436 protein-coding genes, 4 tRNA genes, 1 other RNA gene and 3 pseudogenes are annotated in these 451,095 nt (G+C 64.1%); 206 read left to right on the top strand and 238 right to left on the bottom strand.

What is annotated here, in order from left to right:
* The first annotated feature begins 71 nt into the window (after positions 1-71).
* Positions 72-1,742: a DUF1963 domain-containing protein gene (locus NSO95_RS05595; protein ID WP_257595180.1), complete on the top strand. Its 1,671-nt coding sequence runs from the start codon at positions 72-74 to the stop codon at positions 1,740-1,742.
* A 66-nt stretch (positions 1,743-1,808) separates the two neighbouring features.
* On the opposite strand, the gene apaG is transcribed toward NSO95_RS05595, so the two are convergent.
* Both apaG and NSO95_RS05585 read right to left on the bottom strand, forming a co-directional pair.
* A complete protein-coding gene (gene apaG / locus NSO95_RS05590; RefSeq protein ID WP_257595179.1) occupies positions 1,809-2,207 on the bottom strand; it encodes a Co2+/Mg2+ efflux facilitator ApaG/CorD in 399 nt (132 codons plus the stop codon).
* A 52-nt stretch (positions 2,208-2,259) separates the two neighbouring features.
* On the bottom strand, positions 2,260-4,362 hold the full coding sequence (locus tag NSO95_RS05585) for an alpha/beta hydrolase family protein (protein ID WP_257595178.1): 2,103 nt from the start codon (positions 4,360-4,362) through the stop codon (positions 2,260-2,262).
* Between the two features lie 44 nt (positions 4,363-4,406).
* Between NSO95_RS05585 and NSO95_RS05580 the strand changes: the two genes are divergently transcribed.
* Positions 4,407-5,219, top strand: a complete 813-nt coding sequence (locus tag NSO95_RS05580; RefSeq protein WP_257595176.1) for an SDR family NAD(P)-dependent oxidoreductase — start codon at positions 4,407-4,409, stop codon at positions 5,217-5,219.
* Between the two features lie 7 nt (positions 5,220-5,226).
* Positions 5,227-6,540 (top strand): chromate efflux transporter, encoded by a 1,314-nt coding sequence (chrA, locus tag NSO95_RS05575; protein ID WP_257595175.1) that lies wholly within the window; start codon positions 5,227-5,229, stop codon positions 6,538-6,540.
* Positions 6,541-6,558: 18 nt separating this feature from the next.
* Here chrA and NSO95_RS05570 read toward each other — a convergent pair whose 3' ends face one another.
* Both NSO95_RS05570 and NSO95_RS05565 read right to left on the bottom strand, forming a co-directional pair.
* Entirely contained in the window at positions 6,559-7,233 is a 675-nt protein-coding gene (locus NSO95_RS05570; RefSeq protein ID WP_257595174.1) for a DUF8453 domain-containing protein, read from the bottom strand.
* A 19-nt stretch (positions 7,234-7,252) separates the two neighbouring features.
* Entirely contained in the window at positions 7,253-7,861 is a 609-nt protein-coding gene (locus NSO95_RS05565; protein ID WP_257595173.1) for a 2-hydroxychromene-2-carboxylate isomerase, read from the bottom strand.
* Positions 7,862-7,922: 61 nt separating this feature from the next.
* On the opposite strand from NSO95_RS05565, the gene NSO95_RS05560 reads away from it, so the two are divergent.
* Both NSO95_RS05560 and NSO95_RS05555 read left to right on the top strand, forming a co-directional pair.
* The gene (locus tag NSO95_RS05560) at positions 7,923-9,047 is read left to right on the top strand and encodes a Kelch repeat-containing protein (protein WP_257595172.1); all 1,125 of its coding nucleotides are present in this window, start codon (positions 7,923-7,925) and stop codon (positions 9,045-9,047) included.
* Between the two features lie 107 nt (positions 9,048-9,154).
* The gene (locus NSO95_RS05555) at positions 9,155-9,559 is read left to right on the top strand and encodes a DUF6628 family protein (RefSeq protein ID WP_257595171.1); all 405 of its coding nucleotides are present in this window, start codon (positions 9,155-9,157) and stop codon (positions 9,557-9,559) included.
* On the opposite strand, the gene NSO95_RS05550 is transcribed toward NSO95_RS05555, so the two are convergent.
* Complete coding sequence (locus NSO95_RS05550; protein ID WP_257595170.1) at positions 9,556-10,764, bottom strand: trans-sulfuration enzyme family protein; 1,209 nt, start codon at positions 10,762-10,764, stop codon at positions 9,556-9,558. The two genes, NSO95_RS05555 and NSO95_RS05550, sit on opposite strands and share 4 nt — an antisense overlap.
* A gap of 43 nt (positions 10,765-10,807) precedes the next feature.
* Positions 10,808-11,344, bottom strand: coding sequence for a TetR/AcrR family transcriptional regulator (locus tag NSO95_RS05545; RefSeq protein WP_257595169.1), 537 nt, complete (start codon positions 11,342-11,344; stop codon positions 10,808-10,810).
* An 86-nt stretch (positions 11,345-11,430) separates the two neighbouring features.
* Here NSO95_RS05545 and NSO95_RS05540 point away from each other — a divergent pair, with 86 nt between their 5' ends.
* Positions 11,431-11,820, top strand: a complete 390-nt coding sequence (locus NSO95_RS05540; RefSeq protein WP_257595168.1) for a hypothetical protein — start codon at positions 11,431-11,433, stop codon at positions 11,818-11,820.
* A 371-nt stretch (positions 11,821-12,191) separates the two neighbouring features.
* Entirely contained in the window at positions 12,192-13,484 is a 1,293-nt protein-coding gene (locus NSO95_RS05535) for a phospholipid carrier-dependent glycosyltransferase (RefSeq protein ID WP_257595167.1), read from the top strand.
* Between the two features lie 26 nt (positions 13,485-13,510).
* On the opposite strand, the gene NSO95_RS05530 is transcribed toward NSO95_RS05535, so the two are convergent.
* The 7 genes from NSO95_RS05530 to NSO95_RS05500 all read right to left on the bottom strand — a co-directional run bounded on the left by NSO95_RS05530 (position 13,511) and on the right by NSO95_RS05500 (position 18,419).
* Positions 13,511-14,599 (bottom strand): glycosyltransferase, encoded by a 1,089-nt coding sequence (locus NSO95_RS05530; protein ID WP_257595166.1) that lies wholly within the window; start codon positions 14,597-14,599, stop codon positions 13,511-13,513.
* A 9-nt stretch (positions 14,600-14,608) separates the two neighbouring features.
* On the bottom strand, positions 14,609-15,667 hold the full coding sequence (leuB, locus tag NSO95_RS05525; RefSeq protein WP_257595165.1) for a 3-isopropylmalate dehydrogenase: 1,059 nt from the start codon (positions 15,665-15,667) through the stop codon (positions 14,609-14,611).
* Entirely contained in the window at positions 15,664-16,263 is a 600-nt protein-coding gene (recO, locus tag NSO95_RS05520) for a DNA repair protein RecO (protein ID WP_257595164.1), read from the bottom strand. The genes leuB and recO overlap by 4 nt, the downstream gene beginning before the upstream one ends.
* Positions 16,264-16,300: 37 nt before the next feature.
* The gene (locus NSO95_RS05515; RefSeq protein WP_257595163.1) at positions 16,301-16,537 is read right to left on the bottom strand and encodes a hypothetical protein; all 237 of its coding nucleotides are present in this window, start codon (positions 16,535-16,537) and stop codon (positions 16,301-16,303) included.
* A 64-nt stretch (positions 16,538-16,601) separates the two neighbouring features.
* The gene (locus tag NSO95_RS05510) at positions 16,602-16,853 is read right to left on the bottom strand and encodes an accessory factor UbiK family protein (protein ID WP_257595162.1); all 252 of its coding nucleotides are present in this window, start codon (positions 16,851-16,853) and stop codon (positions 16,602-16,604) included.
* Between the two features lie 170 nt (positions 16,854-17,023).
* Positions 17,024-17,572 carry a TspO/MBR family protein gene (locus NSO95_RS05505; protein ID WP_257595161.1) on the bottom strand — a complete coding sequence of 183 codons (549 nt, stop codon included), beginning with the start codon at positions 17,570-17,572 and terminating at the stop codon, positions 17,024-17,026.
* Between the two features lie 97 nt (positions 17,573-17,669).
* Positions 17,670-18,419, bottom strand: a complete 750-nt coding sequence (locus NSO95_RS05500) for a TlyA family RNA methyltransferase (RefSeq protein ID WP_257595160.1) — start codon at positions 18,417-18,419, stop codon at positions 17,670-17,672.
* A gap of 69 nt (positions 18,420-18,488) precedes the next feature.
* Between NSO95_RS05500 and NSO95_RS05495 the strand changes: the two genes are divergently transcribed.
* The 6 genes from NSO95_RS05495 (at position 18,489) to NSO95_RS05470 (ending at position 23,304) form a co-directional block, all read left to right on the top strand.
* A complete protein-coding gene (locus NSO95_RS05495) occupies positions 18,489-18,995 on the top strand; it encodes a hypothetical protein (protein WP_257595159.1) in 507 nt (168 codons plus the stop codon).
* Positions 18,992-19,543 (top strand): hypothetical protein, encoded by a 552-nt coding sequence (locus tag NSO95_RS05490; protein ID WP_257595158.1) that lies wholly within the window; start codon positions 18,992-18,994, stop codon positions 19,541-19,543. Before NSO95_RS05495 ends, NSO95_RS05490 begins: the two co-directional genes overlap by 4 nt.
* 655 nt (positions 19,544-20,198) lie before the next feature.
* On the top strand, positions 20,199-21,275 hold the full coding sequence (locus NSO95_RS05485) for a branched-chain amino acid aminotransferase (RefSeq protein WP_257595157.1): 1,077 nt from the start codon (positions 20,199-20,201) through the stop codon (positions 21,273-21,275).
* A gap of 2 nt (positions 21,276-21,277) precedes the next feature.
* Positions 21,278-21,568, top strand: a complete 291-nt coding sequence (locus tag NSO95_RS05480) for a hypothetical protein (RefSeq protein WP_257595156.1) — start codon at positions 21,278-21,280, stop codon at positions 21,566-21,568.
* Entirely contained in the window at positions 21,555-22,505 is a 951-nt protein-coding gene (gene trhO / locus NSO95_RS05475) for an oxygen-dependent tRNA uridine(34) hydroxylase TrhO (protein ID WP_257595155.1), read from the top strand. Before NSO95_RS05480 ends, trhO begins: the two co-directional genes overlap by 14 nt.
* A gap of 157 nt (positions 22,506-22,662) precedes the next feature.
* Positions 22,663-23,304: a glutathione S-transferase gene (locus NSO95_RS05470; RefSeq protein WP_257595154.1), complete on the top strand. Its 642-nt coding sequence runs from the start codon at positions 22,663-22,665 to the stop codon at positions 23,302-23,304.
* Here NSO95_RS05470 and NSO95_RS05465 read toward each other — a convergent pair.
* Positions 23,301-24,230: a LysR family transcriptional regulator gene (locus NSO95_RS05465; RefSeq protein ID WP_257595153.1), complete on the bottom strand. Its 930-nt coding sequence runs from the start codon at positions 24,228-24,230 to the stop codon at positions 23,301-23,303. The genes NSO95_RS05470 and NSO95_RS05465 overlap by 4 nt on opposite strands.
* Positions 24,231-24,333: 103 nt before the next feature.
* Between NSO95_RS05465 and NSO95_RS05460 the strand changes: the two genes are divergently transcribed.
* From NSO95_RS05460 to NSO95_RS05450, 3 genes are all read left to right on the top strand, one after another.
* Positions 24,334-25,047, top strand: coding sequence for a pirin family protein (locus NSO95_RS05460; protein ID WP_257595152.1), 714 nt, complete (start codon positions 24,334-24,336; stop codon positions 25,045-25,047).
* 100 nt (positions 25,048-25,147) lie between these two features.
* The gene (locus NSO95_RS05455) at positions 25,148-25,549 is read left to right on the top strand and encodes a DoxX family protein (RefSeq protein WP_257595151.1); all 402 of its coding nucleotides are present in this window, start codon (positions 25,148-25,150) and stop codon (positions 25,547-25,549) included.
* Positions 25,550-25,574: 25 nt separating this feature from the next.
* Positions 25,575-26,153: a nitroreductase family protein gene (locus tag NSO95_RS05450; protein WP_257595150.1), complete on the top strand. Its 579-nt coding sequence runs from the start codon at positions 25,575-25,577 to the stop codon at positions 26,151-26,153.
* A gap of 28 nt (positions 26,154-26,181) precedes the next feature.
* Here NSO95_RS05450 and NSO95_RS05445 read toward each other — a convergent pair whose 3' ends face one another.
* Entirely contained in the window at positions 26,182-26,862 is a 681-nt protein-coding gene (locus NSO95_RS05445) for a hypothetical protein (RefSeq protein ID WP_257595149.1), read from the bottom strand.
* 26 nt (positions 26,863-26,888) lie between these two features.
* Entirely contained in the window at positions 26,889-27,497 is a 609-nt protein-coding gene (locus tag NSO95_RS05440) for a hypothetical protein (RefSeq protein ID WP_257595148.1), read from the bottom strand.
* Positions 27,498-27,705: 208 nt separating this feature from the next.
* Here NSO95_RS05440 and NSO95_RS05435 point away from each other — a divergent pair, with 208 nt between their 5' ends.
* Positions 27,706-28,884: a carboxylate--amine ligase gene (locus NSO95_RS05435; RefSeq protein ID WP_257595147.1), complete on the top strand. Its 1,179-nt coding sequence runs from the start codon at positions 27,706-27,708 to the stop codon at positions 28,882-28,884.
* On the opposite strand, the gene NSO95_RS05430 is transcribed toward NSO95_RS05435, so the two are convergent.
* The 5 genes from NSO95_RS05430 to NSO95_RS05410 all read right to left on the bottom strand — a co-directional run bounded on the left by NSO95_RS05430 (position 28,856) and on the right by NSO95_RS05410 (position 33,738).
* A complete protein-coding gene (locus NSO95_RS05430) occupies positions 28,856-29,407 on the bottom strand; it encodes an arsenate reductase/protein-tyrosine-phosphatase family protein (RefSeq protein ID WP_257595146.1) in 552 nt (183 codons plus the stop codon). The genes NSO95_RS05435 and NSO95_RS05430 overlap by 29 nt on opposite strands.
* 7 nt (positions 29,408-29,414) lie before the next feature.
* The gene (locus NSO95_RS05425; RefSeq protein ID WP_257595145.1) at positions 29,415-30,365 is read right to left on the bottom strand and encodes a polysaccharide deacetylase family protein; all 951 of its coding nucleotides are present in this window, start codon (positions 30,363-30,365) and stop codon (positions 29,415-29,417) included.
* Positions 30,366-30,428: 63 nt separating this feature from the next.
* Positions 30,429-30,812: a hypothetical protein gene (locus NSO95_RS05420; RefSeq protein WP_257595144.1), complete on the bottom strand. Its 384-nt coding sequence runs from the start codon at positions 30,810-30,812 to the stop codon at positions 30,429-30,431.
* A gap of 64 nt (positions 30,813-30,876) precedes the next feature.
* Complete coding sequence (locus NSO95_RS05415; protein ID WP_257595366.1) at positions 30,877-32,934, bottom strand: NAD(+) synthase; 2,058 nt, start codon at positions 32,932-32,934, stop codon at positions 30,877-30,879.
* A gap of 306 nt (positions 32,935-33,240) precedes the next feature.
* Positions 33,241-33,738, bottom strand: coding sequence for a hypothetical protein (locus tag NSO95_RS05410; RefSeq protein WP_257595143.1), 498 nt, complete (start codon positions 33,736-33,738; stop codon positions 33,241-33,243).
* Between the two features lie 162 nt (positions 33,739-33,900).
* Between NSO95_RS05410 and yghU the strand changes: the two genes are divergently transcribed.
* The 3 genes from yghU (at position 33,901) to asd (ending at position 35,833) form a co-directional block, all read left to right on the top strand.
* Positions 33,901-34,752 carry a glutathione-dependent disulfide-bond oxidoreductase gene (gene yghU, locus NSO95_RS05405; RefSeq protein ID WP_257595142.1) on the top strand — a complete coding sequence of 284 codons (852 nt, stop codon included), beginning with the start codon at positions 33,901-33,903 and terminating at the stop codon, positions 34,750-34,752.
* Positions 34,753-34,812: 60 nt separating this feature from the next.
* A tRNA-Gln gene (locus NSO95_RS05400) sits at positions 34,813-34,887 on the top strand.
* A 97-nt stretch (positions 34,888-34,984) separates the two neighbouring features.
* Positions 34,985-35,833, top strand: coding sequence for an archaetidylserine decarboxylase (asd, locus tag NSO95_RS05395; RefSeq protein WP_257595141.1), 849 nt, complete (start codon positions 34,985-34,987; stop codon positions 35,831-35,833).
* Positions 35,834-35,859: 26 nt separating this feature from the next.
* Here asd and NSO95_RS05390 read toward each other — a convergent pair whose 3' ends face one another.
* The 6 genes from NSO95_RS05390 to NSO95_RS05365 all read right to left on the bottom strand — a co-directional run bounded on the left by NSO95_RS05390 (position 35,860) and on the right by NSO95_RS05365 (position 44,394).
* Complete coding sequence (locus tag NSO95_RS05390; protein WP_257595139.1) at positions 35,860-36,786, bottom strand: DUF1499 domain-containing protein; 927 nt, start codon at positions 36,784-36,786, stop codon at positions 35,860-35,862.
* A gap of 42 nt (positions 36,787-36,828) precedes the next feature.
* Positions 36,829-37,509: a retropepsin-like aspartic protease family protein gene (locus tag NSO95_RS05385; protein WP_257595138.1), complete on the bottom strand. Its 681-nt coding sequence runs from the start codon at positions 37,507-37,509 to the stop codon at positions 36,829-36,831.
* A gap of 44 nt (positions 37,510-37,553) precedes the next feature.
* Entirely contained in the window at positions 37,554-38,540 is a 987-nt protein-coding gene (gene egtD / locus NSO95_RS05380) for an L-histidine N(alpha)-methyltransferase (RefSeq protein WP_257595137.1), read from the bottom strand.
* Positions 38,537-39,856 (bottom strand): ergothioneine biosynthesis protein EgtB, encoded by a 1,320-nt coding sequence (egtB, locus tag NSO95_RS05375; protein WP_257595136.1) that lies wholly within the window; start codon positions 39,854-39,856, stop codon positions 38,537-38,539. The genes egtD and egtB overlap by 4 nt, the downstream gene beginning before the upstream one ends.
* A 96-nt stretch (positions 39,857-39,952) precedes the next feature.
* Positions 39,953-41,326 (bottom strand): class II 3-deoxy-7-phosphoheptulonate synthase, encoded by a 1,374-nt coding sequence (locus tag NSO95_RS05370; protein WP_257595135.1) that lies wholly within the window; start codon positions 41,324-41,326, stop codon positions 39,953-39,955.
* Positions 41,327-41,448: 122 nt separating this feature from the next.
* The gene (locus NSO95_RS05365; protein ID WP_257595134.1) at positions 41,449-44,394 is read right to left on the bottom strand and encodes a M16 family metallopeptidase; all 2,946 of its coding nucleotides are present in this window, start codon (positions 44,392-44,394) and stop codon (positions 41,449-41,451) included.
* A gap of 96 nt (positions 44,395-44,490) precedes the next feature.
* Between NSO95_RS05365 and NSO95_RS05360 the strand changes: the two genes are divergently transcribed.
* The 7 genes from NSO95_RS05360 (at position 44,491) to NSO95_RS05330 (ending at position 48,792) form a co-directional block, all read left to right on the top strand.
* Positions 44,491-45,069 (top strand): NifU family protein, encoded by a 579-nt coding sequence (locus tag NSO95_RS05360; protein WP_257595133.1) that lies wholly within the window; start codon positions 44,491-44,493, stop codon positions 45,067-45,069.
* A 22-nt stretch (positions 45,070-45,091) separates the two neighbouring features.
* Complete coding sequence (locus NSO95_RS05355) at positions 45,092-45,700, top strand: malonic semialdehyde reductase (protein WP_257595132.1); 609 nt, start codon at positions 45,092-45,094, stop codon at positions 45,698-45,700.
* A gap of 71 nt (positions 45,701-45,771) precedes the next feature.
* Positions 45,772-46,386 carry a tRNA (adenosine(37)-N6)-threonylcarbamoyltransferase complex dimerization subunit type 1 TsaB gene (gene tsaB, locus NSO95_RS05350; RefSeq protein WP_257595131.1) on the top strand — a complete coding sequence of 205 codons (615 nt, stop codon included), beginning with the start codon at positions 45,772-45,774 and terminating at the stop codon, positions 46,384-46,386.
* Positions 46,386-46,838, top strand: coding sequence for a GNAT family N-acetyltransferase (locus NSO95_RS05345; RefSeq protein WP_301332514.1), 453 nt, complete (start codon positions 46,386-46,388; stop codon positions 46,836-46,838). Before tsaB ends, NSO95_RS05345 begins: the two co-directional genes overlap by 1 nt.
* 142 nt (positions 46,839-46,980) lie before the next feature.
* Positions 46,981-47,421, top strand: a complete 441-nt coding sequence (locus NSO95_RS05340; RefSeq protein ID WP_257595129.1) for a Ros/MucR family transcriptional regulator — start codon at positions 46,981-46,983, stop codon at positions 47,419-47,421.
* A 76-nt stretch (positions 47,422-47,497) separates the two neighbouring features.
* Positions 47,498-47,932 carry a Fur family transcriptional regulator gene (locus NSO95_RS05335; protein ID WP_257595128.1) on the top strand — a complete coding sequence of 145 codons (435 nt, stop codon included), beginning with the start codon at positions 47,498-47,500 and terminating at the stop codon, positions 47,930-47,932.
* Positions 47,929-48,792: a lysophospholipid acyltransferase family protein gene (locus NSO95_RS05330; RefSeq protein WP_257595127.1), complete on the top strand. Its 864-nt coding sequence runs from the start codon at positions 47,929-47,931 to the stop codon at positions 48,790-48,792. The genes NSO95_RS05335 and NSO95_RS05330 overlap by 4 nt, the downstream gene beginning before the upstream one ends.
* Positions 48,793-48,799: 7 nt before the next feature.
* Here the strand turns inward: NSO95_RS05330 and NSO95_RS05325 are convergent, their stop codons facing one another.
* Positions 48,800-49,315, bottom strand: coding sequence for a hypothetical protein (locus NSO95_RS05325; protein ID WP_257595126.1), 516 nt, complete (start codon positions 49,313-49,315; stop codon positions 48,800-48,802).
* An 86-nt stretch (positions 49,316-49,401) separates the two neighbouring features.
* Here NSO95_RS05325 and miaB point away from each other — a divergent pair, with 86 nt between their 5' ends.
* The 3 genes from miaB (at position 49,402) to NSO95_RS05310 (ending at position 52,734) form a co-directional block, all read left to right on the top strand.
* Positions 49,402-50,751, top strand: coding sequence for a tRNA (N6-isopentenyl adenosine(37)-C2)-methylthiotransferase MiaB (gene miaB / locus NSO95_RS05320; protein ID WP_257595125.1), 1,350 nt, complete (start codon positions 49,402-49,404; stop codon positions 50,749-50,751).
* A 7-nt stretch (positions 50,752-50,758) separates the two neighbouring features.
* The gene (locus NSO95_RS05315; RefSeq protein WP_257595124.1) at positions 50,759-51,175 is read left to right on the top strand and encodes a hypothetical protein; all 417 of its coding nucleotides are present in this window, start codon (positions 50,759-50,761) and stop codon (positions 51,173-51,175) included.
* 530 nt (positions 51,176-51,705) lie between these two features.
* The gene (locus NSO95_RS05310; protein ID WP_257595123.1) at positions 51,706-52,734 is read left to right on the top strand and encodes a PhoH family protein; all 1,029 of its coding nucleotides are present in this window, start codon (positions 51,706-51,708) and stop codon (positions 52,732-52,734) included.
* Positions 52,735-52,780: 46 nt separating this feature from the next.
* On the opposite strand, the gene NSO95_RS05305 is transcribed toward NSO95_RS05310, so the two are convergent.
* Positions 52,781-53,683 (bottom strand): OmpA family protein, encoded by a 903-nt coding sequence (locus NSO95_RS05305; RefSeq protein ID WP_257595122.1) that lies wholly within the window; start codon positions 53,681-53,683, stop codon positions 52,781-52,783.
* 304 nt (positions 53,684-53,987) lie between these two features.
* Here NSO95_RS05305 and ybeY point away from each other — a divergent pair, with 304 nt between their 5' ends.
* The 3 genes from ybeY to NSO95_RS05290 all read left to right on the top strand — a co-directional run bounded on the left by ybeY (position 53,988) and on the right by NSO95_RS05290 (position 56,369).
* Complete coding sequence (gene ybeY / locus NSO95_RS05300) at positions 53,988-54,476, top strand: rRNA maturation RNase YbeY (RefSeq protein WP_257595121.1); 489 nt, start codon at positions 53,988-53,990, stop codon at positions 54,474-54,476.
* Between the two features lie 17 nt (positions 54,477-54,493).
* Positions 54,494-55,411, top strand: coding sequence for a hemolysin family protein (locus tag NSO95_RS05295; RefSeq protein WP_257595119.1), 918 nt, complete (start codon positions 54,494-54,496; stop codon positions 55,409-55,411).
* Positions 55,412-55,484: 73 nt separating this feature from the next.
* On the top strand, positions 55,485-56,369 hold the full coding sequence (locus NSO95_RS05290) for a LysR substrate-binding domain-containing protein (RefSeq protein ID WP_257595118.1): 885 nt from the start codon (positions 55,485-55,487) through the stop codon (positions 56,367-56,369).
* A 58-nt stretch (positions 56,370-56,427) separates the two neighbouring features.
* On the opposite strand, the gene NSO95_RS05285 is transcribed toward NSO95_RS05290, so the two are convergent.
* Genes NSO95_RS05285 through NSO95_RS05275 form a run of 3 tightly spaced genes read right to left on the bottom strand, consistent with a single transcriptional unit; the run spans position 56,428 to position 58,289 of the window.
* The gene (locus NSO95_RS05285) at positions 56,428-56,850 is read right to left on the bottom strand and encodes a hypothetical protein (protein WP_257595117.1); all 423 of its coding nucleotides are present in this window, start codon (positions 56,848-56,850) and stop codon (positions 56,428-56,430) included.
* A gap of 35 nt (positions 56,851-56,885) precedes the next feature.
* Positions 56,886-57,803 carry a Tle-like phospholipase domain-containing protein gene (locus tag NSO95_RS05280; RefSeq protein WP_257595116.1) on the bottom strand — a complete coding sequence of 306 codons (918 nt, stop codon included), beginning with the start codon at positions 57,801-57,803 and terminating at the stop codon, positions 56,886-56,888.
* A gap of 24 nt (positions 57,804-57,827) precedes the next feature.
* Positions 57,828-58,289 carry a peptidylprolyl isomerase gene (locus NSO95_RS05275; RefSeq protein ID WP_257595114.1) on the bottom strand — a complete coding sequence of 154 codons (462 nt, stop codon included), beginning with the start codon at positions 58,287-58,289 and terminating at the stop codon, positions 57,828-57,830.
* A gap of 100 nt (positions 58,290-58,389) precedes the next feature.
* Between NSO95_RS05275 and mgtE the strand changes: the two genes are divergently transcribed.
* The gene (mgtE, locus tag NSO95_RS05270; RefSeq protein WP_257595113.1) at positions 58,390-59,835 is read left to right on the top strand and encodes a magnesium transporter; all 1,446 of its coding nucleotides are present in this window, start codon (positions 58,390-58,392) and stop codon (positions 59,833-59,835) included.
* Between the two features lie 31 nt (positions 59,836-59,866).
* A complete protein-coding gene (locus NSO95_RS05265; protein ID WP_257595112.1) occupies positions 59,867-60,268 on the top strand; it encodes a DUF1489 family protein in 402 nt (133 codons plus the stop codon).
* On the opposite strand, the gene NSO95_RS05260 is transcribed toward NSO95_RS05265, so the two are convergent.
* The 4 genes from NSO95_RS05260 to NSO95_RS05245 all read right to left on the bottom strand — a co-directional run bounded on the left by NSO95_RS05260 (position 60,265) and on the right by NSO95_RS05245 (position 64,214).
* On the bottom strand, positions 60,265-60,936 hold the full coding sequence (locus NSO95_RS05260; protein ID WP_257595111.1) for a DsbA family oxidoreductase: 672 nt from the start codon (positions 60,934-60,936) through the stop codon (positions 60,265-60,267). The two genes, NSO95_RS05265 and NSO95_RS05260, sit on opposite strands and share 4 nt — an antisense overlap.
* On the bottom strand, positions 60,933-61,802 hold the full coding sequence (gene nudC / locus NSO95_RS05255) for an NAD(+) diphosphatase (protein WP_257595110.1): 870 nt from the start codon (positions 61,800-61,802) through the stop codon (positions 60,933-60,935). The genes NSO95_RS05260 and nudC overlap by 4 nt, the downstream gene beginning before the upstream one ends.
* Positions 61,803-61,804: 2 nt before the next feature.
* Complete coding sequence (locus NSO95_RS05250; protein ID WP_257595109.1) at positions 61,805-63,112, bottom strand: serine hydrolase domain-containing protein; 1,308 nt, start codon at positions 63,110-63,112, stop codon at positions 61,805-61,807.
* 64 nt (positions 63,113-63,176) lie between these two features.
* Positions 63,177-64,214 carry an A/G-specific adenine glycosylase gene (locus NSO95_RS05245; RefSeq protein WP_257595108.1) on the bottom strand — a complete coding sequence of 346 codons (1,038 nt, stop codon included), beginning with the start codon at positions 64,212-64,214 and terminating at the stop codon, positions 63,177-63,179.
* Between the two features lie 29 nt (positions 64,215-64,243).
* On the opposite strand from NSO95_RS05245, the gene NSO95_RS05240 reads away from it, so the two are divergent.
* From NSO95_RS05240 to NSO95_RS05220, 5 genes are all read left to right on the top strand, one after another.
* The gene (locus NSO95_RS05240; RefSeq protein WP_257595107.1) at positions 64,244-64,777 is read left to right on the top strand and encodes a DUF721 domain-containing protein; all 534 of its coding nucleotides are present in this window, start codon (positions 64,244-64,246) and stop codon (positions 64,775-64,777) included.
* A complete protein-coding gene (locus NSO95_RS05235; protein ID WP_257595106.1) occupies positions 64,755-65,462 on the top strand; it encodes a DsbA family protein in 708 nt (235 codons plus the stop codon). Before NSO95_RS05240 ends, NSO95_RS05235 begins: the two co-directional genes overlap by 23 nt.
* A 100-nt stretch (positions 65,463-65,562) precedes the next feature.
* On the top strand, positions 65,563-66,309 hold the full coding sequence (locus tag NSO95_RS05230; RefSeq protein ID WP_257595105.1) for a DsbA family protein: 747 nt from the start codon (positions 65,563-65,565) through the stop codon (positions 66,307-66,309).
* Between the two features lie 33 nt (positions 66,310-66,342).
* On the top strand, positions 66,343-69,762 hold the full coding sequence (locus NSO95_RS05225) for an AAA family ATPase (protein WP_257595104.1): 3,420 nt from the start codon (positions 66,343-66,345) through the stop codon (positions 69,760-69,762).
* 143 nt (positions 69,763-69,905) lie between these two features.
* The gene (locus NSO95_RS05220) at positions 69,906-70,631 is read left to right on the top strand and encodes a ChaN family lipoprotein (protein WP_257595103.1); all 726 of its coding nucleotides are present in this window, start codon (positions 69,906-69,908) and stop codon (positions 70,629-70,631) included.
* On the opposite strand, the gene NSO95_RS15390 is transcribed toward NSO95_RS05220, so the two are convergent.
* The 5 genes from NSO95_RS15390 to rpmF form a co-directional block, all read right to left on the bottom strand.
* Positions 70,614-71,303: a MerR family transcriptional regulator gene (locus tag NSO95_RS15390; protein WP_436278021.1), complete on the bottom strand. Its 690-nt coding sequence runs from the start codon at positions 71,301-71,303 to the stop codon at positions 70,614-70,616. The two genes, NSO95_RS05220 and NSO95_RS15390, sit on opposite strands and share 18 nt — an antisense overlap.
* A gap of 4 nt (positions 71,304-71,307) precedes the next feature.
* A complete protein-coding gene (locus NSO95_RS05210; protein WP_257595102.1) occupies positions 71,308-71,607 on the bottom strand; it encodes an integration host factor subunit alpha in 300 nt (99 codons plus the stop codon).
* A 121-nt stretch (positions 71,608-71,728) separates the two neighbouring features.
* Positions 71,729-72,694, bottom strand: coding sequence for a beta-ketoacyl-ACP synthase III (locus tag NSO95_RS05205; protein WP_366518992.1), 966 nt, complete (start codon positions 72,692-72,694; stop codon positions 71,729-71,731).
* On the bottom strand, positions 72,691-73,758 hold the full coding sequence (gene plsX / locus NSO95_RS05200; protein ID WP_257595101.1) for a phosphate acyltransferase PlsX: 1,068 nt from the start codon (positions 73,756-73,758) through the stop codon (positions 72,691-72,693). Before plsX ends, NSO95_RS05205 begins: the two co-directional genes overlap by 4 nt.
* Positions 73,759-73,786: 28 nt before the next feature.
* The gene (rpmF, locus tag NSO95_RS05195; RefSeq protein WP_257595100.1) at positions 73,787-73,966 is read right to left on the bottom strand and encodes a 50S ribosomal protein L32; all 180 of its coding nucleotides are present in this window, start codon (positions 73,964-73,966) and stop codon (positions 73,787-73,789) included.
* Between the two features lie 198 nt (positions 73,967-74,164).
* Here rpmF and NSO95_RS05190 point away from each other — a divergent pair, with 198 nt between their 5' ends.
* On the top strand, positions 74,165-74,563 hold the full coding sequence (locus tag NSO95_RS05190) for an MAPEG family protein (protein WP_257595099.1): 399 nt from the start codon (positions 74,165-74,167) through the stop codon (positions 74,561-74,563).
* A 21-nt stretch (positions 74,564-74,584) separates the two neighbouring features.
* Here the strand turns inward: NSO95_RS05190 and NSO95_RS05185 are convergent, their stop codons facing one another.
* The 5 genes from NSO95_RS05185 to NSO95_RS05165 form a co-directional block, all read right to left on the bottom strand.
* On the bottom strand, positions 74,585-74,806 hold the full coding sequence (locus NSO95_RS05185) for a hypothetical protein (RefSeq protein ID WP_257595098.1): 222 nt from the start codon (positions 74,804-74,806) through the stop codon (positions 74,585-74,587).
* 42 nt (positions 74,807-74,848) lie between these two features.
* Entirely contained in the window at positions 74,849-75,055 is a 207-nt protein-coding gene (locus NSO95_RS05180) for a hypothetical protein (RefSeq protein WP_257595097.1), read from the bottom strand.
* Positions 75,052-75,696 (bottom strand): MBL fold metallo-hydrolase, encoded by a 645-nt coding sequence (locus NSO95_RS05175; RefSeq protein ID WP_257595364.1) that lies wholly within the window; start codon positions 75,694-75,696, stop codon positions 75,052-75,054. Before NSO95_RS05175 ends, NSO95_RS05180 begins: the two co-directional genes overlap by 4 nt.
* Before the next feature lie 139 nt (positions 75,697-75,835).
* The gene (locus tag NSO95_RS05170; protein WP_257595096.1) at positions 75,836-76,042 is read right to left on the bottom strand and encodes a hypothetical protein; all 207 of its coding nucleotides are present in this window, start codon (positions 76,040-76,042) and stop codon (positions 75,836-75,838) included.
* Between the two features lie 77 nt (positions 76,043-76,119).
* A complete protein-coding gene (locus NSO95_RS05165) occupies positions 76,120-76,767 on the bottom strand; it encodes a S24 family peptidase (RefSeq protein ID WP_257595095.1) in 648 nt (215 codons plus the stop codon).
* 173 nt (positions 76,768-76,940) lie between these two features.
* On the opposite strand from NSO95_RS05165, the gene NSO95_RS05160 reads away from it, so the two are divergent.
* Both NSO95_RS05160 and NSO95_RS05155 read left to right on the top strand, forming a co-directional pair.
* Positions 76,941-77,429, top strand: a complete 489-nt coding sequence (locus NSO95_RS05160) for a hypothetical protein (RefSeq protein ID WP_257595094.1) — start codon at positions 76,941-76,943, stop codon at positions 77,427-77,429.
* 66 nt (positions 77,430-77,495) lie between these two features.
* Positions 77,496-77,966 (top strand): hypothetical protein, encoded by a 471-nt coding sequence (locus NSO95_RS05155; protein WP_257595093.1) that lies wholly within the window; start codon positions 77,496-77,498, stop codon positions 77,964-77,966.
* Positions 77,967-78,019: 53 nt separating this feature from the next.
* On the opposite strand, the gene NSO95_RS05150 is transcribed toward NSO95_RS05155, so the two are convergent.
* Positions 78,020-78,901, bottom strand: coding sequence for an IS1595 family transposase (locus NSO95_RS05150; protein ID WP_257595092.1), 882 nt, complete (start codon positions 78,899-78,901; stop codon positions 78,020-78,022).
* A gap of 132 nt (positions 78,902-79,033) precedes the next feature.
* Here NSO95_RS05150 and NSO95_RS05145 point away from each other — a divergent pair, with 132 nt between their 5' ends.
* Together NSO95_RS05145 and NSO95_RS05140 are read left to right on the top strand one after the other, a co-directional pair.
* Positions 79,034-79,222, top strand: a complete 189-nt coding sequence (locus NSO95_RS05145) for a hypothetical protein (protein ID WP_257595091.1) — start codon at positions 79,034-79,036, stop codon at positions 79,220-79,222.
* The gene (locus NSO95_RS05140; protein WP_257595090.1) at positions 79,212-79,571 is read left to right on the top strand and encodes a hypothetical protein; all 360 of its coding nucleotides are present in this window, start codon (positions 79,212-79,214) and stop codon (positions 79,569-79,571) included. Before NSO95_RS05145 ends, NSO95_RS05140 begins: the two co-directional genes overlap by 11 nt.
* A gap of 228 nt (positions 79,572-79,799) precedes the next feature.
* Here NSO95_RS05140 and NSO95_RS05135 read toward each other — a convergent pair whose 3' ends face one another.
* The 10 genes from NSO95_RS05135 to NSO95_RS05090 form a co-directional block, all read right to left on the bottom strand.
* Entirely contained in the window at positions 79,800-81,176 is a 1,377-nt protein-coding gene (locus NSO95_RS05135; RefSeq protein ID WP_257595089.1) for an aldehyde dehydrogenase family protein, read from the bottom strand.
* A gap of 123 nt (positions 81,177-81,299) precedes the next feature.
* Positions 81,300-82,955, bottom strand: a complete 1,656-nt coding sequence (locus NSO95_RS05130) for an acetolactate synthase large subunit (RefSeq protein WP_257595088.1) — start codon at positions 82,953-82,955, stop codon at positions 81,300-81,302.
* Between the two features lie 322 nt (positions 82,956-83,277).
* Positions 83,278-84,216, bottom strand: a complete 939-nt coding sequence (locus tag NSO95_RS05125) for a D-2-hydroxyacid dehydrogenase (RefSeq protein WP_257595087.1) — start codon at positions 84,214-84,216, stop codon at positions 83,278-83,280.
* Positions 84,217-84,283: 67 nt separating this feature from the next.
* Entirely contained in the window at positions 84,284-84,727 is a 444-nt protein-coding gene (locus NSO95_RS05120) for an RES family NAD+ phosphorylase (protein WP_257595086.1), read from the bottom strand.
* A complete protein-coding gene (locus tag NSO95_RS05115) occupies positions 84,724-85,089 on the bottom strand; it encodes a hypothetical protein (protein ID WP_257595085.1) in 366 nt (121 codons plus the stop codon). The genes NSO95_RS05120 and NSO95_RS05115 overlap by 4 nt, the downstream gene beginning before the upstream one ends.
* A 36-nt stretch (positions 85,090-85,125) precedes the next feature.
* Positions 85,126-86,646: a cysteine--tRNA ligase gene (gene cysS / locus NSO95_RS05110; protein ID WP_257595084.1), complete on the bottom strand. Its 1,521-nt coding sequence runs from the start codon at positions 86,644-86,646 to the stop codon at positions 85,126-85,128.
* A gap of 49 nt (positions 86,647-86,695) precedes the next feature.
* Positions 86,696-99,037 carry a beta strand repeat-containing protein gene (locus NSO95_RS05105; protein ID WP_257595083.1) on the bottom strand — a complete coding sequence of 4,114 codons (12,342 nt, stop codon included), beginning with the start codon at positions 99,035-99,037 and terminating at the stop codon, positions 86,696-86,698.
* 38 nt (positions 99,038-99,075) lie between these two features.
* Positions 99,076-100,833 carry a ShlB/FhaC/HecB family hemolysin secretion/activation protein gene (locus tag NSO95_RS05100; protein WP_257595082.1) on the bottom strand — a complete coding sequence of 586 codons (1,758 nt, stop codon included), beginning with the start codon at positions 100,831-100,833 and terminating at the stop codon, positions 99,076-99,078.
* Between the two features lie 80 nt (positions 100,834-100,913).
* Positions 100,914-103,997 (bottom strand): CHAT domain-containing protein, encoded by a 3,084-nt coding sequence (locus NSO95_RS05095; RefSeq protein ID WP_257595081.1) that lies wholly within the window; start codon positions 103,995-103,997, stop codon positions 100,914-100,916.
* Between the two features lie 224 nt (positions 103,998-104,221).
* Entirely contained in the window at positions 104,222-104,896 is a 675-nt protein-coding gene (locus NSO95_RS05090) for a nitroreductase (protein WP_257595080.1), read from the bottom strand.
* Between the two features lie 201 nt (positions 104,897-105,097).
* Between NSO95_RS05090 and NSO95_RS05085 the strand changes: the two genes are divergently transcribed.
* Positions 105,098-106,171 carry a hypothetical protein gene (locus NSO95_RS05085; protein WP_257595079.1) on the top strand — a complete coding sequence of 358 codons (1,074 nt, stop codon included), beginning with the start codon at positions 105,098-105,100 and terminating at the stop codon, positions 106,169-106,171.
* A 31-nt stretch (positions 106,172-106,202) separates the two neighbouring features.
* Entirely contained in the window at positions 106,203-106,904 is a 702-nt protein-coding gene (locus NSO95_RS05080; protein ID WP_257595078.1) for a hypothetical protein, read from the top strand.
* A gap of 338 nt (positions 106,905-107,242) precedes the next feature.
* Here NSO95_RS05080 and NSO95_RS05075 read toward each other — a convergent pair whose 3' ends face one another.
* The 5 genes from NSO95_RS05075 to NSO95_RS05055 all read right to left on the bottom strand — a co-directional run bounded on the left by NSO95_RS05075 (position 107,243) and on the right by NSO95_RS05055 (position 111,851).
* Positions 107,243-107,416, bottom strand: coding sequence for a hypothetical protein (locus NSO95_RS05075; RefSeq protein WP_257595077.1), 174 nt, complete (start codon positions 107,414-107,416; stop codon positions 107,243-107,245).
* On the bottom strand, positions 107,413-108,327 hold the full coding sequence (locus NSO95_RS05070) for an IS1595 family transposase (protein WP_257595076.1): 915 nt from the start codon (positions 108,325-108,327) through the stop codon (positions 107,413-107,415). Before NSO95_RS05070 ends, NSO95_RS05075 begins: the two co-directional genes overlap by 4 nt.
* A gap of 281 nt (positions 108,328-108,608) precedes the next feature.
* The gene (gene cobT, locus NSO95_RS05065) at positions 108,609-110,423 is read right to left on the bottom strand and encodes a cobaltochelatase subunit CobT (protein ID WP_257595075.1); all 1,815 of its coding nucleotides are present in this window, start codon (positions 110,421-110,423) and stop codon (positions 108,609-108,611) included.
* Between the two features lie 8 nt (positions 110,424-110,431).
* On the bottom strand, positions 110,432-111,085 hold the full coding sequence (fsa, locus tag NSO95_RS05060) for a fructose-6-phosphate aldolase (protein ID WP_257595074.1): 654 nt from the start codon (positions 111,083-111,085) through the stop codon (positions 110,432-110,434).
* A gap of 76 nt (positions 111,086-111,161) precedes the next feature.
* The gene (locus NSO95_RS05055; protein WP_257595073.1) at positions 111,162-111,851 is read right to left on the bottom strand and encodes a DUF4197 domain-containing protein; all 690 of its coding nucleotides are present in this window, start codon (positions 111,849-111,851) and stop codon (positions 111,162-111,164) included.
* A gap of 58 nt (positions 111,852-111,909) precedes the next feature.
* Here NSO95_RS05055 and NSO95_RS05050 point away from each other — a divergent pair, with 58 nt between their 5' ends.
* From NSO95_RS05050 to NSO95_RS05030, 5 genes are all read left to right on the top strand, one after another.
* Positions 111,910-114,075, top strand: coding sequence for a primosomal protein N' (locus tag NSO95_RS05050; protein WP_257595072.1), 2,166 nt, complete (start codon positions 111,910-111,912; stop codon positions 114,073-114,075).
* 104 nt (positions 114,076-114,179) lie between these two features.
* Positions 114,180-115,811, top strand: coding sequence for a tetratricopeptide repeat protein (locus tag NSO95_RS05045; protein ID WP_257595071.1), 1,632 nt, complete (start codon positions 114,180-114,182; stop codon positions 115,809-115,811).
* A 417-nt stretch (positions 115,812-116,228) separates the two neighbouring features.
* Positions 116,229-116,867 carry a glutathione S-transferase family protein gene (locus tag NSO95_RS05040; RefSeq protein ID WP_257595070.1) on the top strand — a complete coding sequence of 213 codons (639 nt, stop codon included), beginning with the start codon at positions 116,229-116,231 and terminating at the stop codon, positions 116,865-116,867.
* A 92-nt stretch (positions 116,868-116,959) separates the two neighbouring features.
* On the top strand, positions 116,960-117,604 hold the full coding sequence (locus NSO95_RS05035; protein ID WP_257595069.1) for a hypothetical protein: 645 nt from the start codon (positions 116,960-116,962) through the stop codon (positions 117,602-117,604).
* Positions 117,605-117,639: 35 nt separating this feature from the next.
* Positions 117,640-119,199: a cryptochrome/photolyase family protein gene (locus NSO95_RS05030; protein ID WP_257595068.1), complete on the top strand. Its 1,560-nt coding sequence runs from the start codon at positions 117,640-117,642 to the stop codon at positions 119,197-119,199.
* 4 nt (positions 119,200-119,203) lie between these two features.
* Here the strand turns inward: NSO95_RS05030 and NSO95_RS05025 are convergent, their stop codons facing one another.
* From NSO95_RS05025 to NSO95_RS05015, 3 genes are all read right to left on the bottom strand, one after another.
* On the bottom strand, positions 119,204-120,085 hold the full coding sequence (locus NSO95_RS05025; protein WP_257595067.1) for a CPBP family intramembrane glutamic endopeptidase: 882 nt from the start codon (positions 120,083-120,085) through the stop codon (positions 119,204-119,206).
* The gene (locus tag NSO95_RS05020; RefSeq protein WP_257595066.1) at positions 120,082-120,738 is read right to left on the bottom strand and encodes a hypothetical protein; all 657 of its coding nucleotides are present in this window, start codon (positions 120,736-120,738) and stop codon (positions 120,082-120,084) included. Before NSO95_RS05020 ends, NSO95_RS05025 begins: the two co-directional genes overlap by 4 nt.
* Before the next feature lie 62 nt (positions 120,739-120,800).
* Positions 120,801-121,490: a response regulator transcription factor gene (locus tag NSO95_RS05015; RefSeq protein ID WP_257595065.1), complete on the bottom strand. Its 690-nt coding sequence runs from the start codon at positions 121,488-121,490 to the stop codon at positions 120,801-120,803.
* Between the two features lie 293 nt (positions 121,491-121,783).
* Between NSO95_RS05015 and NSO95_RS05010 the strand changes: the two genes are divergently transcribed.
* Both NSO95_RS05010 and NSO95_RS05005 read left to right on the top strand, forming a co-directional pair.
* Positions 121,784-122,605, top strand: a complete 822-nt coding sequence (locus NSO95_RS05010) for a helix-turn-helix transcriptional regulator (RefSeq protein ID WP_257595064.1) — start codon at positions 121,784-121,786, stop codon at positions 122,603-122,605.
* A gap of 238 nt (positions 122,606-122,843) precedes the next feature.
* Positions 122,844-124,154, top strand: coding sequence for an HD-GYP domain-containing protein (locus NSO95_RS05005; RefSeq protein ID WP_257595063.1), 1,311 nt, complete (start codon positions 122,844-122,846; stop codon positions 124,152-124,154).
* A gap of 25 nt (positions 124,155-124,179) precedes the next feature.
* Here the strand turns inward: NSO95_RS05005 and NSO95_RS05000 are convergent, their stop codons facing one another.
* On the bottom strand, positions 124,180-125,238 hold the full coding sequence (locus NSO95_RS05000; RefSeq protein WP_257595062.1) for a bifunctional transcriptional activator/DNA repair enzyme AdaA: 1,059 nt from the start codon (positions 125,236-125,238) through the stop codon (positions 124,180-124,182).
* 109 nt (positions 125,239-125,347) lie between these two features.
* On the opposite strand from NSO95_RS05000, the gene NSO95_RS04995 reads away from it, so the two are divergent.
* The gene (locus NSO95_RS04995) at positions 125,348-126,925 is read left to right on the top strand and encodes a trypsin-like peptidase domain-containing protein (protein WP_257595061.1); all 1,578 of its coding nucleotides are present in this window, start codon (positions 125,348-125,350) and stop codon (positions 126,923-126,925) included.
* 516 nt (positions 126,926-127,441) lie between these two features.
* On the opposite strand, the gene NSO95_RS04990 is transcribed toward NSO95_RS04995, so the two are convergent.
* Positions 127,442-128,269: a TauD/TfdA dioxygenase family protein gene (locus NSO95_RS04990; protein ID WP_257595060.1), complete on the bottom strand. Its 828-nt coding sequence runs from the start codon at positions 128,267-128,269 to the stop codon at positions 127,442-127,444.
* 212 nt (positions 128,270-128,481) lie between these two features.
* Between NSO95_RS04990 and NSO95_RS04985 the strand changes: the two genes are divergently transcribed.
* The 6 genes from NSO95_RS04985 (at position 128,482) to NSO95_RS04960 (ending at position 135,836) form a co-directional block, all read left to right on the top strand.
* On the top strand, positions 128,482-129,036 hold the full coding sequence (locus tag NSO95_RS04985) for a F0F1 ATP synthase subunit delta (protein ID WP_257595059.1): 555 nt from the start codon (positions 128,482-128,484) through the stop codon (positions 129,034-129,036).
* Between the two features lie 41 nt (positions 129,037-129,077).
* The gene (gene atpA, locus NSO95_RS04980) at positions 129,078-130,607 is read left to right on the top strand and encodes a F0F1 ATP synthase subunit alpha (protein WP_257595058.1); all 1,530 of its coding nucleotides are present in this window, start codon (positions 129,078-129,080) and stop codon (positions 130,605-130,607) included.
* Between the two features lie 157 nt (positions 130,608-130,764).
* Positions 130,765-131,634 carry a F0F1 ATP synthase subunit gamma gene (locus NSO95_RS04975; protein ID WP_257595057.1) on the top strand — a complete coding sequence of 290 codons (870 nt, stop codon included), beginning with the start codon at positions 130,765-130,767 and terminating at the stop codon, positions 131,632-131,634.
* Positions 131,635-131,655: 21 nt separating this feature from the next.
* A complete protein-coding gene (gene atpD, locus NSO95_RS04970) occupies positions 131,656-133,113 on the top strand; it encodes a F0F1 ATP synthase subunit beta (RefSeq protein ID WP_257595056.1) in 1,458 nt (485 codons plus the stop codon).
* Positions 133,114-133,273: 160 nt separating this feature from the next.
* Complete coding sequence (locus NSO95_RS04965) at positions 133,274-133,531, top strand: ATP synthase F1 subunit epsilon (protein WP_257595055.1); 258 nt, start codon at positions 133,274-133,276, stop codon at positions 133,529-133,531.
* Positions 133,532-133,679: 148 nt separating this feature from the next.
* Positions 133,680-135,836: a prolyl oligopeptidase family serine peptidase gene (locus tag NSO95_RS04960; RefSeq protein ID WP_257595054.1), complete on the top strand. Its 2,157-nt coding sequence runs from the start codon at positions 133,680-133,682 to the stop codon at positions 135,834-135,836.
* Positions 135,837-135,875: 39 nt separating this feature from the next.
* On the opposite strand, the gene NSO95_RS04955 is transcribed toward NSO95_RS04960, so the two are convergent.
* On the bottom strand, positions 135,876-136,373 hold the full coding sequence (locus tag NSO95_RS04955) for an RrF2 family transcriptional regulator (protein WP_257595053.1): 498 nt from the start codon (positions 136,371-136,373) through the stop codon (positions 135,876-135,878).
* A gap of 61 nt (positions 136,374-136,434) precedes the next feature.
* On the opposite strand from NSO95_RS04955, the gene NSO95_RS04950 reads away from it, so the two are divergent.
* Positions 136,435-137,070, top strand: a complete 636-nt coding sequence (locus tag NSO95_RS04950) for a hypothetical protein (RefSeq protein ID WP_257595052.1) — start codon at positions 136,435-136,437, stop codon at positions 137,068-137,070.
* A 30-nt stretch (positions 137,071-137,100) separates the two neighbouring features.
* Here NSO95_RS04950 and NSO95_RS04945 read toward each other — a convergent pair whose 3' ends face one another.
* Positions 137,101-137,454, bottom strand: a complete 354-nt coding sequence (locus tag NSO95_RS04945; protein ID WP_257595051.1) for a PilZ domain-containing protein — start codon at positions 137,452-137,454, stop codon at positions 137,101-137,103.
* A gap of 250 nt (positions 137,455-137,704) precedes the next feature.
* On the opposite strand from NSO95_RS04945, the gene NSO95_RS04940 reads away from it, so the two are divergent.
* Entirely contained in the window at positions 137,705-137,959 is a 255-nt protein-coding gene (locus NSO95_RS04940) for a DUF1153 domain-containing protein (protein WP_257595050.1), read from the top strand.
* A 60-nt stretch (positions 137,960-138,019) separates the two neighbouring features.
* Here the strand turns inward: NSO95_RS04940 and NSO95_RS04935 are convergent, their stop codons facing one another.
* Positions 138,020-138,313, bottom strand: a complete 294-nt coding sequence (locus NSO95_RS04935; protein ID WP_257595049.1) for an HNH endonuclease — start codon at positions 138,311-138,313, stop codon at positions 138,020-138,022.
* A 91-nt stretch (positions 138,314-138,404) separates the two neighbouring features.
* Positions 138,405-139,760, bottom strand: coding sequence for a bifunctional UDP-N-acetylglucosamine diphosphorylase/glucosamine-1-phosphate N-acetyltransferase GlmU (glmU, locus tag NSO95_RS04930; protein ID WP_257595048.1), 1,356 nt, complete (start codon positions 139,758-139,760; stop codon positions 138,405-138,407).
* 59 nt (positions 139,761-139,819) lie between these two features.
* Here glmU and NSO95_RS04925 point away from each other — a divergent pair, with 59 nt between their 5' ends.
* The 6 genes from NSO95_RS04925 to NSO95_RS04900 all read left to right on the top strand — a co-directional run bounded on the left by NSO95_RS04925 (position 139,820) and on the right by NSO95_RS04900 (position 144,243).
* A complete protein-coding gene (locus tag NSO95_RS04925; protein ID WP_257595047.1) occupies positions 139,820-140,503 on the top strand; it encodes an HAD family hydrolase in 684 nt (227 codons plus the stop codon).
* 131 nt (positions 140,504-140,634) lie between these two features.
* On the top strand, positions 140,635-141,564 hold the full coding sequence (locus tag NSO95_RS04920) for an SDR family NAD(P)-dependent oxidoreductase (RefSeq protein ID WP_257595046.1): 930 nt from the start codon (positions 140,635-140,637) through the stop codon (positions 141,562-141,564).
* Between the two features lie 37 nt (positions 141,565-141,601).
* Positions 141,602-141,862, top strand: a complete 261-nt coding sequence (locus tag NSO95_RS04915; protein ID WP_257595045.1) for an AbrB/MazE/SpoVT family DNA-binding domain-containing protein — start codon at positions 141,602-141,604, stop codon at positions 141,860-141,862.
* The gene (locus NSO95_RS04910) at positions 141,863-142,279 is read left to right on the top strand and encodes a PIN domain-containing protein (protein WP_257595044.1); all 417 of its coding nucleotides are present in this window, start codon (positions 141,863-141,865) and stop codon (positions 142,277-142,279) included.
* 74 nt (positions 142,280-142,353) lie between these two features.
* Positions 142,354-143,436, top strand: a complete 1,083-nt coding sequence (locus NSO95_RS04905) for a hypothetical protein (RefSeq protein WP_257595043.1) — start codon at positions 142,354-142,356, stop codon at positions 143,434-143,436.
* 120 nt (positions 143,437-143,556) lie between these two features.
* Positions 143,557-144,243: a DUF4328 domain-containing protein gene (locus tag NSO95_RS04900; RefSeq protein WP_257595042.1), complete on the top strand. Its 687-nt coding sequence runs from the start codon at positions 143,557-143,559 to the stop codon at positions 144,241-144,243.
* A gap of 6 nt (positions 144,244-144,249) precedes the next feature.
* Here NSO95_RS04900 and NSO95_RS04895 read toward each other — a convergent pair whose 3' ends face one another.
* Genes NSO95_RS04895 through NSO95_RS04880 form a run of 4 tightly spaced genes read right to left on the bottom strand, consistent with a single transcriptional unit; the run spans position 144,250 to position 147,245 of the window.
* On the bottom strand, positions 144,250-144,603 hold the full coding sequence (locus tag NSO95_RS04895; RefSeq protein ID WP_257595041.1) for a DUF2794 domain-containing protein: 354 nt from the start codon (positions 144,601-144,603) through the stop codon (positions 144,250-144,252).
* Positions 144,600-145,313: a serine O-acetyltransferase EpsC gene (gene epsC, locus NSO95_RS04890; protein WP_257595040.1), complete on the bottom strand. Its 714-nt coding sequence runs from the start codon at positions 145,311-145,313 to the stop codon at positions 144,600-144,602. Before epsC ends, NSO95_RS04895 begins: the two co-directional genes overlap by 4 nt.
* A 26-nt stretch (positions 145,314-145,339) precedes the next feature.
* Positions 145,340-145,951, bottom strand: coding sequence for a P-loop NTPase family protein (locus NSO95_RS04885; protein ID WP_257595039.1), 612 nt, complete (start codon positions 145,949-145,951; stop codon positions 145,340-145,342).
* 10 nt (positions 145,952-145,961) lie between these two features.
* Positions 145,962-147,245, bottom strand: a complete 1,284-nt coding sequence (locus NSO95_RS04880) for a heavy-metal-associated domain-containing protein (protein ID WP_257595038.1) — start codon at positions 147,243-147,245, stop codon at positions 145,962-145,964.
* Positions 147,246-147,316: 71 nt separating this feature from the next.
* Here NSO95_RS04880 and purM point away from each other — a divergent pair, with 71 nt between their 5' ends.
* The 3 genes from purM to NSO95_RS04865 all read left to right on the top strand — a co-directional run bounded on the left by purM (position 147,317) and on the right by NSO95_RS04865 (position 149,787).
* Positions 147,317-148,420, top strand: a complete 1,104-nt coding sequence (gene purM / locus NSO95_RS04875) for a phosphoribosylformylglycinamidine cyclo-ligase (RefSeq protein WP_257595037.1) — start codon at positions 147,317-147,319, stop codon at positions 148,418-148,420.
* A 114-nt stretch (positions 148,421-148,534) separates the two neighbouring features.
* Positions 148,535-149,497 (top strand): phosphoribosylglycinamide formyltransferase, encoded by a 963-nt coding sequence (gene purN, locus NSO95_RS04870; protein WP_257595036.1) that lies wholly within the window; start codon positions 148,535-148,537, stop codon positions 149,495-149,497.
* Positions 149,497-149,787: a hypothetical protein gene (locus NSO95_RS04865; RefSeq protein WP_257595035.1), complete on the top strand. Its 291-nt coding sequence runs from the start codon at positions 149,497-149,499 to the stop codon at positions 149,785-149,787. The genes purN and NSO95_RS04865 overlap by 1 nt, the downstream gene beginning before the upstream one ends.
* 253 nt (positions 149,788-150,040) lie before the next feature.
* On the opposite strand, the gene ndk is transcribed toward NSO95_RS04865, so the two are convergent.
* From ndk to NSO95_RS04840, 5 genes are all read right to left on the bottom strand, one after another.
* Positions 150,041-150,463, bottom strand: a complete 423-nt coding sequence (ndk, locus tag NSO95_RS04860; protein WP_257595034.1) for a nucleoside-diphosphate kinase — start codon at positions 150,461-150,463, stop codon at positions 150,041-150,043.
* Positions 150,464-150,570: 107 nt separating this feature from the next.
* On the bottom strand, positions 150,571-151,068 hold the full coding sequence (locus tag NSO95_RS04855; RefSeq protein WP_257595032.1) for a hypothetical protein: 498 nt from the start codon (positions 151,066-151,068) through the stop codon (positions 150,571-150,573).
* 23 nt (positions 151,069-151,091) lie between these two features.
* Positions 151,092-151,532: a DNA polymerase III subunit chi gene (locus tag NSO95_RS04850; RefSeq protein ID WP_257595031.1), complete on the bottom strand. Its 441-nt coding sequence runs from the start codon at positions 151,530-151,532 to the stop codon at positions 151,092-151,094.
* Entirely contained in the window at positions 151,529-151,675 is a 147-nt protein-coding gene (locus tag NSO95_RS04845) for a DUF2256 domain-containing protein (protein ID WP_257595030.1), read from the bottom strand. Before NSO95_RS04845 ends, NSO95_RS04850 begins: the two co-directional genes overlap by 4 nt.
* A gap of 21 nt (positions 151,676-151,696) precedes the next feature.
* Positions 151,697-153,154 (bottom strand): leucyl aminopeptidase, encoded by a 1,458-nt coding sequence (locus NSO95_RS04840; protein WP_257595029.1) that lies wholly within the window; start codon positions 153,152-153,154, stop codon positions 151,697-151,699.
* Between the two features lie 100 nt (positions 153,155-153,254).
* On the opposite strand from NSO95_RS04840, the gene NSO95_RS04835 reads away from it, so the two are divergent.
* The 5 genes from NSO95_RS04835 (at position 153,255) to NSO95_RS04815 (ending at position 159,960) form a co-directional block, all read left to right on the top strand.
* Positions 153,255-155,630 carry an LPS-assembly protein LptD gene (locus NSO95_RS04835; RefSeq protein WP_257595028.1) on the top strand — a complete coding sequence of 792 codons (2,376 nt, stop codon included), beginning with the start codon at positions 153,255-153,257 and terminating at the stop codon, positions 155,628-155,630.
* Positions 155,631-155,833: 203 nt separating this feature from the next.
* Positions 155,834-157,123: a peptidylprolyl isomerase gene (locus tag NSO95_RS04830; RefSeq protein WP_257595027.1), complete on the top strand. Its 1,290-nt coding sequence runs from the start codon at positions 155,834-155,836 to the stop codon at positions 157,121-157,123.
* A 16-nt stretch (positions 157,124-157,139) separates the two neighbouring features.
* Complete coding sequence (gene pdxA / locus NSO95_RS04825) at positions 157,140-158,156, top strand: 4-hydroxythreonine-4-phosphate dehydrogenase PdxA (RefSeq protein WP_257595026.1); 1,017 nt, start codon at positions 157,140-157,142, stop codon at positions 158,154-158,156.
* 103 nt (positions 158,157-158,259) lie between these two features.
* The gene (gene rsmA, locus NSO95_RS04820; RefSeq protein ID WP_257595025.1) at positions 158,260-159,087 is read left to right on the top strand and encodes a 16S rRNA (adenine(1518)-N(6)/adenine(1519)-N(6))-dimethyltransferase RsmA; all 828 of its coding nucleotides are present in this window, start codon (positions 158,260-158,262) and stop codon (positions 159,085-159,087) included.
* Positions 159,088-159,141: 54 nt separating this feature from the next.
* Positions 159,142-159,960, top strand: coding sequence for a TerC family protein (locus tag NSO95_RS04815; protein ID WP_257595024.1), 819 nt, complete (start codon positions 159,142-159,144; stop codon positions 159,958-159,960).
* Here the strand turns inward: NSO95_RS04815 and NSO95_RS04810 are convergent.
* The 3 genes from NSO95_RS04810 to NSO95_RS04800 all read right to left on the bottom strand — a co-directional run bounded on the left by NSO95_RS04810 (position 159,957) and on the right by NSO95_RS04800 (position 163,054).
* The gene (locus NSO95_RS04810) at positions 159,957-160,112 is read right to left on the bottom strand and encodes a hypothetical protein (RefSeq protein ID WP_257595023.1); all 156 of its coding nucleotides are present in this window, start codon (positions 160,110-160,112) and stop codon (positions 159,957-159,959) included. The two genes, NSO95_RS04815 and NSO95_RS04810, sit on opposite strands and share 4 nt — an antisense overlap.
* Before the next feature lie 213 nt (positions 160,113-160,325).
* Entirely contained in the window at positions 160,326-160,880 is a 555-nt protein-coding gene (locus tag NSO95_RS04805; protein ID WP_257595022.1) for a hypothetical protein, read from the bottom strand.
* 71 nt (positions 160,881-160,951) lie between these two features.
* On the bottom strand, positions 160,952-163,054 hold the full coding sequence (locus NSO95_RS04800) for a malate synthase G (RefSeq protein WP_257595021.1): 2,103 nt from the start codon (positions 163,052-163,054) through the stop codon (positions 160,952-160,954).
* A 354-nt stretch (positions 163,055-163,408) separates the two neighbouring features.
* On the opposite strand from NSO95_RS04800, the gene NSO95_RS04795 reads away from it, so the two are divergent.
* The 5 genes from NSO95_RS04795 to NSO95_RS04775 all read left to right on the top strand — a co-directional run bounded on the left by NSO95_RS04795 (position 163,409) and on the right by NSO95_RS04775 (position 167,796).
* Complete coding sequence (locus NSO95_RS04795; RefSeq protein WP_257595020.1) at positions 163,409-164,617, top strand: hydrolase; 1,209 nt, start codon at positions 163,409-163,411, stop codon at positions 164,615-164,617.
* Entirely contained in the window at positions 164,614-165,630 is a 1,017-nt protein-coding gene (locus NSO95_RS04790) for an arginine N-succinyltransferase (RefSeq protein ID WP_257595019.1), read from the top strand. Before NSO95_RS04795 ends, NSO95_RS04790 begins: the two co-directional genes overlap by 4 nt.
* Before the next feature lie 125 nt (positions 165,631-165,755).
* The gene (locus NSO95_RS04785; RefSeq protein ID WP_257595018.1) at positions 165,756-167,006 is read left to right on the top strand and encodes an N-succinylarginine dihydrolase; all 1,251 of its coding nucleotides are present in this window, start codon (positions 165,756-165,758) and stop codon (positions 167,004-167,006) included.
* A gap of 122 nt (positions 167,007-167,128) precedes the next feature.
* On the top strand, positions 167,129-167,374 hold the full coding sequence (locus NSO95_RS04780; RefSeq protein WP_257595017.1) for a hypothetical protein: 246 nt from the start codon (positions 167,129-167,131) through the stop codon (positions 167,372-167,374).
* 23 nt (positions 167,375-167,397) lie between these two features.
* A complete protein-coding gene (locus tag NSO95_RS04775; RefSeq protein ID WP_257595016.1) occupies positions 167,398-167,796 on the top strand; it encodes a GxxExxY protein in 399 nt (132 codons plus the stop codon).
* Between the two features lie 92 nt (positions 167,797-167,888).
* On the opposite strand, the gene ssrA is transcribed toward NSO95_RS04775, so the two are convergent.
* From ssrA to mscL (NSO95_RS04755), 4 genes are all read right to left on the bottom strand, one after another.
* Positions 167,889-168,230, bottom strand: a transfer-messenger RNA (tmRNA) gene (gene ssrA, locus NSO95_RS04770).
* Positions 168,231-168,312: 82 nt separating this feature from the next.
* Positions 168,313-168,567, bottom strand: coding sequence for a hypothetical protein (locus NSO95_RS04765; protein WP_257595015.1), 255 nt, complete (start codon positions 168,565-168,567; stop codon positions 168,313-168,315).
* A 90-nt stretch (positions 168,568-168,657) separates the two neighbouring features.
* Complete coding sequence (gene mscL / locus NSO95_RS04760) at positions 168,658-169,095, bottom strand: large conductance mechanosensitive channel protein MscL (RefSeq protein ID WP_257595014.1); 438 nt, start codon at positions 169,093-169,095, stop codon at positions 168,658-168,660.
* An 87-nt stretch (positions 169,096-169,182) separates the two neighbouring features.
* Entirely contained in the window at positions 169,183-169,665 is a 483-nt protein-coding gene (gene mscL / locus NSO95_RS04755) for a large conductance mechanosensitive channel protein MscL (protein ID WP_257595013.1), read from the bottom strand.
* Positions 169,666-169,801: 136 nt separating this feature from the next.
* Between mscL (NSO95_RS04755) and NSO95_RS04750 the strand changes: the two genes are divergently transcribed.
* The 6 genes from NSO95_RS04750 to NSO95_RS04725 all read left to right on the top strand — a co-directional run bounded on the left by NSO95_RS04750 (position 169,802) and on the right by NSO95_RS04725 (position 174,014).
* Complete coding sequence (locus NSO95_RS04750; RefSeq protein ID WP_257595012.1) at positions 169,802-170,422, top strand: LemA family protein; 621 nt, start codon at positions 169,802-169,804, stop codon at positions 170,420-170,422.
* A complete protein-coding gene (locus NSO95_RS04745; RefSeq protein ID WP_257595011.1) occupies positions 170,419-171,030 on the top strand; it encodes a TPM domain-containing protein in 612 nt (203 codons plus the stop codon). Before NSO95_RS04750 ends, NSO95_RS04745 begins: the two co-directional genes overlap by 4 nt.
* Positions 171,027-171,869, top strand: a complete 843-nt coding sequence (locus tag NSO95_RS04740; protein ID WP_257595010.1) for a TPM domain-containing protein — start codon at positions 171,027-171,029, stop codon at positions 171,867-171,869. Before NSO95_RS04745 ends, NSO95_RS04740 begins: the two co-directional genes overlap by 4 nt.
* A gap of 1 nt (position 171,870) precedes the next feature.
* Entirely contained in the window at positions 171,871-172,548 is a 678-nt protein-coding gene (locus tag NSO95_RS04735) for a TPM domain-containing protein (RefSeq protein WP_257595009.1), read from the top strand.
* Between the two features lie 150 nt (positions 172,549-172,698).
* Complete coding sequence (locus NSO95_RS04730) at positions 172,699-173,235, top strand: NUDIX hydrolase (RefSeq protein WP_257595008.1); 537 nt, start codon at positions 172,699-172,701, stop codon at positions 173,233-173,235.
* On the top strand, positions 173,232-174,014 hold the full coding sequence (locus tag NSO95_RS04725) for an SDR family oxidoreductase (protein ID WP_257595007.1): 783 nt from the start codon (positions 173,232-173,234) through the stop codon (positions 174,012-174,014). Before NSO95_RS04730 ends, NSO95_RS04725 begins: the two co-directional genes overlap by 4 nt.
* Positions 174,015-174,104: 90 nt before the next feature.
* Here the strand turns inward: NSO95_RS04725 and NSO95_RS04720 are convergent, their stop codons facing one another.
* From NSO95_RS04720 to NSO95_RS04710, 3 genes are read right to left on the bottom strand one after another with little or no spacing between them, the layout of a single operon-like run.
* A complete protein-coding gene (locus NSO95_RS04720; protein WP_257595006.1) occupies positions 174,105-174,320 on the bottom strand; it encodes a PspC domain-containing protein in 216 nt (71 codons plus the stop codon).
* Entirely contained in the window at positions 174,317-174,448 is a 132-nt protein-coding gene (locus NSO95_RS04715; RefSeq protein ID WP_257595005.1) for a hypothetical protein, read from the bottom strand. The genes NSO95_RS04720 and NSO95_RS04715 overlap by 4 nt, the downstream gene beginning before the upstream one ends.
* A gap of 39 nt (positions 174,449-174,487) precedes the next feature.
* The gene (locus tag NSO95_RS04710) at positions 174,488-174,625 is read right to left on the bottom strand and encodes a hypothetical protein (protein WP_257595004.1); all 138 of its coding nucleotides are present in this window, start codon (positions 174,623-174,625) and stop codon (positions 174,488-174,490) included.
* 223 nt (positions 174,626-174,848) lie between these two features.
* On the opposite strand from NSO95_RS04710, the gene recF reads away from it, so the two are divergent.
* Entirely contained in the window at positions 174,849-175,934 is a 1,086-nt protein-coding gene (recF, locus tag NSO95_RS04705) for a DNA replication/repair protein RecF (protein ID WP_257595363.1), read from the top strand.
* A gap of 73 nt (positions 175,935-176,007) precedes the next feature.
* Here recF and NSO95_RS04700 read toward each other — a convergent pair whose 3' ends face one another.
* Positions 176,008-176,697, bottom strand: coding sequence for an arylesterase (locus tag NSO95_RS04700; protein ID WP_257595003.1), 690 nt, complete (start codon positions 176,695-176,697; stop codon positions 176,008-176,010).
* Between the two features lie 47 nt (positions 176,698-176,744).
* On the opposite strand from NSO95_RS04700, the gene NSO95_RS04695 reads away from it, so the two are divergent.
* Both NSO95_RS04695 and NSO95_RS04690 read left to right on the top strand, forming a co-directional pair.
* Complete coding sequence (locus NSO95_RS04695) at positions 176,745-177,443, top strand: ABC transporter ATP-binding protein (RefSeq protein ID WP_257595002.1); 699 nt, start codon at positions 176,745-176,747, stop codon at positions 177,441-177,443.
* A 243-nt stretch (positions 177,444-177,686) separates the two neighbouring features.
* Positions 177,687-180,194, top strand: coding sequence for an ABC transporter permease (locus NSO95_RS04690; protein ID WP_257595001.1), 2,508 nt, complete (start codon positions 177,687-177,689; stop codon positions 180,192-180,194).
* A gap of 22 nt (positions 180,195-180,216) precedes the next feature.
* On the opposite strand, the gene NSO95_RS04685 is transcribed toward NSO95_RS04690, so the two are convergent.
* The 4 genes from NSO95_RS04685 to NSO95_RS04670 all read right to left on the bottom strand — a co-directional run bounded on the left by NSO95_RS04685 (position 180,217) and on the right by NSO95_RS04670 (position 184,401).
* On the bottom strand, positions 180,217-180,666 hold the full coding sequence (locus tag NSO95_RS04685; protein ID WP_257594999.1) for a DUF805 domain-containing protein: 450 nt from the start codon (positions 180,664-180,666) through the stop codon (positions 180,217-180,219).
* Between the two features lie 6 nt (positions 180,667-180,672).
* The gene (locus NSO95_RS04680) at positions 180,673-181,107 is read right to left on the bottom strand and encodes a DUF805 domain-containing protein (protein WP_257594998.1); all 435 of its coding nucleotides are present in this window, start codon (positions 181,105-181,107) and stop codon (positions 180,673-180,675) included.
* 122 nt (positions 181,108-181,229) lie between these two features.
* The gene (locus NSO95_RS04675) at positions 181,230-181,697 is read right to left on the bottom strand and encodes an RDD family protein (protein ID WP_257594997.1); all 468 of its coding nucleotides are present in this window, start codon (positions 181,695-181,697) and stop codon (positions 181,230-181,232) included.
* 115 nt (positions 181,698-181,812) lie between these two features.
* Positions 181,813-184,401 carry a TonB-dependent receptor gene (locus NSO95_RS04670; protein ID WP_257594995.1) on the bottom strand — a complete coding sequence of 863 codons (2,589 nt, stop codon included), beginning with the start codon at positions 184,399-184,401 and terminating at the stop codon, positions 181,813-181,815.
* Positions 184,402-184,643: 242 nt separating this feature from the next.
* On the opposite strand from NSO95_RS04670, the gene typA reads away from it, so the two are divergent.
* The 3 genes from typA (at position 184,644) to NSO95_RS04655 (ending at position 189,468) form a co-directional block, all read left to right on the top strand.
* Positions 184,644-186,470 carry a translational GTPase TypA gene (gene typA / locus NSO95_RS04665; protein WP_257594994.1) on the top strand — a complete coding sequence of 609 codons (1,827 nt, stop codon included), beginning with the start codon at positions 184,644-184,646 and terminating at the stop codon, positions 186,468-186,470.
* Positions 186,471-186,566: 96 nt separating this feature from the next.
* Complete coding sequence (locus NSO95_RS04660; protein ID WP_257594993.1) at positions 186,567-188,366, top strand: tetratricopeptide repeat protein; 1,800 nt, start codon at positions 186,567-186,569, stop codon at positions 188,364-188,366.
* A gap of 103 nt (positions 188,367-188,469) precedes the next feature.
* On the top strand, positions 188,470-189,468 hold the full coding sequence (locus NSO95_RS04655) for a DUF4424 family protein (protein ID WP_257594992.1): 999 nt from the start codon (positions 188,470-188,472) through the stop codon (positions 189,466-189,468).
* Positions 189,469-189,540: 72 nt separating this feature from the next.
* On the opposite strand, the gene NSO95_RS04650 is transcribed toward NSO95_RS04655, so the two are convergent.
* Positions 189,541-190,392, bottom strand: coding sequence for an outer membrane protein (locus tag NSO95_RS04650; RefSeq protein WP_257594991.1), 852 nt, complete (start codon positions 190,390-190,392; stop codon positions 189,541-189,543).
* A 255-nt stretch (positions 190,393-190,647) separates the two neighbouring features.
* Between NSO95_RS04650 and NSO95_RS04645 the strand changes: the two genes are divergently transcribed.
* Positions 190,648-192,330, top strand: coding sequence for a hypothetical protein (locus NSO95_RS04645; protein WP_257594990.1), 1,683 nt, complete (start codon positions 190,648-190,650; stop codon positions 192,328-192,330).
* Positions 192,331-192,561: 231 nt separating this feature from the next.
* On the opposite strand, the gene NSO95_RS04640 is transcribed toward NSO95_RS04645, so the two are convergent.
* Both NSO95_RS04640 and budC read right to left on the bottom strand, forming a co-directional pair.
* Positions 192,562-193,416 (bottom strand): DUF4253 domain-containing protein, encoded by an 855-nt coding sequence (locus NSO95_RS04640; RefSeq protein WP_257594989.1) that lies wholly within the window; start codon positions 193,414-193,416, stop codon positions 192,562-192,564.
* A gap of 10 nt (positions 193,417-193,426) precedes the next feature.
* Positions 193,427-194,203: a meso-2,3-butanediol dehydrogenase gene (gene budC / locus NSO95_RS04635; protein WP_257594988.1), complete on the bottom strand. Its 777-nt coding sequence runs from the start codon at positions 194,201-194,203 to the stop codon at positions 193,427-193,429.
* Positions 194,204-194,308: 105 nt separating this feature from the next.
* Here budC and putP point away from each other — a divergent pair, with 105 nt between their 5' ends.
* The 5 genes and pseudogenes from putP (at position 194,309) to NSO95_RS04615 (ending at position 198,832) form a co-directional block, all read left to right on the top strand.
* Positions 194,309-195,772, top strand: coding sequence for a sodium/proline symporter PutP (gene putP / locus NSO95_RS04630; RefSeq protein WP_257594987.1), 1,464 nt, complete (start codon positions 194,309-194,311; stop codon positions 195,770-195,772).
* A gap of 293 nt (positions 195,773-196,065) precedes the next feature.
* Positions 196,066-197,207, top strand: a protein-coding gene (locus NSO95_RS04625) for an IS3 family transposase (RefSeq protein WP_257594986.1) whose coding sequence is annotated in 2 segments (ribosomal slippage) — positions 196,066-196,306 and positions 196,306-197,207 — 1,143 coding nt in all. Because the reading frame shifts where the segments join, the coding sequence is not laid out codon by codon here.
* 30 nt (positions 197,208-197,237) lie between these two features.
* Positions 197,238-197,495 (top strand): annotated as a pseudogene (locus tag NSO95_RS15335) (MvaI/BcnI family restriction endonuclease); the annotation flags it as partial.
* 222 nt (positions 197,496-197,717) lie between these two features.
* The gene (locus tag NSO95_RS04620; RefSeq protein ID WP_257594985.1) at positions 197,718-198,101 is read left to right on the top strand and encodes a VOC family protein; all 384 of its coding nucleotides are present in this window, start codon (positions 197,718-197,720) and stop codon (positions 198,099-198,101) included.
* 65 nt (positions 198,102-198,166) lie between these two features.
* Positions 198,167-198,832 carry an extensin family protein gene (locus NSO95_RS04615; protein ID WP_257594984.1) on the top strand — a complete coding sequence of 222 codons (666 nt, stop codon included), beginning with the start codon at positions 198,167-198,169 and terminating at the stop codon, positions 198,830-198,832.
* Here NSO95_RS04615 and NSO95_RS15330 read toward each other — a convergent pair.
* The 6 genes from NSO95_RS15330 to NSO95_RS04585 all read right to left on the bottom strand — a co-directional run bounded on the left by NSO95_RS15330 (position 198,829) and on the right by NSO95_RS04585 (position 204,496).
* Entirely contained in the window at positions 198,829-199,314 is a 486-nt protein-coding gene (locus tag NSO95_RS15330; protein ID WP_257594983.1) for a response regulator transcription factor, read from the bottom strand. The genes NSO95_RS04615 and NSO95_RS15330 overlap by 4 nt on opposite strands.
* A gap of 334 nt (positions 199,315-199,648) precedes the next feature.
* The gene (locus NSO95_RS04605) at positions 199,649-200,389 is read right to left on the bottom strand and encodes a proteasome-type protease (protein ID WP_257594982.1); all 741 of its coding nucleotides are present in this window, start codon (positions 200,387-200,389) and stop codon (positions 199,649-199,651) included.
* Positions 200,390-200,433: 44 nt separating this feature from the next.
* A complete protein-coding gene (locus tag NSO95_RS04600) occupies positions 200,434-201,249 on the bottom strand; it encodes a transglutaminase family protein (RefSeq protein WP_257594981.1) in 816 nt (271 codons plus the stop codon).
* Between the two features lie 5 nt (positions 201,250-201,254).
* Positions 201,255-202,199: an alpha-E domain-containing protein gene (locus NSO95_RS04595; RefSeq protein ID WP_257594980.1), complete on the bottom strand. Its 945-nt coding sequence runs from the start codon at positions 202,197-202,199 to the stop codon at positions 201,255-201,257.
* Positions 202,200-202,212: 13 nt separating this feature from the next.
* On the bottom strand, positions 202,213-203,643 hold the full coding sequence (locus tag NSO95_RS04590) for a circularly permuted type 2 ATP-grasp protein (RefSeq protein ID WP_257594979.1): 1,431 nt from the start codon (positions 203,641-203,643) through the stop codon (positions 202,213-202,215).
* Positions 203,644-203,716: 73 nt separating this feature from the next.
* The gene (locus NSO95_RS04585) at positions 203,717-204,496 is read right to left on the bottom strand and encodes an esterase/lipase family protein (protein WP_257594978.1); all 780 of its coding nucleotides are present in this window, start codon (positions 204,494-204,496) and stop codon (positions 203,717-203,719) included.
* Between the two features lie 183 nt (positions 204,497-204,679).
* Here NSO95_RS04585 and NSO95_RS04580 point away from each other — a divergent pair, with 183 nt between their 5' ends.
* The 8 genes from NSO95_RS04580 (at position 204,680) to NSO95_RS04545 (ending at position 213,494) form a co-directional block, all read left to right on the top strand.
* Positions 204,680-206,968 carry a ferric reductase-like transmembrane domain-containing protein gene (locus NSO95_RS04580; RefSeq protein ID WP_257594977.1) on the top strand — a complete coding sequence of 763 codons (2,289 nt, stop codon included), beginning with the start codon at positions 204,680-204,682 and terminating at the stop codon, positions 206,966-206,968.
* Between the two features lie 108 nt (positions 206,969-207,076).
* The gene (gene uvrB, locus NSO95_RS04575) at positions 207,077-209,260 is read left to right on the top strand and encodes an excinuclease ABC subunit UvrB (protein WP_257594976.1); all 2,184 of its coding nucleotides are present in this window, start codon (positions 207,077-207,079) and stop codon (positions 209,258-209,260) included.
* A gap of 56 nt (positions 209,261-209,316) precedes the next feature.
* Positions 209,317-209,874, top strand: coding sequence for a hypothetical protein (locus tag NSO95_RS04570; RefSeq protein ID WP_257594975.1), 558 nt, complete (start codon positions 209,317-209,319; stop codon positions 209,872-209,874).
* Positions 209,875-209,879: 5 nt separating this feature from the next.
* A complete protein-coding gene (locus tag NSO95_RS04565) occupies positions 209,880-210,161 on the top strand; it encodes a type II toxin-antitoxin system RelE/ParE family toxin (RefSeq protein ID WP_257594974.1) in 282 nt (93 codons plus the stop codon).
* A complete protein-coding gene (locus NSO95_RS04560) occupies positions 210,136-210,453 on the top strand; it encodes a HigA family addiction module antitoxin (protein ID WP_257594973.1) in 318 nt (105 codons plus the stop codon). The genes NSO95_RS04565 and NSO95_RS04560 overlap by 26 nt, the downstream gene beginning before the upstream one ends.
* A gap of 31 nt (positions 210,454-210,484) precedes the next feature.
* The gene (locus NSO95_RS04555) at positions 210,485-211,996 is read left to right on the top strand and encodes a S10 family peptidase (protein ID WP_257594972.1); all 1,512 of its coding nucleotides are present in this window, start codon (positions 210,485-210,487) and stop codon (positions 211,994-211,996) included.
* A 98-nt stretch (positions 211,997-212,094) separates the two neighbouring features.
* Positions 212,095-212,871, top strand: a complete 777-nt coding sequence (locus NSO95_RS04550) for a class I SAM-dependent methyltransferase (RefSeq protein ID WP_257594971.1) — start codon at positions 212,095-212,097, stop codon at positions 212,869-212,871.
* 68 nt (positions 212,872-212,939) lie between these two features.
* A complete protein-coding gene (locus NSO95_RS04545) occupies positions 212,940-213,494 on the top strand; it encodes a hypothetical protein (protein WP_257594970.1) in 555 nt (184 codons plus the stop codon).
* Here NSO95_RS04545 and NSO95_RS04540 read toward each other — a convergent pair.
* Together NSO95_RS04540 and NSO95_RS04535 are read right to left on the bottom strand one after the other, a co-directional pair.
* Positions 213,418-215,544 (bottom strand): protein-disulfide reductase DsbD family protein, encoded by a 2,127-nt coding sequence (locus NSO95_RS04540; RefSeq protein WP_257594969.1) that lies wholly within the window; start codon positions 215,542-215,544, stop codon positions 213,418-213,420. The genes NSO95_RS04545 and NSO95_RS04540 overlap by 77 nt on opposite strands.
* A gap of 87 nt (positions 215,545-215,631) precedes the next feature.
* A complete protein-coding gene (locus NSO95_RS04535; RefSeq protein WP_257594968.1) occupies positions 215,632-216,816 on the bottom strand; it encodes a nucleotidyltransferase domain-containing protein in 1,185 nt (394 codons plus the stop codon).
* Positions 216,817-216,883: 67 nt separating this feature from the next.
* Here NSO95_RS04535 and NSO95_RS04530 point away from each other — a divergent pair, with 67 nt between their 5' ends.
* From NSO95_RS04530 to NSO95_RS04495, 8 genes are all read left to right on the top strand, one after another.
* Positions 216,884-217,693, top strand: a complete 810-nt coding sequence (locus NSO95_RS04530; RefSeq protein ID WP_257594967.1) for a sulfotransferase — start codon at positions 216,884-216,886, stop codon at positions 217,691-217,693.
* A 55-nt stretch (positions 217,694-217,748) separates the two neighbouring features.
* The gene (locus NSO95_RS04525; protein ID WP_257594966.1) at positions 217,749-218,348 is read left to right on the top strand and encodes an aspartyl/asparaginyl beta-hydroxylase domain-containing protein; all 600 of its coding nucleotides are present in this window, start codon (positions 217,749-217,751) and stop codon (positions 218,346-218,348) included.
* A complete protein-coding gene (locus NSO95_RS04520) occupies positions 218,335-219,252 on the top strand; it encodes a hypothetical protein (protein ID WP_257594965.1) in 918 nt (305 codons plus the stop codon). Before NSO95_RS04525 ends, NSO95_RS04520 begins: the two co-directional genes overlap by 14 nt.
* Positions 219,249-220,112 carry a sulfotransferase domain-containing protein gene (locus NSO95_RS04515; RefSeq protein ID WP_257594964.1) on the top strand — a complete coding sequence of 288 codons (864 nt, stop codon included), beginning with the start codon at positions 219,249-219,251 and terminating at the stop codon, positions 220,110-220,112. Before NSO95_RS04520 ends, NSO95_RS04515 begins: the two co-directional genes overlap by 4 nt.
* Positions 220,113-220,155: 43 nt before the next feature.
* The gene (locus NSO95_RS04510; RefSeq protein WP_257594963.1) at positions 220,156-220,446 is read left to right on the top strand and encodes a PqqD family protein; all 291 of its coding nucleotides are present in this window, start codon (positions 220,156-220,158) and stop codon (positions 220,444-220,446) included.
* 97 nt (positions 220,447-220,543) lie between these two features.
* Positions 220,544-220,675: a hypothetical protein gene (locus tag NSO95_RS04505; RefSeq protein WP_257594962.1), complete on the top strand. Its 132-nt coding sequence runs from the start codon at positions 220,544-220,546 to the stop codon at positions 220,673-220,675.
* A 218-nt stretch (positions 220,676-220,893) separates the two neighbouring features.
* Positions 220,894-222,426, top strand: a complete 1,533-nt coding sequence (locus tag NSO95_RS04500) for an asparagine synthase-related protein (protein ID WP_257594961.1) — start codon at positions 220,894-220,896, stop codon at positions 222,424-222,426.
* A gap of 3 nt (positions 222,427-222,429) precedes the next feature.
* Positions 222,430-223,317: a glycosyltransferase gene (locus tag NSO95_RS04495; protein ID WP_257594960.1), complete on the top strand. Its 888-nt coding sequence runs from the start codon at positions 222,430-222,432 to the stop codon at positions 223,315-223,317.
* Here NSO95_RS04495 and NSO95_RS04490 read toward each other — a convergent pair.
* Positions 223,301-226,510, bottom strand: coding sequence for an FG-GAP-like repeat-containing protein (locus NSO95_RS04490; protein ID WP_257594959.1), 3,210 nt, complete (start codon positions 226,508-226,510; stop codon positions 223,301-223,303). The two genes, NSO95_RS04495 and NSO95_RS04490, sit on opposite strands and share 17 nt — an antisense overlap.
* A gap of 166 nt (positions 226,511-226,676) precedes the next feature.
* On the opposite strand from NSO95_RS04490, the gene NSO95_RS04485 reads away from it, so the two are divergent.
* Positions 226,677-227,891 carry an FAD-dependent monooxygenase gene (locus tag NSO95_RS04485; RefSeq protein ID WP_257594958.1) on the top strand — a complete coding sequence of 405 codons (1,215 nt, stop codon included), beginning with the start codon at positions 226,677-226,679 and terminating at the stop codon, positions 227,889-227,891.
* 22 nt (positions 227,892-227,913) lie between these two features.
* Here the strand turns inward: NSO95_RS04485 and NSO95_RS04480 are convergent, their stop codons facing one another.
* From NSO95_RS04480 to tsaD, 12 genes are all read right to left on the bottom strand, one after another.
* Positions 227,914-228,924 carry a fumarylacetoacetate hydrolase family protein gene (locus NSO95_RS04480; protein ID WP_257594957.1) on the bottom strand — a complete coding sequence of 337 codons (1,011 nt, stop codon included), beginning with the start codon at positions 228,922-228,924 and terminating at the stop codon, positions 227,914-227,916.
* The gene (gene maiA, locus NSO95_RS04475) at positions 228,921-229,565 is read right to left on the bottom strand and encodes a maleylacetoacetate isomerase (RefSeq protein WP_257595362.1); all 645 of its coding nucleotides are present in this window, start codon (positions 229,563-229,565) and stop codon (positions 228,921-228,923) included. Before maiA ends, NSO95_RS04480 begins: the two co-directional genes overlap by 4 nt.
* 2 nt (positions 229,566-229,567) lie before the next feature.
* Positions 229,568-230,752, bottom strand: a complete 1,185-nt coding sequence (locus NSO95_RS04470) for an acyl-CoA dehydrogenase (protein ID WP_257594956.1) — start codon at positions 230,750-230,752, stop codon at positions 229,568-229,570.
* Between the two features lie 67 nt (positions 230,753-230,819).
* On the bottom strand, positions 230,820-231,263 hold the full coding sequence (locus NSO95_RS04465; RefSeq protein WP_257594955.1) for a lasso peptide biosynthesis B2 protein: 444 nt from the start codon (positions 231,261-231,263) through the stop codon (positions 230,820-230,822).
* 9 nt (positions 231,264-231,272) lie between these two features.
* The gene (gene acs / locus NSO95_RS04460) at positions 231,273-233,225 is read right to left on the bottom strand and encodes an acetate--CoA ligase (protein WP_257594954.1); all 1,953 of its coding nucleotides are present in this window, start codon (positions 233,223-233,225) and stop codon (positions 231,273-231,275) included.
* A gap of 80 nt (positions 233,226-233,305) precedes the next feature.
* Positions 233,306-233,674 (bottom strand): response regulator, encoded by a 369-nt coding sequence (locus NSO95_RS04455; protein ID WP_257594953.1) that lies wholly within the window; start codon positions 233,672-233,674, stop codon positions 233,306-233,308.
* Positions 233,675-233,738: 64 nt separating this feature from the next.
* Positions 233,739-234,323, bottom strand: a complete 585-nt coding sequence (locus tag NSO95_RS04450; protein WP_257594952.1) for a helix-hairpin-helix domain-containing protein — start codon at positions 234,321-234,323, stop codon at positions 233,739-233,741.
* Between the two features lie 114 nt (positions 234,324-234,437).
* The gene (locus NSO95_RS04445) at positions 234,438-235,181 is read right to left on the bottom strand and encodes an OmpA family protein (protein WP_257594951.1); all 744 of its coding nucleotides are present in this window, start codon (positions 235,179-235,181) and stop codon (positions 234,438-234,440) included.
* A gap of 56 nt (positions 235,182-235,237) precedes the next feature.
* On the bottom strand, positions 235,238-236,989 hold the full coding sequence (locus tag NSO95_RS04440) for a vWA domain-containing protein (protein ID WP_366518991.1): 1,752 nt from the start codon (positions 236,987-236,989) through the stop codon (positions 235,238-235,240).
* A gap of 120 nt (positions 236,990-237,109) precedes the next feature.
* The gene (locus tag NSO95_RS04435; protein WP_257595360.1) at positions 237,110-238,600 is read right to left on the bottom strand and encodes a lipopolysaccharide biosynthesis protein; all 1,491 of its coding nucleotides are present in this window, start codon (positions 238,598-238,600) and stop codon (positions 237,110-237,112) included.
* A gap of 64 nt (positions 238,601-238,664) precedes the next feature.
* Positions 238,665-239,639 (bottom strand): NAD(P)H-dependent glycerol-3-phosphate dehydrogenase, encoded by a 975-nt coding sequence (locus NSO95_RS04430; protein ID WP_257594950.1) that lies wholly within the window; start codon positions 239,637-239,639, stop codon positions 238,665-238,667.
* A complete protein-coding gene (gene tsaD / locus NSO95_RS04425; protein WP_257594949.1) occupies positions 239,639-240,673 on the bottom strand; it encodes a tRNA (adenosine(37)-N6)-threonylcarbamoyltransferase complex transferase subunit TsaD in 1,035 nt (344 codons plus the stop codon). Before tsaD ends, NSO95_RS04430 begins: the two co-directional genes overlap by 1 nt.
* 43 nt (positions 240,674-240,716) lie before the next feature.
* Here tsaD and hemC point away from each other — a divergent pair, with 43 nt between their 5' ends.
* From hemC to NSO95_RS04410, 3 genes are read left to right on the top strand one after another with little or no spacing between them, the layout of a single operon-like run.
* Positions 240,717-241,646 carry a hydroxymethylbilane synthase gene (hemC, locus tag NSO95_RS04420; protein WP_257594948.1) on the top strand — a complete coding sequence of 310 codons (930 nt, stop codon included), beginning with the start codon at positions 240,717-240,719 and terminating at the stop codon, positions 241,644-241,646.
* Positions 241,643-242,341 (top strand): uroporphyrinogen-III synthase, encoded by a 699-nt coding sequence (locus tag NSO95_RS04415; protein WP_257594947.1) that lies wholly within the window; start codon positions 241,643-241,645, stop codon positions 242,339-242,341. The genes hemC and NSO95_RS04415 overlap by 4 nt, the downstream gene beginning before the upstream one ends.
* Positions 242,342-242,375: 34 nt before the next feature.
* A complete protein-coding gene (locus NSO95_RS04410; RefSeq protein WP_257594946.1) occupies positions 242,376-243,257 on the top strand; it encodes an MICOS complex subunit MIC60 in 882 nt (293 codons plus the stop codon).
* A 9-nt stretch (positions 243,258-243,266) separates the two neighbouring features.
* On the opposite strand, the gene NSO95_RS04405 is transcribed toward NSO95_RS04410, so the two are convergent.
* The gene (locus tag NSO95_RS04405; protein WP_257594945.1) at positions 243,267-244,316 is read right to left on the bottom strand and encodes a TIR domain-containing protein; all 1,050 of its coding nucleotides are present in this window, start codon (positions 244,314-244,316) and stop codon (positions 243,267-243,269) included.
* A 194-nt stretch (positions 244,317-244,510) separates the two neighbouring features.
* On the opposite strand from NSO95_RS04405, the gene NSO95_RS04400 reads away from it, so the two are divergent.
* Together NSO95_RS04400 and NSO95_RS04395 are read left to right on the top strand one after the other, a co-directional pair.
* The gene (locus NSO95_RS04400) at positions 244,511-244,780 is read left to right on the top strand and encodes a hypothetical protein (protein ID WP_257594944.1); all 270 of its coding nucleotides are present in this window, start codon (positions 244,511-244,513) and stop codon (positions 244,778-244,780) included.
* Positions 244,780-245,934, top strand: a complete 1,155-nt coding sequence (locus NSO95_RS04395; protein WP_257594943.1) for a JmjC domain-containing protein — start codon at positions 244,780-244,782, stop codon at positions 245,932-245,934. The genes NSO95_RS04400 and NSO95_RS04395 overlap by 1 nt, the downstream gene beginning before the upstream one ends.
* A gap of 9 nt (positions 245,935-245,943) precedes the next feature.
* On the opposite strand, the pseudogene NSO95_RS04390 reads toward NSO95_RS04395, so the two are convergent.
* The 4 genes and pseudogenes from NSO95_RS04390 to uxaC all read right to left on the bottom strand — a co-directional run bounded on the left by NSO95_RS04390 (position 245,944) and on the right by uxaC (position 251,552).
* Positions 245,944-246,482: pseudogene (locus NSO95_RS04390) on the bottom strand (pseudouridine synthase).
* A 196-nt stretch (positions 246,483-246,678) separates the two neighbouring features.
* Positions 246,679-248,529 (bottom strand): ABC-F family ATP-binding cassette domain-containing protein, encoded by a 1,851-nt coding sequence (locus NSO95_RS04380; RefSeq protein ID WP_257594941.1) that lies wholly within the window; start codon positions 248,527-248,529, stop codon positions 246,679-246,681.
* A 255-nt stretch (positions 248,530-248,784) separates the two neighbouring features.
* Positions 248,785-250,155: a mannitol dehydrogenase family protein gene (locus tag NSO95_RS04375; protein ID WP_257594940.1), complete on the bottom strand. Its 1,371-nt coding sequence runs from the start codon at positions 250,153-250,155 to the stop codon at positions 248,785-248,787.
* Positions 250,152-251,552 carry a glucuronate isomerase gene (uxaC, locus tag NSO95_RS04370; RefSeq protein ID WP_257594939.1) on the bottom strand — a complete coding sequence of 467 codons (1,401 nt, stop codon included), beginning with the start codon at positions 251,550-251,552 and terminating at the stop codon, positions 250,152-250,154. The genes NSO95_RS04375 and uxaC overlap by 4 nt, the downstream gene beginning before the upstream one ends.
* Between uxaC and NSO95_RS04365 the strand changes: the two genes are divergently transcribed.
* Positions 251,551-253,212 (top strand): UxaA family hydrolase, encoded by a 1,662-nt coding sequence (locus NSO95_RS04365; protein WP_257594938.1) that lies wholly within the window; start codon positions 251,551-251,553, stop codon positions 253,210-253,212. The two genes, uxaC and NSO95_RS04365, sit on opposite strands and share 2 nt — an antisense overlap.
* 3 nt (positions 253,213-253,215) lie before the next feature.
* Here the strand turns inward: NSO95_RS04365 and NSO95_RS04360 are convergent, their stop codons facing one another.
* The 6 genes from NSO95_RS04360 to NSO95_RS04335 are packed head-to-tail and all read right to left on the bottom strand — an operon-like array spanning position 253,216 to position 261,443.
* Positions 253,216-254,502: a TRAP transporter large permease gene (locus tag NSO95_RS04360; RefSeq protein WP_257594936.1), complete on the bottom strand. Its 1,287-nt coding sequence runs from the start codon at positions 254,500-254,502 to the stop codon at positions 253,216-253,218.
* Entirely contained in the window at positions 254,502-254,990 is a 489-nt protein-coding gene (locus NSO95_RS04355) for a TRAP transporter small permease (protein WP_257594935.1), read from the bottom strand. Before NSO95_RS04355 ends, NSO95_RS04360 begins: the two co-directional genes overlap by 1 nt.
* The gene (locus tag NSO95_RS04350; RefSeq protein ID WP_257594934.1) at positions 254,987-255,991 is read right to left on the bottom strand and encodes a TRAP transporter substrate-binding protein; all 1,005 of its coding nucleotides are present in this window, start codon (positions 255,989-255,991) and stop codon (positions 254,987-254,989) included. Before NSO95_RS04350 ends, NSO95_RS04355 begins: the two co-directional genes overlap by 4 nt.
* A gap of 19 nt (positions 255,992-256,010) precedes the next feature.
* Entirely contained in the window at positions 256,011-257,624 is a 1,614-nt protein-coding gene (locus NSO95_RS04345) for a family 43 glycosylhydrolase (protein WP_257594933.1), read from the bottom strand.
* The gene (locus NSO95_RS04340) at positions 257,624-258,625 is read right to left on the bottom strand and encodes an alpha/beta hydrolase (protein WP_257594932.1); all 1,002 of its coding nucleotides are present in this window, start codon (positions 258,623-258,625) and stop codon (positions 257,624-257,626) included. Before NSO95_RS04340 ends, NSO95_RS04345 begins: the two co-directional genes overlap by 1 nt.
* A 34-nt stretch (positions 258,626-258,659) precedes the next feature.
* Positions 258,660-261,443, bottom strand: a complete 2,784-nt coding sequence (locus NSO95_RS04335; RefSeq protein WP_257594931.1) for a TonB-dependent receptor — start codon at positions 261,441-261,443, stop codon at positions 258,660-258,662.
* 208 nt (positions 261,444-261,651) lie between these two features.
* On the opposite strand from NSO95_RS04335, the gene NSO95_RS04330 reads away from it, so the two are divergent.
* Together NSO95_RS04330 and NSO95_RS04325 are read left to right on the top strand one after the other, a co-directional pair.
* Positions 261,652-262,971 carry a pectate lyase gene (locus NSO95_RS04330; protein WP_257595359.1) on the top strand — a complete coding sequence of 440 codons (1,320 nt, stop codon included), beginning with the start codon at positions 261,652-261,654 and terminating at the stop codon, positions 262,969-262,971.
* Between the two features lies 1 nt (position 262,972).
* Positions 262,973-263,368: a cupin domain-containing protein gene (locus tag NSO95_RS04325; RefSeq protein WP_257594930.1), complete on the top strand. Its 396-nt coding sequence runs from the start codon at positions 262,973-262,975 to the stop codon at positions 263,366-263,368.
* Between the two features lie 6 nt (positions 263,369-263,374).
* On the opposite strand, the gene NSO95_RS04320 is transcribed toward NSO95_RS04325, so the two are convergent.
* From NSO95_RS04320 to NSO95_RS04300, 5 genes are all read right to left on the bottom strand, one after another.
* Positions 263,375-264,877 carry a carboxylesterase/lipase family protein gene (locus NSO95_RS04320; protein WP_257594929.1) on the bottom strand — a complete coding sequence of 501 codons (1,503 nt, stop codon included), beginning with the start codon at positions 264,875-264,877 and terminating at the stop codon, positions 263,375-263,377.
* A complete protein-coding gene (locus tag NSO95_RS04315; protein ID WP_257594928.1) occupies positions 264,864-265,889 on the bottom strand; it encodes a sugar kinase in 1,026 nt (341 codons plus the stop codon). Before NSO95_RS04315 ends, NSO95_RS04320 begins: the two co-directional genes overlap by 14 nt.
* Entirely contained in the window at positions 265,886-266,659 is a 774-nt protein-coding gene (kduD, locus tag NSO95_RS04310; RefSeq protein ID WP_257594927.1) for a 2-dehydro-3-deoxy-D-gluconate 5-dehydrogenase KduD, read from the bottom strand. The genes NSO95_RS04315 and kduD overlap by 4 nt, the downstream gene beginning before the upstream one ends.
* A 21-nt stretch (positions 266,660-266,680) precedes the next feature.
* Entirely contained in the window at positions 266,681-267,313 is a 633-nt protein-coding gene (locus NSO95_RS04305) for an RpiB/LacA/LacB family sugar-phosphate isomerase (protein WP_257594926.1), read from the bottom strand.
* A gap of 128 nt (positions 267,314-267,441) precedes the next feature.
* The gene (locus tag NSO95_RS04300) at positions 267,442-268,467 is read right to left on the bottom strand and encodes a LacI family DNA-binding transcriptional regulator (RefSeq protein ID WP_257594925.1); all 1,026 of its coding nucleotides are present in this window, start codon (positions 268,465-268,467) and stop codon (positions 267,442-267,444) included.
* A 167-nt stretch (positions 268,468-268,634) separates the two neighbouring features.
* Here NSO95_RS04300 and NSO95_RS04295 point away from each other — a divergent pair, with 167 nt between their 5' ends.
* The gene (locus NSO95_RS04295; protein WP_257594923.1) at positions 268,635-269,411 is read left to right on the top strand and encodes a 2-keto-4-pentenoate hydratase; all 777 of its coding nucleotides are present in this window, start codon (positions 268,635-268,637) and stop codon (positions 269,409-269,411) included.
* A gap of 90 nt (positions 269,412-269,501) precedes the next feature.
* Here NSO95_RS04295 and NSO95_RS04290 read toward each other — a convergent pair.
* Together NSO95_RS04290 and NSO95_RS04285 are read right to left on the bottom strand one after the other, a co-directional pair.
* Positions 269,502-270,200 (bottom strand): annotated as a pseudogene (locus tag NSO95_RS04290) (IS6 family transposase).
* 118 nt (positions 270,201-270,318) lie between these two features.
* Positions 270,319-270,408, bottom strand: a tRNA-Ser gene (locus tag NSO95_RS04285).
* A gap of 147 nt (positions 270,409-270,555) precedes the next feature.
* Between NSO95_RS04285 and hspQ the strand changes: the two genes are divergently transcribed.
* Positions 270,556-270,936 (top strand): heat shock protein HspQ, encoded by a 381-nt coding sequence (hspQ, locus tag NSO95_RS04280; protein ID WP_257594922.1) that lies wholly within the window; start codon positions 270,556-270,558, stop codon positions 270,934-270,936.
* A 15-nt stretch (positions 270,937-270,951) separates the two neighbouring features.
* The gene (locus tag NSO95_RS04275) at positions 270,952-271,524 is read left to right on the top strand and encodes a hypothetical protein (RefSeq protein ID WP_257594921.1); all 573 of its coding nucleotides are present in this window, start codon (positions 270,952-270,954) and stop codon (positions 271,522-271,524) included.
* Here NSO95_RS04275 and NSO95_RS04270 read toward each other — a convergent pair.
* Complete coding sequence (locus NSO95_RS04270) at positions 271,514-272,380, bottom strand: ABC transporter permease (protein ID WP_257595358.1); 867 nt, start codon at positions 272,378-272,380, stop codon at positions 271,514-271,516. The two genes, NSO95_RS04275 and NSO95_RS04270, sit on opposite strands and share 11 nt — an antisense overlap.
* A gap of 122 nt (positions 272,381-272,502) precedes the next feature.
* Between NSO95_RS04270 and NSO95_RS04265 the strand changes: the two genes are divergently transcribed.
* The 5 genes from NSO95_RS04265 (at position 272,503) to NSO95_RS04245 (ending at position 275,904) form a co-directional block, all read left to right on the top strand.
* Positions 272,503-273,180: a GcrA family cell cycle regulator gene (locus NSO95_RS04265; RefSeq protein WP_257594920.1), complete on the top strand. Its 678-nt coding sequence runs from the start codon at positions 272,503-272,505 to the stop codon at positions 273,178-273,180.
* 99 nt (positions 273,181-273,279) lie between these two features.
* Complete coding sequence (gene modA / locus NSO95_RS04260; protein WP_257594919.1) at positions 273,280-274,029, top strand: molybdate ABC transporter substrate-binding protein; 750 nt, start codon at positions 273,280-273,282, stop codon at positions 274,027-274,029.
* The gene (gene modB / locus NSO95_RS04255) at positions 274,026-274,727 is read left to right on the top strand and encodes a molybdate ABC transporter permease subunit (protein WP_257594918.1); all 702 of its coding nucleotides are present in this window, start codon (positions 274,026-274,028) and stop codon (positions 274,725-274,727) included. Before modA ends, modB begins: the two co-directional genes overlap by 4 nt.
* Complete coding sequence (locus NSO95_RS04250; RefSeq protein ID WP_257594917.1) at positions 274,717-275,349, top strand: ATP-binding cassette domain-containing protein; 633 nt, start codon at positions 274,717-274,719, stop codon at positions 275,347-275,349. The genes modB and NSO95_RS04250 overlap by 11 nt, the downstream gene beginning before the upstream one ends.
* Positions 275,350-275,379: 30 nt before the next feature.
* Entirely contained in the window at positions 275,380-275,904 is a 525-nt protein-coding gene (locus NSO95_RS04245) for a DUF1993 domain-containing protein (protein ID WP_257594916.1), read from the top strand.
* A 3-nt stretch (positions 275,905-275,907) separates the two neighbouring features.
* Here NSO95_RS04245 and NSO95_RS04240 read toward each other — a convergent pair whose 3' ends face one another.
* The 8 genes from NSO95_RS04240 to NSO95_RS04205 all read right to left on the bottom strand — a co-directional run bounded on the left by NSO95_RS04240 (position 275,908) and on the right by NSO95_RS04205 (position 284,873).
* Positions 275,908-276,498, bottom strand: a complete 591-nt coding sequence (locus tag NSO95_RS04240) for a DUF3142 domain-containing protein (protein ID WP_257594915.1) — start codon at positions 276,496-276,498, stop codon at positions 275,908-275,910.
* Positions 276,499-276,628: 130 nt separating this feature from the next.
* A complete protein-coding gene (locus tag NSO95_RS04235; protein WP_257594914.1) occupies positions 276,629-278,791 on the bottom strand; it encodes a PA5441 family protein in 2,163 nt (720 codons plus the stop codon).
* A 97-nt stretch (positions 278,792-278,888) separates the two neighbouring features.
* Positions 278,889-279,572: a spermidine synthase gene (locus tag NSO95_RS04230; protein WP_257594913.1), complete on the bottom strand. Its 684-nt coding sequence runs from the start codon at positions 279,570-279,572 to the stop codon at positions 278,889-278,891.
* Between the two features lie 146 nt (positions 279,573-279,718).
* Complete coding sequence (gene pnp / locus NSO95_RS04225; protein WP_257594912.1) at positions 279,719-281,992, bottom strand: polyribonucleotide nucleotidyltransferase; 2,274 nt, start codon at positions 281,990-281,992, stop codon at positions 279,719-279,721.
* Between the two features lie 259 nt (positions 281,993-282,251).
* Positions 282,252-282,521, bottom strand: a complete 270-nt coding sequence (rpsO, locus tag NSO95_RS04220) for a 30S ribosomal protein S15 (protein WP_257594911.1) — start codon at positions 282,519-282,521, stop codon at positions 282,252-282,254.
* A 12-nt stretch (positions 282,522-282,533) separates the two neighbouring features.
* Positions 282,534-283,514 carry a tRNA pseudouridine(55) synthase TruB gene (gene truB / locus NSO95_RS04215; RefSeq protein ID WP_436278023.1) on the bottom strand — a complete coding sequence of 327 codons (981 nt, stop codon included), beginning with the start codon at positions 283,512-283,514 and terminating at the stop codon, positions 282,534-282,536.
* A 68-nt stretch (positions 283,515-283,582) separates the two neighbouring features.
* A complete protein-coding gene (locus NSO95_RS04210; RefSeq protein ID WP_257594909.1) occupies positions 283,583-284,269 on the bottom strand; it encodes a site-2 protease family protein in 687 nt (228 codons plus the stop codon).
* A 25-nt stretch (positions 284,270-284,294) separates the two neighbouring features.
* Positions 284,295-284,873, bottom strand: a complete 579-nt coding sequence (locus NSO95_RS04205; RefSeq protein WP_257594908.1) for a thymidine kinase — start codon at positions 284,871-284,873, stop codon at positions 284,295-284,297.
* A 154-nt stretch (positions 284,874-285,027) separates the two neighbouring features.
* Between NSO95_RS04205 and NSO95_RS04200 the strand changes: the two genes are divergently transcribed.
* The gene (locus NSO95_RS04200; protein WP_257594907.1) at positions 285,028-286,635 is read left to right on the top strand and encodes an AbgT family transporter; all 1,608 of its coding nucleotides are present in this window, start codon (positions 285,028-285,030) and stop codon (positions 286,633-286,635) included.
* A gap of 6 nt (positions 286,636-286,641) precedes the next feature.
* On the opposite strand, the gene rbfA is transcribed toward NSO95_RS04200, so the two are convergent.
* From rbfA to pspF, 10 genes are all read right to left on the bottom strand, one after another.
* On the bottom strand, positions 286,642-287,037 hold the full coding sequence (gene rbfA / locus NSO95_RS04195) for a 30S ribosome-binding factor RbfA (RefSeq protein ID WP_257594906.1): 396 nt from the start codon (positions 287,035-287,037) through the stop codon (positions 286,642-286,644).
* Entirely contained in the window at positions 287,037-287,585 is a 549-nt protein-coding gene (locus tag NSO95_RS04190; RefSeq protein ID WP_257594905.1) for a DUF1697 domain-containing protein, read from the bottom strand. Before NSO95_RS04190 ends, rbfA begins: the two co-directional genes overlap by 1 nt.
* Positions 287,585-288,013 carry a PaaI family thioesterase gene (locus NSO95_RS04185; protein WP_366518989.1) on the bottom strand — a complete coding sequence of 143 codons (429 nt, stop codon included), beginning with the start codon at positions 288,011-288,013 and terminating at the stop codon, positions 287,585-287,587. The genes NSO95_RS04190 and NSO95_RS04185 overlap by 1 nt, the downstream gene beginning before the upstream one ends.
* Positions 288,006-288,593 carry a hypothetical protein gene (locus NSO95_RS04180; RefSeq protein WP_257594904.1) on the bottom strand — a complete coding sequence of 196 codons (588 nt, stop codon included), beginning with the start codon at positions 288,591-288,593 and terminating at the stop codon, positions 288,006-288,008. Before NSO95_RS04180 ends, NSO95_RS04185 begins: the two co-directional genes overlap by 8 nt.
* A gap of 38 nt (positions 288,594-288,631) precedes the next feature.
* Complete coding sequence (gene infB, locus NSO95_RS04175) at positions 288,632-291,133, bottom strand: translation initiation factor IF-2 (protein ID WP_257594903.1); 2,502 nt, start codon at positions 291,131-291,133, stop codon at positions 288,632-288,634.
* A gap of 23 nt (positions 291,134-291,156) precedes the next feature.
* Positions 291,157-291,912, bottom strand: a complete 756-nt coding sequence (locus tag NSO95_RS04170) for a DUF448 domain-containing protein (protein ID WP_257594902.1) — start codon at positions 291,910-291,912, stop codon at positions 291,157-291,159.
* Positions 291,893-293,530 carry a transcription termination factor NusA gene (nusA, locus tag NSO95_RS04165; protein WP_257594901.1) on the bottom strand — a complete coding sequence of 546 codons (1,638 nt, stop codon included), beginning with the start codon at positions 293,528-293,530 and terminating at the stop codon, positions 291,893-291,895. Before nusA ends, NSO95_RS04170 begins: the two co-directional genes overlap by 20 nt.
* Complete coding sequence (rimP, locus tag NSO95_RS04160; protein ID WP_257594900.1) at positions 293,530-294,099, bottom strand: ribosome maturation protein RimP; 570 nt, start codon at positions 294,097-294,099, stop codon at positions 293,530-293,532. Before rimP ends, nusA begins: the two co-directional genes overlap by 1 nt.
* 137 nt (positions 294,100-294,236) lie before the next feature.
* Complete coding sequence (locus NSO95_RS04155; protein ID WP_257594899.1) at positions 294,237-294,530, bottom strand: hypothetical protein; 294 nt, start codon at positions 294,528-294,530, stop codon at positions 294,237-294,239.
* Positions 294,531-294,618: 88 nt separating this feature from the next.
* On the bottom strand, positions 294,619-295,650 hold the full coding sequence (pspF, locus tag NSO95_RS04150) for a phage shock protein operon transcriptional activator (RefSeq protein ID WP_257594898.1): 1,032 nt from the start codon (positions 295,648-295,650) through the stop codon (positions 294,619-294,621).
* A gap of 146 nt (positions 295,651-295,796) precedes the next feature.
* Here pspF and NSO95_RS04145 point away from each other — a divergent pair, with 146 nt between their 5' ends.
* From NSO95_RS04145 to NSO95_RS04080, 14 genes are all read left to right on the top strand, one after another.
* Positions 295,797-295,958: a hypothetical protein gene (locus NSO95_RS04145; protein WP_257594897.1), complete on the top strand. Its 162-nt coding sequence runs from the start codon at positions 295,797-295,799 to the stop codon at positions 295,956-295,958.
* 77 nt (positions 295,959-296,035) lie between these two features.
* A complete protein-coding gene (gene pspA, locus NSO95_RS04140) occupies positions 296,036-296,869 on the top strand; it encodes a phage shock protein PspA (RefSeq protein ID WP_436278020.1) in 834 nt (277 codons plus the stop codon).
* A gap of 3 nt (positions 296,870-296,872) precedes the next feature.
* Positions 296,873-297,169, top strand: a complete 297-nt coding sequence (gene pspB, locus NSO95_RS04135) for an envelope stress response membrane protein PspB (protein ID WP_257594894.1) — start codon at positions 296,873-296,875, stop codon at positions 297,167-297,169.
* On the top strand, positions 297,166-297,543 hold the full coding sequence (pspC, locus tag NSO95_RS04130; protein ID WP_257594893.1) for an envelope stress response membrane protein PspC: 378 nt from the start codon (positions 297,166-297,168) through the stop codon (positions 297,541-297,543). Before pspB ends, pspC begins: the two co-directional genes overlap by 4 nt.
* A 25-nt stretch (positions 297,544-297,568) precedes the next feature.
* Positions 297,569-297,835 carry a hypothetical protein gene (locus NSO95_RS04125; RefSeq protein ID WP_257594892.1) on the top strand — a complete coding sequence of 89 codons (267 nt, stop codon included), beginning with the start codon at positions 297,569-297,571 and terminating at the stop codon, positions 297,833-297,835.
* Positions 297,836-297,857: 22 nt separating this feature from the next.
* Entirely contained in the window at positions 297,858-298,169 is a 312-nt protein-coding gene (locus NSO95_RS04120) for a hypothetical protein (protein ID WP_257594891.1), read from the top strand.
* On the top strand, positions 298,169-298,495 hold the full coding sequence (locus tag NSO95_RS04115; RefSeq protein ID WP_257594890.1) for a hypothetical protein: 327 nt from the start codon (positions 298,169-298,171) through the stop codon (positions 298,493-298,495). The genes NSO95_RS04120 and NSO95_RS04115 overlap by 1 nt, the downstream gene beginning before the upstream one ends.
* Positions 298,495-298,836 (top strand): hypothetical protein, encoded by a 342-nt coding sequence (locus NSO95_RS04110; RefSeq protein WP_257594889.1) that lies wholly within the window; start codon positions 298,495-298,497, stop codon positions 298,834-298,836. The genes NSO95_RS04115 and NSO95_RS04110 overlap by 1 nt, the downstream gene beginning before the upstream one ends.
* A complete protein-coding gene (locus NSO95_RS04105; RefSeq protein WP_257594888.1) occupies positions 298,833-299,138 on the top strand; it encodes a hypothetical protein in 306 nt (101 codons plus the stop codon). The genes NSO95_RS04110 and NSO95_RS04105 overlap by 4 nt, the downstream gene beginning before the upstream one ends.
* Positions 299,135-299,413 carry a hypothetical protein gene (locus tag NSO95_RS04100; protein ID WP_257594887.1) on the top strand — a complete coding sequence of 93 codons (279 nt, stop codon included), beginning with the start codon at positions 299,135-299,137 and terminating at the stop codon, positions 299,411-299,413. The genes NSO95_RS04105 and NSO95_RS04100 overlap by 4 nt, the downstream gene beginning before the upstream one ends.
* Positions 299,414-299,447: 34 nt before the next feature.
* Positions 299,448-299,687 carry a hypothetical protein gene (locus NSO95_RS04095; RefSeq protein WP_257594886.1) on the top strand — a complete coding sequence of 80 codons (240 nt, stop codon included), beginning with the start codon at positions 299,448-299,450 and terminating at the stop codon, positions 299,685-299,687.
* Positions 299,684-299,857, top strand: a complete 174-nt coding sequence (locus tag NSO95_RS04090) for a hypothetical protein (RefSeq protein ID WP_257594885.1) — start codon at positions 299,684-299,686, stop codon at positions 299,855-299,857. The genes NSO95_RS04095 and NSO95_RS04090 overlap by 4 nt, the downstream gene beginning before the upstream one ends.
* Positions 299,858-299,899: 42 nt before the next feature.
* A complete protein-coding gene (locus tag NSO95_RS04085) occupies positions 299,900-300,307 on the top strand; it encodes a SufE family protein (RefSeq protein WP_257594884.1) in 408 nt (135 codons plus the stop codon).
* A gap of 4 nt (positions 300,308-300,311) precedes the next feature.
* Positions 300,312-300,659, top strand: a complete 348-nt coding sequence (locus NSO95_RS04080) for a YbaN family protein (protein ID WP_257594883.1) — start codon at positions 300,312-300,314, stop codon at positions 300,657-300,659.
* A 2-nt stretch (positions 300,660-300,661) separates the two neighbouring features.
* Here NSO95_RS04080 and NSO95_RS04075 read toward each other — a convergent pair whose 3' ends face one another.
* Together NSO95_RS04075 and NSO95_RS04070 are read right to left on the bottom strand one after the other, a co-directional pair.
* Positions 300,662-301,180, bottom strand: coding sequence for a sterol desaturase family protein (locus NSO95_RS04075; protein ID WP_257594882.1), 519 nt, complete (start codon positions 301,178-301,180; stop codon positions 300,662-300,664).
* 48 nt (positions 301,181-301,228) lie between these two features.
* Entirely contained in the window at positions 301,229-301,654 is a 426-nt protein-coding gene (locus NSO95_RS04070) for an acyl-CoA thioesterase (protein WP_257594881.1), read from the bottom strand.
* 185 nt (positions 301,655-301,839) lie between these two features.
* Between NSO95_RS04070 and NSO95_RS04065 the strand changes: the two genes are divergently transcribed.
* The 10 genes from NSO95_RS04065 to NSO95_RS04020 all read left to right on the top strand — a co-directional run bounded on the left by NSO95_RS04065 (position 301,840) and on the right by NSO95_RS04020 (position 308,091).
* Positions 301,840-302,274, top strand: a complete 435-nt coding sequence (locus tag NSO95_RS04065) for a hypothetical protein (protein WP_257594880.1) — start codon at positions 301,840-301,842, stop codon at positions 302,272-302,274.
* Between the two features lie 82 nt (positions 302,275-302,356).
* Entirely contained in the window at positions 302,357-303,790 is a 1,434-nt protein-coding gene (gene leuC, locus NSO95_RS04060; protein ID WP_257594879.1) for a 3-isopropylmalate dehydratase large subunit, read from the top strand.
* Between the two features lie 41 nt (positions 303,791-303,831).
* Positions 303,832-303,984 carry an isopropylmalate isomerase gene (locus tag NSO95_RS04055; protein WP_257594878.1) on the top strand — a complete coding sequence of 51 codons (153 nt, stop codon included), beginning with the start codon at positions 303,832-303,834 and terminating at the stop codon, positions 303,982-303,984.
* A complete protein-coding gene (leuD, locus tag NSO95_RS04050; protein ID WP_257594877.1) occupies positions 303,984-304,589 on the top strand; it encodes a 3-isopropylmalate dehydratase small subunit in 606 nt (201 codons plus the stop codon). Before NSO95_RS04055 ends, leuD begins: the two co-directional genes overlap by 1 nt.
* Positions 304,586-305,584: an NADPH:quinone oxidoreductase family protein gene (locus NSO95_RS04045; RefSeq protein ID WP_257594876.1), complete on the top strand. Its 999-nt coding sequence runs from the start codon at positions 304,586-304,588 to the stop codon at positions 305,582-305,584. The genes leuD and NSO95_RS04045 overlap by 4 nt, the downstream gene beginning before the upstream one ends.
* Positions 305,585-305,590: 6 nt before the next feature.
* Positions 305,591-306,055, top strand: a complete 465-nt coding sequence (locus NSO95_RS04040) for a cytochrome c (RefSeq protein WP_257594875.1) — start codon at positions 305,591-305,593, stop codon at positions 306,053-306,055.
* A gap of 34 nt (positions 306,056-306,089) precedes the next feature.
* Positions 306,090-306,413, top strand: coding sequence for a DUF1476 domain-containing protein (locus tag NSO95_RS04035; RefSeq protein WP_257594874.1), 324 nt, complete (start codon positions 306,090-306,092; stop codon positions 306,411-306,413).
* Between the two features lie 4 nt (positions 306,414-306,417).
* Positions 306,418-306,660 (top strand): BolA family transcriptional regulator, encoded by a 243-nt coding sequence (locus NSO95_RS04030; RefSeq protein WP_257594873.1) that lies wholly within the window; start codon positions 306,418-306,420, stop codon positions 306,658-306,660.
* 25 nt (positions 306,661-306,685) lie between these two features.
* Positions 306,686-307,015: a Grx4 family monothiol glutaredoxin gene (grxD, locus tag NSO95_RS04025; protein WP_257594872.1), complete on the top strand. Its 330-nt coding sequence runs from the start codon at positions 306,686-306,688 to the stop codon at positions 307,013-307,015.
* A 284-nt stretch (positions 307,016-307,299) separates the two neighbouring features.
* A complete protein-coding gene (locus NSO95_RS04020; RefSeq protein ID WP_257594871.1) occupies positions 307,300-308,091 on the top strand; it encodes an NUDIX hydrolase in 792 nt (263 codons plus the stop codon).
* 8 nt (positions 308,092-308,099) lie between these two features.
* Here NSO95_RS04020 and NSO95_RS04015 read toward each other — a convergent pair.
* Positions 308,100-308,176, bottom strand: a tRNA-Arg gene (locus NSO95_RS04015).
* A 60-nt stretch (positions 308,177-308,236) separates the two neighbouring features.
* On the opposite strand from NSO95_RS04015, the gene NSO95_RS04010 reads away from it, so the two are divergent.
* Positions 308,237-308,995: a queuosine precursor transporter gene (locus tag NSO95_RS04010; RefSeq protein ID WP_257594870.1), complete on the top strand. Its 759-nt coding sequence runs from the start codon at positions 308,237-308,239 to the stop codon at positions 308,993-308,995.
* 230 nt (positions 308,996-309,225) lie between these two features.
* On the opposite strand, the gene NSO95_RS04005 is transcribed toward NSO95_RS04010, so the two are convergent.
* From NSO95_RS04005 to NSO95_RS03950, 12 genes are all read right to left on the bottom strand, one after another.
* On the bottom strand, positions 309,226-312,099 hold the full coding sequence (locus NSO95_RS04005; RefSeq protein ID WP_257594869.1) for a TonB-dependent receptor: 2,874 nt from the start codon (positions 312,097-312,099) through the stop codon (positions 309,226-309,228).
* A gap of 135 nt (positions 312,100-312,234) precedes the next feature.
* Positions 312,235-313,776 carry a Ppx/GppA family phosphatase gene (locus NSO95_RS04000; protein WP_257594868.1) on the bottom strand — a complete coding sequence of 514 codons (1,542 nt, stop codon included), beginning with the start codon at positions 313,774-313,776 and terminating at the stop codon, positions 312,235-312,237.
* Positions 313,776-315,932 (bottom strand): RNA degradosome polyphosphate kinase, encoded by a 2,157-nt coding sequence (locus NSO95_RS03995; protein ID WP_257594867.1) that lies wholly within the window; start codon positions 315,930-315,932, stop codon positions 313,776-313,778. The genes NSO95_RS04000 and NSO95_RS03995 overlap by 1 nt, the downstream gene beginning before the upstream one ends.
* Before the next feature lie 133 nt (positions 315,933-316,065).
* A complete protein-coding gene (virB11, locus tag NSO95_RS03990) occupies positions 316,066-317,064 on the bottom strand; it encodes a P-type DNA transfer ATPase VirB11 (RefSeq protein ID WP_257594866.1) in 999 nt (332 codons plus the stop codon).
* A 13-nt stretch (positions 317,065-317,077) separates the two neighbouring features.
* On the bottom strand, positions 317,078-318,220 hold the full coding sequence (locus NSO95_RS03985; RefSeq protein WP_257594865.1) for a TrbI/VirB10 family protein: 1,143 nt from the start codon (positions 318,218-318,220) through the stop codon (positions 317,078-317,080).
* A 15-nt stretch (positions 318,221-318,235) separates the two neighbouring features.
* The gene (locus tag NSO95_RS03980; RefSeq protein ID WP_257594864.1) at positions 318,236-319,015 is read right to left on the bottom strand and encodes a TrbG/VirB9 family P-type conjugative transfer protein; all 780 of its coding nucleotides are present in this window, start codon (positions 319,013-319,015) and stop codon (positions 318,236-318,238) included.
* Positions 319,012-320,256 (bottom strand): TrbL/VirB6 family protein, encoded by a 1,245-nt coding sequence (locus tag NSO95_RS03975; protein WP_257594863.1) that lies wholly within the window; start codon positions 320,254-320,256, stop codon positions 319,012-319,014. The genes NSO95_RS03980 and NSO95_RS03975 overlap by 4 nt, the downstream gene beginning before the upstream one ends.
* Positions 320,253-322,679: a VirB4 family type IV secretion/conjugal transfer ATPase gene (locus tag NSO95_RS03970; protein WP_257594862.1), complete on the bottom strand. Its 2,427-nt coding sequence runs from the start codon at positions 322,677-322,679 to the stop codon at positions 320,253-320,255. The genes NSO95_RS03975 and NSO95_RS03970 overlap by 4 nt, the downstream gene beginning before the upstream one ends.
* A 31-nt stretch (positions 322,680-322,710) precedes the next feature.
* Positions 322,711-322,998, bottom strand: a complete 288-nt coding sequence (locus NSO95_RS03965; protein WP_257594861.1) for a VirB3 family type IV secretion system protein — start codon at positions 322,996-322,998, stop codon at positions 322,711-322,713.
* A 4-nt stretch (positions 322,999-323,002) separates the two neighbouring features.
* Positions 323,003-323,299: a TrbC/VirB2 family protein gene (locus NSO95_RS03960; protein ID WP_257594860.1), complete on the bottom strand. Its 297-nt coding sequence runs from the start codon at positions 323,297-323,299 to the stop codon at positions 323,003-323,005.
* Positions 323,300-323,941, bottom strand: coding sequence for a lytic transglycosylase domain-containing protein (locus NSO95_RS03955; RefSeq protein ID WP_257594859.1), 642 nt, complete (start codon positions 323,939-323,941; stop codon positions 323,300-323,302).
* Between the two features lie 178 nt (positions 323,942-324,119).
* A complete protein-coding gene (locus NSO95_RS03950; protein WP_257594858.1) occupies positions 324,120-324,488 on the bottom strand; it encodes a hypothetical protein in 369 nt (122 codons plus the stop codon).
* Between the two features lie 309 nt (positions 324,489-324,797).
* Between NSO95_RS03950 and NSO95_RS03945 the strand changes: the two genes are divergently transcribed.
* Positions 324,798-326,369, top strand: a complete 1,572-nt coding sequence (locus NSO95_RS03945) for a beta-helix domain-containing protein (protein WP_257594857.1) — start codon at positions 324,798-324,800, stop codon at positions 326,367-326,369.
* Positions 326,370-326,472: 103 nt separating this feature from the next.
* Entirely contained in the window at positions 326,473-329,124 is a 2,652-nt protein-coding gene (locus NSO95_RS03940) for a TonB-dependent receptor domain-containing protein (RefSeq protein ID WP_257594856.1), read from the top strand.
* A gap of 175 nt (positions 329,125-329,299) precedes the next feature.
* Here NSO95_RS03940 and NSO95_RS03935 read toward each other — a convergent pair whose 3' ends face one another.
* Both NSO95_RS03935 and NSO95_RS03930 read right to left on the bottom strand, forming a co-directional pair.
* Positions 329,300-329,977: a response regulator transcription factor gene (locus tag NSO95_RS03935; RefSeq protein ID WP_257594855.1), complete on the bottom strand. Its 678-nt coding sequence runs from the start codon at positions 329,975-329,977 to the stop codon at positions 329,300-329,302.
* A gap of 49 nt (positions 329,978-330,026) precedes the next feature.
* Positions 330,027-333,020, bottom strand: coding sequence for a DUF2339 domain-containing protein (locus NSO95_RS03930; RefSeq protein ID WP_257594854.1), 2,994 nt, complete (start codon positions 333,018-333,020; stop codon positions 330,027-330,029).
* 104 nt (positions 333,021-333,124) lie between these two features.
* On the opposite strand from NSO95_RS03930, the gene NSO95_RS03925 reads away from it, so the two are divergent.
* Positions 333,125-333,733 carry a TetR/AcrR family transcriptional regulator gene (locus NSO95_RS03925; protein ID WP_257594853.1) on the top strand — a complete coding sequence of 203 codons (609 nt, stop codon included), beginning with the start codon at positions 333,125-333,127 and terminating at the stop codon, positions 333,731-333,733.
* 68 nt (positions 333,734-333,801) lie between these two features.
* Entirely contained in the window at positions 333,802-335,088 is a 1,287-nt protein-coding gene (ribB, locus tag NSO95_RS03920; protein WP_257594852.1) for a 3,4-dihydroxy-2-butanone-4-phosphate synthase, read from the top strand.
* A 16-nt stretch (positions 335,089-335,104) separates the two neighbouring features.
* On the opposite strand, the gene NSO95_RS03915 is transcribed toward ribB, so the two are convergent.
* Positions 335,105-336,622 (bottom strand): MFS transporter, encoded by a 1,518-nt coding sequence (locus NSO95_RS03915; RefSeq protein ID WP_257594851.1) that lies wholly within the window; start codon positions 336,620-336,622, stop codon positions 335,105-335,107.
* 118 nt (positions 336,623-336,740) lie between these two features.
* Positions 336,741-337,808 carry a LacI family DNA-binding transcriptional regulator gene (locus tag NSO95_RS03910; RefSeq protein ID WP_257594850.1) on the bottom strand — a complete coding sequence of 356 codons (1,068 nt, stop codon included), beginning with the start codon at positions 337,806-337,808 and terminating at the stop codon, positions 336,741-336,743.
* Between the two features lie 272 nt (positions 337,809-338,080).
* Here NSO95_RS03910 and NSO95_RS03905 point away from each other — a divergent pair, with 272 nt between their 5' ends.
* The 7 genes from NSO95_RS03905 to NSO95_RS03875 all read left to right on the top strand — a co-directional run bounded on the left by NSO95_RS03905 (position 338,081) and on the right by NSO95_RS03875 (position 350,283).
* Positions 338,081-340,828, top strand: coding sequence for a TonB-dependent receptor (locus tag NSO95_RS03905; RefSeq protein WP_257594849.1), 2,748 nt, complete (start codon positions 338,081-338,083; stop codon positions 340,826-340,828).
* A 61-nt stretch (positions 340,829-340,889) separates the two neighbouring features.
* On the top strand, positions 340,890-342,404 hold the full coding sequence (locus NSO95_RS03900) for a tryptophan halogenase family protein (protein WP_257594848.1): 1,515 nt from the start codon (positions 340,890-340,892) through the stop codon (positions 342,402-342,404).
* Complete coding sequence (locus NSO95_RS03895; RefSeq protein WP_257594847.1) at positions 342,404-344,233, top strand: alpha-amylase family glycosyl hydrolase; 1,830 nt, start codon at positions 342,404-342,406, stop codon at positions 344,231-344,233. Before NSO95_RS03900 ends, NSO95_RS03895 begins: the two co-directional genes overlap by 1 nt.
* A complete protein-coding gene (locus NSO95_RS03890) occupies positions 344,196-345,842 on the top strand; it encodes an alpha-amylase family glycosyl hydrolase (protein WP_436278019.1) in 1,647 nt (548 codons plus the stop codon). Before NSO95_RS03895 ends, NSO95_RS03890 begins: the two co-directional genes overlap by 38 nt.
* A 3-nt stretch (positions 345,843-345,845) precedes the next feature.
* Entirely contained in the window at positions 345,846-347,879 is a 2,034-nt protein-coding gene (locus NSO95_RS03885) for a glycoside hydrolase family 97 protein (protein ID WP_257594845.1), read from the top strand.
* Between the two features lie 41 nt (positions 347,880-347,920).
* Positions 347,921-348,790, top strand: coding sequence for an alpha/beta hydrolase (locus NSO95_RS03880; protein WP_257594844.1), 870 nt, complete (start codon positions 347,921-347,923; stop codon positions 348,788-348,790).
* Entirely contained in the window at positions 348,787-350,283 is a 1,497-nt protein-coding gene (locus NSO95_RS03875; protein ID WP_257594843.1) for a tryptophan halogenase family protein, read from the top strand. The genes NSO95_RS03880 and NSO95_RS03875 overlap by 4 nt, the downstream gene beginning before the upstream one ends.
* A 42-nt stretch (positions 350,284-350,325) precedes the next feature.
* Here NSO95_RS03875 and NSO95_RS03870 read toward each other — a convergent pair whose 3' ends face one another.
* Positions 350,326-351,489: an acyl-CoA dehydrogenase family protein gene (locus NSO95_RS03870; protein ID WP_257594842.1), complete on the bottom strand. Its 1,164-nt coding sequence runs from the start codon at positions 351,487-351,489 to the stop codon at positions 350,326-350,328.
* A gap of 96 nt (positions 351,490-351,585) precedes the next feature.
* Here NSO95_RS03870 and NSO95_RS03865 point away from each other — a divergent pair, with 96 nt between their 5' ends.
* Positions 351,586-352,461: an alpha/beta fold hydrolase gene (locus NSO95_RS03865; protein WP_257594841.1), complete on the top strand. Its 876-nt coding sequence runs from the start codon at positions 351,586-351,588 to the stop codon at positions 352,459-352,461.
* 378 nt (positions 352,462-352,839) lie between these two features.
* Here NSO95_RS03865 and NSO95_RS03860 read toward each other — a convergent pair whose 3' ends face one another.
* The gene (locus NSO95_RS03860; RefSeq protein ID WP_257594840.1) at positions 352,840-353,142 is read right to left on the bottom strand and encodes a GIY-YIG nuclease family protein; all 303 of its coding nucleotides are present in this window, start codon (positions 353,140-353,142) and stop codon (positions 352,840-352,842) included.
* Positions 353,143-353,491: 349 nt separating this feature from the next.
* On the opposite strand from NSO95_RS03860, the gene NSO95_RS03855 reads away from it, so the two are divergent.
* Positions 353,492-354,118, top strand: a complete 627-nt coding sequence (locus NSO95_RS03855; protein ID WP_257594839.1) for a hypothetical protein — start codon at positions 353,492-353,494, stop codon at positions 354,116-354,118.
* 306 nt (positions 354,119-354,424) lie between these two features.
* Here the strand turns inward: NSO95_RS03855 and NSO95_RS03850 are convergent, their stop codons facing one another.
* The 3 genes from NSO95_RS03850 to NSO95_RS03840 are packed head-to-tail and all read right to left on the bottom strand — an operon-like array spanning position 354,425 to position 357,490.
* The gene (locus NSO95_RS03850) at positions 354,425-355,567 is read right to left on the bottom strand and encodes an acyl-CoA dehydrogenase family protein (RefSeq protein ID WP_257594838.1); all 1,143 of its coding nucleotides are present in this window, start codon (positions 355,565-355,567) and stop codon (positions 354,425-354,427) included.
* A gap of 13 nt (positions 355,568-355,580) precedes the next feature.
* The gene (locus tag NSO95_RS03845; RefSeq protein ID WP_257594837.1) at positions 355,581-356,729 is read right to left on the bottom strand and encodes a CaiB/BaiF CoA transferase family protein; all 1,149 of its coding nucleotides are present in this window, start codon (positions 356,727-356,729) and stop codon (positions 355,581-355,583) included.
* Complete coding sequence (locus NSO95_RS03840) at positions 356,729-357,490, bottom strand: crotonase/enoyl-CoA hydratase family protein (protein ID WP_257594836.1); 762 nt, start codon at positions 357,488-357,490, stop codon at positions 356,729-356,731. Before NSO95_RS03840 ends, NSO95_RS03845 begins: the two co-directional genes overlap by 1 nt.
* A gap of 99 nt (positions 357,491-357,589) precedes the next feature.
* On the opposite strand from NSO95_RS03840, the gene NSO95_RS03835 reads away from it, so the two are divergent.
* The 3 genes from NSO95_RS03835 to NSO95_RS03825 are packed head-to-tail and all read left to right on the top strand — an operon-like array spanning position 357,590 to position 361,609.
* Complete coding sequence (locus NSO95_RS03835; RefSeq protein WP_257594835.1) at positions 357,590-358,858, top strand: acetyl-CoA C-acetyltransferase; 1,269 nt, start codon at positions 357,590-357,592, stop codon at positions 358,856-358,858.
* A 10-nt stretch (positions 358,859-358,868) separates the two neighbouring features.
* Entirely contained in the window at positions 358,869-360,104 is a 1,236-nt protein-coding gene (locus tag NSO95_RS03830) for a serine hydrolase domain-containing protein (RefSeq protein ID WP_257594834.1), read from the top strand.
* A 2-nt stretch (positions 360,105-360,106) separates the two neighbouring features.
* Entirely contained in the window at positions 360,107-361,609 is a 1,503-nt protein-coding gene (locus tag NSO95_RS03825; protein WP_257594833.1) for an acetyl-CoA acetyltransferase, read from the top strand.
* 4 nt (positions 361,610-361,613) lie between these two features.
* Here NSO95_RS03825 and NSO95_RS03820 read toward each other — a convergent pair whose 3' ends face one another.
* The 10 genes from NSO95_RS03820 to ccoN are packed head-to-tail and all read right to left on the bottom strand — an operon-like array spanning position 361,614 to position 370,844.
* The gene (locus NSO95_RS03820; protein ID WP_257595356.1) at positions 361,614-362,927 is read right to left on the bottom strand and encodes a radical SAM protein; all 1,314 of its coding nucleotides are present in this window, start codon (positions 362,925-362,927) and stop codon (positions 361,614-361,616) included.
* Positions 362,928-362,959: 32 nt separating this feature from the next.
* Positions 362,960-363,169, bottom strand: coding sequence for a hypothetical protein (locus NSO95_RS03815; protein WP_257594831.1), 210 nt, complete (start codon positions 363,167-363,169; stop codon positions 362,960-362,962).
* Positions 363,166-363,312 carry a cbb3-type cytochrome oxidase assembly protein CcoS gene (gene ccoS / locus NSO95_RS03810; RefSeq protein ID WP_257594830.1) on the bottom strand — a complete coding sequence of 49 codons (147 nt, stop codon included), beginning with the start codon at positions 363,310-363,312 and terminating at the stop codon, positions 363,166-363,168. The genes NSO95_RS03815 and ccoS overlap by 4 nt, the downstream gene beginning before the upstream one ends.
* Positions 363,309-365,432: a heavy metal translocating P-type ATPase gene (locus NSO95_RS03805; RefSeq protein WP_257594829.1), complete on the bottom strand. Its 2,124-nt coding sequence runs from the start codon at positions 365,430-365,432 to the stop codon at positions 363,309-363,311. Before NSO95_RS03805 ends, ccoS begins: the two co-directional genes overlap by 4 nt.
* Complete coding sequence (locus NSO95_RS03800) at positions 365,429-365,875, bottom strand: FixH family protein (protein ID WP_257594828.1); 447 nt, start codon at positions 365,873-365,875, stop codon at positions 365,429-365,431. Before NSO95_RS03800 ends, NSO95_RS03805 begins: the two co-directional genes overlap by 4 nt.
* A gap of 2 nt (positions 365,876-365,877) precedes the next feature.
* Positions 365,878-367,329: a cytochrome c oxidase accessory protein CcoG gene (gene ccoG / locus NSO95_RS03795; protein WP_257594827.1), complete on the bottom strand. Its 1,452-nt coding sequence runs from the start codon at positions 367,327-367,329 to the stop codon at positions 365,878-365,880.
* Positions 367,316-368,254 carry a cytochrome-c oxidase, cbb3-type subunit III gene (ccoP, locus tag NSO95_RS03790; protein WP_257594826.1) on the bottom strand — a complete coding sequence of 313 codons (939 nt, stop codon included), beginning with the start codon at positions 368,252-368,254 and terminating at the stop codon, positions 367,316-367,318. The genes ccoG and ccoP overlap by 14 nt, the downstream gene beginning before the upstream one ends.
* Positions 368,244-368,408, bottom strand: coding sequence for a cbb3-type cytochrome c oxidase subunit 3 (locus tag NSO95_RS03785; RefSeq protein ID WP_257594825.1), 165 nt, complete (start codon positions 368,406-368,408; stop codon positions 368,244-368,246). Before NSO95_RS03785 ends, ccoP begins: the two co-directional genes overlap by 11 nt.
* Positions 368,405-369,166 carry a cytochrome-c oxidase, cbb3-type subunit II gene (gene ccoO, locus NSO95_RS03780; protein WP_257594824.1) on the bottom strand — a complete coding sequence of 254 codons (762 nt, stop codon included), beginning with the start codon at positions 369,164-369,166 and terminating at the stop codon, positions 368,405-368,407. Before ccoO ends, NSO95_RS03785 begins: the two co-directional genes overlap by 4 nt.
* A gap of 10 nt (positions 369,167-369,176) precedes the next feature.
* Positions 369,177-370,844 carry a cytochrome-c oxidase, cbb3-type subunit I gene (ccoN, locus tag NSO95_RS03775; protein WP_257594823.1) on the bottom strand — a complete coding sequence of 556 codons (1,668 nt, stop codon included), beginning with the start codon at positions 370,842-370,844 and terminating at the stop codon, positions 369,177-369,179.
* A gap of 232 nt (positions 370,845-371,076) precedes the next feature.
* Between ccoN and NSO95_RS03770 the strand changes: the two genes are divergently transcribed.
* Positions 371,077-371,751 carry an OmpW/AlkL family protein gene (locus NSO95_RS03770; protein ID WP_257594822.1) on the top strand — a complete coding sequence of 225 codons (675 nt, stop codon included), beginning with the start codon at positions 371,077-371,079 and terminating at the stop codon, positions 371,749-371,751.
* On the opposite strand, the gene NSO95_RS03765 is transcribed toward NSO95_RS03770, so the two are convergent.
* The 5 genes from NSO95_RS03765 to NSO95_RS03745 are packed head-to-tail and all read right to left on the bottom strand — an operon-like array spanning position 371,748 to position 379,125.
* Complete coding sequence (locus tag NSO95_RS03765) at positions 371,748-372,473, bottom strand: Crp/Fnr family transcriptional regulator (protein WP_257594821.1); 726 nt, start codon at positions 372,471-372,473, stop codon at positions 371,748-371,750. The genes NSO95_RS03770 and NSO95_RS03765 overlap by 4 nt on opposite strands.
* Positions 372,474-372,523: 50 nt before the next feature.
* Positions 372,524-373,708 carry a M14 family metallopeptidase gene (locus tag NSO95_RS03760; RefSeq protein WP_257594820.1) on the bottom strand — a complete coding sequence of 395 codons (1,185 nt, stop codon included), beginning with the start codon at positions 373,706-373,708 and terminating at the stop codon, positions 372,524-372,526.
* Between the two features lie 12 nt (positions 373,709-373,720).
* Positions 373,721-376,774 (bottom strand): TonB-dependent receptor domain-containing protein, encoded by a 3,054-nt coding sequence (locus tag NSO95_RS03755; RefSeq protein ID WP_257594819.1) that lies wholly within the window; start codon positions 376,772-376,774, stop codon positions 373,721-373,723.
* A 24-nt stretch (positions 376,775-376,798) separates the two neighbouring features.
* Positions 376,799-377,743 (bottom strand): alpha/beta hydrolase, encoded by a 945-nt coding sequence (locus tag NSO95_RS03750; RefSeq protein ID WP_257594818.1) that lies wholly within the window; start codon positions 377,741-377,743, stop codon positions 376,799-376,801.
* On the bottom strand, positions 377,740-379,125 hold the full coding sequence (locus NSO95_RS03745) for a dicarboxylate/amino acid:cation symporter (RefSeq protein WP_257594817.1): 1,386 nt from the start codon (positions 379,123-379,125) through the stop codon (positions 377,740-377,742). Before NSO95_RS03745 ends, NSO95_RS03750 begins: the two co-directional genes overlap by 4 nt.
* 195 nt (positions 379,126-379,320) lie before the next feature.
* Between NSO95_RS03745 and NSO95_RS03740 the strand changes: the two genes are divergently transcribed.
* Positions 379,321-381,015, top strand: a complete 1,695-nt coding sequence (locus NSO95_RS03740; protein WP_257594816.1) for a sensor histidine kinase — start codon at positions 379,321-379,323, stop codon at positions 381,013-381,015.
* Entirely contained in the window at positions 381,012-382,298 is a 1,287-nt protein-coding gene (locus NSO95_RS03735) for a sigma-54-dependent transcriptional regulator (RefSeq protein WP_257594815.1), read from the top strand. The genes NSO95_RS03740 and NSO95_RS03735 overlap by 4 nt, the downstream gene beginning before the upstream one ends.
* Before the next feature lie 5 nt (positions 382,299-382,303).
* Here NSO95_RS03735 and NSO95_RS03730 read toward each other — a convergent pair whose 3' ends face one another.
* The 10 genes from NSO95_RS03730 to NSO95_RS03685 form a co-directional block, all read right to left on the bottom strand.
* Positions 382,304-384,346 carry a TonB-dependent receptor gene (locus NSO95_RS03730; RefSeq protein WP_257594814.1) on the bottom strand — a complete coding sequence of 681 codons (2,043 nt, stop codon included), beginning with the start codon at positions 384,344-384,346 and terminating at the stop codon, positions 382,304-382,306.
* Between the two features lie 747 nt (positions 384,347-385,093).
* Positions 385,094-385,423 (bottom strand): hypothetical protein, encoded by a 330-nt coding sequence (locus tag NSO95_RS03725; RefSeq protein ID WP_257594813.1) that lies wholly within the window; start codon positions 385,421-385,423, stop codon positions 385,094-385,096.
* Positions 385,424-385,574: 151 nt separating this feature from the next.
* A complete protein-coding gene (locus tag NSO95_RS03720) occupies positions 385,575-387,011 on the bottom strand; it encodes an RHS repeat-associated core domain-containing protein (RefSeq protein ID WP_257594812.1) in 1,437 nt (478 codons plus the stop codon).
* 54 nt (positions 387,012-387,065) lie between these two features.
* The gene (locus NSO95_RS03715; RefSeq protein WP_257594811.1) at positions 387,066-387,290 is read right to left on the bottom strand and encodes an RHS repeat domain-containing protein; all 225 of its coding nucleotides are present in this window, start codon (positions 387,288-387,290) and stop codon (positions 387,066-387,068) included.
* Between the two features lie 281 nt (positions 387,291-387,571).
* Positions 387,572-388,051, bottom strand: a complete 480-nt coding sequence (locus NSO95_RS03710) for a hypothetical protein (protein ID WP_257594810.1) — start codon at positions 388,049-388,051, stop codon at positions 387,572-387,574.
* A complete protein-coding gene (locus NSO95_RS03705; RefSeq protein WP_257594809.1) occupies positions 388,048-390,852 on the bottom strand; it encodes an RHS repeat domain-containing protein in 2,805 nt (934 codons plus the stop codon). The genes NSO95_RS03710 and NSO95_RS03705 overlap by 4 nt, the downstream gene beginning before the upstream one ends.
* Positions 390,849-392,717, bottom strand: coding sequence for a hypothetical protein (locus NSO95_RS15325; RefSeq protein WP_257594808.1), 1,869 nt, complete (start codon positions 392,715-392,717; stop codon positions 390,849-390,851). Before NSO95_RS15325 ends, NSO95_RS03705 begins: the two co-directional genes overlap by 4 nt.
* A gap of 269 nt (positions 392,718-392,986) precedes the next feature.
* Positions 392,987-393,277, bottom strand: a complete 291-nt coding sequence (locus NSO95_RS03695) for a hypothetical protein (protein WP_257594807.1) — start codon at positions 393,275-393,277, stop codon at positions 392,987-392,989.
* Between the two features lie 193 nt (positions 393,278-393,470).
* Positions 393,471-394,103, bottom strand: a complete 633-nt coding sequence (locus tag NSO95_RS03690; protein ID WP_257594806.1) for an Ig-like domain-containing protein — start codon at positions 394,101-394,103, stop codon at positions 393,471-393,473.
* A gap of 426 nt (positions 394,104-394,529) precedes the next feature.
* Positions 394,530-394,619 (bottom strand) — tRNA-Ser (locus tag NSO95_RS03685).
* 231 nt (positions 394,620-394,850) lie between these two features.
* Between NSO95_RS03685 and NSO95_RS03680 the strand changes: the two genes are divergently transcribed.
* Positions 394,851-395,873, top strand: coding sequence for a peptidylprolyl isomerase (locus NSO95_RS03680; protein WP_257594805.1), 1,023 nt, complete (start codon positions 394,851-394,853; stop codon positions 395,871-395,873).
* A 126-nt stretch (positions 395,874-395,999) separates the two neighbouring features.
* Positions 396,000-396,314, top strand: coding sequence for a DUF1905 domain-containing protein (locus tag NSO95_RS03675; RefSeq protein WP_257594804.1), 315 nt, complete (start codon positions 396,000-396,002; stop codon positions 396,312-396,314).
* A 108-nt stretch (positions 396,315-396,422) separates the two neighbouring features.
* On the opposite strand, the gene NSO95_RS03670 is transcribed toward NSO95_RS03675, so the two are convergent.
* From NSO95_RS03670 to NSO95_RS03650, 5 genes are all read right to left on the bottom strand, one after another.
* The gene (locus NSO95_RS03670; protein WP_257594803.1) at positions 396,423-396,818 is read right to left on the bottom strand and encodes a VOC family protein; all 396 of its coding nucleotides are present in this window, start codon (positions 396,816-396,818) and stop codon (positions 396,423-396,425) included.
* The gene (locus NSO95_RS03665) at positions 396,790-398,880 is read right to left on the bottom strand and encodes a RelA/SpoT family protein (RefSeq protein WP_257594802.1); all 2,091 of its coding nucleotides are present in this window, start codon (positions 398,878-398,880) and stop codon (positions 396,790-396,792) included. The genes NSO95_RS03670 and NSO95_RS03665 overlap by 29 nt, the downstream gene beginning before the upstream one ends.
* 46 nt (positions 398,881-398,926) lie before the next feature.
* Positions 398,927-399,463, bottom strand: a complete 537-nt coding sequence (locus NSO95_RS03660) for an MFS transporter (RefSeq protein ID WP_257594801.1) — start codon at positions 399,461-399,463, stop codon at positions 398,927-398,929.
* Positions 399,385-400,128 (bottom strand): MFS transporter, encoded by a 744-nt coding sequence (locus tag NSO95_RS03655; protein ID WP_257594800.1) that lies wholly within the window; start codon positions 400,126-400,128, stop codon positions 399,385-399,387. The genes NSO95_RS03660 and NSO95_RS03655 overlap by 79 nt, the downstream gene beginning before the upstream one ends.
* Positions 400,129-400,237: 109 nt before the next feature.
* A complete protein-coding gene (locus NSO95_RS03650; protein ID WP_257594799.1) occupies positions 400,238-402,139 on the bottom strand; it encodes a M1 family metallopeptidase in 1,902 nt (633 codons plus the stop codon).
* 161 nt (positions 402,140-402,300) lie between these two features.
* On the opposite strand from NSO95_RS03650, the gene NSO95_RS03645 reads away from it, so the two are divergent.
* Positions 402,301-402,714: a PilZ domain-containing protein gene (locus NSO95_RS03645; RefSeq protein ID WP_257594798.1), complete on the top strand. Its 414-nt coding sequence runs from the start codon at positions 402,301-402,303 to the stop codon at positions 402,712-402,714.
* A gap of 15 nt (positions 402,715-402,729) precedes the next feature.
* On the opposite strand, the gene hemF is transcribed toward NSO95_RS03645, so the two are convergent.
* Complete coding sequence (gene hemF / locus NSO95_RS03640) at positions 402,730-403,587, bottom strand: oxygen-dependent coproporphyrinogen oxidase (protein WP_257594797.1); 858 nt, start codon at positions 403,585-403,587, stop codon at positions 402,730-402,732.
* Between the two features lie 44 nt (positions 403,588-403,631).
* On the opposite strand from hemF, the gene pdeM reads away from it, so the two are divergent.
* From pdeM to NSO95_RS03595, 9 genes are all read left to right on the top strand, one after another.
* A complete protein-coding gene (pdeM, locus tag NSO95_RS03635; RefSeq protein ID WP_257594796.1) occupies positions 403,632-404,324 on the top strand; it encodes a ligase-associated DNA damage response endonuclease PdeM in 693 nt (230 codons plus the stop codon).
* Positions 404,325-404,464: 140 nt separating this feature from the next.
* Positions 404,465-404,983, top strand: a complete 519-nt coding sequence (infC, locus tag NSO95_RS03630; protein WP_257595355.1) for a translation initiation factor IF-3 — start codon at positions 404,465-404,467, stop codon at positions 404,981-404,983.
* A 233-nt stretch (positions 404,984-405,216) separates the two neighbouring features.
* Positions 405,217-406,371 (top strand): DUF547 domain-containing protein, encoded by a 1,155-nt coding sequence (locus NSO95_RS03625; RefSeq protein WP_257594795.1) that lies wholly within the window; start codon positions 405,217-405,219, stop codon positions 406,369-406,371.
* A gap of 282 nt (positions 406,372-406,653) precedes the next feature.
* Positions 406,654-407,898, top strand: coding sequence for an NRAMP family divalent metal transporter (locus NSO95_RS03620; RefSeq protein WP_257594794.1), 1,245 nt, complete (start codon positions 406,654-406,656; stop codon positions 407,896-407,898).
* A gap of 52 nt (positions 407,899-407,950) precedes the next feature.
* Positions 407,951-409,363 carry an SLC13 family permease gene (locus tag NSO95_RS03615; protein WP_257594793.1) on the top strand — a complete coding sequence of 471 codons (1,413 nt, stop codon included), beginning with the start codon at positions 407,951-407,953 and terminating at the stop codon, positions 409,361-409,363.
* A gap of 164 nt (positions 409,364-409,527) precedes the next feature.
* Positions 409,528-410,847 carry a cystathionine gamma-synthase family protein gene (locus NSO95_RS03610; protein ID WP_257594792.1) on the top strand — a complete coding sequence of 440 codons (1,320 nt, stop codon included), beginning with the start codon at positions 409,528-409,530 and terminating at the stop codon, positions 410,845-410,847.
* Positions 410,848-411,091: 244 nt separating this feature from the next.
* A complete protein-coding gene (locus NSO95_RS03605) occupies positions 411,092-411,973 on the top strand; it encodes an ATP-grasp domain-containing protein (RefSeq protein ID WP_257594791.1) in 882 nt (293 codons plus the stop codon).
* An 11-nt stretch (positions 411,974-411,984) separates the two neighbouring features.
* Complete coding sequence (gene purT / locus NSO95_RS03600; protein ID WP_257594790.1) at positions 411,985-413,160, top strand: formate-dependent phosphoribosylglycinamide formyltransferase; 1,176 nt, start codon at positions 411,985-411,987, stop codon at positions 413,158-413,160.
* A 2-nt stretch (positions 413,161-413,162) separates the two neighbouring features.
* Positions 413,163-413,930: an SDR family NAD(P)-dependent oxidoreductase gene (locus NSO95_RS03595; protein ID WP_257594789.1), complete on the top strand. Its 768-nt coding sequence runs from the start codon at positions 413,163-413,165 to the stop codon at positions 413,928-413,930.
* An 84-nt stretch (positions 413,931-414,014) separates the two neighbouring features.
* Here NSO95_RS03595 and NSO95_RS03590 read toward each other — a convergent pair whose 3' ends face one another.
* Together NSO95_RS03590 and NSO95_RS03585 are read right to left on the bottom strand one after the other, a co-directional pair.
* Entirely contained in the window at positions 414,015-415,037 is a 1,023-nt protein-coding gene (locus NSO95_RS03590; RefSeq protein ID WP_257594788.1) for a hypothetical protein, read from the bottom strand.
* A gap of 47 nt (positions 415,038-415,084) precedes the next feature.
* Entirely contained in the window at positions 415,085-415,618 is a 534-nt protein-coding gene (locus NSO95_RS03585) for a J domain-containing protein (RefSeq protein ID WP_257594787.1), read from the bottom strand.
* Between the two features lie 183 nt (positions 415,619-415,801).
* On the opposite strand from NSO95_RS03585, the gene NSO95_RS03580 reads away from it, so the two are divergent.
* Together NSO95_RS03580 and NSO95_RS03575 are read left to right on the top strand one after the other, a co-directional pair.
* Complete coding sequence (locus NSO95_RS03580; protein WP_257594786.1) at positions 415,802-415,954, top strand: hypothetical protein; 153 nt, start codon at positions 415,802-415,804, stop codon at positions 415,952-415,954.
* A gap of 335 nt (positions 415,955-416,289) precedes the next feature.
* The gene (locus tag NSO95_RS03575) at positions 416,290-416,823 is read left to right on the top strand and encodes a hypothetical protein (RefSeq protein ID WP_257594785.1); all 534 of its coding nucleotides are present in this window, start codon (positions 416,290-416,292) and stop codon (positions 416,821-416,823) included.
* Here NSO95_RS03575 and NSO95_RS03570 read toward each other — a convergent pair.
* Complete coding sequence (locus NSO95_RS03570) at positions 416,820-416,972, bottom strand: hypothetical protein (protein ID WP_257594783.1); 153 nt, start codon at positions 416,970-416,972, stop codon at positions 416,820-416,822. The genes NSO95_RS03575 and NSO95_RS03570 overlap by 4 nt on opposite strands.
* 19 nt (positions 416,973-416,991) lie before the next feature.
* Here NSO95_RS03570 and NSO95_RS03565 point away from each other — a divergent pair, with 19 nt between their 5' ends.
* Positions 416,992-417,783 carry a DUF3800 domain-containing protein gene (locus NSO95_RS03565; protein ID WP_257594782.1) on the top strand — a complete coding sequence of 264 codons (792 nt, stop codon included), beginning with the start codon at positions 416,992-416,994 and terminating at the stop codon, positions 417,781-417,783.
* A gap of 107 nt (positions 417,784-417,890) precedes the next feature.
* Here the strand turns inward: NSO95_RS03565 and NSO95_RS03560 are convergent, their stop codons facing one another.
* The 15 genes from NSO95_RS03560 to hisB form a co-directional block, all read right to left on the bottom strand.
* Entirely contained in the window at positions 417,891-418,817 is a 927-nt protein-coding gene (locus NSO95_RS03560; RefSeq protein ID WP_257594781.1) for an IS1595 family transposase, read from the bottom strand.
* A gap of 124 nt (positions 418,818-418,941) precedes the next feature.
* A complete protein-coding gene (gene pal, locus NSO95_RS03555; RefSeq protein WP_257594780.1) occupies positions 418,942-419,463 on the bottom strand; it encodes a peptidoglycan-associated lipoprotein Pal in 522 nt (173 codons plus the stop codon).
* A gap of 63 nt (positions 419,464-419,526) precedes the next feature.
* Positions 419,527-420,921, bottom strand: a complete 1,395-nt coding sequence (tolB, locus tag NSO95_RS03550; RefSeq protein ID WP_257594779.1) for a Tol-Pal system beta propeller repeat protein TolB — start codon at positions 420,919-420,921, stop codon at positions 419,527-419,529.
* A complete protein-coding gene (gene tolA / locus NSO95_RS03545) occupies positions 420,921-421,772 on the bottom strand; it encodes a cell envelope integrity protein TolA (RefSeq protein ID WP_257594778.1) in 852 nt (283 codons plus the stop codon). Before tolA ends, tolB begins: the two co-directional genes overlap by 1 nt.
* Positions 421,773-421,783: 11 nt before the next feature.
* The gene (locus NSO95_RS03540; RefSeq protein ID WP_257594777.1) at positions 421,784-422,260 is read right to left on the bottom strand and encodes an ExbD/TolR family protein; all 477 of its coding nucleotides are present in this window, start codon (positions 422,258-422,260) and stop codon (positions 421,784-421,786) included.
* Between the two features lie 175 nt (positions 422,261-422,435).
* Entirely contained in the window at positions 422,436-423,143 is a 708-nt protein-coding gene (gene tolQ / locus NSO95_RS03535) for a protein TolQ (protein WP_257594776.1), read from the bottom strand.
* Positions 423,140-423,610, bottom strand: a complete 471-nt coding sequence (locus tag NSO95_RS03530; RefSeq protein ID WP_257594775.1) for a YbgC/FadM family acyl-CoA thioesterase — start codon at positions 423,608-423,610, stop codon at positions 423,140-423,142. Before NSO95_RS03530 ends, tolQ begins: the two co-directional genes overlap by 4 nt.
* An 850-nt stretch (positions 423,611-424,460) precedes the next feature.
* The gene (locus tag NSO95_RS03525; protein WP_257594774.1) at positions 424,461-424,841 is read right to left on the bottom strand and encodes a histidine triad nucleotide-binding protein; all 381 of its coding nucleotides are present in this window, start codon (positions 424,839-424,841) and stop codon (positions 424,461-424,463) included.
* Positions 424,841-425,158 carry a phosphoribosyl-ATP diphosphatase gene (locus NSO95_RS03520; protein WP_257594773.1) on the bottom strand — a complete coding sequence of 106 codons (318 nt, stop codon included), beginning with the start codon at positions 425,156-425,158 and terminating at the stop codon, positions 424,841-424,843. The genes NSO95_RS03525 and NSO95_RS03520 overlap by 1 nt, the downstream gene beginning before the upstream one ends.
* A gap of 60 nt (positions 425,159-425,218) precedes the next feature.
* Positions 425,219-425,389 (bottom strand): PEP-CTERM sorting domain-containing protein, encoded by a 171-nt coding sequence (locus NSO95_RS03515; RefSeq protein WP_257594772.1) that lies wholly within the window; start codon positions 425,387-425,389, stop codon positions 425,219-425,221.
* 114 nt (positions 425,390-425,503) lie between these two features.
* Positions 425,504-426,277: an imidazole glycerol phosphate synthase subunit HisF gene (gene hisF / locus NSO95_RS03510; protein ID WP_257594771.1), complete on the bottom strand. Its 774-nt coding sequence runs from the start codon at positions 426,275-426,277 to the stop codon at positions 425,504-425,506.
* 289 nt (positions 426,278-426,566) lie between these two features.
* Positions 426,567-426,812, bottom strand: coding sequence for a hypothetical protein (locus NSO95_RS03505; protein ID WP_257594770.1), 246 nt, complete (start codon positions 426,810-426,812; stop codon positions 426,567-426,569).
* Positions 426,809-427,534 (bottom strand): 1-(5-phosphoribosyl)-5-[(5-phosphoribosylamino)methylideneamino]imidazole-4-carboxamide isomerase, encoded by a 726-nt coding sequence (hisA, locus tag NSO95_RS03500; protein WP_257594769.1) that lies wholly within the window; start codon positions 427,532-427,534, stop codon positions 426,809-426,811. The genes NSO95_RS03505 and hisA overlap by 4 nt, the downstream gene beginning before the upstream one ends.
* Positions 427,535-427,661: 127 nt before the next feature.
* The gene (hisH, locus tag NSO95_RS03495; protein ID WP_257594768.1) at positions 427,662-428,294 is read right to left on the bottom strand and encodes an imidazole glycerol phosphate synthase subunit HisH; all 633 of its coding nucleotides are present in this window, start codon (positions 428,292-428,294) and stop codon (positions 427,662-427,664) included.
* A 145-nt stretch (positions 428,295-428,439) separates the two neighbouring features.
* Positions 428,440-429,033 carry an imidazoleglycerol-phosphate dehydratase HisB gene (hisB, locus tag NSO95_RS03490; RefSeq protein WP_257594767.1) on the bottom strand — a complete coding sequence of 198 codons (594 nt, stop codon included), beginning with the start codon at positions 429,031-429,033 and terminating at the stop codon, positions 428,440-428,442.
* Between the two features lie 85 nt (positions 429,034-429,118).
* Between hisB and NSO95_RS03485 the strand changes: the two genes are divergently transcribed.
* From NSO95_RS03485 to gmk, 3 genes are all read left to right on the top strand, one after another.
* Positions 429,119-429,625, top strand: a complete 507-nt coding sequence (locus NSO95_RS03485) for an SspB family protein (RefSeq protein WP_257594766.1) — start codon at positions 429,119-429,121, stop codon at positions 429,623-429,625.
* Between the two features lie 39 nt (positions 429,626-429,664).
* A complete protein-coding gene (locus tag NSO95_RS03480; RefSeq protein WP_257594765.1) occupies positions 429,665-430,042 on the top strand; it encodes a hypothetical protein in 378 nt (125 codons plus the stop codon).
* Between the two features lie 67 nt (positions 430,043-430,109).
* Positions 430,110-430,772, top strand: a complete 663-nt coding sequence (gene gmk, locus NSO95_RS03475) for a guanylate kinase (RefSeq protein WP_257594764.1) — start codon at positions 430,110-430,112, stop codon at positions 430,770-430,772.
* A 55-nt stretch (positions 430,773-430,827) separates the two neighbouring features.
* On the opposite strand, the gene NSO95_RS03470 is transcribed toward gmk, so the two are convergent.
* The 5 genes from NSO95_RS03470 to NSO95_RS03450 all read right to left on the bottom strand — a co-directional run bounded on the left by NSO95_RS03470 (position 430,828) and on the right by NSO95_RS03450 (position 437,749).
* The gene (locus NSO95_RS03470) at positions 430,828-433,095 is read right to left on the bottom strand and encodes a DEAD/DEAH box helicase (RefSeq protein WP_257594763.1); all 2,268 of its coding nucleotides are present in this window, start codon (positions 433,093-433,095) and stop codon (positions 430,828-430,830) included.
* Entirely contained in the window at positions 433,092-433,826 is a 735-nt protein-coding gene (locus tag NSO95_RS03465) for a hypothetical protein (protein ID WP_257594762.1), read from the bottom strand. Before NSO95_RS03465 ends, NSO95_RS03470 begins: the two co-directional genes overlap by 4 nt.
* A 765-nt stretch (positions 433,827-434,591) precedes the next feature.
* Positions 434,592-435,398, bottom strand: coding sequence for an SDR family NAD(P)-dependent oxidoreductase (locus tag NSO95_RS03460; RefSeq protein ID WP_257595354.1), 807 nt, complete (start codon positions 435,396-435,398; stop codon positions 434,592-434,594).
* Between the two features lie 14 nt (positions 435,399-435,412).
* Complete coding sequence (locus tag NSO95_RS03455; protein WP_257594761.1) at positions 435,413-436,564, bottom strand: acyl-CoA dehydrogenase family protein; 1,152 nt, start codon at positions 436,562-436,564, stop codon at positions 435,413-435,415.
* Positions 436,565-436,567: 3 nt separating this feature from the next.
* Positions 436,568-437,749, bottom strand: coding sequence for an acyl-CoA dehydrogenase family protein (locus NSO95_RS03450; RefSeq protein WP_257594760.1), 1,182 nt, complete (start codon positions 437,747-437,749; stop codon positions 436,568-436,570).
* Positions 437,750-437,938: 189 nt separating this feature from the next.
* On the opposite strand from NSO95_RS03450, the gene NSO95_RS03445 reads away from it, so the two are divergent.
* The 7 genes from NSO95_RS03445 to NSO95_RS03415 all read left to right on the top strand — a co-directional run bounded on the left by NSO95_RS03445 (position 437,939) and on the right by NSO95_RS03415 (position 445,133).
* Positions 437,939-438,790 (top strand): SDR family NAD(P)-dependent oxidoreductase, encoded by an 852-nt coding sequence (locus NSO95_RS03445; RefSeq protein WP_257594759.1) that lies wholly within the window; start codon positions 437,939-437,941, stop codon positions 438,788-438,790.
* 59 nt (positions 438,791-438,849) lie between these two features.
* Entirely contained in the window at positions 438,850-440,247 is a 1,398-nt protein-coding gene (locus tag NSO95_RS03440) for an MFS transporter (protein ID WP_257594758.1), read from the top strand.
* A 91-nt stretch (positions 440,248-440,338) separates the two neighbouring features.
* The gene (locus NSO95_RS03435) at positions 440,339-441,670 is read left to right on the top strand and encodes an acyl-CoA dehydrogenase family protein (RefSeq protein WP_257594757.1); all 1,332 of its coding nucleotides are present in this window, start codon (positions 440,339-440,341) and stop codon (positions 441,668-441,670) included.
* Positions 441,671-441,803: 133 nt separating this feature from the next.
* Positions 441,804-442,892, top strand: a complete 1,089-nt coding sequence (locus tag NSO95_RS03430; RefSeq protein WP_257594756.1) for a Zn-dependent alcohol dehydrogenase — start codon at positions 441,804-441,806, stop codon at positions 442,890-442,892.
* Positions 442,892-443,974: a phosphotransferase family protein gene (locus tag NSO95_RS03425; RefSeq protein WP_257594755.1), complete on the top strand. Its 1,083-nt coding sequence runs from the start codon at positions 442,892-442,894 to the stop codon at positions 443,972-443,974. Before NSO95_RS03430 ends, NSO95_RS03425 begins: the two co-directional genes overlap by 1 nt.
* 99 nt (positions 443,975-444,073) lie before the next feature.
* On the top strand, positions 444,074-444,898 hold the full coding sequence (gene dapD / locus NSO95_RS03420) for a 2,3,4,5-tetrahydropyridine-2,6-dicarboxylate N-succinyltransferase (protein WP_257594754.1): 825 nt from the start codon (positions 444,074-444,076) through the stop codon (positions 444,896-444,898).
* 82 nt (positions 444,899-444,980) lie between these two features.
* On the top strand, positions 444,981-445,133 hold the full coding sequence (locus NSO95_RS03415; protein WP_257594753.1) for a hypothetical protein: 153 nt from the start codon (positions 444,981-444,983) through the stop codon (positions 445,131-445,133).
* A 3-nt stretch (positions 445,134-445,136) separates the two neighbouring features.
* Here the strand turns inward: NSO95_RS03415 and NSO95_RS03410 are convergent, their stop codons facing one another.
* Entirely contained in the window at positions 445,137-446,414 is a 1,278-nt protein-coding gene (locus tag NSO95_RS03410; protein WP_257594752.1) for a dipeptidase, read from the bottom strand.
* Between the two features lie 80 nt (positions 446,415-446,494).
* Here NSO95_RS03410 and NSO95_RS03405 point away from each other — a divergent pair, with 80 nt between their 5' ends.
* Both NSO95_RS03405 and NSO95_RS03400 read left to right on the top strand, forming a co-directional pair.
* Positions 446,495-446,785, top strand: coding sequence for a DUF427 domain-containing protein (locus NSO95_RS03405; RefSeq protein WP_257594751.1), 291 nt, complete (start codon positions 446,495-446,497; stop codon positions 446,783-446,785).
* The gene (locus tag NSO95_RS03400) at positions 446,782-447,183 is read left to right on the top strand and encodes a DoxX family protein (RefSeq protein WP_257594750.1); all 402 of its coding nucleotides are present in this window, start codon (positions 446,782-446,784) and stop codon (positions 447,181-447,183) included. The genes NSO95_RS03405 and NSO95_RS03400 overlap by 4 nt, the downstream gene beginning before the upstream one ends.
* A 6-nt stretch (positions 447,184-447,189) precedes the next feature.
* On the opposite strand, the gene NSO95_RS03395 is transcribed toward NSO95_RS03400, so the two are convergent.
* Entirely contained in the window at positions 447,190-447,438 is a 249-nt protein-coding gene (locus NSO95_RS03395) for an SWIB/MDM2 domain-containing protein (RefSeq protein ID WP_257594749.1), read from the bottom strand.
* A gap of 30 nt (positions 447,439-447,468) precedes the next feature.
* A complete protein-coding gene (locus tag NSO95_RS03390) occupies positions 447,469-448,065 on the bottom strand; it encodes a YbhB/YbcL family Raf kinase inhibitor-like protein (protein ID WP_257594748.1) in 597 nt (198 codons plus the stop codon).
* Between the two features lie 270 nt (positions 448,066-448,335).
* On the opposite strand from NSO95_RS03390, the gene NSO95_RS03385 reads away from it, so the two are divergent.
* Complete coding sequence (locus NSO95_RS03385; RefSeq protein ID WP_257594747.1) at positions 448,336-449,790, top strand: S41 family peptidase; 1,455 nt, start codon at positions 448,336-448,338, stop codon at positions 449,788-449,790.
* 120 nt (positions 449,791-449,910) lie between these two features.
* Here the strand turns inward: NSO95_RS03385 and NSO95_RS03380 are convergent, their stop codons facing one another.
* Complete coding sequence (locus tag NSO95_RS03380; protein WP_257594746.1) at positions 449,911-450,591, bottom strand: hypothetical protein; 681 nt, start codon at positions 450,589-450,591, stop codon at positions 449,911-449,913.
* Positions 450,592-451,095 lie beyond the last annotated feature (504 nt).

The raw sequence follows: 451,095 nt of genomic DNA, 5'->3' as shown, positions 1-451,095 counted from the left end.
CGCGTTTGTCAATTGTGAAGCATATTCAGCTAGCTTTGCGGCCTTCCGGGTCGTCACAAGAAAGTCTGCCGATGTCGCTTGCCTATGCACTGGTCCCCGTGGCGCTGATCGCCGTCGCATGGCTCGCGATCCGCGTCTTCGCCGGATGGGCCGACAAGCGGCGCGGACGACGCGAGCAACTCGAGGCGGAGGCTGCCGAGGCGATCGCCGCTCCCGTCGTGCGCAAGCGCGGCCTCGTGGCCGAAGCATCCGATGCGATGGAGCCGGGCATGGCGGACTCTGCAGTGCCCCCCGCCGCTCCTCCTGCCCCCGCTCCTGTTTCCGCTGCGCGCGGCGAGACCGTCAGCGCCGTGCTGCGCCGACAGGTCCCGCCGCGCGACGAGGCACCACGTTCGTGGCTGGGCGGGCTGCCGATGATGCCCGATGGTGTCGAATGGCCGCGCGCGGCGGGCTCGGAATATCCCGAGAAGGGCGAGCGCCCGCTGCATTTCCTCGCCCAGATCGCCTGCGAGGACCTGCCGCCCGATCTGTGGGGCGGGATCGGCCCGCGTACCGGCTGGCTGCTGTTTTTCATCGATCCCAATTCCTGCACCGCGGAGGCTGAGGGCGACCGTGCGGTGATCCACACGCCGGAGCTGGGCACCGAGCGCGCACCGCCGGCGGACCTCGGCCCGGTGCACGACAAGGTCTACACCGGCGGCAGCTACAACTGGCTCGGTGCCGACGAGGTCCCGAACGTCTGGCGCCGCTGGCCGGTCGATATCGTCCAGGTTGCAAACCGCCTCACCCAGCGCGAAGGCTACAAGACCGCCAGTCCCGACGATTTCGCGCAAGTGCTTTACCAAGGTGCGCCCGTCGCCAAGGAGAACCGCCCGAGCGGCCTGCCCGTGCTGCGCCCGCAAACCTTCGCGCAGGCACGTGCGGCGGTCGAGGCATTGGCCCGGAGCCTGCGCTACAAGGTCCGCGACGGGGTCGATGCGCGGGCGCGCGAACCCTTGTTGGCCGACGACGGGAAGGATCGGCTGATGGCGCATCTGCATTCTCAGATCGAGCGGATCGAGGCCGACTCCGACGCGCCCTTATCGGAACAGCGCGCGAAGACCCACGCCTTCGTCACGCGCATTATCGCCGAGTTCGAGCCGCTCGACGCGCAGCAGATCATCGAACATATCGGAGCAATCGATGCGAAGCGGATCGCGTGGCGCGAGAAGGTGGCGGGGCTGGCTGACAGGATCGCCGCACTGCTCGCCGAGCACGGCGATGCCGAGCTTGCGGCGGAGCATTGGGAAGAACTGCAGGCGACCTTCGCCGACAAGCGCCTCCAGTATGTCGAGCTCGGCTACCGCGACTGGGGCGACAAGCCCGATCCCTTCATCCTCCTCGGCCCAAGCGATACGGCAGCGCTCGTTCCGCCCAAAGGCATGAATGACATCGCGGTCGAATATTACCTCGACCCCGAACAGCGCCACCGCCTGCCCGACGATTTCCTCGCCGCGCACCAGCCGGTCTGGCGCACGCTCTACAACAACCGCCCGCACCGCATGGGCGGCTACCACGATGGCTTGCAGAGCGAACCGATCGAAGATCCGGAGTGGCGCAATATGCTGCTACTCCAGATCGCGACCGATATCGGGATGGACTGGTGCTGGGGCGATTCGGGCGCCTACTACTTCTGGATCAAGCCGGAGCATCTGGCTCGGGGCGATTTCAGCGGCACCGAAGTGTGGCTGGAGTGCCATTGATCCAGCAGCAAGGATCCGCCCATCATCGCGCGATGGGCAGATCGGCAGATCGCTCGATAAAGGCCGCTACTCCGCCTCGGCCGGGGCAGCGAGCGGGAAATAGGGGATCCGCACTTCCCACGGTTCGCCGCCTTCGTCGGTGAAGGTGTAGAAGCCTTCCATCGAGCCATGCGGGGTCGCCAGCGGGCAGCCGGAAACGTAGTCGTGGCTCTGCCCCGGCTTCAGCAGCGGCTGTTCGCCGACCACACCCTCGCCGTCGACATGGTTGACCATCCCGCGCCCGTCGGTGATCCGCCAGTGTCGCGTGCGCAGCTGGATCGTCTCGTTCGAGCCGTTCTCGATGCGGATGTGATAGACCCAGAACCACTTGCCCGCCTCGGGCTGCGACTGCTCGGGCAGGAAATTGACCGCGACGCGGACGGTGACCCCATCGGTGGTGGCGGCGTGCTGGAACAGTTCCTTCATGACTCGCATAAGGTAGCGATGCGCGGGGGAATGGGCAATTGGTTGCGATGCATCAGTCGGCAGGGTTGTGCTTGGCGAGAAACGCTTCGAGCGCGTCGTACCAAGCCTGCTCGTTCTCACTCTCCTTGAACGAATGCCCTTCGTCGAGCTCCAGCGTTTCTAGCGATTTACCAGCCTTGGCCGCTTGCTCGACCATATATTGATACTGGTCGAACGGGACTCGCCTATCGTCCTTGCCATGGGCGATGAGCACCGGGCGATCGAGCGTCGCGATTTGGCGCGCAGGCGATACGGCGGTGAGACTGAAATCACCTTCACCTTCGATCTGAACCTGGAATTCCTCGTAGAGCTGCCGCCCGAGATAGTCCCTGTCGTACCGTAGCTGCTTCTTCCAGTCGGTCACCCCAGCCCAGCTGGCGGCGCAGCGATAGCGTTCGGGGTTGCGGATTACCGCCCACAGCGCGGCATAGCCGCCATAGCTTGCCCCGACCACGCATACGCGGCCAGGGTCCGCGAACCCTTGGGCAACGGCCCAGTCCATCGCGTCATCGAGATCATCCTGCATCGCCTTGCCGATCTGCCCCTCGCCGAGCTTCTCGAAAGCATCGCCATAGCCGCCTGATCCGCGATAGTTGGGTTGCAACACGGCGTATCCGCGACTGGCAAGCACCTGCACTTCGTCGTTGTATTCCAGCATGTCGCGAATACCGAACGGCCCCCCATGGGGAAGCAGAATCAACGGCAGATCGTTGGCATCGCGTCCTTTGGGAAGGGTCAGGTAAGCGTGAATCTCCGTTCCGTCGCGAGCGGTGTAGGTGATTGCTTTGGGCGTCGCCAGAAGGCTGTGATCGAGGTCCGGTCGAACCGAAGCGAGCAGGGCGAGGTGGCGATCCTCTGGTGTATAGACGTAGAGCGCGCCAGGATCGTTTTCACCACCACTCCAGACAAGCATTCGCTGCCCGTCATCGGATCGCGAGATAATCCTGACCTGCGGAGACGGCAACGCCTTTTCGAGCTGCGACTGGACCCTCTCCATAGCCGGATCGAGCCAGCGAATCCGCGACCTGTCATCACTGTAGTAGACCGTGATCGGGCGACCGTCACGATCACGCCCGATTGCCTCTATCGCTTGCCCAGGCTCGCGATAGATCAATGCCCCAGGCTCCCCGGTCGAGTAGTCGAATTCATAGATCGCCTCGTGCTCCTCTTCGCCCGGGATCAAGGCATAGCCGATATCGGTTCCGGAAAAGATGCTATAGATATTCCAGTTCTCGGCCTCGTCGGAGCGGTATTTCAGGCGCGCAACACGCTTCCAGTCATCGTTCTGCCCGCTGCGATAGGTGACGAAGGTCCGCCCGCTTCGCAGAGGACCATACCCCATGCGAACCACACCGGTTTCATCGGCGATCCAGTCGCTGACTGCCTCGCGGCCTTTTTGCACCTTCACAGCTGCTTCGTGACCCGAGGCATCGAGAGGAAAACGCCAGACGTCCGGCCATTGGTAGATGCTCTGATTGACATCGAGCAGCACATATTCGCCCGCAGGATCGGTGAAGATCACATCGTCACCGATGAAACCCTGCTCGGGAAAGCCGATGTAGCGCTTCTCGTTTTTCTCAAAGTCGTAGACGAACAATCGGCTAACGCTCTGCCGACGTTCATTATATCGAGCCACCCAGCCTACCGAGTAAACCAGGCGATTGTTGTTCGCCCACCGAAACCAATTTACTTCGATACCCGTGCCAATATCGACCGAGTTCAAGAGCTCGAGCGTAGCGGCATCGTAAAATGCGAATTGAACCCTCTTGCCGGCGTTCTTGCGAACGACAATTCGCAAACCGTCGGGTGAAAGTCGTGCATCGCCAAACTCATCGCGTGCCGCGAATGCAGACGTTGGAATAATTTGCGATTGGTTCTCTTGCGAGTTGGTGCCGCTACCGACTGCAGCTTCGGCTTCCGTCTGTGTCGGTGCAATATCCTGCGCAGAAGATGCCTGTGCCGACGCAATTGCGAACAGCGCCAAAGCAAACGAAACGGTGCGACCCGTCATGCCCCATTCCCCGTTTTGATCGAACGAGGTCGAGACTAGACGCGAATATTGCGCTGACAAGCTCCCAATCGCTTCGCTGCGTTGCGCTGCGCCTTTGCCGGACAAGGCGATGCGCGATTGAATTGCGCGTAGTAGCGGTCCACTGTCGCATGAAAATCGAACCCCCGGGAGACCTCACCATGCCCTACGCACCCTTCGACCTCACCGGCAAAGTCGCGCTCGTGACCGGCGGCAACGGGGGGATCGGGCTCGGCATGGCCGAAGGGCTAGCTGCCGCCGGGGCCAGTGTCGCGATCTGGGGCCGCAATCCGGACAAGAATGCCGCCGCCGAAGAGCGCCTGCGCAAGCATGGCGGCGAGGTGTTGGCACAGATCGTCGACGTGACCGACGAAGCCCAGATCGACACCGCAATGGACGAATTGCTTGCCATGTTCGGACGGCTGGACAGCTGCGTCGCCAATGCAGGCACCGGCTATGGCCGCGAGCGGTTCGAGGAGATGTCGAGCGAGACCTGGCACAGGACGATGAAGGTCAATCTCGACAGCGCCTTCTACACCCTTCGCGCGGCGGCGAAGCCGATGGTCGAGCGCGCCCGCAATGGCGAGCACGGCGGTTCGCTGATGGCGATCTCGTCGGTCTCCGCAATCTCCGGCGCACCGGGCAACCAGCCCTACGCCACCACCAAGGCCGGGATGATCGGGATGATGAAGGGACTGGCGGTCGAATACGGGCGCTACGGCATCCGCGCCAACACCATCCTGCCCGGCTGGACGATGACCGACCTTGCAGCGCCCGGTCTGACCTCGGAAGCGTTCGAGAAATTCGTCCTCCCGCGCGTCCCGCTGAAGCGATGGGGCACGCCGGAGGATTTCGGCGGAATCGCGGTCTATCTCGCGAGCGACGCCTCGGCCTGGCACACCGGGCAGGAATTCACCATCTGCGGCGGCTACACCGTTTTCTGAGCCGGGATTGGAGCAAGTCCACCTCCCGTCACTGCGTGAGGCCGTTGCCGTCTACGCGCGGATCGGATGCCTGAGTTTCGGCGGGCCGGCCGGCCAGATCGCGCTGATGCACCGCGAACTGGTGGAAGAACGGTGCTGGGTCAGCGAGGACGACTATCTCGCCGCGCTCAATTTCTGCCATCTGCTGCCCGGCCCGGAGGCGCAGCAACTGGCCACCTGGATCGGCTGGCGGCTGCACGGCACAATTGGCGGAATCGCTGCAGGCACGCTGTTCGTGATCCCCGGCGCGCTGGTGATGCTGGCGCTGTCGTTGCTCTACGCCTTCGCCGCCGATCTAGCGTGGTTCGAGGCGCTATTCCTCGGAATTAAGGCAGCGGTCTTCGCCATCGTGGTGCAAGCGCTACTGCGGATCGCAGGCCGGGCGCTCGACACCGGGTTCAAGCGCGCGTTGGCGCTGACGGCGTTCATCGCGCTGGCGGTGCTGGCCCTGCCCTTTCCTCTGGTGATCCTGCTCGCCGGGCTGGCGGGGGCGGTGGTCGCCGCGATGCACCCCCAATGGCTCGCCCTCAAGCCCGCCCCCAGCGGAGCTTTGCCATTGGCTGGACGACCGTGGCGCGCCAGCCTCAAGGCCATACTGATCTGGGGCGCGGCCTGGGCGTTGCCTTTCGTCGCGATTTTCCTCACGCTGGGCACCGACCATGTGCTGTGGGACATCGCGACGTTCTTCTCCCAACTCGCGGTGGTAACCTTCGGCGGGGCCTATGCCGTGCTCGCTTATATGGCGCAGGAGGCGGTCGGCACGCTCGGCTGGCTGCGCCCCGGCGAAATGGCCGACGGGCTGGGCCTCGCCGAGACCACCCCCGGTCCGCTGATCCTAGTCACCCAGTTCGTCGGCTTTCTCGCCGGGTTCCGCTTCCCCGAACCGCTGTCGCCGATGGCGGGCGGGCTGCTCGGTGCAATCGTGACGCTGTGGGTCACTTTCGCGCCATGCTTCTTGTGGATTTTTGCCCTTGCCCCGTGGATCGAGCGGCTGCGTCGATCGCGCAAGTTGGCGGGTGCGCTGTCGGCCATCACCGCCTCGATTGTCGGCGTGATCGCCAACCTCGCGCTGTGGTTCGCGCTGCATGTGCTGTTCGCGCGCCTCGACGAGGTGCGGATCGGCAGGGTGGCCGCACTCGTTCCCGAATGGGCCAGTCTTGACTGGCGCGCTGCGTTGCTTTCGGTGGCAGCGCTGGTGTTGGTGTTCGCGCTACGGTGGAACCTGTTTGCCGTGCTCGGCACGCTGGGTGCAGGCGGGTTGCTGCTCGGGAGCCTGGCTTAGCCCGCGAGGATCGGCAGGTCATCTGTTGGTCCGGGTTCCGGGAACGAAGCCGAGAGTCGCTTTCGCTCCGCTGCCGACAAAGGTCGAAGCAAGAGTATGCAGCTTGCCGAACGCATCGGTATAGGTCGCTCCGATCGAAACGCGAAGTTCCACCGAGCCGGTTTGCAGCGCCAGAAATTCACCGTCCGAGATGTTGAAGGACGTCGTCCGTCCCCATTGGTCCTGCGGCATTATTGCCCCCAGTCCCTTCAGCTCCTCGGTGGCACCCTTGAGCTTGTTCTGATCCTTCGATTCGAACAGTCCGTAGTCGAGCGAGAGCGTAAGGTCGTCCGCCGGGGTTTGCCCGAAGTTCTTCAATTCAATGCGCAGTCTGGTGGGGACAGGTGCCCCATGTGTCTGCGGCTTGCACTCGTAACTCACGCCATCAAAGTCGACGTAGGCGCGATCCTGCCGTTCGGCGGAATCGAGCGAAATCCTGTTGGCCTTGCTTGCCTCGCGATAAGCCTTGAAAGCAAAGAGCGCCGCCAGCGCGACGAAGACCATTCCGGCCAGATTCACCCAGAACGTTGCAGTAGCCAAGTCGGCGGCGTCTGCCGCAATCCGCACGGAAGACCAGGCCGCTTCGGCAACGCATTGATCGATGTCTTGACCGACCTTGTTGCAGAATTCGCCCGGGAGTCTCTCCTTCGCCATCGCTTCCCCCAAACCATTGTCAAACTACAAACAATTCCTCGATCTGGCCGAGACGTTCCTTGCCGAAGAACATCTCCTCGCCGACGAAGTAGGTCGGGATGCCGAAGGCACCTCGATCCACTGCATCCTCGGTACTGTCGATCAGCGCCTGTTTGATGGCCGGGTCCTGAGTCTGCGCTGCCAAGCTTTGTGGATCGAACCCAGCCTTGGCAACAACCGACGCGACCGCATCGAGATCGGTCACGTCCAATCCCTCCTCCCAGATCGCGGGCAGCAGCGCCTCGACGAAATCGACCCGGTCGTCACCTTCGAGCGCGATCAGCATGCGCTGCAGCACGACCGAATTGAACGGGAAGTTCGGGTTCATCTGGAAGCGGGTCAGCCCATGCCTGGCGATGAAGCGGTTCATCTCGAGCATGGAATAGGCGTTCTTGCCCTTGACCTCGGCATCGCGGATCATCGGCGGGGCATTGCCCGTCAGCCGGTGCATCCCGCCGAGAAAGACCGGCGTAACGGCGAGCGCCGCACTGTGCCGCGCCGCAATCTCGCGCAGCGGATACCACGCGAGATAGGCATTGGGACTTACGAAATCGAAAATCAATTCGACGGTTTTGGTCTCGGCTGGCACATTGCTCTCCTTCACAACCGAGCCTAGCCTGTCCGGGGGCGCTTGGAGAGAGGGTTTCACAATGGCACGGATGTTTCTGCTTTCGGTTGTGGCACTTGCTGCATGCGGCGGTTCGGAGCGAGCGCAGCTCGAAGGGACGGTCGGAGTGGTCTCGCTCGACGACGGTCCTCGCCTGAGCGCCCCGCGCGCTACCCACGCTACGGTGCGAACGGAAACCGGGGAACTGCTTGCGATCGGTGGCTGCGTTGCCGCTGGCTGCGAACCGGGCCAGGCGAGCGCGACGGTAGACGTGTTTTCTCCTGACGGTGTCCGTCTTGTCCGCACTGGAACCCTGATCGAGCGCCGGGTGCAACCCATGGCGGTGGCAATCGGTGGATCGAGAGTTCTCGTCCTCGGTGGCTGGGTTGATGGGCGGGTCTCGACTACAACCGAAATCTTCGACAGTTCGACAGGACGTTCAGTGCCGGGGCCCAATTTGGCGCGTCCGCTCACTTCGGCCAGCCTAGTGCGGCTGCATGATGCACGAATTCTTATCGCAGGAGGCTATGACGGGCGCGAAGTCCAGGCGAGAGCACAGATTTTCGACCCCAAGAGCAACACCTTCCTCAACACAGGTTCGCTCGTCACCGCCCGCAGCGGCGCAACTGCGTCTTTGCTGGACGACGGACGTGTGCTGATCGCCGGCGGCGGCGACAGTGAAAGCGCGGGCAGGCGCGCGCTCGCCTCCGCAGAACTGTTCGATCCGGCAAACGATACTTTCAGCCAAACCGGTGCGATGGCGCAGCGGCGCTACAAACATGGCGCCGTGACTCTGGAGAATGGCGATGTGCTGGTGATCGCGGGCTCCGACGAGCGTGACTACGGCGGGAAGTTGCGCTCGGTCGAGCGATACGACGCGGCACGCGGTCGCTTCGTTGCAGCGGGTTCGCTTGCCCGCGCACGGTTCAAGCTCGCCGATGGTGTCATGCTGATCGACGACGGCAGGGTGCTGATCGGCGCTGGCGACGAGCAGCCGGAAGTGTTCGACATCGACCGCCAGTCGGGCGAACTTGTCGCTGCCTCGCTCGATGGGCAGTGGAACTACATGACCCTGGTACCCGCAGGAAAGCGTACCGCTCTGCTGATGGGCGGCTATCGCGAAGGAAGGATCGAACCGACCGACCGGAGCTGGATTGTTCGCTTCTGACGGACAAGCCCGACCCTGATGCGACGCGTTCGGCTAGAAGTTGTGCACCCGCACTTGACTTCCTCATTATTGCGACTGATTATCATTAGCGCTTATGAGGAGGCCGAATGCCCGACGATCCGCAATCCCGCTGCGGCCTGAATACACCGCTCCCCGAAGCGCGCTCGCTCAAGGTGAGCCTCGTCATCCTGCGCCGGATGGCGATCCATGGCCTGCGCGATTCGCGGGCAGTCATGCTCGCGCTCGATAGCTACGGCAGCCGGTTCGCGAAAATCCTCGAACTGCATCGCTGCTTCCTGCACGAAATCGCGACCACTTCGCGCCGGACAATCAGGATCGCGCCCTGCTGCGCGCCAGGCATGACCGCCGACGAGGCGCTGATGATCGAGGCCATCGCGCAGCCATGCCTTGCCGTTGTCGAGCAGCTGACGCAGGACCGTATGGCAGGCCGCGTACTGACGGCCGCTATTGCACTGGGCTGGGAACTCGATCAGCCCGACGCCACAACCTAAAGCCCCGCAGCCGCCAGCGCCCGGTCCATGTCTTCCATCAGGTCGGCGACGTCCTCGAGCCCGACGTTGATTCGCAGCATGCCTTCGGTGACGCCCATTTCCTCGCGCGCTTCGGGGGTGAGGCCGGCGTGAGTGGTACTCGCCGGGTGGCACAGCAGGCTGCGCGCGTCGCCGATGTTGTTCGAGATATCGATCAGTTCGAGCGCATCGAGGATCGTGTGCGCCTGTTCGCGCCCGCCATCGACCACGAAGCTGAAGATCGGCCCCGCCGCATCCATCTGCTTCATCGCCAGATCGTGGTGCGGATGGCTGGGGAGGCCGGGGTGGAGCATCAGCGGCACACGCGCTTCGATCATCTTGCCGATCTCCAGCGCGTTCTCGCTCTGCTTGTGCGCTCGCAGGGCAAGCGTCTCGAGGCCCTTGTGGACCACCCAAGCGTTGAACGGGGCGAGGTTCGGCCCGGTATTGCGCTGGAACGGCAGAAGCACCTCGTTGATGAAATGCTCCGAGCCGCACACCGCACCGGCGAGCACCCTGCCCTGCCCGTCCATCAGCTTGGTGGCGCTATAGGCGATCACATCGGCGCCGAACTCCATCGGCCGCTGGAGGGCAGGGGTCGCGAAGGCGTTGTCGACCACGGTGGTGATGCCGTGTGCCCGTGCGAGGCCGCAGACATATTCGAGATCGACGATGTCGAGCGTCGGGTTGGCCGGGGTCTCAAAGAAGAAAACCTTGGTGTTGGGCCGGATTGCCGCGTCCCATTCCGCATTGACCGAACTGTCGATCGTGGTCGTCTCGATGCCGAATTTCGGCAACAGATTGTCGACCAGCCAGCGGCACGAGCCGAATGCGGCGCGTGCGGCGACGACGTGGTCGCCCGCCGAGAGCTGGCACAGCAGCGCGGTGGTCATCGCCGCCATCCCGCTCGCCTGCGCGCGGCATGCTTCGGCCCCTTCGAGCAGCGCGATGCGTTCTTCCAGCATCGCCACCGTCGGGTTCTGCAGCCGCGAATAGGTCATCCCCTCGGCCTCGCCAGCGAAGCGCGCGGCGACTTCGCCCGCCGAATGGAAGGTGTAGCCCGAAGTGAGGAACAGCGCCTCGCTCGTCTCGCCATGTTCGCTGCGCCAGGTCCCGCCGCGCACCGCCTGCGTCGCAGGGCGCCACTTGCGGGTGATCGAGCGGTCGGTGCCGGTGGTCTTCTTCATGGCTCGCACGCTTAGGCGGGCACGCCCGGCGCGACAAGCAGGGCTAGCTTTGCAGCGCGGAAAGCCCGGCTTGGGGAATGTCGCCTCGCCCCACCGCCTGAAGCATCTGCGCGCCTTCGATCTGGGTCAGCACGAGCCGCGCGGCGGCGGCGGGGTCGGGATCGTCTGCGGGCAAATGCGCCTCGATCCAGCCGAGCAGCAGGTCCATGATCGCGCCCGCCGCATCGAGATAGGCGCGGTTACCCGCCGCGCATCCCGCCACGATATCCCACCACAGGCGGAAGAACGGCTGAAATGCGGGTTGCGCGGTGATCGCCAGCACCTGCTCGATGCAATCGCGGCGCGAAGCCACGCGACCGGCGGGAAAGGCGGTGTCGAGCGCAGCGGCAAACATTTCGGCGAGATATTCGAGCAGCGCGGCCACCAGCCCATCCTTGCTGCCGAAATGGTAGATCAGCATCCGGTCGCTGGTTCCGGCCGCCTTGGCCAGCGGGCGCAAGCTCGCGTGATTCAGCCCATGCTCGAGCACATGTGCCGCGAGCAAAGGCACCAGCGTTTCGCGCGAGAGTTTACCGCTCATAGGCTATTGTAGCGCCTGCTACATAAAGCTACAAGTGTAGCACTTGCTACATTTGATTCGCGTAGGAGTTTGCCATGTCGCCCTTCATGATCCTTTTCCTTGCCGGGGTTGCCGTGATCGGCCCGGTAGTCCTCTACCTTGCTTTCGCACGCGAGCCGAAGGGCAGTGCCGCAATCGCTGCAGCCTTGAGCGGAGCATTTGCCGCCTTCACTGCGGTTACGGTGGCAACCGAAGGTGTCATGCCGGTGATCGTCAACCATGCGTCGAACCTGTGGGGCGTTCAGGTGTGGTACGACCTGCTGATTTCGGTCGGCATCGCGTTGTTGTTCATCATCCCGCGTGCGCGGCAGGCGGGAATGAATGTGCCCTTTTGGGTGATAGCCGTCGGTCTCACCGCCAGCATTGCGCTGCTGGCAATGGTCGCGCGGCTGTTCTGGCTTGAGCGCCAGAGCGCCGCCGCAGCACAGGCCGACTAGGCGACTTCGCCAGTTACCGGATGGGTCCCGCGATTTTCGTTCGCATCCATTCCGAAGTCGAACTTTCGCCATCCATTGCGGTCACGGATCATCGGCTGGCTGCATGTCCGACAGCGCGTGCGGAAACTGGTTCCGTCATGCCACACACGGTGGCGGTCGATGGAATGGCCGGCAACGGCGCACAAGGCGGCTCTTAGCATCGTCGTAACTCCGGGTGGTTCGATGGTTCAACGGACAGGCGGGGTGGTGTATCCTCGTTCCGCCATATTTATTGTTCAAATGCGACGGTTTAGCGGTGCCCGGATCGCAGATCGGTTGAAGCAGGGCGTAATCTGTCGCGCTTGCAATCCGCCTTGCCGCAATCCCGCCTGATGGGTAGTCAGCATCCGATGTCCGGCACCGGCGAGACTCCTTCTGATCCCCTTCGCTGGACTCTCGTCCTGACGCTTACATTTCTCGTCCTCAGCCTGTGGCGCATAGCGACGCCGGGCACTCCGATGTTCGACGAGGTGCATTATCTGCCTGCCGCACGAAGCCTGCTCGACGACTGGACCTGGACCAATCGCGAGCATCCGATGCTTGGCAAGCAGCTCATCGCGCTCGGCATCGTGCTATTTGGCGACACAGCATGGGGCTGGCGGGTGTTCCCAGCGGTGTTCGGCGCCCTCGCGCTGTTTGCCGGGATGCGCGCGCTGTGGTTCGCGAGCCTTTCGCGCTTTGCCTCGCTCACCTTCGGGGTGCTGCTGGCGACAGGGTTCCACCTCTTTGTCCACGCGCGGATTGCCATGCTCGACGGCTTCATGGTGGCCTTTTTCCTCGTCGCGCTGTGGCAATACGCCGCTGCGGTGCGTGAACCGGAGAAAGGGAAATGGCGACTCGCGCTGGCGGGTGTTGCGCTCGGCCTCGCCATGGGCACGAAGTGGAATGTCGCGTTGCTCGCCATGCTGCCCGGCCTGGCGTTTTTCTTCGCGCGGCTGAGCGCCGGTCGGCGCAGGCTGGTGACCAGCCGCAGGGGCTTGCCGGTTCCCGGAGTAGCCCTGTGGGAAGCCGCGCTCCTGCTCGGCGCGTTGCCGCTGATCGCCTACTGGCTGACCTACTGGCCTGCCTATCTCGCACCGCAAGATCCGCTACAACCCGGTGGTTTCATCGAACTGCACCGGCACATGCTGGAACTGCAGGAATCGGTTAAGCAGCCGCATCCCTACCAGAGCCAATGGCCCGACTGGCTGCTCAACTTGCGGGCGATCTGGTATCTTTACGAGAAAGTCGATGGCGCACAGCGCGGTGTGGTGTTGCTTGGGAACCCACTCACCATGGTGCTCGGCCTGCCCGCGATGCTATGGGCGGGTTGGGCCGGTATCGCCAAGCGTCGGTGGGATGCCCTCGCCGTGGCCCTGCTGTTCGCGGTCGGCCTCGGAATGTGGATCGTCGCGGCCAAGCCGATCCAGTTCTACTACCATTACTTCCTGCCAAGCTGTTTCCTGCTCGCCGCGCTGGCGTTGGCGCTCGACGAGTTCTGGCAACGCGGGTGGCGCTTGACCGCCCTTGCAGCGGTCGGGGGATCGATGCTGACCTTCGCCTATTTCTACCCGATCCTGAGCGCCTGGCCGCTGGCGGGCGAGATGGCCTTCACCAGCTGGGCGTGGATCGAAGGCTGGCGGTAATCCTTCCCCGATCGGGGAGGAATTCTTCAGTACCTGCCCCAGACGAATTTGCTCGACAGGGCATAGTTCCATACCGCGCCGATCACGATCCCGCCCAAGGCGGCAAGCGCCCAATGCACGCCCTCCCCTTTGAGGAAGCCTGCCACCGCGACATTCGCCAGCGCACCGACCGCGCAGGTGGCACAAAAGCCGATCCAGCCGCGGATGAGGGCGCCCGCACCCTTCAGGCGCTGGTCGCGGTAGGTCAGCCAGTTATTGAGCCAGAAGTTGAAGGTCATCGCGGCAAAGGTCGCGACCGCCTGCGCGGGCAGGAACGCGGTTCCTATACCGCGGAACAGCATCGCCAGCACCGCCATGTGTACCCCGACGCCCAGCGCGCCGACGGTACCGAACAGCGCAAAGCGCGTCGGCACCAGCCGCCCGAATGTGCGCTCATAGAGCCCGATCAGGAATTCGAACGCCACCGCCCGGTCGAGCTTGCTCGCCCCGCTGCGCCGTTCGGCAAATTGCAGCGGCAGTTCGCGCACGCGCAGCGGTTCGGGCGAGGTGGCGAGGATATCGAGCAGGATCTTGAACCCCACACCCGAAAGCCGCGGCGCGAGCGCCCGCGCCCGCGATGCCTCGAGCAGGAAATAGCCGCTCATCGGATCGGTCAGCTCTACTCCGGTGATCTTGCGGGCGATCCGATTGGCAAGGCCCGACGCCTTTTCGCGCCGTTCGCTCGCCAGGCCTGCAGCGCTTCCGCCGGGAGCGAACCGGCTCGCCACTGCGATGTCGGCCTCGCCCCCCTGCACCGCCGCGAGCATCTGCGGCAATAGCGCCGGGTCGTGCTGGTGGTCGGCATCCATCACTGCGACATAGGGCGCAGCAGTAGCGCACATCCCCTCGATCGCGGCGGAAGCGAGCCCGCGTCGCCCGATGCGGTGGATCACCCTGATGCGCGGGTCGGCAAGAGCCAGCCGACGCGCCTCGTCTGCCGTACCATCTGCACTATCGTCGTCGACCACCAGGACTTCCCACCCGGATGGTCCCATCGCGCTTTCGATCCGCGCGAGCAGCGGCGCGAGGTTATCGCGTTCGTCGAGCGTGGGAAGGATAATGGCGAGCTGGAGCACGCGCGCGCCTTAGAGACGATCGATCACCGCGTCACCGATTTCCTTGGTCGAGGCCGAACCGCCCAGATCGCCGCCGTGGACACCGTCGGCCAATGTCTGCGCCACCGCGCTTTCGATCCGCATCGCGTCATTTTCTCGACCGAAACTGTGCCGCAGCATCATCGCCGCCGAAAGGATCGTCGCAATCGGGTTCGCCCTGCCCTGCCCGGCGATATCCGGCGCGGTGCCGTGGATCGGCTCGTAAAGTCCGAAGGTGCCGTGCGCGGTCTTCTGCTCGCCGAGAGATGCGCTCGCCAGCAGGCCGATCGAGCCAACGCACATGCTCGCCTGGTCGGACAATATGTCGCCGAACAGATTGCCGGTCACCACCACGTCGAACTGGCCCGGATTGCGCACCAGCTGCATCGCCGCGTTGTCGACATACATGTGATCGAGCGCGACATCGGGATATTCCGCCGCGACCTCGATCACTGCATCGCGCCACAGCTGGCTGGTTTCGAGCACATTGGCCTTGTCGACGCTGGTCAAGCGCCCCTTGCGTCCCTGTGCTGCGAGGAAGGCGGTGTGGGCGATGCGCCGTACCTCACCTTCGGAATAGGACATCATGTCCCACCCCTCGCGCTGGCCGTCGTCGCGGGTGCGGGTGCCCTTGTCGCCGAAATAGACGTCGCCGTTCAATTCGCGCACGATCAGCAGGTCGATCTGCCGGGCGATTTCGGGCTTCAGCGCCGATAGGTCTTCCAGCCCCGCGAACATCGTCGCGGGGCGCAGATTGGCGAACAGGCCCAGTTGCGCCCGCAGTCCGAGTACCGCCTGTTCGGGGCGGAGATGCCGCTCGAGGTGATCGCAAGACGGGTCGCCCACCGCGCCGAACAGCACCGCGTCGCAATTGCGCGCGGTCTCGACCGTTTCCTGCGGCAGCGGGTGGCCGTGCCGCTGGTAGGCAATCGCGCCGACATCGCCTGCGAGATAGACTGCACCGGGCAGGCGCAGCGCATCGAGCACCCGCAGCGCCTCGGCAATCACTTCGGCACCGATCCCGTCGCCCGGGAAAACCGCAATTCTCATACCATCCGCCCCAATCGCTCGCGCAGTCTGCCGCGCGCGGCCATAACATCGGCCTTGCGGTCGGCAAGCAGGTAGCGCTCGATCAGCGGTCCCTGCAGGGCAAAGATTTCCAACAGCGGCGCAAGCTCCGCTTCGGCAGCAGGCACCGCGCCACCATACCCAAGCTCGCGCAACAGCAGCGCCTCGTAAGCGATCATCCCGCGCAGCCATTCGCGCGCCGAACCGGCATTGCACACCGCGTCGAGCAAAGCGCCCAGCGCGACATAAAGCGAGGGATAGGCGTTGCGCTCGGGCAAAACAGTGGCGGTGAGCGCGGTCGCCCAGCCGATGGCGATGGCAGGCAACGGCTCGCCCAGCCACGGCCCCCGGCTCTGCACCAGTTCGAGCCGCGCGAAGGGTAACTGGCTATCGGATTTGGACCGGAGTTCCACTTCGACCAGATTGCCCGGGATCACCACTGGGCGCAGATTGCGCCCGCGCCCGCCCGCGACATATCCCGCAACCAGTCCATGTTCCTCGGTCAAGAGGCGGGCAATCACCGCCGTCTCGCCATGCGGGCGCGCGGAAACGAGGATGGCGGGGGAGCGCAGGTTCATCTGGCACTAGCATAGCGCAAGTGCCCGCGCTGCAAAGTCAGCCGGCGAGTTCCCGCTTCGATGCCTTGACGGCCAGACTTTCGCCGCGACCCAAGGTCCAGTTCTTCTGCATGCGGACCTCCGGATTGGGCGCACACCAGATTTCGCCAGTAGCATCGATCGCGGTTACCCAGATCAGGTTATGTTCCGGCCCATAATCGATGACGGCTATCGCCAGGCCATTACCGCGACCGAGCACATGCAGAGGCATGGGTGTCTGGAGTTGGGTGAACATGTCTCACCGCCTTTCCCTGCTCGAATGCAGGAGCGGCGCTTCAGGTTCCAATTTGGTATCGCATTCAGGAATCCGCGAGTTTCGCCTCAAGCGCAGCCAGCCGTTCAGCCAGCTTTTCGTTCTCTTCCCGCGCCTTGCTGGCCATGGCTTTCACCGCGTCGAACTCTTCGCGGCTGACGAAGTCCATTCCGCCCATCGCTTCCTTCACCCGTTCGCGCGCGCCTTCGCGGGCTTCGCGGGTCATCCCGGCAAAGGTGCCCGCCGCGCTGTTGGCGAGTTTGACGAAGTCGGCGATCAATGGGTTCTGGCTTTGCATACCGCTCAAGTGGGGCGGGATGCGGCTTTTGTCCAGCCTCAAGGGACGGCTCCGGGAGTTCCACTTGGTCGCGGCAGCCATAGGCCCGACGGGCCGCCCGCAGCGAAGCGACCTTCAGGTCGCGGGAGCGAGGAAATCGCACGCCGGATGGCGTGCGCAAAAACAGGCGCTCAAAACTCGATCCGCTGGACCTGCTGGGTCGGCTCGACCCCGTCGGCACCGGGGTTGAGCTGGAGGAACTGGTAGTTGAGCACCGAAGCGAAGCACACCCACGCCAAATAGGGCAGCAGCAGCGCCCCCGCGAGCGTGCGCACCCGCCAGAACATCACGATCGTCGCGATCAGCGCCGCCGCCAGCGTGCCGAGCACGACCAGCCCGCCGGTCATCTGGTAAGCGCCGAAAAACACCGGGGTCCAGCTGAGGTTGATGATGAACTGCACTACGAACAGCCCGATGGCCAGCGTCCGCCCGCGCGCGCCCCACGCCGCGCAAACCAGCGCCAGCGCGAAGCCCATCATGGCGTAGAGCACTGTCCAGACAATCCCGAACCATTTGGGATCGGGGAAGATCGCCGGTTTTTCGAGGCTCTGAAACCACACGCTTTCCGGGCCGCCCATCTGCCCGGCAAGGAAACCGAGCAACACGCAGGTCGGGACGGTGAACAGCGCCCAGCGGATGAAACTGGCGCGCAATTGCCCTTTGGAGGCGAGGACGTTCATGACTTCTCCCGGTCCGATTCGCGAAGATGCGACCATGGCGACGCACCGTCGGGGCCGCAATGGCGGCGAACGGCTTGTCCATTAGCGGGAAGACGGTTCACGCTGTAATGTTCCCGCGCTGCGCCGAGATCAGGAATTCGACATTCCCTTCGGGTCCGGTGATCGGGCTGTCGACGATTCCCTGGATATCCCAGCCTTCGCGCTCCAGCCAGCCGCGCACCTCGCCGCACACCTTCGCATGGAGTGCCGGGTCGCGCACCACCCCGCCCTTGCCCAGATCCGTTCGCCCGACCTCGAACTGCGGCTTGATCAGCGCGACCAATCGGCAATTCGGCTCGGCCAGACGCACCGGCGCTTCCAGCACCTTGGCAAGGCTGATGAACGAAGCATCGCATACCACCCAGCTATAGCGCCGCCCGATCGTCTCGCAGGTCAGCACCCGCGCATTGGTCTGCTCCAGCACAGTCACCCGCGCATCGCGCCGCAGTTTTTCCGCGAGCTGCCGCGTCCCGCTGTCCACCGCGATGACATGCGCTGCGCCATGGGTGAGCAGCACGTCGGTAAACCCGCCGGTCGAGCTGCCGACGTCCATCGCGGTCACTCCCGCCGGGTCGAGCCCGAAAGCACCGAGCGCATGCGCCAGCTTGATCCCGCCCCGGCTGACCCACGGATGATCGCGGCCGCGGACCTCCAGCTCCGCGTCCTCCGGCAAGGCGTGCCCCGGCTTCACCAGCTTTGTCTCACCGCTGAACACGAGCCCTGCCGCCACCAGCGCCTGCGCGCGGGTACGGCTCACCGCAAGACCGCGCTGGACGAGCAATTGGTCGAGACGTGTCTTGCGCAGCATGGTGTGGCCGATAGAAGGGCGAGGCACCTTTTGCCAAGAACCCAGCTGAACGGAGCCCGACCGATTCCCATGTCTCGAAGACTGCTCCTCATCGCCGCACTCCCACTTGCCGCCTGTGGTCAGCAGGCAAGCGAGCAGGCACCCACAGAGGTTGCCGCCACACCTGCACCGGCCGCCGCAGCACCGCAGGCAGAGACCGCGCAGGGTGCCTGGTCGCTCAAGGACGAGGGGATCCTCACGGCGGTGACCTTTGCCGGGGCCGACAGCGAGCCGCGCCTCACGCTGCGCTGCGATCGGGTCAACAAGCAAGTGATCGTCGAGATGGCGGGCACAGTGCAACCCGGCGAAGAATACTCGATCATCGCCGGCGGTCAGCGCTTCATCCTGCCGATGGTCGCCGCGCCGAGCGAACTGCCGACGATGACCGCGCAGGTCAGTCCGCAGCAGCCGATCCTCGGCTCGATGGCGGCTGCGGGCACGAGTTTCACCCTGGTCGGGCCGACACTCGACAAATTGCTCGATTTTCCTGCCACGCCGGATATTCGGCGCGTGATCGACGTTTGTAGCACTGTATGACCGCCCGAATTGCCCTGCGCCTCCTGGCTGCATCCGCCCCGCTTCTCGCCGCAAGCTGCGCGCCCGCGCCCAAACCCGCCCCGGTAAACACCGTGCCGACGCCGCGCCCCACCCAGATCTACACCCCGCCGCCGGTGGTCGAAGAGCCGGACTACGCCAATTTCCTCGATGCCCCGCAGACGCCGGGTGACTGGACCTTCGACCGCGAAGCGAGCGGAAGCCTTGCCCAGTTCGTCTCTCCGGCGAACATGGTCGAATTCTCGCTACGCTGCGACCTGCCCACACGCCGGGTCGAGCTTTCGCGCCCCGGACGCGCACCGGCCGCGGTGCCGATGCGCGTCCGCACCGAGACCGCCGAACGGCTGGTCTCGGCCACCCCCGATACCGGCGGCGCGCAAAGGCTGGGCGTGGAACTCACCTCCTACGATCCGCTGCTCGATGCGATAGCCTTCAGCAGAGGGCGGTTCGCGGTCGAGACGGCGGGCCTGCAGACGCTGTACCTGCCGGCATGGCCCGAAATCACCCGCGTAGTCGAGGATTGCCGGTAGGCGGTATTGTCGCTCGCCTGACCAAAATTCTGCGGAAACGGAAAAAGCCGCTGCCTAAGGTGTGTTTTCGAGTCAAAGTCGCGGCAGCCAAAGGCCCAAGGGGCCGCCCGCAGCAAAGCGACCGGCAGGTCGCGGTCGCGAGGAAATCGCGTTCGCGGATGCGAATGCATGAAACAAAAAAAGCCCCTCGCGGGGCTTCGGCAACGGCAATCTATTCTGACGTGGGAAAAGTTTTTTACAAGGCTTGTTTTCGCGAATCAGATGACTCAGATTGCACCCAAGATCAGCGGCACACGCGGTCTTGGCCCCCGGTGAAACGGCAGGGTCCTGGCTCAAAAGCGCGAAAGGAGGTGATCCGATGTCTCATGGTTCAGCAGAGAGGTCGGCAAGTTTCCGCACGGAGCACTATCGGTAAGCAGATATCGTTAGAGGCACCGTGAGCGGCACTTCCCGCCGCTGACCATGAAAGGGCGATCCTGTTACGGGCAGGGTCGCCCTTTTCATTCGCGCACATCCGGTCTTCTCTCGCGGCTGATCATTCCTGCGGGATGGCCTCCGAGGGGCGCCCTGCCGGGCGTTGCGCGGTAGCGCTCTGGCTGCCGCGACCCAGAACCGGGCTTGCTCTCCGCCCTCGCGCGATTTAACCGCTCCCCCCATGGAATTCACGACCATCCCCCACCCGGCCCCACTGCCGTCCGACACGCGCACCGAAGCGCTCAAGAACCCCGGTTTCGGCACGCTGTTTAGCGATCACATGGTGACGGTCGATTATGACGAGGCGAAAGGCGGCTGGCACAGCGCGACGCTCGGTCCGCGCGGCCCGATCGCGCTCGATCCGGCGGCGGCGGTGCTGCATTACGCGCAGGAAATCTTCGAGGGGATGAAGGCCTATCGCCAGCCCGACGGCGGGATCGCGCTGTTCCGCCCCGATGCCAATGCACGCCGCTTCAATGCGAGCGCAGACCGGCTTGCCATGCCGCATGTGCCGGAAGAGCTGTTCGTCGAGGCAATCCGCCAGCTACTGTCGGTCGACGGCGAGTGGTTTCCCAGCGTCGAGGGCGGCTCGCTCTACCTGCGCCCCTTCATGATCGCGACCGAGGCGTTCCTCGGCGTGCGACCGGCGAAGCAGTACAAATTCATCGTCATCGCCAGCCCGGCGGGCAATTATTTCAAGTCGGGCGCACCGGCGGTGAGCCTGTGGGTCTCCGACTACACCCGCGCCGCCCCCGGCGGCACCGGTGCGGCGAAATGCGGCGGCAACTACGCCGCCAGCCTCGTCCCCACACGCGAGGCCTTCGAGCGCGGGCACGATCAGGTGCTGTTCCTCGATGCGGCAGAGAAGAAATGGATCGAGGAGCTGGGCGGCATGAACCTGTTCTTCGTGTTCGACGACGGCAGCGTCGTCACCCCGCCGCTGACCGGCACCATCCTGCCAGGCATCACCCGCGACAGCCTGATCACCCTGCTGCGCGAGGAAGGACTTACGGTGCGCGAGGAGCCTTACAGCATCGACCAGTGGCGCGCCGATGCGGAAAGCGGCAAGCTGCTCGAGACCATGGCTTGTGGCACCGCTGCGGTGGTTACCCCCGTGGGCAAGGTCACGGCAGAGGACTACGAGTTCACCATCGGCAGCGGCGGTCCGGGTCAGATCACCAGCAAGATTCGCGAGAAGCTGGTTAGTATCCAGACTGGTACGGTTGCAGATACGCATGGCTGGGTGATGAGGGTTTGACCATGAGCATGATTTTCGGACTGTCCGCCGCCCTGCCCCTGTTGCTGGCAGGCGCAAACGTCGAAACCAAATGGCGCGAGGACGGAACGGTGTGGATTTCCGCCACCGTCGAGATCGACGATCCCGAAGATGCGTTCGAGAAGGGCGGCAAAGCGCTCGAAGAGGCAGCGGTGGCGGCCTGCGGTGACAAGGGCAAGCCGCGCGAGGTCGAAGAACCGAAGCTCAACGCCATGGGCTATACACCAAAAGGCAAGATGCAGGTCACCCTCAGCGCGGCCTATGCCTGCGGCTGACAAATCATCCGCGATAACCGTCGCGGCACTGTACCAGTTCACGCGGTTCGAGGACCCCGGCGCCTTGCGCGACCCGCTGTTCGCACTGGGCGAGGAAGTGGGTGTACTCGGAACGCTGCTGCTGGCGAAGGAAGGCATCAACGGCACCATCGCGGGGAGCGAGAACGCGATTGCGCGCGTCGTCAGCCATATCCGCGCGTTGCCGGGGTGCGCCGATCTCGACGTCAAGTTCAGCCACGCCAAGGCCATGCCGTTCAACCGGCTCAAGGTGCGGCTGAAGCGCGAGATCGTGACAATGGGGCAGCCCGATATCGACCCGCTCCACAGCGTTGGGCGCTATGTCGATCCGCATGATTGGAACGCGCTGATTTCCGATCCGGACACGCTGGTGATTGACACCCGCAACGATTACGAGGTCGCCATCGGCACCTTCCGCGGCGCGATCGATCCGCGCACCGCCAGCTTCGGCGAGTTTCCGCAGTGGTTCCGCGAGCACCGCGAGGAACTGCTGGCGGGCAAGACAAAGGTCGCGATGTTCTGCACCGGCGGAATCCGATGCGAGAAATCGACCAGCTTCCTGCGGTCCGAAGGCGTCGAGGAGGTCTATCACCTCAAGGGCGGAATTCTGAAGTATCTAGAGCAAGTCCCTGAATCCGAGAGCCGATGGGACGGCGAGTGCTTCGTGTTCGACGAGCGGGTTGCGGTCGGCCACGGATTGGAGATCGGCACCCACGGCCTGTGCCGCGCCTGCCGCCGACCGGTCAGCGAAGCGGACAAGGCGACACCGGAGTTTGTCGAGGGCATCAGTTGCCCGCACTGCATCGCCGAAAAGAGCGAAGGGCAGCGCAACCGCTATGCCGAGCGACAGAAGCAGGCCGAACTCGCGCGGCGGCGCGGCGCGGACCATGTCGGCGCGCACCGGCCAAAGCGGAAGTGATGGCAACCGCACCGCATTTTTCGAAAGAATTCTCCTCTCCCCATGGGGAGGGGCCAGGGGTGGGGGTACCGTTCCATCAGCGTGGCAAGCCCCCTCCCAACCTCCCCCTCAAAGGGGAGGAGCCAGTCGAGCGTGCTCGTAGGCAAGCGCCAACTCGATGACGGATCTCCCGATCCTCTACAGCTTCCGCCGCTGCCCCTATGCGATGCGCGCGCGGATGGCGCTGTGGATCAGCGGCACGGCCTGCGAGCTGCGCGAAGTGAAGCTGGGGGACAAGCCGCCGGCCATGCTCGAGGCCTCGCCCAAGGGCACGGTCCCGGTGCTGCTGCTGCCGGACGGTGAAGTGATCGATGAGAGTATCGCGATCATGCGCTGGGCGCTGGCACGAAACGATCCCGAAGACTGGCTGGCGGGCGACCATGCAGGGCTGATCGATCTGGCCGATGGCCCGTTCAAGCATCACCTCGACCGCTACAAATATCCGAGCCGATATGCGGACGAGCCGGACAATGTGCGCACCGACCATCGCGGAGAAGGCCTCGCGATCCTCAGTGACCTGAATTTCCGTTTGGTCGAGCGGGAACACCTGTTGGGCGAACGGCGGACCATGGCCGATATCGCGCTGTTCCCCTTCATCCGCCAGTTCGCCAATGCCGATCGCGACTGGTTCGACGCGCAGCCGATCCCGCACCTCCAGGCGTGGCTCGAACGGCACTTGGAGTCGGCGCTGTTCGCGGCGGTGATGTCCAAGTTTGTGCCTTGGAAATCGGGCGATGCGCCTGTGATCTTCGCGCCCTAGCCTGTCGCCCGCACCGAAAGTTCGACGCCCGTGCAGTCGCCCAGCCGATCGCGGAAACTGTCGATCAGCCAGCTCGCCGCAGGGCCGGGGCGCGCATCGCGGCGCCACAGCGCGCTGAGGGTGTAATCCGCCCCCGGCTTTTCCGGCAGATCGAGTTCCACCAGCGTTCCGCTTGTGAGGTCGGCGCTGACCATATGGCGCGGCATGTTGCCCCAGCCGATGCCTTCCTTCAGCAAGGAATGCTTTGCGCCCAAGTCCGCCAGCCGCCAGCTTCGCGGGCTGAGGACGGAGAATTCGCGCCCCTCGGTCAATGGTGAGCGGTCGGACAAGACCAGTTGCAGGTGCCTGCGGCTTTCACCCGGTTCGATCCCGGCGCGCGCCAGCGGATGGCCGGGCGCGGCGACCGGCACCAGCTCGACCGCGCCGATCGCCTGTCGCTCCAGTTCCGCATGGTCGCCCAGCACCGGCCCGCCGATCGCCAGCTGCGCCTCGCTGTCGAGCAGGCAGGCGGCGACCGCGCCCAGCGCCTCGACATTGAGCCGCAGGGCGACAGTGGGAAACATGGCTCTGAAGGCGCGCAGCACCTGCGCGGTCACTTCGCCGGGCACCATCACGTCGACGACAAGCGAAAGGTCGCTCTCCAACCCTGCATGGAGATTGCGCGTCTTGGCGATCAGCGCGTCGACCGCATCCGCGACCGTGCGCGCCTCGACCAGCAGACCCTTGCCCGCCGCAGTCAGCTCGGGCTTGCGCGAACCCTCACGCGCGAACAGCGTCACCCCGAGCTGGGCTTCCATCTGCGCCATGCCGTAACTGATTGCCGAGACCGCGCGCCCCATCCGCCGCGCCGCACCACCAAAGCTGCCTTCCTCGACCACAGCAAGGAAGATGCGCAATTGGTCGAGCGTGGGATCACCGATCTTCATTGTTCTGATTTTCTGAACATCTTGCAACGTTTTATCGCAGTTATCAGGCGGGTGAACAAGGCTTATCTCCGCCCCACACAGTCCCTCCAGCAGGAGAATTGCCATGATCGAACTGAGACCCTTCGACACCCTTGGTGCCGCCAACCACGGCTGGCTCGACGCGCACCACCACTTCTCCTTCGCCGGTTACCACGATCCGGCGCGGGTCAACTGGGGCGCGCTGCGCGTGTGGAACGACGATATCATCGCGCCCAAGAGCGGCTTTCCGACCCATCCGCACAGCGACATGGAGATCATCACCTATGTCCGCACCGGCGCGATCACCCATCGTGACAGCATGGGCAACACCGGCCGCACCGAAGCGGGCGACGTTCAGGTGATGAGCGCGGGCAACGGCGTGCAGCATTCCGAATTCAATCTCGAAGACGAAGCCACCACGCTGTTCCAGATCTGGATCATCCCCGACGAGCGAGGGGGCGAACCTGGCTGGGGCGCGCGCCAGTTCCCCAAGGGCGACCGTTCGGGCCGCTTCGTCCCGCTCGCCAGCAATGCGGCGAATGACGACGACGCGCGCGAAGGCGCGCTGCCGATCAGGACCGATGCCCGGGTGCTCGGCGCGACGGTGAAGGCGGGCGAGAGCGTGACCTACACCCCGCGCGATCCCTCGCGACACCTCTACCTCGTCCCCGCGACAGGCAAGGTGAGGGTCGAGGGCATCGAAGCCAACGCGCGCGACGGCATCGCGATCACCCAGCAGGCGAGCGTGACCATCATCGCGCTGGAGGACGCCGAACTGGTGCTAGTCGACGCGGCTTGAAGCGGCGACCGACGAAGAATCTGACGCAGCGTGACACCCCGGACCCGGCCTTTCTCCCCTTGAGGCCGGGTCCACCCCCTTTTTTCAGAAGGAGCCGACCATGACTGCACCTACCACCTCACCCGCCCCGGGTTCGGATGCCCTCGCGCTCGCCGGGCGCGTCCTGCTCGCGGCGATATTCATCCTTGCCGGGGCCAACAAGGCGACCGATCCAGCGGGGACCATCGGCTATATCCAGTCGGTCGGTCTGCCATTGCCGGAAGTCGCCTATGGCGCGACGGTCGCGGTCGAACTGATCGCCGGATTGGCGCTCATTGCCGGATACCGCACCCGGATCGCTGCGCTCGCACTGGCAGGCTTCTGCCTTGTTTCGGCAGCCATCTTTCACAACCAGCTCGGCGACCAGACCCAGTTCGTGATGTTTTTCAAGAACCTCGCGATGGCGGGCGGCCTGCTGTTCGTCGCTGCCTTCGGCCCCGGACGCTACGCGCTCGGCCGCTAAGCACTTTACCCAAGGAGAATTTCGCATGACCACCCGCACCGCAGACCCGCGCGTCCTGCCGCTTATCGTCGAGCGCTGGAGCCCGCGCAGCTTCGATGGCAGCGCGATGCCGCAGGATGATCTCGACGTAATCCTGCAAGCCGCCGGCCTCGCGCCGTCGGCCTACAACATCCAGCCGTGGACCTTCCTCTATGCCCACCTCGGCGACGAAAACTGGGACCGGTTCCTGAGCTTGTTGGTCGAATTCAACCAGTCGTGGGCCAAGGATGCATCGGTGCTGCTGTTCGCCGTGTCGGACACGCTGATGCGCGGCGGCAGCGAGCCGAACCCCAATCACAGCCACAGTTTCGATGCAGGCTCTGCCTGGGCGCTGATGGCGCTGCAGGCGGCGCATATGGGCTATGCCGCGCACGGCATGACCGGGGTCGATTTCGCCCGCGCGCCGCAGGAACTGGGCGTGCCGGAAGATCACCGCATCGAAGCGGCAATCGCTATCGGTCGGCAGGCCCCGGCGGAGCGCCTGCCCGAAATGCTGCGTGGCAAGGAAGTCGCTTCAGCCCGCAAGCCGGTGAGCGAAATCGCGCGGGCGGGTCGCTTCGCCTGAAAGCCGAGAAACAAGTGTGGCCGGACAATCAGTCCGGCCGCTCTTTCTGCGCTACGTTGTATTTGATCGCTTCATCCAGGCTCAGACAATAGCGCTCTCCCGACCCACTCTTTCCGCCTGTTGCCAACTGCCGATACATTACGTCGGTAAGCAGGCTGCGCATCACACCCATCCGCATCAGGAAAGCGTTGTCTTCGCTCGCCAGCAACGCGGAAAGTTGCTCGATCTCACCGATCAGCTCGATCGTGTCTTCAGCCCCCTTCTCGACGCTATCCTCGATTACCTTGCGCTGGCTGGTATGGGTGAACATGTGCACCATGAACACGCCACCCGGATCGACCGAGCGCGGTTCACCGCCCATGAACACGAAATTGCAGGCGGAAAAGCAGGTCCATCCGTTCGGGATACGCGTACGTATCCCGGCGAACTCACGAATGACCTTGCCCGTCTCGTTCCCGGCCTTGGCGTCGCCGCCGCGCGAGCGAATCCAGATTTCCTCGATCGTGTCGTCTGCCGCGATGGCATCGTACATCCGGTCCGGCAGAAGAGCATCAACCACCCCTTCGGCCAGCAGCACGCGTTTACCGCCCCGATCCACTGCGGTGAGCTTCATCGGAGTCGACGGACCCCAGTCAGGATCTTTCGGGCAGGTCGGATTGTCCGGATCCTTAGCCGACGAATTCGACAGCAGCATTGCTGCTGCAGCCACCGCCGCGCATGCCTTTGCCAGCTTTCTCATGCGACAATCGAGTAACGCCGAGACCCGGGGGGACGGCACATCCGCTTGTCGATCTTGGTGTCTTCGCCCTTGACGACGACGACATCGGTCACAACGATGCAATCAAGATCGCTGTCTTCCGGCGTTTCCCTTGCGGTGACGGTCGACGTGCCGCTCACGCCCTCGCGGGTATTGGACTTCCATGACGAGGACGAGCCGACCTGCGGCCGTGTATCCTCACCTGTGTCTTCGCCCTCGATCGCAACGCTGCGGGTCGCCGCCAGGGTCGCCTCGGCTGCCTGCTTCTGCTCCTCGGGATCGAGTTTGCAGGCGATTTCCTTGCTGATCTGGTCCTCGAAATCGGGCAGCGGGACAAAGGAACCGATCCCGGTGCTGCCTACCGCATTGCGTGCGGTGCGGCCGAGTATCCCGCCGAGCACACGGCCCCCGGCGGAGGACTTTTTCTCGTTGCCGCAGGCGTCGGTGTCGGCGGCATCGTTGGTCACGCTCTGCACTTCGCGCGGGATCAACCCGCCGAACTGCGCATGCGCGGGACCGGCGACCAATCCGGCAAGCGCGACCATGGCAGTTGCGCGCGCTGCGGAACTACGAAACATCTGCGTCATACCTAACAGTACTCCTCATCATCCTATACCATCGCACAATCGCCTTGGCGAGGATTGCACGTTGTCGACAGAGGGCCCCCGTTGCGTCCGGTCACACTTGGCATCCTCCGTGTCCCCTTTTGCGACGGCGCGAAAGCAGGGAATTTGTTCATCGCTCCGATGCTATATCCAGCCCGCTCAATCGCAGGGATATTCGACCATCGCACGAGTGCTTCTGATCGGCGTCGACAGCCCCATCGGGCTCACCGTGCTGCGCGAGTTGGGCGCACGCGGGCTCGAGGTCGTGTGCGTGGGCCGGGGGCGCTATTCGCTCGGGCGGGCATCGAAATTCTGCCACCGGTTCCTCGAGCGCCCCGAAGGGCCGATTGCAGACTGGCTCGAGGGTCTGGTCAAGGCTTACCAGGCCATTGCTGTGATGGCGGTCTCCGAAGGCGACCTGCTCCAGCTTGCCGCGCTCAAGCATGCCATCCCCGGCTGCACCATCGCAGTTCCGGATTCCGCGAAACTTGCGCTGGTGCTGGACAAGCCGGCGACACTGGCGGCTGCCAGGGCCGCGGGAATACAGGTTCCGGAGACATGGCAGCCAGTGGCGGATGAAGACCTCGCATCCAGCGCAAGCCGGATCGCCTATCCGGTGGCGATCAAATGGGCCGACCCGACGGCGATCGTGAAACCGCTCGAGGCGGCCGGAATTGCATTCGAAAAGGTTGAGTATGCCGACGACCCGGCCAGCCTCCTCGCCATCCTGCGCCGGTACGATGCCTATGGCGCCTATCCGCTCGTCCAGACCTATTGCCCCGGATACGGGCTGGGGCAGATGTTCAACATGGCGGGCGGACGGGCAACTCTGCGCTTCCAGCACCGCCGCCTGCGCGAATGGCCGGTCACCGGCGGGGTTTCGAGTTTTTGCGGCTCGGTTGCGCTGGACAAGCACTCCGACCAACTCGCCAAATCCGAAGAGCTGCTGCGCTCGATCGGCTGGGAAGGCCCGGCCATGGTCGAGTATCGCTACGATCCTGCAACCGGCAACTACTGGCTGATGGAGATCAACGGGCGCTTTTGGGGGAGCATCCCGCTGGCGCATCACGCGGGCGCGCATTTCGGGTGGGAAGCCTATCGCACGCTGGTCGCACGCGAAAATGCGCAATCGACGGCGCAACTGCGCCCGCGCAAGGCTCGCTTCATGGTGCCGGATCTCAAGCATCTCGTTTCACGCCTGCGCGAGAGCCAGACCGGGGTGTTAGCCAAGCTCGCGCTCGTCGCCGGCTTCTTTCTCGCCTTCGTCGATCCGGAAATCAGCTATTACGTCTGGTCGAGCGGCGACCCGGGACCCTTCGTCTCCGACATGAAATCGCTGCTCAGGAAAGCCGCGCGGCTGGATAGCTGAGCGCGAGCCGTTTCACCGCCGTCTCGATCCGCCGCAAGCAAACCTGCATATAGGCCGGGTCGAGCTTGTAGGGATCGTGCAGATGCGGCACCGGCGGGCTGGCATAGGCGCCGAGCAAGCCTCGCGGAGCGCGCTGCAAGTCGGCGATCTCCGCCAGCCTGCGCAGGTGTCTGTGCTCCATACCGAGCAGATAGTCCCCCGGGCGCAACACAAAGCTATCGACATCGGTGGTCACATGGTCTGACAGATCGTACCCCAACCGCAGGGCAGCATCGGCCGCCGGAGGATGCGCGCCTTTCCCGCTGCTGGTGGAGAGGCCGAAGCTGGCGGCTTGAAGCCCTTCGCGCCGCGCCACTGCCTCGGCAAAGGCGCTGCGGCAGATATTGCCGTGGCACACGAACACCAGCCGCTTGACTGCATAGCGGACCGGCGGGCGCGCCGGGGATATCCCCGGGATGCTCTCGAGATACGACAGGCCGAGCCGCACGAGCCCGCGGGAAGTGCCGAAGTTGCGCGCAATCATACCTGCCTCACATCCGGTTTGCGAGCGCCTGCTCGACCATGCGGCTCGCAGTCCGCAACCTGCTGTGCGGCATCAGCGGGGCCAATCGGCCCTGCGGCAAATCCGGTAGATCGGCGAAGCCCGCGCTGTAGGCGATATCGCATCCGCCGAGCCATTCGCAAAGCCGCTCGAAGCGGCGCATCAGCAACGCGTTGGGGCGGTCTTTCTCGCGGTTGAACAGTTCGAAACTGTGCGAGACGAGGACGAACGCGGGCCAGCCGGTCGCCGCCGCGTGGCGCACTGCATCGCGCATTTCGCGGAAGGAAAGCGCGGTGATTTGTCCGTGTCGCCAGCCACCCGGCGCTTCGATCGCCGCGATGGGCCATTCGCCAATCCCATGGCGCGCGACCGGCTCGCACCGGCCCAGCGGCAGGTCGATCCGGCAATGTGATCCGGCGAATCCGGCGGCAAAGCTGCTGTCCTGCGTCACCCCGATCTGCGCGAGCGCACGCAAGGTATCGTCGCTCGCACCGTAGTTGCCGGCGCGATACGCGGTCGGCGGAGGTGCGCCCGCTTCAACCAACCGCTCGCGCGCATAGGCGAGGATCGCTACCTGCGTTTCGTAGGCGAAGTCCTTGATATTGTGGCCACGCTCGGGGCCAAAAGGTTCGCCGTCGACGAAATCGAGCCATTCGGTGTGGCAATGCAGCTGGACCTCGTGCCCGGCGTCGAGGATCGGCTGAACCACGCGGTCGACCGCTTGTTGCCCCCAGAGCAGCGCGGGCATGGGATCGACGAAGAACACCGCCTTGAGCCCGTGACGCCGGAAAACCTCTATCTGGTGGAATATCCCTGCCTCGCCGCGCGGCGAACGGCAGGCAACCGTCCGCTCGAAATTCGCCGCACAGTCGCGCACCCTGCCCGAGCGATAGAGGCCCGAGGAATATTCGGTGTCGATGGTTATCAGGACCGGCAGCATGGCGGCCTGTGTCCTACCAACTCCGGGCTAAAATGCGGTTAAACGAACAGCGGGGGGCCGGCGCTATTCCGGCTTGTTCGGACCACCTGTCGTCTTTGCAGCCTGGACTTGACCGTTGATGATCCCGGCCTGCATTTGCAATCCACGCTGCTCATCGGCGGTGAGGCCATCGGCTCCCATCCGGTCGGCAGCACCGGCCAGCGCAGCATTGGCACGGTGCAGGTTGCGTCCTTCGCGCTTCGAGAGCGCGCCACTGTCGCGCCCCCCGTCGATTTCTCGGTCGATCTTGTCGATCTCGCGCGCAACGGCAACCCGGCCCGGATCGATCGGCTGGGTCGTGGAAAGGGGATCGTAGGACCCGGGGGCGGGAAAACTATTGGTGGCGCTGGTCGTGCAGCCCCCAATCGCGAGCATCCCCACAGCAAGGATTAGGGTCCGGTGTTCCATTCGAATTCTCCCTTTACGGTGCAAAATGACGCCGAAACGGATGAATTGGTGATGAACTCACACGTCAATCCTGCGGCACACCACCGCGCAATTCGTCGAGCCATACGTCCGCCACCGCGTCGCTCGGCGCGCGCCAATCGCCGCGCGGGCTGAGCGCGCCGCCGGCACTGACCTTCGGGCCGTTGGGCAGCGCGCTGCGCTTGAACTGGCTGAACTGGAAGAAGCGCCAGAGGAATTTCTCCAGCCAGCTGCGGATCGTCGCCAGATCGTAGTGGTGCTTCTTCGCCTCCGGGAAACCCTCGGGCCATTGCCCTGCCGCCGCATCGCGCCATGCGTGCCACGCGAGAAAGGCGACATGGCTCGGCTTCTGCCCCCAGCGGATTACGTGGTGGAGGAAGAAATCGTTGAGTTCGTAAGGCCCGATCTTGGCTTCGGTGCTCTGCATCGCACCGTCGGCGCCGGCAGGGACCAGCTCGGGCGAAATCTCGGTGTCGAGGATCGCGAGCAGCACCTTGTCGGTTGCTTCGTCAAACTGCCCGGTCTGCGTGACCCAGCGGATCAGGTACTGGATCAGCGTCTTGGGCACACCCGCGTTGACGCCATAGTGGCTCATATGGTCGCCCACGCCATAGGTGCACCAGCCGAGTGCGAGTTCGCTCAGGTCGCCGGTGCCGATCACCCATCCGCCGTGCTGGCCCGACAGGCGGAACAGGTAATCGGTCCGCAGCCCCGCCTGCACGTTCTCGAAGGTCACGTCGTACACCGGCTCGCCATCGGCAAAGGCGTGGCCGATATTCTCCAGCATCAGCCGCGCGGTCGGCCTGATGTCGATCTCTTCCGCCGTGATGCCCATCGCCTGCATCAGCTTCCACGCGTTGGACTTGGTATGATCCGAGGTCGCGAAGCCGGGCATGGTGTAGCCGCGAATGGTGCTGCGCGGCAGGCCGAGCGCATCACACGCCTTGGCCGCCACGATCAATGCATGGGTGCTGTCGAGCCCGCCCGATATGCCGATGACGAGCGACTTGGGCGAGGTCGCCTCGATCCGCCGCATCAGGCCGGAAACCTGGATATTGAACGCCTCGTAGCAATCCTCGTCCAGCCTGTGCTGGCGATTGGGCACGAAGGGGAAGCGGCGGACCGGGCGCAGCAGGCCAATGTCGCCGCCATCGGGCTCATGGTCGAATCCCATTACCCGAAAGCGGTCCTCGGGCCTGCCGTCGGCCTCGGCGGCGTCGTTGAAAGTGCCCATCCGCATCCGCTCGTTGAGAATTCGCGTGCAATCGACATCGATCACGCACAGTTCGGGATGGTGGTCGAACCGTGTGCTTTCGGCCAGCAGGTCGCCGAGTTCGTAGATCATCCCCTGCCCGTCCCACGCGAGGTCGGTCGTGCTCTCGCCGTGCCCGCTGGCCGAATAGGCATAGGCGCACACCGCGCGCGCCGACTGCGCGCGGCACAGCATGTGCCGCTCGTCGGACTTGCCGATCGTTATGTTGGAGGCCGAGAGATTGAGCACGATGGTTGCGCCTGCGAGCGCAGCTCGGGTGCTGGGCGGGGTCGGGCTCCATATGTCTTCGCAAATCTCGATCCCGAAGGTGAAACCGGCGAACTCCGGATGTCGAAACAGCAGGTCGGTGCCGAACGGCACCTCCTGCCCGCCGATCTCCAGCGTGAGGCCGATGCAATCGCGGCCATGTGCGAACCAGCGCTTCTCGTAATACTCGCGGTAGTTGGGGAGGAAGCTCTTGGGCACCACACCCAGCACCTCGCCGCGACAGATCGCCAGCGCGCAGTTGTAGATCCGCCCGTTGCGCCGCAGCGGCGCGCCGATCACCAGCACGGTCGGGATAGTCCGGCTGGCCGTGACGATTTTGCCCAGATGCGCCTCGACCGCTTCGAGCAGCGCCGCCTGCAGATGCAAGTCGTCGATCGCATAGCCCGAAAGGCACAGCTCCGGGTACAGTAGCAGGTCTACGTGGGCCTCACCTGCCTTCACCGCTTCCTCGATGATGGATTGCGCGTTGAACGCGACATCGGCCGTGCGCACTTTCGGCGTGCTGGTGGCGACGCGAACGAAGCCGTGAGTATGCAGATCGTAGAAGCGTTGTGCCGAAGCCATGCGCCTGTCCTTCGCTGTGGGGGTGCCGGCGGGATCGTCTGCCGGTTCGAGCCAGTCGGCTGGTTCGCAAATGCCCAGTTCCGCAAGCCGCTTCTGGACCACGGCACGGGCGATCTTGCCTTTGGCTTCCCACCCATAGACGGTGCGGCTGGGCCAGGCTTCAGGCTCGCCGAAACGGCTGCCGAATTGCTCGGCCGATAGCGGTGGCGATTGCGCTTCGCGCCAGAGACGAATCTTGCTTCCTGCCTTGTGCATAAGCATCGGTATCCTTTTCGGATACTGGTGGGAAGCGGATTCTGCGGGACGCTACTCTGCTGCAGACAAAGCGGCACAGGGATCGGGATAGGTTTCGCCGCCAAAGTCATAGCCGTTAGGATAGGTCATCGGCGAGCCTTCGAAGCCCCGCTTCATCTCATCGCAATCCTCGCGCGCGATCTGGAGGTCGCCGCCCGCGCGGCGTTGCTCGAAGCTCTTGGCATCGCCATCGCGGCGGCTTTGACCCGCGCGTTCGGAGGCGATCGCAGCCTCCACCGTCGTTTCGCTGTAACGGGTCGGATCACTGGTGGTGAGCGCGCCGCTTTCCTTCAGCTTCTTGCCGAACATGTAATCGGTAAACATTTTGCGGTCGGAGTATTCTCCTTCGCTCGACAGCGTGGCTGCAATCCGGTCGATCGCCGACTGGTCGCTGGTTTCGGGGAGCGGCGTGCCTGATGCTTGCTCGATGGGTATCTCGGCATCTCCGCCGTCGGACGAGCCGCAGCCAATCAACCCGAGCACGACCAAAGCCATCGCCACTGCGCGCATGTTTTTCCCCTTTCCCAAAGCCTTGCTTCGACCGGTATGGGCGAGTGCCAGTCAGGGTTCAAGGTCGGGTTTCAAACCGCAAAGCCGTTGTTGGCTTGTCCATGCCACCAGCCCGCCCCACTTTCCCAACCGACAACGAGACCCGAACAGGAGCATGTCCCGATGGCCGATCCGACCTACACCCCGCCCGAAATCTGGACCAACGATACCGAGAACGGCGGGCGCTTCGCCTCGATCAACCGCCCCACCGCCGGTGCGCGCGAAGAGAAGGAACTGCCGGTCGGCGAGCACGCCTTCCAGCTCTATTCGCTCGCCACGCCCAACGGGGTGAAGGCGACGATCATGTTCGAGGAACTGCTGGAGGCGGGCCATTCGGATGCCGAATACGATGCGTGGACGGTCAACATTTCCGACGGATCGCAGTTCACCAGCGGCTTCGTCGGGATCAATCCCAACAGCAAGATCCCCGCGCTGCTCGACCGCAGCGGTCCGCAACCGGTGCGCATTTTCGAGAGCGGCGCGATCATCCTGCACCTGGCCGAGAAGTTCGGGGCCTTCCTGCCGACCGATCACACCCGTGCCGAAGTGCTCAGCTGGCTGCTCTGGCAGGTCGGCAGCGCGCCCTTCATCGGCGGCGGTTTCGGCCATTTCTACGCCTATGCGCCCGAAAAGTTCGAATACCCGATCAACCGCTATGCGATGGAAACCAAGCGCCTGTTCGACGTTGCCGACAAGCGGCTGGCGGAAAGCGAGTTTCTCGGCGGCGGCGAATACACAGTGGCCGATATCGCGACCTTCCCATGGCTCGCCCCGTTCGTGTTCGGGACTATCTACAACGAGGCGAAGACCTTCCTTTCGATCCACGAGTACACCCATGTCGAACGCTGGGTGAAGGCCATCGCCGCGCGCCCCGCCGTGCGACGCGGGCGGATCGTCAACAAGGCCTGGGGCGAGGAAGACACCCAACTCCTCGAACGCCATTCCGCGGCCGATTTCGCCGGCAAGAAGGTGTGATATCTCGAGCCGGATTGCGCTTCACATCGTGTCAGGAGCCGCTATAGGAGCGCGCTCTGCTGGGGTGTAGCCAAGCGGTAAGGCACCGGTTTTTGGTACCGGCATGCGCAGGTTCGAATCCTGCCACCCCAGCCAACATTGCCGCTGAACAACCGGTCCTTCGATCGCGAAGCGGGAACATCGACCGGTCTGTCACGCTCTACAGTTGGCCATGCCCCCGGAAAGTGAGACGATGGATCGCCTGAAAGTCCTGCTGCAACATGCGCTGCCCAAACAAGCGCTGACCCGGGTCGCCGGGCGGGTCGCTCGCAGCGAACGCGGCGCGGCGACGACAGCTCTGATCCGCCGCTTCGCTGCCCGCTACGGCGTCGATATGAGCGAGGCCGAGAATCCCGACCTCGCGAGCTATGCCAGTTTCAACGACTTCTTCACAAGGCCGCTGAAGGCTGGGGCGCGCCCGCTGGCCGACGCCGATTTCGTCTGCCCGGTCGACGGCGCGATCAGCCAGTTCGGCGACATAGACGACCGGCATATCTTCCAAGCCAAGGGCCACCGCTTCTCCACCACCGATCTCGTCGGCGGGGACGAGGTCTTGGCAGAGCCCTTCCGCCACGGGCATTTCGCCAACCTCTATCTTTCGCCGCGCGACTACCACCGCATCCATATGCCCTGCGCGGGCCGCCTGCTGCGGATGATCCATGTGCCGGGTGCGCTGTTTTCGGTGAACCCGGTCACCGCGCGCGGGGTGCCCAACCTGTTCGCGCGCAACGAGCGCGTTGTCTGCCTGTTCGAGTCCGAAGAACACGGTCCCTTCGTGATGGTGCTGGTCGGCGCAACCATCGTCGGCAGCATGGCCACCGTGTGGCACGGCGTGGTCAATGCGAAGCGCAGCGGCAGGATCGCCGAATGGCGTTACGACGACACGGACATCGTGCTGAGGCAAGGCGAGGAAATGGGCCGCTTCTTGCTCGGCTCCACGGTAGTGATGCTTTATCCCCAGGGAGCAATCGCGTTCAATAATGACTGGGCTCCCGAACGCCCCGTCAGGCTCGGCGAGATGATGGGCAACCGTCCCGGCTGATCCAGCAGCGAGGCGATGTTCGCAGCCTAATCTTTGGCGTTCGCCTCCGACGCCTCACTCGTAGCCTCCTCGACCATGATCGCAGGCCCATCGCCGACCGGGGTGCGCGCGGTGAGCCGATCGAGGGTCGCCTGCCGCAGGTCGGCCACGCGCTTGGCGTTGACGCCGAGGTCGCTCAACCCGACGCGCGAGGCAGAGCGGAAATCGACCACCGAACCCTCGCCGCCCGGTGCGGGGCGGACGCGAGCAACCACATCGTCGAGAAACCCGTACCAGAACACCTTGTCGGTCCCCTCGATGATGCCGGTCTTGGAGTCGGCCGCGATCCCCCGATAGCCGCGCATTTCCATCGCATCCTCGATCACTGCGACCACCTCGTCGACCGGTTCCGCGACATACAGCGTCGAAAGGTCGAGATCGGGATAACCCGTCTCGATCAGCTGGGCGAGCGTCTTGCCTTTCACCGAATCCTGACCCTGCCATTCCTCCAGCGTGTCGAGCGGCACGTCGAACGGGTGGAGCTTGTTCTTCGCTCCATCTTCGTCGCGCGCCTTCATCATCGCGGCGGAGAATTGCGGCGGATCCTGCGTATCGGTGGCGACATCGTGGATGAAGGGCACGCTCTGCGCCTGATTGCGCAGCGCGAGCAGGCCGGCGAAAATCGCGAGCGGAATGGCCAGCGCCAGCAGCGCGGCGAACCAGCCCTTGCGCGGAGCCTTCGCCAGCGTTGCGACCAGCGCGACCAGAGCGATCGCGATCAGGATTGTCGGCAGCATCGGCAAAGGCACATCGGGCGGCGCAATCGGCCGCATCGCGCTCATTGTGAGATCGGCAAAGCCGGTCAGCGGCTTCCACAGTCCGGCCATGGCGCCGAACATGGCAATGGCGAACCAGATCACGCTCAGTACCGAAAGGGCAAGGGCGATGCGGGCAAAACGGGCACGATGGGTCATGGCTGTGCGTGATGCCTCACCCCGCGCCGGGCGGCAAGCGGGTTAATATTCGCCCGAACCCTCGGCCACCGGTTGCGGGTTGTTCGGCACCAGGATCATCGTGTTGTCCTCCACCCGCCAGCTCTTGAGGCGGGAGAGCAGGTTCATGCCGATCACATTGGTTTCGCCGAACCCCTCGGCCGTCACCGCGTCGAGCCCGCGCGCAGCCACATTGCCGAAGCGCAACTCGTCGATCGTCACCACATCGGCAGCGACAGTGCCGTTGGCGGTGCTCAGCCGCATCGGCACACGGCCGAACGACTTTTCGATCCCGGCGCGATCCATCGTCCCTGATGAAATGGCCGTCAGCGTCGCGCCTGTATCGATCATGAAATTCACCGATTCGCCGTTGACCTCGGCCTTGAGCCAGAAGTGGCCGTCGCGCGCCAGCGGGATGCGGGTCTCACCGCCCTCGACTACCTGCTCGGGCAACCCCGCCTGCGGCAACGCGAGTTCGAACTGGCTGTCGAACCGCGAGACCTGCAGCACGACCAGGATCAGTATCCCGCCGAGCGCCAGCGTGCTGGTGCCGCGCACCAGGCGCCCCATGGGAATGTCGCGCCCGACCATCACCGATCCCGCCCAGCCCGCGAGGACCGCAACAACAGTCGCGATCAGCAGGCCAGATTGCGGCACCAGTCCAATCACATCGGCCACGGCCTGCCAGATTTCGGAGACGTCCATGGCCCCCATATAGGGATCGCCGGATTGACCGTAAATGACTGGCTTCAGGGTGCGGTGCGCGGAATTGTCGCCTCGGCCAGGATCAGCGAGAAGCGCTCCTTGCGATCGAGCCAGCGCCGCACCGGGGTCCACCCGCCTGCCAGCAGCAGAGTATTGCCCGACCGGCGGCTGAACTTGTGACTGTTTTCGGTGTGGATGCTCTCGCCACTGGCCAATGCGAAGCGGCGGCCGGCGACTTCGAACTCCATATCGTCATCGGCCACGAGATGCATCTCGATTCGCGCCAGATCGTCGCTCCAGCGCGCCTCGTGCCGCAGGGCATCGACCGGTATCGTGCCGCCGAGTTCGCGGTTGATCCGGCGCGCGAGGTTGCGGTTGAATTCCGCCGTCACCCCCTTCGCGTCATCATAGGCCGCTTTGAGCACCTTGCGGCTCTTGATCAGGTCCATCCCGATCAGCAGCTTCGAGCCTTCGCCCAGCGTTTCGCGCATGGTGCGCAGAAGATCGACCGCCGTGCGCGGAACCATGTTGCCGATGGTCGAGCCGGGGAAGAAGCCGAGCTTGGGCATGTCCGCCACTTCGCCGGGCAATTCGACCCGACGCACGAAATCCGCCTCGACCGGATGGACTGGCAGACCGGGGAATTTGGCGGATAGATCCGCCGCCGCGGCGCGCAGGAAATCGCCCGCGATATCGAGCGGGACATAGGCCGCGGGCTCGATGCATCGCAGCAGCAACGGCGTCTTGACCGAAGAGCCGCTGCCGAATTCGACCACCGCCCGGCCCGGCCCGATCGCATCGGCGAATTCGCTGCCCCGGTCGGTGAGAATTTCGGTCTCCGCGCGGGTCGGATAATATTCTTTCAGCTGGGTGATATCCTCGAACAGCTGCGATCCTGCATCGTCGTAGAGCCAGCGCGCCGGCACCGCTTTCTGCGCTTGCGCCAAGCCTTCGAGCACATCGGCACGAAAGGCGCGGTCGACGCCGTCCTCGTCGAGATCGACCAGCGCGAGGCCCTTGTTCGTCGTCATGCGATATCCCTCGCCAGCCGTAGGCCGGTGAATTGCCAGCGCTGATGGGGGTAGAAAAAATTGCGATAGCTGGCACGCGAATGGCCGCGAACCGTGGCACAGCTTGCTCCGCGCAGCACAACCTGCCCGCTCATGAATTTGCCATTGTATTCGCCGACCGCCCCCCCGGCAGGTTTGAACCGCGGATAGGGCAGATAGGCCGAGCGGGTAAACTGCCAGCAATCGCCGAACAGTTCGCCGCCGCCGACAGGCATCGGTGGCGAAGCCTCGTCCAGCTGGTTGCCGCATGAGGGGTCGAAATTGTGCGCCACGGCTTCCCATTCGAATTCGGTCGGCAAACGGTTACCGCTCCAGCTGGCATAGGCCTCCGCTTCGTAGGCGGAGATATGCGTCACGGGCGCGTCGGGATCGCGCGCCTGCCAGCCGCAATGGGTGAACTGATCGCCCTCGTGCCAATAGAGGGGTGCAAGTACCCCTTCGGCCTGAACCCATGCCCAGCCATCGCTCAGCCAGTGACGCGGGTCGGCGTAGCCGCCGTCATCGATGAAGTCCTGCCACTCGGCATTGGTCACCAGCCGGTCCGCCAGCGCGAAAGGTTCGAGCAGTACGCGGTGCTGCGGGCCTTCGTTGTCGTAGGCGAAGCCGGACCCGTCGTGACCAATCAGCGCGATACCGCCGGGGTGGGTGTGCCAGCCTGTCCTTCGAGACGGGTTCTCAGCCTGCGGCTTCGCCGCCTCCTCAAGATGAGCGGGAATGGAGGCACTCTTCTTCCCGCTCACCCTGAGAAGCGAGGACGCAGTCCGAGCGTCTCCAAGGGGCCACATCTCCGGCCCCAGCGGGTTCTGGAACAGCGCGTGCTTGACATCGGTCAGCAACAGCTCCTGGTGCTGCTGCTCGTGCGCAATCCCCAGCTCGATCAGCGGTACGAGGTCCTCACGCGCAAGTAGCGGCTCCATCGCCGCATCCACCGCCTCGCGCCATTCGACGATCTGGGCAACCGTCGGCCGCGACAGCATTCCGCGCGCAAACCGGGGAATGCGCTCGCCTTCCGCCTCGTAATAGGAATTGAACACGAACGGCCAGCGATCGTCATGCAACCTGTATCCGGGCAGATGATCGCGCAACAAGAAGGTCTCGAAAAACCAGGTCGTATGACCGATGTGCCATTTGGCGGGCGAGGCGTCTTCCATCGACTGGATCGTCGCGTCCGCCTCGCTCAGCGGAGCGACCAGAGCTAGGCTCAGTGCCCGGGTCTGGCGGTAACGCCTGGCAAGGTCGCCTGCCGTAGTCTGGGGAATGGCGGCAGCTTGGGGCAAGGCTTTCTCCTGTGTCGGCCTGCGCGCCAGATATGGCGCATAAGCGTTGCGATTGAAAGTCTTGCCCCCGGCAACTTGTTCCGGTGTGCGGTCAGTTCAGGCGGCGGCGGCCTGCCGTTCGGCGGTTTCGGCGCGGAGCTGTTCGGCGATCAGGAACGCCAGTTCGAGCGATTGCGCCGCATTGAGCCGCGGATCGCAATGGGTGTGATAGCGGTCGCCCAGCGCGGCATCGGTGATCGCCACCGCCCCGCCGACGCATTCGGTCACATCCTGCCCGGTCATCTCGATATGCACGCCGCCGGCATGCGTCCCCTCGGCGCGGTGCACCGCGAAGAAGCCCTTCACTTCGCTCAGGATGCGGTCGAACGGGCGGGTCTTGTAGCCGCTGTCGGACTTGATGACATTGCCGTGCATCGGGTCACAGCTCCACACCACCGGATGGCCTTCGCGCTTCACCGCGCGCACCAGTTTCGGCAGCCCGGCCTCTACCTTGTCATGGCCATAGCGGCTGATGAGGGTAATCCGCCCCGGCTCGCGGCCCGGGTTGAGTGTGTCGAGCAGGTTGAGCAGCGCATCGGGCTCGAGGCTCGGGCCGCATTTCATGCCCAGCGGATTGCCGATGCCGCGCGCGAATTCGATATGCGCGCTGCCTTCGAACCGGGTGCGGTCACCGATCCACACCATGTGGGCGGAGCAATCGTACCAGTCGCCGGTCAGGCTGTCGCGCCGGGTCATCGCCTGTTCGTAGGGCAGCAACAAGGCTTCGTGGCTGGTGTAGAAGCTGGTGCCCTGCAGTTGCGGCACGGTGCCCGGATCGACCCCGCAGGCTTCCATGAAGTCGAGCGCTTCGCCGATCCGGTCGGCGGTTTCGGCGAATTTATCGGCCCACGGGCTGCGACCCATGAAGTCGAGCGTCCACTGATGGACCTGCCGCAGGTTGGCGTAACCGCCGCCGGCAAAGGCGCGCAGAAGGTTGAGCGTGGCGGCCGCCTGCGAAAAGGCGCGCACCATGCGCTGCGGATCGTTGCGGCGGGTGGCAGGGTCGAATTCGATCCCGTTGACGTTATCGCCGAAATAGCTCGGCAGCGTCACGCCATCCTGCGTCTCGGTGTCCGAGCTGCGCGGCTTGGCGAACTGACCCGCCATCCGCCCGACTTTGACGACCGGCATCTTGCCGGCAAAGGTCATCACCACCGCCATCTGGAGCAGCACGCGGAAGGTGTCGCGGATGTTGTTCGGGTGGAATTCGGCGAAGCTTTCGGCGCAATCGCCGCCTTGCAGGAGGAAACCCTTGCCCTGTGCGACCTCGGCGAGGTCCGCCTTCAGCGCGCGCGCCTCGCCTGCGAACACCAGCGGCGGATAGGCCGACAGCGTGGCTTCGGCGGCAGCGAGCTCGACCGCATCGTCATAGACCGGCAGGTGCCGTGCCTCGTGCGCTTTCCAGCTGTCGGGATGCCAATTCTGTGCCACGTCTCTTGTCGCCTTCAAACCTGTACTGCGCGCGAATAGGCGCAGCAAACTAGAAGAGCAAAGACCATTCGAGCGCAAGGACAGCTTTGTTTCACCCACACCAAGGCTGACTAGCGGGGGCTTTATCTCCCGATCAGGGTCTCGACCCGCTCGGGAGCCGATTCCGCCAGTACCTGACCTTGCGGGATAACCGCCATCCGCAGTCCCCCGCCGTCACCGAAATACTTTGCCGCAAGTGCCTGCATCGCCTGCGGGGTCGTCTGCGTGTAGTCGACCAGCAGCGTCCGGACCGCACCGATCCGGCGCGGGTCCCGCGTCGCCCCTTCGAGCTGGTACAGCCAGAAGGTGTTGCCCGTCGAAGCCCGGCGGATGGCCTGGTTGAGCGGCTCGGTCACCCGGTCCAGATCGTCCTGCGAAACGAAACCCGTTGCAAGGTCGCGAGCGATCGCCTGCGCCGCGTCGAAGAACACCGGGACATCTTCCGGCTCTAGCTGCGCAATGGCGCTGATCGATCCGCCGGAAGCCAGATCGGTCGGCCATTTCGAACTGACCTGCGGCGCGTAGCTTGCGCCAGCCCGTTCGCGCATCGCATCGATCAACCGGTTGTTGAACAGGCTGGTGAGGATCTCGAGCTGGCGAGATTCCCGCACCAGTTCGAAGCCGCCACCCGATTGCCACGCCACCACAGCTGCCGCCTGGTTGTCGTCACCGCGATGGGTGAGCACGATCGGCTGCGAGGTGTCCTGCGGGAAACCGGGAATCCTGTTCGCGGCTTGTACCGGGATCGGTTTGCGCGGCGGCAAGGCCCCGATGGTCTGCGTCAGTGCATCGACCGCCTCGGCGGTATTGAAATCGCCAAACACCAGGATTTCGACCTCACCCTGCTGGAGCAGGGGTTCCCACAGCTTGCGGAAGCCATCGGGCGTGGCAGCCTCGATCTGCGCGAGCGAAGGGCTGGCAAAGCGCCCGTCGCGGTCGTTCAGATAAAATTCGAGATCGCGCCCGAGAACCCCGCCGGGGCTGGTTTCCTGGCTCTCGAAGGTCAGGCGCAGCGCCGCCTTGGCGCGAAGCAGCGGGTTGGTGTCCCACCGCGGCATCGCCAGCTTGCCCGCGAACAGATAGAGTTGATCGGCCAGATCCTGCCCGCGCGTCTGCGCAGAGAAGGTGAACACCGCGTCATCTATCCCGAAATCGAAGCCCATCCGGCGCCCGGTGCTGATCCGGTCGAGCTCTTCCTGCCCCAATTCACCGAGGCCAGAGCTGACCAGTGCCTGCTCGCCCAGCGCGATATAGGCGGCATCGTCGGCTCCGAATGCACGATAACCCGACCCGAAGCGAAGCTTTACCACCACGCGGCCCGGTTCGGAATCGGTCTGCCACAACAGCGCGCGCGCACCATTGGCAAAATCGATCTGTTCGATCTCGTGGAGTCCGATCGGACCGCGGCTCACGATCCGGCCCGGCTCGCCGATCGGCGGGAGGGTATCGAACGAGATCGGCGCCCCGGCAAGCCGCGCACTCGAATCCGCCTCTACCGTCTGTTGCATGGCAAGCCTGAGCGCTGCCGCATCGGCCTCCCCGATGGACGGCGTCACATAGGTCGCGCGAATGACATCGCCGGCGAACAACGCCCGCGTCCGCTCGAGCACTGTATCCGGCGTCAGCTTCGCGCGCATTCCGCGGAACACCTTGAGCACCGTATCCGGCGCGGCAACCGTCTCGCGGATGTCGACTGCGTTGACCACATCATCTGCCAGCCGCGAACCGGCAAGCACGCTTGCCTGTTCGACCTGGCTTTCGAAGATGCCGTTGAATTCGTCCGCTTCCCGGTCGATTTCTTCCTGCGTCGGTGGATTGGCGACGGCGTCGGCAATTACCCCACGCACATCTGCGAGCGCGGTCTTCCAGTCTTCATCGAGCGGCGCAAAGGACACGAATGTCGCATCGGTCGAGCGACTGATATCGTCCTGCTGGACCTGCGCATAGAGGAACGAGCCACCCATGCGGGCGCGCGATTCCAGCCGACGATTGATTACCGCCTGCGACAGTGCGTCGAGGAGCAGACCTTCGTTGTAGATGATGGTATCTTGCACCGGGCGCCACGGACGCATGATGGCGTAGGTCATGGTGCGCGGCAGATCGGGTTCGACCAGCACCGCGACCTCGCCGATAGGGTTGGCTGCGTCGGCCCCCTCAGGGGCGACCGGATCGCCGAAATCGGGGGCTTGAGTGCGGGCGCCCTTGCCTTGCCAGTCGCTGAAATAGCGTTCGATCAGAGCGGCAAAAACCTTCGGATCGGCATCGCCTGCGACGACGATCACGGTATTTTCGGGTCGGTACCAGCGATCGTGGAATGCCTGGAGTGCCTGCGGGGTCGCGCCGAGCAGCGTTTCCTCGGTCCCGATCGGCAGCCGGTCGGCCAGCCGCTGGCCCGCGAAGAGCGTCTGGCGGGATTTCTCCGCCACACGCAGCGCTGCGCCGCCGCGTTCGCGCTTTTCGGCCAGCACGATGGGGACTTCGGCCGCCAGATTGGGATCGTTGAGGACGGGCTCGCGCATCATGCCTGAAAGTAGCCTGAAACTCTCTTCCAGACCGGCGGGAGTCGCGCCCGGAAGGTCGAGCTTGTAGACGGTATGGGTCGGGCTGGTCTCCGCATTGGTGTCGCTGCCAAAGGTTGCGCCGAGCCGCTGCCAGGTCGGGATCGCTTCGCCGGGCTTCAGAAACTTGCTTTCGCGAAAGCTGAGGTGCTCCATCAGGTGGGCGAAGCCACGCTCGGCATCCTCCTCGTGCAGCGAACCCGCATCGATCCGGATGCGAATCGAAACCTGCCCGGGAGGCACGCCGTTGTCGCGCACGGCATAGCGTAGCCCGTTGTCCATCTCGCCCCACAACCACTCCTTGTCCTGCGGGACGTCGCTGCCTTGGTAGATCCACGGCGTCTCGCCATCGGTCTGGAGCGATTGCGGTTCGGGCAGCGGCGCAGCTTCCTGCGCGGAAAGCTGGGGTGCAAGCAGGGCAAGCGGGAGAGCGAATGCGAAGTGCCACACGGCACGCGGAAAACGAGTCATGCCGGGCATATAGGGCAGCGGGGTCTGAAGGAGTAGTGAATAGGGCGCTGGTTTTGCTTGCTTGCTGCAAGGCCACCCGCCCCCTACATAGACTGCATGTTCATCGAGACCGAAACCACCCCGAACCCCGCTGCACTCAAGTTCCTGCCCGGACAGCAAGTCATGCCTTCGGGCACGCGCGAATTTGCCAACCCCGAAGATGCCGAGGCGAGCCCGCTGGCACAGGCCATGTTCGACACCGGCGAGGTGGTAAACGTTTTCTTCGGCAGCGACTTCGTCAGCGTCACCGCCGCGCCTGGGGTGGACTGGTCTGCGCTCAAGCCGCAGGTCGTCTCGATCCTGCTCGACCATTTCGTGTCCGAGGCACCGCTATTCCTCGGCGGGACTGCGGCGGGCATTTCGGTTCCGGGTGAAGACAGTCTGATGGTCGAGGAAGACCCGGAGGACGCCGATATCGTCGCACAGATCAACGAGCTGCTCGAAACCCGCGTCCGCCCTGCAGTGGCGGGAGACGGCGGCGATATCGCCTATCGCGGGTTCAAGGACGGGATCGTTTACCTGACCCTGCAAGGGGCCTGCAGCGGCTGCCCGTCGTCGACCGCGACGCTCAAGCACGGGATCGAGGGGCTCTTGAAACATTACGTCCCCGAGGTCGTTGAAGTCCGCGCAGCCTGAACTTCAATCCACGGGGACATAGATGACCAAGCAGTTTCACGACCACGTCCTGTCGGACGCGGCGCTCGACCAGTTGTTCAACGAAGCGCGCAGCTACAACGGCTGGCTCGACAAGGACGTTTCCGACGAACAGCTCCGCGCGATCTACGATTTGCTGAAAATGGCCCCGACCTCGGCCAACATGCAACCGGTGCGATTGGTCTGGGTCAAATCGGATGAAGCCAAGGCCAGGCTCGCCGACTGCGCGTCCGACGGCAACAAGGACAAGATCAAGGCTGCCCCCGTCACCGCGATCGTCGGCTACGACATCGATTTCCATGAAGAATTGCCGTGGCTTTTCCCGCATACCGACGCGAAGAGCTGGTTTGACGGCGAGGAAAGCGGTCGCAAGGAGGGGGCCTTTCGCAATTCCTCCCTTCAGGGTGCCTACCTGATGCTTGCCGCAAGGGCGCTTGGCCTCGATTGCGGCCCGATGTCGGGCTTCGACAATGCTGCCGTCGACAAAGCGTTCTTTGCCGATGAGCCGCGTCACCGCAGCAATTTCATCTGCGGGATCGGCTATGGCGACCCGTCGAGCATCTTCGAGCGCAGCCCGCGGCCCGATTTCGACAGATTCAACCGCATCGTCTGACTTGCTAGCGTGCGTGGCCGGTGCCATCGCAATGTGCATGACCCCGCGCCGGACCGACTGGACTCGCTAACATGCGCACTCTCGCGATAGATTGCGCGACGGAGGCCTGTTCGGTTGCGCTGTTCGAGGACGGTGCTCTGATCGCGGGCGACTTTGCCGTGCTTGGCCGCGGTCATGCCGAACAGCTGGTGCCGATGATCGCGAGGTTGCCAGGCAAGGGGAAGGCGCAGCGCATCCTCGTATCGCGCGGACCCGGCAGCTTCACCGGGGTACGGATCGGCGTCGCAACCGCCCGCGCCCTGGCCTATGCGTGGGGCGCCGAGTGCCTCGGCTATCCGTCGCTCGCGCTGGTGGCGGCGCAGGCAAGGAAAGGCGGCGCGCATCCTGTCACTGTGTGCATGCACGGAGGGCACGGCGAATGGTTTGTGCAAGACTTCGCCGCCGATGGCATGCCGCAGGACGAAGCCCGGTCGCTCGCGCCCGAAGCTGCGGTTTCGGCATGTACGAACCGGATCATCGCCGGAAACCGATCAAAGCAACTCGCCTGCATGTTCGATCCCGGTGCCAGGGAAGTCCTCGAACTTCTGCCCGATGCGCGCGAGGCGTGTATGCTACCCGGCAGCCTCCTGTCGGCGGATGCAAGCCCTCTCTATGGTCGCTTGCCTGACGCAAAGCCGCAAGCGTGATGGAAGATATCGACCGGATCATGGAGGTGATGGACGACGCGTTCGAACCGCGGTGGGGCGAAGCCTGGACTCGCGGGCAGGTATCCAGTCTGCTGACCCTGCCCTCTACCCATTACCGGTTGGTCGATTCGGCTGGCGCCAGGCCTGTCGACCATGCCCCGACCGCCGGCTTCACGCTCGTCCGCGCTGTTCCGGGAGAGGAAGAGTTGCTGTTGATCGGGGTCAAGCCGCAAGATCGTGCATCGGGACTGGGCCGTAAACTCCTCGATTTTCTTGTCCGAGACGCACGATCGCGGGGGGCCGAGCGCGTCTTCTTGGAAATGCGCGAGAACAATCCCGCCGTTAATCTATATGTTAACGCAGGCTTTCGTCAGATCGGTCGCAGGAGCGGATACTACAAGACAACCGACGGAGTCCGACTGGACGCGATTACTTTCGCCTTGGACTTCTGATTAGTAAGTTCAACCATAATGGTTACTATTTCATAGGGGAAAGTATTGTCTCGCCCTTGAAATATATCCCCAACGGGTTCATGGGTCCTGTCGATGGACGGCAAAAGCAAAAATGCTCCGCCATCTTGATGAGGACAAAGTTATGGAAACTATGGAAATGGATATGAGCGAGACCCTGATCACGCTGACTTCCGATATCGTCGCGGCGCACCTGAGCAATAACGATGTCGCGGTCGATGCTGTACCGTCGCTGATCACGAACGTTTACGGGGCATTGGCAAGCCTCGGAACAGTGGTCGAAAAGGAAGAGCCGCGCCCTGAACCGGCAGTGGCAATCCGCAATTCGATCAAGCCGGACTACATCGTCTGTCTCGAAGACGGCAAGAAGCTGAAGATGCTCAAGCGGTATCTGCGCACCAACTTCAATATGACGCCGGAAGAATATCGTGCCCGCTGGGGCCTGCCTGCCGATTATCCGATGGTCGCGCCGAACTATGCCGAGCGTCGACGCGAGCTGGCGAAGAAAATCGGCCTCGGCCGCAAGCCGGGGCAGAAACGCGGGCGGAACAAGAAAGCCGCCTGAGCTTTACGCTCTCGACCTTGAGAACTGCGCCCCGGGCCTCTAAGGCTACGGGGCGCTTTCTTTTCGCGAGGACATTTTGGAACAACGGATAGACCTCGAACAGCTGTGTGCCGAACGCGGGCTGCGCATCACCGAGCAGCGCCGGATCATCGCACGTGTGTTGTCGGAAAGCGAAGATCACCCCGATGTCGAGTTGCTGCACGAGCGCGCCTCGGCGATCGATCCGAAAATCTCGATTGCTACCGTCTATCGTACCGTCCGCCTGTTCGAGGAGGCCGGCATCCTCGACCGGCACGATTTCGGTGATGGGCGCGCGCGCTACGAAGCTGCGCCCGAGGCACATCACGACCATCTGATCGATGTAGAGACAGGTAATGTCGTCGAATTCGTCGATCCCGAACTCGAAGCACTGCAGAAAGTGATTGCCGAAAAGCTGGGCTATCGCCTGGTCGATCATCGAATGGAGCTCTACGGCGTCAAGCTCGATCGCCCGGACAAGTCGGGCGGATGAACTCTGCGCGGCGCGCGGCAGCCGCCCGCGGCGAAACGACCGAGCTGACCCCGATCGAGAAGCTGCGGTTCGGTCTGCGCGTGCTCGGGTTTATCGGCTTGCTGCTGGTGTTCGTGCCGCTGCACTATGCCTATCGCATTTTCGCCTATGGCTCGCCCTTCCCGATGCTGTTCCTGCGTTATGCCGGGCGGGTTGCAGGAGCGAGAGTGACCAAGATCGGCACCCCGCTGCGGCGCGATGTGTTCTTCATTTCCAATCACATCAGCTGGATCGATATCCTTGCGTCTGCCGGGGCAAGCGGGACGGCTTTCGTGGCAAAGCACGAGCTGAGCGAGGTGCCGGTGATCAGCTGGCTGTGCAGCCTTAATCGCACGGTCTACGTCAAACGCGAAGACCGCCTCGGCGTCGCTGAACAGATCAACGCACTGCGCGAGGCGTTGGCGGACAATTGGTCGGTAACCGTCTTTCCCGAAGGCACCACCACCGACGGGCAATCGCTGCTGCCGTTCAAGACCAGCATGTTGAGCGTGCTCGAACCGCCCCCGCCGGGCGTGCTCGTGCAGCCGGTGTTGCTCGACTATGGAGAGGTGGCAGAAGAAGTCGCATGGATCGGCAACGAAAGCGGCGTGAACAACGCGCGACGCGTGCTGGCGCGCAAGGGTAGCTTCCAACTGAAAATCCACTTCCTCGAGCCCTTCAGCCCGGAAGACTATCGCGGGCGCAAGGCGATCGGGGTGAAGGCGCGCGAAGAGATCGAGGCCGCACTGGTCAAATCCATCGGCAAGCCGCTACGGACCTTCGGACACGATGTCGCGCCGGTGCGGTACAACGCGCCGAGGGAAGGTATCCCGATCGAGTAGGACCTGTTCATTCGGCTGGCGGCGCGCGCCTCAGCGTATAGTGGCTCGGCTCCTGCAAACCGTCTTCACCGCGATAGATTTCCGAACGGCGGATCGTTCCGTCAGCTGCCGAACTGAACCACAGATCGTGGGTGTGACTCTCACCCTTGTCGAGATCGGTAACATCCCGGAAGGCAAACCGGATGTCGCCGTTTGCCGACGAACGTGTCTCCAGTCGGGGCTGGTTTCCTTGAGGGCAATAATGCGTCGCCACCAGCGCATCGCCGTCCATGTGGTAGATGGTGATCGAATGCAGGCCCGATTTGGTTTCCCAACGCTCGATCATGGCGGTGCCACGCGCCGTCGTCTCGAAGACGATTTCGAGCGCGGGCGTTTCAGCGACCTGCCAGCGGCCTTCCCACGATCTGATCGTCTCGAACTGCTCGGCAGGAGTTTCCAGCTCGATAGCCACCTCATCCTCTGCGTGGACCTGAGTGGCAGCCAAGGCGATTGCGAGAAATGCTGCTTTTCCGGTTCTGTTCATCGCGAGGAGCATAAACAGGAACAGGCGGCGTGCAACTGCGCACCCATGTTGAATAGCCTGCGGCATGGCGCTACAGGCGCGCCTCCATGAAACCGACCTCCGCCCCCCGAAACACCCCGCGCACCTACCGGGTCAAAAGCTTCGGCTGCCAGATGAACGTCTATGACGGCGAGCGCATGGCCGAGCTGCTGGCCGAACAGGGTATCGCACCCGCGCCCGAGGGCGAAGAGGCGGACCTGGTGGTGCTCAACACCTGCCACATCCGCGAGAAGGCGGCGGAGAAGGTCTATTCCGACATCGGGCGGCTGGTGAAGGCGGGCAAGGCGGCCGGGCGGGAACCCATGATCGCGGTCGCCGGCTGCGTCGCGCAGGCCGAGGGCGAAGAGATCATGGCCCGCGCCCCTGCGGTGAGCATGGTGGTTGGCCCCCAAGCCTATCACCGCCTGCCCGAAATGCTCGGGCGGGCGGTTGCCGGCGAGCGCGCGACCGACACCGAGATGCCGCCGATCGCCAAGTTCGATGCCCTTCCCGCGCGCAGGAAGATCGGCCCGACCGCGTTCCTTACCGTGCAGGAAGGCTGCGACAAATTCTGCACCTATTGCGTGGTGCCCTATACCCGCGGCGCGGAAATCTCGCGCCCGTTCAAGGACCTCGTTGCCGAAGCGCAGAAGCTGGTCGAAGCCGGTGCGAAGGAAATCACCTTGCTCGGCCAGAACGTCAACGCATGGTCGGGCGAGGACGACAAGGGCGGCGCGCAGGGCCTCGCGGGATTAATCAGGGCGCTCGCCGCGATCGATGGCCTCGCCCGTATCCGCTACACCACCAGCCACCCCGCCGACATGGACGACGCCATGATCGCCGCGCATGGCGAGGTCGACAAGCTGATGCCCTACCTCCACCTCCCGGTGCAGTCGGGCAATGACCGCGTGCTCAAGGCAATGAACCGCAGCCACACGGCGGAAAGCTATCTCCGCCTGCTCGAACGCTTCCGCGAGGCCCGGCCCGATATCGCGCTGAGCGGCGATTTCATCGTCGGCTTTCCCGGCGAAACCGAGGCGGAGTTCGAGGACACCCTGCAGATTGTCGATGATGTCCGCTACGCGCAGGCCTTCAGCTTCAAATATTCCCCCCGCCCCGGCACCCCCGCCGCGAGTATGGACGGCCAGATCGCGCGCGAAGTGATGGACGAGCGGCTCCAGCGCCTGCAAGCCGCGCTGAACCGTGACCAGCTGGCGTTCAACGAGGCTTCGGTCGGCAAGACCTGCGAAGTGCTGGTTGAGCGCAGGGGCAAACACGAAGGCCAATGGCTGGGCAAGTCGCCTTGGCTGCAATCGGTGTTCATCGAGTCGCAAGCCGGGATCGGCGATATTGTCCCCGTGACGCTGGCCGAAGCCGGGCCGAACTCGCTGAAGGGAATAGCCCTCGCACAAGGATGAACGGGCAATGCGTCTTGGACATCTCGCTGCCTTGCTGATGCTGCCGCTGCTCACGGCATGTCCAGCCTTGCCCGGACCCAGAATTGTCGCGCCGGTGGTCGCTACCTTCGATCCCGCCTGCATCAAGCCCTCGCTCGAAGGGGTGGCGGGCGTCGACTGGGTGATCGATACTCCCTCGGACGGAGTTCTGGTACGATGGCAATACGGGTCCGGCGAGCCACCGATATCGAAGCCGCCGACCGGACCATGGGCAAGCCTGAATTGGCAGCGCGAACCTGGCGGTCAGATTGCCCACAGCATTCCCAATCATCGCTATCTGTCCGAAGCCGACTATGCTGCTTCTGAAGTACTGATGCACCGTGCCGTCGAAGCGCTTGGCCGAGAATGCGGATTGCCGCCAACCGCAGCCTATTCTCCGGGCTGATCCGCCGAGGCGCTCTGGCGATCTGGCCGAGGTCGAGCTGGTCGAAGCGGGACCGCATTCATTGCATGCCAAGTTGCCTTTGGTCGGGAAATCCCACCGAGAGTCACAGCGAATGAATTGACTAAGCCACAAAGGGAAATAGTATCACAGCGGTATCGCTTTTCTGGAGAGTTCCTCATGGCCGACTTGCTCCTTAACCTTCTTGCCGGGCTTGGCGACCTTTCGTTCGCAGCAGTCGCACAATGGCTGAACGAGATGATGGGCGGCTAAGTTCCTGTCCGCTCTGCGGAGAGCCTGATCGACGCGTCCGATTTGCGCATTCCCGGTGCGTTCTCCGTCCCGCATTCGTCGGTCCATGTCGGATTTGTGATGAGACAACACTTTGCCGTCGATGCTCCATGGGCAAAATGTTCCTGTGGCGGGCAGCCTGCGCATGACATCCGGATTACTTTCCCCAGCCGCGTGTAGCGCCCGTTCTTGCGTCTCGTGCGTTGTGGCATAGAACCACGACAATAAACCAAGGGAGCTGCATGGGACGCAAACCCACTCGCGCGACGCCGGCCTTTTCGCCCTCGCCATTGCTGCAACGCGCAGTGCGCCGCGCACAGGTGGACATGAGCTTCGACAACCAGTCGCTCCTCGTGCCGCTGTTCGGACAGTTCGATGCCAACCTCGTCCAGGTCGAAAACCGCGTGGGAGTGTTCATCTCCGCGCGCGGCGACAAGCTGCATATCGAGGGGCCGGAAGACAATGTCGCCCGCGCGCGCGATGTCCTCAAAACGATGTACGACCGGTTGGCGATGGGGCAGGATCTCGACGCCGGGGCGATCGAATCGCTGATCGCCATGTCGAACGAACCGACCTTCGAAGGCATCGTCAATGCGGACGACGGCGCGCCGCCGATCATGATCCGCACCCGGCGCAAGACCATCGTCCCGCGCAGCGCCATGCAGGCGAGCTACATGCGCCAGCTTGCGCGCGACGATATCATCTTCGCGCTCGGCCCGGCAGGCACCGGCAAGACCTATGTCGCGGTGGCACAGGCGGTCAGCCAGCTCATCACTGGCAGCGTGCAGCGGCTGATCCTGTCACGCCCTGCGGTCGAGGCGGGCGAAAAGCTCGGCTTTCTGCCCGGCGACATGAAGGACAAGGTCGATCCCTACCTGCGCCCGCTCTACGACGCGCTGTATGACTGCATGCCGCCCGAGCAGGTCGAAAGGCGGCTGGCGTCGGGTGAGATCGAGATCGCCCCGATCGCCTTCATGCGCGGGCGCACGTTGGCCGACAGCTTCATCATTCTCGACGAAGCGCAGAACACCACGCGCGAACAGATGAAGATGTTTCTCACCCGCTTCGGCCAGAACAGCCGGATGGTGGTGTGCGGCGATCCGAAGCAGGTCGATATCCCCGGCGGCGACCGCCATTCCGGCCTCGCCGATGCGGTCGCGCGGCTGGAGGATGTCGAGGGCATCGCGGTTACCCGCTTCACCAGCGCCGACGTGGTCCGCCATCCGATCGTCGGGCGGATCGTGGAGGCATACGAGGGGAAAGACGCGTAAAGGGCGGACGCAAAGCGCCCGCCCTCTCTTTCTTGCGTTGTGCGGGTCAGATCCCGTCGACAGCCTTGCTGACGAGGATGTTGACCGCCACGCGGCGGTTCTGCTGGCGGCCGTAGTCGGTGCTGTTGTCGGCTGCCGGATCAGCGGTGGCCATGCCGGTCGGGGTGAGCATGCGAAAAGGCTTCCAGCCGCATTCCTGCTGCAGGAAATTGACCACGCGCGTCGCGCGCTTTTCGCTCAGTTCCTGATTGACCTCGTAGGTGCCGGTCGAGTCGGTATAGCCGACCACGAGCAGCAGGGCGTTGTCCATGCTGTTGGCCTGCAGGGCAGCCGAGCACAGCTGAGCCCGTGCATCGGGCGAGAGAGCGTGCTTGCCGGTATCGAAATAGACGTTGGTCGTACCCTTGACGTTGTAATTGTCGATATCCGCTACGCGGCCCCGCAGCGCTTCGGTGGCTGCGGTCTGTTCGGCAAAGCCCTGCTCTGTGCCGTTGGCGATCATCGCCGCGGTCTTGAGATCCTTGCTTTTCAGGTCGATCCGGCTGGCGATATAGCCGTCGCCCCACTGCACAGTCTTTACGGTTACCGGCAGGCCATTGAGCAGCGAATCGGTCTCCAGTGCCGTGCGGCTGAGGCCCAGGAATCCGCCGCTGGACTTGATCTCGGTCCCCGGACTAACCATCACCACGGTCTGCACTCCGCCGACACCGGTAACCTGCATCATGCTGCCCTTGCGGGCGGAGATGAAGCCATCGATCTCCGGGCCTTCGGGAAGCTCCGACAGGTCGGTGGGCAGCGAACCGTAGACCGTGGTCATATAGTCCGACGACTGCGTGGTGTCCGCTTCCGCCGGGATTTCCTGCGTCTGCGCGGTAAGCGTGGCGGGGGCTGCGAGGGCAACGGCCCCGGCAAGAAGCATGGCCTTGCGGCCCGAGTTTGCGACCTTCATTGAAATACTCCTTCAATTGAATCCGCCCGGGCTTTCCCGGACGACAGCTATCCTTCCGGCATGCACACAGGTGCAGCCGGACTTTACGTTCCCCTGTTGGTTTTGCGGCGACGACCACTGCGTTGTAGTGCTGGGGAAACTCAATGTTCGCGGCGGATGTTCCGCGCCGCATGTCGGCCTGATGAATTTCGTCGCAGCTAGAAGGGATTCTGCGGATGGTTCGGGCCGAAAGTGCGGCGGGCCGATACACATTGCGCTCGAAACAGGCGTATCCGAGCCGGATCGGCGCGGCTAAACACCAGCAATGGACCTCGACATCGACATCGACGGATGGCCCGTGGGCAGGTGGGAGCAATTGGCCGTCCTAGCTGCCGGTGCGGCAGCCGACGTCGCCCCCGAACTCGCCAATTCGCGTCTGACGGCGAGTGTGCTCTTCACTTCCGACGACGAGGTCCACACGTTGAACCGCAACTGGCGACAACGCGACAAGCCGACCAACGTCCTGTCGTTTCCCATGCTGGAGCGCACAGAGCTGTCAGGCCTCGCGACCCACGGACCGCCTGCGATGCTGGGCGACCTCGCGCTTGCCTATGCCACCTGCGCGCACGAGGCGGAGGAAAAGGGCATTGCCCTTGAACACCACGCCGCGCACCTGCTGGTCCATGGTTTCCTCCATCTTGCAGGGTACGACCATGTGGGGTCCGAATCGCACGCCGAGGAGATGGAAGCGCTGGAGATCGCCGCGCTTGCCAAACTGGGCATCACCGACCCATATGGGGATCGCAATCATTGAGGAGCATCAAGAGGGCCATGCCCGACCCTGATCAGTCCGCAGGAGACGCGGAGAGTAGCAGCGGCCTGCTGGCCGCAGTGAGACGCCTGTTCGACCCGCAGCGCGACCGTTCGCTGCGCGAACAGCTTGAAGATGCGATCGACGAGCACGAGGAGGATCACTCGGCGGGGAACGAGTCCCCGGCGGCGGGTGACCTTTCACCCGTAGAACGCCAGATGCTCCGCAATCTGCTGCATTTCAGCGAGCACGACGCCGACGACGTCGCGATCCCGCGCGGCGAGATCATCGCGGTCGAGGCGACGATCGGCTGGGAAGAGCTGGTGCGCAGCTTTTCCGAAAACGGCCATTCGCGCATGCCGGTCTATCGCGGTGAGCTCGACCGGGTGATCGGGATGATCCACCTCAAGGACGTCTTCCCCTATCTCGCCGAGAGGAAGGAGCCTCCGCGCGACTGGACAGTGCTGATGCGCCAGCCGCTCTATGTGCCCCAAGCGCGCGGCGCGCTCGACGTGCTGGCCGACATGCGCAGCCGCCGCACGCACCTCGCCATCGTGGTCGACGAATTTTCGGGGACCGACGGGATCATCACCATCGAGGATCTGGTCGAGGAAATCGTCGGCGACATCGAGGACGAGCATGACGACTTGCCCGAAGAGCTGATCACCCCGATCGGCGACGGGATGTGGGATGCCGACGCGCGGGCGGAACTGGACGACGTGGCCAAGCGGATCGACCCGCGCCTTGCCGAAGTGGTCGAATCGGTCGACACACTGGGCGGGCTGGCGTTCGTCCTGGCCGAACAGATCCCGACGGTTGGAACAGTCCTGACCCATCCGAGCGGCTGGAAGATCGAAGTGACAGCAGCCGACAAAACCCGGGTCAAACGGCTCCGACTGCATCAGCCAGTTGCGGAAAGCGAGACGGACGGGAAGTAGCGAACCGCCGACTTTGCATTTTTTGCATCCTTAGCCCTACGGCTCGCGTATATCCGCCAACGAAAGGATTCGTATGGCTACCCGGAGGCTCCCCCCCCTGCGTGCGCTGGAGGCTTTCATGCGCACCGTACGGCTCGGCTCTGCTCGTGCTGCGGCAGAGGAATTGGGTCTCAGCCCTTCCGCCCTGTCGCGCCGGATCGCCAATCTCGAGGACTTTACCGGCAAGAAGCTGTTCACCCGCGCCAAGCAGGCGATGTCGCTGACCGACGAAGGGCAGGCCTTCCACGACGCCGTGCTGCCGCATCTCGAAGCGCTGGCACTGGCGATCGAGAATCATTCGGAAAACATGTCGCTGCTGCGGCTCCACCTGGGTGTCCTGCCGCTGTTCGGTAGCCAGCGGCTGTTTCCGCGCCTTGCCGAGCTGCGCCAGCGCCACCCGTTGCTGCACATCGATATCGATACCGGACCGCACCTCGAAGACCGGGTGGGCGACACACTGGATGCCGCGATTATCCTCTCTCGCGGACCGGCGACGGGGTTTCATGCGGTGCGGCTCGACCACAACATGGTCCACGCCATCTGCAATCCGGCGACCGCCGCAGCGGTTGGTCCAAAGCCAGACCTCGAAGCGCTGGGCAAGCAGACCTTCCTGATTCACAATGAACTGCCCGAGAGTTTCGAGGCGTGGAAGCGCGAGCTGGGGATCGAAGCGCTCGAACCTGCGGCAATCGATCATTACGATTCGGGGCAGTTGATGCTCGAGGCCGCCGCGCAGGGCCTTGGCATTGCGATCATGCACGACGATCACATGCGCCGCGCCGCCGACAAGCGGCTGGCGCGCCTGTACGATATCGAGGTCGAAAGCCCCTACAGCTACTGGTTCATCTGCAAGCCGCAGTCACTCGAAAGCCGCCCGGTGCGGCTGTTCCACGACTGGCTGGTGCGCGCAGGACTCTAAACGTTTTCGAGCCGGGTGGAATCACCCGGCGACTCGGAAAACGCGGCAAAACAATAATCTAGAGCGCTTCGAGGGCCGCGAGCCGAAGCTGGTCCTTGGGTCGGCCGAAGCTGCGCAATATCTCCGCCAGCTCTGTCCGCGCCGGGACGAACACCCGCCAGCCGTCCCGCTCAACCGCAACGCGGGTTCGTGGCCGGACCGGCTGCCATACCCCGCCTTCGCTGCGATGCAGACCGGCCATGAATTCGACCCTTAGCGGCGCATCGCTCCACGTCGCGAAGATCTTCGAAACGAATCGTTCGTCCGCGATCCCCGGCGCAGACGGAATGCCCTGAAGAGTAAAGATGTGCCGTGCATCGGCTTCCGACAGCACCACATCGACATCGGCAATGGTGCCGGGATCGGCTCCATGCAGCGCCACCGCCGCACTGCCGATCAGCCACCAGTCGTCGCGCGCATCGGCCATGATCCCCGAGAGCATGGCCAGCGTCGCATCGAGGGCGGGGAATGTATCCGTCAGTCGTCATCCTTCGGTCTTGCTGCGTGAACGCAGGCTTCGTTGGTTGCTACGAACGGACCGGGGTGAGCCTTGCCCGGTCCGCCGCATTCGACTTCGGGTTTGGTCACCGGATCATCATCCTTGCCGAGCAAATCGTAGGCTTCCGAGTCCGAATAGGCGGCGATCCACATCAGGCAATCGCTCAGCGCGCGGATGCTGTGCTTCTTCGTTGCAGTCAATGACGGGTTGCAGTTGATCACGACCTCTTCTGCTGCCGGGGTCATCTTGTACCGTCGCAGCAGGCGCAGGAACTCGCCGCGCTCCGAAATAGCCAGCCGGTTGGTGTCGTTCATCATCGGGTCGCCCGAAAAGAATGGCGAGGTGTTGAACACGAAGGCACGGACTTCCGGAAACTCGATGGAAATCTGCGTCGCCAGCGCTCCGCCCAGCGAGTGTCCGGTCACTTCGATCGGCACATCGGAATTGCCCTCGGCGTCGAGCAGCGCGCGTTCGGCGGCATAGACCAATTGCGCGCCTTGGCGCTGGCCTTCGCCCAGCGAACCGCGAAAAATATCCGCCGCCGAGCCAAATTCCGTCCCGCGAAAGGCAATTACCCGCGCCGCAAGCGCCCCGCGTTCGCCATCGACCAGCGCGTAGCGGTCGAACACCAGATAGGCGAGGCCGCTGCTATCGTTGCCGGCCGCCTCGCGCCTGACGAGAGACTTGGGCAAAGCCGCGTATTCGTCATCGTCGAGATAGGCGTTGGAGCTGAGCATGGCATAGGGCCACGCCTCGCGCGCCGCTTCGCGCACGAAACCGCACCAGCCGCCCGGCTCCAACCGGCACGGGCTACGGCTCTGGGTGATGTCAGGCAGCGGGGTGATGCAGCTCGCCAGCAGCAGCGGGAGCGCCGCGACCGCCAGCCAGTGTCTCATCGCCCCGCGCCCGTTCTCAAGGCCTCAGGAAACCGTCGCCTTGACGATCTTGCCCGGCTCGCGCGGCGGCTCGCCCTTGGGCAGCGCATCGACGTGTTCCATGCCGCTCTCGACCTGGCCCCATACGGTGTACTGGTTGTCGAGGAAGCGCGCATCGTCGAAGCAGATGAAGAACTGGCTGTTCGCGCTGTCGGGCACGCTAGTGCGGGCCATCGAGCACACGCCGCGCACATGCGGTTCGGCGTTGAACTCGGCCTTGAGGTCGGGCTTGTCGCTGCCGCCCATGCCGGTGCCATTGGGGCAGCCGCCCTGCGCCATGAAGCCGGGGATCACGCGGTGGAACTTGACCCCGTCGTAGAAGCCTTCGTTCACCAGCTCGGTGATGCGTGCAACGTGGCCCGGTGCAAGGTCCGGCCGCAGCTTGATGACGACATCGCCGCCTTCTCCGTTGCCGGTGTCGAGGGTGAGGGTCAGCGTGTCGGCCATGGGAATCTCCTGAGTGAATGTTGCCCGCCGATATAGAGGCGCAACGCGCAATGTCACCCCGCTTGCTTTTCGACCACCCTGCCGTAGGGAACGCAGCACGATGGACGACCGGTCTGACCTCGACCTGCTGCACGCCGATCCGCGCGAGGCGGAGGACGGGGCACGCCCAGACGATCGGATCGACGACGCGCGACTGGACGGGGAAAACACGCTCAAGCCCGACTATGTCCGCGCCGTGCGCGAAGCACTCGAGGCGGGCGATGATGGCGCGGTCTACGATCTCGTCGAACCGCTCCACCCGGCCGATCTCGCCGACCTGATCGAGCTGCTAGAGCGCAATGAGCGCGCCGTGCTTGCCGCCGCAATCACCGACCTGATGGGTTCGGAAGTCATCGCCGAGCTCAACGACTTCGTGCGCGAAGAGATGATGGAAGCGCTGCCCGCCGACGCGGTCGCCGCCATCGCCGAACAGCTCGACACCGACGATGCGGTCCAGCTGATCGAGGACCTCGACGAAGAGGACCGGCAGGCGATCCTCGCCGAACTCGACGACGAGGACCGCGTCGCGATCGAAAGCGCGCTTGCCTATCCGGAGGAGACCGCCGGCCGACTGATGAGCCGCGAGTTCGTCGCGGTGCCGGAACACATGACGGTCGGCGACCTGATCGATTATCTGCGCAACGAAACCGACCTGGCGAGCGACTTCTTCGAGGTCTTCGTGGTCGACCACAAGCACCACCCGGTCGGTACCTGCGCGCTGAGCTGGATCCTCACTACCCCGCGCGGCATCGCGCTGACCGATGTGATGCAGCGCGACCAGACGCTGGTCCCCGTCATGCTCGACCAGGAAGAGGTCGCGCTTATGTTCCAGAAATACGCCCTCATCAGCGCCGCCGTGGTCGACGAGAGCGGGCGGCTGGTCGGCCAGATGACGGTCGACGACGTGGTCCACATCATCTCCGAGGAAGCGCAGGAAGACGCCATGCTGCTGTCGGGCGCGGGCGAAGGGGACATCAACGAGCCGATCCGCGAGGCCTATTCGGCGCGGGTACGCTGGCTGGTCGCCAACCTCGGCACGGCCGTGGTCGCGAGCACGATCATAGCCATGTTCGGCGCGGCGATTGAGCAGCTGGTCGCGCTCGCGGTGCTAATGCCGATCGTCGCCAGCATCGGCGGCAATGCCGGCACCCAGACCATGGCGGTGACCGTCCGCGCGATCGCGATGAACCAGCTGACCGAAGCCAACACCGGCCGCATCCTGTGGCGCGAGTTCCGCGTCGCCTTCCTGATGGGGGTGACCATCGCTATCCTGATCGGTGCGGCGGTGTCTTTGCTGTTCACCCCGATGCTCGGCGGGGTGATCGCTGCCGCCATGATCATCAACATCATCATCGCCGGGCTCGCCGGTGTGCTGGTGCCGGTGATTTTCGAGCGGTTGGACATCGACCCGGCGGTCGCCAGTTCGGTGTTCGTGACGATGATCACCGATTCGATGGGGTTCTTCGCCTTCCTCGGCCTCGCGGTCGCGGTCGGGCTGGCGGGTTGAGACTGGCGAGTAAGTCGCTATCTCCGCCGCCATGGCAGACAAGCCCCGCCTTCACCTGACCAAGATCGCCTTCGGCGCGCAAAGCTATGCCGATCTGGAAAGCTGGTATGCAAACCGCCGCAGCCCCAATCTGACGACCCGCTACCGCCCGACGAAATGGGAGCAGTGCATCGGCGGGTCGCTGTTCTGGATCCACCAGCACAATATTGTCGCGCGCAGCACGATCCTCGGCTTCAGTGAGACGACCGACGGGCGCTGGTCGATCGATCTCGATCCGCGGCTGGTGCCGGTCCTGCCCCGCCCCAAGCGCGCACATCAGGGATGGCGATACCTCAAGGGCGAACCCCCGCGCGATCTGGCGGAGGGCGAAGACATCGGCGACGTGCTGCCCGGCAAGATGGCCGGAAAGCTGCAACGGCTGGGGTTGATCTAGCCGATTTTCCCCGCAACCCGCCGCAGCACATTGGCGTAGGTTTCGGGCGGCTGCGCGCCGGGCACCATGAACTTGCCCTCGATCACCATCGCGGGGACGCCCATGATGTTCGCGTCATAGGCCTGCTGCTCGTCCAGCCGCACGTGGCGGGCGAGGTCCTCGTCATCGAGCGCGGTTTCGGCGGCGGCGCGGTCGAAGCCGATTTCCTCGACAATTGCGAGCAGTTCGGCCCTTTCGCCGATCGGGCGGCGGTCGTTGAAATGCGCCGCGAACAGCGCGAGCTTGAGCTCGGTCTGCTGCGCCGGGCCGTAGACCGCGAGCGCCCAGGCGAGCAGCTTGTGCGCCTCGAAGGTGTTCCACATCATCGCCGGCGGTGCGGGTTCGGCCCCCTCGTAGTCGAGCGACACGCCCGCCGCCTCGGCGGCTTCGCGCATCCGGCCTTGGACGTTTTTCGATTCCTCGAGCGTCCTGCCATACTTGCGCGCAATATGCTCCGTGCGGTCCTCGCCTTCTTGCGCCATGTCCGGATTGAGTTCGAAGGCGTGCCAGCGCACCTCGGCCTCGATCTCGCCCTCGACCAGCTTGAGCCCCTGCTGCAGATTGCCCCAGCCGACGAGGCACCAGTGGCACATCACGTCGGACCAGATATCGATCGCGAGTTTGGTCATTTGTCGATCCACCATTGCATCAGGCTGTGTGCGATCGCGTGCGGCGGGGGGGCGATGAACGGGCCCTCGCCCGCCAGCGCCGCCGCAACATCCGCGCGCGTGTACCATTCGATCTCGGCCATCTCGGTCGCGTCGATGGTCAGCGCGTCGTCGTCGGCGTGGCTGTGGCAGCCGAGCATCAGCTGGCTCGGGAACGGCCACGGCTGGCTCGCGACGTAGGTCACGTCGCGCACCCGTACTCCAGATTCTTCGAACACCTCGCGCGCGACCGCTTCCTCGATGCTTTCGCCCGGCTCGACGAAGCCTGCGAGCGCGGAAAAGCGGCCCTCCGGCCAGCCGAGCCCGCGCCCGAGCATCAGGCGGCCCTCATATTCGACCAGCATGATGGTGACCGGGTCGGTGCGCGGGAAATGCTGCGCGCCGCACGATCCGCAATTGCGCTGCCAGCCGCCCTTGGCGATGGCGGTCGGCCCGCCACAGGCCGCGCAGAAGCGGTGCCGCGCGTGCCAGTCGACCAGGCTGCGCGCGCCGCCGTAGAGCGCGAGATCGTCCGGCCGCAGCGCCTGCATCAGGCCCCACAGCTGCGGGTTGGCCATGCGCGGGCTGGCATCGCCCAGCGGCGGGACGGCGGCGAAGCAGGCCTTTCCGTCATCGAGGCCGAGGAAAACCAGCTCGGCATCCTCCGGCGCGTCGGCCAGCGTGCCCCAGACGAGACCGTTCGCATCGTCGAGCCCCGGCATCAGCCCATCGAGCGCGAGCAGCTTCGCCCGCCAATTCATCAGCCCCGCCAGCCCATCCGGATCGGCGCGGATATGGTCTGCCCGGTCGAGCCGCGACCCGGTGAAGGCGAGCGGTGCGGCCGCCATGCTCAGTAGGCTTCGCTGCGGAGCGCAAGGTCCTTGAGCACAATCTCCGGAAACTCGCGCTGGATGGGATAGGCCTCGGACGGCGAGTATTGCGTCATGTTCACCGCGCGCAGCCCGCTCGCCATGTCGACGAAGGCGGTGGTGCCCGCCGCACCGCCCCAGCCATAGGCCGCGCCGGTCACGCGTCCGCCCGCACCGAAGCCTTGCCCTGCCACCCAGGTCCCCGTCAAATCGACATTCTCGGGCAGCAGGTTCGACGTGCCTTGCAGCACCGTCGCCTCCGCCATCACCCGGGTGCCGTCGATCATCCCCTTGCCCACCAGCATGCGCTGGAAGCGGTCGTAATCGCGGGTGCTGGAGACGAGACCTGCCCCACCGAAGGGGAAACCCGGCTTGTCGAGATAGATCGAATTCATGCCCGGATCGATCGGCAGGACCATGCCGCCCGCCACCCCGTAGTTGGTTGTCAACCGTGCCTTTTCGCTTTCCGGCACCTGGAACCAGGTGCTGCGCATCCCGCAAGGTTCGAAAATGCGTGCCTTGAGAAATGCATCGAACGGCATGCCAGAGGCGACCTCGATCACCCGGCCGAGGACATCGAGCCCGACCGAGTAACTCCACTTTGTGCCCGGCTGATAGACCAGCGGCAGCTCGGCGATGCCGTCAGCGAATTTCTCGAGGCTGTCGGTCGGCTTCGCGCGGCTCAGACCAGGGATCGGGAAGCGGCTGACCTGGCCAGGGATCAGGCCCTTTTCCTCGAAGGCTTTGACGATCGGGCCTTTCTGGATGATCCCGTAGCCCAAGCCGGCAGTATGGGTCATCAGCATGCGGACGGTGACCGCCGTCTTCGCCGGCTCGAGGTTTTCATCCCCGATGCTGCCGTCATATTCCTTCTGCACCATCATGCTGGCGAAGCCGGGGATGAAGTCCGCTACCGGCTGGTCGAGCGCGATGGTGCCGTCCTCCACCAGCATCATCGCTGCCATGCCGGTGACCGGCTTGGTCATCGAATAGATCCGGTAGAGGCTGTCCATATCGGCATCGACCATGCTGTCGAACGCCAGCTTGCCGCGCGCGATGACCTCAGCTTCGCCTTGGCCCCAGCCCAATGCGGCGATCATGTTGGCGACCTTGCCGCTCGATACATAGTCTTCGACTGTCGCGAGAACATTGGGCCATTGGCTCGTCCGGGCGAAGGCCATCCGGCCGAAAGGATGCGCGGTGAGGGCAAGGCCCGCCCCGACCATGGCCGAGCCGCGCAGCAGCGACCGACGCGAAATCTGCGAATTCTCGAACGAACGGAATGCCATCGACAGGTCCTCTTTTGAAATCGTTTGACGCGGTTTGGGCGAAGCTGGCTGAACGGTCAATTGCCTATCCGGTCGCTAGGGCAAGCCGGGCGGCTTTTGCATAAAGGGTTGGCAGGCCTGCAGTGTCGAGCGCGTCGAGCGGCCACCACTCGCCGGCCATGGGCGGTGCGGATTCCCCGTCGACCAGCGCATGAACACGCAATGTGAGCCGGGCATGGGTGAAAACGTGACTCACCGCGCCGCAGAGCCGCCAGTCGCCCGCCAGCGGCGGTTCGCCCACCCCATCGCGCTGCGCAGTCCAGCCATCGTCGGGCAAGGCGCGCATTCCGCCGAGCATGCCGGTCGCCGGGCGCCGGACCAGCCAGACCGAGCCGTCTTTCACGATCCACCACGCATTGCCCACCCGTTCCGGCTTCGCCTTCTTAGCCGGTTTCACCGGATAGCGTTCGGGTTCGCCTTCAGCGCGCGCCGCACAGGCACCGGACAGTGGGCACAGCAGGCATTTCGGCACGCGCGAAGTGCAGATGCCCGATCCAAGGTCCATCATCGCTTGCGCGAAATCCCCTGCCCGCGAATCGGGAGTGAGCTCGTCGGCGCGCGCCCGGATCGTCTTGCGCGCGCCCGGCAGCGGCTCGCCGATGGCGAACAGCCGCGCGACCACCCGCTCGACATTGGCGTCGACCACCACCGCGCGCCGGCCGAAAGCAATCGCGGCGACGGCGGCAGCGGTGTAATCGCCCAGCCCCGGGAGTTTGCGCAGCTCTGCTTCGCCGGTGGGGAAGCCGCCGAGGTCGGCCACCGCGCGCGCCGCCTTCACCAGATTGCGCGCGCGCGAATAATATCCCAGCCCGGCCCACGCGGCCATAACCTGCTCGTCCGGCGCGGCGGCGAGCACCTCGACCGTCGGCCAGTTCGCGAGGAACTTGGCGAAATAGGGCTTCACCGCCGCCACGGTGGTCTGTTGCAGCATCACTTCGGACAGCCACACATGGTAGGGGTCGGGCGCAGGATCACCCGGCCTCGCCCGCCACGGCAGGTCGCGCGCGTGGCGGTCGTACCAGGCGAGCAGCAGGGCGGAAATGTCGGCAGTGCTGGCGGTCACGCCGCGGCTATGGCATGGGCGCAGGCGCAATGGAACGCAGCAGCGACAAACCCAGGGGCAAAGGCTCGAAGGTCAAACCCTACGAACGCCCGCGCGGAGGCCCGGCCAAGCCGATTGCCGAGCTGATGCCCCAGATCGGGCGCACCGCGTTCCGCCGTTTCGGCTTCGTGCAGTCGAGCGTCGTGACCCGTTGGCCCGAGATCGTCGGCCCGGCCCATGCCCGCGTCTGCGCACCCGAATCGATCCGTTTCCCGCCGGGGGAGAAATCCGAAGGAATCCTCCAGCTGGTCGTGACCCCGGCGCATGCACCGCTGATCCAGCATGTCATCCCGGAGATCATCGAGCGGGTGAACCGTTTTTTCGGCTATTCGGCGGTTTCGCGGGTGAAATTGCGGCAAGGTGCGGTTAAGCCGCCTCCTGCTGAAAAGCCCAAGGCTCCGCCTTCGCTCAAGCCGATCCCGATGGAATTGGGGGACAGTTTGCGCGATATCGGCGATCCGGAACTGCGAACGGTGCTGGAATCGCTGGCGAGGAGTCTGGGTGGGCAAGACGGGAAAGGTTGACGGGTCGATGAGCTGGAAGCGTCCGTTGCGGATGATCGCGCTGGCTGCGGTTGCGGTGCTGGGCATCGCGGCGGATACGCCGTGGCATGCCACCGTGGCCGTTTCCGAGCGCGCGCACACCATCGGCAATCCCGCCGCCGAAGTGACGCTTACCGAATTCGTCAGCTACAGCTGCCCGCACTGCGCGACCTTCGCCATGCAGGGCGATCCGGCGCTGCAAATCGCCTACATCGGCACCGGCAAGGTCAAGGTCGAGGTCCGCCCGGTGATCCGCAATTCGATCGACACTGTTGCGACCTTGCTCGCGCAATGCGGCGATAGCGACCGGTTCATCCGCAACCATGCGATGTTCATGCGCACCCAGCGCGGCTGGCTCCCGGTTGCCCAACGCGCCACACAGGCGCGGGTCGCGCGCTGGACAGCGGCAGACAAGCCCGCCGCGCGCCGCGCGATCGCCAACGATCTCGGATTTTATGCACTGATGGAATCGCGCGGCTATTCGCGTGTCGATATCGACCAGTGCCTGGCCGACGACGCTAAGGCCGACCGGCTCGAAGCAAATTCCGAGGCCGATTTCGAGCAGTTCGGGGTCACCAGCACCCCCAGCTTCGCGATCGACGGCAAGCTGCTCGACCACGTTCACGAATGGAAATCGCTGGAGACCAAGCTGAACGAGCGTTTCTGACGGGACAAGTGCGGGGACAAGCTGTGGAAAGCCCCCGTCTTCGCTTCACCCCTCCACCATCATCCGATAGCCTCACAACCCTGCTTTCAAGGACGACGCCATGACCAAGTTCCGCACCCTCGCCCTCGCCGCTCTCGTCGCGCCGCTCGCATTGGGCCTTGCTGCCTGCAACTCCGCCGAAGAGGAAGGCGCAACCGAAGGCGAACCCATCGCGCCGATCGCCGCGCCTGCCGGAACGCAATGGTCCGACGTGACGAATGTTTCCGAATATGACGGCTATGTGCTGGGCAACCCCGATGCACCGATCAAGCTGGTTGAATATGCCTCGCTCACCTGCCCGGCATGCGCAGCCTTCGCCACCACCGGCGCGGAAGAACTGCGCACCGAATTCGTCAATTCGGGCCGGGTCAGCTTCGAGATCCGCAACCAGATCCACGGCCCGCACGACCTTGCGCTGGCGACGCTGGTCCGGTGCGGCGAGAAGGAAGCATTCCACCCTCTGGCGGACCAGGTGTGGGCGAACCTCCAGCAGCTTTTGACCCCGATCATCGAGAATTCGGCTCAGGTCGAACAGGCGATCAACCTGCCCCCCGAGCAGCGGCTGGTGCAGATCGCCGAGATCGGCGGCTTCTACGAGTTCTTCGCCGCGCGCGGGCTGAGCGCCGACCAGGCGCGCCAGTGCCTCGCCAAGGAAGATGTCTATACCGCGATTGCCGAGCGTTCGCAAAAGCAGTCGGCGGAATTCGACGTCACCGGCACGCCGACCTTCTTCATCAACGGCAACAAGGTCGATGCCAACAACTGGAATGCGATCAAGCCCCTGCTCGAAAAGGCCGGCGCGCGCTAGGCGCCGCAGCCTGAGGGGGAAACGGGTTCGGCGATGCAAATCAAGAAGCTCAGGCTGAGCGGATTCAAGAGCTTCGTCGAACCTGCCGAACTGCATATCGAACCGGGGCTGACCGGGGTCGTCGGCCCTAACGGCTGCGGCAAGTCCAACTTGCTCGAGGCGATCCGCTGGGTGATGGGCGAAAACTCGCCCAAATCCATGCGCTCGGGCGGGATGGAGGATGTGATCTTCGCCGGGACGGCGACCCGCCCGGCGCGCGATTTCGCCGAAGTCGTGCTCCATGCCGAGGACGATCGCGGCGAGCAGCTCGACGTGACCCGCCGGATCGAGCGCGGTGCGGGCAGCGCCTACCGCCTCAACGGGCGCGACGTGAGGGCAAAGGATGTCGCGCTGACATTTGCCGATGCGGCAACCGGAGCGCATAGCCCGGCGCTGGTCAGCCAAGGCAAGATCGCCCAGGTCATCGCCGCCAAGCCGACCGAACGCCGCCAGATGCTGGAGGAAGCGGCGGGCATCGCGGGCCTGCATGTCCGCCGCCGCGATGCCGAGCAAAAGCTGCGCGCGACCGAAACCAACCTCGCGCGGCTCGAAGACCTGATGGCGGGGCTCGACAGCCAGATCGCCTCGCTGCGGCGGCAGGCCAAGCAGGCCGAGCGTTACACAAGATTGACTGAACAGATCACCGCCACCGAGGGCCGTCTGCTGTTCGCGCGCTGGCGCGATGCGGCGGCGGCGGCGGAAGCGGCACGGGCCGAGGCGAAGCGGGCAGACGAGCGGGTCGAGCATGCCAAGGTGGCGACCGACGAGGCGATGAAGGCGCAGCGCGAGGCGGCAGAAGTGCTCGCCGCAGCGCGCGAGGAACAGCAAGACCGCCGTGATGATGCCAGCGCGCATGGCCACCGCATGGCCGCACTTACCGGCCAGCTTGAAGCCGCCGAACAGCGCCTCGCCGATCTCGACCGCCAGAAGCAGCGGCTGGAGGAGGACCGCGGCGATGCCGACCGGCTGACCAAAGACGCGGCCGAAGCGCTGGCAAAGCTCGAACGCGATCTCGCCGCGAGCGAGAAGGCACTCACCGAAGACGAGCAGCAACGGCCCGCCTTTGCCGCTGCGGTCGAAAAATCAGAGCGTGAAGGCCGCGCCGCCGAACTCGCGCTCGCCCGCGCGACTGCGGACCACGCCGGGGTCGAAGCCGAATGGCGTGTCGCCGAAGCCGAGATCGACCAGGCGCGGTCCCGGCTCGACCGGCTCGATGCCGAGGCAGAGCGACAGGCGCGGCAGCGTGCGGAATTGGCCGAGGCAGGCGATCCCGAGGCACGGCTCGGCGAGGCTCAGGCCGCGTCATTGTCCGCGGCCGAAGCGCTCAAGGTGGCGCGCGCCGAACTCGAGACGCAGCAGACACGCAAAGCAGAACTGCAGGCCGCGCGTGACGAAGCCAGCAGTGCTCTCGCCGCCGCGCGGGCCGAACTGGCCGGGGTCGAGCGGGAGCACACCGCGCTGCTGCGCGATCGCGACTCGCGCGATAAGGCGCGCGCACAGCGGCAAGGGCGACCTATCGCACTCGACGAGGTACGCGCGGAACCGGGGTACGAACGCGCGCTCGCCGCCGTGCTGGGCCGCGATGCCAAGGCCCCACTCGGCGATGCACAGGGCGACGGGCGGTTCTGGACCGGCGGCACCGCCCCCGCCAAGGTCGCCGGCAGCCTCGCCGATCATGTTACGCAATGCCCACCGCAGCTCTCCGCGCGGCTGGCGCTGGTCCATGTTGCCGAGGAGGACGACGGGCGTGCGCTCAAGCCCGGCGAATGGCTCGTCACCCGTGCCGGGCACCTGCGCCGGTGGGACGGTTTCGTCGCGCGCGGAGAAGGCGCGGCGGAAGCGGCCCGGCTGGAAGCGGACAACCGGCTGGCACAACTCGAAAAGCAACTGCCGGCACTGCGGTCCGCCGCCGAAGCCGCTCAGGTACGGCAGGATGCAGTGCAGTCGGAGCTTGCAGACTTGCAGCGCACTCTCGTGGCACTTGAGCGCACAGTGGCAGAGGCGGCCGAGACAGAGCGCCGGACCCTGCGCGAACTCGATCAGGCCGAAGCGGCGAAGGAGCGCCTCGCGGCGCGGCTGGCTGAACTGGATCGTGCAGCTGGTGAGCATGCCGAGCAGCGCCGGCAAGCAGCCGGGGATCTCGCTGCCGCTGAGGCACGCAAATCTGCCTTGCCCGATCCCGCCGCCGGCCGGGCTTCGCTCGAAGCGGCGCAGGCAAAGAACGAAGCTGCAAAGTCCGGCTTGCAGGCGGCCACGGCCAACCTCGCCGCGCATGACCAGGGGCTGGCGGTAACCCGCGAACGCACCGCAGCGCAGCGCAGTGAAATGGCCAGTTGGCAGACGCGTTCGAGCGAAGCAGCGCGCCGTCTTGGAGACATGGCGCGCCGGTTCGAGGAGATCGAGCAGGAGCGCGCGATTTTCGCCGCCAAGCCCGAAGCCCTGATGCGCGAGATCGAACAGGGTGACGCGGTGCGCGAGCGGCTGACGCGAGAACTCGCGGAGGCCGAGGCGGTCGTGGCCGAGGCGCAGAAAGCCGCCGAAGCCGCCGACCGCGCCTTCGCTGAAGCCAATGAAGCGCTTGCCACCGCGCGCGAAAGCCGCGCCGGTCTGTCCGCCCGCGCCGAAAACGAAGAGGCGCGGCGAAGCGAGATGGCGCGTATCTCGGGCGAACGCTTCCACTGCCCGCCGCCGCTGTTGGCGCAGAAATTCGGCTTCGACCCAGAAGAGGTAAAGAACTCCGGCCTCGAAGGCGAGGAGCACGAACGTCTGCTCGCCAGCCGCGAGCGGATTGGTCCGGTCAACCTCGTTGCCGCCGACGAGCTGGCGAAGATCGAGGCCACCCACGGCGCGAGCGCAGCGGAGCAGGCCGAGCTGGCCGAAGCGGTGAACCGCCTGCGCGGGTCGATTGGCAGCCTCAACCGCGAAGGGCGTGAGCGGTTGAAGGCGGCGTTCGAACAGGTCAACACCCACTTCCAGCGCCTGTTCACCCGCCTGTTCGAAGGCGGGCAGGCGCATCTCGCGCTGATCGATAGCGACGATGTGCTGGAGGCGGGGCTGGAAATCTTCGCCCAGCCGCCCGGCAAGCGGCTGCAGTCGCTGACCCTGCTTTCCGGCGGCGAACAGGCGTTGACCGCAACCGCGCTGATCTTCGCCCTGTTTCTCACCAACCCCGCCCCGATCTGCGTGCTCGACGAAGTCGATGCGCCACTGGACGACGCCAATATCGACCGCTTTTGCGACCTGCTCGACTCGATGGTGAAAGAAACCAAGACCCGCTACCTTATCGTCACCCACAACGCGGTGACGATGAGCCGCATGCACCGCCTGTTCGGCGTGACGATGATCGAAAAAGGCATCAGCCGCCTGGTCAGCGTCGATCTGGGGGCGGCGGAGGAATTGCTTGCGGCGGAGTAGTTTGCCTTTCCTTATTGCATTGATATCGTACCGTATGATGTTGCCTTCACAAGGTCGCTAAAATGCTGTTGCATATCATGGGGTTGGCGCTCGCCACTTCACAACCGGTAGTCGAGTGCAATCCGATCACAGGCTGAGAAGAGATGCTGGCGGAAAGGACGCCGGCATTCGTCGTACTTGGCGAAATGCACGGGAATGCGGAAAGCCCGAAGATTTTCGCAGACGCCGTGTGCCTGACGGCGCAAGCGGCCCCCGTTGTGGTTGCGCTCGAACAGGGTGAGGACAATCAACCGTCGATCGATCAGTTTCTTGCATCCGAAGGCAACGAACAAGATCTCGCAGAATTCCGCTCGGCCCCGCTGTGGAACCAGACGTTCAAGGACGGGAGATCCAGCAAGGCTATGTTCGCCATGTTCGAAACCCTGCGACAGTTACATCAGGTCGGCAGGGTGTCAAAGGTCGTCGCATATATGCCGCTTCTGGCCGAGCCTCCTGCGAGCACCGAAACATGGGAGGCAATCAACGCGGTGAGCATCATCCGCGGATCTCATGCGGGTTCGACGACGTTGGTCCTTACCGGAAACGTTCACGCCAGCCTTTCGCGAGTGCCGTGGGGCGATAAGTATCTGCCGATGGCCGGTCATCTGCCGCAGCCGCTGACCGTTGCACTCGATATTACCGGAAACGGTGGCGAAACATGGGCCTGTACGGGCGAACCGGTTGCATGTGGCCCGATCAGGAACGGAAGTGAAAGCGACGTTTTCGAGCGTGGCGTCACATTGTCCGCGGAAGAAGACGGTCGTTTCTCGGGCGTCGTTTACTTAGGCAGTCCCACCACCCCGTCGCCGCCGCTAAATCAGCTCGATTGACCGGGCTCCCATCGCTTCGCTCAAGCTGCGATGAATCATCTTGAGGCGCTCGACGACGGTGTCCCTGTCGATTGTCTTCGCCGACGCCGACGCCACCGCGTCTTCTCCCGACCCGGCAGGTTCGCCCGCCAATTGCGGCTCTGGTGGCTCGTCCAACTCCTCGGCGACATCGCCTGTAGGCGTCGCCGTCTCTCCGAAAAAGCTGGCCAGTCCGCCATCGTCTGCGACAGGCGCGTCACCGGTGATCGGCGGTCCAGAAAGAGCCGGCGTGTCGGCAGGTTGCGTTTCGGGTTGCGAAGAGGCCCCGTCGCGCGGCAATCCCATTGAATCGCCCGACCCCTGACCCGACGGGGAGTCCGATCCAGCGGCGGCATTTGCGCCCGGAACTTCGCTCGCTTCAGAGTCCGATCCGGCATCTCCCTCTTCGATCGCCTGTTTCGCGCCCTTTATCGTGTAGCCCTTCTCATTCACGAGGTAATTGATCCGTTCGACAAGCTGGACATCTTCGGGCCGGTAATACCGCCGCCCGCCGCTGCGCTTGAGCGGATCGAGCATCGGAAACTGTTGCTCCCAGTAACGCAGCACATGGGCTTTGATATCGAGCGCCTTGCTGACTTCGCCGATGGTGCGCAGCGCGCCGTCGTCTTTCCCGTCGTCGAAATCGGCGCTCATAAGTTCACCCCTTGGCGATGCGTTCCTTCAGCAGCTGGCTGGCGCGAAAGGTCATCACGCGGCGCGGAGTGATCGGCACTTCGACGCCGGTCTTGGGATTGCGCCCGATGCGTTCCTTCTTGTCGCGCAGCACGAAGCTGCCGAAGCCGGAAATCTTCACATTCTCGCCCCGCGCCATCGCCTCGCACATATGGCCGAGGATCGCCTCGACCATGTCGAGCGACTCCGCGCGCGAGAAGCCCATCTTGCGGTTGATCGTCTCGGCGAGATCGGCGCGGGTAAGGGTACTCATTGATCGGGACATCCACCTGCTCCCATTCGCTGCGACCCGAAAGTAAGAGGCTGGACGGTAACGGAAATAATGCGAGTCGGCAATAAGCGGAGGCATTTAGCCCCGCATTCTGCACAATTGTTTCACACCATGCCTAAAGACGGGCGAGTGAAGCGCCCCAGGTGAAGCCGCCGCCCATCGCCTCGAACATCACCACATCGCCCGGTTTGATCCGCCCGTCGCGCACGGCTGTGTCGAATGCCAGGGGCACCGATGCGGCCGAGGTGTTGGCGTGGCGGTCCACTGTCACGATCACCTTTTCGGCCGGCAGGCCGAGTTTGCGCGCGGTCGCGTCGAGGATGCGGGCATTGGCCTGATGCGGCACCACCCAGTCGATATCGGCCGCCGTCATCCCGACTGCATCGAGCGTCTCCCCCAGCACGTCCGCCAGATTGACCACGGCGTGGCGGAACACTTCGCGCCCCTTCATCCGCAGCTTGCCGACCGTCCCGGTGGTCGATGGACCACCGTCGACATAGAGCAGGTCCTTGTGCTCGCCATCGGCGTGGAGCCGCGTCGCGAGAATCCCCGGCCCGTCTTCCGCCACCTCGGCCGCTTCGAGCACGATCGCCCCCGCCCCGTCGCCGAACAGTACGCAGGTGGTGCGATCTTCCCAATCCAGGATGCGGCTGAAGGTTTCCGCACCGATCACCACCGCGCGCTTGGCCATGCCGGTACGCAGCATCGAGTCTGCTGTGCCCAGCGCATAGAGGAAGCCCGAGCACACCGCGTGGACATCGAACGCGATCCCGCCGCGGCAGCCGAGCGCGCGCTGCACCTGGGTGGCGGTAGCGGGAAAAGTGTGGTCGGGGGTGGCGGTGGCGAGGATGATCAGCTCGACGCTCGCCGGGTCCATGCCGGCCGCATCGAGCGCCTTGCGCGCCGCCTCGGTTGCAAGGGTGGAAGTCGTCTCGCCCTCGCCCGCGATGTAGCGCTGGCGGATGCCGGTGCGTTCGACGATCCATTCGTCACTGGTGTCGACCTGCGCCGCAAGCTGGGCATTGGTGACGCAGTTCTGCGGGAGGACCGAGCCACTGCCCTTGATCAGCGATCGGATCACTTCGCGGCCTCGGCCTCTTCGTCGGTGGTGCCAACGTCCGCTTCGCGCGCGCGCAACTCGGCAAGGCCCGCGCTGATGCGATGGGTCAGGTTTTCCTCCAGCAGGCGCGCGGCAACCGCGACGGCATTGGCGACCCCGCCGGCGGTGGCGCTGCCGTGGCTCTTCACCACCACCCCGTTGAGGCCAAGGAACACCGCGCCATTGTGGTTGTTGGGGTCAAGATGGTGGCGCAGCAACTCGGTCGCCGGCCGCGAGACGAGGAAGCCGACCTTTGAACGAATCGAACTGGTGAAGGCGCGGCGCAGCAGGTCGGTGACGAAGCGCGCGGTGCCTTCGATCGCCTTGAGCGCAATGTTGCCGGAGAATCCGTCGGTCACCACTACATCGACTTCGCCGCGGTTGATCTTGTCCGATTCGACATAGCCATCGAATTGCAGGTCGAGACCGGTTACGGCCTGCAACTGGGCCGCCGCATCGCGCAGCCGGTCGAAGCCCTTGTTTTCTTCGGTGCCGATGTTGAGCAGGCGCACGCGCGGCTTGTCCTTGCCGGTCAGGATGCGCGAATAGGCGGCGCCCATGATCGCGAACTGCACAAGGTTGCGCGCATCGGCCTCGGTATTGGCGCCGAGATCGAGCATCATGACGTCGTTGTCGCCCAGCGTCGGCATGATCGCGGCGAGTGCGGGCCGGTCGATCCCCGGCATGGTGCGCAGCGCGAGCTTGCTCATTGCCATCAGCGCACCAGTGTTGCCCGCGCTCACTGCGGCACCCGCCTTGCCTTCCTTCACCGCATTGACCGCAAGGCCCATCGACGTCGTCTTGGCACGGCGCAGCGCCCGGCTCGGCACCTCATCGCCGCCAACGACATCGCTGCAATGGAGGATTTCGGAGGCCGCGCGCAGATTGGGATGCGATTCGAGCGCGGCCGTGATCCGCGCTTCGTCACCCACCAGCAGGAACTTGAACTTGTCGTGCCGCCGGCGCGCCTCGGCGGCCCCGGCGATCATCACGCGCACGCCTTCATCGCCGCCCATCGCATCGACAGCGATACGCGGCAGGCTCATGGCGTTCTCCGTTTAATGGTCGATTCGATCAGAGACCGACGGCGATGATTTCACGACCGTTATAGTGGCCGCAAGCGGTGCACAGGTTGTGCGGACGCTTGAGTTCGCCGCAGTTCGAGCACTCGTGAAAGGCCTCGACCTTCAGCGAATCGTGCGAGCGGCGGTTACCACGGCGATGCGGCGATACTTTTCTCTTAGGGACAGCCATGGTGGCACCTGTTCCTTAAACTCGGTTCAAATCGTTGCGTTAGCCGCCCTAGGCGAAGCCTGCGGTGCGCACAAGAGTGCGCCGACGCGATGGCCCGGCCATGACGGTGAAGGGGCGCGCTATAGCGAATTCCGCGCCGCTTGCAAGCGGTCTCGACACGCTATAGCCAGCAGGCCGATCAGGGGAGGAATTTCGTTCATGAATATTGTGTTGCCCGTTACGCTCTGCGCCGCCGCCGCTGCGGCGATCATCAACATCTGGCTCGGCATCCGGTGCGGGCAGCTGCGCGGCAAGCTCAAGATCCTGCATGGCGACGATGCCGGCGGCCCGCTGACCCGCCGGATGCGTGCGCAATTGAACTTCGTCGAGAACACGCCTTGGGTGCTGGCGCTGGTCGCCGCCATCGAATTGACCGGCAAGGGCCAGCCGTGGCTCGCCTGGGTCGCGGGCGTCTACATGCTCGGCCGGATCGCCCACGCCATCGGGATGGACAGCGAGGGACCGGCGAAGCCGCGCATGATCGGGGTGCTGATCACCATGCTGACCCAGCTCGGGCTGGCGGTGGTGGCGGTGCTGGTGGTGATTGGGGTGATGTAATACCCGGCGCAAACGCGGACCCTACTCCCAGGAGAAGACGGTCCTCAGGTCGCAGCCTTCCGGCGTTTCACCTTCGTTGAACAGCAATACGCGGTCGATCGCCGCGAAGTGTTGCGGCGTCAGCGGTTGTGCGGAATGGAAGTACGCAGCGCCGTGCTCGCCATTCCAGATCGCCACGACATAGTCGCCGTCCTCCCGGCGCTGTTCGAACCGACCCGGGCGACCTTCTGCAGGCTCGCGCACGATTGCGCCTGGCGGCCTGCCAGCCAAGCCGATTCCGTAAACCTACAGCGTCCCGAAAGCGCCGTCCCAGCGGAAACTTCCGCCATGGATGCCACCTTGCAAAGTCGTGATCGTCTCTCCTTCGAGCAGGTCGATGATCGGCGAATAGCCGCAGAAGCGGCCCGGTCCTGCGAGTTCGCTTGCTGCGACCGAACCCGGGAAGGTGCACGCGGCGAACAATCCAGAAAGGGCGAGCCGCCGAAAGTTCATTGCTGCAGCATGTAGTCGCTGACGAACTGGTTCGTCTGGCGTTCGCGGCCGAAGGTGCTGGTCGGGCCGTGACCGGGAATGAACAGCACGTCCTCGCCCAGAGGCCAGAGCTTTTGCGTGATCGAATCGATCAGGTCCTGGTGGTTGCCGCGCGGGAAGTCGCTGCGGCCGATGCTGCCCTGGAACAGCACGTCGCCGACGATGGCGAATCTCGACGGCCGGTGGAAGAACACCACGTGGCCCGGCGTGTGACCGGGGCAATGGATCACCTCGAGCGTGAGCTCTCCGACGGTTACCGTGTCGCCATCCTCCAGCCAGCGGGTCGGCTCGAAGGTCTTCGCCTCCATCCCCCAGCGTGCGCCGTCGTCGTCGAGTTGCGCGATCCAGAAGCGGTCTTCCTCGTGCGGTCCCTCGATCGGCAGGCCGAGCTCGGCGGCGAGCATCCCCGCCTGCCCGCAATGGTCGAGATGGCCATGGGTGACGAGCAGCTTTTCGAGCGTGACCCCAGCCCGGGCGACTCCCGCCTTGAGCTTGTCCAGATCCCCGCCCGGATCGACCAGCGCACCCTTCATCGTCTTCGTGCACCAGATCAGCGAGCAGTTCTGCTGCAACGGCGTGACGGGGATGATGGCGGCCTTCATCGGCGGCGTGGCGGAGGTGTCGGTCATGGTGGGGAGTTGGCGGGGAGTGGGCTGGATTGCAAGCTGCCATACGCTATTGCGACCGAACCAGCAGGGCCGATTGCGGGCGACCAGTTAGACAATACCTCGCATCTCAAGTCTAGAAGATCGAGATTGCCAACCCGAACACACCACCAATGATCCCGCCGACCGACAACATGACGGTTATCCAGAACAGGCCGGGATGGTCACCGTGCCGTTCACCATTCATCCCTCCCGGACCAGGAGCTACGCCACTCCGCATCATCGAAACCAAGCCGACTGCACCAATGACGATCCATGAAAGATAAATCACAATGTCGAGCATGGCTTGGCTCTACCTCAATTTAGTCCAGCAATCATTGGTTTGCACTTCGAATGTCGGGAAAGGGCGAAAATCGAGCTTTATAATCGCCCGCTCTTCCACACCACCCGCCCGATAATCTCGATATCCTCCGCCCCCACCTCGATCGGGGGGTAGGCGAGGTTCTGGCTTAGCAGGGTGAAGCGTCCGCCGCCCTGCGCAGCGACGCGTTTGACCAGCAGGGTGTCGTCCAGCCGCACCACGTGAATGCCGTCGCGGAAGGGTTGCGGGGCGTGGTCGACCAGCACCTCGTCGCCCGCGCGCAGCAGGGGTTCCATCGAGTCGCCCTCGACCGCGATGGCGGAGAGCTTCGATCCGTCGAGACCCTGTTCGCGCAGCCAGCGGCGCGAGAAGCGGAAATTGTCGAACGGCGCCTCCTCGTGGCTTACCGCGCCCGGACCCGCCGATGCCGCGAGCGAAAGGCGCGGTACATCGACCCACCCCCCGTCGATCGGTAGCTTGCGCGTCGGAGTGTAGGATTTATCCTCCGCCCCGCCGAGTTCGGATTCGGCGACCCCGAAGAAGTCAGCCAACAGCCGCCGGTCGCGCTCTTCCAGCCGACGCGGGCTGCCCTTGCGGATAAACTGCTGCAAATACGTGGGGTTGCGCCCGATCATATCGGACAGACCGGCCAGGCTGGTACCCGACTGGCGGCTCAATTCGAGCAATCTTTCGCGTGCATTCGACATGTTCGTCCTCATCGTCGATGGATTTCCTGCCTACACGATGTATTTTTCCTAGACAAGTAGGATTTGGCGATTATCCCCCTCAAACACGTAGAGGAATCCATGTCTAGGATACAGAAAACACAGCAGATTATTGCCGACTCCCGTTTAGGCGGGGGCGGTGATATGGCGGGTGGATGGGATTCATCAAATACTTCACCAAGGCCGACAATTGGCTTGATGTTGTGCAGCGGTGGGGGCTTGCCGCGCTTTCACTTTGGGGTGCCCTCACTTGGCTTTCAACACAAATGAGCCGGTTGGGTGACCTGAATTGGGCCGATGCGCTAGCTGCTGGGTTGGCGGGCACACTTGCGACCATACTGGTTGTCGCCGCCCTACTTGCTGCGATCCGCTATTTTCGCCCTCTGTCTTCTCCTACGCCGCAACAGATTCTAGACTCATTGCCGGGTGACGAAGAATTACAGCCCGGTCTTGGAGAACTTGAAGCTGAGATCATCGCTTTAAGAGCAAGCGTCCGAGAGATTTCTGAGGATCGAAAGCTGATCATCGAAGATTATCAGCGGATGACAGGGCTAGAGGCAAGACTGACAGAGCGAACTGACAATGTCGAAAAGGCCGCTCGTAGCTACTCAGATGGAATAGTTGAAGTAGTGAAGTCTAATTAGGCTGAAAATTCCGCGTTTTTGAATTCGTTTCAAGAGAGCAATGCGCGAGATCACTCGACAATCTTCTTGGCTTTACAAGCGATAAAAGCCCGCGAAACTGAAAAATTCTACAGTGAGATGATCGAGTATGAAGGCGAGATGATTGAGGCCAAGGTGAAAGCAGGTGAGCGATTTACAGAGGCGGATTGGGCGAAATGGGAAGGCCATGATAATCGGTTTCATTCTTCTCTCTACAAATGGCTCGATCTAGGCGTGGGATGGTTTCCCGGCGCTAGAGAGATGATCGAGGAAGTAGACCCACGCAGCCTTACTATTCCCGATTGGGGCAACCTTGACAGCCTTTTGCCCGGTTCCAACGCCGTCACGAAATACAAGATTTCAGTTATCAAGTTTCGAAATTGGCAGAGGGTTCGCAACCAAGTTCGAACTGCCATATACCATGCGGCATTCGGTGGCCCCAACAGTGGTGACTTGCTGCAATCCATCCCTGGCGGTGGGCCAACTGTCGAGCGTGTGCTAGGAGACTATGATGGCTGAGGCGAACAACAAATTCGACCGCCTCCTAGAGGCGATGGCTAACGGCGAAGCGCCTAGCAGCGCCCGAACGAAGCCATCAACTCAGGAAGCATCGCGTGAGGAAACGCCCGCCAGTTGTGGCGAAACTCAAACTCGCCAAGATACTTCGAAAGATGCTTCTGACTGACATGGATATGCGTTCCGTTGATCGAGCGCTTAAGCTGCGACCAGTAGCCTTCTAGGCCGTTCACGGTCGCACCCGACTTGCGGCAAACATACTCGCCAGCACTGTGGTTGACGCGCTTGTGAGTGAAGCCAGCGACGAACGGGATTCCCTTGTATCCGTTCAATTCGTCGGTGTGGATTTCAGTCAGTGGCAGGACGTTGCCAGCGATATGCGGCATGATATCAGCCGAACGGCGGCTTTCGACAACGCGGGTAATCACATCGCCGTTGCGCTCGCGCATACCCAGCACGATTGTCTTGCCCTTGCCGCCCATTCCACCGGCCCTGTAGCCGCCAAGGAACGTCTCGTCGATTTCGACAACGGTATCTTCGCCGCCAAGGGGAGGGTCACCGTCAACCAGCGCCATATACTTGCGGATTTCATGGCACATGCGCCACGCGGTTTTGTAGGTCACGCCTAGCTGGCGCTCGACTTCCTTAGCCGCCACGCCGCTGCGCGAAGTGGTGAACAGAAACATGACATGAAACCAATCGCGCAGGCTCGTGCGGGTGCGATGGAAGGGCGTTCCGGCAGTCGGATAGAGTTGGTGGCCGCAATGCTCGCAACCATACGAGCGGCGCTTTGCGATCCGGTAGAACTTCGCTTCCTTGCCGCACTTTTCGCACTCGTGACGTTCGCCAAAGCGGACCAGCTTAAGGTGCTCTAGGCAGCTTTCCTCAGTGGGGAAGCGGGCCTGAAACTGACGGAGGGTGATTGCTTTCTTTGCCATGCACATTGTGTAGCAGAAGCCGCTACGTGTCGCAAGGGGATAATCGCCTAGGATTTCGCGCAGCACGACTCGGGGGATCGAGCGAGTCGGGGTGGGCCCGGCACGCGCGCCAATCCATCGCTGGGGAGCCGCATGCTTATCCGAACCATCGAGAAATTCCTTCGCCAGACCGGGATGCCCGCGACCAAGTTCGGGCGCTTGGTGGCCCACGATCCTCGCTTCGTGATCGACCTGCGCAACGGACGAATCCCGCGCACCGGGACCGAGCGCCGGGTGCAGAGCTTCATCGCTTCCTATCAGGGAGAAGCCCATGTCAATTGATCCGCCCGCCTTCCCCGCCCCGCCGCGCCGAGTACGCCGGACCATGGCCGACCGCTTGCGTGAAGCCGTGCTGGCGCTGTCTGACGGGCAAGGATCGGTGCTCGCGCATGCCGAGCAGCCGTGGGCCAGCATCACCTTCGCCGGTTCACGGCATCGGCTGCGGATTGCCTACGCCGGTCCGGAAGAGGTCGACGCTGGCGAAGTGCTGATTGCAATCCTGCCCGAACACGAATTCACCCTGCCCGGCCAGCTGGTCGCGGACGCGACGGTGACCGGCGTCGAGCACACCATGCTGCCCCAACCCCGACTGGTGGTGGAGTGCGAGATCCTGTTACTGGAGGAGGGGTGAATTTTGCCGGATTTGCGCCATCCATAGAGAGTGTCAACCGTGTCAACACCCACTCCCCCCCCCGCGCCGCCTTCCATCCACGTCGCCCCGGCCCCCGAGCCGGGGTCCCGCTATTCTTCGAGCGCGGTGCCAGAGCCAGCGGGACCCCGGATCAAGTCCGGAGAGATGGTGTTAGGTTGGTTCGAAAGGTCGCAAGGACAGTGTCAACAGTGTCAACACCCGCTGCGCCTACGACCTGATCACGATCATCTTCTCGATCGTCATCTCGTGGCAAGTGTAGGGAATTCCGCCAACCCCGTGGCCCGAGGTCCGCAGCCCGGCGAAAGGCATCCAGTCGGTGCGGAAGGCGGTGTGGTCGTTCACCATCACCGCCGAGGCGTCGATATTGCGATAGGTGTGCATCGCTGCCGACAAATCGTTGGTGAACACCGCCGCCTGGAACGCCACGTCGAGCGAATTGGCCTGTTTGATCGCCGCGTCGACATCGTCGTAGGAATAGATGCACACCGCAGGCCCGAACACCTCGTTGCGCGAGATCGTCGCCTCGGGTGACGGATTGAGCAGCACCGTGGGCGCATAGGTCGTGTCGGACAGCTTCTCTCCGCCGGACAGGATTTTCGCCCCGCCCGCGCGCGCCTCGTCGATCCACTGGGCGACGCGGTCGACCTCCTTCGGGCGGATCAGCGGGCCGCACTCGGTGTCTTCATGGATCGCGTTGCCGACCTTGAGCGCTTTCGCCCCTTCGGCCATCCGCGCGGCAAGCTCGTCGACCACCGAGGCGTGGGCGAACACCCGCTGGACCGAAACGCAGACCTGCCCCGAATGGTAGAAGCCGCCCTTGAGCAGGCTCGGCACCGCCTTGTCGAGATCGGCGGTCGCATCGACGATCACCGGCGCGACCCCGCCGTGCTCCAGCGCGCAGCGCGCGCCGGGTGCGAGCTTCGAGCGCAGCCCCCAGCCGACTCCCGCCGAGCCGATGAAGCTGAAGAAGGCGACGCGCGGATCGGTCACCATCCGTTCGGAGGCATCGCGCGGCGGCGCAACCGCCCGCGCCCAGCCGGGTTCGAGCCCTGCCTCGTGAAGGATGTCGATGAACTCGAAGCAGGACAGCGGCGTGTCGCTCGCCGGCTTGACGATCACCGGGCAGCCGGTCGCCACCGCGGGCGCGACCTGATGGACGATCAGGTTGAGCGGGTGGTTGAAGGCCGAAACCGCCACCACCACGCCGATCGGCTCGCGCGTGGTCCACGCCAGCCGCCCGTCACCCGCGGCGGTCAGCCCCATCGGGATTTCGGTGCCGCGCAGCGCGCCGATCTCGTGGATGCACAGCTCCATGCCGTTGATCGCCCGGTCGACCTCGACCCGCGCGTCGATCAGCGGCTTGCCGCCTTCGTTGGCGACCTGGAAGGCGAGATGATCGCGCCGCTCGCGCATGATCTCCATCGCCTTGTGGAGGATCGCCGCGCGCTGGTGCGGCTTCTTCCACTGCGACCGGTCGCGCCACAGCGCATGGGCTTCGGCGAGGTATCCGTCGACCGTATCCCAGTCGGCGGTCGGAACGCTGCCGATTGGTTGGAGATCGAACGGATTGACGACTTCGTGCATGGTTCCTTCCTTCCCCCCTCCCCTTCAGGGGAGGGGCCGGGGGTGGGGACAGACGGGCGAGCCCGACACCGTGCGGACAGCCCCCACCCCAACCCCTTCCCTGAAGAGGAGGGGCTTACAAGATCAGAGCTTCTTCGACAGTTCCTTGATGTCGATGTTGAGGATCTGGTCGTTCTCGCTGTAATCCACCGGGCAGTCGATCAGATGCACGCCGGGCGTGTCGCGCGTATGCGCCAGCAGTTCGGCGAGATGCGCCGCGCTCTCGACCCGGTGACCATGCGCCCCGTAGCTTTCGGCATACTTCACAAAATCCGGGTTCTCGTAGGTCAGGCCCCAATCCTTGAAGCCCATGTTGGCCTGCTTCCAGCGGATCATGCCGTAGGAATTGTCGTTGAGGATCAGCACGGTCATGTTGAGGCCCAGCCGGACGGCGGTTTCCATCTCCTGGCTGTTCATCATGAACCCGCCGTCGCCGCAGATCGCCATTACCTTGCGTTCGGGATAGACCATCGCGCTCATCATCGCCGACGGCAGGCCCGCGCCCATGGTGGCAAGCGCATTGTCGAGCAGCACGGTGTTGGGCCGGTATGCGGAGTACCCGCGCGCGAACCAGATCTTGTACACCCCGTTGTCGAGACAGATGATCGCATCTTCCGGCAGCGCATCGCGGATCGCCTGGACCAGATGCGGCGGGAAGATCGGGAAGCGCGTATCCTGGGCCAACGGAGCGGTGTGATCGACCTCCGCCTTGCGATAGGCGAGCATATGGTCGAATTTCCAGCTCCCGTTGGGAACGATGTCTTCCTTGATCTGCCAGATCGCGTTGGCGATATCTCCGATCACCTCGATCTGCGGGAAATAGACCGGATCGACCTCCGCCGTCTTGGTCGAGATATGGATCACCGTCGGCCCGCCGGCCTTCATGAAGAAGGGCGGCTTCTCGATCACGTCGTGGCCCAGATTGACGATGCAGTCCGACGCCTCGACCGCACGGTGGACGAAATCGCCCGCCGACAGCGCGGCGCAGCCGAGGAACTTCGGATGCCGCTCGTCGATCACACCCTTGCCGAGCTGGGTGGTGAGGAAGGGGATGCCGGTTTTCTCGATGAACTGCTGCAGCATGCGGCTGGTCATGGTGCGGTTGGCCCCCGCCCCGATCACCAGCACCGGCGAATTCGCTGCCTCGATCGCCTTCACTGCAACGCGGATCGATTTCACATCGGCGGTCGGGCGGCGGACATGGCTGCGCTGGAGCGGCACCGAATCGGTTTTTTCCTCGGCAATGTCTTCAGGAAATTCGATGTGCGTGGCACCCGGCTTTTCCTCTTCGGCCAGGCGGATCGCCTCGCGCACACGGCTGGGGATGTTGTCCGCGCTGGCGAGCTGGTGGGTGAACTTAGTGATCGGCTTCATCATGCCCACCACGTCGAGGATCTGGAACCGGCCCTGCTTCGATTTCTTGATCGGCTTCTGCCCGGTGACCATCAGGATCGGCATCCCGCCGAGCTGAGCGTAGGCGGCGGCGGTGACGAAGTTGGTCGCCCCCGGGCCGAGCGTCGCCATGCACACCCCGGTCTTGCCGGTGTGTCGGCCGTAGGTCGCGGCCATGAAACCGGCGCCCTGCTCGTGCCGGGTGAGGATCAGCTTGATCTTGGTCGAGCGCGACAGGCTGTCCAGCATGTCGAGGTTTTCCTCGCCCGGAACGCCGAAAATATACTCGACCCCCTCTTCCTCGAGGCATTGGATGAAAAGGTCGGAAGCTTTCGTCAGATCGGCCATCGCGTGTGTCCCCTCACAACGCCCCGCATGGGCGTTTCCAGTGAATTTCGGTCGCGACCGCCGGCGGTTCGGGAATCCCTTCCGCTCTGGTTGAACGGCCTAACAAAAGGCAGGGCAGGAGTCACCGCCCTAAAGCACATTGCGAGCATATGCTGCGCAATCGGACGCCCGAGCGCAAATTCTGCTTCTTTTGTCATTCCCGCGAAGGCGGGAATCCATGGAACCGCGTGCGCCCTGGATCCCGTATTCGCGGGGATGACAAGCGTATGGGGTTGCACGGAGGAGCAAGCGATGCGCCTTAAAGGGCGCACTCTGTTTCCGCTCAATAACCGCGCGCGGGATCGAACAGCGGGCTCAGCTCGCCGCCATTGAGATAGGCGTCGAGATTGGCGAGAAACCGTTCGGCCGAGCGGACGAACATCGAATTCTGCGCCCGGCCCGACAGATGCATGGTGACATGCGCGTTTTCGAGGTCCCACAGCCGGTGGTCGGACGGCAGGGGTTCGGGCTCGCAAACATCGAGCAGTGCGGCACCGATCGCCTTCGCTTCGAGCGCGGCGATCAGCGCCTTCTGGTCGACCACCGCCCCGCGCGCGATGTTCACCAGTACCGCGCTGCTTTTCATCGCCGCCAGTTCCGCCGCGCCGATCATGCCGTCGGTTTCGGGGGTTGCCGGGACCGCGAGGATCACCCAGTCGAACTCGCCGAGCCGCGCCCGCCACTCGTCCGGCCCCAGCGCGCCGTCCGCCCCCGAACGCCGCACGGGAACGACCTCGACCCCCAGCCCTTCGAGCCGCGGTCTGATCTGCTGCCCGATCGCGCCATAGCCCAGCAAGAGCGCGCGGGTGCCGGGCAGTTCGATCTTGCCCGGACTGTCGAGCAGCCATTCGTGCCGGTCCTGCGCGCGCACCACATCGCGATAGCCCTTGGCGTGGACCAGCATCATCATGGTGACATATTCGGCGATCGCGATCGCGTTGATCCCCGCGCCATTGGTCACCTTGACCCCGCGCTGGTGCAGCAGGTCGAGCGGCAGGAAATCCAATCCGGCATAGATCGAATTGAGCCACTTCAGATTGGTCGCGCGGCGCACCGCCTCGGCCATCGGCTCCTTGTCGTTGAGATCGAACCAGCCGATCTCCGCCTCGGGCGCGAGCGCGAACATCTCGTCAAGCGAGGCGAAATAGCGCGCATCGACCCCCGCAGGGATGCGATGCTCGACCATCGGTCGGATCAGGGCGCTGAGTACGGCGGTGGGCATGTCGGCGGTGTCCTCTCGTCTGGCTGCACATGACCGCATGCCTGCCGAATCTGCAAGCGGCTTGGGATCAATCCTGCCAGTCGGGCAGCTTGAGACACTCGCGGAAGTCGAACGGTCGGGTCTGGAGGGCCGGCACCGATGCAGCATCCGGGTGGCGTGGATTCATCATGACCACATCGGCTTCGGGCAGGACAGCGGACTGTACCGCCGCCAGCAGCGTGCGACCCGAAGCGAGCCAGTCGTCGCCGATGCGGCGCTTATCGGCGGGATCTGCAACGAAAGGCAGGCGTTCCGGCGTGGCATCGATCTCGGTCCAGCCGAGCCGATAATCTTCGTCGATGCCCGCAAGATCGTGCGGCAGGTAGCGCAGCACCACCAGCACCGCGAGGCCGGGTTCCGAGGCGAAGTTGACCACCGGCCTACCGGGCGAAACCCAGCGCGCACCATGCTTCTCCGGCCCCGATCCGTCGAGTGCCAAGTATGGCGCACGGGTGAGACGCCAGAGCTTCATCGACCAATCAAACCGAAGGCGAAAGCAGCAGCGAGCACTAGCACGGGCATACCAAGCAGATCGACGGTAGCAATCATCTTGAGCTGGGGCGGACAACCGGCGCGCCACCAAAGAAACAGAAAGGAGGTCATGCTGATAGCGGCCACAACGCTGGCTAGCGGACGACTCGGCGGATGAAATGCCGCGATAATGCAAGTGATGAACACAGCCAGAAACAGCGCCGCGCGGTGATGCATGAGCAGGAACAGCGGATTGTCCGGACCGACCCGGTAAAGCGACTGCATCTGCGCGGGCCGGAAGAATGCCAGGGCGGGCATGGCGTGAACGGCGGCGAGGATGAGCCAGAAGATAGGTTGCAGCATGCAACTGTTTTATTCACCCGAAACGGATTTGCAAGGTCAATCCAGCTTCCACTCCCAGCCGAGCGGGTCGCCGTCCATCACCTCGACCCCCTTGGCCGCGAGCTCGTCGCGCAGTGCGTCGGAGCGGGCGAAATCCTTCGCGGCACGGGCTTCCTTGCGCTCGGCCAGCGCGGCCTCGATTTCGGTCTCGGTGATTTGCGCGGTGTTGGGGCGGATGCGGAGGTCAGCGCGGGTGAGGTTCAGGAGGTCGAGGCCGAGGACGTCGTCGATTGCGGCGATACTATTCAAGCGGTCAGACGCTGATTGGTACTCCGAACCGGGGCCGAGGATTAGCTCAATCTCTGACACAGCAATTGGCGTATTTAGATCGTTGCACATGCTCTGGTCGATCACGAGGAGATTGCGTACGCTAGTTAGATCATCGAACTTTAGACTCACATACTTCCAGAGTGTCCATTCTCCTTTCAGGACTTCCGGGATCCAATCGGAGGTGTTCCGCTCTCGATACTTCGCTTTCAGTCGCTCGACCCCCATCACCATCCGCTTCAACCGCACCAGCGCCGCTTCCAGCCCCTCCCACGAGAACTCCAGCTCGCTGCGGTAATGCGCCTGCAGGCACATCATACGGTAGGCGAGCGGGTGGAAGCCCTTGTCGACCAGCAGTTGCAGCCGCAGGAATTCGCCCGAGGACTTGGACATCTTGCCGCTGCGCTCGACCAGGAAGTTGTTGTGCATCCAGATCTTCGCGCCCGAATTGCGCGCATCATCCAAGCCATTCGTGCAGCAATAGGCCTGGTTCTGGGCGATCTCGTTCGGATGGTGGATCTCGCGGTGGTCGATCCCGCCGGTGTGGATGTCGAACGGAAAGCCAAGCAGCGCCTCGCCCATCACCGAGCATTCGAGATGCCAGCCGGGCGCGCCCTTGCCCCACGGGCTGTCCCATTCCATCTGCCGCGTCTCGCCCGGCGGGGTCTTGCGCCAGATGGCGAAATCGGCGGCGTTGCGCTTGCCTTCGACGCTTTCGATCCGGCCCTCCCCGTCCTCGGTCACCGCGCGCGCCAGCCGGCCATAGTCGGCCACGGTCGATACGTCGAAATAGAGCCCGCTCTCCAGTTCGTAGCAATGCTCCGGCGCGATCCTCTCGCCCCATGCGATCATCGCTTCGACATATTCGGTCGCGCGCGGATGCTGTTTGGGCTGCACGTTGAGCCGCGCGAGGTCGCGCTCGAAATCTTGCTGGTAGAATTTCGCGATATCCCACGCGCTCTTGCCTTCGCGCGCGGCCATCTTCTCCATCTTGTCCTCGCCCTCGTCGGCGTCGGAGGTGAGGTGGCCGACATCGGTGATATTGATCACGTGGGTGAGCTTGTAGCCCTTCCATTGCAGCACCCGCCCCAGCGTGTCGGCGAACACGTAAGCGCGCATATTGCCGATATGCTGGTAGTTGTAGACCGTCGGCCCGCACGAATAGACCCGTGCCTCGCCGGGGTGGACGGGCTGGAACTCCTCCAGCTGGCGGGTCAGGCTGTTCAACAGCTTGAGAGGTGCGTCGGTCATCGCTGCGCGCCTTGCACGCGGCTCTGGCCGGCGGTCAAGGCGTTAGCTTCTATTCGGCCGCCTCCGCGATGCAGGTGCCGTCCTCAGCGGGTTCGCAGTCTTCGTCCTCGTCGCTGCCGAAGTCCCACAGGTCTTCATTGCCCGCGCCGGTCACCGGCTCGTCGATCAGCGGGTCGTCGCTGCGCAGCGGGTCTTCGCGCAGTTCGACCAGCGTGGTGTCGATCGTGCCGCCGGTCGGCGTGTCGCCGTCGAACTGGTCGTCGAGCAGGTCCTGCAGCGGATCGTCGCTGGGTCCGTCCGAATGCGAGGTGACCGTGCAGCTCGACGGGTTGGCGATCAGGCAGCCGTTGATGGTCGAAGCCGGATCGAAGGCGGTGTTGATGGTCGTCACCGCGATGGCCGATACCCCGGTCGCGCTGCCCACCACACCGTTGATCACGATCGGCAGGTTGGGATCGACCAGGTCGTTGATCGTCAGGCTGTTGACCGTGAAGCCGCGCCGGTCGTCGAATGCCGTGCCGGGGGCGGTGTTCTGGATGAACACCTGGCTGTCGGTCGTCCCGATGGTGAGCCTGTCGGCGCGGATGACCCCGTCGGGGCGGTCCACCCCGTCGTTCTGTGCCAGCCGGTCATCGATATCCGCCACCGGAAGCCCCTCGATTGCCGCCAGCGCTTCGGGCGTGACCGCGAGGAAATTCGAGGCCACTGCGACGATCGAACCCGCAAGCCCGTTGTTGCCGTCGAGCACGAACAACCCGCCGTTGGCCAGGTCGATCAGGATCGTCTCGTCCGCACTGAGCTGCAGCTGCGTATCCGCAGTTGCGCCGGTCACCGTGAGACTGCCGACAATTTCGATTTCGCCATCGGACTCGAGGCGCAAGATGCCGTCCTGCCCGATGTTGTTGCTCGTTGCCGAGCTACCGCTGCCTGCGACGATATCGAGGTCGTCGATTGTCAGCACTGCCCCGCCCGAACTCGACCCCGACACGGCAAAGCTGACCTCGCCGGCGCTGAACACGCGGGCGAATTCGGAATTGTCGAGCCGGTATCCGGTCGAACTGCTGCTTTCGCCGCCAAGCGTCGCTTCGGTGGTCAGCGGGGTGAAGACGATCGACTCGGTACGGTTTGCTTCGCCGAGCGAGCCGCCGGTGCCGATGGCGATATCGCTCGAGATCACCTCGATCGTTGTGCCGGTGGCAGCCGCCTGCAGGTCGACCAGGTCGCCTGCCCGGATGCGCAGATCGCCGGTCGCCGAAACCCGGTCGCGCACCACCACATCGGCCGCCGCGAAGATATCGACGTTCGAGCCGCCGGTGACCCGCTGGCTGCTGCCCTGCGGGGGAGCAAGACCGCCCGAGATCACATTGCTCAGCGTGGTCGTCCCTCCGGTGCTGTAAAGCCGGATGTCGCCCGGAGCGTCGGCGCGCTCGACATCGAGATCGCCAGTGGTCTCGATGTCGATCGTCGAAACGGTGGCTTCCGCCTGCACCGTGAGATCGTGGGCCGAACGCAGGAAGACGCTCTCGCCGGTGGCCTGCACGAAGTTATCGAGAATGACGTCTTCGGTCACTCTGACGTCGCCGCTTGACGAGGTCAGAGTGGCTTCGACCCCGCTCAGCACGCGCAGGGTGATGCCCTGGTCACCGACGAGGAACACGCCGCCGGGACTGGTGTTGGCGCTGTCCACCGTATCCACGGTGATCGCATCGGAGGTCTGGACCTGGATCGACGAACCGGCCCGCAGCAGTTCGCCGCTGACCGGTCCGCCCGCCTCGATGCCGATGTCGCCATTGGCCGAAACGGTGTCGAATGTCACCAGACCGGCAGCATCGATCGACACGTTCCCCGCCGAGGAGAACAGCTGCCCGATGACCGAACCGTCCAGCGAAGATATCCGCATCGCTCCGACCGATAGCAGGTCGCCGGTGCCCTGGATGTCGCCCGTAGCAACGAAGTCGAGCTCGCCGCCGGAGGTCGCACCGCCATGAGCGATACTGCCGCCAGCGGTCACGATCAGATCACTGCCGGTATTCGCGCTCGGGAAGACGACATCGCCGCCCGCGTCGACCACCAGGCTGCCGCCGATGGTTGCCGGCCCGGTCAGATTGATCGCGCCGATCGCAACGAGGCTGCTCGCCCCAGTTCCCGCATCGATCGCGCCACCGGCTATATTGCCATTGCCCCTTACGGTGTTGGAGGTGGTCGCTGTGAGCAGATCGACCGTAGAGCCCGCATCGAGGCTGGCGAACTGGATCTCGCTACCCTGCACGTCGATCAGGCCGCCCGCGCTCGAATTGCCGAGATTAACGATATTGCCCGCATTGATGAGGATATTGCCGCCGGTGATGATCGAGTTCAGCCCGGTGGTGAAATCGCCCGTCACATTGGCCACGAGATCATCGGCGATCTGCGCCTCTCCGACGAACACATTGCCGGTGATCGTGAAGGTGCCGTTGCTGCCGACTTCTTCGCCCTGAGGATTTTCACCCGTGGCCTCCATCCGCGCGATTGATATATCGCCCGATCCGAAGAACACGATGTCGTCTCCGGCGACGAGCTCGTTGAGATCGGCCCCGCCGGAAGTCTGGACGAACAGGTCGAAACCCGATTGGACCCGACCCGGCGAGGTAGCACCGCCGCTGGTCGCGACCAGCTGGATGCCCCCGGCGGATGTGGCGTTGTTCAACGCGATGCCGGTTGCATTGATCCTGATGCCCGATGCCGCGATGAGGTCGCCGGTCAGCGAGACAGATTGTGCGGCGCTGACCACCAGTTCGCCGTTGGCATCGATCTGGCCCGTCCCGGTTACATCGCCGCTGCGGGCGACGAGCGAAACATTGCCATTGGTGATCGTCGAGTTGCCGAGCTGAACGCTCGCACCCTCCGCGAAGAATGTGTTGGTGCCGACCGAATTTCCGGTCAGCATGATCGCACCGGCGGCGTTCAGCACGGCAAACAGCCGCGTGTTCAGCCCGCCGCTGGTGATCGTCCCGGCATCGGCAATGACTTGCACGCCGTCCGCCGTGATCGTGCCCGAAATCGCAATGTCACCCCCGTCGGTCGCGCGGATCAGGCTCTCGCCAAATCCGGCAGTGACTGTCTGCCCGGTAATGTTGCCGTTACCGACAGGCGGCGATTGCGTGCCCTGCGCGGTGACCAGTGTCACCGTCTGTCCGGCAGCAACGCTGACGAAATCGATCTGCTGCGCGCTGACATCGACCAGGCCGCCCGCGCTCGAATTGCCGAGATCGGCAACTCCGCCCGCAGCGATGACGATGTCCCCGCCGGTGATGATCGAGTTCAGTCCGGTGGTGAAATCGCCCCCGGCGTTCGCGTTGAAATTGCCGCTCGCTTCGGCATGGTCGGCAAAGATATCACCGCCTGCGGTGATGGTGAAATCGCCGCCCTCTGCGGCAAGCGAACCGAAGGTCACATTGCCCGCCGCGTCGAGCGCGATCCCGCCGCCGACGGTTACCGTTCCGTCGCTGGCAATGTCGCCTGCCGTCGCCGTCAGCGCGAGGTTCCCGCCGATAGTGCCGTTGTTGAAGGTGACCGACGCCCCGGTGATGCTGGTGTCGCCGCCGCTGATCGCATTGGCGAGAGTGGGCGTGCCGCTGGCCGCAATGGTGATGTCGTTCGCAGCGTCCACGACCCCGAAGGTCGCATCGCCCGAAGTCGCTTGCGCCCCGACCGAGCCGCCCGAGGTGATGTTGCCGAGATCGATCGTCAGCGCCAGCAGGTCGACATCGCCGTCGCTGTCGATATCGCCGCTTCCGCCATTGTTCCCGATCGTCCCGTTGGCCGCAGTCAGTGTGATCGCGCTGGGCGAAGTGAGCGCGTTGAAGCGGATATCGGTGCTGCTGGTGATGTCGATCAGCGCTGCATTGCCGGTATCGAAGGCGACGCTCCCCGCATCGAGCGACAGCGTCCCGCCTGCACTGAGGTTGCCGCCGTCGAGGATACCGGGTGTCGTCATCACGATATCGCTTGCCGCGCTCGCGCTGCCGAAGCTGATATCGCCCCCGGCAGCGACGGTGAAGCTTCCGCCATTCGCTGCGAGATCGCCGAAGCCGACATTGCCCGCCGCGTCGAGCGCAATGCCGCCGCCCACCGTCACCGCGCCGTTGCCGTCGATGTCGCCACCGGTGGCGGTCAGCGAAAGATCGCCGCCGATCGTGCCGTTGTTGAAGGTGACCGAAGCCCCGGTGATGCTGGTATTCCCGCCGCTGATCGCGTTGGCAAGCACCGGCGAGCCCGCCGCGTCCACCGTGATGTCGGCGATCGCATCGATCGTGCCGAAGCTGGCGTCGCCCACGGTCGCGTTCGCCAAGACCGAACCACCCGAGGTGATATTGCCCACCGCGATTTCCTGGGCATCGAGCGTCACGTCGCTGTCGCTCTCGATATCGCCCGATCCGGTGTGCGCCGCGATCCGGCCGTTGGCGGCAGTAAGCAGGATCGGACTGGACGATTGCAATAGGTCGAACAGGATGTCGCTCGCGCTGACGAAGTCGATTGTCGCAGCGCTCGCGGTGCCGATGGCGATGAACCCGCCGTCGAGCCTCAGCGATCCGGCAAACAGGTCACCCCCGCTGATCGAGCCAGGCGCGGTCACGATGAGGTCGCTGCCGGCTTGCAAGGCGGAGAACGAGACATTGCCCAGCGAATCGATAGTGAGCGTATCGCCGGCGGTCGCCGATCCGATCTGCACTTCCGAACCCGAGACGATCCCGATCTGGCCGAAGGCAAATATATCGCCAACCGAAACGAACCCGCCGTCGAGATCGATGTTGTTCGCACTACCGGTGAAGCCGAGCTGGACGAGGCCGGGGGCGGTGAGGATGATGTCGGTGCCCGGCACGTTGATCAAACCGATATCGATATTGCCCCCGGCGTCGAAGTTTACGTCGCCCGTGCCGACAGTGAGCGATCCGATGGTGATGTTGTTCGGTACCGAATAGAAGCCCTCGGTATCTCCGGCAACTTCGGCAACCGTGGTGAGTTCGCCGCCGGTATCGATGACCGAAGCCGAGAGACTGTCACCCACGGTGATCCCTATATCGGTATCGCTCACCAAGGAACCGCTGCCCTCGAGGCTGCCGCCTGCTGCGACGAGGATCTGGTTGCTGGAAATCGCCGCGTCGCGCAGATCGACATCGCCCTGGATGCTCTCGACACTGAACAGGTCGGCGGCATTGAGCGTGGTCGCGATGCCATTGGTGCCCATCACGATGTCGTTGCGAGTGGTGATGAGGATAGTGTTGGCATCGACTGTGCCCTGCTGAACGATCAGCTGGATGACATCGTTGTTGCTCGCCTGACCGATTTCGATGACATTGTCGGCGATGATGCTGCCGAGGCAGATATTGCCTTCCAGGCAATTCGCGGAGAGCAGGCCGCCGTCATCGTCCTGCGGTACACCGTCTACCGGCGCATCGATGATATCGAACGCCATCGAACTGGCGGTGAAGCTGCCGTCGAGCCCGTCGATCGCATTGCCCCGCGCAATGATCGCGCCGGTGTTTGCGTCGAGCGATCCATCGACCACGATCGACGCGATCGAGCCCGGTGGCGAGGTCAGGAATCCGGAAAGGGCCCCCGCGAACAGGTCCATATAGGCCCCGCCGCCGAACGGATCGGCGGGGTCGGGCGGGGTCGACGGGCTGCGCGCCGCGATGAGGCTGGCACCGCTCTCGACGATGATGTCGCCGCCGGTGCCGACCGAAAGAAGATCGTTGGCGACCGTTGTCGATCCAGCGAGGAAACGCGCCTCGCCGCCGGTGAAGACGATGATGTCGGAATAGGAATCGACCGTACCCGCAATCTCTACGCGGCTGTTCGGGTCGTACTGCGAACTGCCGAAGGGATCGCGGCCCGCCTCGATCAGGATGCCGCCGAAGTTTGCGGTGCCCTGCGGGCCGGTGGCGATCGCGTTGTTCACGAAGGCATTCTGCCCGGCGACGATCTGCAGATTTGGCACTGCACGAACGTCGTCCACGCTCACGTCGCCGCGCGCGAGCAGGGACACCTCGCGGCCGGAAATGATCGATCCGGGCTGCGCGTCGAAATTTCCGCCCGCAAGGGCGAAGATGTTTCCGCTGTTCTCGAGCGAAATCGTGCCGCCATTGTTGGTGTGCGTGACGATGATGTCACCGCCAGCGAAGAGCGAGCTCGAACCGCCGACCAGCAACTGGCCGTCGTCGTCGAAGTTGAGAAGGATGTCGCCCGATACATCGGCGCTGACATTGTTTGTCACGGTGATCGGCCCGCTGCCACTGCTGATGGTAAGCGAGGGATAGCCCGACGTGGTGGCGTTGCCGTTCGCCAGCACGGTCAGCGAGTCCATGCTGATGAGGCCCAGCGGATCGACCGAGGCATCGGTGATTGTGACTTGCCCGCCCAGTGCAATGCCCTGGAACGTGCCGCCGCCGGCCAGCGATGTTGCATCGATCAGCAGATTGCCGAGCGTGATGATCCCGGGGCTGCCGTCCTGCGTTTCGACCGATGGCGTGCCGCCGAACGCATTGCCGCCGTTGCCGCTGGGGCCGAGTGTTGCGTTGCCATCGTCGCCGCCCAGTCCGCCGTCGCCGCCCACGCCGATCGCGGTGAGGCTGACGTCATCGCCCTGGATCGTGCCGCCGGTCGCGATCAGCTGCGGCGATCCACCCGTGCCGGTTCCGCCATCGCCGCCGGTGCCCTGGATCCCGCCGTTGGTCAGGTCGAGGTTGCCGCCGCTGCCGCCGCGACCGCCGATGCCGCTCGCAGCCAATTCAAAGGGTCCAGACGACTGCTGCAGCGTCATGGTCGACCCGCTGCCAGCCTCGAGCGCGACGGTACCGCCGGTGCCCGCGCCGCCGATCCCGCCATTGCCGCCCCGGTTATTGATCACGACGCCGCCCGGACCGATGGTGCCGCCGGTAAAGTTGTCCCCGCCCGCTCCGCCGGTGCCCCCGGTCGCGTCGGCGCGCAGACTGAACGCGAGCGCATCGACCGTCAGGCTCGCCCCGTCGCCCGCGATGGAAAGGCTGGCCGTTCCGCCGGTCGCATTGCCGCCATTGCCTCCGAGATAGCCGTTGACCAGCCCGTTGCTGGCGCTGCCTCTGCCGCCATTTCCGGCCGTCGCCGACGCATTGAGGGCGAAGCCGGTCAGGCTGTCCAGCAGTGGCCCCGTACCCTCGACCACCACCACCGCTGTGCCGCCCTGCGCATCGCCGCCGGCGCTACCGTTCTGGCCGGGGCCCGAACCGGTCACTGTGCCGCTGCTCCCGCCGGTCGCCCTAACATCGACATTGATCGAGGTCAGCGAGGATGCATCGGCCGCAATTGCGATCTGGACATCGCCGCCGGTGCCCGAACCGCCGCCGTTGCCAAAGGCACCGGTTCCGCTGGCGAGCACATCGATCGACGCGATGTCGACCGTCGAACCCTCTGCCAGAACGATGTCGATCGAGCCGCCCGCAGCGGAACCTCCGACACCTGCACCAAGCCCGCTCACGCCCTGCGCGGCAGCCGCCGATGCATCGGCAAAGATGCCGCCCGTGACGACCAGCTCGCTGCCGGCACCGAGCGCGTCGATGGTTATGGCACCGCCGTCCGCGTCACCCCCGGCAGAGCCGGGCCGCGTGTCGGCAAAGCCAATCGCGCTCGTGATGGCCGCGAGCTGCGCGTTGAAGGCGAGCCGTCCGCCATCGGCCGTCACATCGATCGTGCCGCCGGCCGAATTGCCATTCACACCGACCAGCCCGGTCGATCCGCCTGCGCCGAGGCCCCCATCGCCGCCCCGTCCGCCGGTCGCACCGGCTTGCAGCGTGACAGTGGTCGAAGGCCCGCTGACGGTCATATCGCCGCCGCCGCTCGAACCGAGGACGATCGCACCGCCCACCGCACCGCCGCCGCGACCGCCGTTGCCGCCGGTGAAGATCGGGCCATTGCCCCCGGCCCCGCCGGACCCGCCGGTGCCGGCCGTATCGATTATGCCCCGGTCCAGCGCGAGGTCGAGCAAACCGCCGTTGGTCGTGAATACCTCGGCCCGTCCACCGGTACCCAGGCCCCCGTTGCCGCCGTTGCCGCCCGGGTCGATGTCGTTGAAACTGTCGCCACCGGCAGATCCCGCGCCGCCCCGGCCGGACGATGATATAGCAATCGGCGAATCGGAGGTGAGCTCGCCGTTCGGCCCGTCGACGACCAGGCGTACGGTGCCGCCGGTGCCCGCGCCGCCTGCTCCACCGGTTCCGGCTTCGCCGTCGTTCAGCCCGGCGTCGCCGCCGGTTCCCGAGGTGTCGAGGACCGCCGAGCTCAGGCTCACATCGAAGTTGTTGACCAGCAGTTCCGCAGTCCCGCCGGTGCCGTTGCCGCCAGCGCCGCTGAGCAGCCCGCCGCCGCCCTGGCCCCCAGTGGAGACCGAGCGCACGAAATAGGTCGGGTTGGATGCATCGTCCTGGTTGAGGTTGATCGTCGAGGTCCCGCCGGCGGCATTGCCGCCCCGCCCGCCGCTGCCGACCGACTGGCCGGTCGACAGACCAAAGCTCGATCCGCCGTCTCCACCGATGGCACCGGTCGTGACCGTGACCGAGTTGGAATCGATCGCCCCGGCGTTATGGTTGAGTATCGCCGTCCCGCCTGTTGCATCGCCCCCGCTGCCGCCGGTCTGGCCGGGGATCGGGACCCCCGCGGAGAAGGTCGTGAAAGAGGAGCCGCCCTCACCGCCATAAGCATCGGCCGAAATCTCGATCGTCGCCGCGTTCACCGACGCAGCATTGCCGACAAGATTGAGCGTGGCCGAGCCCCCTTCGCCCGCGCCCCCATTGCCCGCAGCGACCCCGAAACCGGTCCCGCCATTGCCCTGGATCGAAGTGAAGGGAAAACCGAAATCGAAGATCTCGGCGTTGCCGAGTGCCTGCAATGCGATGCCATTGGTGACGTTGAGCGTACCGCCGCTCGCGTTGATTGTCGCGCTGCCGCCGGTGCCGTTGCCGCCGTCACCGGCCGGCATACCGATGGTCTCGTCGGAGAACGCCCCGTTACCGCCGAGCCCGTTGGCCGAAACCGTCAGCGAATCGATATTCGCCGTACCGCCGACCATGTTGAAGGTGACAGTGCCGCCGGTGCCTGAGCCACCGCTTCCGGCAAAAGCAACCGGCGGGTTGATACCGTCGTCGATGATATCGCTCGTCCCGTTCTCGCCGAAGCCGGACGAACTGACGGTCACCGAGGCGGCATTGAACGTGCCGGTCTCGATTGTCATTTCGACGGTGCCGCCCGATGCGTCTCCACCATCGCCCAGCCCGCCAGCCGCCTCCGGCACCGCAAGGGTGCCTGCCGCGACGCCGACAGGGCCGCTAGGTCCGCCGATCGGCGCGAGGAACGAGGCCTCCTCGAACCCGAAGTTGAAGCGGCCGTCGGCAGAGATGAACAGGTCGCCGATGTCGACCAAGGGGTTGGTGCCAGTGGCGACGAACCGGACACTGCCGCCCTGCCCGCTCGAAGTTCCGTCCGACGGATCGATATTGCTCTGGGCTGCGACACCATTGGCCGAAATGTCGACGCCGCCGGTGGAGCGGAAGGTGCTCGAATCGACCGTGATCGTAACATTGCCCCCGGTCGCCGAGCTCCCCAAGGCCCTCCCGCGCGCGTTGGACGAAATCGAAGTGAAGCCCGCATCGAACACGGCGCCATTGGTCAGGTTGAGCGCAATGTCGCCGCCGGCAGTGCCGAGGTTATCGAAGGAATCGTTCTCGATCGAACTGTCGAGCGCTACGAAATTGGCCAGCAAGGAAGCGTTATCGACATTGATCGTGATGTCGACGCCCCGGTCGGAAGCGATGTCGGCGGTACGGCCCGCGAAAGCAAATACGAGAGACCCGTCGATGTCGAAAATGGAACCCTGGTCGACCGTCAGGACAACCGAATCATTGAGGTTGTTGGTATCGTAGAAGAAGTCCCCGCCAACCGAGACGTTCGCGCCGTTGGTTACGGTGAAACTGGTGGTGGTCGCAGGAGCGGTATCACCGGTGCCGGTGCCCGAGAATACGGAAAAATCCTGGCCGAAGGACGTTTGCGATCCATCGAGCTCGAAGGTCAGCTCGCCCAGCGTAACCGGAGCATTGATTCGATTCCCGTTCGCGTCGAACGAGGTTCCCGAGCTGGCATTGCCGGAAACCCGGATGCCGCCGATATCCTGCGACCCGCCGGTAAAGCGGAAGGTTGCGTCACCTGCGCGAGCGGAGTTTTCCTGCGCTTGCGTCGCGTCGCTCCCGCTCGTCGCATCGGCACTGGTGTCGATCTGGGCGAAACCGAGATCGAGGCTCCCACCATTGACGATCAGCGAGAAATTGCCCGCTGTGCTGTCCGCGCCAAGGTCTGCGGAACCACCACCGCCGGGCTTCAGCGATTCGGCATTGATCCCGTTGGTCGAAATCTGCACGAAATTGGGCAGGTTCAGGCTGGACGTCGCCCCCGTCACGAGAATCGAAACATCGCCGCCGGTCGAAGATCCGCTGCGAAACTCGCCTTTGCCGCCCTGCGCCGAAGCGTCGAGCGTGGTATCGCCACCCACCGAAATACTGCCGCCGCCCGACACGGTGAGCGAAATATCGCCGCCAACGGCGTCCTCGCCAATGCCGGTGTTACCGTTCTGGCGGATGACGAAAAAGTCGTCCCGGCCCACGCCCGACGAATCGGCGACCAGGCTGCCGCCGATATTGATCGTGCCTGCAGGTCCCGTCGGGCTGCCGGGGTCGACCGCAGCCGTAATCGAAATCGGCGCGCCGACCGACTGGTCCTGACCGCTGTCGAGCGTGAGATCGCCCTGGATGTCGATCGAACCATTGCCGATTGCGCTCACGACGATGCCCGCGCCGCCGGTCGCGTCGAGCGAATATCCGCCTCGGCCATCGCCGCCCATGGTGAAAGCCTGGTTGTTACCCACCGTGAGCGCGAACTGGCCCGATGCGAAGGCCGTCATGTCGGAGGTCAGCGTAGCGCCCGCCATCCGTATTCCGCCGCCGTCGACCGCATCGCGGCCGTCGAACTGGATTGTCTGGGTGCCCGAACGGATATCGACATCGCTTTGGACATCGGTGCCCGAGCCGAGCACCAGCACGCCGTTGGGCGTCATCGAGGCATTCGATGCCGGCTGGTACCCGATCGAGCCGCCGACCAGCATGGTTAGCGCGGTGTTCTTCGGCACCGCGACCATGTAGATGCCCTGCCCGTCCGGATCGGTCAGGATATTGTTGGTGCCCTGCGTGACCTGCCGGGCAGGCCCGGTGGTGGTGCCGGTGTGTACTACGCCGTTGGCATCTTCGGTGCCGAGCCCGATGGCGATGTCGAACAGGCCGTTGTCGATCCTGAGCTGCGCCTGTTCGGCGCCGACATAGGCTACCGAACCGTTGACCGTGACGGTACCTGCCTGCTCGATCCGCGGCGCAACCATCGCAACATAGCTGCCCTGATTGAGCGCGTTGATGTTCGCCCCATTGGCGATCAGGATCGCGCTGTCGGATTGCGTCACCCCGGTGAAATCGATCGTCGTCCCGCCGCCGGTGATGGCGTTGATGGCGCTCGCGCTGAGCACGAGGCTGCCGACATTGAATGCGGCGCCGTTGTTCACCAGAATCCCGCCGGGGCTGTAGAACCAGACGTTGCCGCCGATCGGGCCGGCATCCGACAGGCGGCTGGTGACCGTGCCGTTGAACGCTATGCCGCGATATTCACCGCCGGCATCGGGCGTTCCGAATACACGGTTGAGCACGGTGTAGTTCGCACCGGTGCCGATGAATTCGAGCTCGGTTCCCGCTGGCAGGAAATTGATATAGCTGTCGGTCGTTGCCAGTGTCGCCGTGTCGAAGGTCGTCCAGTTGATGATCGCCTGGGATGTCGTGACCTGGACCTGGTCCTTGAGCGCGTCGCGATTGATCGTCGCGCTGCCCGAAGATACGGCGAAGCTGCCCTGCGCCGAGACGGTCGCATTCGCTCGCGCACCAACAACCGGAGCCGGTCCGCCGGGGACAACGGTCCCTGCCGAACCTTCCATGATGCGGTTCTGGTCGGGAATCGCTGCGGTGCGCAATGGCGGATTGGCCGGTTGCGGCGCGGGCTGCGGACGCGGGACGACCGGTGCTTGCAGCGTAATCCGCGAATCGGCGATCAGGTTTGCATCGGCGATGCTGCGCACTTCCGGCGCGCTGCGCATCTGCAGGATCGACGCGGGATTGGCAGCCGGACGTGATGCCACCGGCGGCGTTACCATCTGCGCCTGGGCAGCGTTGCCCCACAACCCGCTCAGGACGATTGCCGCCGCGAAGGCGGAACAGCTGCGCATCAGCCGGTTGCGCTTGTGCCTGGCGATCTGCCCAGGTCCGGCTGCCTTGCGGCTTGCTTGCTGCGTCATGCTTCCCTCTTTACCCTTGCTTGCCGCACCCATCGCCATCACCGGCGCCACGGTGCGAGCTGGATCGTCAGATTGACCAGCAGCCGCACATCGCCGCGCTGCGCCTGGAATGGTGCCCGCTCGAGCGGTACCGCTCCGAACACGTCGAGATAGATCCGGTCGGCGAGGCTGGCCCTCACTCCGCCGCCGACCGAACTGATGGTCTGCGGATCGCCCGGAACATTCTTGTTGCTGACCGCCATCAGGTCGAAGAAGGCGTAGCCCTGCACCGCCCTGCCGCCGGCCACTTCGGGCAGCAGCGAGCCATAGGCGATCTCGACATTCCCGCCGTAGCCACTGTCACCGATCACCGAGCCGGGGTCGAAACCCCGCCCGACGGTGTAGTTGCCGCCCGAGAGCTGTTCGAACCCGAGCAAGGCATCGGGCGAATACTGGAAGCGCGGCGCGAGGCTGAGCTTCCACAGCGGGGTCGGCCGAAAATCGATCTGTGCCTGCCCGCGCACAACCAGCGCGGTCGGATCGGCGTCGAGCCGGGAAATCGGCACCAGCCCGGGCACGGCGCAGGCGGCGAAATTGCCCGCCGCAGGGCCGCAATCTTCGCTCGCTCCGAGGACATCGAGGCCCTGACGCACTTCCAGCGTCCCCGCCAGCCCGAAGCGCGGTTCGAGCCCGGAGTAGCCGCCCACGCCGCGCAGGCTCGGCTCGTCGATCCGGTTGAAGTCGAGCCGCGCGTAAGCCACCCGCAGATTGTCTTCGCTCAGCGGCACGCCGGTGAAATCGGTGTTCTGGTCGATCAGATCGAAGCCGACCGTGCCGTAGAGATTGGCCGCCTGCGATCGCTTGAACGGATAGGTCGCATAGGCCGATGCGATGATCGTGTCCGACTCGAACGGATCGGGTCCGGGAATGTCGGGCGTCGACCATGCAGCGGTGAAGTTTGCCCCGAGCTTCAGCCCCTCGCCGCCGACGCGGAATTCGTGGGTCGCCTGCAACACCGTCTGCTCGCTGGTGTCGGCGGTGGAATAGGCGCTGAGGATGGTCTCGTCGCCCAGCCCGGTGATCCCGTTGAACCGCATCCGCAGCAACCCGCCGAAGCGGCCGACCGCGCGCGAGCCGAAATTCTGGATATTTGCATCCGAATAGAACGGTGTGCGCACGACATTGAAGATGCCGACCACCTCGCCCGGCTGCGCCCCGCTCTCGCGCGGGGCAGGCTGCAGCACCAGCCGCACGTCGAGGCCCGGAATGTCGCGCGCCAGCAGCAGGTAACGCTCCGCCTCGTCGATGTTGAACACCGCCTGCCCGGCCAGCCGGTCGATCGTGCGCTGGAGCGCCTTGCTCGACTTGCCCGCTTCGCCGCGGATCTGCACCGCAGTCATCCGGGCGAGCACGGCATCGAACCGCACCACGCCGGTGTCGACCGATTGCACCGGCACCTGCACTGCAGCGAGATAGCCCCGCTGGCGCAGGATCGTCGCCGCCCGGTCGCGGATGTCGCAGATCGCCGAAACTGGCAGTTCCTGCCCGACGAGGTCGGCATAGGCGGGGTGCACGATGTCCGACCCGATGGCTTCGAGCCCGGTGAATTGCGCCCCGGTGAAGGTGAACCTCAGGTCGGCGAATTGCGCATCGGCGAGCGGGCACGGTGCCCGTTCGATCGTCCCGTCGTCGACCGTCACCGCCTGACCCTGCGTCCGCAAGCGATCTTCCAGCTCGCCCCGGCGGATTTCTTCCCGCGTGGTGGGAACCGGGGCCGTCTGCGCCTGCGCCAATGCGGGCAGGACAGCTGCCGCCATCAACGGTGCCGCCAGCAAGGCGCGAGCGATATGTCGCTTGGAAATGGCGCAAGCCCTCCGTTTGATTGTCATGGGATCGATCATTGGCCGACCACCGCCACGGCGCTCGCATCGTCCTGCACCGCGATCGGCGCAGGACGATTGCCCGCCGAGAGCAGCGGCATGGATGCATCGCCGACGATCGAGAAGCCGCCCCAATAATAGGGATGCGAGGTGTTGGGATCGTCCATCAGCAGTCGCTGCGACTGCCGCAAGGCCGAACCGACGCTGCCTTGCCGGGCGCGGCTGAACATGCCGGTCATCAATCGGCCGGTTGCCTCGAAATCGTCCGGCGCCGGCCAGTGGCTGGCCATGACCGAGCGGCTGCCCGCACCGACGAAAGCGCGAACCAGCCCGTCGAGCGAGGTCCCCCCGCCGCTCGTAAGCCCCGCCGCGCGGGTCGCCTCGATGCTGGCCGCACCCGCCGTATCGCAGGCGGAAAGGATGACGATGTCGGCATCGAGATCGAGGTCGAAAATCTCTTCGAAGGTCAGCAGGCCATCCGAATCGCCGGCCCCGAACGAGGTGACGAGCGCCGGGTTGGCCGGGCAGCCCGGGCGTGGCGGCGTGACCAGGCCGTGGGTCGCGAAATGGACCACGCGGTACTGGTCGAGGTCGCTCGCCTGCGTGATCGCGGCATCCGAAAATGCCGCACCGGTGACCAGCCGTGATTGAGATTCGCCGACGATTTGTTCGGCAGCGACCAGCTCGCTGTCGCTGATCGGGCGGTTCCACAATTCGACGCCCCACCCGCAGCTGTCGCTCCCGCCGATCGATGCGGCGCGGATCATCGAGCCGTCGCCGATCGGTGCGTTGCGTCCCATACCGAGATAGTCTTGCGTCGCCACCGATCCGCCGGCGGCGCGCGCATCGACGAAGGCCTGCGCCGAGACCGTGGTGCTGATCAGCCGGTCACGCCCGAACCAGGCCATCCCGGTAAAATCGAACGCGTCCCCATCTGCAGCTGCGCTCCGCGCATTGTAGCGCGCGACCGAGGCATCGTCGGTCACTAGAATGTCGATCGGCAGGCGCAGCATCGCGCCGTCGGGCTCGAACACGAGGTGCGTCACGCCGGAGAGCTCGGCTTCGAGCGGGCCGAACAATCCCTTGTAGAGATCGTGCGCCATGCCGACGTCGTAGGGGTAGGTGCTGTACTGCCCGCCTTCGTAGAGCGAAATCGATGCGCGGAGCATGTCGACGTGGAAATCGAGATCTTCCTCGCTCATCGCCACGCGATAGGCCCGCGAGGTGTCGCGGTCAGTATAGAACATGAAGATATCGCCGCCGATGATCGCCAGCCTCGTATAAGCCTCGCCGGGGGCAAGCTGCGCCTTGAACTCGCTCAGCTCGAGCGACCGTGCGGCAACCACGCGGTATTGCGGGAAGTCGTTCAGCCTGACCTGCGTAGCCTGCTGCTGGCGCTCGAGATTCTCGATCTGGGTCGACAGCTCGGCGCGTTCCTGCATCACCTCCGCGGTGGCGTCCGCCTTGCCTAGGGCGGCAAAGCGCATCCGCAGCCGTTCGATATCGCGCCCGAGGTCGAGCGACTGGCGGAACAGCGCCGCACCTTCGTCCGACTTGGCGCTGAGCTCGCGCGCAAGGATCGCTTGTGTTTCGGCTACGCCCGGACGCTGGAGCACCTGAAGTGCGCGGAAATACTCCGCCGCCGCAGCCGGATCGCGATCCACCCTCGTGGCGAGCCGCCGGTAGTAAGGATTGAGCTGGTTGGCGAAGCCGAGTACCGCGTCGCGCTTGCCCAGCGAGCGGTCGATCACCGTGCGGTAGAGCGCGGTCGCCTCGTCATCGCGCCCGCGCCGCAGCAGGAAGCTGCCGAGCCGCGCCTGCGCCCCGCTCAGCGCGCGGCGTTCGGGATACTGCAGTTCGAGCAGTTCGAGCGCGTTGCGCAGCAGCGCTTCGGCGTCGGCCACCCGGCCATCCTGCTCGGCAATAAGCGACAGCTCGCCAAGGATCTGCGCGCGCATCCGGGTGATGGAGGTTACTCGCCCATCCCGTACGGCCATCGCGCGCGAATAGGCGTCGAGCAGCGACTGGCGCGCGCCAGCTACATCGCCTTCGATCCGGAGCCCGGTCCCACGCAGTTGCAGCGCCTGCGCGTCGATGATCTCGGCTCGTTCCTGCGGGGTCAGCTTGAGCTCGTCGACAAAGGAGAGGATTCCGTCGCCCTCGCCCGACTGGTTGATCCGCGCCGACAGCGGCAGGGTGATCCGTAGCCCGCTTTCGAGCTCCTCGGCCCCGGCGGAGGTAAGGGTCAGGTCGCGTGACGCGCGGTCGATCGCCTCGATCACGAAGCCCTGGTTGAGCAAGTGGATCGCCTCGAAATTGCGGTGCAGCCGTCCGGCTATCGGATCGCCTTCGGTCAGTGACTCGGCATCGGAAAACAGCTGGTTGGCTTCGGCGAACTGGCCGAGATTGCTCTTCTGCAACGCTCGGTTAACGAGGAACTCACCCGGATTGATCGTCTCGTCCGAATTGCCCTCGAGCCGCTGCTGGAGGGTCTCGAAATAGGCCGCTGCCTCGGCATATTCCCCGCCCAGATTGCGCCGATATCCCTCCCACAGCGCCTGCTCGGGCGCGAGCGATTCGGCCTGCACACGGGCAAACGACAGCGGATCCGCGATCGAAGTGGTCGCGACGTTGATCGGCCCGTCGGCAATCGCGTTGTCCACCACTGACCGGAGCGCCAGCTGAGTGGCAGCGTCATAGGCCGCGAAACCCTCCGCTACGAAGACCATATCGCCGGAATCGGCCTGATATCGAAACCAGTCCAGGTCGTTCGTGCCAGACAACCTGCACGAATCGCGGCGAATTCCCTGCCCAATGTATATGAAGCCGATGCTTGTCGGACATTCGATGTCTTCTTCGGTAACCTCGGGCAGAGAGCTTCCGGTCGATCTGAAGGCGTAGATCGTCGCCACCGGGCGCGAGCTGTCGCGGCACACCACCGCCCAGCGGCGGTCGAACATCGTCTGCTTGGCGGGATTGCCGACGCTGCGATCCTGCACCTGGCACTGGATGCCTTCGCCGTTGCCGATCGGGAAGCTGTCGCGCACCTGCGGCGGCTGGCCCTGCGCTTGGGCCGGTGCCGCGAAACAGGTTCCGGCCATTAGGCCTGCAAAAATGATGGCTTTCCGCCGCGTCACGTGGGCTTCCCCTTCCCAAGGCAATAGGGGCGGAAATGCGTTCCCGCCCTACGTACGCGACACCGTGACTTTTGTTTTTATGCCGGGGAGCCTAGCGGCGCTATTGAGTCGCACCTAGGAAATTTTGGACACTCGCCAATGATTTGCCCCGGTTTGCAGCCGGGAGTGCGAGCGATTCCCGATATGGGTCAGTCCCAGCCGCTCCATGCGATGCTTTCCTCGATCGGGGCGCGGGCGACGGGGAAGTTGTTCACCGGGGCCTCCGGATCGCGATAGCCGATGGCGACCCCGCAGAAGAATGTGTGATCCTCCGGGATATCGACCACTTCGCGGATCTGCGGCGAATAGACCGCCCATGCCTCCTGAAAACAGGTGTCGAGCCCCTCTTCGCGGCACAGCAGGCCGATGGTCTGGAGCCACATCCCGATATCGCTCCACTGCGGCGGGCCCATATATTTCGGCGTGTGAACCAGCATGAGAACAGGCGCGCCGAAAGCACGGAAATTGTTGGCGAACCACATCAGCCTCTTGCCCTTCTCCTCGCGCGAGATGGCGAGCGCGCCATACATATCCTCGCCCACCCCCCTTCGGCGCTGCTCGTAGGCGCCGTCGAGTTCGGGCGGATAGACGTTGTATTCGGGCGCAAAGGCCTCACGCCCCTTGGGCAGGTCCTGCGCCACGCGGTCGAACAGCTCCTGCATCGGTTCGCCGGTCAGGACGATGCCGTGCCACGGCTGGGTGTTCCCGCCCGAGGGCGAACGCTGCGCATTCTCGAGGATGCGGGTAAGCGTCTCGCTTTCAACCGGTGTATCGAGGAATGCGCGCACGGAGCGGCGGGTGGCGACGGCTTCGGTGACGTTCATTGGCTGGTTACCTTCGGCGGATTTCGACCTCGGAACTAGCATCTATCTCTGAAGCCACACCTTGCAAATAGCCGATCTCCAGCTAAGACGATCCGCATTGGGGGGCTCATGAACAAAACTCAATCGGTTAAGGTAACCGACGTATTCGGAGTGCGTCGAGCATTTGAACTAGATAACTACGTCAGTAGAGACGACGTGGATTTGAGCTTCATCGATGCTCTTCACGCTCGTAAGCACGTATCGGTGTTCGGCGCATCCAAGACAGGCAAGAGTTCTCTTATAGAAAAGCAAGTTGGTATCAATGAGCGGCTATATGTACAATGTAGCGAAAATTTCACTGTCGAGCAATTTAATGATGCTCTGCTCGAGGCAATATATGGCCGGAGCGATGTTGAAAAACTCCAAGAAAGTGAGGTTGCGACTACGAGAACGACGGAAGGCGGAATAAGAGTCAACAGCACAAACATATTGGCATCGTTCAGGCAAAATTTCGCAAAGAATGATAGAACCGTTTTTCGCATCACCGACAAAAAGATTTACGATTTAGACAATTTAGGCGATTGTAGGACGCTATTTCAAGATATAAGCCACTCTCGGGATCCAATTGGCGATGATGATATTTTCTTGATAATTGACGACTTTCACAAGGCTTCTAGAAAGACACAAAGATGGCTCGCTAACGTCGCAAAAATGCTTTTTGATAATACTCGAGTCGTTTTTATATTTGTCGGTGTCTGGGTGGAGGACAAAATCCTTACAGCTTTATGTCCAGAGCTAAGCGGAAGGGTTGAAGATATAAACTGCAATATATGGTCGAAGGACGACCTTCTTCAGGTCGTACTTAACGGATGTGATAGGCTGAACATACGATTTCCTGATGGATTTGCCGAAACTGTAGTTAGAGAGTCCAACGGGAGCGTATATATTCTTCAGGAAGCATGCAAGGAGGCGTGCAAAATTGCAGGGATCAGGGAAAAGTCGGCGGATTGTGAGGTGATAACAAAAGACCTAAACGGCACGAAAATTGTAAAAGAAACAGCCTTAAAGCACTGCAATTTCACAGATGTGCATGGAGAACTTTTAAATGTTGATCGAGACAACCGATCCATTCTCTTCATCTATCACGCTATGATTTCAAGAAATGCGAAATCCTCTCCACTGATTGATATGCAAGGACTCCAGAAGCGGATAGAAACTAACTTTAGCGACCTGAATTTTGATAAGAATTTTTCTTATAACGCATGCGTAAAATTTGGGGCCTATATACCTGTTTGACCCAGCTTAGGAATCCGACGAATATGCTCGCATGACAGGCGAGTCGGATTTTTCGAAGCTATTGCAGCAGAACCTTTGGGAGCGGGAGAAAGAGCTTTCAGAAGCACGAGCGCGGCGTGATGCTGAGACGTTCGAGGCTCCTGTTTTCCTCGTCGCTGACGCTGAGTCTTACGCGCGTTGTTTGCATCCGGAAGGCGCACTCGCTTCGTTGGGGCTGAGCAGCAAAGGGCTGGCAGTCACTCAGTTGCATCGTGAAATCAGGAGTGCGCGAGTTCAGGTTATCGCACATGAAGCGATTTGGGCACTCGACGGAACAGTGATCTCACTGAGCTACCCCGTCATAGACGCTTGGTATTGGCACTTGTCTGTTCCTGATGAAGCCAGCGATTTTTGGGAGACTGGATACTTTAGCGCCAGCATCCCAACGACGAAGGGCAAATCGAAGTTCAGGGGAACAGTCGAGATTTATGGGGGGCGATTCTGGCCTGACAATCTCCCCGGTGGCGAGGGCAACCCGCGACCCGGTCAAGCCAGCGCAAAAGACACGAGACCACCAGTTCCTGACGCCGATCTCAGAAGGTGGCACGAAGTTTTCTCGCAAGTGCATCAGCATTCGACGGAAGAAGCTGCACTGCGTTCCGCACAAGCAATGTTCCCTGATAATCATGTTTCGCGGCAGAAAGTCCGCGATTTACGAGGACCACAAAAGCGCGGTAGACCGGGAGATCGCTGAAAAGTGCGGCGAATTTCTGGCGAATTTGCCGCGAATTTGCGGCAGATTTTGACCGCGAATTTTCCAAGCAGCAACCTCCATCGCAACCCGGAACACCGGGCAACCGATGGAGCGCCAAATGGGACCATGATCTAGCAGGAACGAAAAAGGCCACCCCGAAGGATGGCCTCTCGAACCGTTGCCGAAGCGAACGATAGTACAATCATCAATTCGCACCAAACGGCACCGGATGCAACCCACATCATGCGATGGAGGGACCGATGGTCTATATCCAAGCGTATTTTCGCATTCGGCATGGACGTATCGAACACGTCCGCGCCCACTTTCGCAGCAAGTAGCTAGCCGCTCGGCTTTGCCTTTTTCGCAGCACCTGGCCCTCGCTTCGGCGGGGGCTTTTTGTTGTCGAGCCTGCGCTTCAATTCCGCTGGATCGGTTTGCATGAAACGCTCCAGCGCCTCGTCAGGGTCCATGTCGAGATACAATGGCCGCTCGCGCTTCTCGCCATTGGTCACGCGATCAGGTCCTTGTAGGTGAGGCGACCAGCGGCCTGCGACAGCAGGGCATTGACCCGCTCGCCCTCGTCCATTTCCCGCAGATTGAAGCGCCAAGTCATTTCACCGAGATAGCGGCTAAAGTGCTTTGGCGAAAGGTAATGGTGAGTTCCGATGATCTGGCGCTTGAACAGCGCCCAAACGCTCTCGATGCCATTGCTGTGGAGGATGTAGTGGCGCACATACTCGCCAGCAGTGTGGTTGACGCGGTGATGGTGATAATCGCGCGCCAGCCCGACGAATGAACCATGCTCGTCGGTCATGAGGTTGGATCCCGGCTCGACATGCTCGCGGATCACCGATTGAACGTCCTTTGCGCCCATGCTTGGGGTGATTGTGGTGCGCAGTTCGCCGCCGCGTTCGAGAACGCCCAGCACGGCAATCTTGCCCTTCCCGCCCTGCTTGCCGCCCGTGCGCTGCCACGCGTGCTTGTTCTTCTCTTTGCCACCGACGAATGTCTCGTCAGCTTCAACCTCGCCTTTCAGGGTGCGGTTGAAGGACTGTGTGCGGATCGCTTCGCGCAGGCGCTGGGTAACGAACCACGCCGACTTTTGCGTGATGCCAATGTCCTTGGCCAGCTGGGTGCTCGCGATGCCCTTCTTGTGGCTGGTGATAAGCCAGATCGCCAGCAACCACTTGCGCAGCGGCAACTTGCTGTCCTCGAAGATGGTGCCCACGCGGATTGAGAACCGCTTGCGGCAGTCGCCGCACTTGTGGCTTCGGCCATCCGAGAAGTGATAGACGCGGGTCGATTGGCAGTGCGGGCAGAACGCACCGTTCTTCCATCGGATCGCTGTAAAATGGTCAATCGCTGCCTGTTCGTCAGGGATGGCTTCCATCATCTGGATCAGGCTGTTGAAGGTCTTGAGCATCGCGGTTTCCCTTGCTGATGCTCGTCTTATAGGTGTTTATCGGACCCATGTCAATGGGTCACACAAGTATATAGGTCCCTAAAATTTGCCAAGCACTCCGAAGCTCAAAAGTTTCAGACTGTCTTTCGTATTCACAAGCGATCGAAGAGCGATAAAGTCTATGTCAGTCTAGTTGACCCGACATTCAACCTCTGGCTTAAAGGTCGCAAGGACTCCATTTTGAAGGATATTGAAGAAAAAGCCAGAAGGGGACTTACAACACAAACTCTTGTTGGTTAGCCTCACTCCACCTCGAACAGTCCGGCCAGCTGCTCGATAATCGTCCCGCCCAACTGTTCGACGTCCATGATCGTCACCGAACGCTTGTAATAGCGCGTTACGTCATGCCCGATGCCGATCGCGGCGAGTTGCACCGGCGAGCTTTTCTCGATCCAATCGATCACCCGGCGCAGGTGCTGCTCGAGATATCCCGCATTGTTGACGCTCAAGGTGCTGTCGTCGACCGGTGCACCGTCGCTGATCACCATCAGGATGCGGCGGTCCTCGCTGCGGCCGAGCAGACGCTGGTGCGCCCACAGCAGCGCCTCGCCGTCGATGTTTTCCTTCAGCAACCCCTCGCGCATCATCAGTCCGAGATTGCGGCGCGCGCGGCGCCACGGCTCGTCCGCTTTCTTGTAGATGATGTGGCGCAGGTCGTTGAGGCGCCCCGGGTGCGGCGATTTGCCGTCGGCAAGCCAGGCCTCGCGGCTCTGCCCGCCCTTCCACGCGCGGGTGGTGAAGCCGAGGATCTCGGTCTTGACCCCGCACCGCTCGAGCGTGCGCGCGAGGATGTCCGCGCTGATCGCCGCGATGCTGATCGGCCGCCCGCGCATGCTGCCCGAATTGTCGATCAGCAGGGTGACGATGGTGTCCTTGAACTCGGTGTCGCGCTCGATCTTGTAGCTCAGCGAATGGCCCGGGCTGATCACCACCCGGGCGAGCCGCGCGGCGTCGAGCATCCCCTCTTCCTGGTCGAAGTCCCAGCTGCGGTTCTGCTGCGCCATCAGCCGCCGCTGGAGGCGGTTGGCGAGCTTGGTGACGATCGATTGCAGGCCGGTGAGCTGGCTGTCGAGATAGGCGCGCAGCCGGTCGAGCTCCTCGCTGTCGCACAGCTCGGGTGCCTCGATCACCTCGTCGAACTTGTCGGTGAAATACTTGTATTCGAAGTCGCTCGGGATATCGGTCCACGGGCGGTTGGGGCGCACGGGGAGCATGCCCTCGTCGCCCTCCTCGCCCGCCTCGCCGTCGGACATGTCGTCGGACGATTCGGCTTCGGTCTGGTCGTCGCCATCCGATTCGCCTTCGGCCATCTCGCCGGCCATCTCGGTCGATTGCGGCTCGGCCCCGTCGGACTCCTGCTCGCTGTCGTCCTCCTGTTCGTCCTGGCCGTCGTCCTCGTCGCCGCTGTCTTCCGGTTCGCCCGCATCGTCGGGCCGGGTGAGTTCGAGATGCTGCAACATGTCGAGCGCAAGCGACTGAAAGGCTTCCTGATTGTCGATCGACAGTGCCAGCGCCTCGAAATCACCGCCGGTGCGCGCCTCGATGAATTCGCGCACCATCTCGACCCCGGCGCGGGCGCGCTCGGGGATCGCCGCGCCGGTCAGTTCCTCGCGCAGCAGCAGGCCTAATGCGCTTTGTAGCGGGACATCGTTCTCGCCCTGCGCGCGGGCGATCGGGTCGGACGCTGTGCGCAGTTCGTTCGCAGCCTCAAGATTGCCGCGCATTCCGCTGAAATTGTTGGCCCCGAGCGCTTCGTAGCGGACCTGCTCGACCGCGTCGTAGCAAGCCCGCGCGACTGGCTCGCTCGGCGCTCGCCTCGCGTGCAATGCCTCGTTGTGGTGCCGCAGGCGGAGCGCGAAGCTGTCGGCAAAGCCGCGTGCTTCGGCCGCCTGGTCGGGCGGCAGACTGCGCCCCGGCAGCGGCACGCGGAAGTTCTTCCCGCTCGCCGCCGGAGCATCCGCGCTCCACGCAACTTCGACCTCCGGCTCGTGCGCGATCGCCCGCGCCGTGCCGGTCAGCGCACGCTTGAAGCGGTCGAGGGGCGTTTCGTCGGCCAAGCTTCAGATCACAGGATGCTCTGCCCGGTCGCTTCCCAGTCCTTGAGGAAGCCTTCGATGCCCTTGTCGGTCAGCACGTGGTTGAACAGCTGCTTGATCACCTTGGGCGGCGCGGTCATCACGTCCGCCCCGATCAGTGCGGCCTGCAGCACATGGGTCACATGGCGCACGCTGGCGACGAGAATCTCGGTCTCGAAGCCGTAGTTGCTGTAGATCGTGTGGATATCCGCGATCAGTTCCATCCCGTCGACGCCGTTGTCGTCGTGCCGCCCGACGAAGGGCGAGATGAAGCTCGCCCCCGCCTTCGCCGCGAGCAGCGCCTGGTTGGCGCTGAAGCAGAGCGTGACGTTGACCATGGTGCCGTCGTCGGTCAGCGCCTTGCAGGTCTTGAGCCCGTCGATCGTCAGCGGCACCTTGATGCAGACATTGTCCGCGATCTTGCGCAGGACCTCGGCCTCTTTCATCATCGTCGCATGGTCGAGCGCGACGACTTCGGCGCTCACCGGGCCGCTGGTGATGCCGCAGATCTCGCGGGTGACTTCCATGAAGTCGCGCCCCGACTTGGCGATCAACGAGGGATTGGTGGTGACCCCGTCGAGCAGGCCGGTGGCGGCGAGGTCCTTGATGTCGTCGATATCGGCGGTGTCGGCGAAGAATTTCATGGCGTGCGGTCCTTGCGGGATGGGTGATTCCCGCAAGGCTTTAGCCAAGCCACCCGCGCGCGGCTAGGGCGCGGAGCTAAAGATTTCCCAGCCCGAACACGCCGATCAGCAACGGGTCATTGGTCGCGCGCGGATTGCTGCGGATGGCCGATTCCTCGATCCCCATCTCGTTCCAGATCGCATCGTTGATGGTGGCCGAGAAGCGGCTGGCGACGCCCGACACATCGACCCCCGAAAGCCGCGCAATCGCCTGGCCGATCACCGGATCCTGCGCCACGCGGATCGCCTGGCCGAGTTCGGGCACCATCGCCTCGACCAAGCGGTTGCCCAGCTCGCCGCGCAGGAAGCCGGTCGCAGCGGTCGGCCCCCCGCGGATCAGCTGCTCGGCGGCGGAGCCCCCGACCACCCGCACCGCATCCGCTACTATCGGCGCCGCGCTCTCGGCACCCTGCACCGCCAGGTCGGCGAAGGCATCCTCCAGCTGGTTCTTGAACAGCGCCGAGGTGAGGATCGAGGAGAGGATATCGCCGCGCGTCCCCATGATGCTGCCCAGCCCGATGCGGGCTACCTGCTGGTCCCAGTACCCGCCCGGCGCGGTCAGGCGCACGAAGGCGCGCTCGCTCGACAGCAGCAGCAGGCGGCGCACCGCGTCGGTCAGGCTATAGCCCGGAATGGTGTTGCAGCCGGACAGGGCCAGAGCACTGGCCGCCGATGCACCCACGATGAAAACGCGCCGGTTGAGGCTCGATGCAACAATATCGGTCAATTCCCGCTCTCCTTCTCTTGCCGCCACCGCTGACGGGTGCCCATATGGCTCCCCTAACATGAACCGCGTCCGATGCCTCGTCTTCAATGCCGCCCTGGGTCCGCTGGACTACCGGGTGCCGCAAGGCGTGGCGGTCGAATACGGTTCGGTCGTGGTCGCTCCGCTCGGGCCGCGCCAGATCATCGGCGTCGTATGGGAAGAGGACCGCCTGCCGACCGATCCGGTGCCCGAGGCCAAGCTGCGCCCGATCCTCGAGGTGCTGCCCGTTCCCCCGATCCGCCCCGAACTGCGGCGGCTGATCGAATGGACCGCGGATTATTACTGCGCCTCGCTGGCCTCGGTCGCGCGGATGGTGATTGCCTCGGGCGGTGCGCTGCGCGGGCCGGCATCGGTCACCGAATACCGCCTCACCGGGGGAATGCCCGAGCGGATGACACCGATGCGCGAGCGGGCGATGGGTGCGCTCGAAGGCGAGCAGGCGACGATCCGCGAGCTGGCCGAACTCGCCGATGTGTCCGACGGGGTGCTGCGCGGGCTGGTCAACCAGGGCGTGCTCGAACCGGTGCTGGTCGACTGCGACCGCCCCTACCCCCGCGCCGATGCGGGCCATGCCGCGGTCGATCTCAACCCCGGGCAGCAGGCGGTCGCCGCCACGCTGGTCGAGGCGGTCGAGGCGCGCAGCTTCGCCCCCTACCTGCTCGACGGGGTGACCGGATCGGGCAAGACCGAAACCTATTTCGAAGCGGTCGCGGCGGCGCTACGGCAAGGCCGGCAGGTGCTCGTCCTGCTGCCCGAGATCGCGCTGACCGAAGCCTTCCTGCGCCGCTTCGAGGACCGCTTCGGCGCAGCCCCCATCGTGTGGCACAGCTCCTTGAAATCGACCGAGCGCCGCCGCGCCTGGCGCGCCATCGCGAGCGGAGAGGCCCAGGTGGTGGTCGGCGCGCGCTCCGCGCTGTTCCTGCCCTATGCCAGCCTCGGGCTGATCGTGGTCGACGAGGCGCACGAGATCAGCTTCAAGCAGGATGACGGGGTGCGCTACAACGCGCGCGATGTCGCGGTGATGCGCGCGCGGTTCGAACGCATCCCGGTGGTGCTCGCCAGCGCCACCCCCGCGCTCGAAAGCCTGCAGATGGCCGAAAGCGGGATCTACCAAAAGCTCGACCTGCCCAGCCGCTACGGCGGCGCGCAGCTGCCCGAGATCCGCATCGTCGACCTGACCGAGGACAAGCCCGAACACGGCCGCTGGCTCGCCCCGCCGCTCACCCGCGAGCTGTTCGCCCGGATCGAACGCGGCGAGCAGTCGCTGCTGTTCCTCAACCGCCGCGGCTATGCCCCGCTGACGCTGTGCCGCAATTGCGGCTACCGCTTCCAGTGCGGCAATTGCAGCGCCTGGCTGGTCGAACACCGCTTCAGCCGGCGGCTCGCCTGCCACCACTGCGGGCACGAGGAAAAGCCGCCGACCAACTGCCCCGAATGCGGCGAGCTCGACTGCCTCGTCGCCTGCGGCCCGGGGGTCGAGCGGATCGCCGACGAGGTGGCGGAGATCCTGCCCGATGCGCGCGTCGCCGTCGCCACCTCGGACACGCTCAACACGCCGGAGAAAGCCGCCGCCTTCGTCGCGCAGGCAGAAGCCGGGGCGATCGATGTCATCGTCGGCACCCAGCTGGTGACCAAGGGGTTCCACTTTCCCGAACTGACGCTGGTCGGCGTGGTCGATGCGGACCTGGGCCTCGAGGGCGGCGATCTGCGCGCGGCGGAGCGCACCTACCAGCAGGTCGCGCAGGTCGCCGGGCGCGCCGGGCGCGGGGCCAAGCCGGGGACGGTGCTGATCCAGACCCGCCACCCCGAATCCCCGGTGATCGAGGCGCTGGCGGCGGGCGACCGCGACGCCTTCTACGCCGCTGAGACCGAGGCCCGCCGCCACGCCGGCGCCCCGCCCTTCGGCCGCTGGGCGGCGATCATCGTATCGAGCGAGGACGAAGCCGAAGCGCGCGATGCCGCGCGCGCGATCGGCGGCACCCAGCCGCGGGTGAAGGACATCGCCATCCTCGGCCCCGCCCCCGCCCCGATGGCGCTGCTGCGCGGCCGCTACCGCTACCGCCTGCTGGTCAACGCCCGCCGCAGCGCGCAGGTACAGGACGTGATCCGCGACTGGCTCGCCCGGCTGGACCTGCCGCGCGGGGTGCGGGTGAGCGTGGATGTGGATCCGTACAGTTTCGTTTGACCGACGGATTTGATTTCAAATTCAAAAGGCCCTAGCCAAGCCTCAGGGAGTTAGGAGAGGTTCGGGTCTTCTGCGCCACTCCTGCAGATCACGGGGACTGGGTCATGCGCGTCGTTTCACTTGTTTTTGCCATTCTGGCGTTCGCCACAGCTTTACCCGCAAAGGCAGCCGATTGGTATCTGGCGGAAACACAGCATTTCACGATCTATTCGGAGGACAGCGAAAAGGCGACGCTTGAGTTCGCTCGCGAACTTGAGCGGCTCGACGAAGTGCTCCGGATCATCTCCGGCGTCGGCCCGGACGACGGAGGCATGCCCGATTCCGCAAAAGTCGTCGTGTTCCGCTTCGGGGAGACGCAAAACATGGCCGGCCTGCTCGGCAATCGCAGCAGCGGCGTGGGCGGTTTCTTCATTCCCCGCGCATCCGGGTCGGTTGCCTTCGTCCCCCGCCGGAAGAACGTGTCCTACGATCGCAGCAACGCTGGCAGGATTGATGGCCTCGACCTCGACCCAAAGGCCGTGCTGTTTCATGAATACGTCCACTATTTCATGTATCAGCACCGGAATGCGCCCTACCCCGGCTGGTACCGCGAGGGCTTCGCCGAGCTGTTTTCCACCTTGCGCTTCGAAGAGGACCGGTTCGTGATCGGCGATACGCCGACATGGCGCAGCGTTTCGATCATGGCGGTCAACATCGATCTCAAGAAGATGCTCGACCCGCCGACCAAGAATTACGATGAGCGGGTCGTTCATTATTACGGCCATGGCTGGCTGCTGGCGAGTCTCCTCAACTTCACGCCCGAGCGCCGACCGCAGATTACCGAATACATCACCCAGATCGCCAAGGGCACCGATCGTCTCGAAGCGGCCAAGATCGCTTTCGGCGACCTCGACCAGCTCGAAAAGGAGCTCAAGGCCTATCGGACGAGTGCGGCTAAAGTCCTCAAGATACCCTATATGAACAAGGAAGAGCCGGCGGTCGAAGTCCGCAAGCTGGGGGCAGACGAGGTGGCGCGGATGGACCTGATGATTGCGTCCAAAGTCGGTGTCGACGAGAAGCGCGCCGCACGACAGCTGCCCGAGGCGCGCGCCATGGTGGAGCGGTTCCCGCAAAGCAAAGCCGTCTTGCTTGCGGCCACCGAGGTGGAATTCGACAACAAGAACTACGCCGAAGCTGAGGTGCTGGCGAAAAAGATCCTCGATGCCGATCCGAAGTCGATCGACGCGGCCATCTATTACGCCCAGGTGCCGCTGATGCAGTCGCTGGAAGACCCGGCGAGAATGGCAGTCGCACGCGAGCGTTTCATCGCCGCCAACAAGATGGCCAACGACCATCCGGTTCCGCTTTTCGGTTATTACCTCACCTATGCCCTGGCGGGTGACGAGATGCCCGACAACGCCAAGGCTGCGCTGGAAAGCGCCTATGAATTCGCCCCCTTCGACGCCGGGATCCGAACGACGCTCGTCCACATGTTCCTGCTCGAAGGCGACACGGAAATTGCCAACTCACTGCTGTTCCCTCTCATCCAGTCGGGCGAAGGCGCGAGATTTGCCGATCGCCTGAAGGCCGCGCTCGAAAAATACGAAGCGGGCGAGAAGGAACCGCTGCTTAAACTCGTCAAGCCACGGCACCCCGCAGCCGAACCAGAAGACGACGACGATGAGGAAGACGGCGAAGGCGGTGAAGGTGGTGAAGGTGGTGAAGGAGAGAGCGTTCGCCTCCTTATCGCCGGGTGATTTGTGGCTTGAGATGCGCGCGGTGATCCGCGACTGGCTCGCCATCCCGCGCAGGGTGCGGGTGAGTGTGGATATCGATCTTTAGAACTTCGTTTGCGTTTGGTTCGACTGAGCAACAGCAGGCGGGACTCCGGCTCAGGGCCGGGGTGACGTGGATAGAGTTAAAGTTCAAAGTCCAACCTTTCGCGTCTCCGCAGGACCGTTAAGGCCAACCCTAGCGCCAGCCCCGACGGCATTCGATCTCCCCGCCCCCAACTATCCCCTTTCCTACACACCCCGCCCCGCGCTACGCTCACGCCGGGCGTCGCCCTCGGTCCGCGCTGCGGACGTGGCCGATGCCCCGCCCTCGCCCATGCGGCCGCGCTGCCGGGTTTTGGTGTCGCTTTAGTGTCGCCTTTCGCTGCTGGAGAACTGCACGTGCTCACCGTCCACCACCTGCGCCTGTCGCAATCCGAACGCATCGTCTGGCTGTGCGAGGAGCTGGGGATCGACTACGATCTCAAGCTCTACACCCGCCGCACCGACAACAATCTCGCGCCCGACGACTACAAGGCGCTGCACCCGATGGGGATCGCGCCGGTGATCACCGACGGTGATTTTGTACTGGGGGAAAGCGGCGCGATCATCGACTGGATCGTGGCGAAGCATGCGCCGGATACGCCGCTGGTGCCGGGGCCGGACCATCCCGACTTCGCCGATCACCTGTTCTATTACCATTGGGCCAACGCCACCTTCATGACCAACGGGATGATGGCGCTGGTCGCATCGCGGATGGTTGAGGGCGGTCAGATCCCGCCCTTCGTCGCCGATCGCAACGCCAAGGGCTGGGGGATCGTCGAAAAGCGGCTGGGCGAGGCGGAGTATTTCGGCGGATCGCAGCTGACCACGGCGGATATCATGATGGGCTTCCAGCTCACCACCAGCCGCGCGATGAGCGGGATGGGGATCGAGGGGATGCCCAATTTGCAGGCCTATTTGAAGCGCATCGGCGAGCGCCCGGCCTACCAGCGCGCGATGGCCAAGTCCGAGCCGGGGATGTCGCCCAAGCTCGATTGAAGGAAGGCGGCGTGGTTGTCGGATTTCGACAAGCTTGCGCCGCCGATTGCTGCCAGTAGATTGTCCGGGTTCCAATTGGGGGGATACGAAAAATGAAGAATGTTGCTCTTGCTGCGGTGCTGTCGGGCTCGCTGGTGCTGTCGGGATGCCTGGCGGGCGATCCGGTCGAATTGCCGGAGGACACGATCGAGGCGGCAGCGACCTGTTTCGCGGCGCAAGGCATGGTGCTGCGCGGCGACAAGGCGGAAACCGATCCGGTCACCTATGAGGAATTCATCAAGGCGATCAAATATCCGATGATCGCCTCGACCCAGATCGAGCCGTTCTCGGTCGAAACCGTGCTCAAGATCCTCGGCGGGGCGGAAGCCAAGGCGGAAGAGATCAAGACCAAGGATTTTGCCGGCGCGGTCGCCACCTGCGACGAGCGATTCAAGTCGGCCGGGCCGATCAAGCTGCCGGAGAACAACGGCGATGCGGTGCTCAGCTGCATGGGGATTTCCTCGTTTGTCGCGGGCGCGGTGCAGAGCCAGAGCTCCGAATTCGGCGGGGAGGCGCAGAAGGTAACCGCGCTGAGCAAGCGGCTCGAGACCGAGATGCAGAGCGATCCGGAACTGCTCGCCAAGATGATCGGCGGCGATCCCACGGCGCTGATGATGGGCGCGCTCAAGGATGCCTTCGCTTCGGGCGATGCCGACGGCTACGTCGCCGCTTGCGAAGCGCGCTTCCCGGCCAAGTAGGGAGCGTTTGAGGCGGTAGCGCGTTGGAAGGCACGATGCCCTCCGACGCGCCCGTCCTCATCCCGATCCTCGGCGACCAGTTAAGCCGTAGCCTCGCCTCGCTGCGCGGGCGGGACAAGGGCGACACCGTCGTCGTGATGATGGAGGTGTGGGACGAGACGACCTACGTCAAACACCACAAGCAGAAGATAGCGCTGGTGTTCTCCGCCATGCGCCACTTCGCCGCCGAGCTGGCGGAAGCGGGCTGGAGGGTCGACTATGTCAAGCTGACCGACGCAGACAACGCCGGCAGCTTCACCGGCGAGGTGGCCCGCGCGATCGAGCGGCATTCTCCGCGCGAGGTGCGGGTGGTCGAGGCCGGCGAGTGGCGCGTGCAGCAGGCACTCGAGGAATGGGCCGACCGGTTCCCCTGCCCCGTGACCATCCTGCCCGACGACCGCTTCCTGTGCTCGAAGTCGGAGTTCGCCGACTGGGCCGAGGGACGCAAGGCGCTGCGGATGGAGTATTTCTACCGCGAGATGCGCCGCAAGACCGGCCTGCTGATGGACGGCGAGGAGCCCGAAGGCGGGCAATGGAATTGCGACAGCGAGAACCGCAAGCCGCCGAAGGAGAGACTGGAGGCTCCCGAGCGCCCGTTGTTCGAACCCGACGCGATCACCCGCGAGGTGCTGGAACTGGTGGGAGAGCGCTTCGCCGACCACTTCGGCGATCTTGAACCGTTTCACTGGCCCGTCACCCGCGCCGAGGCGGTGCAGGCCGCCGACGCGTTCTTCGCCGAGCGCCTGCCGCAGTTCGGCGACTACCAGGACGCGATGGTGCACGGGCAGGACGACCTGTTCCACTCGATGCTTTCGACCAGCATCAACCTCGGCCACCTCGACCCGCTCGACCTGTGCCGCCGCGCCGAGGCCGAGTACCGCGCAGGCCGCGCGCCGCTCAACGCGGTGGAGGGTTTCATCCGCCAGCTCATAGGCTGGCGCGAATATGTCCGCGGGTTCTACTGGCGCTTCATGCCCGGGCTGGCGGAGGACGATGCGCTGGCAGCCGACCGCCCGCTGCCCGAGTTCTACTGGACCGGGGAGACCGACATGCGCTGCCTCGCCGACTGCGTCCGCTCCACCAAAGCCAACGCCCATGCGCACCATATCCAGCGGCTGATGGTGCTCGGCAATTTCGCGCTCCTCGCGGGGGTCGAGCCCAAGGCGGTGCAGGACTGGTACCTTGCTGTCTATGCCGATGCCTACGAATGGGTCGAGCTGCCCAATGTCAGCGCGATGGTGCTCTATGCCGACGGCGGGAAACTTGCCTCCAAACCCTATGCCGCGAGCGGCAATTACATCAACCGGATGAGCAACTACTGCTCGGAATGCAGATACTCGGTCTCGCAGAAGACCGGCGAGGGTGCCTGCCCGTTCAACGCGCTCTACTGGCGCTTCATGGACCGCCATCGCAAGCGGCTCGAGGCCAACCCGCGGATCGGCCCGATCTACCGCAACTGGGACCGCATGGGCGAGGAGCGCCAGCGCGAATACCTCGCCAGCGCCGATGCCTTCCTCGCCACACTCGAACCCGCGCGCGAAGGCTGGGCGCGCTAGCGCGCTACCCTTTCCGCCGCGCCCACCACGGGCGCATCACATGGCCACGCTCGGCCGCCAGCTTGACCAGCCACACCCCGAACATGGTCGCCACGATCAGCGCGATGAGCGAGGCCTCCAGCCCGAAAGCCCCGCCGCTCAGCAGCGCGTTCCCGCTCAGCTGCGCCTGCACCAGCCCGTCGACCTCGTTGCCCGAGACCGGCACGTCCCACACCAGCCCCTGGGTCATGTTCCACCCGAAATGCAGCCCGATCGGCGCCCACAAGGATCGCGTGAGCATATAGGCCCCGCCGAGCAGTACCCCCGCCTCCATCGCGATGGCGAAGGAGGAGAACCAGCTCGCATTGTCGTTGGTGATATGCGCCAACCCGAACAAAGCCGAGGTCAGCGCCAGCGCGGCCCACGATCCGGCGAACTCCTCGACCCAGCGGAACAGGATGCCGCGAAACACCAGCTCCTCGACGAAGCCCGCGCTGATCCCGGCGGCGAACAGCATCGGCACCCAGTTGCTCAGCCCGCCCCAACCCTCGATCCGGTACACCCCGAGCACCGCCGCGATCCCGACGATCAGGCTCATCAGCGCAAAGGCGCCGAGCATGCCCAGCCCGAGGTCGCGCAGCGATCCCGCCAGCGGCAGGTCGTCATGCTTGCGCTCGCCCAAGTGGCGCAGCACCAGCTTGTAGAGCGCGAACAGCACCGCCACCGCGATGGTGGTGCGCACCGCCCCGCCCCATTGCTCGTCGAGCGTGAGCGGCAGCTGGACCAGCGCCCAGCCGAGCAGCGCGATGGTGCCCGCGGTGAGCACGGCGGCGACCAGCAGGGCGACGAGCGGGAACTCCCAGATCGCGCGCCATAGCGGGCGGGCGGGTGCGGCGGTGTCGGTCATGCGATGGCCCTCGGTTGGTTCGCCGCGTCGGACGACATACCGGCCCTCAAGTCAATCCGCCCGCCCGATCCGCTCGCGCCCTGCCCCATCCCGGTGCACTCCGGGGCGCGCGGCGCAGCGCTCATCTGCACACCGACACCCCCCTTTTCCGAAACACGCCGGCACGTAAAGTTATCGCGTGAAGCCGGCGCAGGCCGGAACGCACCGCCGCGCCGCAGCAGCGCGAAAAGCACAATATCGCAAGGCTTTGTAGCGATCGCGACGACGCGCCCGCGAAACAACACCGGGCGGACCTTGCCGGTCTCGAGCCACCCCATCAGTACGACACGTGTCACCTTCCGCAAATCGGGCCGTCGCCGCCCGGCGGGGCGATTTTCCGGCCCCGAACCGGGTGGCGTCAGCACCCGGTCCCACGCCCAGGCAAACCCCTCCGCCCCCGCGCGCCCGCGCAAGCGATAGGCCGAGGTGCGCGACATCCCGACCGCCCCCGCCGCCGCCGCAACCGAACCGGTAAGATAGAGCTGCACGAGAAAATGGCACTGCCGCGCAATCGTCCACCCGTCGCGCCGGGTGCGCAGCGGGACGGGAAGGAAGAACGGCGGCTTGCGCCGCGCGCGGTGTGCGGGGGTGGGGCGGGGACGGGAGCGAGGCATCTGCGAGTTTGGAGCAGAAATGCGGCGTGTAGGAAAGGGATCGCTTGCCCCCCCCAGCTCAGCTATGCCCGTCCAGCGACGATCTGATCGTACAACTCCATATCGAACCGCATTCTGACCATTTCCGATACGTGAGACATATCGAGCTTGCTCATAGCGTTGGCACGGTGGATTTCGACTGTTCTCGGGCTGATATCGAGCTTTCTCGCGACCTGCTTGTTCGTCAGCCCATCGGCTACAGCGGCAGCCACCTCACGCTCACGGTTTGAAAGGCTGGCATTGCGGCGACGCGCTGCGACGGCGCGTCCGACTATTTCTTGCAGGAAATGGGCAGGCAAGTTGGATTGCTCAATCACACTTTCCAGTTCTTTCTCGGAGATAGGGAAACTCATGTAGTGTGACGCCCCCCTCGCCAGCGCAGCAAGGACCTTCGATGGCGCGGGCGCAGTCGAATATGCGATTAGCGGAGGCTGACGGCGGGTATAATCCTGGAATCCTTCCAGCCAGTCGCTCAGGTTGCCGTTTTCGTCACATGCGAGAACGCGATCGACGTCCATTTCGGAGTTATGGTATTCGGCCAGACTTTCGAATGGTTCGGCATGGTATCCGAATTGCAGAATCAGGCGGCAAATCTGGTGGCGTCTCTGCGGATCTCCATCGACCACCGCAAATTTCAAACTGGCCGCACCATCGATGGATTCTTTAAGTCCATCTCGAACTGTCTCGAGTTGTCCCGTCTGTGGCGTGTACATAAATCTAGCCCCCTAAAAATATCAACAGAGGGTTCTTGAGATCTGCCATTTACTTCAACTGTTAACCCTCTACTGACCGATTAGGTATTTGCCGCAGCACTAAAAAGTAACGCGACTGAGGGTGAGGTTGTTTCCTGACACGCAATCGATTGTCACGCATTTACGTGACATTGAGCCTGAGGCACGTTAGCCTGTTAAGGAGCCGCATAAATGAATCAAGGAGATACCGGCGCTCTGGGCCGCAGGTCGATCAGGAATTGGGGTGGCGCAATGTCTGTGAATGCATGATGAGTTTGGAACGCGAAGCCAAAGGGGACTTTGGCCTTGACTTAGGCCGGCAAGGCGCGGGGGCTCCAACCAAGAGTGATGGAGAGCTTTTTCGTGAATTCACGAAGATTTTGATTGCGCCGAATGTCCTGGATCTTATAGCTCAAATGTCGAAACTGGCGAACATTTACGGCTTCGGCGCGCTATATGCTGTGTCACCTATTACTCGTGATAAGCAGTTCTGCCACCATATGACAGCTGTCGGATTTCCATCGGTCTGGGAACGTCAATGGAAACGAAGGCTGTACTGGGTCGATCCATTGCTCGACTACGCATTGTATCATCCGCAAGTCTTTCGCTGGTCGAGAATTTTCTCGGAAGAATGCTCGTCGAAAGCTCAGCGCCGATATGTCGAGTTCTGCTCACAACTCGGAATGACCGATGGTCTTGCGACTGCGTGCTATGGTCCAGGTGGCCGCACCGGTTTCGTCGGATTTGGGTTTCCCGAAGGGGAGGATTGCTTCTCGGCACAGAGCTATTTGGCGATCGCCCACATCGCACAATTGTCGTTTGCGCGCTATTGCACGATCATGCACGGCAAGGCTGCCACGCCCCCGAGATTATCGCCTCGGGAAAGAGAGATAATGCGATGGGTAGCGCGCGGAAAATCAAATTCTGAAATCGCTATAATCGTGGGGATATCACGTCATACAGTGGACACTCATTTGCGGCGGGTTTTCAGCAAATTTGGAACAACCGACCGTACGGTTGCATGTTTGAGGGCGGTCGAACTCGGCTGTATCCTAATTTCTGAAACTGACACCCTTATCGGGCCTGATCTCCGTTGACCGGTTTAGGCATTTCGGCCCAAGATTAAGCCTGGATCCTTCGAGGAGACCATTCTTTGCTGACAGCCATTCCTTTTTGACAGTTCGCAAGTCCGAACGTCGCTTTTCCCTTCTCGCCGAGCCACCTCTTCCGCAACGGACATGGTCCACTGGACGATTACTTCGCTCGTGGGCGTTTTACGCCACGCTATGGCCTTTTACCTATCTACTGCAATGCACACGGAAACCGGCTGCTGGCATGGCGATCTCTCTTGCTTCCCAAGGAAGGTTCGGACCCTCGATCATGTTGAAACACGTTGCTCTTTCGGACCTGGAACTCGGCATGTACGTCCATAAAATGGAGGGTGGATGGTTCGACCATCCATTCTGGAAGCCCAGCTTCTTGATCAGCAATAAGGATCGCCTGAACGTATTAAGGAAGAGCCGCTTGCGTGGGGTGATCATTGATATCTCCCGGGGCAAGGATTTGGCACTACCGTCGGGCGAAACTTCGCCATCGGAGAGCGGGGCGACCGCCTCTATCAAAAGGCGGATCGAGGTGATCAGCAAAAGGGGGCGGCGCGAGGGATACGTCGCAAAGCCGATCAGCATTGGGCAGGAACTCGCAGGCGCACATGCCATCGCCACCCGGGCCGGCAACCAGTTGCATCGCACCTTCATGGCCGCGCGTCTGGGGAAGGCGTTAAATGTCTCTGCGGTCGAGCCGGTGGTGAACGACATCTTCCATTCGGTCAGGCGCAATCCACACGCTTTCAGCGGCCTGATGCGTTGTAAGCTGAAGAACGAAACGATGTTCCGCCATGCAGTGTCTGTCAGCGCGCTTATGGTCTCGCTGGCGCAAAAGATGCAGTTACCCCGGCACGACGTTCACCAGTGCGGGCTTGCCGGGATGCTCCTGGATATCGGGGTAAGCTACCTGCCGCAGACACTCGAACCAAGCAGTGGGAGCTTCCGCGACGCTGACCCAAAAATCTGGCAGCAACACGTGGTTCTGGGCTATCGCTCGCTGCATAATGACAACGACTTGCCAAGAGCAGTCCTAGACGCCGTGCTGCAACACCACGAGCGGATCGACGGCGGCGGGTTTCCCCACCAACTTGAGGGAAGCGAGATTTCGACCTTTGCTCGCATGGCGACGATCTGTGACACATTCGATTTCCTTCTCTGCCAAACCGGAACAGCATGCGGGCTCGACCCTGCCAAGGCGATCGATCAGATGAAGACAATGGAAGGCGCCTTTGACGAGGAGATCCTGAATCACTTCGTCGAGTCTGTGGGTCTATATCCTGTAGGATCGTTCGTCAGGTTGCAGAGCGGGAAGCTGGCCATGGTGATCGACGAGGATGCAGAGGACCATATGCGTCCAATTGTCCAAGCCTTCTACTCGCTTGCCCAAGGGGAGCAGATTACTCCCCACCGCATCGAACTGGCACGCAGCGGAGAGCAGGACTGCATCCTCGGTATCGCCGAACTTGCCGGCCTCGGCCTGCCAGACGATCAGCATCTGCGAGAAATGATTTTTTTCAGCACATACAAAAATGTAGGTTGATCGGATCGGAAGAGCGCGGCGAACTTTACCCGTCAGAATAGCCGCGTTCCCGTTTCAGCAGTTCGGCCTTGATCTCGGTGCCATAGGCGTAGCCGCCCAGCCCGCCATCATGTGCGATCACGCGGTGGCAGGGGATGAGGACGGCGATGTTGTTCGCCCCGTTGGCGCTGCCCACCGCGCGGCTCGCCTTGGGGTTGCCGATCGCGGCGGCCTGCTCGCCATAGCTGCGGGTCTCGCCCGGGGGGATCGCGCGCAGGGCTTCCCAGCATTTCTGCTGGAAGGCGGTGCCACGCACGTCGAGCGGGATGTCTGCGCCCCCCACGCCAATGGTGCCGGGCTGCTCGACCGCGCTGACGACGCGCGCGAAGAGGTCGCGGAATTCCTCGCCGCCCTCGACCAGTTTGGCGCGGGGGAAGCGGGCGCGCAATTCCTCTTCGCCTTCGTTGAAGCTGAGGCAGCACACGCCCCTTTCGGTCGCGGCGACGAGCATCGGGGCGATTGTGGTCTCGACGATCGTGTAGTGAATGGTGCGGCCCGCGCCGCCGTTCTTCCAGTCGCTCGCGCTCATGCCCAGCTTCCCCTCCATCGCATCGTAGAAGCGGCTCGGCGCTTCGAAACCGGCGTCGTAGATCGCGTCGGTCACCCGTTCGGCTCCGGCGAGCGCATGTTTCGCCCGCTCCTCGCGCAGCGCGCGCTGGAAGGCGGCAGGCGAGAGGCCGACCGCGCGGGTGAAGACGCGCTGGAAGTGGGTCGGCGAATAGCCGGTGAGCGCAGCGAGCTTCTCCAGCGAGACCGCCTCCTCGCTCCGACGCAGCAGGTCGAGCGCATCCTTCACCGCACCTTCCTCGCGCGATTGCTGGGCCGGCGCGCAGCGCTTGCACGCGCGCAGGCCCGCCGCCTCGGCATCGTCGCAGGTGGCGTAGAAGCGCACATTCTCGCGCTTGGGCGCGCGCGCGGGGCAAGAGGGGCGGCAGTAGATCCCGGTCGAGTGGACCCCGGTGACGAACACCCCGTCGAACCGCCGGTCCTTCGCCAGCGCGATCTGCCAGCGCATGTCGTCGGTGAGTTTCGTGCCTGATTCCATCGTCTGCTTCCTTGCCACCGTCATGCGATGGGCGCCAGCTAGCAGGCCGGGCAAGCCCCCGCGTCCCGAAGCTTGCGGTCAATGTGTCGCGCGCATAGACAGCACGGCAATGACCCGCTTTATCTCTGCGCTGCTGGCGCTGTTCGCGCTTGTCCTGCCGCTCGCGACGCAGGCCGACCCGGCGGATATCGACGCGGCAGCGCGAGGGGTGGTGCGCGTGGTCATCATCGGCAGCGACGGGGACGAGGTTTTCCCGATCAGCCACGGCACCGGCTTTGCCGTCAGCCCCACGCGGATCGTCACCAACGCGCATGTCGTGCGCGAGGCGCTGCAGGACGACACGCTCCAGATCGGGGTGGTGCCGAGCGAGGGCGACGATGCGACCTATGCGCGGATCGTCTCGGTCAGCCCGAACAACGATCTCGCGCTGATCGAGATCACCGGCAGCCTGCGCCTGCCGCCGCTCACCCTGTCGGGCGGCCCGATCGGCGACAGCGGCGAGGTCTCCTCGGTCGGATATCCGAGGAATGTCGACCAAGCGCAGGGGCTGGAGATCGAGGACATCTTCAACTCGCAGCCGCCGGTGAAGTCGCGCGGATTCATTTCCGGCACGCGGCCGACCCGGCAGTTCGATTCGATCCTCCACACCGCACCGATCGCGCGCGGTAACTCGGGCGGGCCGCTGCTCGACGGGTGCGGCCGGGTGATCGGGGTCAACAGCTTCGGCGCGGAATCGGGCAGCTCGGAAGCCGAGTTCTACTTCGCAGTGTCGATGAAAGAGCTGATCCCCTTCCTCAATGCCAACGGCGTACCGGCGCGGGTCAACGAACTGCCGTGCCGCAGCCTGTCCGAACTCGACGAGGCCGAGCGCGCACGGATCGAGGCCGAACAGGACAAGGCGCGCTCCGACCTCGCGGCGCGCAGCGAAGAACAACGCGAGAAGCGCGAGCGCGCCCAGCTCGAGGCGGAGCTCGAAGTGCAGGCCGAGCGCGAGAACGCGATGCTCTTCACCCTGCTGCTCCTGCTCGTGGGCACGGGTGCAGGCGTGGTGGCGTGGCAGGGCTGGCAGAAGCGGCAGGCAGCCAAGGTAGAGGATGGCGCTACCGCCGACCCGCGCGACGAACGCAAACTGATGATCGGCGGCAGCATCGCCGCGGTCGCCCTGATCGCCGCGCTGGCGCTGTGGTTTACCCGCCCGGGCCTCGACGCGATCGACCGCAAAGTCGATGCGGCGATGGCGGAGGACGGCGATGGAAATGATACACCCGGCGCAAAGGCCACCGCGAGCGGCGCGCTCACCTGCACGCTCGACGTCAGCCGCAGCCGCATCACCGGGGCGCCGGACGAAACGGTCGAGTTCGGCTGGCAGGACGACGGCTGCGTCAACGGGCGCACACAATACGGCCTCGCCAGCGGCGAATGGAGCCGGGTGTTCGTGCCCGACCAGGACGAGGCGGTGTCGATCAACTACTACGATCCGGCGACCGAAACCTTCCGCACCGACCGCTACCTGCTCGGCCGCAACGCGATGAGCGCCGCCCGCGAAGCGCGCGGGAAATACAGCCCGCCGTCGTGCGACCGCGCTAACGCCGCTGCCGAACTGGGCGACCTGCAAGGCGCGGTCACCTCGCTGCTGCCCGAGGCACCGAACGAGCGGCTGGTTTATCGCTGCGAGGTGAAGGAGTGATGCGGTGCCTAGCCCTCTCTTTTCGCTAGAGCCGTGTGCGCTAGCAGGCATCGCACACCATCCCCCTGCCCCCTCCCGCAAGGAAGGGGGAAAGTGCTCCGCAAGATCAACATCCGCCCTTTTCTCGTCACCCCGGGCCTAACCCGGGGTCCCGCTGCCTTGGCGCCGCGCCAGAGGTAAAGCGGGACCCCGGATCAAGTCCGGGGCGACGCTTATGGTATTGTAAGCGTGAGCGAAGGTGGCTGCTTTGATTAGGCTATTCTCCGCACCACCGCTCCCGTCATTGCGAGATGCCGCTGGCGATGCGGCAATCTACTGCTGGCAGCGCGCGCTGGCTCGCTTCAGACTGAGCGTTGGTGCGTCTAAAATTCGAGACGAATACACACTCCACTTTCCGTCACCCCGGGCTTGACCCGGGGTCCCGCTGCCTTGGCGCCGCGCCAGAAGTAAAGCGGGACCCCGGATCAAGTCCGGGGTGACGAGCTATTCTCCGTATGAGAAAATCAGTGGATGCTCCTAAGCCGCCAGCGCCTCGCCGCTCAGGGTGATGCGGTGCATTTCGCGAGCGTGACCGTGGTAGTCGTTGAGCGCATTGTGCCAGGTGGTGCGGTTGTCCCAGATCGCCACCGTTCCCGGCTGCCATTGCACGCGGCACTGGTTGTCCTCCCGCACCGCCTCGGCCAGCAAGCGCTGGAGCAGCGGCAGGCTCTCCTCACGGGTCTTGCCAGTGAAGTTGATCGTGAAAGCGCCATTGACATAGAGCAGCCGCCGCCCGGTCACCGGATGGCGGATCACCACCGGATGCACAGCGCCGGTCTGGAGATCGTGCCCGCGCAGAGTCGCCCCCTGGTCGGTCTGCGCGTAGATTCCGTCGGCCTTATAGACATGGTCGGCGGTGTGGAACGCCTCCAACCCCTCGATCTCCGCCTTCAGATCGTCGGGCAGCGCGTCGTAGGCCGCGCCCATATGCGCGAACAGCGTGTCCCCTCCGTTGGGCGGGAGCAGCCGCGCAACTAGGATCGAACCCATTGCGGGCACCTGGTCATAGGAATGGTCGGTGTGCCACGCGCCGCCGATATTGGTCTGCTGATCGGCACCCTTCTTGACCACCGCGATCTCCGGATGTTCATCGGTCAGCGGGAAATAGTTGTTGATGTCGATCCCGCCCCAGCGCCTGCCGAAGCGGATATGGTCTTCCGGCGAAAACTCCTGGTCGCGGAACACCGCTACACCGTGATCGTAGATCGCCGCCTTGATCGCATCCACTTCCGCGTCGCTGCACTGCGCAAGCTGGACCCCGGAAATCTCCACCCCACAATTCGGCGCCATCGGCGTCATGTCCATAAAGAATCTCCCTCTCTCTTGCCGGCACCATAGCGTGAAATCTGCGCAGGTGCATTCTGCGAAATATATGTGACGCAAATCGCGACCGACTCGGGTTGCACTTGCGAAGACCCGATGCTAGGCGCGCGCCAGCTTTGCCGGGGTGACTCGGTCACCTCTCATGGCGAAGCCGATGCATCGTTATTCCCGGACCCGAAGAGGACCTCAAGCGCGTGGATATTTCCGCCGGTATTCAGGCTAGCCTGTCAGGGCGTTACGCCTCGGCTTTGTTCGATCTGGCGAGCGAGGCCGGAACCGTGTCCGCCGTGGAGGCGGATCTCGACACGCTGGCCTCGGCGCTCGCCGAATCGGGCGAACTGCGCGATGTCACCACCAATCCGGAACTGAGCCGCTCCGCGCAGGGAGCAGCCATTGCCGCAGTCGCCGCACACCTCGGGTTGAGCGCACTGACGAAGAACTTCCTCGGCGTGCTGGCGCAGAACCGCCGCCTCGGCCATCTGGGCGACATGATCCGCGCTTTCCGCAGCATTGCTGCCGCGCAGCGCGGCGAAGTGACCGCCGAAGTCGCCAGCGCGCATGCGCTGAGCGATGCCCAGCTCGAAACGCTGAAGGCCAAGCTGACTGCGCGCGAAGGCCGCACGGTCAAGCTGAATTCCACGGTCGACCCCGATTTGCTGGGCGGCCTCGTCGTAACCATCGGCTCGAAGCGCATCGACGGTTCGATCCGCACCCGTTTGAACTCCCTCGCCCAATCAATGAAGGCGTAAGCCGCAAAAAAGCGCCGATGAAGGCCTAAAGGACACATCACATGGAAATCCGCGCCGCAGAAATCTCCAAGGTCATCAAGGACCAGATCGCCGGCTTCGGCACCGAAGCGCAGGTGAGCGAAGTCGGTAAAGTGCTGTCGGTGGGTGACGGGATCGCCCGCATCCACGGCCTCGACAAGGTCCAGGCCGGCGAGATGGTCGAATTCGCCAACGGCGTGCAGGGCATGGCGCTCAACCTCGAAGCCGACAACGTCGGCGTCGTGATCTTCGGCTCGGACAGCGAGATCAAGGAAGGCGACAGCGTCAAGCGGACCGAGACCATCGTCGACGTTCCCGTCGGCAAGGGCCTGCTCGGCCGCGTGGTCGATGCACTTGGCAACCCGATCGACGGCAAGGGCCCGCTGACCGATGTCACCCGCAGCCGCGTCGAAGTGAAGGCGCCGGGCATCATCCCGCGCGAATCGGTTTCGGAACCGGTACAGTCGGGCCTCAAGGCGATCGACGCGCTCGTTCCCGTCGGCCGCGGCCAGCGCGAGCTGATCATCGGCGACCGCCAGACCGGCAAGACCGCCGTCGCGATCGACACCTTCATCAACCAGAAGACCGCCAACGCGGGCGACGACGAAGGCAAGAAGCTTTACTGCATCTATGTCGCGGTCGGCCAGAAGCGCTCGACCGTCGCGCAGATCGTGCGCCAGCTCGAAGAAAACGGCGCGATGGAATATTCGATCGTGGTTGCCGCGACCGCTTCCGAGCCTGCCCCGCTGCAGTACCTCGCGCCCTACACCGGCTGCGCGATGGGCGAATTCTTCCGCGACAACGGCATGCACGCGGTAATCGTGTATGACGACCTTTCCAAACAGGCGGTGGCCTATCGCCAGATGTCGCTGCTGCTGCGCCGCCCGCCGGGCCGCGAAGCCTATCCGGGCGACGTGTTCTACCTTCACAGCCGCCTGCTCGAGCGTGCGGCGAAGATGAACGGCGCCAATGGCGGCGGTTCGCTGACCGCGCTGCCGATCATCGAAACCCAGGCCGGCGACGTGTCGGCCTACATCCCGACCAACGTGATCTCGATCACCGACGGCCAGATCTTCCTTGAAACCAACCTGTTCTACCAGGGCATCCGTCCGGCGATCAACGTCGGCCTGTCGGTGTCGCGCGTGGGCGGTGCGGCGCAGACCAAGGCGATGAAGAAGGTCTCGGGCTCGATCAAGCTGGAGCTGGCGCAGTACCGCGAAATGGCGGCCTTCGCGCAGTTCGGTTCCGACCTCGATGCCTCGACCCAGAAGCTGCTCAACCGCGGCGCGCGGCTGACCGAACTGCTCAAGCAGCCGCAGTTCAGCCCCATGCCGTTCGAAGAGCAGACCGTCTCGATCTATGCCGGCACCAACGGCTATCTCGATGCGATCGCGGTCGACCGGGTGACCGAATACGAAGCCGCGATGCTCAGCTTCATGCGCAACGAACACGCCGACGTGCTGGCCGACATCCGCACCACCGGCAAGTTCGAGGGCGAGACTGCGGACAAGACCAAGGCCGCACTCGACGCTTTCGCCAAGCAGTTCGCTTAATCACCAGGGGAGACCACCTAAACCATCATCGTCACCCTGAACTCGTTTCAGGGTCCATGTTTCAACCAAGCGCGGGTCCAGCGGACCTCGGCACCAAGACCGAAAATGGATGCTGAACCAAGTTCAGCATGACGGGAAAGGGATAGATTAGCACAAGATGGCAAGCCTCAAGGAACTCAAAGGTCGGATCAACTCGGTCAAGTCGACCCAGAAGATCACCAAGGCCAAGCAGATGGTCGCCGCAGCCAAGCTGCGCAAGGCGCAGGCGGCGGCCGAAGCCGCGCGCCCCTATGCCGAGCGGCTGAGCGCGGTCATGGCGTCGCTTGCCGGCAAGGTCAGCGGCGACAGTGCGCCCCGGCTGCTTGCCGGGACCGGCAGCGACCAGCGCCACCTGTTGGTGGTGGTCAACACCGACAAGGGCCTGTGCGGCGGTCTCAATTCGAACATCGTCAAGGAAGCCAAGCTGCAGGCGAAGGCGCTGATCGCGGCGGGCAAGGACGTGTCCTTCTACCTCGTGGGCAAGAAGGGCCGCGCGCCGATCAAGCGCGACTACGAGAGCCGGATCACGCAGAGCTTCGATACCAGCACGGTGCGCAACCCCGGCTTCGAGGAAGCCGAGGCGATCGCCGCCGAGCTGATCGCCATGTTCGAGGCCGGCAAGTTCGACGTCGCGCATCTGGTCTACCCGACCTTCAAGAGCGCGCTGGCGCAGGACCCGACCACTGTCCAGCTGATCCCCGTCCCCGCCCCCGCAGTGGCCGATGCATCCGATGCCGTGGTCGAATACGAGCCCGACGAGGAAGCGATCCTCGCCGAGCTGCTGCCGCGCTACGTCAAGACGCAGGTGTTCGGCGCGCTGCTCGAGATCAGCGCATCCGAACAGGGCGCCTCGATGACCGCAATGGACAACGCGACGCGCAACGCCGGCGACCTGATCAACAAGCTGACGATCATCTACAACCGTCAGCGTCAGGCCGCGATCACCACCGAACTCATCGAAATTATCGCTGGCGCTGAAGCGCTCTAAGCTTGGCTCAAGGAAACGAACATGGCTACCGCACCTGTCCTCAACCAGACCACCAATGGCACCATCAGCCAGGTCATCGGCGCCGTCGTCGACGTGCAGTTCCCGGGTGATCTGCCCGCGATCCTGACCGCGCTGGAAACGAAGAACGGCAACAACACGCTGGTTCTCGAAGTCGCGCAGCATCTGGGCGAGAACACCGTCCGCACCATCGCGATGGACGCGACCGAAGGCCTCACCCGCGGGCAGGAAGTCGTCAACACCGGCGCGCAGATCTCGGTGCCGGTCGGCCCCAAGACGCTGGGCCGGATCATGAACGTCATCGGCCAGCCGATTGATGAACGCGGCCCGATCGGCGCGGAAAAGTCCGCCCCGATCCACGCCGAGGCTCCGGCCTTCGTCGACCAGTCGACCGAAGCAGCGATCCTCGTCACCGGCATCAAGGTGATCGACCTCCTTGCGCCCTATGCGCGCGGCGGCAAGATCGGCCTGTTCGGCGGCGCGGGCGTCGGCAAGACCGTGCTGATCCAGGAACTGATCAACAACATCGCCAAGGGTCACGGCGGCGTCTCGGTGTTCGCGGGCGTCGGTGAGCGCACCCGCGAAGGCAACGACCTCTACCACGAATTCCTCGACGCCGGCGTCATCGCCAAGGATGCCGAAGGCAATGCAACCAGCGAAGGCAGCAAGGTCGCCCTCGTGTTCGGCCAGATGAATGAGCCTCCGGGCGCCCGCGCCCGCGTTGCGCTCTCGGGCCTGACCATGGCCGAATACTTCCGTGACGAGGAAGGCCAGGACGTGCTGTTCTTCGTCGACAATATCTTCCGCTTTACCCAGGCCGGTTCGGAAGTGTCGGCGCTGCTTGGCCGCATTCCTTCGGCGGTGGGCTACCAGCCGACCCTGTCGACCGACATGGGCAATTTGCAGGAACGCATCACCTCGACCAACAAGGGCTCGATCACTTCGGTCCAGGCGATCTACGTGCCGGCCGACGACTTGACCGACCCTGCGCCTGCAACCTCCTTCGCCCACCTCGACGCGACGACCACGCTGAACCGCGCGATCTCGGAGCTGGGCATCTATCCGGCGGTCGATCCGCTCGACTCCACCAGCCGCGTGCTCGAACCGCGCGTCGTCGGTGCCGAGCATTATGAAACTGCGCGCAAGGTCCAGGAAACGCTGCAGAAGTACAAGTCGCTGCAGGATATCATCGCCATTCTGGGCATGGACGAGCTGTCCGAAGAGGACAAGCTGACCGTGGCCCGCGCGCGCAAGATTCAGAAGTTCCTCAGCCAGCCGTTCCACGTGGCCGAAGTCTTCACCAACATCCCGGGCCAGTTCGTCCAGCTGGAAGACACGGTGAAGAGCTTCAAGGCCGTGGTCGAGGGTGAATACGATCATCTGCCCGAGCAGGCATTTTATATGGTCGGCGGCATCGATCAGGTGGTCGAGAAGGCCAAGAAGATGGCCGAGGACGCGTAAGGCAATCTAGGCCCTCTCCCCTTGCGGGAGAGGGTTCGGAGAGGGGTCGGGAGCGCAGCTCCCGTCTGCAACGTCGCAGCCCCCTCTCAACTCCGACTAGCGAACGCGTTCGCAAGTCTTCGTATCTCTCCCGCAAGGGGAGAGAGATGTGAGGTAGAGAATGGCACTGCATTTCGAACTCGTGACGCCCGAACGCCAGGTCCGCTCGGAAGACGTCTACATGGTCGTCGTTCCCGGCACCGAGGGCGAATTCGGCGTGCTCGAGGGGCACGCACCCTTCATGTCGACCATCCGCGACGGTGCGGTGCAGGTTTATCGCACCGAAGGCGCCGCGGCGGAGGAAATCCAGGTCCGCGGCGGCTTTGCCGAAGTGGGCGAGAACGGGCTGACCGTGCTGGCGGAGCACGTCGAAGCCTGATCGCGTATTCTTTGGTGGATTGACGAGGGCGGCCCACGGGTCGCCCTTTGCGTTTCGACCAACCGCATACGCAAACCGCCGAATTCGCTTGTCATTGCGCGCCCCATCGGCAGACTGCCCACCGGACTGAAACCGGGGACGCTCTATCATGAAACTCGTATCGACCCGCGCGCTGGCTGCTGCCCTCGCGTTCGCCACCCTCGCCGCTGCGCCGGTGGCTGCACAGGATGCCAACACCGTGACCGACACCGAATGGGAAGCCGCCAACGATCCCTTCATCTGGCTCGAGGAAACCCGCAGCGAGCGCGCGCTCGAATGGGTCGCGGGCGAGAACGAGAAAACCATTGCGGCGCTGCAAAACGATCCGCGCTTCGAACAGCTCAAGGCCGAAGCGCTGGCGATCTTCAACGCCGACGACCGCGTGCCCGGCGTCAGCTTCACCCACTACGGCATGGTCAACTTCTGGCAGGACGCGAAAAACCCCAAGGGCATCGTCCGGCGCACCACGCTGGAGAGCTGGCGGACCGAAAATCCGGTATGGGAGACCATCCTCGACATCGACGCGCTCGCAGCGGCTGAGAGCAAGGAGTGGGTCTACCAAGGCATGACCTGCCTGCCCCCCAGGGGCATGCGCTGTTTGGTCTCGCTGTCCGACGGGGGCAAGGATGCCAACGTCAGCCGCGAATTCGACCTCGAGACGCTGAGCTTCGTCGAAGGGGGCTTCGAGCTGCCCGAGAGCCAAGGCGGTGCCGAATGGCTCGATCAGGACACGCTGCTGATCAGCCGCAACTTCGGCCCGGACACTGTGACCGACAGCTTCTACCCCTTCACCACCCGCGTGTGGAAGCGCGGCACCAGCATCGAGGATGCACCCGAGATCTACCGCGGCGAGAAGGCCGACGTTTCATCCGGAGCCTATCTCCTGCGCGATGGCGATTCGGTGATCCACGGGCGGATGGCCTATCGCGGCCTGTCGTTCCACGAGCGCGCTTACTTCTTCGAGAAGGATGGCGAGTGGCTGCGGCTCGACATTCCCGAAAAGGCCAATCCCTACGGCATCATCGACGGGCAGATCCTGTTCTCGACCGATGTCGACTGGACGCGCGGCGACCAGACCTTCCCTGCCGATGCGATCGTCTCGGCCGATCTCGAAGCGTGGAAGGCGGATCCCAATGGCGTGCCGATGACGCTGGTCTGGGCCCCGGGCGAGCGCCAGACCAAGAGCGGTGGCGGTTCGACCAAATCGAGCCTCTATGTCAGCCTGCTCGACAACGTGCGCGGCAAGGTGCTGAAGTTCGACTACGAGGGCGGCAAATGGGTCAGCCAGCAGATCGCGCTGCCCGAGAACGCGACGGTCGGCATCGCCACATCGTCGGACGAAACCGACGAAATCATGTTCACCTCGACCGATTTTCTCGCCCCCGGCACATGGTACTACGCCAAGGACGGGGTGACGCTGGAAGCGGTCAAGGAAAGCCCCAGCCGCTTCGATTCCGCCGGCATGGAAATCGAGCAATACGAGGCGACCAGCAAGGACGGGACCAAGGTCCCCTATTTCATCGTCAAGCCCAAGGGCATGGTGATGGATGGTTCCACCGCAACCCTGCTGACCGGTTACGGCGGCTTCCAGGTGCCGCGCCTGCCCGGCTATCTCGGCTCGACCGGCAAGCTGTGGCTGGAGCGCGGCGGCGCCTATGTGCTCGGCAATATGCGCGGCGGCGGCGAGTTCGGGCCGGATTGGCACCAGACCGCGATCCGCGAGAACAAGCAGCGCACGTGGGACGATTTCATCGCCATCGGCGACGATCTGGTGAAGCGCGGCTTCACCTCGCCCGATCATCTCGGCATCCAGGGCGGGAGCCAGGGCGGTCTTCTGGTCGGCACCGCTTTCACCCAGCGGCCCGACCTGTTCAATGCGGCGATCGTCCAGATCCCGCTGTTCGACATGCTGCGCTATCATCTGATCGGGCGCGGCGCGTCATGGATCGGCGAATATGGCGACCCGCGCATCCCCGAGCAGAAGGCGTGGATCGATGGCTATTCACCCTATCAGAAGCTGACGGCGGACAAGGATTTTGCCCGCATCATGTATGTCACCTCGACCGCCGATGACCGCACCCATCCCAGCCACGGCCGCAAGGCGGCGGCGCGGATGGCGGCGAACGGCCAGCCCTATCTCTATTTCGAGGAAACCAAGGGTGGCCACTCGGGCGGGGTCGACAATGAACAGCGCGCGATGTTGCAGGCGATGCAGTGGGTCTATCTGATGCAGCAACTGATGGATGCGCCGTCTGGCGGGGAATAACGCGTAGCGATGGGTGGCCCCTCGGGGCCGCCCTTTCGGTCAGGCCACGGGATCGGTCTTCTGCCGAACCCATTCGACGATTTCGAGCAAATGCCCCGGCGTCGAACCGGCGGAAGCCTCCTGCATGATCGACGCCAGCGAGCGTCGCCGCAGCGCATCGCGCCATGCCGCTTCGGCATCGGCAAACGCTGCTGCCACTTCGCACGGGCGGCGGCACTCCTTGCGCGGAACACCGCATGGTCCGTTCTGGCGGATTTCGGTGCAACGAAACGCCGGACCCGGCCCTTCGACCGCGAGCACGATGTCGAGCAGGCTGATCGCATCGACGGACCTGGCGAGGCGATACCCGCCATGCTTGCCGCGCATCGATTCGAGCAGCCCCGCCCGGCTGAGTGCCTGCAGCTGCTTGGCGAGATAGGGCCCGGGCACTTCGAAGAATTCGGATAGCGCCTCGGCATTGAGGCCGCGCCCTTCCCCGACCAGCGCAATCACGGTGCAGCAATGCACCGCCCATTCGACACCCTTGGAAATCTGCACGCTTGACTCCTAATACGGATATTCTTTATCCGGATATCAAATATCCGATTAGGAGGATGTCATGGCAGGGGCTTCGGCACAAGTGCGCGCCAGACGAGCGCATAGGCGGGTGGCCGTATTCCTCGGGCTGTTTCTCGTGCTGCACTTTGCCGCGCATTTCGCGGCGCTAGATAGCAGGCAACTGCAAGAATGGGTGCTCCACGCAGGACGAGCGGTCTATCGCATCCCGGCGGTCGAGGCCGCGCTGGTGGCCGGTTTTGCCGCGCAGATCACACTCGGCATCGGCCTGGTGCGCGGGATTGCCGCGCGCAAGCGGAAGGATGGCTGGCACTATGCCCAGTTGCTGAGCGGATGCTATCTCGCCGCCTTCATCATCATGCACACAGGTGCGGCGTTGTTGACGCGATGGCTGTCGGGTCTCGACACCAGCTTCTATTGGGCGGCGGGGACATTGACCCTGTCACCGCTGAAGTTCGGCTTTGCACCCTATTACGCGCTGGCAGTGACCGCCCTTGGCACCCATCTGGTTGCCGCGCTGCATTTCCGGCTCCCTCGCCGCTGGCACGCGCCCGCGCTGGCAGGCGGCCCGGTGGCCGCGCTGGCGATTATCCTCGCCTATTCCGGGGCGCTTTACCCGGTCGAGCTGCCGGGCGAATATCTCGCCTATTTCGGCAGCTATTTGGCCGTCAAAGAATGAAGTGGCAATTCACAGGTCACAGGTCACAGGTCAGGCAGCGCGGTTGGCAGAGCAAGCGGACCGGTCCGCAGCTTCCGCCGACGGATCGAGGGTCTTCGCGTAATCGTTGAGCGCGAAGTCGAGCGTCGTCGGATGCAGCGGGTGGCGGAATTCGATCCCCACCTGCCCGTCGCGCACCCACCTTACTCTGGCGGCGGTCGTGGCCTGCAAGCCGTAGAGGCGCACGAGGACGAGCTCTCCGGGGACGAGCACCAGATCCTCGGGCGGTTCGATCAAGGCCCCTCCGATCGACGCATCCACGATCAGCACCGCACGCACCCGGCCACCTGCGAAAAGCTCGGCGGCAAGCAAGGCTTCTGTTCGGGGGTTGCGACGATCTTGCAAAATGACCTCCGGAAATCGGTGCGACCCATTTCCCTGATGGTGTCTTCCCCTACCGCAGAATGGCTAATAAATATTAATGGCAGCCGATCGGACGGCGCGCGGATGACAAGGCCTGCGCGCAGGTCGCGGTTCGTCGCAGGAATTGGGCATCCCGGATGGTAAATCCCCGGTTTGCCCTGTCCGTTTCGGCGAAATTAAGGCTCGAAGCCCGAGTGTTTCCAACGACGGGGGCGTTTGTTGGAGAATTGTCATGCCCAATCCCCGGAACGAGACGATCGCCTCGCGGATCAAGCGAGCGGGCCTGCCGGAATCCTATGATGTCCATTGGTCGAAGAACCGCAAGGAAGAGGTCGTCAAGGCCGTCCGCGACAAGCTGATCACTTTCGACGAGGCGCGCTGGCGCTACCTGCTCAGCCGCCGCGAATTCGAAAGCTGGGAACGCGAAGTCGCCCGGGACGCCGGAGCGCGCAAGGACGCGACGCGCAGGGATCTTGAACTGACCTGAACTGCTGGTCCCGGTTCCTTTTGGTCTCCTGAGGTCTTCTGCCCCACGGGTCGCCCGCTTTCACCGCCGCCCCTTGCCCCCTGTTCGGGTCGGTGCGTGAAAGTCGGGCGGCTTGTCCTTCACCCACTCGACGAATTTGACCAACGCATCGTTCGCCAGCAGCGCCGCGCGGTCCTCGCCGATACGGGCAAGCTGCGAATTGGTGAAATGGGTGTGGATCGCGGTGTGGCACATCGGGTGAACCGGAACCTTCACCTTGCCCTTCTTCGCCTTGGGCACCGGGTGATGCCACTCGATCTGCGTCTCGAACGGGCGGTCGCAAAGCCAGCAGGTTGGTGTTTCCTCCATCGTCATTGCGAGCGCAGCGAAGCAATCCAGAGTGGTCCGGAGCTGCTCTGGATTGCCGCGTCGCCTGCGGCTCCTCGCAATAACGGAAGAACCCCGCTCACTTCTTTGCCGCCGCTTTCTTCTTTTTCATCGTGTCGTGGAAGCGGTCGGCCCAGCCGGGTTTGACCATCTGCTCGGCCCGCACCATGCGCAGCTCGCCTGCGTCGACATCGCGGCTGACCGCGCTGCCGGCGGCGACAATCGCGTCGGCCCCGATCCGCACCGGGGCGATCAGCGCGCTGTTGCTGCCGATGAAGGCGCGGTCGCCGATCTCGGTCTTGTATTTGAAATAGCCGTCATAATTGCAGGTGATGGTGCCCGCGCCGATGTTGGCGTCTTTCCCCACGACCGCATCGCCGAGATAGGTCAGGTGGCTCGCCTTCGCCCCCTCGCCCAGCACCGCCGCCTTCATCTCGACGAAATTGCCGACCTTGCTGCCCTTCTCCATCACCGCGCCGGGGCGCAGGCGGGCGTAGGGACCAACCGAGCAGCCCTCACCGATAGTCGCTCCCTCCAGATGGCTGAAAGCGCGGATCGTCGCGCGGCTGGCCACCGTCACCCCCGGGCCGAAGACGACGTTTGGCTCGATCACCACATCGCTGGACAGTTGCGTGTCGTAGCTGAAGAACACCGTTTCGGGCGCGCGCAGGGTGACCCCTTCGGCCATCCAGTGTTCGCGCTGTTCCTCCTGCCACTGGCGCTCGGCAGTCGCGAGTTCGGAGCGGCTGTTGATCCCGGCGACCTCGTTCGGATCGTCGGTCGTCACCGCAGCGCAAACGCGCCCGTCCGCGATTGCGATGTTGACGATATCCGGCAGGTAGTACTCGCCCTGCGCATTGTCATTGCCGACCCGGTCAAGCAGCGCCCACAGATCCGCCGCCTTCGCCGCCATCAGGCCCGAATTGCACAGCCGGCAGGCGCGCTCGGTCTCGCTGGCGTCCTTGAACTCGACCATCTTGGAGATGCGGCCCTCGCCGTCGGCGATCACGCGGCCATAGGCGAGCGCGTCGTCGGGCTCGAACGCCAGCACCACGGCGGCAGGGCCGTCGGCATCGTTCAAACGGTCGAGCATCGCCTGCATCGTCGCCGCGCGCACGAAGGGCACGTCGCCATACATGACCAGCACATCGCCCTCGAAGCCCGCCAGCTGCGCCTGCGCCTGCTGCACCGCGTGGCCGGTGCCGAGCTGCGGCTCCTGCAAACAGGTCTTCGCCCGTTCCCCCAGCGCACTTTCGAGCTGCTCGCGCCCCGCGCCGACGACCACCACCTTGTGCGCCGGCTCGAGCGCATCGACCGAGGCCATCAGATGGTCGATCATCGCGCGCCCGGCGATCGGGTGAAGGACCTTGTGCAGGTCCGATTTCATGCGGGTGCCCTTGCCCGCAGCGAGGATGACGGCAGCGAATTTGCTCATGGATGGCCCCATGCCAGCAAATGCTTGCGGATTGAAGAACCATAAGCCACCGCAGGCGGATGACCGCATTTCCTTTCGACGCCGTCGGTTTCGATCTCGACGGCACCTTGCTCGACACCTTTCGCGATCTCGGTACGGCGGTGAACCACGCGCTGGCGCTGGGCGGGTTCGAACCGGTGCCGGTCGACAGTTCGAAGGACCTGATCGGCGGCGGGGCGAAGATCATGCTGGCGCGCGCGGTCGACGCGCAGGGCGGCCTGCCCGATGAGGAATTCCGCCCGCTCTACAAGGCGATGCTGGCCTATTATGCGGAACACAACGCGGTCCATTCACGGCCCTACCCCGGCGCGCTGGAAGCGCTCGATGCACTCGACGCAATGGGCGTCAAGACCGCCGTGGTGACCAACAAGTTCGAGGAGTTCGCCCGCTCGATCCTGTCGCAGCTCGGCCTTGCCGACCGGTTCGTGACGATCATTGGCGGCAACAGCCTGGGAAAGGGGCCGGACGGCAGCTTCATCGCCAAGCCTGCGCCCGATCCGGTGCTCGCCGCGCGCGAGCGGTGCGGAGGCGGAAGCTTCGTTTTCGTGGGCGACAGTTCCTACGACGTCGCGGCGGCGCGCGCGGCGCAGGTGCCGGTCGTCGTCGCGGCCTATGGCTATTGCGACAAGCCTCCGCATGAGCTGGGCGGCGACGCGGTGATCGATTCGTTCGGCGGCCTTATTCCCGCCCTCCGCGCGCTGTAACCACTGCGGCATAACCCTACGGAATCGCGGTTTGCCGCGCAGGTGGTTGCAACCATCGCGCGAAACTGCCAACCCGCGCGCTGATTTACGCAAACGTAAGGCCGCAACGGCCCGATCAGGAGGATTACGCCATGACCATTTCGTTCAAGGACAAGGTTGCCATCGTCACCGGTGCGGGCGGCGGGCTGGGCCGCGAGTACGCGCTCGAACTCGCGCGGCGCGGGGCGAAGGTGGTGGTCAACGACCTCGGCGGCGCGCGCGACGGCACCGGCCACTCGGACATGGCGCTGAAGGTGGTCGAGGAAATCGAGGCGATGGGCGGCGAAGCCATGTCGAACGGCGGCAGCGTCACCGAATACGAGCAGATGGAAAAGATGGTCGCCGACGCCAAGCAGAAGTGGGGCGGCGTCCATGTGCTGATCAACAATGCCGGCGTGCTGCGCGACAAGACCTTCGTCAAGATGACGCCCGACGATTTCGAGTTCGTCCTCAAGGTCCACCTGACCGGTTCGGCCTTCGTCACCAAGGCGTGCTGGGAAACCTTCCGCGAGCAGGCCTATGGCCGCATCCTGATGACCGCCAGCAGCACCGGCCTGTTCGGCAACTTCGGCCAGGCCAATTACGGTGCCGCCAAGCTCGGCCTCGCCGGCCTGACCAAGACGCTCCAGCTGGAAGGCGCCAAGTACAACATCAAGGTCAACACGCTATCGCCCGTCGCGGGCACCCGCATGACTGAAGACCTGTTCCCAGAAGAAGCCTTCAAGCTGTTCGATCCAGTCAACGTGGTCCCCGCGGCGCTGTTCCTCGTCAGCGAGGATGCGCCGACCAATGCCATCGTCGGCGCGGGCGCCGGGGGCTACCATTCGTCGTGGACGGTGATGAACGACGCTGTGTGGTTGCCCGAAGGCGAGCGCACGGTCGAAGGCTTCGCCGCCAACTGGGACAAGATCGGCGAGTTTTCCAACCTCACCGCCCCGCAGAGCGGCAGCGAGCAGTCGGGCAACATCCTGCGCGCGATGCAGAAGGTAACCGGCACCGGGCCGAGCTCGGCGCGCGGCTGATCTTGCGATCGGGGCGTATATCCCGTATATACGCCCCATGACCAAGCCGGTTCACACCAAGACGTTCAAGTCCGGCAATAGCGTTGCCGTGCGACTGCCCAAGGGTTTCGGCATTCCGGAGGGGGTGGATTTGGAACTGGACCAGAAGGGTGATGTGGTCACCTTACGCGTAGTCCGCGATGCCGATCATGAACGCGCCGCCATGTTGCAGATGCTCGATGATCTGAAGAGGTTGCCGAAACCAACAAGCGTAGAGAAGCGCGATCCGATCATCTTTCCCGATCGCCCCGGCTTGTAATTGGCAACCCTGATCGACACCGATATCGCGATCGAACTGCGCGACGGCAGTGCCTGGGCAGCGGCGAAAATCAGTCAACTGGAAGCACCGCTGCTGGTGTCAGCGATTACGCGGATCGAACTCGAGAATGGCGTGCGCGCGGTGCCTGCCGAAGCGGAAATCAGACAATTACGCGTCGACCGGATACTCCAGACAATCGAGACGCTGGATTTCGGAATTCGCGAAATCGATGCATATCGTCGTATCCTTTCCATCACTGGGTTTTCGCGGCGCAAGATTGCCGACCGCATGACCGCCGCGACGGCACTGGCGCACGGCATCCCGCTCGCAACACTCAACGGGCGCGATTTCCTCAATGTGCCGGACCTCGAACTCATCGCGTGGGAACGTCCTGCCGAAGTTTCCGACCAACAATAGCAACGCTTTGCCGTGTTGACACACTAATACACCCAGCGTACCACCCGCTCCATCACAGGGGAGGAGATACACCCATGTATACCGAAGACGACCTGCGCAATGCGGTGGCGAGCGGCGCGATCAGCGCCGACGCGGCCGAGGCCCTGCGCAATTCCGTACGCGAGGCGCGGCTTGCGCCCTCGGGCGACGAGGAACATTTCCGGCTGATCAACAGCTTCAACGACATTTTCGTCACCATCGCGGCAGTATTGCTGCTGGTGGCAATGGCGGGCATCGGCCAGGCGCTGACGCCCAACCTCGACGGCCCTCCTCCATTCGCCGGGGCCTTTGTCGCCGCCGCTGCATGGGCGATGGCCGAGTTCTTCACCCGCAGGAGGCGCATGGCCCTGCCCAGCATCGTGCTGCTGCTGGCCTTCGTCGGCGGGGTGTTCGCCTGTCTGCTCGGCTTCATCGTGATGGCCTTCAGCGGAGACGATTTCGGCAACACCAACCAGACGCTCGCCGGGCTGCTGGTCGCAGGTGCCGCGCTCGCCACTGCTGGAGCAGCCTTCCTGCACTGGCGCCGCTTCATGGTCCCGATCACCGTGGCAGCGGGAGCCGGCGCGATCGCCGTCACCACCATCGCGCTGGTGGTTACGTCGATCGGCCCGGACAACATCCAAAACCCGGAAGCGACGATCATCCCGATGGTCTTCCTGCTCGGGATCGCGATCTTCGCCTTCGCCATGCGGTGGGACACCAGCGACCGCGAGCGGCAAACGCGCCGCAGCGACGTCGCCTTCTGGCTGCACCTGCTCGCCGCCCCGATGATCGCGCATCCGATTTTCCACTGGCTGGGTGTTACCGACGGCAATTCAGTCGGCCTCGGCGGTGCGGTGGCGGTGCTCGCGGTCTATGTGCTGTTCGGGCTCGTCGCACTGGCGATCGACCGGCGCGCGCTGCTGGTCTCGGCGCTGGCCTATGTGCTGGTGGCGCTGACCTTCCTGTTCGACCGCTTCGGCGCGGTGGAACTGAACGTCGCGCTCACCGCATTGGTTATCGGTTCGGCGCTGCTCACGCTGAGCGCCTTCTGGAGCCCGATCCGCCGCATGGTGGTCGAGGTCCTGCCCGGATCGCTTCAGGCCCGCCTGCCGGTGACCGCCGCGCTCGCCGCCTGAGACGATTTTGGCGAATTCCGGGGCTTGCCCCGAGGGAGGCCCCTGCGCATAACGCGCGGGGGTTTTCTCTTTGGGGGTCGCAACCGTGAACATCGGATTCCATCGTGCCGAGGTAGGCGCATGAACGCGTCGCAGGCGCTCGACAGCCTCGCCTTTCGCGCGAAGGTGGTCAGGTTCATCGGCTGGACTTTCGTCGTTCTGACATTGCTGCAGGTGGGACTGTCGGGCTACATCGCCTTCAGACCAGCCGACGAGATCGTGGTGACGGCCGGCGGTTCAACCGACAGCATGACGCAAATGTTCACGCTGGCCTTTCTTTCCATCGGCCTGGCCATTCTCTGGCTGCTCAGCGCGCTCGCCTTCATGATCATGGCGCTGGTGTGGATTTACCGCGCGCATGCCAATATCGTCGAACAGGGCGTGCCGATGGATCATTCGCCCGGCTGGGCGGTGGGCAGCTATTTCGTGCCCTTCCTCAACCTGGTGGTGCCGTTCCGCGCCATGCGTGAGCTCTACAACCGCAGCCACGGCGAGATCCCGGAGCACGCGCATTCGGGGGTGGACGATGTGTTCGCCTGGTGGACCGCCTATATGGTCGGTTTCTTCATCCAGTGCGCGCTGCTCTTCAAGCTGGCGGTGAACGAACTGACCAACCTGATCATTTACGCTCCGCTGTGGATGGAGTTCGCCCTCAGCAGCTTCGTCTTTCTGCTGTTCGCGACCGCGGTGCTTATGCTGATCAAGCTGGTCGGCGCAATCACCGAGGCGCAGCGCAGCTCGGCGCATGTCGGGGCTGCGTTCGAGTAAATTGCCCTAGCTGTCGACGGCCTTGACCAGCCGACGCTCCATCGGGGCGAGCACGCCCATGAGCTCGTGCCCGCGCTTGAGCACCTGGCCGTGCTCCCCGAACAGCGTCCACATGCCTTGGCGGTTGCGCAGTGCCGGGCGCTTCTCGACCCGTGCCTGCGGGTGTTCGGCGGTGCGCCGGAAGGCGGCGAAGCTTGCGCTGTCGCGACCGAAATCCATCGCATAGTCGCGCCATTCGCCCGCTGCGACCATCCGGCCGTAGAGATCGAGAATGCGCTGGAGCTCTTCGCGGGTAAAGCCGATCTGATTGGGCTGGCGGCCCGGGAACGCGACGACGGTGTCCCCGGGATTCGGCTTCACAGGCTATCGGTCCCGCTGCGCTTCGCTGTCTCGCGTTCGCCCGCAAGTGCGCGCAGTTCGGCGAGTTCGGCCCGCATGGCCGCGATTTCGTTCTCCAGCTTCTCGACACAGTCGCGACCCGGAGCGCCCATCTCCTTGCACGGATCGTCGCACGGCGTGCCATAGGGAATGAATTCGCGGATCCATTCCTCCGCCGGAATCAGGGTGGAACGCGCCTTGAGCCCGATCATCGTCGCGCCTTCAGGCACATCGTCGGTCACCACGGCGTTGGCCCCGATCCGCGCGCGCTTGCCCACGGTGATCGGCCCGATGACCTGCGCGCCCGAACCGATGATCACATTGTCCGAAATGGTCGGATGTCGTTTGCCGCCGATGCCGTTGGTCGGATTGGTCCCACCCAGGGTAACGCATTGGTAGATGGTGACATTGTCACCGATCTCGGCGGTTTCGCCGATCACGGTGAAGCCATGATCAATAAACAGGTTCTTCCCGATCGTCGCCCCCGGGTGGATATCGATTGCGGTGAGAAAGCGGCTGAAATGGTTCACGAACCGCGCGAGAAAAAACAGCTGCGCTTCGAACAGCCAGTGCGCCACGCGGTGCAGGCCGAGCGCAAGCACGCCGGGATAGAGCAGCACTTCCCACCGCGAACGCGGTGCAGGATCGCGCGCGCGAACCGAGTCCAGATAGCTCTTCAGCCGGTCGAACATCGCGGCATTCTCCCACTTAGTCGGCGTCAGAGCAAGCGTGCTTGCTCGGGCCCCTGCAACGCCTCCAGCGCATCGCGCCAGACCGAGAGCGTCGCCGGCACCTTACGCTCGAGGCTCAGCCGGTCGATCGTTTCAACCAGCCGCTCCACTTCGGCAAAGCTGCGCTCCGCTCGCGGTACGAGATAGGTAAGTGCGCCCTCGCCCAGCGCAAGACCGCGCCGGGCGGCAAGATTTTCGATCAGGTCGGCAAGCATGGCATCGTCCGGAGCCCCGATTTCCAGGTGCAGCGCCGCGCCCATCCGGCTGCGCAGATCGGGCAGCGCAATGTCCCAATGCCCGCCGTCGACGATCATCAGCAGCGGATGGCCATCTTCCTGTGCGCGGTTCCAGCGATGGAACAGATCCGTTTCATCGATGCTGTCGGCCCCGTCGATGGCCTCTCCCCTGCCCTGCGCAGCGAACCACTTGCCGAGCAACGACTTTCCCGATCGCGGTGGACCGGTGAGGACGGCGGTGCGGAACGGCCAGGCGGCGGGATCGCGCAACGCCTCGATCACCGGAAGGTTGGCATTGCCGACCACGATCTGCTCGGGGTCCGAATCCCGGCGATGGGTCAGCGGAAGCGCGATCTGCGACATGGCGGCGGCCTTATCGCGAAATGGCGAGCGCGTTGCTGCCCTGATTGACGTTGAACCCGCGCGCCCGGAGCGCCGCCGCAAGCTCGGCCAGCGACCCGGCATAGCTGACCCGCATTACCGAGGTACCGCCGATCGCGAGGCTGCTGGTCGCCGCTCCGCGCACTCCGGCAGTCGAGCGCACGGCACCCAGCGTCGCGTCGATCGACCCCGCATCGGGGCTGGCGAACTGGACCACGTAGGAATTGACCACCGCGGCGACGGTCGGCGCAGCGGTCGGCGTTGCGGCCGGATCGGTTACGGTGTCCGCAGTTTCGCCCGCCGCCGCAGCGCGCCGCGCCGCTTCGCGTGCCTCGACTGCGCGCCCGATCTCGATCAGCCGCAGCAGCGCGGGATCCGTGCCTGACACGCCGACCGACAGCGTCGAGTCCGGCTTGAGCTTGCCCTGCGCGAGTGCGCTTTCGAACATACCGTCGAACCGCTTCACCGCCTGCGCCAGCATTTTGGGCAACTCGCCCGGATTGGCAGCTTCCAGCGTGAAACCGTCGAGATAGGTGTTGTCGGGACCGTAACGTGCCGTGAACACGCCCTTCACCGGGCCGCCGGGATATTGGTAGGTCAGCTTGGCAATCGGCACGAGTACGTCGGCCGCCTCGAACTCGTCGAGCACGTTGCGCCACCATGTGCGGCTGCGACGTCCGGTCTGGCCGAAGGTCATCAGGAGCGAATCCCCGCCGGCACCCGAGGGGCGGACATAGTCGATCGCGCTGGTCCCCGGATTGAACTCGGCCCAGGCGCGCTGCCACGGATTGCGCCGTTCGTAGACCATCTCGGTCCCCGCGCTGATCGTCACCGGGACCAGCAGCATCGGTGCGGAGCGGGTCTTCTGAGCATTTCCGCCAAGGTAGCGGCCGGCACGCGACCGGTCGAAAATCACGCCGAGCGTCGCGATGTAACGCCGCGGGCCGATCTGTTCCTGCTCGATCACGATGGAGGACACCATGCTTGCGATCTGGTTGTCAGGCATCGCAGGGCCCTTGAGCTGCGCCCAGGCCTTTTTCTGCGCCTCGCGCCAGCCGTTCTCGCGCGCTTCCTGCGCGTTGTCGCCCCGCGCATCGACCTTGATCCCGCCGACTTCGATATCGCTGCTGCCCGCGACCGCCGCGATGCCGCGGTCGCCCTCGACCTGCGCGGTCAGACCGCGCGCCAGCAGCACCGCCGCGAGCAGCGCCAGCAACACCGTGCCGACGATCAGAATGCGGCGCGCGGGGCCGGAGGTGGGGAAAGAAAGGGTCATCGGGGAAAACTCGCCGCCTTTTGCCGAAACAGTCATGGAAATCCAAGCGCGAATGACTAAAGCCTGTGCGCATGTCGAAAGATACGTCGCAGGAAAGCTACACCTATGCGGGTGCTGGCGTCTCGATCGAGGCGGGCAATGCGCTGGTCAAGGCGATCGGCCCGCTGGTGAAAGCGACCGCCCGCCCCGGTGCGGACAGCGAAATCGGCGGCTTCGGCGGGTTCTTCGATCCGAAGGCTGCCGGATACAAAGATCCGCTGCTGGTCGCTGCGAACGATGGGGTGGGGACCAAGCTCAAGCTCGCGATCGACCACGACCGGCACGACACCGTCGGGATCGATCTGGTCGCCATGTGCGTCAACGATTTGATCGTGCAGGGCGCGGAGCCGTTGTTCTTCCTCGACTATTTCGCCACCGGCAAGCTTGAGAACGGCGTTGCGGAGCGCGTGATCGCGGGCATCGCCGAGGGCTGCAAGATGGCGGGCTGCGCGCTGATCGGCGGCGAGACGGCGGAAATGCCGGGTATGTATGCCGAGGGCGACTACGACCTCGCCGGCTTCTGCGTCGGCGCGGTCGAGCGCGGCGAACAACTGACCGGCGAGAAGGTCGCACCCGGCATGGTGCTGCTCGGACTTGCCAGCTCGGGCGTGCATTCGAACGGCTATTCGCTGGTCCGGCGGCTGGCGGCAGACAAGGGCTGGAAGCTCGACCGCCCCGCCCTGTTCGACAATGAGCGCCTGCTGATCGACATTCTGATCGAGCCGACCCGGATTTATGTGAAGAGCCTGCTCGGCCCCATTCGCAGCGGCCGGATCGCCGCGCTGGCGCATATCACCGGCGGCGGCCTGCTCGAGAATATCCCGCGCGTGTTGCCCGAGGGCGCGCATGCGGTGGTCGATGCGGACGGCTGGGAGCAGCCCCGGTTGATGGCGTTCCTTCAGGCACAGGGCAATATCGAGCCCGAGGAGATGGCGCGCACCTTCAACTGCGGCGTGGGCATGGTGCTGGCAATCGCGGAAGGCGATGCTGGCGAAGTCACCGCCATGCTCGAAGAGGCGGGCGAGACCGTGCTGCACGTCGGGCGGATCGAGACCGGAGAGCGCGGCTGCACCGTGCGCGGCTCCGCCGGGACCTGGTCGGCGAAGGGCGACTGGGAGGCACGGCATCTTGCCTGAATCCCTTCGTCACCCTGAAATTTTTTCAGGGTCCATTTCGCCCCATGCGCGGATGGTGCTGGTGGCGAGATTGATGCTGAAACACATTCAGCATGACGGGTTCAGGCGGGCACAATGACGAAAGTCCGGGTCGCCGTCTTCATCTCGGGCAAGGGCACCAATATGGCCGCGCTGCTCTACGCCAGCCGCCAGCCTGACTGCCCCTACGAGATCGTGCTCGTCGCGGCGAACGATCCCGACGCGGAAGGTTTGCAAGTGGCCAAGGCCGAAGGTGTTTCGACCTTCGCGCTCTCGCACAAGGGAATGACGCGCGCCGAACACGATGCCGCGATGGAGCGGGAGGCCAGGGCAGCCAAAGCCGAATTCATCGTCCTGGCTGGCTATATGCGGATCCTGAGCGACGGATTCGTCCGTCGTTGGGCAGGACGGATGCTCAACATTCACCCCTCGCTGCTGCCTAAATATCCCGGCCTCGACACCCATGCCAAAGCGATTGCGGCTGGCGACAGCCACGCGGGAGCGACCGTGCATCTCGTCACCGAGGAACTCGATTCGGGCGAAGCGCTCGGCCAGATCGAAGTCGCGATCCGGCCGGGCGATACGCCTGATAGCCTTGCCGAGCGGGTGCGGATCGCCGAACACCAACTCTACCCGCGCGTGCTGGCGGACTACGTCTCGCGCGGGAACGATCCGGTGCATCTGCTCGCCCGCGTGCGCGAGCTCGCGCTCGCCTTGCCGCAGACCCACGAGCGCGAGAGCCACGGCTCTCCCGGTTTCCGGGTCGGGAGCGAGAAATCGGGCAAGTTCTTCGCCTATTTCGCCGACCGGCACCACGGTACGCCGCAAATCTCGCTACTGGTCAAATGCAGCAGCATGGACGAGTTGGAGGGCCTGGTGGAGGCGCAGCCCGAAGTCTACCATAAGCCTGCCTATTACGGCGCAAGCGGCTGGGTCGGGGTGATCCTCAACCGCCCCGATGTCGACTGGGATGGCATCGCCGACTGGCTGCAGCGCAGCTGGCGTCAGGTCGCGCCGAAGAGCGTTAGCCGGCTGATGGATATCGCGGACGAGTTCTGATGGGGCGGCGGGTCGGTTACCTCGCCGTCTATGTGGCGTTTTTCATCTTGCTGGCGGGCTGGAATGGCTGGAATGCCTACCACTCACCTTCCGATTGTGCCGACGAGGATGGACATGGTCCGGACCCCGGCTCACGCGAATGCGAAGCGAGCCTGGCGGGGCAGCACGAAACCCGCCCGATCGCCGTGCGGGAAGCCATAGTGAAGCCGCTGGCGATCGGCGGGGGTCTTCTGATCCTCTGGCTGGTCCTGCTTCCGGTCAGCAGGTTGCCGTTCTTCCGCAACGGCTGACGTGCAAGCGAATGCCACTGTCTTCTATGCGAAGAAGCGGTCCCGCCTCACCGTATACCCCGCACTAATGTCATTCCCGCGAAAGCGGGAATCCAGAGGACAGAGCTCGCCATGGATCCCCGCCTTCGCGGGGACGACAAAAAGTGATGGATCTCAGAGACCGGATCAGGATAGCGATTGGGAAGGACACGATCGCCAAACGAAAAGGGCCGCCCACCAGGACGGCCCTTCCGAAATTCGAGGATGCCGAAAGTCAGCCGACGATTTCGTCTTCGTTGAAGAAATAGGCGATTTCGATCGCGGCATTCTCGTCCGAGTCAGAACCGTGGACGGTGTTGGCTTCGATGCTCTCGGCCAGTTCCGCACGGATAGTGCCGGGGGCGGCATCCTTGGGATTGGTGGCACCCATGATGTCGCGGTTGGCCTGCATCGCGTTTTCGCCTTCGAGCACCTGCACGACCACCGGGCCGCTGATCATGAAATCTACCAATTCGCCGAAGAAGGGGCGTTCCTTGTGCACCGCGTAGAAGCCTTCGGCCTGTTCGCGGCTCATGTGGATGCGCTTCGAGGCGACGACGCGCAGGCCGGCCTCTTCCAGCATCTTGGTGACGGCGCCGGTCAGGTTGCGGCGGGTGGCATCGGGCTTGATGATCGAAAAGGTGCGGGTAGCCGCCATGGGAAGTTCCTTAGACAGGGGGAAATGAGGGTGAATTTCTTGCGCGCGCCCCTAGCCCCGCCCCCGCGATTGCGCAAGTGCCTCGCATTGCGGGCAACACAGGTGATTCAGCCGCCCGACCCGATCATCAGCTGGCCCTGCGTCTTGCCGTCGCTCCCCGGGACGGTGCTGAAGGAGAAGGCCACGCCACCTGCGGCCTTTCCGCCGATGATCTGCGACTTGTCCGTGAGCAACTCCTTATCGACCGTGATCCCCGCATCTTCCGCGGCCTTGCGATAAAAGGCGACCAATTCATCAGGCTTTGCATCGCTAATGAACCGGAGCAGTGCACCATTGTCGCCATTCTGGTTGAACGTCGCCGATTCCAGAACCTCCGCACCGGGATAGAGCTTGAAGCCGAGCGGCAGTTCGGCGCTCGTCGCCGGGCCACTGCGGATGGTCGCGGTCCCGCCTTCGGCTTCGATCGTCGTGGTTTGCGTGCCATCGCTGCCGGAGGTCGAGATTTCTGCACTGGAGCCGTCCTGATCCTCGACGGTTTCCCTGTCGCCCGATCCGCAGGCGGCGAGTGCAAGGGTCAGCCCAGCGACTGCAATCCGGTTCCGCATCATCACTCTCCTACTTCGCGCAATCACAACTTGCGCGTCCATTTGCCGTTTTCGAGTTCCCAGAATTCGCGCTCCAGCCCCTCGCGCGCGTCGAAATTGCGCCACGCCGGGCGTGCCGCCTCGCGTGCGCCATCGTCGAACAGCAGCAGGACGCGGGCGAAACTCTGCGCTTCCTCGCGCCATACGCCATCCGCCAGGATCGCCGTGGTCGCGCCATTGGCCGCATCGCAGGTCTCGCAAATCAGCAGCGGCTGGCGCTCGGCATGCGGCTCGCCCGCCATCCCGTGTGCGAGGAAATCGGCCGGCCGCTCTTCCCACAGCGCGCGGCTCAACCGCTCGCGCAGCGCCGCATCCCCGGCGATTACCGCCAGCCGCTCACCCTGTTGGCGCGCAGCCTTCGCCAGCAGCGGGAGCACCCGTTCAACCGGTTGCTGGCCGGAAAGATAGAAGCCGATCCGGTTCATGCCTCCACCCTCCCCTTGTTCCTGCGGCACCGCTCGGAGCAGTAGCGCACGCTATCCCAATCCCGCTCCCACTTTTTGCGCCAGGCGAAGGGCAGGCCGCATCCCGCGCAGGTCTTGCTCGGCAGTTCGGCCTTCTTGCGCATGCGGGCGATGGCGCGTTCCCTTCAGCCTTCGATCGTGTTGCGCACGAACTGGTCGATCAGCCGTACGCCATAGCCGGTCGCGCCCTTGCCCCAGGTGCGACCGGGCTTCTCGGACCATACTGTCCCCGCAATGTCGCAATGCGCCCACGGTGTGTCGTTCAGGATGAACCGCTTGAGGAACTGCGCGGCGGTGATCGATCCGGCTTCGCGCGGGCCGATGTTTTTCATGTCGGAGATCGGCGAGTCGATCAGCTTGTCGTAAGCAGGCGCCAGCGGCATGCGCCACAGCTTATCTCCGGTCTGCTTGCCAGCGGCGAGCAGATCATCCGCCAGCGCATCATTGTTGGCGAACAGCCCGCCATGCTCGGTGCCGAGTGCGATCACCATCGCCCCGGTCAGCGTGGCGAAATCGACGATCCGCGCGGGTTTGTATTCCACCTGAACCCAGTGCAGCGCGTCGCACAGCACCAGCCGCCCCTCCGCGTCGGTGTTGAGCACTTCGATCGTCTGGCCCGACATCGAGGTCACGATATCGCCCGGACGCTGCGCCTTGCCGTCGGGCATATTCTCGACCAGACCCATCACCGCGACGATGTTGGCCTTCGCCTTGCGCTTCACCAGCGCGAGCATTGCGCCCGCCACCGCGCCCGCGCCGCCCATGTCCCATTTCATATCCCACATGCCGGGTCCGGGCTTGAGCGAGATGCCGCCAGTGTCGAAGGTCACGCCCTTGCCGACGAAGGCGACCGGCTTCTCGTCACCGCCGCCTTTCCATTCGATCGCCAGCAGCCGCGAGGGCTGTTCGCTGCCCTGCCCGACGCCGAGCAGCGCGCCCATGCCGAGCTTTTCCATCGCCGGGACATCGAGCACGGTGATCTTGGCTCCCGTCCCGGCAAAGCGCTCCTCGCAGCGTTCGACGAAGCTGACGGGGTAGATGACGTTGGCGGGTTCGGCGACCAGTTCGCGGGTGAACTCCACCCCCTCCGCCAGCGCGGCATTGTCGGCCCATTCGGCTGCGGTGCCGTCAGGCGCGCCGATAACGGTCGCCGACGCGAGGGTGATCTTCTCCTCGTCCTTCATCTTCGTGCGGTGGACATCATAGCGCCAGGCGCGCAGCCGCAGACCTAACAGCACCGCGCAGGCCTGCGTCGCATCGAGCCCGCTGTCGGTCAGGTCGAGGAGCACGCCGGTCGCGCCCGAGGTAAGGAAGCGCGCGGTGATCGCCGCACCCGCCTTCTCGCAGTTTGCATGCCTTTCGCTCGATTCCGCATCGCCCGCACCCGCCAGAGCGACCCGCACCGCGTGCCCGTCACGCTCGACGAAGCTGTCGAACAGCTGGCCAGTCGTCCCCTTGAACCGCGCAGCTTCGGCCCCTGCCACCAGCGCTGCTTCAAGCCCCGATGACATCTTGCCCTTGTCGACGATATGCGCCACGAGCCGCGCGTCCGAAGGCCGGGTGTCGGTGAAATTGATCTGCATGGGTTCTCCAGAAAGTTCTGATCTTCCAATAGGCGCGTTCCATCGCGCTGCATCGGCTATGGCGATTGCGATTAGGCGCGGGCAGTGCGATAGGCAAGCCATGCGCCGCGCCGTCCTCGTGCCGGATTATTCCGTTCGCCGCCGGATCGCCGCGCTGGGAGTAAGCGTGCTCGGGATGTCGGCCCTGTGGGCGCAGCCAGCTCTCGCACAGGTGGAAAGCGCGACTGGCGACGGCGAGGTCATCCCTATCGTCACGACTGGGCCAGTACCGGTGCGGCAGCCGATCGACACGGACGAGCCGGTTCGCGTCGTCACACCAGAAGACGGCTTCTTCGATCAGCCCCCCGCTCCTCGGCCCGCCTCGGCCGACCGAGTGATCGATTTCGAAGCCGACCAGATCGCTTACAATTCGCAGAACGACACGGTCACTGCCAGCGGGAACGTGATCCTGCGCAGCGAGGACCGCTCGGTCCGCGCGAACGAGGTGGTGTGGAGCCGCCAGACAGGCCAGATCGTCGCGAGCGGCGGCGTGCGCTTCGTCGACGAGGCGGGCAACCAGCTGTTCACCGAGCGGGTCGAGCTGACCGAGGAATTCGAAGCCGGATCGATGGACGAGCTGTTGCTTGCCCTGCGCGAGGGCGGCAGGCTGGCGGCACGCTCGGGCGAACGCGGGGCGGATGGCACCGTGGTGCTGATGGATGCCGCCTACAGCGCCTGCGCGGTTGTCGATGCAGACGGTTGCGACAAGGATCCGAGCTGGCGCGTCACCGCCGATCGCGTCACCTACGATCCCGACGAGAAGCGCATCCGCTTCAAAGGTGCTTTCCTCGAACTATTCGGGGCCCGCATCCTGCCATTGCCTGGCCTTGCAGTGCGGACCGACGGCAAGGGGGAGAGCGGTTTCCTGGTCCCCGATCTGAGGGTCTCGGAATCGAACGGGGTGGAGGTTTCCGGCAGCTATTACTGGCGCGTGGCCGACAACAAGGACCTCGAGCTCACCGGGTACGTCTTCAGCGAAGCGCCGCCTATGGTGCAGGCTAAGTGGCGCCACCTCGCCGCCGAGGGCGCGTACCAGATCACCGGTTATGTCACCCGCAGCGCCCGGATTGCCGACTTTACCGGAACACCGACGACCGAGCGCGACCTGCGCGGATACATCGACGCCAATGGCAAGTTCCAGTTCACCCCCGAATGGAGCATCTCCGGCTCGCTGCGCCTCGCGACCGACCGCACCTTCCTGCGCCGCTACGACATCAGCCGTGACGACCGGCTGCGATCGACGGTCAATGCGGAGCGGATCGACGAGAAATCTTACCTTTCGATTTCCGGTTGGGCGACCCAGACCTTGCGCCTCAACCAGGACCAGGGACAGGTGCCGATCGCGGTGCCGATCATCGACTACCGACGGCGCATGGACGACCCGACCGGGCTCGGCGGGACACTCGAGCTGCAAGCCAATACGCTTTCGATCGTGCGCGACAAGGGTCAGGATACGCAGCGGGCCTTTGCGTCTGCTCGGTGGGACCTGCGCCGGATGACCGGTCTCGGCCAGGTGGTAACACTCAGCGCTCTGGCGCGCGGCGATGTGTACCACAGTGACGAAAATGCGCTTACCGCTACGGCACTCTATCGCGGCAATCCGGGCTGGGAGGCGCGCGGGATCGCAGTCGCCGCGATCGACATGCAGTGGCCGTTCGTGGGCGAGGCGTTCGGCGGAACGCAGGTGCTTACCCCCCGCGTGCAAATCGTCGCCAGCCCGCCGATCCGCAACCTCGCCGTCCCCAACGAAGATGCACGGGCGATCGACCTCGAGGATTCGAACCTTTTCGCGCTTAACCGTTTCCCCGGCTATGACCGGGTCGAGGATGGCGTGCGGGTGGTCTACGGCTTCGACTGGGACCTGCAGCGGCCCGGCTGGCGGGTCAAGACGACCTTCGGTCAATCGTATCGGCTCGACAACGAGCGCGGCATTCTGGTCGACGGGACCGGCCTCAGCGAGCGGGTTTCGGACTTCGTCGGGCGGACTGAAGTCCGCTATCGCGATTTCGTCCAGCTGACCCACCGCTACCGGCTGGACAAGGACAATTTAGCCATCCGGCGCAACGAGTTCGACGCGACCATCGGCAGCAAGAGCACCTATGCCGAGGTCGGCTATCTGCGGCTCAACCGCGATATCGCTGCGGGGATAGAGGACTTGCAGGACCGCGAGGAACTGCGCCTGTCGGCCCGCGTCGCCTTTGCGCGGTACTGGTCGGTGTTCGGTTCGGGCGTGTTCAACCTGACCGATGCGCGGGAAGACCCGCTGCTGACATCGGACGGGTTCGAGCCGATCCGTACCCGGGTGGGGGTCGCCTATCAGGACGACTGCCTCGAGATGGGCCTGACCTGGCGCAGGGACTACACAGATGCGGGCGATGCCCAGCGCGGCGACACCTTCCAGCTCTATTTCGCGATCCGCAATTTCGGTTTCCGGTAGGCGGAACCTACAAGCATTGGCAGCGGCGCGAGCTTCGGCTATCTGACCGGCGCACTCAGCTTCGGTTAAGCCGCGCTGGCCGAGGTGCGATAAGGAAATCTGCGCGAAACGGCGCGCGAGAGACGGAACAGCTATTCGTGATTCATAACTACTGTACCAGGCTTCTAGGCGGGCTTGCCGCGCTTTCGCTCGCCGCAACTCCGGTGATTGCTCAGGCGCAGGCAGCCGAGGAGACTTTCGGGCCGACCAACATCCCGATCTCGGTTGTCGGCCCCAAGCTGAACGACCCGAACAACCGCGCGCCGGTGGCGGTGGTCAATGGCTCCGTCATTACCGGCACAGACCTGGCCCACCGCGTCGCACTGCTCGTTGCGACGTCCGGCGGCGAACTGCCCGAGGAAGAACTGCAGCTCGTGCGACTTCAGGTGCTCAGCAACCTGATCGACGAGACCCTCCAGATCCAGGGCGCCGAAGCGCAGGAGCTGGAAGTCGAGACCGCCATGGTCGAAGGGCGCTATGCCGAAGTGGCACAGCGCAATTTCGGCGCCACCGCCGATGCGATCGACAAGATGAATGAGCAGATGCTCGCTTTCGGTTCCTCAGCTGCCTCGCTCAAGCGCCAGATTCGCGGTGAGATCGCGTGGCAGTTGCTGCTGCGCCGCAATGTCATCCCGTTCATCAACGTTTCGGTCGAAGAGGCGCAGGAACAACTGGCGCAACTCGAAGCCACCCGCGGATCGACCGAATACCGGATTGGCGAAATATACCTCAGCACGACCCCTGAAACGCGCCAGGCGGTGTACCAGACGGCAGTCGGGATCGTCGAGAGGTTGCGGCAAGGCGGCAATTTCCAGGCCTATGCCCGCCAGTTCTCCCAAGCCTCGACCGCGACCGTCGGCGGCGATCTGGATTTCGTCCAGCTCAACCGACTGCCGCCCGAGCTCGCGCGTGAGGTCGAACAGATGCAGGTCGGCGAACTGGTCGGCCCGATCGAGGTCCCGGGCGGCTTCAGCATCGTCCTGCTGATCGACAAGCGGCAGGTCCTTATGGCCGACCCACGCGATTCGATGCTAAGCCTGAAGCAAGTCTCGATCAGTTTCCCGCCGGATATCTCGGACGAGGAATTCACTAGCCGGGTCAATGCGTTCGGCGAGGCGATGTCGCAGGTCGGCAGCTGTGAATTGGCAGATGCCAAGGCTGCGGAGATCGGCGCGCAGGTTGTGCCCAACAATTCGATCCGCGCCCGCTCGCTGCCGCCGCAGCTACAATCGATCCTGCTCGAGATGCAGCCGGGCCAGTCCACCCCCGGTTTCGGCTCGAAGGAAGACGGTGTGCGGGTCCTGATCCTGTGCGACAAGCAGGCTCCGCCCGCCGCCAGCGGCAAGACCGTGGCGCAGATCCAGCAGGAAATCGAGAACGAGCGGATCGAGAAGCGGGCGAACGCTTACCTGCGCGATCTGCGCAACGACGCCGATATCCAGTTTCCCGGCTGAACCGGGCGAGGGGGCGATGGCTGACCATTCCGGCCTGCCTCCACTCGCCATTTCGCTGGGCGATCCTGCCGGTATCGGGCCCGAGCTGATTGCCGCGGCCTGGGCGCGTCGTGAGGCGGAGAAGCTCCCGGCTTTTTGCGTCGTAGGCGGCGCAAGGCTGCTTGCCGAAGCGGCCAGCCAGCGCGGACTGGCGGTCGATATTCAGGTCATCGCTGATCCCGGGGAGGCTTTGGCGGCGTTCACCGTAGCCTTGCCGGTCCTCCCATTGGCCGATTGCGACTACACCCCGGGTGAACCAAGCGAGCAAGGCGCTGCTCTGGCCCTTCATTCGCTCGCCGAAGCGATGCGGTTTGCACTGGTCGGCGCGGCCTCGGCGTTGGTGACCGCGCCGGTCGCCAAGTCGCAGCTGGTCAAGGTCGGGTTCGAATATCCCGGTCAGACCGAATTCCTCGCTGAAGCCAGCGGGCTGGATACCGAAGCAGCGGTGATGATGCTCGCCGGGCCGAGCGTACGCGCGGTGCCGCTGACGATCCACTGCGCAATCGCCGAAGTCCCGGCCCGCCTGTCGATCGAATTGATCGTGAAGAAGGCCACCATCACGGCCAGCGCGCTGCAACGCGACTTCGGAATTGCCAACCCGCGTATCGCGGTCTCCGGCCTCAACCCGCATGCCGGCGAAGGCGGCAGATTCGGGCGCGAGGAGCTCGATATCATCGCGCCCGCTATCGAGCTGCTCGTGTCTCAAGGGATCGATGCCACTGGCCCGCACCCGGCGGATGCACTGTTCGCACCGCGCCAGCGCGCGACCTTCGATGCCGCGATCTGCATGTATCACGACCAGGCGCTGATCCCGGTCAAGGCGCTCGATTTCGACCAGGGGGTCAACGTCACGCTCGGCCTGCCGTTCGTGCGCACCAGCCCCGACCACGGCACCGCCTTCGACATCGCAGGAAAGGGCATTGCCGATCCCGGCGCGATGATCGCGGCAATCCGCATGGCGGGCGGAATGGCGGCACGGCGGGCCGCAATATGACCCGTCATTGCGAGGCGCGCAGCGCCGCGGCAACCCAACGAAGTCCCGCGCGAGGGCTCTGGATTGCTTCGCTTCGCTCGCAATGACGGTATAGGGGTACGCCATGACCGTGCCCGACCTGCCCCCCCTACGCGACGTCATCGCCCGGCACGGCCTTTCAGCCTCGAAAGCGCTGGGTCAGAACTTCCTGTACGACGCGCAGCTGCTCGACCGGATCGCTGCCATCCCGGGCGACCTGCGGGGCAAGGCGGTGCTCGAGATCGGCCCCGGGCCCGGAGGGCTGACCCGTGCATTGCTCAAGGCCGGAGCCCGCGTCACTGCGATCGAGATGGACCGTCGCTGCCTCCCGGCCCTCGCCGAACTCTCCGACGTTTATCCCGGCATGCTCCGCGTGGTCGAAGGCGATGCGGTGAAAATCGAGCACAGCGATTTGGTGGGCGGCGAGCCCTTCGCGGTGGTCGCGAATCTTCCCTACAACGTTGGCACCGCATTGTTCGTTCGCTGGCTCGGAGGAGAAGCCTGGCCCCCGCAATGGACCTCGCTCACGCTGATGTTCCAGCAGGAGGTCGCGCAGCGCATCGTCGCACAGCCGGGGGGCAGCACCTACGGCCGGTTGGCGGTGCTCGCGCAATGGCGCAGCGCGGCGAGCCTCGCGATGAAGGTCCATCGCAGTGCCTTCACCCCGCCGCCCAAGGTGATGAGCGCGATCGTGCACGTCGTGCCTGCCGTAATGCCGGAAGGTGTGTCCGCCCGCATGCTGGAACGGCTGACCGAAGCCGCCTTCGGACAGCGGCGCAAGATGCTGCGGCAGAGCTTGAAGGGTGTTCCGGGCGCGCTTCAGGCACTCGAAACGCTCGGTATCGACGAAACGCGGCGAGCGGAAACGCTCGGCGTCGCGGATTACATCGCCCTCGCCCGCGAGCTGGGCTGAGGACGCCCAAAATCGCGCTTGCGCGGTGTCGAGCGGTTCGGCACAGGCAGACGCATGGATATCATGGCACTCCTCTCCGATCCCGCCGCTTGGCTGGCGCTGCTCACCCTGATCGCGCTCGAGGTGGTCCTCGGGATCGACAACCTCATCTTCATCGCGATCCTGTCGAACAAGCTGCCCGAACATCAACAGCAGAAGGCGCGGCGCATCGGCCTTTCGCTCGCACTGATCATGCGGATCGGCCTGCTGATGGTGATCGGCTGGATCGTGACCTTGCAGACACCGCTGTTCGATCTCGGCATATCGGGCGCACCGAACGAATATGGCGATGCGACTTTCGAGACGGCGTTTTCAGGCCGCGACCTGATCCTGCTCGCCGGCGGTTTCTTCCTGCTGTGGAAGGCGACCAAGGAGATCCACCATTCGATGGAGCCGGGTGACGACAGCGGCGACCTGCTCGACAAGACGCCGGGCGTTGCCGCCGCCGCCACCGCCACCTTCGGCGCGGTGATCGTGCAGATCATCGCGATCGACCTCATATTCTCGATCGATTCGATCCTCACCGCCGTGGGCATGACCGATCATATCCCGATCATGGTCGCCGCTGTGGTCATCACCGTCGGCGTGATGATGGTCGCTGCCGATCCGCTGGCGCGCTTTATCGAGAAGAACCCGACGCTGGTGATGCTCGCGCTCGCCTTCCTGGTGATGATCGGATTGGTGCTGATCGCCGACGGCTTCGGCTTCCACGTGCCGAAGGGCTATATCTACGCCGCGATGGGCTTCTCGGTCGGGGTGGAGATCCTCAATATCGTGCAGCGGGGCCGGCGGCGCAAGACGCTGGAAGCGGCGAAGGCGGCGGAAGCAGCCTAGCTGATTGCGGGCCGGTTCAGCGCCGGGTCTGTCTGCACCATCTTCGCGGCAATCTGGGGTGACTGTTCGGCCGCCCATTCCATGATGTGGCGATAGAGGTACACCGCAGCACCTTCACCCCCGCCACCGAAGGTAATGGGTGGATCGCCCATGTGACCCTCGATGAGAGGCCGGAAGGCGATTCCGCGCGCAAACTGGAGCGGCAAATCGAGGCTACCTTCGGCCAGCGGCCCAAGATTTTGCGCGAAGGCCGCAAAAGTATATTGGTGCGCACGAAGAACACCAGACGTGGGCCTTGACGAAACGCGGCGGGCGGAAGCAAAAAGCGTGGCGGACTTTGTCAGCGTTGCGAAGGCAATGCTTCCCTAACGACTTCCGAGATCGCTTTGGCCAACATTTGAAAGCGTTTTGCAACTTTCTCTCACTGACTCCTCGAATATTTGGCAAGCGTTATAGTTCTGGTCGCCAACAATTAACTTCGTCTGCGCTATTGCCACAGCCAATTCGATCGGTTCATCCAGGGTGTAGTTTCGTGGATCGTTTCGTAAAATGACAGTATCTGAACGCGATGCATACTCAAGAAACCCCTCGCAGGTGAACTGCGCTTTCAATTCACGCACGCAGCTAGAGAATGCAGATTCATCTCGAACTTCGACGGGCGATCCGCCGTTGTTTAAAGGCTGCGTTTCACACCCAAAAATAGCGCACCCGAGATGCTGGTCGAGGCCCCTCCCGGTCCGGGCCTGCAAATATAGCAATCCGACAAAAAGTATGCCGGACAAGGCAATCAGATATGGTCGATAGCGAGGCCTATCCGGCCCAGTAGCCGGATGCTGATAGCCTAAGTACTTGAGTATCAAGCCAATAATTGCAGCAGCAAGTCCAGCAAAAAGCGCGTACTCGATACGCAGTCCCCACATCGCGACAACCCTCCAGAACGCGAGATATCCTCGATTTCGGGAACTACATCAACGATAATAGGCTGATTTGCTTAACCCGTTGCCTTCTCTCGCAACCTCCAAGCGTGAAGCAGCGGTTCGGTGTAACCGCTCGGTTGCTCGACGCCTTTGAACACCAGTTCGTACGCCGCCTTGAAGGCGAGGCTGGTGTCCCAGTTGCCCGCCATCGGCTGGTAGAACGGGTCACCCGCATTCTGCGCGTCGACCTTGGCGGCCATGCGGTGGAGGCTGTCCATCACCTGCTCACGGCTGCACACGCCGTGGAGTAGCCAGTTGGCCATGTGCTGCGACGAAATGCGCAACGTCGCGCGATCTTCCATCAGGCCGACGTCGTTGATGTCCGGCACCTTGGAGCAGCCGACCCCGGCGTCGATCCAGCGCACGACGTAGCCGAGCAACCCTTGCGCGTTGTTGTCGAGCTCCTCGCGCACTTCGTCTTCGGACCAGTTGGTGCCATCCGCCAGCGGGATTGCCAGCAGCTCGTCCACCGGCGGGATATCGCCGAGGCCCTGCTGGACCTCGAAGACGTCGCACTGGTGGTAATGCAGTGCGTGGAGCGTGGCGGCGGTAGGCGAAGGGACCCAGGCGGTGTTGGCCCCTGCCTTCAGATGGCCGATCTTCTCGATCATCATCTGACCCATCAGGTCGGGCGCGGCCCACATGCCCTTGCCGATCTGCGCCTTGCCCGAGAGGCCGTGCTTCAGGCCGATCCCGACGTTGCGCTTCTCGTAGGCGGCGAGCCAGCCGCTGGTCTTCATTGCGCCCTTGCGGATCATCGGCCCGGCCTGCATCGAGGTGTGGATCTCGTCCCCCGTGCGGTCGAGGAAGCCGGTGTTGATGAACACGATGCGGTCCTTCACCGCGTGGATGCAGGCGGCGAGGTTGGCCGAGGTGCGTCGTTCCTCGTCCATCACCCCGACCTTGATCGTGTGGCGCGGCAGGGCGAGAAGGTCCTCCACCGCATCGAACAGGTCGTTGGTGAAGGCGCATTCCTCCGGCCCGTGCATCTTCGGCTTGACGATATAGATGCTACCGTGGCGGCTGTTGCCATGCTCGGCATGGCCTTCCACGTCGAGCGCGCCGATCGCGCTGGTGAACACCGCGTCCATGATGCCTTCGGGGATTTCGGAGCCATCCTCCAGCAGGATCGCCGGATTGGTCATCAGATGCCCGACATTGCGCACGAACAGCAGGCTGCGCCCGTTCAGCGCGTGCTGGTTGCCGTCGGCGTCGCGGTAGAGCTTGTCGGCGTTGAGCGCGCGGGTCATCTGCGCGCCGCCTTTCTCGAAAGTTTCCTGCAAATCGCCGCGGATCAGCCCGAGCCAGTTGGTGTAGGCGAGCGTCTTGTCCTCGCCATCCACCGCCGCGACCGAGTCCTCGCAGTCACAGATCGTCGTCAGCGCGGCTTCGAGGTTGATGTCGGCGATGCCCGCGCGGTCGCCCTGCCCGATCGGGGATTCCGGGTCGAACACGACCTCGACATGTAATCCGTTGTTGCGGAACAGCATGCCACTGGCGGTCTCGCCGACGTATTGCCCGGGATCGGCGAGTACGATGTCGTCGCGGCCCGCGATCTTGGTCCAGCTGCCATCGGCCAGCGGCAAGGTTTCATCGAGGAACCTGCGCCCGCGCGCGATCACCGCCTGCCCGCGCAGCTCGTCGTAGCTGCCGGGAAGCGCTGCCGGCGCGTCGAGCGCGTCGGTGCCGTAAAACGCATCGTAGAGGCTCCCCCAGCGCGCATTGGCGGCGTTGAGCAGGAAGCGTGCATTGAGGATTGGGACCACCAGCTGCGGCCCGGCCATGGTCGCGATTTCCGCATCGACATTCCCGGTGCCGATGGTGAACGGCGCGGGCTCGGGGACGAGATAGCCGATTTCCTCGAGGAAGGCGCGATAGGCGGCCGCATCGTGCGTCTGGCCCGCGCGATCCTTGTGCCAGGCGTCGATCTGCGCCTGCAGCGTGTCGCGTCTGACCAGCAGCTCGCGGTTGCGCGGGGCCATTTCGGCGAGGAGCGACGCAAAGCCGAGCCAGAAGGCATCGGCATCGCGGCCGAGCACCGGAAGTACCTGCGTCTCGAGCAAGTCGGCCAGGCCGGGGTACACCTGCAATCCGGCGCGCGTGACGTAATCGGTCATGAATCCTCACAAATTTGCTTCGCGCACGCGGGTGCACGAGGGAATGATAGCGGCAAATCCCGGGGAGGACGAGGCGCGCTATGGCCAAGCGGGCGCGGCTTTGCAACGCCTCAAAGCCCCGCTCTATTCAAATTGCGGTTGTATTCCTCGCGATCAGTTTGCCCTCTCGTTGTCATTCCCGCGCACGCGGGAATCCATGGCACCGGGGTCGTCTTGGATCCCCGCGTGCGCGGGGATGACAAAGATGGTGACAATGCGCCAGACCTTCGCCGTCTCTGTCGCCAAGGCTGGCTAGCCCCCATGTTAAGAACAGGGGTGGAGGCTGCGCCGATCCCCCGCTAGAGCCGGTTGCAGATGAAACCGGATAGCCAGACCGAAGCGCTGATCGCGCCGATCGAGCAGGATGCAATGCTCGCGCACGCCTGCGAATGGAGCGCGATCAACACCGGCACGGCGAACCTTGACGGACTGGCCGATCTGACCGGCATGCTGGCCGACGCCTATTCCGCCCTGCCCGGCGATCTTGAGCTGGTCGAACCCGCGCCGGTGACCGCGATCGACCCCGACGGGCGCGAGGTGGAGCGGCAATTCGGCAGGCACATGGTGCTGCGCGTGCGACCTGCGGCGGAGCGGCGGCTGCTGTTCACCGGGCACATGGACACGGTGTTCCCCAAGGATCACCCGTTCCAGCTCCAGCAGTGGCTTGACGAGGACACGCTGAACGGCCCCGGCCTCGCCGACATGAAGGGCGGGATCGCGGTCATCCTCCACGCGCTCAAGGCGTTCGAGATGAGCGAAGACGCACATCGCATCGGCTACGACGTGCTGATCAATTCGGACGAGGAAACCGGCTCGCTCGCCTCCGCCCCGCTGATCGAGCGACTGGCGCAAGGCAAATACGCCGCGCTGACCTACGAACCCTCCGCCCTGCCCGACGGCACGCTGGCGCACGCGCGTGGCGGCAGCGGGAACTATTCGCTCACGATCACCGGCAAGTCCGCCCACGCCGGGCGCAATCCGCAGGACGGGCGCAACGCCATCGTTGCGGCGGCGGCACTGGTGCTGGGCGTCAAGCGGCTCCAGCGCGAAGACTGCCCGGTCAACCCGGCGAAAATCGACGGCGGCGCAGCGAACAATGTCGTGCCGGACCATGCTGTGCTGCGGTTCAATATCCGCCCTCGCAGCCCCGACGACGCCGACCGCTTCGAGACGGGGCTGGCGATGCTGATCGGCGAAGTGCAACAGGCACACGAGGTCTCCATCCATCGCCACGGCGGCATCACCCGCCCGCCCAAGACGGTCGACCGCCGCGCGCAGAAACTGTTCGATCTGGTGCGCAATTGCGGCGCCTCGCTCGGGCAACAGATCGGCTGGCAGCCGTCCGGCGGGGTGTGCGACGGCAACAACATCGCCGCCTGCGGGATCCCGGTGGTCGACACCATGGGTGTGCGCGGCGGGGCGATCCATTCGCCCGACGAGTATATGATCGTTTCATCGCTGCGCGAGCGGGCGGCCCTGTCCGCGCTCGTGCTGCACAGACTTGCATCGGGGGACCCGCTTTGACCTTCCGCCTGCGCGCCGCGCGCGCTTCCGATCTCGAACCGCTGTACGAAATGGCCAAGCTGACCGGCGGCGGCTTCACCAATCTGCCCGCCGACCGCAAGGCGCTTGCCAGCAAGCTCGACCGCGCCGAGCAGGCCTTTGCGCGCGACGAGGACAGGCTGGGCGACGACCAGTTCGTGCTGATCCTCGAGAACACGCAAACCGGTGCGGTGCGCGGCACCTGCCAGATGTTCAGCCAGGTCGGACAGCAATGGCCGTTCTATTCCTATCGCCTGAGCACGCTGTCGCAGCATTCACAGGAACTCGACCGCACCGTGCGGGCGGAGATTCTGGGCCTGACAACCGACCTCGAAGGTGCGAGCGAGGTCGGCGGGTTGTTCCTGCATCCCAACGAGCGCGCCGGCGGGCTCGGCCTGCTGCTCGCGCGCAGCCGCTACCTGTTCATCGCCATGCACCGCGCGCGCTTCGCCGACCGCGTGCTGGCGGAACTGCGCGGCATCATCGACGACCGCGGCGGATCGCCGTTTTGGGACGGGGTCGCCGGGCGGTTCTTCGGCATGACGTTCCAGGAAGCCGACTATTTCAACGCTATCAACGGCAACCAGTTCATCGCCGACCTGATGCCCAAACACCCGGTCTATGTCGCCATGCTCAATGACGATGCGCGCAGCGTGATCGGCCTGCCCCACCCCACCGGCCGCGCGGCGATGACTATGCTCGAGAACGAGGGATTCTCCTACGACGGCTACGTCGACATCTTCGACGGCGGGCCGACCATGCTGGCGCGGACCGACCAAGTGAAGAGCGTGAAGGAAGCGAAGCACGCAACGGTCGAGGCGGTCGATTGCGAGGGCGGCGAGCGCGCGCTGCTCGCGACCAGCCATCTCGACGGCTTCCGCAGCTGCTATGGCGAGCGTTGCATCAATCCCGACGGCTCGGTCACCATCGATGCCACGGCTGCCGAGACGCTCGACGTACAGCCGGGCGATATCGTGTGGAGCGTGGCGCGGTGAGCACCTAATCCGTCTTCGCGAGGAGCGCAGCGACGCGGCGATCCATGGCCCGCTCGTCTTGCCGATATGTTCGACCATGGATTGCCGCGCGACCTCCGGTCGCTCGCAATGACGAGTTTGAAAACATGCCACTGCAAGAAATCAATTTCGACGGCATCGTCGGCCCGTCGCACAATTACGCGGGTCTCAGCCTCGGCAATATCGCCAGCGCGAGCCACAAGGGCGACCCGTCTTATCCGCGCGCGGCGGCACTGCAGGGTGTGGCCAAGATGCGCGGCAACATGGCACGTGGGCTGGCGCAAGGGTTTTTCCTGCCGTTGCCGCGCCCGTACGATGAAACCTTGCGCCGCCTAGCGGTTGATCCGGCCACAGACCGAGCCTTGCTCGCCGCGGCATGGTCGGCCAGTTCGATGTGGACCGCCAATGCCGCGACGGTCAGCCCCGCGCCCGATACCGCTGACGGCAAATGCCACCTGACCCCTGCGAACCTCGTAACCATGGTCCATCGGGCGCAGGAATGGCGCGACACCAAGGCGCAGCTCGACATCGCTTTCGGCGACCGTGAGCACTTCACTGTACACGAAGCCGTGCCGCCGAGCTTCGGCGACGAGGGTGCGGCCAACCACATGCGCTTTTGCGAAGGGCATGGCGCGCCGGGGGTCGAGGTGTTCGTCTATGGCCGACCGGGAGGCAAATTCCCCGCCCGCCAGCACGAACAGGCCAGCCGCGCGGTCGCCCGGCTCCACGGGCTCGACCCGGCACGCACGATATTCATCGAGCAGAACCCCGCCGCGATCGAAGCCGGCGCGTTTCACAACGATGTTGTCGCGGTCGCCAACGAGCGAGTGCTGTTTGCACATGAAGAGGCGTTTGCCGACCGCGATGCAGCGTATGAGGCGATCCGCACCGCCTTCCCCGCGCTGGAGGTGGTCGAAGTGTCGTCGAACTCGGTGAGCCTCGCCGAAGCGATCAAGACCTATCTGTTCAATGCCCAGCTCCTCACCCTGCCCTCAGGCGAGATGGCGCTGGTCGTGCCCGAGGAATGCCGCGAAAGCGCCAGTGTGTGGGCCTGGTGCGAATCAATGCTCGCCTCGAACGGGCCGATCCGGCAGGTGATACCGGTCGACGTGCGCCAGAGCATGGCGAACGGCGGTGGCCCTGCCTGCCTGCGGCTGCGCGTGGTGGCCGATCCGGCAACGGTCGACCCGCGCTTCATGCTGTCCGAAGCCAAGGCCGATCTGCTCGCGAAAGTCATCGGCGAGTGGTGGCCGGAGCAGGTCGACCCGTCGGATATCGGGGACCCCGCGCTCGCCGAAAGCGTTCGAACTGCACGTGGCAAACTGTTGGAATCTCTCGACCTCGCCGAACTCGGTTAACGCGCTCGACACGTCGTCGGAAGCGTTTACACTGCCCTCACCCGTTAACCACCGCATGCCGCGCGAACGCGTTGCTGGCACGGTGTTTGCGTTGTGAAATGTTAACGAGAGGCGAGGCGCGCATGTGGCAGAAGATCGGCAGGCTGTTCGTCATCAAGACGAGGGTTGAGGCCTTTCTGATCATCTACGCGCTGGCGCTCGGCGCTACCGCGCGCGGCTCGCAATATCTCGTCGACTATCCCGGCTGGGGCGGAAAGCTGCTGTTCCTCGCCACCACCGGCGCGGTATTCCTGGCAGGCGCGAAGATCCTCGATTGCCTGCGGTACGAGCGGGAGCGGGTTCAGGCGGCATCAAGCGCGGAAAGCTAACAATCTCACACGAAGACACGAAGATGTTGCGCGATGATGAACTGGAGCGCGTCGCTGCAATTGTCATAGATTGCGGATTTCACCTGCATCGAGACTTAGGTCCCGGTCTGCTGGAAAGCGCCTATGAGCAATTGATGTACACGGAGTTGGCTGCCCGCGGGCTATCGGTTGCGCGCCAAGTTCCGGTCACGCTCCGACATAGGAGCGTTGTCGTAGACAACGCATTCAAGATCGACTTGCTCGTCGAATCCAGATTGGTGGTGGAGCTCAAATCCGTCGAGCGGCTTACCGCCGTTCACGGCAAGCAGGTGCTGACCTATTTGCGCGTTATGCAGTTGCCGCTTGGACTGCTGATGAACTTTGGCGAAGCCACGCTAAAATCGGGCCTCCGGCGGATAGCAAATGACTACCACGCACATTGACGGAAACGCCGACATCTTCGTGTCTTCGTGTGAGTAAATATCGCAAGATTCGAAAGGTGGGGGTTTCTGTTGCTAGCTACCCCCGGAGCCCCGGAATCCGCTTCTGTTGCCCGGTGGGTCCAACCGCGCTTTAGCTTTGTAACTTCAGGGCGTTAGCCCGTCACATTACGCTGCGATTGCGAGTGCTTCGTTATCGTTGGCACTTGTGTGTTGTGAACAGTTTTACGGGTTACTCAGCCCGGGCGAAAACACACGTCTTTCAACACACGTCGATCCTGGTTCGGCCCCGTCATCGCGCCCCTGTGGGGTTCGGTGGTGGAGCCGCCGGGTACTGCCCCCGGGTCCGTTGCGTCTATTACACGAGGCCATTTATCGCCATATCCCGCCGAAACGGGCAGCACCGATATAGGCGCTTGCAGCTTAATGTGAAGTGAGCAGCGCAATGCGCGCGCAAAAGAAAAGGGGACGGACCCTTCGGTCCGCCCCCTCGCTTCCATTGCGCCGGGCGCAAGGGAATTACATGCCAGTGACACCCTCTTCGGCGTCGGCCTTGTCTTCGAGCGCATCGGCCTGGGCTTCTTGCACATCCTGCTTTTCTTCGAGCATTTCTTCCTGTGCCTCGGTCGGGGCTTCTTCTGCCATTTCCTCGGTCATGTCGGCCTGCTCTTCCATAGCATCGGCCTGGGCTTCGGTTTCGGTTTCGGCACCCGGGCCGCAAGCCACGAGCGCGAGCGATGCAGCCGAAGCAGCGAGAATAGCGAGTTTACGCATGGTAGTACCTCTGATTTGAGTGGCCAGTCACATTTTCTGGACTGGCCAATCAAACCATGGCCTTTGTAAAGGTTCCCGAAAGTGTCGAAATTAAGGCTTCGCCCTCAGCGCATCGCGAATTTCGGTCAGCAGTTCGATCTCGCTCGGGCCTGCCGGGGCGGTATCCTCTTCCTTCTTGTGCAGCTGCGCGGTCACCTTGTTGGTATAGCGCACCAACAGGAAGATGATGAAGGCGAGGATCACGAAGTTGATCACTGTGGTGATCAGCGCGCCATAGCCGATCATCGCCGCGCCCGCTTCCTTGAGCGCGGCGTAGTCGGTGGTCGAACCCTTGTAACCTTCGGGCACGCTCAGCAGGATGAAGTAGTTCGAGAAATCCGCCCCGCCAAAGATAAATCCGACAATCGGCATCACCACATCGCCGGTCAGCGACGCGACGATGGTGCCGAACGCGCCCGCGATAATCACCGCGACCGCGAGTTCCATCACATTGCCCTTGGCAATAAACTCTTTGAATTCCGCGAACATCCCATTTCTCCCCGATGCAATCGATTGAACCGGCCTTCTGGCATCATGACGCCAGCCTGCCAAGACAGATATTGCAAGGGGACGGGTTCAACTCGCCTGTGCCGCGCGCAGCTCTTTCAGTTCCGCGCGGATATCGCGCAGAACATCGAGTTGCGGATCGACCGGCGTATCGCTGCCGTCCACATTTCCGGCGGCCTCCTTTTCGTCGCGCTCGATCGCGTCGAGCGCGCGGTTGACCGCCTTGACCAGCAGGAACAGCGCGAAGGCGAGGATCAGGAAATTGACCACCTGGGTCAGCAGGTCGCCATAGCCGATCATCGCCACGCCCGCCTCCTTCAGCTCGACGTAGCTGGTGCGCGATCCATCGTAGCTTGCGGGGATTGGCCCCAGTCGGATGAACCAGTTCGAGAAGTCGACCGAGCCGAACAGCCAGCCGATCGTGGGCATGATGACGCTTTCTGTCAGCGCCGTGGTGATCTTGCCGAAGGATGCCCCGATCACCACCCCCACCGCCAGTTGCAGCACATTGCCGCGTGCGATGAACTTCTTGAACTCGTCGAAAAATGCCACGTATCAGCCTCCGTCAGTTTTGCGAGGCAACGACCGCATTCCGCGCAGGTTCCTTGAAATGCAGCACCGGTGTGCTATTTCGCTAAGACAGATGAGGCACGTCGCCGATGGCGTGCATTCAAGGGGAGTTCCGCTGATGAATTTGCAGACGTTTCGCCGCTTCGCGCTGGTCGCGCTGGCATCGATCGGGCTCGCCGCCTGCGGGATCAACTCGGTCCCGACCAAGGAAGAGGCGGCCAAGGCGCAGTGGGGCAATGTCGAAAGCGCACTGCAGCGCCGGTCCGACCTCATCCCGGATCTGGTGGCAACGGTGCAAGCAGCCGCGATTTCCGAAGGGAACATCCTCCAGGGCGTGATCGACGCCCGCGCCCGCGCAACCGCAATCAACATCACCACCGACGATCTGTCGAACCCGGAAGAGTTCAAGAAATTCAACGAGGCGCAGAACCAGCTCACGCAGGCGCTGGGCCAGCTGCGCACAGTGGTAGAGAACTATCCGCAGCTGCAGAGCCAGGGCCGCTTCGCCGACCTGATGGTTGCGCTGGACGAAGCGAACAACCTGATCAACACCGAACGGGTGCGCTACAACGAGAAGGCACAGGACTATAACACCGAGATCCGTACCTTCCCCTCCAGCATCGGCGCAAACATCATCCACGGTGCCGAACGGCTGGAATATTTCGACGCGCCGAAGGAAGCCGAGGCCAATCCGGGCGTGAACTTCGACCAGATCACCGGGGGCGACAAGGCCGAGTGACTTCGGGCTCGATCCGTGCTGGCAGACGCTGGCGGGCGGCTCTCGGCTGGCCCGCCGCGCTGCTCCTGCTGGCGAATCCGTTAGCTGGATGCTCGGCGCAGGACACCGCCGAAGCGCAAGACGAAACTCCGGCGCAGGACGAGATGGCCCGACCGTCCGGCCCGGTTTCGGACCGTGCGGATATCCTCCCCGAAGCCGTCGAAGCGACGCTCGATGCGAAGCTGCGCGGTTATGCCCACCGGTCCGGCAACGCCATCGTGGTCGCCTCGGTGCCGTCGCTGGAGGGGCGACCGATCGAGAACGTTGCCCTCGACACCTTCAATACCTGGGGCATCGGCGGCCGCAAGACCAATCGCGGGCTGTTGGTGCTGGTCGCACCCAATGACCGGCAGATGCGGATCGAGGTCGGCTGCGGGCTCGAGAAGCCGATCAGCTACGATGTGGCGAAGCAGATTATCGAGCAGCAGATGGTCCCGCCCTTCCGCAGCGGCGATTTCCCCGGCGGTATCGATAGCGGGGTCGACGCCCTGATTGCGCGGCTCGACAGCGCGAAGGAATTCGGCGCCACAAGCGAGGCGTGCCTGAAGATCATGAAGGAAGCTGCATGAACCGTCTGGCGAACCTGTGGGCGCTGGTGACTCTATGCTTTGGGCTGGTGGCGTTGCCGGCGACTGCAGCCGAGTACCCCCCCGTCCCCGACGGACCGGTCTACGACGGGGCCGACATCATCTCGCCCGATGTCGAGGCCGCGCTCGATGCGCGGCTGCGCGAATACAACGCCCGCACCGGGCGAGCGGTGATCGTGGCGACGGTGCCCGATCTCGGCGGCGAGTCGATCGAGCGCTACGCCACCACGTTATTCACCAACGAATGGGGCATCGGCGGAGCCGAGCGCGACCAAGGGCTGCTGTTGCTGGTCGCGCGCGACGACCGCAAGATGCGGATCGAGGTCGGTTACGGCCTCCACCCCTATTTCGGCGGGATCATGGCGGGCCGCGTGATCCGCGACGTCATCACCCCGCAGTTCAAGGCGGGCGATTTCGACGCAGGGATCACCCAGGGGGTCGATGCGATCATCACCCATCTCGACAAATCGCCCGAGGACGCGATCGCGATCGAGGAAGCCGCACAGGCGGCCGAAGCGCAGGAATCGAGCGGCGGCGGTTTCCCGATCGGCGCGATCTTCTGGTTCGGTTTCCTGTTCTTCTTCTTCATCCTGCCGATGTTCCGCCGGGGCAAGCGCAGCCGGCGCTATCGCGGCAGCGGGCTCGGCAGCGCGGTGGGCGACATCCTGCTGTGGGAAGCGGGCAAGGCAGTCGCCCGCGGGATCAGTAGCGGCGGCAGCGGCTGGGGCGGCGGCGGGGGCTTCTCCGGCGGAGGCGGCGGAGGCTTCGGCGGGTTTGGCGGCGGATCGTCGGGTGGCGGCGGTGCGAGCGGAGGCTGGTAGGATGGCAGGCACTCTCGGAGAAGAAGGCCAGGAAATCGTAACCCGCGCGGTGCGCGAGGCGGAGGCGCATACCTCGGGCGAGATCGTCACAGTGCTGGCCCAACGGTCCGACGGATATTCGGACATCGTGCTCGCGTGGTGCGCGCTGGCGGCGTTTACGGCGATGAGCGCATTTGCGGTGTGGCCCGATGCCTTCCTGTCGCTGGCCGATCGGGTGGCGGGCGGATGGGGCACGCTATGGTCGAGCGGGGAAGTGATCACTCTGGTGCTCGCGCTGGGCGCGCTGGTGTTCGGCGCCACCTGGCTGGTCCTGCGCGGGGATGCGCTGCGCTTCATGCTCGTCCCCGGCCCGGTCAAGTCGATGCGCGTCCGTAGCCGCGCGGTGGCGCATTTCAAGGTCGGGGCCGAGCGCCGCACCCACGGGCGCACCGGAGTGCTGATCTACCTCTCGATGCGCGAACATCGCGCCGAGATCGTCGCCGACGATTCGATTGCGGAAAAGGTCCCGGCCGAAGTATGGGGCGAAGCCATGGCCGATATGCTGGTCGAGATCAAAAGCGGATATGTCGCTGGCGGGCTTGCCGCCGGCATCCGCGATGTCGGCAAAGTGCTGTCCGAGCACTTCCCCAAAGCCGAGGATGACACGAACGAGTTGCCCGACCGGCTGATCGAGGTCTAAGCACAGCTTACATACGGGGACCGTTGTCCGTCTCCCCTCCCCATGGGGATTGGTCGGGGGTGGGGGTTCGACGATTGCGAGGGGGCACAACCCCCACCCCACCCCCTCCCCCTTGGGAGGGGCTTTTTATCGACCTTGGAAAGGGCAGCCATGGAAGAACCCGAAGAGATCGTCTGGCAGGGCCGGTTCCTGACCGCCAAAAAACGCGGCCGGTGGGAGTATGCCTCCCGCGCACGCGGCATTCGCGCGGCGGTGATCATTGCGATCGACGATGAAGGCTGCGCAATTCTGGTCGAGCAATACCGCGTCCCGCTGGGCCGCATCTGCCTCGAACTCCCCGCCGGGCTGATCGGCGACGACGACGGGGCGGAGGACGAAAGCCCCGAGACCGCCGCCGTGCGCGAGCTGGAAGAGGAAACCGGCTTCACCGCCGCGCGGATGGAGAATCTCGGCGAGTTCTATTCCAGCCCGGGCATGGTGAGCGAGAGCTTCACCCTGCTGCGTGCATCGGGACTGACCAGGGTCGGCGAAGGCGGCGGGACCGAGAGCGAGGACATCACCGTACACCGCGTGAAGCTGGACCATCTGCCGCAATTCGTTGCAGCCTGGCGCGCGAGAGGCCATGCGGTCGACGTGCGTATAGCCATGCTGATGGCGGCGGGATTTATCGGAGAGGACGGGAAATGAGCGGAAGAGTTGCAGGCAAGCTGGCGCTGGTAACCGGCGCGGCGCAGGGTCTGGGCGCGGCGCATTCGACGCTGCTGGCGAAAGAAGGTGCGCGGGTGCTGTGCACCGATATCAACGCCAATGGAGCCGCCAACACCGCGCAGATCATCAACGAACGCTTCGGCGCAGGCACTGCCTATTCGATCGAGCACGATGTCACCAATGCCAGCGACTGGGAGAAAGCCGTCGATGCCGCGCGCGAGAAGCTCGGCGGGCTTAATGTGCTGGTCAACAACGCCGGGATGGGCGTCGCGGGCAATATCGAGACCTGCAAGTTCGAGGACTGGAAGCGCTGCTTCGCGGTGAATGTCGATTCGATCTTCCACGGTTGCCAGAAGGCGCTGCCGTTGATGCGCGAACACGCGCCGGGGTCGATCATCAACATTTCCAGCATCGCCGGCCTGATCGCAAGCGACACCATGCCGGCCTACAATTCATCCAAGGCGGCGGTGTGGATGCTCAGCAAGTCGATCGCGCTGCACTGCGCGAAGAACAATATGCAGATCCGCTGCAACTCGATCCATCCGACCTTCGTCGACACCCCGATCCTCGACGGGACTGCACGTCATCACAATATCGACAAGGGGGTGCTGATGGAAAAGCTGGCGCGGCAGATCCCGCTCAAATTCGTCGGCGAGCCGAACGATATCGCCAATGCGGTGGTCTATCTCGCAAGCGACGAGAGCCGCTTCATGACCGGGGCCGAGATCAAGCTCGACGGCGGAATTTCGGCGATGTGAAAAAAAGGAGGGACCTTGCGGCCCCTCCCGGTTTTCATCGATGGTGGCACGGCCGGCCCGAAAACCGGGACGGATGTCGCGAGGCCGTGCTCAGTCGGCGATCAGGCCGATCGCGGCATAGACGATGGCGGCGGTGCCGACGCTGACCAGCGCGCCGATCACGAAGCCGATACGGACCCACATCGGGTCGATCCCGGCATAGTTGGCGATACCGCCGCACACGCCCCAGATCTTGCCATTCGAACGGTCGAGGCGGAACCCCTGGCTGGGGACGCCGACGGCGGGCTTGCGATCGAGGTGGTTCATGCGAGTGCTCCCGGCAGGATCATGCCTTGGTTGGCAGGTGCGATGGCCACGGCGAGCAGCATCGCGGTGACGGCGATCGAGGCAACGGCGGCAACCAGGTGCGTGCCGATTTTCTCGAAGGTGATCATGGTATTGGTATCCTTCAAAAGTTTGTTTTCGTGGATGGCTCAGGCGAGCATGGTGGTGGCGGGGAGGAGTGCGCCCTGGTTGGCCGGCATGATCGCGGTGGCGAACACGAGAAGCGTGAGGGCGAACGAACCGGCAGCGGCGAAAAGCTTGCTGCTGAAACCTTCGGGACTGAACATTGGAGAACCTTTCTTTTGCATCCTCAGGACCATTCCTGCGGATGTGGACTACGTTGCATGGGGTGTGCCAGTTTCGAAAAATGGCGGAAATCTGCCGTTTTTGCCCGTATTCGCGGTGTCGCTATGATGAACGAATGCTGACAATTGGGATTTTTCGCCAACTGTTGGAACCCGCCTTTCGGCTGGCGTGTCGAAAGCCGCGCAGCTAGGGCTGCAGGCGCCCATGGCGCTCGACCGGATCACCCTTTCCCGCTTCCGCAACCACGCTGACACTGCGCTCGACGGCGCGCGCGGGTTCAACCTGCTCGTCGGTGAGAACGGCGCAGGCAAGACCAATGTGCTCGAGGCGATTTCGCTGCTCGCGCCCGGACGCGGACTGCGCCGGGCGGCCTTGCCGGAGATGGCGTCCGATCAAGGGCAAGGCGGCTTTGCAGTCGGGGCGTCGCTCGCGCAGCACGATGGCGGCGAGCCGGTGCGGCTGGGCACCTACACCGAAGCGCAAGCCCCCTCGCGCCGCCGCGTGCGGGTGAACGGCAGCGAGGCAAGCGCGGTCTCGCTCGGCGAATGGCTGGCGATGGGCTGGCTGACCCCGGCGATGGACCGGCTGTTCATGGACAGCGCCGGAGCACGCCGCCGCTTCCTCGACCGGATGGCGCTGGCCTTCGACCCTTCTCACGCCCGCCACGCCACGCGGTATGAGAGCGCGCTACGCGAGCGCAACCGCCTGCTGGCGGACGAGCGCCCGCTCGACCCGGCATGGCTCGACGGGATCGAGGTGCAGCTGGCGGAGCATGGTGCGGCGCTGTCGCAGGGGCGCATCGCAACCCTCGGTGTCTTGTCGACGGCGCTGGAGATTTTGCCCGAAGAGCCCTTCGCGCGGCCCTTGCTCGATTACGATTCAGGCGGGCCGACCGATTGCGCCGATCTGGCCGCCGCCTTGCGCGACGGGCGCAAGCGCGAGCGTTCGGCAGGGCGCACGCTCACCGGCCCGCACCGCGCCGACCTTGCCGTCACGATGGCGGGGAAAGCCATGCCCGCCGCCAATTGCTCCACCGGCGAACAGAAGGCGATGCTGATCGCGATCGTGCTCGCCCATGCCGAACTTGCGGCGAAGGGCCGACCGGGCGTGCTGCTGCTCGACGAAGTGGCCGCCCATCTCGACCCGCTGCGCCGCGCCGCGTTGTTCGACCGGCTGCGGTCCAGCGGCGCACAGGTGTGGCTGACAGGCACCGAACTCGCCCCCTTCGCCGACATCCGCGAGGAAGCGGCGGTGTGGGAGGTAGCTTGCGGCGCGGTGACGAGAATGTGAGTCCCCGTGAAGGCGAGGACCTCAGGCGAGGTTGCGCCTGACCGACCGGGGCCCCCGCCTCCGCGGGGGCTCGCTATTCGGCTGCAGGCTCGGGCAGCGCCTCTGCCACCACATCCGCCGTTGCGCCAACGATGCGTTCGATACCGCTCGGCGTCGGGTGGATGCGGTCGCCCTGGAACAGCTCGGGCTCCTGATAGATTTCCTCAAGGAAGAAGGGATAGATCGCCGCGCCGTATTGCTTGGCCAGATCGCCGAAGATCGCGTCGAACTCGGCCTGAAATTCGCCCATGTTGGGCGGAGCGCGCATGCCCATGATCAGCACCGGGATTTCGCGGCGCTTGAGCTCATCGAGGATCGCCGCGAGATTGGCCCTGGTTTCCGCCGGTTTGAGCCCGCGCAGCAGGTCGTTGCCGCCCAGTTCGAGGATGAACAGGTCGGGCTTCTGCTCCAGCCCGTCGAGCGTGAAGCCGAGCCGTTGCAGCCCCGCCGCGGTGGTGTCGCCCGAAACCCCGGCATTGGTCACCCGCGCATTGATCCCGCGGGCGCGCAGCGCCGCCTCCAGCTTCGCCGGGTAGCTGTCCGCCTTGTCGACATTGTAGCCTGCAAACAGGCTGTCGCCGAAGGCGAGGATGCGGCGTTCCGGCCCCATCACCGGCTGCTCGGTCCGGACATCGGCGGCGGAGTCCTCCCTCGGCACAGGCGCTTCGGCCCCGCAGGCGGCGAGCAGCAGGACGGGAATGATCGACAAAAGGCGCTGGTGCATCGGCGAGCCTCCTTGCTCGTGCCCTCCACCTATGCAATCGGCGTAGCGTGACAAGTCCAAATCAGGCCGCACCGGCCATCTCCGCCCGAAATCTCACCCTCACGCTCGGTCAGGATGCCGCGCCGGTCGAGATCCTGCGCGGGATCGACCTCGACGTGGCAGAAGGCGAGGTGCTGGCGCTGCTCGGCCCCTCGGGATCGGGCAAGAGCTCGCTGATGGCGGTTCTCTCGGGTCTCGAACGCGCCACCGGCGGGACGCTGAGCGTCGCGGGGCAGGATTTCGCCGCGATGGACGAGGACGGGCTGGCGCTCGCGCGGCGCGGGCGGATCGGGATCGTGCTGCAGGCGTTCCACCTGCTGCCGACGATGACCGCGCTGGAGAACGTCGCCACACCGATGGAGCTGGCCGGCGACGGCGATGCGCGGGTCCGCGCCAGAGCGGAACTTGAGGCGGTCGGGCTCGGCCACCGGCTCGACCACTATCCGACCCAGCTGTCGGGCGGCGAGCAGCAGCGCGTTGCCATCGCCCGCGCCATCGCCGCGCGCCCGACGCTGATCTTCGCCGACGAGCCGACCGGCAATCTCGACGTCGCCACCGGGCACGACATCATCGAACTGCTGTTCGCCCGCCGCCGCGAAACCGGCGCGACACTGGTGGTGATCACCCACGATACCGAACTCGCCGCACGCTGCGACCGCGTGGTGACCATCGCCGATGGCCGTATCGCGAGCGACACCCGTGGGTAGTGTTGGAACACGCGGAGACGCGGAGACGCGGAGGATTTTCGGGCGCTCACAGAGGCACGGAAGCACAGAGGTGTGCGGCTCTTCCCGCGAAGCGCCACACCATTGCAAAGGGTCATCCGCGAAGCCAGATTTTGATTATGAAAGCGGCTTCGCCGCTGAAGCTACATCTCTGTGCCTCTGTGCCTCTGTGAGCGCAAAGCACTTCACCCTCCGCGTCTCCGCGTCTCCGCGTGAGATACACACATGAGCTGGTCCACCGCCTGGGCCATCGCTCGGCGCGATCTCAATGCGCGGTTCAAGGGGCTGCGGCTGCTGCTGGTGTGCCTGTTTCTCGGCACCGGGGCGCTGGCGGCGATCGGCACACTGACCGCCGCGATCGAGCGCGAGATATCGAGCCGCGGACAGGACCTGCTCGGCGGCGATCTCGAGATCGAGGTTTGGCAACGCGATCTCAACGCGGACGAAAAGGCCGCGCTCTCCCGGTACGGCGAGATTTCCGGCGGCACCCGTTTGCAGGCAATGGCCAGCGCGGGCGAAAATGCCGCGCCGGTTGGACTGAAAGCGATCGACGGCGCCTATCCGCTTTACGGCGCTCTGACGCTGAAAGACGGGCGGGAGGTCGGCGCACCCAAGGCGGACGAAGCGTGGCTCGACCAGGGCGCGATCGACCGGCTGGGCATCGAAATCGGTGACAGTTTCCGTATCGGCTCGCAGCAGCTGCGCGCCGCAGGCGTCATCGCGACCGAGCCGGACAAGCTGAGCGAGGGCTTTTCGCTCGGCCCGACGGTGCTGGTGGCGCAGGATTTCCCGCAAGCTGCCGGGCTCGTCGCCCCCGGTTCGATGTACCAGAGCAAGTACCGCGTCGCCTTCACCCCGCAGCGCGATCCCGAAGCGGTGCAGGAGCTGCTGAGTGAGGAGTTCCCCAATGCCGGGTTCGACTTCCGCACCCGCGACCGCGCCTCGCCCGGAGCGGACCGCTTCGTCGGGCGGATGGGTGAATTCCTGACGCTGGTCGGGCTCGCCGCGCTGGTGATCGCCGGGATCGGCATCGGCGGCGGGGTCGCCTCCTATCTCGAAGCGCGGCGGACCAGCATCGCGACGCTCAAGGTGCTCGGCGCTACCAGCCGCGACATCGCGCGCATCTATGGCCTGCAGATCGGCGCGGCGGCACTGGCGGGGAGCGTTCTCGGCATCGTTGCAGGGGTGCTGGTCACCCCGCTGCTCGGCATGGCACTCGACGGGCTGCTGCCGGTCGAGACGGGCTTCGTGTTCGAGCCTTCGGCGCTGCTGCTCGCGGCGGGATACGGCCTGCTGGTGGCGCTGGTGTTCGCCGCGACCCCGATCCTGCGCGCGCGGCGCTTCCCCGCGATGGCGCTGATGCGCGCGCGGGTGGTGCCGCTGGCGCGCGACCGGCAGGCGCTGATGTGGGTGATCGGCGGGCTGCTCGGCATCGTCGCGCTTGCATTGCTGACAGCGCGGAATCCCTTGTTGTCGGGCGGGTTCCTCGCCGGGGCGGCGGTCATGCTGTTGCTGCTCGCCTTGCTCGGCTGGGGGATCCGCAAGGCCGCGGGCGCGTTGCCCAGCCCGCGCAATCCGCTGGTGCGCAACGCGCTGGCAAACCTTCACCGGCCCGGCGCATCGACCGGCGCGCTGGTCACCGCGCTCGGCTTCGGCCTCTCGGCCTTCGTACTACTCGCCGCGATCCAGACCAGCATCGCGGGCAATATCGACAGCCGGGTCCCCCGCGAGGCGCCCGACTATTTCGTGCTCGACGTCCCGCGCGACCGGCTCACGGAATTTGAAGCCGTCGTGGCGGAACAGGACAAAGATGCCTTCGTCCGCGCGGTCCCCGCGCTGCGCGGGGCGATCCTCGCCTACGGCCCGGAGGGCAAACAGACCCGCGTTGCGGATCTGGAGGAAATCCCCGAGGATGCCTGGCCGCTGCGCGGCGAGCGCGGGCTGACCTATTCCGCCGAGGTTCCGCTGGGCAACACCATCCTCGAAGGCGAGTGGTGGAGCGCGGACTACGATGGCGAGCCACTGGTTTCGGTCGACGAGGAATTCGCCCGCGCGATCGACCTCAAGATCGGAGACACGCTGACCATCGGCCTGCTCGGCGTCGAGCGCACCGCCAAGGTGGCCAATTTCCGCCGCATCGACTGGGAAAGCATGGGGTTCAACTATGTGCTGGTGTTCAGCCCCAACGCCATCTCCGACGCGCCGCACAATTTCGCCGCGACGATCGACCTCAAAGGCGATCAGCCGACCGGGCCATTGCTGCGCGGGCTGGTGAATACCTTCCCTTCCAGCTCGGTGATCGAGGTGGGAGACGTGCTGCAGCAGGCGCGCACGATCCTCGGCCAGGTGGGCCTCGCGACCTTTGCCGCTGCCTCGGTCGCGGTGCTGGCAGGGCTGGCGGTCCTGATCGGCGCGATCGCCGCCGCGCGAGCCGCTCGAACCTACGACACGGTCGTCTTCCGCGTGCTCGGGGCGAGCAGGCGGCAGGTGCTGGCAATGCAGCTGGCCGAATACGGGCTGCTCGCGCTGGTGTTGGCGGGTGTGGCGCTGGGGCTCGGCACCGGGCTCGGCTGGCTGGTGATCACCCAGCTGTTCGAATTCGACTGGCTGCCCGACTGGGGGGCGATCCTCGGCGTGCTGGGCCTTGGCCTCGCCTTCGTTCTCACCTTCGCGCTGGCTGGCTCTCTTCCCTTGCTACGGGCGAAACCGGCGCAGGCGCTGAGGGAACTCTAAGGCCCCAGCCGCCCCGCCCCGCTCAGGCGAAAATCTGGCCGACGTCGACGTCGTAGACCGGCGGACCATAGCGGTTGGGCATGTTCTTGCCCGGCAGCGCCATCACCACGAGATAGGCGATCCAGGCGAGGAAGCTGAAGAACAGCATCCCGCCATAGACCAGCCAAAGGAAATGGCCCGACACGCCGAGATCGTGAAACCGCCGCGCGCTCAGCGCCAGACCGGGCATGAAATTGCCGAGGAAGAACAAGGAAACGCCCAAACCTCCGACCCAGCCCCCGGCTTGCGGCGCCCCACCTTCGGCAATCGCTACCCCGAGCAGCGGAATGAGGATCATCCCCAGCGCGAGGAACAGGCTGTACCACCAGAACTCGCGCCGCCCGGAGCGTCCGCGGAACTGGGCATACCGCTTCAGCGGCAGGAACATCCAGCCGATGGCATTGCTGTCCTCGGGCAGCTGGACCCTATTCATTTCGGCTCAGTCGAACACCGATGCCGCGTTCGGGTCTTTCGGGTCTTCGCCATACTGGTTCGGCCCGGTCGTGCCGGGAAGGAACATCAGGACCAGCAGAATGAGCCCGCCGATATAGGGAATGAAGGAGAGCAGGTAGAGCCAGCCGCTTTTGTCCTGATCGTGCAAGCGCCGCACCGCGACGGCGATCGACGGGACGATCGAGCCGAGAACGAATACCGTCAGCAAGCCGACCGTCAGCCAGAACAGGACACCCGGGTCCTGATCGCCGGTCACCGCGCCGAATTCGTCCACCTCGGGCCGGGGGATCCCGGCAATCATCAGCCCGGCCAGAATGGCCGCGACGATCAGGTAGAACAGGGAGAACATCCAGTATTCCATCCGCCGCGAGCGACCCTCGAAGTCGGCGTAGCGCTTGTACGGCATGATCATCCATTCCATCGACAATCCCCTCAATCGGCATGCGGCGACAAACGGCCGTCCCCCGTTTCACTCAAACAAACGGGGTCCCCGCGCCTGCGAAGACCCCGCTTTTCCCGGCCTGCCGGGAGCGATCGTGCCCGTTAGTTGAACACGTTGGGATCGGTGGCGACCATGCCCGGTTGCCCCTTCAACACCAGCGTGCCGGCGATCATGTCGTGCAGCCCCTGCTTACGCTCGGTAAAGGCCACCATGATGAAGCCGATCAGCAGGATCAGGGCCGACAGGATCTTGCCGAAATAGCGGCCGATGGCGCGCCCGAGGCTGATCCGCTGGCCGTTGAGGTCGGTTACGACCAGGCCGAGAGCCTTCTTGCCCACGGTTGCCTGCCACGACGAGCTTTCCATCCCGGCGAAATAGGCGACGCCGATGGCGATGCTGATCATTTGAAGCACAGCGTTGCCCCCGCCTGTGGGATCGGAAATATCGGTCCCCGTACTGACCGCGCCGACACCGAAGATCATTCCGATTACGAACCCGACGATCCCCACGATGATCGCGTCGATGATATAGGCCACCACGCGCAGCCAGAACCCTGCATAATTTTCCATCTAGTCCTCCTTACCCCTCTAAGGCGGGACGACTTTAGCCTTACAGCGCACGAGCGCAAGAAAAAGGGGGCTCCTCCTGTGGAGGAACCCCCTTGGTGTTCCGAAAGGAAACGGATCAGAACTTGAAGCGGACGATCCCGCCATAGGTGCGCGGCTGGCTCGGATAGCCCGAAACCGTCCCCGCCTGCGCCACGCCGTCGAACACCGTGATGATGTACTGGTCGTCGAGCAGGTTGCGCGCATAGGCACCCACTTCAAGCCCGTTCTCCATCTTGAAGGTCATCGAGGCGTTCACGAGGTTCACCTCGCGGGTGAAGATCGGGTTGGAGCCGAAAGTCGGCAGGCCGTTGTTGATGTCGGTGTTGCTCTCGTGGCTGTAGTCGAGGCGCGTCACGAGCGAGTTGCCGCTCGACCCGAAATCATGCGTGTAGGTGGCGGAAGTGGCAAGGTTCCACTCCGGAATGCCGCCCGGACGCTGACCGGTGAGGTCGCCCACCGGGCTCGAGACGAAGCTGTCGAACACCGGGTCGAGATAGGTCGCAGCGAAGGTGAAATCGAGCCCGTCGGTCGGCGAGATCGTGCTGCTCAGCTCGAAGCCCTTGACCGACTGCTGACCGGCATTGTTGAGCTGGAAGCCCGTGCCGGTAAACAGGAAGCTCTGGAAGCCCTTGATCGTCTGGTCGAACAGCGCGAGATTCACGCTGAGGCCGTCCCACTGGCCCTTGAGGCCCAGTTCCCACACTTCCGCATCTTCCGGACCTGCAAAGCGCGAGCCGGTGGTCAGGTTGGCGACGCCGAGGCCCGCGTCGCGGATCGGCGACGACGGCGCGAGGATCGACGAATTCAGCGGCCCCGGAATATAGTCGCCGAATGCAGGGCGGCTGTCGCGGGACAGGTTGATCGAGCTCGCCTTGAAGCCGGTCGCATAGCTGAAGTAACCGTTGAGGTTGTCGTTGAACTGGTATGCGACCCGCAAGGTGTAGCTGAAATCGTTGTCATTCGTTTTGCCGTTCTCGACCGCGTTGGGCGTATTGAGGAACGGGGGCTGGAACTGGAACGGGCGGAGGCCCAACAGCTGATTGACCGCCGGGTTCTGCGCCCCTGCTGCGATCTGCGCGAAGATTGGCGCGGTCTGCGCCCCGGTCGCGAAGCTGTTGATGACGGTCGGAGTGACCTGGCTGGCCGGGATTTGCAGCGCCTGCGCGATCCCGCCGACGATGAAGGCATCGACCAGGTTGATGTTGGCCAGCTCGTCGAAGGCCTGCCCGCTCAGCGCGAAGTCCTTCTTGTCGTCGGTGTAGTTGAAGCCGGCGGTGAACACGAGCCCGTCGACCGGCTCGAAGTCGACCGTGCCGAAAATCGAGTACGACTGGTTGTCCAACGAGTAGGACTCAGCCGTCAGCGCACCGGTTGAGAAGATGCTGTTCTGCGGCAGACCGAGCGCCTGCTCGACGCCGTTGAACACCAGCGGATTGCCCGCTAGCAGCGAAAAGAACGGACGTGCAGCCGGGCCGGTGGTCAGCGCACTTTCCTGCGTCACCCTCTCGTCGAAATAGAACCCGCCGAGCAGGAAATTGATCGGACCGTCAAAGTCGGACGCGATGCGCACTTCCTGGGTAAAGGTTTCGACCTGCTGGTCACGCACTTCGCTGACGATGTCGGCACTGGTGAAATCGACGTCCTGATCGACGAAGTTCTTCAGTTCGCGATAGGAGGTGATCGAAGTCAGCGAGATCGCGCCCAATTCGAGATCGGCCTGGATCGAACCGCCGTAGTTCTGCACCTCGTTGACCGGCACCTTGTTGAGGAAGATGTCGTAGCTGAAGAAGTCGGTGCTCAGCGCGCCGCCCACACCGAACACCGCCGGCGCGGTTGGGCCGGCGACCTGCGTGCTGACAACGCAGCAGGCCTCGTCAATGTCCGAATAATCGGCGATCGCGCGGATGCGCAGCGTATCGGTCGGTTCGAACAACAGCTGGCCGCGCGCGGTCCAGCGGTTGCGGTCGTTGATGTCGCGATTGAGATTGACGATGGTGCCGTAACCGTCGCGCTTGTTGTAGCTGCCGTCGATCGCAAAGGCGATGGTGTCGGTGATCGGCCCGGTGACGTCGCCCTTGAAGCGGATGTCATTGAAATTGCCGTAGCCGGCCTCGACCGAGCCGCCGAAGTCGAACTGCGGCGCACGGGTGATGACCGAGATCACGCCTGCCGACGCGTTCTTGCCGAACAGGGTCGACTGCGGGCCGTTGAGCACTTCGATCCGCTGCACATTGGCGAGGTCGTTGAGCGACGAGGCCGAGCGCGAGCGGAACACGCCGTCGATGAACACACCGACCGACGGTTCGATGCCGAAGTTGTTGTCGCCGTTGCCGAAGCCGCGGATGATGAAGGTGGTGGAGGAGGAGTTCTGCAGCTGGCTGACACGCAGCGAAGGCGTCACGGTCTGCAGGTCGAGGATGTCGCGGATCTGCGCATTCTCGAGCGTTTCGGCGGACGTCACCGCAACCGAGATCGGGGTTTCCTGCAGCGTCTGTTCGCGCTTGGTGGCGGTGACGATGATGATGTCATCATCGAAAGCGGGCTCTTCCGCCGCGCCTTCATCCTGCGCGAAGGCCGCACCCGGCAGCGCAAGACCGAGGGCCGCAACACCGCTCAGCAGCGCGTAGCGGGGCGAACCGGCTTTACCGGAAACAGTAAATTTCATTGATGTTCGATCCTCTTCCTCAGCGGGCACCAGTTATAGGGAGGAGGTGGCGACCGCTTGCAGCGCGCATACGATTGCGCGGCGCTTCGCTCAAGCGAATTGCAACGCAAGATTCGCCGGATTCCCCGTATGTTGCCTTGGCGACACACCGCACGCCCTTGCCCCCGCACTCCCCCTCGGCTAAGGGCGCGCCCGATATTGCGGTGCACAATCGCCCGCCAAAAACCGAAAGCACACATCCGATGTCCGCAGACCTGCGCAACGTGGCGATCATCGCCCACGTCGACCATGGCAAGACCACGCTGGTCGACCAGCTTTTCCGCCAGTCCGGCACCTTCCGCGACAACCAGCGCGTGGAAGAGCGCGCGATGGATTCGAACGATCTGGAGAAGGAACGCGGGATCACGATTCTCGCGAAATGCACTTCGGTCGAGTGGGAAGGTCACCGGATCAACATCGTCGACACCCCCGGCCACGCCGATTTCGGCGCCGAGGTGGAGCGTATCCTCAGCATGGTCGACGGGGTGATCCTGCTGGTCGACAGTGCCGAGGGCGCGATGCCGCAGACCAAGTTCGTCACCGGCAAGGCGCTCGCGCTCGGCCTGCGGCCCATCGTGGTGGTCAACAAGATCGACCGGCCCGACGGGCGCGCGCAGGAAGTGCTCGACGAGGTGTTCGACCTTTTCGTCACCCTCGACGCGGATGACGATCAGCTCGACTTCCCCGTGCTCTACGCCTCGGGCCGCGAAGGCTATGCGGGCGAGGAAGACAGCGTGCGCAGCGGCGACCTCAACCCGTTGTTCCAGCGCATCGTCGACCACGTCCCCGCCCCCGGCCTCGACGCGAGCGGCAAGTTCAGCTTCCTCGCCACCCTGCTCGACCGCGACAATTTCATGGGCCGCGTGCTCACCGGCCGGGTCCAGTCGGGCACGATCAGGATCAACGATCCGATCCACGCAATCGACATGGACGGCAAGGTGATCGAGACCGGCCGCGCGACCAAGCTGATGAGCTTCCGCGGGCTCGAACGCGTGCCGGTCGAGAGCGCGCAGGCGGGCGACATCATCGCCATGGCGGGCCTCGAGAAGGCGACCGTGTCCAACACGCTGGCCGATCCTTCGGTCACCGAACCGATCGCCGCGCAGCCGATCGACCCGCCGACGCTGGCGATGCGCTTCAGCGTCAACGACAGCCCGCTCGCCGGTCGCGAGGGGACCAAGGTCACCAGCCGCCTGATCCGCGACCGCCTGCTGCGCGAAGCCGAAACCAACGTCGCGATCCGTATCACCGAAAGCGCGGACAAGGACGCGTTCGAAGTCGCCGGGCGCGGCGAACTCCAGCTCGGCGTGCTGATCGAGACCATGCGCCGCGAGGGCTTCGAGCTCGGCATCAGCCGCCCGCGCGTGCTCTATCGCGAAGACGAGAACGGCCAGCGCACCGAGCCGTATGAGACCGTGGTGATCGACGTCGACGACGAACACTCGGGCACGGTGGTCGAGAAGATGCAGCGCCGCAAGGCCGAGCTGACCGAAATGCGCCCCAGCGGCATGGGCAAGACCCGCATCACCTTCAGCGCGCCCAGCCGCGGGCTGATCGGCTATCACGGCGAATTCCTGTCCGACACGCGCGGCACCGGGATCATGAACCGCCTGTTCGAGAAATACGGCCCCTACAAGGGACCGATCGACGGACGCGGCAACGGCGTGCTGATTTCCAACGCCAACGGCGAGGCGACGTCCTACGCGCTGTTCGCGCTGGAGGATCGCGGCGAGCTGTTCATCGGCGGCGGGGCGAAGATCTACGAAGGCATGATCATCGGCGAAAACGCCAAGCCCGAAGATCTCGAGGTCAATCCGCTCAAGTCCAAGCAGCTGACCAACTTCCGCTCCACCGGCAAGGACGACGCGATCCGCCTCACCCCGCCGCGGATCATGACGCTCGAACAGGCGATCGCCTATATCGACGACGACGAGATGGTCGAGGTAACTCCGGCAAGCATCCGCCTGCGCAAGGCGATCCTCGATCCGCACGAGCGGAAGAAGGCCAAGCGGAAGATGGAGACGGTTTAGGGGAAGCTATCCCGAATTGACTTGAAGCGATTGTGCATTCTTCCCATGTTACGGGCATAGGGGAGTACTCTCGAAATAAAGCTCATCCGATCATTTGTGATCAGCCTGCCATTGGCCGGTCTTGGTGGTCTCGCAACAGCGGCCCAGATCGCTTTGGCCGATCCTCCTGTAGCACCTCCCAATGATTTCGCGTGGTTTTGGACGGCACCCAATCCATGGCTGCTGGTGACCGCAGGCTTTTCCGGGCTTGGCGCTATCTCGGCGATTTACACATTTCTTCAGCCTACGTCCTACACGGCCAAAAAAGGGCAAAAGGATCGTGAACACCAGAACGACTCGTTCGGCGCTCTCGATCGAAGAATGAAAACGGGCATTGCAAGAATTGGCGAAGGCCAGACGCAGACCATTCAGGGGATCGCCGAACTTCATGCAAAGATTGACGCAATGGCCGCGCAAATCGGCGAGTCGAAACCTGATCAAGCGACAAGTTTCGCAGAAGCTGCGGGGAAGCTGGTTGATTCCGGCGACGAGGAAGACATCGAGCGCGCTCGTGCAATCGCTGAAGGGCGACCTGAGGATGCTGCTGATACACTAATGGCAGATGTCCACGCCGGGAAATCGCGCAATGCAGAACGCGCTCGGCAAGCCGCTCGGATCTATGCTCCATTTGCGCCAGGTAAGGCAAAAACTGCCTATGAAGAAGCTGTAGCCTTGGATCCTACTGACTTTTGGTCTTGGATCGAACTGGGTCGCATGCGCGCGCAATATGACGGAATTGCCTCAGCGCGCGCATGCTTTGCTGCCGGGCTCCAGCACGCGGCAGATGAGCGCGACGAAATGGTTTTGCATGTTGAATTTGGCAAGCTACTTCTGGCCGAAGGCCAACTCTACGACGCACGTAGTCATTACACAGCTTCGCTCACCATTGCCGAGCGGCGGGCTGCTGCTAGGCCAGACGAAATCGAAAGGCTGAGAGATTTATCAGTCAATTTTGACAAGCTCGGCGATATCGAAATATCGGGTGGCAATCTCGTCGATGCGCGGACTAGGTTTGAAGAAGCCCGTGCCATTGCTGGAATCCTTGTTGCCAAAGAGCCCAACAACCTTGAATGGATGCGCGACCTTCTTGTATGTTGCAACAAGTTAGGCAATGTTGATTTAGCTATTGGCGATCTCGATCAAGCGCGGGCGCGGTTCGAGGAAGGCTACGCCATTGTCGCGCAACTGAGTGACGTTGAGCCCGACACAGTTAAATTGAAACGCGATCTCTCGATCAGCTACAACAGGCTTGGTGATCTAGAGGTCGAGGCAGGCAATCTCGCGATGGCTCGAAGCCGGTTTGAAGAAAGTCAGGCCATCGTCGAGAGTCTAGTAGCTGCCGAGCCAGACAATGGTGAATGGCAACACGATCTTGCTGTCACCTTCGACAGGCTCGGAACTGTAGAACTCACGGCAGGTAATATCGACTCAGCCCGAGCCCATTTCAAAAAGAACCTTGCGATCTCAGAGTTCTTGGCGACGGCCGACTCCGACAACGCAGAATGGCAATGCGATCTTTCGGTCAGCTACAACAGGTTAGGCATCGTAGAATTTGCTTCTCGCGACCTTACTTTGGCTCAAACTCTTCTCGAGAAGAGCCATGCTATAGCCAAACGTATTGCCGCTGCCGAACCTGACCATGCCGGACGGCAGTACAATCTCTCTATTAGTAACGAGCGACTAGGAGCTGTCCAAGAGGCTAAGTACAATCCCGGCCTCGCGTTGGATCACTATCGAGCGGCGGAGAAGACCTTGGCCGCGCTTGCTAAGCGTTGGCCCGATGATCCCAAGTTCGCGCATGGTCTTGCGACAGTGCAAAACTCAATAATCCGAGTTTTATCGGGCCAGTCGCGCTAGCGTCAATGGGTGTGCAGGCCAAAAGTAGTGAGGGCCAAGATAGTGGTATAGCCAACCATCCATGACACTTGCGCCCCCCACCACCTGCGATAATCTCCGCAGCATGAGACTCGCTTCCACCCTCGCCGCCCTCGCCCTCCTCGCCGCCCCCGCGCTCGCCAACGACAGCGAAGCGGAGTGGGCGCTCGGGGGGCTGGTGCTCAAAACCAATGCCGCGATTTCGATGGACCGGGAGGAGCTGTTCATTTCGGCAGAGGAGGTGCGGGTCGACTACGTCTACACCAACCACTCGCCGGAAGATCGCGAGGTGCTGATCGCTTTCCCGCTCCCCGCGCAGCCCGATCCCGAGGCCTATGTCGACTGGTATGCGCACCCGGACTGGGACCAGCTCGATTTCACCACCACGGTGAACGGCCAGAAGGTCGATTACGAAGTGGCCGACCGCGCGATGATCGGCTCGCGCGATGTGACCGAGCTGGTCGCGGCGGAAGGTTTGCCGCTCCACTGGTTCCGCGAGTACGAGTTCATGGAGGGGCTGGGCGCCCGGCCCGATGCCGAGAAGGCGCGGCAGGTGGAGCTCGGCCTGTTCAGGAGCGTGCCGGAGGCGGACCGCTTCACGGTCGAGCCCGTCTGGCAGGTGCAGCGCAGCATCGTGCGGCGTCAGGTGTTCCCGGCCGGGGCCACCGTCAATGTCAGCCACCGTTACACCCCGCTGATCGGCGGCAGCGTGGGCGGGCTGCTCTATCCGCAGATGCGCAAGGACTATCCCGAGGGGGTGCAGGAATACGCCGACAAATGGTGCACCGACGCGAATTTCATCGCCGGGATCGACCGGCGGCTGGCCAACCCGCCTAAGGGCAAGGTGACCTATTACGGCGAGACCTGGATCGGCTATGTGCTCAGGAGCGGGGCCAACTGGGCGGGGCCGATCAAGGACTTCCGGCTGGTGGTCGACAAGGGCGAGCCGGGCAATCTGGTCAGTTTCTGCATGGACGGGGTGACAAAGATTTCTCCGACGCAGTTCGAGGTGCGCAAGAGAGATTTCGAACCTGAGCGCGATCTCGATATCCTGCTCGTCACCTTCTTCGAGGTGGACGAGTAGACCGGACAACGAAAAGGGCCGCCACCTCGCGGTGACGGCCCCTCGTTTCCGGCGTGTCGCAGCAGCCGGAGATCAGAAGCGCAGATTGACCGACGCGCGCAGCGAGTGGCTGTCGAAGTCGCCATCGTTCAGCCGCAGGTCGGTCGTGCCCGAGCCGAGCAGGAACGGGTTGGTCGGGCCGGCAGTGCCGGGGCCGACGGTCACGACATAATCGCCATCGTCGTAGTTCGAGTAGAGATACTCGAGCCCGATGCCGATGTTGTCGGTCAACAGCAGTTCCGCACCGCCGCCGGCCTGCCAGCCGAAGGTCCACTCGTCGGGATCGTTCGGGGTGAAGCTGTTGGCACCGTTGGTGGTGAAGAAGTCACGCTCGATCTTGGCATAACCGACCCCGCCGGTGGCGTAGAACAGGCCGCGACCGTCGCCCGGCGAGATACCGACGCGCGCCCGTGCAGCTGCCGACCAGTCGAGCTCGCGTGCGATGGTATAGCTCGCAGGCGTGGTGCTGTAGCCCGAGGTGAATTCGCGCACCCGCGGGCGTTCGCCTTCGATCAGGACGCCCGCGACGAACGGACCGTCGCCCATGCGCACGTCGTAACCGATGCGCGCGCCGTAGCCGATCTTGCTGTCGTTGCCGGTGCAGACCGGGGTCGGCGAGGTGCCCGGGTTACCCGAACAGAAACCGGGGCTGAAGGCGTTGGCACCTGCGACCGTGGTCACATTGTCGTCGAACGCGCCATCACCGTCGACGTCGAACTCGAAGCCGTCGTCGTCCGAGTCGGCGGCATTGTTCGAGCCGCCGAATACGGAGATGTAAGGGCCGTCGAATCGGCCCTCGGTGTTCGCATCCTGTGCCAATGCGGGGGTGGCGAGCGCCAGCATGCCCAGCGCTGCCGCGCTGGAGCCAAAAAATTCCAGTTTCATAAGTAGTTCCTTGTTGCGACCAGGGGATTTGGTGTTCGGGTCGCTAACGGTGGGAGGCGGCGAAAGGTTCCGGGCGATGCGGCAAGGCGTTTCTTCCGGAAGGTGGCAGGCAGTGATCCCGGAACACACTGCCGCGCCCCGGCTGCTTGTTTCTTTACAACAGCTTGGTTACCGTCGGACCGGAAGGCCTGCCAATCGCCTGATGCAACAATCCGGCTGTTTGCCGGGACAGGGGGAAGAGTGTCCGCGAATGTAATGAAACCCGCAGGCCAATCCGCCCGCCACCGGTCCGGTGCGCTGCTGCTGTGGCTCGCAGCGGCGCTTGTGGTATTTTCGGCCGCGTGTGCGCCGTATCGCGCCGCCGCGCAGGAACTGCCGCTGGTCTGGCCCGAAGAGCGCATTGCCGGGTTGATTTACGCGCCTCGCGATAAGCTGGTGGTGATCCAGGAGCCTTGGAACTCTGGGGCCGACGCGGCGACAAGAGCGGTGCTCGCCCAGGCAACGGCCTTGACCAAGGAAAATCGCTGGGCAGAAGCCATCGCCCTGCTGGAACGCAGCGATCCGGCCAAGAGCAATGGCTTCATCCTGCAAGACCTCGGGGCCTACTACAACAATCCCGACAGCGGCGGCTTGTACGACCGGGAGAAGGGCATTGCCCTGATGGAGAAGGCCGCGCAGATGTTGCCTGCGCGCTACGAACTGCTTGGCAATGGCTTGTTTTACCCCGGCAATGGCACGCCCGACCCCCGCCGTGCCGAGCAGGCATGGCGCACCGGCGCGCAGCTAGGGTGCGGCAAATGTGCCCTGCGCCTGTTTAGCCACTCCCGCTTTACACAGACCTTCGCGCCTCAATCTGCGGAATTTGCGCAACTCGATCTCACGGTCGACGACACTTTCAAGTTCGGACTGCTCGCGAACGACATGCTCGGGGCCAATACCTACGATATCAACGGCACCCTGCAAAAGCTGGTCAGTTCGATGACGGACGAGAGCACACAGATGGGGGCTTTGGCAGCGCGCTTGCGACAGACGGCCGGCAGCTATGGAGCGCAGACCGAACTGGGCAAGAAATGGGCCCTGAACAGGGCGATCGCGAGCACCTACAACAGCGGTTTTGCCGGGCAATACACGGCAGAGTTTTTCGAGCTCGCCCCCAACACATCCGCGAATGACATGGCGGGCAAGAGCGCAGATGTCGGCGGTCGCTTTTGCGCAGGGGCAAACCGCATGCTGTATGATGCCGCCAAACGCGACGGCAGCGAGACGATTGCCTATTATGCAGCGGTTGCAGGAACCCGCTGCGGCGATTCATACCTCGCGATGGAAGCGGGAACATTCCTTCTCATCGGCGGCCAGCGTCAGGAACTGGGCCGGGACCTCAAATGGTATTTGTACAAGCAGAACCCCTATCCTGCCGGGTTCGACGACATGTACCGCATCTCGAAAGCCAGCGGCTGGCCCGAGGACAAGCTGTCGCTGGCGCTCGGGATCGCGCGCGGTATCGAAGGTTACAACTGCCACTTCGAACCCGCGCGGGAAATACGGGCGAGCAAAAGCACCGGACCGGTTGGCTGGATCCAGTATTACAAGCAGGGCGAGCCCGTTTACGCCCTTACCGAACTGCGCAAATGCTACACCTTGTTGCGGGATGCGGTTCAGCGCGGCGACCCTTCTGCCCGCACGCGCGACCTGTACCAGAGCGTCGGATCCTTCATCACTGCCGCAGATCGCGAAGTCGATGCCAAATTGGCCCAGTTGCGCCAGGATGCTGCCGCTGAAAAGGAATACCGCCGCCAGGTGGACCTGGGCAAGGTCATCTGGAGCGTGCGCGAGGACGGCAATTTCGCCGTCGGCACCTATTTCCGCGAGGGTCCCAACGGCGAACAGATCCCCGTGAGCCGGTATTTCTGCCGCGAAGGCGCACAGAACAGCTGCTGATCGGCTCGGTGCCGCCGGACGCCGGATGGGCCGGCGGCGGTTATCAACCGAAAAAGTTGGGCGGCCGTTCGACGCGGTCACTCCGCCGTCGACCGCCATGCTGCCCCTGTTGACGAACACCGCATCGTCGCTGGCGAGGAACAGCACCGGGCCGGCACTCTCGTCCCACTCCGCCGTGCGGCTCCGATACACTGATCGTCGGCTTCTACGAGGCGGACGTGTACCGGGTGCTCAATCCCACCAGAAATACCACCAGTCCGATTCCATCAGGCTGGCGGCGTGGTTGGCAATCGTGCCGACACCCTGATCGACGATATCGTTGCAATAGTCGTATTGCGCGTAGGCGAGCGCGAGCGCTTCCTCGCGGGTTTCGGGTCGCCGCTTGACCCGCAGGTTGAGCGTTGCGGCATCCATCCCGACCAGCTCGGCACCGTAGCGTTCTTCCCACGTGCGCAGCGCCGCGACATGATACTTCGGCAGCGGATTGGCGTTCCACCCGCCCCAGTGGAACCACGCGGGGGCGTGCCAGCCGTGCGGGCTCGGGATGCGGGCGATGAAGACGCTGTCGAACGGCTTGCCGCTCAGCACGTCGGCATGGACGGTGAGGCCCGGCGATTCCGGCGCGACCTTCGGCCACGGCCCGTAATCGACCGTGTCGTCATCGATCTCCTCCGCATATTCGGGATATTCGGCGCGGAACCGGTCGCGTTCTTCCTTGCGCAGGGCATGGATCACGGCCGGGAAATCGAGCGCGGAGCCTTCGGTGATGATCGTCTCGCGCGCACTGCCGGCGGGATTCCCAGCGAAAAACTCCATGCTGCCGACGATGTCGGTGAGCGCCGACACATCGCCGAGGATCACGGGGTAGCCGTCGCTGCTGGCGCGCATCTGTTCCCACGTCGCCAGCGCCGCTGCGCCGGGCACCTTCACCACGGGCACACCCAATTGCGCGATCAGCTTCTCTTCATCCGGAGTCCGGCCGATGCGATCCTTTACCGGTTGCTGCGACAGCAGCGGCCAGGCGGCGAGGCCGGCCGCGGCGCTTGCGACCAGGCCGCCCAGCACGGTGCGTCTACCGATCGGCATGGCGCTTTCCCTAACCGAAAAAGTTGGGCTGGCCGTTCGACGCGGTCACCCCGCCGTCGACCGGAAGGTTCACCCCGTTGACGAACACCGCGTCGTCGCTGGCGAGGAACAGCACCGGGCCGGCGATCTCGTCCGGCTCCGCAGCGCGGCCCAGCGGCATGCGGTTGGCGAGCATCTTCATCGCCGCTTCGCTCTCTGTCACCCCGGTGGTCATGTCGGAGCGGGTCATCGAGGGGCACACCGCATTGGCGCGCACGCCCTGGCTGCCGAATTCGAGCGCCATCGCGCGGGTCAGGTTGCACACCCCGCCCTTGCTCGCGTTGTAGACCCCCAGCCCCCAGTCGCCGCCGAGGCCCGAGACGCTGGAGATGTTCACCACATTGCCCTTCGCGGCGAGCAGGTGCGGGAACGCCTCGCGGGTGAGGTAGAGGATGCCCTTCAGATTGATGTCGATGATCATGTCGATCAGCTCGTCCGAAGCATCGGACAGGCGGCCAGTGCGCCCCACCCCCGCGTTGTTGACCAGTACGTCGATCCCGCCGAACGCCGCCACCGTCTTCTCCACGATCTCGGCCGCGAAGGCGGAGGAGGAGACGTCGCCTGCCACCACCAGCACCCGCTCCCCGCCGAGCGTGGCGGCGACCGCCTCGCAATCCGCCGCCTTGCGCGAATTGAGCACCACATTCGCCCCCTCGCCATGGAACCGCCGCGCGATCGCTTCGCCGATCCCCATCGAGGATCCGGTGACGATCACGGTCTTGCCGGTAAAGCGGGCGGGCTGGGTCATGGCTTGGTCCTCTCGGGTTGCGGTTTGCGCGCGAACCTAGCCCAATCGGGAACAGGCACAAGCGCACTGTGGCCTTGCCGCGCCCACCCTGTTACCCCCTGCGCAATGAAGACCGGAACGCTCATCTCGCTCGCCGCCTATTTCATCCTCATGCTCGCGATCGGGCTCTACGCCTGGCGCAAGTCGACCGAGGACAGCGAAGGATATCTGCTCGGCGGCCGCAACCTCTCGCCTTCGGTCACCGCGCTCAGCGCGGGCGCGTCGGACATGTCGGGCTGGCTGCTGCTCGGTCTGCCGGGCGCGCTCTACGCCGCCGGGCTGGTCGAGGCGTGGATCGGCATCGGGCTGTTCGTCGGCGCGCTGGTCAACTGGATCGTGGTCGCCCCGCGGCTGCGCGAACAGACCGAGGCGCGCGGCAATGCGCTGACCATCCCCGAATTCCTCGCCAACCGCTTCCCCGACAAGGCAATCGCGCTGCGCGTCGTCTCCGCCGTGGTGATCGTGGTATTCTTCGCGGTCTACACCGCCTCGGGCATGGTCGCGGGCGGCAAGCTGTTCGAGACCGGCCTCTCCGCCGCCGTCAGCGGCTGGGGCGACCCCTATATCGCGGGGCTGTGGATCACCGCGGGCGTGGTGCTCGCCTACACCATGGTCGGCGGCTTTCTGGCGGTGAGCCTGACCGATTTCGTGCAGGGCATCATCATGCTGGTGGCGCTGGTGCTGATGCCGCTGGTGGTGATGTTCGGCCCCGGCGGCGCATCGGGGGCGAGCATCGCGGCGGTGCCGCAGGAGGGCTTCCTCAGCCTAACCCACGGGCTGACGCTGGTCGGTTTCCTCAGCGCGGTGACCTGGGGGCTCGGCTATTTCGGCCAGCCGCATATCATCGTCCGCTTCATGGCGATCCGCAGCGTCAAGGACGTGCCCGCCGCGCGCAATATCGGCATGGGCTGGATGGGCGTGTGCCTGCTCGGCGCGATCGGTGTGGGGCTGGCGGGGCGCGCCTATGTCGAGCGCAACAACATGGTGCTGGAGGATCCGGAGACGATCTTCATCGTGCTCGCCGACCTGCTGTTCCATCCGCTGATCACCGGCTTCCTGCTCGCCGCGCTGCTGGCGGCGGTGATGAGCACGATCAGCTCGCAGCTGCTGGTCGCCTCGAGCAGCCTGACCGAGGATTTCTACCGCCTGTTCCTGCGCAAGCAGGCAAGCGAGCGCGAGGCGGTCAACATCGGCCGGTTGAGCGTGCTGCTGGTCGCGCTGGCGGCGATCGCCATCGCTTACGACCGCGACAGCCAGGTGCTCGGCCTCGTGTCCAACGCCTGGGCCGGCTTCGGCGCGGCCTTCGGCCCGCTGATCGTGCTGTCGCTGACCTGGGACCGGATGACCGGCGCGGGCGCGCTGGCCGGGCTGGTGACGGGCGCGGCGGTGGTGATGGCGTGGATCGCGCTGGGATGGAGCGCAAGCTTCATGGGCGGACCGGGGGTGTACGAGATCATACCGGGGTTTGTGGCAGCGTGGCTGGCGATCTGGGGGGTGAGTTTGGTGACGGGGAAGAGGAGGGTGGCCTAATGGCACCTCGTCTGTGGAAGAATAGTCCAATTCGGAACAAAAAAGGAACATTTTTCTTTTCACGATCCGTTGAGTCAGTTAGCGAGGGCAAATTCCGACAGGGTGTCGGAATTTGTCCCAGGAGAACCTCATGTCGCCGGATGAATTTGCTTTGCTCAGGACTCAGGCAGGCCTGACAGTCGAGGAATTCGCCGACAAAGCTGGATATAGTTCTCGCCAAATTTATCGTTGGGATGAGTAGCCCCTAGATTTCTGGACGCCTTCGATCCTAATTTTGAGGACAGGAGGCGACGATGGGGAAGCCCAATTTCAGTGATGAGTTCAAGCGTGATGCGGTGGCCCAGATCATCGAGCGTGGATATCCGGTAGCGGAGGTTTCTCAGCGGCTCGGGGTCAGCCCGCACTCGCTGTATGCGTGGAAGCGACGGTTCGCGAAGGTGGTATCCGGCGATGCCAACAAGGATGCGGAGATCCGCCAACTGAAGCGCGAGTTGGCCCGGGTGACCGAGGAGCGTGACATCCTAAAAAAAGCCACCGCGTATTTCGCCAGGGATGCAAAGTGAGATACGCGTTCGTAGCCGATCATCGCACGCTGTTCTCGGTGCGCGCGATGTGCCGGTGTCTTCGCATCCATCCCAGCGGGTTCTATGCGTGGCAGAAGAGTCCGCTGAGTCAGCGAGCTCAGGAAGATGCTCGGCAGACGGAGTTGATCCGGCAAGCCTGGAACGACAGCGGCAAGGTCTATGGCTACCGCAAGCTGCACGATGACCTGCTGGATCACGGTGAGACCTGCTGCCCGAACCGCGTTGCCCGGCTGACCAGGCTGGCGGGTATCAAGGCCCAGATCGGCTACAAGCGCAGGCCAGGCAGCTATGGTGGCAAGCCGTCTCTGGCGGTCGACAACACTCTGGATCGTCAGTTCGACGTGGCTGCGCCAGACCGGGCCTGGGTGACAGACATCACCTACATTCGCACCTTGGAGGGCTTTGCCTATCTGGCTGTCGTGATCGACTTGTACTCCCGCCGCGTGGTGGGTTGGTCAATGCAAAGCCGGCAGACCACCGATGTGGTGCTGCAGGCGCTGCACATGGCGGTATGGCGGCGCAAGCCCAAGCAACGGGTACTGATCCATTCGGATCAGGGCTCGCAGTTCACCAGCATGGACTGGGCTGCGTTCATCCGGGCTCACAATCTTGAGCACTCGATGAGCCGACGCGGCAACTGTCATGACAATGCCGTGGCCGAGAGCTTCTTCTCCTCGCTCAAGCGCGAACGCATCCGGCGCCGGACCTATCGCTCACGCAACGAGGCAAGGCAGGATGTGTTCGATTACATCGAGATGTTCTACAACCCGGTGCGCAAGCAGGTCAGGAACGGGATGCTGTCACCCGTCGAGTTCGAACGGCAGCAAAACATGAGCACCGAAGGCGTCTAGAAAACTCGGGGCTACTCACACGCTAGGGCTGCGTATGTTGCATCAATGTGTGAGTTAGACCCAAGACGCTATCGCTTCGGTCATAGGGTTCAATTGTGTGAGCAAACAGATTTCATTCTATTTCTCAAAGCATTCGTCGAGGGTCAGATCTACTATGATCCAGGCATTAAGCTTGTTGACGGGCCAGGGCGCACCGAGATTAAAAGGCGGAGCCAATTTCGCATAAAGCATTTGGACCTACGGCGAGTTTATCACGAATTTGAAGAGATAGATCTCCGCGAGATTTGAGCCTCAACTCCCCGTTTTCCTACACGCCCCAAGCCTGCTAACATCGCCCCGCCCTCCTTCATCCGGCTCGCCAGTGCGGGGGCGCAACTTTACGCGTTTTCATCGCGCCACTGTGCAAACTTGGGCAATTTGGCAGCATCGTCACGCTGCGAACCATGGGGCGGCCGGAAGCGTTTTTGGTGTCGCCTTAGTGTCGCCTTTGGCGGGAGACGGGAGTGGGATATGGCAAAAGTGACCGGGCCAAAAATCACAGGACTGGGCGGCGTGTTCTACGTCGTGAAGGACCCCGAGGCGACGCGGGCGTGGTACCGCGATGTTCTGGGGCTTGAGGGCGATTACGGGCCGCAGCTGATGTGGTCGGAGGAGACCTGCGAGGCGCCCTACTCGCTCGTCAGCCACTTCAAGGACGACCAGTATATCAAGCCCGGCATCGGCGGCTTCATGATCAACATGCGGGTCGACGATTGCGACGGCATGGTGGCGCAGCTGAAGGACAAGGGGGTCGAGATCCTCGGCACCTCGGACGAAGGCTACGGCAAGTTCGCCTGGCTGCTCGACCCGGACGGGGTGAAGATCGAGCTGTGGGAGCAGTGCGAAGCGCCCTGATTGCGCGATCGACGGAGGGGCGGAATTAGCGGGGCGTTAACCATGGCGCCGGTAGTTTCCCCGACATGGTCACGCGCTCCGCATCGCTGCTGTTCGTGCTCACCCTCGGGGGATGCAGCCTGCTGCCCGAGGGGCGCCAGGCCTCCGCTCCACGGGCCGAGGCGCGCGCCTCAGGGGTGGCGATGAGTCCGGCGGTGGGGCAATGCCTCGCCGAGCTGGGCGGGACGGGCGCGCGCTTCGTGCCGCAGCCGGACCGGTACTACGGCGCCGGATGCTCTGCGGTCGGCGCGGTGACGCTGGAGCGACTGGCGGGCGATGCGCAGGGTTTCGCGCTGGCGAATATGGGCCCGGTCACCTGCCCCACCGCGCAGGCGCTGGCGGGGTGGGCCCGCTACGGGGTCGACCGCGCAGCGCGGCAGATCCTCGGTAGCCCGCTGGCGCGGATCGAGACGATGGGGAGCTATTCCTGCCGCAACGTCGCCGGGTCGAGCAAGCGTTCGGCCCATGCCCGGGCGGAGGCGGTGGATGTCGCGGCCTTCGTGCTCGAGGATGGGCGCCGGGTGAGCGTCCTGGGGCAATGGCGGGGCGGCAACAGCAAGGAACGCGAGTTCCTCCGCACCGTCCAGGCCAGCGCCTGCAAGCGCTTCGGCACGGTGCTCGGGCCGGAATACAACACCGCGCATGCCGACCACTTCCATCTCGAGGCGGGCGGCAAGGGGTTCTGCCGCTAGGCCGCGCGCTGTGCCGCTCTGGGCGCCTCCAGCCCGGCCTCGAACGACAGCCGCACCGCATCGGCGGGGTGCTTGGCGCCGAGCTTGCTCATCATGTTGGCGCGGTGGATCTCGACCGTCCTCGGGCTGATGTCGAGCTGCCGGGCGATGGTCTTGTTGCTGCTGCCGCCTGCCAGCCATTCGAGCACCTCCCGCTCGCGGTTGGACAGCGCGGCGATGCGGTTCCGCGCCTCGACCATGCGCCGCCTCGCTTCGCTTCGCCGCTCGGCTTCGTCGCCGATACGTTCGAGCATCGCAGCGAGCCGTCCGACCTCGACCGGCAAAGGGAGATAATCGAGCGAACCGGCCTTCATTGCCGCAACAATGCGCGAGGTCGTCGGCTGGGTGTCGGTCGCAATGACCGGCAGCCAGATTCCGAATTCAGCCAGCGCATCAAGAAACGGCGCAATACCGCCAAGTTGCGGATAATCGCGCGCAAGCACAATGCCATCTCGCGGATGGTGATCCAACAGCTCCTCGAGAGAGCTATAGACCTCGGCATGGCATCCTAGCTCAAAAACGGCGCGAGCAAGCTCGGCACGGGTCCGGCTATCGTGGTCGACACAGTGAAGTACAAGACGTTTTTCCATGCCGGCAGGCTGTCGGCAGTTGGCCTTCGAAGAAACGCCATCTCACTCCATTTTCGCGTATCATTTCGTGTCAATTCGACTGTGCCGTTGAATTGAAAGGTTTTTCTAAAACTCCATTATGGAGTAATCTTAGGTAAATATTCGGACAGTAATTAGACGGATGTCAATAATACTTATGCATTTTTACTTAAGGATAGAACCCAAAATCAGGCAATGAATGAAACGCATTTCTCAGGGCATCACCCCAACTCGACGATATCGCCTGATAGTACGTATCATCATGGGTGATCCGCCGCTGGTGTGTCGGCTCGAACGTGTCGCGGCCGATTACCATAAGGTCCAGTGGCAGCCCGACCGAGAGGTTGGCCTTGAGGGTGGAATCGAACGAAACCATCAACAGCTTCACCGCGTCCTCGAAGCTCATGCTGCTGTCGTAGCCCCGGATCAGAATGGGGCGACCATACTTGGTCTCCCCGATCTGGAAGAACGGCGTGTCGGTGCTGGCCTCGATGAAATTGCCTTCCGGATAGATCAGGAACAGGCGCGGCTCCATCCCGGCGATCTGGCCGGCGAGGATGATCGAAGCGGTGAACCGACCTGATCCGCTCGGTCCATTGGCGGACTGCTGTTCTTCGATAGTCCTTCGGAGGAGCCTGCCGATCTCGCTTGCAACCTGGAACATGGTCGGCATGCCAAGCAGCGAATTTGATCGCTCGTCCGGTGCCTTCGTCCGCTCTTCAAGTTGGCTGATGACCGACTGGGTGGTGGCCAGATTGCCCGCTGTCATGACCGCGATCAGCCGCTCGCCCGGCACTTGCCAGTGAACCATCTTGCGAAACACCGAGATATTGTCGACGCCCGAATTGGTCCGCGTGTCGCTCATCAACACGAGCCCTTTGTCCAGCACCATGCCCACGCAATAGGTCATCTGTCAGTCGTTCCCCCGATAGCAGCGCGCGGGCGCGATGCGCGCTATTGATCAGCCTGTTGCTGCTCGACCGCCACGTCAACCCGAAGCATCTCGTTAGCTGTGCCAAAACTGATCCCGGTGATCGGGGCGGCATCGCGATAGTCCAGCCCGGTCGCAACCCGGACATAGCGCGGGTCGGGGCTGATCCCGTTCGATATGTCGAACCCGACCCAGCCCAGCCCATCGACATGCGCTTCGGCCCAGGCGTGGGTCGCTTCCTGATCGATCCGGTCGTTCATCATCAGGTAGCCGCTGACATACCTTACCGGGATATCCATCAAACGTGCGGCACCGATGAAGATGTGCGCGTGATCCTGGCACACGCCCAGTCCGAGTTCGGCAGCTTCTTCCGCAGTCGTAGCGGGCCCAGTCTGGCCGGTGCGATACTCGACCTGTTCCGAGATCCGGCTCGAGAGCGCGTGAAGGAACGCCAACCGGTCTCCCTTCGCCTCTTCAAGGCTCGATACCATAGCACGGATTCTCGGCCCGGGCTTGGTCAGGCGGGTCTGGCCGAGGAACGACCACAGCGGCAAATGGCCCGAATGATGACCAATCACCCCGGCGTTGTCTTCCGTCAGCACCGTTCCTTCGCACTGCACGACCACTTCGGTGACACCGCTATCGACGCTGACCAGTGTGATGGCGTTGAAATGCTGGTCGTCATAGTCGAGCTCGGGCGAAGCGTTCTCGTAAGACATCTTCCAGTTGAGGACTTGCTGCCCCTGCGTGCTCTTCGGTTTCAGCCTGAGGCGCTGCAATGCATGCACCACCGGCTCGGAGAAGCGGTATCGCGTGGTATGACGGATCGAAAGCTTCACTTCGCCTACCTCGCAAATCTGTAATCTTCGGCAATCGCAGCAGCGATGGCCGAATTGGAGGCCATGAAACCGAGCAGGAACTCGTGCAGGCCGCGCTCGAAAACCGTCTCGATGGTCAGATTGGCCATGCGCAGATCAGCCTCGCGCATCAGGTGGTTGCTCGTGCCTTCCTTGCCGTGAAGCCGGTCCAGAGCGTTCAATTCTTCGCGCAGAGCCGAGTGGCAGAAGGCAAGACTGCGCGGGAAACGCTCGTCGAGGACGAGGAATTCCACGATCCCGCGTGCGTCGATCGTCCCCGCATTGAGCCAGCGATAGGCGCGATCGCCAGACACCGAGCGCAGCACATTGTCCCACTGACCCTTGTCGAGGCTCGATCCGACATAGGAGAGCGAGGGAAGCAGGAGGAAGTATTTGAGGTCGAGGATGCGCGCAACGCTGTCCGCCCGCTCGACGAAGGTCCCCGCGCGGGCGAAGTGATAGCCTTCGCTGCGCAGCAGCGTCCCTGCCATGGCGCCGTGCGCCAGCGTCCCGGCACGGCGGACGAGCGCGACAATTTCGCCGACGCTGCCCTGCCCCACCGGCCTGGCGAGCAAATCGCGCACCTGCATCCAGCTTTCGTTGATCACTTCCCACAATTCGGCGGTGATGGCGGTGCGCACCGCGCGGGCATTGGTCCGCACCTCGCGCATCATGTTAAGCACGCTCGCTGCGTTATCCTTGTCGCGCAGGATGAAGTTCCACACCTGATAGCCGGTGTAGGTCGCATGATGGCGTTCGAACGCATCTCGCATGCCTAGCGTGGAAATAACCGAACGCCACTCCTCCTCCGCCGTCACCAAGTCGCGGGTTACGGCCATCCGCAAGCCGGCTTCAAGCAGGCGTGCAGTATTCTCCGCCCGTTCGAGGTAGCGGAACATCCAGAACATTCCGTTGGCCGTGCGGCCTAGCAAGGCAGGTTCCCCGTCATGTTTCCTTGAGCACCCACGTATCCTTGGTGCCGCCACCTTGCGAGGAGTTGACCACCAACGAACCTTTCTTAAGCGCCACCCGGGTCAATCCGCCCGGGGTGATGTCGATCCTGTCCGGTGAAACGAGAACGAAGGGTCGCAGATCGACATGCCGCGGTGCGAGGCCCTGGCGGGTGAAGATAGGGCAAGTCGAAAGCGACAGGGTCGGCTGCGCGATATAGTTTTTCGGGTTGGCCAGCAGCTTCTTGCGGAAGACGGCGATTTCGTTCTTCGAGGCGGTCGGACCGATCAGCATGCCGTACCCGCCCGAACCGTGGACTTCCTTGACGACGACCTCAGCGAGATTGTCGAGCACGTATTTCAGGCTGTCCTTGTCCGAGCAACGCCATGTCTGAACGTTGGGCAGTAGCGGCTTCTCGCCGGTGTAGAATTCGACGATTTCCGGCATGAAACTGTAGATCGCCTTGTCGTCGCAAATGCCGGTGCCGGGGGCATTAGCGATCGTCACCCCGCCGGCCCGATAGACATCCATGATACCCGGCACGCCGAGAAGGCTCGACGGATTGAAGGTCAGCGGATCGAGAAACTCGTCGTCCACCCGGCGATATATCACGTCGACCGGCTCGTAACCGCGCGTCGTGCGCATCTGGACACGTCCGTCCTTGACCCTGAGATCGCTGCCCTCGACGAGTTCGGCCCCCATCTGGTCGGCGAGGAAGGAATGCTCGAAATAGGCGCTGTTGTAGATGCCCGGCGTGAGCACGGCGACGGTGGGCTTGCCCTTGGCCGCCGCCGGCGCACAGGCCGCGAGGCTCTTGGCCAGGCGGTTGGGATAGTTCGACACCGGCTCGACAGGCACCTGCGAAAACAGTTCGGGGAACATCGCCATCATGGTTTCGCGGTTTTCGAGCATGTAGCTCACGCCCGAAGGTGTGCGGGCATTGTCCTCCAACACGTACCAGTCGTTCGGCCCGGTGCGCACCAGGTCGATCCCGACGATATGCGTATAAACCCCCCCGGGCGGGGTGAAGCCGACCATCTGCTGCAACCATGCAGCATTGTCGCGCAGCAATCGCATCGGCAACCGGCCCGCCCGCACGATCTCCTGCCGGTGATAAAGATCGTATAGGAAGGCATTGAGCGCGCTCACCCGCTGCTCGATCCCGCGGGTAAGCCGCCGCCATTCTGCGGCAGTGATGACGCGCGGCACCATGTCGAACGGGATCAGCCGTTCTTCGGCTTCATCCTCGCCATAAACGTTGAAGGTAATCCCGGTCTTGCGAAAATTGGTCTCGCAATCGGCATGCTTGCGCCGCAGGAACGCTGTGTCTTGCTGGCCGTGCCAATGGCAATATTCGGTATAAGCAGGTCGGACCGATCCGTCCCCGGCGTGCATCTCGTCGAAATTTGCCTGCCGCTCGGCCATGAACCCCCGGAACCGTTCGAATCCAGCGCACTAAATTGTGCACCTGCGAATGGTAGCGCTTTGTCGGGAAGGTTCAAGCGTCGTCGAGTTCGCGCAACACGGCTTCGATGCATTCCTTAGAAGACGAGAAGCCGAGATGGTTGCAGCGCAGCGCAACCGCGCGGTCGCGCTCTCCCGGTCTCCCCCGCGACGAACGGGGGCTGACAATACCGTCGCGCGCGCTCCAGAATGCTACCGTCTCGACCGGCGGCTTGCTGGCGATGTCGCGCTCGACCGGAGATTGGTCGACCCGGTGCCCGGCCACGAACTGGTAGATGCGCCAGGCATTGTTCGAACGCGGATTGCCCGAAAATGGAGAACCCATGGTGATCACCTTGGCCACGCGTTGGGGGTGGCGGTGCGCCAGTTCGCGCGCGAACAGCCCGCCGAGGCTCCATCCTACCAGCACAACCTTGTCACCATAGCGTTCGGAAATCTCGAGCAGCCGATGCTCAAGCTGGCCGATATTTTCTGTCGTCGGCCCGAGGTTGAAACCGAGCCCCCAGCGCTTGACGGTGTGCCCCGCCTTCTCAAGCTGCTGCGCCATATAACGCATGCGCACCGGATGAGTGGCGAAACCGGGCAAGAGCATCACGGTACGCGGCCGGTCGGTAGTCTCAAGATCGAGCCGCCGGAACAGCCGCCTGACCGGCTCCAGCACATGGCTGGCCTCGGCCAGCAGATACCGGAGCGGCGGCCGATCTGCTTCGTCCGCCCCTACCATCGGTTCGCGCGCAAGCGCAAACCGCCGCGCAAGCTCAGCGCGGTCGAACAGGGCCTTTTCGCTGCCCGGAAGGGTAAATCGTGACGCCATTGTGTTGCTGTTTGCCTTCAAACGGTAACATTGTCGCTAATCCGTCTTGGTGCAACCATTCATGAACGAAGACACGCGGTTGTCAGGAATGCAGATCGGGGCGGTTGCTGGCTTTACGATTCTTCCCCATGATTTAGTCGATCGTCCACATGCTGGCGATCGATGGGGAGCCAGGCGATGAGCATGACCGAAGTTGCGAATGGCGGAACCGTCTGGGCGATCGCTCTTGGGGGGGCATCCGCGTTCCTGGCGCTGGTCTGGCTCGGCAGCCGTATCGTCAGGGTATCGGGCGGTGCCCTGTACAGTCTGACGCTGCCCCTCATGCAGCGGCTGGATAGCTGGTTCGCGCGCTCAGTCGCCGGCTGGTGCGGACTCGACCGCGCGCGGCGCTGGCACAGATGGGGACAATTCGCCGGGCTGATGCTGCTGCTGTCGGCGCTTGGCGCCATTGCTCCGGTGTATGTCGCCCTGCCGACCCTTTTGGCAGGTCTGGTCGGGGTCATCGGCGTGTTCCGTCGCTGGAGCTGGGACGAAAGCGACCGCGCAGCCGGCCTGCGCGCCGATCGGAAGCGCATTCCCGGTCACGAAGATTACAATGACGAACTGATCATCGCGCTGTCGGCGGTGTTCCTGATCGGCCCGGTGCTGATCTGGCGGCTAACCGGGCTTACCCTGTTCACCTCGCTGTCCGATGGCGGACTGGCCGAATATGTCGTCTACATCGGCTCCGAAACTCTGGAGTCGCTACCGATCGTCGGCAACGTCGAGGTTCTGGGGTATGCCAATCCGTCGGGCGTATCCGCCGTGTTGCCGTCGGGCGGCTGGGTGGCCTTCGGCCTCAGGATGCTGCTCGACCTGATGGTGATCGGCGGTCTGATCAAGGTGGCGGAAGTGGCGCGCAGGATCAGTCGCCGCGAGGATCTGCGCCGCCAGGACGAGGCCATCGCCACTGGCGACGACGCGGCGGCCTATGCTGCAATCGAAGTGCTCGGGGAACTCATGCTGCGGGGGGAAATCGCGGCGGCCGACCGGTTGCAGGCGATCGCCGCGCCCGGGGCCGACGATCCGCCGCAATCGCTGCGTCGCCGCCTGCAAGCCGCCTATATGATCGAGCTGGCGGCCGATGGTGGTGCCTTCGCCAAGCAGACGATGCTGACCTTCCTCGTCGATGCCTATGCGCGCATGTCGGAAATGCCGGAGCTGGAGTCGACCGGTCTTGCCCCCGTGCTGTATCTCCAGGCTAGCCGGGCCAACGGCGAATTCGCTGAACGACTGTCCGGCCCGGATCGTGCCAACGCCCTCGATGCAGCGATCGCTTGGATAAAGCTCGCGATCGAGTGCGAAGGTCTGATCCCGATCTCGGCGACCTATCGTCCCGTCGGAGGTGAGACACGCGATCGACTGCCGCATGATGCCATTCTGATGTGGGAAATCCTTGGCGGCCAGATGATCAATCGCGCCGAGGTAACCGACATCGAATCCAAGCCGATCTATCTGGCTAATGCCATCCAGGCCTTTCAGGAAGCGACGCGGCTGATTCCCAAGGATGTGGTCCCCCATCGATGGGCCGCAGCGCAGATCGGCGCAGCTCAGGCGCTCTACAAGCTCGCGGTTCACGATTACGATCTTCAGTCGGGCATCAATCTGGGCGATGCTGTCGATCTGCTGGAGGATGCGCAAGCGCTGGTCGAGCCCGATGGGCCGCACGGAGGCATCTGGCTGACCGGAGAGCAGACGCGGATCGAGATCCGGTCGGTCATCGCCGAACGCGTTCGCGGCGAGGAAGGCATGGCCCAGCTGATCGAGCTGGAGCAGACAACCGATACATTGATAGCCACCCTGCGCGATCCCGAACGCCCTCTTAGCGCACGCTTTCGGACCAACCGGCTGATCGAAGCGCTGACCGCTCGCGGCCATATTCTCTATATCCAGTCGGAAATCTGTGAGGAGACGCCGACGGCTTGCGCGATCAGCAGTGCTGGACCTGCGCCGGAAGATGCCCATGCCAGGGCGCTGCGTGCGGTCGGCAGCTATCGCGAGGCGGCGGAGGCTGCGGCTGCGAGCGAACTCTGGAACGACTGGCAAACGGCAATGGACCGGGCGGCCGAGCTGCTCGAAGTCCATGCGGGAGCGCATGGCTATGATCCGGACACCGCCGAAGTGGGCACCGCCTCGATCCGGCAGGCTGTTTCCTTGCGCAAGGCCGTTCTGGCGCGGATCAACCTCTCGTCGCAGCCGTGGCACTGGGCTTTCAGCGCCGTATCGCTGGCTCGTGCGCAGGGCGAACTGTCGCAACAGACGGGCGACACGCTGGCGGCGCTCGCCGCGGTCGATCTGGCGCGGCAGGCAGCAGGAATCTTCGACGATCTCGGCTATGTCGACGCTGCCGAAGAAGCCCGCGAGCTCGCCGCGAGGGTACTCAAGATTCGCGAGTATGGAGGATCGTCGCCTGTGCAAGAGCAAGACGATTGAGAATGGAAACGGGGTAGGACTGACAACCGCAAGCAGGCATGCACCATGGCAACAGGAAGAATGGTGTCTGGCTTGCAGAACAAACCATAAACCACCATAAAGCTCCGCATGGCCGAACTCGTTATCCGTCGCGGACTCGAAGAACCTGAAACCGGGGCCGATTTCGTCCCTCACAGGCCCGCCCGCCCCGATAAATCGATGCCGGGCAAGCGGTTCGAACTGGTCTCCGACTACCAGCCGGCCGGCGACCAGCCGACCGCAATCGCGGAGCTGGTAGCGGGTATGAAAGACAGCGAGCAAACGCAGACGCTGCTCGGCGTGACCGGCAGCGGCAAAACCTTCACCATGGCAAAGGTGATCGAGGAATTGCAGCGCCCCGCGCTGATCCTCGCCCCGAACAAGATCCTCGCCGCGCAGCTCTATGGCGAGTTCAAGAGCTTCTTCCCCCACAACGCGGTCGAGTATTTCGTCAGCTATTACGACTATTATCAGCCCGAGGCTTACGTCCCCCGGTCGGACACCTACATCGAGAAGGAAAGCTCGGTGAACGAGGCGATCGACCGGATGCGCCACTCGGCCACCCGCGCATTGCTCGAACGCGACGACGTGATCATCGTCGCTTCGGTCTCCTGCCTCTACGGCATCGGCTCGGTCGAGACCTATTCGGCGATGATCTTCGATCTAAAGCGCGGAGCGAGCGTCGACCAGCGCGAGATCATCCGCAAATTGGTGGCGCTGCAATACAAGCGCAACGATACCGCCTTCGCGCGCGGCAATTTCCGTGTGCGGGGGGACAATCTCGAAATCTTCCCTTCGCACTACGAGGACATGGCCTGGCGGGTCAGCTTTTTCGGAGACGAGATCGAGGACATTGCCGAATTCGACCCTTTGACCGGCAAGAAGGGAGCGAGCCTCGAGACCGTGCGCGTCTACGCCAACAGCCACTATGTGACCCCCGGCCCGACAATGAAGCAGGCCAGCGAAGCGATAAAATTCGAGCTGCAGGAGCGGCTGAAAGAACTGAACGCCGAGGGCCGCCTGCTCGAAGCCCAGCGGCTGGAGCAGCGGACCAATTTCGACCTGGAAATGATCGCCGCGACCGGATCATGCGCGGGGATCGAGAACTACAGCCGCTTCCTCACCGGGCGCCTGCCGGGCGAACCGCCGCCGACGCTGTTCGAGTATCTCCCCGAAAACGCGCTGCTGTTCGTCGACGAAAGCCACCAGACGGTGCCGCAGATCGGGGCCATGTCCAAGGGCGACCACCGCCGCAAGATCACGCTCGCCGAATACGGCTTCCGCCTGCCGAGCTGCATCGACAACCGCCCGCTGCGCTTCAACGAATGGGACGCGATGCGGCCGCAGACCGTTGCCGTCAGCGCGACCCCGGGTAACTGGGAGATGGAGCAGACCGGCGGCGTGTTCGCCGAACAGGTGATCCGCCCCACCGGACTGATCGACCCGCCGGTCGAAATCCGTCCGGTCGAGGATCAGGTGCAGGATTGCATCCAGGAATGCCTCGCCACCGCCAAGCAGGGATATCGCACGCTCGTCACCACGCTGACCAAGCGCATGGCGGAGGACCTGACCGAGTTCATGCACGAGGCAGGGGTGCGGGTGCGCTATATGCACTCCGACGTCGAAACGCTCGAACGCATCGAGCTGATCCGAGATCTCAGGCTGGGTGTCTATGACGTTCTGATCGGGATCAACCTGCTGCGCGAAGGGCTCGACATTCCCGAATGCGGGCTGGTGGCGATCCTCGATGCCGACAAGGAAGGCTTCCTGCGTTCGGAAACCTCGCTGATCCAGACCATCGGCCGCGCTGCGCGCAATATCGACGGGCGGGTGATCCTCTACGCCGACCGCGTCACTGGCAGCATGGAACGCGCCATCGCCGAGACCGACCGCCGCCGCGAGAAGCAGCGCGAATACAACGAAGAACACGGCATCACCCCGCAGACGATCAAACGCGACATCGCCGACATCGTCGCCCACACCGCGAGCCGCGACGGAGTGCTAGTCGATACCGGCGACGACGAACGCAACAACCTCGTCGGCCACAACCTGCGCGCCTATATCGAGGAACTCGAAAAGCGCATGCGCGATGCGGCGGCGAATCTCGAGTTCGAAGAGGCCGGGCGGCTCAGGGACGAAATCCGGCGACTGGAAGCGGACGAACTCGGCATCCCGGATGGCGAGAAGAAAGCGCCGCTCGTGGGACGCAGCAACGAGGGCAAGCCGGGGACGCGGAAGATGCGGTATGGGCGGACGCAGCGGAAGATGCATTGACAGGGCTTGCAATTGCAAATTGACATGGATATGGCGAAACCATCAAGGAGAGCCATATGTCATTCGATTCGAACCTCGCTGGCCTGCTGCAATTTATCGACTGGATGGCAGACAAAGGCTATGCGCCCGCCAACACTGCATCTTCGCGGAAGGCAGCTGCAAACAAGGTAATCAGCTCTCTTGGTGAAGACGAAGGTAGCGACGTTCTCGCACTCGATGTAGAGGATGCCATCGCTCGCTTCGCAACGAAGCATGGAGGTGAGTATTCAACCGAGAGCTTGCAGTCCTATAAGAGCCGCCTAAGAACTGCGCTTGATGATTTTCGTGACTACAAATCTGACCCTGTCGGATTTCGACCAGCAGGCCGCACCTCAATCCGCAGCAAAACCGACAAGGCAGAGCCAAAAAAGAAGTTGGTGGTCAAGCGGCGCATTCCCACCGCAGCAGTCCCCTCAACGATCAGCCAGGCGACACCGCTGATCGCTCAGAACGTAGTGCCGGTACCCATCCGGGAGGATGTTGTCGTCAAGATTGGAAACTTGCCGTTTGATCTGACAGCTGATGAGGCGAAGAAAATTGCAAATGTGATCTTGGCATATGGCGGAGCATTGTAGTTGCAATGATCCAATCCTTCGCCAGCAAAGAAACCGAGCGCCTATGGAGTGGGCAGCGTAGCCGCAAGCTTCCGTCCGACATCCATGCGCGTGCCTTGGCGAAGCTGGCGATGATCGATGCCGCTGAGACTCTCGATGATCTCAAACTGCCGCCAAGCAACCGGCTCCACGAACTGGATCGCGACCGGACCGGGCAGCATTCTGTTTCAATTAACATGAAATGGCGTATATGTTTCCGTTGGAAAGGCGGAAACGCATACGATGTCGAAATCGTCGACTACCACTGATTCCGACTGGCTTCACATCCCCCACGCGGGTGACCTGCTGGTTTCGGAATTCATGGAGCCGTTGGGGCTCGATACCGCCACTTTGGCTGATGCTATCGCGGTCGAACCTGCGCGCCTGCAAGAGATGATTGACGGTAAGCAGCGGGTTGACGGTGAGCTCGACCTCCGCCTGTCGCGCTATTTCCGGATGTCGGAGGGTTTTTTCCTGCGTCTGCAAACGAGCGCAGAATTGCGTATCGCCAAGCGCTCCTTGAACGGCGAATTGGACCGGATACAGCCCCGCGCAGCTTGACCCGTTTCACAACGGCGGCATAGTCGCCGCCATGAAATTTGCCCGCTCCATCGCTCTTGCTGCGACCGCTAATCTCGCCATCATCTCTGCGCCGGTGGCGTTTGCCCAGGATTCGCCCTCCACCGAAAAATCCGCGCCAGCCAGCCCCGACCTCCAGGTCCGTACCCGCGACCTATCCGGCACCTTCGGTGGCCAGCGGGTCGATTTCCGGGCGACGATCAAGGAAAACTTGCTCTCGGGAGATGACGGCAAGCCCGAAGCCGTCATCGTCACCACCAGCTACGTGAAGCAACCACGCGATACCTCGCGCCCCGTGTTCTTCCTGTTCAACGGCGGGCCGGGGTCGGGCTCGGTGTGGCTCCAGATGGGGGCGTTCGGGCCGAAGCGGGTGGCGATTCCGTCCGACGCGAAGGACGATGGAGCCCCGCCCTACCCGCTGCTCGACAATCCCGACAGCCTGCTCGATGTCGCCGATCTCGTTTTCATCGACCCGCCGGGCACGGGATTCAGCTATCTGACCGAAGGCACCGATCCGAAGAAGTATTACGGGCTCGAACAGGATGCGCGCGCAGTTGCGACCATCATCCGACGCTGGCTCAACGACAACGGGCGGTGGAACAGCCCGAAATATCTCGGCGGGGAGAGTTACGGCACCACCCGCACCGCGATGGTTGCGCGCGAGCTGGAGGGGGAGACCTACAACGACGTCGGGCTCAACGGGCTGGTGCTGATCTCGACCATCCTCGATTTCGCCGGACGCGAGCCGACGCCGGGCAACGAGATGGCCTATATCGTCACCCTGCCCAATATGGCCGCCGCCGCCTATTATCACGGCAAGGTCGATGCACCCTCGGTCGAGGCGATCGTCGAGGAAGCGCGGCAATTCGCGATCGGCCCCTTCGCCACGGCTCTGCTCAAGGGACAGGACCTCCCAGCCGACGAGCGCGCCGCCGTTCGAGCCGAACTCTCCCGCCTGACTGGGCTGTCCGAGACCTATCTCGACCAGGCCGATCTGCGCGTCACCGACCAGCGGTTCTACAAGGAGCTGCTGCGCGACCGGGGCCTGACCATCGGCAGGCTCGACTCGCGCTACACCGGGCGCGATTTCGACAATGCGGGCGAAACCCCCGATGGCGACCCCAGCTTCTACGGGATCGACGCCGGCTATACCGCCGCGATCAACAGCTGGGCGCGCGAGACACTGGGGTTCGAGACGGACCGCGAGTACCAGTCGATCGGCAGCGAGCCCGGGCGCAACTGGCAGTGGACGATCTCGGGCCGGGGCCGCAGCGCCTATCTCAATGTCGCGCCCTATATCGGCGATGCGATGCGGCAGAATTCGGGCCTCAGGACCTTCGTTGCGCAAGGCTACTACGACTTCGCCACGCCCTTCTTCGGGGCGGAGTATTCGCTCAAGCGCACCGGCATCCCGCAGGACCGGGTGGAGTATCACTACTACGACGCGGGCCACATGATGTACGTTCGCGACGAGGACCGGGCAAAGCTATCACGCGATATCCGGGCCTTCATCCGCTCGCGCTGAGAAATCTGTCCATCGAACAAGCAAGGCGTTCGTCCGACGACGCTTGATCGATCAGGTATCATGGGCACCCTGCCTCGCAATCAACGGGGAGAAATGCCATGCGTCGCCACCACCTGACACTTGCGCTCGCGCTTGCCCTCGGCACTGCGACTGGCGTGTCCGCAGATGACCATACCGCCCACAATGCGGTTTATGCCGCGGCCGTCGCAGCGCCCGACCGACCGGCAGCGGCGCGCGAGCTCGACGAAGGACGAAAGCCGGCCGAGGTCCTCGCCTTCTTCGGGCTCAAGCCGGGGATGACAGCCGCAGATCTGCTGACCGGTGAAGGCTATTGGGCCGAGATCATGGACGCGGTCGTCGGTGAGCAGGGCGCGGTGATCGCATACCAGCCCGAACAGTTTTACACCGACGAGCAGAGCAAGACGGCGTGGGCTGCGCTCGAAGCGCGCTCACCTAACGTCACCGAGATTCGCTATCCCTTCGATGCTTTCGCACCACCGGCGGGATCGCTCGATTTCGCGCTCATCAACCTGAGCTACCACGATCTCTACTGGACATCCGAAAGGTACAAGATTCCATTGACCGACCCTGACGCCTATCTTGCCGCACTCTATGCGGCGATGCGGCCAGGCGCGGTGGTCGGCGTGATCGACCACGCCGGCGAAGGGACGGATACACGCGCCCTGGTCGATGCAACGCATCGGATCGATCCATCGGTCGTCCGGGCGGACTTCGAGCGCGCCGGTTTCGAGTTCGTCGGCGAAACCGACATTCTGCGCAATCCGGAGGACGATTACTCGGTCAATGTGTTCGACCCGGCGATCCGGGGCAAGACCGACCGCTTTGTGTACAAATTCCGCAGACCCGCGAGATAGCGCAATTACTCCGCAGCTAAGTTACCGCTCGCGTGGACAGCAAGGCCGGTCGGGGAATATGGGGCCGCATGAAGTCCGTTGATTTCCGGATCGCAATGCTGGGCGCAGGTCTCTCGCTTGCCGCCTGCCAACCCCCGGCAAGCGAGAATTACTCGGAACGCGCGCCCGATATTCCGCACCGCGAGGCGCCATCGGTCCCCATCGACTCGCCCGACACCACCACGGCGATCTGGAGCCCGGGAAAGACGGCAAACAGGCTTCTTTATGGAAGTCCGGGCAGGCCTCCGCTTTTGGTGCTTGTCTGCTTGGGCGAGAGAGGGCGCAGCAACGTAACGATAACCCGCTTTGTCGAGGCCGACCCCGAAGCAGGGGCGATCATGGCGCTGATCGGCAACGGGCATCGCGCGCGGCTGCCTATCGCGTCCGTATGGAACGGGCGCGGCTGGCTGTGGGAAGCGCGCTATCCGGCGGAGCTGCCCGACCTCGACGTGTTCACCGGCCAGCGTGCCATCGACCTTACCCTGCCGGGGGCCGGCAAGCTGGTCCTCAATCCGAGCCCGCTCCCGGGCCGGCTGGTCGAGCGCTGTCGCGGCGAGCCAGATCGATCAGGCTCTCCGGCGTAAGCACCTGCGGCAGGATTTCCGCCTCTCCGCCGGGCGCATACCAGACATAGAGCGGCACGCCTGCCGCGCCTTGCTCCGCCAGATAGACAGAGATTGCCGCGTCGCGGCGCGTCCAGTCCCCCCGCATCGCGATCACGCCGGCCCGATCGAACGCCAGCTTCGTGGCATCGCGCTCGATCGCGACGCGTTCGTTGATCTTGCATGTCACGCACCAGTCGGCGGTGAACCAGATGAAGACGGGCTTCCCGCTGGCGCGCGCTTCGGCGAGCGCCGTTGCAGAATATTGCACCGGATCGAGCATCGATTCCGCTTCCACCGGCGGCGCCAACGCATAGCTGGCCGGTAACGCGAACGCGCCAAAGATCGCAAACGGGGCGAAAATCAACCCGAAAGCGGGCCAAGCGAGCTTGCGACTTCTCTGCAACCGGCCGACCACCGCCAGCGCCAGAACCAGCCCGGAAATCATAGCGAGGGCAAGCAGAGCGAACTCCTTGCCACCCAACCTCGCTGCCAGCCAGACCAGGGCGAGCGCGGTCAGCCCCATCGGCACCGCCATCAACCTGCGAAACCGTTCCATCCATGCACCAGGCTTTGGCAGCAAGCGTCGCAGCGCAGGCACGAAACCGATCACGAGGAACGGCAAGGCGAGACCCAGCCCGAGCGCGGCGAAGAGCGCGATCGCCTCGACCGTCGGCAGGAGGAGCGCAGCCCCCAGCGCGGCAGCCATGAACGGCCCGGTGCACGGCGTCGCCACCACCGCCGCCAGCAAACCGGTGGCAAAAGCGCTCGCCGGTTCGCCGCTACGAGTCAGCGAAATGCCCGGCAATTCGAACACTCCGGCAAGATTGGCAGTTATCGCCACGGCCAGCACCAGCAGAGCGACGACAACGCCGGGTTCCTGCAGCTGGAACGCCCAACCGACCTGCTCGCCCGCTGCGCGCAGCGCCAGCATCGCCGCTCCGAGCGCGATACAGGCAAGCATCACCCCTGCGGTGTAGGCCAAGCCCTCGCGCCGCGCCTGTGCTTCGCTCTCCCCTGCCCGCGCAAGGCTCAGCGCCTTGAGCGAGAGGATCGGAAAGACGCAGGGCATGATGTTGAGGAGCAGGCCTCCCAACAGCGCTCCTGCCAGCAACACCCACATCTGGGGCAGAGTGGCCCCGCTCCCTTCAAGCAGGGTGCCGCCCATCGGAACGGCGCCCCGTTCGGCGACGAAGCGCAGACCTTCGGTGTCCTTCCAGGCGATTATGCCGTCTATCTCGCTCGGCATCGGGGCGAGCTTCATTCGCGATCCCGGGGGAAGTACGAGCCGGTCGAGCGGCACCTCGGCGACCAGCATGTCCCCCTTGCGACTGAACCGCTGCGGTGCTGCATAGGCTGGTTGAAGGCCATTCCCGAGTTCGCGCACCCCTACAAAGAAATGCAGGGTATCGAGTTCGAGCGTGGCGGGTATCGGAATAGCCACCCGCAACACCTCTCCCGAGACCTCGAAGGTCGCCTTGCTCTCGATCAGCGGCGCGATCCTGCTCCGCCACTCGGCGCTTCGCCGGTCGGCGAAATCGGGCGCGCCCATGGGGAGTGCGAGCGCAAGATCGTCTTCCTCCGGAACGCATATCTCGTCGGTGCAGGCGAGCCATTCGGCGTGCAACCCGATCCGTACGATACCGGTGGTCGATGCCGTAGATGGCAAACGCACCGGGACGAGGACGGTATAGCCGCCCTTGTAGACATGGTTCATCAGGCCCGAGAGCAGCAGCCTCTGCGGCACCGGATACTGCGGCTCCCCTGCCACCCACCCTACGGGCAGATCCCAGTCGAGCTCCATCCCGAAGCCCGCGTCGCCCGGGTTCTTCCAATAGCCGTGCCAGCCGGGTCCCGGCTCGAAGCGGATTGCGAGCAGCAGCTCCTCGCCCGGCTCGGCCGCGCTCGCGGCGAGCAGTTCGGCCTTGATGTTCGGCTCGTTCCCTCCACTTGCAACGAGTTGGGCCTGCGCCGGCGGGATAACCAGCGCAAACGCCAACGCCAGAAGCAACGCCAGCCAGGTCTGTGACAATCTGATTAGGAACACCTTGGGACCCGCTGTGAAACTAGCGCCGCGTCTAGGCGCTCTGTGCTCTTTTCGCAATGAATCGCGAGGTTGTTACTGCTTCCCAGAAATTGCGCGCCCCACGGCAAGCACGGGGGATATGATCGCCATCGGAACGATCCAGCCCTTGGGGAGCGGGACATGCTCCAGATCATGCGACCGGACCACTTCGAGCAGCAGCGCCCTGCGGCGGTACCCGCGCCGCCGTACCAACCCGAGTGAGTGCCGCATCCGCCTCCACAGGTAGCCCGGTTTTCCGATCCCCGCGCCACCCATCGGCAGATCGGCAGCGATCAGCTCAAGCGCATGATCGTGCAATTGCGCGGCCCGAGCGGAGCTGGTCAGGTCCGCCAGCGCCTCGGGCAATCGGCTGCGAAACAGCGTGTGGCACAGCGCGAAGGCAGACCCGGCAACCGTTTCCAAGCCGTGTTCTCTCAGTGTCGCCGTCAGCAGAGCAACCCCTGCATCGTCGAGCATCGCAACCATGCGCTCGACATCGGCCAGCCATTTGAGCCTCACCCATCCGTGCTTGGCACCATGCGCCAGAACATAGGCAAGGTGCACATCGGGCCTGAGCGTCGGGAAACCCGAAACCACCGTGGTACCAGACCACTCACGCCAATGCGCGTCGATCTGCGGCACGAAATAGGGGTTCTGGCTGGTGCGCCAGTGGAGATCGAGCTGCGCCCCGTCGGCGCGCCGGAAATAGGAATAAGCCGAATGGAGCTTGGCAAAGTTCGCGCGCTTCGCATCGTCCAACGCGAAGCGTGGATGAATCCGGGTAAATCCTTTTTCGAGAATGATACCCTCGGCTTCCTCGATCCGGACCGCGTCGACCATCAGGTCGATATCGATCATCTCGCGCAGCGCGGGTCGCTCGTACGCCGCCTCCGCGACCGCAATCCCCTTGAGCAGCACCCACTCTATCCCGGCCCGAGCGAAATGGTCCGACAGCTTTCGCAGGAGCGCGATCGAACGCAGGTAGTTGCTGGCATTGCGCTCTTCTTCCCCTGCCAGTCTCGCCGCGACATCTGCAGGCATGCCGATCCGCGCAGCGCCCGCCAGAGCCAGAGCTCCGACCCGGTGGCGATCGACAAGGGCCTCGAACCGGGCCCAGTCGATACCTCCGGTCCGCGCCGGACGCGCGCAATCCATTGCGGGCGACTGCGCAATGGCGCAGGCCAGCAAATCCAGCTCCCTGTCGGCGATTCCGCCAATGGTGTCGCCCGTCGCCTCCATCCGGTCTGCTTGTTGCCTTTGCCGCAGTCTGGCAAGGGGTCGCATCGCAAGGATCGATCATAAACCCATGAGCAAACACAAGATCGAACGGGTCGCTGCGGCTGTCACGACCCATTTGTTCATTCTCTGCCCCAACAACAGCGGGTCGACCTATCTGTCGCGCGCCATCGCGCAATCGCGCCATGTCTGGAGCCTCGAGCGCGAAGGGCAGCATGTGCTCGGCTTCGCCGGGCCGCAAACCCTCAACTCGCCCTGGCCGCTGGTGTGGGCGGCGGACGCGCAGCGGCTGGCCCATTTCCGCGACAGCCCGGATTACGATTGGGATCGCACCCGCAAGGCGTGGTATTTCCATGCGACCGCCGCGCGTACCGAAGCACCGGTGCTTCACACCAAGGCACCCCCGTTCCTCCTGATCGCTGACCAGTTGCGCGATGCGTTTGCCAACACGCGTTTTATAATCATGGTGCGCAATCCCTACGCCACGCTCGAAGGCATCCTGCGCCGCTGGCAGCGGACCGATGCCAGTGCGCGCACGCTCAATCTGGCGGAAGCCGGCGCGCGGCATATCGTCGCCTGTTTCGAGCAGCAAATGCGCAATATCGACCATTTCGGCGATTGTTCGATTGCCTTCACCTACGAAGACCTCTGCGCCGACCCGCGCGGCAAGGCAGCGGCGATCCGACGCCTCGTGCCAGAACTCGACGATCTCGATCTCACGCAACGCCTTGCGATCAAGGGGACGTATGACGAGCCCCTGCGCAACATGAACGAGGAGCAGATCGCCCGGCTCGATCCTGCTGAAATCGAGCGCGCCAACACCGTGTTCGCGCATAGCAAAGCCGCCCTGACAAGCTTCGGCTACGCGCTAATGGTTTGACCTCGACAGTCGCAATGCTAGTCCGCCAAGGCGCGAATTCAGGGAGATAGGGGGCATGCCGCCCAAGGTAGCAAAACCGCACACGGTGCGCGCCCTCGGCCCGGTCGACTGCGCACGGCTGACCGCAATGGTCGAACGCATCTCCCCCGCGACCTGGGCTGGGGAAGATGCGCTGAAGGAAAACGACTTTGCGGTGTTCCATCACACGCAGCACATCATCTTCCGCTTTATCGAAAACAATCGGAACCCTGAAAATTCCTATTCCACCCCGGCATGGGATGTCTGGCAACCGTTGCTCCAGCCGGTGATGGAAGCAGCGATCGCGCCCTATGGTTTCCGCAAACCCGTGTTTCCCAAGGCCATGCTCGCCAAATTGCTCGCCGGGCATCGGATCGATCCACATTATGACGGTGCGGGTTCGAACCTCGTCACCCACAAGATCCATGTCCCACTGGTGACCAACCCGCAGGCCGTCTTCTTCGTTCGCGATGAGAAGGTGCATCTCGAACCGGGCATCGCCTGCGAGGTCAACAACATCGTCAGCCATGGCGGCGAAAACCTCGGCCGCAAGGATCGGATCCACTTCATCTTCGAAGTGTTCGAAGGGGACTATCCCGCAGTTGCGGCAGAAGGCGAAAACCGTGCCGAACTATAGGGTCTACGGCTTCATCGTCGCATCGGACCTGCCGCTACCCGTCTTGCCCCGGGCCGAAGCGGGCGAGCCCGATGTCACCATTGCCGCAGGTCCGGTTCCCGGGACCGAAGGTTTACGCACCCAGTTTCGCAACTGGGAGGCAGAGCCCGATCGGTTCATCGCCACCTTCCATGAAACCGGACGCTTCCTCGTCTCGGGCGGCAACCGCATCACCTACCACCGGTTCGACCATGCCGACGACAGCCAGGTCGTCTCCATCCTTCTCGGCACCTGCATGGCCGCACTGCTGATGCAGCGGCGCATTCTGCCGCTGCATTCCTGCTCTGTCCGCACCGACCAAGGCGCGGTGCTGGTGATGGGCGTCTCCGGAGCGGGGAAGTCGACCACGCTGGGGGGCCTGATGGCACTCGGCCTGCCGATGATGGCGGACGATGTGACCGGCATCGTATTTGGCGAGAGCGGACAACCGATGGCAATCCCAGCCTTTCCGGCAACACGCCTGTGGCAGGATTCGCTCGAAAAGCTGGGTCACGGAACCGCCGGCCTGCCACGCGTGCGGACCGATCTCGCCAAATTCTATCGTGCGGTCGACGGGTTCCATCCCGAAGCGGAGCCGATCCGGGCGATCGTCTATCTCAAGGCGACCAACGCGTCAGAGCCACGGTTCCATCCGATCGAACTGGCGCAGCGAACGGAATGCGTATCGCGGTTCGTGCATCGCAAGAACTTCCTCGACGGTATGCACTTGCGCCGCTGGGGCTTCGATAGCGCGGTCGCCATCGTGCGCAAGGTACCCTTGTTCGAGCTCGCCCGGCCGAGCGGCTGGGTGGAGCCGGTCGATCTCGCCAAGACGATCCTCGCCGGCATAGCGGCGAGCGAGGATATGGTCCGGGCCACGGCATGACGCCGCAAGCGGAGTACGAACCCGGTCGGTCGATCGTCTGGCTCGCATCCTACCCGAAATCCGGCAGTACGTGGCTGCGCGCGTTGCTGACTGCTTGCCTGTGTCCAGAAGAGCCGGTCGATCTCAACCAGCTTGTAGGCACAGCGGTGGTGTTCGAGCGCGCGCAGCTCGATGAACATGCAGCAATCGATTCGGCGCACCACTCACTCGACGAGCTGTTGGCGTATCAGTCGGATTACCACCGCGCCTTCGCCCACGATCAGCAGGGACCGGTGTTTATCAAGACACACAGTGCGTTCCGGTCCACCCCGGACGGGATCGACCTGTTCCCTCGATCGGCCAGCGCAGGCGCGATCGTGGTCGTGCGCAACCCGCTCGATATCGTCGGCTCCTATGCCCACCACGAAGGCAAGTCAGCCGATGCGATCATCGCGCGGATGGCGGACAGCGAAGCCCGTCAGGACGCATGGGACGACAGGATCAGCAAGGCGCTGCCCCAGCGCATCGCGGACTGGTCGGGCAATATCGCCTCATGGCTCGACCAGAGCGCCATGCCGGTATGCCTGGTGCGTTACGAGGATATGTTGGCAGACACTAAGGCGGCCCTGATCCGGGTGCTCGAATTCTCCGGCATCGATCTGGGCGATGACACTGTGCAGCGCGCGGTTGAAGCTTGCAGCTTCGCGCGACTTTCTGCCGCCGAAGCGCAGGGCGGTTTCGCCGAGAAACCGTCGCAAACGCGCAGCTTCTTTCGCGCAGGAGCTGGCGGGCAAGGCATCCGCGAACTGACAGCGCTGCAGGCTTCAAGAATCCACGCAGATCATTGTGCCGTCATGGAGCGGCTGGGGTACGCAGCGTGAATTGGGGCTTGCGAACCGATGCGTCTGGTGGTTGAGCGGCAGCATGAGCGAGACCAGCATTGCCCCCGAAGCCGTCGTACTGCGCAACGAGGATGTGCTATACAGCGAAGTTGCCGACGGCATGTCGCTGATGGACATCGAAAGCGGGCGGTATTTCCATTTCGAACAGACCGGTGCGCGGATCTGGCTCGAACTGAGCGAGGACAAGACCTTCTGCGATCTCTGTGCCGGACTCGAGCAGGAGTTCGATGTCGAGACCGAGCAGTGCCGGGAAGAGACTGAGGAATTTCTCGCCTCGTTGCTGGAACTTGGACTCGCCACGTTGCGCAAGTGACACGCGGGCTGCGCGATTGGAGTTACCTCTTGCTTCACCACATGTTTTTCCGTTAAGGGAAATCAATTAACATTCAGACAGGGGCTGATTCGTCACCATGACCAAGACCAATGCACCGCAACGTTCCGCATGGCAGAAGCCTTCTGTACGCTCGATCACGCCGGTAAAGCGGACTGCCGCTGGTGCCGTCGCCCGCACGGTCGAGGACCCGTTCTACAACCCGTCCTGACTTGCGATTGCAGGTCTGAAATGGCCGTCGCCGACCCATTGGTCGGCGCGGCCTTTTAGCGATTCTGCGTGCCTTTTCGTGACAGCCAAACTCCTGGGGCGGGGCCTTGCACGCCCCGGTCGGTTGTGGCCCATGGCTTCGAAATTGAGGATTCGGGTTTCGGGCAGACGCAGATAATCTATTCCGCCCGGTTCGACGACAGGGCTGCATCCTGCTCAATGCTTTCGCTGGCAAACGATTGCACCGATGCCGAGTTGATCGGCGCAGCATGGCGCAGATGGGAAAGAGAATTTGCCGACCACCTGTTTGGCGATTTCGCGATCATCATTGATGACAGGGCGACAGGCCTGGTCCACGCCGTGCGCGACCATATCGGCGCCTGCCCGCTGTTCTATCGCTTGCGCAAGTCGCAACTCGAGGTCTCGGCCACCATCGAGCCGTTGATCGGCGAGGGTGAATGCCCGGAATTTGACCCCTCACACCTCGCAGCCGCAGTTCTCGGTGGCCACCGTGCCGCGGCTGAAAGTACCTTCTACCGCGATATCCGCCGCCTCCCGCCCGGCCACGGATTAACCGTCGATCGCGACGGGAATTGCGAGACCTATCGTTGGTGGAAGCCCCGGATCGGCCCGCCGGACCGGATGCCACCGATTGACGCTTTGCTCGAGGAAGGCAGGGAACTGCTCGCGCGGTCCGTCCAGGATCGGTTGCGCAGCAACGCGAAGATCGGGTTCCATCTTTCCGGCGGGCTGGATTCCTCGGCCATTGTCGCCCTCGCCGTTCCGCAGCTTCCGGCCATGGGATCGAGCGCAATCGGCTTTGCCTGGCAGGGTCTCGGGGAAGGCGGCGAGAGCGGCCGCATCCGGGCTGCCGTCGATTTAGCCGGGATCGATTTTGTCGTTTCCCCCGTCGATGCCGAACGCATCGCCCACCTCCTGCGGCAGGACTGGGCGAAGGGGCCGAACCAGTGGAACCTGCTCCACGAGGACGCGGTGCAGGATGCCGCAGCTCAGCGCGGGATCGAAGCGATATTCTCGGGCTGGGGCGGTGACGAGGCGATCAGCTTCAACGGGCGCGGGTTGCAGGGCGAATATCTTTCCAAATTCCGATTCGCCAAGCTTGCCGCGCTAGCAGGGACGCGTAACCTGCGCTCGATCGGGCGGGTCTTTCGTGAAGGGTTGGACCAGCTAAACGCTCAGCCGACGCCGGATGGATTGGCCGTGTCGAGCACCTATCTCTCGGCCGATTTCCTCGCCTCGGTTACTCTCCCGCCCAAACGCAGCGTCGACTTGCGGTCGGTCCACTCAGCCGTCGAAACGCTTCACGGTCTCGGCTCGGTATCGGCTCGGGTCGAGGACTGGGCACTGAGCGGACGCGCGAAGGGTATCGACTACCTCTATCCCCTGCTCGACCGGCGGTTGATGGAATTCGCCTATCGGCTGCCGGCCGAAGTGTTCCGCAAGGGTCCGGTCAAACGCTGGTTTTTCCGCGAAATGACGCGCGGGCTGCTGCCGGAATCGATCCGCACCGATCCATCGAAGCACGAGCCGCTGCGCACGGGCGATCTCGCGCTCAAGCTTTCGGCAGCCTTGCGCATATTGGGCGAAGAGGTCGAGGCGCGAGCATCCGCGATGAAACGCGCGGAATATTTCGACATGGATGCTCTCGTGGCCGACCTGAAGAACCCGCCGCAGTTCGGCGATCCACGGCTGGGCCATCTGCGCCGCGCCGTCCAGTTTCTGGACTTCTGACCGATGCGGACAAGCAGCCTACCGGTGGAGCTGGTGACGGTCAGTTCGACCGGGTTCATCACCGGCACCCAGACGATGCTGGACTCGTTCCTGCACCACAATCCATGGTTCGACAGTCCGATTGCTGTCATACACGACGATCTGCCGAACCCGGTCGCGGCGAAACTGGAAGCGCAGTTCCCGCGCCTCACCTGCCGCACTCCGTCGAGCGATCTCGCCCGCGCCATCAGTAACCTGGTCGCGGCTCGGCCGTCGCTCGCCTCGCGCTACCGGCGCTTCTTCTCGCTCGACCTGTTCGACGGGGTGTCGGCGCGCCCTGCCCTGTTCGTGGACAGCGACGTGCTGTTCTGCGCATCGGTCGAGACGGTTGCCTCGCTCGATGCTCCGATCGCGGCCAGCGGCGACCGGGCTTATCTGGCGGGCAACAGGCGTGATCCCGAAACGCTCGCCGAAGGCGCTGGAACGGCCAATGCGGACGCCTTCCGCAGTTTCAACGCCGGGTTCGTCCGGGTCTCACAGGAACTTCGCCAAGCCGCCATGCGCGACCGTGTCATTGGAGAACTCGCGCCCGAGCGCTGGTCTACGGTGGCCAGCGACCACACCGACCAGGCCGTGCTCAACCGTCTGTTCGGTGCCGAGGTTCATATTCTCGACCCCAGCTACAACCTGATGCTCGGTCATCTGGGCCGGTTGAACGAGGCAGCGGGCGGCGGGGTGCAGGATGCCCGCGTGCTGCATTTCAATGGCCGCGCGAAGCCATGGCAGATGGACGACAGCCTTCGGGCGATGTCAGATGACCCCGACTTTTCCTTCGCTCTGGCCGCCTGGCACGCCGCCTATCGCCGGTTCATGGCGCGGCGGATGGGCCACAATTCTAAAGAGAACGCCTGATTACGATCTCGGAATCCGGTGCGAAGTCGCCCGCGATCGTGGATGTGCTGCCATCGCGCCAGACAACGTCGATCTTCGTCACTTTCTGCGCCTTGCCGATGCCGAAATGCGCCTGCGGGTGGAGGCCGCTGGCAAAGCCGCCGCTCTGGCGGATTTCGCGCACGCGCTTGGTGCCATCGTCGGTAGTGATGACGATGCGCGCGCCGACCCCGGCCCGGTTGCCCACCGCGTCCTCGATCCTGACCCAAAAGGCCCGTCCCGAAGGCGCGTCGTTGCGATGGATGATCGGCTGGGTCATCAACGACGCGCGGATGACATCGACATCGCCGTCGCGGTCGTAATCGACCAGCGCATAGGTGGTCGACGGCACGGGATCGGCCAGCCCGAACTTCTCATCCGCACGAACGAAGCCACGTGCCGAACGGTTGCGGTAAAAGGCGTTGGGCTGGGTGTTGCGGTGATAGGCCATGCCGGTAGCCACGAACAAATCCTGCCAGCCGTCCTGGTCGAGATCGGCGAACCGCGCGTTCCAGCTCCAGCCGGGCCGATCAACGCCGAAGTCCATCGTGCGGTCTTCGAAACCCTTGCCCTGTGCGCGTTTGAACAGGATATTGCGCTGCCGGATGCCGCCGACGTAGTCTTCGCGCTCGATCGTTTCCTTCGCGTTCTTGAACCGGGGCTTGGCAGAAATGAGGCACATCTCTTCGAGATTGCCGCCCATCCCCTTGAGCAGGCCGCAGTCGGAAATGTCGCCATAGAAGCTCGCGCGGAAGGTGAGGCTTCGCGCTGCACAGATCAGCCGAAACGACGGATCGGCAATCCGGTCGCAGGTCGAATAGCGCGAATGGGCTTCGGACGCCGACAGGTTTCGTTCGCGCAGGCTGAGGAAGCACTGCTCCGGATTGGTGATGCCGTATTCCGGCTGCATGCAGTAACTCAATTCAGGCCTCACCGAATCGACCCGCCACTGCGACCAGGCAATCTGCGCGACGTAAAGCTCGTCGACCAGGTCGTTGTCGATGTCGCCGAAGTCGATGCTCATCGAGGTGTTGGTGAGGTAGGGTACTATCCCGTCGGACTTTTTCGCGAGGACGAATTTGCGGTTGCCCTGATTGAGATAGATCTTGTCGGCGGTCGAAACGTCGTCCCCGATCAACAGGTCGGGCAGGCCGTTGCCGTCGATATCCTCGATCGCGGAGGTCAGGCTTTCACCCGGTACGCCGTTGAGGACCTGCGCCACGAACTTGCCGCCCTCGTTCCAGAACACGCGGTCGCGCGAAGAGAGGAGATAAGGGTTGCCGTTGTTGGCGGTGGTCCCGATCGTCCAGTTCGCTGCCAGAATGTCGAGGTCGCCATCGTCGTCGAGATCGCCGAAACCGGGGGCGGCGATCACGCCTGCATCGCCGTTGTCGAGCTCGACCCGGTCTTCCCAGCGGAATTCCCCGCCCCGGTTCCAGAAGATGTAGGAGCCGTTGAGATAGGTCGAGACCAGCATGTCCGGCAGATCATCGTCATTGAGGTTGGCAAGCATCACCGTCCCGACAAACTGGCTGTCGACCGGACCGAGATCGAGCGGCACCTGCTGGAACGTCCCGCCGATATTGCGGAAATAGGCGAGCCCGCCAACCGACCCACTGCGCGCAAGGACGATATCGACCCAGCCGTCCCCCGTGGTGTCACCGGCGGCGAGGCCCCACATGAAGGTGTAAGGCTCAAGAACCTCCAGCCCGCGGTTCGCGGGAGGGAGATCGATCCCGATCTCGGGTCCCATCAGCCGGGAGAAACCGGTTTCGGCACCCTTGCTGGCGATGGCCTGCGGCAGGGCCGAAGTGACAGCCACCTGCCCCGGTCCTTGATGTGCAATCTTCGCTTCCACCGGATAGTAATCGACCGCTGGGATGGCCGATGCATCGAGCAATCCGGTCACTGGCTTGGCGGCCACTCCGTCGAAAGGCATCGCATTGGCGAGGTAGGCGATGTTATCCTTGTGACGCCCTTCGAGGATAGTCTTGTCGAGCCAGTTGGCACCGACCCCAAGCAGCACAGCGAGCGCCGCCAAGGAGGCCATCATCGCCAGCGACATGCGCCAGGATATCGCCCGCCCGACGATCAGCATCGAATAGACGCTGTAACATCCCAGTGCGAACAGCAGCGGCATGACATAGCGGGTGGGCCAGCCGGCGTTGATCAGGATCACCGCGAGAATCACGTCGAATGCAATCGGCACCGGCAAGAAGATTGCCACCGCAGCGATGAAGCACATCGCCAGCAGGATCATCGGGACCGAAGTGGGCATGCCGACCAGGCGGCGGAAATCCTCGAAGTCGAGGAAGGTGATCAGGATCGCCCCCAGCGCCCCGGCGAGCACCATCATCGGCACCGTCACCAGCGCGATGAACAGCAGGTTGCGACCGAAGGTCCGCGCCAGCCACACCAGTGCCTTGGGCCAACTGTCGACATCGGAGGCGGGCACCGGCAGCGGTCGCAGCGCCTCTAGCTTGCGCGCAATCCAGCCGCGCCGGTCGTCGACCTCGCCCTGCATCCGGGTGAGCGCGGCATCGTCCAGCCCGCGCGGGTGGAGCCAGCGGGTGAGCAGCGGCACGCCGAGCAGCACGAACACCAATGCCCCGGCCAGCTTCAGCGCGGCCATGTGGAACGGCAGCAGGGCGAAGGACATGCTGACGACGATGACGTTGAGTGTCGGCGAGGCGACCAGTGCACTCAGCGTCGTCTCCAGCCGCATCCCGGCGCTGTGCAACCCGCGCGCGATGGGTGCGGCGCAGTTCACGCATACCCCCAGCGGCGTACCGATCGCCGCTCCGAGCGCAGCATTGGCAAAGCGGTTCTCGAATCCGCGCCGCTCGATCAGCCCCAGCAGGGTGAGCGCGCAGGCGGCGAACAGCACCCCGAAGGTCATTCCCTTCCAGTTGGTGTACATCCAGTTCACCGTGTTGACGGTGATGTCCCACAACAGGCCGCTGTTGGGGATCCATTCGAGCACCTGATCGAAGGCGATCCCGTTCATGTTGGTATCGCCGCCCATCGCGGCTTTTTCGTTGAGCGCGGGATAGCGCGATTGGGTCCAGAAGAAGATCGCCACCGCCGTGGTCAGCAGCGCCGAGGCGATCAGCCTGCGATCGCTCAGCAGCTTGCGGAATGTTCCGGTTTCCCCAGCGGCAGTCGCCGTCGTCATCGACATGCTCCACGGGGCATAACTGGTTGATCGCGCGGATAAAGGCCCCTCATCACGTGGAGGCCTAAGTCAACCGGGCGCTTACGACAACCGGTTTGTTGCCCTGCGGGCTTGCCAGCCGTCGGTGTCCGTTCCAAGGGTTGCTGATCGGACACAGGAACATGGCATGACGGACAAGCGCGATCTTCTCATCCTCGGCGGCGGGCTGGTGGGAATGATGCTCGCTCTCGCGGCCGCGCGCAAAGGCATTTCGAGCCACGTCGTCGATCGCGCAGACCCGGCCGAGCTGACTGCCGAGGGGTTCGACGGTCGCGCCTCGGCGATCTCCACCGCGAGCTGGAACCTGTTCACCAATATCGGCCTCGCCGACCGGCTCGAACCGCACGGCTGCGCCATCGCCTCGATCGCGGTGACCGACCAGATGAAGCCCGGCTCGATCGACTTCACGCCCGAACCGCACGAGGGTACGCTGGGCCGCATGTTCGCCAATCGCGAACTGCGGCTGGCGCTGTTCGAGGCCGCGAGCGAAGAACCGCTGATCGCGTGGCATGCGAAGAGCGAGATCATGGAGCGCCATCGCGGCGCGCACGGGGTGTCGGTGGTTCTGGCTGACGGCACTTCGCTGCACGCCAGCCTGATGATCGCCGCCGAAGGGCGCAATTCCCCCACGCGCGACGAGGCCGGGATCACCATCGCCAAGTGGGACTACAGCCACCGCGCGATCATCGCCGGGCTGACGCACGAACTGCCGCATGGCAATGTGGCATGGGAAATCTTCTACCCCGCCGGGCCCTTCGCGCTGCTGCCGATGCTCGACCGCGCCGACGGCAAGCATCGCAGCGCGCTGGTGTGGACCGTGGGCGAGAAGGATGCTGCGGGCACGCTCAAACTGTCCGACCGCGCGTTCCTTGCCGAGGTCGAGAAGCGGATGGGCGGATTGTTCGGCACAATTGAATCTGTCGGGCCGCGATCGTCCTACCCGCTCGGCTTCCATCACACCGCGCGCATTACGGGCGACCGGTTGGCGCTGATCGGCGATGCGGCGCACGGGATACATCCCATCGCGGGGCAAGGCCTCAATCTCGGCCTGCGCGATGTCGGCGCGCTGGTGGAGGTGCTGGCCGAAGGCATGCGCTTGGGGCTCGATCCGGGCGATGCGCAGTTGCTGCGCAAATACGAACAATGGCGCGGGCTCGATGCCTTCACCGTGGCGCTGGCGACCGACGGCTTGACCCGGCTGTTCGGCATACCCGGCAGGGCCGCGTCGGCGCTGCGCCGCTTCGGCATGGCGGGGGTCGAACGCATCGGCCCGCTCAAGACCTTCTTCATGGACGAGGCGCGCGGCGTGACCGGCGATCTCCCGGAGCTGCTTCGCGCATAGCTCGGGCGAAAGACGAAGCCCGTCAGGCCTGTACCACTTTCTGCTCGATCGCGCCGAAGATCGAGTGCCCTTCGGCATCGCGCATTTCAATCTTCACCGTATCGCCCGGCGCCATGAAGCGGGTCTTGGGCTCACCCTCGTAGATCGTCTCGATCATGCGGATTTCGGCGATGCAGCTGTAGCCCAGCCCGCCTTCGCTCACCGGCTTGCCTGGGCCGCCATCGGCATCCTGGTTGGATACCGTGCCCGATCCGATGATACAGCCCGCGCCCAGATTGCGCGTCTTTGCCGCATGGGCGACGAGATCGGCGAGGCTGAAGGTCGCGTCCGCCCCGGCATTCGCGCGGCCGAACGGTGCACCGTTGTAGTCGACCATCAATGGGAGATGGATCACGTTCCCCTGCCAGGCATCGCCCAGCTCGTCGGGCGTCACGCAGACGGGGGAGAAGGCGGTGGCCGGTTTCGACTGGAAGAAGCCGAAACCCTTGGCCAGCTCGCCCGGAATCAGCCCGCGCAGCGACACGTCGTTGACCAGCATCAGCAACTTGATGTGACTCGCCGCATCCTCGCTCGAAACGCCCATCGGCACATCGTCGGTGATACAGGCGATCTCGCCCTCCATGTCGCAGCCCCAGGCGGTGTCCTTGAGCGGGATATCTCCGCGCGGGGGCAAGAAGTCGTCGCTGCCGCCCTGATACATCAGCGGGTCGTGATAGAAGCTTTCCGGCACCTCGGCGCCGCGCGCCTTGCGCACCAGTTCGACGTGGTTGATGTAGGCGCTGCCGTCCGCCCATTGATACGCGCGCGGCAGAGGGCTGTGCGCCTCGCGCTCGTGAAAGCGCTCGCATGGCACGGTCTGATGCTCGACATCGGTGTAGAGCGCCTGCAGCCGCGGGGCGATGGCGCTCCAATCATCGAGCGCGGCCTGCAGCGTCGGCGCGATGTTGTCCGCCGCGCAGTAACGGGTGATGTCTTTTGACACGACGACCAGCTTTCCGTCGCGGGTTCCATCGTTGAGGGTGGCGAGTTTCATCGGTTATACTCCGGGCTGTCTGGCTGGTTGTCGGGGTGAGCGCGCTGGAATTCGGGCAGCGCGAGGCATGCCGCTTCGATCCGCGCGATATGCGGCTTGTCGTCGAAACCGTAAGCGAATTTGCGCGCGTTGTAGACCTGCGGCAGCAGGACGATTTCGAACAGGCCGGGCGCGTCGAACAGGAAATCCCCCGTGCCGATCTGCGCCAGCCGCGCCTCCAGCGGGTCGAGCGTGCGGGCGAGCCAGTGGCGGTACCACACGTCGACTTCCTCCTGCGAATGGCCGAGCGGATCGGCGAGGTACTTCAGCACCGGCAAATTGTTGACCGCATGGATTTCGGTGGCGACCGCATAGGCCAGTTCGCGGCAAGTGTAGCGGTCCTCGATATCGCGCGGCAGCAATGCAGGCTCGGGATAGGCTTCATCGAGCCATTCGAGCAGCGCCATCGACTGCGCCCGGTCGCGTCCGTCGGCCTCCAACATCGGGACGCTGCCAAACGGATTGCGTCTGGTGAAGGCCGCGCCCTTCTGTTCCGATGTGCGCAGGTCGACCGGGATCACTTCGTAGTCGAGGCCTTTCAGATTCAGCGCGATTCGAAGGCGATAGCTGGTGGAGCTGCGAAAATAGGCGAACAGCCGCATCATCAGAACGCTGAAATCCCGGTGATCGCACGGCCGAGGATCAGCGCATGGACGTCATGGGTGCCTTCATAGGTGTTGACCGTTTCGAGGTTCACCATGTGGCGGATCACCTGGTATTCGCCGCTGATCCCGTTGCCGCCGTGCATGTCGCGTGCCCAGCGCGCAATATCGAGCGCCTTGCCGACATTGTTGCGTTTAACGATCGAGATCATGTCGGGCGCGAAACGGCCCTCGTCCATCAGCCGGCCGACCCGCAAGCTGCCTTGCAGCCCGAGCGCGATCTCGCTCATCATATTGGCGAGCTTGAGCTGATAGATCTGCTTGCTGGCGAGCGGCACGCCGAACTGGTGCCGGTCGAGCCCGTATTGCCGCGCGGCGTGGAGGCAGAACTCCGCCGCGCCCATCGCGCCCCAGCTGATGCCGTAGCGCGCGCGGTTGAGGCAGCCGAACGGACCCTTCAGACCCTGCACATTGGGCAGCAGGGCATCGGCGCCGACCTTGACCTCGTCCATCACGATCATCCCGGTGGTCGAGGCGCGCAAGGACAGCTTGCCTTCGATCTTGGGGGCGGAGAGGCCCTCCATGCCCTTCTCGAGGATGAAGCCGCGAATGCCGCCGCCGTGCGCCTCGCTCTTCGCCCATACCACGAAGACATCGGCGAAGGGGGCATTGGAAATCCAGGTCTTGGACCCGGAGATGACGTAGCCGTCGCCGTTCTTCTTAGCGACAGTCTTCATGCCTGCGGGGTCGGAGCCTGCATCGGGTTCGGTCAGGCCGAAGCAGCCGATGAGTTCGCCCGAGGCAAGTCCGGGGAGGTATTTGCGGCGCTGCTCTTCGGAGCCATAGGCGTGGATCGGATACATCACGAGGCTGGACTGGACGCTCGCCATCGAACGGTAGCCGCTGTCGACTCGCTCGATCTCGCGCGCGATCAAGCCGTAGGCCACATAGCCCGCGCCCGCACCGCCATATTCCTCCGGCACCGTCGCACCGAGCAGGCCCGCGCGGCCCATCAGCGGAAACAACTCGGGCGCGTCGACTTCGTTGGCGAAGCCCTCGATCACGCGCGGCTGGAGCTCGCTCTGCGCGAAGCCGTGCGCGGCGTCGCGGATCATGCGTTCTTCCTCGGTCAGCTGGCTTTCGAGATCGAACGGGTCTTCCCAGTTGAACGGTGCCATGTCGGCCATTGGTTGCTCCTGAAACCGGTTTATCGTCCCATGCCGACTTGCTCGGCCAAGGGCAACCGCAGTCTGGCTACGCGGGTTTGCGGGTGAAGGTCACATACTCCGTTTCGTTGCAATGGCCGGTGATCCAGGTGCGGCCCGCCTTGAGCCAGGCGTGGAATTCGCGGTCCTCCTCCGCCGCCTGGCGGGTGCCGAGGTAGAGCTGGGTCGCAACCCCGCGCCGCCGCAGCATCCAGCGCGCGGCGAGCGCCTGAGGCAGGCAGATCAGCGCGACCGGCGCATTGCGCACAGCGCGGGCGACCGAGCGCGAGACGACGAGCACCGCAGCCCGCTCGCGCTCCGTCAGCGGGGGCAATTCGCCCTTGGCCTCGACCCCGTCGGCGATCTGACCGCGCCAGAACTTGAGCGGGACGATCCACACCAGCAACCGCGCCCAGGCGAGAAATGCGGCGGCCTCAACGAACCCGAGCCATTCGCCTGCCGGCATATCCGCCATGGTGCGCAGCTTGGGCATCGGCGGGGTCTATTGCGGCCGGTTGGCGAGCAGGTCGTCGACCACCGAGGGATCGGCCAGCGTCGACGTATCGCCGAGATTGCCGGTGTCGTTCTCGGCGATCTTGCGCAGGATGCGGCGCATAATCTTGCCGCTGCGGGTCTTGGGCAGGCCGGGGGCGAACTGGATCACGTCGGGCGTCGCGATCGGGCCGATTTCCTTGCGCACCCACTGGACCAGCTCCTTGCGCAGATCCTCGCTGTCCTCGGTCCCGGCATTGGTGGTGACATAGGCATAGATGCCCTGGCCCTTGATCTCGTGCGGCATACCCACAACCGCGGCCTCGGCAACCAGCGGATGTTCGACCAGCGCGCTTTCGACTTCGGCGGTGCCCATGCGGTGGCCCGAGACGTTGATCACATCGTCGATCCGCCCGGTGATCCAGTAGTACCCGTCTTCGTCGCGGCGGCACCCGTCTCCGGTGAAGTAATAGCCGGGGTACTGGCTGAAATAGGTGTCGAAGAAACGCTGGTGGTCGCCATAGACGGTGCGCATCTGGCCGGGCCAACTGTCGGCGATGACCAGCGCGCCGCTCGCCGCGCCATCGATCAGCGTGCCCTTCTCGGGATCGACCAGCGCGGGCCTGACCCCGAACATCGGCTTCGACGCGCTGCCGGGCTTGAGGTCGGTCGCGCCGGGCAGCGGGGTGATCATCGCCCCGCCGGTCTCGGTCTGCCACCAGGTGTCGACGATCGGGCAGCGCCGCTCGCCTACCACGCGGTGATACCAGTCCCATGCCTCGGGATTGATCGGCTCGCCGACCGAGCCGAGCAAGCGCAGAGACTTGCGGCTGGTCCGCGTCACCCATTCGTCGCCCTCGCGCATCAGCGCGCGCAGCGCGGTCGGCGCGGCGTAGAAGATATCGACCTGGTACTTGTCGATCACCTGCCAGAAGCGCGAATGGTCGGGATAGTTCGGCACCCCTTCGAACATCACCTGCGTCGCCCCGTTGATCAGCGGGGCGTATACGACATAACTGTGCCCGGTGACCCAGCCGACATCGGCGGCGCACCAGTAGACCGGATTGCTGCCGTCGGACTTGGGCTGGTAGTCGAACACATACTGGTGAGTCATGCTGGTCCACACGGCATAGCCGCCGGTTGTGTGGAGCACGCCCTTGGGCTTTCCCGTCGAACCGCTGGTGTAGAGGATGAACAGCGGGTCCTCCGCGTCCATCACCTCGGGCTCGCAGATAGCGGGCTGGTCTACGACCGCTTCGGCCCAGCCGATGTCGCGGCCCGCTTTCATCGGAACATCCGTCCCGGTGTGCGCGAGCACGATCACCCGATCGACCGCGACCTTATCCAGCGCGGCATCGACATTGGCCTTGAGCGGGACTTTCTTGCCGCCGCGCAGCCCTTCGTCGGCGGTCAGCACGATGCGCGACTGGCAGTCCTCGATCCGCCCGGCGAGCGCGTCGGGGCTGAAGCCGGCGAACACCACCGAATGCACCGCGCCGATCCGCGCGCAGGCGAGCATCGCGATCGCCGCTTCGGGCACCATCGGCAGGTAGATCGTCACCCGGTCGCCCTTGGCAACACCTTGCGCTTTCAGCGCATTGGCGAGCTTGCAGACTTCGGTGTGCAGGTCGCGGTAGGTCAGGCTGCGCGATGGCGCGGCGGGATCGTCGGGTTCCCACAGGATCGCTACCGTGTCGCTCTTGTCCGCAAGATGCCGGTCGAGCGCATTGGCGCTGATATTGAGCTTGCCGCCTTCGAACCAGCGGATGCGGAAATCGTCCTTGGCATAGGAGGTATTTTTGACCGTGGAGAAGGGCTCCATCCAGTCGATCCGTTGCGCTTCCTCGCGCCAGAAACCTTCAGGATCCTCGATCGATTTCTGATACTTTGCGGCATAGCCCGCCGCATCAAGCAGTGCATCTTGCGCCCATTTGGCCGGTACCGGGAAGAGCTCTTCGCTCATCATCTACTCCCAAACGTCGATTTCGCTTGGGGATAGAACAGGACCAATCGCAATGCCAGTGCGCGCGGTGCCCGATGCGGTCAGTTCACCGCTTGCGGCTGGAGCGCAGCCTTCACCTTCGCGATTATCTCGCCCGGCGGGCAAGGCTTGGTACAGGCAGTCGCCTGCGGGAACCTGGCCTCCATTTCCTCGATCGTGAAATGGCCCGAATGGAAGATAACCGGCACATGCTCGGCGATCAGCCGCTCTGCCAGTGGGAACGATTCGCCGTCATCGAGACTGACGTCGAGGATCGCCACATCGGGACGCTTCTTTTGCAGGGCGAGCATCGCCGAGGCGATGTCGGCATAGGGGCCTTCGACAATGCAGCCGGCCTCTTCCACCGTGCTGCACAGGTCGAGGGCTATGATAAACTCGTCTTCGGCGACGAGAACTGTCGGCGTTTCCATCGCGCGGTCCTTTCTCAATGATTGTTGCAATCAATGGAAATGCTGCGCGATGGTTCCCTCCCGCTCAGACCGCCCCGAACCTGTCCTTGAAGCCCTCGGCATCGCCCGACGCGAGGAGGCGCGCCTGTTCGACCCAATTGTCCCGCTCTATTCGGCCTTCGAAACGGCCGAGCTGTGAATCGATCGCGGCAATGTCTTCGGCGGACCAGACGGCGATCTGTTCGAACCGCGTCACTCCCATGCCGGCGAGCAGATCGACCAGCTTCGGCCCGACACCCTTGATGCGGGTCAGGTCGTCGGTGCGCATTTCCTGCAGCGCCTCGCGTGCGGAGCCCGGCGCGCCAGCCTCCGCATCGGCCTCCGCGGTGACGTGGGCGGCGGATTGCAGGTTGGCCGCCGCCGAGGTGAGCCCGGGAGCGACTTCGGCGATTTCCCGCGCTTCGGTCGTGACGGGAGATGCCGAAACGGGCGGAGCGTCGATCAACGCCTGGTTTCGGCCTGCGGGGCCCTTCCCATCGTCGAGCACATCTGTGCGATCGAGTTCCACCTTCGCCTTGCGGTTGGCGGCGAAGACGAACCAAGCGACCGCGATTCCGAGCAGCAATGCGCCGATGATCACTGGCCAGTAGGTTGCGACGAGTTCGTTCATGGTGTGTCTTCTCCTTCCGGGAGGGCGGTACGTCCCCACACCGACCAGCCGATCGCCAATCCGATGGTGTAGGCGAGCAGGGCAAGTGCGACGACTTCGTAAGCGATCGGCATGTCAGCGCGCTCCCGGCGTATCGACCGGATTGGGCTTGAGCGGAACAGTCGAAATGACCGAAAATTCGATCCGCCGGTTGGCGGGGTCGGACGGCGGCAGCCCCTCGACCGGCTCGGCAGATCCGATGCCGCGAGCCCGCAGCCCATCGCGCGGGATGCCGCGCGCGATCAGCGCCTCGCGGACCGCCCGCGCCCGCTCGAGCGAGAGTGCGAGATTGCCCGGTTCATTGCCCGAGGTGTCGGTGTGGCCGGTGATTGCGATGATGCTGCCGAGGCACGGACGCAGCGCGGCGGCCACCTCGTCGACCAGTTCGTTGCTTGCGGCCTCGATTGCAGCGGAGGATTCCTCGAACCGGATGGTGCGGGCGCGCAGCAAGGCCTCGACTTCGTCCTGGCAATGGGTCGGGGCGAAGGCGGGTTCGTCGCCGCGCGCCTGCCGCGTGCCGTCGATCCAGTAGACCCCGCCGACACCGGGAACCGCAGCGACTGCGCGGGCCGCCTTCGCGCGGGACGCTTCGTCGAGGTTCCCGCCGCCGCGCAGGATCGCGTGGCGGGTCGGCAATCTGGCGCTGCCGAGGCCGAACCCGGCCTCGACACCCGGCGTGCCTGCGCGTTGCAGAGCGCGCGCGGCTTTGGCGGAGAGACCTTCTGCCAGCGCTTCGTCACGCCACTGCCCGAACGCAACGGCACCCGTCGCGACGACAAGCGCGCCGGCAAGGATTGCGATGGAAGGGCGAAGCGACATGGCGTTGCCTTAGCCATGCCCGCCTGCATCGCAAAGACCCTAGGGCAAAGCTTTCGTCAGCCGCCGTTCCGAGGCTCTTCGAGACTGTCGGCAACGCCCACCAGCTTGCGGAATTCCTGACGGTAGAAATCGCCCTGACTCCCGGCGAGTCGCTCGATGTCGCCGAACCCGAAATTGCCGAGCAGATTGTCCGCTCGCAGCTTCTGCCCGAAGGCAGCGACGGCCACAGCGAAAGCGAAATCTCCTGTCGGGATCTGCGCGGAGCGGATCTGGCTCGCGGGGACGACTGTGGTGATCAGTTTCGACGTGTCGCCGTCGGGCAATTTGTAGCGCAGCTTGACGAAGGCTGCCTCGCTCGAGAGCTCCTGCGCGGCGGCGGAGAGCGGCGCTTCGTAGCGGCGCTGCTCGATCCAAGCGGTCTTGCCCGCCGGGACGATCTCGTAAATCGCGGTCACCTGGTGCCCGGCCCCGATATCGCCCGCATCGACCTTGTCGTTGTTGAAATCCTCCTCGCGCAGCGCGCGGTTCTCATAGCCGATCAGCCGATACTGGCTGACCACCGCCGGGTTGAATTCGACCTGGATTTTCACGTCCTTGGCGATGGTGAAGATGGTCGAGCCCATCTCCTCGCCCAGCACCTTGCGGGCTTCCAGCGCGCTGTCGATATAGGCGTAGTTGCCGTTCCCCTTGTTGGCGAGCTGCTCCATCAGCGCATCGTTGATGTTGCCGGTGCCGAAGCCGAGCGTGGTCAGGGTGATCCCGCTCGCGCGCTTCTTCTCTATCATTTCGACCAACTGGTCGCGGTCCGAGATACCGACGTTGAAATCGCCGTCGGTGGCGAGGATCACGCGGTTGACCCCGCCGTCGATCCGGTTGGCCTCGGCGATCCGATAAGCCAATTCGATCCCCGCGCCGCCAGCGGTCGATCCGCCCGCGCTTAGCTGGTCGATGGCATTGCGGATTTCGGACGGATTGCTAGTTGCGTCGAGCACCAGACCGGCGGCCCCGGCGTAGACGACGATCGATACCTTGTCCTTGCTCGTCAGCTGGTTGGCGAGGCCGGTCAGCGCGGTCTTGACCAGCGGGAGCTTGTCCGGGCTGTTCATCGATCCCGAAACGTCTAGCAAGAACACGAGGTTTGCGGGAGGGCGGCTGTCCTGCGGCAAATCGTAACCGCGCAGCCCGATCCGCATCAGCCTTGTGTCAGGGTTCCACGGGGTGACCGCGAGGTCGGTCGAAACGCTGAACGGTGTCTCGCGCGTATCGGGCCTGGCGTAGTCGTAGCGGAAATAGTTGATCAGTTCCTCGGTCCGCACCGCAGCACGGGGCGGGATCTGGCCTTGCGTCAGGAACCGCCGCGCATTGGCATAGGCGCCGGTATCGACATCGACCGAAAAGGTGGACACCGGTTCGGCGGCGGCGATCTTGACCGGGGAGACCTCTTCGCCGTCATAGACCTCGCGGCCCGGATCGGTCGCGACCACGACCGGCGGGACGAAATAGCGATAATCCTCGGCCGTTGGTCTCGTGTTGGTTGCGCTGGCGGGAACCTCTGCATCGGCAACGGCCACGGCATACCCCGTCATGACCGGAGCAGGCGGCGCCATCAGCATGGGTGCCGCCACCTTCCGGTCGCGCGACTCCTCGCGGCCGACGCGCGCGCCGGTTACGACGACCGTGCCATCCTGCGATCCCGGAACGGGTTTTGCCGCTTCGCCCCCTGCCGTCGAGGCGATGTCCGGCTGCTGCTTCGACGCGCAACCCGCGACCATGGCTACCATCGATACGGCGATAAATAGACGTCCCACCAGCATGTCGTCACTCCCATTCAGTCCCACGATGTAACATCGTCTCACGCCGTGAATGCCGACTGAACGTTTCGTACATGCGGTGGAATGGAAGGTGCGCGGTGACCCTCAGGGCGGAGATCAGGCAGCCACTTCGGGTTCGGGAACGCCGCCGATGTTCTTGCGGAACAAGACCCGGTCCTCCGGGCCGAAACCCTTGTGCCAGATGACGTATCCGTAGGTGCAGACGATTGCCGGGATGCCGACCAGCAGTTCGACCCATTCGGGCGCGAAGGTGAAGGCGAAGCCGACGAGCACCGCCGGTCCGGTCGCCCACACCAGGCCCAGACGCAGATTGCCGACCGGTGCACCCAGTAGCCGCTTCAGCAGCATGGCCTTGACCAGGCTGGAGACCGCCAGCGAAAGCAGCAGGGCCGCCGCCGCCCCCGCCGCGTTGAACCCTTCGTCGAAACCGAAATGCCGCACCAGCAGGATGAGCGACACAGTGAGCACCGCCTGCAGCGTGATTATGCCGAGCGAAATCGCGAGGTTCCGCTTCTTCGCGATATAGACCAGCACGCTTTCCGAAACGACCGCCATCGACGCGACCACCTCGGCCATCAGCAGGAACGCGAGCGCGCCGGTACCGCCCACGATGGCGGGGCCACCCAGCCCCATCACCGCCTCGCCGGGGATCGTCAGCGCCAGCGCGATGCCCAGCTGGATCGCGATGATCCAGAAGCCCACTTGCCTCACCTGCGCGGCAATCGTGCCTAGGTCGCCGGTCTTGAGGTTCTTGGTGATGACCGGGGCAAGGATGGGTTCGAAGCTGCTCTTTAGCTTTTGCGGCAGGCTGGCGATTTCCTTGGCGAAGAAATAGATCGCCACCGCCTTGGGCGAAGTGAACTGGCCAAGCAGGAACAGGTCGAGCAGCCGCGTCCCGCGTTCGATCACGTCGGCACCGACCAGCGGCAGCGAGCGTAGCGACATCCGGCTAAGATAGTTCGCGCGCGGCCGCCAGCCGGATGGCAGGCCATAGGTGCGCAGGAACGACCACAACGCGGTGAGGAAGGCGGCGTAGATCGAGGCGACGAAGGCCAGCACCAGCCCGCCGTCGCCGATCGCCGGGATGAAGAAGAACACGCCCGCCGCGATCGACTTGGTCCACGGCTCGACCAGTGCGCGCGCGCGCACGGTAGTCGCGATGTCGTAGCGGCAGGCTTGCGCGGCGAGCAGGATCTCGGTCAGAGCGAAGGCGGGGATCGCGGCCAGGATCCACATGTCATATTCGCTGTTGGTCCCGCTCGGGAACATCAGCACCGGGAATGCGAACAGCAGCAAGACCATCGGCACAGCGACGACCAGCGACGCGAGCATGCCGTCGTACACCAGATTGGTCGCCGACTTCTCGCCATCCTCGGCACCTTGGGTCAGCCGCTGCGCCAGCCCGCGCTTCTCGCCCAGCGCGCAGATCAGCGCCACGATGTCGATCATCACCAGGGCGGGGACGAAGCGGCCCATCTCCTCGACCCCGTAAAGCCGGTAGCCGATGAACAGGAACGGCACGTTGCCGAGCAGGCGCAGGACGAAGCCAAGCGTGTTGTCGCGCCCGCCCTTGGCGAGCGCGGCCATGTCGTCGCCGCCCTTGGCCGGTTCCGGCCCGGCGGGTTGATCGATTGCCTTCGACACCTCGGCCCTATTCGGCCTTGAGCGGGCGCGACAGCAGCCCGGCGACGACCGAGCGTGCATCTGCGCCTTCGAGCAGCATATTGACCGCTTCGACGATGGGCATCCGCGCGCCGTGCCTGTGCGCCAGCTCGCGCAGCACCGGCGCGGTGTGCGCGCCTTCCGCCACAGTCCGGCGGTCCGCCATCAGTTCGACCGCCGATCTGCCTTCGCCCAGTGCCTTGCCAAGCGAGAAATTTCGGCTCGAGGTCGAGGAACAAGTCAGCACGAGGTCCCCCAGGCCGGACAGCCCTGCCAGCGTCACCCGCTGCGCGCCCAGCGCGTCGCCGAAACGCTGCATCTCGGCATAGCCGCGCGCAATCAGCGCAGCGCGCGCGTTCTGGCCCAGGCCCAGCCCGTCGACCACTCCGCAGGCGATGGCGAGCACGTTCTTCACCGCGCCGCCGATCTCCGCCCCGATCACATCGTCGGAATAGTAGGGCCGGAACTGCGGGCGCGCTATGACGGGCGAGAGGCGATCCCACTGCGCTTCGCCGCCGCTGCAGGCGAGGGTGACCGCTGTAGGCAAGCCGGCGGCGACTTCATGCGCAAAGGTCGGGCCGGAAAGAATCGCGATCGCGCTGTCGACCGCGACCTCGGCGGCGACATCGTTCATCATCCGCCCCGTCCCTGCTTCGATCCCCTTGCTGCACAACACCAGATCGCGCGGCGGGTGGGATAATTTCGCGACGATCCCGGCAAGATGCTGGGCCGGAGTAACTGCCAGCAGCGTGTCGCACCCGCCCAAGTCGGCCAGGTCGCCCGTTGCCCGGACGCCGGGCGCGAGCTCGGCCGAAGGAAGGTAGAGCGAATTGCGATGCGCAGTGTTGATCTCCGTCACCACCTCGGCCTCGAGCGCCCACAGCAGCACGTCGCGCCCGTCGCTGGCGAGCATTTGCGCCAGCGCGGTGCCCCATGCGCCCGCTCCGATCACGCCGACAGCCATCAGGCCTTATATCCCGCGCCGCGCACCGGTTCGGCACTCGGATCGAGCGGCCAGCGCGGCCTTGCAGCGATGTCGAGCGGGTCGGACTGGCCCGAGTCGAGCCGTTCGACCCCGGCCCAGGCGATCATCGCGGCGTTGTCCGTACACAGCGCCAGGGGGGGTGCGACAAAGCGCATCCCGCGCTCCGCTGCGAGCCCTTCGAGCACTGTGCGGACTGCCTGATTGGCGGCCACCCCGCCCGCAAGCACAAGCGCAGGGACGCTGTCGCTCACATCGAGCGCGATCCTCAGCCGATCAACGAGGCAATCGACCGCCGCCTGCTGGAAACTCGCCGCGATATCGGCATCGCCGTATTTGCCGCTTTCCTTGGCCCGCAGCACCGCGCTTTTGAGCCCGGCGAAGGAGAAATGCGGCTCGCCGCTGCCGACCAGCGGGCGGGGGAGTGGCACGGCGCGGGCATCGCCCTCTTTCGCCAGCCTCTCGACCGCCGGGCCTCCGGGATATCCCAGGCCGAGGATCTTGGCGGTCTTGTCGAACGCCTCGCCCAGCGCATCGTCGATCGTCGTCGCGAGCCTGCGGTATCGACCGACGCCCTCGACCAACAGGATCTGGCAATGCCCGCCCGAGACCAGCAAAAGCATGTAAGGAAATTGGAGTTCGGGATCGGCAAGGCGCGGCGAGAGCGCGTGGCCTTCCAGATGGTTGATTGCGATCAGCGGCACATCGCTCGCCATCGCCAGCGCCTTGGCGCTGACCAGCCCGACCATCACCCCGCCGATCAGGCCGGGGCCGGCGGTGGCCGCGATCGCATCGAGGTCGGCCAGTTCCAGCCCCGCATCGGCCATGACGCCTGCGATCATCGGTGCCAGCTTCTCGGCATGTGCGCGCGCGGCGATCTCCGGAACGACGCCGCCGTAGGGCGCGTGTTCGGCATCCTGCGACGCGATCCGCTGCGCGATGATGCGCCGGTCGGTGGTAACGAGCGCAGCGGCGGTTTCGTCACAACTCGATTCAATGCCGAGAACGATCCCCATGGCGCTTCCCCTTAGCGACCTGCCCGTTTAGGGCAAGCAAAGCATGACGACACGATACAGACTCAGGCTCGGAACGCGCCAGTCGCCGCTGGCACTGGCGCAGGCCGAAGAGGCAAGGGACCGGCTGTGCGAGGCGCATGGCTGGGCACGCGACGAGGTCGAACTGGTCGAGGTCGTGGCGAGCGGCGACAAGATCCTCGACCGCCCGCTGGCCGATATCGGCGGCAAGGCGCTGTGGACCAAGGAACTCGACCAATGGCTGCACGAAGGCCGGATCGATGCCTCGGTCCATTCGATGAAGGATGTCGAGACCCTGCGGCCCGCCGACTTCGCCATCGGCGCGATCCTGCCGCGCGCCGATGTGCGCGACGTGCTGGTCGGCGCGGGTTCACTCGAGACGATCCCGCAGGGCGCGCGGGTCGGCACGAGCGCGCCGCGCCGCGCCGCACAGATGCTGCACTATCGCCCCGATTGCGTGATCGTCGGCATTCGCGGCAACGTCGCCACAAGGCTCGGCAAGCTCGCGGCGGGAGAGGCAGATGTGACGCTGCTGGCGGCAGCGGGGCTCGAGCGGCTGGGGGAAATCTCGGTCGGGACGCCACTCGATGAAGCTTCGTGGCTCCCCGCACCGTCACAGGGTGCCATCGGGATCGAATGCCGCGCCGATGACGAGTTCGCCCGTGCGGCGCTGGAGGCGATCGACCATGCGCCGAGCCGGGCGAGAGTGATGGCCGAACGCGCCTTGCTCGAAGCGCTTGGGGGCACCTGTCACAGTCCGATCGCCGTCCTGACATCGGTCACGGGCGATCGTCTGTCGATGAAGGCGAGCATTTTCAGCGCCGACGGCACCGAGCGGGTAGATGGCTCGGTGGAAAGCGAAAGCACCGCACTCGACGCGTTTCGCGCCCTCGGACGCGATCTGCTCGACCGCGCGCCGCCGTCGATCGCGGAACTGTTCGCGCCGGGCGCATGAGCCCTCGGGTTTTCGTGTTCCGGCCGGAGCCCGGTTTTTCGGCCACTCTGGCTGCAGGGCAAAGGCTGGGGCTAGTGCTGATCGGCGAGCCGCTTTTCGTGATCGAGCCGGTCACCTGGGACATGCCCGCCGGAGACTTCGACGGCCTGCTTGTCGGCAGCGCGAATGCCTTCCGCAATGGCGGCGCCAAGCTCGCTGCCCTGCGTCATCTCCCGGTCTTTGCCGTTGGCGCGGCGACCGCCCGCGAGGCTGAAGCGATGGGATTCGCGGTCGAAAGGGTGGGCGATGGCGGTTTGCAGGCAGTGCTCAACGGCCTTGCCGATCAGCCGCTCAGCCTGCTCCGGCTCGCGGGCGAGGAGAGGGTTGCGCTGAAGCTTCCCCCTGCCATCTCCATGGCCGAGCGCGTCGTGTACCGCAGCGCGCCGCGCACGATGACTGCGGACACCGTCGATGTGCTGCGCAAGGGCGGAACGGTGCTGCTGCATTCGGCCATCGCCGGTCAACATTTTGCAGCGCAATGCGATCTTGCAGGCGTGGACCGCGCCGGACTGCACATTGCGGCGCTGGCACCGCGCGTCGCGCAAAGCGTGGGCTCTGGCTGGGCCGAAGTCGCCATCGCAGAGGAGGCCGACGATATGGCCCTGCTGGCTTTGGCGCGCGACATGTGCGACAAGATTGCGGGTTTGAACGGTTAGGCGCAAAGCCTTTCCGGATGCAGAACGGAAGATAATGGACGATACTATCGGAACACGCCGCAAGAGCGGTTCCTTCCAGACGATCCTCGGGCTTGCGCTAACGGCCATTCTCCTGGGTGCCGTCGTGACAGGATATTTCTGGTGGCGCGGGGATCGTCCCGAGCAGGCTGTGCCCGCCAAAATTGCTACGAGCGATAAGCCGAAAGCACCGCCCAATGCCATGTCGGAATTCGGTTCGGCAGGCGACATCGACGCGCTTGCATCTCGCGAAGAGGCTGCAGCGCAGGAAGGCGGACTGGAAGGCCGCCTCGCCCTGGCCGAAGCACGGCTGGCGCGGATCGACCAGCAGACACAGGCCGCATCGGGCAATGCGGGCCGAGCAGAAGGTTTGTTGATCGCCTTCGCTGCGCGCCGGACGCTTGAGCGAGGCGAGGGACTCGGGTATCTCGGTGACCAATTGCGGCTGCGGTTCGGCATGGCCCAGCCAGATGCAGTACGCGTGGTGCTCGAAGCTTCAAAAGATCCGATAAGACTCGACCAGCTGATTGCCCGGCTCGACGGGCTCGAACCCACGCTGGTTACGCCGAGTGAAGCGCCGTCCTTCTCGCGCTTCCGGCGAGAGCTGGGGGAACTGTTCGTGATCCGGCGTGAATCTACACCCTCCACACGCTCCGATCGTTCGATTTACCGTGCGCGACTGTCCCTGGAGCAGGGCCGCGTAGAGGATGCCATCAAGGAAGTCCGCACGCTACCGGGTGCTGCCAACGCCAAACAATGGATCGTCGATGCAAAGCGCTATGCGGCGATTCAGAACGCGCTCAATATTCTCGAGACCTCGGCGATTCAGGAAACCAGCGGCTTGCGCGACAGCGAAGGGCAGGCGATCGATCAGCCGGGGCCAACCACGCGCCAGTAGGACCCGTTCCTAAAACGCCTCGCCATTCATGATGGCCAGCTTTGCAGCGTTAAGCAGGGCGACGCGGTCACGGGTTACACTGGCAATGCAGTCGACGCTGCCGCAAGCATCGCGCTCGGCCACGCGCCAGTTGCGTTGATCGGCTTCCAGTTCGGCGCGATCTTGGCCTGCGACGGCGCGCAATTCCCGGAACGACCGCGCAAGCTCGCGATCGAGCAGGGCCAACTCATCGTCCGAGCAGATCATTTTCTCTACCCGGGATGCAGCTTTCGAACAATTGAACGATGGCGATACGCTGGCCCGCATGGGCGGTACGACGGGTGTGGGCTCGACGATCTCCGGTTCCACCTTGCCTTCTTCGGAGTTTGCTTCCCCCATCGAATCCGACGCTTCAACATCGGCGAGGCGGGCCGGTTCGGGCGCAGGCCCGGATTCCTCGCCGCCGCGGGTCAGCAGCATGCCCGCAAGAACCCCGACGACCAGAACAAGGCCGATCACGGCGAAGACCCATACCGGCATTCCTGACGACGCGGGCGGAGACGGCACAGGTGGAGGCGGCATGCGGGCCGGCTCTTCCTGGCGGCTCGCTTGCAGGATCGTTGCTGCGTGCAACGCATCTGCGGCGGCCACGACATCGGCGGACTGGTCCAGGCCATCGAGTCGATGCGCCTTCGCCGCAATGCGTGACATCGCCTCGTCGCGCCGGGCGAGCCAGTCGATCCACTGTGCACTGGCGAGATGGTATGCGAGATCGTGTGGCACCACATCCTCGAGACGCAGAGGCAGGATTGCCTTGCTGGCCGAATCGGCGAGGATCAGCTCGCGCTTGACGTGGCGGCTTTTGTCAGACTGCGCGCAGAACAGCAGCAACACCGCCGAACATTCGTCGATCGCCTTCTGGATCGCCGTATCGAAAGCCTCTCCGGGATCGACATCGCGCGGTGCCATCCAGCAGTCGACATCATGCCTTGCAAGCGCCGCCTCCACCTGCAGCGCGACTTCTGCCTTGCTCGAATGATGGCTGACGAAGAGCCGTGGCCTTTTCGTCGCTTCGCCCATGCCCATTCGCCCTGCCCCCGATGCTGCCTGAGAGGAGCATATCCAAAACCCCGCCGACACGCCAGCGCGGCGCAACTCGTTGCTCCCCGCTGCGATCAAGCCCAAGTGGAGTTGAGCTCACTGCTTCAAGCCACCTGCTTGCGGAGCGATTGGGGACCGTGACGCGGATCTCCCGCCGTGGTAGCGCGGGCGCCATGCAGTTCGACGACCTCCTCTACCGCTATTTCGGCTCCCGCTCGCTGGACGATCTGGAGGAAGCGCAACGCTTTGCCGGTATTGACCGAATGCAGGTCGATTTCGGGCTGTCGCGCGATCGCGGGGAGCGGTTCGCGCTCTGGTCGGTCCTCTACCTGCTCGGTGCCGCGCCCGATCTCGACATCGCGTTCAAGGATGCGGGCGACCGCGACGCTGCCCGAAACTTCATGGATCTGATGGTCCGGGCCGACGACGAGCCCGAAGCCTGATGTCTTCGCTGCTCGCGTTCGAACGGGATCGTTTTCTCGCCGAAACCTGGCAGAAGCGCCCGCTGCTGATGCGCGGCGCGTGGCGCGACTGGTCGAACCCGCTCGAGCCGGACGAGCTTGCGGGTCTCGCGTGCGAACCCGAGATCGAATCCCGCCTCGTGCGGCAACCCGCGCCGGGCCAGTGGGAGCTCGAGCACGGTCCCCTCGCGCCAGACCGTTTCACCCAACTGGGCGATTGCCCGTGGACGCTGCTGGTCCAGGCGGTCGATCACCACGTGCCGGAAGTGGCCGCGCTGATCGAACCGTTCCGCTTCATCCCCGACTGGCGCATCGACGACGTGATGGTGAGCTACGCCACCGACGGCGGCGGTGTCGGGCCGCATTACGACCAATACGACGTGTTCCTTGTCCAAGGGCTGGGTCGGCGGCGCTGGCGTGTCGGTCGCCGCTGCGACGACAGCGCGCGCCTGTTGCCGCATAACGACCTGCGCCTGCTCACCGACTTCGAGCCGGTGGACGAGTGGGTGCTGGATCCGGGCGACATCCTCTACGTCCCGCCGGGTTTCGCCCACGACGGTTTGGCGGTGGGCGACTACTGTATGACCTATTCGATCGGCTTCCGCGCGCCGTCGCGCGGCGATATGGTGTCCGCCTATGTCGATCACGTGCTCGAAACGCTGGATGATGACGACCGCTACACCGATCCGGACCTCGTCGCAGGTGCCCATCCGGGCGAAATCTCGGCGGAGGCCATTGCGCGCCTTCACGAAATGGTCATCGGCGCGCTTTCGGATCGGGACTCATTCGCAACATGGTTCGGCGCTTACGTCACGGAGCCCAGGGACGAGCGGCTCGACTGGGCACCTGAAAGTAAGGTAGGTGCCGCCGATCTGATTGCCGGGGCGGCCGGCCCCATCCGGTTCGAACGCAATCCGGCTAGCCGGTTCTCGTTCATCCGGCATGGTGATGATGCGGTGACCTTGTTCGTCGACGGGCGAACCTATCGGTGCTACGGCCCCGCGGCCGCAGTGGCGAGCCAGATCTGTCGTTCCCGGCTCGCACTGGAACCCAATCAAATGAGCGACCCCGATGTCAGCGATCTGATCGTCGATCTGGTCAACCGTGGCTGCCTCGCACCGGTGGTAACCGACTGACCTCCCGGATCACGCCCGCCGCCATTGGCCCGGAGCCAGCCCGTCGAGCGTCCATTCGCCCACAGACCAGCGGACCAGCCTCAGCGTGGGATGGCCGATGGCGGCGGTCATGCGGCGGACCTGTCGGCTTCGGCCTTCGGTGATCGTCAGGCGCAGCCAGCTCTCGGGCACGGTTTTGCGAACGCGGATCGGCGGATCGCGCGGCCACAGCGCCGGGTCGGCGATCATTTCTGCCTTGGCCGGCCGCGTCAGACCATCCTTCAGTTGCAAACCGCGCGACAAGGCTCCGAGCGCCGCATCGTCGGGCACGCCCTCAACCAGTACGAGGTAGCTCTTCGCCAGCTTGAATCGCGGATCGGCGATGCGCGCCTGCATCCGTCGTCGCACAGCACCATCAAACCTTCGCTGTCGGAATCGAGCCGTCCGGCGGGGTAGAATCCGGGCGCGTGGATGAAGGCGGCCAGCGTCGGGCGAGGCGTACTTTGCTGCTCGTCGGTGAACTGCGAAAGTACGCCGAAGGGCTTGTTGAACAAGATAATGCCACTCACCGCGCGGTCTCAGCCTCTGCAATCGGCCGGGGAATGCGCTTGCCCTTGCGGCGGCTGGTGAGGTGAAAGGCCCCGCAACGATCGCAGCGATAATGCCGAAGATCTGCCTCCGCGCCATGTGCCGCTGCCTGCGCCTCCGCGTCCGACCCGAACCGCCGCTTGCGCGCGCAGACGCTGAGCCGGGTCCGCATCGCGGTCAGGCCTCGGCCTTTTCCAGGCTGTCCTGCGCGTCAAGCCATTGCAGCTCGGCCTCCTCGAGTTCCGCCGCGAGCGCCGCCCGTTTGCGCATGAGATCGGCGGGGGCCTTATCAGCATTCCCAGCCGGGTCGGCCAATGCGCCGTCGATTTGCGCAAGCTTGTCTTGCAGGCGGGCAATTGCCTTTTCGGAAGCGGTCACAGTGCTACGGGCGAGACGAGCGGCTTCGCGATCCTTGGCGGAAGCGCGCTTGTCCTTCTTCGGCTTCGCGCCGTTGCCTTCGCGAGGCTGGTTCCGCCCCAGTACGAAGTCGATGTAGTCCTCTATGCTGCCGGCATACTCCCTGGCCGTACCTTCATCAACGAGGACCAGTCGGTCGGCGGTCAGTTCGACCATGTGGCGGTCGTGGCTGATCAGGATGACGGCACCATCGAACGCATTGAGCGCCTGCACCAGCGCCTCGCGCGCGTCCACGTCGAGGTGGTTGGTCGGTTCGTCAAGGATGAGCAGGTGCGGCGCGTCGCGCGTAATCAGCGCCAGCGCCAGCCGCGCCCGCTCGCCGCCCGAGAGCGTGCCGATCCGCGCGGTAGCCCGGTGACCGGAAAAGCCGAACCGCCCAAGCTGTGCCCGAACCGCGCCGGGCGATGCACCTTCCATCGCGCGGGTCATGTGATCGAGCGGCGTGCCGTCGGACGAAAGCTCTTCCACCTGGTATTGCGTGAAATAGCCCACCCGCATCCGGCCCGACGCCGCCATCGCCCCGTCCATCGGAGCAAGCTGGGCGGCCAACAGCCGCGCAAGCGTGGTCTTGCCGTTGCCGTTGCGGCCCAGCAGCGCGATGCGGTCGTCCGGGTCGATCCGCAGGTTGAGCCGCTGGAGGATCGGTGTCTCACCGTATCCGACCGCCGCGAGGTCGAGCGTGATCAGCGGCGGGCGCATCTCTTCGGGGCTGGGAAAGTCGAAACTCAGGCTCGGATCTTCCATCAGCGCCGCAATCGGCTGCATCTTCGCCAGCATCTTGGCGCGCGACTGGGCCTGCTTGGCGGTGGAGGCGCGGGCGCTGTTGCGCGCGACGTAGTCCTCCAGCCGGGCGCGCTGGGCATCCTGCGAGGCCTTGGCTGCGGCTAGCTGTGCCGCACGTTCGGCGCGCTGCTTCTCGAACGCGTCGTAACCGCCGGGATAGAGCGTCAGCTTGCCGTCCTGCAGGTGCAGGATCGCGGTGACCACATTGTTGAGCAGATCGCGCTCGTGGCTGATGACAACCAGCGTGCCCTGGTACGCCTTGAGGAAGCTCTCCAACCACAGCGTGGCTTCGAGATCGAGATGGTTCGAGGGCTCGTCGAGCATCAACACATCGGGGTTCGACAGCAACAACGCGCCCAGCGCGACGCGCATCTTCCAGCCGCCCGAAAACGTATCGAGCGGCTGCGCCTGCATTTCTTCGTCGAAACCGAGGCCAGTCAGGATGATCGCCGCGCGCGAAGGGGCGGCATAGGCGTCGATCGCGAGCAACCGGTCGTGGAGGTCGCCCAGCCGGTCCATATCGGTGCAGCTTTCCGCCTCCTCCAGCAGGCTGGCGCGCTCGGCATCGCCGGCCAGCACCGCCTCGAACGGAGTGATCGCGCCGCTCGGCGCTTCCTGAGCGATGTAGCCGACGCGGGCGCGGCGCGGCATGGTGATCGAGCCATTGTCCGGCTCGAGCTGGCCGATCAGTGCTTTCATCAGGGTCGACTTGCCGGCTCCGTTGCGGCCGATCAGCCCGATGCGGGCCCCGGTCGGGATCGCGGCGGAGGCATCCTGCAGGATTGGGCGGCCGCCAAGGCGGACGGTAAGGCTGTCGATCGTGATCATGGCGGCGCAGCCCCTAGCAGGGAGCGCCGACGACCCCAACCGGTAAAGAAGGTTCTGAAAGTCCAATCGTCACTGGTCTCGATCGGCGGAGCAATCTCTTTCCAACTACTGCGAGCTCAGACCAAGTAGATGTGCCGCTGAGCCAGTGCGGTTGAGCGAGCGGACATTTAAAAGTGTTTGTCGACAAGTTGCTGCTCGGGGGTGACCAGAAGGGCCGCAATGCAACGGTGAGTCGAGGAGAGCGCGCGCATAGCTCTAGCGGTTGAAATGGGCCTGACGCAATGCAGGCAAAAGGCTTCGATAATGCGGCCACAGGGCCTGACTGGAAGCGTCCGAGTCCAGGCATTTTGCCACAACCTGATCAGGACCTCCCAGCTTCATCAATCTCCTCAGTTCTTCGCCGAGAGGATCGTCAACAAAGCGGCCATCGTCGATATGCCATAACCAGGCTTCGAAGCCCGAACGGATGGCAGCGAATTCCATGCCACGCTGTTGCAGGCTGAGCGCGGTGTCTAGCCAGCGCTGCGGGAGTTTCTGAGTCCCGTCCATAGCGATCTGCGCAAGGCGATGGCGCAGGGCAGGGTCGGCAAAGCGGGCGATCAGGTCATCGGCATAGTCATTCAGGTCTTGCCCCGCAGCCGCGTCGATTGTCGGCAGAGCCTCTTCGCGCATCAACCGGTCGGTAAGTCTTCGCAGATCCGGATCGGCGATGGCCTCGTGAACGAATTCATTCCCTGCCCGGAGGCCGCAATAGGCCAGCAGGGAATGCGCACCATTGAGCATGCGGAGCTTGGCTGTCTCATAGGGCGCGACATCGCCGACCAGTTGTGCGCCGTGCCGTTCCCATGCAGGTCGCGGCCCGGCGAAGTCGTCTTCGATGACCCATTGGCTGAAGCGCTCGGTGAAAACCGCGCCGGCATCCTCCATGCCGATGCGGCTATGCAGGAGGTCGAGGTCATCCGTTCCGGTGCGCGGGACGATGCGATCGATCATGGACGACGGGACGCGGCATTCGCGGCTGAACCATTCGCCCAGTAGAGGGTCCTCCGCCGCGAGCCACTGGCGCATCAATTCGCCGAGGACCTTGCCATTGTTCGCGAGGTTGTCGCACGGTAGCAGGGTCACTCCGGGCAGACCCGCGTCACGCCGCATGGCAAGACTGCGGGCGAGCAAGGGATAGAAGCTCGCCCGCGCCCTCTGTAGGTCGAGTCGCTCGCCTTCCCCTCTGGCGTAGCCCTTCTCGGTCACGGTGAAGCTGACGATGTGGCAGGCGGGATCGGCAATCCGCGCGACAATTTGCGCGCTATGGTCCGGCGCAAACAACACTTCACGCACGGAACCGATCAAGCGCGTCGAAGCCTCGTCGCCGCTGCGCTCGGTCAAGGTGTAGAGTCCGTCCTGTGGGTTGAGCTGCTCCGCAACCGATCGTGACCGCAGCGAGACGCCGCAGATCAGCCAGTCGCACTCCCCCGCTGACAAAGCTTGATCGGTGTACCAGGCCTGATGCGCGCGGTGGAAGGCCCCAATCCCGAAGTGGACGATGCCGATGGCTGGTCCCTCTCGGTCATAGTCGCCGCGAGCGACAGAAGGAGGAAGGCTGTCTGCGGTTGCCGCGCACAGCCTCACAGACGATATGCCTGCTTGACGAGATTGTAGGTCAGGTCGCGCGCGGTCTCCGCCGCTTCCCAATCCTCCATCCGCCCCTCGGCCACCAGCTGCGCGAGGAACCCGCAATCGATCCGGCGTGCGACATCATGCCGGGCCGGGATCGAGAGGAAAGCACGGGTATCGTCGTTAAAGCCGACCGTGTTGTAGAAGCCAGCGGTCTCGGTCGTCATCAGGCGGAAGCGGCGCATGCCTTCGGGGCTGTCGTGGAACCACCACGCGGGACCGAGCTTGAGGCAAGGATAATGCCCCGCCAGCGGCGCCAGCTCACGTGCGTAGCTGCTTTCGTCGAGGGTGAAGAGGATGATCGAGAGATCGGTCTCATTGCCGTATTTTTCGAGCAGTGGCCGCAGGGCATGGACATAATCGGTGCGGGTCGGGATATCCGCGCCCTTGTCGCGCCCGAAGGTCTCGAACAGCTGACGGTTGTGGTTGCGGAATGAGCCGGGGTGGACTTGCATCACGAGCCCGTCTTCGAGGCTCATTCCCGCCATCTCGGTCAGCATCTGGGCGCGAAACAGCTCCGCGTCTGCCGCGCTGGCATTGCCGTGCTTAACCCGGTCGAACAGCGCCTCGGCCTCTGACACAGAGAGGTTGGCGGTTGCTGCACTCGGGTGCCCATGGTCGGTCGAGGTCGCGCCCATCGCGGCAAAGAAGCCTCGCCTCTTGCGATGTGCTGCAAGGTAGCCTTGCCAGCTCAGGCAGTCCTCGCAGGTCAGCTCGGAGAAGGACTCCAGGTTCTGCGCGAATCCCTCGAAATCGGGATCGACCACCGGGTCAGGGCGATAGGCGGTGACCACCCTGCCCTGCCACCCACTCTCGCGAATCGTGCGGTGATGCTCAAGGCAATCGAGGGGGCTCTCCGTCGTTGCCAGCAGCTCGATACCATAGCGGTCGAACAGGGCCCGTGGGCGAAACTCGTCACGCTGGAGCGCCTCGGTGATCGTGTCGAAATAGATTTCCGCCGTCTCGCCATCCAGCGCCACGTCCATGCCGAAGGCTTCCGAGAAGACCCAGTCGAGCCACATCCGGCTCGGTGTGCCGCGAAACAGATGGAAATTTTCCGCCAGTATGCGCCATGCCGCGCGCGGATCGACCGGTGGACCGCCGATGCCAAGGCTCTCCAACCGCACGCCTTGCGAATAGAGCATACGGAACAGGTAATGGTCGGGCACCAACAGCAGTTCGGCAGCATTGCCGAACGGCGCATCGGTGGCGAACCATTCGGGGTCGGTATGGCCATGCGGGCTGATGATCGGCAGCCCGGCCACATCGGCATAGAGCGCGCGGGCGATGTCGCGCGTTCTCGGGTCGGCGGGCAGCAGGCGGTCGGGATCGAGGTGGAGGGGCCTTGGCATGGATCAGCTTTCCCATGACGGAACGGCTGGCAAGCGCAGTGCCTGTTTGCCGCCAATCGAGAGTTATGGTAACCGGTGTCAACGGCTGGAAATTGCACAGTCTTACTATCAAATCAACCTCGCCAATGCGCAGGAAGCAGACGCAATGATGGATGTGGAAGCGAGCAGCAGCGAAGGCAGCGCAAGATGTTGGCTATGCCATGCAGACGATACGGTGGCGATCGCACTCGAGCCTCTGGCGCGCGGACAAGGGGTCAGCATTGCCGGGCGGCGGACGGTATTGCTCGACGACATACCGAAGGGCCACAAATTCGCGTTGATCGATCATCGGCGTGGCGAACCAGTGCTGCGCTATGGCGAACAGATCGGCCTGACCACGCAAGCGGTGCGGACCGGTGCGCACGTTCATTCGCATAATCTCGCCACCGCGCTGCTTGGCGAAAGACATTATGGGGAGGTGCACCTGACCGAGGCGGAGAGCAGAGCCTCCCCGTTAACTTCATGGCGCGGCTACCGGCGAGCCGACGGGCGCTACGCCACACGCAACGAAATCTGGCTTTTGCCGACCGTCGGCTGTGTCGCGCCGCTGGTGGAGATGGTCGCGCGCGAAGCGCAGCTGAAGCACGCAGGCAAGATCGACGCGATTGTCGGCTTCGGCCATCCGCATGGCTGTTCGCAGCTGGGAGACGATCTCGCCGGCACGCGTGCTGCGCTGGCGGCACTGTGCGACAACCCTAATGCAGGGGGCGTGGTGCTGGTCGGGCTCGGGTGCGAATCCAACCAGCTCGACGATCTTGTCGCGATGGTTCCGGAACGCAGCCGTTCCAAACTCCGGATCATGCGGGCGCAGGAGCCGGGTGACGAGATGGAACGCGCCCTTGCGCTGGTCGATGAACTGGTGGGCGAGCTTGCCCTGCTCGAACGTGAGACCGCGCCCGCGTCTGCGCTCGTCGTAGGCCTCAAATGCGGTGGTTCGGACGCATTCTCGGGGCTGACCGCCAATCCGCTGCTGGGTCGCTTCAGCGATCGCGTCGCGGCAAGCGACGGCAGGCTGATACTGACCGAAATCCCGGAGATTTTCGGGGCGGAGGACGCCCTGCTGGGCCGTGCCACCTCGCCCGAGGTGTTCGATGCGGCAGGCAAGCTGCTCAACCGATTCAAGCGCTACTTCCTTGACCATGGCCAGCCCGTTTCCGAGAATCCGTCACCCGGCAATATTGCGGGAGGGATCACCACGCTGGAGGAAAAGTCGCTCGGCGCGGTGCAGAAGGCGGGCAAGGCTCCGCTGATGGATGTGATCGACTATGGCGGGATTGCGCATAAGCCGGGCGTTACCCTGCTCGAAGCACCAGGCAATGATGCGGTGTCCTCGACCGCGCTGGCAGCCGCCGGGGCGACGATGATCCTCTTCACCACCGGGCGCGGAACTCCGCTCGGCTTCCCCGTGCCCACGGTCAAGGTTGCGTCGAACTCTGCGCTGGCACAGGCCAAGGCCGGGTGGATCGACTTCGACGCCGGCCGAACTCTTTCCGAAGGTGCGGACACCGTCAGCGATGCCTTCGCCGATTACCTGCTTGCGGTCGCCAGTGGCGAATCGACATCCGCCGAGCGCAACGGGCAGAGAGTCATCTCCCTGTGGAAGCGCGGGGTGACGCTTTAGGCTTTATTGCCCACCCATCACCCCCGGCAGCCACAGTGACAGCACAGGAACATAAGTGATCAGCAGCAGCGCCGCAATCAGCGTCAGATAGAATGGCCAGATGGTCTTCACCAGCGTGGTGACCGGAATCTTGCCGACCGCCGAGCCGACGAACAGCACCGATCCGACCGGGGGCGTCACCAACCCGATCCCGAGGTTGAGCATCATGATGATCCCGAAATGGACCGGGTCGACTCCGACGCCCATCGCTACCGGCAGGAAGATCGGCGTGGTGATGACGATCAACGGAGCCATGTCCATGAAGGTCCCGAGCGCCAGCAGCATCAGGTTGATGATCAGCAAGGTCAGAAGCGGATTGTCGGTCATCACCCCGATCAGCGCACCCAGCGAGGCTGGAACCTCGAGCAGCGCCAGCGCGAAACCGAAGGCGGTGGCGGCGGCAATGATGAACAGCACCATGGATGCCGTACGCACCGATTTGCCCGCCGCCTCCCACGTGCCCTTCCAGCCGAGGCTGCGATAGACCAGCGTGCCGACTAGCAGCGTATAGACCACCGCCACAGCCGAGCTTTCGGTCGGGGTGAAGAAGCCGCTCAGGATCCCGCCCATGATGATGACCGCGGTCATCAGGCCGGGGATCGCGAAGGCTGCGGCGCGGATGAACTCGCGCCAGCCGGGGAACCGGCCGACCGGAAGCTTGCGGCGATGAGCCACGATCCATGCGGCGAACATCAGCATGAAACCGGTCAGCAGGCCCGGGATGACGCCTGCCAGGAACAGGTCGCCGATCGACACCCCGATACCCGATGCGGCAGAATAGATGATCATATTGTGCGACGGCGGGATCAGCAGGCCTACGATCGCGGCGGTCGCGGTAACGTTCACCGCGTAGTCGCCGGGATAGCCCTTGTCCTTCATCAGCGGCACCATGGTCGAACCGATAGCCGAGGCACTGGCAATGGCCGAACCCGACACCGCCCCGAACATCATCGACGCGCCGACATCGACGATGCCAAGCCCGCCCCTGACTCGCCCGACGGCAGCATCGGCGACGCGGACCAGCCGCTCGGCAATTCCGGCGCGGTACATCAGGTCGCCGGCGAATATGAAGAATGGGATCGCCATCAGAGTGAAGACACTGATCCCCGACGCAACGCGCTGCACCGCGACGATCGGCGGGATCCCCATAGCGAGGAAGCAAGCGAGCGCCGAGCCGAACAACGAATAGCCGACCGGCACACCCAACACGAGCAGCAGGAACAGTACACCGAACAGGACGAGGAGTTCCATTACGCGATCTCCTCTTCGCCGTGCGGTTCGACGGGATGCTTCCCGCTCACGATCTGCGGCAAGGCGAACAGCGCCATCAGCAGGCCTGCGATGGGGAGCGGGAAATAGGCGACCGCGCGGCTGACACCCAGCGAGGGGACGACATTGTCTCGTACCAGCCAGCAGAGCTGTGCGCCGTAGACCATCAGCACGAGGCCCAGCACGGCGACCACGATCGCGACGATCCGCACCACCGGTCGCGCCCGTTCGCTGCCGAGCTTCTCCTCCAACAGCGCGATACGGATATGGAACCCTTCATGGACCCCGGCGGCTGCGGCGAACATGACGTACCAGATCATCAGGATCAGGGATGCCTGTTCCGTCCACGACGGGCTGGAATCGAGGATGAAGCGCCCGAACACCTGCCAGGCGATGATCGCGGTCATGGCAAGCAATCCGGCCGCGCCGAAGCCGATCAGCCAGCGCGAAATCGTGTTTGCCATGGTCATGCCTCCCTCATGGCGAGAATGCGCTCGACCACGGATTTCTGCTGCGGCGAGGTAATGAACTGGTCCCACACCGGGCGCATCAGTGCAGCGAAGGGGGCCTTGTCGACCTCGTTCACCTTCACCTTCGATGCAGCGATGGTTGCCTTCGCTTCCTCGACCCGCTGGTCCCACAAGCGGCGCATTTCCGGCACGGATGCCTTGGCCGCCTCGCGCACCAGCGTCTGGTCGGCAGCGGTGAGCTTGTCCCAGCTGACCTTGCTCATCATCAGTGCCTCGGGCGTCAGCAGGTGGCCGGTCAGGCTGAAATAGGTCGCGACTTCGTAGTGCCGCTCACCAACGAAGGTCGGCCAGTTGTTCTCAGCCCCGTCGATGACACCTTGGGCCAGCGACTGGTAGATCTCGCCGAAGGGGATCGGCACGGCGTTGGCACCTAGCGCATTGACCATTGCGACATAGAGATCAGAAGCCGGAACGCGGATCTTCAGGCCCTTCATGTCCGCCGGCGATGTGATGGCGCGCTTGGCGTTGTAGAAGCTGCGCGCGCCCGAATCGTAGATCGCGAGGCCGATCAGCCCGTGCGGTTCCATCGACGCCAGAACCTCGTCGCCCACTTCGCTGTCGACCACCCGGCGCATGTGATCGACGTCATCGAACACAAAGGGGAGCGAGAACGGCAGCGTCATCGGCTCGACCGAATTGAGCGGGGCGAAGTTGACACGGTTGAAGTCGATCCCGCCGAAGCTGGTGATTTCCAGCGTGTCGGTCTCGTTGCCCAGTTGCCCGCCGGCAAAGACCTTGATCCCCAGCCGCCCGCCGGTCTTGTCCGCCAGATAGCGGCCCATGAACTCGACCGCGCGGACTGTGGGATAGTCCGCCGGATGCGCGTCGGCCCCGGTAAACAGGTTGGAGATGATCGGCTTGCACGCTGGCAAGACAACCGCCGCACCGAGCGACAGCCCGCCCGCGATGAGGCCGCGCCGCGATAGGGGGAAAGCTGTCATTCGCCGATGCACTCCAGGTTCAGTCTTCCAGCGCCGTGAAGCGGAAATCGCGGAATTTCGCTTCGCCCGGCCCGGCAGCATAGAGGCCCGGACGCAGCATCAGGAAGCCCCCGCGTACATTGTGATGATAGCCCGAGACTTCCATTCCGCGGTCAAAGCGAAGCCACGTCTTCCCGCCGTCACCGCTGGTGTCATAGGTGACGATATGCTGACGGTTGGTAACCCGTATCCGCATGCGGGCACCATGGGGGTTCGCCGGACGGGCGCGTTCGATGCCGTACTGATGGGTAACGAAACGCTCGGCATCGAAGCCGAGGCCGCAATAGAGCCTGTCGTCGTAGAACAGGATCAATCCCGCCCTGCCCCCGGGTGCGATCTCGATATCGCATTCGAACATATAGCTCTGGTCGCCGGCCGTGAGCAGCAGCGGCGAGCCGCTCGAAGGGGCCTCGCCCTTCCCGACGAAATACAGCGTGCCACCTTCGGTCCGCACGCGCCGAGCCTCGTCAACTGACGGGCGGAAGAACGCCCACTTGCTCCCCAAAGCCAGCGGGGCGGAAAAGTCGTCGGTCAGCGCCATGCCATGCGCCTGCGGCTCGCCGCCGCGCGGCTTGGCGATGGGCTGCGACAAGTCGCCACCAGTCATGTCAAACCAGCCGTCGGGCGTGAAGCGCACCGGGTCGAGGAGGCATTGCCGCCCCAGCGTCCAGAAGCCGTTCTCGTAACCATGATAGAGCGACCACCAGCTGCCATCGGGCGCCTCAACCAGCGATGCATGCCCGCGCGACCACCACGCCTCGTCGATCGAGGTCGTGCGCACGATCGGGTTGCCCGGATGATGCTCCCAAGGACCGTGAAGCGAGCGCGAGCGCGCGGCGATGACCATGTGCCCGGTCGGCGGCCCGGCCGTCCCGCCCACGGCGGTGAGCATGTAGAACCAGCCGCCGATATTGTGGATCTTGGGCCCTTCAGGAGAAAAGCCCTCGACGATCCAGTCGAGCGGATAGCGCCATGGATCGTAGACATGCTCGACCGGCCCCGCGAGAGACAGGTTGTCGTCGCTCAATCGCACCCGGTCCCCACCCGACAGGAACAGCCATTTGCTGCCATCCTCGGCCACCGCGTGGCACGGGTCGATATGATTGTGCAGCCCGAGCGCCATCGGATCGCTCCACGGACCCTCGATGGTGTCGGCCCAACTGACGTAAATGTCATTCTTGGCCTCCGCCTTGACCGGGATGTAGAGCAGGTAGCGCCCGGCATCCTTGTGCAGGCTGGGGGCCCAGACCGAACCGATGTTGCGGTGGAGCGCCGCCTTCAGTGGCCGCCAGTTCACCAGATCGAGCGAATGCCAGATGGTCAGGCCGGGATAGGCATCGAAGGTCGAGAAAGTGACATAGTAATCAAGCCCGTCCTTCAGCACTGCAGGGTCCGGGCGGTCGCCAGAGATGACGGGGTTGAGGAAGGTTCCGTCCCCAAGGTCGGGAATACGCTGGTTGTCGAACCCGCGCGCATTCATCGGCACTTTCGATGGCATGCGCACCTGCCCGGAGGCTGCCGCTCGCGAAGGCACAAGGGCCGCTGCACCCAGCGCACCCGCTCCGGCCATGAGAGATCGCCGGTCGGTTTGCATTATCCGAGACCGGCAGTACGGGCCCATCCCCGCCACAGGTCGGGCCAGACCTCCACCGGCTTGCCCACTGCCTTACGCAGACCAAAGCCGTGTCCGCCATGTTCAAACAGGTGCATCTCGACGCGGATTGCCTTTGCTTTCAGCGCAGCGCGCAGCAACAGGCTGTTTTGCACCGGCACGACATCGTCATCTTCGGCATGAAGGATGAAAAAGGGCGGCGCGTCGCCGGGCACGTTGCGATCGGGCGAATGCGCCGCTTCCATCGCGGGAGTCGGATTGGCGCCCAGCAGCCGCTCGCGCGAGCCGGGATGTGCGTCGGGCAAGGTCATGGATACCACCGGATAGATCGGCGCAGCACAGACCGGCTTGGCGCTGAGACTATCGGCGGCATCGACCGGCGTATAAGTCCGGGCTGCAAATCGCGTGGCGAGATCGGCACAGAGATGGCCCCCGGCGGAAAAGCCCATGGCCGCCACGCGCTCGGGATCGATTGCAAATTCGGCGTGGCGATGGCGGATCAGCCGCATCGAGCGCTGCGCATCGGACAGGCAGAGATCGGAGCCAGCCGCCCAGCCGTCGTAAGGCAGCCGGTAGAACAGGACAAAGGCGGTAAAGCCGCGCGCGGTGAGCCAGCGCGCCATCTCGTAGCCTTCCTTGTCGACCACGACATGGCGATATCCGCCGCCGGGAATCAGCAGGACGGCTGCGCCGTTGGGCCTGTCAGGCTGGAACACAGCCATGCGCGGCTTGGTGATCCCAAGCACGGCACGATCGGTGACAAGCGCATCCTCCGAGCGTTCGGTAACCTGCTCGGCCGGCGGTGTTGCGGGCATGCCCGGAGCGCCTTGCGGCCACAGGTCGATGGTTTCGACAGGCTGCGGCAGGCCCGGCGGCGAAGCGCCTTTCGCCATCGGGGGAGCCGTCTGTGCGCGACCGAGCGACGCGCCGAACAGGGTTGCGAAAAGGCCCGCACCGAGGATCGCTCTGCGATCACTTCTCATGTGCGGGCCATTCCAGTTCACAGTCGGTGCCGGGTCAGATCTTGACCCGGACACCCGCCATGAACACGCGACCGAAGTGGTTGTTCTCGTAACCACGCGGGCTGGGATCGTTGACGAAACGCTCGCGATATTCGTCGGTCAGGTTGGTCCCTTCGAGCGAAAGCTCGATCATGTCGTTGATCTTGTAACGGATCGAGGCGTCGACATTGATCGTATCGCTGTAGCCTTCGAAAATGTTGAGATTGCCGCTGGTGCTATCGAGATAGCTGTCGCGATAGGCGACCGAGACACGGGCAGAGAACCTGTCATCTTCGTAGTACAGCGTGCCATTCGCCGCACTCTTGGCGAGGTTGAGCAGCGGACGCGAGAACACTGTTGCAGGCCCGGCGACGGGGTTGCCGCTGCCGTTGAGTGCAGTTGCCGGGGTCGACAGCGTATAGTCGACATCGCTGTCGACCAGCGTGACGTTCGCGAGCAGGCCGAAATTGCCGAAGAAGCCTTCGGTGAAGACATCGAACGGCAGTTGCAGTGCGAACTCGACACCTTTCAGGTTCGCGCCCGGCCCGTTGATGTTGGTACGGAACTCGATCGGAACACTCGGGTTTCCGCCGCCGACGATCGCCGTGTGCAGCGGCGTACCGGCAGTCAGCACCGAGGTCGGGAGGCCGCTCTGGGCAAAAGTACCCTGGAACGAGCTCGACAGCGGGAAGCTTTCGATATCCTTGGCAAACAGGGCGACCGAAGCCAGTGCACCCGGCGCAAAGTAGTATTCCAGCGCTACGTCGTAGGCCGTCGCCCGGAACGGATCGAGGAACGGGTTGCCGGAAGTAATTCGGAAGTTGAACTGATCGACCGTCCCGCCAGGTGTGAGGTTGCCTAAGGACGGCCGGGTCATCACCTTGGCGACCGCTCCGCGCAGCACCAGGTCGTCGGTCAGGAACAGGTTGATGTTGCCCGAGGGCAGCCAATCGTCATAGCTGCGCTCGACGGTCGCCTCGACCCCGCTGGCGATGCCGGTCGAAGTCTGTTCGGTGTCGACATAGCGCAAGCCGACATTGCCGGTGATCCGGATGCCGACATCAACATCTGCACTGAGCTGGAGATAACCGCCCTTGGTCTTTTCGACGACCGAGCGATTATCCCCCGCAACCGGATTGGCGGTTCGCTGGTAGAGACCGACCGCCTGAGCAGCTGGCCCGAGCAAAGGCACCAGCCACGAATTGGAGTTGCCCGCCGGCTGACCTGCGTCTCCAAGGTTGAAAATCTCGGAAATCGCATCGGTTACCGGAAGTCCGGTCTGCCCCGGAGCGCAGGTGAAGGCGGCGCAAAAGGTGCTGTCCCGGCTGAATCCTTCATTGTCGAAATCGTATCGGCGGTAGATCAGCCCGCCTTCGAGCGAGAGTCCATCGGAGAATTCCCAGTCCGCATCGAGACCGACGGTTTCGAACTTGTTGGTCAGGAACGACGGCCGGTCGCGGAATTCCGCCAATTCGAACTGCGCCGGTGTTGTCGCGCCGCCGGGTCCGAAGTTGAGCACCGGGCTCGACATGTCGGAATAATCGAAAGTGTAGCCATTGATCCGGTCATCGAATGCGATGGTCGATTCGACCGGAATGTCTGCATCCGAGCGGGATTTGCCGGCTCGCAGCGTAACCCCGAGCGTGTCGGTGATATACTGCTCTAGCGAAGCCGAGATCTGCCAGAATTCGGTTTCGCTCTCACGCGAGTACCGCTCGGTGCGCAGGTATGCGTTGTTGAGCGTGCCCGAGATGATGTTGTTGTTCGCATCGATCGTGAAATTGGTGAGATCGATCGTCCGTTCGTTCGAACGGGCGAGGATTTCGCCCCAGAACTCGTCGCGGGTTTCCTTGAAGTTCGAATAGAGCCCGTCGATCGACAGCTTGGTCCGGTCACTCGGTGCCCACTGGATCGAGCCGGTCGCGCCCAAACGCTCGCGATCGTGCGCGACGAGGCCATAGCGCGGAATTCGCGGGTGGAACGCGAGTCCGACCTGATTGCAGGTCGCGCTCGGGATGTAGGTCGAGCCGGTGTAGCATGCCGTCCCGTTGACCGATCGGAACGCGCCCTGTGCCCAGCGCACCGTATTGTTGCCGAGTTCGAAGGTGTCGTACTTCGAATAGGCGAGCGAGGCCGAGACCCCGAAAGTCTGGTCGAGATTGGTCCAGGCCAGCAGCCCAGCGAGGCGCGGACCCACATCGTCCGAGAGGTCGTTATAGCGGGCCTGAGCCGAACCCACGAAGGTCAGGCCCGGATCATAGGCCAGGGGATTTCCGGTGTTGAGATCGACCACAGCACCAAGCGAACCTTCATCGAGCGAGGCGGTTGCGGTCTTGTGCACGACGATGGAGCTGAACAGTTCCGATGCGAACACGTTGAAATCGAACCCGCGGTCACGGTTCGCGCTGGCCCCGTCGGTCGATGTGGCGATGGCTTCCATCCCGTTGACCCGTACCCGGGTGAACTGCGCGCCGAGTCCGCGCACCACGATCTGCCGACCTTCGCCAGCATCCTTCTGCAGCGCGATGCCGGGAATCCGCTGGAGCGATTCCGCCAGGTTGGTGTCGGGGAACTTCGCGATGTCTTCGGCCACGATCACATCGATCTGGCTGCTCGCGTTCCGCTTCTGGGCAATCGCTGCGTCGAGCGACTCGCGGAAGCCTGAGACGACGATTTCATCGCTGGCGACCGCCCCTTCGGCTGCTCCATCGTCCTGCGCAAATGCCGATTGCGGAACAAAGACCGCCGCTGCACCAAGCAGCAAGACCGACTTTGCCCGGCTGGAAAAACGAGTCTGCATAGATCCTCCCTCAAATGGCACCGGTGTCTTTTTCGGAGAAAGGAGTTGCGCACATCGCTGTGCGCTTCCTTCGCTAGACACCCGAACTCCCAATAAACCCCCGGTTTGGTAACCGGTGTCATTATTGGTTGCCATGGTAGACCCCATCTGTCAAGAACCTAGCCAGAAAAGCGGGAGAGTAGCGGTGATGCGCGGTTTCATGAGCCTTATGGCAGGGGTATTCCTGCTTACTGTTGTTGTCCCGCAACAGCTCTGGGCCCATCCGGTCGATCCAACACGAGGGGGTGCCGGCGGGAAAATCATCCGGGTCACGACGCTGGCCAAGGACGGTCCTGGCAGCCTCGCCGAGGCACTAGCCGCGAGGGGCTCGCGCGTGATCGTATTCGAGGTTGGCGGCGCGATCGATCTCGAGCGCTCAAGTCTGTCGATTACCGAACCGCATGTCACTATCGCCGGACAGACCGCCCCTTCCCCCGGCATCACCATCCTGCGCGGCGGGATCGACGTGAAGACCCACGATGTGAAGCTGCAGCACCTGCGGGTCATTACCGGGGCAGACGGGCAAGCGAAGCGCAGCGGGTGGGAAGCCGATGCCTTTTCCACGGTCGCCGCCAAACGCGTGGTGGTGGAGAACTGCACCTTCCTGTGGGCGATCGATGAGAACATGTCCGCCTCGGGCCCTCGCTTTACCGGTGAGACGGTGGAGGAATGGCGTGCTGGCACCAGCAGCGACATCGTTTTCCGCCTTAACCTCGCGGCGGAGGGGCTCGCCGATTCGAGCCACCCCAAGGGAGAACATTCCAAAGGTTCGCTGGTCCACGACAACGCCATCGGTATCGTGTTCGACCGAAATGTCTGGGCGCACAATGTCGAGCGCAGCCCGCTGGTGAAAGGCGGCGCGCAGGTGCTGATGGTCAACAACCTGATCTACAACCCGCAACACCGCGCCGTGCATTACAACCTGATGGACCTCGAATGGGCCGGACACACGCCCGTAACCGGAGAGATCACCGCTATCGGCAATGTCATGCGTGGTGGCAACGATACCAATGAAGGCCTGCCTTTCCTGATGCTGGGTGGCGTCGGTGACCTCGCCTTTTTTGGCCGGGACAACCGCGCAGTCGACCTGCACGGCAATCCGCTGCCCCTGTTCGGGCGCTATGGCGAAACCGGTGCGAAGCTGATTGAACCCGAAGCCCCGCTGGCGGATCTGAACGGTTACGACATTCTGCCGTCCGACTCGGTCGAGACCACCCTGCTTGCCACCGCCGGGGCGCGGCCATGGGATCGCGGCAGCGAGGAGATCCGCGTCCTGTTCTTCATTGCCGAAGGGCGGGGCGAGATCATCGATGACGAGAGCGAAGTTGGCGGCTATCCCGCCGTTGAATCGACCGCCGCTCCTTTCATCGAAAAGGACTGGAACCTCTCTACGATGACCCCGCGCGCAGGCCTTTACCCCGGCCAGAAACCGGGCGCTCAGGAACATCTATCGCCGCGCGATCGCGAAATGCGGGCAGGGAACAAATAGCATGTTCTGGCCGCTCCTCCTGCTGGTTCAGGCACCGCCGATGGTGGTAATCGACGAGGTCGATACCGAAGTGCGCGAGGCACCGCCGCACGGCGCAATCGGCATGTCTACCGCATTCCGCATCAGCGATGCTGCGCCACAACCGCGAACGATGGAGTTCCGCCGCCGCGTGCTCGATGTCGGTGCAGCCATCGGGGAACACCCGATCGCGCATGACGAGGTCTACTACGTCACCTCCGGTCGCGGGATCGTGACTTCGGACGGTGTCGAGGCCGAATTGACGCCTGGCATGGCGGCCTATCTCTACGACGGGGCGGTTGTTGGGATTAGGCAGGTCGGCGACGAGCCGCTTTCGATCATCATCGCCTACCCGGTGGCGCCGAAGCCCGCCGAGTAGCGCAGCCTAGCTACCCGGCTGGATGTAGGGCACGCGGGCGAACAGCTCGCGCTCCCATTGGCGCGGATCGCTGTCGACGCGGCTCACCGTGTCGAAGACCATCGTGTTGCGGCTCGTCAGGTCGTAAGTCGCCCAGCCCGGATTTCCCGTGCGCGCGAATCGGACGAAGCTGTCCATCACGGTGTCGGACATTGCTTGCTGCGAAGGCGTTGGATCAGGGATGGTCCCGAACGACAGCGCGATGTCGTCAGTGTGTTTCGCGTCCTCGAAATCCAGTTGATAGACCCACGTCCGATCGGCGGCGGACGACAGGGCACGCGCCTCCGCCTCTTCCACCTGTCCCCGCCAGCTGCGCGCAGCGGTGACGATGCGGTGGAACAGCTCCAGCGGCGGCGCGGCCGGATAGCGGGCGCGAAACTGCCCGACCACCCAGTTGGGTTCGATATCGATCCGCATCTGCGGGGCAATCCGATCGGCCAGATTGTTCATCTCGAGCCCTGCGATGGGCGGCTTGTCCGCGGCATAGAAGGCGCGCGTTTCCATCACCGTATTGCCGAGCAGCATCGGGATGTGCGCCGACTGTGCCGGTGCGTCGGGCCAGAACGGGTGGCGGTGCAAATGCACCATGTCGAGCACCGGGCCCATATAGACCCCGCCACCCAGAATCGGATCGGTGGCGCTGAGCGCCGCAACAAGCCGATCGACCGGCGCGGTCTCAGGATCGATGCCCTCGCCCAGCTCCGCCTGTAAAGCTTCCGCCCGTTTGGTGGCGTTGAGCGGACCGCTGGCGGTCACCTGCTGGCCGCTCATGGTGATCGCCTTGTGAAACAACCCTACCGCCTCGGGCATGGCCATCAGCGTGGCTATTTTCGCCCCGCCGCCGGATTGTCCGAACACGGTGACATTGCCCGGATCGCCGCCAAAAGCCGCAATGTTTCGCTGGACCCATTGCAACGCGCAGATGAGGTCGAGCTGGCCGTTGTTGCCGCTGCCGGGAAACCGGTCGGGCAGGTAGAGATAGCCCAGCGCATTGAGCCGATGGTTGACCGTGACTACCACGACGTCGCCGCGATGGGCCAGCCTTGCACCGTCGTTGGCCGGATCGGTGACCGAGCCGGTCGAATAGGCCCCACCGTGGATGTAAACCATCACCGGGCGCGGTTCTGCACGCGTCTTTGGCTGCCACACATTAAGGAACAGGCAGTCCTCGCTCTGCGGCAGGTAGACATCCCCGCGCTGCGGGGACGCGGGGCCGAACACTCCGGCGAGGATCGGCTCGGCGCTGGGGGGCTCGGCGACGGGTGGTCGAAAGCGATCGGCCCTCGCGTAACGTATCCCGCGATAGCCCGCGACCGGAACCGTAGGGTCGGGCCAATAGCCGATGATTCTTCCAGCCGGTGCCAGAACTTCCGGTGAGAAGATTGTGATCGCCCTTGCGCTGCTGGCGGCGGCTAGCGCGACACCGCCTGCCAGGACGGCCCGCCGGCTGAAACCGTCAGCGGCTGACATCGGCCCCTGCGGGATCGAACGCCTCCAGCTCTGCCCGGGTCACGCAGATCGTGTCCCCGGCAACCCCATGCTTCATCACCGCGAGCGCCAGCCCGGTCTTGGCCATCTCCTGCGCGCTGCCACCCTCAAGCCAGCGGAGCAGCACCCCGGCAGCATAGGCGTCGCCGGTGCCGATCCGGTCGACCACCGGGTCGATCCGTACCTCGTCGGTCTGCCAGTGGCTATCGCGCAGGTCGACCCGCCCGGCCAGCCGCTGCGCGGTCGAGCTGTCGACGTGGCGCGCGGTCGAGGCAATCAGTTGCAGTTGCGGAAAGGCTTCGAAGGCGGCTTCGGCTGCCTCGCGCCGCCGGTCGGGGCCATCGCCGGAAAAGTTCTTCCCCAGCAGAAGCGAGATGTCGCGGTGGTTGCCTATGAGGATCGTCGCTTCGCTGACCAGTTCGTTGAGAACTGCGCGCGGGTCACAGTCCCATGCATCCCACAGATTGGCGCGGTAGTTGCCGTCGAAGCAGACGGGCACACCGGCATCGCGCGCGGCCGATATGGCGGCTCTGGCCAGCTTGACACCGGACGGGCCAAGCGCTGGGGTAATGCCTGACATGTGCAGCAGGTCTGCGCCTGCCAGCGTGCGGGCAAAATCGAGCTGCTGTGGGCCGGCATGGACGAAGGCACTCCCCGTCCGGTCGTAGGTGACACGCCCGCCGATCGGGCCGGAGGGCGGCTCGAAGAAATAGATGCCCAGCCGGCCAGCCGCTTGTAGGATATGGCTTGTATCGACCCCCGCCTCGCCGAGCGCAGCAATGGCACGGCGCCCCAGCGGGTTGTCGGGCAGCACCGTCAGCATGCGCGTCGGTCGGCCAAGTCCGGCCAGCGCGACCGCAACATTCGCCTCCGCCCCGCCTACAACGAGGTCGAGATGATCGGTCCGCGCCAGCGGCGTGCCCGCAGGGGGCGAAAGCCGCAGCAGCATCTCGCCGAAACAGACGACCGGCCCAGGGTCGCCCCACCCGCTCATCGCGCCAGCCACCCGCCGTCGACGGCAAGGATGTGTCCCTGAACGTAATCCGCCGCCCTGCTGGAAAGGAACACAGCCGCCCCGCCGATGTCGGAAGGATCACCCCAGCGACCTTCGGGAATGCGCTCCATGATCTGGCGGTTGCGGGTCTCGTCGGCCTGCAGCGCCGCCGTATTGTTGGTTGCGATGTAGCCGGGGGCGATGGCGTTCACATTGATGCCCTTCGTAGCCCACTCGTTGGCCAGCAGCTTGGTCAGCCCCCCGACCCCGCTTTTCGACGCGGTATAGCTTGGCACGCGAATGCCGCCCTGGAAGGTGAGCATCGAGGCGATATTGACGATCTTGCCGCGGTCGCCCGACTGGCTGGCCCAATCGACCATATGCCGCCCGACCGCCTGGGTGAGGAAAAACAGCACCTTGAGATTGGTGTCCATCACCGCGTCCCAGTCCGCTTCCGTAAATTCGAGCGCGTCCTCACGTCGGATGATGCCCGCATTGTTGACGAGGATATCGATCCGCCCCAGCGCCTCGACCGCCTGCGCCACCACATCGGCGACCGGCGCGGTGGATGAGAGGTCGGCACGGATCTGCACCGCCTTGCGGCCTTCGCTCTCGACCAGCGCCAGTGTTTCGCTGGCAGCACTGCGCCCGACCAGAGCGAGATCCGCCCCGGCTCGCGCCAGCGCCACCGCGATGCCTTGTCCGATACCGGTGTTGGCACCGGTGACCATCGCTTTGCGACCGGCCAGGTCGAATGGGTTGCCTGCCATCTTGCCCGCCCCCGTTTCGACTCAGAGGTTGCGCAGGTAAGCGCTGATCGCCTCGTCCTGCGAATTGGAATAGAAGTATTCGGCAAACCTCTCCCCCGCAATGGCCGAACGCAGCAGGTTCTGGTCGACATTCTTGAGCACCGTCAGCATATCGTAACAGGCTGCAGCCTTGAGGTCCTTCAATATCCCGCGATTGGTGCGCATGATCTCCGCCCGCTCCTTGGGGTAGCCCGCGCCACCCTCGTTTTCGAGGATCTTGCGATAGCAATCCTGCAGATTGAGCTCGGCCGCCCAGCCGAAGCCCTTGGCATAGGGCATCGACATGCAATTACCGTCGTTGATCTGACTGAACAGGAAGGCATCGGTCGGATCGATCACCAGGCCGCAGAAGACACCGGGCATGGAATTGCACGCCAGCATCGAACCCATGCCGGTTCCACAACCGGTAATGACGAAATCCGCAGCCTTCGAATTGAGCAGGATGCCCGCGAGCAGCCCGTTCATGACATAGGTGAGTTGAGCGTCGTCTTCCGCAGTGTACATGCCGTAGTGGAACACCTCATGCCCGAGTGGCTCGGCCACGCTGGTCAGTGCTTCGTGGACGATGCTGCTCTTGGCAGCCTGGCTGTTTTCGATAATCAGCGCGACTTTCATGGATAGCCTTTCTCTGGCTCGGCTCGAGCCTGTCTGGAATGGTCCGGTCCAAGCTGCAAGTCTGCGGTTTGGAAACCGGTGTCATTTTTGCTTTAGCGCCACTCGCATGCCCTTTTCAACCGTACAGTTCAGAATTTGTCGGGGGGAGGCGCGACCGACTGGCGTTGAACCAGCCGTGCGGGGAAGATGTAATCCTGCGCGCGCTCGTCAGCAGGCGCGACGAGTTTGAGAGCAGCGGCCTTCGCCATTTCGCGGATCGGCCAGCCGACCGTGGTCAGCGGTGGCCAGATATGAGCAGCTATCGGGGAATCGTCGAAACCAATGATGGAAAGGTCCGCCGGGACGCTGACCTTGCGCTGGCGCGCGGCATGCAGCGCGCCCGCTGCCATTTCGTCATTGCTGCAAAAAATGGCGGTCGGTCGCTGCTCGCGGTCGAGCAGCTGACCGGCGGCATCAAGCCCGGATTCGAAACGGTAAGTTCCCTGCGCGACGAGCTCTGCGGGGACCGCCAGCCCATGCTTCCGCATCGCCGCCATGAAGCCCTCGGAGCGTTCCAGTGCCGAGCGGAAGCCCTCCGGACCCTTGATGATTCCGATCCGGCGATGACCCGATTCGACAAGGTAGTCGACCGCGCTTTCAACCATCTCGCGATCATTCGAGGCGACGATGTGCTCCTCGTCATCGAGTGGGGCCGAACCCATGCGGACATAACCGCAGCCCATCTCCCGGCACAACGCGGCCAATTCGTCGTTCTCGGAAATCGGCGGCAGAATCAGCACACCGTAAAGACGCTGTTGCTCGAGAAAGTGACGGATATCTTCGAGCATTTTCGGCGAATGCCGATCCACCGGACGGACAACCAGCGCGAACTCGGTATCGCGAATTGCGTCGAGCACGCCTTCCTGGAAATTCAGCACTGTTTGCGCGTTGGGGTTGTCATGCAGCAATCCGAGCAGAAAGTTCCGCCGCAGCGCGAGTGCTCGCGCCTGCGGATTGGGGACATAACCCAGTTCAGCAATGACCGCCTCGACCTTCTTGCGGGTATCCTGCTTGAGCAACGCCGAGCGATTGATCACGCGGCTGACGGTCTTCTTTGACACGCCGGCAGCGCGAGCCACGTCGTTGATCGTCGGCGTCTTGTTCGAACTGGCCATAATGATCTCTAGCACTCCCCGTGTGACGGAAACGACATCGTCATGCGCTATCCCCCGAAAGGATTCATATAGGTGCGGCCTCGCAGTGGCCACGGAAAATACACTTTGACACCGGTTTCCTATCTCGTAAAAGTCCGGCTCGAAAAGAGGATCGGGAAGGGATCAGGGTGACTGTCGAGGCGCGCGAAATCGCGAATGCTTTTGTCGAAGCGCGTCGCAGCGGGGCTGCAATCGCCCGATATCCGGGCGAACGCCCGACGGACCTCGAAACCGCATATCAGATTCAGGACTGCGCGCTTTCGCTCTGGAACCGAGAAATCGGCGGCTGGAAGGTTGGCAGGATCAACCCTCCCATGGACACGATCTTGGGCACCAACCGGTTGGCCGGGCCCGTATTTGCCGATCTGGTCCACACTGCCAGCGACGCACCGGCTCGGTTCAAGGTATTCGGCGGCGGATTCGCTGCAGTCGAGGCGGAATTCATGTTACGGATTGCGCCGGTCGCAGCATCACTGCCCACCAACCCGCAGCAAGCGATGATGTGGATCGACGAGATCCGGATAGGCATCGAAGTCGCATCCTCGCCTTATGCTGCAATCAATGTGGATGGGCCTTGCGTGACGGTATCCGACCACGGGAACAATGCCGGGCTCCTCCTTGGTCCTGTCGTCCCCCGCGAACTTTGGCCCCATCTCGACGAGATCGGCGTTTCGACCGACATTGACGGCTTACTTGTCGGCGAGGCCACTACTGCGACAATGTTGGACGGCCCATTCGGCGCTGTGGCATTCCTTCTGGATAATCTGCGCCAGCGCAGGATCGCTCCACAGGCAGGTTGGTGGATTTCGTCAGGAGCGATTACCGGCGTTCATGAAGTCGCTGGTGGTCAGTCGTCCGCAGCCAGCTTCGAAGGGGTTGGAACGGTATCCGTCATCATTGAATGACTCTACTGCGAGCTGTCAGTCTAATCGCAACTCGTCTCCGATTGGCGAAACTGCCCCCAGCCCAGCTTCGGTTCGGGCCATCAGGTTCTGTCACTCAGCCAGGGCGGCTGAGCGGGCGGTCTTGTAGGTCTGTCTTTTGGTAAGGTGGCGAACAAGATTGAAGTGGTTGTGGACGTTGGCATGGACCGAGGCGAACTTCTGTAACGACTTCATCTGTCGGAACCGGAGCATCGCCCGCCCTCGCCGCCGGAACGGGAGGTGGCTGTTCTCCACCCGGTTGTTGGCCCAGCGTCCCACCTCCTGCTTGCCGGTGTTGCCTAACTCACTCATCGCTGCCTTGTAGGAGCGTAAGCCGTCAGTGGTGATCTCCGCTGGCGGGCCGTGGCGCTTAAGAGCCTTCTTCATGAAAGCGAGAGCTGCCTTCTTGTCGCGGGTCTTGGTGACGTAGCTCTCGAGTACCTCGCCTTCCTGGTCGACTGCGTGTCACAGGTAGTGCATCTCTCCATTGATCTTCACGTACACCTCGTCGAGGTGCCACCTCCATTGTCGGAAGCTCTTCATCCGGCTGACCCTTTGCCTTCTAACATCGGCTGCGAACGGAGGACCGAACCTGTTCCACCACAGCCGCACGGTCTCGTGGCAGATGTCGATCCCGCGCTCGGCCAGCAGGTCTTCGACGTTCCGCAGGCTGAGCGGGAAGCGCCCGTACACCATCACCTCGAGGCGGATGATCTCGGGTGACAAATTGAAATAGCGGAACGGGCTGGCAGGCTTCTTCGGTCGAGGCATGGCCGAGCCCTACCCTGCCCAGTTCAATTTGCTAGCGGTGCAATTGCTTTGATAAGACCTGCCTGTTCTGCGGGCTCGCGGCGCGGTCCTGATAACAGAGACTAGTGCTAGGGGTGTGTGGCGGAGAGGGAGGGATTCGAACCCTCGATACGGTTGCCCGTATACCGCATTTCGAGTGCGGCGCATTCGACCACTCTGCCACCTCTCCGCGAAGTGCAGCCCTTGCCCGGGCCGGTCGAAGGCGCGCGGTTAGCCCAAGGCCCGTCGCTTGCCAAGCCCCTTCGGCATGCGAAGCGGGGACGATCGGGGCAGATCGCTTGTTTTGCACCTGCGAACAGCTATATTTGTCGAAGTCATGGAACGCAGTCGCTTCTTTTCCCATCAGGCCGGTCGCACGATCGAAGTGCCGATGCATGCCCGCGCGCGCTTCGGCATCGGGGATGTTGTGCGCCACCGCTTGTTCGACTTTCGCGGGGTTGTGTTCGACATCGACCCGGTCTTCGCCAACAGCGAGGAATGGTACGACGCGATTCCCGAGCATATCCGGCCCGAACGTGAACAGCCTTATTACCATCTGTTGGCCGAAAACGAAGACAGCTCTTACGTCGCTTATGTGAGCCAACAGAACCTGCTGCCCGATCCCGACGGCGGCCCGATCGACCACCCCAACGTAGCGGAACTGTTCGAGCAGTTCGCCAATGGGCGCTACCGGATGCGCCGCTCGCTGACCCACTGATAGACGGAAGGGGGAATGGACGAGTGGCAGGGTCCTGACCCGTTCGAGGCTGAATTCCGCAAGATGCTTCAGCCGGGTGAACGGCTGCTATGGCATGGTCGCGCCATGAAGCCGAAGCTCGCCCCGGGCTGCGCACAATTCGGTTTCGGCATCGCGTTCACCGGTTTCGCCCTGTTCTGGACTTCGCTTGCCTGGCTCTTCGCCCGTGCCGGATCGCAGCAGGATTCGATGTCCTATTGGTTTCCGTTCTTCGGCATCCCATTCATTCTCGTCGGGCTTTGGTTGCTGGTCAGCCCGCTGCTCGGGCGAGTGGCGGCAGGAAAGACCGCTTTTGCGATAACCAGCCACCGGGTGCTTCGCCTTTTCATCGGCAAGGGTACGATGAGCGAGGACATCGCGGTGGGCGACATTGCCGGGATCGAAAGCACCGCGGCTGCCGACGGGGGCGGAACGCTGGTACTGCGGATGCGCGGCGATGGTACGGCGCAGTTCGCAAACGGGTTTATTCTGGGCGATATTGCGGATGTCGCCACGGCGGAACGTCGCCTGCGCGAAGCAATGCGCAATGCGCGATCGCTCAATCCTTGAGCTTCCAGCCGGATCTGAGCACGCGATAGACGAGGAACGCCAGCACGAGATTGAACGCCAGCAAGCCCAGCGCGGCATGCGATACGGCGAGGTCGGTATTGCCGATATCGCTCTGCCCCAGGAACCCGTAGCGGAAGCCCGAAATCACGTAGAAGAACGGATTGGCCCGACTGATCGCCTGGAACGCGGGCGCAAGATTGTCGATCACGTAGAAGGTGCCGGATAGCAGCGAGAGCGGCGCAACGATGAAATTGGTGACTGCGGCGTTGTGATCGAATTTTTCCGCCCAGATGGAGGTGAGCAGCCCCATGAGCGCCAGCATTACCGCCCCCATCAGGCCGAACCAGACAATTGCCCACAGATGCGGCGCAGCAAGGTCGACCCCCGGGTAGAACGCCATCGCCAGCGCTACCGCACCCCCGACCATCGCCGCGCGGGTTACTGCCGCGCCGACAATGCCCGCCATCAGCTCGCCGTCGGACAGCGGCGGCATCAGCAGATCGATGATCGTGCCCTGGATCTTGCCCCCGAGCAGGGTGAAGGACGAATTGGCAAAGGAATTCTGCATCATGCCCATCACGATCAGGCCGGGCGCGACGAAGGTGGCGAACGGGACGCCCAGCACTTCGCGCCCTTCACGGCCCAGTGCGACGGTAAAAATCACCAGAAACAGCAGCGTTGTCACCGCCGGGGCCCAGATCGTCTGGGTCTGGACCTTGAGAAACCGGCGAACCTCCTTAATATAGAGGCTCCACAAACCGATGCGGTTGATGCCTGTAAACACGGGCACCCCCCGCGGCGGCAGCCGGTTCCCTTCGCCGGATGCTTGCTGCACGGGTTCGACCGGCTCGGGCATTGACGAATTCTCTGCGGTGCGGGCTTGATCGGCCATAGGGGCGCGCCTAGGGCGATTGGCTTGTGCTGGCAAGCCGACGCTTTGTTTCGCGCCCGATACCTGAACATGGATACTATGATAGAATGAGCTGGACAGACGAACGGATCGCCACGCTGAAGAAGATGTGGGAAGGCGGCTCGACCGCCAGCCAGATCGCCGACGAGCTTGGCGGAGTGTCGCGCAATGCGGTGATCGGCAAGGCGCACCGCCTGGGGCTGAAGTCACGCCCGTCTCCGGTAAAGGCAAACGAGAAACCGGTTGCCAAGGCCCCGGCCAAGGCCGCTGTTCCCAAGAAGGTGGTTGCCAAGCCGACACCGCGGCCGGTCGCTGCCCCTGCCGAGCCGCCTGTGGCTGCGCCTGCACACCAGCAGACCTCCAGTGCCCCCAATCAGTCGCAGCCGATGCCCAATCCCGCTCCGGACCTTCCACGGATCGTGTCGGTCGGCCCTGGCGGGTTTTTGCGGCAAGGACCCGGTGACCAGCAGGCGCCGATCCCGCCCGCGCCGCCGCGCCGGCTGGTGCCCGCGAAGCCCGATCCTTCGATCGCCGACAAGACCAGCCTGCTCGACCTGAACGACAAGGTCTGCCGCTGGCCGATGGGCCACCCGGGCGAACCCGATTTCCATTTCTGCGGCGTAGCGGTGAACCCCGGCTTCCCCTATTGCGTCGAGCATTGCGGGCGCGCCTTCCAGGCACAACTGCCGCGCGGCGCGCGCCGCCCCCCACCTCCGTTGCCGTTCGGCGGACCACGGGTCCGCTGACAGAGGAAAGATCCTAGGCCGGGGGCCGCAGTCGACATCGATTGCGGCCCCCGCTTTATCCCCCTCGACATCGCCAGTAGCCTCGGCAAGAAGGGCCGCATGTTTCGCGGCCTTCTTGCCTTGCTCTTCTCGCTCTTCGCACTGGTCTCCTGCGCGCCATCCGAGCCCAAGGGTCCGGTCGTACTGGCCGCGTCGAGCCTTCAGGCACCGCTGGAGGAACTGGCCGAGCAATGGCGGGCGAGCGGAAGGCCTCCACCGGTGCTTTCGTTTGCCTCTTCGCCAGCCCTCGCGCGGCAGGTGCAATCCGGTGCCCCGGGGGACATCTTCATCAGCGCCGACCGTGAATGGATCGACTATCTCGCCCAGCAAGGCGACCTCGACGAAGCCGGTCTGCGCACCATCGCTTCCAACAGCCTTGTCCTCGCACGCCACGACGACGGAACGTCGATCTCGCGGGAAGAGGTCCTCTCGCAGCTCGGCGAAGTCCCGCTGGCCACGGGTGACCCTGAAACAGTCCCCCTCGGGCGCTATGCAAGGCAGGCGCTGACCAGCGAGGGGCTGTGGGACAAGGCGGAAAGCAGCATTGTCCCCACCCAATCGGCGCGCGCTGCGATGGTGCTGGTCAAACGGGGCGAGGCGCCGCTGGGCATGCTCTACGCCAGCGACGTTGCGGAGGAAGCGGATCTTGAAACGGTGCTGGCCTTCAGCCGCGACAGCCATGACCCGATCGATTATATCGCCATGATCCTCCCCGCCAGCGGACACCCGGATGCGCGCGGCTTCCTCGAATTTCTCGCTTCACCCAAGTCGGCTGCCGTGTTTGCACGTCACGGCTTCAAACGTCCGTGATCGCACCGCTCAGCGCCGAAGAATTGGGCATTATCGGGCTGTCGCTGAAAGTGAGCCTGGTGGCGGTCGCAGCCACCCTGCCGGTTGCCTATGCGCTCGCTTGGCTGCTTGCCCGCAAACGGTTCCCGGGGCGTGTGTTGCTCGACGCGTTCGTTCATCTTCCGCTGGTCGTACCACCGGTGGTCACCGGTTACATCCTGCTCATCCTGTTCGGGCGGACCGGTCCGATTGGCAGCTGGCTCGAGGCACAGTTCGGGCTGTCGCTTGCCTTCCGCTGGACCGGGGCGGCGCTTGCTGCGGCGGTCATGGCCCTGCCCCTGATGGTGCGGGCCATGCGGCTGTCGATCGAGATGGTCGACCAGCACCTGATCGATGCGGCGCGCACGCTTGGGGCCACTCGCTGGCACGCCTTCCGCACCATCACGCTGCCCCTGTCGCTGCCGGGCATCCTCGCTGGAACGGTGCTCGGCTTCGCGCGCAGCATCGGCGAATTCGGGGCGACGATAACCTTCGTCTCCAGTATCCCGGGCGAAACGCGCACCCTGCCGCTCGCCATCTACAGCGCGCTGCAAATCCCCGGAACGGATGTCGTCGTGGCGCGGCTGGTGGTGCTCTCGATCATCCTGTCGCTTTTCGCCTTGCTGGTGAGCGAGTGGCTGATCCGGCGCAGCGGCGGAAAGGGTGCCCATGTCCTTTGACCTGCGCATCAAGAAGCGGATCGGCGAGCGGTCGATCGACCTTACGATGAGCGACAGCGCCGGGCTGGTGGCGCTGACCGGACCCTCGGGCGCGGGGAAGACCACCGTGCTCAACTGCATTGCCGGGCTGATGGTGCCTGACGACGGCCACATCGCGATCGGCGGCAGGACGCTGTTCGACCGGGCCTCCCACACAAACCTGCCGCCTGAGGCGCGGAGTTGCGGCTATGTGTTTCAGGACAGCCGCCTGTTTCCGCACCTCACCGTCGTCCGGAACCTCGCCTATGGCGAGGCGCTGGCATCCTCGGAGGATCGCTGGATCGATCTGATGGAAGTGGCATGCCTGCTCGAGATTGCTGACCTGCTCGACCGCCACCCCGCCAGTCTGTCCGGCGGCGAAACCCGCCGGGTGGCGATCGGACGGGCACTTCTTGCCGCTCCGCGCTTCCTGCTGCTGGACGAGCCGCTGGCATCGCTCGATCCCGCGCGCGGCGAGCAGGTCTTGCAGTGCGTCGAGCGTATCCGCGACGAGCTGGGCCTGCCGATGCTTTATGTCAGCCACGATGCCGCAGAGGTCGCCCGTCTGACCGACAGGGTGGTCGAGCTGCCACTCGCCCGCTAAGCCGATTCTCACAGCCAACAGGAGATTTCCATGCCACTTTCCCTGCGCGACGCACTGATTCCCGGATGGTTGCAAGTGACCGCCTCGGTCCGCGCGCTGGTCGACAAGGCGGAGGTCTGGTGCGAGGAGAACGACCAGCCTGCTCGCGAACTGCTCGATGCCCGGCTGGCCCCCGACATGCTGCCCTTCGCCTATCAGGTGAAGAGCTGCTGGACCCATTCGGCGCATGCCCTCGATGGAGCGCACGTGGGGCAATTCATCCCGCACATGGACCCGCCACCCGACAGCTTCGAGGCCTTGCGGGATCTGCTCGACCGCTCGAAGGCCGCACTCGAAGCGGTCGACGCGGACACTCTCGATGCGCTGGCGGGCAACGACATGGTCTTCACCATCGGCGACAAGTTCCGGCTCGACTTCACCGTGCAGGATTTCCTGCTCGGCTTTTCGCAGCCCAACTTCTATTTTCACGCCGCAACCGCCTACGACATCCTGCGCATGAAGGGGCTGGCGATCGGTAAGCGCGACTATCTGGGCGCGCTGCCGGTCAAGGGCTGACGCTTATCGGTCCCGCCGGAACCGCTCGGCGAGCAGGAACACGACGTAGCCGCGAAAATCGGGATCGCTCGCCAGATGCTCCGGCGCGGCCCATTCGCCGTCTTCGACCACCGCCACGCGATAGGGCATTCGTAGCCGCTTCGCCGCCGCGAGATAGCGCGGATATTCGGGGATCGTGGTGGTCCCGGCGTAGGTCTGGATGACGATCTCGTCGAGCGCGCCGCGCATCGCGGCGAGGTCCGCTTCGGAGGCGTTGGCCGGCCAGTCCATCAGCCCGGTGGCTGAAAGCTTGAGGTTTCTGGGTAGCCGATTGCGTATGTCGGCGAGGAAGGCCGCATAGTTGCGCAGTTCGCCGGTCGAGGAATCGAAATCGATCTGCACCCCGGTCAGGCGGCCATCGCGGTCCCAGCTGCGCGCGGCATCGAACAATTGCCCGTACGCTGCCTCGGACCAGTCGAGCCGGTCGGCGCGGACGACAAGCCACAACTCGCCGGTCCGCGCGGTCGGCACGGTGCGCCGCATCGCCACGATCCGCGTGGGATCACCGCGCTGCAATTCACCCCATAACAGATAGACTGCCTCGGCCTGCGCCATGTCCGGACGCGGCTCGACCCCGCTCCACAGATAGAACGCGTCGTATTCGGCGGGGTCGACGCGCTGCGGACCCGAATCGGCTGGCCCGCAGGCCGCGAGCAGCAGGGCCGCGACGAGCGCAGCCCAGCGCCTACCAGAAATACTTCAGCTCCTTTGCCCACGACGTGTCGCCATAGTCGCGCTTGAGCGTCTTGAACCATGCTTCGCGCTGGCTTTTCGCGACCCCGTCACCACCGCCGCAGGTGTTGGTGTTGGCAGGCGCATAGCAGCGGATCGCCCGATAGAGCGCATAGGCGCGCTGTTTCTTCGTCGCACCCCGTTCCGCCATGATCGCGGTGTAGAAATCGTGCCGCGGGGTCGCCTTGCCGGGGTAGTTGTCGCTGCTTCCCAACGCCGGGGGCAGGCCTGCGGCTTCTTCCCAGCGATACTCGAACTGGAAGTCGTCGAACCCATTCAAACGATAGAATTCCCCTAGACACAGCCGCCCGTCGACATCCTTGGGATTGCGTGCCAGCGCCGCTGCCGTCTTGTCGATCGACGGGCAGGTATAGCCATCAGACCATTCGCCCGCGGTGAACAGGTTGAGCGGCGGGTTCACGTCATCGATCACGTTCCACAGGCCATACTCGTTCTCCCCCGGCAGCGGGAATTGCGCGGCGAAGGGGAAATCCTCCCCGAACCCGGCATATTGCCCGTGCTGCAACTGGCGCAGCAGCGCGGTGAACAGGGCAAAGGCGCGTTCCGGCTGCGGCGCGGAGGTCGAACGAATCTGCCGTTTCAAAACCTCCGGCCCGGCGGAATTACCCAGCAGCATGCGCCGGATGCGGCTGTCGGTGACGGGCGATCCTTCGGCGAAGACCTTGTCCACCTTGCCCTGCTGTTCCCACAGCCGCGCCAGCGCCAGTTCAACCGCCGGGCGCTGCCACATGCCCTTCGCGCCGCCGATCAGTTCGAGCCAGAAGCCTTCCTCGTTGGGGTCCTTCAGCGCATGCAGCGCCAGCCCGCGCAGGTACTGGCGACTGAACGCAAGCGGGGTGTAACTGTCCCGCTTCGCATCGTCCGGCAGAAGGTCGCGTACCGCGCGGTAATCCTTGGTAACATAGAAGGCGTGATTGGCCTTGAGGAAGGCATAGAGGTCGGGATGTTCGGCAAAGGTGGTGGCCTGCGCGGCGAGCTCCTGTGCGGTGAGCCCCCTCGCGCCGTATTCGCGCTGCGCCTCGTCGTATTGCCAGCTGCGCATCCGCATCAGATCGTCGGCGGCCAGCAGCAGCGCGCTGTCGAGCGCGGGTTCGTTGCTGCGGGTCAGATATTTGTCGTCGAGTTCCTCGACCAGCCGCGCGGTCTGTTCGGCAGTCGGGTCGGCATCCTGCAGCAGTTCCCCGTAGATTGTGCCAAGCTTGCCATACTCTCCCTGCAACCACAGCGCCTTGCGGATCAGGCCCTTGGCGGAGGCGGCGTAGCGCCCTTCCGGATATTTCGCGAGATAGGCGCGGAATTGGTCCTCCGATCGCTTGGCCGCCGCCCGGTTGGCCTTTTCGGTATCGAACCAGCCCCATTCGTCGTCACCCGACTCGATCGCTTCATTGAGCGCCGTGCGCGCAACCATGTAGTTCGCGGTTTCGGTCAGCCACGGGTCGATGCTGCCATCGCGGAGCTTCGCGTAATATTCCCCCGCCCTGCCCCATTCGCCGCCGTAGAAGCTGGCCGAGGCTTCGAGATAGGTCATGAATCCCATCGCCGCATCGCCGATGCCGTTGGTTCCGATATTGACGAAGTAGCCCCCGTCTTCGGGCAACTTGACCGAACCCGGGCCTTCTTCGCAGGTCCCATCCACCTGGCCGCGCGAAGCGGTCAACAACTCGCGATCCGATGCCTTCAGTGCGCTCGCGCCGTCGAGTGCCGCAAGGAAGGCCGCCCGGCCGGTCTGGACCGTCTGGCAACGGTCGCCGCCGTAGATCGACCAACCGTCCCCGCCCGATTCCTCATCGAGCGGCGGCAGCGGGAACCACGCTTCGCGCAGGTTCTGCCAGCGGAAGAAGTTGCGTCCGTAGAAGGTGTACCACTCGAGATCGGGATAATCGCGCCCCGACCCGTCGAGATCGGCCTGGTCGAGCAGCAAGAGGTAGAGATTGACCCGCGAATCGTTGCCGGGGGAGATCGCGATCTGGCTGGTGCAATCGAGGTCCGGGTTCTCGGGCCGCCACGATGGCCGGCAGTAATCGCCGCTCGCCAGCGCCGGTGTCGCCCATGCGCATGCGACCAGAGCACCCAATACCCATGCCGATCTCTTCATCGGAAAATTCCTCCCTGCTTGCCCAGCATGGACTGTTTCTCACACCGATGATGAATTACGCAAGAACAAGGAATTGGCGCTGTGGGGATATGTCCGGCTAGCGCGCGCGCGTGGCAAACCAGATGGTGTGGTGCGGACCTTTGTTGTTGGGCCGCGCGCGGACGGTCTGCACGTCGACCTCCAGCCCGGCATCCTTGAGCCTGCCGGTGAACTTGTGGTCGGGTGCCGCAGACCACACCGCCAGCACCCCGCCCGGACGCAGGGCATCGCGCGCGCGCCCGATACCGGTGCGGGTATAGAGCCGTTCGTTGCCGTCGCGCACGATACCGTCGGGGCCGTTGTCGACATCGAGCAGGATCGCGTCGTAACCTGCGGTGGTGCCATCCACCGCATCGTCGATCAGCGCGGCGACGTCGGCCAGCACCACCTCGCCGCGCGGATCGTCGAGGCAAGCGCCGGTCAGATGCGCCAGTGGCCCCCTCGCCCAGTCGAGGATTTCCGGCACGACTTCGGCCACCACGATCCGCGCTTCGGCAGGTGCATGTTCGAGCGCCGAGCGGAAAGTGAAGCCCATGCCATAGCCGCCGATCAGCACGCGCGGCTTCGGCACTTGCAGCCGTTCCAGCGTCAACCGTGCCAGCTGCTCCTCGCTGAACTGCATCCGCGTGCCCATCAGCTCGTCACGCCCGAGCATGATGATGAAATCGCGCCCGTGGCTGACGAGGGTCAATTCGTCGCCACCGGGGATCTGCGCCGTGGCAAGGGTTTCGCGGGGTAGCATGGGTGGTTCCTAGAAACGAAAAGGGCCGCCCTGTCGAGCGGCCCTTCTCAGTTTCTACCGTCATCCCAGCGGAAGCTGGGATCGCTCTCCATCTAGGGCGAGCTTGCGGCACGAGACCCCAGCTTGCGCTGGGGTGACGCGCCGCGTCAGTCCTTCAGGAAGTCGGGAACGTGGTTGTCCCCGCCGCCGTCACGACCGCGGCCGCCGTCGCGGCGTCCGCTGCGGTCATTGCCGCGATCGCGGTTGCCGCGCGGGCCCCGACGGTCGCCGCGATCGCCCCGGTCACCGCGCGGTTCGCGCGGTTCGCGCGGCGGGCGGGTGTCTTCCAGCTCTTCACCGGTTTCCTGGTCGACCACGCGCATCGACAGGCGGACCTTGCCGCGCTGATCGATCTCGAGCACCTTGACCTTCACTTCCTGCCCTTCGGACACGACGTCGGTCGGCTTCTCGACCCGCTCGTTCTTCATTTCGCTGACATGGACGAGACCGTCCTTGCCGCCCATGAAGTTCACGAACGCCCCGAAATCGACGATGTTGACCACCTTGCCGTCATAGATCTTGCCGACTTCGGCCTCTTCCACGATTCCGCTGATCCACTTGCGGGCAGCTTCGATCTGGCTGAGGTCGGACGAGGAGATCTTGATCAGGCCTTCGTCATCGATGTCCACCTTGGCACCGGTTTCGGCGACGATCTCGCGGATCACCTTGCCGCCCGTGCCGATGATGTCGCGGATCTTCGACTTGTCGATCTGCATGGTCTCGATGCGCGGGGCATGGGCCGACAGTTCGCTACGGGCAGAGCCGAGCGCCTTGGTCATTTCACCCAGGATATGCGCGCGGCCACCCTTCGCCTGATTCAGCGCGGCTTCGAAGATCTCGCGGGTAATCCCGGCGACCTTGATGTCCATCTGCATCGTGGTGATGCCTTCGGAGGTCCCGGCCACCTTGAAGTCCATGTCGCCCAGGTGATCTTCGTCACCCAGAATGTCGGACAGCACGGTGAACTCTTCGCCTTCGAGGATCAGGCCCATCGCGATACCCGAAACCGGGCGCGTGATCGGAACGCCCGCATCCATCATCGACAGCGCGCCGCCGCAGACGGTCGCCATCGAGGAGGAACCGTTGGACTCGGTAATGTCCGAGACCACGCGGATCGTGTAAGGGAAGTCTTCCTTGCTCGGCAGCACCGCCTGAAGCGCGCGCCATGCGAGCTTGCCGTGGCCGGTGTCGCGCCGCGAGGGCGCACCGAAACGGCCCACTTCGCCGACCGAATAGGGCGGGAAGTTGTAGTGCAGCATGAAGTTCGAGTAGCTCAGGCCTTCCAGCCCGTCGATCATCTGCTCGCTGTCCTTGGTGCCCAGCGTGGTGGTGCAGATCGACTGCGTTTCACCGCGAGTGAACAGCGCCGAACCATGGGTGCGGGGCAGGAAGCCGACCATGGCTTCGATCGGACGGACCTGGTCGACCTTGCGCCCGTCGATGCGTGTGCCGTCCTTCAGGATCGCGCCGCGCACGATGTCCGCCTCGACCTTCTTGACCGACTTGATCGCGACCATCTGGGTCTGCGCATCTTCCTCGGCAAATGCGGCCTTGGCCTTGTCGCGGGCGGCATTGAGCGCGTCCGAGCGGGCCGACTTGTCGGTCAGCTTGTAAGCGGCGGCAATGTCCGCACCGATCAGGTCCTTGAGCTTCGCCTTGATCGCCGAATTGTCGCTCACGGTGACTTCCCACGGCTCCTTGGCGGCCTTCTCGGCCAGGTCGACGATCAGATTGACGACCTTCTTGCACTCGTCATGCGCGAACAGCACCGCGCCGAGCATGATTTCCTCGTCGAGTTCGCGAGCCTGCGATTCGACCATCATCACGGCATTGCCGGTTGCGGCGACGACGAGGTCGAGGTCACCGGCGGCAGCTGCGTCCTGACGCGGGTTGAGGGTGTATTCACCGTCGACATAGCCGACGCGAACCGCACCGATCGGGCCCATGAACGGGACACCCGAAATGGTCAGCGCTGCCGAAGCCGCGATCATCGCGAGAATGTCGGGCTCGCACTCGCCGTCGAACGACAGCACCTGTGCGATCACGTTGATCTCGTTGTAGAAGCCTTCGGGGAACAGCGGGCGAATGGGGCGGTCGGTCAGGCGGGAGACCAGCGTTTCCTTTTCCGTCGCGCCGCGTTCGCGCTTGAAGAAGCCGCCGGGGATCCGGCCGGAGGCGAAGAACTTTTCCTGATAGTGAACGGTCAGCGGGAAGAAATCCTGGCCTTCCTTCACGGTCTTGGCGGCGGTCACGGCGCACAGCACCACGGTTTCGCCATAGGTGGCCAGAACTGCACCGTCAGCCTGACGGGCAATGCGGCCGGTTTCGAGGGTGAGGGTCTTGCCGCCCCACTCCATCGATACGGTTTTCGTGTCGAACATGTATTTTCCTTCTGACCCGCGTGCCATATTGCAGCGCGGGGCCTCATATTCCGGTCAATCCGTCCCGGTCCGGTGTGGGGCCTTGTTCTGCCCCAAGGCACGCTTCACCGAATTGTGAAGTCCTGCCCCTAGTCGTCATCCCAGCGAAAGCTGGGATCGGTTCGATCTGTGTCGGAGCTTTCGGCCCGCGATCCCAGCTTTCGCTGGGATGACGCAGATGGACGAAGGGGCGACCAACTGGCCGCCCCTCCGGAAACTCTTATTTACGAAGACCCAGCTTCGCGATCAGAGCATTGTAACGCTCCAGATCCTTGCGCTTGAGGTAAGCCAGCAGGCTCCGGCGCTTGTTGACCATGGCCAGCAGGCCGCGGCGCGAGTGGTTGTCCTTGTGGTGATCCTTGAAGTGCTCGGTCAGATTGCGGATCCGCTGCGTGAGGATCGCGACCTGCACTTCGGGGCTGCCCGTGTCGTTCGACTGGCGGGCGTTGTCCTGGATGATCTGCGTCTTGACTTCGGGTGCTACCGACATTTGTGTTCTCTCTTACTCAGCGACATCGGGAAGGTTGAACCCCCGCACGACTTTCATCGCGCCACCTTCGAGTTCGACCAGCGCCACCGGAACGCTGTCCAGCTTCGCGAGGTAGAGCCCATCGGCATGGGGCATTTCCGTAACGACCCGGCCCTGGCGGACCGCCTGCGCACTAACGGAGTTGAGGTTCAGAGCCGGGATGTCGTCCAGCCCCGCCTCGAGCGGCAGGAGGAGGTCTTGAAGTGGCGCGCCCTTACCGATTTCGTTCAGATTGTCCAGCGAAATCGCCTGTTCTTCGCGGAACGGGCCGGCCTTGGTACGCCTGAGATAGGTGACATGGCCCACGGTTCCAAGGGCATGGGCGATATCGCGGGCTAGGCTGCGGATATAGGTGCCCTTGGAGACATGGGCGACGAGGGTGACGCATTCCTTCCTCGCCGAGGGCGGGGGGCCATCCGCAGGATGGAGGAGGGGCAGGTCGAGCTTAGCGAAACCCGTCTGCGTCAATTTTTCGGTACGTGCCCCTCCACCAGCTACGCTGGTCCCCCTCCCCGTTCCGAGGAGGAATGTAAGCGAATGCACCGTCACCGCGCGCGTCTTCAGCTCCACCGCTTCCCCGGCCCGCGCGAGATCGTAGGCGCGCTTGCCGTCGACCTTGAGCGCGGAATAGACGGGCGGAACCTGCTCGATCGGCCCGGTGAAGCGCGGCAGCACCGCCGCGATTTCGTCCATCGTCGGGCGGTGGTCCGACCGGTCGACCACTTCGCCTGCGGCGTCGAGCGTGTCGGTCTCCTCACCGAACTCGATCGTAAACTCATAGACCTTGTTCGCATCGAGCATGCGGCCCGCCAGCTTGGTCGCTTCCCCCAGCGCGATCGGCAGCACACCTTCCGCCTCAGGGTCGAGTGTGCCGCCATGGCCAACCTTCGCCTTGGCATAGCCGCCTTCGCGCAGGTTGCGCTTGACCGCGCCGACCGCCTGCGTCGAGCCCATCCCGCGCGGCTTGTCGAGGATCAGCCAGCCCGAAATCACAGGGCGCGGGGCAGGCTTGCCGCCTTGCGTCACGCCCCGGGCGCGCCGCCGCCCGCAATCGCGCTGGTCAGCGCCAGATACTTCTCCAGTGCCCATTCGACGGGCAGACCGATGGTGTTGCCGATGATGTTCCACTGCGGGAACACCCAGGTCGCCGCGATCAGCACGATCAGCACCAGCATACCCACCTGCTGAAACTTGGCCCAATGTACCGCCGCCGAACGCGGCAGCAGGCCCTCGACGATATGCCCGCCATCGAAGGGCGGGATCGGCAGCAGGTTGAAGATCGCGAGGAACAGGTTGATCAGGATGAAATAGAACAGCCCGTTGGCAACCAGGCTGTCGGCATCCACCCCATTGGAGCCGAGCACTCCGAGGCCGATCGCCCCAACCAGCGCGAGCAGGAAGTTCATCCCCGGCCCCGCCGCCGCCACCGCCATCATTCCGTAGCGCGGATTGCTGAGCCGGTTCTTCATCACCGGCACCGGCTTGGCCCAGCCGAAGATCGGCCCGCCCAGCAGCCACAGCGCGCCCGGCACCACCAGCGTCCCAATCGGGTCGACATGCTTGATCGGGTTGAAGGTCAGCCGCCCCTGCATCTTGGCAGTCGGATCGCCGAGCATATTGGCGACCAGCCCGTGCGCGACCTCGTGAAACACGATCGCGACCACGAGGCACGGGATCACGATGATCGCGAGGAGAATGGTGTCGGTCATGCCGCGCTAGATAGGGCGCGCGCGGTCAACCCGCCAGAGCCTCGCTGAAGTGCTTGCGGCAGAGGGAGACGTAGCGATCGTTGCCGCCGATCTCGGTCTGCGCGCCCTGCTTGACCGCAGCCCCGCTGGCATCGACCCGAAGGTTCATCGTCGCCTTGCGCCCGCAGTGGCAGATCGCTTTCAGTTCGGTCAGCGAATCCGCAATGCCGAGCAGTGCAGCGCTGCCAGGGAAGAGCTCGCCCAGGAAATCGGTGCGCAGGCCGTAACACAGCACCGGAATGCGCGCCTCGTCCGCCAGCCGGGCGCATTGCCACACCTGATCCTTGGTCAGGAACTGCGCCTCGTCGATCAGCACACAATGCAGCGGCTCCGCGCGGTGCGCCGCCATCACCCGCGCCCACAAGTCGGTGTCCGGCTCGAACAGGTTCGCCCCCGCTTCCAGCCCGATCCGGCTGGCGATCGGCTTGCCATCCGACCGATCGTCGAGCGCGGCGGTCCACAGCATCGTCGCCATCCCGCGTTCGCGGTAATTGAAATCCGCCTGCAGCAGCGTGGTCGATTTCCCCGCGTTCATGCTGGCGTAGTAGAAATAGAGCTTGGCCATGCCGCACAGCTACCGCTGGCAGGCCCGCCGGGCGAGAGCCTGCGGCAAATATTCAACAGACGCATCGTTCACGGGGGCGACAGGCGCAGGCGGCAATGCTAGCTCCTCGCAAGAGCAACGCTGCACAGGCAGCACAAGTCATGGGGAGTGCAAAGTGGCAGAGGCGGTAGCGGCACCGGTGCAGAAGGGCATTCTGGGATGGATCGAGCGGACGGGAAATCGCTTGCCCGATCCTGTTTTCCTGTTCCTCTATCTCATTGCCGGCCTGATGATCGTGTCGGTTGTCGCCTCGCTCGCCGGATGGTCCGCCGTCCACCCGACCGAAGTGGACGAAGCGACCGGTCAGGCAACGGTGATCACCGCAACCTCGCTACTTTCGGCGGAGAACATCCGCCGCCTGTGGGTCGAGATGCCGACCACCTTCACCCATTTCCACCCGCTGGGTTACGTGTTGGTTGTCATGCTGGGCGCAGGCGTGGCCGAACGCGCCGGGCTGTTTGGCACCGCAATGCGTGCCGGGGTGCGCAATGCGCCGACATATCTGCTGACGCCGATCGTCGCGCTGGTCGGGATGATCGGCAACCTCGCTGCAGACGCTGCTTACGTTGTGCTGATCCCGCTCGCCGGGATCATTTTCCATGCCGCCGGACGCCATCCGATCGCCGGTATCGCAGCGGCCTTTGCGGGCGTTTCGGGCGGGTTCTCCGCCAATCTGCTGCCCGGCCAGCTCGACGCGCTGCTGTTCGGCATCACCGAAGCGGCGGTGGAGAGCGTGTTTGGCGAGTTCACCGCCAATATCGCGGGCAACTGGTACTTCATCGTCGCGATGACCTGCGTGTTCCTGCCGGTCATCTGGTACGTGACCGACCGGATCATCGAGCCGCGGCTGGGCAAATGGACCCCCGCGATGCGCGGCGATACCGAGCCAGAACCCGAGCAGGATCGCCCGCTCACCGATGGCGAGCGCAAGGGCCTGCGCTGGGCGGGCCTTGCGGTGCTGGCGGTCGTCGGGCTGTGGCTGGTCTTCACGCTCGGGCCGGGCACGCCGCTGATCGACCAGACGGCCACGCCCGAAGCGCGGCTGACACCCTTCTACCAGAGCCTCGTCGGCGGGTTCTTCCTGCTGTTCCTGCTGGCCGGCTGGGCCTACGGCAAGGCGGCGGGCACGATCGGAGACCACCGCAGCCTCGTCAAGATGATGGCCGATTCGATGGGCGACATGGCCTATTATCTCGTCCTCGCCTTTGCCGCAGCGCATTTCGTCGCGATGTTCGGCTGGTCCAACCTCGGGCTGATCATGGCTGTCGATGGCGCCGACGCCCTGCGCTCGTCGGGTCTGCCGATGTGGGCGCTGCTGGTGGCGATCGTCCTGTTCACCGCGTTGCTCAACCTGTTCGTCGGCTCGGCCAGCGCCAAGTGGGCCCTGCTCGCCCCGGTGCTGGTACCGATGCTGATGCTGCTCGGGATCACCCCGGAGATGACCACCGCCGCCTATCGCGTGGGCGATAGCGCGACCAACATCATCACCCCGCTGATGGTGTATTTCCCGCTGATCCTGATCTTCTGCCAGCGCTGGCAGAAGGACTTCGGCCTCGGCAGCCTGGCTGCGACCATGCTGCCCTACTCGGTCGGACTGCTGCTGGTCGGGCTGGTTCTGGTCGGCGCATGGGTCGGGCTCGATCTGCCGCTCGGTCCGGGTGCGAGCGTGTTCATGGAGGTGCCGGCAGCGACCGCCTCGGCCACACAGGTGGCGACCGATTAGCCGGGTTCAGTCCTCTTCGAGGTCGCGCGCCACCTTGGGATCGCGCAGCAGGGCTTCGATCCGTTCGGCCTCGTCGAAACTTTCGTCGCCGCGAAACTTGAGCTTGGGGGCGAATTTGAGGCCGAGCCGCCTGGCCACCTCGCGCTGCAGGAAGGCGGTGTTCTGGCGCAGCGCCTTGACCACCTCGTCCTCGCTCTTGCCGAGCAGCGGCTTCACATAGGCGGTGGCATTGCGCAGGTCGGGGGTCAGGCGGACCTCGGTCACGCTGATATTGGCGGCGGAGACGGTTTCGTCATGCACCTCCTGCCGCGCGAGCAGTTCGGACAGGATATGCCGCACCCGCTCGCCCACCTTGAGGACGCGGACCGAATGCTGTTCGGCGGTGAATTGCTGTCGTGCCATCAGGCCACCATCTTTCCGAGTATCCGTTTGAGCGAGGTCATGTTGCGCGCGGTGCCCTTGCAGCGCAGCCGCCGCTCGAGCACCTTGTTCGACAGGCTCGATACACCCGCTCCATGGACATAGTCGAGAAACAGAACCCGGTTACCCAGCGCCAGTCGCTCGCTGCCCTTGGCGGCATGGTCCTCGATCAGCGCATCGACCGCGGACCGGTCCGGCTGCTGGCTGAGGAAGATCGAGTGAACCATCTTGTCCGAGCCATGCTGGGGCCCGGTGCCGTGGAACGGGTTTGCGTCGATGGCATAGTTGATCTCATCGGCGGTGCGCACCATGGCGCAGGACCTGAAGCCGAAGGCGCGTTCGACGAGGCTTTCCAGCTGGACTTCCAGCATCGCCGGTTCCCGGTCGTCGGTGAAGATGACATTGCCGCTGGCGGTGACGGTGGACACCTCACGGAATCCCGCATCGGTCAGCGTGGTGACGAGATCGACCATCCTGATCCGGTTGCCGCCGACATTGATGCTGCCCAGAAAGGCGACCAGCCGCGCCATCAGCTATCTCTTGAAGCTGCCACCGGGCGAGGCGTCGGGATCGCCGTGCTGGTCGCGCGGGCGAGCAATGTCCCGGCGGGATCGAACAGCTCGCCTTCGAGGAAGATCACCCGCCGCCCGCGCTTGATGACGCGGCCCTTGCCCACCAGCGGACCGGCGGGGACGGGTTTCAGGATGGTCATCGTCAGGTCGAGATTGAGCGGGGCCTCGGCATGGTCGGTCGCCCAGACATGCGCCCAGCCCATCACCTCGTCGAGGAACCCGGCAATCAACCCGCCCTGCACGCTGCCGCGCGGGGTGATGAAGCTGTCAGGCGCGCGGAAGCGCAAGGTGATTTCCTCACGCTCCCGATCGAAGCTGTCGAACTCGACTCCCATCAGCTCCGCATGCGCGGCGCCGAGGGCGTGATGTTGCGCTTGGTCAGTCACCCAGATATTCCCAATAGAACTTTTTGCGGGCGATATCGTAGTGCAGCAATGACGCATCGCCACATTCAAAACACTGCGCCGTACCAATTCCTCCATCGCCTGACGGATAGATATATTGGACGATGGAGCGACCTCTTTCCAATTCTCCTGTCAATATCCATTCATCAAAGAACCGAATACTAGACGAGCTGTCAGTTATTATTAAACCAAAACTTTGCGTCCCGTCACACCGTTCGATCAACACTATTCTAGCCACGCCAGATGTGCCATCGCCAAAGTCAAAATCCAATTTGAATGGATCAAATTTTAATGAAGCGAATGTTTCTTCAATCTCAAGTTGATCGGCCCGAAAAACGCCAACGTATGTGTTGCGATTCATTTGCGACAAGAAGCAAATCTGGTCAGAATTTGGGTCATTCTCGAATTTGCCTATGAGGTCTGCGGTCACACCCTCAGCACTAGTGCCCATAGGCCGGACCACAGCCTGCTTGTGCCACCAAGCTAGATGCTTATCCGACCCGTAAACAAATATTTCAGGCCTAGTTTCCGCAAGGCCCGAACCAGGGATCAGTGCGCTCATCCACACTAAGGCATGAAGCAACTTTCGCATACAGCCCCCTACAGCGTCCGTTCACGCTCCTCGACTTCGAACACTTCGAGCTGGTCGCCCGGCTTGATGTCGTTCGTATCGGCCAGCACCACGCCGCATTCGAGCCCGGCGCGGACTTCGTCCACGTCGTCCTTGAACCGCCGCAGCGAGGAGATGGTCGTTGCCGAAACAATGACATCCTCGCGAGTGAGCCGCGCGAACAGCCCCTTTCGGATGACGCCTTCCTCGACCAGCAGGCCGGCGGCCTTGTCCTTCTTCCCGGACTTGAAGACTTCCTTGACCAGCGCGCGGCCGACGACATGCTCGATCCGCTCCGGACCCAGCTCGCCTGCCATCTCCTTGGCGATTTCCTCGGTCAGGTGATAGATGACGTCGTAATACATCATCCGCACGTTATCGCGCTTCACCAGGTCGCGCGCCTTGGGATTCGGCCGCACGTTGAAGCCGAGGATCGGCGCATTCGATGCTGCCGCCAGCGTCACGTCGCTCTCGGTAATCGCACCGACGCCGGCGTGGAGCACGCGGACCTTGATGAGATCGTTCGAAAGGTTGTGCAGCGCGGTCACGATCGCTTCGACCGAGCCCTGTACATCCGCCTTCACCAGCACCGGGAATTCGATCACGTCCGAGGTCAGCCCTGCAAACATGGTATCGAAATTGGTCGGTGCCAGCGCGGTGCGCTTCTCGGTCGCCTTCTCGCGGCGGTATTCCGCCACTTCGCGGGCACGCTGCTCGTTCTCGACCACGGTCAGCAGGTCGCCCGCACCCGGCACGCCGCCGAGCCCGAGAACCTCGACCGGCATCGATGGCCCGGCTTCCTTGATCTGCTTGCCCTGGTCGTCGATGATCGCGCGGACCTTGCCGCTCTCGGTGCCGACGACGAAATTGTCGCCCCGCTTGAGCGTGCCGCGGGTGATCAGCACCGTAGCAACCGGGCCGCGGCCCTTGTCGAGCTGGGCTTCGATCACCGTCGCTTCGGCGTCACGGTCGGGCCGCGCCTTCAGTTCGAGCAGCTCGGCCTGCAGGTTGATCTTGTCGAGCAGGTCGTCGAGGCCGGTCTTCTTCAGCGCCGAAATCTCGACGTCCTGCACATCGCCCGACATCGCCTCGACGATGACTTCGTGTTCGAGCAGGCGCTCGCGGATCTTCTTCGGATTCGCCTCGGGCTTGTCGACCTTGTTGATCGCGACGATCATCGGCACGCCCGCCGCCTTGGTGTGATTGATCGCCTCGATCGTCTGCGGCATGATCCCGTCGTCGGCTGCGACCACCAGCACCACGATATCGGTGACATGGGCACCGCGCGCGCGCATTTCGGTGAAGGCGGCGTGGCCCGGCGTGTCGAGGAAGGTGATGGTGTGCCCGTCCTTCGTCTTCACCTGGTAGCTGCCGATATGCTGGGTGATGCCGCCGGCTTCGCCCTTGACCACATTGGCCCCGCGCAGCGCATCGAGCAGCGAGGTCTTGCCGTGATCGACGTGGCCCATGATGGTGACCACCGGCGGACGCGGCTTGAGCGTGTCCTCGGGATCCTGGTCTTCCGACGCGGTAATGTCGACGTCGCTTTCGGACACGCGCTGGATGTTGTGGCCGAATTCCTCGACCAGCAGTTCGGCGGTGTCCTGGTCGATCGTCTGGTTGACGGTGACCATCATGCCCATGTTGAACAGCGACTTGACCAGATCGGCACCTTTTTCGGCCATCCGGTTGGCGAGTTCCTGCACGGTGATCGCTTCGGGCACGATCACGTCGCGCACCTGCTTCTCGCGCGGAGCCGACGGCCCGCCGTGCATGCGGCGTTCCTTCTCACGCGCACGCTTGAGCGCGGCGAGCGAACGGGCGCGACGGCCCTCGTCCTCGTTCAATGCGCGGGTGACGGTCAGCTTGCCCGCACGGCGCTTGTCGGCCCGCTCTTCGGGCGCACTGCGCTTGTCTTCCTTTTTGGGCTTCTTTTCGGGTTTTTTGATTTCGGGGCGCGCAACCGGGCTGAACTTGCGCGGCGCGGGCACCCTGCTGCCCTCGGCGGTATCGGCGGGTGCGTCTTCGGAGCTTTCCTCGGCTGCCGGTTCGGGCTGCGCCTCTTCGACCGTCCGCGTCGCGGCCTCTACTTCCGCCTTGCGGTTGTCGTCCTGGCGCCGCTTCTCGTCCTCGACCGCCTTGCGCGCCTCTTCATCCTCGCGGCGACGCGCTTCCTCGGCCATCCGCAGCCGTTCTTCCTCGGCCTCGCGCTGCAGGCGCGCGACCCGTTCCTGCGGAGTTTCCGCAGCCGGATCTGGCCGCTTCGCGACCACCGGAGCGGGCGCAGGGGCAGGGGCCGGCGCGGGGGCTGGCGCGGGTGCCGGCGCAGGCGGCGGGGTTTCGCCTGGCTTCACGAGCGTACGACGCCGCTTCACCTCGACCGTCACCTTGTTGGTGCGGCCGTGGCTGAAGGTCTGCTTGACCTCGCCCGCATCGACCGACCTCTTGAGGCCGAGCGGTTTGCGGGCAGGTTTCTGTTCTTCGTCGCTCATAAAGCTCGTCTATCCTTAGTCATTCATTCGTCGTCATGCACCGGGGCTGCCGCCCCTGCGCTTGCGTGCGTCGATGGGGCTTGTCCCCCGGTGTAGTGCAACAGGCGCGCGAGGACCGAAGCGATCCGATCGGCCGCCCCGGCGTCTGCGCCCCGGCCCGCGACGCCCATGTGGACGACATTCTCGCGGCCCAATGCCACAGACAATGCTGCCCGGTCCAGAGGCAAGGTTACCCCTTGCTCGCCGCTTCCTTCCGCTTCGCGCCCGACACGCCACGCCTGATCGAGCTTCTTGCACCCGTCCTCGCGCGCATCGGCTGCGTGGAGCAGCAGTTCGATCCGCCCTTTGCGCGCCTGCTCGGCGATCCGGTCCGAGCCAAGGATCAGCGTACCGCTGCGCATGGCAAGGCCGAGCCGGTCGAGCAGCAGCTTGCGCAGTGCGTCCTCGATCCGCTGGGCAAGGTCGTCGGGTATGCTCAGCGCCGCGCCCTTGAACGCGCGCGCCAGGGCGCCCTTGAGCCGCCCCTTGGCCATTGCCGCCTCCAGTTCCGGGCGCGCAACGCCGATCCACGCGCCGCGACCGGGGGCCTTGGCGAGCGGATCGGGCAGCACCTCTCCGTCGGAAGAGATGGCGAGCCGCACCAGCGCCTCGCGCGGCGCAGTCTGCCCGGAAAGGATGCAGCGGCGTTCCGGGCAGGACCTGGCGGGCCCGGAAGTGTTCCGGGCCTCGGTAGTGTCAGCGATGTCGGAGCTTACGCACTCATTGCGGGGAGTCCGCATCGGCGGCCTCCTGAATTGCGGGTTCTTCGTCCTCGAACCAGTGCGCGCGGGCAGCCATGATAATCTCGTTGCCCTGCTCTTCGCTCAGGCCGTATTCGCCCAGCACCCCGCCCTTGTCCTGTTCGCGGATCGAGGGACGACGCATCGGCGGGCCTTCGGGATTGTTGCGGCGGCGCGGAGCCTCGCGCTTCTTGGCGATCAGTTCGTCGGTCGCGAGATCGGCGAGATCGTCGAGCGTCTTGATTCCCGCCTTGCCCAGCGTCACCAGCATCTGCTCGGTCAGATGCGGCATTTCGGCAAGCGCGTCCTCGACGCCCAGTTCGCGGCGCGCGGCACGCGCGGTTCCGGCCTGGCGATCGAGTGCTTCGATCGCACGGCTCTGGAGTTCCTCGGCGAGTTCCTCGTCGAAGCCTTCGATCGTCGCCAGCTCTTCGAGCTCGACGTAAGCGACTTCTTCCAGTTCGCTGAAGCCCTCGGCAACTAGCAGCTGCGACAGCGTTTCGTCGACATCGAGCTCTTCCTCGAACATCTTCGAGCGCTCGGCGAATTCCTTCGTCCGCTTCTCGCTCGCCTCTTCCTCGGTCATGATGTCGATCTGGTGACCGGTCAGCTGGCTGGCGAGCCGCACGTTCTGGCCGCGCCGGCCGATCGCGAGCGAAAGCTGGTCGTCGGGGACTACGACTTCGATCCGGCCTTCGTCCTCATCCAGCACGACGCGGGCGACGGTGGCGGGCTGGAGCGCGTTGACGACGAAAGTCGCGGTGTCTTCGCTCCACGGAATGATGTCGATCTTCTCGCCCTGCAGTTCCTGCACGACGGCCTGCACGCGGCTGCCCTTCATGCCGACGCAGGCGCCGACCGGGTCGATCGAGGAATCGCGGCTGATCACGCCGATCTTGGCACGGCTGCCGGGATCGCGCGCGGCGGCCTTGATCTCGATGATGCCGTCGTAGATCTCAGGCACTTCCTGCGCGAACAGCTTCTTCATGAAGTCCGGATGCGCGCGGCTGAGGAAGATCTGCGGGCCGCGGTTGTTGCGCTCGACCTTGGTGATGATCGCGCGCACGCGCTCGCCGACGCGGGCGGCTTCGCGCGGGATCTGCTGGTCACGGCGGATCACCCCTTCGGCGCGGCCGAGGTTGACGATCACATGGCCGAATTCGACCGACTTGATCACCCCGGTGATGACCTCGTTGGCGCGGTCCTTGAATTCCTCGAACTGGCGTTCGCGCTCGGCATCGCGAACTTTCTGGAAGATCACCTGCTTGGCGCTCTGCGCGTCGATGCGGCCGAGATCGACCGGCGGCAGCGGATCGACGATGAAGTCACCGACTTTCGCCCCGTCCTGCAGCTTCTGCGCCTGATCGACGCTGACCTGCTTGAAATAATCCTCGACCTCTTCGACCACTTCGACCACGCGCCACAGGCTGAGGTCGCCGGTCAGCGGATCGAGCTTGGCGCGGATGTCGTTTTCCGACCCGTAGCGGTTGCGCGCGCTCTTCTGGATCGCTTCTTCCATCGCCTCGATGACGATCGCCTTGTCGATCATCTTTTCCGAAGCAACCGAGTTCGCAATCGCGAGCAGCTCGGCCTTGTTGGCAGAAATTGCACTGGCCATCAGTCTTCAGCCTTCTCTTCTTCGTCGTCTTCTACAATGTCTTCGGCACCACTGGTGTCGAGCGGTTGCGTCGCGGCGATCAGCTCGTCGGTCAGAACGAGCTTGGCCGCATGTATGGTATCGAAGGGGAAAGCAAGCGCGCCGGCCTTCCTGTCCTCGACGGTAACGGTTTCACCCTCAATGCCGGCCAGGATGCCGCGAATATTGCGGTGTCCCTCTACCTTCGCATCGAGCGAAATCTTGACTTCGTGCCCCGCCCAGTTGGCAAAATCCTTGCGCCGGGTCAGCGGACGATCGATCCCGGGCGAGCTGACTTCGAGGTGATAAGCCCCTTCGACCAGAACCTCCCCCTGCTCCTCCAGCGCGTCGATCGCGTCGGACACGCGGCGGCTGAGCGCGGCGCACTGATCGATCACCAGCTGGCCCGTTGCCGGGTCCTCCGCCATGATCTGCAGCGCCATGCCGCCATCACCCGCTTCGGACGGCATCATCTTCACGCGCACGAGATCGAAGCCGAGCGCGCTCGCTTCGGGTTCGATCACTTCGGTCAGGCGCGCGATATCGGCCATCGGGTCTCCACATGGATCGACCTGTCGGACAAAGGTGCTTGGTGCCGGCCCCTCGCGGCGCCAGCCCCTTCGTTGTCTCAACAATGTCGGGATGGGTGGCCAGATAGGCGCACGATGCGCCAGTGGCAAGCCCTATTCTAGGCGCAAGTCGCCTTGGCTTCGCTTTCCAGCATCCGCAGCGAATCTTCCATCGCGTCGAGCTGGTTCGAATCGACCGCACGGTTCCACGCCATGTTGTAGCGTTCTTCCGCCGCCTTGCAGTTTGCGTCGGCCGCCCTGGCGACCTGTTCCTTGATCCCCGATGCTTCCACCGCCGCTTCGGCCACGACATCCGGGTTGTTGGACAGCCAGGCCCCGCCTGCACCGATCAGGATCACGGTCAACAGCCACAGGCCGGCGAAGACACCCAGGATGATCTTGATTGCACGCATGGTGGACCCCCTCCGACGAGCTTGCTGCACAGCTCCGAGCGAGAACCGGAATAGCGCTTTGAGGTCAAAATTGGGTAAACAGCCCCGTTCAATCGCCCTCGGCCAGCCCATGCTTTCTGATGCAGTGGCGCAGCTGGTCGTAGCTTAGGCCGAGCGCTTTTGCCGTCTGCCGCTGATTCCAGCGGTGTTTGCCCAGCGCGTGCTCGAGAATGCGCTTCTCGTGTTCGTCGACCGCGGCGCGCAAATCGCCGATGTGCTCGAGGTCGAGCGTCGGGCGGGCGTCGGCCGAAACGCTGGTGCGGAAATCCGGGGCTGTTCCCTGAGGGCGCGGCGGGGCGGCCGGCTTCCACGGACTTTCGAACGGGTCGAACTGGACATGGCCGATCGGCCGCTCCCAATCGTCCCACCGATAGACTGCGCGTTCAATGACATTGCGCAGCTCGCGCACATTGCCTGGCCACGGATAATCTTCCAGCTGCTGCTGGACATGGTCGGCAAAGCCCGGCCACGCCTCCCACCCGATCTCTGCCGCCATGCGCCGCCCGAAATAATCCGCCAGCACGCCGATATCGCCTTCGCGCACCCGCAGCGGCGGCAGGGTGATGACCTCGAAGCTCAGCCGGTCGAGCAGGTCGGCGCGGAACCGGCCCTGCTCGGCCATCGCCGGCAGGTCGTCATTGGTCGCCGCCACGATCCGCACATCGACGCGCATCGGCCGCGAGGAACCGATCCGGGTCACCTCGCCATATTCGACCGCGCGCAATAGCCGTTCCTGCGCGGCCATCGACAGCGTGCCCAGTTCGTCGAGAAACAGCGTGCCTTTGTCGGCTTCCTCGAACCTTCCCGCGCGAACCTTGGTAGCGCCGGTAAAAGCGCCTGCCTCGTGGCCGAACAGCTCGGCCTCGATCAGCGTTTCGGGCAGCGCCGCACAGTTCATGGTGACGAGCGGCTCGTCCCACCTAGTCGACAGGCGATGGAGGCGTTCGGCGATGAGTTCCTTGCCCGTCCCGCGTTCGCCGATGACCAGCACCGGACGGCGCATCGGGGCCGCGCGGCTGGTCCGCTCGACCGCGTCGAGGAACGCGCCGGACTGGCCGATGAACTGGTTCTCCCGCTCCATGCACCAAGATATAGGGATTTTTCCCAATTCATGGCAATACACACCAACATGTCGTTCGTCGAAAACTTGCAAACCGCTGCAATTGCCTGTGTTTTCGAGTTTGGCACGCCGCTTGCTGAAAGGTGAACAACACCAATCAGGAGGTAATGTCCATGTACGATCGCCGCTTCTTCCAGACCAAACTCGGTCAGGCCGCGATTGCCAGCGTCGCCGCGATGTGCGCCTTCGTCGCGCTGAGCACGCAGATGCAGGTAAACTCCACCGCCCATGCTGCCGAACTGCAGCACGAGGTCGTCGAACTGGCGTGAATGTGACCGCCGACAAGAACCCCCTAGGCCCGGAGCGTCCCGTGAAAGCCCAGCGCATCCAGTCCCCCGCGTCCCCGATGGCTTTCGGTGGCGCTCCGGTCCGCAACCCTCTTTCGCGGCTCGAAGCGGAGGTCGAACGCCTCCGCCAGAGCCCGACCCCAACCCAGTCGCCTTCCACCCGCGACCGGATTCAAGACGTCTTCAACTCCGGAGTACCCTTCATGGGAATTTTCAGCCGTACCCGCGACATCATCGCGGCCAATTTCAACGACATGCTCGACAAGGCGGACGATCCGACGAAGATGATCCGCATGATCATCCTCGAAATGGAGGAAACGCTGGTCGAAGTTCGCGCCAGCGCCGCGCGCACCATCGCCGACCAGAAGGAAATGCACCGCGCCACCATCAAGCTCGACCGGCTCCAGGCCGACTGGTCCGAAAAGGCGCAGCTGGCGCTGAGCAAGGACCGCGAAGACCTCGCCCGTGCCGCGCTGGTGGAGAAGAAGAAGGCCGCCGACATGTCGGACCAGCTCAAGGCGGAGATCGCGGTGCTCGACGATGCGCTGCGGGCCTACGAGAAGGACATCGAGAAGCTGCAAAGCCGCCTGCGCGAGGCGCGCAGCCGCCAGACCGCGATCGCCGCGCGCCTCGAAAGCGCCGAGAACCGGGTCAAGCTGCGCAGTCTGATGACGCACGAGCGGACCGACGATGCGCTCAGCCGCTTCGACCAGCTCGAACGCCGGGTCGATTACGCAGAAGGCCGCGCGGAATCGCTGGCGATTGCCGACGGCACCGGAACGCCGAGCCTGGCCGACGAAATCGCCGCGCTCGAAGGGGCCGACAAGATCGACGACGAGCTCGCCGAAATGAAGCGCGCGCTCGGCATGAGCGACGACACGAAGGAGGGCTAAGCCGTGGAAGAGGCTTTCGTAGTATTTGCAGGCATCGCGGCGATCATCTGGATCATCCTGCACTACATCACCAAGTGGAAGACCGCCGCGACGATCACCACCGACGACGAAGCGCTGCTCGACGACCTGTACCAGCTCGCCAAGCGGCTCGACGAGAGGATGGACACGGTCGAGCGACTGGTCGCTTCCGACCATCCTGATTTCGAGAACACGCGGCTCCTGCCGAACCGCGAAATCGACAACCAGCCGCTGCGCGAACTCGATCGCCTGCTGGCCGAACAGAAGGGGGAACGCCGGTGAACAGCCCGCGCATGACATTGTACAGGGACCCGTACCAGAAGAAGATCAAGGGCGTATGCGCCGGGATCGCCGAGTACAGCGGGGTCAACGCGATCTGGGTCCGCCTCGCCGCGCTGGCACTGATCGGGATCACAGGGCCAATAATCATTTTGGTCTATTTCATCATGGCGGTGCTGCTGAACAAGAAGCCGGCGCATCTCTATGCCGACGCGCAGGAGCAGAAGTACTGGCAGCGCGTGCGGCAGAATCCAAAGCGCACGACGCGGGAAATCCGCAGCCAGATGCGCGATGTCGATCGCCGGCTGGCCGAAGTTGAGAGCTATTACGTCAACAACAATCCGCGCCTGACCGCCGAAATCGAGCGGCTGCGCTGAGTAGGGGCCCGAGGGAGACTGTACGATGGAAGGCTGGATTGTTGCGCTCATCATGGTGTCTGCAGTGGGCGGCCCAGTTGCCCTGTGGGGGATCACCGACACCGTGCTCAAGCACCGCCGCAAGATGGCCGAGATCAAATACGGCCGCAGCGACAAGGAAGCCCGGCTCGCCGCCGACAAGGTCGAGCTGAAGGAAACCGTCGCCATGCTGCAGGACCGGCTGGCGGTGCTCGAAACCATCGCCACCGATCCGGCGCGGCGGACGGCAGAAGAAATCGAAGCGCTGCGCTGAAGCGCACAAGGGAGCAAAGACAATGGGCGAATTGATTGGACTGGTGGCGGTTTCTGCGCCTTTCCTGATGGTCCTCGGGATCGTGTGGATCGGTAGCCAGAAGAAGCTGGAAGAAAAGCGCATCGCCGCGACCGCCGAGATGAGCTCGGAGAAGGCGGCGCAATATGCCGCGCATACGGCAGAGCTGGAGCAGCGCGTCCGCGTGCTCGAACGGATCATCACCGATCGTGGCTACGATGTCGCGACCCAGATCGAGGCGCTGCGCGATGCCCGCCGCGTCGAGGACGACAACAACGGCGTGCCGCTCGGCCTCGAAAGCAGGGAGCGCGTGTGATGGAATGGATCGTTGGCATCATGTTGGTCAGCACGCTCGGATGGCTCGGCAACAACTGGATCCGCGCCAAACACGGCTACGAGCTTGAAGACGAGTGGGGCGGCAAGACCGGCATGGGAGAGAACGTGCAGACAAAGCAACTGCGCGAGGAGAACGCTGCGCTGAAAGGCCAGATCGACCAGATGCAGGACCGGATGGTCGTGCTCGAAAAAATCGTCACCGACCGCGGCTACGGCCTGCGCGAGGAAATCGAGGCGCTGCGCGACAGCCGCCCGCATACCGACAGCGGCGTGCCGCTCGACATCGCAAGGAAGGAACAGGTCTGATGGACCCCGAAGTCGCACAATTCCTGCCCCATCTGCCGTGGATCATCGGCGCCGCGCTGGCGCTCGGCGCCGCGGGTACATTCGGCTGGATCCACACTACAAGGCTGAAGATCAAGCACGGCTATCCGCTGGAGGGCATGTGGGGCCAATCGCTCAAACCCAGCACTGACGGCCAGACTGCCGAGAGGGTCAAGCTGCTGACCCAGGAAAACGCCGAACTGCGCGCCGAACTCGGTTCGATGAAGGACCGGCTGGCCAATGTCGAACGCATCGTCACCGACAGCGGTTACCAGCTGACGCATGAATTCTCGCGCCTCGAAAGCAAGGACCGCGTGCAATGAACATGCCCGAAGCCATCGCCTTCTGCGCGCTGATTATCGGACTGATCAGCGGGGCGGGCATCCTGCTTGATGCCTACCACCGCCGGCTCAAGCACCGCGAGAAGGAGCTCGAGTTCCAGGTCAAGCTGGCGGAGGCGGAAGGGCGGCAGAGGATCGCCGGGATGCCCCAGATCGAGGAACGCCTGCGCGTGCTCGAACGCATCGCGACCGAAAAGCCCAGCGACCTGACCGCCCAGATCGAACAACTGCGCGATCTCGACATGATCGATGGGCGGGCAGACAAGAAGGAGCTTTCAGCGTGAACATCAACTGGCCCATCGTGCTGCTGCTGTTCGCGATCGTGATGATCGTGATCGAACGCAACCGGACCGTGCGCGGTATGCGCGACGGCTCGAACGACGAGCGACCGGCCGACCCGGGCCCTGCGGATGATCGGCGCGCGGTGCGGCACGACCCCGAGACCGAGCGCGAACTCGAAGCGCTGCGCGAACGGGTCAAGGTGCTCGAACGCATCACCGTCGACAACCGCGAGGCCAGCTCGATCGCCGACGAGATCGAGAAGCTGCGCGACAAGTAACCGAAGTCCCCTGTTTGCAAGGGAGGAGTTGGACATGACCGAACAGATGATCATTGCACTGTCGACCCTTGCGGGCCTGACCATCTTCGCGCTCACCGCGATGCGCTGCTGGCAGGGCTGGCTGACGCTGAAGGAGCATGAGCTGGAACGCGGGATGCACCGCGTGCCCGAAATGGAGAACGGCTCGCCCGTCGGCGCCGCGCGGATCGAGATCGCCGACCTCAAGGAACGGCTGCGCAAACTGGAAGCCATCGCCAGCGGGGTAGATCTGTGAGCAAGGGCAGCGATGCGGCAACTGCGGGGATCGGTCTCGGCAGCGCGATCGCGGTCGCCATCAGCTGGAGCCTGCACCAGTCGGTCGTCTGGGCGATAGTCCACGGCATTTTCAGCTGGTTCTATGTGATCTACTACGTTCTCACGAGGCCGGGCGGGATTGGCGGCTGACCTGCCCTTTTGTTTTCGCCCGATGATCCCTAACTGGCGGTCATGCGCACGCTCAACGATATCGCCGAAGAATACGAGTTCCTCGAAGGCGACGAACGCTATCGCCTGCTGATCGAAATTGGCCGCGACCTCGAACCCATGCCCGATGCGCTCAAGACCGATGCGACGCTGGTGCGCGGATGTTCGGCCAGCGTGTGGGTCTATCCCACCGGCGATGCCGGAAAGCTGCACTTCCTCGCCGACAGCAATGCTGCGATTACCAAGGGAATCGTCGCGCTGGTGATCGCCGCCGTGCAGGATCAGCCCGCCGCCGAGGTCGCGGCGCTGGATTTCACCGCCGCACTCGAACCCTTCGATCTCAGGAACCAGCTCTCGTCCAACCGCACGCAGGGCCTGCCCAACATGATCGCGCTGGTGCAGCAGCACGCCGCCCGCATCGCGGCGACCTAGCCCCATGCGCCGCCTCTACTTGGCGGGGGGGATCATCGCAGTCGGGCTCGGCGCAATCGGTGCTGCGCTGCCGATCCTGCCGACCGTGCCGTTCCTGCTGCTGGCCGTGTTCTGCTTCGCGCGCAGCAACCCGGAATGGGAGCGCCGCATCCTCGACCATCCACAATGGGGGCCGCAAGTGCGCGACTGGACCGAACGGCGGGCCATCTCTCGCCGTGCCAAGACGATGGCGATCGGCGCGATGACGGTGGGCGCGGTGGTCACCTGGTACACGCTCGGCCACCCGTGGTACTGGATATCCGTGGCCGTGCTGGTGGTCGCCGGAAGCTGGATCGCGACGCGCAACGAGTAGCGTCAGGCCCCCACAGAATCGCGCACCACAGCAATCCCCGCTTCGCGCTGGACCTTCAGCTCCGCCTTCAGTCTCGCCGGATCGCGCGCTAGGAGGAAACCGAAGCTCACCCCGCCCTCCTTGCCGATCGTCGCGTGGTGCAGCTTGTGCGCCTGCACCAGCCGCTTGGCATAGCCGCGCTTGGGCACCCAGCGGAAATAGCGCTGGTGGACCAGCCCGTCGTGCACCAGCGTGTAGATGATGCCGTAGATCAATATGCCGATCCCGAACCAGGTCGCCGGAGCCCATGCCGAAGCGCCCGCCACCAGCGGACTGCCCCACATGAACATCGAAATGCTCATCGCCGCACCGACCAGGCCGTATAGGTCGTTCTTCTCGAACATGTTGTCATGCGGCTCATGATGGTCGCGGTGCCAGCCCCAGCCGAAGCCGTGCATGATATACTTGTGGCTCGACCAAGCGACGAACTCCATCGCGAGGACGGTGGTGATTACGGTGAGGATGGGGATCACGAACTGCATCACAGCGTCACTATAGAGCCGGCATCGCGCAGGGCAAAGCCGAAGCCGCTACGATCCGGTGTAGCGTTCCTGGCTGCGCGGGAGGCCGAAATACTTTTCCGCTACATCGCGGCTGATGCGCGCGGGGCGCAGGCTTTCGGCATCGATGCAGCACCACATGCTCTTGACCTCGGCCAGCACATCCTCGCCGCGGCGGATCACCGTGTTGTAGAAGCTGCGCGCACCGGCGATCTTTTCCAGTACGGTTTCGGCGATCACGTCGTCATGGAGGAAAGCCGGGCGGCGATAGGTGATCTCGTGCTTGAGCGCGACCCAGGCCTTGCTGGCGACCTCTTCCGCCGGGGCAAGCTTGTTCCAGTGCGCGAGGACGACATCCTGCACCCAGCCGAGATAGCGCGCATTGTTCACATGGCCCATGAAGTCGATATCTTCGGGCAGGACACGGATGGGGAATGCGAAGGGTTTTGCTGACATGCCTGTAAGTTAGGCACAGCTTGCTTACGATTCCATGACTAAATCGCGAGGGCGTCCCTTCCCGCTCCCCTGTTACCCAAAAGACCCGGTTTCGCCTTCCTGTCATCAATCCGACCGCGCCATTCGCGTGTCGTTCATAAAAGAAGGCTATTTTATGAACAGGTGGACGAAGAAAGGACCGAATCATGACTACCAAGTTCAAGCTCATCGCCGCCAGCCTCGCTGCCCCGCTGGCAATCGGGCTCGCTGCCCCGACCGTTGCTGCGGCCCCGCAGGGCGGGTGGGACCGGCACGATTCGCGGGATTACCGCGACTACCGTGGCGATCATCGGCGCGACCAGGCTCGCGGCGTCGAGCGCAAGCTCGAGCAGCTCCGCCGGGATGTTCGCAGCGCGCAGCGCAGCGGAGAACTCACCCGCAACGAGGCGTGGTCGCTGCGCAACCGCCTCGACGCTGCCGAGCGTGCCTATGCCGCCTTTGCCCGCAACGGACTTGATCGCGGCGATATCCGCGCAGTGAACTGGCGGATCGATCAGGCTTACGACGCGCTGCGCCTCGCCACCTTCAACAACGCGTCGCGTTACAATCGTCAGGGCTATCGCGGCGCAAGCCGCTGGTAGTTGCAACCGGATAGCCCGATAGCGAGCGGGCGCAAGTTTTCCTCGCTTGTCCCTCGGGGGCGGTCGGCCTAGCCCACAAGCCATGGCCAGCCGCCCCCGAACTCTTTACGAAAAAATCTGGGATGCCCACGTCGTCGAAACGCGCGACGACGGCACCAGCATCCTGTTCATCGACCGGCATCTGGTCCACGAAGTGACCAGCCCGCAGGCTTTCGAGGCGCTGCGGCTGGCAGGGCGCAAGGTCCGCCGCCCGGAACTCACTCTGGCGGTGCCCGACCACAATTTGCCGACCACTGCCCGCCTCGACGCGGCTGGCAAGCGCATTCCCATCGCCGACCCGCAAAGCGCGGCGCAGCTCGAAGCACTGGAGGCGAACGCCCCCGCCTTCGGCATCCGTTACATCGAAGCCACCGCCATGGCGCAGGGCATTGTCCATGTCGTCGGGCCCGAGCAGGGCTTCTCGCTCCCCGGTTCGACCATTGTCTGCGGCGACAGCCACACCGCCGCGCATGGCGGGATCGGCGCGCTTGCGTTCGGCATCGGCACCAGCGAGGTGGAGCATGTGCTGGCGACGCAGACGCTCCAGCTCAAGCGGTCGAAGACGATGGAGGTGCGGGTCGACGGCGCGCTCGGTCCGGGTGTCACCGCCAAGGACCTGATCCTGCATATCATCGGTGAGATCGGCACGGCGGGCGGCAACGGCCATGTGATCGAGTATCGCGGCGCAGTGTTCGAGGCGATGAGCGTCGAGGCCCGGCTGACGGTCTGCAACATGAGCATCGAGGCTGGCGCGCGTGCAGGCCTTATCGCGCCCGACGAAACGGTGTTCCGCTATCTCAAGGGTCGCCCCTACGCGCCCAAGGGCGGCGATTGGGAGCGCGCGGTCGCATGGTGGAAGACGCTCCACACCGATGACAGCGCCACATTCGACAAGACGGTGCGGATCGATGCCTCGCAAGTCGAGCCGACCGTAACCTGGGGCACCAGCCCGGAGGATACCGTCGCTATCGGCGGTGTCGTCCCCGCGCCCGAAAGCTTCGCCGACCCGTCCAAGCAGGAGGCCGTCCGCAAGAGCCTCGACTATATGGGGCTGGCTCCCGGCACCCGGATGCAGGACATCGCGGTCGAGAACATCTTCATCGGCAGCTGCACCAACAGCCGGATCGAGGATCTGCGCGCAGCAGCCGCCGTTCTGAAAGGGCGCAAGAAGGCGGATAGCGTCAAATGGGCGATCGTGGTCCCCGGCTCCGGTCTGGTGAAAGCGCAGGCGGAAGAAGAGGGGCTGGACCGGATTTTCACGGACGCCGGATTCGAATGGCGCGAACCGGGCTGCTCGGCCTGTCTCGGGATGAATCCCGACAAGGTCCCGCCGGGCGAACGCTGCGCCTCGACCAGCAACCGCAATTTCGTCGGTCGCCAGGGTCCGGGTTCGAGGACGCACCTCGTCTCGCCCGCGATGGCGGCGGCGGCGGCGGTGACCGGAAAACTCTCCGATGTCCGTGAACTGGTCGGCTGACCGGTCTTGTCACCGACGTTTTCGCACCCCATGAGAAGGTCATGACCAAGAAAATATCCGGAAAGGCTGCCATGGCGGCTGGTGCGATTGGCTCGGCAGCGATTGCTGCGGCCCTGCTCTATGCCTCGAAGCGCAAGGAGAGGAAGGAGCGGACCCCCGCTCCGCCCAGCGGTGAGCCGCCCGAAACCGATTGATGGACTGCGTTTCGACCATCGAAGGCCGCGCCATTCCGTTTGGCGCAAAAAACGTCGACACCGACGTGATCATCCCCGCGCATTGGTTGAAGACGATCAGCCGCGAGGGGCTCGGCCAGGGCGCATTTGAAACGGTGCGGGCGGAGCCGGGCAATGTGTTCGACGACCCCGCCTATGCCGGCGCACCGATCCTCATCGCGGGCGACAATTTCGGCTGCGGGTCGAGCCGCGAGCACGCGGCATGGGCGCTGCTCGATCTCGGCATTGCGGCGGTCATCGCGCCCAGCTTTTCCGACATCTTCAGCGGCAATGCGTTCAAGAACGGCATCCTGACCGTCGAGCTTCCGCAGGAACAGATCGACCGGCTGCTGGACGTTGCCTCGACCGATCCGATTGCGATCGACCTCGACAGCCAGACCGTCACCACCCCGTTCCAGGATCGCTTCGCGTTCGAGGTCGATCCTTTTCGCAAGCATTGCCTGCTGAACGGGCTCGACGAGGTCGGTCTCACGCTCGAGCGCGACGGCGCGATCGCCGAATACGAAGCCCGCCATGCGCACGACATGCCATGGCTGGCCAGAGGAACACTGGAGAGAACTGCATGAAAGCCCTGCGCACCCACGCCACCGGCGGCCCCGAAACACTGACGCTCGACGAAGTCGATACGCCGACACCCGGAAAGGGCGAAGTGCTGGTGGCGGTGAAGGCCTGCGCGATCAATTTTCCCGACACGCTGATCATCCGCGACCTCTACCAGTTCAAGCCCGAACGTCCCTTTGCACCGGGTGGCGAGATTGCCGGGGTGGTCGAGGCGGTCGGCGACGACGTGACCGCGTTCAAGGTGGGCGACAAGGTGCTGGCCGGGATCGGCAATGGCGGTTTGGCCGAAAAGGTGGTGGTCAACGCCGGGCGGATGTTCCCGGTGCCGGACGGCGTATCGTTCGAGAAAGCCGCCTCACTGCTGATGACCTATGGCACGACGATCCACGGGCTGAAGGATCGCGGCCATATCAAGGCGGGCGACACCGTGCTGGTGCTCGGCGCGGCAGGCGGTGTGGGCCTGTCCGCCGTCGAACTCGCCAAGGCGTTCGGCGCGCGCGTGGTCGCCGCCGTTTCGTCGGCGGAAAAGGGCGAGGTCGCCCGCACGGCCGGGGCGGACGAGGTCGTGGTCTATCCCAAGGGCGAAATGGACAAGGACGCTTCGAAGGAACTCGCCAATGCCTTCAAGGCAGCCTGCGGGCCGGAAGGCGCGAACATCGTCTACGATATCGTCGGCGGGCAATATTCCGAACCGGCGCTGCGATCGATCGCGTGGGAAGGCAAGTTCCTGGTGGTCGGCTTCCCGGCGGGCATTGCAAAGATGCCGCTCAACCTGACCCTGCTCAAGAGTTGCGACATCGCGGGGGTGTTCTGGGGCGCCTTCACCGCGCGCGAACCGGTGAAGTTCCGCCAGCAGGTGGAAGAACTGTTCGAGCTGATGAAGGCGGGCAAGATCGACCCGCTGGTGTCCGAAACCTTCCCGCTCGAACGCGGCGGCGATGCGATCGCGAAGCTCGAAAGCCGCGAGGCGGTGGGCAAGCTCGTCGTCACGATGGAGTAGGACATCATGCGCAAATTTGTTCCGGCATTCGCCCTTGCTGCACTGTCGCTGGCCACCGGCTCGCAGCTGGTGCTTGCCCATGAAGACCATGTTGTGACCCACGACCCTCTCGTCGAAGCTCGCAAGGGCGGCATGACCATGATGGTGCCAACGCTCACCGCTGTCGGGCGCGCAGCCGAAGGCGAAGGCTCGGTCGCCCGCGCAGCCTTCCCGGCCAGCGGTCTCGCTTCCTTTGCCCGGTCGCTCCCTGCCCTGTTCGGCCCCGATACCGATGGAACCACAGGCAGCGCGGCGCTTCCCGCCATCTGGGAAGACGAGGCTGGTTTCGCCGCGCAGGTCGCCGAGTTCCAGTCCGCGACTGCAGCGCTCGAGGCTGCGGCCCGCGCCGACGACCGCGAAAGCTTCACCGCAGCCCTTGATAGAACCAAGGCCTCGTGCCAATCGTGCCACGAGGCTTACCGCGCCGAATGAGGCGGAGCACAACGATCATTCAAGGGACCGCATAATGACCGATTTCAAGGACCGCGAACGCGCCGAAGAGGCCAAGTTTGCGATGGACGAAGACACCGCCTTCCGCGTCGCCGCGCGGCGCAACCGGCTGCTCGGCCAGTGGGCCGCCGAGAAGATGGCGCTCACCCCCGAGGAAGCCGACGCCTATGGCAAGGCGGTGGTCCAGGCCGATTTCGAGGAAGCGGGTGACGAGGATGTGATTCGCAAGGTCCTCGGCGACCTGACCGCTGCCGGGGTCGAGGTCGACGAGGCCGGTGTGCGCGCCGCGCTGGAAGAGAAATCTATCGAGGCACGCCGCCAGCTGATGGGCGGGGTCTGACCCGGTGCCGATGGCGGCTGAGGACATCGTCGGCATGATTACGGCCGCCCTGCCCGGCGCCGAAGTCGAAATGCGCGATCTGGCGGGCGACAACGATCACTGGGCGGCCAAGGTCACCGCGCCGCAGTTTGCCGGCAAGAGCCGCGTGCAGCAGCACAAGATGGTTTACGACGCGCTCGGCGGGAACATGGGCGGGGTGCTGCACGCCTTGCAACTGACCACCCAAGTTCCCACTTCCGAAGCGTAAAGCGAAATACCAGGCGGGAAAATCCATGTCCGATACCAACCAGCGCATCTCCGATATCGTCGGCAGCAACGACGTCGTCCTGTTCATGAAGGGAACCCCGTTGTTCCCGCAATGCGGCTTTTCGAGCCGTGCTATTGCGATCCTCGACCACTGCGGCGTGGCCTATGAGGGCATCGACGTGCTGCAGGACATGGAAATCCGCCAGGGGATCAAGGCGTTCTCCGACTGGCCGACGATCCCCCAGCTCTATGTGAAGGGCGAATTTATCGGCGGCAGCGACATCATGATGGAAATGTTCGAGGCCGGCGAACTACAGGAACTGATGACCGAGAAGGAAGTCGCCAAGGCGAGCTGACAGTCTGACTCCATGAGGCGAAGAAAGAATGGCCCGGTTCGTTACTGAACGAACCGGGCCTTCTTTTTCGGGTCGGAGCAACCGGGAGACCAGTGGTTGCGCCTGTTATCGAGGACCAATCGATATGCCGGATACTATGCACCGCGCGTGCCAGTTTTGCGAGATCACGCGATTCCGCGGGTTGCATTGGTTAACGGCGTCTCCGGCCACCGCCCCATTGTAAAGCGAGCCGACATCCCCGAACCGTCTTGGCAAAGCAGGCGGGCTGGGCCACACAAGCTTGCATGGCACCACAGAACAGCGAGCCCGAATCCGGCAGCGAGGGCATTCCGGCAGCAACCGTCGTCGTGTTCCGCAACGCCGCTGACGGTGGCCCGCCCGAGCTGTTGATGGTGACACGCTCGCGCAACATGACCTTTGCCGGCGGCGCGGCGGTATTCCCCGGTGGCCGCGTCGATCCTGCGGACTACGAGCTGGCGCAGAATATCGATAGCCTTCTCGACCGCGACGAGATTGCCCATCGCATCGCGGCAATCCGCGAAACACTCGAAGAGACCGGGCTCGCGATCGGTTTGCGGGGCCGGATCGATGCGGAGTCGGCGCGAAAGGCGCGCGGATTGCTCTTGGAAGCCACCACCCTGGCCCCGGTGCTGCGCGCGATGGACTGGACGCTCGACATCGATGCGGTGCTGCCCTTCGCCCGCTGGTTCCCCAGGAACGAACGCATTCCGCGGGTCTTCGATACGCGCTTCTACCTTGCCGATCTCGGCACTGGCGCGGTCGACATCACGGTCGACCGGACGGAGAATACCAAGCTCTACTGGATCACGGCGCAGGGCGCGCTCGATGCGGCTGCAGCGGGTGAATTGTCGATCATCTACCCCACCCGCCGCAATCTGGAACGCCTCGCACAGTTCGCCAGCTTCGCCGACGCGGCAGCCGATTGCGGTCGCTTTCCGGTCCAGACGATTACGCCTTTTCTCTCGGTCGAGGGCGAGCAGCAGTGGCTGCGCATCCCCGGCGACGCGGGCTATCCGGTGACGGGTGAGCCGCTGGACAACGTGATGCGCGGCTGAAAAAGGGTTGGCGCGCCCGGCAGGACTCGAACCTGCTGCCTCAAGATTAGAAGTCTCGCGCTCTATCCAGATGAGCTACGGGCGCGCGCCGGTGCGGCAATAGCCCGCTTTTCGCGGCGCGCAAATGGCGATAGGTGCGCGTTCTATGGATACGAACCTGGACCGGGTGGAAACCACCGCGCACGAGCATCGCAGCTTCCGCCACTTCGACATCGTGATGGCGGCGTTCGTCGCGATTCTGTTGCTGTCGAACGTGATCGGAGCGGCCAAGCTGTCATCCATCGAAGTCCCCTGGTGGCCCGTGGGCTGGTGGCCAGCAGCCGACGGCAGCTTCATCTTCGGCGCAGGCATCCTGTTCTTCCCGGTCAGCTACGTGATCGGCGACATTCTGACCGAAGTCTACGGCTACCAGCGCGCGCGCCGTTGCATCTGGGTCGGCTTCGGGGCGATGATCTTCATGGCCTTCATGTCGTTCGTGGTGGTCGCCCTGCCCCCGGCGGACGGCTGGGAGGGTCAGGCCGCCTACGAGAGCGTGTTCGGCCAGGTCCCGCGCATCGTGCTGGCCTCGATTCTCGCCTTCTGGGCAGGCGAATTCGTCAACGCCTTCGTCCTCGCCAAGATGAAGATCTGGACCGCAGGGCGCGCGCTGTGGAGCCGCACCATCGGATCGACCGTCTTCGGGCAGGCAGTCGACAGCGCGATTTTCTATCCCGTCGCCTTCCTCGGCGTGTGGGAGACCGAGGCGGTGATCGCGGTGATGGTCGGCAACTGGGCGCTTAAGGTGCTGTGGGAAGTTGTCCTGACGCCGGTGACCTATCTCGTCGTCGGCAGGCTGAAACGGGCGGAAGGCGTGGACATCTACGACACGGGGACCGATTTCTCGCCCTTCGCCAAGGCGGGTTGAGGGCTGGCCAAATAGGCCACTTCGCATCGAGCGGAGATCGGCTGCCGCGTATCCTTCCTTTGTCCGATTCATGTCATTCCCGCGGAGGCGGGAATCCATGGAGCTCGATCTGCCCTGGATCCCCGCCTTCGCGGGGATGACAAGCGCAGGAGGATGTCAAGAAGCACAAGCGCCAAAGAAAAAGGCCGGGCGCGAAGCCCGGCCTTCCCCTCTCCCGTCCCTTTAGGGGATCAGAATTCGATGCCCACGGCCACGCCGTAACGGCGCGGATCGAGGGTGAAGATATTGGTGAACAGGCCCGAGGAAGCATCGGTGACGTAGAGACCCGTGGTCGAGTCGCTGTCGAAGATGTTCTGCACGAAGGCACGGGCATACCACTTGTTGTCAGGTCCGTTGAGCTGGATCTGCGCATTCGCCTGCACGAAGGGTGCAATCCGGTTGACGTTGCCGTTGAACACGTTGCCGAACTGTTCGCCGGTGAGTGCGACGTCGAACCGCGGCACAAGCGTCATCGCGTTGTCGAACTCATAGGTGTACTGCATGCCGAGCGAAGCTTTCAGCTCCGGTGCCTGCGGCAGCTTGTTGCCCTTCAGATTGACCTCGACACCCGGGCTCAGCACGCTGATGCCTGCAGGCGCATTGGCCTGAAGCACGCCGCAGATACCGAATGCACCGGTCGAGGCAATGTTGCCGTCGGCCGGGAACGCGGTCGGCCCGCGCAGGCCGAGACCGGCATTCACTGCTGTCACGAAGCCCGCCGTGACAGCCTGCGAAGGACCGGTCACCGCGCACAGCGCGCCGTTGGTAACGTCCTTGATGATGACGGCATTGGGATCGCCGCCACCCGGATCGCGCGGGTTGGAGAAGAACTGGTCACCCGCGACCTCTGCGTTGAGGTAGCTGAAGTTGATGTTGAACAGCCAGCGGTCGCTCGGCCGGATCAGCGATTCCAGTTCGAAGCCCCAGATGTTGGCGTCGATCGTGTCGTTGACCGAGGTCCGCGCGATGATGCGGCTCAGCTGCAGGTCCTTGTACTTGTAGTAGAAGGCCGTGGCGTTGAGCTGCAACATACCATTGGCGAAGGTGTTCTTCGAACCGATCTCGAACGCATCGATCGATTCCGATCCGAAGCTGTCCGGCACCGCGAAGATCGGCTGCAGCGGAGGGTTGATGCCGCCCGACTTGTAGCCCCGCGAATAGGAAGCATAGAGCAGGTTATCCGCTCCGATCTGCCAATCGAGCACCGCGCGTCCGGTGATCTCGTCGAAACCAACCGACCGGGTCTGAACAAGCTGGTTGCCCGGCGTGCCGGGATCGGCATCGAAACTGCCGACGAAGGGCGAGGCGAACGGATCGGTGTTGTTGCTGAACGGATTGAGGAAACTCGCCAGCGTCGAACGTGCGGTGATCGCCTTCTTGTCGTCGTTATAGCGCAGGCCCGCCGTCAGCTTGAGACTGTCGCTGATGTCGAAATAGACTTCACCGAAGATGCCGAAGCTCTCCAGCTTGAAGTCCTGCGTGTTGTTGCGGAAGAACGATGTGGCGAGATAGCTTGGTGGTAAGCCTTGGCCCAACGCGGTGAAAGTCCCCAGCACGCCGACAACGTAATCGATCGCGAAGGCGTTCACGTAGTAGCTGTTTTCGCTCACTTCGGATTCGGCGTAAATGCCGCCGAGCAGGAAGTTGAACGGGCCATCGAAATCGGACGAGATGATCAATTCGCCCGACCACGCCGTCTGATCCTGGTTGGACCGGTCAAACTGTGTGCCGTCCGGCGTACAGACCCGGAAGCCCTCATAAGCGCCGAGATTATCGAGCCGCGTATCGGAAACACACAGATCGTTGCCCGAGAACAGTGCATCGACGATCGGCTGGAAATAGACTCCGGTACCCGGTCCCGCTGCTCCCCCAGCGAAAGCGTTCAAGGTCCCGAAGGCAACCGCCGCATTGGGAATCTCGCCAACGCCGTTGTTGTAATCCTGCCGCGAGTCGACGGAAGTTTCCTGGTACATCCCCGACAGCGACACATTGATCGCACCGAAGCTGTGGTCGATCTGGCCAGACAGCTGAAGTTCGTCGGCGAAGTATTCCGGCGTGAATTGGGTATTCACACGCCGGACATCCGCCGGCTCCTGAAAGTTGGCGTAGGCATCGGGACCGTACAGGCTGTTCAGCCCGAAGCTGGAGGGAATTCCATTGATCGCCAGAAATTCCGATGAGCCGAGCGTGCCGGTGAAGGTCGAGTTGCCATTGAGTTTGTCGAAATCACGGCGGTTGTTGAGGCAACCGAGCACCCCGGTGGGATCGCGCTGGCACTGCTGCTTCTGGATGCGCATCCGGTTGTCGTCTTCGCGGAAGTAATAGGCCATCAGGTCGATGGTCGTATCCGGACCCGGCTCGAAGCGGAGCGAGCCGCGCACGGCGTACATTTCGCGGTCATCGATATCGTCGCCGTTGAACACATTGGTCGTATAGCCGTCGCGCTTGAGGTAGAAGCCGGCCACGCGCGCACCGATGGTTTCGCCGATGGGCACGTTGACCATGCCCTTCGCTTTCATGCTGTTGTAATTGCCGTATTCGAACTCGCCCTTGGCCGCAAAGCCGGACAGGTCGGGCTTCGCGCTGACGACGTTGACCACGCCCGACGTCGCGTTGCGCCCGAACAGCGTGCCCTGCGGACCGCGCAGCACTTCGATCCGTTCGAGGTCGAAATATTCGGTTTCGAACAGGCGCGTGCCGAACAGCGGGGCGGAGTTGAGGTGGATCGCCGTCGCGCTGTCGCAGCTCACGCCGACGCACAGGTCACCGATGCCGCGAATGGTGAAGCTCGACGAGGTGAAGTTGCTCTTGGTGAACGAGACGTTGGGCAGCGTCAGCTGGAGATCGCTCGCGTTTTCGATCTGCTGCGCCTCGAGCGATTCAGCGGTGAAGGCGCTGACCGCGATCGGCACTGCCTGCAGGCTTTCCGCCTGGCGCTGCGCGGTGACGACGATTTCACCGCCGCCAAATCTCGGGGTTGGGGTTTCCGTTTCATCCTGAGCGTAGGCTGGAACGGCAAGCAAAGTACCGGCCACGCCGGCAAGCAGGGTAGCTTTGACCCTCATAAGTCCTCTCCCATGTCACGACCGTCTGGTGCGGTCTGTGGACACGAAACTAGGCCAAACACAGGGCTTCTGGCAATAGGCTTGCGTCAGCAGCGCTTTCAAAGCGCGTTTAGTTTTCCAGCGGGGTGCTGCGGCCTATTTGGAGTAGGCGTCCAGCCGAACGGCACCAATGTTTTTGACGCTACGGAATTGAGGGGCCAGCCCCAGATGGCCGGCGAGAAGCTGGAGATCCTTCTCGTTGGGAATGCCGAACAGCGCCGCGTGACTTTCTTCGATCGACAGGACCAACTGCTGACTGTTTTCCACTTGGAGGCTACTGAGCTGGAACAGATTGCGCGATCTCGCTCCCAGTCGTCGGCACAGCCTGATCGCCAAACCCCAGCATGTCGCCGCTTCGAGAGCCTCGCTCGGTGCGAGGTCAGTAACTTCGCGCGGCAACTCGTCCCGGTTGGCATTGCCCGCGACCGCAGCGGCCAGCATCGCACGCTCGCTTGCGGTCACCGAAATCCAGCGCTTGTGCAGTGACCACTCGATTCCTTGTGCGACGCGCAGGTTGGGTTCGATCTGCATCGATGCGAGCGCCAGCATTGTCGCCGCCAGCCGCAGGCGTTCGCTGCCGTAGGAACCCTTCGGCACGACATCGGCGGTCCATCCCGCCACCCGCGCCGCGAGCACTGGCGGGCAACCGCGCAAAGTGGCGAATTCGCCGACTCCGGCTAGGAGCGGATCTCGACGCTGCGCATCGACGTCGAGCCGCGAATAGATCAGCCCTTCGCGCAGCCCCCATGACGAGAACACTACCTCGCTCGGCTTGAGCCGATCGAGCAGGACGGACAGCAAAAGGGCCGCGACCGGGAGGTTTGCGGCACGCATCTCGGAGATACGCGGCTGCCCGCCAAGACCGGCGCCCTGGCTCCCGGAAATCTCTTGCGCGAGCCGGACCGCCTCCTCCCTCGAAAGTGTATATCCATGCGGATCGGTAAGAGGATAATGGCGTTGCTCCATGGCGAACACCGCCATTGCTCGCCAGGTGCCGCCGACAAGATAGAGCGGCGCACCGGGTGTGAAAGTGACGCCCGCCCGTTCGATCACCGCATCGATATTGGCCTGACTTTTGGCGGCGTCATCTCCGAGCAACTCGGTCAGTCGCAGGGTCCCGAGCGGCATGCTGGTCCCCGGCGCGGCGCGGTTGTCGGAAATTTGGACAAGTTCGAGACTGCCCCCGCCAAGATCGGCAACGATGCCTTTGGCACCGGGGAAAGCGCCGATCACGCCCAGGGCGCTCAATTCTGCCTCTTCCTCACCCGACAGCAGGCGCGGTGCGAGGCCGAGTGCGGCGACTTGAGCCAGGAATTCGGAACCGTTGACTGCCTCGCGCGAGGCGGCGGTTGCCACCACGTCGACCTGATCCACGTCAAGTTCGCTGAGCAGCAGGGCAAAACGCCGCAGCCCGCGCATCGCCAGGTCGATTGCTTCGTCGGCCAGCCGACCGGTTCGCCCGATCTCCCGCCCGAGCATCGCGGTAACCTTCTCGTTGAACAGGACCACGGGTGCGCGGGGCGATCCACCATAGAGCACAAGCCGGACGGTGTTCGATCCGATATCGATGATCGCCCGCTCGACCCGGTTGCCGGAGAAGGCGCCCTGCCGGTCGGCATGCCGGCGCGAAACGGCCATCAGACCGCGCCCTTGCGCAGCGCAAGTTTGGGAACCGCCCCGGCCTCGAGCGCCCCGCCCCGCCCGGACAGCGATGGATTGGTCATGAAATAACGGTGACAGTTGAACGGCTTGTCGCCCGGCTCCATTCGGGCATAGGCTCCATCAGGCTGCTGCTCCCAGCTCTGCTCGGTGTCGAGCAGATTGGCGAGCAGAACCTGTTGCAGCACCTGATCGTGCACCGTCTTGTTGCGCAACGGGACCATGACCTCGACCCGGCGGTCGAGATTGCGCGACATCGCATCGGCGGAGGTGATGTACACTTTGGTCTTGGCTGAAGGAATGTTCACCCCGTTGGCGAAGGCCCAGATCCGGCTGTGTTCGAGGAACCGGCCGATGATCGATTTCACGCGAATATTCTCCGACAGGCCCGGCACCCCGGCGCGCAGGCAACAGATGCCGCGGATCACCAGTTGCACCTCCACGCCCGCCTGTGAAGCGGCATAGAGACGATCGATCACCCCCTGGTCGGTCAGTGAATTGAGCTTGGCCCAGATTGCCGCAGGCTTGCCCGCCCGCGCATTCTCGATCTCCTTGTCGACCCGCTCGTAGATTTTCGCGCGCAGGCCGATCGGCGAAATCGCCAGCTGCCCCGTCTTGCGCGGCTCGACATAGCCGGTGACGAAATTGAACAGCCGCGCGGCATCGCGCCCCAGCTTCGCATCGGCGGTGAAATAGCTGAGATCGGTGTATATCTTGGTGGTGACCGGGTGGTAATTGCCGGTCCCGAAATGGCAGTAGGTGCGAAAGCGCGTTCCTTCGCGGCGCAGCACCAGCGAGACCTTGGCGTGGGTCTTCCAGTCGACGAAGCCGTAGATCACCTGCACGCCGGCCCGTTCCAGCTTCGATGCCCAGAGCAGGTTCTGCTCCTCGTCGAAGCGGGCTTTAAGCTCGACCACCGCGGTGACGGACTTGCCCGCTTCGGCTGCGGCGATCAGCGCGGTGATGACGCTCGACTGGTTGCCCGCGCGATAGAGCGTCTGCTTGATTGCCACCACATCGGGGTCCTTCGCCGCCTGGCGCAGGAAATCGACCACCACTTCGAAACTTTCGTAGGGGTGGTGGATGATGATGTCCTTCTCGCGGATCGCGGCGAAGCAGTCCCCGTCATGTTCCAGCACCCGTTCGGGATAGCGCGGGCTGTAGCTCGGGAACTTGAGATCGGGGCGGTCTTCGTCGACAATGTCCGACAGGCCTTTCGCGCCGATCAGACCGTCCGAGCGGATGATCGTCGTTTCGTCGGATGCAAGCTGGTCGAGCAGCACGGCCTCGGCAACCGGGTCGAAATCTTCCTCCAGTTCGAGCTGGATGACCTGCCCGCGCCGCCGGCGCTGGATCGCGCTGCGGAAAGTGCGCACGAGATCCTCGGCCTCTTCCTCGATCTCGATATCGCTGTCGCGCAAGACACGGAACGCGCCGTCGCCTTCGATCCTGAACCCCGGGAACATATGATCGGCAAAGCGGCAGATCAGCCGCTCCATGCTGATATAGACCGCCTTGTCGCCCGGCACGCGCACCCAGCGCGGAAGGGCGGAAGGCACCAGGACCATCTCCACGATCTGCGCCCCGTCCTTCTCGCGCGTTAGGGTGAACAGCAGGCCCAGGCCTTCATTGGCGACGAAGGGGAACGGATGCGCCGGATCGAGCGCCTGAGGGGTCAGCACCGGGACGATCTCGTCGAGGAAATAGTTCTTGAGCGCGGTGTATCTGGATGGCTCCACTCGCACATGGTCGGCAATCGTGATTCCGGCATCGCCCAACAGGCCGCGCAACTCGGTCCATGCCGCGCGTTGCCGCGTGTTGATTTCCAGCACTGCCTCGCGGATGGCGGCAATCTGTTGCGTCGGGCTTTGCCCGTCGATCGAGACGCGGTCGATGCCGCGCTGCACCTGCCCGACCAGCCCGGCCACCCGGATCATCATGAATTCGTCGAGATTGCTGCCCGAGATGGACAGAAACCTCAGCCGTTCGAGCAGTGGATAGCTTTCGTTGCGCGCTTCGGCCAGCACGCGGGTGTTGAACTCCAGCCAGCTCAGTTCGCGATTGATGTAGCGAGCCGCCGAATCTGCCGAATGCTCGTAGAATTCGTCGAGTGGTACCGCGATCTGGCTGCTCATGAGTCCCGCGCGGGCCGTGCCCGCATAGTCGTTGTCGTGGATGAAGGGTTCCCCGGTGATACGCGCCGCGCTCCGTGTAAATCGTCATCGCCTCGATGACACACAACGGTCGCACTCGCCAAGGGGCAAGTGTTCAGACCAGGTCGCGGCTGTCCGCTATCTGGGCAATCCCGCGCTTGCCCGACGCATCGCGGCCCAGCTGGACGATCACGTCGATCACCGAGGCGGCATAGGCGATCGTATCGGTCCGGGTGAGGCCGATCCCGGTCTGCATCACCATCAGCGACAATTGCTCCAGCGCGCCGCGCAGCGAATTGGCGTGGATGGTCGAGAAGCTGCCCGGATGCCCGGTGTTGATCGCGCGCAGGAATGATACCGATTCCGCGCCGCGCAATTCGCCCAGCACGATCCGGTCCGGGCGCAGCCGCAAGGCGGCCTGGAGCAATTCGTTCGAGGTCACCTTGGCTTCGCCCAGCTCGCCCTTCACCGCGACGAGGCCGACCCCGTTCTCGCCCGGCAGCCTGAGCTCAGGCGTGTCTTCGACCAGCACCACGCGCTCTTCACGCGGGATTTCGCCGAGCATGGCGTTGAGGAAGGTGGTCTTGCCGGTCGAGGTACCGCCCGAGATGAGGATCGTCCGGCGCTGGCGGATGGCCTCGCGCAGATAGGCAATCGGCTGCTGCTGGGCATCGGGCATCGGCGCGGAATTGGGCGGCGACAGCGGTCCGGCATCATAGGCGTCGAGCGGCAGGTCGAGCCGCCGGTGGCGGCGGATTGCCATCACCCAGTGCTTGCGCGCCGCAGGGGGCCCGCAGAACTGGACGCGCGCGCCATCCGGCAGGGTCGCTCCGAGCAGCGGATGCTCACGGTTGATCCCCTGGTGGCTGACCCGCGCGACCTGTTCCGCCAGCCGCTGCACCAGCTTGTCGTCGATGTCGGGCGTGACGATCTTTTGCATGCCCGGCGATGCGGCATCCTCGATCCAGACCTCGCCCGGGCGGTTGACCATGATTTCGGTCACCGTATCGCGGTCGAGCCAGCGGCGGAACGGCGCGAGATAGGCGTCGAGATAGACGCTGCGCTCCCCGGTCACCGGTTCGCCCTTGGGCAAGGAATGGATGTCGGCGCTCAAGGTCCGGGCTGCCTCAGTTGACCGACGAAAAGTCGAGGTCGCGCGCGGTAAAGACCCGCACCGGGGTGCCGACCGGTACACGAATGACGGGGCCGATCTGGCCATCCTGCTGGGCCGCGCTGGCTGCCGCCTGCCCGCCCCCGCCGAGAACGACCGAGGCGCCGCCGGTACCGATGGCGGACAGCCCGCCCACCACCGACAGCAGCATGGCCGACCCGAACCGCTGGAAGAAGCGCGAATCGACATCGCCCTTCAGCCCGGTGGTTCCGTCGAAGCCGACAGCGGGCGATTGCAGGCTGACCGAAGCGCCATCGGGTCGGATCAGGCGGTTCCAGATCACATAGGCGCGCTTCTGACCGTTCTGCACGCCCGACTGGTATTGCCCGATCAACCGGCTGCTGCGCGGGATCAGCACCTTGGTACCATCGAAACTGCGCACATCCTGGCTCACCACCGCGCGGACGAAGCCCGGCACGTCGGTGTCGATCGCGGTCTCGAGCACTGCCGGGATCAGCGTGCTCTGGGTGACCGTTGTCTGCGGGTTGACCATCGGGCGCGCTTGCGCGGTCGCGCCGCCCACCCCGCCGACGCGGCTGGCGAAGTCGGCCGCCGAATTGCCCGAGGCTGCTGCGGCAGCTGCCGGTTCGCCGGTGATCGCAGCGGCCGGCACAGCCAGCGCAGCGACCGGGGTTCCGCCGGCGTCGAACACCAGCGTCGGGGTCGAGTAGGGATTGGCCGCGGTCGCCGCATAAGCACCCGGGGCGGCAGCAAGGATCGGACTTGGTGCCGGATCCGACGGCGTATAGCCCTGCGCAGGGACCACAGCATTGCCGACCGGCTGCTGGATCGGGATTTGCGAGATCGGTGTAGCGGCTGCGGCCTGTTGCGGCACCTGCTGCGGCTGCACCGCCGCTGACTCACCGCCATCGCGCGCGCTGTTCATGCCCCAGAACGCCGCGAAACCGAGCAGCGCCACCACCGCCACCCCGGCGGCCAGCCCAAGGCCGTCGGACACGCCCTTGCGCTGGGTAACCGCGGGAAAGCTGTTGCGGTTGGCAAGGTCGGTAACATCCGGGCTCTGCACCTCGCGCGGATCGACATCGTTCGCGACGCCCGGGTGGGCGTTGCGGGCGGGAAGACGCATGGCTAGGCGCATGGTGCGCAATCCTCCTTAAAAGCGATCCGACTGCGCGAGCGCAGCCGATGGCGGCACGGCGGCGGAACGCACCGGGCCGGTGTTGGTCAGCGTGGCGACTTCGTCTCCGGAGCGGAAAATGATCTCGCGCGGAACCCCTTCGACCACGATCACATCTCCGCGCACGACATAGTTGATCGGGCCTTCGGTGCCGGTCTCGTCCTTGACGAGAATTGCCGGCATGGATTTGCCCGTCGGCCAGGCGAGAAAGGTTGCCGCGCCATTGTCATAGGCCTGGCTGGGCAGCAGGCTCCGGTTGCCCTTGGCCTGCCACGCGAAGTTGAGCGCGGCCGGATCGACCACCGCATAGGGATCGGTCGCGGCTGCGATCTCCACCTCGGACGCGGTGTCGCGCACGCCTTCGGCCATCCGGGCCTCGTCTTCGGGCTCTTCCGGATAGGTGAAGCTGAGGACATACAGCGGCCTGGCGCGCGGGGTGGCGACCAGATCGAACAGATAGGTGCGTTCGTTGGTGATGACCGTCATATTGGTCTGCGCAGTCGGCGTCAGAGGTTTCACGAACAGCAGATTCGCGCGCTTGTTGGGCGTTACCTGCCACGCCGCGCTGTCGCCGATCGCGACATTCTCGATCTGCTCGTCTTCGGCGAACTTGATCGTCGCCTGCACCTTGGTCTGGCCCTCGATGCGGACCACGGTGTTGGGATCGAAAAGCCGCTCGACCAGTCGGGGATCGTCCGCCAGCGCGGGCGCGGCGAGCAGCAACAGGGCAAGCGCGGGCAGTCCTGCGCGGATCATTTCATTTTCTCCGATGAACGGGCAAGCGCGCCCGTATGCGCGGGGCGGAAGCGATTGCCGATGCCCTGCGCGCGTGAAGGTGAAGCTGCGGTGCCGGCGGGTCGCGCCTCACCGGAAGTCGAAGTGGTGGCGAACACCCTTGTCGTGCGGTGCGTTGCCGGGTCCGAGCCACTGGCATCGTTGGCGGGCATGGCGGCAGCCACACCCGAAACGGCAATCCGGCGCGGCGGGTTGGACATGCCGGCCGCCTGCGCGGTCGATTGCACCACTTGCGCTTGCTGCGGGCTCGCGGCAGGCGCCGTCTGCGGCAGCGCACCCTCGCTCGCCCCCCGCTCGGATACCAGCCCGAACACGCGCCAGCCCGAAACCATGGTCGCGGTAACCTTCACCATCATGATCATCAGCGCCATGAACACGAAGGCGAGCACGAAAAAGGCAATCGCGGGCCGCAAGGCCACCTCACCCGGTGTCGCGTTGAGCCCGGCGAGGATCGGCACGCTGATCTCGAGCATGATTCCGCCCGCCAGCACCGCGAACAGCGGAGTCAGCGCGAGCATGACCACGCCCTTGAGCCAGCCGGTGAACAGGCCGCGAGTGGCGGGGAACAGCGCCAGCACCACGAAAATCGGCCCCAGCGCGACGAGCACGGCAAGCCCGATCCGCGCGGTCACCAGCACGCCCACCGTGCCCAGCAGCAGGATCATCGCCCCCATCATCAGGATGCCCTTGGGCGAGAAGGCGGAAATCTCCGCCGGCGGGGCGGGCGCCACCGGCTGGCCCGCCGCATCGACCGCCTGCTGTGCCGCCTGCGGGTCCTGCGTCGCCTGTTCGATCGCGGCGAACACTACGTCGAGTTTGTCGGCAAACACCACCGTTGCCGAACCCTGGTTGCCAGACAAAGTGGTGGCAATCCAGTCGGGCGCGTAGAGCGCAAGGTTCCACACCACCCCTTGGAATGCCGCCCAGCTGGTGGCGAAGGTCAGCACCAGGCCCAGCGTCACCATGCGCGGCATCAGCGAGCGGACCGAGATATTGGTCCGGCCCAGCATCAACGCGAAGCCGAAAAACGCCACGTAAAGGATGAGCAGGATCGTCAGCACCGGGCCGAGCGCGCCGCCCGGCGCGAACAATTGCCCGAAGGTTGCCGCAGTCACTTCGTTGGCGGCGCAATCGACCGCGCGCAGCGCCGCCGCCACGCCATTGCCGACTTCGGCCTTGGCCTGCTCGCACGCCGGATTCACTCGGCGGCCTCCCACAAGCTCATGTCATCGCTGTCCGATCCGGCCCCCAGACCGGGCCAGTTATGCCCGGTGAGCGCGGGATACCAGTCGCTCGGCGCATCGCCGACCGCTTCGCGCAACAGGTCCACCCGGCGGACCGAAGCCTCGCGGCCCGACAGGATCATCAGCACTTCGGGCGCGTTCGACAGGTCGAGCCGCACCACCACGCTGGCATCGGGCTGGCGGACGAGGAAACAGCGGCTGTGCGCCGGTAGCGAGCGAATGATCGCCAGTTCCTGCTCTGTCAGGCCGAAGCCGTCGCAATAATCCTCCGCGCGCGCGCGGCTGTTCGGCATGAACACCATGGTCGCGGTCTGCTCGACCAGCGCGGTCGAGATGCGGCTTTCGAGCGCATCTCGCGCCGACTGCGTCGCAAAACCGACCAGCGCGTTGCGCTTCCGGAGCGTTTTCAGCCAGTCGCGGATGCGCGCGGCGAAAACCTCGTCGTCGAGCGCCTTCCAGCCCTCGTCGATCAGGATCATGGTCGGGTGCCCGTCGAGCCGCTCGTCGATGCGGTGGAACAGGTACATCATCGTCGGCGTGCGCAGCTTGGGATTTTCCAGCAGCGCGGTCATGTCGAAGCCGAGCACGCGGTTGTCGAGATCGAGCCGGTCTTGGGCATTGTCGAACAGCCAGCCGTTCTCGCCCTCACCGATCCACGCCGCCAGCCGGTCCGCCAGATCGCCCGGCTGCGGACGGCGGGTGCCCGACAGCAGTTCCTTGAAATGGCGCAACCGGCGCAGCGACGGATCGTTGGCGTAGGTCGCGTCGACCGCCTCGGCGATGGTCGCGGCCTCCTCCGGCCCCTCGGCCTTGAGCAGCACGCCCAGCCAGTCGCGCAGGAAGGCGCGGTTGACCGGCGTATCGGGCAGCGCCATCGGGTTGAACCCGGTCGGCTCGCCCGCGTTGATCCGGTCGTAGCGGCCGCCGATCCCGCGGATGAACAGCTCGCCGCCGCGATCCTTGTCGAACAATATGGTGCGGGGGGAGAACTTCTGCGCCTGCGCGGCGAGGAAATTCATCACCACCGTCTTGCCCGAACCCGACGGGCCGATGACCGAGAAATTGCCCAGATCGCCGTGGTGGAAATTGAAGAAGAACGGCGTCGCGCTGGTCGTTTCGAGCAGCGTCACCGCATCGCCCCAGTGGTTGCCGTGGGCCTGCCCCAGCGCGAAGCCATGCAGCGAGCCGAAGCTCGCCATATTGGCGCTGGAGATCATCGAGCGGCGGACGATGTAGCCTTCGTTGCCGGGGAACTGCGCCCAGAAGGCGGGTTCGAGATTGGTGTCCTCGCGCACCGCGATCGCACCGGTATCCGCCAGTGCAGCGGCGCAGGCGGCGCTGGCTTCGTCGAGCCGCGCGAGATCGCTCTCGCGCACCAGCACCGACAGGTGATGATCGCCGAAACCGACCGCGCCGTTGCCCAGCGCATCGCGCGCGGCGAGCATGTCCTGCCGCTCGGCCACCGCTTCCTCGTCCGCCGAACGCAGGCGGCGGATCGCGAGATCCATCCGCTCGCGCGCACTCTGGCGTTCGTAGGGGGCATAGCTTTCGGTCACGATCATCTCGAACGGCAGCCGCAGCAACCCGTCGAGCAGGCCGGGCGAAGTCGCGTCGGGATAGTCCTTGAGGCTGAGGATGGCGGAGAAATCGGGATCGTCCGCCCCGCGCTGTTCCATCGCATCGAGCCCGAAGGACACACGGCGATAGGGCAGCATGTGCCCGATATCCGTCTCGTCCGAGGGCCTGCGCACCGGGCGCATCTCGCCGTTGTAAAGCGCGCTCAGCAGTTCGAGCAGCTCGCTGTTGGTGCGGCCCTCATGCGCCTCGTATTCGCCGAGGATCGCTGCGCCGTAGCTTTGCAGCGAGGCGACCAGCCCGGTGGCGGCAGCCTTGAGCGCACGAACGTCTTTCTCGTCGTATTCGTAATCTGCGTCGCGCTTGCCCTTGAAGAACTTGGAGGCGCGTTCGGCGAGGCCCGCCTTGCCGCGTGCGGGGCGGCGGATCAGGGTTACGAACTGGTCGTTGATGAACAGCGCGCCCTTGCCCAGCCGCTCCTTCCACCGCCGGTCGATATGCGCCGACAGCGGATCGTCGAATTCCGCATCTAGCTCGACCACCACGCGGCGGCGCACCACATGATGATACATCACGAAGCGCGCATCGAGCGTCGAGCGCAGCACCACTTCGCGCGTCGCGGCATGTGCGTTCAATGCGATCGTGTCTTCGGTCTCGAACAGCAGGCCGGGCACCTGGATTGCGGTCATGACCGATCCGTCGCGCAGCAGCAGCGTGTTCGCGTCGATCAGCCGGGCATAGGGCAGCCGGTCGCCGGCGCGGGCTTCCTTCGCGCTCCAGGCTGCGGCTCCGATCCATTTGCTCATACGTCTCGACCCTCCGTCAGGTCGCAAAATCTCAGGGTGCGTAGCTGTTGCAGCCCCAGCGTTTCCAGTTGGGTACCCGCGGACACTTGCTCACCTTGGTGATCCACAGATCGAAAATGCGCGGTTCGCGCAGGCAGGCGACATAGCCGATGGCATGGGTGACCAGCGGCACCGGCAGGATCCAGAAGCTCTTGAGGATCAGGAAGGCGATGGTCGTCACCATCAGGTTGATGATGAAGAAGTTCATCGTCACCCCGGCAAACATCTGCGGCCGCGTGAGCGCGCGATGGACCGGGTGGCGGGAGAGGACCTCCGACATGGTGCTAGCCCGAAACCGCCTGGATGCCGCCGACGATCGAGGCCGCGCCGAACAGGATGAACACGCCGATGATCACCGTCGCTCCGAACCGCCAGTTGATCCGTCCGGTCAGCATCATGAAGCCGACCGCAGCCACTGCCATGACCGCGACCGCCGTGGCAACGCTGCCCAGCAGCGTTCCCTGCAGCCAGCCAAGCGCGGACACGATCGGGCCCGATCCCTGAGGGTCGGCACCCTGCGCAAAGGCGGCGGTGGGAATCAATGCAAGCGCCGCAGCGCCGAGACGGGAAACAGAACGCATTCAGTTGGTACTCCGGGAGTGATTGGCGAGACGGCCCATGATGGCCGCAACGTAAAGCTGGGTTTCGCGGATGCGCGGGATACCGTCGGCGGCGATCACCCGCCCCGGTCCGGCATTATAGGCGGCGAGCGCCTTTTCGAGATTGCCGTCGAACCGGTCGAGCTGTTCCCGCAGGTAACGCGCCCCGCCCTCCAGATTGGCGAAGGGATCGCGCGGATCGACCCCAAGGTCGCGCGCCGTCCCCGGCATCAGCTGCGCGAGGCCCTGTGCCCCTGCGTGCGACACGGCGTTGTGGCGCCAGCGGCTTTCCTGCCACACCAGCGCCTCAATCAGCGCCGGACTGAGATCGAAGCGGGTGGAAAGTTCGTGGACCTTGGCGAGGTATTGTGCGGGCACCAGACCAAGCCCCGCCGCCACGTCGGCGACCGATTCAGGCGGGACCGCAAAATCGGCGGAAAGTTCGACCGGCGGCTGGGCAATGCCCATCTGCGCGCTCAGCCCGCCTTCAGGCAGCGCGACAGGTCCGCCTGCAACCCAGCGGGACGTCTCGCCATCGATTTCCATCACGTCCGCCCATACCGGGGCGGCCGCAAGCGCCGTACCTGCGACAAAAGCAAGCCGGAGCGTCGACCAGAGAATCATTCGGTCCCTCCGTTCGGTCCCCTTGCTTACTCTACATGACACGACGGTGACAGCAAAGTGAACGTGATGCCGTCCAACGCTCTGCCGCACATATACAAAAAGCCCGCGCGGACCGAACCGCGCGGGCTTCTTGGCTCCGGCTAATGCGGACCGGAAGTGCGAAATCGAGGCTCAGGCCCTAGCGGGCAGCAAGTCTTTCCGAACCGCCGAACTCGCCGGCGTCGAGCAAGGCGATCGCGCGGATTGCCAGCCAGCGCGAATCGACCCATTCGCCGGTCGCGGTTTCCAGCCGGACGCGGTCCTCGCTCCGGGCGGCTTGCTCGAACAGCGCGCGTGCGTGGTCGAGTTGTCCCTCGCGTGCATAGGCGATGCCGAGGTTGATCAGCTTGGCCGGGTCTTGCGCGCCCGATGCAGGCGCCGCTTCGAGTTTCTCGATCGCGGCGCGGTTCTGCTCCGCGGCCAGTTCGTCGAACGCGACATCGCTTGCCGGGGTTACTGCCTGCATCTGCATCGTGAGTGCAAGAGCGATACCAAGTGCTGCTGCCATAACGGCTTCTCCCATTGATTATGGGTCGAATCTGATGCCACTTTCACAAAACTGCAACAAAAATGCAAAACTGTCATTGAATTGTAATATTCGCCCGGGAGCGCATTGACCTCCGGTTGGCCCGGCACCCCAAACAGCGCCTCGCTCTGTCATATTTGTCATTTCTCGGTCATAGTTAAGCCACTTACTTCAAAGCGAAATCTTGCAAACAAACTGTCACGCAGCGGTCGTAGCTGGCGATTCGCGACGCATTCGGTCGCGTCAAAGTTTCGTCACCAATCATTTGGATACCCAGAGGGGACCGCACCCGTGAAGACACTCACTCGCTCGCTCGTACTTGGTTGCAGCATGCTGGCACTCGCCGGTTGCGGTGCCGAAGAAATTGCCTCGCCCGGCACCGGCGGCAATATCATCATCAACAACCCGACCCCGTCGCCGACCCCGACCCCGACCCCGACCAGCTCCGGGGTTGTGGCAGCCAATGGTTGCCCGACCATCGCCGATGCGCAGGGCCTGACCGATGAGGGCACGATTTCCGGCCCGACCGGCACCTATCGCGTCTGCGCGCTGCCGGCCCGCTTCAACACTTCGAGCACGCTGCCCTACATCCGCGGTCTGCTGTACCGCATGCCCGGCCGCGTCGATGTCGGCACCGATGGCGGCCCCGCCCCCGATGCTTCGGACGGCCTGAGCGACACCAACGTGACCCTCACCATCTCGCCCGGCGCAATGATCTATGCCAGCGGCTCGTCCTTCCTGATGGTCAACCGCGGCAACCGCATCAACGCGGTCGGCACTTCGGCCCGCCCGATCGTGTTCACCAGCCGCGACAACGTGCTCGGCCTCAACACCGACAGCTCCTCGGGGCAGTGGGGCGGCGTCGTCCTCGCCGGCCGCGCGCCGGTGACCGACTGTATCGCACCGGGCGCGACCCCGGGCAGCGTGAACTGCGAACGCCAGGTCGAAGGCGCGGCGCAGCCCGCCGTTTACGGCGGCGCGACCAATGCCGACAACTCCGGCCGCATGGAATTCGTCCAGATCCGTTATTCGGGCTTCGTCCTTTCGGGCGACAACGAACTCCAGTCGCTGACCACCGGCGGCACCGGCACTGGTACGGTGTTCAACAACATCATGAGCTTCAACAGTTCGGATGACGGCGTCGAGTTCTTCGGCGGCTTCGTCAACATGAAGGGCCTGGTCGTGGTTGGCTCGGAAGACGACTCGATCGATACCGACACCGGCGTGAAGACCAATCTGCAGTATGTCGTTGTGGCCCAACGCAGCGGCGTGGGCGACGGCGTCATCGAAGCCGACTCTTCGAACGCCTTCAACGACTCGACCCCGCGCCAGAACACGCAAATCTCCAACGCGACCTTCATCCAGCGCCGCACCAACGACCAGTCGATCCGCATCCGTGGCGGCACCGACTACACGATCGTCAACTCGGTGCTGGTCGACGGATCTGCGGGCACGGCCTGTATCCGGGTCGACGATGCGCAGACCATCCAGGGCCCCAACGCTGCGCTGGACGAACTGGGTGCACCGCGCTTCCAGTCGTTCGTGATGGATTGCGACACCCCGTTCCGCAACGGCAGCAACGGCGGGGCGACGATTGCGAACCTGCAGGCATTCTTTGCCGCAGGAACGAACAACAACAGCAACTTCACTGCGACGCTGACCGGCGGCTTCATCAATGGAGCCAGCGAGAACGCGGTCCCGGTGTTCAACCCCACCGCACTGTCGAGCTTCTTCGATGTTCCGACCTTCATCGGTGCGGCGCAGAACGCCAGCCGTTTCCAGGGCTGGACCTGTGACAGCAGCACGCTGACCTTCGGTAGCAACGTCGGCGCCTGCACGTCGCTGCCGGTCTACACTTCGTAATCGGCATGGGAGGCCCCGGCACGCGGTGCCGGGGCCTCTGCTGCACTCAACCGGCACAGCCGGGAACCGAATGGAATTCATCGTGACGAAGGGGTCATCGACCATGTCTACCGGCAAGCAGTTGACGGGGCTGCTCCTGCTAACCACCGCCCTCACCTTCCCGGTGGCGGCGTTCGCTCAGGACGTTGAACCCGAGGAAGAGGCCGTAGCCGACGAGCAGCCGGTCGACGAAGAAGTGACCGAAGAGCCGGAGATTTCGATCCCCGGCGGCGGCGGCGAAATCGTCGTCACGGGCCGCCGCAACCGCGACGTCACCCGCAGCTCGACCCAGGTGGTCTCGGTCCTGACCAGCGAGGAAATCGCCCGCACCGGCGAGGGCGACATCGCGGGTGCGCTTGGCCGTGTCACCGGCCTCTCGGTGCAGGGCCAGGGCTTCGTCTTCGTGCGCGGCCTCGGCGACCGTTATTCGCTTGCACTGCTCAACGGCCTGCCGCTGCCTTCACCGCAGCCGCTTAGCCGCGTGGTGCCGCTGGACATTTTCCCGACCAGTATCATCGCCAGCTCGCTGGTGCAGAAGACCTATTCGGCCAACTTCCCGGGCGAATTCGGCGGCGGGGTGATCAACCTCACGACGCGCGCCGTGCCCGATGAAGGCTTCATCAAGATCAGTGCCGGGATCAGCGGCGACGAACAGACGACCTTTTCGCGCGGCATCGATTACTACGGGTCGGATTACGACTGGTTCGGCTTCGACGACGGGACGCGCAATGTCCCGCCCGCGCTTCAGGCTTTCTTCGACAGCGGAGCGCGCCTGACCGACCTCGGCGTGGACCAGGCTGCGATCCTCAAGCAGCTCGGCAATCCCAACCTCGTCCTGACGCAAAACGTCGACGAGCTTCCGGTCAACTGGTCGGGCGGCATCACCGCGGGCGATTCGTTCGATATCGGCTCCAGCCGCTTCGGGGTTATCGCCGCCGCGTCGATCTCGAACAAGTGGCGCAACCGCTCGATCACGTCGCAGACGGCGGCCAACGCCGATCTCGATCTCGATACCGATTTCACCGATTTCGTGACCGACAACCGCATCCTGGTGAACGGGCTGGTCGGCTTCGGTCTCGAAGCGGGCGATCACCTGTTCCGCTGGACCAACCTGTTCATTCGCGACACGCTGAAGCAGTCGCGCCTCGCGATCGGCGAGGATTTCCAGGACGATGACAGCGAATTCCAGCAGGACACGATCTGGCACGAACGCCAGCTGATCGACAGCCAGATTGTGGCCGAGCTGGTGTTTGGCGACCTCGATGTCGACCTGCGTGGCGGCTATGCGCAGACCCAGCGTGAAGCACCGTACGAATACAGCTTCACCTATGTCCGCACCAACAACCCCAACGACCCGCTGGGCGATACCTTCATCAACGTGCTCGACCGCCAGACCGGCAGCGCATCGGTCGCCTTCTCGGAGCTCAAGGAAGAACTGTGGTACGGCGGCATCGACCTCAGCTATCCGGTGACCGACTGGCTGCGGCTGACGACGGGCTATGCCTACACCGACACCGACCGGTATTCCGAGCGGCGCCAGTTCCTGATCAACGCCAACAGCGATTTCCCCGACGGCGTTGGTGCCTTGCGCCCCGACCTGCTGCTGGGCGATGCAGTGATCGATTTCTACGATATCGGGCTGATCGAAAGCACCGAGTCCGATCCTGCGTTCCAGGCTGGGCTGACCATCCACGGGGCATACCTCAAGGGGCAGGTCGAGCCGGTTGGCGGGGTCATGATCGACATCGGCGTGCGCTACGAGGATGCCGAACAATCGGTCGTCCCGGTCGAAGTTTTCGCCGTGCCGTCCAATTCCGGCAGCTCGACTTTCCTCGCCAATGACTACTGGCTGCCGGCGGCGACCATCACATGGGAAGCCACCGACTCGCTTCAGATCCGGGTCAACGCGTCGAAGACGATCGCCCGCCCGCAGTTCCGCGAGCTGATCTTCCAGACCTATTACGATCCGGAAACCAACCGCCAGTTCAACGGCAACCCGGCGTTGGTCGACAGCGAGCTGTTCAATGCGGAAGCGCGCGCGGAGTATTACTTCGGGCGCGGCAACCGGGTGTCGCTGGCCGGCTTCTACAAGAAGATCGACAACCCGATCGAAGTGTTCTCGAGCTTCTCCGACAACGACCGGATTTCGGGCTTCGCCAACGCGCCCGAAGCGACGCTGTACGGCGCGGAGTTCGACCTGCAGTACGGGCTCGACCTCTATGACTGGGGCGGCTGGTGGGAGAACAAGCGCCTCGTCACGGTGGCGAACTACACCTACACCCAGTCGCAGCTGAATGTCGGTGCGGGCGATATCGCGCGGGTGTTCCCGTTTGCCGAGCAGCCGGCGACCAACTTCTTCCGTGACGGCGTCGCGCTGACCGGACAGTCGGACCACATGGCAAACCTGCAGCTGGGCCTCGAAAACACCGACAAGCTCCAGCAGGCGACCATCCTGGTCAATTACTCGAGCGAGCGGGTGACCAGCCGCGGCACCGCCAACCTGCCCGACATCATCGAGGATCCGGGCCTGACGATCGACTTCGTGGTGCGGCAGGAAGTCTCGCTGTGGAAGCAGCCGTTCGAGCTGAAATTCGAAGCGCGCAACATCTTCGGGCGCGACAATTTCGAATTCCAGGACAACGGCACCACCCGGATCGACATCAACAGCTACAAGGTCGGGCAGAGCTTCGCCTTCTCGGTCTCGGCTGAATTCTGATCCCTCTCCCAGGGTACGAAGAATGGCCGCTCCGCAAGGGGCGGCCATTTTTCATTGGTGTCGCGATTCTTCCACTTGCGTGGAAACGGCACCGGCCCGCACCCCCACCCGGCCACCCAAAAAGCATAATGTCTTGGGAGGCCGGGTGGGGGTGCGGGCCGGTGCCGCGTCGGTATCAGCCGCGCGGGGAGTCGAAGACGTAGCCGAGCGAGCGGACGGTGCGCAGCGGATTGCCCGCCCCCGCCGCCTTGAGCGCGCGGCGCAGGCGTCCGATCCACACATCGACCGTGCGCTCGTCGATCGGGGGTTCCTGCTTGCCCAGCCCTTCGATCAGTTCGCTGCGCGTGAGCACCTTGTCCGAATTCTCGACGAAGAAGCGCAGCAGGCGGAATTCGTTCGGGCGCAGATCGATAATCGTGTCGTTCCAGCTGGCGCGCAGTGCCGCCATATCGATGCACAGCGGCCCGATCTCGATCCGCGAGGTCGAGCTGCGCTGGTGTTTAGACTGGAGCGCCATCACCCGGTCGAGCACGATGGTGCGATTGAGCGGCCCGACGATATAATCGTCCGCCCCGGCGCGCAGCGCACGGCGGCGATCCTCCGCGTCGTCCTGTTCGAGCACCATGGTCACATGCGCGTCGCTGGTTCGCGGGTCGGCGCGCAAACGGCGCACCATTTCGAGGCCCGAGAGATCGTCCATCACCCAGTCGACGAAGGCCCACATGGTCCCTTCGACCAGCCGGTTGGGCCCCTTGGGTGTCAGGCGTGCGAAGACGAACCGGCTCGATCCGCTGTCGAAATCGTCGAGACTGTCGGCCATTTCCCCGGTGAGGAAGATCGAGACGATTTCCACTGCGCCATGCCCCTTTCGCGACGGGGATTGGCGAGGTGATGTGACACGCTCATGACGGCATTTCGTTCTTTTTGGCCTCCCCGCGATTTTCGCCTGCCCCGCCCGACAACTGGCGGGTGTAGAACCAGCCGATCCCGATCAGGCTGAAGCCGAGCGCCATGAACGAGGCGATCCTTGCCAGCCCCTCGAGTCCTGCTGCATCGAGCAGGAAGACCTTGAGCACCGCGACCAGCATCAACACCAGCGAACCGATACGCCAGCTGCGGCTCTGGCGATAGGCGCCCCACCCGAGGAAGCCGATCGCGAGCACGATGCCGAGCAGCGAGCGCAGCAAGTCCTCGGTCCCGCCCACCGGCGGATCGAGCAAGATCGTGCCCGCGAAGGCCTGCCGCAGCAGCAGCAGCGCACCCAGCACGATCAGCCCCATGGTGGCGACATCGCAGGCGCGGCGCGCCAGAGGCATTTCTTCCGGTGCCAGTTGCCGGAGCAGTGCAACACCGCCGAGCGCAACCGCAAAACCCGCAAGGACAAGGTTCGCGAGCGGCCATGGACCAACGGCTTGGGCAACGACCATCGGATTGTGCAGCAGCAGAGAATAGAGGGTGAAGTGCGCTAGCGATGCTCCAACGGTCAGTGCTGCGGCCAGCTTCAATCCGGGCACGCGATCGGCGAACCGATACATCGCTGCCGCTGCGACGATCAGGATCGCCTGCCACACCGTCCGCTCGGCCAAGCCATAGGTCATGAACTGCTCTGGCGTTGAAATGGCGAAGACCTGCTTGAAGGCGATGTGGCCCGCCACCGCCGCCAGAATTCCGAACCCCGCCAGCAGCGCGGCACGGGTTTCCCGGCTGTCGGAATCGGCTGACCTCGCCATCGCCCCCAGGGCCACCAACGGCGGCGCGATGCGCAGGGCGATGTCGCGCCAGCCCAGCTCTCCGGCCATCAGCATCGCCTCGCCCCCGAGCGACTGGCCCGCATATGTGAGCCACATGAAGAGCGGCTCGACCGCCCAGCCAAGGCTGATCGCCAGCGCGGTCGAGGCTGCCGCCATGCGCCGCTGCGGCAGCAAAGCCAGCCCGACCGCCGCCACCGCCATCAACCAGCCGAGCGCGACGCCGGGCAAAAATTGCGCAGCAAGTCCATAAGCGATTCCTGTGCCGACCACCTCGCCGACAAACCGGCTCGGGGTGCGGGCAGGCCGCAGCGCGAGCAGGACAGGAGCCAGCAGCAACGCGAACCAGCGCAACAGCGTCTGTCCTTCGATCGCCGGCTCGCGAATTGCCGCCAGCCGGTCGAACTCCTGCCCGTCCATCCCGGTGGCAATCAGCGCAAGGCCAGCCAGCGCGATGCCGATCCAGGCAAGGGTCGAGACGGCCCCCTGTTCGCGGCGGAAGGCCAAACCGACGACCCCCGCCGCTACCAAGGCAGGCGGAAGCGGCGCCGCCCACGGCGGCACCACGAACCATCCGGCGGCGATGATCAGTATTGCCGATGCGGCGAGCGGGGCCAGGGCGACGTAGTCGAGCCGCTCGGCCAAGGGCTTCCACCTGCGCCAGCACGCGGCCGTCGGGATGGCCGCAAAGCCGAGCGCGGTGAATGCAAGGCCGTTCTCGCCCAGCTCGCGCCAGAACTGGAAGCACACCAGCGCGGCGAGGCCGAGCGGGACAAGCACGATCTGGGCGACATCGGTGATCCGTTCGCTGCGCCGCCAGACATGCGCCAGCGGAACCAGCGCGAAAACCGCCGTCAGCCCGGCGGTGACCGCGACGAACCCCTGCGTCGGCGCATCGCTCCACATTCCCAGCATCCACAGCGCGAGCAGCGCAGCGAAGCCGCTCGCCTCGCGCATGCGCGGTTCGCGCCATGCAAAGAAGGCGAGCGCCGCCGCGAGCAGCAGGTAAAGCGACCAAGCGGTCGGGTCGTAGCCCGCGATCGAGACCAGCGCGGCCAGCTGCAACGCGGCAATGGCAGCGATGGCGGCGCGCAGCAGCGGCGGTGCGGATGGCCCTCCGGTAAAGGCCGGAATGACCGCGCCAAGCAGAACGATGTAGCCGCCGAGCGCGACGATATCGGCCGATCCGGTCACGCCCGACAGCAGCATCAGCACGCCCCAGCCCAGCCCGCCCGCCAGCGCGGCGAGCGCGAGCCAGCTGCGCCCCTGCCGCTGGCCCGCGAAGCTCAGCCCCCCGGTGACGAGCGCAAGATAGAGCGCGAGCAGCGGCAGGTTGGTTTCGTCGCTGCTGACCAGCACCGGCGCGGCAAATCCGCCGACCAGTCCGAGGATGGCGCTCGGCAGGCCGAAGCGGAACGACAGGCCGATGGCCGCCGCAGTGACCAGCGCCAGCCCGACGAATGCCGCGCCGGGTCCGATCAGCCCGTACAGGCTGCCGGCCATGTAGAAGCTGGCATAGAGCGTCGCGAGGCCCGCCCCGGCGAGCGCCTGCCGCACGCGCGGGTCGGCAATCCGGTGTTCCTGCCGATAGGCCAGTTCGGCCCCGGCGATCAGCCCGGTGCCGAACAGGAAGCCGAGCGCCGTGCGGACGGTCGGGCCGAGCAGGCCCTGCTCGATCGAATAGCGCACGAGGAAGAACCCCGCGACCGCGAGCGCGACGCCGCCCGCCCAGATCGGCAGCAAGCGGCCGAACAGGTCCTCGAAATCGAAGCGCGGGCGGCGGTGGTTGGGCAGTTCGGCGGGCTCGGCGAGTTCGGCGGCGAGCTCCTCGCTCGGTGCCGCAGCTTCCTCAATCGGCTCGGAGCGCACGACGGGCTCCTCGCGCATGGCCGGAATTATGGTAGCGCGGCGAGGTTCCTCGTCACGCTCCGCAGGCGGCGGTGCCACAGGCTCGGCAGCAGAGACTGCCTCGCTCGCTTGCGGCACGGGCACAGCGCTGCCCGCTTCGGCTTGCCGCGATCCGCTAAGCGCAAATTCGAGCATGTCGAGCCGCGGTTCGATCACGCGCAGCCGCCGGTCGAGCCGATCCGCGCGGGTCCACAGGACGACCGTTGCCAAACCCAGCACGAGAATCACCAAGCCCGTCATGCGCAAACCTCCCCGGTCGCAAACTGGACACGGTTTATCGCACAATTGAACGATGTTCAATATAAATATTAGACAGTGTTCAATTGGGTGCTAGGATGCTGCCCATGGGGCGGCGATCCGATCATACTCCGGCGCAATTGCGCGCGCTGTTGCTCGGCGAAGGGCACCGGTTGATGGCGGAGGTCGGCTATGCCGGCTTCTCGGGCCGGCTGGTTGCCCGGCGCGCGGGCTACACGGTCGGGACGATCTACAATGTCTTCGGCTCGCTCGACGGGCTGGTGGCGGCGATCAACACCCGCACCTTCGCGCTGTGGGCCGAATGGTTGCGCGACGCACTCGAACGCGGCGGAGAGGACCGCATCGCCAGCCTGGTGCGCGGCTATTTCGACTTCGCCCTCGCCCATCCCCAACTGTGGTCGGCGATCTACGAGCATCGACTTCCCGACGGGGCTTCGCTGGCGGAGGAAGACCTCGCGCACCGCGCCGAACTGACAGGCATTGTCGAGGACGAGGTTGCACTTGTGTTGCCGGCAGATACGGAGCTCGACGTCGCGCGTTTCGCCCGCTCGCTCATTGCTTCGGTCCACGGCCATTGCAGCTATGTCGTCTCGGGCAGCTTCGCCCTGCTCGACGAACCCGATCCGCTGGGCAGCGCGCTGGCGCGGGTGCGCGAATCGCTGGCCTACCACGGGACGCTGCGGCAGATCTCCTGACGCGGTTTCACATTGTAATGTGATTCCCGGTTTGACGAATCACAGTCGACTGAATATTCCTGCCATCCATGAGCGAACTCACCATCCAGCAGCGCATCCGCACCCTCGTCGACGCGGGCAAGATGTCGCGATCCGCCATCGCCCGCGCCGCCGGGCTGCATGCCAATTCGCTGCGCGACTGCACCGAGCCGCAGTGGAACCCGACCGCCGAAACGCTCGGCAAGCTCGAAGCCTTCCTCGAGGCCAATGACGACCGCCCGGTCCTCGCGAGCATCGAGGAAATCATCGACGAGGCGCGCAACGGGCGGATGTATATCCTGGTCGACGACGAGGATCGCGAGAACGAAGGCGACCTGATCATCCCGGCGCAGATGGCCACCCCGGCGGCGATCAATTTCATGGCGATGCACGGACGCGGGCTGATCTGCCTCTCGCTCACCCGCGCGCGCTGCGACCAGCTCGGGCTCGAACCGATGAGCCGCAACAACCGCGAGTTGATGCAGACTGCTTTCACCACCAGCATCGAGGCACGCGAGGGCGTGACCACCGGGATCAGCGCGGCCGACCGCGCGCGCACCGTCAGCGTCGCGATCGACAGTTCCAAGGGGCCGGACGACATCGTCACCCCCGGCCACGTCTTCCCGCTGGTCGCGCGCGACGGCGGGGTGCTGGTGCGCGCCGGCCATACCGAGGCGGCGGTCGATATCTCGCGGCTCGCCGGCCTCAACCCCTCGGGCGTGATCTGCGAGATCATGAACGAGGACGGCACGATGGCGCGGCTCGACGATCTGGTCGGCTTCGCGCGCAGGCACGATCTCAAGATCGGCACCATCCGCGACCTCATCGCCTACCGCCTGCGCCACGACCATTTCGCCGAAATGCGCGCCGAAGCGCGGTTCTCCAGCCGTTGGGGCGGCGACTGGACCGCGCTCGCCTTCTACAACAGCGCGACCGGAACCGAACAGATCGTGCTGAGGAAGGGCCATGTCGACCCTGCCAGGCCGACGCTGGTGCGGATGCATGCGCTCGACATGTTCAACGACATCTTCGGCAAGGACAGCCCCGACGACCGCGTGCTCGCCAAGTCGATGGAGATCATCGGGCGCGAAGGGGCGGGCATCATCGTGATGATCCCGCGCGCCTCGGGCGGCTTCATCGCCGACCAGGTGCGCAAGCTGAAAGGCGAGCCGACCGAGCCGATGGATGCGCTGCGCGATTACGGCGTGGGCGCGCAAATCCTCAACGAACTCGGCGTGCACGAGATGGAACTGCTGACCAACTCCGACCGCTCGCTCGTCGCGCTCGACGGGTACGGGGTGTCGATCGTCGGCAAGAGGGCGATCGATCTGGATTGAGCGCCGGCGCGCCCGGTCAGGCCGGGTTGTCGGCGGGCACCCTGACGCGCAGCATGGCCAGCGCGGCCACAACCAGCGTCCCGGCCGCGAAAGCCATCGTCCAGATCGGCTCGGTCGGGAAGAAGGCCTTCATGATCGATCCCATCACCGTCGCCACCAGCAGCTGCGGCACCACGATAAAGACGTTGAAGAGCCCCATGTATATCCCGAGCTTGGCCTGCGGCAGGCTGCTGGCGAGAATGGCATAGGGCATCGCCAAGATCGAGGCCCAGGCGATTCCCTTCAGGACTTCGCACACGATCAATAGGTTCGGGTCGCGCAGCACGAAAAAGCCAAGGAACCCCGCCGCGCCGAGCATGAGACAGATGGTGTGGGTCATTGCCTTGCCGAAGCGCCTAGCGAGAACTGGGAGCAAGGCCAGCGCCGCGATAGCGGCCACGCCGTTCTGGATGGTGTAGATCAGGTTCCACCAGTTGGCTCCTTCGTTGTAGGCTGCGGTGGTCGGGTCGGCACTGCCGAAGAAGTATTGCGAGACGATCGGCCCGGAATAGATCCACATGATGAACAGCGCCGACCAGCTGAAGAACTGGACCAGCGCCAAACGCTTCATGGTTTCCGGCATGCCGGAGAAGTCTCCGACAATGCTGGAGAGCATGTTGGCGCTCTTGCCCTGCTTCGCCAGCATGATCCCGATGGCGGACAGCACGCCGTAAGTGGCGAGAAGCCCGCCGAGGAGGTAGATTTCTTTCTCGAGACCCAACGGCGCAACCAGCAAGGCTACTCCGCCACCGGCAGCGATCCACGCGAGCGGCCCGACGTAGCCCTTCTGCGCCAACGCAGCTACACCGGCGCTGTCTTGCACTTCGCGCTCGGCCTCGAACTCGGCCAACTGCTCGGGCGAGTACTCCTGCGTGGTCAAGACCGTCCATCCGATTGCCGCGAACAGGGCGACAGCTCCGGCCCAGAAACTCCAACGCACGGTTTCGGGTATCTCCCCGGTCGCCGCGACATTGCTGACGCCGAATTGTTCGAGCAACCAGGGGAAGATCGCTGCGGCTACGGCACCGGCACCGATGAAGGCCGTCTGCACGGCATAGCCGGTGGCGTGCTGCGACCTGTCGAGCATATCGCCGACGAAAGCGCGGAACGGCTCCATCGAGATGTTGAGCGACGCGTCGAGGACCCACAGCAACAAAGCAGCAAAGACCAACGGCGCTGCAAAGGTCGGCGCGAGAGGCATCAGGAAGAGCGACAAGGCTGCGAAAACCGCGCCGGTCAGGAAATAGGGGCGCCTGCGACCAAGCACGTTCCAGGTCCGGTCGGACAGATATCCGATGATCGGCTGGACGATCAGACCGGTCAACGGAGCCGCGATCCACAGGACGGGCAGGTCGTCCATGCTCGCGCCCAGAGTCTGGAAAATGCGGCTCATGTTCGAGTTCTGAAGGACGAAGCCGATCTGGATTCCGAAGAAGCCGAAGCTGATGTTGAATAGCCCAGCCCAGTTCTGGCGCGGCTTTTCGCGTCCGGTCATTTCCGTCTCCCAATCGGTGCGCGCGGGCTCTCGCCGCGCTGGCACCTTCGACGGCTGGCAGCAAAACGCCGGGCCGACAACACGCATACGAATGTATTGCCGGTGATTTCGCGTCCGCTCAGGCGGCTGGGCGCACTGCGGCAGGCGTGGGCTGGCCGACCGTGCTGGCCCGGATCACCAGCCGTGCGGGCAGTTCGCACCGGGTGATTGCATCCCCTTCGATCGCTTCGGTCAGCACGTCGAGCAAGGCCCCGCCCGCGCCGCGCAGGTCCTGCATCAGCGTGGTCAGCGGCGGGCTGGTGTGGTTCGCCGCCGGAATATCGTCGAAGCCGACGATCGCGACATCGCCCGGCACGCGTAGCCCGGCTTCGGCCAGCGCCTGCATCGCGCCGATCGCGATCAGGTCGCTCGCGGCGAATATCGCATCGAACGGTCGCCCGTCGGCGATCAGGGACTTGGCCGCGATATAGCCGTCGGCCTCGTTGGTCAGCGCATCCTTGCGCAGCCTGCTATCCGGCTCGATCCCGGCTTCGCGCATCGCCGCGCAGCACCCGGCGTAGCGGTCGGCGAATTCGGGATAGCCCTCGTCGGCATCACCGAGGAAGGCAATTCTCCGCCGGCCCAGCGACAGGAGGTGCTCGCCCGCCAGCTTCCCCGCACCGAAATTGTCCGAACCCACCGTCGGCCCGATATTGTCTTCGCGCACCGATCCCCAGCGAACGAAATGCGTGCCCTGCTCGACCAGCTTTTCCAGCTTCTGGGCATAGGCGGTATAGTCGCCATAGCCGAGCAGGATCAGCCCGTCGGCGCGGTGGCTGTCCTGGTATTTGACGTGCCAGTCGTCTTCCATCCGCTGGAACGAGATCAGCAGGTCGAGCCCGCGGTTGGCGCATTCGCGGGTGATCGAGCCGAGCATCGAGAGGAAGAACGGGTTGATGTTGGAATCGTCCGCCGTCGGGTCCTCGAAGAACAATAGCGCGATGGTGTTGGCGCGTTGCGAGCGCAGCGATGAAGCGTTCTTGTCCACCGTGTAGTTGAGCTCGCGCGCGATCGCCTCGATTTTCTCGCGGGTCGCCGCGCTGACCGCCTTGTCGCCGCGCAAGGCCCGGCTGACCGTGGGCTGCGAGACCCCGGCGCGATAGGCGATGTCGAAGCTCGTCGGCTTCCCTGTGGGTTGGCGGCCCATCATCTCTCCCTTGGGAGCAGACCTATCCCTCGCACGCGCGCCGCGCAATGAGCGCGCTGAGCGGCACCGCGCGTTTCAGGCCAGTGTGACAATTTGATGCAATCGCGCAACACCGCTCCGTTGTGCGCCGCACAAACATACGTATGCTGACTATGCGAAGGCAGTGTTCTTGGCCGAAAGGCACAATCGAGGGGCCCGAATTACTTGGTTCGGCACCCCAAAAGATTTGTGACTATCGCCGCAGGGGTGCGGCGGGACTGGGAGAAGACACTGTGATCAAACGCAATTTCCTCACGTCGGGAATCAGCGCGCCGGCACTCGCCCTCGCGCTCGTCGGCGGATTCGCACCGCAAGCCGCGCTGGCGCAGGACGCCGACGACGAAGAAACCGCCGAGGCCGGCGAGAACGAGGACGATGTCATCATCGTCAGCGGTTTCCGCGCCTCGCTCGAAAGCGCGGTCGCCGAAAAGCGCAACAGCGACCAGATCCTCGAGTCGGTGACGGCGGAAGACATCGGCAAGCTGCCCGACTCGTCGATCGGCGAGTCGATCGCCCGCCTGCCCGGCCTGACCTCGCAGCGCCTCAACGGCCGCGCCAACGTGATCGCTATCCGCGGTTTCGGCCCCGATTTCTCGCAGACCCTGCTCAACGGCCGCGAACAGACCACCACCAGCGACAACCGCTCGGTCGAGCTTGACCAGTATCCCTCTGAAATCGTCAATCAGGTGGTGGTGTACAAATCGCCCACCGCCTCGCTGGTCGGCCAGGGCCTGGTCGGTACGGTCGATATCCGCACCGTCCGCCCGCTCGAAACCAGCAAGCAGGTGCTCGCGGTCGGCGCGCGCGCTTCCTATGCCGACCTCGGCAAACTCAATGCCGGTTCGAAGGATATCGGCTATCGGCTCAACGCGGCCTTCGTCGACCAGTTCGCCGAAGATACGGTCGGCCTCTCGCTGGCCGCCTCTTACGTCAGCGAGCCCTACCAGCTGCAGGAATTCAACGCCTGGGGCTACGCCGGTTCGGGCACCGCAGCATCGCCGAGCGTGATCGGCGGATCGAAGAGCTTCGTCACCTCGACCGAACTCAAGCGCTTCGGTGTGAACGGCACGCTGCAATACCAGGCCGCGCCGACCATCATGGTGACGCTCGACGGGTTCTATTCGAACTTCAACGACGACCAGTCGAAGCGCGGGATCGAACTGCCGCTCGGCTTCGGCGCGTTCGGCACCACCACCACGATCGGCAATGTCGAAGACGGCTTCGCCACCTCGGGCACATTCAACAATGTGCGCGGCGTGGTGCGCAACGACATCTTCCAGCGCAAGGCCGACCTCTATTCGTTCGGCTTCAACGTCGATCACGAAGGTGACGACGGCTGGAACGCCTTCTTCGACTTCGGCTATTCGCGCACCGACCGCAACGAGCTGAGCCTCGAAAGCTATGCCGGCACCGGGTTCAACGGTGACGACACGGGCAATGGCGCATCGGCGACGATCGGCTTCCAGTCTGGCCCGACCGGCACGGTGTTCAACCCCTCGCTCGACTATTCCAACCCGGCGCAGATCTTCCTCACCGACCCGCTCGGCTGGGGTGGCGGCACCGTGCCGCAGGCGGGTTACTTCAACAACCGCATCATCGACGACGAGCTGCTGCAGTTCCGCGCCGAGGTCGAGAAGGAATTCGAAGGCGGCTTCATCCGCAGCGTGCAGTACGGCATGAACTACACGACGCGCGAGAAGAGCCTGACCCCCGACGAGGCCTTCGTTCGCCTGCCGAACGGTGCGCTCACCGCTACCGTGCCGAGCCAGTTCCTGCTGCGTTCGACCGACCTTAGCTACCTCGGCCTTGGCCCGATCGTGAGCTACGACGCGCGCGACCTGATCGATGCGGGTGTGCTCGTTCTCGAGCCCCGCGTCGCGACCGGCCCGAACGCCGCCGCCGACGTGCTGGGCAAGGGCTACACCGTCAACGAAGACCTGATGACCGCCTATCTCCAGGCAAATATCGAGCAGGAGCTGGGCGGCGGCACGCTGACCGGGAACATCGGGGTCCAGGCGGTCAACACCAACCAGAAATCGACCGGCTTCATCTTCACCCCGACGGGCCCGCAAGAGCGGACCTTCGGCGATGACTTCTGGGATGTGCTGCCGAGCCTCAACCTCTCGCTCCGCCTCGACAGCGACACGGTGATCCGCCTTGCCGCCGCGCGCGAGATCATGCGTCCGCGGCTCGACGACACCCGCCTGTCGATCGGCTACGGGATCGACAATTCGGTCCCCGGCGGGATTATCCGCGGCGGCGGGGGCAACCCGTTCCTGCGGCCCTATCGTGCGAATGCGGTCGACTTCAACATCGAGCAGTATTTCGGACGCGGGGGCGTGGTCGCGGTCCAGCTGTTCTACAAGGACATCAAGAGCTTCATCTTCAACGGCCGCTTTGCGTTCGACTATGCGGGCTTCCCCGAACCGACCGGCGCGGCGGGCTTCCCCAACCTTCCGACGGTGGGCACGCTCGATGCGCCGATCAACACCGGTGGCGGCGATCTGTACGGCGGCGAACTGGCGGTCACCCTGCCCTTCGCCACCTTCAGCGAGGCGCTCGACGGGTTCGGCATCACTGGTGGTGCGGGTTACACCAAGACCAATGTCGAGGATGCGGGCGGCAACGAGACGCAGATCCCCGGCTATTCGAAGTGGGTGGTCAACGGCACGGCCTATTTCGAGAAGAGCGGTTTCAACGCCCGCGCCAGCGCTCGCTACCGGTCGACCTTCCTCGGTGACTTCACCGGCTTCGGCGGTTCGCCGACCCGCAGGATCGCGCTGGGCGAGACGATCATCGATGCGCAGATCGGGTATGATTTCCCCGACGACAGCGCGCTCAACGGCCTCTCGCTCTACCTCCAGGGCCAGAACCTGACCGACGAACGCTTCGCTTCGATCGGCGGCAACCGCAACCAGGTCGTCGATTACCAGATCTACGGCCGCCGGTTCCTTGCAGGCTTCACCTACAAGTTCCGTTGACGCATAACGGGCCCCGGCACCGCGCCGGGGCCCGCCAGCCTCATCCGCAAGAGAGGCACGAATGACCAAGCAGTCGGCAATGAGAATCGTCATCGTCGGCGGGGGAACGGCTGGCTGGATGACGGCGGCGGCCCTCGCCCGCTTCACGCAGGCCAGCGTCACGCTGGTCGAGTCCGATGCGATCGGAACCATCGGCGTGGGCGAGGCGACGATCCCGCAAATCCGCCTGTTCAATGCCGGGCTGGGGATCGACGAAGCCGAGTTCCTGCGCGAGACACGCGGCAGCTTCAAACTCGGGATCGAATTCGCCGGATGGGCGGGCGAAGGCCGCAGTTACATGCACGCCTTCGGCAATATCGGCCAGCCGCATGGCCTGCTGCCGTTCCACCACTACTGGCTGCGCGCGCGCGCCGCAGGCAAGGCGAAGGACCTCGCCGCCTATTCGCTCAACGAAGCGGCGGCGCGCCGCAATGCAATGCAGATCTGGCGCAGCGAACCGGGCCAGCCCGCGCCCGACATGCCGTGGGCCTATCACTTCGATGCCGGCCTCTATGCCGCCTATCTCCGCCGCTATTGCGAAGCGCGCGGCGTGGCGCGGATCGAAGGGCTGGTCGGCGACGTCGTGCGCGATGGTGAGAGCGGGGATATCGCCTCGATTGCCTTGCAGGGCGGCGAGACGGTAACCGGCGATTTCTTCATCGACTGCACCGGCTTCCGCAGCCTGCTGCTCGGCGAAGCGATGGGGAGCGCCTTCCTCGACTGGACCCACTGGCTGCCGTGCGACCGCGCGATCGCGGTGCCCTGCGCGGCCAAGGGCGATTTCACCCCCTATACGAAGAGCACCGCGCGCAAGGCGGGCTGGCAATGGCGAATCCCGCTGCAACACCGGATCGGCAACGGCCATGTGTTCTGCAGCGCCTTCATGGAGCAGCAGGAGGCGCTCGACATCCTGCTCGCCCATCTCGATGGCGAACAGCAGGCCGAACCCAACACGCTGCGCTTCACCACCGGCATGCGCGCCGAGCAGTGGCGCGGCAATTGCCTCGGCATCGGGCTCGCCGCCGGGTTCATGGAGCCGCTCGAATCGACCAGCATCCACCTGATCCAGTCGTCGATCGCGCGCTTCCTCCAGATGCTGCCCGGGGCACGGATCGACCCCGCCATCGCTGCCGAGTTCAACCGCCACGCACGCTTCGAGTGGGAGCGGATCCGCGACTTCCTGATCCTGCACTACCATGCCAACGGCCGCACCGGCGAGCCGTTCTGGGACCATTGCCGTGCGATGGCCTTGCCCGATACGCTGGAGGCCAAGATCGCACAATTCCGCGCCACCGGCTTCATCCATCGCGAACACGAAGAACTGTTCACGCCGGAAGGCTGGCTGCAGGTCTTCGCCGGGCAGGACGTGATGCCCGAAAGCTGGAACCCGATCGCCGACGGACTACCCGACGAACAGCTCGCCGCGATGATGCTCCGGATCGAACAGGGTGTCGAACGCATCGCCGCCACCCTGCCGCCCCACGTCGAATTCTTGCGCGCCTATTGCATGCCCCCGGACCAGAGGAAGTCTGCCTGATGAAACCGTTCCTTGCCCTCGCCGCCTCCCTCCTGGCGATCTCCACCGCCGCTCCGGCATGGGCCGAGCATCACGACGGGGCCGATACGCTGCGCGAGCGCCTGCCGCAGGACGAGGTGGTCTATTTCGTCCTCCCCGACCGGTTCGAGAACGGCGATCCATCGAACGATCTCGGCGGCCTCCCGGCGGACCGGCTAAAGAGCGGGTTCGACCCCGCGCATAAGGGGTTCTACCACGGCGGCGACCTCAAGGGGCTGATCGCGCGGCTCGACTACATCCAGGGCATGGGCGTCACCGCGATCTGGTTCGCGCCGATCTTCAAGAACAAGCCGGTGCAAGGCCCGAAGGGCGACGAAAGCTCGGGCTATCACGGATATTGGGTGACCGATTTCACCCAGGTCGACCCGCATTTCGGGACCAATGACGATTTCCGCACCTTCGTCGACGCGGCGCATGCGCGCGGGATCAAGGTCTATATGGACATCATCACCAACCACACCGCCGACGTGATCCGTTATGCCGAGGACCAGTACCAGTATCGCAGCAAGGCGGACTATCCCTACTCGACCCGCGGCGGGCCGGATGGGGCGCCGATCAATTCGGGCTTTGCAGGTGACAAGGACCCGAGCGCGGAAAACTGGGCGAAGCTGACCGATCCGTCCTTCGCCTACACCCCGGTGGTTCCGGCGTCAGAGAAAGACGTCAAGGTCCCCGCCTGGCTCAACGATCCGATCTATTACCACAATCGGGGCGACAGCTTCTGGATCGGCGAGAGCAGCGTTTACGGCGATTTCGTCGGGCTGGACGATCTTGCGACCGAACACCCGCGCGTGGTTTCGGGCATGATCGAAATCTTCGGCGACTGGATCGACCGCTACGGGATCGACGGCTTCCGCATCGACACCGCCAAGCATGTGAACCCGGAATTCTGGCAGGCCTTCGTCCCCGCCATGCTCGAACGGGCCGAAGCGAAGGGCATCCCCAATTTCCACATCTTCGGCGAGATCGCCTACCAGAGCCCCGATGCAATCATCAACGCGCGGGTGATGGCCGAAAGCGGGCTGCCCTATGCGCTCGACATGGGTTTCGCGGCAGCGGCGCAGCAGGTCGCGAGCGGCAAGCAATCGCCGCGGGTGATGGCCGAGTTCCTCGAGCAGGACGCGATCTATCCCGGCGGCGCAAAGACCGCGACGGGCCTTCCGACCTTCCTCGGCAATCACGATTTCGGGCGCTTCTCGATGTTCGTGAAGCAGAATGCGCCCGATGCCGATGCCGACGAACTGCTCGCGCGGGTGATGCTCGGCCATGCGATGATGTTCACCCTGCGCGGCGTGCCGACGGTCTATTACGGCGACGAACAGGGCTTCGTTTCCGACGGCAACGACCAGCTCGCGCGCGAGGATATGTTCCCGAGTAAGGTCGCGGTCTACAACGATAACACCCTGCTCGGCACCGATGCGACTACGGCGGAGAGCAATTTCGATACCAGCCATCCGCTCTACCGCCAGATCGCCGAGCTCTCGAAGGCGCGCACCGGCAGCGCGGCGCTGCGGCGCGGATTGACGACGATCCGCAATTTCGATCACGAAGGCCCGGGCCTGCTCGCGGTCGAACGCCACGATGCCGACAGCGGGGAGCGAGTCCTGCTCGCTTACAACACCAGCGGCAAAGCGATCACCCGCAATGTAGAGATCGATTATCGCGCGACCAGCGTGTCGACGCTGCTCGGCGACTGCCCCGCCGCACCCGCCGCGCCGGGAACAATCACCCTGACCCTGCCGCCATACGGCTATGCGGCCTGCGCCCTGCACACGACGGAGAACGACTGACGTGGCCACCGCTCCGCAACCCGCGATCGATCCCGCGCGCCCGTGGTGGAAGGGCGCATCGATCTACCAGATCTATCCGCGCAGTTTCCAGGATTCGAACGGCGACGGGATCGGCGATCTGCCGGGCATCGCATCGCGGCTCGATTACGTTGCCGAGCTGGGCGTCGATGCGATCTGGATTTCGCCCTTCTTCACCAGCCCGATGAAGGATTTCGGTTACGACGTCGCCGACTACTGCGGCGTCGATCCGATCTTCGGTACGCTGGCCGATTTCGATACGCTGGTCACCCGCGCACATGGGCTGGGCCTCAAGGTCCTGATCGACCAGGTTTATTCGCACACTTCGGACGAGCACCCATGGTTCGCCGAATGCCGGTCGTCGAAACATAACGACAAGGCCGACTGGTATGTGTGGGCCGATGCCAAGCCCGACGGGTCGCCACCTTCGAACTGGCAATCGGTATTCGGTGGGCCCGCCTGGACATGGGATGCCAGGCGCGGCCAATATTACATGCACAATTTCCTCAGCAGCCAGCCGCAGCTCAACCTGCACAAGCCGGCGGTGCAGGATGCGATGCTGGCGGTGATGCAGTTCTGGCTCGACCGCGGGGTCGACGGCTTCCGCATCGATGCGCTCAACTTCGCGATGCACGATCCGCAATTGCGCGACAATCCCCCCGCGCCCGACAGCGGCAAGCCGCGCAGCCGCCCGTTCGATTTCCAGCTCCAGTCGCACAATATGTCGCACCCCGACATACCGCGCTTCATCGAACGCATCCGGATGCTGACCGATCGCTACGACGCGGTGTTCACCGTGGCCGAAGTCGGCGGTGCCGATGCCGGGGCGGAGATGAAAGCCTTCACCGACGGCGAGACCCATCTCAATTCGGCTTATGGCTTCAACTTCCTTTACGCCGACCGGCTGACGCCCGAGCTGGTATGCGCGGCTCTGGGCGAATGGCCGGATGCAGGCGGCACCGGCTGGCCGAGCTGGGCGTTCGAGAACCACGATGCGCCGCGCGCGGTTTCGCGCTGGTGTGCGCCCGAGCATATCGAGCCGTTCGCGCGGCTCAAGATGGCGCTGCTCGCCTGCCTGCGGGGCAACATCATCCTGTTCCAGGGCGAGGAACTGGGGCTGGAACAGGACGATATCCCGTTCGACCAGCTGCAGGACCCCGAAGCCATCGCCAACTGGCCGCTGACCCTGTCGCGCGACGGGGTGCGCACCCCGATGCCGTGGACCGCGCAGGACGAATTCGGCGGCTTCACTACCGGCACCCCGTGGCTCCCGCTGAGCGAAGCCAACCTCGCCCGCGCGGCGGACCGGCAGGCGGCGGACAGCGAAGCGATGCTGGCGTTCACCCGCGAAGCGCTCGCGCTGCGCAACGCCAACCCCGCGCTGCATCATGGCAGTGTGACGTCCTGCATCGCCAAGGGAAGCCTGCTCGATCTGACCCGCGCCGGCGATGGCCAGCGGGTTCGCTGCCTGTTCAACCTCGGCCCCGACCCGTTGCCGCTGTCCGATGCGCGCGGCAAGGTCCTGCTCGCCGTCAATTCCGCCACCCCCGACACCCTGCCGCCCTACGGCGCGCTCATCCTGGAGATCTGACCCATGCGCCTGCTGCTCGCCGCCGCTTCCACCCTCGCCCTCGCGGCCCCGCTGTCCGCCGCCGAGGTCTCGTCGCCGGACGGACGCATTACGGTCGAAATGAATGTCGATGGCGACGGGGTGCCGTTCTACCGGGTCGAGCGCGACGGCAAGGAGCTGATCGCCGAGAGCGACCTCGGCTTCCTGTTCACCGACGAAGAGCCGATGCGGCGCAACTTCACGGTCGAGAGCGAAAGCACCTCGAGCGCGAATGCGACCTGGGAACAGCCGTGGGGCGAGCGCCGGTTTGTCCGCGACAACCACAACGAACTGCTCATCACCTTCCGCGAAAACCGCGAGAACGCCAAGCGGGCGCTGACCGTGCGGATGCGGGTGTTCGACGACGGGATCGGCTTCCGCTACGAATTCGACCGTCCGGCGGGCCAGGTGACCAACATCGCCGACGAGCAGACCGAATTCGTCATCGCGCCCAAGGGGACCGCGTGGTGGATCAACGCCGGCGCGTTCAACCGCTACGAATATCTCTACAATCAGACCCCGATCGACGCCGTTTCCACCGCGCATACGCCGATGACCATCCGGCTGGAGGATGGGACGCATCTTTCCTTCCATGAGGCAGCACTGGTCGATTATTCGGCGATGTGGCTCAAGCGGTTCGACGGGCAGCGGTTCCGCGCCACGCTCTCGCCCTCCAGCCGGGGGCCGAAGGTGGTGCGCACTGGAGCCTTCACCACGCCGTGGCGCAGCATCCGCATCGCGCAAGACGCCGCCGGGCTGGTCGAGAATGATCTCGAGCTCAATCTCAACGAACCCAACGCGCTGGGCGACGTCAGCTATTTCAAGCCGGCCAAATATATCGGCATCTGGTGGGGGATGATCTCCAACCGCTGGACCTGGGCGCAAGGCGAGCGCCACGGCGCGACCACCGAGCGGGCCAAGCAATATATCGACTTCGCCGCCAAGCATGGCTTTCGCGGGGTCCTGATCGAAGGCTGGAACGTCGGGTGGGACGGCAACTGGTTCGGCAACGGGCGCGATTACAGCTTCACCGAGGCCTATCCCGATTTCGATTTCAAGGAAGTGACCGCCTACGCCAAGAAGAAGGGCGTCCATATCATCGGCCATCACGAGACCGGCGGGAATATCGAGGTCTACGAGGCGCAACTCGAAGACGCGCTCGACCTCTACGCCGCCAACGGGGTCGATGTGATCAAGACCGGCTATGTCGCCGATGCGGGCGGGATCATCTCGTGCAACGCCGATATTGCCGATCCGTGCGGGGACGAGGTGTTCGAATGGCATGACGGCCAGCGGCAGGTGCAGCATCACCTCAAGGTGGTGACCGAGGCTGCGGAGCGGAAAATCGCCATCAATCCGCACGAGCCGGTGAAGGACACCGGGCTTCGCCGCACCTACCCCAACTGGGTCGCCCGCGAAGGCGCGCGCGGGCAGGAATACAACGCCTGGGGTGCCTTCGCCAACGGGCCGGACCACGAGCCGACGCTGGTCTACACCCGCATGCTGTCCGGCCCGATGGATTATACGCCGGGCGTGCTGGGGCTGGTCGGCGACAACAATTACCCCATCGCCTCGACCAAGGCGAAGCAGCTCGGGCTCTATCTCGCGATCTATTCGCCGATCCAGATGGCGGCCGATTTCGTCGAAAGCCTCGCGGCGCACCCGAAAGAGCTGGAGTTTATCAAGGCGGTCCCGGCGGACTGGGCGGAAAGCAAGCTGCTCGAAGGTGCGGTGGGCGACTACGCGATCTTCGCGCGCAAGGATCGGGGCAGCGAAGACTGGTATGCCGGCGGGGTCAACGACGCGACCGAGCGGACGGTGACGCTGACCTTCGACTTCCTCGACGAAGGCAAGAGCTATCAGGTCAAGGTGTGGAAGGACGGTCCCGAAGCGACCTACCTGACCGAAAAGCGCCATGACATCGCCTATGAGACACTGACGGTGCAGAAGGGCGACAGCTACACCGTGCGCCTCGCCCCCGGCGGCGGGCTGGCGATGCAGCTCAAGGCCGGCAAGTGAGGTGGCTCGCGGTCCTGCTGGCGGTGTTCTTGGCGGGGTGCGTGACCTCGCAAGGCACCAAGGCTGATATGGGCCGCTTCGTCGAATTGGAGCAGGTAGCCGCCGCCGGTCTGCCGGACCAGCGGCTGAGCATCTGGCTTCCGCCCGGCTACGACAGCGGCACGCGGCGCTATCCGGTGCTCTATATGCACGACGGGCACAATCTGTTCGATCCGGCCAAGTCCAACTTCAACAAGGTGTGGGCGGCGGACAGGGCGATGCTGGCGGCGATGGCGAGTGGCAAGGTGCAGCCGCATATCATCGTCGGGATCTGGGCTCCGGGGGCGGACCGCTATCGCCAGTATCTGCCGCAATCGATCTATGATGCGGCAGAGGGCACCCCGCGCGCGGCAATGGAGGCGATGACCGGCGGGCCGGTGATGAGCCGGGCCTATCTCGACTGGCTGGCGGGTCCGCTCAAGCAGCGGATCGATCGCGACTATCGAACCCAGCCGGGCCGCGAAAGCACAACGATCATGGGATCGAGCATGGGCGGGCTGATGTCGTGCTATGCCTTCCTCGAACGACCCGAGGTCTATGGCCGCGCCGGCTGCGTCTCCTCGCACTGGCCCGCCGCCGATCCGCGCGCGGTGGGCGAGGCCAATCCCGAGCTGATTGCGCTGTGGGACGGCTGGTTCGCCGCGCGGCTGGGCAAGCCCGATGGCCGCCGCCTGTGGATGGACCACGGCACCGCCACGCTCGACCAGTATTACGCGCCGTACCAGCAGGCGATCGACGCCCGTTTTGCCGCCCAAGGCTGGGCCGAGGGGAAAGACTACCGCTCCGAGGTCTATGAGGGCGCCGAGCATGAGGAAAACGCCTGGGCGCAGCGCTTGCCGGAAATTTTCGGCTGGCTACTGTCGGAGCGATGAGCGAAGCGACACCGCCCGATGTAGTCATCCTCGGCGGGGGCAGCGCGGGGTGGATCACCGCCTGCCTGCTGCACCGGGAATGGGCGCACAAAGGTGGCTCGGTCACTGTCGTCGAAAGCCCCGAGATCGGCATCATCGGGGTGGGCGAAGGCTCGACCCCGCAGCTCAAGGCCTTTTTCGACATGCTCGGCGTGGAGGAAGGCGCGTGGATGCCCGCGTGCAACGCCACTTTCAAACTCGGCATCCGCTTCAACGGCTGGAGCGAGCGGGCGGGGTTCGAAAGCTATTACCACCCCTTCCCCGGCCCGGTGGACCTGCACAGCGAGCCGCACTTCCTCCAGAACTGCCTGCTCGCGCGGCACGGGATGGACGTCCCTGCGCATCCCGATCCGTGGTTCCTCGCCACCCTGCTGAGCGAGCACGGACTCGGGCCGCATCCGGATGAAAGCTTCCCCTTCGCCCCCAGGTATGGCTATCATTTCGACGCCCACGCCATCGGCGCCTTCCTGCGCGACTGGGCGGTTGAACGGGGAGTGCGGCACTTGCCGCTCAAGGTTTCCGCGGTCGAACGGACGGGTGACGGCGATATCGCCGCGCTGCTGTGCGAGGGCGGGGAGAGGGTCGCAGGCACGCTGTTCGTCGACTGTTCGGGCTTCCGCTCGCTGCTAGCGCAGCAGGAACTGGGGGTGCCCTTCCTCCCCTTCGCCGAGAACCTGTTCAACGACCGCGCCGTTGTGATGCCGACCGGGCACGCCGCGCCGTTCCGGCCGCAGACCGATGCCACCGCGATGACAGCCGGCTGGCGCTGGACCATCCCGCAGACCAATCGGGTCGGCAACGGCTACGTCTATTCCTCGAACTACATCTCCGACGAAGACGCCGAGGCCGAACTGCGCGCCGCGCTGGGGCTGGGTGAGGGCGGGCCGGAAGCGCGCTTCCTCAGGATGAAGGTCGGGCGGGTGGCGGAGACCTGGCACCGCAATTGCCTCGCGGTCGGCCTGTCGCAGGGCTTCCTCGAACCGCTCGAGGCGACCGCGCTGCATATCGTCATCGCCACCGCGCTGGAGTTTGCCCAAGCCTACGAGGCGGGCGGTTTCGGACCGCAGCACCGCGAGGCGTTCAACACCTCGATCGCCGCGCGCTACGAAGGGATTCGCGACTATATCGTGGCGCATTACCGGCTCAACCAGCGGACCGACACGCCATACTGGCACGACAATGCAGCGAACCCGAAGCTGTCCGACGGGCTCAAGGCGATGATGACCGCGTGGTTCCGCCAGCAGGACCTGCTCGCCGCCAACGACGCGGCCTATGGCGGAAAGCGTTACTACGCCAATGCGAGCTGGCACTGCCTGTTCGCGGGCTACGGCACCTTTCCCCCCGCTGGCAAACTCCAGCCCGCCCCGCCGGAGGCCCGGGTGGCCGACTTCGACGGGGTGCAAGGCATGCTGGAAGCCTGCGCGCGGAATTTCGCGGAGTACGCGCCGCTCTAATTCCTCCCCCACCGGGGGAGGAACCCGCTCACATCCCGCCTCTTACATTCCTCTGGCGATCACCATCTTCATCACCTCGTTCGAGCCGCCGAAGATGCGGGTCACGCGGCAATCGCGATACATGCGGGCGATCGGGTAATCGTTGATGAAGCCCGCGCCGCCGTGGAACTGCAGGCACTTGTCGACCACTTCACCCTGCAGCTCGGTGACCCAGTATTTCGCCATGCAGGCGGTCGCGACGTCGAGCTCGCCCTTGAGGTGGCGCGCGATGCAATCGTTGACGAACACCTTGGCGGCGGTCGAGCGCGCCTTGAGGTCGGCCATCACGAACTGGGTGTTCTGGAAATCCCAGATCGTCTTGCCGAAGGCCTTGCGGCTCTTGGTGTATTCGAGCGTGGTTTCGAGCGCCTTTTCGATCCCCGTCATCGCGCCCATGGCGATGATCAGCCGTTCCTGCGGCAGCTCGCCCATCAGCTGGTAGAAGCCCTTGCCCTCGACCCCGCCGAGGACATTCTCCGCCGGCACGAAGACATCGTCGAAGAACAGCTCGCTGGTGTCCGCCGCATCGAGCCCGATCTTGTCGAGCTTCTTGCCGCGCTGGAACCCTTCCGCCCCATCGGTCTCCAGCAGCATCAGCGAAATGCCCTTGGCCCGCTCGTTCGGGTCGGTCTTGGCGACGACGATGATGAAATCCGCCGTCTGGCCGTTGGAGATATAGGTTTTGGCCCCGTTGATGCGGTAACCGTTGCCGTCCTTCAGCGCGGTGGTGGTGATGCTCTGCAGGTCCGACCCCACGCCCGGCTCGGTCATGGCGATCGCGCTGACCAGCTCGCCGGTGACCAGCTTGGGCAAGTATTTCGCCTTCTGCTCCTCGGTCCCGTGGCGGACCAGATAGGGCAGGATCACGGTGTTGTGGAGTGAAGCGGCAAAGCCCTCGACCCCGTGCTTCGCCTGCTGGTCGATCACCACCATGTCGTGCCGGAAATCGCCGCCGTGGCCGCCGTATTCGGTCGGGACCGACACGCCGAGCAGCCCCGCCTCGCCCGCCTCGCGCCAGAAATCGCGCTCGACCTGGCCGTTCTCGCGCCACTGGAGGACGCGCTTTTCGGGCGCATGCTGCTGGTAGAACTTGCCCACCGCATCTGCGAAGATCGAGATCTCCTCGTCTTCCATGAAGGCGGGCGGCGGCACGTCGAGTGCGGGCATGGTGGCAATCCTCTCTCGCTTTTTGGTTGCCTGGCAGCCTATCCTATCGGTAGCGAACCGCAACGCAAATTTACGCTTACGTGAAGGGAAACCCGCTTGGATCTCATCGGCCCCACCAGCCAGAGCTTCATCAGCCAGCGCACCAAGCTGCACTATGCCGACTGGGGCAACGAAGGCGCGCCGCCGCTGATCCTGCAGCACGGCGGGCGCGACCATTGCCGCAGCTGGGACTGGGTGGCGGAGGAGCTGCGCAAGGACTGGCACGTGATCTGCCCCGACCTGCGCGGCCACGGCGACAGCGAATGGACCAACACCGGGGTCTATACCGTCAGTTCCTATGTCTATGATCTGGCGCAGCTGATCCACCAGCTCGAACTCGCCCCCGTCACCATCGTCGCGCACTCGCTCGGCGGCAATGTCAGCCTGCGCTATGCCGGGATGTATCCCGAGAAGGTGCGCAAGATTGTCGCCATCGAAGGGCTCGGCCCCAGCCCCAGGGTGCAGGAAAAGATGGCCGCGACGCCGTGGTACGATCACCGCAAGCAATGGATCGACAAGAAGCGCGAGGCCTCCGCACGGCAGGTGCGCCGCTACGCCAGTTTCGCCGAAGCGCTCGACCGGATGCACGAGGCGAACAGCTACTTGAGCCGCGCGCAGGCCGAACACCTCACCCGCCACGGCGCGATCCGCAACGAGGACGGCACCTGGAGCTGGAAGTTCGACCCCCACCTCCACGCTTGGCCGCCCGACGACATCACCATGGACCAGCTGGAAGAGCTATGGGGCCGGATCACCTGCCCCGCCCTGATGATCTACGGCAACGACAGCTGGGCGAGCAATCCGGAGAAGGACGGCCGCATCGCGCACTTCGGCGACAATGTGAAAGTCAGCGCCTACGACCGCGCGGGCCACTGGGTGCACCACGACCGGTTCGATGATTTCGTGGCGGAGGTGCGGGGGTTTATCGGGTGAGGGGGCAATGGATTGCCGCGTCGCCTGCGGCTCCTCGCAATGACGAACGGTAGATTGCCGCGTCGCCTGCGGCTCCTCGCAATGACGAACGGTAGATTGCCGCAGCGGTATTTGCTTCAGCCTCCCCTTCCCCTTCGCCCGTCATTGCGAGCGGCGAAGCCGCGCGGCAATCCAGAGCTGCACGGTACCACCCTGGATTGCCGCGTCGCTGCGCTCCTCGCAATGACGGAGGTGGAGGTACATACAGAGAAACGAGACACCTTGTCCCTTTTCCCGTCATTGCGAGCCGACGCAGTCGGCGTGGCAATCCAGGGCGGAACGCACCACCGCTCTGGATTGCCGCGTCGCCTCTGGCTCCTCGCAATTACGAGGGTAAGGCTAAGGCGCGCTAATGTCGGGGTAGAGGTCGCGCCACTGCGGATTGCCGGCCTCGATCAGCGCCAGCTTCTTCGCTCGTGATCCGGCCTTAATCTGCTTCTCGCGCAGAATGGCGTGCTCCATCGTGCCGCACAATTCATACCACACCAGCAGTTTGCAACCGTACCGATTGGTAAAGCCGTCGATGACGCCTTCGCGGTGCTGCCACGCGCGCTGCGGCAGATCCGACGTGACGCCGACGTAGAGCGTACCGTTGCGCCTGTTCGCCATGATATAGGCGGCAGGCTGGATGTCGCGAGGCATTTCGGGAAACTGGCGGGTAATGCCACCTCGCGCAAGTCGTCAATTCCCCTCTCGGTCATTGCGAGCGGCGAAGCCGCGCGGCAATCCAGAGCTGCACGGCACCACACTGGATTGCCGCGTCGCTGCGCTCCTCGCAATGACGAGATTTGCGGGCCAGGAGCGCGGCACACCCGATCCCTCCCCCTTCCCCGTCAATGCGAGCGCAGCGAAGCAATCCAGGCGGAACGCACTACGGCTCTGGATTGCCGCGTCGCCTGCGGCTCCTCGCAATGACGATGAATGCGAGTGTTCGGGCTCACGCGACCAAAACCATTTTCCTACACGCGCAAATTCTGCCTTATGCTCGCGGATGACGACTCATCCCGATCCCCGTTCGTTCGAGGGCGCCGGTGACACCACCGCCGCCCCTAAAGCCCATTCAACCCCCGCAACCCCTGACATCACCCCCGAACCCGGCCGCCACGACGGCTGGACCCCTGCCCGGCAGGCCGCGTTCCTGCGCGAGCTTGCGGCGACGCACAATGTCGCCGCTGCCGCGCGGGCGGTCGGGATGGGGCGGCAGTCGGCCTACAAGCTGCGCGCGCGGCTGAACGGCCAGCCGTTCGACAAGGCGTGGGAGGCTGCGTTCCTGACCCGGTTCGACGTGCTGGCCGAAGCGGCGCTCGACCGCGCGCTCAACGGGGTCGAGGTCCCGCATTACTACAATGGCGAATTGATCGGCACGTCGCGCAAGTATGACGAGCGGCTGACGCTGGCGCTGCTCGCCATGCGCGGCGGGCTGGAGCGGCCCGATCCCTCGCCCTTCGATCCCGCCAGCGCTTTCGAGTCCGAAGAGATCGGCGCGCTGATCGCACGGGTCGAGCATGGGCCGGAGCGCTGGCTGGAGTACAAGGACGACGAACTCGAAGCACGCGGCGAATTTGAACAGGGGGCGGGGGCTCCCCTCGCATCGCCTTTGCTGGAAAACGGGGAATGACTGTTCAATTTCAGTGCTTTAGTCTGACGCGGTGAAGGCGACACAGTGTCGCTTTCGTCGCCAGGGTGTCGCCTGACCTAGCCGGAAACGATTGTCCGCCCTCCCGTCACCCCGACCCACGTCACTCCCTTCCCGTCACCCCCTCCCCGTCACCCCGGCCTCGAGCCGGGGTCCCGCTTGCTTGAGGCAAGCGCCGAGGCCCAAAGGAAGCGGGACCCCGGGTCAAGCCCGGGGTGACGGCAGCGCCCGGAGTGAGCGTGCCCCTCCACCAGCTACGCTGGTCCCCCTCCCCGTGCCGGGGAGGAATCAGATCGAGCGCGAAATCACTTCCTTCATGATCTCGTTGGTGCCGCCGAAGATGCGGGTCACGCGGGCGTCGCGCCACAGGCGGGCGATCGGGTATTCGTTCATGTAGCCCGCGCCGCCATGCAGCTGGAGCGCGGTGTCGACCGCTTCCCACTGCAGGTCGGTGTGCCAAAGCTTGGCCGCGCTGGCCTCGTCGGTGGTCAGCTTTTTCTCGAAGTGCCGCAGCAGCGCCCAGTCGAGATGCGCCCAGCCGACCTGCAGCTTGGCCTTGAGATCGGCGAGGGTGAACTTGGTGTTCTGGAACTCGAACACGGCTTTGCCGAAGGCCTTGCGGTCCTTGGTGAATTCCACCGCGAGGTCGAACGCCTTTTGCGCCGCCGCCTGCGCGCCGACCGCGATGCCGAGGCGTTCCTGCGGCAGCTCCTCCATCAAATGGACGAAGCCGCTGCCCACCCCGCCGAGCACGTTTGCCTTGGGCACCCGCACATCCTCGAAGAACAGCTCGCTGGTATCCGCGCTGTGCTGGCCGATTTTGTCGAGGTTGCGGCCCTTCTCGAAGCCGGGCATCCCGTCCTCGACGCAGATCAGCGTGGTGCCCTTGGCGCCCATCGCCGGGTCGGTCTTGGCGACCACGATCACCATGTCGGCGTTCTGGCCGTTGGTGATGTAGGTCTTGGAGCCGTTGACGATATAGTCGTCGCCATCCTCGCGCGCGGTGGTGCGGATGCCCTGCAGGTCGCTGCCCGCGCCGGGTTCGGTCATCGCGATAGCGGTGATGATGTCGCCGCTGATCATGCTGGGCAGGTACTTCCGGCGCTGTTCTTCGGTCCCCAGCCGCTCGACATAGTTGGCGGTGATGTCGTTCTGCAGGGTGAAGCCGGCGGAGGAACCGAGATAGGTCAGTTCTTCGGAAACGATCGCGCAATAGCCGAAGTCGAGCCCGAGCCCGCCGTTCTCTTCCTTGACCGTGGGGCACAGCAGCCCCGCCTCGCCGACCGCCTTCCACGTCTCGCGCGGGACGATGCCGTTGGCTTCGTGCTCGTCCAGGTAAGGTTCGAGATGCTGCGCGAAGACCTTGCGCACGGTGTCGCGGAACATCGCGTGGTCTTCGTTGTAGGCGAAGCGGTGGGCGGTATCGAGCATGTCTGTCGTCCTGTCAGGCTACCGTCCCTGCATCGCGCAGGGCGGCGGCTTCGGTGGCGTCGATCCCCAGCGAGGCGAGGATCGCATCGGTGTCGTCGCCCGGCATCGGGGCGGGTTGCGGAGTGGAGGTTGTGGTGGCGGAATAGCGCGGCGCGGGGGCCGGCTGGGTGTCGCCGCCGACTTCGACGAAGGTCTGCCGCGCGACATTGTGCGGATGCGCGGCGGCCTCGCTCATCGTCAGCACCGGGGCGTAGCAGACGTCGGTATGCTCCATGATCGCGTTCCACTCATCGCGGGTCTTGCTCCTGAACAGCGCGGTGAGCTTGTCCTTCATTGCGCCCCACTGGCGGCGGTCGTGCTGGGCGTCGAACTGCGCATCGTCCTGCAGCCCCGTCAGTCGCCGCAGCTCGGCGTAGAACTGCGGTTCGATGCTGCCGATGCTGACGAACTTGCCGTCGGCGGTCTCGTAAGTATCGTAGAAATGCGCGCCGGTATCGAGCATGTTGGCGCCGAGGTCTTCCGACCACACGCCCATGTTCTTCATCCCGTGGAGCATGGCCATCAGCACCGCGGTGCCGTCGGTCATGGCGCAGTCAATCACCTGGCCGGCTCCGCCGCGCGCGACGTTGAGCAGGGCCGATGCCATGCCGAAGGCGAGCATCATCCCGCCGCCGCCGAAGTCCCCGATCAGATTGATCGGCGGGGTCGGCTTGCCGCCTGCGCGCCCGAAATGCGCCAGCGCGCCGCCGAGCGCGATGTAATTGATGTCGTGCCCGGCCCAGGGCGCATAGGGGCCGGTCTGGCCCCATCCGGTCATCCGGCCATAGACCAGCTTGGGATTGTCCTTGAGCAATTCCTCCGGCCCCAACCCCAGCCGTTCCATCACCCCGGGGCGGAAGCCCTCGATGATCCCGTCGGCACTGGCGCACAGCTTGCGCGCGAGCGCCACGCCCTCGGCGCTCTTCAGGTCGAGTGCGATCGACTTGCGCCCGCGCGCCAGCACGTCCTTGCTCGTCACCGGCTGCGAGCCGCCGCGGCTGCCGCTCGCGCGGTCGATGCGGATCACCTCCGCCCCGTGGTCCGCCAGCATCATGCCGCAGAACGGACCCGGTCCGATCCCGGCGAATTCGACGATGCGCAGCCCGGAGAGCGGGCCGCTCATTACTTGCCCTTCCAGTTCGGCGCGCGCTTTTCGGCGAAGGCGAGCGAGCCTTCGCGCGCGTCCTCGCTCATGAACACCTGCGGCATCAGCGCGCCCTGTTTCTGCCAGCGCTCTTCGTACGACCAGCCGGGCGACTCGACGATTACCTGCTTCGACACCCGCACCGCGACCGGCCCGTTGGCCGTGACCTTGCCCGCCAGTTCGAGCGCGGCATCGAGCGCAGGCCCATCGGTCACGCGGTTGACGAGGCCGAGATCGTAGGCGCGCTGCGCGTCGATGAAGTCGCCGGTCAGCGCCAGTTCCATCGCGATCTTGGGCGCGATCATCTGCGGCAGCTTGACCAGCCCGCCGGCGGCTGCAGCGAGCCCGCGCTTGGCTTCGGGAATACCGAACTTCGCGCCCGAATTGGCGACCACCAGATCGCAACTGATCATCAGCTCGAACCCGCCCGCCAGCGCGTACCCTTCGACCGCAGCGATCAGCGGCTTGACCGGGCCTTTCTCGGTAATCCCGCCGAAACCGCGCCCATCGATGCTCGGCCGTTCGCCGCGCAGGAAGCCCTTGAGGTCCATGCCCGAGCAGAAGGTCCCGCCCGCGCCGGTCAGGATCGCGACCCGCAGATCGTCCTCGGCATCGAGCCGGTCCATCGCCGCCGCGATCCCCTCGGCCGCAGCCTGGTTCATCGCGTTCTTCGCCTCGGGCCGGTTGATCGTGACGATCAGGATCCCGTCGCGCACTTCGGTGAGGACTTCCTCGGACATCGCTCCACTCCCATTTCTGATTGAAACTTTCCTTGCGGCGTTGCTGGCCAAGCTTTACGGAAACGTCAACCGCTAACCCGAATGTGAGAGGAAATTGCCTTGGCCGAAGCCTATATCATCGACGCAGCCCGCACCCCGCGCGGCATCGGCAAGCAGGGCAAGGGTGCGCTTGCCGCGCAGCATCCGCAGCATCTCGCCGCAACCGTGCTCAAGGCGATCAAGGACCGCAACAATCTCGACACCACCACGGTCGACGACGTGATCTGGTCCGTCTCGACCCAGGACGGTTTGCAGGCGGGCGACATGGGCCGGATGGCCTCGCTCGACGCAGGTTACGATGTCACCAGCAGCGGCATGACGCTCGACCGGTTTTGCGGTGGCGGCATCACCTCGGTCAACCTCGCCGCAGCGCAGGTGATGAGCGGGATGGCCGATTGCGTGGTCGCCGGCGGGACCGAGATGATGAGCCTGACCGCCGCGCAGACGCAGGAGAAGATGCGCGCCGGGCTCAAGCCGCCGATGATGGGCAGCTACAACGAACGCCTCCAGAAGGTCCATCCGCAGAGCCACCAGGGCATCTGCGGCGATGCGATCGCCAGCATGGAAGGCTTCACCCGCGAGGAACTCGACGAGGTCGGCTACCGCAGCCAGCAGCGCGCCGCCGCCGCGATGGCGGAGGGGCGGTTCGACAAGTCGGTGGTGCCGGTGGTCGACGATGAAGGCACCGTGCTGCTCGACAAGGACGAGTACCCCCGCCCGCAAACCACGCGTGAGGGGCTGGCCGAGCTCGAGCCCGCCTTCACCAAGATCGCCGATGTTCCGCTCGACGCGAACGGAACCACCTTCCGCAAGCTGGTCAACCAGAAGTATCCCGACCTGGAAATCCGGAACTTCCACCATGCGGGCAACAGCTCGGGCGTGGTCGACGGCGCGGCGGCGGTGCTGGTGACCAGCGCGGACTATGGCCGTAAGCACGGGCTCAAACCCCGCGCCCGCATCGTCGCGACGGCCAATATGGGCGACGATCCCACGCTGATGCTCAACGCCCCGGTCCCGGCGGCGAAGAAGGTGCTCGAAAAGGCCGGCCTGACCAAGGACGATATCGACCTTTGGGAGATCAACGAGGCCTTCGCCGTGGTCGCTGCCAAATTCGTGCGCGATCTCGATCTCGACTGGGACAAGGTCAACGTCAACGGCGGCTCGATCGCGCTCGGCCATCCGATCGGCGCGACCGGTTCGATCCTGATCGGCACGGTGGTCGACGAGCTCGAACGGCAAGGCAAGAAGCGCGGGCTGGTGACGATGTGCGCGGCGGGCGGGATGGCCCCGGCGATCATCGTCGAGCGCGTCGACGACTACCTCGACTGAGCGCGCTGGCATGTTCGACCTTCACGACCCGGCATCGCTGGGCTTCGACGCCGACCGGCTGTCCCGGATCGCGCCCTTCCTGACCGAGGCCTATGTCGGCCCAGGCAAGCTGCCGATGGTGCAGCTGCTGGTCGCGCGCGACGGCAAGCCGGTGCATCACGTCAATCTAGGCACCATGGGCGAAGGGCGCGAGGGCTTGCGCGAGGATGCGCTGTTCCGCATCGCCAGCATGACCAAGCCGGTCACCTCGATCGCCTTCATGCAGCTGGTCGAGCAGTGCAAGGTCGCGCTCGAAGACCCGGTGACCAAGGTCTTCCCCGAATTCGCCGATCTCACCATCTATGCCGGCGGCGGGGGATCGATTCCCTTCATGCCGGGTCGCAAGGCCGCACCGATGCGCTTCGTCGACCTGCTGACGCATATGTCGGGCTTCACCTACGGGCTGCAGAACCGCAACAACATCGACGCGCTTTACCGCGAGCACAATTTCGATTTCGCGCGGCGGCATCTCGATTCGGACGAGTTTGTCGATCGCCTCTCGAAGCTCCCGCTGGAATTCGATCCCGGCACGCGGTGGAACTACTCGGTTTCGACCGATGTTCTGGGGATCGCGGTGGAGCGGATTTCGGGCCAGCGGCTGGGCGACTATTTCGCGCAGCATATCTTCGCGCCGCTGGGCATGGTGGACACCGCCTTCGGCACCACCGAGGACAACCATGCGCGGCTGGTCGATGCCTATCAATACCAGCCCGGAGCGGCGGCGAAATTGCTCGATGCCGGGCCGACCAGCGGGCTGATCAAGCCCGGGCGTTTCGACAGCGGCGGCGGCGGGCTGGTCGGCACGCTGGCGGATTACCACCGCTTCGCCGCCATGCTGGTGGGGCGCGGTGCGTCAGGCGGCGTGCGGATCGTCTCGCCCAAGACGCTCGACCTGATGACCGCCAACCACCTGCCGGGCGGCGCGGACCTTACCCAGCTGTCGCAGAGCATGTTCTCCGAGAGCCAGAATGCCGGCGTCGGCTTCGGGCTCGGCTTCGCCTGCGTGATCGACCCGGCCAAGACGCTGATGCCCGCTAGCAAGGGCGAGTTCTACTGGGGCGGTGCCTATTCGACCGCCTTCTTCGTCGATCCGCTCGAAGGGATCACGATGGTGTTCATGACCCAGGTCTATCCGTCGAGCGCCTATCCGATCCGGCGGCAGCTGAAGACGTTGATCTACTCTGCGCTGAGCGAGAGCCGGGCCTGAGCGTGACGACCGACCCCGCGAAAACCCCGGTGATCGTCGGCGTCGGGCAGGTCAACGACCGCCCCGCAACGCCGGACCAGGGGCTCGATCCGGTCGGGCTGATGGCCGAGGCGCTGCGCCGGGCGGATACCGATGCAGGGGGCGGCTGGCTAGCGGATTGCGACAGCCTCTCGGTAGTCGGGCAGATCGCCTGGCCGCAGCTCAACCCGGTCATCGGGAAGCTTGCGGAAGCGCTCGGCATCGCGCCGCAGCACACCGTCGAAACCCCGCCGCATGGCGACAGCCCGACCCGGCTGATGAGCGAGGCGGCCAACCGCATCGCGCGCGGCGAGGCAGCGATCTGCGCTATCGTCGGCGGCGAGGCGCTGCGCACCGCGGGCCAGCTCAAGGCAGCGCAGGCCGCTGCGGAAGCACCCAAGCCCGATGCGCTGCGCGATGCGACCCACCGGGTACGCACGGGTTATGCGCAAAGCTACGGCCTCGTCGTCCCGACCGATGTCTATCCGCTCTACGAGAACGCGGGCCGCGCTGCTTACGGCCAGACGCTTGCGGAGGGTCAGGCGGAGAGCGGAGCGATCTGGTCGCGCTTCTCCGAGGTTGCAGCCCAGAACGAGGCGGCGTGGATCCGCAAGCCGGTAAGCGCGGCGGAGGTCGTGACACCGAACGATTCCAATCGCCCGATCGCCTTCCCCTACACCAAGCTGCAAGTTGCCAACGCCAGCGTGAACCAGGGTGCGGGCTTCATCGTCACCAGCCTCGCCGAGGCGCAGCGGCGCGGGGTGCCGGACGAACGGATCGTCTTCATCGGCCACGGCGCAGCGGCGGAGGAAGACAGGAACTTCCTCCGGCGCGACCGCTACGACCGGTCGCCCAGCCTCGAAGTGACCATCACCGAAGCTATGACGGCCAACAGCGTGGCCGCAGACGATCTCGACTTCGTCGAGCTCTATTCGTGCTTCCCCTGCGTCCCCAAGATGGCGCGGCGCGTGCTCGGCTGGCCGGTCGAGAAGCCCGCCAGCGTGTTCGGCGGGCTGACCTTCGGCGGCGGACCAATCGGCAATTACATGAGCCATGCGGTGGCGAGCATGGTCGAGGCGCTGCGGCGCGGCGGTGGGAAAGGTCTGCTGTTCGCCAACGGCGGCTATGCGACCCACAACCATGCGGTGCTGCTCTCATCGCAGCCGCTCGGCCTCGCCTTCCCGCAGGACTTCGACCGGCAAGCGATGGCCGATGCCGCGCGCGGGGAAGTGCCCGAGATTGCCGAAGACTACGCCGGCCCTGCCACCATCGAAAGCTACACCGTGCACTACGACCGCGACGGTTCGCCCCGCTCGGGCGTGATCGTGGCGCGGACGCCGGAAGGCGGGCGCACGCTGGCGGCGGTCCGGCCCGGCGATGGCGCGACGATTGCTTTCCTTACCGATGGGCAGCGCGAGCCGGTTGGCACCGCAGGGACGATCGTGCGCGGCGAGGAGAGCGAGTTGTCGCTCTGGGCCGGCTGCTGAGCGATCAGACAGCCGAACTGAAGCGGCGAGGCGACTGCTGACGATAGGGATCGAACAGCGCGGCAATGGTGCGCGAATAGGGCAATCCCTCGGGCAGGATCGACAGCCGCGCCCCGTCGAGCGACGCCAGCCCACGCGCGAGGAACTCCGGCAGCCCCGCAGGCAGGTGTGCCAGAACGCAGGGAGGCAGCAGGGCCGACCCGCGACATAGCAGATGCTCGATGATTTCTCCGCGCAGGCGGTCCTGCGGCGAGCGAACTATGCCGTGCGATGCGGCCAGCCGGCCCTCCCCCGCCAGCATGCGATAGCGCCCACTGTTCTTTTCGTTCTGGGCGAGCAGTTGCGGGAAGCTGCTGATCGCCGAACTGCCGAGCCCGATCAGCACCGGCGCACCGTCGTCGGTGAAGCCCTGAAAGTTGCGATGCAGTGTCCCGTCGATGGCTGCCCGCGCCAGCGGGTCACCGCCGGGCCGCGCGAAGTGGTCGAAGCCGACCGGGACATAGCCATGGGTGCACAGATAGGCATATCCCAGAGCGGCCATGGCAAAGCGTTCCTCCTGCCCGGGTAATGCACTGGCATCGATCACCTTCTGGCGCGGCACGAGATGCGGCACATGGGCATAGCCGAACAGCGCGATCCGGTCCGCACCCAGCACGCGGCTGCGGTGCAGGCTGTCGAGCAGGTCGTCGCCCGACTGGCCGGGCAGCCCGTACATCAGGTCGAAGTTGAGCGATGAAACGCCCGCCTGGCGCAGCCAGTCGACCGCGCGGACGATGCAATCCTCGCTCTGCTCGCGCCCGATCGCTTGCTGGCAATGACCGGCGAAGGTCTGCACCCCCATGCTCGCGCGCTCGATCCCGACCTTGCCGATCACCTCGCCCCAGTCGGCAGTCATGGTGCGCGGGTCGAGTTCGATCGACAGCACCGGCGAGGCAAGATGGAAATTGACCGTCAGGCTGTCGATCAGGCGGACGAAGTCGACCGGCGTGATGGCATTGGGGCTGCCGCCGCCGAAGGAAACGCGCCGCACACGGGTGTTGCGGGGCAGCAGCGAGGCGACCGTTTCGATCTCGCGGTGCAATGCCGCGAGATAGGAGTCGAGCCGCTGCCTGCGCCCCGCATGGCCCGTGTTGCACCCGCAGTAATAGCAGATCCTCTCGCAGAAAGGGATGTGGACATAGAGCGAGACATCGCCCGCTGCCCCTTCGAGCGCGATGCGATAGGCATCGGTTGGCAGCGCGCCGAACTCGGCTGCGGTCGGATAGCTGGTGTAGCGCGGCACCGGGGTCGCGAGCAGATCGGGATGATAGGGCCACATGCCCTGCGTAATGGGGGTGATGGCCGGCAGTGTCATTGCGCTGGATCAAACCGCTTGCGGCAACCGCCCGTATGGCAGCCCACTGCATGGCAGGGTTCCTTTTGACGGGGCTGGCGCTGCGGGATGTCGAATTCGATCGAGCCGCCGCCGCACAGCCCGGCGGAAATCGGCTTTTGGTCAACCGGGAGCGGCCCGATCGCTGCGGGGATCATCGCCGCCAGAGTGAACAGCGCATCCTTCATTGTTCCTCGTCCTCGATCAGGATGCGGTTGGCGGCTCCGTCGAGGTCCTCGAACTGGCCGTTGCGCATCGCCCAGAAGAACACCGCAAGCCCGAGCCCGCCCATGCCGAGCGCGATGGGGATGAGGAGAACAAGGCCGCTCATCGTGCCGCCCTTGCGAGCCGCAGCGAATTGGCGACCACCACCAGCGAGCTGGTCGACATGGCGATCGCGGCTATCATCGGCGTGACCAGTCCTGCCAGCGCCAGCGGTACAGCGCAGAGATTGTAGAGGATCGCGAAGGCGAAGTTCTGCCGCACGATGCGCATTGTTGCCCTGGCCACCTGTACCGCCAGCGCGACCGGCATCAGCGCTGCACCGACGAACACCGCATCGGCCGCCTGCTGGCTGGCGTCGCTCGCGGTTCCGGGAGCGATCGAGGCATGCGCGGCCGCCAGCGCAGGCCCGTCGTTGAGCCCGTCGCCCACCATCAACGGCTTGCGCCCCTCGGCCTTGGCCTGCTCGAGAATGTCCAGCTTCTCGGCCGGAGTAACACCGCCCTGCCCCGCGACACCCAGCCGGCGGGCAACCGCCTCGACAGTTTCGATGCGGTCACCCGAGATGATGCGGCTGTCGATTCCATCGCGGCGCAACGCCTCGATCACCGCGCCCGCATCGCGGCGCACCGGATCGGCGAAAGGGATCGTGATTGCCCGGTCGGCGATGCGAAACCGGGTAGCGAGTCCCTCGTCACCACCTTCGACGCGTTCGAAGGCTACATCTTTGCCGTCCCAGCAGCCGGAAAGGCCATGGCCGGCGACCTCGTGCACCTCGGAGATTTGCGAGGGAACGACGCCGGCCTCGCGCAAAGCCGTCGCAAGCCCGCGGCTGAGCGGGTGACGGCTGTGCTCGGCCAGACCCAGCGCGACGCTGCACTGGGTCTGGCCGAGCGCGCCGATCTCCGGCCGCGGTTCGCCCAGGGTCAGCGTCCCCGTCTTGTCGAACAGCGCGCAATCGACTTCGGCCAGCCGCTCGAGCGCGCTGCCGTCCTTCACCAGCAGGCCGTGCTTTAGCAGCGCATTGCTCGCCACGACTTGCGCTGCCGGCACCGCCAGCCCCATCGCGCAGGGGCAGGTGATGATCAGCACCGCGATGGCGATCACCAGCGATTGGTACCAGCCTGCCCCGGCAATCATCCACCCGGCAAACGCCAGCAAGGCCAGCGTATGTACCGCTGGAGCATAGAGCCGCGCGGCGCGGTCCGCGATCCGGACATAGCTGCTGCGCGATTGCCCTGCCTCGTCCATCAACCGGGCAATTTCGGCAATCGCGGTGTCGCCTTGCGTCGCGGTGATCCGCACCTTGAGCGCGGCTGTCAGGTTGATCGCCCCGGCGTGGACCGCATCACCGATGGTGACCGGTTCGGGCGCGCTCTCGCCCGTCAGCATGGCATTGTCGACCGCGCCCGATCCCTCGATAACCTCGCCGTCCGCTGCCAGCGCCTCGCCTGCCGCGACCAGCATCACCATCCCTGGGAACAGGTCTTCCGCCAGCATCCTCCGGGTGCCGCCATCGGTCTGGATCACGCTCGCACTTTTGCCCATCCGGCTCAGCAACGCTCCGATTCCCGCGCGGGTGCGGCTGCGCATCGCGGCATCGAGCGCGCGCCCTGCGAGCAGGAAGAACAGCAGCATCACCGCGCCGTCGAAATAGGCGTGCTCGCCGCCGGTCAGCGTTTCGTAGAGGCTGAGGCCGGTCGCCAGCAGGACGCCGATCGAGATCGGCACATCCATATTGGTCCGCCCGTAGCGCAGCGCCATCAGCGCCGAGGAAAAGAACGGGCGGCCCGAGTATGCGACCACCGGCAGGGCGATCAGCGCCGAAAGCCAATGAAACATCTCGCGGGTCACCCCGCCCGCGCCCGACCACACGCCAACCGATAACAGCATGATGTTCATCATGCCGAAGCCCGCCACCGCCAGCGCAGTCACCAGCTTGCGGCTTTCCCGGTCGTCCTCCCCCAACGGATTGGCTGCCGCAATCTGCGCTTCGAAACCAAGTTTCCCGATCGCGGACAGCAGCGCATCCTCGTCCAGCGCGGCATGGTGCCGCACTGCTACCCGCCTGGCGGAGAAATTGACCCGCGCGGCCTCGACCCCCTCGACCTCGCCCAGTCCGCGCTCGATCTTGGCGATGCACCCGGCGCAGCGCATGCCCGGCACGGTGAAGCGCGTGTCGACCAGATCGGGCGTCGCAACCTGCTCGATTGGGAAAGGAGCATTCATTCGAGCGGCTTCTCGATGCGCATTTCCCGGTCACCCGCCGTCATCACGATACGGGCAATCCAGCGTCCTTCGGGGAGGCGTTCGGTGCTTGCGAAAAGGCCTCCGCCCAAAGGCCTGAGGTCCCATTCGAGTGGCAGCTCCCGGCCCAGCGGATGGCGCAGTTCTGCGGTCACCTGGGCGCCTTCGGGCAGCCCGTCGGTCTGAACCTCCAGCCGTCCGCTGCCCGAGCGGACGACGTCGGCCCGCCATCCCAAGGTGTTGGCGCGCGCGGCTGCGGCGAGCCAGGTGTTGAAGTTCTGACTCGCGACATAGGAGTTCTCGACCACCACCCCGCCGAAGCTGCCCACCGCGAGCGAGGCCATCAACAGATTGACCGCCACCACGATGCCAAATCCTGTGACCATGATCGCGGCGAAATGCCAGCCGGTGAAGTTCCTTGTCATGCTCATTGCTCCGGTGCGTCGAACGTGGTTTCGCCGACGTCGCTTTCGCCCTTTTCGTCGAGCGCCGTCAGGCGGAAGGCGAGCTCGGTCGGGCGGGTTCCTTGGGGTGCCTGGACATAGGCGCGCAGGGTCAGGGTCTGGTCGGCCGGGACTTCGACCCGCTGCCGCGCTGCCGCGCTGTCCTTGCCCTGCGTCCCGGTCCACATGGTGGCACCGGGCAGGCGCTCCAGCGCGACGTCCATCGTGCGCGGGCGGTTCTCCATATTGCGCAGCTTGAGCGTATAGGAATTGCGTACCGATCCATCGCTCATCAGCATGAAGGGCGGGTTGCGATCGGGCGACACGGTGAGGTCGGTCCGGCTGCGGGTGCCGAGCGCAAACAGCAGGGCAAGCCCGATGCTGCTCCAGATCAGCAGATAGGCCAGCGTGCGCGGGCGCAGCAGCGCCTTCCACGCGGGACGCGGTGCCTCACCCGACTGCTCGCGCGCGCAATCCTCCAGTGTGGCATAGTCGATCAAGCCGCGCGGGCGGCCGATATCCTTCATCACCCTATCGCAGGCATCGATGCACAGCGCGCAGGTGATGCAGGAGATATCCGGCCCCTTGCGGATATCCCAGCCGGTCGGGCACACCGCCACGCATTGCTGGCAATCGATGCAGTCGCCGAAAGCGCCGGGGTTCTTCTCCGCCTTCTTGAGGCTGCCGCGCGGCTCGCCGCGCCAGTCCTTGTAGGTCACCAGGAGCGATTTCTCGTCCATCATCGCGGTCTGGATGCGCGGCCATGGGCACATGTAGATGCACACCTGCTCGCGCATGAAACCGCCGAGCGTGACGGTGGTGAGCGTCAGCACGGCGACTGTAATGTAGGCGGCCGGGGCGGCCTCGCCGCGCCAGAATTCGTACACCAGTGTTGGTGCATCGGCGAAATACATGATCCACGCGCCGCCGGTCCAGAAGCCGATGACGAGGTAGATCGCCCACTTGAAGGCGCGGCGCATAACCTTGCCCCAGGTCCAGGGCGCATTGTCCAGCCGGATGCGGGCATTGCGGTCCCCGTCGATCAAGCGGTCGACATGCTGGAACAGGTCGGTCCACACCGTCTGCGGGCAGGAATAGCCGCACCATGCCCGGCCGACCGCGCTGGTGACGAGGAACAACCCGATCCCCGCCATGATCAGCAGTCCCGCGACGAAATAGAATTCGTGCGGCCAGATCTCGATCCCGAACATGTAGAACCGCCGGTTGGCAAGATCGACCAGCACCGCCTGGTCCGGCGCATAGGGGCCGCGATCCCACCGGAGCCACGGCGTGCCGTAGTAGATCGCCAGCGTGACCAACATGACCAGCCACTTGAACCGGCGGAACGGCCCGTCGATCCGCTTGTTGTGGACCGTCCGGCTACTCTCGTAGAGGCCCGCTCCAGGAAGGTGGGGAATGTGGCTAGGGCTGTTCATCGCCGTCCACCGCCGGGGTCTGCTCACCCTTCGCTTCGACCGTCGCGAAGTCTTCGCCGCCCCCGAGCGAATGGACATAGGCTGCCAGCATTCTGATGGTCACCGGATCGAGCCGTTTGCCCCACGCCGGCATCATCCCCATGTGCGGATCGAGCACCTGGCGGATGATCTCTTCCCTCGTCCCGCCATAAAGCCAGATCGCGTCGGACAGGCGCGGCGCGCCTTGCACCCGGTCGCCCTGACCTTTCTCGCCATGGCACGCGACGCAGTTGTCGGCATATATCTGCGCGCCGACCGGACTGGATTTCGCCTTGCCGCTGAACGACAGCACATGGTCGGCCAGCGCGCTTAGCTGGCTCTGGTCGAAGACCCCGGCGAACGGCGGCATTGCGCTGATCCGCGTTTCGCCGTCGCCCGCATCGCGGATCCCGTGTTTGAGCGTGATTTCGATCGCGGCGAGATCGCCGCCCCACAGCCAGTCGTCGTCAGCAAGGTTGGGATAGCCGAGACCTTGGCTGCCCGCAGCTCCCGTCCCGTGGCACTGGATGCAGTTGACCTTGAACGCCGCCGCGCCGCCGGCCACCGCCTTGCTCATAAGCTCGGGGTCGGCCTGAAGGTCGGCGAGCGAGACGGTCGCAATCTGCCGGTTCAACTCGGCGCGCGCCTTTTCGGCATCGCCCATTTCCGCGGCGAGCTGGCCGCGGCTGGTCCAGCCGAGCGTGCCTTCCGTTCCTTTCGCGATCAGCGGCCAAGCCGGATAGAGCACGACGTAGACCAGCGCCCATGCGATGGTCAGGTAGAAGGTCCACAGCCACCAGCGCGGCATCGGGGTATCGAGTTCCTCGATCCCGTCCCACTCGTGACCGACGAAGCCGGTTCCGGTCGCTTCGTCGATGCGCTTTGTGTCGGGGCGCTCATTCGCCATCGTCTTGTCCTTCGAAAATGGAATTCGCCGCTTCGTCCGCGCGGGCGCGCGGGCCGGGTAGGAAGGGCCAGGCGCAGAGCACCACAAAAACCAGCATCATCGCCGCGAGGCCGTAGCTGTCGGCGAAATGCCGCAGGGTCTCGTAGACGCTCATCGGCCCTTCTCCGTCGCGAGTTCTTCCTGCGCCGCCGCGCTGTTCACATCGACCAGCGTGCCAAGCATCTGGAGATAGGCGACCAGCGCATCCATCTCCGTCACCCGTGCCGGATCGCCGTCGAAGTCGCGGATCTGCGCCTTGGGATAGCGCGCTGCGAGATCGCCCGGGTCGGCTTCGGGATCGGCCTGCGCTGCGAGGTCGGCGGGTGCCTTGGCGACGTCGTCCTTGGTGTAGGGCACGCCGATATTGCGCAGGGCGGCAAGGTTGGCCGAGGGGTCGGCGACGTTGAGCGGCGTGTCGGCAAGGAAGCCGTATTGCGGCATCACGCTTTCGGGCACCACGCTTTGCGGGTCGCGCAGGTGCTGGACGTGCCACGCGTCGGAATAGCGCCCACCGACCCGCGCGAGGTCCGGCCCGGTCCGCTTGGAGCCCCACTGGAACGGATGATCGTACATCGATTCCGCCGCCAGGCTGTAGTGGCCGTAGCGCTCGACCTCGTCGCGGAACGGGCGGATCATCTGGCTGTGGCAGGTGTAACAGCCCTCGCGAATGTAGATGTCGCGCCCCGCGAGTTCGAGCGGGCTGTAGGGCCGCATGCCGTCGACCTTCTCGATCGTGTTGTCGATCCAGAACAGCGGAGCGATTTCCACTATCCCGCCCACCGCGACGGTCAGGAAGGTCGCCGCCGCCAGCAGGGTGACGTTCTTCTCAAGCTTCTTGTGCCGCTCGAACGGTTGCTTGCCGGTATCGGTCATCGGTCGGTTCCTATTCGGCTGGGACGGCGTCGGCGGGGAGCGGACGGTCGGCATCGGGGTCGTAGGGGGTCTCGGTCATCGGCGCTTCGCTGCGCAGCCTGCCGGCCAGCGTCTGGGCCACGTTCCACAGCATCACCACGAAACCGGCGAGATAGAGCCCGCCGCCGAATGCGCGCAGCACATACATCGGGTGCAAAGCAGCGACGGTGTCGGCGAAGCTGTTCACCAGATAACCGTCGGCTCCGTACTCGCGCCACATCAGGCCCTGGGTGATCCCCGCCACCCACATGCTGGCGGCGTAGAAAACAATCCCCAGCGTCGCGAGCCAGAAGTGCCAGTTGATCATCCGCAGCGAATACATCCGTGTCCGTTTCCACAGCCGCGGGACGAGGTAGTAGATGCAAGCGAAGGTGATCATGCCGTTCCAGCCCAGCGCGCCGGAATGGACGTGGCCGATGGTCCAGTCGGTGTAATGGCTCAGGCTGTTGACCGCCTTGATGCTCATCATCGGGCCTTCGAAGGTGCTCATGCCATAGAAGGCCAGCGCCATCACCATCATCCGGATGATCGGGTCGGTGCGGATCTTGTCCCACGCACCGTTGAGCGTCATCAGCCCGTTGATCATCCCGCCCCAGCTGGGCATCCACAGCATGATCGAGAACACCATGCCCAGTGTCTGTGCCCAGTCGGGCAGCGCGGTGTAATGCAGGTGGTGCGGACCCGCCCAGATGTAGAGGAAGATCAGCGACCAGAAGTGGATGATGGAAAGGCGATAGGAGTAGACCGGCCGCTCGGCCTGCTTGGGCACGAAGTAATACATCATCGCGAGGAAGCCGGCGGTGAGGAAGAAGCCGACCGCGTTGTGGCCGTACCACCACTGGGTCAGCGCATCCTGCACCCCGGCGAACACACTGTAGCTGCGCGACCCGAGGAAACTGACCGGGATCGCCAGGTTGTTGACCACATGCAGCATCGCGACGGTGACGATGAAGGCGAGGAAGAACCAGTTGGCCACATAGATATGCGGCTCCTTCCGCTTGACGATCGTGCCGACGAACACCGCGAGATAGGCGAGCCAGACTGCGGTCAACCACAGGTCGACATACCACTCGGGTTCGGCATATTCCTTCGACTGGGTGACACCGAGGAGGTAGCCGCTCGCCGCCAGAACGATGAACATCTGGTAGCCCCAGAACACGAACCGGGCGAGGCCAGGAAAAGCGAGTTGCGTGCGGCATGTGCGCTGAACGATGTAGAAGCTGGTCGCGATCAGCGCATTGCCCCCGAAGGCAAAGATCACCGCGCTGGTGTGCAGCGGGCGCAACCGGCCGAAGTTGAGGTAGGGCTCGAAATTGAGCACCGGAAACGCCAGCTGCAAGGCAATGTAAAGTCCGGCGAGGAAGCCTGCCGTGCCCCAGAACAGCGTTGCGATGACGCCCCAGCGCACCGGCGCATCATCGTATTTCGATGGCCCCTCGGGCATACGGAAAAAGCCTTCCGCCTTGCCGGCCGGGTCGAACCGACTGGCCGACATCCACATCAGGCAGAAGGCCACGAATGCGACCAGCCCGGCGTGGAAAGCGAAGCCCGTGTCATGCGCCATCACCGCTGCGGCGAGCGCCAGCAGCATCACTCCGAACCACAGGCCTGCCCGGCCCATTGCAGCTTCAGCTTGCATCAGATTCTCCGTTTCTCCGACCGGCCCTTAGGGGCGGCAGGGCGAACGGACTTTGATCCAGCGCAAATTGCGGGCGGCTGTGAAACTTTCTTTTGTTAGCAACGACAAGCGAGGCCCGGAAGTTTGACCGGGATCAATGAACCGCCGGCTTCCGCGCGCCACTGGACGCCACGAGCGCTGCAACAATCCTCGACCGCACAGGGCGGTCACTGCAGCGCCGGGACAGTGAACAATGACCAAGACTATCGCCCTCGCAGCAACCCTGCTGTCGGGCTTCGCCCTTCCCGCAACTGCGATGGCCGCCGAATCGGACGGCCCGCTGCAGATCAAGCTGCTCGGCACCGCCGTGCTGCCCGACGGCAAGATCACCAGCCTCGACGTCAATGTCGCAGGCATTCCGGCGACCACGCAAACCGAAGCCAGCGAAAATGTCGTGCCCACGATCGCGATCGAGTATTTCTTCACCGACAATTTCTCGATCGAGACGATCTGCTGCGTGACCCAGCATGACGTTGACGCGACCGCCGGACTGGCTGGCGCAGAGCTGGTGTCGAACGCCAGGCTCATTCCGGCAACCTTTACCGCGAAGTATCACTTCGATGCAGGCGCCATCAAACCCTACGTCGGCGCAGGCGCGACCTATTTCCTGTGGATCAGCGACAAGCCGGGCGCGGCGACCATCCCGCTGGGGGTGACCGACACCGACCTGTCGGACGAGTTCGGTTTCGTGCTGCAAGCCGGCGTCGATATTCCGGTCAACGACAAGGGTCTGGGCGTCAGTTTCGATGCCAAGCGCTATTTCGTCGACACCACGGCGCGCTGGTATGCGGGCAATACGCTGGCGATCCAGACCGAGCACAAGCTCGACCCCTGGGTGCTCAGCGCGGGTCTATCGTATCGCTTCTAGACGGCGCGATCCTCGAGCGCGCCGCGATCCAGCAGGGTGACCTCGCGCCGCGAGGGAAGGTCGATCAGCCCTTCCTTCTTCATTCGGGTGAACTGGCGGCTGACCGTTTCGATGGTCAGCCCCAGCACATCGGCGATCTGCTGGCGCGCGAGCGGCAGGGTGAAGGTAATCGGCACGTCATCGCCGAGAAAGCTGCAATCGGCCGGGGCCATTCGGTCGGCGGTCTCGAGCAGGAAGCTGGCGAGCTTCTGTTCCGCGTTCATTCGGCCCAGCAGCAGCATCCAGCGGCGGGTGCGGTCGAGTTCCATCAGTGTTCGCTCGAGCAGCTTGTGCTCCAGCCGCGGATGCTCGCGCGCGAAGCGGTCGAAATCGCTGCGCTGGAACACGCAGACATGGGCATCGGTCAGCGCCTCGACCCCGTAAGGCGTGGTCTGCCCGAACGGTCGGCCGAGGAAATCCGACGGATATGCGAGACCAAGGATCTGTTCCTTGCCATCGCTCGTCTGGGTCGAGAGCTTCATCACCCCTTCGATGACATTGGCGACCAGCACCGCATCGTCGCCTTCCCACAGGATCTGCTCGCCTGCTTCCAGCTTGCGCCGCCTGCCGATCGCGTTGAGCAGGTCGATCTCGTCATTCGCGAGATCGGCGCAGATCGCGCGATTGCGGATCGCGCAGGCCTGGCAAAAGTTGCTGCTGCGTTCGGAAAGGGTTGCGTCCATCAACCGGCCCTTAGTGCGGCGAGGCGCTGTTGCCAATGCCGGGACGCAGGCTATTCGGGCGAAGAAGGCACCCTATCCGGTTCCGCAATCGCCGTTAGGAACCGCTCGGCGAGCACACTCGCTGCCCGCGCGATTGCCGAACGGTCGGTCTCGTCGCCAACCTCGTAGGTATAGGCCGGAATGCCATAGGTCACATTGAACCAGTTCTTCGACGTGCCCGAGCCAGGGTTGGCATTGCGCCGCTCGATGGTGAAGGGGTAGCCCTCGATCGCCTGCTCCTGCCCGCCGAGCCATTCGGCGAGGAAGCGTTCCTGCGCTCGATCGGTCTCCTTCTCGCCCTGGACGTAGAACAGGTTGCGCTCGGTCGAGTGAAAATCGACCATAGCAACGGGGCGGATGGTCGGCGGGAGCGCGGCAAGCCAATCGCCCACCGCGCGCGTTTCGGGCTGGGTGAACTCCCCCCAGTCGCGGTTGAGGTCCAGCCCTCCACGATTGGCGCGCCAGTGGCCGCGCGCGACCCCGTCGGGGTTGAGCAGCGGGATGGCGATCACCTGGGTGTCTCCCAGACTTCCGGCTTCGGAGGCGATCCGGCGGAGGAAAGCTTCCATCGCAACCGCACCGCTGACTTCGGGCGGATGCGCACGTCCGAGAAGGATCACCAGCCGCGGCGCATCGGGCCTACCGATACGCAGCGCTTCGATCGGGCGGCCATCGTGCGAGGCTCCCAAGCTCAATCGCTCGACACCCTCCTTTGCCGCCAGCTCGTCGAGCAAGCGGGCATGGCGCGTGCCGTCAAAGATTTCCTGGCTGCTGACGATCCCGTTGCCTGCCGGAAGCGTGATGGTGACCGATTTGCCGTCTTCCGCGACGGCGGCAGCAAGCGATCCGGCATCGCCCCGTCCGCGCCATTTGGGCGGATAGCGATGCTTCGCTTCGAGATAGCGGACATGGACCGTGAGGTCCGCCCCCGGCTGGGAAGCGTAACGGAACGCGTACCATGGGCTGGGATTGATCGGCGGCGCGTGCTCGGGCGCAACGAGGATCGAGAACTCGCGATCCCCCTCGATCACGCAGCGCGATTGTGAGGCCCCTTCGAAGTCGAACGCAATCTCTGCGCTGGCAGTCGTGCAAGCCGTCTCTGGCGACGGGGGCAAGGGGGCGGGCGTTTCCGCCCGCACTCCCGCCCCTGCCGCCAGCGCGACGGCTATCAGCCCATAGCGCGTCAGGTTCTTCATCCGCCCGCTATGTCAGAACTTCTTGCGCAGTTCGACATGGAAGACGCGCCCGCGCGGCGAATGCAGCTCACTGAAGTAGCCGTAGGTCTCGTCGGCCAGCGGCGGATCCTTGTCGAACAGATTGTTGACCGCAAGCCGGATGCGCGTGCCGTCGAGCGGGCCGCCGTTGTCGAAATTGTAGGCGAGCGAGACATTGGTCACGAACTGATCGTCGACGCGGTAGAAATTGGCGTTGGGATCGTCCGACACCAGCAGCACGTCGCGCACCACGCTGGTGTCCCACACCGCGCCGACATACTGGCCATAGAGCCCGATCTCGACGGGGCCGCTTTCCCAGTTGACCGAACCGCTCAGGCGCCACTTCGGCCGGCCTTCGATTTCGAGCAGCTCGCCCAGCCCGTCGATGTTGACGTCTTCCGGCAGCGTGCCGTCGGCGATCCCGGTCAGCAGTTCGTCGCTCTCCGGCCCGGCCGACTGGACGAAGCTCTTGAGCCGCGCCGCATTGAGCCGCAGGCGGAATTTGCCGAGCCCGAAATCGGGTACGCGGTAGTTCAGCCCGAAGTCCCACCCCTTCGACACGCGGCTGTCGAGGTTGATGTAGGGATCGAGCACCTGCAGAATCTCGCCTGCGGGGGCGAGGCTGGTGCCGGTGAACAGCGCGATATCGTCGGCCGTCGGCGCGGCGCGGATGACGGCCGGGTTGGTGCTGCCATTGAGGCGGCGCAGCAGGTCGAGCGCGATCGCATTATCGTCGCCGAAGGTGCCGACCAGCCCGGTTTGCTTCACGCGCCAGTAGTCTGCCGTCAGGGTCAAACCCGGAATGAAGCCCGGTTCGAGCACAATGCCGAGATTAATGCTGGTGCTGTCTTCGGGTTCCAGTTGGTCGGACCCCGAACGGAAGCTGATCACACCTTCACCCGGGCAGTTATCGAGGCCCGACAAAGTCCCCTTCTCGACCCGCGCCTGACAGGTCACGAAGTCGTCGCGGGTGTTGGACCGCGTCGTACCCGCATCGTTGACCTGCACCAGGTTGGGGGCGCGGAACCCTTGCGACCATGCGCCGCGGAAGGTCACGCCGGGGAAGGTGGTCCACGATGCCGCGACGCGCGGGACGACGGCGGTCTGGTCGATGTCTTCGAATCGCTCGACCCTACCCGCCAGCTGGACGTTGAATTCCTCCACCAGCGGAATGTCCAATTCGGGGCTAACCACCGGAACGAACAATTCGGCAAAGGCGGAGAAGACCACACGGCTGCCATTGGTGTCGGGCGACGGGCTGGTGCCTGCAACATCCGATCCGTTGGTCACGCCAGCGATCACGCTGTCGGTCCAGGTGATGGTGCCGTCGAGCCGCGGATCGCGATCATCGAAGAAGGTCTCGCGCCGCCATTCGATCCCGCCTGCGATACCCAGATTGCCGCCGGGCAGGCTGAGCAAATCGTCGCGGCTGATCTTGAAATCGGCCAAGGCGAGGCTGGTGCCGCCCTTACGGAAGACATCGATGCGGAAGTCATCGATCACAGAGTCCGGGTTGGGGGTGCAATCCCCCTGGCCCGGATCGCCGGTGACGCAGCCGCCGTTGAACGGGTTGTAGGCATCGGGCGTCGACTTGTTGATCGACTGCTGAAGCAGGGTCAGCGAAACGCGGTTGGTTTCCTTGTCGGTCACCCGCGCTTCGGAATAGACGAAGCCGGTGTCGAATTCCCACGCGCCGAAGTTGCCGCGCAGCCCGGCGACCATGCGATAGGAATCCTTGTCAACGAAGACCCCGCGATTGCCGGCATCGACGAAGCGGTACCGCTCCATGATGATATCCGCGCCGCCCGAGGGAATGGTGGTTCCCGGCAGACGGTTGGGATTGGGCGTGCCGTTGGGGAAGGTAACCGGCCCGAACGGGTTCCAGTAGGCGTTGCGCGAAATTCCCACTGGCACCGCGCTGAGGATCGCCGAGGCATCGTTGTTGCGGGCGTTCTCCGAGCGGTAGTAGCTGCCTTCGAAATAGGCCTCGACGCTGTCGCTCAGCTCGTAGCTGAGCAGCGCCATCGCGTTGTAGCGATCCTTCTCGCTGATCAACTTGTTGCCGAAAATGGTGTTGTAGCGGACCGCCGTGGTCGGAGTGGTCCCGGCGTTGGCGCACAATCCGTTGCCGAAATCCATATCACAGCCGGGAAACGAGCTCGGCTGAAGGTAGAAATCGTCATCCCCGATCGGGGTGCGATTGGATGCTGCCTGGATGTCGAATTGGCCGAACGGCCCGAAGGTGTTGCGGTTGTTGAACGAGGCATCGTCTTCGAAGTCGGTGCCGACTACCAGAGGAAGCTTGTTGTCGTCGGCGGAATAGGGGCGCGCCGATGCCAGCAAGCCGTTCTCATGGAAATAGCCGCCATAGACCGTCAAGTTGCCGCGCCCGCCGCCGAAGTCGAACCCGAACCCGCCGCTGATCGTATAGTTGTAGAGGCCAGTCCCGTCGGAATCGCGGTAATCGGCCTCCAGGAAGCCGCCGTTCATTCCGCCCTTGAGCACGGTGTTGATGACACCCGCAACCGCATCCGCGCCGTAGATCGCCGAAGCCCCGTCACGCAGGACCTCGACCCGCCGGACGCTGCCGGGAGCGATCTCGTTGGTGTCGGCGCTGACAACCGGGACCAGCAATTCGGTCTGGAAGCCGGGGTGGAGGTTCATCCGCCGCCCGTTGAGCAGCAGCAGCGTGTTGCCGGTGCCGAGGTCGCGCAGATTGACCGATCCGACATCGCCGCGCACGTTGTTGGAGGTGGTGGCGTTCTGCTCATTGAAGGCGACGGTGCCCACTTGCGGGATCGAACGGAACAGTTCGTCGCCCGATGCAGCGCCGGTGTTCTCGATCTGCTGCTCGTCGACTACCGTGACCGGCAGCACGTCGTTGATCTGTGCGCCCTGGATCTGCGACCCGACGACGAGGATTTCCTCGTCCGGGTTGGCGACGGGCTGCGCCGGGTCGGCAATCTCTTGCGCCTGTGCGGCGCTCGTCGCGGCGATCAGGCTGCAGCTGCTCAGCAGGACCAGTCGGCCGATAGTGTTCATGCGCATGGTGTATTTCCTTCCCTCATCCCATCAGTCGAATTTTCGTTTGGTTATCCAGTTTTCGAACATGGCCGGCCAATGGCTGAGGATCTGGTCCTCCTTGCCGAGGCCCCAGCCGTGCCCGCCATCTTCGAAGATATGCAGTTCCGCCGCCGCGCCCTTGGCGTGCAGAGACTGGAATAGCGAAATCCCATGCCCCGGCGGTGTGGTGAGATCGTCTGCCGATGCGAAGATGATCGTCGGCGGCGCATCCTTCGCAGCGTAGGTGTCGAGCGACCACTCCTCCTCGGCGGCGCTGCTCGGCTTGGTCCCGATGATTTCGCGCCTTGTGCGGGTGGTGTCGTACTGCTTGCGCAGCGACACCACCGGGAACAGCAGGACCGAGAAGTCCGGCCGCGCGCTCGCCGCTTCGTAGCGGTCGGCTCCGGCATAGAGTTCGCGCGCGGGCTGGAGCGCGGTGAAGCCGGCAAGGTGCCCCCCGGCGGAAAAGCCCATGATCCCGATCCGGTCGGTCCGGAGCGAAAACTCGGCGGCACGGGTGCGGATAATCTTCATCGCGCGCTGTGCATCGGCAAAGGGTGCGCTCGAATCCCACCCGTCATTCGGAAGGCGGTAGATCAATTCGAATACCGTGTAGCCGCGCGCCTGCAGCCAGAGCGCGATCGGGGTCGATTCCTTCCACAGCTGGATACGGAAATAGCCCCCGCCGCCCGCGACCAGCACCGCGCGACCATTGGGCTCGGAAGGTCGATAGACGCGCATCCGCGGCGTCGAGATATTCGACACCGCACCGAAGCCCGCACCCTCCTCGCCGATCTTTTCCGGACCGGTCGGTCCACCCTGGCCCGGCGGCCTTCCGGGCCACAGGGCAATCTCCTCGCTCCATGCCTCGGATGCCAGGGCGGCACCGGGCAAGAGTAGGGCAGCGGAGCCGACGGCAGCAGCCGAGCCGATCAGGGAGCGCCGCGTTATCATCGGGCGTCTCCCAAGGCTTGTGCCAGCGCTTCGCTGTGCGGACCCGAACGCTCGTGCCGTTCGATATCTTCTTCGGGTAGCGGCATCGCCTGCCCTGCCATCGCGGCAGCGAGGCGATCGGTATCGAGCGCCCGCTCCCACTTGGCGACGACGATGGTGGCAACCGCGTTACCAATGAAATTGGTCAGCGCGCGGCATTCGCTCATGAACCGGTCGATCCCGAGGATCAGCGCCATGCCCGCAACCGGCACCGAAGGCACGACCGAGAGCGTGGCGGCGAGGATCACGAAGCCCGAGCCGGTCACCCCGGCCGCACCTTTGGAGCTTACCATCGCCACCAGCACCAGCATCAGCTGCTCGCCCCAGCTCAGTTCGACCCCGACCGCCTGCGCGATGAACAGCGCGGCAAGCGTCATGTAGATATTGGTGCCGTCGAGATTGAAAGAGTAGCCGGTCGGCACGACCAGCCCGACCACCGTCTTGCGGCAGCCGGCGATCTCCATTTTCTCCATCAGGCTCGGCAGCGCGGCTTCGGACGACGACGTGCCGAGGACCAGCAGCAGTTCTTCCTTCAGATACTTGATCAGCGCGAAGATCGAGAAGCCGGAGAGCCATGCGACGATCCCGAGCACACCGAGCACGAAGAGCAAAGATGTGAGGTAGAAGGTGGCGATGAGCGCCGCCAGATTGGCCAGCGAACCGATCCCGAATTCGCCGATGGTAAAAGCGATCGCGCCGAAGGCCCCGATCGGCGCCAGCTTCATCAGCATATGCACCAGCTTGAAGATCACCTCGCTGAACGAGGCAAGCACATCGAACACCAGATCGCTACGCGGGCGGGTGGCAGCGATCGCCACGCCGGAAAGAATGGCGACCAGCAGCACCTGCAGGATCGAGCCGCTGGTCACGGCGCTGAACAGGGTTGTCGGGATGATACCAAGCAGGAAGCCGGTCAGCGTATGGTCCTTGGCGGTTTCGGTGTAGGTCGCAACCGCCGATGCATCGAGGGTCTCCGGATCGATATTCAGACCGGCACCGGGCTGGACGACATTGGCGATGACCAGGCCGATCACCAGCGCCAGGGTCGAAAAGAACAGGAAGTATGCCATAGCCTTCCACGCCACGCTGCCGACGGCGGACATATCCTTCACGCCGGCGATACCGGTGGCGACGGTTACGAAGATCACCGGGGCGATGATCATTTTGACAAGCGCAACAAAGCCATCGCCGAGCGGTTTGAGATTCGCGCCGAAGTCGGGGAAGAAATGGCCGAGTGTCGCCCCCGCCACGATCGCCGCCAGCACCTGGACATACAGCACGCGGTAGAACGGTGTGCGCCCGTCGCTCTTCGGATCGGCCGTGACTGCGCGTCCGGTCGCCATCGAATTCCCCCTCCCATGCCGGTCGCTGCCGGCGTTCCGTAGCCGATCCTAGACCAGGGCGCGCGTAGACCAAATCTGTTGAGCGAGAGAATGTTCTGACATTTTTTCAGTGGTGTAGATTTGGTCAACGCCAAATTTGTCCGACTTTCCGCACAAATTCGTTGACCGGATTGCGAAATTCCGCACAACGGGTGCATGACTACGCGGAGCGACAGTGAGGCGATCCCGCGCAGCCGGCTGACGCTGGTAGCCATCGTCGGCGGAGCCATAATCATCCTGTCCCTGCTGGCCTATGTCGCGCTCGACCGTGCGATGCGGAACGCGGCCATGGACGAAGCCCGGTCGGTTGCGGCAGCCGATGCCGCGATCCTTGCAGAGGGTCTGCAAAGCGAGCTGGAGAAGTTCTCGCTCGTGCCACTGGTGCTGGCCGAGGATCCGCAGGTGCGCGGACTGGTCTCGGGCGACAGCGGCGATGTGGCCACGCTCAACCGCCGGCTCGAAGAGCTCGCCCAACAAACCGGAGCGGCAGCGATCTATCTGACCGATGCCCGGGGCACCACACTGGCGGCGAGCAATTGGCGGCTGCCGACCAGCTTCGTCGATTCCAACTACGGTTTCCGGCGCTACTTCATCCAAGCGATGGACAGCGGCAGCGCAACCCAGTTCGCGCTCGGCACGGTCAGCCGCCGGCCGGGTCTCTATATTGCGCAGCGGGTCGACGATGGCGAAAGCAAACTCGGGATCGTTGCGGTCAAGGTCGAGTTCGATGCTCTCGAAGCCAGCTGGCGCAAGGCGACCTCGGGAGTCTTCGTGACCGATGCCGAAGGGGTGGTGCTGGTCACCAGCAACCCCGCATGGCGGTTCAACACCCTGCGCCCCGAGAACGCCGCCAAACGCGACCGGGCAGCCGACGCGCGCCAATTCGGCCTGGCAAGCCTTCCGACCATGCCGGACCTCACCTCGCCTTCCTCGCTGGTTGGAACCTCCTTGATCGAGACCGAGCAGCCGATCGCTCCCAACGGATGGGATCTTCATTTGCTGGCCGATCCATCGCCCCGCGTTGCGGCCGCGCGCGCCAATGCGCAACTGGTGCTGCTGCTTGGGCTGGTCGCCGTCGCCCTGGCTGGAGCCGCCCTGTTCCTCGGCCAGCGCCGGCGCGAGGCGAGGGCCGAGGCAGAGGTGGCCGAACGCACAGCCAAACTGCGCGACCAGTTGCAGCAGGCGAACCGGCTCGCCACGCTGGGCCAGGTTACCGCAGGGGTTGGGCACGAGATTCGCCAGCCGGTGGCGGCAATGCGGGTACTTGCAGAGAACGGAGGCAAGCTGCTTTCGGCCGGTGACGCCGCGACGGCGAAAGAGAATTTCGGTACCATCGTCTCGCTGACCGACCGGATCGGCAAGATCACCGACGAGCTGCGAAGGTTCAGCCGCCGGGGCACCGCGCAACCGCGCGATGTGGCGCTGCGCGAAGTGGTCGAGGGGGCCATGCTGCTGCTCGGCGACAGGATCGCGCAATCGGGTGCGGGCGTCGTCCTGCCACCGGGCGAAGATCTTGCGATCCGCGTCCGCGGTGAGCACGTCGGTCTGGAGCAGGTGCTGGTCAACCTGCTGCAAAATGCGCTCGATGCGGTGGGCGGCGATGGCAGGATCGTGCTGTCGATCACACGCGACGGCGAGAAATGCCTGCTCTCGGTGCGCGACAATGGGCCTGGTCTCGACGCGGAGCAGCGCGACTCGCTGTTCCAGCCTTTCGCCACCACCAAGGAGGATGGGCTCGGGCTCGGGCTCGTCATCTCGCAGGACATCATGCGCAGTCTTGGCGGTGACCTTGTCCTCGCACGCGCCGATGGAGGCGGTGCCTGCTTCGTCATGGCGGTGCCGCTGGCATGACGAATGTGCAAGTCGTGCTGGTCGAAGACGACGAAGCGCTCGGCCAGGCGGTGCTGCAAGCGATGCGGCTCGAAGGCTATGATGCGATGCTTTTTGGCGATGCGCGCGATGCCCTGTCGGCTCTCGATGCGGATTTTCCCGGAGTGGTCGTCAGCGATGTCCGTCTGCCCGGGCTCGACGGGATCGCCTTCTTCGAGCGGTTGCAGCAGATCGATGCCAAATTGCCGGTCATCTTCACCACCGGTCACGGCGATGTGCCGATGGCGGTGGAAATGCTCAAAAAGGGAGCGGCGGACTTCTTCACCAAGCCCTATGCGACCGACCAGCTGCTGCGCGCGGTTGCCGCCGCAGCGGAGAAGCGCACGCTGGTGATCGAAAACCGCCGGTTACGCAGCGCTCTCAATGCCCGCAGCGAGAGCCGGATTATCGGCTCCTCGCAAGCCGCCGAGACCTTGCGCAGTGTCATTGCCGCTGTCGCCGGTTCGAATGTCGATGCGCTGGTCGAAGGGGCCGAGGGGACGGGGAAGAGCTTCGTGGCGCGGTTGCTGCACGAGACCGGTCCCCGCGCCCGGCGACCTTTCGTCACAATCGATCGCGCCATGATCGCGCATCAGGATGCCGAGCTCCTGCTGTTCGGCCGCGATCCTTCCGCCGGGCTGTCACGCACCGGCATGATCGAACGCGCGAACGGCGGCACGCTGCTGCTCGACGATCTGACCGGGGTGCCGGGACCGATAGAAGCGCGGCTTCTGTCCTTGCTCGAGAACCGGACCATCCACCCGCAGGGTGCCGAGCGCCCGCGCAAGCTCGACCTGACCATCCTGGCGACTTCGAGCGGCACGGGCTTCGGCCTCGATCACCGGATGGGAGCGGTGCGCATTGTACTGCCCCGGTTGTCGGCTCGCCGCGAGGATATTCCCGAGTTGTTCAGGCATTTCGTGATCGATGAGGAGCGCAAAATTGGCTCGCGCGCACCCGACATCGGCGAAGCCGTGTGGCAGCATGTCATGTCGCACGACTGGCCGGGGAACCTGCGCGAATTGCGCGCCTTCGCGCGTGCCTTTGCGCTCGGGCTGTCCGAGCTGACCTCAGGCAACCCGCGCAGCGCGGGCAGCGGAGCCCTGTCGGATATCGTTGCGGAATTCGAACGGACGGTGCTCGACGAAGCCTTGCGCAGGGCGAAGGGCAATGTCGACGCAGTCGCCGCGAAGCTCAGCGTCCCGCGCAAGACGCTTTATGACAAGCTTGCGCGCCACGACCTCAAACCGCGCGATTATCGCTGAGGCGTTCAAAGCTGGATTTTGACCCCGGCCCAGACCGTGCGCGGCATGCCCAGGTCGATCGATCCGCCCTGGTTGCGGGTGACGATGGTCTCGTCCGCCAGATTCTCGCCGCGCAAGACCAGCGCGAACGGGCCCGAGAGCGGTAGCTCGACATAGGCGTCGATGGTGGTGGCCGCAGGCAGGACATCGGTCTCGAGATCGTCCTCGAACTGTGCGCCGATATGGCGCAGCGTCGCTGCGAGAACTATACCGTCGTCGGTCCGATAGCTCACCGTCGCGCTGCCCGCCCAGCGCGGCGTTTGCGCGGGACGGTTTCCGTCGAGCGCCGCTGCGAAGCCGGCCCCGCGCGCTTCGGCATCGGTATAGGCGAGCGATCCGTCGAACCGTACCGGACCCAGCGCCAGCCCCAGGCTCGCCTCGATCCCGCGCGCACCGATCGCATGGATGTTCTGCCGCTGGCGCAGATTGGTACCGACGGTGACATTGGCGATCGCATTCTTCACCCTGTTGTCGAACACCGTGAGCGACAGGTCGACCGCCTCGTCCGGGGCGAAATCGATGCCCGCCTCGAATCCCTCCAGTCGCTCGTTTTCGAGCGCGGGATTGGCCTGGGTGGTGACCGGGAAGACCACGAAAGGGCGATACAGCTCGTTGAGGGTCGGCAGGCGTAGCCCGCTGTATCCCGCTGCACGCAGCCGCAATCCGTCGCCGAGGCGCAGCAGCGCTCCGCCGCGCAGCGATGCCACCCAGCCCGCGCGATCGGCGAAGCGGTCCTCGGCAATCACCGCTCCGCTGCCGCTGCGTTCGATGAAGAATCCGTCGGCAATCGAGTAGCGATCGGCGCGCACTCCCGCCGTCACCGTGAGCGCGCCCAGTGTTAGGTCGTTCTCCGCAAACAGCCCGAGGTCGGTGTTGGCCCCGCCCGCATTGCGCCGTGCGGTGACAGCCCCGGTGAACGCGCTGAGCGCGGTTTCGAACAGCTCGCCATCCGACTTGCGGTAGTCCACGCCCAGCCGCAGCACGTTGTTCGCGCCGGTCGGCGGACGCAGTTCGAACTTTCCGCCGAGCCCGGTCGATGGCGTGTTGCGCTGGTCGAGCACGGGGACGAAGCGGGTCGAACTGATAACCAAATTGGTAAACTTGCGTGCCTGAACGTACCCCAACGCATCGAACTGCCATTCTCCGCGCCCGACGATGCGCAGGCTGGCATCCTGCCCTTCGCTGGTCGAGTCCGCGCCGTCGAACCGCAGAGTGCGCCGGTCGTCGAACGCCAGGCCGCGTGCTTGCAGCTCCACCGTATCGCTGAGCGGTGCGACCCCGCGCAGCTGCACCGACCAGCTCTCGTAGGCGGCGCGCGCGGTGGCCGGAACCCGCTCGGCCAGCGGCGTGGTGTCGAAGCCCCTGCCCCGGTCCCACCGGCCCGAGATGGTCCCGAACCCGCTCCCCAGCTTGCTGGCGAGCGTGCCGCCGATCGCCGTCTCGCCCCGGTTGTCGACCAGCGCTTCACCGCTGAAGGTGCCAAGGGTATCGGCATCGGCGCTGGTCAGCTCGATCGTGCCCGCCAGCGCGCCCGCGCCGAACGGCCCCGAGCCGCCGCCGCGCGTCACCCGCGCTTCCGCCAGCCGTTCGGGCGCGATGGCACTGAACGGGATATAGCCGAAGAACGGATCGCTCATCGGCACCCCGTCGAGCAGCACCAGCGCGCGGCTGGTCGCATTGCCGCCGAGCGCGCGCAGCGTTGCCCCTTGCGCCGAAGGATTGGCCGAGCGGCTGTCCGACCGGCGAAACTGCTGAAACCCCGCGACGGAGGAGAGCGCATCCTCGATCCGGCCCGATCCCGTCGCGAGCAGCTGTTCACGCTCGATCACCTGCGTGTCGTAGGCCGGGCTTGCAGGGGTCTCTTCGAGCCCGGTACCGGTTACGATAATCGGGCGCGTTTCCGGTTCGCCCGGCAGGTCATCCTGAGCCGAGACGGGAGGGGAGGCAAGAGCGAGCACGCCGATGGCGAGCGTCCCCAGCGCCTTGGCGCAAGATATCGTATCGATCATAAAACCCGTTTCGCGATGCCGGACCGCGCCCGGCTTGGAAATTGGTGGCCGCTCTAATGCAACTCTCCGCCGATTGGCAGGGCTTTCCTGCGGACGGTTGTGAATCGGAGCAAAGGAGCGGCAAGGCGATCATGCGGATGCGCACTTGTGCAACTCAATGCGCGGGAATGAGCCGGGTGGCGGATGACGCAGTCAGGAGTGAACCGCTCTCTTCTCTGTTTTCCCTGTTTTCCCTGTTTAACAGGGAATTTACAGGGGAAATCGCATTTTTCAGGCCCCTTGCCTCGGCTCCTTACGCATATTTAACAGGATAGTTCAGAGGCTTTTGTGCAATTCAGGAGGAAATTTCCGCATTCAATAGCAGGGAATTCAATTCCCAGTAACAGGGAATTTGTTCGCCCACCGCTTGTCCCCGGCGTAGCTCAGCGCCGTGCAGTTGGCGTTGCCGCTGCCCTGCACCCGCATCTCGACCAGCCGGTTCTCGACATTACTGAAACAAGTTCAGCACAGGCTACGAGATAGACATATTGCCCGTCGGCGGTGAGGTTGCACAGGTTGAACCGGAGGTGACCAAGCGGTCCGTCACCTCATCTGCGCACATCAGCAGGAGCAACAGAGCTGACGGCTAATTGAGTATACTGTCCCTGCAATTTCCTGCCCCTAACTGATTGCGGCACCCACGCCAGCGGGTGCGTTTGCTTGGACAGGACCCTCTGCGCCGAGCAATAGTCTTTTAAATGCTCATCTTTAAGGTTCCCAACTCACTAAGTCTCTTGGTATCTTATAAAGCTTCAAAAATTTGTCAGTGAGACCTTTAATATCGCCACCCCCCTGCGAGTCAAATACCAGACAAAACCCAGAGTAAGATGAATTCGGGCGTTGATAAAGGACAGCCGGAATTTCGAAATCTTCAACTATCCCATATATAATATCGTCGAAATCATCTCTATCAAATATCAATTTTGATTGGCAAATTTCTTCAACTCTGTCTCTTTCGATATCAATTAGAGCTGCCTGATCCTCAACCCCCATTGGCCATTCACGATGCATATATATACCTCTTGCGATTCCGGTCAATCTTTCCCAGAGATCAGGGATGCATTCCATATATTTTGAACTTTATCATAATATTAACTATTTATTTAACATGAATAAGCAAGGATATGTAGTGATTGATAAAAATACCATGAGAGGCATTCTGTTAGGGCGCTATCTTATAACATTATGATTAATCAACCTTTACTCCAATTCGCACAACTTTAATTGGGATAACAGCGTATTCCTCTCCTTGTATCTCCATTTCCGACACTCCCGGTTGCCCGAGCCTCCATCTTGCTTCATGTGGAGGAGTGCCCGCAGCAGGAGGCACTACTGTAGTAAACTCAATTCCCCTCGCGTTGGGAGGAAGGGGGCCAACATAAGCTTGTGCTGTCGGAATGTTGCTACCACGTGGCGCCTTTCCAGCCAACATGCCTGACGAAGCCATGATAGCTGAATCAGCAGCAGACTGTAGTCGGTGAAAGACAACCTCGTTCGGCTTGTTCTCACTGCTTTCCTCCCGCGCTGTTTCCCTTGCGGCTTGGCTTCTTTTCTCTCGCGGAGGCAAAGGTGTCGACACAAGCCTTGGCCTGTTTGCTGTTACAGCATTTTGTCGACTCACCGTCGCGGCTGCACCGCCAACCACGGCAACGCCTGCTGCGCACGCCAATGCTCCCCAACGGCTAGCAACACATGCCTCTGCAACCGCAACGGCCCCCGTCCGCGCTCGTTTCCCCGTCGGATCGACCCCGTTGACCGGATCGTTTCCGACATAGGCGTAGAGGTTGAACTGGTCCTCGTAGCCGATCGGGTCGACCTGCAGGAACCGGCCCAGCCTCGGCGAGTAGACGCGGGCCTTGTAGTAGTAGAGCCCCAGCTCCGCCAGCCACGCCTGGCCGGTGTAGCGGAACCGGCCGCGGGTCGGGATGTCGTTGCAGGCGCCGCAGCCCTGCATGCCGTATTCGTCGTAGCTGTTCGCTGCCAGCAGCGTGCCGGTGTGATCGGTCACCGCGACGATCGAGCCCTGGTGGTTCGCCAGCAGGAACCGCCGCGCGCCGGGGATCACCCCGCTGCCCTCGTACCAGATCAGCGGATCGTCCGCGTCGGCGTTGGTGCCGTGGATGTAGCGCCGCAGCATGGTGCCGTTGACGTCGTACTCCGCCACCATCGCATCGCCGTCGTAGAGGAAGCGGGTGAAGGCGTTGGAGTAGTTGGTCCCGCCGCTGGTGATGAAGTTCTCGACCCGGTAGAGCCGGCCGAGCGGATCGTATCGCAGCTCCGCCCGCTTGTCCCCGGCGTAGCTCAGTGCGGCGCAATTGGCATTGCCGCTGCCCTGCACCCGCATCTCGACCAGCCGGTTCTCGAGGTCATACAGATAGACATACTGCCCGTCGGCGGTGAGGTTGCCGTTGGGGTCGTAGCAGAACCCCACCTCGCCATCGTTCTCATACTGGTTGAGGCCGTTGGTGAGGTAGCTGCGGGTGATGTCGTCCGAGCCGGTGTAGGCGTAGGCGTCATTGCTGCGCGACACCGAGCCGAGCTGGCCCGAGGGGATATAGCTGTAGCCGTAGGTGACATCGCCCGCCGTATTGCGCAGGTCGTGCGCCAGCGAGGCGGTGCGGCTCACCGGATCGTAGGTCGGCGTTGTGGTGGTTTTGAGGCTGTAATAGAGCCAGTCGCGTTACTTCACCTGGCCGCGATTGGTATATTCCATCGCGCCGATAGGCGTGGCCCATTCGCGCATCGCGGTCGCGCGGTTGAGCCCGTCATAGTCCATTTGCCAATAGGCACCGTCGGGATGCGTAATCTGCGTACGATTGCCATCCAGATCATAGAGCGAGCTGACCGTGCGGCTGACCCCGTCGGTGTTCTGCATTTCGGAAAGCACAACGGCTCTAAGCGCCACCGGACCACTCCGGTGCTGCAGATTTGCTACCGGGTCACGACTGGCACAGAAAAGGACACACCCAGTTTTTGGCAGAATACCGACATCTTCTAGCGGCTCCGGCTGCGTACCGTGTGCGCCTTGGCGTCCCAAAATGCGAGCGGCGATCCGGTTATAAAGGCGAGCTTTTCCAAGAAGGCACTTGCCTACGCTTGAGCACCTCAAAATTGAACAGCCGACGCTCGCTGGTAAACGTCATCAACCTGCAACGGAATCAAATTCTTTCGTCTCGTTTCGCAGTTTCACTGGGCGAGCAAATCCTCGAACTTGCCTGGTGGTCGATCAAGCTTTTTCAACTCCGAAAGCCTAAAGTACCTAAAGCCGTTATTCTCTCTTTCTTCCAAGGCAAACTGAACCTCGTAGACAGGTGTATTTAGTGATGGAAATTTTCGGGAGGTTATATAATTTGCTCCTAAAGGGCGATCAATTCCTAATTGATCATCAACGGCTTTACTTGATCCGTTAATTTCGAGAACACCTATATGCTCGATTGCGCTCCCCTGTCCGGCATAGCGTTTAACGATACAATTTTTCGATAGAATGTAAACGTAGGGCTCATCCTTCTGATACAAAAGAATTAGGTATCCATTGCGAACCTTCGTACTGCCACCCCAGCACTTTGGATTGCCGACATACTCCAAAGTCGTCTCAACTTGCACCGCTTCATCTGTACATGCACAAAGCGTTGCAGCGGCTAACAGAAGTACAAATGGAATTTTCAAAATCCCCTCCTTCCTTCCCGTGCCATCGCTCGACCAACAGGCCCTGCACAGTGCCGAGCGTGCAATCCACAAACCTCATTCAGGTGTGCGCGAGTATAGTCAGCCGCAGAGGAGTAGCCTTTGTATGGTCCGGGCCCCGCAATCCCCACTAAGAACTGCATCAGGTAAGGACGAACTTCGCCCTCCAACCGACCCAAGCCATCGTTTCGTTGCCGATCATGTTGGACTTCATGCGCTAGCACAGCGCCGAGCTCCAATGGCTCTCCACTTCGAGCGGCGTAATCGGTATCCAATCTAATCGTTCTAGTTTTCTTATCATAATCGCCGCCAGCCCGGCCTGGTAGGTCTGCAGTCGCAATCGTTAGGCCGTTGTTGTCGTTCTTTGTACCAATATCTGCGAGTACGCCGTCTATCGTATCGGCGGCTTTTCCTGCTGCGAGCCTAGATTTCTCGCTCAACTGCTTGTTGTCGGCTGCCGAGCGATAGGAATCTCGCGCTTCCCCGATCTGCTTGACCGCTTCCGCTGCAGCAGCACAGTCACCCTTAGTTTTGCATTCATACATCCCCGTCGGATCGACCGCATTGACCGGATCGTTCCCGACATAGGCGTAGAGGTTGAACTGGTCCTCGTAGCCTATGGGGTCGACCTGCAGGAACCGCCCGAGCCTCGGCGAGTAGATGCGGGCCTTGTAGTAGTAGAGCCCCAGTTCTGCCAGCCACGCCTGCCCGGTGTAGCGGAACCGCCCGCGGGTCGGGATGTCGTTGCAGGCGCCGCAGCCCTGCATGCCGTACTCGTCGTAGCTGTTCGCCGCCAGCAGCGTACCGGTGTGATCGGTCACCGCGACGATCGAGCCCTGGTGGTTCGCCAGCAGGAACCGCCGCGCGCCGGGGATTACGCCGCTGCCCTCGTACCAGATCAGCGGATCGTCGGCGTCGGCATTGGTGCCATGGATGTAGCGCCGCAGCATGATGCCATTCACATCGTACTCCGCCACCATCGCGTCGCCATCGTAGAGGAAGCGGGTGAAGGCGTTCGAGTAGTTGGTCCCCCCGCTGGTGATGAAGTTCTCCACCCGGTAGAGCCGGCCGAGCGGATCGTATCGCAGCTCCGCCCGCTTGTCCCCGGCGTAGCTCAGTGCGGCGCAATTGGTATTTCCGCTGCCCTGCACCCGCATTTCGACCAGCCGGTTCTCGACGTCGTAGAGATAGACATACTGCCCGTCGGCGGTGAGGTTGCCGTTGGGGTCGTAGCAGAACCCCACCCCGCCATCGTTCTCATACTGGTTGAGGCCGTTGGTGAGGTAGCTGCGGGTGATGTCGTCCGAGCCGGTGTAGGCGTAGGCGTCATTGCTGCGCGACACCGAGCCGAGCTGGCCCGAGGGGATATAGCTGTAGCCGTAGGTGACATCGCCCGCCGTATTGCGCAGGTCGTGCGCCAGCGAGGCGGTGCGCCCCGCCGCGTCGTAGCTGGGCGTAGAGACCGTGTTGAAGCTGGAGTAGGGGTACTGCCGCTGCGCGGGCAGGCCGCGGCTGTTGTAGCTCATCAGGCCGATGGTGGCGCTGTTGTCCGACAGCTGGACCGCGCGGTTCAGCCCGTCGTAGGCGAGCTGCCAGTACTTGGCGTCGGGATGGGTGATGCGGGTGCGGTTGCCGTTCTTGTCATAGCGGTAGGCCAGCGTTCGGCTCGCCCCGTCGAGCGTATCGGTCGCGCTCTTCTGCCGCCCGAACCCGTCCCACGCGCTGAGCGATCCCTGGCCGTTCGCGCTGTCGAACCGGATCGAGGTCTGAAGATCGCGCAGGTCGTAGGTGTAGAACACGTCGCGGGTGTGGATGGCGGCGAGCCCGTCGCGCTCGGGTACGGTCTTGCGGATCACCCTGTCGAGCGCGTCATACTGGTAGGTGATCACCGACCCGTCGCGCTTCCTGAGCGTCAACCGGTTGCCGTTCGCGTCGTAGCTGTACTGCTCGTAGTCGGCAGTGTTGATGCTGCCTGCGGTTGCCAGCGCCGTCGCCGGTGTTGCCGCGTCGAAGGTCGCAGGGCGGGACTTCGCCGGGAAGATCCATTTCGTTTGCCGGTCGTGCCCGTCGTACTCGAGCTTCGCCCGGTTGCCATTGGCGTCGATCACATGTTCGATCTGGCCGTTGGGCGTATGGCTGTAGGTGACGTCGGCGATCTCGATCGGCGTGCCGACCGCCTTGCGGATCTGCACCACCTGGCCCGCCGCATCGTAAACCGTGCGGGTGATCCGGTCGGGTCCTTGCGTACCTTCCGGGCCCGGCGTGCAGGCGCTGGCGGGCAGCGCTCCATAAGTCGCCGGGTTCATGCGCACGGCGGTGCATTCGAGACGGCCCCGGTTGTCGTAGCTGTACTGGGTCAGGCCGATCGCGACGCTGTTGCTGCCTTTAGCGATCTCCTGCACCTTGCGGCGATGGATGTCATAGACGGTCTCCATCCGCGAGAGCACGGTAAAGCCGGTCCAGCCCGCCGGCAGGACGCTCTCGCTTTGCCAGCTGGCGAGTTCGCCGGTCTCGACCTTTGTGACCTGCCCCTTGCTGTTATAAGTGGTTCGTGAGGCGGCGTGCTTGAGCGGGCCGGTTCCATCAGGGTCTGGCGCGACGGTGCCGGTGACGCGGCCCGCTGCATCGTAGCGCACCGCCGAGGTGTAGGGCGAGGCCGCCGACTGCGCGCTGGCAGCGCCCGCGAACAGTCCCGAGACGAGCACGGCAAGGCACAGCGCGACCAGAGGGGCGACGAGCGGGGCGAGCCGGCGATTCCAGCCCATGGTGTGCGCCCGGCTCATGGGCAGCTCGCCATCCCGGCCTGGGGCTGGGTCTCGGCGATCTTCTCGCCGAAGTAATTGTACCGGAAGCAGGTGCGCAGCGTTTCCATCTGCCCCTGATCGTTCTCGGCGGTCACCGCGATGCCCCGCAGCAGCAAATTGTTGAGCCCGGTGGTGGGGCCGTAGTCGTATTCGGTGACGACTTCGTCGGTCGTGCCCGCGCAGCTCGCCAGCGTGCGGCAGGATGACGTGCGGGTCAGCAGCGAGATCGGCGGACCGGCAGCAACCGCGCCGCCTCCCGAATTCTTGATGTAGGCGGTGCGCAAGGTGTAGCTGTTGGTCACCCTCGGGCGCGCGGCACCCGGGGCCGGGGCTGGCCTGGTCTCGGTCAGCACCTGGCCGCGGTCATTGTAGGTGTATTCGGTAACATTGCCGTTGGCATCGGTTGCCGTGAGCGGCTTGTTGCAGCGGGGCAACGGGACATTCGTGCAGTCCGCAATGTAGTCGAACGATGTCTGGATCACGCCTTCGGACGAATTGGGCTTGGGAGACGATTTCGTGCCGAGAACATTGCCGCGACCATCGAAGAGTGTCTGGATGTCGTTCCCTTCGGGGAAAATCGCCCCCGCGATTTCATCCTGACCATTGTACAGGAACGTTGTCTTGCGCCCCAGACCATCCTTCACGAAGATGATCTGCCGACGTGCCATGTCTCTGTTAGCGTAGGGCTTCAATGTAAGCGATTCGGACACAAGCTCGCCGTTGATCCGGCTGGAAATGTTCAACTCATAGATTTGGGAACCAACTGCGCTGTTCATTCCCGGATTCTGAGGATCCGGGGGCGCTTCAGGCAGTACGGGCCAAGAGGGTTCTGACCAGGCAGAGCCACCAAGCGCGGGTTCGTAGTAGTCCCACCCACCAACCTCTTGCCAACTGCCTCCCGAACATGCCGCATAGGTCGTACCATGCCCTTCGGCATCGAAATCCCCGATAAAACAGTCCGGATTGGCTCCCGAATTGGAAGCATTGAAATTCGAACCCCTCGTTACCGCCATCAAGAAGTCGACGGCCGAGTTGCCGGTCAGCCCTTCACCGGCACCTTCCGAAGGTGGCTGGATGAATTCCGTGGCCATTCCAAACGGCCAATAGACCGAATTCTCATAGTTTACTGTGACCCCGCTTCGGGTGATGGATGCAACCCGGATATCGTCATGGACATCCTTGAGCGGATCGATCGAATTATATGTGATGGTCAGATCTTCGGTCGCGCTTCCTGGGAATCTAACTCCTAGAAGGTAGCGCGCCGAGAGGTTCCGGAGGCTGCCCGCGACAGTGCCATTGTCGCCGATCGGTGGCCTGCTTTCCTTGGCGACCTTCTCGACCCATCGCAACTTGGTGACACCACCTGCCGCATCCGTGATGTTGAGCGGATTGGTGAATGCAGTGGGCAAGGAAGCACTGCGGGTCGGTGCAGTCGTAGAACAGGCTGAAGTTCCGGCTGGATCGCAAAAATCGACAGCCTGATTGACCGCTTTGACCACACCGCCGGTGGCCTTCAACAGGAATCCGAAGCTGTTCCTTCTGGTGCCGGTCCAGTGATGCTCTTCCACCCGACCATCAGGATAATTGATCGTGGCCTTCATACTATCGAAGGCGATTTGGACTCCATGGCCGTCGGTGAACAGATAGCCGGTGCCCTGCGGTTGCAAGGTATTGTACAGGAAAAAGTATTGCGGGATGCAGGCTGCGGAACCGCACTCAAAGGTCTGCGAACCGCCCCAGTAGTCCACTGTGACATTGTGCCGGTTGGGATCGGTTTCGGCGGGAAACCGCGGGATCTCGACGTGATACGGCGCAACCGTCAAAGTCGGTCCGTCGAGGCTCACTGGATAACCCTGTACCGGCATGAATGACTCGGCATGCGGAGGCGAATGTACTCCCGACACCGAGATTTCGAGCCGGGCGGATGCACCGCCAATCCCGATTATCTCGCCGCTCGACCACACGAACCGGCCCGTCTTTCGGTCGAGCCCGAATTCATCGACCGCCTTTTCGTTGACCTCGGTCGGCGCGACCTGCGCTACTGCAGCCAGCGGCCAGGCGAAGGCCGGAGTGGCAAGTAATGCCAGCCGAACGGTCAGATTGCGCGAGACTATCACCCCCGGTCCCTTCCGTTCCACGGCCCCTCGACCGCTTCCGCCATCGCGCAGAGCACCGCAGGCCGCTCACCATAGGTTTGCTCGAGCCGGTCCTGGTCCGCCCGGCCGCCCTCGCTCGCCTGACTGCAGATTTGGCTACGCCAGCTTTTGCGCGCGTCGGCCCGGGCAAAGTCGGTCGCGGCGCAATCGACGCGGGCGAAGCCCTTGGCCTCGAGGTTCGGCACCGCACGGGCAACTGTCAGGATCAGGAAGGGCTTGCCCCGGCGCTCGGGCGCGACGTGGGCCACAATCCCAATAGCTCCAACCATGCACGCCGGTTCGGTGGCCGACGATGCGGATTGCGAAGGATCCTGGGCCACGACCGGAGCATGCGCGAGAAGGACCCCGATCATTGCAGGAGCGAGGAAGTCGGGAAGAGTTACATTCAAGTTCATTCGGGTCTGCTCCCGGCTGGCTTGGCTGGATACGAAGGGCGCTTGGCTAATCAGGTGGTAGGTCGCCCGAGCAGGACTCGGTCGAGGCAGTCAGCGTTGCCGTATCGGTCGCACCAAGCGAATCAGCGACCGTGTAGGTGAAGCTCGTATTGGTCCAGGTGGTGGGCCCGAAGAAGATCTCGATATGGGCCGATGAGATGATACTTGCGATGGAGTCGCCGCCCGACCCGGGACTCAGCGAAACCAGGCTCAGCGGATAGTTCGGCTCAGGGTCGGTATCGTTCAGCAGCACATTGATCACTGTCCAGCCGTTGCATATGCCCGACACACTGTCGTCTTGCGCATTGGGCGGACTGTTGGACGGAGTTGGAGTCGGAGTTGGTGTAGGAGTGGGCGTAGGTGTCGGGGTGGGAGTAGGAGTAGGAGTAGGAGTAGGAGTAGGTGTCGAAGTGCCGGAGGTACAAGTTGCCAGACTGCCGTCGGCGCTCGCCATGTAATCTGTTCGATTGCCCGCTTTGTCGTAGCAGATCGAGTGCTTGTCGCCGTTGTTCTGACCACCGGAAACTTCGACCTTAACCAAACGACCGAGCGCATCATAGGCGTAGGTTTCGGTACTCTGCTGCTGTGCTGACGCAGGCGCGCTTACAGCAAGATACGCCGACACAGCGACCAGGCTCATCGCTGTCGAGCGAAGCAAACGACCCAAAATAGACTGCACGAATCCCCCTCGAAACACCCACAATGCATCTGCGCTTTGAATTGATTTCTCGCAAGTACGGCCGAATCTTGTTGGTACTCTTTGCAGATTTTTCTTTTCGAGTGGAGATGAATATCGAAGAATTTGCTCCAATTGGGAGCAGAGTGAATCGCTCGTTGTTCAGCTTCGCTTGCGCGCGAGCAGGGTGTCGATGACACCTGGGTCAGCCTGGTGGTCGAGCCCATCTTTCTGTGGTCCGCCCTGGAAGAAGAGGAACTTGGTGGCGACCGGCCTGACCATCTCGAGGCCAGACGGTCCGTCTCCAGCACTCGAGATTGGCTTAAAATGCCGCAGAGCCGCGCAGTATTCGGCCAAGTTTTCTGATATGTCCCAGATACTTAAACCGGGTGGCGGAGCGGGTGGGATTCGAACCCACGATACGGGTTACCGTATACACACTTTCCAGGCGTGCGCCTTCGACCACTCGGCCACCGCTCCGCGCTCCTGGCTGGCAGGAAGCGCGGCCTCTAGCGGCGAACGGGGGCAATCGCAAGGCGGGTTGCAGCAAACTGCTTCGCGCGACTCGCCGCTTCGTGCTAGCCACAGCCATGACGGTGACGCTGCGCGGATGGGCATCCCCTGCGAACGTCACCGCCAGTGCCCCTTTCCGCCCCCGAAAACGCGCGGAAAGGGGTTTTTATTGATTGCGAGCCGTGGCACCTTCGGCCGATGATCAAGCCTCTGGTTTCGCTCGCCGCCGCACTGGCCCTCGCCGCACCTGCCCTTGCGCAGGAGGAGCCGAAGGGAGAGCCCTCGCCTAACGAGATCGTCGCTGCAGCGCCGCAATCGGACTGGGTGGCGATCCCGCAGGAAGACCTGCTGGTGATGACCCTCGCCCCGGACGTCGAGGGTAATGAGCGCAAGGTGGTCATCCAGCTGATGCCCGCGCCGTTCAGCCAGGGCTGGGTGAGCAACATCCGCACCCTCGCCCGCGCCGGGTGGTACGACAACATCAGCGTCAACCGGGTGCAGGACAACTACGTCGTCCAGTGGGGCGATCCCAATTATGACAATCCGGAGGCGACGGGCGAGCCGAAGCTGCTGCCCGAGGGACTACAGGTGATGGAGGAGAGCGGATACACCGTCGATACACAGACGATGTTCGACGCGCTGGGCCTCGCCGACAAACCGCTTCGGCGTCTCCTCAACCGGGATCCATACGGCCTCGGCTCGTTCGCGCTCGGATGGCCGGTCGGGCTGAGGGAAGCGGTTGGCCCCGACGGGGACCTCGCCGACGACTTGGGCAGTCCGCTGGCGACCGGATTTGCGGCTGCGCACTGCTACGGCATGGTCGGCGTCGGTCGCGGGTACTCGCCGGACACGGGCTCGGGCGCGGAACTCTACACGGTGATCGGCCATGCGCCGCGGCATCTCGACCGCAATATCGCGCTGGTCGGGCGGGTGATCGAAGGGATGGAGCACCTCTCCAGCCTGCCGCGCGGCAAGGGCGATCTGGGCTTCTATGCCGAGGACGAGTTCGACAAGCGCACCCCGATCCTGACGGTGCGGGTGGCGAGCGATTTGCCTGCGGTCGAGCAACCGAAGTTCGAGTATCTCTCGACCGAGAGCGAGCCCTTCGCCCGCTACGCCGATGCCCGCGCAAACCGGCGCGATCCGTTTTTCATCGTGCCGGCAGGCGGCGCGGATATCTGCAATATCCCGGTCCCGGTGCGGCGGGCGGCTTCCCAGTAGCTTCCCTCTGACCCGTCATTGCGAGTAGGCGAAGCCGACGCGGCAATCCATGGAGTGGTCCGGCAATCCTCGCGCGATGGCGTTTTGGCGCATCATGGATTGCCGCGCTCCCTTCGGTCGCTCGCAATGACGGAGAGGCTGCAAACAGGCGCTGTCCTGCAACGCTGGCAGGGCGAGCGCGGCACCTATCACCTCGTCACCATCGGCGGCGAGACGGCAGAGGCGATCGGCATGCACGAGCGGCTGCGCCGGCTCGAATTCGGTGCGCGGCGCGGGTTCGGCTCGGTCAAGGTCACCGCGCGGATCGGCGGGACGCGGTGGAAGACCTCGGTCTTTCCCTCGAAGACCGGCGAGTGGTGGCTGCTGGTCGGCAAGAAAGTGCTGCGCGCGGAGGATCTGGCTGAGGGGGATGCGTTGAATCTAACTCTCGAGCTTTACTAACTCTACCGTCACCCCGGGCTCGACCCGGGGTCCCGCTGCCTTTGGCGCTGTGCCTGAAGAAAAGCGGGACCCCGGATCAAGGCCGGGGCGACGATAGCCTTGTCGCGATCAAACCCGCTGCATCAGCTCGATCCGGTTGCCGAAGGGATCGGCGATGTCGCCGCGGCGATAGCCTGCCAGCGGCTTGCCCGGCGCAAACGGCACGCCCGCCTGCTCAAGCCGAGTGACAAGCGAGGGCAGGTCGTCCACCAGCAGCGCCGGATGCGCGCACAGCGCAGGCGCGAAGTCGCGCTCGACCCCGCAGTGGATATGCACCCCGCCGCCGGCGAACCAGCAGCCGCCGTTGGTCGCGAGATGCGCGGGCTTGGGTTCTTCCTCCAGCCCCATCACGCCGACCCAGAACCGCCGCGCGGCCTCCTCCCCGCCATGCGGCATGGCGAGCTGGACATGGTCGATCCCGATCACGCCCATCCGGTCAGACCCGTTCGGCCTGCGCCACCGCATCGCTCGCGCGCAGGGCGCTGAGGATGCGGGTGAGGTGCGCGAGGTCCTGCACCTCCAAGTCCACCTCGTAGACGGTGAAGGGATGCTCGGTCTGCGACTGGACCAGCGAGCGGATGTTGGCGAGGTTCTGCGCGAAAATGCCCGCCATTTCGGCGAGCGAGCCGGGCCGGTCGTAGAGCGTCGCGCGCAGCTTCCCCACCGCGCCGACCGAGCGGGTGCCCCAGCTTAGATCGAGCCAGTCGGCGTCGATCCCGCTCGCCAGTTCGAGGCAGTCGATCGCATGGACCTCGACCCCCTCGCCCGGTTTGCGCAGGCCGACGATCCGGTCGCCCGGCACCGGGTGGCAGCATTCGGCGAGCTGGAACCCGACCCCGGCGGTCAGCCCGCGGATCGAGATCGCCTGCTCCTGCTTCGACCATTCGGCGGGCTGCTCCATTTCCGCGGTGCAGCCGGGCACCAGCGCCTCCATCACCTCGCGGTCCTCGATCTTGGCCGCGCCGATGGCGTACATCAGGTCTTCCTCGTCCTCCATCTCGAGCCGCCTGACCGCCTCGCGGGTCGCCTTCTTGCCGATCTTGGCCGGCACGCGCAGCGCGATCTCGTCGAACATCTTCTTGCCGATCTCGGCCACCTCGGCGCGTTCCTTCAGCCGCACCGCGCGGCGGATCGCGGCGCGCGCCTTGCCGGTGACGACGAAGCCGAGCCAGCTCAGCTGCGGTTCGGCGGTCTTGCCCTTGATGATCTCGACCACGTCGCCGTTCCCCAGCGGGGTGCGCAGCGGCATGTGCCGCCCGTTGATCTTCGCGCCGACGGTCTGCGCGCCCAGTTCGCTGTGCACGGCGAAGGCGAAATCGACCGGGGTCGAGCCCTTGGGCAGCTGGAACAGCGATCCCTTGGGGGTGAAGGCGAAAATCCGGTCCTGGTAAATTGCCAGCCTGGTGTGTTCGAGCAGTTCTTCGGCATCGTGGCTCGCGTCGACGATCTCGATCAGGTCGCGCAGCCAGCCGACCTGCCCGTCGGGCCGGTCGCCCTGCTTGTAGGCCCAGTGCGCGGCGAGTCCGAACTCGTTGGTGCGGTGCATCTCGCGGGTGCGGACCTGCACCTCCACCCGCATCGAATTCTCGTAGATCAGCGCGGTATGGAGGCTGCGATAGCCGTTGGTCTTGGGCGTCGAGATATAGTCCTTGAACCGCCCGGGAATGAACTGCCAGACCTGGTGCAGCACGCCCAGCGCGAGATAGCAGTCGGATTCGCTCTCGGTGATCACGCGGAAGGCCATGATGTCGGTCACCTGGTCGAACGGCAGGTGGCGCTCGGCCATCTTTTTCCAGATCGAATAGGGGTGCTTCTCGCGCCCGGTTACCTCGACCTTGAGCCCGGCCGCCGCCAGCGCCTGCTTGATCGCCAGCGCAATGGCATCGACCTGCCCGCCGTCCTGCCGCCGGATCTGTTCGAGCCGCCCGGTGATCGTCCGATAGGCGTCGGGCTCGAGCTGTTCGAACGCGAGCAGCTGCATCTCGCGCATGTATTCGTACATACCGACACGCTCGGCGAGCGGGGCGTAGATATCCATCGTCTCGCGCGCGATGCGCTGGCGCTTTTCGGGCGACTTGATGAAATGCAGCGTGCGCATGTTGTGCAGCCGGTCGCCCAGCTTGACCAGCAGCACGCGGATATCCTCACTCATCGCCAGCAGGAACTTGCGCAGGTTCTCCGCCGCGCGCTCGTTCTCGGGCATGGCCTCGATCTTGCTGAGCTTGGTCACCCCGTCGACCAGCCGCGCGACGTCCACGCCGAACAGCGCCTCGACTTCCTCGATCGTCGCCAGCGTATCCTCGACCGTGTCGTGGAGCAGCGCGGTGATGATGGTTTCCTGGTCGAGCTTGAGGTCGGTCATCAGCCCCGCAACCTCGACCGGATGCGAGAAATAGGGATCGCCCGAAGCCCGCTTCTGCGTGCCGTGCTTCTGCACCGTGTAGACATAGGCACGGTTGAGCAGCGCCTCGTCGGCGTCCGGATCATATTCCTTGACCCGTTCAACTAGTTCGTACTGGCGGAGCATCGGGTAAAATGTGCGGGCCAGCGCGACTTATTGCAACGCAAAAAACCTAGGGCGAGGCATGGCGGCGCAATGTTGCTGCCAGCACGACGACGGCGACGAGCATGAGCGCGGCAGACAGGGCGAAGGGCGCGCCGGGCATATAGAGCCCGATATCGTCCGCATAGGCACCGAACACCCCGGTCATAATCGGCGGCCCGAGGATCGACGTCAGGCTGATCGTGCTGGCGATCGAGCCCTGCAACTCCCCCTGCGCGTCCTCCGGAATGCGCTGCGTCATCAATTGCTGCATTGCGGGGAAGCACATTCCCGCCACCGACCCGATCACCATGCCCAGCACGACGACATTGGTGGTCGGCGCGAAAGCAAGAACGAGGAACGACGGCACTGCGAAACACAGGCTGGCTATCGCCGTGCGTACGGCTCCGAAGCGCGCAATTGCCCGCCCGCTGAGGAAGCCTTGCGCGATAGCGAGAAGCACGCCGTAGAAGGCAATCGTCGCCCCAATCACAAAGGGGGTCCAGCCGAACTTCGCGGTCCCATAGTACGCCCAGACAGAAATCTGCGATTGCGCGGCGAGCTGCATGAAAAAATTGCCGTCAGGCACCCGATCACCAGCGGAACCTGCGCCATCTGGACAATCGATCCGAACGGATTGGCGCGCAGGAAATCGAATGCCCGGCGCTTGCTCTCGGGGAGGGTCTCGCGAAAGCAGAGCAGCCCCAACCCGACACCGATGAAACACATGACGGCTGCGGCGACGAATGGGAGGCGATCACCGAATTGTCCGATGAAGCCGCCGATTGCCGGGCCAAGCACGAAGCCCGAAGCCCCTGCACCGCCGAGCAGCCCGAAGGCGGCCCCGCGCCGATCAGCCGGAATGGAGTCCGCAATGCAGCTGTTCGCCGCGGCCCAGCTCGCCCCCATGATGCCCGACACGATGCGCCCTGCAAACAGCCATGCGAGCGTCGGCGCCCAGGCCATCACCGCATAGTCGACACCGAGCAGCGCCAGCGTCACCAGCAGCACCGGGCGGCGTCCGAAGCGGTCGCTCAGCCCGCCGATCACCGGCGAGAAGAGGAACTGCATCAAGGCGTAGGAGAACAGCAGCCAGCCGCCGATCTCTGCCGCACGGTCGATCCCGACATCGCCGAGATTGCCGATCAACGACGGCATGACCGGCATGATCAGGCCGATACCCGCCATGTCGATGAACATGATGAACGCCAGGACCAGAAGATTGCGATTCATCGGTCGACCCACCCCCCGGCGGCCTGCGATAGGTTCTCAAATAGCTATAGCGAAACCGAAAACTCGGGCTGCGCGATTTATCGTCGCAGGTGCGCCCCGCCGGTCACACTCAACTCGACGTCCTGCCCATCACCTTGTCCACCGCACCCTGCGTCACCGAGTGGTAACTGTCGCGCGTCTCGGCGTAGGTCCGTTTGGCTATCATCTGGCCCCACGCCCCTTCACCCCACAGCGTGGTGAACAGCGGGCGGACGAATTTGGCGCGGCCAACCATGGCGAGGAATTGCTCGGTCTGTGGCACGGCGGCTTCGTACTGGTTGGCCATCGCGAGGTCGAGCCACAGGAACAGCTCCTCGTTGTTCCTGTTCGCCGACAGCTTGAGCGCCTCGTCCAGCGCGGCCAGCTCGGCATTGTCGAGCTCGCGCGGCAGCTTGGCGAGGAAGCGCTGGCGCTCGGCCGACGACCAGCCGGCCCATGCCTTCTCGTCCAGCGTGCGATTGTCGGCAAAGGCCTTGGCCGCCGCGTCGACCTCGGCAAAGGCCTTGGGATCGGGCTTGTAGACATTGTCCGGCAGGCCGGGCTCGAAGATCCATTCGCGCAGTTTCAGCCGTTCGGCCTCTTCGGGGCTTTCGACCAGGTTCTTCATCATGTCGTCGAGGATCATCTTGCTCGTCGCGGGCTGGAAGGCGTGGTTGTCGAACCACTGGCGCAGCCAGGCGTCGAACCGCTCGCGGCCGACTTCGTGTTCGACCGTGCGCAGGAAGAACGAACCCTTGTCATAGGCGATCGCGCTGCCGACCAGCTCCTCGCCGGTGCTTTCGGTGTGGAGCGCGGTGCCCGGCGCATCGGCGCCGACTTCGGCCAGCGTGGTCTCGATATTGGCGTAAGACAGCGCGGCTTCCTGCTCGGCGCGCTCTTTGCCGTAGACCTGCTCGACGATGCGGTTCTCGAAATAGGAGGTCACACCTTCGTTGAGCCAGCCGTCGCCCCACACCGCGTTGGTGACGAGGTTGCCCGACCAGCTGTGCGCCAGTTCATGCGCGACGAGACCGGTCAGGCTCTTGTCGCCCGCGATGAAGGTGGGGGTGAGGAAGGTCATCACCGGGTTTTCCATCCCGCCATAGGGAAAGGACGGCGGCAGCACGATCATGTCGTACCGGCCCCAGCGGTAGGGGCCGTAGAGTTCCTCCGCCGCATCGATCATCTTCTCGGTGTCGGTCAGCTCGGCCGCGGCCGCCTCGATCATTGCCGGTTCGGACCACACGCCGCTGCGCGGGCCGAGCTCCCTGAACACGATATCGCCTGCCGCGATGGCGATGAGGTAGGGCGCGACCGGCTTGTCCATTTCGAAGGTGAAAGCGCGCCGCTTCTTACCATCCTGGCCGCCTTCGACCGCTTCTGGATCGCCCTGCGAAAGTCCCGACATGACCACGGTCAGTTCCTCCGGCGCGGTGATCCGCGCGGACCAGGTCTGGCGGATACCCGGGCTGTCTTGCGTCGGGATCCAGGTGCGGTTGAGCGTCGCCTGCCCCTGGCTGAACAGATAGGGCTGCTTGCCGCCGGCGGTCTGCTCGGGGCTGAGCCATTGCAGCGCGGCGGCATCGCTCGCCGAATAGGCGATGGTAACCTCGCGCGCATCACCCATGGTAATGGTCAGCGGCGCGCCCTTGCCTTCGACCTCCTCGCCCACTTCGTATTCGAGCGGCTTGCCCTCGCCGTCGGTCACGCTGGCGATATCGAGCCCGTCGTTGTCGAGGATCACCTGCTCGACGCCCGGTTTTGCAATCAGGTCGAGCATCGCGGTGCCCGAAACCTTCTTTCCGGTGAAATCGAGGTCGAGGTCGAGATCGACATTGACCACCCTCGCCTCGAGCGGCTTGGCGAAGGTCTGGTTGTCGACCGCCTCGGGCGTATCGAGCACCGGTGCAACCTTGAGCGCTTCGGGATCGCCGGCCTCGGGCACGTCGCAGGCGGCGAGCAGGAGGAGCGGAAGAATTAGGGCGCGGCGCATTGGGTGGACTCCGTGTCTCCGGTGAAGGCGGGCTGGCCGGACCGGCGGATACGCCGGGTCCGAGCGGGAACGAGCGATATGGTCGCTCCGTTCCCCGATATGTAAAGCTACGCATCCGGCGGTCAACCTGCCTGTGACCATGAACCCGATATGCCGGATCAATGACTTCGTTCGGCAACGCCTTGTCCGAAACTCCTCATCGCCGCGAGCGAAGTCGGCTTGCGACCCATCTCCCCGCGCGTGTCACCACCTTGCACGAGACACGGACCGCGACCTTGGTCGACATTTCCCTGACCGGCGCTCGCCTGCTCGCACCGTCCGACCTCGCGATCTTTCGCGGCATCGGTCTGGGATGCGACGTACTGCTCGAATGGAGCGGGTTCGAGGCTTTCGGCACAATCGTGTGGTCGAGCGCGGGGCGATGGGACGGGGAATTGGGCATGGCCTTCGATCGCATGATCGCTTCGACCGTGCTGATAGCAACGCGGGACATGCAAGACGAGTATGTCCGCCTGGGAGGGACTGGACATGACCTCCGCGAATCGGCGCGCAACTGGGTCGAGGGATCGCGCTAGGGTCCTGACTCAAACTCAACTCCACACCGCTTCGGGCGGCAGGCTCATCAGGATGGCGTCGATATTGCCGCCGGTCTTGAGGCCGAACAGCGTGCCCCGGTCGTACACCAGATTGAACTCGGCATAGCGCCCGCGCCATTCGAGCTGGGTCAGCTTGTCTTCCGGGGTGAACTCGCTTTCCATCCGGCGGCGCACCAGCCTGGGATAGATGTCGAGAAAGGCGCGCCCGACATCCTGCGTGAAGGCGAGATTGCGCTCGAAAGCCGCGTCATCGGCACACTCGAGATGGTCGTAGAATATCCCGCCGACCCCGCGATGCACCCCACGATGGGGGATAAAGAAATAGTCGTCGGCCCACTTTTTGAACCGTTCGTAGTAGGTCGGGTTGTGACCCGCGCAGGCAGCGCGGAAGGCGGCGTGGAAATCGCCGGTGTCTTCCTCATAGGGGATCGGCGGATTGAGGTCCGCCCCGCCACCGAACCATGCCTTGCCGGTGGTCAGGAAGCGGGTGTTCATATGCACCGCAGGGACGTGCGGATTGGCCATATGCGCAACCAGGCTGATGCCGGTGGCGGTGAAGCCGGGATTGTCCGCGCTCGCGCCATTCACCTGCCCGGCGAATTCGGGCGAGAAATTGCCTTTCACGGTCGAGACATTGACCCCGACCTTTTCGAACACCTTGCCCTTCATCAGGCCCTGCACCCCGCCGCCGGGATCGGGATTGCCCTCCTCCTCGCGGTCCCACGGGGTGTATTGGAACGCGGCATCGGATCCGGCCTCGCGCTCGATCGCCTCGAAGGCGGCGCAGATATCGTCGCGCAGGCTTTCGAACCAGTGCTTCGCGCGGGCGGTGTGGTCTTGCAGATCGGTCATGCCGCACTCTTGCCAAGGCACGGGCGCTGCGGCAAGGGGGAGCGATGGTTCCCCTTTCGTTCGCAGGCGAGGAATTCGCCCTCCTGCGCAACAATGCGCTCTACTGGCCGCGCGAGAACGCGCTGCTGGTAGCAGACCTGCATCTGGAAAAGGGCAGCTTCTTCGCACGTCACGGGCAGATGATCCCGCCCTATGATTCGCGCGAGACGCTCGGGCGGATCGCCGAGGCGATCGGCGCAACGGGCGCGCGCCGGGTCTATACGCTGGGGGACAATTTCCACGACAGCGAGGGCTCCGCCCGGCTGGAGGATCATGCCGCCGGGATGCTCAGCGCGCTGACCCGGGCGACCGACTGGGTGTGGATCACCGGCAATCACGATCCCGAGATGGAGATCCGCCACGGCGGCACTCTGGCGACCGAACTGGAGATCGCCGGGCTGGTGCTGCGCCACGAAGCCAAGCGCGGCGAGACACGGCCCGAACTTTCCGGACATTTCCACCCCCGGCTGAAGCTCAAGCTGCGCGACCGGCACGTGCGCCGGGCCTGCGCGGTGATCGCACATGGCGCCCCCGGTTCCGGCCGGATGATCCTCCCCGCCTTCGGCACCTACACCGGTGGGATGGATGCGGGCGACCCGGCGATCGTTCGCGCGATGCAGCCCGCAGCCGCGATCGACGCGATGGTGCACGCCGGGGCGCGGCTGGCGACTTTTCCCCTGTGGCGGCAGGCGGCGTAGCGAAAACTCAACAGCGCCGAAGATTCGCGTGATTGTCCGCGTGGAATCGCTGGCCTTTGCCCGGCGCAATCCCTACATAGCCGCCTCCAACCGAGGCAATAACAGGAGTCTGCCCCATAGCCCGTCCACCCCGGCGCACGCTGCAACCGCCCGTCAAGAGCGGTCCGCGCTACGACAATCTCATCCAGAGCGACAAGGTGCGCGTGATCGATCACGAAGGCGAAAACCTTGGCGTGATGTACACCAGAGAAGCGATCGAACAGGCCAACGAACTCGGCCTCAATCTCGTCGAAGTGTCCCCCAACGCGGACCCGCCGGTGTGCAAGTTCCTCGACGTCGGCAAGCACCGCTTCGAGGCCCAGAAAAAGGCCAACGCCGCACGCAAGACGCAAAAGACGCAGGAGATCAAGGAGATCAAGATGCGTCCGAATATCGACACGCACGATTACGACGTGAAGATGCGCAATGTGAACAAGTTCCTCGAACACGGCGACAAGGTGAAGATTACCCTGCGTTTCCGTGGGCGCGAAATGGCGCACCAGGAACTGGGCATGAACCTGCTCAAGCGGGTGCAGGACGATGTCGATGAAATCGCCAAGGTCGAAGCGTTCCCGCGGCTCGAAGGCCGCCAGATGCTGATGGTGCTGGCCCCTAAATAGCGCGCGCTTCGTCCAAGGATTGATGAGGAGGGCCGCCACAGGGCGGCCCGTTCTCCTTCCCTTTCCCACCCGCAGACCGGCAATTCTTCCCCTGCCAGGTCGACCAACGGCATACTTGGTTCTGCAAGTTGAATTGCCGCGCCAACAGCGCCGATGTATTTCGTTCACCGTGCGCAAACTTCTGCGCAGTTTTTTTCTGCGGCCATAATGACGGCGCCATCCGGAGTAACGCAATGATTGGTCGCACCTCCTGCCTGCTAGCAATCGCTCTGGCATCAGCCTCTGTCTGCGTCCATCCCGCAGCTGCCGCTGCCCAGGAAGTCGCCACACCGGCCGCACCGATTGCGAAATTCGTCCCCCGTCCGTCTGGCGCCGCGACCAAGTTCGATTTCGAGCATTGGGACAAGGCGTTGCGGTTCTTCGTACTCGACCAAGGGCCGTCACTCCGCCAAGTAGCCACACAACCACAGGCCAGCATTGGCACGCGGCTCACCTACGGGCAGAAATCGCAATACCGGCTCGAAGGTAACCGGGTGACGTTCTCGATGCTCGACAAGGACGTGATCCAGACCCTCACCGAGTATCGCAAGGACCTCGAGCGGATCGGGACCGAGATCGATATTGCCAGCCTGCCGCGCAACGAGCAGCTGGCATACTGGATCAACCTGCACAACGTAGCGGTAATCGAACAGATCGCGCAGAATTACCCGGTCCGGTGGCCCGAACGGCTGATGATTGACGGCGTGAAGATGGATGATGCGCGATTCCTCAACGTCGCCGGGGTAGCGCTCAGCCCGAAAGATATTCGCACACGTATCGTCTATCCCAACTGGACGGATGGACGCGTGATCTACGGCTTTTTTCGCGGAGAGATCGGCGGCCCCTCGATCCAGTCGGGGGCCTATACGGGCGACAATGTGGCGAACTTGCTCAATTTTTCAGGCAACGAATTCGTCAATTCTCTGCGGGGTGTCCAGTCGCGAGGCGACGCCTTGTGGGTTTCGCAAATCTACGAGGAAGCGCGGCCGTTCTATTTCAAGAACTGGGAAGCTGACCTGCGCGCACATCTTGATCGTTTTGCCGAGGAACCGGTGCAGAAAATCTTGGCCGAGACGCGGGGGGTCGATGCGAGCCTCTACGAAGCCGACATTGCCGATCTCGCCGGAGGCGAGAGCGAACCGTTCTATAGCAACGTCGAGAGCTGTGCTGCTGCGCCCGGTGGCGGGCTGGGCGACTGTTCGCCAGTCGAGACCCGAATCCCGCTCAACGTCCAGCGCGCCGTCCAGGAACGCAACGCCAAGATCAACGAACTGATCAAGGAACGGCGCCTGGGCCGCGTGACGATCGGCGATGTTGGGCCGGACGGGAAGCCCGCCGAAGTCGAATAGCCCCTTTCAGCCCGTGAGACTGCGGTAACGGCGACCGGTCCGGGTATTGGGCATGCCATCGGCGGCTACGCTTGGGATCTAGGTTCTCGACAGACGGCGACTGAGGCGCTCGGTGGTGTGCGAGGGGAACGGGTCTGGGCGCGCAGCGCATCGGGACGGTGATCTTCATCGGGATCGACCTGCCGGGCGAGAACTACCAGCCCGAAGTGGTCGAATAGGCCGCATCGGGCTATCGCCATAGGCTGCATTCCCGGCTAACTCCCCTGCAAGGGGGGATGGGTCATGGCCGGATCGCGATCGCATTACTGGCGCACGCTGGGGCCGGGCCTGCTGTTCTCGGGCGCGGCGGTCGGCGTGTCCCACCTTGTCCAGTCGACCCGCGCGGGCGCGCTGTTCGGGCTGGCGCTGGCGGGGATCATCATCCTCATCAATGTGCTCAAATACCCCGCCTTCCGTTTCGGGGTCGATTACGGCCACGCCACCAAGCGCAGCCTGCTGGCCGGATATCGCGAGCTCGGCCTGTGGGCACCGGTGCTGTTCCTGCTGGTCATCGTGCCGGTCACACCGATCGTGGTCGCCGCAATCGGCGCGACGACCGCCGGGCTGATCGGGGCACTGACCGGGGTTACGCTGTCGGTGCCGGTGCTGGCCGGGCTGGTCATCGCAGCGACCGTGGTGCTCATCATCGCCGGAGGATACGGCTGGCTCGACGCGGTCAACCGGGTACTGATGGCGTTCCTCATCGTCGCGACCGTGGCGACGACCGTGCTGGTCCTGCCGAGGGTTGAATGGGCGACGCTGGGCGACTTCGGCTGGGCGGCGGACCCCGCAGCGATCCTGTTCCTCGTCGCGCTGGCGGGGTTCATGCCCAACCCGCTCGATGTGTCGATCCCGCAGTCGATCTGGACCATCGAGGCGGAGACGCGCAACCCCGATGGCAGGGCGGTGACCCTGCCCGAAGCGCGGCTCGGTTTCCTCAGCGGCTATGTGCTGAGCGCAGTGTTGGCGGTGTGCTTCTGCATCATGGGCGCCGGCGTGATGCATGCCAATGCGGTCGAGCCTGCCTCCGACGCGGTTGGCTTCGCAACGCAGGTGGTCGGGCTTTACCGCGAAACGCTAGGCGAAGTTCCCGCACTTCTGGCCGCCATTTCCGCGCTGGCAGTCATGCTGACAACGATATTCGCCGCCTTCGACGCCTATGGCCGCGCCTTCACTTCGGCCTACTCGGAGATCGCCGATCAGCGTGATCCGGGCAGGCTGCGCAGGGTCTACATCGCGATCGTGCTGGCCATCGCTGTGTCCGCGCTCTCGGCGATCCTGTTCCTGCTGGCGGACTTCAAGTCCTTCGTTGACCTTGCCACATCGGTCGCTTTCCTGTCCGCGCCGATCATCGCGACGCTCAACCATATGGTCGTGACCCGCTGCGCGCTGCCCGACGAAGCTCGGCCGGGCGCGGCGATGCGCCTGCTCAACCTCATCGCCATCGTCCTGATGAGCGCGCTCGCGGCAAGCTATTTCATCCTGTGAATGCCGGTTCACCCGGTCTAACCTGCCAGCGCAAAGGGAGTTACGGACAGCGGTGACCGCACAACGCATCGGCCTCATAATCGGCTTGCTCGGCCTGGCCGCAGGCATTTTCCTGCCCCCGCCCGGCGGGATGGAGCGCGAGGCATTTGTCGTCGCCGGGCTCGTCGTGCTGATGGCGGCGTGGTGGATGACCGAGGCGATCCCGCTCACCGCCACGGCGCTGATGCCCTTCGTGGTGCTCCCCTTTGCCGGGGTGCTCAACGCCAAGGAAACCGCCAGCGCCTATTACGAGCCGATCCTGTTCCTGCTGCTCGGCGGGGCGTTCATCGCGCTGGCGATCGAGCGGACCGGGCTGCACCGGCGGCTGAGCCTCGCGATCCTCAAGGCCGTGGGCAGCGGCGGCGGGCAGGCGCGGTTGCTGCTCGCCTTCATGCTGAGCGCCGGGGTGCTCTCGATGCTGATCTCCAACACCTCGACCGCGCTGATCATGATGCCGATGGCGGCGGCGGTGCTGGTTGGCGGCGGGCTGAAAGCGGAGGCGCACGAGGGCCTCGCCGGGGCCTTGCCGATGGGGATCGCCTTTGCCGCCAGCATCGGCGGGCTGGGCACCATAGTCGGTTCGCCGACCAACGGGATCGCGGTCGCGCTGCTCGACGAGATGGCGGGGCACCGCATCACCTTCCTCGAATGGATGGCCTACGGGGTGCCGCTGGTCATCGTCGGTGTCCCGCTCGCGGCCTTCATTGTCGCGCGGGTCCAGCGGGTGGCCGAGCATCCGTTCGATGTCGCCGCCGCTCGCGCATCGATCGAGGATCACGCGCCTTGGACTGTGCCCGAAAAGCGTCTGCTGCCGGTGATCGCGATCACCTTCCTTCTCTGGACCACCCAGCTGTGGGTCGCTCCGCTGCTGCCCGAACGGAGCTGGGAAGACGGAACCATCGCCATCCTCGCCAGTCTCGCGCTGTTCCTGCTACCCGACGGCACCGGCCGCCCGCTGCTCAAGTGGCAGGAGGCCGACCGCGCGCCGTGGGGCGTGATCATGATGTTCGGCGGCGGGCTGGCGCTCGCTGCGGGGATGCAGGCCTCGGGCCTTGCCCAATGGCTCGGGCAGGCGCTGCTGCCGCTCGAGGCCTTCCCGCTGATCGTGGTCGCGCTGGCCGTAACCGCGATGGTGGTGCTGATCACCGAATTCGCCAGCAATGTCGCGACCGCGAGCGGGATCATCCCGGTGGTCGCGAGCCTGGTGGTGGCACTGGGGGTCGACCCGGTGCTGCTCGCCATGCCCGCCGCGCTCGCCGCCAGCTGGGGCTTCATGCTGCCTGCCGGAACCGGCCCCAACGCCATCGCCTGGTCGACCGGCCGCATCCGCATCGGCAGCATGGTGCGCGCCGGGTTCTTGCTCGATATCGTGGGGATTTTCCTGATCGTCGGGCTGGTGTGGGCCGTGGCGAGTGTGGTGGGATAATTTGAGCTGCAACCGGTTGCGGCGCTCGCCTCGCAGCGGTATCTGGCGCTCCATCATCCGGCCCCGGGTGGAGAAGCGTTGCTGCGGAGGTTAGCAACGGGTGCCACCGGCGGTCTTGCCAGCTCCTGCCTTCCTGGGAGCGTGCAATATGGAAGGCCGCCCGCATGACGGACGCAACCGACGCAGTCACCACCCTGACCCCCCGCCGCAACCCCAAGCCCGAAGCCAAAACCATTAACGGCCGCGAACTGAAGCCCAGCACGCTGATGATGGGCCATGGCTACGACCCGGTGCTGTCCGAAGGTTCGCTCAAGGCCCCGATCTTCCTCACCAGCACCTTCGCGTTCGAGAATTCGGCTGCAGGCAAGCGCCATTTCGAAGGCATCACCGGAAAGCGCCCGGGCGGCGCAGAGGGGCTGGTCTATTCGCGCTTCAACGGGCCGAACCAGGAAATCCTCGAAGATCGCCTGTCGATCTGGGACGGGGCGGAGGACGCGCTCAGCTTCTCCAGCGGCATGACCGCGATCACCGTGATGCTGCTCGCCTATTGCAACCAGGGCGACGTGATCGTCCATTCCGGCCCGCTCTATGCCGCGACCGAAGGCTTCATCGCCAAGGTGCTGAGCAAATACGGCGTGACCTATCTCGACTTCGCCGCCGGCGCGACGCGCGCGGAGATCGACGCGGTGCTTGCCGCCGCGAAGGAGAAGGCCGCACGTCAGGGCGGCAAGGTGGCGATGGTCTATCTCGAAAGCCCCGCCAACCCGACCAACGCGCTGGTCGATGTCGAGGCGGTCAAGGCCTCGCGCGATGCGATCCTCGACGCGGAGGTCACCCCGATCGCGATCGACAACACCTTCCTCGGCCCGCTGTGGGCGCGCCCGCTGGACCAGGGCGCGGACATCGTAGTCTATTCGCTAACGAAGTATGTCGGCGGCCACTCGGATCTGGTCGCGGGCAGCATTGCGGGGGCCAAGCGCTGGATGGACCCGGTGCGCGCGCTGCGCAACACGATGGGCGGGATTACCGACCCCAACACCGCGTGGATGCTGATGCGCAGCCTCGAGACGGTCGAGCTGCGGATGGAGCGCGCAGGGAAGAACGCGGAGAAGGTCTGCGCCTTCCTGCGCGATCACCCCAAGGTCGAAGGGATCGGCTATCTCGGCTTCATCACCGATCCGCGCCAGCAAGACATTTTCGACCGGCATTGCAGCGGTGCGGGCAGCACCTTCTCGCTGTTCGTGAAGGGCGGCGAGGACGCGGCGTTCCGCTTCCTCGATAATCTCAAGATCGCCAAGCTGGCGGTCAGCCTCGGCGGGACCGAAACGCTGGCCAGCTGCCCGGCGGCTATGACGCATCTCTCGGTGCCGGACGAGCGCAAGGCGCAGCTGGGCATAACGCCCAATTTGGTGCGCATCAGCATCGGCATCGAGGACCCGGACGACCTGATCGCCGACTTCGCACAGGCGCTCGACGCTGTGTGAGCAGCGCCGCGCATCCTGAGGAGCGAGGACGCATGTCCGAGCGTCTCGAAGGGTCCTTCGAGACAGCCCCTCTGCCTGCGGCTTCGGGCCTTCCTCAGGATGAGCGGGAATGGCGGGTAGGGCTTGGCGGATACGTCAACTCCCTCGTCGCCCCGGACTTGATCCGGGGTCCCGCTATTTGGCGGCCTGGCGCTTCGCTTCATAAGCAAGCGGGACCCCGGCTCGGGGGCCGGGGTGACGGAGCGTGACGAAGATCGGCTTCCTCGCCTGCCCCGGCACACTGCCCGGGTCGCCGGTTCGCCGGGCTGATGCATTCGAGCATGACGAGCAGGTTGCGGCACTGCGGGCAGGCTTCGGCCCGGCGGGGCTCGAACTGGTCGAGATCGACTGGCACGCCCCGCTCGAAACGCTTGCCGCCTATCCTCTCGTATTGCTCGGCACGGTGTGGGACTATCACGACCACGAGGCTTCGTTTCTCGCGAAGATGGAGGCGCTGGCGGCGCGCGGGGTGCAGGTGTGCAACCCCGCCGAACTGGTGCGGTGGAATATCGACAAGGCCTACCTGCGCGAACTGGCGGCGGCCGGCGCGCAGACCATCCCGACGCTGTGGCCCGACGACCCGACCGGCGCGGACATTGCCGCCGCCTTCGACCATTTCGGCTGTACGCAGCTCGTCATCAAACGCCGCGTAGGCGCAGGCGCGGAGGGGCAGCTGATGGTCACCCGCGGCACCGCCCCGCCCGCCGATTGGCGCTACGGCCACCGCGCCATGGTCCAGCCGTTCCTCCCCGCAATCGTCGCGGAGGGCGAGACCAGCTTCGTCTTTATCGACGGGCACTTCGGCCACGCGATCCGCAAGACCGCCGCGCCGGGCGATTACCGCATCCAGTCGATCTATGGCGGGCGCGAGCAAGCGGTCGACCCGCTGCCGAGCGAAGTCGCCGCTGCCGCAGCCGTGGTCCGCGCGATCCCCGGCGAGGCGCCGCTCTACGCCCGGATCGACATGATCCGGCACGACGGGGCACTGGCGGTGATGGAGGCGGAGATGATAGAGCCCTTCCTCTACCCCGCGCAGGGGCCGCAGCTCGGGCAACGCATGGCCGAGGCGGTGCTGCGCCGCCTATAGGACGCAAACGCATGGCCCATACCGCGAAAATCCTCCTCCTCGGATCGGGCGAGCTGGGCCGCGAATTCGTCATCTCGGCCAAGCGGCTGGGGGCCTATGTGATCGCCTGCGACAGCTATGCGCAGGCCCCCGCGATGCAGCTGGCGGACGCGGCAGAGGTCTTCTCCATGCTCGACGGCGAGGCGCTGCGCGCAGTGATCCACAAGCACTGCCCCGACTATATCGTGCCCGAGGTCGAGGCAATCCGCACCGAGGTGCTGGCCGAAGTCGAAGCCGAGGGCTTCACCGTCGTCCCCTCTGCCCGCGCAACGCAGATGACCATGAACCGCGACGCGATCCGCGATGTCGCCGCGCTCGAACTGGGGCTCAACACCTCGCGCTATCGCTATGCGGAAAGCCTCGCGGAGGTGCTGGCGGGCGCGGAGCACACCGGCCTGCCCTGCGTGATCAAGCCGGTGATGTCGTCGAGCGGCAAGGGCCAGAGCACGGTGCGCGAGGCGGGCGAGCTGGAGGCGGCGTGGACCTACGCGGTCGACAACATGCGCGGCGACCGCAGGCGGGTGATCGTCGAGCAGTTCGTCGATTTCGACTACGAGATCACCTTGCTGACCGTACGACATAGAGGCGGCGTGACCTTCTGCCCGCCGATCGGCCACCGGCAGGAACGCGGCGATTACCAGGAAAGCTGGCAACCGACCCCGATGTCCGCCGCCGCGATCGCTGCAGCGCAGGACATGGCCCGCAAGGTGGTCGACGATCTGGGCGGCTACGGGCTGTTCGGGGTCGAGTTCTTCGTTGCCAAAGGAGAAAACAACACCGAGGAAGTGATCTTCTCCGAGCTCAGCCCCCGCCCGCACGACACCGGCATGGTCACGCTGGTGAGCCAGAACCTCAGCGAGTTCGACCTCCACGCGCGCGCGATCCTGGGGCTGCCGATCCCGCCCGAACTGCGCGCCCGCCCGGCGGCGAGCGCGGTGATCCTCGCCGACCGGGCGAGCGACACCGTCGGCTACTCCGGCCTTGCCGAAGCGATGGCGAACGGGAGCGAGATCCGCATCTTCGCCAAGCCGGTCACCCGTCCGTATCGCCGCATGGGGGTGGCGCTGGCGACGGCGGACGATACCGACACCGCGCGCAAGCTCGCCGCCGAAGCGGCCGGTAAAGTGCAAATTCACTACGGAGAATGAACATGGCGACCAGCAAACCCGTGTTCCTCGTGATCGGCGCCGGCGCGGGGATCGGCGGCCACGCCGCGCAGCGTTTCGCGGCGGGCGGATACCACGCGGTGCTCGCGCGCCGCTCGGACGAGGAGGGCTTGCAGCGGCTGGTCGATGCCATTTCCGATGCCGGAGGCGAGGCGAGCGGGCGGCTGCTAGATGCCTCGCTGCCCGACACGATCGAGGAGCTGGTCGAGGATGTCGAGCGCAGCATCGGGCCGGTCGAGGTCGCGCTGTTCAATCTGGGCGCGCAGATCGGCAACCGCTCACTGGCCGACACCACCGACCGGATGTTCGAGCTCGGCTGGCGGCTGGCGACCTACGCCCCCTTCCGCCTCGCCCGCGCGCTGATGCCGCGCATGGCCGAGAGGGGCCAAGGTACGCTCATCGTCACCAGCGCCACCGCCGCGGTGCGCGGCAATGCCGGCCAGCACAGCCACGCCGCGGCGATGGGAGGACGGCGGATGCTGTGCCAGACCCTCAACGCCGAATTCGCCCCGCAAGGCGTGCACGTCGCGCATGTCGTCATCGACGGCCCGGTCGATGCGCCCGACACGCTGGGCAAGATGCTGGGCGAGAAGTTCGACGCCTTCAAGGCGCACAAGGGCCAAGACGGGTTGCTTGATCCGGCAGCGGTCGCGGACACCTACTGGCACCTCGCCCATCAACCCCGCAGCGCGTGGACACACGAGCTGGATATGCGGCCATGGACTGATGTGCCATGGTGGAATGATAATTGAGCAGGAACACGACCGTCAATTTTGTACAGTATGATGCGATACGTCCAATTTCGGGATGGAATTCGAACAGTTGGTTCAGTTTGCTTACTTTACCCGTTCAACAATAAATGCGGCTTTTGAACGAATGCAGGCGGATCGATCATTCAAGAATGGCTCTGCCAGAGCGACGAGCTCCGTATCGTCCGAAGCACGGTCCATTATTGCTTCAAGCGCCACCTTGCGCACAGCAGTTGAGCAATCCTGAAGGCCGCTGCGAATGGCTTCGGAGCGATCAGAATGGATAGTCAGAGCCCGCTGCTGGACATGTGGTCGCCAACCGATGATTCCCATCGGCTTATCGATCCAGAAACGCTGCCTTGACCCGTCGGTTGAGCGAGCAAAGCCATATGCGAGGGCTTGTAAAGCGACGGCACGTACCCCCGGAATTTTCGCCTCCGATGCGAGGATTTTGAGGTAGGGGTCGATCCATTCGTACCGAAGTAGATATCGCAGCCAAGAAGGTAGGGGGCCGTCTCGTTGCATGAGCAGCTGAGCCACGATCTCTGCAGCCACCTCTGGGCGAGCAAGGAGCGCATCCATTGACTGTCGCTGAGCGTCTGACCAACGCCGCCAAGTTGACCTAGGCCCTGCCGTCTCAAGAAAAAACTCGGCTAGCACGTCGGGGCTAGTGGACGGCAGGCACCGATCCATACAGGCTTTGGCACTAGCCCGCACCTGATCAACCCAATCGTTCCTGCGCCACGCCAAGGCGGCGACCAAGAAGGCATTGGAGATGGGTCCTGATATTCTCTCGAGGGCAGCCTGCCGCAGGAATCCGTTTTTGTGGAACAGAAAGAGATACGCCAGCCCGGGCACCTCGTCTAGCAGATCCCGATCGGCCCTTTTGCCAAAGACGTTGCGCTCAAACCAGCTTAGCTTTCGAGACCAGCTCCACAGCCTCGCGGCCGAGGCAATCGCTCCATCTGCATCAGCAATGGATGCCGGACTTTGATCCCCCGTCGCTGCAATGAAATCGACAATCGGCTTCGCAAGATCGGTCCTTGCTTCGCGCGCTGCCGAGTATCGCTCGATTGCGGCAAGCAGAAGTGGCGAAAGAACCTTTGGCATTTTTAGTGCTTAGTCGTGCAGCTGAATGGCGACAACCGGGGCGGCGCCTACCCTCGCCACTCCCGCCGCTCTTCCGCCGCTTTCAGCACTTCGTAGGCCAGTTGCAGCTTCTGGAATTCCGCTGCGGCGTCCTTGTCGCCGGGTTTTACATCGGGGTGGACCAGTTTGGCCTTTTCGCGCCACGCCTTCTTGATCGCGGCGGAGTCGGCGTCGCCTTCCAGCCCCAGCACCTCGAGCGCGCGCATTTCGTCGGCTGAGCGCGATCCGTCGCCGCTGGTCGCCCAGCCATAGTGCTGCGCTTCGGCGTAGCCCGCGTTCTCGGTCTGCTCGGTCTTGGCGCGGGCTGCGCGTTCGGCCTTGTCGAGCCCTTCGAAATAGTCCCACTTCGAATTGTATTCCGCCGCGTGGCGCTGGCAGAAATACCATCGCTCCTTGCTGTGCGGGGCTTTGGGCGCGGGGCAATCGCCCTTCTCTTCGCAGCCGTGGCGGTCGCAGATGCGCACCGTGGTCGCCTCGCGCGAGGAACCATAGCCGCGCCAGCGGGGAAAACCCCAGTCATTGGTCCGCCGCGCGCCTACCATCGGTGGCTCGCCGGGGTGCGGGGGAATGTCGTTCGACCGGAGTTCATGGCTGTCCGTCTAGGGGTGATTGAGAAAATTGGAAAGGATGGGAACAAAGTTGCGATGTGAAATGTTGCGCTGCAACAGATCGTTCATATCTGGGTGTTACCGGCCCAACCCGCAACCTTCGAAGGCAGTTCCCCAATGAGCCCGCAGCTCCGCTTCTCCGCCGCCGTTTCGGCCTTCACCATGGCGCTCTTCGCGCTGACCATGGGGCTCGGCGGGATGAAGGATGCCGCCGGTTTCGAGGCCGAGCTTGCTACCCCGGCGGTCTATTCCGCCGCGCTCAGCGAGTAAGCGGCGAGTCCCCGCGAAGGCGGGGACCTCATTCGTCTAGTGAGGCCGGACGAGCCCTCGGCTGGTACGCGCGCCTTTGTCCTGTGCTCCAATAGGGTTTTCACGCGGAGACGCGGAGAGCGCGGAGTTTTCTTACGCTCACAGAGGCGCAGGGAGCTTTCTCCGCCGCGCAGCGGCAGTATCCGAACGACCGCCAGTCCCTGGAATTGGTTGAAGATTGGCGAGCGGCTTCGCCGCTTGGCTGACATCTCCTCCGCGCCCTCCGCGTCTCTGCGTGACAAACAAAAGGCGATTGTATCTTTTGCAAACACGGACGCCGCTGATATGAAGGGGGCATGCGGCGCTTTCTCGGTTTTCTTGGTTCACTCGGTGTTGGTGTCATGCTGACAGCCTCCGGGTTGGTGATGGATGCCAATTCCCTAATCTATTCTGGTATCATCATCTTCGCTCTAATGACTGGATTGTGGCTTTGGGCATGGGCACGCCCTGTCGAGGTGCATGTTCCTGATACGCTCAACGCATCTACCATATCAGCACCACCCCCCGAGCTAGACGAAGAAGGGAGGGCACTCTGGACACTCAAGAGCGCGCGCCACGCGGCTCAAGTGGCGTTAGTCCGAAGGAGGACTGAGCAGTTGCGAGCCGCCTATTATGAATGCGAGGCAGCAATGTTGACGGCCAAAAGGCAATTCGGAGTGTCCACAATTAATTTCACCAAGGGTCGCTACGAGGCAATTTTGGAGATTCAGATAGAGTATTTTGACAGAGTCATTCCACTCCTGTCGTCGGGACACGTCGATGAGGCGAAGCGCAAGGCTCGCAACTTCATAAACAACGCCTTAAAGCAGTTAAATCAGGGAGAGGACTAGGACGACTCACGTTTGTCGTGCGGTTTTGCCACCTTCTTTAGCCGCTCATCCCAGCGGGCCTCGTCCTCGTCGCATTCGAGTTCGCGGGCGAGTTTCTTGAACTCTTCGGATTGACTCTTCGCGTCCGATTTCGTTGTGATCTTTCCCATGCGGAAACCTCAATTCAGTATGTTTATCGACGATACCGGGGACGTATCGAACAGCACGACCAACCTACCACAAAATCGCTTTGCCAGCATCACCGGCGTGATATTTGAGCGCGATTATCTGTTTTCAACGTTCGAGCCGGGGTTTCGCAAGCTAGTCGGTCGGCATTTCGGCGACGAAAATCTCGTACTGCATCGGCGGAAAATGGTGAAGCCTCCCAAGCAAGGGCCTTTTTCAGTGCTGCACGATCAAACCAAGCGCGATGCTTGGGATCGTGGTTGCCTCGATATGATGACGCGAGCGGCTTACACAGTTATCACTGTCTCGCTCGATAAAGTCGCTTATTACTACCATCACCCCAAGGCGAAACTGGACGTATATGAAACGCTGATCCAAAACTCACTGGAGCGCTATTTCTACTTCCTTCGGCATCGCGGGATTGGCGATGTGATCGTCGAAGCTCAAAATCCTGGCACGGACCAAGCTATCGCTGAGCGATACCGTGACGTCTATGACAATGGCACCGAGCATATTTCAGCGGACAAGATTCAGAGCGTGCTCAGCTCGCGCGAGATCAATATCGAAAGCAAGTCGAAGGGGTATCCCGGCTTGCAATTTGCGGACCTTATGGCGCGGCCATCGTTCGCTCATTGCCGCGCTGTATACATGAAGGACACGAGTGATCTTACGGCGTTCGCTCGCAACATCGCGCCGATCTTAGAGGATTACAAATTCTACCGAGACAAGGATGGCAACCCTGACCGTTATGGCAGGGTGTGGAGACCTCCCCTGAAAAAGCTAAACGGCCCCTGAAACAGGGGCCGTCCAAGCATTCTGGCTTGTGCCTCCGGTCGAACCGGATTGCCATATAAATGAGTCTTTATATCCGAAAAGTCAAGTGCGTTTAGCGCCCCGTCGAACTAAGCCCATTGGTAGGTTAGCCGCTTGCCAGTGATGCCCTTGAGCGCCGCTTCAGAGCGATCACTGTCATTGCAGCCGAGCGCGGCACGATTGTTGTAGCGGAATTCGAACTCCGCCAGATAGCGGTGCAGATGCTCTTCACCGCAATGCTGGTAGACGCCCTTCATGCCGCGCTTGAAGATGCTGAAATAGCCTTCGACCGTGTTGCTGTGGATGCTGCGATCCTGAAGGTTCACATACTCTCCCTTGCCGTGGCTAGTGGTGCCATGGGCGGCGAAGAACTTGCCAGCATCGCGATAGCCGCTGTGTTCATCCGTCATGACACGAGCCTCGCGAGCGACGTTCGCCAGCACGAGCGGCATAAGGGTTTCGGCCTTCACATTATCGACAACCATCGTGCGAGCCTTGCCACTGTCGCGGTCAACCAAAGCGAGCACTTTCATCTTGTGGTGGAAGGCGCGCTTCTTTTCGACACCCTTCAACCGACCGATGAAAGTCTCGTCTACTTCGACCACCCCGCCGTTGCCGCCCATCGGCGCAATGTCGCTATCATCGCGCATAGCTTCGCGAATGCGGTGCAGCAAAAACCACGCGCTCTTGTAGGTGATTTCCAGCGTCCGGTGCAGTTGATGGGCGCTGATACCCTTTTTGCTGCTGGTCACGAGATAGACAGCCTGTAGCGCCTTGTGGAGCGGCAAGCGCATATGCTCAAACACCGTGCCGACCTTGATCGTGAACTGGCGCTTGCAGTCGCCACAGCGCCACAAGCCAACCCGAATGCGCTTGGCAGGATTGGCCTTCACCTTAGTGATACGGTCCATGCCGCCGCAATGCGGGCAAAGCGGCGCGCCGTTCCAGATCAGCTTCTCCAAGTGCGCGAAGGCAGCTTCTTCACCATGGAACTCGGGGCGGGAAAGGGCAGACATTGCATTGAACTCCTTGTAGGAATCCTATGCCATATCGCTACCGTGTTTGCAAGGTATATAATCGCCAAACAAAAAGGCCCCCGCACAAGGCGGAGGCCCCTTTGCTCAGGCCATCAACTCCAGCTTAGCTGATAACGATGCTCACCGCGCGGCGGTTGCGGGCCCAGGCGCTTTCGTTCGAGGCGGTATCGACCGGGCGTTCCTTGCCCTGGCTCACCGTGCGGATGCGGTCGGGCGAGACGCCGAGGCTGACGAGGTAGTTCTTCGCCGCATTGGCGCGCCGTTCGCCCAGCGCGAGGTTGTATTCGCGCGTCCCGCGTTCGTCGCAATGCCCTTCAACCGTGATGTTGAGCTGCGGATAGCGCTGGAGATACATCGCCTGCGTCTGCAAAGCGGCGGCATCGGCGCTGTCGATATTGTAGCGGTCGGTGTCGAAGAAAATCACGTTCTGCCCGTTCACCGCATCGACGAAATGCTGCTGCGAGCCGAGCTGCGCGCCCTGCTGCTGGCCAAAGTTGCCATCATCGATATCGGGCGCGGTCGTTTCGACCGGGTCGGGCGGCAGCTGGTCGGGTGCCTTGGGCTTGCACGCGCCAAGCGCGACCGTGCCGGTCAGCAGGGCGGCGATGATAAGACGGTTCTTCATGGTCCTCTCCTCATGGGATGGTTGGAACAGCGGCGACCCTGCTCCCCTGTATGGTCAAACGATCTAGGGCAGAATGGGTCCCCAGGCGGGGTCGGAGGCGTCGACCGGGGTCGGTAGGCGGCGTTCGTTGCGCCCGGTGAGATCGACCTGCCACAGCCCGGTTTTGCCGCTGCCGCGTTCGGTGCGGAAGAACTGGATGATGCGGCCGTTGGGGGCCCAGGTCGGGGCCTCGTCCTGCCACCCGTCGGTCAGCGTGCGGACATTGCCGCCGCTGGGGGACATCACCGAGATGTGGAAATTGCTCGCGTTGGTAAAGGCGATCTGGTCGCCGCGCGGGCTCCATTCGGGGGTCGCGCAGCGCGATCCGCCGAAGCTGATGCGCTTCTGGTTCGACCCGTCGGCGTCCATCACATAACACTGCTGCACGCCCGAACGGTCGCTTTCGAACACGATCTTGCTGCCGTCGGGCGAATAGGACCCGCCGATGTCGATCCCCGGCGTGTTGGTCAGCCGCACGCTCGGCCCGCCTTGCGAGGACACGCGATAGATGTCGGTGTCGCCCGCGACCGCCATCGAATAGAGGATCCACTTGCCGTCCGGGCTCCAGCGCGGGGCGAAGGTCGGATTGCGGTTCTCGGTGATCAGCGTCTGCCGCCCGGTCCCGATGTCATAGACATAGATCCGCGGATTGCCGTCGACGTAGCTGAGATAGAGCAGTTTCGAATAGTCGGGCGAATAGCGCGGGGTCAGCGCGGTGGAGCGGCCGGTGGTGATGAAGCGGTGGTTGGCCCCGTCGCTGTCCATGATCGCGAGGCGCTTGGTCCGGTTGTCCTTCGGCCCGGTCTCCGCGATATAGGCGATGCGGCTGTCGAAGAACGGGCTTTCGCCGGTCAGCCGCGAATAGACCAGATCGGCGCATTTGTGCGCCGCGCGCCGCCAGTCGCGTGGCTGGACCACCCAGCCGCCGCGCACCAGCTCGTCCTGCAGGGTCACGTCGTAGAGATAGCACCCGACCGTCAGCCGCCCGTCGGGCCGCGCCTGGACATAGCCGTGAACCAGCATCTCGGTGCTGCGGCTGGTCCAGGTGCCCCAGCTGGGCGCGGTGATCTGGGCGAAGCTCGGCTGCGGCACGCTGTCGGGGCCGGTGGGCTTGAACAAGCCGTTATTCTTGAGATTGCCGAACACCACCCGGCCGATTTCCTTGCCCAGCGCGGCGGTGCCGTTGGCGTTGGCGGCGGTCGGCACATCGCGGTCGGCGGCGAAACCGGCGATCACGATGTCGAGGTTTTGCAAAGCGAGTTCGTCGATCACCTCGCCGCCGCTCAGCCCTTCCTCGCCGTCATCGTCGGACAAGATAGATTCGACCGCTGCGCCTTCGGGGACGCGTTCGCCCAGATCCTGCGCTGCGGCAGGCGGGGCAAGTGCAAAAAGGGCAGTGAAGGCGAGGAGATGTTTCATCACAGGGTTCCGCTGAATTTGACGTCGCGCACGGTTTTCCATGCGTTGTAATACTCGTCGGGAAGTTTGAAGGGCGCAGCGCGGCGTACCGCCCGGATGGCATAGTCGCAATGCCGTTCGGCCTGCGGGCGGTTGCTGTCGGTCACGCCCTGCGTGGGCTTGCAGGTCGGCGAACCCTTGAGGCTGCCGTCCTCGTTGAGCTGGAACGACACCAGCGTGTAGAGCTTGTCGGCATCGGCCCCGTCGGGCGCGCTCCAGTGTGGCTTGATCTGCCGCAAGACCGACTGGAGCAACGAAGCCTTGGCGCTCGCGCCGATCGCGCTGGCCGGCGGGCGGCTCTCCTGCGTGGTCGTGCTGCTGCCCGCGCCGGGGAGGAAGTCGTTGCCGATCCGGCTGCCGCCGGGCTTCTGGGTCGCGCGGGTCGTCGGGCGCGAGTCCGGGCGGTCGGGGCGGCGGCGGGTGTCCTGGTTGGCCGGGGCGCGGGTGTTGCGCGGGCTGGGCTTGGCAGTGGGTCTCGCGGTCGGCTTGGCCGTCGGCCGGGGGCTCGGCTTTGCGCTCGGCCGCGGCTGGGGCGCGGGCCGTGTATCGGGCATCGGCGGCGGCGGCATGAGGACCGGCGTCTCGCTCAGCGTGGGGGCGATCGCGGCGCGGCTCTCCGGCACTGGCTCGGGCGCCTGCGCCTCCAGCCCGACCTCTTCGGCGAGGCTAACCGTCACCCGCTCGATCGGCGGCGCTGGCGGCGGCAATTTGAACAGCAGTTGCAGCACCAGCGCGGCGAGCAGCGCGAGATGCAGGAACAGCGCCAGCATCAGGCCGGTCTTCTCTTCCGCTCTCAGATTGACTGCTGGCATCGGTTTTCCGGCTATTGCCCCTCGTCTGAACCGGCGATTGATGCCGGGGGCGCGGAGGTGGAATTGGTGACCATCGCGATCTGGTTGAACCCGGCGCGGTTGAGCTCGCCCATCACCGCCATCACCCGGCCATAGTCGATGCTGCGCGACGCGCGCAGCGTGACCTGCGGCAGCTCGCCCTCGACCCCGGTGCGAATATCCGCCAGCCGCTCGGGCAGCTCGCCCGGCGCGAGCGCATCCTCGCCGAGATAGATCGTGCCCGCGCCGTCGATCGTCAGTTCGACCGGCTCCGCCTCCTCGGGCAGCGCATTGGCACGGCTGTCGGGCAGGTCGACCGGCACCCCGGTGTTGAGCAGCGGCGCGGTGACCATGAAGATGATCAGCAGCACCAGCATTACGTCGACGAACGGCGTGACGTTGATCTCCGCCATCGGCGCGCGGCGCGAACCGCGCTGGCGCTTGCCGGGGCGGACGAGACCCATGGCCATCAGTTCGGCTCCCGTCCTTCGAGACGCTCGGACATTCGTCCTCGCTCCTCAGGATGAGCGGAAGGAGGGGCGGGGATCCGGAGAGGATGGGCGGGCAATGCCAAAACCCGCTCATCCTGAGGAGCCGAAGACGCAGTCTGAGGCGTCTCGAAGGACACCAAGGACACCAAGAACACTAGAGCTTCTCCAGCTGGCGGCTGAGGCTCGCATGGAACTTGTCCGCAAACCGCTGCATCTTCGCTTCGTAGCTGTTCAGCGCCTGGCTGAAGCGGTTGTAGCCGATCACCGCCGGGATCGCCGCGAACAGCCCGATCGCGGTGGCAAACAGCGCCTCGGAAATCCCCGGCGCGACCACCGCGAGCGAGGAATTCTGCTGCGCGCCGATCTGGAAGAAGCTGTTCATGATCCCCCACACGGTACCGAACAGGCCGACGAAGGGCGCAACCGAACCCACGGTGGCCAGGAAGGTCAGCCGCGAGGCCAGGCTGTCGGTTTCCTCCGCCACCTGGCTTTCCATCGCCCCGGCGAGCCGCTGGCGGACCCCGTCGCGGTCGGCCACCGCGCCCTTGGTCGAGCGGCGCCATTCGGCCATTCCCGCCCCCGCCACCCGGGCGAGCGGCACATCGCGCTTCGACTGGCGCTTCATCATCTCGTCGAACTGGTCCGCCTGCCAGAATTCGGTTTCGAACTGGTCGCCGCGCTGGCGCACGTTCTTCATCCGCAGCATGAAGCCGATCATGATCATCCAGCTCCAGATGCTGGCGAGGATCAGTCCGACCATCACCGCCTGCACCACGATATCGGCATCGAGGAACAGCCTGACCGGATCGAGCCGGGTCGGGGCATCGGCGGCTGCGGCGCTAAGAAAATCGAGGACGGTCATTCGTGGCCTTCTTCTGTCAAGACTGTGCGGTAGGCGGCGCGCCATTCCTCCGGCTGGCGGCACGGGCGGCCGTCGGGCGAAAGGAAGCCGACGCGCAAGCTCGCTTCGGTGATCGGTTCATCGCCTGCGCCGAAGTTCCTGAATGCGCGCTGATGCATCCGCAGGCTGGCGGCGCGCATCTCGGTGCAGGTGGTGACGATGACGATATCGTCGTCGAGCTTCGCCGGGCGGAGATAGCGGATCTGGAGGTCGGCGACGGCGTAGGCGCCGTGTCCCGCCTCGATCGCCGCGCGCTGGTCGATCCCGAGCACCCGGAGCAGGTCGGACCGCGCGCGTTCGAACCAGCGCAGGTAGTTGGCGTGATAGACGATCCCCGAAAGATCGGTGTCCTCGTAATAGGCGCGCACCGCATAGAGGTGCCGCTTGCCATCGATGATGCCGCCGGGAGGGGTGGGAGATACCGTCATTGCTGGCGCGCCCTTAGCCCAGCGCGGACTCGCGGGGCAAACGAAACCGACGAGCGGGTGATTTTGGGGGACGGGGGGCGCATTCTTCAGCCCCCTCCCCCGTCACCCCGGCCCCCGAGCCGGGGTCCCGCTTCCTTTCGAGGGTATGCGCATTGCCGCAAGATTGCGGGACCCCGGATCAAGTCCGGGGCGACGAAAGCGGACGTTCGGCTGAAGACCCCATTGCAGGCATAAATGGCGGAGACTAGACTCTCGCAATGAAGCGGAAAGTCCGGAACATGAGCATGGGGTGCCTTGGCATTCTCATCATGCTGATATTTGCGGCAATGCTCGGTTGGCCTCCGCTCTGGAATGCATTGTTTGGGCTCGCTTACTGCTTTGATGGTTATGGCGGCTGCCCTTGGCAATAGTGTCCGCTTTCCACCCCAATCTCGGACATTCGACTTATTCAAGAGCGGCTCCGAAAGCCGCCGTTGGTAAAATCCCTGCACCGAGCAGTCCTAAATCGGCAACGCCTACCGCCGCGCAAGCATCGGCCACAGCGGGTGGCCGCCGAACAGGTGGAGGTGCTTTCTTCAGCCCGATCCCTCGTCACCCCGGCCCCCGAGCCGGGGTCCCGCTTCTTTCGTGGGTTGGTCCAAGGCCGCAAGTGAGCGGGACCCCGGATCACGTCCGGGGCGACGAAAATGGGGAGGTGAGCGCTTCCCATTCGGCATCCACCACCCCCCTCCCCATGGGGAGGGGTCGGGGGTGGGGGGTCGGCGCTCGCAATTACCGTCGTACACCCACCCCTAGCCCCGATACCCGTCCACGCGCAGGCGGGGATCAAGGGAGGGGGATTCTGAACTGCCTACCGCCGCGCCAGCATCGGCCCTAGCGGATGCCCGCCGAACAGGTGGACGTGGAGGTGCGGCACTTCCTGATGCCCGTGCGCGCCGATATTCGCAAGCAGGCGGTAGCCCGGCTCGACAAGGCCTTTCTCGCGCGCGACATGGCCGACCGCGCGGATGAAGCCCGCGATCTCCTCGGCCGATGCCGTGGCGGAGAAATCGTCCCAGCTGACGTAGCGCCCCTTGGGGATCACCAGCGTGTGGATCGCCGCCTGCGGGTTGATATCCTCGAAGGCATAGGCCCACTCGTCTTCGTAGACCGGGTTCGAGGGGATTTCCCGGCGCAGGATTTTCGCGAAGATGTTGTTGTCGTCATAGGGCTGTGTGGCGTCGATCGGCATCAGTCGGCTCCTCTCGCGGCTTTTTCGTCGAGGCCCGACATTCCTTCGCGCCGGTCGAGTTCGGCCAGCACTTCGGCCAGCCCGATGTCCTTGCCCGACAGCAGCACCATCAGGTGGAACAACACATCGGCGGCCTCGCCGACCAGTTCCTCGCGGCTGCCCGACAGCGCGGCAACGGCGGCCTCGACCGCTTCCTCGCCCAGCTTGCGCGCCATGACCGGCACGCCGCGATGGTGCAGCTGCGCGACATAGGACGCGGCGGGATCGGTGCCCTTGCGCGCGGCGATGGTCTGTTCGAGGCGGGTCAGCGTATCCATGCCGCCGACATGGCGGGCGCGGCGGAGAGGGTCAATCCCAAGCGCAGCGAGCGGGGAAGATCAGTCGTCGTGGTTCTTGCGGTTCTTGGCGAAGTGCCGTCCGACGATGAGGCCCAGCAGGCCGAGGCCGAAGATTGCGATGTTGCTCGGTTCGGGAACGGCAGCGGGATCCTGGGCAAACGCAGGGTCGGCGGCGAGCGCAGCGAATGCGATGCAGATGAAAGTCCTCATGCCCCCGCCATGGTCCAAGCGACGTTTCGCACAAGCGCAAGAATTGTGCTGTCCCGCAATGGAACCGGTGAGGCGACTTTACTTAATTCTCAGCCGTCAATGCGAAGAAGACGATCAAACCCCGCGCGCGGGCAACCCGGCGGCGCGCAGCGCGGCATGTGCCTGCGCGATGGTGTAGGTGCCGAAGTGGAAGATCGACGCCGCGAGCACCGCGCTGGCGTGGCCGCGCCGCACCCCTTCGACCATGTGCTCGAGCGTGCCCACCCCGCCGCTGGCAATTACGGGGACGGTAACCGAATCCGCGATCGCTCGGGTCAGCTCGACGTCGTAGCCGTCCTTGGTCCCGTCCGAATCCATCGAAGTGACCAGCAGTTCCCCCGCGCCCAGTTCGGCGAGGCGCGCCGCGTGCTCCACCGCGTCGATCCCGGTCGGTTTGCGCCCGCCATGGGTGAACACCTCCCAGCCGCGCAATTCGCCGCTCAGTGCAGCGCGCGCATCGACGCTGGCGACCACGCACTGGCTGCCGAACTTCTCCGCGATCTCGCTCACCAGCTCGGGCCGCGAAACTGCCGCGCTGTTGACCGCCACCTTGTCCGCGCCCGCCAGCAGCAGCGCGCGCGCATCCTCCACGCTGCGCACCCCGCCGCCGACGGTGAGCGGCATGAAACACACCTCCGCCGTGCGCCGGACCATGTCGAGCAGTGTGCCGCGCCCTTCGTGGCTGGCGGAAATATCGAGAAAACACAGCTCGTCCGCCCCCGCCCGGTCATAGGCCTGCGCCTGCTCGACCGGATCGCCCGCATCGATCAGGTCGACGAAGTTCACGCCCTTGACCACGCGCCCGTCAGCGACGTCGAGACAGGGGATGACGCGGATACGGACGGTCATAATTCCTCCCCCATCGGGGGAGGGGGACCATCCGCAGGATGATGCAGGGGCATGGTCGGCCAAGAAAGATATTCACGCGGAGACGCGGAGACGCGGAGGAAAGAGGATTCGCGCTCACAGAGGCACAGAGGCACAGAGGTATCTTGGCTGCGCCGCAGGCCATTCACAAGAGTGACACCGAGGTATCTGGTCGGGCGCGGCTTCGCCGCAGGAGGCCAAAACCTCTGTGCCTCTGTGCCTCTGTGAGCGCCAAAAGCCTCCGCGTCTCCGCGTCTCCGCGTGAACAGAATCATCCCGCCCACCCCGCAATCGCAAGCGACTCCAAAGCGCCCAGAGTATAAAGCGCTACGGCGAGCAATCCGACCGTTTCGAGGATCAACATCGTCCAAAAGCCGAAAGGTGCTTCTGTCCGGGCATAGGTAAATCGCCCCAAGCCTGCCTGACGCTGTCTGATTGCGCGGCTCACCACCTTCCACTGACCGACGAGCAGGGCGCCAACGAGTACGGCGTAGAACAGGCCAAGCAGAGCAATCATCTGTTCGCCACCGCAATCGCCGCCGCCAGATCGAGCCGGCCCTCGAACAGCGCCCGGCCCGTTATCACCCCCTCGATCCCGTCCTTCGCATGCAGCGAGAGCATATGGATATCGTCCAGCCCCTTGACCCCGCCGCTGGCGATCACCGGGATATCGACCCGGCGCGCGAGGTCCACCGTCGCGTCGATGTTCACGCCCTTGAGCAGCCCGTCGCGCCCGATATCGGTGAACAGCAGTGCGGCGACGCCGGCATCCTCGAACCTGCGCGCAAGGTCGATCACCGGCACGTCGGACACATCGGCCCAGCCCTCGGTCGCGACCAAGCCGTCCCTTGCATCGACCGCCACCACGATCCCGCCGGGAAATTCGCGTGCCATGTCTTTCACGAACTCGGGGTCCTTCAAGGCCGCCGAGCCCATCACGATCCGCGCCACGCCGGCATCGAACCAGCCTTCGACATCCGCCCGCTTGCGGATCCCGCCGCCCAATTGGACATGGCCCGGAAACGCCGCGACGATGCTTTCCACCGCCTCGCGGTTCTGCGCCGAACCGGCGAAGCTGCCGTCGAGGTCGACCACATGGAGGTGCCCCGCCCCGGCTTCGGCGAACAGCAGCGCCTGCGCCGCCGGATCGTCGCCATAGACCGTCGCACGCGCCATATCGCCTTCGGCCAGGCGTACGACCTGGCCCTGTTTGAGATCGATCGCGGGGAAGACGATCATGGCGCTACGCTCCCTCTCCAACTGCGGCTAGGGGAGAGGATGAGCACAGCACAACTCTTCTCCCCTTGCGGGAGAGGATAGCGCAGCTTGCCACGATAGCGGCTAGCGAAGCTTGGAGAGGGGCCGCTCAAGGCTTCCATTCCAAAAACCTCTCCAGCAACCCCAGCCCGTAGGCCTGGCTCTTTTCCGGGTGGAACTGCACCCCCATGAAATTGTCGCGCCCCACAGCGGCGACAAGACCGCCTCCGTGGTCGGTCATCGCCAGCACATTGTCGTGGTGGCGCACCTTGAAATGGAACGAGTGGAGGAAATAGGCCTCCCCGCCCTCGATCACCGCGTGCCCGCGCGCGTGTGGCAGCGCGGCGACATCGTTCCAGCCCATATGCGGCACCTTCACGCTCGGGTCGGCCGGTTCGATCAGCCGCACCGTGCCCTCGACCCAGCCGAGCCCGCGCGTCTCGCCATGTTCGAACCCGTGGGTCGCGAGCAATTGCATCCCGACACAGATGCCGAGGAAGGGCGCGCCGCCGACGAACACCCGCTCGCGCATCGCCTCGATCGCGCCGGGAACCGCGTGCAGCCCCTCGGCGCAGGCCCGGAAAGACCCGACGCCGGGCAGCACGATCCGGTCCGCCGCGCGGATAACGTCAGGGTCGGCGGTAACCGTGACCGACGCCCCGACCCGGCGCAGCGCGTTCTCGACAGAATGGAGATTGCCTGCGCCGTAATCGACCAGCGCGACGATTTCGTGGGATGGCATCTATGATGCCTCCCGGGTTCGGCACCGGCCCACACCCCCACCCGGCCACCCAAACAGTATAGTGCCGTGGGTGGCCGGGTGGGGGTGTGGGCCGGTGCCGGGCGCAGCAACTGACGCAGTCAGTTGCGAACAGACGCCACCGAATTCACCCACTGAGCGTGCCCTTCGTGCTCGGGATCGCCCCGCCCTTGCGTGCGTCCAGCTCCACCGCCTGCCGCATAGCGCGGGCGAAGCCCTTGTAGATGCTTTCGCAGATGTGGTGGTTGTTCGAACCATAGAGCAGCTCGACATGCAGCGTCAGCCCGCAGGTCTGCGCGACCGAGTGGAACCAGTGCTCGATCAGCTCGGTGTCCCACTCGCCCAGCCGCGGCTGGCTGAAACCCGCTTTCCACACCAGATAGGGCCGCCCCGAGATGTCGAGCGACACCCGGCTCAGCGTCTCGTCCATCGGCGAGTAGGCGGTGCCGTAGCGGCCTATGCCGCCCTTGTCGCCCAGCGCGGCGGCGAGCGCCTGGCCGAGCGCGAGCGCGCTGTCTTCGGTGGTGTGGTGCTGATCGACATGAAGGTCCCCATCGATCTTCATCTTCACGTCGATCAGCGAATGCCTGGCGAATTGTTCGACCATATGATCGAGAAACCCAATACGCGTATCTATATCATAAGTTCCGCTGCCGTCGAGATTGACCTCGATGGCGATCTTCGTTTCCGCCGTGTTGCGGGTGATGCTGGCCGTTCGCATGATGGTCCCGCGCTATACGCAAGGGCGTGGAAGGCGCAAGTATTCCCGCTTGACCCCGCGCCCCCGCGCCGCCACCTAGGCCGACATGAGCGACGATGCGCCCGACAGCCTGATCCCCTACGACGAGATCGTGCAGGAAGCGCTGCGCGCGGTGGTCGGCCGGGTGCTGGGCGAGATCCAGAGCGGCGGCGGCACCCTGCCCGGGCCGCATCATTTCTACATCACCTTCAAGACCGGCGCGCCCGGGGTCGATATCCCCAAGTCCCTGCGCGAACGCTTCCCCGACGAGATGACGATCGTGCTGCAGAACAAGTTCTGGGAGCTCAACGTGCGCGAGGACGGCTTCTCGGTCGGGCTCAGTTTCAACCAGATCCCGGCCAAGCTCGACGTGCCCTACTCCGCGATCACCGCCTTCGTCGACCCGGCGGTCGATTTCGGGCTGCAGTTCCAGGCCAGCGTCGCCGACATGGCCCCCGAAGCGCATGACGATGCGGAGAACGACGGGGTGGCGGAACAGGGCGGCGCCAAGGCCGTTGGTTCCAGCGAGGACGGCAGCAACGTCGTGACGGTGGATTTCGGCCGCAAGAAGTGACGCCGCGCCGCAGGGCAGGCGTCATCCGGGAAAGCAGATATGGCTAAGCGACGCAGGACGAAGACGGTCGATCAGGGGCAGGACGTCCCCGGCCTGAGCGAGAACCCGGCAACCAACCTGCTGCTGGCGGAAATCGCCATGCGCGCCGGTTCGACCGTGATGCGCCGCGTTTTGGAGCGTGGGCTGCTCAAGGGCCGCTACGGGCGCGACACCGCAAAAGACATCATCGGCAACCGCAGCCTCAAACGTACGCTGGCGACCACCGTGGTCTCCCGCTTCGCCACCCGCTCGGTCCCCGGCGCACTGCTCGTCGGCACCGGGCTCGCCGCCAAGCTGCTGTTCGACCGCAGCCAGAAGCGCCGCAAGGCGAAGCGCGAGGGCGACGCCAAGCTACTCGATCAAGCGACCAAGGAATAGCGCGCCTGCCTCCGCAAGCGGCCTGATGCGGCTTGATTCCGCAGGCCCCTTGGGTGCAAAGGCGCCTATGGCCGACACCCACACCACCGCCGACGCCCTCCCCTCCCCCAACCTGGCCCGACGCGGGATCATGTTCATCCTCTCCTCGCCCAGCGGCGCGGGGAAGACCACCATCTCGCACATGCTGCTCGGCGCGGACGAGGAAATCCAGCTCTCGGTCTCCGCCACCACCCGCCCCAAGCGCCCGGGCGAGGTCGACGGGATCGACTACCATTTCGTCACCGAAGCCAAGTTCGACGCGATGGTCGAAGGCGACGATTTCTACGAATGGGCGGAGGTGTTCGGGCACAAATACGGCACCCCCAAGGGCTATATCCGCAAGGGGCTGAAGGAAGGGCAGGACTTCCTGTTCGACATCGACTGGCAGGGCACCCAGCAGCTGAAGCAGAAAGACGAGCAGGACGTCGTCACCGTGTTCATCCTGCCGCCGACGCTGGAGGCGCTGCGCCACCGGCTGGAAACCCGCGCGCAGGACAGCGAGGACGTGATCGACCGCCGCATGGACCGCGCCCGCGCCGAGATCAGCCACTGGGCGGAATACGACTATGTGGTGATCAACGACGACGTCGACGAATGCTTCGTGAAAGTGCGCGAGATTTTGCACGCCGAGCGCATGCGGCGCACGCGGCAGACGGGGCTGATCCCGTTTGTGCGGGGGTTGATGGGGTAGGTGGGGCCTAAATACCGCATTGCGCCGCAATTATCGTCGCTTCACAGCAGGGATGCTATCTCGATTTCGTAGTCGGTTTTTTTGGCACGGCCACTTCAGTGAGACTATGACGATTTAGGGCCATATCAAGGACGTCCGATCTGCCGCCGCGTGTCATGCACGCGGCGATATTCAATGTTTTCTCGGCTCGGCTTGAACCAAGATAGATGTTCGAGATAAAGCGACGGCGCACTCCGTCGCTCGCGTCAAGAGGGGCTTCACTCGCGTCGACGTGAATGAGAAACACGGTTTCGAACTGCAAGCCGGCTACGTATTCAGGCATGCTGAATATAAACCGTTTGCCAGAATGCCGGAGTTCTGAGGACGGTTCACGGCTCATGATCGGTAAATGGCCTTGAGAGTAGCGTCCTGCCGCTATTGGCAAATATCTGTCGAACTGCTCGTCGCTTGCGCACAATACGGCTACGCGCCGACCGCCACCTGCGTGGGCCCGAGCGGCCTTCTGCGCCTCGGCAAAGACAGTGTTGAAAAGGGTCGCCTCATTATGAAAGACTCTTAGCTCCGGTGTATCGCCGTCCGCCAATTCAGCTTTCCCTGAATAGGCCTCCCATTCGCCAGGAACATCTATTGCGGGGAAGGTTGCATCAAGGTCCGCAAGAAATTCGGCAATCTGTGGCGTGTATCGAAATACCCTTTCCAGTTTGACCAACTCCGAATTTTGCAAACCTGTGGACGCCGCAAAAAGTGTCGTGTCCCCCTCCCCATATTGCGCAAACGTGTCGCGCGGACTCTGCTTTAGGTCATACGCCATGAAGATAGGCGGTCGCCTTGGCTTCCCTTCAGCGTCGATATTGTGCCTAACAAGCTTATGGAGAGTTTGGCGCTCGATCGACGTAAAAAGGTGGAGCTCGTCGACAAATAGAGCATCATAGCCATCTCGCTGCCTGATCCGATCCCAGCGGTTGGAACCTAGAAACAAATTAAAGTCGCCAATCATTTGGTCGACACTAAGGGTGTTCATCTCACCGAGTTGGCGTCGGTATCGCCTGTGAACCTCAAGGATGAAACGCCGGTCGAGTTCAGTAGGTAAGGCCATAAGCCATGTGGGACGCGGAAAGCTTCCCTTTGCGTATCGTTCGCCGCGCTCCTCACCGTGGCGGACGCCCTCGGCATCGAGTACACTTGCGAACTCGTTCATGATCTCGGCCACTAGCCTACCTCCATCGACACTTACAGCGAGATCCCAACGGTCCTTCAATTCTTGATTTATCTCTGCGAACTGCGCACTCACAATCGATGAGGACGCGAGTTCCTTGAGGGTCGCTGATATCAGTTCCGCTTGGAGGCGACGCCCCTCGCGACCATCGAGCGACAAGGGTTCAAGCTGGTCGAGTTCAAAGTTAAGGTTCTTGTGCGCAAGGTCGTAAAGAGTCCGAACCTCGAGCTTAACATTTGGGTCTGCTCCAAAAAGAAGGCCTTTCGAATCTAAACTCTCGCCAATCGCGTTGACTAGGTCGACCGAGGCGAAACTATGCGTCAGAAATCCAAGCTTTATTGGGCCAGCTGGGTTTCGGGACGCGGCCAAGCCATCACGCAAGAACTTCACCACCAAAGAGAGTGTCTTACCAGTACCGGCGGCGCCACGCAGTCTCACCGGTCCGTCGTGCGGCTTGTCGACAAACTCGCGCTGTTCTTTGGTCAGCTTCGAGCGGTACCATTGCTCAAGCGTTGCGCCTTGGACGAATCCTTGAGGAAGGCGCTGGCTTAGCGTGATGCCAGCGCGAGAAGCGATCGGTTGCTCCGCGCATTGTGTTAGAACCGCATCTGTCAAATTTGACCTAGCCTTTTCGTAAATCGTTAGGTGTCGGTCGAGGCGGTCGAAGGAATGTGTGTCATCGAGACGGGAGAACACATAAAGGTCATTGCGTCCGCGCGGATACATGTCGAAGTGTACTCGTGTTCTCCATTCGCGGCTTGAAGCTTGTATGGAGAAGAGGCAGTCCTCTTGATGCTTGCGCCAGCCCATCGGAATGCTCACGCTTTCGGTGTAGATCGACCTGCCAACCGTTATGATCCGCTCAAGAATAGTAGATCGCGTTGTTGGATCAGCAAGTACTCCGTCCTCGCCTCCGACATTCACGACGATTAAGGGTGTTTCGTCGGTCTCGCGATCACTCTCGAGAAAGTACACCATGTCTTTGATGACAACTCGCTTCAGACCGCAGTTCTCGGCCGGTAATCCATACTCTTCAAACCATTCGGGTCCGATTGAGAATTGCGACAGCTTGAAAAGGGAATGGGGAGTCAGAACGAGGGCTTTCATTTCAAATCCTTCACGACATCGTGAACTAAATCATCGATTGCTAGGCCAGCTAGTGCCGTCAGCTCGTCGGGCAACCCGATACGAGAGAACTGCTGAGCGAAGAGTTGCGCGACCTTGAAACGGTACAGTTCCGTAAGCCGCCCAATCCGCACTGCGGTATTTTCACAACCGTCACTGTTCGCCATTTGCTCAGAGACAGAATTGAAGCAGAGCCGCTCTGGAATAGTGTATATCCGCCGCATACGAATGACAAAGCCGATGTCCGGATGTTCGACTAGGTCGCTGATCTGGAAATGGCCGTCGCCCATCGCTTTCCTCGCTGCGATGAACTGCCGACGCGCATAGCCGAGTGCATCTTGCTCCGCCTGGCAGAGCAATTTGAAACGGGAGAAGAGGTCCATCTCCTCGTTTAGCGCGATCGCCAACCTGCGGACATCCTGAGTTATGGAGGCTACTTTGCCCCTTTTTATCGAAGATGACGCGGTTAGTGCCCGGCTGACAGTCTCGTGACCGTCAGAGCTAATCCAATTGTGCAGACTTTCAGAAGAAGTACTCGCATCTCCAAAGGCTTCGAGAATCCTGTCCGTTGCTGATGACAGCACTTCCGCAACGTGGCCAGGGGCCCAGAATTTGGTAATATATTCTTTGAACGAATACATAGGCAGATATGCGATGACACCGTCAAGCTTCCCGTTGGCCAAGTCGCAATCCGCGTTAATGATCACGCCCAAGAGGGGTCCGTCCTCTTGATCAGTGCGCTCTATGCGCACAATGTCTCCTTGGCATCGCGGTTGACTCGGGAGCACGCGCTCCGTTTCCCAATAAACTGACATCGGTCGTCATCACCCCGCCCTTTGATCGCACCGGACTATGTAACGAAGCAAACTTTGTCTATCATGCGGGTGCATAATGGACCGTTACGGCTCGCTAGTTGCAGACAGCCATTCATCTGTCGCGTCAAATTCGCCAAGGCCTATGAATCCAATCGCCCACATGCATTACACTAGGCAATCGAAAATCACTGTGGCCGTTCTGATCCAATATGCGATATCAGTCGACGAGAAATTTGAACCGACAAACCGCTCAGGCCTTTGCTTGCCTCCTCGCATCAAACCATTTTCCTACACGCCTCCGCTTTGCTACACCCCTCCCCGCTCTTTCAAATCGTAGTTCCTCACCCCACACAAAAAAGCCCCGCCGTCGAGCGGGGCTTTCGCGTTCTCGGGCCGGCGCATTTTTCTTCGCCACCGCGCCACTGTGCAAAGATAGAGAATTTGCCGATGGCTCGCCGCGCAATGTGTCACCCTGTCGTGTTTTGCTTTAGCCTTGCAGAACAAGGGCTTGCAAAGTCCTACAGGGTGACACGAGTCACCTTGCGCAAGCAAGCGGGACCCCGGATCAGGTCCGGAGTGACGTTAAAGTGGTCGGGCGGCGCTGTAGGGTTTTGGTGTCGCCTTGGTGTCGCCTTTCGCGCCCTGCCGGGCGCCCGCTTCGCCTCAGTGGCCCGAGGGGTCGACGAAGTTGCCCGCGCCGATGTTGGCGTTGACCACGCCGCCGTCGATCGGGATCGTCGTGCCGACCACGTAGTCGCCCGCGCGGCTCAAGAGGTATATCGCGCCCGCCGCCATGTCTTCGGTCACCCCGACGCGGCGCGAGGGGATGCCCTTCCTGACCATGTCCTCGTTGTCGCGCGCGGCGCGGTTCATCGCGCTGGGGAAGGCGCCCGGGCCGATGCCGTTGACCACGATGTTGTGGCCGATCAGCTCGGCGGCCATGCGGCGGGTCAGGTGGATCAGCCCCGCCTTCGACGCCTGGTAGGGGTAGGTCGGCCAGGGGTTCGACTTCATCCCGTCGATGCTGGCGATCATCAGCACCTTGGCCGGGCGCTCCGCCGTGCCCGCCGCCTTGAGCAGCGGGAACAGCTTCTGGGTGAGGAAGAAGGGGGTCTTGACGTTGAGGTCCATCGTCCGGTCCCACCCGGCCTCGGTGAAGTCCTCGAACGGTTCGCCCCACGCCGCGCCGGCGTTGTTGATCAGCAGGTCGAGCTTGTTCTCGCGGGCGGCGAGTTCGTCGGCGAGGCACTGGATGCCCTCGATCTGGCTGAGGTCGGCGGGGATGCCGATGACCCGCTCGCCCAGCGCGGCGCAGGTTTCCTCGATCTCGTGCACCTTGCGCGCGCTGATATAGACCTTCGCGCAGCCCGCTTCGAGCAGGCCTTCGACGATCATCCGCCCGATCCCGCGGCTGCCGCCGGTAACCAGCGCGATCCTGCCTTCGAGGCCGAACAGTTGGTTGAGTTTCATCATGGTTGTTCCCCTCAATACCCGCTCAGCTCCGCCACGCGGTTGGCGTGGTAGTTGGCATCGCCAAGGAATTCCTGCAACGCGCGGTCGCGCTTCATGTAGAGGCCGATATCGTATTCGTCGGTCATCCCGATGCCGCCGTGCATCTGCACCCCTTCGCGCACCGCGAGCCCGGCGGTCCTGCCGACCTTGGCCTTGGCGACCGAGACCATCAGTTCGGCCTTTTCGCTGCCTGCCCCGTTATTGGCATCGAGCAGCTGCTGCGCCTTGATCACCACCGCGCGGGCGATCTCGACCTCGGAATAGAGATGCGCGGCGCGGTGCTGGAGCGCCTGGAATTCGCCGATCAGCTGGCCGAACTGCTTGCGCTGCTTGAGGTAGGTGACGGTCATGTCCATCGCCCCGCGTGCCACGCCCACGCCCTCCGCCGCAGCGCCGATGCGGCCGGCGTTGAGCACCCGATTTAGGACCTCACGCCCGCCGTCGACCTCGCCGATCACCGCATCGCCGTCGAGCTCGACATTGTCGAACCGGGTGTGGGTCGCCATCGAACTGTCGACCAGACGGACGGCATCGTGGCTCATGCCCGCCGCGTCCCTTGGCACCGCGAACAGGGTGATCCCGTCGGCATCGTCATCGGCGCCGGAGGTGCGGGCAGCGACGACCAGCATGTCCGCGCTCGAACCGTGGATCACGAAGTCCTTCTGGCCCGAGAGCCGGAAGCCGTTGCCCGATTTCTCGGCGCGGGTCTTGATCCGGGCGGGATTATGCTTCGCGCCCTCGTCGATGGCGACGGCATAGACCGCCTTGCCCGAGGCGATGCCCGGCAGGTACCGCTGGCGCAGATCGTCGCTGCCCGCCTTGAGCGCGGTCGCGGCGAGCACCGAGGTGGTGAGGAACGGCGAGGGGGTCAGGTTGCGCCCGATCTCCTCAAGCACGATGCCCGCCTCGACATGACCCATGCCGAGCCCGCCGTCGGCTTCGTCGAGCAGGATGCCGGTGAAGCCGAGTTCGGCCATCTGTTCCCACAGGCCGTGGCCGAAGCCGTCCTTGCAATTGCGGTCGCGCCAGTGGCGCAGCTGTTTCTGGATGCTGCCTTCCCCGGCCATGAACTGGCTGGCGGTGTCGGCGAGCATCGCCTGGTCTTCATCGTGGTAGAGTGGCATGGATCAGGCTCCCGGCAGGTCGAGGATGCGTTTGGAAATGACGTTGAGCATGACCTCGCTCGTGCCGCCCTCGATCGAATTGGCCTTGGTCCGCAGCCAGTTGCGCGATGGCTTGCCGCCGCCGGTTTCCTCGCTCTCCCACTCGAGCGCGCGGCTGCCGCCGGCGCTCATCATCAGTTCGTGGCGGCGCTTGTTGAGCTCGGTCCCGGCGTATTTCATCATGTTGGGCTGGGCGGGATGCGCCTTGCCGACCTTGATCTCGTCGAGGAACTTCTCGCCCATCGCGGTGTAGGCCAGCGCGTCGACGTCGAACATCGCCAGTTCGGCGCGCAGGATCGGGTCGAGCTCGCCGGTGGTGCGCAGCATGGCCGCGCCGATCGCCGCGGTCCGGTCCCCGCCGCCCGCACCCGAGATCATCTCGCGCTCGTGGCCAAGCAGGTATTTGGCAACATCCCACCCGCGGTTGACCTGGCCAACATAGGCCGGGCAATCCTCGCCATAGGACTTGGGCACATTCACATCGTCGAAGAAGGTTTCGCAGAAGGGCGAATTGCCGCTGATCAGCAGGATCGGCTTGGTCGACACGCCTTCGCTCGCCATGTCGTAGAGCATGAAGGTGATGCCCTGATACTTGTTCTCCTTGTCGGTACGGACAAGGCAGAAAATCCAGTCGGCGTGATCGGCGTAGGAGGTCCAGATCTTCTGGCCGTTGACCACCCAATGATCGCCCTTGTCCTCGCCGAAGGTCTGCAAGCTGACGAGGTCCGAACCCGAACCCGGCTCCGAATAGCCCTGGCACCAGCGGATTTCCCCGCGTGCGATCTCGTTGAGGAAGCGCTGCTTCTGGCCTTCGGTGCCGAAGTGCAGTAGCGCCGGGCCGAGCATCCAGATGCCGAAGCTGGACAGCGGCGGACGCGCATTGATCCGGCTCATTTCCTCACGCAGCACCTTGGCCTGCGGAGCGCTCAGGCCCGCGCCGCCATATTCCTTCGGCCATGCCGGGACGGTGTAGCCCTTGGCGACACACGCTTCGAACCAAGCCTTCTGCGCGTCGCTCTTGAAGCTGGCTTTGCGGCCGCCCCAATAGACGTCCTCCTCGTCCCGCACCGGCTGGCGCATTTCGGGCGGACAGTTGGCTTCGAGCCAGGATCGGGTCTCCTGACGAAAGGCTTCGAGGTCGGACATTGGGGGCTCTCCTCCGATTGATTGTCGCTGCGGCATATCGTGTGCCGCTTGACGCTTACGTTAAGGTGATTCGCCCCCGCACTGCAAGCCGCTTCGACGCGCCCCGCCCTGCCGTAGCGTCAATTCAACCGCGTTGACGAAGCCCGTACGCCCCCTAAGCTGGCGGGACAATAATGGGAGAGGCCAGGCATGCGATTCTCTGGCAAGACATTGGTGATCACCGGAGCCGCATCGGGCATCGGGGAGGCGGCGAGCAAGCTGTTCGCGCGTGAAGGTGCGACGGTCTACGCATCCGATATCGACGAAGCGGGCGGGCAGGCGCTGGCCGACCAGTCCGACGGGTCGATCCGGTTCCAGCACTGCGACGTGACATCCTGCGACGACATCCGCGCGCTGATGGACCGCGCCGCGAGCGAGACCGGCGGGATCGACGTGCTGTTCAACAATGCCGGCGCAGGCGGCGCGCGCTCGCCGGTCCACGAGATCGAGCCCGACGAATGGGACCGGACGATGGACCTCCTGCTCCGCTCGGTCGCGATGGGCATCCGCTATGCCGCGCCGCATATGAAGGACCGGCCCGGTGCCTCGATCGTCAATGTCTCGAGCGTCGCCGCGATCGGGCCGGGATATTCGCCGACCGCCTATGCCGTCGCCAAGGCGGGGGTGCTGCATCTGACCAAGATGGCTGCGGCCGATCTCGCCCAGTTCGGCATCCGCGTGAACGCGATCCAGCCCGGCTTCATCAACACCAATATCTTCACCGCCTCGCTCGAAATTCCGGACGAACACAAAATGATGGCGAAGGGGGCGATCGCGCAGATGTCGTCCAACGCCCAGCCGGTGAAGCGCGGCGGGCAGCCGCTCGATATCGCCGAGGCCTGCGCCTATCTGGCGAGCGAGGCGGGCAGCTTCCTCAACGGCACGTCGCTTTTGGTCGACGGCGGGCTGACGCTGGGTCCGCGCTACAGCTGGGATCCGGAAGAGCCGGGGATCTATTCGGCGCTCGAAGCGATCGAAGAAGCAGCAAAGGCAGCGCAATAGCGGTGGCAACGGCGCAACCTGTCCCTGGGCAAGAGAAGCTGCCCGTAAGCCTCAAGGTCGTGCACGGTTTTGGTAGCATCGCCTATGGGGTGAAGGAAAACGGCTTCGCCACCTTCCTGCTGATTTTCTACAATCAGGTGATGGGGATCGATGCTGCGCTGGTCGGCGCGGCGATCATGTTCGCGCTGATCGCCGATGCCTTCGTCGATCCGTTCATCGGCGAGCTGACCGACCGGACAAACACCCGCTGGGGTCGCCGCCTGCCGTGGCTCTATGGCGCCCCAATCCCGCTCGCCTTTGCTTGGCTCGCGCTATGGCATCCACCGCAGGGGAGCGATGCCCTGATGCTCGGCTGGCTGGTCGGCTGGGCGATCGTCGTGCGCTCGCTGGTCTCGATGTGTGAGGTGCCGTCGGTCGCACTGGTCCCGGAACTGACCGCCGATTACGACGAGCGCACGGTGCTGATGCGCTACCGCTTCCTGTTCGGCTGGGCGGGCGGGCTCGTGCTTCTGATCGTCGCATATGCGGTGTTCTTTCGCGAAGCGGGCGAGACCGATCCGGCTGGCTACTACGCCTATGCCCTTGCAGGTGCGATTGCGATGGCGGGTGCGGTGCTGCTTTCGGCGGCAGGTCAGCACAAACGGATTGCCAAGCCATCGCCGCCAATGCCCGAAAGCGCAGGCGGGTTCGGGCAAGTTCTGCGTGACATGCGCCAAACGTTGTCGAACCGGGCCTTCCTGTGGCTGGTATTCGCCGCGCTGTTCGGCTTTGTGAACCAGGGCATCGCTTTTGCTTTGACCAACTACATGTTGGGTTTCGTCTGGCTGTTCGGACAAGGCGAGAAGACGGCCTACGCGCTGCTGCTGTTCCTTACGATGATCGCCGCCTTCGTCATCGTCGCGCCGCTCGCCCGAAAGCTGGGAAAACGCAGGGCCGCGATTGTGTCGGGTGCGGCGGCGCTCGCTTTCAACACAATCCTCTTCCTGGCGTACTACTTCTCCCTGATTCCACTGGCGGACGGAAAGCCCAGCGTTCCTGTGATCTTCGCACTGATCTTCCTCGGTAATAGCGGCGCAATCACGCTTAGCATCCTGTCGAGTTCGATGATGGCGGACGTGGTCGAGGCATCGCAGGCGGAAACCGGGCGGCGGTCGGAGGGCCTGTTCTTCGCCGGCTATTTCTTCATGCAGAAATGCGCCACCGGCATCGGTATCTTCATTGCCGGACAAGTCCTGTCCTTCGCCCTGTTCCCGCAAGATGCCAAACCAGGCGAAGTCGGCAGCGCGATCCTCGGCAATCTGGCACTCGGCTATGCTCTCACGCTTCTGGTCGTCGGCTTGGCGGGCCTGCTGGTCATGCGCCGCTTCCCGATCGAGCGCGCCGACCACGAGGCGCGGCTCGCCAAGCTCGATGCCGAGGCTAAGGGCGACCTCGACGGTACCCATATCCTGCCATGACCACCTTCCGAAACAAAACCCGCTTGGCGCGGCTTGCCCGCTCTGCCAGTTTCACACCGCAACGGATTCGCACGAAGAGAGGATAGAACCCATGAATTTCGACCTAACCGACCGCCAGATGCACTGGCGCGACCGCGTGCGCGACTTCATCGAGAAGAACATTCGCCCCAACAACCATGTCTACAAAGAGCAGGATGCCGAGGGCGACCGGTGGAAAGTCATCCCGATCATCGAGGACATGAAGGAAAAGGCCAAGGCGCAGGGGATCTGGAACCTCTTCATGCCCCCACAGGGGCAACTGAGCCACGTCGACGACAGCTTCGAGTTCGAAGGCCCCGGCCTGACCAATCTCGAGTACGCGCTGTGCGCCGAGGAAATGGGCCGCCTTGGCTGGTCGAGCGAAGTGTTCAACTGCTCCGCACCCGACACCGGCAACATGGAAGTGTTTCACCGCTACGGCACGCGCGAGCAGAAGGACACATGGTTGGCCCCGCTGATGAATGGCGAAATCCGCTCGGCCTTCCTGATGACCGAGCCCTACACCGCCTCCTCCGATGCGACCAATATCGAGACCCGGATCGAGCGCGACGGAGACGACTATGTGATCAACGGCCGCAAGTGGTGGTCGTCCGGCCTCGGCGATCCGCGTTGCAAGGTCGCGATCGTGATGGGCAAGACCAATCCCGAAAGCCAGCGCCATTCACAGCAGTCGCAGGTGATCGTTCCGATGGACGCGCCAGGTGTGAACATCCTGCGCCACCTGCCGGTGTTCGGTTACGACGACGCACCGCACGGCCATATGGAGGTCGAGCTCAAGGATGTGCGCGTTCCGGTGACCAACCTGCTGCTCGGCGAGGGGCGCGGGTTCGAAATCGCGCAGGGCCGGCTCGGGCCGGGCCGCATCCACCACTGCATGCGCACCATCGGCGTGGCGGAAGAAGCGCTCGCCAAGATGTGCCGCCGCCTGCAGGAACGCGAAGCCTTCGGCAAGCCGATCTACAAGCATTCGGTGTGGGAAGAACGCGTCGCGCGCGCGCGGATCGACATCGACATGACCCGCCTGCTGTGCCTCAAGGCGGCGGACATGATGGACAAGGTCGGCAACAAGGTCGCCAAGCAGGAGATCGCCATGATCAAGGTGCAGGCACCGAACATGGCGCTCAAGATCATCGACGATGCGATCCAGGCCCACGGCGGTGGCGGGGTGTCGGACGACTACGGCCTCGCGAGCGCCTATGCCCACCAGCGGACTTTGCGGCTGGCCGACGGTCCGGACGAAGTCCATGCCCGCTCGATCGCCCGCATGGAATTCGCCAAGCACGCACCCAACCCCGGCCCGACCGCCAACGCCCTGCGCGACGGCAAGGGTCCGACCCCGATGACCGGCGATTTCAGCTCGGGCGACATGGCGGTGACGCGTTGATGCCCTTCGAGACGCTCTGACTTTCGTCCTTGCTCCTCAGGATGAGCGGCTGTTCCAACCTCCCCGCTCATCCTGAGGAGATGCGAAGACGAGGTCAGAGCGTCGCCTCGAAGCACGATTTGGAGATGTACTGATGGCGAAAGCCGCAATCCTCGAACAACCCGGCAACGGCCTCGTCATCGGTGAGATCGAGATCGCCGATCCCGCCCCGCACGAGGTTCTGATCGATACCAAGGCCTGCGGCCTGTGCCATTCGGACCTGCACTTCATCGACGGCGCCTATCCGCATCCGCTCCCGGCGATCCCGGGGCACGAGGCGGCGGGCGTGGTGCGCGCGGTGGGGAGCGAAGTCAAAACGGTGAAGCCGGGCGACCATGTCGTCTCCTGCCTCAGCGCGTTCTGCGGGCACTGTGAGTTCTGCGTGACCGGGCGCATGGCACTGTGTCTCGGCGCGGATACCCGCCGCACGCCCGATGCCGGCCCCCGCATACGCCGGGCGGACGGTTCGCCGGTCAACCAGATGCTCAACCTTTCGGCCTTCAGCGAGCAGATGCTGATCCACGAGCACGCCTGCGTGGCGATCGACAAGGACATGCCGCTCGACCGCGCGGCGGTGATCGGCTGCGCGGTAACGACCGGTGCCGGCACGATCTTCAACGCGGCCAAGGTGACTCCCGGCGAGACGGTGCTGGTGGTCGGCTGCGGCGGGGTCGGCCTCGCCGCGATCAATGCAGCGCGGATCGCGGGGGCCGGCAAGGTCATTGCCGCCGATCCGATCGCCGAGAAGCGCGAGCTCGCCAAGGTGCTCGGGGCAACGCATACGGTCGATGCGCTCGCTCCCGATGCAGCGAAGCAGATCATCGCAATTTCGGGCGGCGGCGTGCATTACGGGATCGAAGCGGTCGGCCGGCAGGCCTCGGCCGATCTTGCGGTGGCAAGCCTGCGTCGCGGCGGGACCGCGATCATCCTCGGCATGATGCCGCTCGACTGCAAGGTCGGCCTCAGCGCGATGGATCTGCTTTCGGGCAAGAAGCTGCAGGGCGCGATCATGGGCGAGAACCACTTCCCGGTGGACCTGCCGCGGCTGGTCGATTTCTACATGCGCGGCCTGCTCGATCTCGACACGATCATCGCCGAACGCATCCCGCTGGAGGACATCAACAAGGGCTTCGAAAAGATGCGGAGCGGCAACGCGGCACGCAGCGTGGTGGTGTTCGACTGATGGCAAGCGAACAGCCTATCGATTTCGATACCGAAATGGTCGGCACGATCGAAGTGCCCGAGAACGACCGTCTCGACCTCGACCGGCTGACGGCCTGGTTCGAGGCCCATGTCGAGGGCTATGCGGGGCCGATCTCCTACTCCAAGTTCAAGGGCGGCCAGTCGAACCCGACCTATCGGATCGACACGCCCGGCGCGTCCTACGTCCTTCGCCGCCAGCCGTTCGGCAAGCTGCTGCCGAGTGCCCATGCGGTCGACCGCGAATACAAGGCGATGACCGGGCTTTATCCCACAGGGTTCCCGGTGCCGCGCACCTATGGCCTGTGCGAGGATCCGGACGTCATCGGCTCCAAGTTTTTCGTCATGAGCATGGCCGACGGGCGGAGCCTGTGGAACGGTTCGCTGCCGCAATGCTCGCCAGAAGACCGGCGCGAAATCTACCATGCGATGATCGACACCATGGCCGATCTCCACACCAAGAAACCGGCCGAGATCGGCCTCGGCGATTTCGGCAAGCCCGACGAGTATTGCGCGCGCCAGATCAGCCGCTGGACCAAGCAGTACAAGCTGTCCGAGACCGAACACCAGCCGAAGATGGAGCGGCTGATCGAATGGTTGCCCGAGACGATCCCGCCGCAGCACGAAAGCTCGGTCGTCCATGGGGACTACCGGCTCGACAACATGATCTTTCACAAAACCGAGAACCGCGTGATCGCGGTGCTCGACTGGGAGCTGTCGACGCTGGGCGATCCGATTGCCGATTTCAGCTATCTGATGCTCAACTGGAAGAACCTTGCTGACGGTCGTGCCGGACTCGACGGGCTCGACCTCGCCGAATTGGGAATTCCGACGATGGACGAGGCGGTCGAGCGATATGTCGCGCGAACCGGCTATCCGGTCCCGCCGATGGACTGGTACTTCGCCTACAACCTGTTCCGGCTGGCGGGCATCATGCAGGGTATCAAGAAGCGAGTGATCGACGGCACCGCATCCTCCGCGCATGCAAGGTCGATGAGCGAGCGCGTCACCCCGCTGATCGAGCGCGCCTATGAGTTCGCGATTTCCGCCGGGATGCCCGAGTAGCGACGGGCGCCGACGCCAAACAAATCGGGCCGTGCTCTCTTGCCGCCCGGGCGTGCGATGGGTAGCAGCCTGCCGGAACCAATCACGGAGCGTCGAACCATGTCCGCAGAGCTTATCGCCGCAATCGAAACCGCGTGGGACAACCGCGCCGAGGTAACCCCGGCCAGCGACGATGTGCGCGCGTCGGTCGAGGCGGCGCTTGGATTGCTCGACAGCGGGCAGGCGCGCGTTGCCGAGCCCGACGGGAATGGCGGCTGGATCGTCAACCAGTGGCTCAAGCAGGCGGTGCTCCTGTCGTTCCGACTGAACGACAATCGCGTGATCGACGGTGGCAGCGCGGGGCACCCGGCATTCGACAAGGTCGAAAGCAAGTTCGCCGGCTGGGATGATGCGCGCTTTCGCGCGGCCGGCTTCAGGGTCGTACCCGGCGCGATTGCCCGCGCGGGTGCTTATATCGCACCGGGCTGCGTGCTGATGCCGAGCTTCGTCAACATCGGGGCATATGTCGGCAAGGGCACAATGGTCGACACCTGGGCCAGCATCGGCTCGTGCGCGCAGATCGGCGAGAATTGTCATATCTCGGCCGGGACCGGCATTGGCGGCGTGCTCGAACCGATGCAGGCGAACCCGACGATCATCGGCGACAATTGCTTCATCGGTGCCCGGTCGGAGATCGTGGAGGGGGTGATCGTCGGCGAAGGCTGTGTGGTCGCCATGGGCGTTTTCATCACCCAGTCGACCAAGATCGTTTATCGCGACAGCGGCAAGATCATCACCGGCTATATCCCGCCCTATTCGGTGGTCGTGCCCGGTACGCTGCCCGGCAAGGATGGCGGCCCTGGCCTCGCCTGCGCGGTGATCGTCAAGACGGTGGACGAGCAGACCAGGTCCAAGACCGCGATCAACGAGCTTCTGCGCGACTGACTATCTTAAGGGAACCCGCCTGTGCTAAGGCCGTTGAGCCGGGACGGACGAGATATCTCAGACGGCAAAACGGGAGGCCGCAATGCATAAGGAAGGTGAAGAAATTCACGTCGACGACACCGAAGCCAGCGGTGGCAGCAAACCCGGCGTAATGCGCTGGGTATTGGGCATTAGCCTCCTGCTCGCGGTCGTGGCGATGTCAGCGGTCTGGATCATCCCTGCCCTGACGAGGTAAGCTTCAGTCTTCCCCTGATCCCCATTTCGGGCCGACAGTTTCGATCGGTGACTGGGCCGCTGCGGCTATCGCACGGGCTTCCGCCGCGCGCAGCACGCGCATCATGTTGCGGTAACTGATCTGCTCGAGTTCGGCCCTCGAATAGCCACGTCGCGCCAGTTCGACGAACAGCGCCGGATAACCCGACACGTCCTCCATCCCGACCGGACCGCTCGGCATACCGTCATAGTCGCCGCCGATCCCGATGCTCTCGATCCCTGCGAGTTTGCGCACATGATCGATATGGTCGACCATATCCGATATCGTCGCTTGCGGTAGCGGATTGGCCGCATCCCACGCCGTCAGCTGCGATGTGACCGCTTCGGGCTGCCCCTGCCACAGCGCTTCGAGCCGCGCTTTCTCCGCCTGCCGGTTGCCGAACCATTGCCGAGCCGGTTCGCTGAGGAAACCCGGCAGCGCCACCACCATCACGATCCCGCCATTCTCGGGCAACCGCGCCAATACGCTATCGGGGACGTTGCGCGCATGGCCATTGATCGCCCTGGCACCCGAATGGCTGAAGATGACCGGGGCCTGCGCTACGTCGAGCGCATCATGCATGGTCTTCTCGCTGACATGGCTCAGATCGACCAACATGCCGAGCCGGTTCATCTCGCGCACGACATCCTTGCCGAAATCGGTCAGACCGTCATGCGCCGGTGTGTCGGTCGCACTGTCGGCCCACGGCGTGTTCTTCGAATGGGTCAGCGTCATATAGCGCGCGCCGATGGCATGCATCTGGCGAAGTACACCGAGGCTGGAGCCAATCGAGTGACCGCCTTCCATGCCGATCAGCGAGGCAATCTTACCATTCGCGACGGCGCGCTCGACATCGTCGGCAGTCAAGGCAAGCGCCAGATCGCCGGGATACTTGTCGATCAGCCGCCGGGTCACATCGATCTGTTCGATCGTGGCCTGCACCGCTTCGGGCTCTTTAAGATCCGCGCTGACATAGACCGACCAGAACTGTGCCCCGACCTTGCCCTGGCGCAGCCGGGCCAGATCGGTGTGCATCGTCCGCCCTTCGGAATGTTCCGGCCCGGTATCGGTCGTATCCTCGAAATCGAAGTCGGCAATCGCGTTGTTCCATCGCCCGCGCAGCTGGATCGGCACGTCGTTGTGCCCGTCCCACACCGGCGCGGCGTCGAGCGCGGCGGCAGCGACTTCTTCGGGTGTCTGGGCCGCAGCGGGAGCTGCAACCAGCGCCGCTGCGACGAATAGAACCGAACGAAACATTGTCATATCAACTCCGGAATGCGAACCCTCGGTCCATAGCGTGCAGGACGCTGTGTAGGAAAGCGCGAACCAGTGGGAGATTGGTAATGGCAATCGAAGCATATTGGCACGGCAGGCGAATTGCCCGATCGGCCGACACCGTCGTGGTCGAGGGCAATCACTATTTCCCGCGCTCAGATGTCGATGCGAGTGTCTTGCGCGACAGTGCGACCACTTCGGTCTGCCCGTGGAAGGGCACCGCGAGCTACCATTCGATCGAAGTCGCTGGCGCGATCAATGCCGATGCGGGGTGGTACTATCCCGAACCCAAGCAGGCAGCGGCTCAGATCAGGGACCGGATCGCGTTCTGGAAGGGTGTGGAGGTGCGTGAGGCGTGATCCGCACCGGCCTGCGCTGGTTGCTCGCGCTGTTCTACGGCGTTGCGGGATACGTCCACATCGCGAACCCCGCACCATTCCTCCAGATCATGCCGGGAGCGGTGCCCTTTCCCGAAGCGGTGGTGTTCTGGACCGGGATTGCCGAGCTGGCCGGCGCCGCCGGTCTGCTCCAGCCTTTCTCGCCAAAGCTGCGCCGGGCAGCGGGCATCGGCCTTGCGCTCTACGCGCTGTGCGTGTGGCCGGCCAATATGAACCATTTCGTGCTGGATATGGCGCGAGCGGACGGCGGGCTCGGCCTTGCCTATCACATCCCGCGGATGATCGCGCAGCCGGTGATCATCTGGCTGGCGCTGTGGGTGGGCGGAACGACCGACTGGCCGTTCCGCCACCGAACATAGTCAGATTCAGCTGAGGTGCTTCGACACCGCGGCAGTCATCTTAAACATCGAAATCTGGTCCTTGCCGATTACGGCACCCAGCTTCGCGTCCGGATTGATCTGGCGCTTGTCCTTGCTGTCCTGCAGGCCATTCGCCTTGATGTATTCCCATACCTTCGAAGTGACCTGCGCACGGGTCATCGGACCCTTGCCCACGACGTTCTCGAGATCGCCCGAGAGGGTCACCGGCTTCTGCAGTGCGTTGTTACCAGCCATAATTCATTCCTTTCCTTTTGGCATATTCGATTATTCGAATTCCTCTACCCCGTCCCAGTCGTCCTCTTCCTCCCGCTGGTAGGTCGCGGTGAGGACGGCGGCGGCCATGACATGGCCTTGCATCGCCGCAACCACATCCGCCCGGTCGGCACCGGGCATCAGGGTCAGCGGCAAGTCGAGCGCATAAATCTGGAACACGTAGGTGTGCGGCGGGTCGTCATGCGGCGGCTCGGGCAGCAGCCATTCCGAATTGCGATGCGCGTTCTTGCCCACCCGCGGCGGGACTTCGCCTTCGAGCAGCTTGCCCTTCTGGCCCGACAAGCCCCAGACCAGCCAGTGGCACGCCGCCTCGTCACCTTTCGAATCCGCATCTTCGACCACCAACACCAGTTCCTGCGTGCCCGGCGGCGGAGCGGTCCATTCGAGCGGAGGGGCAACCGCGTCTTCCTCGTCGGCGGTAAAGCTGGGATCGAGTTCCCCTCCATTGCGAAATGCCGGGCTGGCGAGTGCGAAGCCCCCGCGGCCGAGCATTGTCTCGTCCGCCAGCTGCGCGACCGTCAGCCGTGCTTCCCCTGCAACCGGGGTAGGCAGAGCACGTACAAGCCAGTCTGGCAGCGAAGAAGGCATTCATACTCCCGATATCATGGGCATTTGCGTGGGGTGTCGTCCTACGCCCCTTGGCGGGGCGGGATAAGGGCAGACACCGGGCGGGGAAAGGTTTTCCACTGCTAGAGCGCGATTCAGGGGCAAAAACCGAACAATTTTCGGGCATCAGCCCGATTTGCACCGGTAATTCGCCTTGCTCAGTATGCATTCAGGCGGCATCGTGATGGGGTAAATCGTCTCTCTTGCGTGCGGTCAGCGGGTGAGAGTCGATTCTTGGGGAGCTTCAATTCCATGGGTATAGGTCGCACTTCGCTTACCACCGTTCTCGCCATTTCGCTCGCCGCATGCGGCGGCGGGGGCGGGTCGGGCACGCCGCCGATCTCGGGCGGCGGCGGATCGCCGACGCCGAGCCCGAGCAGCTCGGCCTGCTCGCTCTCGGCCCGGCAGGACTTCGTAAAAGCGGTGATCGACGAGTGGTATCTGTTCCCCACGCTGGTGGACAACAGCGTCAGCAAGTCGAACCACACCACCGTGCAATCCTATATCGACGCGCTGGTTGCCCCCGCACGGGCGCAATCGCGCGACCGGTTCTTCACCTACATCACCTCGATCGCGGAAGAGAACGCGTTCTTCAACTCCGGCTCGAGCGCGGGCTTCGGCGTGCGGCTGGGGTACGACACCAACGCCAACCGGGTGTTCGTGATCGAAGCCTTCGAAGGCGCGCCGGCGCTGCCGCAAGGCATCGACCGCGGGACCGAGATCACCGCGATCGGTACCACCACCGGCAATCTGCAATCGGTCTCCAGCCTGATGGCCGCTGGAGGGCCGCAGGCGGTGATCGATGCACTCGGGCCGTCCGACCCGGGGGTGACCCGCGTGCTCCGCTTCCGCCCGGTCGGCGGCAGCGAGACGACCGTGACCCTGGCCAAGGCCGACTTTTCGCTCGACCCGGTGTCCAACCGCTACGGCGCGAAGATCATCGACGATGCCGGCAAGAAGGTCGGCTACATCAACCTCCGCACTTTCATCGACAGCGCCGATCCGGATCTGCGTGCCGCCTTCGACAATTTCCGTCAGCAGGGCGTGACCGAGCTGATCATCGACTTCCGCTACAACGGCGGCGGGCTGGTCCGCATCGCCGAGCTGATGGGCGACCTGATGGGCCGCGACAAGGCCGGCCAGGTGTTCAGCCGTACCACTTTGCGCGCAAGCAAGGCGAGCGAGAACGAGGTCGACCTGTTCGGTGCCCAGCCGCAGGCGATCAGCGCGACCAAGATCGCCTTCATCGGGCGCGGCGGTACCGCCTCGGCGAGCGAGCTGGTGACCAATTCGATGCTGCCCTATCTCGGCAACAACATGGCGCTGGTCGGCACCAACACCTTCGGTAAGCCGGTCGGCCAGTTCGGCTTCGACAAGGCCGAATGCGACGACCGGCTGCGCGTGGTCACCTTCCGCACCGAGAACCGCGACGCCCAGGGCGACTACTACACCGGCCTCGCCTCGGTCATCCCCAACACCTGCCAGGCGAATGACGACATCTTCGTCCAATTGGGCGAGCCAGGCGAGGCCTCGATCGCGCGTGCGCTCGCTTTCCTGCGGACAGGCACCGCCACCTGCACCCCGATCAGCGGCGGCGGTCCAGGCACCGCATCGGCCCGCTCCGCCGCGGTGCCTGCGCCCGAACGCGAACTGCTCCAGCCCCGCTACCCCACCCCGGCGCAGCACGAGGTACCGGGGCTGTTCTAGGGTAAGGACCTAGGCCAATAGGGCGCGTACCGTCATTGCGCGCCGCCTTGTAGGAATAAGGTGACGCCTGTCACCCTGTTGGATTTCATATAGCGCTGAATTAAGGCGCTTTTTCCAATCCTACAGGGTGACACTTGGTGCCGGAACTTCATCTGCACGCTCGTCGCGCCCGTCGTCCTCGATACAGTCATCGTCCGCCCACCGGTCGGTGTCGCCCAGATATCCCTCCGGCCCAACCTCGTCGATCCGCCCGAGCAGCGCGTCCCATTCCCACTGCCACTGGTTGAGCTCGTCCCGGTGCCGCCCGTAGGCCGAGCGCCCGCCCATATCCCGGTTGCGCAACAGCGCCAGCGCGAGGCTGTCGTTGTAGCGGCGCGAGGTGCCGATCAGCTCGCCCTGGTAGTAATGCGGCACCTCGACCCCGTTGATCGCCCGCTCGAGCACCGATTGCGCCAGCTGGTTGAACCCGTGCTGGTAGGCCGCCTCCCAGGCATGATCGAAGGTGGTGTCCCGCAGCCTCGCGCGCAGCCTGTAGGCGGACTGGCGCGACATCCCGACACTCCGCGCCGCCTCCGCCACCGAATGCGACCCGGCAAGCGCATCGATAAACCCCGCCATCTTGGCCCCGGTCCAGTGCGGGGATTTGCAGAGGGGGACGGGTTCGGGCGGGTCGACCGCTTCGGCCTCGACTGGCGGCGCAGCGGACATGAGCGCGGACTGCGGAGCTGCCTGCTGGAGGGAGGGATTGCGGGCGGCGTAGTAGGCCGCCAGCGGGCTGTGGGTCGGCTTTTGGTTTTTCATGGATCGAATGCTAACCTATTTGGTTATCTGTAGGAAAGATCGGATTAGTAGAAATCTGCAAATCCGCGCTCAGCCCATACCATGATCGCCATCTCACTTAACGACTTAGCTCGGCTAGCGCGACGCATTTTCAGACGCGCTGTCCTTTGTTTGATGTTTCTACGAGGATCGTAGAAGACTATATCTCGCGACGCCAAAGGTTGAAATAGATCGCGAGCCATGAGGCCATTCGCGTCGTTGATCCATCCGTGCCGAAATCCCTCATACGCGAATAGCCATTGGCCGGTGGTCCTTATGCTATCGTCAGTGATGTCCAACACCCACACGTCAATAGGCTTATTGCAATGCCACAAGCCGCGACACCGTAAATCAAGAACAATTAGCCTCACTGCCGACGACTTAGGGTCAGGACCTATTAAATCGCTTGCAAGAGGCATGGTTGGTTGATTCAATGGCAGCGTCAAGGAGGCGTTGGCTATGGATTATCCGTATTTGCTGAGCGAG

The organism is Parerythrobacter lacustris (assembly GCF_024626475.1).
Classification (GTDB): Bacteria; Pseudomonadota; Alphaproteobacteria; order Sphingomonadales; family Sphingomonadaceae; genus Parerythrobacter_A; species Parerythrobacter_A lacustris.
The sequence above is the reverse complement of the archived record's forward strand: the minus strand, read 5'-3'. Positions and strand labels throughout refer to the sequence as shown.

Coding starts and splice junctions, on each gene's coding strand:
- NSO95_RS05595 (WP_257595180.1), top strand. CDS start 72: ATGTCGCTTGCCTATGCACTGGTCCCCGTGGCGCTGATCGCCGTCGCA.
- apaG (WP_257595179.1), bottom strand. CDS start 2,207: ATGAAGGAACTGTTCCAGCACGCCGCCACCACCGATGGGGTCACCGTC.
- NSO95_RS05580 (WP_257595176.1), top strand. CDS start 4,407: ATGAAAATCGAACCCCCGGGAGACCTCACCATGCCCTACGCACCCTTC.
- NSO95_RS05570 (WP_257595174.1), bottom strand. CDS start 7,233: ATGGCGAAGGAGAGACTCCCGGGCGAATTCTGCAACAAGGTCGGTCAA.
- NSO95_RS05560 (WP_257595172.1), top strand. CDS start 7,923: ATGGCACGGATGTTTCTGCTTTCGGTTGTGGCACTTGCTGCATGCGGC.
- NSO95_RS05555 (WP_257595171.1), top strand. CDS start 9,155: ATGCCCGACGATCCGCAATCCCGCTGCGGCCTGAATACACCGCTCCCC.
- NSO95_RS05550 (WP_257595170.1), bottom strand. CDS start 10,764: ATGAAGAAGACCACCGGCACCGACCGCTCGATCACCCGCAAGTGGCGC.
- NSO95_RS05545 (WP_257595169.1), bottom strand. CDS start 11,344: ATGAGCGGTAAACTCTCGCGCGAAACGCTGGTGCCTTTGCTCGCGGCA.
- NSO95_RS05540 (WP_257595168.1), top strand. CDS start 11,431: ATGATCCTTTTCCTTGCCGGGGTTGCCGTGATCGGCCCGGTAGTCCTC.
- NSO95_RS05535 (WP_257595167.1), top strand. CDS start 12,192: ATGGGTAGTCAGCATCCGATGTCCGGCACCGGCGAGACTCCTTCTGAT.
- leuB (WP_257595165.1), bottom strand. CDS start 15,667: ATGAGAATTGCGGTTTTCCCGGGCGACGGGATCGGTGCCGAAGTGATT.
- recO (WP_257595164.1), bottom strand. CDS start 16,263: ATGAACCTGCGCTCCCCCGCCATCCTCGTTTCCGCGCGCCCGCATGGC.
- NSO95_RS05515 (WP_257595163.1), bottom strand. CDS start 16,537: ATGTTCACCCAACTCCAGACACCCATGCCTCTGCATGTGCTCGGTCGC.
- NSO95_RS05510 (WP_257595162.1), bottom strand. CDS start 16,853: ATGCAAAGCCAGAACCCATTGATCGCCGACTTCGTCAAACTCGCCAAC.
- NSO95_RS05505 (WP_257595161.1), bottom strand. CDS start 17,572: ATGAACGTCCTCGCCTCCAAAGGGCAATTGCGCGCCAGTTTCATCCGC.
- NSO95_RS05500 (WP_257595160.1), bottom strand. CDS start 18,419: ATGCTGCGCAAGACACGTCTCGACCAATTGCTCGTCCAGCGCGGTCTT.
- NSO95_RS05495 (WP_257595159.1), top strand. CDS start 18,489: ATGTCTCGAAGACTGCTCCTCATCGCCGCACTCCCACTTGCCGCCTGT.
- NSO95_RS05490 (WP_257595158.1), top strand. CDS start 18,992: ATGACCGCCCGAATTGCCCTGCGCCTCCTGGCTGCATCCGCCCCGCTT.
- NSO95_RS05485 (WP_257595157.1), top strand. CDS start 20,199: ATGGAATTCACGACCATCCCCCACCCGGCCCCACTGCCGTCCGACACG.
- NSO95_RS05480 (WP_257595156.1), top strand. CDS start 21,278: ATGAGCATGATTTTCGGACTGTCCGCCGCCCTGCCCCTGTTGCTGGCA.
- trhO (WP_257595155.1), top strand. CDS start 21,555: ATGCCTGCGGCTGACAAATCATCCGCGATAACCGTCGCGGCACTGTAC.
- NSO95_RS05470 (WP_257595154.1), top strand. CDS start 22,663: ATGACGGATCTCCCGATCCTCTACAGCTTCCGCCGCTGCCCCTATGCG.
- NSO95_RS05465 (WP_257595153.1), bottom strand. CDS start 24,230: ATGAAGATCGGTGATCCCACGCTCGACCAATTGCGCATCTTCCTTGCT.
- NSO95_RS05460 (WP_257595152.1), top strand. CDS start 24,334: ATGATCGAACTGAGACCCTTCGACACCCTTGGTGCCGCCAACCACGGC.
- NSO95_RS05455 (WP_257595151.1), top strand. CDS start 25,148: ATGACTGCACCTACCACCTCACCCGCCCCGGGTTCGGATGCCCTCGCG.
- NSO95_RS05450 (WP_257595150.1), top strand. CDS start 25,575: ATGACCACCCGCACCGCAGACCCGCGCGTCCTGCCGCTTATCGTCGAG.
- NSO95_RS05440 (WP_257595148.1), bottom strand. CDS start 27,497: ATGACGCAGATGTTTCGTAGTTCCGCAGCGCGCGCAACTGCCATGGTC.
- NSO95_RS05430 (WP_257595146.1), bottom strand. CDS start 29,407: ATGATTGCGCGCAACTTCGGCACTTCCCGCGGGCTCGTGCGGCTCGGC.
- NSO95_RS05425 (WP_257595145.1), bottom strand. CDS start 30,365: ATGCTGCCGGTCCTGATAACCATCGACACCGAATATTCCTCGGGCCTC.
- NSO95_RS05420 (WP_257595144.1), bottom strand. CDS start 30,812: ATGGAACACCGGACCCTAATCCTTGCTGTGGGGATGCTCGCGATTGGG.
- NSO95_RS05415 (WP_257595366.1), bottom strand. CDS start 32,934: ATGGCTTCGGCACAACGCTTCTACGATCTGCATACTCACGGCTTCGTT.
- NSO95_RS05410 (WP_257595143.1), bottom strand. CDS start 33,738: ATGCGCGCAGTGGCGATGGCTTTGGTCGTGCTCGGGTTGATTGGCTGC.
- yghU (WP_257595142.1), top strand. CDS start 33,901: ATGGCCGATCCGACCTACACCCCGCCCGAAATCTGGACCAACGATACC.
- asd (WP_257595141.1), top strand. CDS start 34,985: ATGGATCGCCTGAAAGTCCTGCTGCAACATGCGCTGCCCAAACAAGCG.
- NSO95_RS05390 (WP_257595139.1), bottom strand. CDS start 36,786: ATGACCCATCGTGCCCGTTTTGCCCGCATCGCCCTTGCCCTTTCGGTA.
- NSO95_RS05385 (WP_257595138.1), bottom strand. CDS start 37,509: ATGGACGTCTCCGAAATCTGGCAGGCCGTGGCCGATGTGATTGGACTG.
- egtD (WP_257595137.1), bottom strand. CDS start 38,540: ATGACGACGAACAAGGGCCTCGCGCTGGTCGATCTCGACGAGGACGGC.
- NSO95_RS05365 (WP_257595134.1), bottom strand. CDS start 44,394: ATGACTCGTTTTCCGCGTGCCGTGTGGCACTTCGCATTCGCTCTCCCG.
- NSO95_RS05360 (WP_257595133.1), top strand. CDS start 44,491: ATGTTCATCGAGACCGAAACCACCCCGAACCCCGCTGCACTCAAGTTC.
- NSO95_RS05355 (WP_257595132.1), top strand. CDS start 45,092: ATGACCAAGCAGTTTCACGACCACGTCCTGTCGGACGCGGCGCTCGAC.
- tsaB (WP_257595131.1), top strand. CDS start 45,772: ATGCGCACTCTCGCGATAGATTGCGCGACGGAGGCCTGTTCGGTTGCG.
- NSO95_RS05345 (WP_301332514.1), top strand. CDS start 46,386: ATGGAAGATATCGACCGGATCATGGAGGTGATGGACGACGCGTTCGAA.
- NSO95_RS05340 (WP_257595129.1), top strand. CDS start 46,981: ATGGAAACTATGGAAATGGATATGAGCGAGACCCTGATCACGCTGACT.
- NSO95_RS05330 (WP_257595127.1), top strand. CDS start 47,929: ATGAACTCTGCGCGGCGCGCGGCAGCCGCCCGCGGCGAAACGACCGAG.
- NSO95_RS05325 (WP_257595126.1), bottom strand. CDS start 49,315: ATGAACAGAACCGGAAAAGCAGCATTTCTCGCAATCGCCTTGGCTGCC.
- miaB (WP_257595125.1), top strand. CDS start 49,402: ATGAAACCGACCTCCGCCCCCCGAAACACCCCGCGCACCTACCGGGTC.
- NSO95_RS05315 (WP_257595124.1), top strand. CDS start 50,759: ATGCGTCTTGGACATCTCGCTGCCTTGCTGATGCTGCCGCTGCTCACG.
- NSO95_RS05310 (WP_257595123.1), top strand. CDS start 51,706: ATGGGACGCAAACCCACTCGCGCGACGCCGGCCTTTTCGCCCTCGCCA.
- NSO95_RS05305 (WP_257595122.1), bottom strand. CDS start 53,683: ATGAAGGTCGCAAACTCGGGCCGCAAGGCCATGCTTCTTGCCGGGGCC.
- ybeY (WP_257595121.1), top strand. CDS start 53,988: ATGGACCTCGACATCGACATCGACGGATGGCCCGTGGGCAGGTGGGAG.
- NSO95_RS05295 (WP_257595119.1), top strand. CDS start 54,494: ATGCCCGACCCTGATCAGTCCGCAGGAGACGCGGAGAGTAGCAGCGGC.
- NSO95_RS05290 (WP_257595118.1), top strand. CDS start 55,485: ATGGCTACCCGGAGGCTCCCCCCCCTGCGTGCGCTGGAGGCTTTCATG.
- NSO95_RS05285 (WP_257595117.1), bottom strand. CDS start 56,850: ATGCTCTCGGGGATCATGGCCGATGCGCGCGACGACTGGTGGCTGATC.
- NSO95_RS05280 (WP_257595116.1), bottom strand. CDS start 57,803: ATGAGACACTGGCTGGCGGTCGCGGCGCTCCCGCTGCTGCTGGCGAGC.
- NSO95_RS05275 (WP_257595114.1), bottom strand. CDS start 58,289: ATGGCCGACACGCTGACCCTCACCCTCGACACCGGCAACGGAGAAGGC.
- mgtE (WP_257595113.1), top strand. CDS start 58,390: ATGGACGACCGGTCTGACCTCGACCTGCTGCACGCCGATCCGCGCGAG.
- NSO95_RS05265 (WP_257595112.1), top strand. CDS start 59,867: ATGGCAGACAAGCCCCGCCTTCACCTGACCAAGATCGCCTTCGGCGCG.
- NSO95_RS05260 (WP_257595111.1), bottom strand. CDS start 60,936: ATGACCAAACTCGCGATCGATATCTGGTCCGACGTGATGTGCCACTGG.
- nudC (WP_257595110.1), bottom strand. CDS start 61,802: ATGGCGGCCGCACCGCTCGCCTTCACCGGGTCGCGGCTCGACCGGGCA.
- NSO95_RS05250 (WP_257595109.1), bottom strand. CDS start 63,112: ATGGCATTCCGTTCGTTCGAGAATTCGCAGATTTCGCGTCGGTCGCTG.
- NSO95_RS05240 (WP_257595107.1), top strand. CDS start 64,244: ATGGAACGCAGCAGCGACAAACCCAGGGGCAAAGGCTCGAAGGTCAAA.
- NSO95_RS05230 (WP_257595105.1), top strand. CDS start 65,563: ATGACCAAGTTCCGCACCCTCGCCCTCGCCGCTCTCGTCGCGCCGCTC.
- NSO95_RS05225 (WP_257595104.1), top strand. CDS start 66,343: ATGCAAATCAAGAAGCTCAGGCTGAGCGGATTCAAGAGCTTCGTCGAA.
- NSO95_RS05220 (WP_257595103.1), top strand. CDS start 69,906: ATGCTGGCGGAAAGGACGCCGGCATTCGTCGTACTTGGCGAAATGCAC.
- NSO95_RS15390 (WP_436278021.1), bottom strand. CDS start 71,303: ATGAGCGCCGATTTCGACGACGGGAAAGACGACGGCGCGCTGCGCACC.
- NSO95_RS05210 (WP_257595102.1), bottom strand. CDS start 71,607: ATGTCCCGATCAATGAGTACCCTTACCCGCGCCGATCTCGCCGAGACG.
- plsX (WP_257595101.1), bottom strand. CDS start 73,758: ATGAGCCTGCCGCGTATCGCTGTCGATGCGATGGGCGGCGATGAAGGC.
- rpmF (WP_257595100.1), bottom strand. CDS start 73,966: ATGGCTGTCCCTAAGAGAAAAGTATCGCCGCATCGCCGTGGTAACCGC.
- NSO95_RS05190 (WP_257595099.1), top strand. CDS start 74,165: ATGAATATTGTGTTGCCCGTTACGCTCTGCGCCGCCGCCGCTGCGGCG.
- NSO95_RS05180 (WP_257595097.1), bottom strand. CDS start 75,055: ATGAACTTTCGGCGGCTCGCCCTTTCTGGATTGTTCGCCGCGTGCACC.
- NSO95_RS05175 (WP_257595364.1), bottom strand. CDS start 75,696: ATGAAGGCCGCCATCATCCCCGTCACGCCGTTGCAGCAGAACTGCTCG.
- NSO95_RS05170 (WP_257595096.1), bottom strand. CDS start 76,042: ATGCTCGACATTGTGATTTATCTTTCATGGATCGTCATTGGTGCAGTC.
- NSO95_RS05165 (WP_257595095.1), bottom strand. CDS start 76,767: ATGTCGAATGCACGCGAAAGATTGCTCGAATTGAGCCGCCAGTCGGGT.
- NSO95_RS05160 (WP_257595094.1), top strand. CDS start 76,941: ATGGGATTCATCAAATACTTCACCAAGGCCGACAATTGGCTTGATGTT.
- NSO95_RS05150 (WP_257595092.1), bottom strand. CDS start 78,901: ATGGCAAAGAAAGCAATCACCCTCCGTCAGTTTCAGGCCCGCTTCCCC.
- NSO95_RS05145 (WP_257595091.1), top strand. CDS start 79,034: ATGCTTATCCGAACCATCGAGAAATTCCTTCGCCAGACCGGGATGCCC.
- NSO95_RS05140 (WP_257595090.1), top strand. CDS start 79,212: ATGTCAATTGATCCGCCCGCCTTCCCCGCCCCGCCGCGCCGAGTACGC.
- NSO95_RS05135 (WP_257595089.1), bottom strand. CDS start 81,176: ATGCACGAAGTCGTCAATCCGTTCGATCTCCAACCAATCGGCAGCGTT.
- NSO95_RS05130 (WP_257595088.1), bottom strand. CDS start 82,955: ATGGCCGATCTGACGAAAGCTTCCGACCTTTTCATCCAATGCCTCGAG.
- NSO95_RS05125 (WP_257595087.1), bottom strand. CDS start 84,216: ATGCCCACCGCCGTACTCAGCGCCCTGATCCGACCGATGGTCGAGCAT.
- NSO95_RS05120 (WP_257595086.1), bottom strand. CDS start 84,727: ATGAAGCTCTGGCGTCTCACCCGTGCGCCATACTTGGCACTCGACGGA.
- NSO95_RS05115 (WP_257595085.1), bottom strand. CDS start 85,089: ATGCTGCAACCTATCTTCTGGCTCATCCTCGCCGCCGTTCACGCCATG.
- cysS (WP_257595084.1), bottom strand. CDS start 86,646: ATGACCGACGCACCTCTCAAGCTGTTGAACAGCCTGACCCGCCAGCTG.
- NSO95_RS05105 (WP_257595083.1), bottom strand. CDS start 99,037: ATGACGCAGCAAGCAAGCCGCAAGGCAGCCGGACCTGGGCAGATCGCC.
- NSO95_RS05100 (WP_257595082.1), bottom strand. CDS start 100,833: ATGGCGGCAGCTGTCCTGCCCGCATTGGCGCAGGCGCAGACGGCCCCG.
- NSO95_RS05095 (WP_257595081.1), bottom strand. CDS start 103,997: ATGGCCGGAACCTGTTTCGCGGCACCGGCCCAAGCGCAGGGCCAGCCG.
- NSO95_RS05090 (WP_257595080.1), bottom strand. CDS start 104,896: ATGAACGTCACCGAAGCCGTCGCCACCCGCCGCTCCGTGCGCGCATTC.
- NSO95_RS05080 (WP_257595078.1), top strand. CDS start 106,203: ATGACAGGCGAGTCGGATTTTTCGAAGCTATTGCAGCAGAACCTTTGG.
- NSO95_RS05070 (WP_257595076.1), bottom strand. CDS start 108,327: ATGCTCAAGACCTTCAACAGCCTGATCCAGATGATGGAAGCCATCCCT.
- fsa (WP_257595074.1), bottom strand. CDS start 111,085: ATGAAATTCTTCGCCGACACCGCCGATATCGACGACATCAAGGACCTC.
- NSO95_RS05050 (WP_257595072.1), top strand. CDS start 111,910: ATGAACCGCGTCCGATGCCTCGTCTTCAATGCCGCCCTGGGTCCGCTG.
- NSO95_RS05045 (WP_257595071.1), top strand. CDS start 114,180: ATGCGCGTCGTTTCACTTGTTTTTGCCATTCTGGCGTTCGCCACAGCT.
- NSO95_RS05035 (WP_257595069.1), top strand. CDS start 116,960: ATGAAGAATGTTGCTCTTGCTGCGGTGCTGTCGGGCTCGCTGGTGCTG.
- NSO95_RS05030 (WP_257595068.1), top strand. CDS start 117,640: ATGCCCTCCGACGCGCCCGTCCTCATCCCGATCCTCGGCGACCAGTTA.
- NSO95_RS05025 (WP_257595067.1), bottom strand. CDS start 120,085: ATGACCGACACCGCCGCACCCGCCCGCCCGCTATGGCGCGCGATCTGG.
- NSO95_RS05020 (WP_257595066.1), bottom strand. CDS start 120,738: ATGCCTCGCTCCCGTCCCCGCCCCACCCCCGCACACCGCGCGCGGCGC.
- NSO95_RS05015 (WP_257595065.1), bottom strand. CDS start 121,490: ATGTACACGCCACAGACGGGACAACTCGAGACAGTTCGAGATGGACTT.
- NSO95_RS05005 (WP_257595063.1), top strand. CDS start 122,844: ATGGCGATCTCTCTTGCTTCCCAAGGAAGGTTCGGACCCTCGATCATG.
- NSO95_RS05000 (WP_257595062.1), bottom strand. CDS start 125,238: ATGGAATCAGGCACGAAACTCACCGACGACATGCGCTGGCAGATCGCG.
- NSO95_RS04995 (WP_257595061.1), top strand. CDS start 125,348: ATGACCCGCTTTATCTCTGCGCTGCTGGCGCTGTTCGCGCTTGTCCTG.
- NSO95_RS04990 (WP_257595060.1), bottom strand. CDS start 128,269: ATGGACATGACGCCGATGGCGCCGAATTGTGGGGTGGAGATTTCCGGG.
- atpA (WP_257595058.1), top strand. CDS start 129,078: ATGGAAATCCGCGCCGCAGAAATCTCCAAGGTCATCAAGGACCAGATC.
- NSO95_RS04975 (WP_257595057.1), top strand. CDS start 130,765: ATGGCAAGCCTCAAGGAACTCAAAGGTCGGATCAACTCGGTCAAGTCG.
- atpD (WP_257595056.1), top strand. CDS start 131,656: ATGGCTACCGCACCTGTCCTCAACCAGACCACCAATGGCACCATCAGC.
- NSO95_RS04965 (WP_257595055.1), top strand. CDS start 133,274: ATGGCACTGCATTTCGAACTCGTGACGCCCGAACGCCAGGTCCGCTCG.
- NSO95_RS04960 (WP_257595054.1), top strand. CDS start 133,680: ATGAAACTCGTATCGACCCGCGCGCTGGCTGCTGCCCTCGCGTTCGCC.
- NSO95_RS04950 (WP_257595052.1), top strand. CDS start 136,435: ATGGCAGGGGCTTCGGCACAAGTGCGCGCCAGACGAGCGCATAGGCGG.
- NSO95_RS04940 (WP_257595050.1), top strand. CDS start 137,705: ATGCCCAATCCCCGGAACGAGACGATCGCCTCGCGGATCAAGCGAGCG.
- NSO95_RS04935 (WP_257595049.1), bottom strand. CDS start 138,313: ATGACGATGGAGGAAACACCAACCTGCTGGCTTTGCGACCGCCCGTTC.
- glmU (WP_257595048.1), bottom strand. CDS start 139,760: ATGAGCAAATTCGCTGCCGTCATCCTCGCTGCGGGCAAGGGCACCCGC.
- NSO95_RS04925 (WP_257595047.1), top strand. CDS start 139,820: ATGACCGCATTTCCTTTCGACGCCGTCGGTTTCGATCTCGACGGCACC.
- NSO95_RS04920 (WP_257595046.1), top strand. CDS start 140,635: ATGACCATTTCGTTCAAGGACAAGGTTGCCATCGTCACCGGTGCGGGC.
- NSO95_RS04915 (WP_257595045.1), top strand. CDS start 141,602: ATGACCAAGCCGGTTCACACCAAGACGTTCAAGTCCGGCAATAGCGTT.
- NSO95_RS04905 (WP_257595043.1), top strand. CDS start 142,354: ATGTATACCGAAGACGACCTGCGCAATGCGGTGGCGAGCGGCGCGATC.
- NSO95_RS04900 (WP_257595042.1), top strand. CDS start 143,557: ATGAACGCGTCGCAGGCGCTCGACAGCCTCGCCTTTCGCGCGAAGGTG.
- epsC (WP_257595040.1), bottom strand. CDS start 145,313: ATGTTCGACCGGCTGAAGAGCTATCTGGACTCGGTTCGCGCGCGCGAT.
- NSO95_RS04885 (WP_257595039.1), bottom strand. CDS start 145,951: ATGTCGCAGATCGCGCTTCCGCTGACCCATCGCCGGGATTCGGACCCC.
- NSO95_RS04880 (WP_257595038.1), bottom strand. CDS start 147,245: ATGACCCTTTCTTTCCCCACCTCCGGCCCCGCGCGCCGCATTCTGATC.
- purM (WP_257595037.1), top strand. CDS start 147,317: ATGTCGAAAGATACGTCGCAGGAAAGCTACACCTATGCGGGTGCTGGC.
- purN (WP_257595036.1), top strand. CDS start 148,535: ATGACGAAAGTCCGGGTCGCCGTCTTCATCTCGGGCAAGGGCACCAAT.
- NSO95_RS04865 (WP_257595035.1), top strand. CDS start 149,497: ATGGGGCGGCGGGTCGGTTACCTCGCCGTCTATGTGGCGTTTTTCATC.
- ndk (WP_257595034.1), bottom strand. CDS start 150,463: ATGGCGGCTACCCGCACCTTTTCGATCATCAAGCCCGATGCCACCCGC.
- NSO95_RS04855 (WP_257595032.1), bottom strand. CDS start 151,068: ATGCGGAACCGGATTGCAGTCGCTGGGCTGACCCTTGCACTCGCCGCC.
- NSO95_RS04850 (WP_257595031.1), bottom strand. CDS start 151,532: ATGAACCGGATCGGCTTCTATCTTTCCGGCCAGCAACCGGTTGAACGG.
- NSO95_RS04845 (WP_257595030.1), bottom strand. CDS start 151,675: ATGCGCAAGAAGGCCGAACTGCCGAGCAAGACCTGCGCGGGATGCGGC.
- NSO95_RS04840 (WP_257595029.1), bottom strand. CDS start 153,154: ATGCAGATCAATTTCACCGACACCCGGCCTTCGGACGCGCGGCTCGTG.
- NSO95_RS04835 (WP_257595028.1), top strand. CDS start 153,255: ATGCGCCGCGCCGTCCTCGTGCCGGATTATTCCGTTCGCCGCCGGATC.
- pdxA (WP_257595026.1), top strand. CDS start 157,140: ATGGCTGACCATTCCGGCCTGCCTCCACTCGCCATTTCGCTGGGCGAT.
- rsmA (WP_257595025.1), top strand. CDS start 158,260: ATGACCGTGCCCGACCTGCCCCCCCTACGCGACGTCATCGCCCGGCAC.
- NSO95_RS04815 (WP_257595024.1), top strand. CDS start 159,142: ATGGATATCATGGCACTCCTCTCCGATCCCGCCGCTTGGCTGGCGCTG.
- NSO95_RS04810 (WP_257595023.1), bottom strand. CDS start 160,112: ATGGGCGATCCACCCATTACCTTCGGTGGCGGGGGTGAAGGTGCTGCG.
- NSO95_RS04805 (WP_257595022.1), bottom strand. CDS start 160,880: ATGTGGGGACTGCGTATCGAGTACGCGCTTTTTGCTGGACTTGCTGCT.
- NSO95_RS04800 (WP_257595021.1), bottom strand. CDS start 163,054: ATGACCGATTACGTCACGCGCGCCGGATTGCAGGTGTACCCCGGCCTG.
- NSO95_RS04795 (WP_257595020.1), top strand. CDS start 163,409: ATGAAACCGGATAGCCAGACCGAAGCGCTGATCGCGCCGATCGAGCAG.
- NSO95_RS04785 (WP_257595018.1), top strand. CDS start 165,756: ATGCCACTGCAAGAAATCAATTTCGACGGCATCGTCGGCCCGTCGCAC.
- NSO95_RS04780 (WP_257595017.1), top strand. CDS start 167,129: ATGTGGCAGAAGATCGGCAGGCTGTTCGTCATCAAGACGAGGGTTGAG.
- NSO95_RS04775 (WP_257595016.1), top strand. CDS start 167,398: ATGTTGCGCGATGATGAACTGGAGCGCGTCGCTGCAATTGTCATAGAT.
- NSO95_RS04765 (WP_257595015.1), bottom strand. CDS start 168,567: ATGCGTAAACTCGCTATTCTCGCTGCTTCGGCTGCATCGCTCGCGCTC.
- mscL (WP_257595014.1), bottom strand. CDS start 169,095: ATGTTCGCGGAATTCAAAGAGTTTATTGCCAAGGGCAATGTGATGGAA.
- NSO95_RS04750 (WP_257595012.1), top strand. CDS start 169,802: ATGAATTTGCAGACGTTTCGCCGCTTCGCGCTGGTCGCGCTGGCATCG.
- NSO95_RS04740 (WP_257595010.1), top strand. CDS start 171,027: ATGAACCGTCTGGCGAACCTGTGGGCGCTGGTGACTCTATGCTTTGGG.
- NSO95_RS04735 (WP_257595009.1), top strand. CDS start 171,871: ATGGCAGGCACTCTCGGAGAAGAAGGCCAGGAAATCGTAACCCGCGCG.
- NSO95_RS04730 (WP_257595008.1), top strand. CDS start 172,699: ATGGAAGAACCCGAAGAGATCGTCTGGCAGGGCCGGTTCCTGACCGCC.
- NSO95_RS04725 (WP_257595007.1), top strand. CDS start 173,232: ATGAGCGGAAGAGTTGCAGGCAAGCTGGCGCTGGTAACCGGCGCGGCG.
- NSO95_RS04720 (WP_257595006.1), bottom strand. CDS start 174,320: ATGAACCACCTCGATCGCAAGCCCGCCGTCGGCGTCCCCAGCCAGGGG.
- NSO95_RS04715 (WP_257595005.1), bottom strand. CDS start 174,448: ATGATCACCTTCGAGAAAATCGGCACGCACCTGGTTGCCGCCGTTGCC.
- NSO95_RS04710 (WP_257595004.1), bottom strand. CDS start 174,625: ATGTTCAGTCCCGAAGGTTTCAGCAGCAAGCTTTTCGCCGCTGCCGGT.
- recF (WP_257595363.1), top strand. CDS start 174,849: ATGGCGCTCGACCGGATCACCCTTTCCCGCTTCCGCAACCACGCTGAC.
- NSO95_RS04700 (WP_257595003.1), bottom strand. CDS start 176,697: ATGCACCAGCGCCTTTTGTCGATCATTCCCGTCCTGCTGCTCGCCGCC.
- NSO95_RS04690 (WP_257595001.1), top strand. CDS start 177,687: ATGAGCTGGTCCACCGCCTGGGCCATCGCTCGGCGCGATCTCAATGCG.
- NSO95_RS04685 (WP_257594999.1), bottom strand. CDS start 180,666: ATGAATAGGGTCCAGCTGCCCGAGGACAGCAATGCCATCGGCTGGATG.
- NSO95_RS04680 (WP_257594998.1), bottom strand. CDS start 181,107: ATGGAATGGATGATCATGCCGTACAAGCGCTACGCCGACTTCGAGGGT.
- NSO95_RS04675 (WP_257594997.1), bottom strand. CDS start 181,697: ATGGAAAATTATGCAGGGTTCTGGCTGCGCGTGGTGGCCTATATCATC.
- NSO95_RS04670 (WP_257594995.1), bottom strand. CDS start 184,401: ATGAAATTTACTGTTTCCGGTAAAGCCGGTTCGCCCCGCTACGCGCTG.
- typA (WP_257594994.1), top strand. CDS start 184,644: ATGTCCGCAGACCTGCGCAACGTGGCGATCATCGCCCACGTCGACCAT.
- NSO95_RS04655 (WP_257594992.1), top strand. CDS start 188,470: ATGAGACTCGCTTCCACCCTCGCCGCCCTCGCCCTCCTCGCCGCCCCC.
- NSO95_RS04650 (WP_257594991.1), bottom strand. CDS start 190,392: ATGAAACTGGAATTTTTTGGCTCCAGCGCGGCAGCGCTGGGCATGCTG.
- NSO95_RS04645 (WP_257594990.1), top strand. CDS start 190,648: ATGAAACCCGCAGGCCAATCCGCCCGCCACCGGTCCGGTGCGCTGCTG.
- NSO95_RS04640 (WP_257594989.1), bottom strand. CDS start 193,416: ATGCCGATCGGTAGACGCACCGTGCTGGGCGGCCTGGTCGCAAGCGCC.
- budC (WP_257594988.1), bottom strand. CDS start 194,203: ATGACCCAGCCCGCCCGCTTTACCGGCAAGACCGTGATCGTCACCGGA.
- putP (WP_257594987.1), top strand. CDS start 194,309: ATGAAGACCGGAACGCTCATCTCGCTCGCCGCCTATTTCATCCTCATG.
- NSO95_RS04620 (WP_257594985.1), top strand. CDS start 197,718: ATGGCAAAAGTGACCGGGCCAAAAATCACAGGACTGGGCGGCGTGTTC.
- NSO95_RS04615 (WP_257594984.1), top strand. CDS start 198,167: ATGGTCACGCGCTCCGCATCGCTGCTGTTCGTGCTCACCCTCGGGGGA.
- NSO95_RS04605 (WP_257594982.1), bottom strand. CDS start 200,389: ATGACCTATTGCGTGGGCATGGTGCTGGACAAAGGGCTCGTGTTGATG.
- NSO95_RS04590 (WP_257594979.1), bottom strand. CDS start 203,643: ATGGCCGAGCGGCAGGCAAATTTCGACGAGATGCACGCCGGGGACGGA.
- NSO95_RS04585 (WP_257594978.1), bottom strand. CDS start 204,496: ATGGCGTCACGATTTACCCTTCCGGGCAGCGAAAAGGCCCTGTTCGAC.
- NSO95_RS04580 (WP_257594977.1), top strand. CDS start 204,680: ATGACCGAAGTTGCGAATGGCGGAACCGTCTGGGCGATCGCTCTTGGG.
- uvrB (WP_257594976.1), top strand. CDS start 207,077: ATGGCCGAACTCGTTATCCGTCGCGGACTCGAAGAACCTGAAACCGGG.
- NSO95_RS04570 (WP_257594975.1), top strand. CDS start 209,317: ATGTCATTCGATTCGAACCTCGCTGGCCTGCTGCAATTTATCGACTGG.
- NSO95_RS04565 (WP_257594974.1), top strand. CDS start 209,880: ATGATCCAATCCTTCGCCAGCAAAGAAACCGAGCGCCTATGGAGTGGG.
- NSO95_RS04560 (WP_257594973.1), top strand. CDS start 210,136: ATGTCGAAATCGTCGACTACCACTGATTCCGACTGGCTTCACATCCCC.
- NSO95_RS04555 (WP_257594972.1), top strand. CDS start 210,485: ATGAAATTTGCCCGCTCCATCGCTCTTGCTGCGACCGCTAATCTCGCC.
- NSO95_RS04550 (WP_257594971.1), top strand. CDS start 212,095: ATGCGTCGCCACCACCTGACACTTGCGCTCGCGCTTGCCCTCGGCACT.
- NSO95_RS04545 (WP_257594970.1), top strand. CDS start 212,940: ATGAAGTCCGTTGATTTCCGGATCGCAATGCTGGGCGCAGGTCTCTCG.
- NSO95_RS04535 (WP_257594968.1), bottom strand. CDS start 216,816: ATGGAGGCGACGGGCGACACCATTGGCGGAATCGCCGACAGGGAGCTG.
- NSO95_RS04530 (WP_257594967.1), top strand. CDS start 216,884: ATGAGCAAACACAAGATCGAACGGGTCGCTGCGGCTGTCACGACCCAT.
- NSO95_RS04525 (WP_257594966.1), top strand. CDS start 217,749: ATGCCGCCCAAGGTAGCAAAACCGCACACGGTGCGCGCCCTCGGCCCG.
- NSO95_RS04515 (WP_257594964.1), top strand. CDS start 219,249: ATGACGCCGCAAGCGGAGTACGAACCCGGTCGGTCGATCGTCTGGCTC.
- NSO95_RS04510 (WP_257594963.1), top strand. CDS start 220,156: ATGAGCGAGACCAGCATTGCCCCCGAAGCCGTCGTACTGCGCAACGAG.
- NSO95_RS04505 (WP_257594962.1), top strand. CDS start 220,544: ATGACCAAGACCAATGCACCGCAACGTTCCGCATGGCAGAAGCCTTCT.
- NSO95_RS04500 (WP_257594961.1), top strand. CDS start 220,894: ATGCTTTCGCTGGCAAACGATTGCACCGATGCCGAGTTGATCGGCGCA.
- NSO95_RS04495 (WP_257594960.1), top strand. CDS start 222,430: ATGCGGACAAGCAGCCTACCGGTGGAGCTGGTGACGGTCAGTTCGACC.
- NSO95_RS04490 (WP_257594959.1), bottom strand. CDS start 226,510: ATGACGACGGCGACTGCCGCTGGGGAAACCGGAACATTCCGCAAGCTG.
- NSO95_RS04485 (WP_257594958.1), top strand. CDS start 226,677: ATGACGGACAAGCGCGATCTTCTCATCCTCGGCGGCGGGCTGGTGGGA.
- NSO95_RS04480 (WP_257594957.1), bottom strand. CDS start 228,924: ATGAAACTCGCCACCCTCAACGATGGAACCCGCGACGGAAAGCTGGTC.
- maiA (WP_257595362.1), bottom strand. CDS start 229,565: ATGCGGCTGTTCGCCTATTTTCGCAGCTCCACCAGCTATCGCCTTCGA.
- NSO95_RS04470 (WP_257594956.1), bottom strand. CDS start 230,752: ATGGCCGACATGGCACCGTTCAACTGGGAAGACCCGTTCGATCTCGAA.
- NSO95_RS04465 (WP_257594955.1), bottom strand. CDS start 231,263: ATGCCCAAGCTGCGCACCATGGCGGATATGCCGGCAGGCGAATGGCTC.
- acs (WP_257594954.1), bottom strand. CDS start 233,225: ATGAGCGAAGAGCTCTTCCCGGTACCGGCCAAATGGGCGCAAGATGCA.
- NSO95_RS04455 (WP_257594953.1), bottom strand. CDS start 233,674: ATGGAAACGCCGACAGTTCTCGTCGCCGAAGACGAGTTTATCATAGCC.
- NSO95_RS04450 (WP_257594952.1), bottom strand. CDS start 234,323: ATGAACGAACTCGTCGCAACCTACTGGCCAGTGATCATCGGCGCATTG.
- NSO95_RS04445 (WP_257594951.1), bottom strand. CDS start 235,181: ATGTCGCTTCGCCCTTCCATCGCAATCCTTGCCGGCGCGCTTGTCGTC.
- NSO95_RS04435 (WP_257595360.1), bottom strand. CDS start 238,600: ATGGCCGCGCTCGCCAAGGGCGGGCGCGACAACACGCTTGGCTTCGTC.
- NSO95_RS04430 (WP_257594950.1), bottom strand. CDS start 239,639: ATGGCTGTCGGCGTGATCGGAGCGGGCGCATGGGGCACCGCGCTGGCG.
- tsaD (WP_257594949.1), bottom strand. CDS start 240,673: ATGGGGATCGTTCTCGGCATTGAATCGAGTTGTGACGAAACCGCCGCT.
- hemC (WP_257594948.1), top strand. CDS start 240,717: ATGACGACACGATACAGACTCAGGCTCGGAACGCGCCAGTCGCCGCTG.
- NSO95_RS04415 (WP_257594947.1), top strand. CDS start 241,643: ATGAGCCCTCGGGTTTTCGTGTTCCGGCCGGAGCCCGGTTTTTCGGCC.
- NSO95_RS04410 (WP_257594946.1), top strand. CDS start 242,376: ATGGACGATACTATCGGAACACGCCGCAAGAGCGGTTCCTTCCAGACG.
- NSO95_RS04405 (WP_257594945.1), bottom strand. CDS start 244,316: ATGGGCGAAGCGACGAAAAGGCCACGGCTCTTCGTCAGCCATCATTCG.
- NSO95_RS04400 (WP_257594944.1), top strand. CDS start 244,511: ATGCAGTTCGACGACCTCCTCTACCGCTATTTCGGCTCCCGCTCGCTG.
- NSO95_RS04395 (WP_257594943.1), top strand. CDS start 244,780: ATGTCTTCGCTGCTCGCGTTCGAACGGGATCGTTTTCTCGCCGAAACC.
- NSO95_RS04380 (WP_257594941.1), bottom strand. CDS start 248,529: ATGATCACGATCGACAGCCTTACCGTCCGCCTTGGCGGCCGCCCAATC.
- NSO95_RS04365 (WP_257594938.1), top strand. CDS start 251,551: ATGGATCAGCTTTCCCATGACGGAACGGCTGGCAAGCGCAGTGCCTGT.
- uxaC (WP_257594939.1), bottom strand. CDS start 251,552: ATGCCAAGGCCCCTCCACCTCGATCCCGACCGCCTGCTGCCCGCCGAC.
- NSO95_RS04360 (WP_257594936.1), bottom strand. CDS start 254,502: ATGGAACTCCTCGTCCTGTTCGGTGTACTGTTCCTGCTGCTCGTGTTG.
- NSO95_RS04355 (WP_257594935.1), bottom strand. CDS start 254,990: ATGACCATGGCAAACACGATTTCGCGCTGGCTGATCGGCTTCGGCGCG.
- NSO95_RS04350 (WP_257594934.1), bottom strand. CDS start 255,991: ATGACAGCTTTCCCCCTATCGCGGCGCGGCCTCATCGCGGGCGGGCTG.
- NSO95_RS04345 (WP_257594933.1), bottom strand. CDS start 257,624: ATGCAAACCGACCGGCGATCTCTCATGGCCGGAGCGGGTGCGCTGGGT.
- NSO95_RS04340 (WP_257594932.1), bottom strand. CDS start 258,625: ATGAGAAGTGATCGCAGAGCGATCCTCGGTGCGGGCCTTTTCGCAACC.
- NSO95_RS04335 (WP_257594931.1), bottom strand. CDS start 261,443: ATGCAGACTCGTTTTTCCAGCCGGGCAAAGTCGGTCTTGCTGCTTGGT.
- NSO95_RS04330 (WP_257595359.1), top strand. CDS start 261,652: ATGGCAGGGGTATTCCTGCTTACTGTTGTTGTCCCGCAACAGCTCTGG.
- NSO95_RS04325 (WP_257594930.1), top strand. CDS start 262,973: ATGTTCTGGCCGCTCCTCCTGCTGGTTCAGGCACCGCCGATGGTGGTA.
- NSO95_RS04320 (WP_257594929.1), bottom strand. CDS start 264,877: ATGTCAGCCGCTGACGGTTTCAGCCGGCGGGCCGTCCTGGCAGGCGGT.
- NSO95_RS04315 (WP_257594928.1), bottom strand. CDS start 265,889: ATGAGCGGGTGGGGCGACCCTGGGCCGGTCGTCTGTTTCGGCGAGATG.
- kduD (WP_257594927.1), bottom strand. CDS start 266,659: ATGGCAGGCAACCCATTCGACCTGGCCGGTCGCAAAGCGATGGTCACC.
- NSO95_RS04305 (WP_257594926.1), bottom strand. CDS start 267,313: ATGAAAGTCGCGCTGATTATCGAAAACAGCCAGGCTGCCAAGAGCAGC.
- NSO95_RS04300 (WP_257594925.1), bottom strand. CDS start 268,467: ATGGCCAGTTCGAACAAGACGCCGACGATCAACGACGTGGCTCGCGCT.
- hspQ (WP_257594922.1), top strand. CDS start 270,556: ATGGAACGCAGTCGCTTCTTTTCCCATCAGGCCGGTCGCACGATCGAA.
- NSO95_RS04275 (WP_257594921.1), top strand. CDS start 270,952: ATGGACGAGTGGCAGGGTCCTGACCCGTTCGAGGCTGAATTCCGCAAG.
- NSO95_RS04270 (WP_257595358.1), bottom strand. CDS start 272,380: ATGCCCGAGCCGGTCGAACCCGTGCAGCAAGCATCCGGCGAAGGGAAC.
- NSO95_RS04265 (WP_257594920.1), top strand. CDS start 272,503: ATGAGCTGGACAGACGAACGGATCGCCACGCTGAAGAAGATGTGGGAA.
- modA (WP_257594919.1), top strand. CDS start 273,280: ATGTTTCGCGGCCTTCTTGCCTTGCTCTTCTCGCTCTTCGCACTGGTC.
- NSO95_RS04250 (WP_257594917.1), top strand. CDS start 274,717: ATGTCCTTTGACCTGCGCATCAAGAAGCGGATCGGCGAGCGGTCGATC.
- NSO95_RS04245 (WP_257594916.1), top strand. CDS start 275,380: ATGCCACTTTCCCTGCGCGACGCACTGATTCCCGGATGGTTGCAAGTG.
- NSO95_RS04240 (WP_257594915.1), bottom strand. CDS start 276,498: ATGGCGCAGGCCGAGGCAGTCTATCTGTTATGGGGTGAATTGCAGCGC.
- NSO95_RS04235 (WP_257594914.1), bottom strand. CDS start 278,791: ATGAAGAGATCGGCATGGGTATTGGGTGCTCTGGTCGCATGCGCATGG.
- NSO95_RS04230 (WP_257594913.1), bottom strand. CDS start 279,572: ATGCTACCCCGCGAAACCCTTGCCACGGCGCAGATCCCCGGTGGCGAC.
- pnp (WP_257594912.1), bottom strand. CDS start 281,992: ATGTTCGACACGAAAACCGTATCGATGGAGTGGGGCGGCAAGACCCTC.
- rpsO (WP_257594911.1), bottom strand. CDS start 282,521: ATGTCGGTAGCACCCGAAGTCAAGACGCAGATCATCCAGGACAACGCC.
- truB (WP_436278023.1), bottom strand. CDS start 283,514: ATGGGCTCGACGCAGGCGGTCGGCGCGGTCAAGCGCAACCTGCGCGAA.
- NSO95_RS04210 (WP_257594909.1), bottom strand. CDS start 284,269: ATGACCGACACCATTCTCCTCGCGATCATCGTGATCCCGTGCCTCGTG.
- NSO95_RS04205 (WP_257594908.1), bottom strand. CDS start 284,873: ATGGCCAAGCTCTATTTCTACTACGCCAGCATGAACGCGGGGAAATCG.
- rbfA (WP_257594906.1), bottom strand. CDS start 287,037: ATGGCACGACAGCAATTCACCGCCGAACAGCATTCGGTCCGCGTCCTC.
- NSO95_RS04190 (WP_257594905.1), bottom strand. CDS start 287,585: ATGGCGCGGCTGGTCGCCTTTCTGGGCAGCATCAATGTCGGCGGCAAC.
- NSO95_RS04180 (WP_257594904.1), bottom strand. CDS start 288,593: ATGAGCGCACTGATCCCTGGTTCGGGCCTTGCGGAAACTAGGCCTGAA.
- infB (WP_257594903.1), bottom strand. CDS start 291,133: ATGAGCGACGAAGAACAGAAACCTGCCCGCAAACCGCTCGGCCTCAAG.
- NSO95_RS04170 (WP_257594902.1), bottom strand. CDS start 291,912: ATGCGGACTCCCCGCAATGAGTGCGTAAGCTCCGACATCGCTGACACT.
- nusA (WP_257594901.1), bottom strand. CDS start 293,530: ATGGCCAGTGCAATTTCTGCCAACAAGGCCGAGCTGCTCGCGATTGCG.
- rimP (WP_257594900.1), bottom strand. CDS start 294,099: ATGGCCGATATCGCGCGCCTGACCGAAGTGATCGAACCCGAAGCGAGC.
- NSO95_RS04155 (WP_257594899.1), bottom strand. CDS start 294,530: ATGCGTGCAATCAAGATCATCCTGGGTGTCTTCGCCGGCCTGTGGCTG.
- pspF (WP_257594898.1), bottom strand. CDS start 295,650: ATGGAGCGGGAGAACCAGTTCATCGGCCAGTCCGGCGCGTTCCTCGAC.
- NSO95_RS04145 (WP_257594897.1), top strand. CDS start 295,797: ATGTCCATGTACGATCGCCGCTTCTTCCAGACCAAACTCGGTCAGGCC.
- pspA (WP_436278020.1), top strand. CDS start 296,036: ATGGCTTTCGGTGGCGCTCCGGTCCGCAACCCTCTTTCGCGGCTCGAA.
- NSO95_RS04125 (WP_257594892.1), top strand. CDS start 297,569: ATGGAAGGCTGGATTGTTGCGCTCATCATGGTGTCTGCAGTGGGCGGC.
- NSO95_RS04120 (WP_257594891.1), top strand. CDS start 297,858: ATGGGCGAATTGATTGGACTGGTGGCGGTTTCTGCGCCTTTCCTGATG.
- NSO95_RS04115 (WP_257594890.1), top strand. CDS start 298,169: ATGGAATGGATCGTTGGCATCATGTTGGTCAGCACGCTCGGATGGCTC.
- NSO95_RS04110 (WP_257594889.1), top strand. CDS start 298,495: ATGGACCCCGAAGTCGCACAATTCCTGCCCCATCTGCCGTGGATCATC.
- NSO95_RS04105 (WP_257594888.1), top strand. CDS start 298,833: ATGAACATGCCCGAAGCCATCGCCTTCTGCGCGCTGATTATCGGACTG.
- NSO95_RS04095 (WP_257594886.1), top strand. CDS start 299,448: ATGACCGAACAGATGATCATTGCACTGTCGACCCTTGCGGGCCTGACC.
- NSO95_RS04085 (WP_257594884.1), top strand. CDS start 299,900: ATGCGCACGCTCAACGATATCGCCGAAGAATACGAGTTCCTCGAAGGC.
- NSO95_RS04080 (WP_257594883.1), top strand. CDS start 300,312: ATGCGCCGCCTCTACTTGGCGGGGGGGATCATCGCAGTCGGGCTCGGC.
- NSO95_RS04075 (WP_257594882.1), bottom strand. CDS start 301,180: ATGCAGTTCGTGATCCCCATCCTCACCGTAATCACCACCGTCCTCGCG.
- NSO95_RS04070 (WP_257594881.1), bottom strand. CDS start 301,654: ATGTCAGCAAAACCCTTCGCATTCCCCATCCGTGTCCTGCCCGAAGAT.
- NSO95_RS04065 (WP_257594880.1), top strand. CDS start 301,840: ATGACTACCAAGTTCAAGCTCATCGCCGCCAGCCTCGCTGCCCCGCTG.
- leuC (WP_257594879.1), top strand. CDS start 302,357: ATGGCCAGCCGCCCCCGAACTCTTTACGAAAAAATCTGGGATGCCCAC.
- NSO95_RS04055 (WP_257594878.1), top strand. CDS start 303,832: ATGACCAAGAAAATATCCGGAAAGGCTGCCATGGCGGCTGGTGCGATT.
- leuD (WP_257594877.1), top strand. CDS start 303,984: ATGGACTGCGTTTCGACCATCGAAGGCCGCGCCATTCCGTTTGGCGCA.
- NSO95_RS04045 (WP_257594876.1), top strand. CDS start 304,586: ATGAAAGCCCTGCGCACCCACGCCACCGGCGGCCCCGAAACACTGACG.
- NSO95_RS04040 (WP_257594875.1), top strand. CDS start 305,591: ATGCGCAAATTTGTTCCGGCATTCGCCCTTGCTGCACTGTCGCTGGCC.
- NSO95_RS04035 (WP_257594874.1), top strand. CDS start 306,090: ATGACCGATTTCAAGGACCGCGAACGCGCCGAAGAGGCCAAGTTTGCG.
- grxD (WP_257594872.1), top strand. CDS start 306,686: ATGTCCGATACCAACCAGCGCATCTCCGATATCGTCGGCAGCAACGAC.
- NSO95_RS04020 (WP_257594871.1), top strand. CDS start 307,300: ATGGCACCACAGAACAGCGAGCCCGAATCCGGCAGCGAGGGCATTCCG.
- NSO95_RS04010 (WP_257594870.1), top strand. CDS start 308,237: ATGGATACGAACCTGGACCGGGTGGAAACCACCGCGCACGAGCATCGC.
- NSO95_RS04005 (WP_257594869.1), bottom strand. CDS start 312,099: ATGAGGGTCAAAGCTACCCTGCTTGCCGGCGTGGCCGGTACTTTGCTT.
- NSO95_RS04000 (WP_257594868.1), bottom strand. CDS start 313,776: ATGGCCGTTTCGCGCCGGCATGCCGACCGGCAGGGCGCCTTCTCCGGC.
- NSO95_RS03995 (WP_257594867.1), bottom strand. CDS start 315,932: ATGAGCAGCCAGATCGCGGTACCACTCGACGAATTCTACGAGCATTCG.
- NSO95_RS03985 (WP_257594865.1), bottom strand. CDS start 318,220: ATGCGCCTAGCCATGCGTCTTCCCGCCCGCAACGCCCACCCGGGCGTC.
- NSO95_RS03980 (WP_257594864.1), bottom strand. CDS start 319,015: ATGATCCGCGCAGGACTGCCCGCGCTTGCCCTGTTGCTGCTCGCCGCG.
- NSO95_RS03970 (WP_257594862.1), bottom strand. CDS start 322,679: ATGAGCAAATGGATCGGAGCCGCAGCCTGGAGCGCGAAGGAAGCCCGC.
- NSO95_RS03965 (WP_257594861.1), bottom strand. CDS start 322,998: ATGTCGGAGGTCCTCTCCCGCCACCCGGTCCATCGCGCGCTCACGCGG.
- NSO95_RS03960 (WP_257594860.1), bottom strand. CDS start 323,299: ATGCGTTCTGTTTCCCGTCTCGGCGCTGCGGCGCTTGCATTGATTCCC.
- NSO95_RS03955 (WP_257594859.1), bottom strand. CDS start 323,941: ATGATTCTCTGGTCGACGCTCCGGCTTGCTTTTGTCGCAGGTACGGCG.
- NSO95_RS03950 (WP_257594858.1), bottom strand. CDS start 324,488: ATGGCAGCAGCACTTGGTATCGCTCTTGCACTCACGATGCAGATGCAG.
- NSO95_RS03940 (WP_257594856.1), top strand. CDS start 326,473: ATGTCTACCGGCAAGCAGTTGACGGGGCTGCTCCTGCTAACCACCGCC.
- NSO95_RS03930 (WP_257594854.1), bottom strand. CDS start 333,020: ATGACGGGCTTGGTGATTCTCGTGCTGGGTTTGGCAACGGTCGTCCTG.
- NSO95_RS03925 (WP_257594853.1), top strand. CDS start 333,125: ATGGGGCGGCGATCCGATCATACTCCGGCGCAATTGCGCGCGCTGTTG.
- ribB (WP_257594852.1), top strand. CDS start 333,802: ATGAGCGAACTCACCATCCAGCAGCGCATCCGCACCCTCGTCGACGCG.
- NSO95_RS03915 (WP_257594851.1), bottom strand. CDS start 336,622: ATGACCGGACGCGAAAAGCCGCGCCAGAACTGGGCTGGGCTATTCAAC.
- NSO95_RS03910 (WP_257594850.1), bottom strand. CDS start 337,808: ATGGGCCGCCAACCCACAGGGAAGCCGACGAGCTTCGACATCGCCTAT.
- NSO95_RS03900 (WP_257594848.1), top strand. CDS start 340,890: ATGACCAAGCAGTCGGCAATGAGAATCGTCATCGTCGGCGGGGGAACG.
- NSO95_RS03895 (WP_257594847.1), top strand. CDS start 342,404: ATGAAACCGTTCCTTGCCCTCGCCGCCTCCCTCCTGGCGATCTCCACC.
- NSO95_RS03890 (WP_436278019.1), top strand. CDS start 344,196: ATGCGGCCTGCGCCCTGCACACGACGGAGAACGACTGACGTGGCCACC.
- NSO95_RS03885 (WP_257594845.1), top strand. CDS start 345,846: ATGCGCCTGCTGCTCGCCGCCGCTTCCACCCTCGCCCTCGCGGCCCCG.
- NSO95_RS03875 (WP_257594843.1), top strand. CDS start 348,787: ATGAGCGAAGCGACACCGCCCGATGTAGTCATCCTCGGCGGGGGCAGC.
- NSO95_RS03870 (WP_257594842.1), bottom strand. CDS start 351,489: ATGCCCGCACTCGACGTGCCGCCGCCCGCCTTCATGGAAGACGAGGAG.
- NSO95_RS03860 (WP_257594840.1), bottom strand. CDS start 353,142: ATGCCTCGCGACATCCAGCCTGCCGCCTATATCATGGCGAACAGGCGC.
- NSO95_RS03855 (WP_257594839.1), top strand. CDS start 353,492: ATGACGACTCATCCCGATCCCCGTTCGTTCGAGGGCGCCGGTGACACC.
- NSO95_RS03850 (WP_257594838.1), bottom strand. CDS start 355,567: ATGCTCGATACCGCCCACCGCTTCGCCTACAACGAAGACCACGCGATG.
- NSO95_RS03845 (WP_257594837.1), bottom strand. CDS start 356,729: ATGAGCGGCCCGCTCTCCGGGCTGCGCATCGTCGAATTCGCCGGGATC.
- NSO95_RS03840 (WP_257594836.1), bottom strand. CDS start 357,490: ATGTCCGAGGAAGTCCTCACCGAAGTGCGCGACGGGATCCTGATCGTC.
- NSO95_RS03830 (WP_257594834.1), top strand. CDS start 358,869: ATGTTCGACCTTCACGACCCGGCATCGCTGGGCTTCGACGCCGACCGG.
- NSO95_RS03820 (WP_257595356.1), bottom strand. CDS start 362,927: ATGTGGCCCTATCATCCCGATCTGCTCGCGACCCCGGTGCCGCGCTAC.
- NSO95_RS03815 (WP_257594831.1), bottom strand. CDS start 363,169: ATGAAGGATGCGCTGTTCACTCTGGCGGCGATGATCCCCGCAGCGATC.
- ccoS (WP_257594830.1), bottom strand. CDS start 363,312: ATGAGCGGCCTTGTTCTCCTCATCCCCATCGCGCTCGGCATGGGCGGG.
- NSO95_RS03805 (WP_257594829.1), bottom strand. CDS start 365,432: ATGAATGCTCCTTTCCCAATCGAGCAGGTTGCGACGCCCGATCTGGTC.
- NSO95_RS03800 (WP_257594828.1), bottom strand. CDS start 365,875: ATGACAAGGAACTTCACCGGCTGGCATTTCGCCGCGATCATGGTCACA.
- ccoG (WP_257594827.1), bottom strand. CDS start 367,329: ATGAACAGCCCTAGCCACATTCCCCACCTTCCTGGAGCGGGCCTCTAC.
- ccoP (WP_257594826.1), bottom strand. CDS start 368,254: ATGGCGAATGAGCGCCCCGACACAAAGCGCATCGACGAAGCGACCGGA.
- NSO95_RS03785 (WP_257594825.1), bottom strand. CDS start 368,408: ATGAGCGTCTACGAGACCCTGCGGCATTTCGCCGACAGCTACGGCCTC.
- ccoO (WP_257594824.1), bottom strand. CDS start 369,166: ATGACCGATACCGGCAAGCAACCGTTCGAGCGGCACAAGAAGCTTGAG.
- ccoN (WP_257594823.1), bottom strand. CDS start 370,844: ATGCAAGCTGAAGCTGCAATGGGCCGGGCAGGCCTGTGGTTCGGAGTG.
- NSO95_RS03770 (WP_257594822.1), top strand. CDS start 371,077: ATGACCAAGACTATCGCCCTCGCAGCAACCCTGCTGTCGGGCTTCGCC.
- NSO95_RS03765 (WP_257594821.1), bottom strand. CDS start 372,473: ATGGACGCAACCCTTTCCGAACGCAGCAGCAACTTTTGCCAGGCCTGC.
- NSO95_RS03760 (WP_257594820.1), bottom strand. CDS start 373,708: ATGAAGAACCTGACGCGCTATGGGCTGATAGCCGTCGCGCTGGCGGCA.
- NSO95_RS03755 (WP_257594819.1), bottom strand. CDS start 376,774: ATGCGCATGAACACTATCGGCCGACTGGTCCTGCTGAGCAGCTGCAGC.
- NSO95_RS03750 (WP_257594818.1), bottom strand. CDS start 377,743: ATGATAACGCGGCGCTCCCTGATCGGCTCGGCTGCTGCCGTCGGCTCC.
- NSO95_RS03745 (WP_257594817.1), bottom strand. CDS start 379,125: ATGGCGACCGGACGCGCAGTCACGGCCGATCCGAAGAGCGACGGGCGC.
- NSO95_RS03740 (WP_257594816.1), top strand. CDS start 379,321: ATGACTACGCGGAGCGACAGTGAGGCGATCCCGCGCAGCCGGCTGACG.
- NSO95_RS03735 (WP_257594815.1), top strand. CDS start 381,012: ATGACGAATGTGCAAGTCGTGCTGGTCGAAGACGACGAAGCGCTCGGC.
- NSO95_RS03730 (WP_257594814.1), bottom strand. CDS start 384,346: ATGATCGATACGATATCTTGCGCCAAGGCGCTGGGGACGCTCGCCATC.
- NSO95_RS03705 (WP_257594809.1), bottom strand. CDS start 390,852: ATGAGCCGGGCGCACACCATGGGCTGGAATCGCCGGCTCGCCCCGCTC.
- NSO95_RS03690 (WP_257594806.1), bottom strand. CDS start 394,103: ATGAGCCTGGTCGCTGTGTCGGCGTATCTTGCTGTAAGCGCGCCTGCG.
- NSO95_RS03680 (WP_257594805.1), top strand. CDS start 394,851: ATGATCAAGCCTCTGGTTTCGCTCGCCGCCGCACTGGCCCTCGCCGCA.
- NSO95_RS03675 (WP_257594804.1), top strand. CDS start 396,000: ATGACGGAGAGGCTGCAAACAGGCGCTGTCCTGCAACGCTGGCAGGGC.
- NSO95_RS03670 (WP_257594803.1), bottom strand. CDS start 396,818: ATGCGGTGGCGCAGGCCGAACGGGTCTGACCGGATGGGCGTGATCGGG.
- NSO95_RS03665 (WP_257594802.1), bottom strand. CDS start 398,880: ATGCTCCGCCAGTACGAACTAGTTGAACGGGTCAAGGAATATGATCCG.
- NSO95_RS03660 (WP_257594801.1), bottom strand. CDS start 399,463: ATGCAGCTCGCCGCGCAATCGCAGATTTCTGTCTGGGCGTACTATGGG.
- NSO95_RS03655 (WP_257594800.1), bottom strand. CDS start 400,128: ATGAATCGCAATCTTCTGGTCCTGGCGTTCATCATGTTCATCGACATG.
- NSO95_RS03650 (WP_257594799.1), bottom strand. CDS start 402,139: ATGCGCCGCGCCCTAATTCTTCCGCTCCTCCTGCTCGCCGCCTGCGAC.
- NSO95_RS03645 (WP_257594798.1), top strand. CDS start 402,301: ATGACTTCGTTCGGCAACGCCTTGTCCGAAACTCCTCATCGCCGCGAG.
- hemF (WP_257594797.1), bottom strand. CDS start 403,587: ATGACCGATCTGCAAGACCACACCGCCCGCGCGAAGCACTGGTTCGAA.
- pdeM (WP_257594796.1), top strand. CDS start 403,632: ATGGTTCCCCTTTCGTTCGCAGGCGAGGAATTCGCCCTCCTGCGCAAC.
- NSO95_RS03625 (WP_257594795.1), top strand. CDS start 405,217: ATGATTGGTCGCACCTCCTGCCTGCTAGCAATCGCTCTGGCATCAGCC.
- NSO95_RS03620 (WP_257594794.1), top strand. CDS start 406,654: ATGGCCGGATCGCGATCGCATTACTGGCGCACGCTGGGGCCGGGCCTG.
- NSO95_RS03610 (WP_257594792.1), top strand. CDS start 409,528: ATGACGGACGCAACCGACGCAGTCACCACCCTGACCCCCCGCCGCAAC.
- purT (WP_257594790.1), top strand. CDS start 411,985: ATGGCCCATACCGCGAAAATCCTCCTCCTCGGATCGGGCGAGCTGGGC.
- NSO95_RS03595 (WP_257594789.1), top strand. CDS start 413,163: ATGGCGACCAGCAAACCCGTGTTCCTCGTGATCGGCGCCGGCGCGGGG.
- NSO95_RS03590 (WP_257594788.1), bottom strand. CDS start 415,037: ATGCCAAAGGTTCTTTCGCCACTTCTGCTTGCCGCAATCGAGCGATAC.
- NSO95_RS03585 (WP_257594787.1), bottom strand. CDS start 415,618: ATGGTAGGCGCGCGGCGGACCAATGACTGGGGTTTTCCCCGCTGGCGC.
- NSO95_RS03580 (WP_257594786.1), top strand. CDS start 415,802: ATGAGCCCGCAGCTCCGCTTCTCCGCCGCCGTTTCGGCCTTCACCATG.
- NSO95_RS03575 (WP_257594785.1), top strand. CDS start 416,290: ATGCGGCGCTTTCTCGGTTTTCTTGGTTCACTCGGTGTTGGTGTCATG.
- NSO95_RS03570 (WP_257594783.1), bottom strand. CDS start 416,972: ATGGGAAAGATCACAACGAAATCGGACGCGAAGAGTCAATCCGAAGAG.
- NSO95_RS03565 (WP_257594782.1), top strand. CDS start 416,992: ATGTTTATCGACGATACCGGGGACGTATCGAACAGCACGACCAACCTA.
- NSO95_RS03560 (WP_257594781.1), bottom strand. CDS start 418,817: ATGTCTGCCCTTTCCCGCCCCGAGTTCCATGGTGAAGAAGCTGCCTTC.
- pal (WP_257594780.1), bottom strand. CDS start 419,463: ATGAAGAACCGTCTTATCATCGCCGCCCTGCTGACCGGCACGGTCGCG.
- tolB (WP_257594779.1), bottom strand. CDS start 420,921: ATGAAACATCTCCTCGCCTTCACTGCCCTTTTTGCACTTGCCCCGCCT.
- tolA (WP_257594778.1), bottom strand. CDS start 421,772: ATGCCAGCAGTCAATCTGAGAGCGGAAGAGAAGACCGGCCTGATGCTG.
- NSO95_RS03540 (WP_257594777.1), bottom strand. CDS start 422,260: ATGGCCATGGGTCTCGTCCGCCCCGGCAAGCGCCAGCGCGGTTCGCGC.
- tolQ (WP_257594776.1), bottom strand. CDS start 423,143: ATGACCGTCCTCGATTTTCTTAGCGCCGCAGCCGCCGATGCCCCGACC.
- NSO95_RS03530 (WP_257594775.1), bottom strand. CDS start 423,610: ATGACGGTATCTCCCACCCCTCCCGGCGGCATCATCGATGGCAAGCGG.
- NSO95_RS03525 (WP_257594774.1), bottom strand. CDS start 424,841: ATGCCGATCGACGCCACACAGCCCTATGACGACAACAACATCTTCGCG.
- NSO95_RS03520 (WP_257594773.1), bottom strand. CDS start 425,158: ATGGATACGCTGACCCGCCTCGAACAGACCATCGCCGCGCGCAAGGGC.
- NSO95_RS03515 (WP_257594772.1), bottom strand. CDS start 425,389: ATGAGGACTTTCATCTGCATCGCATTCGCTGCGCTCGCCGCCGACCCT.
- hisF (WP_257594771.1), bottom strand. CDS start 426,277: ATGACCGTCCGTATCCGCGTCATCCCCTGTCTCGACGTCGCTGACGGG.
- NSO95_RS03505 (WP_257594770.1), bottom strand. CDS start 426,812: ATGATTGCTCTGCTTGGCCTGTTCTACGCCGTACTCGTTGGCGCCCTG.
- hisA (WP_257594769.1), bottom strand. CDS start 427,534: ATGATCGTCTTCCCCGCGATCGATCTCAAACAGGGCCAGGTCGTACGC.
- hisH (WP_257594768.1), bottom strand. CDS start 428,294: ATGCCATCCCACGAAATCGTCGCGCTGGTCGATTACGGCGCAGGCAAT.
- hisB (WP_257594767.1), bottom strand. CDS start 429,033: ATGCGAACGGCCAGCATCACCCGCAACACGGCGGAAACGAAGATCGCC.
- NSO95_RS03485 (WP_257594766.1), top strand. CDS start 429,119: ATGAGCGACGATGCGCCCGACAGCCTGATCCCCTACGACGAGATCGTG.
- NSO95_RS03480 (WP_257594765.1), top strand. CDS start 429,665: ATGGCTAAGCGACGCAGGACGAAGACGGTCGATCAGGGGCAGGACGTC.
- gmk (WP_257594764.1), top strand. CDS start 430,110: ATGGCCGACACCCACACCACCGCCGACGCCCTCCCCTCCCCCAACCTG.
- NSO95_RS03470 (WP_257594763.1), bottom strand. CDS start 433,095: ATGAAAGCCCTCGTTCTGACTCCCCATTCCCTTTTCAAGCTGTCGCAA.
- NSO95_RS03460 (WP_257595354.1), bottom strand. CDS start 435,398: ATGAAACTCAACCAACTGTTCGGCCTCGAAGGCAGGATCGCGCTGGTT.
- NSO95_RS03455 (WP_257594761.1), bottom strand. CDS start 436,564: ATGCCACTCTACCACGATGAAGACCAGGCGATGCTCGCCGACACCGCC.
- NSO95_RS03450 (WP_257594760.1), bottom strand. CDS start 437,749: ATGTCCGACCTCGAAGCCTTTCGTCAGGAGACCCGATCCTGGCTCGAA.
- NSO95_RS03445 (WP_257594759.1), top strand. CDS start 437,939: ATGCGATTCTCTGGCAAGACATTGGTGATCACCGGAGCCGCATCGGGC.
- NSO95_RS03435 (WP_257594757.1), top strand. CDS start 440,339: ATGAATTTCGACCTAACCGACCGCCAGATGCACTGGCGCGACCGCGTG.
- NSO95_RS03430 (WP_257594756.1), top strand. CDS start 441,804: ATGGCGAAAGCCGCAATCCTCGAACAACCCGGCAACGGCCTCGTCATC.
- NSO95_RS03425 (WP_257594755.1), top strand. CDS start 442,892: ATGGCAAGCGAACAGCCTATCGATTTCGATACCGAAATGGTCGGCACG.
- dapD (WP_257594754.1), top strand. CDS start 444,074: ATGTCCGCAGAGCTTATCGCCGCAATCGAAACCGCGTGGGACAACCGC.
- NSO95_RS03415 (WP_257594753.1), top strand. CDS start 444,981: ATGCATAAGGAAGGTGAAGAAATTCACGTCGACGACACCGAAGCCAGC.
- NSO95_RS03410 (WP_257594752.1), bottom strand. CDS start 446,414: ATGACAATGTTTCGTTCGGTTCTATTCGTCGCAGCGGCGCTGGTTGCA.
- NSO95_RS03405 (WP_257594751.1), top strand. CDS start 446,495: ATGGCAATCGAAGCATATTGGCACGGCAGGCGAATTGCCCGATCGGCC.
- NSO95_RS03395 (WP_257594749.1), bottom strand. CDS start 447,438: ATGGCTGGTAACAACGCACTGCAGAAGCCGGTGACCCTCTCGGGCGAT.
- NSO95_RS03390 (WP_257594748.1), bottom strand. CDS start 448,065: ATGCCTTCTTCGCTGCCAGACTGGCTTGTACGTGCTCTGCCTACCCCG.
- NSO95_RS03385 (WP_257594747.1), top strand. CDS start 448,336: ATGGGTATAGGTCGCACTTCGCTTACCACCGTTCTCGCCATTTCGCTC.
- NSO95_RS03380 (WP_257594746.1), bottom strand. CDS start 450,591: ATGAAAAACCAAAAGCCGACCCACAGCCCGCTGGCGGCCTACTACGCC.